This window comes from Gordonia sp. PP30, from assembly GCF_023100845.1.
Classification (GTDB): Bacteria; Actinomycetota; Actinomycetes; order Mycobacteriales; family Mycobacteriaceae; genus Gordonia.
Genome location: NZ_CP095864.1, coordinates 3,154,191 through 3,603,033, shown reverse-complemented (window position 1 = coordinate 3,603,033; position 448,843 = coordinate 3,154,191). Strand labels below are relative to the sequence as shown.

Here is a 448,843-nt window from a genome sequence, read left to right as displayed (position 1 = left end):
CGAGGTGCAGGCCGACATCCGTCGCAAGATCGAGATCGGCTGCTACCAGGGTCTGCGTCACCGTCGTGGCCTGCCCGTTCACGGTCAGCGCACCAAGACCAATGCCCGCACTCGTAAGGGCCCGAAGAAGACCATCGCCGGGAAGAAGAAGTAATGCCGCCCAAGTCACGCAGTGCCGGCCCCAAGAAGGGCACTCGCCGGCGCGATAAGAAGAACGTCCCGCACGGCCACGCGCACATCAAGTCGACGTTCAACAACACCATCGTTTCGATCACCGACCCCGAGGGCAACGTGATCAGCTGGGCCTCCTCCGGCCACGTGGGCTTCAAGGGCTCGCGCAAGAGCACCCCGTTCGCCGCGCAGCTCGCTGCCGAGAACGCCGCTCGCAAGGCGCAGGAGAACGGCGTCAAGAAGGTCGACGTGTTCGTCAAGGGCCCGGGCTCGGGCCGCGAGACCGCCATCCGTTCGCTGCAGGCAGCCGGCCTCGAGGTCGGCACCATCTCCGATGTGACCCCCCAGCCGCACAACGGCTGCCGTCCGCCCAAGCGGCGCCGGGTCTAGCGGGAGAGGGAGAGAGAAGAAAACATGGCTCGTTATACCGGCCCCGCAACCAAGAAGTCCCGTCGTCTCCGTGTCGATCTGATCGGCGGAGACCAGGCGTATGAGCGTCGCCCGTACCCGCCCGGCCAGCATGGCCGCGCGCGGATCAAGGAGACCGAGTACCTGCTCCAGCTGCAGGAGAAGCAGAAGGCTCGCTTCACCTACGGCGTCATGGAGAAGCAGTTCCGTCGTTACTACGAGGAGGCCAACCGCCGCTCGGGTAAGACCGGCGACGAGCTGCTGAAGATCCTGGAGACCCGTCTCGACAACGTCGTCTACCGGGCCGGCCTGGCACGGACCCGTCGTCAGGCCCGCCAGCTGGTGAGCCACGGCCACTTCACCGTCAACGGTGTCCCGGTCGACGTCCCCAGCTACCGCGTCAGCCAGTACGACATCATCGACGTCAAGCCGAAGTCGCTGAACACGCTGCCGTTCCAGGTCGCCAAGGAGACCCTGGGCGATCGCCCGGTTCCGGCCTGGCTGCAGGTGGTTCCGTCGACCCTGCGCATTCTGGTGCACAACGTGCCCGAGCGCGCGCAGATCGACGTTCCGCTCACCGAGCAGCTCATCGTCGAGTTCTACTCGAAGTAATCGCTCGCACGGGGGCTCCGCCCCCGTGGACCCCCGGAACGACCCGCGTCCTCACATTGGTCGGTCGGGCGGGTTCGCAGCGAGACACTTCAGCGCAGCAAGCTCAACTCAAGTCCCTCGAACGTCGTCATATAGCGGACGGCAAAGGAGAAATCACTCACCCATGCTCATTTCACAGCGACCCACTCTGTCCGAAGAGGTCATCGCCGAGAACCGCTCCAAGTTCGTCATCGAGCCCCTGGAGCCGGGCTTCGGCTACACCCTCGGCAACTCGCTGCGGCGCACGCTGCTGTCGTCCATCCCGGGCGCGGCGGTCACCAGCATCCGCATCGACGGTGTGCTTCACGAGTTCACGACGGTTCCGGGCGTGAAGGAGGATGTCACCGACATCATCCTGAACCTCAAGGGCCTCGTGGTCAGCTCGGAAGAGGACGAGCCGGTCACCATGTACGTGCGCAAGCAGGGTCCGGGTGCCGTCACCGGCGCCGACATCGTGCCGCCGGCCGGTGTCGAGGTGCACAACCCGGATCTGCATATCGCCACCCTGAACGACAAGGGCAAGCTCGAGATCGAGCTCGTCGTCGAGCGGGGCCGCGGCTACGTGCCCGCCGTGCAGAACAAGGCCACCGGCGCCGAGATCGGCCGTATCCCGGTCGACTCGATCTACTCGCCGGTCCTCAAGGTGACCTACAAGGTCGAGGCCACCCGCGTCGAGCAGCGCACCGACTTCGATCGTCTGGTGCTCGACGTGGAGACCAAGAACTCCATCACCGCGCGGGACGCCCTGGCGTCGGCCGGTAAGACCCTGGTCGAGCTCTTCGGCCTGGCTCGGGAGCTCAACGTCGAGGCCGAGGGCATCGAGATCGGACCCTCGCCCGCCGAGGCCGATCACATCGCCGCGTTCAGCCTGCCGATCGAGGATCTGGAGCTGACCGTCCGTTCGTACAACTGCCTCAAGCGCGAAGGTGTCCACACCGTCGGCGAGCTGGTTGCCCGGACCGAGTCGGATCTGCTCGACATCCGCAACTTCGGACAGAAGTCGATCGACGAGGTCAAGGTCAAGCTGCACGGCCTCGGTCTGTCCCTCAAGGACAGCCCGGCCAGCTTCGACCCGTCGCAGGTCGCCGGTTACGACCCGGCCACCGGCACGTGGAGCGATGAGGTGTCGTACAGCGATGACGCTGGTGAGGACTTCGCCGAGACCGAGCAGCTGTAGCAAGACCAATCATGACTGCCGGTCTGCGATCGGCGACCTCCTAGGAGAAACCAATGCCCAAGCCCACTAAGGGTGCCCGCCTCGGCGGGTCGGCCAGCCACCAGAAGGCGATTCTCGCCAATCTGGCCACGGCGCTCTTCGAGCACGGCCGCATCACCACCACCGAGGCCAAGGCCAAGCGCCTGCGCCCGTACGCCGAGAAGATCATCACCCACGCGAAGGGCGGCTCGCTGGCCAACCGTCGCGAGGTGATGAAGGACATCCGCAACAAGGACATCGTCCACAAGCTGTTCGAGGAGATCGGTCCGTTCTTCTCCGACCGCAACGGCGGCTACACCCGTATCGTCAAGGTCGAGAACCGCAAGGGCGACAACGCCCCGATGGCTGTGATCGCTCTGGTCACCGAGACCACCGCGTCGAACGAGGCCGCGCGCGCCACCCGCGCCGCCGCCTCCAAGAAGAAGGCCGCCGAGGCCGAGGCTCCGGCCGAGAACCCGGTCGCCGAGGTGATCGACGAGGCCAGCGAGGCCGAGGTCGAGAACGCGGAAGCCGTGTCGGGAGGTGCCGACGAGAACCAGGCCGCGGCCACCGCGGACGAGGCTCTCGCCGAGGGTGCCGACGTCGACGGTTCGAACGAAGAGAAGTGATCTGCCGCTAGGCTGAGATCGCTGAACTGATTCAGCCCGCCGAGTCCTTCGGGGTTCGGCGGGCTGAGTCGTATGCGGGGCCCGGACGCGACAGCCGGGCCGGCGACGCGACAGCGGTTCGTGGAAGCGACACGCGCGAGTGTCGCGTTCTCGCCGGGTGTCGCGGATGCCGGGCGACTGTCGCGGAGACGAGCGGAGTGCAGGGAGGCGAGTGATGGCGGAGACGAGCGATGCCGGGGTCCGGCTGCGGCTGCTGATCGGATACGACGGCACCGAGTTCTCCGGGTGGGCCACTCAGCCGGGGCGCCGCACCGTGTGCGAGACCCTGGAGACCACGCTGGCCACGGTGCTCCGGGTGCCGGTCCGGTTGACCGTCGCTGGCCGCACCGACGCCGGGGTGCACGCGACCGGGCAGGTCGCGCACTGCGACGTCCCGGTGTCGTCGCTCGACACCCGGTCCATCGACGGCGACCCCTCCCGCCTGGTACGGCGACTCGCGAAGCTGCTGCCCGACGACGTGCGGGTCAAGACGATCGACGCTGTGCCCGCCGAGTTCGACGCCCGCTTCTCCGCGCTGGCCCGCCGCTACGAATACCGGATGTCCGACGCGCCCTGGGGCGCCGAACCGCTGTCGGCCCGGAGGACCGCCGACTGGACGCGTCCGCTCGACCTCGACCTGATGAACGCCGCCGCGGCGCGCCTGCTCGGCCTGCACGACTTCGCCGCCTTCTGCCGGTTCCGCGAGGGCTCGACGACGATCCGGGACCTCCAGGAGTTCTCCTGGGTGCGCGACGACGACGGGGTGCTGGTCGGGCGCGTGAAGGCCGACGCCTTCTGCTGGTCGATGGTCCGCTCGCTGGTCGGTGCGGTCGCCTCGGTAGGCGACGGCCGCCGCTCCGCCGACTGGTGCGCGGCACTCCTCACCGAGCGCTCCCGGAGCGCGCAGGTGCCGGTGGCCCAGGCCCGCGGGCTGTCGTTGGCCCGGGTCTACTACCCGCCGCGCGACGAGTGGGCCGCCCGGAACGCGCTGACCCGCGATGTCCGCAAGTCGTCGGACGTGGGTGGCTGCTGCGGCGGCTGACGATCCGTACTTTTGAACGGGCGTTTCGACACGGTTCGTCGCGGAGTTCATATTGAGCCCGTCGAAATGCTCCTCACCGGCTCAACGGGCTAAACAGCCCGCCCCGCCGATCGAGGCGTTAGCCGAGATCGTGTCGAAACCCCGCGATGTGTGGAGGTCGTCGGACGTGGCCGGCTGCTGCGGCGGCTGATCCGTGTTTTCAACGGGCGTTTCGACACGGCTCGTCGCGGAGTTCATATTGAGCCCGTCGAAATGCTCCTCACCGGCTCGACGGGCGGTCGAGTCACAGCCCGCCCCGCCGATCGAGGCGTTAGCCGAGATCGTGTCGAAACGTACCTCTGGCGGGGGAGGGGCGTTTCGACACGGTTCGTCGCTGCGCTCCTCACCGGCTCAACGGGCTAAACAGCCCGCCCCCGCCGGTCACGCCGCCGCCAGGCGCAGAGCGTGTCGAAACGACCCCCAGGACCGCGCACTATCGCCGATACCCGTGGGTCAGCTCGGTCAGCAGCTCGGCGACCAGGGGATTCGGGGTGGCATCGGTGCGCAGGACGGCGGACACCGGCAGGGTGAACTCCAGGCCGCGGCGGCAGACGAGCCCGGGCACCAGCGGGTCCTCGTAGAGCAGCGTCCAGCTGTCCGGGTGGTTCACCAGCTCGAAGGCGACGGGATGGCCCGGCCGGATGTCCGGGCCGAAGGTCGGCGTCACGCCCGCCCTGGTGAAGACCCGCTCCACCAGCGTACGGAGCAGCACCTGCTGCTCCGGTGGTGGCAGGAGCAGCGGGTAGCCGGCGAGTTCGGCGGGCGTGGGGCTGCGGCCGAGACCGGCCAGGGGATGCCGGGACCCGAAGGTCACCACCGGCTGATCGACCCACAGCGGATCCAGGTACAGCCCGTCGCGTTCCACGGCGCCGCGGACCAGAGCGAGGTCCGCCTCGCCGGCGGCCACCGCGTCGATCCGCTGCGTGAACGATTTGAGGAGGAAGTCGATCTCGGCCTCCGGGTGCCGCTCGCGCACCGCCGAGACCGCGCTGAGCGCCGCCCGCGCGAACGACATGTTCGCGGCGATCCGCACCCGATCGCGCCGGGGAGCGACGGCCGCCGCGGCGTCGTCGCGCAGCCTCAGCAGCTCGCGGGCGCGGGGGAGCAGGGTCTCGCCGGCCTCGGTGAGCGTGACGGTCCGTCCGGACCGCTCGAAGAGGTCGACGCCGAGCTCGCGTTCCAGCGCGGCGATCTGATGGCTCACCGCCGACTGCGAGACGAAGCATGCCCGTGCGGCGCGGGAGAATCCGCCGTGGGCCGCCACGGCCGCCAAGTACTCCAGTTGCCGGAACTCCATGACCTCATTGTATGAACAAGACAGATGGGTGCCATACCGAAAGGGCAGTTCATCGCGGTTGAGTACGAGATCGACCATCGACAAGAGTGGTGACATCGCCCGATTGACTCAAGGAGGATTCATGCGGAGCACCGACGTCGTCGTGATCGGTTCGGGATTCGGTGGCCTCGCCGCCGCCAAGCAGCTCGCCAAGTCGAAGGTGCCGACGGTGCTGATCTCGGCCACCGAGGAGCACCTGTTCCAGCCACTGCTGTACCAGGTCGCGACGGGGGTGTTGCCGGCCGCGGAGATCGCACCGCCGATCGCCGGTGTGCTGGAGTCCAAGGAATCGGTCGAGGTGATCAAGGGCTACGTCACGGCCGTCGACGCCGATGCGAAGACGGTCACCTATCGCACCGACGACGGTGACGAGCAGATCGCCTACGAGTACCTGATCGTCGCGGCCGGCGCCTCGCAGGGCTACTTCGGGCACGACGAATGGGCGCAGCGCACGTTCTCGCTGAAGACCCTGGACGACGCCGTCACCTTGCGCGCGCATCTGCTGGAGCGCTTCGCGGCGCCCGCCGCCGACGAGGCCGCGCACACCTTCGTCGTGGTCGGCGGCGGCGCGACCGGCGTCGAACTGGCCGGCCAGATCCGGGAACTGCACAACCGGCACTTCACCGACGTGCCGGCGGAGGTGTACCTCGTCGAGGGGGCGGGCGAGTTGCTGCCCGTCTACGGCGGAAAGCTGTCGGCGTTCACCCGCCGCACGCTGGAGGACGCCGGAGTGCAGGTGCTCACCGATACCTTCGTCACCGGTATCGACGACGGCGAGGTGACCGTCCGCGGCGGCGACGGCGCCGAGCGGCGGATCGCCACCGAGACCGTCGTCTGGTCGGCCGGTGTGCAGGCGACGCCGCTCGCCGGGATCGTCGCCGCGGCCACCAAATGCGACACCGACCGCGCAGGCAGGCTGCTGATCAACCCCGACCTGACGGTCGGCGCGCGGGCCGACGTGTTCGCGATCGGCGACATGACCAGCCTCAAGGGCTACCCGGGCCAGAGCCCGGTCGCCATGCAGGAGGGCAGGCACGCCGCGGACATGATCCGCCGGCGCAAGCCCTTCGGGTCGGAGTTCCGCTACCTGGACAAGGGCAGCATGGCCGTCGTGAACCGGCACAACGCCGTGGTCGACGCGCCGTTCGGCGTCCGGCTCACCGGTCTGCTCGGCTGGTTCACCTGGCTCGGCGTGCACCTGTTCTATCTGGTCGGCTTCCGGAACCGGTTCGGCGCGGTCGCGTCGTGGGCGCGGGCGTTCGGCGGTCGGGCACGGCCGGGTTTCGCCGAGGTGGAGGCGCGGGACACCGCCGACGATCGCCGGCCGGCCGGCGATGCCACCGGCGAGACGCGGGAACTGCAGGACGCGACGGTCTGACGCGTCAGAGCGACAGCGACTGCGCGTACGCCACTCGCGAGGAGATGTCGGGCAGGACCGCCGGTGAGTACGCCGGAATGTTGCAGACGTGCTGCACCCCGTTCGCGCCGGCCACGATCACCTGCACGTAGCCGGTGGTCTTGTCCTCCTTCATCAGCAGGAAGAGCAGGCTGAGCGCGCAGATCAGCACGGCGCCGACGATCGCCAGGATGAGGCCGGTCTGCGACGTGGTCTGGGTGGTCTGGGTGTAGTTCACGACGTTCCAGCGCGCGCCCTTCAGGGCGAAGGTGCCGGACGGAGTGATCACGTGGCTCCGGGTGACGACGATGTCGCCGATCGTGACCAGCGGGGGTTCCAGGGGCCCGCCGGGCGGCGGCGCGCCGTAGGGTGGCCCGGCCGGCGGACCCGGGATGATCGGCTGGAACGGATCCCGCGGCGGCGGGCCGTAGGGCTGGCTCACGACTGTAGTTTCCGGCCCTGCACGTCGGTGACGTTCCCGGTGAACATCATGATCGCGTCGACGAACGCCCAGACCCAGACGCCGATCAGCATCGGGAAGGCGATGATCAGTGGCACGAACAGGAACATGCCGATGAAGAGGAAGAACCAGCCGCCGAGGGTCAGGCACAGCTGGGCGGCGCCGAACCCGTTGTAGCCGAGGTAGAAGCGGCCGGCGCCGAAGCCGCCGAGGAAGAACTGAAGGAGACCGGCGGTCATCTTCGACTTGTCCGACATCGCCATGCCGGTATACGGATCGACGCCGCCGTAGCCGGCCATGCCGTACGGGGTGGTGCCGTAGGGTGCTGCCGGGTAGCCCGGTGCGGTGCCGTACGGGTAGCCGGGCGCACCACCGTAGGGCGCGACGGGCGGAACCGGCTGGGCGACCGGGTAGGGCTGCTGGGCCGGGTACTGGGGTGCGCCATACGGCTGCACCGCCTGAGCGGGGGCGGCCGGAGCGCCGTACACCGCGCCGTAGGGGTTCGCCGGGGTGCCGGGCTGCTGCGGGCCGTTCGGGTAAGTCACCGGCCGATTCTCCCACAGCGGCCCCGGTGTGGTCCGATCAGCTGACGCTGCGTTCCTCTTCCAGGGCGACGAACACGTCCTCCAGGAGGGCGTCATCGCCCACCATCTCGTCGAGGCGCTGCCCGTCGACCATCATCCGGCGCCAGTTCAGCGGGTCGAACTCGTTCGGCTCGGTCCGCGCGAGGAAGCCGCGGAGCAGGGTCACGAAGCGATCGGGGTCGTCCCGGAACGGGAAGTGCCCGGCGCCGGCAAATATCTCCACCTCGGCGTGCGGGATCACCGCGCCGGCCAGGTGCGCGTGGTGCACGGGGATCACCGTGTCCTTGTCGCCCCACACGACCAGCAGGGGCAGCGGTTCGGTGAGGTAGGCGCGGTCGAGCATGGTGATGGTCTGTCCGCGCCAGTCGACCACCGCGCGCAGCGTCCGGATGAACGCGGACTGGGCGCGGGCGTCGCTCAGGTCGCCGATGATGCGCAGCAGGTCGCGGTGGTCGGTGATCACGTTGCGCGGGGCCAGCCGCTCCGGGATCGATCCGGCCTCGTCGGCGCGGTCCAGGGCGCGTGCGGTGCCGCGCAGCAGCGGGAGGACACCGGGCAGGCCGAGGGCGCGCATCGCGGTGGGCATGCCGGGCACCGACGCCAGGCGCAGCACCGGGTTGACGTCGTGCGTGACGCCGCCGGCCGCCACCAGCACCAGCCGCTGCACGAAGCGCGGGAACTGGTAACAGAACTGCATCGCGACGCCGCCGCCGAGCGAATGCCCCACGACGGTGACCTTCGTGATGCCGAGGACCACCAGCAGGTCGCGCATGCCGTTGGCGAACGCGGCCACCGAGTAGTCGGCCTTCGGCTTCTCCGAGAGACCGTGTCCGAGGAGATCGGGCGCGATCACGGTGTGGTCGCGGGCCAGCTCGCCGATCACTTCTTCCCAGGTCGACGAGTTGTCGCCGATGCCGTGGATGAGCAGGATCGCCGGGCCCTCGCCCGCGATCCGGTAGGCGCGGCGGTGTCCGTGGATCGTGTGGTACTCGATCCGGACCGGCGGCACGCCCTTGCCGCGTGTGGCGTCGGACTCAGCCATGGTGGGCTCCCAACAGTCGGTAACCCGACGCGTTTGCCGGGTCTTCGCCTGTTATTCAACCCCGGGCCGCGCCTTGGTGCCACTCGGCGTTGTCACGATGTGCCCGCCCTCTCAGTCGGGAAGAAACGGTGGGCGCCGTCTCAGCGCGGTGCCGCCGAAGTCGTCGGCGATCACCGCGGCGAGTTCCACGAAGGCCCGCCGGGTCTTGCGATTGAGGAGTTCGAGGTCGATGTCGGCGCCCTCGGCGAGGTGGTCGTCGAAGCCGATCGGCTGCACCGCGCGGCACCGGGTGAGGAAGTGCTGGGCCAGCTGATCGGTGTCGATCGACGACGATCCCGGCCGCGCCGAACTCAGCACGACGACGCACCGCGGGATCAGGTGACCGAAGCCGTGCCCGGCCAGCCAGTCGAGGGTGGCGCCGGCGCTGCGCGCCCCGTCCAGCGCCGGCGAGCTGACCAGGATCAGGGCATCCGCCAGGTCGAGGACACCGCTCATCGCGTCGTGGCTCAGGCCGGTACCGCAGTCGGTGATCACGATGTTGTAGTAGCGCTGGAGTATCGCCATCACCCCGCGGTACTCGCGCTCGGTGAACGCCTCGGCGGCCGCCGGATCCCGTTCGGAGGCGAGTACCTCCAGCCGGCTGGGTGCCTGCGAGGTGTGCGCTCGCACGTCGGAGTAGCGGTGGATGGCCGGATCGGCGAGCAGATCGCGGACGGTCGAGTCGGTCTGCAGCGGAATGCGTTGCGCCAGCGTGCCCAGGTCGGGATTGGCGTCGATGGCGATCACCCGGTCGCCGCGCAGGGCGGCGAAGGTGGAACCGAGGCCGACGGTCGTGGTCGTCTTGCCGACACCGCCCTTGAGTGACAGCACGGCGATCCGGTAGTCGCCGCGTACCGGGCGCCGGAGCCGTTCCAGCAGCTCCTGGTACTCCAGCTCGGCCGGGGACTCGCCCGGATTGACCAGTCCGCCGGACACGTTGTGCACCGCGCGCCGCCAGCCGCCGGCCGGGGCGCGCCGGGCCTTGCGGAGCAGGGCCACCTGATCCAGCGCGGGGCCGGGAGCGTAGTGCGGGGGCGCGTCGTGCTCGGGTCCGCCGTGTGCGGGTCCGCTGTACTCGGGTCCGCCGTGTGCGGGTCCGGAGTGCTCGGGCGCGGGTCCGGCGGGTCCGGGAGCCGGTCGTCCGGGCGGGGCCGGCCGGACCGGCGGTACGGGAACGGCCGCTGCCGGTCGTGCCGGGAGGTGCGGGGAACCGACGGCCGGGTGCCCGGACGGCGGCGCGGACGGATAGGCGGTGTCGGCGGGTCGCGGCGGCGGCGGTCCGTCGGGTACCCCGACCCGGGACAGGTCGACGCGGACGTCGTCGTCACTGAGCCACGGCGGCAGCGCCACGGGTGTGTCGGTCATGGTGATCCCCCTTGTCGTGCCGGTCGGGCCGGGGATTCCGGCCGGCCGGGAGCCGAACGCTACGCGCGCGGCGGCGCGCCACGCCCGGGAAACGGAGGATGGAACCGGAACGGCGGCCGGTGCGTCCAAGAGGGAATGCCTCCCGGCCGTGGCGGGCGGTGGTGGAGGAGATTTCCGGTGAAACAGGGAACCGGAATCGCCGCCGGTGCGTCTAAACCTCATGACGAAACTCGATGACGACCCGCTCCGCCCCGACTCCGACGCCGCACCTCCGGCGCCCGAGCTCTCGTACGCGTCCTCGCCGTGCGGTTCGCTGTCGGTCACGACGACCGCCGAGGGCCTGCCGGTGGGGCTGCGGATAGCGCAGTCGCAACTCGCCGTCAGCCTCGATGTGCTGGCGCGGCGGATCGTCGTGCTCTGCCGGCTGGCCCGCGGCGACGGCGCGCATCGGCGGCGTCTCGCCCTGGCCGAGGCGGGTGTCGACGCGGAAGTGCTCGACGCGCTCGGGTTGCCGGACCGCGCGGAGCTGGTGCGGCTGGAGGACGACGCCGACCGGTGGTGCCGGGAGCAGGTGCGGTCGTGACCGCCGCGATGGACGCGATCGTCGCCCAGGCCGGTGCGCACCTGGCGGCACTGGAACGGATCCAGCACGACCTGAACGGGCTGTCGGTGACCAGCCGGACCGACGGCGGCCGGATCGTCGTCCGGGTCGACGCGACCGGCGGGCTCGCCGAGGTGCGCCTGCTGCCCGGTGCCGGTAACGGCGACGCGGCGCATCTGGCTCGGCTGATCGTGGAGGCGGCGGCCGCCGGGGCCCGCGAACTGCGGGCGCGACAGGCCGAGCTCACCGGCGATTTCCTTGCCGAATGCGGCGACACGCCGGAACCGGAGGGAACCGGCGGGCGCTCCGCCGCGTCCAACTATCACGCACCCGCCGGGCGAGCCGGCGGGACCGTACCGATCGAGGGGGAACGATGAACCAGCTGACCGTCGTCACACAGGCAGTCGAGTCGTTCGCGGCCACGGCCGCGGCGCTCGGTGCCGCCACTGCGGCCGCGGGCACCGCCGACTGCGCGGCGCAGACCGCGGTGATGACCACCGCCTTCGGCGTCATCGGCCAGGAGTTCCTGGGCGCGTTCGCCGTCGCCCAGGCCAACCACCTCGCGTCCGTCGGGCAGCTCGCCGCCGTGCACTCGGCCACCGCCGCCGCGGCCCTGGCCGGACTGGGCGCGCTGACCGGCGCCGACGGTGCCGGCGCGGCCGGAATCGTGTCGGCATGAGCGAGCACGGCGGGTCCGGAACCGTCCTGCACGAACCCGCCCTCGGCGCCCCGCACGAACCCGCCCTCGGCGTCCTGCATGAACCCACCCTCGGCGACCTGCTCGCGCCCACCGGACTGACCGCGCTGCTCGACCGCACCCCCTCGGAACTGCTCGGCGATCTGCCCGACCTCGGCGCGCTCTTCGCTCCGCCCGGCCTGCCCGAGCTGCCCGCCCTGCCACCGCTCGATCCGCTCGCCCTGCTGGAACCGCTGCGCAAGCTACTCGGATCCTTCGGCACCGGGACGCTGCCGAGCGGCAGCGACCCGACGACGATGCTCACCGGGCTGGCGCAGACCCTGCAATCCGGAGCCGGGGCGGCGACCACGGCGCTCAAAGCGCTCGACGGTCTGTGGTCGGGACAGTCGGGTCAGCGTGCCGCCGCCAAGTCGGCACTGTCGGCCGCCGATAGCGCGACGCTCGCCGCGCAGGGCACGTCGATGGCCGCGAACATCCAGGGAGGACTGGCCATCGTCGGCGCCGGGCTGGCCCAGTTGACCTCCGTGATCGTCAAGACGGCCGGGCTCATCGCCGGCACCATGCCGGCCATTCTCACGCCGCCGGGGCAACTCGCCGCGCTGGGTTTCGCCGCGGAAGGACTCGCCGAGGGCCTCGCGGTGATCGCGGCCACCCGTGCGCAACTGGCCGCGCCGACCGCCAAGATGGCCGTCGACGGAACCAAGGTTCCGGTCACGCCGCCACCGGTCACGCCCGGCCAGCTCTCCGGCCTGATCGACGCCGCGTTGCCGCTCGTCTCGTCCGGTCTGCAACTCGCGGGTACGTTGCTGACCTCGGCCGCCGGGCGAGGGACGACGCCCGCGGGCACACCGGCCACTCCGAGTCCGGCTCCGGCGGTCCCCGCGCCGGCGGGCGCCGGGACCACGACACCCACCGGCGGCTCCCCGGCACCCACCGCGCTGCCGACCGTGCGCCCCTCGGGGCTGCCCGGCGGCGGTGGCGGTGCCGGCGGGGGACTCGGCGGCGGGGGACTCGGCGGTGGCGGAGGAGTGCCCGCCGTCGAGCCCGTCCTCGGGGACCGGCCGGTCAGCATGGAGCCGGCCACCGGTGCGACACCCTCGTCGGGGTCGACGGCCGCGGGCTGGACCCGCCCGGTCGCCGCCGCGCCGATGGCGCCGTTCGCGCCGATGGCCCCCGCCGCCGGGGGCGGGGCTCGGGGCACGACGGCCGCCCGGACCGCCGTGCTCGCCGCGGTGCCCGACGGTGCGGCGGGTACCGGCGCGGTCCTCGGCGAGGTGGCGCCGCCGCCGGTGATCGTCGACGTCGACTTCACGATCGACGCCCCGGGCGCCCCGGTGTGAGGGCCCGGCGACCAGGACTGACCGACCGGACCCGTCCAGTGGTCCGGCGGCGATGAAGAAAGAAACGAATAGGAGCAGGCAATGGCACACGGACTCAATCTCGACCTCGGGGCCGGTCAGGCCGCGGCGTCGAGCATCAAGGCGATCGTGGGTGACATGCGCGGCGTGATCGGCCGCATCAAGACCTCGGCGGCGAGCGGCATGGGGGACTGGGTCGGCAAGGCGGCGTCGTCGTTCGACGCCACCCACACCGACTGGCACGCCACCGCGGTGAATCTGGAGCACGCCCTCGACGACATCGAGCGCAAGCTCACCACCGGCTTCCTCGGGTACGAGGATCAGGACACCGACGCCGGCAACACGATCGTGTCGGCCGCCGCCGGCGGCCTCAATCTCTGACCCGGCGACACCAACCACCACTATCCACGGGGGAACAATGAACATCCGCTACAACTTCGAGAATCTCGGGACCCTCTCGGGCGACCTGAAGAACCAGTTCGCGCAGCTCGAGCAGCTGTCCGGGCAGCTCAAGAAGCAGGTCCACAGCCTGGCCGCGAACTGGGAGTCCGGGGGTGCGGTCGACTACCTCGCCGCGCAGCAGCGCTGGGACTCGCTGTTCGCCGACGCGCGCACCCGTCTCGACGGCCTCGGGACCGGCGTCGCGAAGGCCAGCACCCGGATGCACGAGACCGATCAGCGGGTCGGCAAGTCGTTCGGGGTGTGACCTGCTGCTCCGGCCCCGGTTCCCGGTCCGCCGGATCGGGGCCGGAGCGCCGCCGGACGGCGCCGCGTTTGGCACGATGGGACGGGTGTCGGATGCTGTCGTCAGCCTGATCGTCCTCGGCGTGACGGTCGCACTCTTCGTGTGGAACCGGTTGCCGGTGGGGATCGTGGCCGTCGGCTCCGCGCTCGTGTTGTACTTCTGCGGCCTGATCAGCGTTGACGACGTGACCGCGGGCCTGGGTGCGTCGGTCATCGCTTTCATCGCGGCGCTGTTCGTCGTCACCGCGGGGCTGGAGGCCTCCGGGATCACCGCCTGGATCGGCGGCGCGATGAGCCGCGTCGCCGGCACGTCGCCGCTGCGGGTGACCGCGGCGATCACGGTGCTTGCGGCGATCCTCAGCGCGCTGATCACGGTGAACGGTGCGGCCGCCGCCCTGGTCCCGGTCGCGGTCGCCATCACCCGGCATGCGGGGCTGCTGCCCTCGCGGGTGCTGATCCCGCTCGCCTTCGCCGCCAGTGCGGGTGCGTTGCTGACGTTGTCGGGAAGTCCGGTCAACGTGATCATCGACGAGGCCGCGGTCGCCGCGACCGGCCGGGGATTCGGCTTCTTCGAGTTCGCGCTGGTGGGGCTGCCGATTCTGGCGGTGACGGTCGGTCTCTCCGTGCTGCTGGGTGGCCGGTTGCTGCCCGAGCGCGCCCCGCAGAACCTGCTCGCCGACTTGCGCGACTACCTCGGCGACGTGATAGACCACTACGACCTGGACCGGCGTGTCTACCGGCTCCGCGTCGAGGCGGGTTCGGCGGCGATCGGCGTCAGTTCGCGGGATGTCGTCGACGAATCTCCTGTCGTGCTGCTCGGCACCCAGCACGGTTCCGCCGCGCGGGTCGTGGGGGCGGGGCGGCCGCTCGCCGACGGTGATGTGCTGGTGGTCGCGGGGGCCGACGGCGACGTCAAGGGACTGGCGCTGCGGTGCGGGCTGGTCGTCGAGGACATCGCGGCGCGCCGCGGCCGGCAGCTCGTCGACCGCGACGCCGGGATCAGCGAGGTGGTGATACCGCCGCGTTCGCCGCTCGTCGGGACTCCGGCGTTTCCGGGCATGGTACGGCCGGACGACGACTTGCTGGTGCTGTCGATCAGGCGACGGAACAAGGGCGTCGGGACCCGGGTGGATCTCGCCGAGGGCGACACCCTGCTGGTGCAGGGCCGGTGGCCGGCCATCGAGTCGCTCGACGACAGCCACGAGGTCCTGGTGGTGGGCTCATCCGAGCAGCTCCGGCGGCAGACGGCGGGCCTGGCGCGCACGGCGCCGCGCGCGGCGGTCATCATGGTCGGGACCATCGCGCTGCTCGCGTCGGGGGTGGTGCCTCCGGTCGTGGCGGCGCTGCTCGGGGCGGTGGCGATGGTGGGCACTGGGGTGCTCCGGTCCGAGCAGGCGTACCGGGCGATCTCCTGGTCCACTCTCGTGCTCATCGCGGCGCTGATGCCGATGTCGTCGGCGATCGCCGACAGCGGCGGGGCCGAACTGATCGCCAGGCCGATCGTCGCGCTCGCCGAGGGCCGCAGCCCCTATCTGCTGCTGGCCGCGCTCTTCGTGTTGACGGCGGTGCTCGGCCAGTTCATCTCGAACGCGGCCACGGTGCTCATCGTGATCCCGGTCGCGCTGGCCGCTGCCGCGCAGGTGCACGTCGATCCTCGCCCGGTGCTGATGCTGGTCTGCGTGGCCGGTGCCGCCTCACTCCTCACCCCCATCGCGACCCCCGCGAACATGATCGTGATGGGTCCGGGTGGCTACCGATTCGGCGACTACTGGCGTCTCGGTGCCGTGCTCATGGCCGCCTGGCTGGTGGTCGCGGTCTTCGTGATTCCGGTCTTCTGGCCGTTCCGCCCGTAACTCGAATATCCGGCCGGGCGCGTACGCGGACCGATCGTGCCGCACCGAGGCCGCCGCACTACGCTGGCGGGGTATTTGCCGCCGCGATCGGTTCGTGGCCGGCACGGAGCTGGAGAGGAACATCCCATGTCTGCAGAGGGATCTAAGAAGGCGATCATCGCGGCCCTCGCCGCGAACGCCGGGATCGCCGCGGCCAAGTTCGTCGGCTTCGCGATCACCGGATCGTCGTCGATGCTCGCCGAGGGTGTGCACTCGGTGGCCGACACCTCCAACCAGGGGCTGCTGCTGCTCGGCCAGAAACGGGCCGCGAAGCAGGCCGATGAGCTGCACCCGTTCGGCTACGGGCGGGCCCGCTACTTCTATTCCTTCGTCGTCGCCCTGGTGATCTTCTCGCTGGGCTCGCTGTTCGCACTGTACGAGGGCGCGGAGAAGATCCGCCACTCGCACGACCACGGCCTGGAATCGCCGATCGTCGCCGTCGTGATCCTGCTGGTCGCGATCGGCCTCGAGGGGTACAGCTTCTTGACCGCGCAGAAGGAGTCGCGCCCGCTCAAGGGCGACGCGTCGTGGTGGCGGTTCATCCGGAACTCCCGCAACCCGGAACTGCCGGTGGTGTTGCTTGAAGACTCCGGCGCCCTGATCGGTCTGGTGCTGGCGCTCGGCGGCGTCGGCCTGACCATGGCGACCGGGGACCCGGTGTGGGACGGTATCGGCACCGTGGCGATCGGTGTGCTGCTCGGCGCCATCGCCATCGTCCTGATGACCGAGATGAAGAGCCTCCTGATCGGCGAGGGCGCCACCGAACCGGAGGACCTGGCCATCCGGGCGGCGCTGGTCGGCGGTGGCGTCGACCGTGTCATCCACCTGAAGACGCAGTATCTGGGCCCCGAGGAACTGCTGCTCGCCGCGAAGATCGCGATCTCACCGGGCTCGACGGCCACCGAGATCGCGACCGCCATCGACGACGCCGAAGCACGCGTGCGGGCCGCCGTCCCGCAGACCCGGGTGATCTACCTGGAACCGGACATCGATCGCGGATCGGATGCGGCCGGGGCCTCCTCCACATCGAGCACGTCCTGACCGCGGGACTACCGCGGACGGACCGATTCGGGCCGACACCCGGCGAAAAGCGCCGTACTGGCGCGGGTGCTTCGCTAGGTTGAACGCGACCCGTTCCCGGCGCCGTGTGCGCCCGAACCCGTGAGGAGGCCCGATGAGCAACCCTTTTCTTCGGGTGAAATCGGTTGAACAGTCGATCTCGGACACCGACGAACCGGAGACCAAACTCCGGAGAGACCTGACGTGGCTGGACCTCACGGTCTTCGGTGTCGCGGTGGTGGTCGGCGCCGGTATCTTCACCCTCACGGCGCAGACCGCCGGAAACATCGCGGGTCCGTCGGTCTCGCTCGCCTTCGTCCTCGCGGCGATCGCGTGCGGCCTCGCGGCCCTCTGCTACGCCGAGTTCGCCTCCACCGTGCCCGTCGCCGGCAGCGCGTACACCTTCTCGTACGCGACCTTCGGCGAGTTCGTCGCCTGGATCATCGGCTGGGACCTGATCCTGGAGTTCGCCCTCGCCGCGTCCGTGGTCGCCAAGGGCTGGTCGAACTATTTGAACGAGTTCCTGTGCCTGATCGCCGGGCGGCAGTCCTCGGACACCAACTTCACCGTCATCACCTGGGGTAACGCCGAGAAGCCGTTCGGCGCCTTCGACTGGGGTGCGGTGCTGCTGATCGCGGTGCTGACGCTGCTGCTGGTGCTGGGCACCAAGCTCTCGTCGATCGTGTCGCTGATCATCACCGCGATCAAGGTCGCGGTGGTGCTGCTGGTGATCATCGTCGGCGCCTTCTACATCACGCCGAAGAATTACACCCCGTACATTCCCCCGTCCGCGCCGGCGGCGGATTCCGCGACAGGCCTGCACCAGACACTGTTCTCCCTGGTCACCGGTGCCGGCGGCTCCACCTACGGCTGGTACGGCCTGCTGGCGGCGGCGTCGCTGGTGTTCTTCGCCTTCATCGGCTTCGACGTCGTCGCCACCACGGCGGAGGAAGCGCGCGATCCGCAGAAGGACCTGCCCCGCGGCATCCTCGGTTCGCTCGCGATCGTCACCGTCCTGTACGTCGGCGTGACCCTGGTCCTGACCGGAATGGTGAAGTACACCGATCTGAAGGGTGAGCACTCGACGCTCGCGACGGCCTTCGGGATCCACCACATCACCTGGGCGCAGTGGCTGATCGTGATCGGCGGTCTGGCCGGTCTGACCACGGTCGTCATGGTGATGCTGCTCGGCCAGACCCGCGTCGGCTTCGCCATGGCGCGCGACGGGCTCTTTCCGCGCGGTCTCGCCAAGACCGGCAGCCGCGGTACCCCGTTCCGCATCACCGTGCTCGTCGGCGTGGTGTCGGCGTTCCTGGCCGGCTTCTTCCCGATGGGTGAGCTGGGCGAGATGGTCAACATCGGCACGCTGTTCGCCTTCGTCCTGGTGTCGATCGGGGTGATCGTGCTCCGCAAGACGCGGCCCGACCTCAAGCGCGGCTTCTCCGTGCCGTTCGTGCCGCTCGTGCCCATCCTCTCGGTGCTGGCCTGCGCCTGGCTGATGTTCAACCTGACCGCCCTCACCTGGATCCGGTTCGTGGTCTGGATGGCGATCGGGTTCGTGATCTACGTGGTGTACGGCATGAACCACTCGGCGGTCGGACTGCGCAGTCGCGGTGAGGTTCCGGGCTACACCGACGGTGTCGCGGCGATCATCAGCGCCGAGGACCTGGCCAGACCGCTCGACTCCCTGGGCCCGGACGGTGAGCCGCCGGCGGGCTCCGCACCGACCGAGGCGAAGGGCGATAAGGCCGGCGACGACGGCTGACGCACCACCGCACGACCACCGGGCCGGTCCGCGACATCGCGGACCGGCCCGGCGTCTGTCCGCAGCGCAGGCTAGCCTGATGAACGACAATCCGAACGGCGTTCCTCCTCGGAGAACGTCCGGAGATTTCTGCTGTACACCGAGAGGGACTTTATGACCACCGCGCCCGACAGCGCACTGCACGCCGACGTCGTCAACGGGATCGACTTCAAGGTCGCCGACCTGTCGCTGGCCGAATACGGCCGCAAGGAGATCCGGCTCGCCGAGCACGAGATGCCCGGCCTGATGGAACTGCGTCGCGAATACCACGACGTCCAGCCGCTCAAGGGTGCCCGGATCTCCGGGTCGCTGCACATGACCGTGCAGACCGCCGTGCTCATCGAGACCCTCGTCGCGCTCGGCGCACAGGTGCGCTGGGCGTCGTGCAACATCTTCTCCACCCAGGACGAGGCCGCCGCGGCGGTCGTCGTCGGCCCGCACGGCACCCCGGAGGCGCCGCAGGGCGTTCCGGTGTTCGCCTGGAAGGGCGAGAGCCTGGAGGAGTACTGGTGGGCCGCCGACCAGATGCTCACCTGGCCGGCGGAGTCCGGCCCGGCCAACATGATCCTCGACGACGGCGGCGACGCCACCATGCTGGTGCTGCGCGGTGCCGAGTTCGAGAAGGCCGGGGTGGTGCCGCCGGACGACGACGGCTACTCGGCCGAGTACAAGGTGTTCCTCGCGCTGCTGCGCAAGACTCTCGCGGAGACCCCGAACAAGTGGACCGCCATCGCCGAATCGGTGCGCGGCGTCACCGAGGAGACCACCACCGGCGTGCTGCGCCTCTACCAGTTCGCCGCGGCCGGCGACCTCGCCTTCCCGGCGATCAACGTCAACGACTCGGTCACCAAGAGCAAGTTCGACAACAAGTACGGCACCCGCCACTCGCTGATCGACGGCATCAACCGCGGCACCGACGTCCTCATCGGCGGCAAGAAGGCGCTGGTCTGCGGCTACGGTGACGTCGGCAAGGGCTGCGCCGAGTCGCTCGCCGGTCAGGGCGCCCGCGTCCAGGTGACCGAGATCGACCCGATCAACGCGCTGCAGGCGCTGATGGACGGGTTCGACGTCGTCACCGTCGACGACGCGATCGGCGACGCCGACATCGTCGTCACGTCGACCGGCAACAAGGACATCATCCTGTTCGAGCACATGGGCAAGATGAAGAACCAGGCCATCCTGGGCAACATCGGCCACTTCGACAACGAGATCGACATGGCCGGCCTGGAATCCGCCGACGGTATGACCCGCATCAACATCAAGCCCCAGGTGGATCAGTGGGTGTTCCCGGACGGGCACTCGATCATCGTGCTGTCCGAGGGCCGCCTGCTGAATCTGGGCAACGCCACCGGCCACCCGTCGTTCGTGATGAGCAACAGCTTCTCCAACCAGGTGATCGCGCAGATCGAACTCTGGACCAAGAACGACGAGTACGACAACGAGGTGTACCGCCTCCCCAAGCACCTCGACGAGAAGGTCGCGCGCATCCACGTCGAGGCGCTCGGCGGCACGCTGACCAAGCTCAGCAAGGAGCAGGCCGAGTACATCGGGGTGGACGTCGAAGGGCCGTACAAGCCTGAGCACTACCGCTACTGATTCGTCAGTGCGCGGGCGGCCCGCCTCGCACATGTCCTTCTTCGGCCCTTCGATGTCGGTGTCTAGAATCCGCGCCCGTCTCGAGCCACAGAAGGATATGCGCGAGGCGGGCCTCTCTCGTCGGGTCGGTCGCGGGTGCTCGGCGGGCTTGCCCGGTGGAATGGAGTGTGTGGCTCCGTGTTCGAGACGGTGACTGTAACCGCCCGTTGAGCCGGCGAGCCGATTGGCGAGTCGAGTCGAAACGCCCGCCCGACGCGAGAGTTCGTGCGGGCGGAAGACATGCGTGAGGCGGGTTTCTCTTCGGGTGTGTGCTGGTAGCTGTGGCCGCCCGTTGAGCCGGTGAGGAACGAAGTGACGAGCCGTGTCGAAACGCCCACCTGACGGGGAATGCTGGACGAAGACGGTGCTCGCCCTCTTGTCAGGGGTGCCGGGCACCCATTTCTCGTTCTCGCGCCCTCGGCAGTGGGGGGCGAGAACGAGGGACCGGGCGAAGGGGGCGAGAGTTCGGTGCTCGGGCAGGAGGCGTGCGCGCGGTCCGGGCTTGTCCGGTGGAATCGAGTGTGTGGCCCCGTGTTCGAGACGGTGACTGTAGCCGCCCGTTGAGCCGACGAGCCGATTGGCGAGTCGACGCCCGCCCGACGCCAGAGTTCGTGCGGGTGGAAGACATGTGTGAGGCGGGTTTCTCGTCGGGTGCGTGCTGGTAGCAGCTCATCGGTTCCGCGGCTGTAGCCGCCCGTTGAGCCGGTGAGGAATGCACGAGGCCGAATCGGTCGGGGCCGGTGCCGAACCGGGTGAGACGCTCGCGCACCTTCTCCTCGGCCCGCTCGATGCTTTCGCGGTCCTCGTCGGTGAGATTCGGCGCGTCGCGCCAGTCGCCCCACCGGCCCTCGCTGCCGAGCATAGTGCAGAGGTCCCAGCTGAATCGGCGGAATCCGTCTGGCGGGGTCCAGCCGCGCGCATGGCGATGCAGCTCGGCGGTGATCGACCCGAGGTGGAAGAAGTCGATTCCGGAGTCGGGCGACTCGGCGATCTCGCCCGGGATGAACTCGAAGGCGTCGACCAGCCGGGTCTCGTCGCCGCGGGTGACCTCGGCGGCCAACCATGCCGCCGCCCCCGGGTCGGCAATCCCCGGTGCCGCAATCCCTGGATCTGCAATCCCCGGTGCCGTCGCTTTCGGGGCTGCAGTCGCCGGGCGCCTGGTCGAGGTCGGTACCGCCGCACGGTCCGCGGCCGATGACTCCGCCCCCGCCGGGCCGGTTCCCGCCTCCGCCGCCCGTCCACGGTGCTCCGCCGAGCGGTCGCGCCGCGCCCGGAGCGATGGTCCCCGGCGCCGCGCGCCCGGCGAGCGGCTACGCCACCTTCCATCCCGTGCCGGGTGCGGCCGGGCAGACCGGGACGCCGCAGGCCCCGCCCGGCGGCGGCAAGGGCATGAAGGCGCTCAAGACCACCGGCTCGGTGCTCGGCACGCTGCTCAGCATCCTCGCGTGGCTGCTCGACTCGGTGATGACCGTCATCTACCACGCGCTCTGGATCGCGATCGGTGTCGCCGGCGTCTGGATGGGCGTCTCGGGCTTCCCGATCGGCTTCGTCGCGCCGGTGATCTCGTTCCTGATCCTGCTGCTCTACTGGACCACCGGCTGGATGATCTGGTGGGACTGAGAACCGGGAACTACGACGGCGGCAGCAGGGCGAGGACGGCCGCGACCGCGTCGTCGCCGTCGGCGACCGTCCAGTCCGACATCCACGACGCGTCGGCCAGCGCCAGGTACGACCGGTAGACGCGCGTCTGCAGGTCGGCGTCGCGCTCGTAGGCGTCCCGGGCGCGCGCGGCATCGGCCGCCGCACGACCCTCCGCCCGTTCCATCGCCACCTCCGGCGGGACGCCGAGGAGAAGCTGGTGTGCCGGGCGGGGGAGCGCGAAGCGCCCGAATTCCAGGTCGCGGACCCACGTCACCACGTCGCCGTCGGGTCCCTCGCCGAGCCGGGCCGCGCTGTAGGCGGCGTTGGAGGCGACGTAGCGGTCGCACAGCAGCAGGTCGCTGGTGTCCAGGGCGGCGGCCAGTTCGCTGCGCGCTTCGCGGCGGTCGAGCGCGAAGAGCAGGGCCATCGCGTACGCGCTCTGCGCCAGGTCGCCGTGCTCACCGTGCAGCGCTTCGGCGGCCAGATCGGCGGTGAGATGCGTGCCGTACGACGGGAACGTCGTCGATGTCACGGACAGGCCGCGGTCGGTGGCCTCGGCGACGATCCGCCGGGTGATGGTGTTCTTCCCGGCGCCGTCCAGGCCTTCGATCGCCACGAGGATTCCCATGCGGTGATCGTAGGGTCCGGGCGGCGATGCCGATCGGGCGGAGTCGCGATCTCGGCTCCGTGTGGGGGATCCCCGGCCGGCCGGAGGGTGTCGTTACCGCGCGGAACAGCCGTCGAGTGCCACGATGGTCGACATGAAGCCCCGGATCCTGGTCGTCGACGACGACGCCTCGCTGGCCGAGATGCTCACGATCGCCCTGCGCAACGAGGGCTTCGAACCGTTCGTCGTCGGCGACGGCACCCAGGCCCTGCCCGCGGTCCGCGAGCTGCGGCCCGACCTGGTCCTGCTCGACCTGATGCTGCCCGGCATGAACGGGATCGACGTCTGCCGCGCCATCCGGAACGAGTCGGGTGTGCCGATCGTTATGCTGACCGCCAAATCCGACACCGTCGACGTGGTCCTCGGCCTGGAATCGGGCGCCGACGACTACATGGTGAAGCCGTTCAAGCACAAGGAACTCGTCGCCCGTATCCGGGCACGACTGCGCCGGCAGGGCGACGAGCCCGCCGAACTGCTCGCGATCGGCCCGGTGGAGATCGACGTGCCGGCGCACAAGGTGACCCGCGACGGCATCCCGATCTCGCTGACCCCGCTGGAATTCGACCTGCTGGTGGCGCTGGCCCGGAAGCCGCGGCAGGTCTTCACCCGCGACGTCCTCCTCGAACAGGTCTGGGGCTACCGTCATCCCGCCGACACCCGGCTGGTGAACGTGCACGTCCAGCGTCTGCGGGCGAAGGTCGAGACCGACCCGGAGAATCCGGAGATCGTGCTGACGGTGAGGGGGGTCGGCTACAAGGCCGGACCCCCGTGATCAAACATAAGTCTGTGTTCAACCGCCGCCGGATCAACCGGTCTGTGGCCTCGATGCAGCGCGCGGCCGGCAGTGTCGGCCGCGCGTTCGGCGCGCTGTGGAGCCGGTCGCTCCAGCTGCGGGTGGTCGTGTCGACGCTGGTGCTCTCGTTCGTGGTGCTGCTGATCGTGGGCTTTCTGCTGGTCAGTCAGATCACCGGGCGTCTGCTCGACGACAAGCAGGCCGTCGCCCTCAATCAGCTCGAGCGTTCCCGCAACCTGGTGGAACGGGTGCTGACGACCACCGAGTCGAGCACGTCCACCGAATCGCGCCTGGCGCGCGCCCGGGCGTTGATGACCGACCAGGACACCGACTCGGCGCAGAGCGCCGGTGCCGGCGCGTACGACACGGTGCTGCTGGTCCCGGGCCGCCGGGGCGAGCCGCCGGTGGCGGCCGCCGGGCCGGTGACCGAGGTGTCCGAGCAGCTGCGCACCATGGTCAGTCGCGGCCAGGTGGCCTACCAGTACACGACGGTGCACCGCGGCGGCGAGCACCTGCCCGCGCTGGTGGTCGGCACCCCGGTGGAGAGCGCCGTGCCCGACCTCCAGCTGTACATGGTGTTCCCGATGGGCAGCGAGCAGAAGACGGTCAACCTGGTGCGCAGCACCCTGATGGTCGGCGGTCTGGTGCTCCTCGGCCTGCTCGCGGCCATCGCCTGGCTGATCGCGCGGCAGGTGGTGGCGCCGTTGAAGAGCGCATCGCGCATCGCGGTGCGCTTCGCCGACGGCCGGCTGTCCGAGCGGATGCCGGTGCGCGGCGACGACGAGTTCGCGCGGCTGGCGGTCTCCTTCAACGACATGGCCGAGAGCCTGTCCAAACAGATCACCCACCTCGAGGAGTTCGGCGGTCTGCAACGGCAGTTCACGTCCGACGTCTCGCACGAGCTGCGCACCCCGCTCACGACCGTCCGGATGGCCGCCGACATGCTCTACGAGAGCCGCGACGATCTCGATCCGCTGCAACGCCGCAGCGTCGAGCTGATGGACACCGAGCTCGACCGTTTCGAGACCCTGCTCACCGAACTCCTGGAGATCTCCCGGCACGACGCCGGGCAGGCCGAGCTCTCCGCCGAGCGGATGGACATGGCGATCCCGATCGAGGCGGCGCTGGCCACCGTCGAACCGCTCGCCGCCGACAGCGGCACCGAACTGATCGTCGACCTGCCGGTGGAACCGGTGCTCGCCGAGATCGACCCGCGCCGCATCGAGCGCATTCTGCGCAACCTGCTGGCCAACGCCATCGACCACGGCGAGCAGCGCCCGGTCACGCTCACCATGCGCTCGGACGGCGACGCCGTCGCCATCACCGTCCGCGATCAGGGCATCGGCCTCAAACCGGGGGAGGAGAAGCTGGTCTTCAACCGGTTCTGGCGGTCCGACCCGTCGCGCGTCCGGCGATCCGGCGGCACCGGCCTCGGCCTGGCCATCAGCATCGAGGACGCCCGGCTGCATCAGGGCAGACTGGAAGCGGCGGGTGAGCCCGGCGTCGGGTCGTGCTTCCGCCTCACCCTGCCGCTGGTCCGCGGCCACAAGCTCCTCGGCAGTCCGCTGCCACTCAATCCGGACGGGGGAACCCCGCGATGACACCGCGCCGAACAGTGCCGGTGCTCCTGCTGCTGGCGATCATGCTGGCCGTCACCGGATGCGTGGCGATCCCCGACTCGTCGGCGCCGCAGCCGGTGGAGCAGTTCAACCGGACCCAGCCGACCAATCTGGTGCCGACGCCGCGCCGCAGCGACGACCCGGAGACCGTGGTCCGCAACTTCCTCAAGGCGATGGCCGATCCGGCGTCCGGGCACAAGGCCGCGCGCCGGTTCCTCACCACCGGCGCGTCGTCGCGCTGGGACGACCAGGGCCCGACGACGGTGCTCGACGATGTGCGCGTGGTGGTCGATGAGCGTAACGAGAGCGCGATCCGGCTGCGCGTGATCGGGACGCGCGTCGGCGTCCTCAGCACGATCGGCCAGCTCACCCCGGTTGACGGCGAGATGGTGATGCCGCTGACGCTGAACCAGGTGAAGGGCTCCTGGCGGGTGGAGGGCGACCTGGAACCTGGCACGGTCACCGATCGCACCCAGTTCGACTCCTCTTACCGGCTGGCGCAGCTGTTCTACCCCGACCGCACCGCGACCCGGCTGGTCGGCGATCCGCGCTGGCTGTTCGGCGGCGCGCTCGATCCGACGGCGGTGGTCACCCGGCTGCTCGCCGGCCCGGCGCCCGACCTCACCGGCGCCGTCGAGTCGCCCGCGGGCAAGGACGTCGAGCTGCGGGGGCCGGTCGCGATCGACGGCGACACCGTGACGATCAATCTCGGCGGGCTGGTCGACGCCGATCCCCGCAACCGCACGGTGCTCGCGGCACAGCTGATCTGGACACTCGACGCCGCCAGTTTCCGCGGCACCTACCGCATCACGTCCGACGGTTCCCCGCTGGTCGCGGACCGGGCGGACGGCTGGCGCACCGCCGACGTCAAGTCCTTCGATCCCGAACCGGACACCGGACAGGTGCCGCCGCTGCACGTGGTGCGGGGCGGTCTGCTGCGGGTCACGTCGGCGGGCACCGCGCAGGTCTCCGGGCCGCTGGGCAGTGCGACGGATCTGCGGGCGGCGGCGCTGTCCGCAGATCAGACCCGGGTGGCGGCCGTCGCCGACCGCGGCGGGCGCCGAGTCCTGCTGCAGGGCCCGTACGGCGGCATCCCCACCGAGGTGGTCTCCGGCGGCGACATCGTCACGCCGGGCTTCGGCGCGACCGCCGATGTCGGCTACGCGGTGGTCGACGGCAAACCCGTGCAGTGGACGACGGACCAGGCCGGTGCGGCCCGTGTGGTGCCGCTCGACATCAGTCAGGTGGCCGCGATCGATCCGCGACCGATCACCGCGTTCCAGGTGTCGCCGGACGGGGTGCGTGCCGCGCTGCTGGTCGGGGGTCGTGTGCTGCTGGCCGTGCTGACCACCAATGATCGCGGCGTGCCGTCGCTCAGCGGGGTGCACCAGACGGCCTACGACATCGGCTCGGTGGTCGCGCTGGCCTGGGGCGGGATCGAGAACCTGTACCTCGCCCGCACCGGCGACGACGCACCGGTCCTGCGCATCCCGGTCTCCGGGGTGCCCGCGCTGCCGCTGGTCTCCGGCAACCTGAAGCCGCCGGTGGTCGCGCTGGCCGCGACCCGCACCAAGGTCTACGCCGCGGACAGCAACGGCATCCTGGAGATCGGCACCGCCCCCGGTGGCGTCGACCAGTACTGGACCTCGGTCGGCGACACCGGCCGCGGCGCCATCCCCGTCTCGTAGCGCTCGTCGGGCGCGGCCGGTCGGCGGAACTCGTCGTGACGGTCGAGCGGAGTCGAGACCGCTCGCTCCGGATAGCGCGACGCCCGGATCCCTGTGGACAACGTGTTCGACAGCGGGCCCGCCGGGCGACGACGATGCATCCATGACCCCGCCACTCGGATCGGGACGCGCGCTGCGGGAGGTGTTCGCGGCGGCGCTCGATCTGGCGCTGCCGCGCGAGTGTGGGGGTTGCCGTCGGCCGGGGACGCCGTGGTGTGCGCGCTGCGCCCGGCGGGTGGTCGACGATCCCGTGCTGCTCCGTCCGCGCGTGGAGCTCCCGGTGCCGGCCTGGGCGCTCGGCCGTTACCGCGGGCCGCTGCAGAGCGCGGTGGTCGAGCTCAAGGAGCACGGGCGGACCGATCTGGTGCCGATCCTGGGCGCCGTGCTCGCCCGGGGCCTGGTCACCCTCGCCGACTGGGAGCAGCTGCCCGGCGCGCGGCGGCTCGCGCTGATCCCCGCGCCTACCCGGGCGATGTCGGCGCGGCGCCGCGGCGGAGATCCGGTCACCGCGATCGCCCGATCCGCGGCCACCGCCCTCGGCCCGCGCGCGGGCGTGGTGCCGCTGCTGGCGACGGCCGGCTGGACCCGCGACTCGGCGGGCCTGTCCGCGGGTGGCCGGATGGCGAACCTGGCCGGTGCGATCACCCTGACCGGGCCGCCGCCGGCCGCGCTGCTTGCGCCGTGCGAGGGTGACGCGGCCCGCGCCGCGGTGCTGCTGATCGACGACGTGCTCACGACCGGCGCCACCGCCGCGGCGTCGGTCGCCGCGCTGTCGCGCGGCGGCGTCGAGGTGTCCGGAGTGCTCGTCGTCGCCGGTGCGTGAACCGCAGCCTGAGCGTCGCATGTGAAGGGCGACACGACTCGCTTCCGGTACCCCGGAAATGTGGAGAAGAAACGACGGAACCGATAACGTCGAACTCGACAGTGATGAACCTTCAGGTGCAGGAGGTGAGGGCGTTTCGCCCGGTGCCGGAGTTCGTCGGAACCGGGACACTCGCAGCCGGAATCCTGCGGTGAATTCACTGCTAACTGCCGCGCAAATCCCTTGTGCGGCAAGCGAATTGCTCTGTGTCTCGGAACCGAGGAGGTTCCGGCGCAGCGATCGGAGGAGGATGTCGATGTCGGTTGTTCATCGCAAAGGACAGCGCGAACCCAAAGGCCCTGCCCCCACCCAGGCGGAAGTGAACGAGGCGTTCACCCGGCCCGCCTTCGTCGCGGAGGTCGCCGAGCCCGCCGAGCCCGACGCCGAGGTCGTTTTCAACGGCCGCAACGTGGTGATCCCCGAGCACTTCCGCGTGTACGTCGCGGACAAGCTCGCGCGGCTGGAGCGCTTCGATCCCTCGCTCACCCGCTTCGAGGTGGTGCTCTATCACGAGCCGAACCGCCGTCAGCTCAAGCAGGCGCAGGTGGTCGAGGTGACCGCCCGGTGCGACGGCCCCGTGGTCCGGGCCCAGGCGAGCGGCGAGAACTTCTACGCCGCCACCGAACAGGTGATGGACCGGCTGCAGAAGCAGCTGCGCCGCGCCCGCAACCGCAGCCGTATCCGCAAGACCGGCCCGGGCCGGGCGATGAGCCTGTCCGAGGCGGTGGCCCCCGGCGCCCTCCCCGACGATCCGCATCCGGAGACCGTCGCCGAGGCAGAGGACCGCTGGGACGACGGCGTCGAGCCGTACGAGCCCGGCCAGGTGGTCCGCGTCAAGGAGCACGACGCGGTCCCGATGACCGTCGACGACGCGCTCTACGAGATGGAACTGGTCGGTCACGACTTCTTCCTGTTCCACGACCAGGAGAGTGACCGCCCGTCGGTGGTCTACCGCCGTCACGCCTTCGACTACGGCGTCATCCGTCTCTCCTGAGGCGCGGCCGCGCTCACCCGGTACGATGGAATCCGGTCTGCACTCCTGCGGTGCGGGCCGGATTCTTTCGTTGCGACCGATGGGGACTGTGGGACCGTGCTGAACAAGCTGCTGCGCCTGGGCGAAGGCCGGATGGTCAAGAGGCTCGACGCCATCGCCGATCAGGTCGAGGCCCGCGAGGGCGAGATCGAGGCGCTGACCGACGCCGAACTCAAGGCCAAGACCGACGAGTTCAAGGGACGGCTCGACGACGGCGAGACCCTCGACCACCTGCTGGTGGAGGCCTTCGCGGTCGCCCGCGAGGCGGCCTGGCGCGTGCTCGATCAGAAGCACTTCCACGTCCAGATCATGGGCGGCGCGGCACTGCACTTCGGCAACATCGCCGAGATGAAGACCGGTGAGGGCAAGACCCTGACCTGTGTGCTGCCGGCCTACCTCAACGCGCTGTCCGGCGACGGCGTGCACGTGGTCACGGTCAACGACTACCTCGCCAAGCGCGACGCCGAGCAGATGGGCCGCGTCCACCGCTTCCTCGGTCTGCAGACCGCGGTGATCCTCACCGGTATGACGCCGGACCAGCGACGCGTCGCCTACAGCGCCGACATCACCTACGGCACCAACAACGAGTTCGGCTTCGACTACCTGCGCGACAACATGGCGCACGAGCTGGGCGATCTGGTTCAGCGCGGCCACAACTTCGCCGTCGTCGACGAGGTCGACTCGATCCTCGTCGACGAGGCCCGTACCCCGCTCATCATCTCCGGCCCGGCCGACTCGTCGAGCAAGTGGTACACCGAGTTCGCCCGCATCGCGCCGCTGCTGGAGAAGGACACCCACTACGAGGTGGACATCAAGAAGAAGACGATCGGTGTGCACGAGGCCGGCGTCGCCTTCGTCGAGGATCGTCTCGGCATCGACAACCTGTACGAGCCGGAGAACTCGCAGCTGGTCAGCTACCTGAACAACGCGATCAAGGTCAAGGAGCTGTTCCACAAGGACAAGGACTACATCGTCCGCCGCGGCGAGGTCCTGATCGTCGACGAGTTCACCGGCCGCGTGCTCGACGGCCGCCGCTTCAACGAGGGTCTGCACCAGGCCATCGAGGCCAAAGAGGGCGTCGAGATCAAGGCGGAGAACCAGACGCTCGCCACGATCACCCTGCAGAACTACTTCCGCCTCTACGACAAGCTGTCCGGCATGACCGGTACCGCCGAGACCGAGGCCGCCGAGTTCCACCAGATCTACAAGCTGGGCGTCGTCCCGATCCCGACCAACAAGCCGATGATCCGCGACGACCAGTCGGACCTGATCTACAAGACCGAAGAGGCCAAGTTCGCGGCCGTGGTCGACGACATCGCCGAGCGGAACGAGAAGGGGCAGCCGATCCTGATCGGCACCACCAGCGTCGAGCGGTCGGAGTACCTGTCGCGGCTGCTGGCCGACCGCGGCATTAAGCACACCGTGCTGAACGCGAAGTACCACGAGCAGGAGGCGCAGATCGTCGCCGAGGCCGGCCGCACCGGTGCGGTCACGGTCGCCACCAACATGGCCGGCCGCGGTACCGACGTGGTGCTGGGCGGCAACCCGGAGGTCATCGCCGACACCCGGCTGCGCAAGGCCGGCCTGGACCCGGTCAACACCCCGGACGAGTACGAGGCCGCCTGGGACGAGGCGATCGCGGTGGCCCGCGCGGATGCCGCCGACGAGGCCGTCGCCGTGTGCGAGGCCGGCGGCCTGTACGTGCTCGGCACCGAGCGTCACGAGTCGCGGCGTATCGACAACCAGCTGCGCGGCCGCTCCGGACGACAGGGCGACCCGGGTGCGTCGCGCTTCTATCTGTCGCTGGGCGACGAGCTGATGCGGCGCTTCAACGCCGCGGCGCTCGACACCATCATGACCCGCTTCAACCTGCCCGACGACGTGCCGATCGAGGCCAAGATGGTCACCCGGGCGATTCGCAGTGCGCAGACGCAGGTCGAGGAGCAGAACTTCGAGATCCGCAAGAACGTCCTCAAGTACGACGAGGTAATGAACGAGCAGCGCAAGGTGATCTACGCCGAGCGCCGCGAGATCCTCGAGGGCGACGACCACAGCGAGCAGGTCCGCCAGATGGTCGCCGACGTGGTCGGCGCGTACATCGACGCCGCCACCGTCGAGGGCTACGCCGAGGACTGGGACGTCGACGAGCTGTGGACGGCGCTGGGGAACCTGTACCCGATCTCGCTCGACGCCGACACCGTGTTCAAGGTCAACGAGTTCGGCGAGCGCGACGACCTCGACCGGGACGAACTGCGGCAGATCGTCGTCGACGACGCCCTGGCCGCCTATGACCGGCGCGAGAAGGAAGTGGCCGCGATCGGCGGCGACGGCGCCATGCGTCAGCTGGAGCGGTCGATCCTGCTGAACGTGCTCGACCGCAAGTGGCGCGACCATCTCTACGAGATGGACTACCTCCGCGAGGGCATCCACCTGCGTTCGATGGCGCAGCGCGACCCGGTGGTGGAGTACCAGCGCGAGGGCTACGACATGTTCATGGGCATGCTCGAGGGCATGAAGGAGGAGACCGTCAGCCTCCTGTTCAACGCCCAGGTGCAGGCCGAGGCCCCCGAACCCGCCCTCGGCAGCAGCGTCTCGGACATGCTGGCCGGCAGCGGTCTCGGCGGATCGGTCGAGGACGAGGAGGCCGCCGACGGCATCACCTACAGCGGCCCGGCCGAGGACGGCACCCCGGAGATCCACTCCGCGGTGGAGGAACTCTTCTCCGGCACGCCGTCGGAGGTGCTGGGCGACGAGCCGGTCGTCGGCAGCCGCAAGGAGCGCCGCGCCGCCGAGCGCCGCAACCGCCGCCGCCACGCCAAGTAGGTTCCGCCGATACAGCCCGTTGAGTCGCCCGGTCGTGCGCCGGGCTTCCCGATGGTCCGTTGAGTCGTCCGGTCGTGCGCCGGGCTTCTCGATGGTCCGTTGAGTCGTCCGGTCGTGCGCTGGGCTTCCCGATGGCCCGTTGAGTCGCCCGCTTGTGCGCTGGGCTTCTCGATGGTCCGTTGAGTCGCCCGCTTGTGCGCTGGGCTTCTCGATGGTCCGTTGAGTCGCCCGCTTGTGCGCTGGGCTTCCTGATGGTCCGTTGAGTCGCCCGCTTGTGCGCTGGGCTTCCTGATGGTCCGTTGAGTCGCCCGCTTGTGCGCTGGGCTTCCTGATGGTCCGTTGAGTCGCCCGCTTGTGCGCTGGGCTTCCCGATGGCCCGTTGAGTCGCCCGCTTGTGCGCTGGGCTTCCTGATGGCCCGTTGAGTCGTCCGGTCGTGCGCTGGGCTTCCCGATGGCCCGTTGAGTCGTCCGGTCGTGCGCTGGGCTTCCCGAAGCCCGTTGAGCCACCCCGAGCCCGCCAGGGCGAGGGGTGAGTCGAAACGACCTCGAGCCGGACGTGCGATCTCGCGCCGGCGAGCAGATTTCGGAGAAATCCGGCGTGTCGTGGAACCGGAACGGGGGCTGGCGCGTCGGACTGTGCATGAGGGGGACTCTGCTCGACACTCAGCCCGGCACGGCGATCCACGGACCGCGGCCGAAGGCTCCGGCGCCCGACCTGCAGGTGGCCACCGCGGCGCGGTCGTTCGCGATCGCGGTGGTGGCCCGCACCCTGGAGGTGCTCGACGGCAAGCGGCCGCGCGGGCAATTGGCCGGAGCGGTGTCCGACGACGTGCTCACACAGATCGCGACCCTGCTGCAACTCGGCGCGGGCGGACCCGACCGGGAGATTGCCCGGCTCCACCGCGTCCACGTCCAGCTGCGCTCGAGCGCAGCGGCCGAGATCTTCGGCACCTACGTGCGCGGACCGCGGACCCGGGCGTTCGCCGGCGCCATGGAGACCGCGGCGGTGCGGGTCTCCGCGCGCGGCGCGCAGCGGCGCGAACTGTCCCGCCGCTGGGTGGTCACCGAGTTCGCGATCTTGTAGAACCGGTGCCGCGGCACTGGCCCGGCCGGTACGCCGGGGGAGTCGTAGTATCAACGGCACCATGGTGAATCGACTGTCGCCCGACGACGCGATGTACTACTTCCTGGACGGGGCCGGAACGACGACCCATCTGGGCACCCTGTCGATTCTGGATCCGGCGCAGGGCGACGGCGCCCCCCTCGATTACCCGCGGCTGGTGGCCCTGGTGGAGAACCGGTTGCAGCAGATGCCGCGCTACCGGCAGACCGTCACCGAGGTGTCGCTCGGGCTGGCGCGCCCGCTCTGGATCGACGACCCGGACTTCGACGTCACCTTCCACGTGCGCCTCTCGGCCATCCCGCAGCCCGGCAGCGACACGCAGTTGCAGGAACTCATCGCGCGCGTGATGTCGCGGCCCCTCGACCGCCGCCGCCCGATGTGGGAGCTCTACCTGATCGAGGGCCTCACCGGCGGCCGCCTGGCGATCCTCACCAAGACCCATCGCTGCTTGGTCGGCGACGGCAGTCATCCGGAGATCAGCGAGGTGATCACCGACGAGTCTGCCGACACTCCGCGCCTGGATGACGACCTCTGGATGCCGGGGCGGCGCCCGAGCGCCCGGAGCGTCACCCTGGGTGCGCTCGCCGAGGCGATGGCGCGACCCGGGGAATTCGCCGACTCGGTCCTGCACGGCGGCGGGCCGATCGCCGACCTGCTGAGTTTTGCCGACCGCTCGGCCCGCTTCGTCGGCACCACCGTCCAGCAGCTGGTGAACTCGGCGCCGGACAGCCCGCTGAACGCCGCGCCGACGTCGGCCCGGCTCTTCACCTTCGCGTCGGTGCCGCGTGCGGCGGTCCTGGGTGTCGCGAACCGCTTCGAGTGCACGTTCAACGACGTCGTGCTCGGCATCGTCACCGGGGTGATGCGCCGGTGGATGCTGTCGATCCGGGACTCCATCGCCCACGGCGAGACGATGCGGGCGGTGCTGCCGCTCGGGGCGCGCGACGGCGTCGCCGAGTCGCGGCGGGCCGGCGGCGGCTGGCTGTGCGCGGGTTGTCCCGAGTTCATCACCGACCTGCCGATCGGGGAGGACGCGCCGTCGGTGCGGCTGATGCAGGTGGCCGGGCTGGCCGACCGCTACTCGCAGTCGCAGCGGCGGATGACCTCGGGCCTGCGGCCGATGCTGCCCGAACTGGGTGTGGTGCCGTTCGCCGACTTCTCCACGCGCGTGTTCAACGGGCTGTTTCAGCGCTCGTACAACGTGCCGATCAGCATGAGCGACCACCAGATCACTCGCCGCTACGTGGGCGGCGTGCCGGTGGCGGCGCTGTACACCATCCCCGCACTGGTCGCGCGGCGCGCGCTGGCGATCAGTGTCAACGAGTACTGCGAGCGTGTGGAGTTCGGCTTCTTCGCCGACCGCAACGTGATGGGCGATCTGCCCGCGATGGCCGGATACGTGGCCGACTCGCTGGAAGAACTGCGGACCGGCGGCTTCGGTCCGCGGCCGGTCACCCGGATCCCGGTCGCACCGCCGGCCGCCGACGACGATGAGGTCCAGTCATGAGGGTCTACCTGCCCGCAACCCTGAGCGGCGTACAGCGATTGCTCGGCGACGGCGCCTGGATGCCGTTGGGCGGCACCGGTTTCGCGCTCACACCGGCGCTGCGTGAGGCGTACACGGCCGGCGACGACGAAGAACTCGCCGAGGTGGCGCTCCGCGAGGCCGCCCGCGCGAGTCTGCGGCTGCTCGGCACCGAGGCGGGCGAGCTGCCGGTGCGTCGCGTGGTGGTGGTCGCCGAACGCGATGATGCCGTGCCGCGGCCGGATCTCGACGACGCCGTCGTGAAGGTCTCCGGCCCGGTCACCGTCGATCAGGTGGTCGCGGTGCACGTCGACGGCGCGGACGCGCAGGACGCGGTCGCGGCCGCCGTGGCCGTCGTCGATGCGGCCGACCTCGGGGACGAGGACGCCGAACTGGTGGTCGGCGATGCGGAGGATCACGACCTCGCCTGGTACGCCACCCAGGAACTGCCGTTCCTGCTAGACCTGTTGTAGGCGGCGGTTCGTCGGCGCCGACTTGCACACTGTGGTTACGCTTCCGTAAGTTACGGTTCCGTAGGCGGTTCGCGTTCGCGGGCCCGCGAGAGGAGAGCGTGATGGGGTCTTGGCGGGAACGGTTCGAGGCACCGGCGAGGGCCGCGTCGTCGAACGGGAAGATGGCGCACTGGGTGCGGGCGGCGGTCTCCCGGGTCACCACGCCGCTGCTGCCCGACGACTACCTGCACCTGGCGAACCCGCTGTGGTCGGCCCGCGAGCTGCGCGGCCGGGTGGTGTCGGTGACCTCCGAGGCCGGTGATTCGGCGACGATCGTGATCCGGCCGGGCTGGGGCTTCTCGTTCGACTACACCGCGGGTCAGTACCTGGGTATCGGCATCCCGGTCGACGGCCGCTGGACGTGGCGGAGCTATTCGCTGACCAGCGACCCGGACACCTCGGCCGGTGACAAGACCGTCGCGATCACGGTGAAGGCGCTGCCCGAGGGCTTCCTGTCGTCGCACCTGGTCAACGGCCTGGAACCGGGCACCGTCGTCCGGCTGGCCGCCCCCGCCGGGGAGTTCGTGCTGCCGGAGCCGCTGCCGCCGAAGCTGCTGCTGGCCACCGCGGGCAGCGGCATCACGCCGATCATGTCCATGCTGCGGACCATGCGCCGCCGCGGACAGCGGCTCGGCGGGTCCGACGTGGTGCTGGTGCACTCGGCGCCCACCGAGGACGACGTGATGTTCCTCGACGAGCTGCGGGCGCTGGCCGCCGAGGGCGTTGTGACGCTCAAGCTGTGGTTGTCCGCGAACGAGGGGCGGCTCGACGAGGAGGCGCTGTCGGTGGTGTGCCCGGACTGGGCGGAGCGCCAGGCGTGGGCGTGTGGTCCGGGCGGATTCCTGGACATGCTGACCACTGCCTTCGAGAAGGCCGGGGTGGGCGACGCCCTGCACATCGAGCGGTTCGCGCTGGAGCGCGGTGCGCACGGCGCGCAGGGTGGAACGGTCACGTTCGGGACGCGCGACAAGTCGATCACCGTCGACGGCGCCACGACGCTCCTGGAGGCGGGTGAGCAGGCCGGCGTGCAGATGCCCTACGGCTGCCGCATGGGCATCTGCCAGACCTGCGTGGTGATGCTCGACAAGGGCTGCGTGCGCGACTTGCGCACCGGCGTGGAGCATGTCGAGGGCGAACGGATCCAGACGTGTGTCAGCGCGGCCGCGGGGGACTGCACGCTCGACGTGTGAGGGCACTCCGGCCGGCCGTCTCCACCGGGATTCTCGGTGAATCGGCGGCGGCCCGGCCGTCGTTCCCGGGACTATGGAAAGTGCACTCGCATCGGACCACGCCCGGAGGACCCCATGTACGCACCCGCTCGCGACGACGAACTGACCGGACTGATCAACTACGCCGACCAGCAGCTGGGCGCGCTGCGCGCCGCGCTGTACGGGCTCACCGAGGAACAGGCCCGGATGACGCCCTGCCGCAGCGCGCTGTCGCTCGGCGGGCTCCTGAAGCATGCCGAACAGGGCATGGCGGGTGCGATTCACCGACTCCGGGAGGGCACCGAATTGATCGCGCTCGACGAGGCGGGCTTCGCCGCGTACATGAGCGGGTTCACTCTGGGGGACGATGAGACGGCCGCCGGACTCGTGGACCGCTTCGACGCGACGCGCGGCGAGTTCCTCGCGACGGTGGCCGGGATCGATCCGGATGGTGAGGCGCTCGCGCCGCCGGCGCCGTGGGCCGGGATCTATGAGCCGATGCCGATCAAGAACCGGTACTACCTGGTCCACCAGGTCGAGGAGTTCGCGCGGCACGCCGGGCATGCGGACATCCTGCGCGAACAGATCGACGGCCGGTCGATTCCGGCGCTGGAGATGTCGATCGCGGGCGCCCTGCCGAATCGGTTCTTCACCCCGTTCGTGCCGGAGCCGGGAACCCTGCTCGCGTGAGATCCGTCGCTGTCGTCACCCGCACTGGACAACCTTCGGAGCCGTAACCTACGATTGCGTAAGTTACGGAAACGTAAGTGAGGAGAATCGGTGGCCATCAAGGACATCCCCGAGTACGCGCACCTGACCGACGAGGACATCGCGGCGATCGCGGTGGAACTCGACCAGATCCGGGCCGACATCGAGGCCGATCGCGGTGAGCGCGACGCCCGCTACCTGCGCAACACCATCCGGCTGCAGCGCGGCCTGGAACTCGGTGGCCGTGCGCTGATCTTCGGCTCGCGCAAGCGGTCGCTGTGGTGGACCGGTGCGGCGGCGCTGGGCACCGCCAAGATCATCGAGAACATGGAGCTCGGGCACAACGTGATGCACGGGCAGTGGGACTGGATGAACGACCCGGAGGTGCACTCCACGTCGTGGGAGTGGGACAACGCCGGGCCGAGCGCGCACTGGAAGCACCAGCACAACTTCATCCATCACAAGTACACCAACGTTCTCGGCATGGACGACGATGTGGGCTACGGTCTCCTGCGGGTCACGCGCGACCAGCGCTGGCGGCCGTTCTACCTCGGCAATCTGCTGTGGAACACGCTGCTGATGCTCGGTTTCGAGTACGGCGTCGCCGCGCAGCACCTGGAGCTCGGCAAGAAGCGCAAGACCGAGGAAGCCAAGATCGCGTTCCAGAAGGACCTGCGCGACGCCGGTACCAAGATCGGTAAGCAGATCGCCAAGGACTACGTCGTGTACCCGGCGCTGGTCGGCGGTGCGACCCGGTCCCGCCGGGGCTTCCGGAAGGCGCTGACGGCCAACCTGATGGCCAACGTGATCCGCAACATCTGGACCAACGCGGTGATCTTCTGCGGCCACTTCCCGGACGGCGCGGAGAAGTTCACCAAGCGCGACATGGACGTCGAGAACCAGGGGCAGTGGTACCTGCGTCAGATGCTGGGCAGCGCCAACTTCCGGTCCGGCCCGGTGCTCGGCTTCCTGAGCGGCAACCTGAGCTACCAGATCGAGCACCACATCTTCCCGGACCTGCCGAGCAACCGGCTGCCGGAGATCTCGGTGCGCGTGCAGGCCATCTGCGCCGAATACGACCTGCCGTACACCACCGGGTCGTTCCCGGTGCAGTACGCCAAGGCGTGGCGCACCATCGCCAAGCTCTCGCTGCCGAACAAGTACCTCAAGGCCACCAGCGACGACGCCCCCGAGACTGCGTCGGAACTGCGCTTCAAGGACAGCCCGGAGCAGCATCTGGTGTCGACGGTCGATCCGCGCACCGGCCGTCGCCGCGGGCTGAAGTCGGCCCTCACGCGGTTGCGTGACCGCCGGCGGGGCGTCGTCTACCTCGAGACGCGGCCGGCCGCCTGACGGCGCTTGCCGGATGGCCGTGCCCGGGTGACGCGTTCGGATCGACGTGCGCGACCCCGGGTGTCGTTGGGTCGTGATCGGCACAGCAACGGGAGCGAGACGCTGCGCGAGCATCGTCTCGCTCCCGGTTGCATAATGGAGAGCAATGGCGATATCGGACATCAACGAGTACGCGCACCTGAGTGACACGGACGTCGAGGCACTCGGCGCGGAACTCGACGCACTGCGCCGCCGGGTTGAGGCGGAGCTCGGTGAGCGCGATGTCCGTTACCTGCGACGGACCATCCTCGCCCAGCGCGCTCTGGAGGCCGCCGGGCGGCTGGCGCTGTTCGGCAGCCGGCGCCGCTCGCTGTGGCTGGCCGGGACGGCGGCGCTCGCGCTGTCGAAGATCATCGAGAACATGGAACTCGGGCACAACGTGATGCACGGGCAGTGGGACTGGATGAACGACCCCGAGATCCATTCCACGTCGTGGGAGTGGGACATGGTGTGCGCGTCGCCGCACTGGAAGCACTCGCACAACTACATCCACCACAAGTACACCAACATCGTCGGCATGGACGACGACGTGGGCTACAAGATCCTACGGGTCACCCGCGACGAACCGTGGGAGCCCAAGCGGCTGCTCCAGCCCTTCTTCAACGTGATGCTGGCCGCCACCTTCGAGTGGGGGATCGGCCTGCACGACCTGAACCTGTCCGGGATCGCCAAGGGCGAGCAGACGTGGGCGGAGGCCAAACCCAAGGTCAAACTGTTCGCGGCCAAGATCGCCAAGCAGGTGGCCAAGGACTACGTCTTGTTCCCGGTGCTGAGCGGCCCGAACTACCGGCACACGCTCACCGCGAACGCGACGGCCAACCTGATCCGCAATCTGTGGGCCTATGTGGTGATCTTCTGCGGCCACTTCCCCGACGGCGCCGAGAAGTTCACCGTCGACACCCTGGAGAGCGAAACGCGCGGCCAGTGGTACCTGCGTCAGATGCTCGGCACCGCCAACTTCGACGCCGGGCCCGCGCTGGCCTTCCTGAGCGGCAACCTCTGCTACCAGATCGAGCATCACCTCTACCCGGATCTGCCGAGCAACCGGCTCGCCGAGGTCGCGGTGACCGTCCGGGAGATCTGCGACAAGTACGACCTCCCGTACAACACCGACAGCTTCACGCTGCAATACCTGCGCACGCTGCGCACCATCAACAAGCTCGCCCTGCCCGACAGCTGGCTCCTCGACACCGTCGACGACGCCCCCGAGACCACCTCCGAGCGTCGCTTCGACGCGATGCCGACCCGCGCCCCGGGTCTGCGCACCGCGCTGACCCGGATGAAGACGTCCCGGGCGTCGCGCGCGCTCCGCGCCCGTAAGCTGTAGCGAGCGCCGTCGCCCGTCGCGACACCCGCGCGACACGCGTTCCGCAGGCGCCGGCCCCGCATGTCGCGTGAGGTGCGATACGTCGTGTTCGGGGCTGGTTGTCGCTTCTGCTCGCGCGGCCGGGGCCGGACGGCTACCCTCAGCGCAGGATCGCGCGCGGGGTACACCCGTGTGCCCGATGACGAGGAGTTCCCATGCGTTCGACCGCCTACCGCCTTCTGCTGCTGCCCGCGGCGGCCGCCGCCGTGCTCACGCTCGGCGCCTGCGGCAACGACAGCGACGGCGTGCACTCGGACTCCACGCACGACAACGCGTACATCACCGCCCTCAAGGCCGCCGGGGTGGACGTCAGCGACCGCGATGCCCGGATCTCCGAGGGCAAGCAGGTCTGCAAGGACCTCAAGGACGGCAAGCAGGTGATCTCGTACGACGGCTCCGCCGGCGCCGACACCGCGCAGAAGGCGGCGCTCGCCGGCGCCGCCGTGGGTGCCTTCTGCCCGGACATGCAGTCCAAGCTGATGCCGACGGGCCTGCCCACCGGCTAGCGGAATCAGTGTGGCCCGCGGGTAGACGATCAGTGTTCTGGGGTGATGATCTCGCACGTCGGGCCATGCGCTTTCGCGAGTTTCCGGTCCAGGGTCAGGAAACGGCATCCAATCAGTTCCGCGGTCGCGACATACGCGGCGTCGTACGTGGTGATGTTCGAGCGCAGCGCCCAGGCACGTCGGGCGATCACGTCGAACGGCATGAAGGCGAAGGGCATGCGGGTCAGACGGTCGAGTGCGTTGGCGCCGGCGGCCGCGTCGAGAACGCCGCGGATGGTGCTCCGGCGGATGATGTTGCCGACCTCGTAGGGAAGCAGGCTCGGCGCTGCGCAGGCCCACTCGGGGAGAAGTCGTCTCGACCATTCGCCTTCCGGCCCATTGTCGATGAGCGCAGCGGTGATGACGGAGGAGTCGACTACCTGGAAACTCACTAGGCCGTGTCTCCTAAATCTTCTCCGAAGGCATCGGTGGATCCGCTGGGCGGCTGGCAAGGCGGAGGAGGGAGGCATAGCGGCGCTATGCCGACTGACGACAATGCCGCCGGGCGCTGCGCGGGTCGCCGAGGACCGGAAAGAGACTTAGGAGACATGGCCTAGGACGCGACCTTAGCGGCGATCTGCGTCACGATCGGCGAGAATCTCCTCGGTGGTGATTGAGGTGGGATGGACCCGCTGTGCCGCCCGGACCTCTGCGATGAGGTCGGCCATCGACGGGCGAGCCGCGAGGTCGGAGACCTGCTTCAACATGTATTCCTGCAGCGACTGGCCGCCCCGCGCGGCACGTGCGGCGAGTTCGTTCCGGACCTCGTCCGGGACGTTGCGGATGGTGATCGTCGTCATGCCGCTATTTTAGCGGCATTGCCGCAGTTCTGCCGTGAGCTTCCTGAGTCACGGACCCGGATCGGGTTCGGCGTTCTCCGGCGGGGCGTCGGCGGGGGTGTCGTCGCGGACGGCGACCAGCAGTTCCCGGACGGCCATCGCGCGGCGGTGGGAGTCGCCGGGCAGATCGTCGAGGGCGCATTCGGGGTCGGCGGGCGGGCCGAGGTGCGTGCAGCCGCGCGGGCAGTTCTCGATCGCATCGCGCAGGTCGGCGAAGGCATCGATGATCTCGTCCGGGGTCACGTGGGCCAGCCCGAACGACCGGATACCCGGGGTGTCGACCACCCAGGTCCGCTCGGCTTCCGCTCCGTGGGCGCCGACGTCCGCCTCCTGAGCTCCGGCGTCCGCCCCCTGAGCTCCGTCGAAGGGAAGCGGCAGGGCCACCGACTGTGTGGACGTGTGCCGTCCCTTCCCGACGCCGGAGACCCGGCCGACGGCGCGGTCGGCGTCCGGCACCAGGCGGTTGACCAGCGTCGACTTACCGACACCGGAATGCCCGATAAGCGCGGTGAGGTGGCCGTCGAGCGCGTCGCGCAGGGTGTCGAGAGGGTCGTCGCGCCCGGCGACGATGACCGGGAGGTGCAGGTCGGCGAAGTGCGCGGCGAACGCGGCCGGGTCGGCGAGGTCGGACTTGGTGAGACACAGGATCGGGACCAGACCACCGGCGTAGGCGGCCGCGAGTGCCCGCTCCACGAAGCCGGTGCGCGGCGGTGGGTCGGCCAGCGCGGTCACGATCAGCAGCTGGTCGGCGTTGGCGACGACGATCCGCTCGTACGGGTCCGCGTCGTCGGCGGTGCGGCGCAACACGGTGGTGCGGTCGTCCACCCGGACGATCCGGGCCAGGGTGTCCGGCCGGCCGGACAGGTCGCCGACCAGGCCCACCCGGTCGCCGACGACGATCGGGGTGCGGCCGAGTTCGCGTGCCCGCATCGCGACCACCCGGCGGTCCGGGTCGCCGCCCAGCACGCAGCCCCAGCGGCCGCGGTCGACGGAGACCACCATCGCGGTCTCGGCGTCGTCGTGCGCCGGCCGCTTCTTGGTGCGCGGACGGGTGCCCTTGCCGGGACGGATCCGGACGTCGGACTCGTCGTAGGAACGGGCGGAGCGGCCCACGTCAGTTCGCGTCCAGCATCTCGGTCCACATCTCGGGGAAGCGCGGCATGGTCTTCGAGGTGGTCTCCACGTTCTCCACCGTCACCCCGTCGACCACCAGGCCGAGCGCCGCGCCGGCGGTCGCCATCCGGTGATCGGCGTAGGTCCGCCACTGCCCGCCGCGCAGCTCGCCGGGTTCGTGACCGGTGATCACCAGGCCGTCGTCGGTCTCCCGGCAGGTCCCGCCCAGCCGGTTGATCTCGGCGGTCAGCGCCGCGAGCCGGTCGGTCTCGTGGCCGCGCAGATGCTCGATCCCCCACAGCGTGGACGTGCCCGCCGCCACCGCGCAGAGGGCCGCGATGGTCGGGGTGAGTTCGCCGACGTCGCGCAGGTCGGCGTCGATCGCGTGCAGCCGCGGCGGGCCGGTCACGGTGAGCGTGCCGTCGTCGGACGCGGCGGTGTCACAGCCCATGTCGATGAGGATCGAGACGATCTCGGCGCCGGGCTGGGTGGTGGTCTCGGGCCAGCGCGGGACGCGAACGGTGCCCCCGGTGATCGCGGCGGCGGCCAGGAACGCGGCGGCGTTCGAGAGGTCGGGCTCGATCACCCAGTCGACCGCGCGGATCGGGCCCGGGCTCACCTCCCAGCGCGTCACCGCGCCGGACGGATCGGTGCCGGTCCGCACGCGCACACCGGCGGTGGCCAGCATGTCGACGGTCATCTCGATGTGCGGCATGGACGGCACAGGCGCGCCCAGATGCGCGATCTCGGCGCCGGTGTCGAAACGCGCCGCCGACAGCAGCAGACCGGACACGAACTGCGACGACGCCGACGCATCGATGGTCACCGCCCCCCCGGCCACGGCGCCGGTGCCGCGCACGGTGAACGGCAGGCCGTCGCCGTCGATCGCGACTCCGAGCTTGCGCAGGGCGTCGAGCACCGTGGTCAGCGGCCGGGAGCGGGCCTGTTCGTCGGCGTCGAACCGCACCGGCCCGGCGGCCAGGGCGGCGGCGGCGGGCAGGAACCGCATGACGGTGCCGGCCAGGCCGCAGTGCACGTCGGCGCCGTGCAGCGGGTGCGGCGTGATCGTGAGGTCGGTGAGGTCGCCGGGCGCGGCGGTCACGCCGATGCCCATCGCCTCGAGGCCCGCGAGCATCAGATCGGTGTCGCGGCTGCGGAGCGTCCCGGTCAGGTGCGACGGGGCGTCGGCCAGCGCGGCGAGGATCAGCGCGCGATTGGTGATCGACTTGGAACCGGGCAGTTCGACGGTGGCATCGACGGGTCGTGCGGCGGTCGGGGCGGCCCAATCAGTCATGAGTCTCAGTCTGTCATGTCGGCGGTGACGGAGCGGCGGGCCCGCGCCCGCAGAACACCGGCCGTCTCAGCGCCGCCGGCGGCGATATGCCCTCGGCGGCGTCCCAGCGGCCGATCTTCTGTGCGCTCACGGCGCTACCGTGAGTCCATGGCCGAACACAGCGCCGGAATCCTGCTCTACCGCGGTCGCGGCGACGATCTGCGGGTCCTTCTGGTCCATCCGGGCGGGCCGTTCTTCGCAAAGAAGGACGACGGTGCGTGGTCGATCCCGAAAGGACTGGTCGAGGAGGGGGAGGATCTCCTGGCCGCGGCCCGCCGCGAGTTCGCCGAAGAGACCGGGCACGCGGTGCCGGACGGTATCGCCACCGACCTGGGGCAGGTGCGCCTGCGCGGCGGGAAGTACGTGACCGCGTTCGCGCTCGAGGGCGACTTCGACCCGGATACGCTGCGCAGCAACACCTTCGAGCTCGCCTGGCCGCCGCGGTCGGGCCGGACCCAGGTCTTCCCCGAGGTCGATAGGGCGGGCTGGTTCGGCGTCGATGAGGCCGCGGTCAAGCTGAACCCCGCCCAGGTGCCGTTGATCGAGCGACTTCGCGAAGCGCTCGGTGCGGGGTAGCCGATGTCAGCCGGCCGCCAGGAAGCCGGCGAGCCGGTCGAGTCCGGCGTGCAGGTCGTCGTCGCCGGTCGCGTACGACAGGCGGACGTAGCGATCTGCGCCGGTGATTCCGAAGTCCTTGCCGGGGGTCAGTGCGACGTGCGCCTCGTCGAGGACGCGGTCGCAGAAGTCTGTGGCCGACAGGCCCGTACCCGATACGTCGAGATAGACGTAGAACGCGCCGTCGGGCTCGACGGGGACGGTGACGTTCGGAAGGCCGGCCAGGCCGTCGAGAAGGAGTTGCCTGCGCTGGCGCAGGACGGCGCGACGCTCCTCGGCGACGGCAAGAGTCTCCGGCGTGAAGCAGGTCAGCGCCGCGACCTGCGTGGGCGTCGGCGGACAGATGTAGAGGTTCTGCGCGAGCCGTTCGGCCACCGGGATCATCTCGTCGGGCACCACCATCCAGCCCAGGCGCCAGCCGGTCATGCCGAAGTACTTGGAGAAGCTGTTGACCACCACGGCGCCTGGATCGTCGGCGGCGACGCTCCGGCGCTCGCCGTCGGCCAGACCGAGGTAGATCTCGTCGACGATGCGCCACCCGCCGCGGTCGTGCGTCGCGTGAATCAGGTCGAGAAGGTCCTGGTAGGGAAGGCTGGTGCCGGTCGGGTTCGACGGCGAGGCGACCATCACCCCGCGGGTGCGCTCACTCCAGGCGTCCGCGACGGCGGCGGCGTCGAGCTGGAATCGCGATTCCGGTCCGGTGGGCAGCAGCCGCACCCGCGCGCCGAAGCTCTCGGCGAAGCGCCGGTTACATGGATACGACGGGTCGGCGACCAGGACCTCGTCGCCCGGATCGATCAGTGCCGCGCACGCCAGCAGGAGCGCCGCCGATGCGCCGGTGGTGACCACGACGCGCGCCGGGTCGATCGGCGCCCCGAACCGCTCGCGGCTGAACCCGGCGATCGCGGCCCGCAGCTCGGGGGTGCCCAGGGCGCCGGTGTACGGCATCGGGCGGCCGTCGCTGATCCGCCGGATCTCCTCGAGAAACGCCGGGGGCGCCCCGAAATCCGGTTCCCCGAGGTTGAGCTTCACCACGTGGGTGCCGCGGGCTTCCAGTTCGGCGGCCCGCCGTCCGTACTCCATCGCGTGGAACGGGCTGACGGCGTGGGCGCGCCGGGAGAACTCCATGGGGAGATCGTAGTGTCGAGCCTCGGAAGAGCTGTGCCGCCGGTTCGGAGGCCGGGCGTAGTCGTGCTATATCTGTATATCCGGATATTAGGATGGAGTTACGGATGGCTGGGATTCTCATCGCGGGCGCCGGCGCCGTGGGGGTGGCTGCGGCCGGTCTGGCGGGTGAGAGCGCGCAGATCGCCGTCGCCTCGCGGAACGCGGAAGGTGCGCGGACGTGCCGGAGCGGCCGGGGTCGCCGACGGTCGTCGCGGACGGTGGAGGTGCTGACCTACGAGGACGCGGCATCCCGGGAGTGGGATGTCGTTGTGTTATCTGTGCCTCCGGCGGAGGTCGACGCGGAAGTGCTCGATTTCGCGGCTGAGCACGCCGGCGTCGTCGCCACGATGAGCAAGGTTCCGGGCGACCTGGAACTCCTCGGCCGGCGGCTTCCCGCAGCCGAGGCGGTCCTGGCGGCGCCGTCGTTCTTCGCGTGGAGCCGCGGCCCGGTCACCGACGCCTGGGCACCGGGGCGCGCCCTGTTCGAGCTCTCCGGGCCGGACGATGCGGTGGCGCGGGCGGCAGCGGCCTTCGGCCGCGCCGCGAAGGTGGTTCCGATCGAATCCGGGCTGGCCCGCACCGCGTGGACGATGCCGTACATGGCCGAGCTGGCGGCACAGGACGGGGATTGGGGACGGCTGTTGCAGAATCTCGCCCGACCCGGCGCCGCGGCAGCGGAGGCGGTGCGGTCGATCGACGGCGAGCCGCATCGGCCGGTGCCGCGGGCGGTGGCCTGGTGCGGGTTGCGGCTCTTCGGGTTGATGGCGCCGTTCGACGCGCCCGCGTACGCGCGGTCACATTTCGGGCATCACGCGGGCCAGAGTCTCGCCATGCTCGACGCCTGGGCCGACCGCGACGCCGCCGACCATCCCGCACTCGATGACCTGCGCGGCGCGCTTGCCGACAAGCTCGGCCGATGAGTCACGCCGAACGGGTCGACGGGCTCATCGAAGACCTGCATCCGCTGTTCCGGGCGCTGGGCGAGCCGCTGCGTCTCGCGCTCGTGCGCTGCCTGCTCGCCGCGGACGGCGGGATGAGTGTCGCCGCGCTGATGGCGGCGGTCGATGCGCCGCAATCGACGGTGTCCCGGCACCTCGGAATACTCCGGGACACCGGCGTGGTGGCCGCGCAGCGTGATGGAACCGCCCGGATCTACCGCGTCACGATCGACGATGCGACTGTCGACTCCCTGGAATCACTGGTCACGACCATCCGTGCTTGCCGGGCCGACGGGCACTGAACCCGTCGGCCGGTGCGGTTCAGCCGGGGATCCAGTTGAACTCGTCCGGGTTCGGGCCGCGGCGGCGGTCCGCGTTGAGGGCGGCGATCGCGGCGAGCTGGTCGTCGTTCAGGGAGAAGTCGAAGAGGTCGAAGTTCTCGCGCAGGCGCTCCGGGTGAGACGACTTGGGGAAGACGATGTCGCCGCGCTCCAGGTGCCAGCGCAGCACCACCTGGGCCACGCTGCGGCCGGTGTCGGCGGCGATGCCGAGCAGGACCGGGTCGTCCAGGACGTCGCCCTGGGCGATCGGGGACCACGCCTCGGTGGCGATGCCGTGCTCGCGGCCGAAGGCACGCAGCGGGTCCTGCTGCAGGTAGGGGTGGACCTCGATCTGGTTGACGGCCGGGACGGTCCCGGTCTCGTCGAGCAGGCGCCGCAGGTGCGGGATCTGGAAGTTGGAGACGCCGATCGCGCGGGTCAGACCCTGCTCGGCGAACTCCTCCATGGCGCGCCAGGTGTCGACGAAGTCGCCGACCGCGGGCATCGGCCAGTGGATCAGGTACAGGTCCAGCGGGCCGCCCAGTGCGTCGACGCTGCGGGCGGTGGCCGCGCGCGCGGCCTCGGGATCGTGCGCGTCGTTGTTGAGCTTGCTGGTCACGAAGATCTCGTCGCGGGCGATCCCGGACTCCGCGATCGCCTCACCGACCTCGCGTTCGTTGCCGTACATCTGCGCGGTGTCGATGTGCCGGTAGCCGACGCCGAGCGCGTCCAGGACCACCTGTTTGGTGTCCTTCGGTGCGATCTGGAAGACGCCGAGGCCCAGCTGCGGGATGGTGACGCCGTTGTTCAGGGTGATCTGCGGAACCGTGGTCATAGTCCGGTTCAACGCGGCCGGGATCCGGGGCATTCCCCGGTTCGGGTGGGAAGTCGTCGGGCACCGTCTCCGGGTGATCACCGATTTCCGGCCCGGATCCCTCAGCCGCGGGTGACTCGGCGGCCCCGCTGAGGCACGGTAGAGACATGAGCACGCACACCCCCGAACACAAGCGCACCTCGGCGCTGAAGATCGCCCTCGTCATCCTCGGCATCCTGATCCTCGCCTCGATCGCCGGCGCCCTCATCAAGGCGGTCCTGTGGATCGCGGTGGTGGTGCTGGTGGTGGTCGGCGCGATCACCGTCGCCCGGTTCTTCGCCAAGCACGACTAGCGTCGGCTGCTGTTTCGTGGTTGCTGAGCGACCACGAAACAGCAGCCGAGGCCCCGGACGTCAGGGCCGCACGACGTACTTGCCGCGCGGATGCGGTCCGCTGACCGCCCCCAGCGCCCGCGCGGTCTCTGCGAGGGGATAACTCCCGGCGATCTCGACGACGATCCGCCCCGCCGCGGCGTCGGCCAGCAGTCCGGGAACCGCCTCGCGGCGACGCCGCCGCGACTCCTCGGTGCTGCCGCCGACCACGACGATCCCGTCGCCGGTCCGACCCCACGCCGCGATGCTGACGATCCGGTCCGCGGGCACCAGCGCCAGCGACACGTCGATCGCCTGGTCGGAGCCCACCGTGTCGGCGACGGCGGTCACCGGTGCGGGTGCCGCGGCGTCGACCGCGGCCGCGAGATCGCCCCGGTAGTCGACGGGGATCGCGCCGAGTCCGCGCAGGTAGTCGTGGTTGGCGGCCGACGCGGTGGCGATGACGGTCGCCCCGGCGGCGACCGCGCGGGCGGTCACGATCGCCCCGACCGCGCCGGCACCGCCGTGCACCAGCAGCACGTCGTCGCCGGTGGCACCCAGCGTCGCGAGGATGTCGGCCGCGGTGACGCCGGCGAGCAGCAGCGCCGCGGCGGAGCCGTCGTCGAGCCCGTCCGGGATGGCGTGCACGTTCGGTGCCGGAGCGGTCACGTACTCGGCGAACGCGCCGGTGGCCGGGTAGACCACCACGCGGTCACCCGGGCTGACCTCGGTGCCGGTGCCGGCCGCGTGCACCACTCCGGCCGCCTCCCCGCCGATCCGCAACGGCAGCTTGGCCGGGTCGTTGCCGACCTGGCCGCGGACCTGCTTGGCGTCGAACGGATTGACCCCCGCGGCGGTCACCCGCACCACCACCTCGCCGGGCCCGGGCTCGGGGACCGGCGTCTGGACCGCCGCCAGGGAATCGGCGGGTTCTCCGTACTGTGTCGCGACGATACTGATGGTCATGGGCGCCAGGGTAGCGTTAGGTTCGGAAACGGGCTGTCCACGAAGGGGAACGACATGCTGCCACTGAGCGTCATCGGCTGGATTCTGATCGGCGGTCTCGCCGGCTGGCTCGCGGCCAGGCTGATGAAGCGGACCGATTCGCTCGGTCTGCTGCTGAACGTGGTGGTCGGCGTGATCGGCGGTCTGGTCGGTGGTTTCATCCTCAAATTCTTCGGGGTCAACGTCGACGAGGCGGGCTGGGGCTTCAGCTTCCTGACCTGCCTCGGTGGTGCGTGCCTGCTGATCTGGCTGATGAGTCTGGTCAACTCCAAGCAGCGCAACTGACCCGGCGATGTCCGCGGCGGGACTGCTCGACGATCTGGCGGGGATCGTCGGCGGTGCTCACGTCCTGACCGATCCGGCGATCACCGCCGGATACCTCACCGACTGGACCGGCCGCTGGACGGGCGACGCCCTCGCCGTGGTCCGGCCCGGCGACACCGCCGAGGTGGCCGGCGTGGTACGACGCTGCGCCGGGTCCGGGGTCGCGATCTGTCCGCAGGGCGGCAACACCGGCCTGGTCGGCGGCTCCGTCCCGCCCGTCGGGATGTCCGCGATCGTCCTGTCCACCGCGCGGCTGGACTGGATCGACGACGTCGACGTCCCCGGTCGCGCGGTCGGCGCGGGCGCGGGGGTGCCGCTGGCCCGCCTGGAACGCCGCGTCCGCGCCGCCGGTCTGGCCTTCGGGGTCGATCTCGCCGCGCGCGACAGTGCCACCGTCGGCGGCATGGTCGCCACCAACGCCGGCGGGATCCACGTGGTCCGGTACGGCTCGATGCGCGCGCAGGTCCTCGGTATCGAGGCCGTCCTCGCGTCCGGCGAGGTGCTGCGCCGCTGGCGGCCGCTCCGCAAGGACAACGCCGGCTACGACCTGCCCGGGCTGCTCACCGGCAGCGAGGGCACCCTCGCGGTGATCACCGGGGTCCTCCTCCGGCTGGTCCCGCAGCTGCGGCGGACCGCGTCGGCGATCGCGGCGGTCGATCACCCGGCCGCCGCGCTGCGTGTGCTGACCGCGATCGAGGAGGCCGGGCTGGTGGTCTGCGCCGCCGAGCTGATGATCAGGCGCGGCATGGATCTGCTCGCCGAGCACGGGCATCGTCGTCCGTTCGCCGACCCGCCGCCGTATCTGCTGCTGGTCACGGTCGAGGCCGCCGGGGCCGACCTCGCCGTGGCGCTGGAGGCGGCCGGTGTGGCCGACGCCGTGCTGGAGGAGGGCTCGGCCGCGCAGCTGTGGGCGGTCCGGGAGGCGCACACCGAGATCATCGCCCGCGCCAGCACCACCCCCGTCGTCAAGCTCGACGTGTCGGTGCCGCTGCCGGCGCTCGGTGATCTGATCGACGCCGTCGACCCGCTCGCCGCCGAATTCGGTGCCCGGCACATCCCGTTCGGCCACCTCGCCGACGGCAATCTGCACGTGAATCTGCTCGACGTCGATCCGGCCCGCGCCGACGAGCTCACCGACCGGGTGCTGCGGGCCGTGGCCGGGCTCGGCGGAAGCATCAGCGCCGAACACGGCGTCGGCCGGGCGAAGGTGCCGTGGCTGGATCTGTCGCGCTCGCCCACCGATCTGGCCGCGATGCGCGCGGTGAAGTCGGCGCTGGACCCGCGGGGGACCCTGAATCCGGGCGTGCTGGGGATGGCGTCGGTGACGCCGCCTGGCCGGGGCCTGTGACCTCAGTTACTGTGAGTCGTAGTCACATGTAGATTTCGGGGAAGGCTGGACGATGGGCGAGAAACGACTCGATCACGACGCGGTGATCGTCGGTGCGGGCTTCGGCGGCATGGGTGCCGGGATGGAACTGCGCAGGCAGGGCCTGGAGAACCTGGCGATCCTGGAGCGCGAGGACGATCTCGGCGGCACCTGGCACGTCAACCACTACCCGGGGCTCGCGGTGGACATCGCCTCGGTCACCTACTCGTACTCGTTCGAGCCCAACCCGCACTGGTCGCGGCTCTTCGCGCCCGGCGCCGAACTGAAGAAGTACGCCGAACACATCGCAGACAAGTACGACCTGCGACGGCACATGGAATTCGGCGTCGCGGTGGTCCGCGCCGAATGGGACGACGACGGCCGGTTCTGGACCGTCCACACCGACGACGGGCGCAGCCGCACCGCGCGCTATCTGGTGACCGCCACCGGATTCTTGAGCCAGCCGCACATCCCGGACTTCCCCGGGATCGGCGACTTCACCGGCGAGATCCTCCACACCACGGCCTGGGACGACGGCTACGACGCCACCGGCAAGCGCGTCGCGGTGATCGGCACCGGCGCGACGGCGGTGCAGCTGATCCCCGAGCTCGCCCGGAAGGCCAAGGCGCTCACCGTCTTTCAGCGCACCCCGATCTGGGTGGTGCCGAAGATCGACTTCGCGATCCCGGACGGCGTGCAGACCCTGTTCGAGAAGGTGCCGCTGACGCAGAAGGCGGCCCGGCTGGTCAACACCTCGCTCCTGGAGGCGCTGATGGTCTTCGGTGTCCTGCACTTCAAGCAGGCCAAGCCGGGCAACAAGCTCGCGGCGCTGCTCTCGAAGGCGCACCTGCGCGCGCAGGTGCGCGACAGGAAGACCCGCAGGGAACTGACGCCGTCGTACGACTTCGGCTGCAAGCGGCCCACGTTCTCGAACACCTACTTCCGGGTGTTCAACCAGCCGAACGTCACGCTGCAGACGTCGCCGATCGAGCGGTTCACGCCGGGCGGGATCATCAGCGAGGACGGCACCGAAACCGAGATCGACACGCTGGTGCTGGCGACCGGATTCAACCTCTGGGACACCAACTTCCCGGCCTTCCAGATCATCGGGCGCGACGGCCGCGATCTGGGGAAGTGGTGGCGCGAGGGCCGCTTCCAGGCGTACGAGGGTGTCGCGGTGCCCAAGATGCCGAATCTGCTGAGCCTGAACAGCCCGTACTCGTACAGCGGGCTGAGCTACTTCACCACCATCGAGGGGCAGATGAAGCACATCGCCCGGCTCTTCACCGAACTGCGCCGCCGCGGGGCCCACACCTTCGAGGTGACCGAGGACGCCAACACGCGCTACCTCGACCGCTCCACCAAGGCGCTCGACTCGTCGGTGTTCTACGCCGGGGACTGCGCGACATCACGCAGCTACTACTTCAACCAGCACGGCGAGGCGACGCTCCTGCGCCCGTCGTCGACCCTCGCGACCCTGCACGAGATGGACAGCTTCCCGCTGGACGACTACTCGTACGCGTGAGAAGAGGCGTGGCCTCGACAAGGCCTCGTTCCTCGGCCTGCTCAGCCGGCTGGACAAGGCCTCGTTGAGTCGGTCGAGCCCTTCGGCTCCGCTCAGGAACCACCGGTCGAGTCCCGCGGGGTCGAGACGAGTCGAAGCCACGCCCGCTGGATCAGCGCTGATTCTCGTCGGGCGACCGGTCGACGACGACGCCGTCGATCTCGATCGGCGCGGTGACCGCCCTTCGACTCCGCTCAGGAACCGAGGGCCGGTGTTTGGCCTCGTAGAGGGCCTGGGCGTCGGACAGGCGCACGATCTTCACCTTGTCGGCCAGCTTCGGGTTGAGTCCGTTGTTGCGCAGCAGGTGGCGCCGGTAGACGTCCTTCAGGGCGATCTGGAAGTAGAGCAGGGGGATCGCCAGGAGCAGCACCATGCCGCCGCGCACCCACCACGGCGCGGGGATGAAGCACAGGCCCACGGCGATCGGGACGAAGGGTACGAAGCCGCGGAGGAGATACCGCAGCGTATTGCGCCGGCCGGTGATGTCGCGCCGCACCCAGTCCCGCATCGAGTCGGGCAGCGGCCGCCCGAGCAGATAGCCCAGTCGCTGCAGCGGGCCCGGCCGGTGGTTCCTGAGCGGAGTCGAAGGGGTGGTACTCATCGCGCCGCCTCCAGCAGCTCGGGGCCGTTGTTGGCGACCCGGTTGACCAGGGGAGAGACCTCGCGGATCTCGATGGCGTCGGCCAGTGTCAGGTCGGGCGGGGCCAGCAGGCCGGGGTCGGCGGGACGGTCCGGGTCGAGCCAGGCGGCCCAGTACTCGAACGGCATGATCAGCGGCATCCGGTCGTGGATCTCCCGGTGGGCGCCGACGGCCTCGGTGGTCAGGATCGCCGCGCTGGAGATCCAGGCGTCGTCGTTCCCGGCTTCCCGGTCTTCGGGTGAGCGCCACGCCGCCCACAACCCGCCGATGAACAGTCGTGAACCGTCGCGCGGGGACATGTAGAACGGGATCTTGGTGGGCTTTCCCCGGCTGTCCAGGGGGCCGGCCTGCCATTCGTACCAGCCGTCCATCGGGAACAGGCAGCGCTTGTTCTTGGCCGCGGCCCGGAACGCCGGCTTCTCCGTCACGGTCTCGGCGCGGGCGTTGAACAGCAGCGGTCCCTTGCCGAACTCCTTGGTCCACGGCGGGATCAGGCCCCAGCGCATGGCGCGCACCCGACGGTCGACGGGCTCGGCGGCGTCGCCGCGTTCATGCCGGTCGACGACGGTCATCACCGTGGTGGTGGGTGCGACGTTGTAGTTCGGGCCGAGGTCGTCGGACTCCGGAACCTCGTTGCGGGCGTCGATCTCGGCGGCGAGCTTCGCCGGATCCGTCGCCACCGCATACCGTCCGCACATGTCCCCATTGTCGCACCCGTCGCATCGCGCGGAACAAGACCGGTGCCGTCGTTGTTGGGACTGATCGCAAGCGGAACGATCTCAGTAAGGTGCGTGGCTGGTCGTGGCAACCACAACTCTCGACGCGGTGGGCGTGCGGCGGCCCCTGCGCGACTCGCTAGACTTGATAGAGCACATCTCGGGGGAGGTGCCGAGCGAATCCAGTGAAGGGACAGCGGTGACGCCAGCCGACGACACGGACACTCCGGCCGCCGAGCAGGAACCGGCCGAGACCCCGGAGGAGCTCACCGCGCGGTTCGAGCGGGACGCTCTGCCGCTGCTCGACCAGCTCTACGGTGCCGCGCTGCGGATGACGCGTAACCCGGCGGACGCCGAGGATCTGGTGCAGGAGACCTACGTGAAGGCCTTCTCGGCGTTCTCGTCGTTCAAGAAGGGCACCAATCTCAAGGCGTGGATGTACCGCATCCTCACCAACACCTACATCAACTCGTATCGCAAGAAGCAGCGACAGCCCGCGCAGTATCCGACCGACGAGATCACCGACTGGCAGCTCGCGGCGAACTCCGAGCACACCTCCACCGGCCTGCGGTCGGCCGAGGTGGAGGCGCTCGACGCCCTGCCCGACAGCGAGATCAAGGACGCGCTCGGGCAGCTGCCGGAGGACTTCCGGATGGTCGTCTACTACGCCGACGTCGAAGGACTCCCGTACAAGGAGATCGCCGAGATCATGGACACCCCGATCGGCACCGTGATGTCCCGGCTGCACCGCGGCCGCAAGCAACTGCGGGAACTTCTCGCCGACGTCGCGCGCGAGCGCGGTATCGGCCGCGCGAAGAGCGAGGCGACCCGATGACCGCCGGCACCCCGGACCACGGGGAACGGCTCGACTGCTCGGCGGTACTCGCCGACATCTTCCTGCTGCTCGACAACGAGTGCGACCTCAACGCCCGCGCACGGCTGCAGGAGCATCTCGAGGAGTGCCCGTCGTGCCTGGAGCACTACGCGGTGCAGCAGCAGATCAAGGAACTGCTTCGGCGCAAATGCTGCGAGGCCGCGCCGGAGGGCCTGCGGGAACGACTGCGCGTCGAGATCCGGCGAACCGTGATCGTGCAGCAGACGACGATCCGCGCCGACCCGAGCGCTCCCTAGCCTCGGCAGCGATGCGAACGGCCCGGCCCCGAATGATCGGGGACCGGGCCGTCGTCGTCTTGTCTATGCGAAGACTCAGGCGTTCGGGCGGTTGCCGTGGTTGGCCTTGTTCTTCTTACGTGCACGCTTCTTGCGTCCGCGCTTACCCATGACGGACCTCCTGACATCTCTAGGGAAAAGATCATCGATGATTCTGTCACGCCGCGGCCGGTCGGCGTTAATCGCCTGATCTACGATGGGCGACGATGGCCACCCTTCACGACCTGCTCGCCGAGCACACCGACCTGTCCGATCCGGCCGCGCTGCACCTGCAGCGGCTGGTGGCCGAGTGGCAGCTTCTGGCGGATCTCTCCTTCGCCGACTACGTGCTCGCCGTGCCCGGCGCCGACCACCGGCAGGTGTACGTGGCGCAGGTGCGCCCCAACACCGCGTCGACCCTGTTCCCGCACGACGAGGTGGGCCACCGCGTCGACTCGCCGGCCAGCCCGCAGGGTGCCAATCCGTTCGTGACCCGGGCCTTCGTCAGCGGGCGGATCGAACGGGACGACGTCGCCCGGCGATTCGGCGACCTGCTGGTGGAGCGCATCGGCGTGCCGGTGACCTTCGGCGGCGAGGTGATCGCGGTCCTCGGCAGGACGGGAGACGCGTCCGGGACGCTGCCCCCGTCGCCGCTGGAGTCGGCCTACCGGGACGCCGCCGACGCGCTGTGCCAGATGGTCGTGGAGGGCACCTTCCCACTCGACGAGGCGAACACGCTCGGCCTCTCCACGCCGCGCGCCGGCGACGGCTTCATTCGTCTGGACGCGGGCGGGCGGGTGGTCTACGCCAGCCCGAACGCGGTCTCGGCGGTGCATCGGATGGGCTGGACCGCCGAGCTCGGGCACGCCCGGCTCGCCGACGTCTTCGCCCAGTTGCTCACCGATCCGTTCGACGCCGTCGATGTGGCGGTCACGCTGTCGGCGGCCTGCGGCGAGCGCGACGGTGGAACGGGCGCCGCGCTGCCCGCGGCCGACCTGCCGCTGCGCATGGAACTCGACGCCAGACGGGCCAGCGTACTGATCCGCGCGGTACCACTGCGCAGTCGTGGGCAGAGCCGGGGTGCGGCACTGCTGATCCGCGACGTCACCGAGGTGAAGCGCCGCGACCTGGCGTTGATCAGCAAGGACGCCACCATCCGGGAGATCCACCACCGGGTGAAGAACAATCTGCAGAGCGTTTCGGCGCTGCTGCGGTTGCAGGCGCGGCGGTCCGGGAACGCCGAGACCACGGTGGCGCTGACCGAGGCGGTGCGCCGGGTCTCGTCGATCGCGCTGGTGCACGAGATGCTGTCGGGCAGCGTGGACGAGGAAGTGGATCTCGACGCGGTGGTCGACCGGCTGATCCCGACCCTGGCCGACGTCGGTGCGCCGAGTCCGTTCGCCGCGACGATCCGGGTGCGGCGGGGCAGTCGTCTCGGCGTGCTCCCGGCCGATCTCGCCATGCCCCTCGTGCAGGTGCTCACCGAGGTCATGCAGAACGCGATCGAGCACGGGTTCACCGGTGAGACGCCGGCGCCGACGATCGTGGTGGACGGCGAGCGCGACCTGCGCGGTCTCACCGTCCGGGTGACCGACAACGGGGTGGGTGTCCCCGCCGGCTTCGATCTGGACTCCTCCGACCGGCTGGGCCTGCAGATCGTGCGCACCCTGGTCTCGAACGACCTCGGCGGCCGCATCTCGATCGGCCCGAATCCCGGCGCCCCCGGCACGCTGGTCGAGTTGAAGATCCCCCTGCACTGACCGGCTGTCCCTACCGTGACGTCTTCCGGCCGGTGCGGCCGCGGCGTCGGCGGAATGCGCAGGCCGGAGACCCGGCCCGAGAAAATACGTCACAGTCGGGTCAGAACAGAAAGAAGCCCGGCCGTGAAGAGATCGGCCGGGCTTCTCGATTGTCGCCGGAGCGTGCTCCGGCGGGGTCTCAGACCGCGCTGCGGGCGCGGGTGCGGGCGTTGCGGCGCTTGAGAGCGCGACGCTCGTCCTCGCTCATGCCGCCCCAGACGCCGGCGTCCTGACCGGTCTCGAGCGCCCAGCTCAGGCACTCGGCGGTCACCGGGCAGCGCTGGCACACCAGCTTGGCATCGGCGACCTGCGCGATGGCCGGGCCGCTGGTGCCCACCGGGAAGAACAGTTCCGGGTCCTCATCGCGACAGATGGCCTTGTGACGCCAGTCCATTTCATCTCTCCTTGCGGCATGACTCCAGGCGCACCACTTCATGGCGGCGCGTTGGAGCTCGTGGGTTGCTACGGGCTGTTAACAGCAGGTGCCTCACCTAGCAGGCGGCCGGTGACCCGGTGCGCTGGGGGCGGGAGTTTTGCTGTCTGTTACCGTTGTACTACCCTGTGCCGACATTTGGCTAGGGGTATTTTCTGATTGCCGGATAGATCACAAGGGGTTGCAATCAGTCGACACGGCAGTTACCCGTAGGTAACGAGCGGGTGTACGACGCTTTGACCTGCGAGAATGTCGGTAAGTCCTATTCGGGCTGTGCGGCGGCGACGTGCAGCACGTGCTTGCGGGTGCCGAACTCCAACTCGGTGTACCGGCCCAGGTAGTCGCCGTCCATCTGCACGTCGGCGGGCTCGGCCCCGGTGAAGCGGACCCACTCGACGTCGTCGTCGCGGAACAGATGCCGTGCGTGCGGGTTGTCCGAGCCGCGGAGCAACTGGCTGCCGAGGGCGATGTTGCGCAGGATCCCGACACTGGTGGCGGCGAACACGCCGAGGCCGTGATCGAAGTCGGTGTGCGGGTTGGTGGCGATCGGCCGCGTGCCGAAATAGGTCCAGGGCCCGGTATTGCTGACGAAGCCGAAGCGCACCCCCTCGATCGGCTCGCGGTCGGGCACCGTAACGGTGAAGACCGGCGGCGTGACCGACGACGAGAAGAACGACGACACCGTGGTCGCGAAGTAGCGCTGGGCGGTGGCCTTCTTGCCCTTGCGGCGCTTGTCCTCCATGCGGCGCACGACGATCGCGTCCATCCCCATGCCCGCGTTGAACAGGAACCAGCGGTTCAGCGTGTGGCCGAGGCTGATCGGCCGGCGGCTGCCCGAGTCGAGCAGCGAGATCAGTTGTGCGGTCGCGACGATCGGGTCGCGGTCGATGCCGAGAGCGCGGGCGAAGACGTTGGCGCTGCCCCCGGGGATCACGCCGAGCGCGGGGAGGTCGGCCGGATCGACGGGCGACGGCCGATCGGGCGCGCCGAGGATGCCGTTGACCACCTCGTTGACGGTGCCATCGCCGCCGTGCACCACCACCGCGTCGTATCTGTCGGCGGCGGCGCGGGCACCCAGCTCGCCGGCATGTCCGCGATGCGTGGTGTGCTCCACGTCCACGTCGTACCGCGCGCTGAGGGTGTTGGCCAGGGTGTCCCGGCCGGCCGCGGTGGTGAAAGTGGCAAAAGGATTGGTGACCAGCATGACGCGCACGAGCAACCAGCCTACCGGTGGTGCCCGGCGCGGCCCGGTGCGGCCGGGGTCAAATAGGGTAGGGGCGTGAGCGATTCCGATTCCGCCCCGGTCGAACCCCGGCCGTCGTCCACGATCCCGGCGACCCTGCGGGCGGCGGGCGGCATCGTCTCGGCCCAGGGCCTGGCGGGCCTCTCCGTCGCGGTGGTCTACCTGATCCTCGCGCTCGTCGGACACCACCACGAATCGTGGGTCAGCGGCCCCGGCACCGCGCTGTGGTTCATCTGCATCTTCGGCGGCGTGCTGGCCGGCGGGATCGCGCTGTACCACGGACGACGCTGGGGGCGTGCGATCGGCGTCATCACCAACATCCTGCTGATCCCGGTGGCGTGGTCACTGCTGACCGGGTCGTCGTTGCTGGTCGACCACCACCAGGCGCTGTTCGGGGCGCCGCTGATGATCATCGTGCTCGTCGTCCTGGGACTGGTCTTCGCGCCGGTGTCGGTCCACTACCTCGCCGGGCACGACCTGCCGCCGGACGCCTGACAGGGCCGGAAGGCCCTGTGCGGGCCGACACATTAGGGTGGTGGGCATGACGCGCACGCTCGCCATCGCCAACCAGAAGGGCGGGGTCGCCAAGACCACGACCACGGCCTCCGTCGGGGCGGCCCTGGCCGACCTGGACGTGTCGGTACTGGTCGTCGACCTGGATCCGCAAGGCTGCCTGACCTTTTCGCTCGGACACGACCCCGATTCGCTGAGTAAGTCGGTCCACGACGTCCTCCTCGGTGCCGAGGACATCGCCGATGTGCTGCTCGACACCGACGACAATGTGACGCTGCTGCCTGCCACCATCGACCTCGCCGGTGCCGAGGCGCTGCTGCTGATGCGGCCGGGCCGCGAGTACGCGCTCAAGCGGGCGCTCGCCGAGGTGGCGCAGGACTTCGACGTGATCCTGATCGACTGCCCGCCGTCGCTCGGCGTGCTGACGCTCAACGGGCTCACCGCCGCCGACGAGGTGGTCGTGCCGTTGCAGTGCGAGACCCTCGCGCACCGCGGTCTGGGGCAGCTGCTCCGGACGGTCACCGAGGTGCAGCAGATCACCAACCCGGAACTGAAGACGCTGGGCGCCATCGCCACGCTGTTCGACGCCCGCACCACGCATTCGCGCGATGTGCTGTCCGACGTCGCCGATCGCTACCAGCTGCCCGTCTTGGATCCGCCGATCCCGCGGACCGTCCGCTTCGCCGAGGCCTCGGCGTCGGGCGCATCGGTGATGCGCGGGCGCAAGAACAAGGGTGCCACCGCCTACCGGGAACTCGCCGAGAACCTGTGGGGGCACTGGAACGGCAAGGATCTGCGGACCTTCGAGCTGGGCGGCTGAGAACGCGTCCTCGTCGAGGGGTGCGTTTCGACTCGGTCTCGCCCTGGCGGGCTCGACCGGCTCAACGGGCGGGCGACGAGTACGGGCGGGTGACCAGAACGCGCGGGTGACCAGAACGCGCGGACCACGAGAACGCGCGGGTGACCTGAAGGAGATCAGGACGCGGGCGGGGGACCGAGCACGACCAGCTCGTCCCCGCGCTGCTCGGCCACGTACGGGCCGAGGGTGCGGAGGGAGACGACGCCGGTGTAGCCGCCGCGGTCGACCGGGAGGCGGCGCAGCTCGTGGCCGTCGGACGGATCGCGGACGCTGATCGCGCCCGGGACCGGGACGAGCAGGCCGGTTGCCGTCTCACCCGGCCCGAGGGTGTCGAGAAGCTGCAGGTAGGGCATGCCGTTGGTAGCGTCGAGCACCACCGTCGACCGGCCGGTCCAGTAGGTGATCAGGCCGCTGCCGGTGATCGGATGACTGTCGGCCGGCGGGGTCACGTCACCGTCGACCGTCTTGACCGACTGCTCGCGGGCGTCGGTCCCGAACATCCGGACGGCCGGAACCTTGCCGGTGTCGGCACCGCCGTCGTACACGGCGACATTCGTGTCGGTCGCCGACACCACGACCGGCGCCGCGCCGCGACTGGTCGGGGTGATGAGCTGTGAGCCCCACTCGCGGATCTTCTCGTCGCTGGTCAGCGTGGACGCGAGGATGGTGAGCCGGTAACCGGCGTCGCGCTCGCACCGTTCGATCAGCGCGACACGGTCGCCGCCGGAGATCGCCGAGAAGATGTGGCACTGCCGCCGGTCCGGCGCCACGCCCGGGTTCACCGGGGCGTCGACCCGGCCGTACTCGATACCGCGCACCAGATTGGATCCCCAGGTCTCCAGCCGCGTGTCGCCGGCGGCCAGCGCGAAGGTTAGGTCGTACGAGAGGGTGATCTGCTTGTCCGCGTCGCTGGTGCGGTTGCCCTTGCGGGAGCCGCGGTTCGCGTCGAGCGCCGTCACCTCGCTGCAGCCGCGGCTGTCGCGGTAGACGGCGAGCACGTCGTTGTCGCCGCCCGGCCACGCCGCGACGGCCGCACACAGCGCGGCGTCGCGGTGATAGCGCCACAGCTGCTTGCCGGAGAGCGGGTCGTGCCCGGTCACCGTGCCGCCGTCGGCGATGACAATGGTGGCCTTGCCGATCGCCGGAACATCGGTGGCCGACGACTTCGCGCGCCACAGCTCACGCAGCTCGGTCGGGAGACTCTCGGTCGGCAACGGCTGTTCGGGGTCGGTGCCGGCGGTCGTCAGCTCGGTCGATCGGGCCGGACTGGTCCACCACACGGCGACGCCGCCGGCGATCACGAGCACCACCAGCACCGCCGTGATCGCGAGATCGAGGCGGGTGCGGCGTTCCGGCGCGAGGCGGGCCAACGTCGACGCTGCGGCGCTACTCGGCCGGGCCGGACGCGGCGGCCCCGGCGTCGGCGGTGGTGGCCGCGGTCGCGGAGGTGGACGCGGTCTTCGCGCCGGAACGACGACGACGGCGGCGCCGAGGCCGCGAGGCGCCCTCGCCCTGGCCGCCGGTGGCCTGCTCGGTCGCGGCGGTATCGGTCTCCGGGGTGCCGGTGGTCTCGTCCGGGGCGGCGGAGGCGTCGCCGCCGCGCTGGCCGCCGCGGGTGCGTCGGCGTTCCCGCTTCGGCCGATCGGACCGGGCCTCGCGCTCGCGGCGCGCGGCCTGACGCTCCTCCGAGCTCGCGCCGGCCGGACGGCCGACCCGGCCGGTCGCGTCGGCGGGCACACCGAGATCGGTGCCCAGGTGCTCGGAGGTGGAGTAGGTCTCCGCCGGCTCCGGCTGGCCGAGGCCGAGGGCCTTGTCGATCAGTTCCCAGCGGTGCAGCTCGTCCCAGTCGACGAAGGTGACGGCGATGCCGGTGCGGCCGGCGCGGCCGGTGCGGCCGATGCGGTGCACGTAGGTCTTGTCGTCGTCCGGGCACTGGTAGTTGATGACGTGGGTGACGTCGTCGATGTCGATGCCGCGGGCGGCGACGTCGGTCGCCACCAGCACGTCGACCGAACCGTCGCGGAACCGGCCGAGTGCCTTCTCACGGGCCACCTGACCGAGGTCACCGTGCACGGCGCCGACCTTGAAGCCCCGCTCGGCGAGGTCGTCGGCCACCTTCTGCGCGGTGCGCTTGGTGCGGGTGAAGATCATCGTCGCGCCGCGGCCGTCGGCCTGCAGGATGCGGGCCACCAGCTCGGCCTTGTCCAGCGCGTGCGCGCGGTAGACGTACTGCGTGGTCCGCTCGTGCACGGCCGAGTCGTTGGCCTGCTCGGCGCGGATGTGCGTCGGCTGGGTGAGGAAGGTGCGGGCCAGGGTGACGATCGGCCCGGGCATGGTGGCCGAGAACAGCATGGTCTGGCGCGGGGTCGGCAGCGCGCCCATGATGCGCTCGATGTCCGGGAGGAAGCCCAGGTCGAGCATCTCGTCGGCCTCGTCGAGCACCAGGATCTGCACCTTGCCGAGCACCAGGTGGCCCTGCTGAGCCAGATCGAGGAGACGCCCCGGGGTGCCGACCACGACGTCGACGCCGGACTGCAGCTCGGCGATCTGCGAGTCGTACGGCCGGCCGCCGTAGATGGCGGTCAGCTTGATGGGCCGGTCGGTGCCGTCGGCGGTGGTGACGCCGACGCCCTTGGCGGCGGTGGTCAGATCCTCGTGGACCTGGATGCACAGTTCGCGGGTCGGCACGATCACCAGCGCGCGCGGCGTGCCGTCGAGCGGCCGGAGGTTGTAGTCGGCGGCGTGCACCAGACGGTGCAGCAGCGGCACGCCGAAGCCGTAGGTCTTGCCCATACCGGTGCGGGCCTGGCCGATCAGGTCGGAGCCGGCCAGCGCGAGCGGCAGCGTCAGTTCCTGGATGGCGAAGGTGTGGGTCTTGCCGTCGGCCGCCAGCGCGGCGACGATCGCGTCGTCGATGCCGAGCTCGGCGAAGGTGGGGGACCGGTGGTCTTCGGCGACGATCGTGGTCTGGACGTCGTCGTTCGCGTCGACAGTGGGGGTGGTCATGGAGTTTTTCGTTGCCTCTCGTGTGCGTCATGCACGCACTCGTCAGGCTCCACGGGGTCCCCGGGCTCGGTAGTCGCGGCGGGGTCGGCCGGCGTGAGCGGATAGTCGGTGCGCGCTCAAGTACGACGGGCGCAGCGGGCCTTTCCGGCACGTTGCCGCCTCCGTCTGCCCTCGAGTGTACCGTGACCCTCGCCCGGCCCCGGTGAACCGCCGTTCGACAGGCTCGGAAACCACCCTTCGACCTGGCCCGGGGCCATCCGTCGACAGGCTCGAGAACCACCGCCTAGGCTGACTGCCATGCCGAACACCTCCGCAGCCCCGGACAAGTCCGCCGTGACCAAGTTGTACGAGATCTTCCTGGCCGGCGAATACGCCGCGGTGCACCGCCTGATCGACGAGTCGGCGATGGCGCCGGCGGTGGCCGACGGGGTCGCCCTGATCCGGCTGATGGGCTCGGAGATCGCGCACCTGGAACTGCTGGCCGAGCAGGTCACCGGCGCCGGCGGCACGGTCGACGCGGCGATCACCGCGCACCGCGGGGTGTTCGACCGATACCACCGGGTCACCACGCCGAGCACCTGGCTGGAAGTGTTGGTGAAGCTGTATCTGAGCGACGGCATGGTGGCCGACTTCTATGCTGAGATGGTCGAGACGCTGCCGGGCGAGGCGCGCAAGGTGTTCCGCGAGGTCCTGGCGCACACGGCGTCGTCGCAGTTCGCCCGCGATGAGGTACGCGCGGCCGTGGAAGCCGATCCGGCGATCGCGGCGCCGCTCACGCTGTGGGGGCGGCGGCTGCTCGGCGAGGCGATCACCCACATGCAGTGGGTGCTGGCCGAGGACGACGACGTCACCGATCTGCTGTTCGCCAGCACCGGTTCGCTGGCCACCGCGACGGCCTTTTTCGACGCGATCGCCGAGCGGCACACCGAGCGGATGGCCGAACTCGGGCTCGGCTGACGACGTCGTTTGCGCTGTCAGTGAACGGGCCGTGGTCAGCGGAGATACACCCGGAACGCTGGCGTACGATCGTGCGTCATGAGCGTTGAGGTCAAGATCGGCATCGAGAACACCGCCCGCGAACTGTCGCTGACGTCCAAGGAGAGCTCCGACAGCGTGCACAAGGCCGTGTCGGACGCGCTAGCCGACGGCGGCGTGCTGGAGCTGACCGACGACAAGGGTTCGCGCGTGCTGGTGCCCGTGGGCAAGATCGCGTACGTGGAGGTCGGCACCGCGGAGAACCGCCGCGTCGGCTTCGGCCCGGCCTGAGCGACCCGCGACGACGAAAGGCCGCCCCGACGGGGCGGCCTTTTCCGTGTCGTATTCGGGTCAGCCGATGCGCGGCACGCCGGACAGGCCCTGCCAGAGCAGTGCGACGGTGATCTCGACCGCGTCTTCCTTCGGGATCGGACGGTTGGCTTCGAGCCAGTAGCGGGCGTTGACCTGGCTGGCGCCGACCAGACCGGCGGCCAGCATCCGGGAGCGATGCGGATCCAGTCCGGAGTCGGTCATCACCAGGCCGTAGACGGCGTCGACGCACGCCTCGGTGGCGCCCTCGACCCGGCGGATCACGGCGGGGTCCTTGGCGTCGGAGGAGAAGATGAGGCGGTAACCCGAGTTGTCCTCGTCGATGAAATCGAAGAAGGCCTTCACCGCGGCGCGGACCCGCTGATAGTTGTCGGTGGTGGTGAGCAGCGCACGGTTGACGTCGGACACCAGCTTCTCGGCATGCGAATCGACCACCGCGATGTAGAGGTCGAGCTTCGACGGGAAGTGCTGGTAGAGGACCGGTTTGCTCACACCCGCGGCAGAGGCGATCTCGTCCATGCCTGCGGAGTGGTAGCCGCGCTCCACGAAGATCTCGCTGGCGGCGTCGAGCAGTTGGCGGCGCCGCGCGCTCCGCGGCAGACGGGTGTTGGTCCGGCCGTGCGCAGTGGGATCTGCCCCGTGCACGGCGGAGGAATCAGCGGATGGCATGTAGAGCAGCGTACTCGGCCCGACACCTCGTTCGCGCGGGTGTGCCATGGGGTGGATGCACGGTATAGGTGCACGTCTGTGAGACAGTTGTGACGTGACCGGTACACCACCGCCGGGGCCGAGCCGCCCCCGGCGCCCGCGGCCCGACCAGCCGCTGCGCGCCCGATGGGACCCGATCGCCGACCAGTCCGGCACCGCACAGCAGTCGGGTGGCGCGATCGGGCGATTCTTCCGCACCTGGGGCTGGCGCGCCTGGGCGATCGGCGTGCTGGCGGTGCTCACCGTCGCGCTGCTGGTCGTGACCATCGTCGACGACGGTGGGCGCGCCGCGAACGCGGCGGACTCGGTGGATCCGCATTCCCGCAACCTGGACATCACCAAGGAGACGACGCCGGTCGGTGCGCCGTCGACCATCCCGGAGAGCGCCCTGCCGGTCGGGACGCTGCCGGACGGCGGCAGCTACACCACCAAGGGCGAGCAGACCTTCCACGTCGTGCCCGGCACCACCGACAAGATCGGCACCGGCGACGAGGTGTACACGTACACCGTCGAGGTGGAGGACGGCCTCAAGTCGTCGGACTACGGCGGCGACAAGGCCTTCGCCAAACTGGTCGACGCCACCCTCGCGAACCCGAAGAGCTGGATCGGCGGGGGCAAGGTGGCGTTCCGCCGGATCGACAAGGGTGAGCCCGAACTCCGGATCTCGCTGACCTCCACCGACACCTCGCGTGAGCTGTGCGGCTACCAGATCAAGCTGGAGACGTCGTGCTTCTACCCGCCGGAGGTGCGGGTGGTGCTCAACGAGGCTCGCTGGATCCGCGGCGCCACCGCGTTCGACGGCGACGACATCGCCTACCGGCAGTACATGATCAATCACGAGACCGGCCACGGCATCGGCTACGAGCACCACCTCCCGTGCGAGAAGGACGGTGCGCTGGCGCCGGTCATGATGCAGCAGACCTTCGGGACGTCGAATAGCGACATCCTCGCCCTCGATCCGGGGATGAAGGCCAATCGCACCTTCACCTGCCGGCCGAACCCCTGGCCCTACCCGGACAAGTGACCGCGCCGCAGGGACCGCTGCCACCGCTGGTGGAACCGGGTCCGGAGCTGACCGCCGAGGAGATCGCCCGGTACAGCAGGCACCTGATCATCCCCGAGGTCGGCACGGTCGGGCAGCGCCGTCTGGCGAACGCCCGGGTACTGGTGATGGGCGCGGGCGGGCTGGGCTCGCCGACCCTGCTGTACCTCGCCGCCGCGGGGATCGGCACGCTCGGGATCGTCGACTTCGACGTCGTCGACCGGTCGAATCTGCAGCGCCAGGTGATCCATTCCACCGCCGATGTGGGCCGCCGGAAGACCGCCTCCGCGGCCGAGTCGATCGCCGCCCTCAATCCACTGGTGCGCACCCGGGTGCACGACCTCGCGCTGACCGCCGACAACGCCGTCGAACTGTTCTCCGGCTACGACCTGATCCTCGACGGCACCGACAACTTCGCCACCCGGTACCTGGTCAACGACGCCGCCGCGCTGGCCGGCAAACCGTACGTGTGGGGCTCGATCTTCCGGTTCACCGGGCAGGTCTCGGTGTTCTACGACGACGCCCCCGGCGGTCGTGGACGCAACTACCGGGACCTGTATCCGGACCCGCCGCCGCCCGGGCTGGTGCCGTCGTGCGCGGAGGGCGGCGTCCTGGGCATCCTCTGCGCGACCATCGGCTCGCTGATGGGCACCGAGGCGATCAAGCTGATCTGCGGCATCGGGGAACCGCTGCTGGGCCGGCTGCTGGTGTACGACGCGCTCGCGATGACCCAGCGCACGGTGCGCTTCGGGCGCGACCCCGAACGGGCGCCGATCACCGCGCTGGCCGACGACTACGAGGCCTTCTGCGGCGTCGCCCGGCCGGCGGTGGAGCCCGCGGACGAGGTGACCGCCGAACAGCTGCGGGCGGCGCTGGATTCGCCGTCGCCGCCGGTGCTGATCGACGTGCGCGAGCCGGTGGAGTGGGAGATCGTACGGCTGCCCGGGGCCCGGCTGGTGCCGAAGGGCGCGGTGACCTCGGGTTCCGGGCTCGGTGAGATCCCGCACGACGCCGATGTGGTGCTGTACTGCAAGACCGGGGTCCGCTCGGCCGAGGCGCTGCTGGCCCTGCGGGCGGCCGGCCTGCAACGGGTGCGGCACCTGCGCGGCGGCATCGTCGCCTGGGCCGAGCAGGTCGATCCGGCCATGCCGATCTACTGACCCGCCGTCCGCGGTGTGCGGCGGCGCACGGTGTGGCTTCACCGGGCCGCGGCCTGGTCGTGGGTAATGTTTCGAGGGTGACCATGATTGCCGAGCCGCCGGAGCAGGTGCTGACCACCTTCGGGCTGACCGCGCATCCCCCCATCGCGATGGAGGGCAGCGGGGTGGTCGGCTGGCGCGTCGGGGAAGTCGTGCTGACGCTGGTGCCCGATCATGCGCGTGCGGCGTGGTCCGCCGCGGCCCGGGAGAACCTGTACGTCGAGGGCATGCGGATCGCGCGCCCGCTGCGCGCGAGCGACGGCCGCTACGTGGTCTCCGGCTGGCGCGCGGACACCTACGTCGCGGGCAGTCCGGAGCCCCGGCACGATGAGGTCCTGGCCGTCGCCGACCGCCTGCACGGTGCGCTCGCCAAGCTCGAACGGCCGCGCTTCCTGCTGCAACCGCCGGCCCCGCCGTTCGGCGACGTCGACGTCTTCAACGCGGCCGACCGCGGCGCCTGGGAAGACGTGCCGCTGCGGTCGGCGCGCGCCGCGGGCATGGCCGAGCCGGACACCGAGGACGCGCTGCAATCACTGGCCGCGCTGAAGACCCTCGCCGGCCTGCGCCGGCCGGTCACCGCGACCCCGCAGGTGGTGCACGGCGACCTGTTCGGCACGGTGCTGTTCGCCGGTGCCGCGGCCCCGGCGATCACCGACATCGTGCCGTACTGGCGGCCCGCGTCATGGGCGTCGGCGGTGGTCGTCGTCGACGCCCTCGCCTGGGGTGGCGCCGACGAGGATCTGATCGACCGCTGGTCGGACCTGGAGGACTGGCCGCAGATGCTCCTGCGCGCCACCATGTTCCGGCTGGGCGTGCACGCGCTGCATCCGCGGTCCACGTCGGGCGCGCTCCCCGGGCTGCTGCGTGTCGTTGATCGGGTCCGCCTGCTGGTGTAGGGCCGGCTGATCGCAGACCGTCGCACAAGCGGGAATAATGACCGCATCCGCGACAGCCTGCCGTCCGACTCCCCACCCGCTTGGTGAGCCGACGACGGCCTATCAGCCCGTTGAGCCGGCGACCGCCTGACAGCCCGTCGAATCGACGATCGCCTCGCCGCCCGTTGAGCCGACGAGCCGCTAGGCGAGTCGTGTCGAAACGCCGCTAAAGCAAGCGCTCCGTCTCGCTACCTCAACCCAGCTGAGCCCGGCACTTCCGCAGAACCACCCGGTCACCGTCGATCGGGGCGCCCTCGGCGCGCAGGAGTTCCAGTTGCTCGCGCGCCTTGTGCACGGCGGGGCGGCCGGAGGCGGCGATCACCCGCTGCCACGGCAGGTCGGCGCCGTCGGTGCGGAGGATCCAGCCCACCTGGCGAGGGTTGGTGAGGCCCGCGGCGTCGGCGAGGTCGCCGTAGGTCGATACCTGCCCCGGCGGAATGGCGCGGATCAGCGCGCGCACCAGCTCGACCTGTTCGTCGGTGATCGGCACGGCTACAGGACTTCCCGGATCAGCCCGGCGACCGCTTCCGGGGCGAGGAACGGCACCATGTGCTCGGTGTCGACGTGGTGGACGGTCGTCTCGGGCCGTTCGGCGGCGCAGCGCGCCAGGAAGTCCGCGGTGACGAACGGGGGTTGCACGCGGTCGGCGACGACGATCCGGGTCGACACCCCCTCCGGCGGCAGCTGGGCGGGCCGGGCCATCTCGCTCCACGCGGTGGCCGCGGCGGGCAGGCACACCCGCCAGACGACGCCGTCGCCGTCGGGAACCAGGTGCTCGGCGAGTTCGTCGGTCAGGACGTGATCGGGGACCTCGCGCCAGCCCTCGGCGCGCTTGGCGGCCCCGGCGGTCTCCGCGTCCGGGTAACCCCAATGGTCCACGGAGGCCTGCGCCATCTCCAGCGCGAACGACGGATCGAGGCCCTGCGCCGGATCGAGGAGCACGAGGGCGCGCACCAGATCGGGACGGGTGGCCGCCAGTCGTAAAGCGACCGTGCTGCCGAAGGAGTGGGCGACGGCCACCACCGGTCGCCGGCCGACCGGGATGTGCTGTTCCACGGCGGCGGCGACCGCCTCGGCGTGGTCCTCGATCCGCCACGGCGGCGACCATGGTGAACGCCCGTGACCCAGCAGATCCGGCGCCACGACGCGCACGCCCGGCAGGTCGTCGGCGAGGAGGCCCCACCGCTTGCCGTGCCCGGTGAGTCCGTGGAGGGCGAGCACCGTCGGGGCGTCGTCCGGGCCGAAGAGATGAGTGTGCAGCTCGGCGGTCATGGGCTCCAGACTAGGTTGTCGGAGGCTCGTGATTCCATGTGCACATGGCCACTCCGCAGACTCGACTGATCGCCGCGCCGGCGTCAGCCGGCCTGCCGGTCCGCGAGTGGCCGGAGGCCGCGTCCCTACTGTTGCGGCCGGGGCACCGGAGCGATCCGGAACGGCCGTGGCATCCCTATCGGGTGCGGGGCGGGCCGGGCACCGGGAAGACCGCGCTGCTGGTCGACGTCGCCGTCGCACGACTCCTCGACGACGGCGCCGATCCGGAATCGGTACTCGTGCTGACCGCCAACCGGCTGGCGGCGACGGCGGTGCGCGGTGAGATCACCCGGCGCGTCCTGGCCGCCGGGCGGTCCGGGAGCGGTGCGGCGCTGCGGGAGCCGCTGGTCCGCACGGTTCACTCGTACGCCTTCGCGGTGCTGCGCCTGCAGGCCGCCGCGCACGGCAATCCGCCGCCCCGGCTCATCACCGGTTCCGAACAGGACGTGATCCTGCGCGAGTTGCTGGCCGGCGACCTCGAGGACGGCGCCGCCTACTGGCCGGAGTCGCTGCGGCCGGCGCTCGCGACGGACGGTTTCGCGCAAGCCCTGCGCGACCTGCTGATGCGCGCCGCCGAGCGCGGTCTCGGCCCGGAGGATCTGACCGAGCTGGGGCGCCGGCATCGGCGTCCCGAGTGGGTGGCGGCGGGAACGGCGTTCGCCCAGTACGAGGGGACCATGCTGCTGCGGGAGTCCGTCGGCGTCGATGCGCCGGAGGCCGGGCCGCAGGCCGTCGACGCCGCCGAACTGGTGGGCTCGGCGCTGTCGGCGCTGGCCGGAGAACCGCAGCTGCTCGCCGATCAGCGCGCCCGGTTGCGGTGCGTGCTGGTCGACGACGCGCAGCACCTCGATCCGCAGGCCGCCCGCCTCGTGGAGTTGATCGGCACCGGCAGTGATCTGACGGTGATCGCCGCCGACCCGGATCAGTCCATCTACTCCTTCCGTGGCGCCAGCCCGCGCTTCTTCGCCGAACTCCCCGGCGGACGCGACGTGACGCTCACCCGGGGACACCGCGCCGCCGGCGAGGCCGGGCTGGTCGGCCGGGCGCTCGCCGCACGACTCCCCGGCGCCCGGCCGCAGCCCTACCCCGAAGCGGCGCCCGGCGACGGCCGGGCGTCGGTGCGGGTGTTCTCCTCGGCCGCGAAGGAAGCGACCGCGGTGGCGGACCTGCTGCGCCGGGCCCACCTCTTCGAAGGCGTGCCGTGGTCGGAGATGGCGGTGATCGTCCGGTCCGTGCCGCGCGCGCTGCCCGCGCTGCGCCGGGCATTCGCCTCGGCGGGGGTCCCGGTGGCGACGCCCACCAGCGACCTGCCGCTGTACCGTCAGCGCGCCGTCGAAGCCTTCACCGCCGCACTGGCCGCCGCGGCCGGCACCGAACCGCTCGAGCCGGACGCGGTGCTCACGCTGCTGTCCGGCCCGATCGGCGCCGCCGGCCCCGGCCAGCTCCGGCGACTCCGCCGCGGTATCCGGCGGCTCCACGAGGACGCCGCGGCGGCCGGAGAACCGCTGGTCCCCGGCGCCCCGGAGTCCGGCGGTCCGCCCGACTCGCTGACCGCCCTGGCCGCCGCGCTGGGGGATCCGGTGGTCGCCGACGCCTACGTGCGCGGACTCACCGAGTTCGAATCCGAGCCGCTGGTCCGCACGCTGAAAGTGGTGCAGGCCGCGCGCATCGCCGATCGCACCGGGCAGGGCGTCGAAGAAACCCTCTGGCGCGCCTGGCGGGCCTCCGGCCTCGAACGCACCTGGCTGGGCCGGTCGCTGCGCGGCGAGCGGTCGGGCGCGCAGGCCGATCGGGACCTCGACGCGATGCTGGCGCTGTTCGAGGCGGCGGCGTCGTACACCGACAACCTCCCCGCGGGAGGTCTCGACGGATTCCTGCACTACCTGCGGCAGCTGCAGATCCCGCGTGAGTCGCGGACCCCGACGGCCGCCGCCGACGCCGTGCAACTGCTGTCGGCGCACTCGGCGGCCGGCCGGGAATGGGAGGTGGTCGCGGTCGCCGGGGTGCTCGACGGCCTGTGGCCCTCGCTGCGCAGCCGCGGCAGCGTGCTCGGTACCCCCGCGCTGATCGACCTGCTCGACGGCGTGGACGCCGGCGCCCTCGACACGGTGTCGCGCAATGCGGTACTGCTCGCCGACGAACGGCGGCTGCTGCTGGTGGCGTGCAGTCGTGCCCGGCGCACCCTGCTGGTCACCGCCGTCGAGGACGGCACGGGCGACGAGTCGCCGTCGCGGTTCATCCCGGAGATCGCCGACGCCCTCGGCGGGTACGGGGCCGACCACGAGCTGACCGGCGAGGCCGCCGACGAGGTGCCGCTCGACGCCGGGCAGCGCCGCCTGCTGTCGCTGCCGTCGATGGTCGCCGAACTACGGTCGGCGCTGGTCGACCCGGCGATACCGGAGGAGCGACGTGCGGCCGCCGCCGATCTCCTCGCCGAACTCGCCGCGGACGACGTGCCCGGTGCCGCGCCGCACGAGTGGTACGGCCTGCTGGATCCGAGCAGCGACGACCCGCTCTGGACCCCTGAACTGGGACCGCGCACACTCTCGCCGTCGAACGTCGATGCGCTCAGTCGCTGTTCGCTGCGCTGGATGCTGGAACGGCACGGCGGCCGCGACGGCGACGCCGAGCCCGCCGTCACCGGAACCCTGGTGCACACGCTGGTGCAGGCCGTCGCCGGCGAACTCGACCACGCCGAGGTCACCCGGGCCCTGCACGAGATCTGGGACCGCGTGTCGTCGCCGGCCGCGTGGTTCAGCGACCGGGAACTGGCCCGCGCCGAGTCGATGCTGGTCAACTTCCGGAACTGGCTCGACTACTCGCGCAGCGAGCTGCGGGAGGCCGCCGTCGAGGTGGGCATCGAGGCGGCGGTGCCACCCGCAGCGGAGAGCCCCGACGACGACCTGCCGGTGCGACTCGTCGGTCGGATCGACCGCCTGGAGACCGATGATCTCGGCCGCCCGGTGGTGATCGACGTCAAGACCGGCAAGACGGTGATCACCGCCAACGACGCCGCCGCGCACCCGCAGCTCGCGGCCTACCAGCTGGCACTGCTGCTGGGCGGCGTCGAGGGCTTCGCGCCCGGGGCCACCGGCGGCGGGCGCCTGGTCTACGTGGCGACGGCCAACCGCACGACCGGCGCCGCCGAGCGGGTGCAGGAACCGCTGACCCCGGAACAGGTGGACGAGTGGATCGGCGTGGTCCGGCGGGCCGCGCGCGCCAGCATCGGGCCCGGCTTCGTGGCCGCCGTCAACCCCGGCTGCCAGCACTGCGCGCTCACCACGAGCTGTCCGGCCCAACTGCGGGGGAAGGCGGTCACCGATGACTGAGCCGTCGTCCGCCGTTCGCCGGGTCTCGGCGCGGTCGCTCGCCGCGGCCCTCGGACTGCCGTCGCCCACCGACGAGCAGGTCGAGGTGATCGAGGCACCGCTGGAACCGATGCTCGTGGTGGCGGGCGCGGGCGCGGGCAAGACCGAGACCATGGCCTCGCGGGTGGTGTGGCTGGTCGCCAACCGCCTCGTGGCGCCCGACGAGATCCTCGGTCTCACCTTCACCCGCAAGGCCGCCAGCGAGCTCGGCGCGCGTATCCGCCGTCGGCTGTCGATGCTCGCCGGGTCACCCGCCCTGCTCGACTGGGACCCGGGCGGTGACCTGGCCGCGGTGCTGCGCAGCGCCGACGCCGAGGTCAGCACCTACCACGCCTACGCGGGCCGGCTGATCGCCGACTACGGACTGCTGCTGCCGGTGGAACCGTCGTCGACGCTGCTGAGCGAGACCGAGCTCTGGCAGCTCGCGTTCTCCGTGGTCACCGCCTGGCCGCACGAGCTGGCCACCACGAAGGTGCCGTCCAGCGTCACCGAGGCCGTCCTGAACCTGTACTCGGAGATGGCCGAGCATCTGGTCGACGACGACGCCCTCGCCGCCGCGGGCAGTGACCTCTACTCCTTGATCGACACCCTGCCGAAGGGGCCGCGACAGCGGGCCGAACCGAGCAAGGCCCTGCGCGCGATACAGGACGTGATCGACGAACGTCGCGCCTTGCTGCCCCTGGTCCAGGCGTTGCGCGCCAAGATGACCGAGCAGGGCGCCCTCGACTTCGGCAGCCAGATGTCGCTCGCGGCGCGGTTGGTCACGACGCACCCGGAGGTGGTCGCCGCCGAACGCGCCGGGATCAAGGCCGTCTTGCTCGACGAGTACCAGGACACCGGCCACTCGCAGCGGCTGTTGCTGTCCGCGCTGTTCGGCGGGACGCGGAACGCACCGCTCGCGGTGACCGCCGTCGGCGACCCGATCCAGTCGATCTACGGCTGGCGCGGGGCGTCGGCCGCCAACCTGCCGCGCTTCGCGATGGACTTCCCGCGCCCCGACGGCGCCGGCTTGTGGGCCGGAGCCCACCGCCGCGAACTGCTCACCAGCTGGCGCAACTGCCGCGGCACCCTCTACCTCGCCAACGAGGTGTCCGCGCAGCTGCGGGCGCGCGGTGTGCCGGTCAGCACGCTCCGCCCGCGCGACGACGCGCCCGAGGGCGCCGTGCGACTCGCCCTTACCGAGACGGTCGACGACGAGCGCGCGTGGCTCGCCGGCCACGTCGAAGACGCCTACCGGGCCGCCGAGCGCGACGGCCGCGCGCGGCCGACGGTCGCGATCCTGGTGCGCCGCAACGAGGATTCGGCGCCGCTCGCCGCGGTCCTGGAAGCCCGGGGCATCCCGGTCGAGGTGGTCGGCATCGGCGGACTTCTGCATGTCCCGGAGATCACCGACATCGTCGCCACCCTCACCCTCATGGCCGACCCGATGGCCGGCACCGCCGCCATGCGGCTGCTCACCGGGGCGCGCTGGCAGCTCGGCGCCGCCGATCTGGCCGCACTCTGGCGGCGGGCGCGGGAACTCGCGGCGGGGGCCGCCGACCCGGTCACCGGTGTGGTCGCCACCCGCGCGGAACTCGACGCCGCGCTGGAATCGGCGCTGCCCGCGGAGTCGGTGGATGCCGCCGGGATCGGCGACGCGCTGGTCGACCCCGGCGACCGCGACCGCTATACCGCCGCCGGATACCAGCGCATCCGGGCGTTCGGTCGCGAACTCGAACGACTGCGCCGTCGTATCGGGCAGCCGCTGCCCGAGCTGGTCGCCGACGTCGAGCAGACCATCGGGGTCGCGGTCGAGGCGCAGATCCGGGCCCGCCGGATGCGCGGTGCCGTCACCGGCCGGGAACACCTCGACGCTTTCGCCGAATACATCGCCGCCTACGCCGAACGTCCCGGCGCCACCCTGCCCGGGCTGCTCGCGTTCCTGGACACCGCCGAATCGGTGGAGAAGGGCCTGGAAGCCGGTCAGGTCGAGGTGGCCGAGGAACGCGTGCAGATCCTCACCGTGCACGCCTCCAAAGGACTGGAGTGGGACATCGTGGTGGTCCCGCACCTGGCGAAGGGCATCTTCCCGAGCGCCAAGGCCGACACCACCTGGCTGGGTTCGGCCCGCGAGCTGCCGGCACCGCTGCGCGGCGACCTGGCGAGCGGCGACGGCGACGAGGGCTTTCCACCGCTGCCGCTGGGCGCGGTCGGTGACCGGAAAGAACTCGAAGAGGCGATCACCGCGCACAAGGAGGCGATCAAGCAGCGTCGCCTCGACGAGGACCGGCGCCTGCTCTACGTCGCTCTCACCCGCGCCAAACAGACGCTCCTGGTGTCCGCCCACCACTGGTCGGCCACCGGCGACAAGCCGCGCGGCGGATCGGAGTTCTTCACCGAACTCGCCGAACTGGTGCGCGCCGCCGGGTCGCCCGGGCTGGTGATCGACGTCGATGCGCCGCCACCGCCCGAAGGGGCGGAGAACCCGATGACACTCGAACCGGTCACCGCGCCGTGGCCCGTCGACCGGCTGGGGGAGCGGCGCCCTGCGCTGCGTGCGGCGGCCGCGGCCGTCGAACAGGCCCGCGCCGACCGGGCACTGGTCCCCATCGATCCGCCGGACACCGACGACCCCGAGGTTGCGGCCTGGCGGGCCGAGGTCGCGGCCCTGCTCGATGAACGACGCCGCACCGGCGCCGCCGAGGTCGGGGTCGAGTTGCCCGGCCAGCTGTCGGTGAGCCAGCTGGTGGAACTCGGTACCGACGAGCAGGCCTTCGCCGCGCGGCTGCGTCGTCCGGTGCCGTTCCGGCCGAACCCGATGGCCCGGCGCGGTACCGCTTTCCACGCGTGGGTGGAGCGCCGCTTCGGTGCCACGCGACTCCTGGACCTGGACGAACTTCCCGGTGCCGCCGACGAGAGCGCCGTCGACGACGACCTCGAGGTGCTGCGTGCGGCGTTCCTGGCGTCGCCGTGGGCCGACCGGACGCCGCTGGAGGTGGAGGTCGGCTTCGAGACGGTGATCGGTTCGACGGTGGTCCGCGGCCGGATGGACGCGGTGTTCGCCGACCGGCGTGCGGCCGGCGGCGAGGAGGGCTACCTCGTCGTCGACTGGAAGACCGGCGCGGTGCCCGAACCGGCGAAACGGCCGGCCCTGGAACTGCAGCTGGCCGCCTATCGGGTCGCCTGGGCCCGGCTGCGCGGTGTCGACATCGACCGGGTGCGGGCGGCCTTCGTGTATGTCCGCCATCACTTCACCCTGGAACCGGAGAATCTTCCCGATGCCGACGCGCTGGCGGAGTTGCTGGCGGTGGGGCAGGCGCCCATCGAGTAGCCTTCGCTGATGTGAGGACGTGCACCCCGGCGGTCGCCGATGCGTGAGCGATTGCGCCGCGCCCGGCGGGGCGACGGAGACCTGCTGGACAAGCCCGATTACGCGCTCGTCGGTATCGTGCGCATCCCCGAACTGGAGCGCAGTCCGGCCAAGGCCATCGGCCGCCGCGTGCTGTGGGCGCTGTTCTCGCTGTTCCTGTGCTCGCTCGTGGTCTACGTCGACCGTTACGGCTACCGCGACGCCAAGGGCTCGACGCTGTCGTACCTGGACGCGCTCTACTACTCGGCGGTCACCCTCTCCACCACCGGCTACGGCGACATCACGCCGATCACCGAGTCCGCCCGGCTGATCAACGTCCTCTTCATCACGCCGCTGCGTGTGCTCTTCCTGATCGTGCTGATCGGAACCACCCTGGAGGTGCTCACCGAGCGCTCGCGACAGGCGATCAAGATCCAGAACTGGAGGAATCGGGTGCGCAATCACACCGTCGTCGTCGGCTACGGGACCAAGGGCCGGACCGCGACCGCCGCCGTCCTCGCCGACGGCGTGCGGCCCGGCGAGGTGGTGGTGGTCGACGACGATCCCACCGCCCTCGAAGAGGCCGCCGCCGACGGTCTGGTGACCGTGCGCGGCGACGCCACCAAGTCGGACGTGCTGCGCCTGGCCGGCGTCCAGCACGCGGCCGCGCTGGTGATCGCCGCCAACCGCGACGACACCGCCGTGATGGTGACGCTCACCGCGCGTGAACTGAACCCGCGGGCCAAGATCGTCGCCTCGATCCGCGAGTCGGAGAACACCCACCTGATGCGCCAATCCGGTGCCAATTCGGTGGTCGTGTCGTCGGAGACGGCCGGCCGGCTGCTCGGCATCGCCACCATCACCCCGTCGGTGGTGGAGGTGGTGGAAGACCTGCTCAGCCCCGAGGAGGGCTACGCCATCGCCGAGCGGGAGGTGGAGCCGACCGAGACCGGCGGCTCGCCCGCGCACACCAAGGACCTGGTGCTGGGCGTGGTCCGCGACGGCAAGCTGCACCGCGTCGGCGACGCGGAGGTCGAGGCCATCGAAGTCGGCGACCGGCTGCTGTACGTGCGCCAGGGCGAGCGGAGCTGAGTGACGATGGCGACCTTCGAATTCGTCGAACCCCCGCTGCTGTCGCAAGCCGGCTTCGACCGGGCCGACCATCTCCGTGACGCGACCGACCGACTCGCGCAGGGCTGGTCGACGGCGCGGGTACTGCTGGTCGACGGCGCCGGACGTTACCCGGTCGACGGCGCCGGTGCCCTCCGCTGGGTCACGGCTCCCGGACTCGGCGCGACCCCGCCGGACGGCGCGGTGTTCCTCGGCCTCGCCGGTGACACCGACGTCTGGGCACTGCGCACCGACGCGGTGCCCGGCCCGGCCGGCGATCCCCGCTCCGGGGCCCATCTGCTCAGCGCCGACGACGCCGGTCTGCTCGCCACCGCGCTCGGTCTGCTGAACTGGCACCGCGGCGCGGCCTTCTCGCCTCGCGACGGCAGCCCCACGACTGTCGGCCGGGCCGGCTGGGTGCGGCTCGGGCCCGACGGCGCCGAGGAGTATCCGCGCACCGACCCCGCCGTCATCATGGTGGTGCACGACGGCGCCGATCGCGTCCTGCTCGGCCGCCAGCACGTGTGGCCGTCGCCGATGTTCTCCACGCTGGCCGGGTTCGTCGAACCGGGCGAGTCGCTGGAACAGTGCGTGCGGCGCGAGATCGCCGAGGAGGCCGGCGTCGATGCCCGCGATCCGGCCTACCTGGGCTCGCAGCCGTGGCCGTTCCCGCGGTCACTGATGCTCGGCTTCGAGGCGATCGCCGACCCCGAGCAGCCGATCGTCCTGCGCGACGGCGAGCTGGCCGAGGCCCGCTGGTTCACCCGCGATCAGGTGCGGACCGCCCTGGACACCCACGCGGACTGGGGCACCGACACCGAGGGCGCCGACCTCATGCTCCCGCCGCCCGTCTCCATCGCGCGGTCGCTGATCACCAGCTGGGCGCTCGCGCGTACGCATCCCATGGAGTGGCCGGTCCCGCTCGGCTGAGCTGCGGCATCGCCGGCCTTCCACCCGCTCCCCACGGGCCGCGCCGCTGCTCCCGCTGCCCCTGCTCCGACGTCGCAGGCCGGTTGCCCGGATTCCGTCTCACCACCGGCATTCCGTTCCACCACCTGGAATAGAGCGTGTGGTGCAACGGAATTCGAGTGGATGGACGGAATGCGTCGTCGGGTGCGCCGTGGTGCCCGGCGGGATCGGGCCGGGCTGGCGTTAGACTGGCCGACGTGGCCGATTTGACTGTCTACACGACTTCCTGGTGCCCGTTCTGCGTCCGGCTCAAGGCGAGCCTGAACCGCAACGAGATCCCGTACACCGAGATCGACGTCGAAGCCGACGCCGATGCCGCGGCCTTCGTCGAGAGTGTGAACGGCGGGAACCGGGTGGTCCCCACGGTGAAGTTCGCCGACGGCTCCACCAAGACCAATCCGGGCATCGGTGAGGTCATGTCCGCGCTGGGCCTGCTCTGAGCTGTCCGCCGTCATTCCGCCGGGCCGATCGGGCCGCCGCGGTTGTCAGTACCCCGTGAGACGGTGAACGCATGACCCTTCGACGGAGCTCAGGGAGCGAGCAGCGCTCAGGGAGCGAGCGAGGCTCGGGGAGCGAACGAGGCTCGGGGGGCGAGCGGAGTTCGGGGATCCGGGACGGGCTCGACCCCCAGCAGCTCGAGGCCGTCCTCGCGCCGCGCGGCCCGGTCTGCGTGCTCGCCGGTGCCGGCACCGGCAAGACGCGCACCATCACGCGCCGGATCGCCTCGCTGGTCGACTCCGGACAAGTGAATCCCGGCCAGGTTCTCGCGGTCACCTTCACCGCCCGCGCCGCCGCCGAGATGCGGCAACGACTCGCCGCGCTCGGGGTCTCGGCACCCGGGCAGCAGGTCTCCGCGCTCACCTTCCACGCCGCGGCGCTGCGGCAACTGCGCTACTTCTGGCCGCGGGCGTTCGGTGACGTCCGCTGGGAGTTGATGGACAGCAAGTTCCCGATGGTGCGGCGCGCGGCGCGCGACGCGGGTCTGGACACCGCCGACCGCGAGCTGATCCGCGATCTGGCGGCCGAGATCGAATGGGCCAAGTCGTGCCTGATTGGTCCGTCGGACTATCCGAAACGGTCGACGGGCCGCGACCTGCCGATGAAGGCTGAGATCATCGCGCAGGTCTTCGCCGCGTACGAGGAGGCCAAACTCGGTGCCTCGCGGGAATGGTTCTTCGATTTCGAGGATCTGATCATCTACACCGCCGAGATCCTGCACAGCGAACCGCAGATCTCCGAGGAGTTCCGGTCGCGGTACCGCAGCTTCGTCGTCGACGAGTACCAGGACGTGACGCCGGTCCAGCAACGTCTGCTCTCCGCCTGGCTCGGCGGCCGCGACGACCTGACCGTGGTGGGCGACGCCAACCAGACCATCTACAGTTTCACCGGCGCCACACCGCGGTATCTGCTGGACTTCACCCGCGCCTACCCGGACGCCACCCTGGTCCGGCTCGAACGCGACTATCGGTCGACGCATCAGGTGGTGTCGCTGGCCAACGGGGTGATCGGCCAGGCGCGCGGCCGGGTCGCGGGCACCCGGCTGGAACTGCTCGGCATGGCGGGCGACGGCCCGGACCCGGTGTTCGCCGAGTACCCGGACGAGAACTCGGAGGTGGTCGGTGTCGTCGCCGAGGTGAAGCGGCTGCTGCGCGCCGGAGTTCCGGCCGACGAGATCGCGATTCTGTACCGGATCAACGCCGTCTCGGAAGGCTACGAGGAGGCGCTCGCGGCCGCCGGTATCGACTACCGGGTGCGCGGTGATCTCGGCTTCTTCGAGCGGCCGCAGGTCAAGGCGGCGCTGCGAAAACTCGGCGCGCTCGCACAGGGACCGCCCCCGCCGATGGAGGCCGCCCAGGCGGTGCGAGTGGCGTTGCGCCCGCTCGGCTACGCCGAGGCCGAGCCGCCGGGCGCGGCGGCTCGGGCCAACTGGCAGCAGATGGTCCGGCTGGTGGAACTGGCCGACGAGATCCTGGCCGAGCGCGGCGGCCTGGAGTTTCCGGGACTCGTGTCCGCGCTGGCCGATCGTGCACGCACCGGCGGTGATACCGAGCGCGGCGTCACTCTCGCCTCGCTGCACGCGGCGAAGGGCCTGGAATGGGACGCCGTGCTGCTCACCGGGCTGCACGAGGGATCGATGCCGCTCGGGCGGGCCTCCGGCACCCCCGAGGAGGTCGAGGAGGAGCGCCGTCTGCTCTACGTGGGCGTCACCCGGGCGCGCAAGCACCTGCATTTGTCGTGGAGCCTGGCCCGCACCGAGGGCAGGCCGGCGACCCGTCGTCGTTCACGATTCCTCGACGGCCTGGTGCCCACCGAGCGGTCGCGCGCCGCGGAACCGGCCGCGCCGGCCGGGCTGGACAGGGCCGTGCACGACGCGCTGCGTGAGTGGCGCACCGACTACGCCGAGGCCGCGGGCATCAGCGAACCGAACGTGTGCAGCGGCAACGTCCTCAAGCAGCTGGCGCGGGTGCTGCCGTCGACCCCCGACGAGCTGCGCCGCATCAGCGGGATGAACCCGGAGCGGGTCGAGCAGATCGGCGACGCCGTCCTGTCGGTCATCGCGGCCCACCGAAGCTAGGCCGTGTCTCCCAAATCTCTTTCCGGTCCTCGGCGGCCCGCGCAGCGCCCGGCGGCGTTGTCGTCGGTCGGCATGGCGCCGCTATGCTTCCCCCCTCCGCCTTGCCGGCCGCCCAGCGGATCCACCGATGCCTACGGAGAGGATTTGAGAGACGCGACCTGGTGTCGCGTGCCGAAAATTCATCGTCGGTATGCCGCGGCCAGATGAACGCCTGGCGGCGTTGTCGTCGGTCGGCATAGCGCCGCTATGCTTCCCTTCTCCGCCTTGCCGGCCGCCCATCTGACTCACGGCAACCATTCGACAATTTTCGACACGCGACACCAGCGGTACCGCCGAAGTCGCCTTCCGGCACTCGGCCGCCCGCCGAACGCCGGGCGGCGGACGCGGTGTGTCGGGCGTCGGTGATTCCGAACCGGCGAGACCTTGAATCGCCCGCGCCCGGGTGGTCTCGGTTCGGCAGAGCGCCGAATCGGGGTTCGTGGCGGGCCTCGATTCGGCACTCTGCCGACGGCGTCGCCCGGGCCGGCCGGCCGGCCGGCGGAGCGGTGCCGCCACCTTCTCTTGAGCCCGCCGAGCCGACCGGCGACACGGCGCCGAAAGGGTCCGCCGCGACACCCGGCGCGCAGCGGCGACACCCGAACAGCGCGCGACACCCGCGGCCGTCGCGTGTACGACGGCTGTCGTGTCCGCCCGCGGGCTGTCGCGATCGCGGCTCGACCGGCGCGGGGTCTACGCATCGCCGCAGGTCAAAAATAGATTGCGCGCTTTCGTGGCGGAGGCGTAGCGTGGTCGTCGTTGTTCCATGAGGGAACACGAGGGAATCGATCCGAGGAAGGAAGTCGCCCGCGATGAAGAAGATCGCCGTCATCTGGCAGCACGAGCATCTGGCAGCAGCAGTGCCTGCTGACGCAGCGCGAGCGCGCCGGCGATTCCCCGTGGCCCGACTCTCGGGCCGTCCCGCGTTGGTCGAAACGTAGACGGCTCCGCAGACATCTGACTACCGGCCCCGGCGAATCGCGTCAGCGAATCCCCGGGGCCGAACTCTTTCTTCACCGGCCGCACGGGTTTCGCGCACGGACCACCCAGCCATCCCCGCGAAAGACCCAGCACATGACCATCACCGAACTGACCACCCCGATCACGGGGACGCCGGAGGAGTCTCCGGCGACCCACCGAATAGACCTGCCTTGCCAGAGCGGCGACGCGGACCTGTGGTTCGCCGAGGAGCCCGCCGCACTGGAGAAGGCCAAGAGCCTGTGCCGCGCGTGCCCGCTGCAGGCCCCGTGCCTCGCCGAGGCCGTCGACCGCGGCGAGCCCTGGGGCGTGTGGGGCGGCGAGATCTTCGATCGCGGCGTCATCATCGCCCGCAAGCGCCCGCGCGGACGCCCGCGGAAGAACGCGAGCTGACGAATTCGGACCCGTGACGCGCCCCTTCCGGGGGTGCGTCACGGGTCCTTTTCCATGTCGCGGGTCGTCCGGGACGGGCGACCCGGAAACAGACCCGCGACATGGCGGCGACGGGGGAAACGCCGATCACGCCTCGGCGGGGAGTTCCTCCTCCAGACCGGGCACCCAGCGGTACATGATCGCGCGGTAGGGCGCCTCGGCGTCGAGCTGCGCGGCGATGCCGACGCAGCCGAGGAGCACCCGGAACACCATCACGTACTCCTTCGGCAGATTCATATGCCGGGAGGTCTTGTAGACGTCGCCGGTCATGTCCGTCGCCTTGCCCGCCGCGCGCTGCAGCCACCGGCGGGTGAAGTGGAACGAGTCGCTGTACAGCGGATCGACGTAGGGCTGCAGGTACTTCGCGAGATCCTGCGACGACACCTTCGCCGCGTACGCGGCGCGGATGAAATCGTGCTCCACCAGCATGTCGCGCAGCTCGTCGTACCGCTTGTCTCGGGCCAGCGCGAGGATCGGCCCGGTCTCCGGCGGCAGACCGTTCGGGTACTGGCCGATCGCCCCGAAGTCGAGGACGCCGAAGCGTCCGTCGTCGAGGACGAAGAAGTTCCCCGGGTGCGGATCGCCGTGCAGCAGACCGACGCGCGACGGGGAGGAGAACTCGAAGGTCGTCATCTTGGTGGCGGCGTCGTTGCGCTGCGCACGGGTGCCGTCGGTGATGATCTTGCTCAGCCGGGTGCCCTCGATCCACTCGGACACGATCACCTTCGGCGCGCTGGCCACCACCTTGGGGATCACGAAGTCGGGGTCGCCGTCGAAGGCCCGCGCGAAAGCCCGCTGGTAGTCGGCCTCGGCGAGATAGTCCAGCTCGTCCTCGGTGCGGTCGATCAGCTCGTCGATCATCGCCTTGGCGTCGGTACCGGGGGAGAGCTTCTGGATCAGGCCGGACATCCGGCTCAGGGTCTTGAGATCGGCCTTCAGGGCGTGGTCGGCGCCCGGGTACTGCACCTTGACCGCGACCGGACGGCCGTCGGCCCACACCGCCTTGTGCACCTGGCCGATGCTCGCCGACGCCGCGGGGGTCTCCTCGAACGACGCGAAGCGTTCCCGCCAGCGGGTGCCGAGCTGCTGGTCGAGCACCTTGTGGACGGTCGCGATCGGCATCGGCGGCGCCTCGGCCTGCAGTTTGGTCAGCGCCTCGCGGAAGGGCTCGCCGAACTCCTCGGGGACGGCGGCCTCCATGATCGACAGCGCCTGACCGACCTTCATCGCGCCGCCCTTGAGCTCGCCGAGGACGGCGAACAGCTGCTCGGCGGTCTTGGCCATCACCTCGGCGCTGACCTCATCCTTGCTCTTGCCGGCCAGCCGCTTGCCGAATCCGGCAGCGGCCCGGCCTGCCATGCCGAGCGGCAGCGCCGCCAGCTTCGCATTTCGACGGCCCTGCCCCCGTGTGATCTCGTCGCTCAACGCAGTCCTTTCGCCTGCTCCGAGGATAGTGGACGGCCGGGCCCGGCGGCGGGTAGCAGCAGTCGCACGCGGGGTGCACCGGTGCGGCGAGCAGATCCGTTCCGGCCGGTTGCACGCGCACCCGCAGACGATGTCCCAGCGTCTGCGGCGCGGCACCGACCGGGTCGGCCAGCCGTGCGGCCAGTCCGGCGATCTCCTGCCGCGCCATCAGGGCGGTCAGCGCGACGGTGACGGGGTCGTCACCGCCGGGGACGGTGGCGAGCCGGGTCGTGAGCAGCGGCCACTCCGGGTCCAGGTCGCAGCGGTGCAGGTCGGCGCAGCGCAGACAGCTGGAATGCCCGGGCAGGACCAACGGGCCGATCATCCCGGCGCCGTCCTGTACGACCACCGGCAGGTGCGGCAGCCGCGCGGTCATCAGCCCGGCGGCGACCGCGGGGTCGACGCCGAGCCGGTCGGCGAGCACCACCAGCCGGCAGTCGAGGTGCTCGAACCGGGACACCGACGACGGGCCGAGCGGGTCGCCGACGACGACCAGCCCGGCGTCGGTCAGTTCGTCGGCGAGTCGCCGCGCCAGTGCGTCGTCACCGAGGATCCGGACCCGCAGACCGGCGTCGTACGACGCCGCCGGAAGGCGCGCTTTGCCCGCGGTCACCAGCCGGTCGAGCAGGACGCTGAACGACGCCGCCGTGAGCCCCGCGGCGCGCACCTTGGCGCGTAACTGGTCGCGGTAGAGGGGCCGGCGCAGTGCGCCGAGCACGTCGGCGACGACCGCGGGGATCGCGGGCGGGTCGAGGTGCACGATCAGCGCGGTCGCCGGGTCGTAGCCGATGTGCAGGCTGCCGTCCTCGCGGACCAGCACCGGGGTGCCGGGGACCAGGACGGGCAGTGCGCGCTGCGAGTTCGGGATGTTCATGGCGTCAGCCTGACACCGGAGGCGGCCGGCCGTCGACGTCGTTGTCCACACCCTGTGGACAACATCGGCGGTGCCGCGGAACGTGCCGGTCAGCGCGCGAGGGCACCGTCGATCAGGTCGGTGATCACCTCGCGGAGGTCGAAGCCGCGGGACAGCTCGCTCCACTCCGGGAGCAGGGCGGCCACGGTGGGGTAGTCGGCGGCGAGATCGCCGGAGTCGGCGCGCTGAAACCAGAGCCGCTGGTCGTCGGGCCGCTGGGACATCGAGTACTGCCAGCCGACCTCGGAGGCGACGAGATCCCAGCTCGCGCGCCACAGCCCGAACGCCCGCCGCCGGTCGAGCCCGGCTTCTCCGGCCGCGGCCAGGAAGCTGTCGGTGAGGATCAGCGCCGACCGGCCGGTGGTGCGGCCCTCGCGCAGCACGGTGATGATCCACGGGATGCGGAGCAACTGCGTGTACATCTCCATCGCCACGCCGATCATGCGGTCGCGCGGACTGCCGTCGGGGATCGACCACGAGATCCGCGCGGCCAGCTCGTCGAGGACGAGGGCGAGCAGCTCTGCCTTGTTCGGCACGTAGTGGTACAGCGACATCGGCTTGGAATCGAGCTCGGTGGCCAGTCGGCGCATGCTCAGCGCGTCGATGCCGTCGCGTTCGATCAAGGCCAGGGCGGCGTCGACGATCGTGTCGCGGTCGAGACGGGGAGTGGGCGGCATGGATGCATCATCGCGCATGACGACCGGTCTCTTGCGAATCACCGTGAGTAAGCCTAGCCTAACGTACGCGTACGTATTCGTACGCGTACGTGCAACGGATTCGGAGACTCGCATGACGGTCGCACCCACCCGGCAGCAGCATCACGGCACCTTGCTCGCCACGGTGTTCTTCCTGAACTTCCTGGTGGCACTGGACATGTCCCTGGTCAATATCGCCCTCCCCGCGATCCGGACCGAACTCGGATTCAGTGCGACCGGGCTGCAGTGGGTGGTCACCGCCTACCTGCTCACCTTCGCGGGTTTCATGCTGCTCGGCGGGCGGCTCGGCGACCTCTGGGGCCGTCGCCGGGTGATCCTCGCCGGACTGGTGGTCTTCGGCGCCGCGAGCCTGCTCGGCGGATTCGCCGATACGCCCGGCGTCCTGATCGCCGCCCGCGGCCTGCAGGGACTCGCCGGGGCGCTGCTGGCGCCGGCGTCGCTCGCGCTGGTCGCGACCGTCGCCGACCCGGTCCAGCACAAGCGGGCGATGGGGGTGTGGGCCGCGGCCGGCGCCGCCGGCGGCGCGGTGGGCGTGGTGCTGAGCGGGTTGCTCACCGACTGGTTCTCCTGGCGCGCGGTACTCCTGGTCAACGTGCCGCTGGTGCTGATCGCCCTGATCGCGGCGTTCGCGTCGGTTCCCGCGGGACACGAACGGGGCGCCGGCCGGCTCGACGTGGTCGGCGCCGTCCTGGTGACGGCGGGAGTGGCAGCGCTCGTGTACGGAGTCAGTTCCGCGGGCGACCACGGCTGGGGCTCGGCGCGCTGCCTCGTCGGCCTGGCGGTCGCGATCCTCCTGCTGGCCGCCTTCGCGGCGGTGGAACGGACGACGCCGTATCCCTTGATGCCGCCGTCGCTGGTGCGCCGCCGCTCCATTCTGGGGGCGAACCTGTTCGGGTTCATGCTCGCCGCCGGTCAGCTGGCCGCGTTCTACTTCGCCTCGCTGTACGTCCAGACGGTCTGGAACGTCGAGCCGGACATCGCCGGCACCCTGTTCCTGCCGTTCTCCTTCTGCGTGTTCATCGGCGTGGCGGCGGCACCGAAGCTCGCCGCGCGGATCGGGCCGCGCAACGCGATCGCGGTGTTCGGCGTGTGCGCGGCGATCGGCTTGTGGCTGTTCTCCCGGATGCCCGCCGACTTCGACTTCTGGGTCGGCATCCTGGCGCCGTCGGTGGTCTGCGCGATCGGGGTGGGCGGCGCCATGGTGCTGGTCGGCGCGATCGCCACCGAAGGGGTGGCGCCGGAAGACGTCGGCGTGGCCTCCGGCGTGGTCAACTCATCCCGGCAGCTCGGCGGCACCATCGGGCTCGCGGTGCTGGTGACGATCGCGAGTGGCGCGGGCACCCCGCGGGACGGCTACTCGATCGGCTTCGCGGTCGGCGCGCTGTTCCTGGTGGCCGGGACCGTCGCGGCCTGGTGTGTGCTGCCGGCCCGGGAGCGTGCCGCCGAGGCGGCGGTCCGCTGAATCGGGCGCGGCGGCACGGTCACGACTCGCCGTCGTCCTTCTTACGCTGCTCCTCGGCGATGGTGCGCTCGAGTTCGGCGATCGGGTCGTCGAACGTGCCGGTGCCGCCGCCGATCACGCGGTCGATGAAGCCGGCCGGGCTGTCCAGATCCTCGGCGTCGGGCAGCAGATCGGGGTGCGCCCACACGCCGTCGCGGGTGGCGACGTCGGCCGCCTCGGTCAGCTTGCGCCACAGGTCGGCGGCCTCGCGGAGCTTGCGCGGGCGCAGGTCGAGCCCGATCAGGGTCGCGAAGGTCTGCTCGGCGGGTCCGCCGGACGCACGACGGCGCCGCATCGTCTCGGTGAGCGCCGCGGTCGACGGGATCCGGTCGCCGAGAGCGGCCGAGACGGTGAGTTCCACCCAGCCCTCGATCAGCGCGAGCAGCGTCTCCAGGCGGGCCAGCGCGGCCTGCTGCTCGGGCGTGGTCTGCGGCTCGAACGCCGCGGCCTGGCCCATCAGCTCCTCCATCTTGGCGGGATTGCTGAACAGCTCCTGCGGGTCGAGTCCGGCACCGAGCTGGTCCAGACCGCTCATGTCCAGGCGGATCCCGCGGGCGTAGTCCTCGACCGTCGACAGCAGACGCTGTCGCAGCCAGCCCGCCCCGGAGAACAGCCGCTGGTGGGCCGCCTCGCGGGCCGCGAGGAACACCACGATCTCCTGCCCGGGCAGATCCAGCCCCTCGGCGAACCGGGCGATCGCCTCGGGCAGCAGTGCGCCGGTGCCGTGCGGCGCCAGCGGCAGGCCGATGTCGGTGGAGGTCAGCACGTCCTTGGCGAGGTGGCCGAGGCCCTGTCCGAGCTGGGTGCCGAACATCATTCCGCTCATCCCGGCCATCATCGGCAGCATCGGGCCGGCCATCGCCTTGGCCTCCTCGGGCAGGCTGTCCTGCCAGGTGCCCTCCAGGGAGCCCGCGATCGGATCGCACAGCGTCTGCCAGGTCGGCAGGGTCTGCTCCAGCCAGTCGACCGGCGTCCAGGCCGCGGTCGCGGTGATCCCGGCCGGCAGCGCGGTCTGCTCGTCGAGCCACAGCTCGGCCAGTCGCACGGCGTCGGCGACCGCCCGCTCCTCCGACTCGAGCATCGGGCGGAAATCGCCGATCTGCTGGCGCGCCAGCCGGGTCGCCAGCTCGTAGTTCACCGGTCCGGTACCGCCGCCGCCCGCGACCGGCATGCCCATCCCGCTGAACATCTGGCCGAGTTGGGTGAACACCTGACCGAGCATGTTCGGGTCGAATCCGGCACCCGCGTCGCCACCGAGCGCCCCGAACGGATTCCCCGCCGCACCGAAGGGGTTGTTCGAGGCGCCGGAATCGCCGGGCTTGTCGTTGTCTCGATCGTCGTCGCGGCCGTCTGACGAGGAGAAACCGAAGGGCAAGTCGCTCATGCCACGACAGTACCGGCCGTGCGGCGTCGTCGCCGTCGTCCACTACTCTCGATCGAATGAAGCTGAACCCTTCGCGCCGACGCGTGGTGACCCTCGGCGTCTCGGTGCTGGTTCTGATCGTCTTCGTGGTCGTCGGCAGCACCGCCCGCGTGCCCTACGTGGCGCTCAGTCCCGGCCCGACCGTGAACACGCTCGGCATGCACGACGGCAAGCCGGTGGTCCAGGTGACCGGCGGTGCCGACGGCAAGCCCGACGGGCACCTCAATCTGACGACGGTCTCGCTGACCGACGGCCTCACCCTGTTCCAGGCGCTCGGCATGTGGTTCTCCAGCACGTACCAGCTGCAGCCCCGTGAGCTGTACTTCCCGAAGTCCAAGTCGGACGAGCAGGTGCGCCAGGAGACGGCGCAGCAGATGTCCAGCTCGGAGGACAACGCGACCGGCGCCGCGCTGACCTATCTCAAGCGGCCGACCGCGGTCGGTGCCGCCGGACCGATCGCCGACGACAGCCCCGCCCAGGGCAAGATCGAGGTCGACGACATCATCGTGAAGATCGGCGACGTCCCGGTGTCCACTCCCGACGACGTGCAGAAGCAGATCCGCGCACACGCGCCGGGCACGGAGGTGCCGATCACGGTGAACCGCAAGGGCACCGAACTGGTGGTGCCGGTGAAACTGGGTGCGCGGCCGGACGACCCCAAGGTCGCGTTCCTGGGCATCACCCCGAAGGTGGTCAGCGCCGACCCGAACGTGCGCATCGCCTACAACGTCGGTGACATCGGCGGCCCGTCGGCCGGCCTCATGCTGACCCTCGCGGTGATCGACTTCCTGACCCCGGACAACCTGGCCGGCGGCCGGTTCATCGCGGGCACCGGCACCATCGTCCCGGACGGGACGGTCGGGCCGATCGGCGGCATCACCCACAAGCTCAAGGCCGCCAAGGACGCGGGTGCCGTCGCCTTCCTGGTCCCGGCGGAGAACTGCGCCGAGGCCACCGGCGACGCGCCCAAGGGACTGGAACTGATCAAGGTCGACACCCTCGGCGGCGCGGTGACCGCGCTCGGCGAACTCAAGGACGGCAAGCCCCGCCCGCACTGCTGATCCCAGGCACATGCTGGATCATTCTGTCCCTGAGTCCCTGAGTCCCTGAGTCCCTGAGTCCCTGAGTCCCTGAGTCCCTGAGCCCTGAGCCCTGAGCCCTGAGCCCCTGCCCCCTAAGGCCCCGCTGAGCCGCTGCCCTCCTGAGTCGCCCGGAGCCCTCAGCCCCCTGAGCCGCCCCGAGGCGATAGCCGAGGGGCGAGTCGAAGGGACGATCCTTCGACAGGCTCAGGCGGTGGGGCAGGCTCAGGCGGCAGGGGCAGGCTCAGGGTGCGAGAGCAAACTCAGGGAGCGGGGCAGGCTGCGGGGAGCAGCACGGGTTCAGGTGGCGTCGGTGACCTCCTCGAACGTCGCGGCCAGCGCGTCGAGCAGTTCCGGCGCGAGGTTGTCGTGCGTCCGCAGGTGATTCGGGTCGTCGGGATTGTCGGCGTCGGGCTCCAGCGCCAGCAGGGCGACCCGTGACCCGGTGCGAAGCACGCCACCGATGAGGCGCGCACGACGTCCCTGCGACTCGTCGCCGCCGGGCGGCACCACGGTGATCTCGGTGACCAGCGCGCAGCCGGCGACCGGTTCGGGCCAGCCGATCGTCGCCAGCAGTTCCTCGGTGGAGGCGCCCGGGCGGCCGGCTTCCTGGAGGACCGGGCTGAGCGCGGAGTCGTCGTTCTCGTCGACCAGTTCCGGGGCCTGCTCGGCGAGCACGGCGGTCGGGACGAGGGCGAACAACTGGTCGGGCGACGACCAGGGAAGTCCGTCCGCGTAGGCGGCGCATTGGGCGAGGGCGTTGCCGAGATCGGCGCGGGAAAAGCTCACGCCACCATTGTGGCCGGTGACCTTTTTGAGCGAATCAGTAAGGTGGAGACAATCTCTGCTCCCCGAGCCCCAAATTGGAGTGAACGACGTGGTGGGTACGCGCGGTCCGGTCGGACGGCCGACGTTGTCTCGGCGAACCAAGATCCTGATCGCGGTGGTGGTCGTGCTGCTGATCCTGGTGCTGATCACACCGCGGATCGTGAGCCTGTGGACCGACTGGCTCTGGTACTCCGACATCGGTTACCGGTCGGTGATGTCGACCATGGTGACCACGCGGCTGCTGACCTTCCTGGTCGTCGCGCTCGGTGTCGGCGTCCTGATCTTCGCCGCGGTCTACGTGGCCTATCGGGGGCGCCCGCCGTACGTGGTGCCGTCCGGGCCGTCCGACCCGCTGGCCCGCTACCGCGAGGTGGTCGGCCGCCGGCCCAAGGTGACCGCGCTGATCCCGGCCGTGGTGGTCGGGGTGCTGGCCGGGCTGGTGGCGCAGGCGTCGTGGACCACGGTGCAGACCTTCCTGCACGGCCAGTCGTTCGGCGTCACGGACCCCCAGTTCAACCTCGACATCGGCTTCTACGCGTTCACGCTGCCGTTCGTGCGACTGCTGCTCGACATGCTGTTCCTCGCGCTGGGAGTCGCCTTCCTCGCGAACCTGCTGACCAACTACATCTTCGGCGGCATCCGGCTCGGCGGCGGCGGGCGCCGCGGGATGATCAGCGGGCCCGCGCGGGCGCAGCTGGCGGTGATCGCCGGGCTGTTCGTGCTGACCAAGGCCGTCGCCTACTGGTTCGACCGCTACGACCTGCTCACCAGTGACCGGCGCGGCGACAACATCGGCGCCACCTTCACCGACGTCAACTACGTGCTGCCGTCCAAGCTGATCCTGATGGTGATCGCGATCGTCTGCGCGGTCGCGTTCTTCTCGGCGATCTTCCTCCGTGACCTGCGTATTCCGGCGCTCAGCGCGGTGCTGATGCTGGTCACCGCGCTGGTGATCGGGGTGATCTGGCCGGCCGCGATGGAGCAGTTCTCGGTGAAGCCGAGTGCCGCGGACAAGGAACGCGAGTTCATCCAGCGGAACATCACCGCGACGCGCGATGCGTACCACATCCGGCCGGGCAAGGACATCACGATCGATGACGGCTGGGCGCGTACGCCCGCGGATCCGGCCAAGGTCAACTCCGATGCGGCGACGATCAGCAACATCCGGATCCTCGACCCGAACGTCCTGTCGGCGGCGTTCCAGCAGCGCCTGGCCCTGCGCAACGTCTACGGGTTTCCGGCGCAACTGTCGGTGGACCGCTACGACGCCGACGACCAGCAGCGCGACTTCATCGTCGCCGCCCGCGAACTCGACCCGAAGCGGCTCGGCGAGAACCAGAAGAACTGGATCAACCAGCACACGGTGTTCACGCACGGCGACGGTTTCGTCGCCGCGCAGGCCAACAAGGTGGTCAGCGACGGCGCGACCGGTTCGGCCGCCGAACGCGGCGGCGTCCCGGACTTCATCGTGTCGGATGTCAACGCCGTGAAGACGGCCACGGAAGCCGGCAAGAAGGCGCCCTTCGGCGTCACCCAGCCGCGCATCTACTTCGGCGAGCTGATCGCCAGCTCCGCGCCCGATTACGCGATCGTCGGTTCCACCGAGGAGCCCCGCGAGTACGACGGCGAGGGCGTCCAGTACCGCTACTCGGCGGATTCGGGGGTGGCGCTGAGCAATTGGGGTGTCCGCCTGATGTACGCGCTCAAGTACGGGGAGCGGAACTTCCTGCTGTCCAACGCGCTCAACGACAAGTCCCGGATCCTCTACAACCGCGACCCGCGCGACCGCGTCAAGAAGGCCGCGCCGTGGCTGACCGTCGACTCCAAGACCTACCCGGCGGTGATGGCCGACGGCTCCATCAAGTGGATCGTCGACGGGTACACGACGCTGCCGAAGTACCCCTACTCGCAGCCGACCTCCCTGCAGAACGCCACCGCCGACTCGCGGCAGGCGAGCAGCGGCACCACCGGCCGCACCCAGGCCGACGAGCAGGTGTCGTATGTGCGGAACTCGGTGAAGGCCACCGTCGACGCCTACAGCGGCAAGGTGGAGCTGTACCAGGCCGACGACACCGATCCCGTGCTCAAGACGTGGATGAAGGTGTTCCCGGGCACCGTGAAGCCGAAGTCCGATCTCGACAAGCAGCCGGACCTGCGGGCGCACCTGCGCTACCCGGAGGACCTGTTCAAGATGCAGCGCTCACTGCTGGCGCGCTACCACGTGAACGACGCGTCGACCTTCTTCCGTGCGGACAACTTCTGGTCGGTGCCCGCCGATCCGGATCCGGACCTGCAGGGCCAGCCGCGGCAGCCGCCGTACTACTTCACCGCGTCGGCGCCGGAGAAGCAGAGCCTCGCGCAGTTCCAGTTGACCGGGTCGCTCAACTTCTTGAACCGGCCCAACCTGTCCGCCTACATGACGGCGAACTCGGATCCGAACGGGTACGGGCGGATCACCCTGAAGACGTTGCCGACCGACACGTCGACGGTCGGTCCCACGCAGGCGGGCGCGACGATGCTGGCCGAGCCGCGGGTCACCGAGCAACTGAAGCTGCTGGAGAACACCAAGGTGACGTACGGCAATCTGCTCTCGCTGCCGGTCGGTGGAAGCGGCCTGCTGTACGTCATGCCGATCTACACAGCGGCGAGGGGCGGTGACGGCGCGATGCCCAGGGTGGCGCGTGTGCTGACGTACTACAACGCCACCGCGGGTGAGGGGAAGGCGCAGGTCGGCATCGCCACGACGATCGGGGACGCCCTCAAGCAGGTCGGTATCGATCCGGGTGCGGCCACGCCGAGTGACGTCCCGGCCGACGGCGGCGACCAGCAGCCGACGCCGCAACCCACTCCGCAGCCGGGCGGGGACGATCCCGGCCGGGACGCGGCCGTCGACCAGCTGGGCAAGGCTCTCGACGCGGTCAGTGCCGCGCAGGCGAGTGGCGACCTGGGCAAGCTGGGCGATGCGCTCAAGAATCTGAACGACGCGATCGCGAACTACAAGAAGTACGAGAAGTAGTCCGCGTTCGCCCGGCGCCCGGGCCGGTCGCGGCGGAGGTCAGCCGCGGCCGACCTTGGCCAGGTAGCGCTTGATCTCGGCGTTGGTGTTGTCCGGCAGCATCGGCGAGTGGTGCAGGTGCCGGGTGAGCCAGGTGAAGATCGCCGCGGTGGTCAGCAGCAGTGACAGGGCGATGATCCCGTAGGCGATGTTCATCGGCTTGTGGTCGGGGAGCTGGGTGAGCGTGATGACCCAGAGCGCGGAGAAGGCACCCCCGATCAGCAGGGTCGTGAACCCGATCATCGCCAGCGGGTGCCAGCCGTGGCTTTCGTGAGCGGTATGGGTGGCCATGGTGTCCTCCTTCACCTCGGTGGTGCATCTCCACCCTAGCCCTCACGTGAGACAAATCACAGAGAGCCCTCACTGGAAAGCCGCTCACGATCGGCACCCTTCGGGTAAGGCGAACGAAGCATGACGTTCTACGGTGGCAACGTCGTCGGTCGTCGGGGACCGACCCTACCGAGGGGCTGTCGTGCCACCGCTGAGTCGATTCGTGAAGATCCAACTGGTCGTCATCCTGGTGCTCGGGCTGGCCGCCACCGTGTTCGCCGGCGTGCGGTACGCGAGGCTGGGGGAGGCGGCCGGAGTCGGCGTCTATCGGGTGACGCTCGGCGCGACCGACCCCGGCGGCATCTTCTCCGGCGCCGAGGTGACCTACCGGGGTGCTCCGGTGGGCCGCGTCGACGATCTGCGGCTCACCCGCGAGGGCGTCGACGTGGATCTGCGGCTGCGGACCGCGGCGGGGCGGATTCCCGAGTCGGCGGTCGCCGTCGTCGCGAACCGGTCGGCCATCGGTGAGCAGTACGTGGACCTGCGGCCGCCGTCGGCGAACGGGCCGTTCCTGCACGACGGCTCGCGGATCGAGGGGATCGTCATACCGCCGGTGCTGCAGAACGTGATGTCCGACGTGATCGCGCTGACCGAATCGGTGCCCGTCGACGACCTGCGCACCGTCGTCACCGAGCTCGGCAAGGGTTTCGACGGCCAGTCGGACAACATGGCGCGGCTCGCCGACTCGCTGATCGCCCTGGCCGATACCGGCGCGGAGAACATCGGGCACACTGTGTCGCTGCTGCGGGCGTCGGACGTCGTGCTGTCGACGCAGGCCGAGCAGTCGGACACGATCGAGGAGTGGGCTCAGGGGGTGCAGAAGATCACCGCCCAGCTGGCGGCCTCCGACCCCGCGCTGCGCCGGACCCTGGGCGCCGCGCCCGCGGCGTCCTCGGAGCTGTCGAACCTCCTGCGCAAGCATGTGGCAGCGGGCACCGCGCTGATCCACGCGCTGGGACAGACCGCGCACACGATTCAGCCGGCCACGTACTCGACCGGCATGCTCGTCTTCATGCTGTCGAGCCTGTCCGCGGGGAGCCACTCGACCAACCTGGGCGACGGCCAGATCCGCTTCGGCCTGGTCCTGGAGACCGAGAACCCGCCGTCGTGCACCCGCGGCTATGAGAGCACGTGGGCGATGATCGCCGAGATGAAGCGCAAGGACCCGAGCTTCGACCCGTCGTACGACGACTTCCCGTTCAACCGGGACGCCGACTGTCATGTACCGGTGGGCAATCCGACCGGCGTGCGCAGCGCCGACCGTGCGGCGCTCGCCAACCCGGCGTACCCGCAGCCGTGGGACTCCACGCCCAAGAAGATGCCCGACACGCTGAACCTGAACCCGCTCGCGCAGCAGCTCGCCCTGCTGATGGGCGTGACGCAGAAGTGAGCTTTCGGTGCGCTACGTGTCGTCGATCACGTTGTCCCGTAACCGATTTGCATAGTCCGTTTGCCCGTGTGTAACGTAGTCCTCGCAACGCGGGGTGGAGCAGCTCGGTAGCTCGCTGGGCTCATAACCCAGAGGTCGCAGGTTCAAATCCTGTCCCCGCTACCAACGACGAAGACCCGCACCGGAAACGGTGCGGGTCTTCGTCATTTCACCCGTCTCCTGGGCCTTAGTGCCTCGATTCCGTGCCGCTCACCGATCACCGGGATAGTGTCGATCACCGACAACTGAGACGAGGGGGCGACACGATGGCGACAACGCCGGAGTCTGGCCGAAGAGAAGTGCTGTGGATCGAGCGTCCGGAGGGGGAACTGCGTCCGCAGCCGTCATCGGATGCGGAGGCTCGCGAACGGCTGGACGCCGGTAGCGCGGGGTTCGCCTCCGTCGGGGCGGCGGACACCGGGCGCCTGGAGGTGTCGGTGGGGGCCGGCGCGTTCGGGCTGCCCCGTACTCCGGGCGCAGGTCTCCCGCAGGAGCCGTTCGCCGCGGTGCTGGCCTGCTCGGATGCCCGGGTGCCCGTCGAGCTGGTGTTCGGCCAGGCCACCAACGACCTGTTCGTCATCCGCGTCGCGGGCAACGTCCCGGGGACCGAATGCGTCGGCAGCCTGCACTACGCGATGGCCAACATGGCCTCGGTCAAGCTGGCCGTGGTCCTCGGGCACTCGCAGTGCGGCGCGGTGACCGCCGCCGTCGACGCGCTGCTGGCCCCGCAGACCTACCTGCAGGTGGTGCACGACCCGCCGCTGCGCGCGATCGTCGACTCGCTGCTCGCCGGCGTCCGGATGGCGGCACTGGCCCTGGAGGCCGAGTTCGGCGCCGACGTGTCGTCGGCCGGCGGCTTCCGCGACGCGCTCATCGCCGTGTCGGTGGTCGCCAACGCGGCCATCACCGCGACGATGCTCGACCGCGACCTGGACCGGCCGGTGGTCTATGGCGTCTTCGATCTGCACGAGCGCACCGTCGGCGTCGGCAGCCGGGACGGGTGGTCGCCGGGTCTGCTCGCCGCACCCGCGGACGACGCGGCCCTGGCGGCGCTGCTCACCGCCGCGGCCGCCGCACAGGCGGACAAGTTCACCGCCGACCGTGGCTGACGACGCGGCCGCCCGGGCGTTCCTGACCGGACTGGGCGGCGCGCTGGTCGCCACCGCGATGCCGACGACGACGGTCGAGGAGACACTCGACGCCCTCGCCGACAGGTGCGGTCCCGGGTTTCGGAGGCCTGCGGGCAGGTCGAGGGTTGTGACAGGCTGACCGGGATGGGATCACTGGACACCGTGCGAGACGCGTACGGCGCCGCGGCCGCGGCGTACATCTCCGCGGTCGGGAGCATCGACGACGTCGACGACCGGGATCTGGCCCTGGTCTCCGAATGGGCGCGCGGCGCCGACGGCCCGGTCGTGGATGCGGGGTGCGGGCCCGGGCAGTGGACGCGGCACCTCGCCGGACTGGGTGTCGACGTGACCGGCGTCGACCCGGTTCCCGAGTTCCTCGCCGCCGCGGTCGCGGCGGACCCGCGTGGGCGCTACCGTCTCGGGCGGGCCGAGGAGCTCGGCGCCGCCGATGGTGAACTCGGCGGTGTCCTCGCGTGGTACTCGCTGATCCATCTACCGCCGGAGGAGATGGCCGGTGTGCTCGCCGAATTCGCCCGCTGCGTCGCGCCGGGTGGCGGGCTGCTCCTCGGATTCTTCACCGCCGATCGACAGTCGCGGTTCGACCACGCGGTCTGCCCGGCGTACTACTGGCCGGTCGAGCTGCTCGCCGCGCGCGTCGCGGCCGCGGGTTTCCGGGTGGTGCGTACGGAGACGCGCACGGACCGGCCGGAGCGGTCGCACGGCGCGCTCGTCGCCGTCCGGAACAACGCGGACGATGTGAAGTAGGCCGCACGGACGGTGGCCCACCTCGGGCTCTTTGTCCGGTCATCAGTGGACTCTCAGGTGAGTGCCCGAGAATCGGGCGGTTATGACTTCCTTCGACGACGGTGACGCGCGCCCTTCGGCGGGCGAGATGCTGCGCCGGGCGCGGGCCGCGGGGCAGCCCGTGCCGCGCTGGCACTCGATGGACGACGTCGTGCCGGATTCGGGAGCGCGGCCGGCCCGACGGGCCCGCCATCGTGCGCCAGCCGCCGACGAGCCGGTGCCGGCCGAGATCACCGCGCCGGAGATCGTCGCACCGGAGATCTCGGCGTGGCGCTCCGCGGCGCCCACCGAACAGATCCCGCAGACCCCGGTCGCGGCACCGGAGGAACCGTCGGGGCACCGGCGGCCGCGCCCCCGGGGACGCCGGGCGGCCGGGCTGGCGCTGCGGACGGTCGTGGCGGTCGGCTGCGTCGGGATCCTGACGCTGACCGGTATGGCCTGGGCCGGTGCCAATCGCGTCTTCGGCGGATTCACCATGTCGCACGCGCTCGGTTCGGGTCCCCGATCGACCGACGGCGCGGAGAACATCCTGCTGATGGGCCTTGACACCCGGCGTGATCAGGACGGTAATCCGCTGCCGCAGTCGATCCTCGATCAGCTGCACGCGGGCAGCAGTGACAACGGCGGGTATAACACCAACACCCTGATCCTGGTACACATCCCGGCGGACAAGACGAACATCATCGCGTACTCGATCCCGCGCGACGACTACGTGAACGTCGACGGACTCGACGTCCCGCAGGCCAAGATCAAGGAGGCCTACGGGCGGCGCAAGGCGGCCACCGAGGACCAGCTCCAGGCGCAGGGTGTCACCGACGCGTCCGAGCTGGAACACCGCGGCCGCGAGGCGGGCCGCGCCGAGACGATCGAGACGGTCCGAGCGCTGACCGGCGTGCCGATCGACCGCTTCGCCGAGGTGAGCCTCGTCGGCTTCTACGACCTGGCGAAGTCGCTGGGCGGTGTCCAGGTGTGTCTCAATCGGGCCGTTCAGGACGACTACTCGGGCGCGAATTTCCGCGCCGGCGTGCAGACCCTCAACGGCTCGCAGGCCGTGGCCTTCGTCCGGCAGCGGCACGGCCTGGACAACGGCGACCTGGACCGGACACATCGGCAACAGGCGTTCATGCTCTCCGCGCTGCACAAACTGCAGAGCGTCGGGACGCTCTCGGACGTCGGCAGGCTGAACGCGGCGGTCGCGGCCGCGCAGAAGGACGTCGTGATCTCCGACGGCTGGAACCTGCAGCAGTGGGCCGGACTGATGAGCTCGGTGTCCGGCCAGCACATCAGCTTTCGGACGCTGCCGGTGAAGGGCTACGCGACGGTCGACGAGCAGTCGGTCAACATCATCGACCCGGCGGAGATCCGCGGCATCGTGCAGCGCGCCTTCGGCGTCGCGCCGACGCCCGGGCCGGCCACGTCCACGACGGCCGTGGCGGACGGCGGCACGACGGACGGATCCTCGCCGGACGGCGGCACCGGTTCGCCGACGACGATGGACCCCGAATCGCTCCTCACGCCCGGGGACGCCCCGCCCGACAACGGCGGCGCGGTCACCAACACCGACGCCATCCCCTGCGTGAACTGACACCGTTGCCCGGACCGGGCTCGTCGCCCTCACGCGGCGACTGGCTGACCACCGGAGGCTGAGCCGCAGCGACCCCGTCGAGCCGAGGCTCCGCCCCCGGTGTCGACCGGCCACGGGCGGCGTTTTCGTACCGCGACACCCGCGGGGTGCCCGCGACACCCGTTGCGTCCGCGACACCATGTTGACGACCAGTGCGCGGGAGTCGCTTCCCCGCTCGGGTGTCGCGTCGGCAGTCCGGCTGTCGCGGACCGCGGCGGAGTGCACATCGATGCGCAAGCGGCCCCGTCCGGAGAAGAATCCGGGCGGGGCCGCTCGAGTTTCCCGAGGGCTGCGGGAGGTGTCAGGCCTGGCCGGACAGTTCGTCGTCCAGGCGGAGGATTCCGGGGCCGTCCTCGTTGATCAGCTTGGCGCGGCCGAGGATCTCGCGGACCGTGGCCTCTTCCTCGACCTGCTCGGCGATGAACCAGTCGATCACCGTGCGCGAGTCGATGTCGACGGTCTCCTGTGCCAGACGGAACAGGTTGCGGATCGACTCCGACACCTGCTCCTCGGCCTCGAGGGCGACCTCGAAGGCCTCGGCGACGGTGTTGATCTTGATCGACGGCATGTGGATGTCGCCGATGATCGGGTGGTTGTCCCGATCGGTGAGGTGCTTGATCAGCCGATCGGCGTGCGTGAGCTCTTCGGCGGCGTGGCGCGACATCCAGCCGGCGATGCCGGGGAGATCCTTGAGCTCGAACTCGATGGCCAGCTGGCGGTACAGCATGGACGACTCGAATTCGAGGGTGATCTGCTTGTTGAATGCGATTTCGAGGTCTTCGTTCATCTTCATGTCGACTACGCTAACCATCATTTCTCCTCTGCGATAGCAAGATTTGTCTACCCTAAACACCCTCTGAACTGGGAAGATATGTACATCCTATCCTAATTTAGGATGCCCTGGTAAGCATTGGTCGCGACCGCTCGTAGGCTGAACGAATGCACTTGGAATTGGCGACGCAGGTGGCGTTGATCGCGGCCGGATCGATCTTCGTATGGGGACTACTGCTCGGCGTATGGAAATTCGCGCAGATCGCCGTCAGTCCGGACGGCTGCGCGCACGTCTACGTCGACATCGCGCACCGTGCCGCCCTGATGTACTCGTTCGCCACGCTCCTGCTGGCGGCGCTGGTGCAGTTCAGCGCCTGGCCGACCTGGGTGAACGTCGCCGCCCTCGCCGTCGTCATCGTCTTCTTCGCCGGGGCCATCGCGTCGTACTGCGTGCACGGCTGGCGCCAGGACACCACGAATCAATACCACCCGCGCGACGCCGGGCTCGTCGCCGCCACCGTCGCGCTGATCGTCGGTGAGGTGGGTGGCACCGTGGTGATCCTCGCCGGGTTCATCGTCGAGCAGTCCCGCACGTGGACATAGGTCGATCGGCTGACCGGACTGTGGCGTAGCGCCCCGGCCGGGGAGGCTTTTACGCAGGTCGTCGGCCGCGGTCGACGGGCGATGGCGGAATGTACGTCACGGTCCCGTCAGCGAGGTGTGCGCCGGCCGAGCGAGTACACGCGGTTCGGGACCGAGACCGACGCCTCCCAGCCGAGTTCCCTCTGCATCCGCAGGCGCAGCGAGTCCGCGGCGTTGGGCTCGCCGTGCACGATGAAACTCTGCGCCGGAGCGCGAGTGAAACCGGTCATCCAGCGGATCAGTTCATCGCCGTCGGCGTGCGCGGAGAACATGTGGAGGTCTTCGATACGGGCGTTGATCGGCACCCATTCGCCGTAGAGCTTGAGGAAACGGGCGCCGTCGGCGAGTGCGCGGCCGCGGGTGCCGACCGATTGGTAGCCGGCCAGCACGATGGTCGTGGCCGGGTCGGCGGCGAAGGCGGCGAGGTGATGCAGGATCCGTCCGCCGGTGGCCATGCCGCTCGCCGACAGCACGATCTTCGGTGAGCGATCGGCCGAGATCGCCTTCGACGACTCGGTGTCGCGCGTGTACTTCGCGATGGCGAACATCTCGTCGGTGAGGGCCGGGTCGAGCTTGTGGTCGCCGGGGAAGGTGCGCAGCAGTTCGCTCGCGCTGATCGCCATCGGCGAGTCGACGTAGATCGGCACCGCCGGGATGGTCCCGGCCCGCCGGAGCTGCCACAGGTAGTAGAGGATCAACTGGGTCCGGCCGACGGCGAACGCCGGGATCAGCACGGTGCCGCCGCGGTCGGCGGTCTCGGTGACGATCCGCGCCAGGACGTCCAGTGGCGACGTCGTATCGCGCAACCGATCGCCGTAGGTGGACTCGGTGACCAGGACGTCGGCCTCGGTGATCGGCTCGGGGTCGTGCATGAGCGGGTCGTCGTACCGGCCGAGATCCCCGGTGAACGCGACCGTGGTGCCGCCCCATGCGACGGTCGCCGTCGCGGCACCCAGGATGTGCCCGGCGCCCCGGAAGATCACCTCGGCGCCCGGCACCGGCGTGAACGGCCGGTGCGGCGGGTGCACCTCGAAACGGGGCAGTGTGGCCTCGACGTCGTCGGTGTCGTAGAGGGGGAGCGCGGGGTGGTGTTTGCTGGCCTTGCGCTGGTTGGCGAAGTCCGCGTCGCGTTCCTGGAGGTGAGCGCTGTCGCGCAGGATGATCTCGGCGACGCTCCGGGTGGCCGGTGTGCAGTGGATCGCGCCGCGGAAGCCGTCGCGGATCAGCCGCGGCAGGTACCCGCAGTGATCGAGGTGCGCGTGCGTGAGGACCACGGCGCCGATGCTCCCGGCGTCGACCGGCAGCGGCCGCCAGTTGGCCTCCCGAAGATTCTTGATGCCCTGGAAGAGTCCGCAGTCGACGAGTAACGCCGTTCCGCCGGATTGAAGCAGATGCTTGGACCCGGTGACGGTCCCGGCACCGCCGAGGGAGGTGAGAGTGAGTCCGGCCATGGGTCCGAGCGTATTCGGTCCGGACACGACGACGGGGCCGGTCCCTCGGACCGGCCCCGTCGTGAGGTCGTGGGGGGCGCTCACCCCTCGGTAGCGCCCCGCCGGAGTCCCGCCGCAGCGGGGCTCAGTTGCGCGGGCTCAAGAGTAGAACAGCGAGCCGCAGGTCGGCCACGCGCCGATACCCTGGCTGGCCAGCACGTTCTCGGCGACGCGGATCTGCTCCTCGCGGCTGTTCTCGTGCGGCATGCCGGAGCCGCCGTTGGCCTGCCAGGTGCCCAGCGAGAACTGCAGGCCGCCGTAGTAGCCGTTGCCGGTGTTGATGGCCCAGTTGCCACCGGACTCGCACTGCGCGACGGCGTCCCAGTTGCCGCTCGCGGCGGAAGCGTTAGCGGCCAGGGCGGTCATCGGCGCGATCGTCAGAGCGCCGGCGATGGCGGCGCGGGTGGCGAGCTTGGTGATGCTCATGGTCGTTCCTCCTCGTCTTCACCGGGCCGAAGTGCCCGGCGATTTCGAACCGGCGACGACGTTACGGAACGCAAACGCAAAGGTCACACCATGTTTTGTGACCCACGACACGAAACGCTAACTTTTGCAAGCGGGCATTTCTCGGGCTTCTCGCAGGTCATCGGAAGGAAACGGTCGTAATCATTCCGTGATCTTTGACTGTCCAAATGTGAGACAGTTCATGGTCCGGAAGTGGCTCCCGTCACCCGTCCGGACCCACTAGCGTGAGGCGCGTGGGCGCCTATGTAGACGAATTTCAGCGAAGCATCGATCAGCCGGAGGAGTTCTGGCTCGACGCCGCGAAGGCGATCGACTGGATCACGCCGCCGGCCACGGCGCTCGACGATTCGGCGCCACCGCTCTACCGGTGGTACCCCGGCGCCACGCTGAACACGTCCGTCAACGCGCTCGACCGGCACGTCGCGGCCGGTCGCGGTGACCAGCCCGCGCTCATCTGGGACTCGGCGATGGTCGGCGAGCAGCGCACCTTCACCTACGCCGAACTGCTCGACGAGGTCGCCGTCTTCGCCGGCGCACTCGCCGCGCGCGGCATCGGGAAGGGCGACCGCGTCGTCATCTACCTGCCGATGATCCCCGAGGCCGCCATCGCGATGCTGGCCTGTGCGCGTATCGGCGCCGTGCACTCGGTGGTCTTCGGCGGCTTCGCGGCACCGGAACTGGCCACTCGTATCGACGACGCCGGGGCCGTCGCCGTGATCACCGCGTCGGGCGGCCTGGAACCGGGCCGCACCGTCGAGTACCTGCCGATGGTGCGGGCGGCCATCGAGCTGAGCGAGGCCGCGCCGTCGACCGTGATCGTGAAGGACCGGCCGCAGGTGGCCGGCAGTGCCGCCGACTACGGCTGGCTGGACTGGGAGGAGGCGGTGGCCGCCGCGGAGCCGGCCGCGCCCGTCGAGGTGGCCGCCACCGATCCGCTGTACGTGCTGTATACCTCCGGGACCACCGGCAAGCCGAAGGGCGTGGTGCGCGACAACGGCGGCCACGCCGTGGCGCTGGCCTGGTCGATGCGGAACGTGTTCGGCATCGAGCCCGGTGAGACCTGGTGGGCCGCGTCAGACGTCGGGTGGGTGGTCGGCCACAGCTACATCGTCTACGGTCCGCTGCTGATCGGCGCCACCAGCGTGATGTACGAGGGTAAGCCGGTCGGCACCCCGGATGCGGGCGCGTTCTGGCGGGTGATCAGCGAGCACGGCGTGGTCGCGCTGTTCACCGCGCCGACCGCGATCCGGGCCATCCGCAAGGCCGACCCGGAGGCCACCGAACTCGCGAAGTACGACATGTCGGCGTTCCGCACGCTCTTCGCCGCGGGCGAGCGTCTGGATCCGGACACCTTCTTCTGGGCGTCGGAGAAACTGGGCGTGCCGGTGGTCGACCACTGGTGGCAGACCGAGACCGGCTGGCCGATCGTCGCCAACCTGCGCGGCCTGGAGGAGATGGAGATCAAGGCCGGCTCGCCGAGCGTGCCGGTGCCCGGGTACCGCGTCGAGGTGGTCGATGCCGAGGGGGCGCAGGTTCCGGCCGGGACCGAGGGCAACATCGTCGTCGGCCTGCCGCTGCCGCCCGGCACGCTCGCCGGTCTCTGGCGCGACGACGACCGCTACCGGTCGTCGTACCTGAGCGCCTTCCCCGGCTACTACCTCACCGGCGACTCCGGCTACTTCGACGCAGACGGCTACCTGTACGTGCTCGGCCGGTCCGACGACGTGATCAACGTCGCCGGCCACCGGCTCTCGACCGGCAGCATCGAGGCCGTCGTGGCCGCGCATCCGGCGGTCGCCGAATGCGCCGTCGTCGGCATCCGCGACGACCTCAAGGGCCAGCGGCCCAGCGGCTACGTGGTCCTCAAGGCGGGCGTGGAGATCGCCGACACCGATCTGCGCGAGGCGCTGGTGAAGATGGTGCGCGAGGAGATCGGCGCGGTCGCCACCTTCCGCGACGTGACCGTCGTGCAGGCGCTGCCCAAGACGCGCTCGGGCAAGATCCTGCGTAAGACGATGCGCCAGATCGTCGACGGCGAGGAGTATGCGGTGCCGTCGACTATCGAGGACCGCTCGGTGCTCGACGAACTCGCCGAGCAACTCGGGCCGAAGTAGGGCTTCGACGGGGCTCAGCCGGCTGGGGACGGGGCTCAGCCGGCTGGGGACTCGCCGAGGATGCCCGGCCGCAGCAGCGTCCGCATCGCGTGGACCAGGTCTTCTTCGGTGATCGACGCGTCGAGGGTGCGTTCGACGACGACGGCATTGACCGCGCCGATGTAGGCGGCCCACTGCAACGGGGTGGTCGACGCGATCGTCAGGCCGCGGTCGGCGCCGGCCGCCACGGCGGTCTGCAAGACCTCGCCCCAGCGGGCGCGGCGCGCGTGGCGGTGGGCCTCGAAGACCGGGCTTACGCCGACCACCTCGATGAAGCTGATGCGGGCCAGGCGCGGGTCGTCATACATGCCGACGAAGGCACGGACGCCCTCATCCAGCACCTCGTCGAGGCCGCGATTCGCCGCGATCTGCTCCAGGACGACGCCCGCGACCCGTTCCATGGTCTTGTCCTGGACCCGGTCGTAGAGGGTGCGCAGCAGATCTTCGCGATCGCTGAACTCCTGGTAGAACTGCCGCGACGACAGGCCCGCCGCCTTGCAGACCTGGGGTACCGAGGTGGCCGCGTACCCGTGCGTACCGAACAGCTCGACGGCCGCGTCGAGGAAGCGCTCCCGGCGCTGCCGGGCGCGGTCGGCCACCGCCTGGCCCCCGTAGGTGCGTTGCTGCGTCACGGGGACCAGGGTACGGGGAACGGACTTACTTCCCGCGGCCGATCGCCGCGCCGAACAGCGAGGCGATGTTGGTGCCGACGGTCGCCGAGAAGGTGGGCCACCAGCGGGCGTCGGTCGCCATTGTCAGCTCGTCGCGGGTGGTGCAGCCGCGTGCCGCGGGCTTGCCGTCCAGCCGGTCCTTGAGCCACAGCACCGCGAGGGGGGCTCCGGAGATCTCGGCGATACCGTGCTCGGACAGATGGTCGCGCGTATAGGTGACCTGGGCCCCGGGTTTGCGGCAATAGGTGTGCACCAGCGTATTCACCTGGCCCACCGGGATGACCTCGTCGAGCTGGCTGTTCCAGATGTACATCGGCATGTCCGGGACCGCTTTGCCCATGCGCGTCTCGTCGAGCACCCGCTTGACGGGCGGCGCGTTCACCGGATCGCCGGGCCAGTTGAGGAAGCCCTTGTTGTTCAGGAACGGGAGCACCATCGCCTGGTGCTGTACGCACAACGGGTCTTTGGCCGCGATGACCGCCTTGCCGACCGGATTCACATGGGTGTTGAGGAAGCGCTGGAAGTACGGGTACTCCCGGCCCAGGCCGATCACCGCGCCGAGGATGAGTCCACTGGTCGCGCCGTTCTGGGCGGCGTTCAGGACCACCTTCAGGTCGGCCGGGACCCCGCCTTCGGCCGCGCCGAGGATGTTCAGCTCCGGTGCGTAGCTTTGCTTCAGCTCTGCGGCGTGCCCGGTGACGATGGCGCCGCCGGAGTAGCCGTACATCCCCATCGGCGACCGGTCGTCGATACCGATCGGTCCGAAGCGCTTGGCCGCGCGCAGGCCGTCGAGGGTGATCCGGGCGCCGAGCGGACCGGCTCCGTACGCGTGTCGGGGGCCCTCGTGGTCGGGCAGGGCGACCGCCCAGCCCTGCGCCAGCATGCCCTGCATGATGATCGACTCGGCCGGGATCACCACCTGGCCGACGGCCGCGGCCGCCGACCACTGCTGAACCGCGTACGACGGTGCGCAGTAGCCGGCGAGCGAGTCCTCGGCCAGCTGCATCGACACGATCTTGCGCGGTCCCTTGATGGTGCCGCGGGGCTTCAGCAGCGTCGTGACCGCGGCGATCGGCTCACCTCGGCTGTCGGTCGACCGGTACGACAGCTGCCACGCGTCGACATTGAGCGGCACGACGCCGAAGGTGGCCGCGTTGATCCGGCGCGCGGCGATGATCTCGCCGGGCTTCTTGGACGCGTACGAGCTCTTCGACGGCTCGTAGAAGGCTCGATCGAGCTCCTGGGGGAGCGCCACCGGCGGCGCGGGTGCCACTTTCACGGACTGCGTGGCCGATGACGGCTCGGCCATGGCGACCGGAGCCAACAGGCCGGCGCCGAGTGCCGCGACGGCCCCGACCGCCGTCGCCGCGAGAATCTGGAGTTTCACGTCTGGTTCCCCTTGTAGACACGGGTACGAAAGCACAGTGAAACAACGATGTTTCACTGTGATCGGAACGATACCCAGAAAGTGGTCTGAAACACAACGACGCCCGGTCTGCGGCGAGGCAGACCGGGCGTCGTCGAGGGTGATGTATGCCGCTACTTGAGGTCGGCGCTCGACTTGCCCAGCACGCGCCGGGCGATGATGAGCTGCTGGATCTGCTGGGTGCCCTCGAAGATGTCCAGGATCTTCGAGTCGCGGGCCCACTTCTCCAGCAGCGTGCGTTCGGAGTAGCCGAGGGTGCCGGCCAGTTCGACGGCCTTGTTGGTGATGTCGGTGACGGTGCGTCCGGCCTTCGCCTTGCTCATCGAGGCCTCGAGCGAGTTGGGAAGCTTGTTGTCGGCCATCCATCCCGCGCGCAGGGTGTGTAGATAGCCGGCTTCCCAGTCGGATTCCAGCCGGATGAACTCGGCGACGGCGGCCGGTTGATCGGCGGCCGGGCGGTCGTAGTCGATCGTCAGGCCGGCCTCTTCGAGCAGTCGCCGGAGCTCCTCGAGGGACGCCCGCGCGACGCCGACGGCCATCGCGGCCACCAGTGGGCGAGTGTTGTCGAAGGTCTGCATCACGCCGCCGAAGCCCTTCTTGACGTCCACCTCGGGCGAGCCGAGGAGGTTGTCCTTCGGGATGCGGCAGTCCTCGAAGCGGATCACCGCGGTGTCCGACGCCCGGATGCCGAGCTTCTCCTCGAGTCGGACGATGGTCACGCCCGGGTGCTGGCGCGGGACCACGAAGCTCTTGATGGCGGCCCGGCCGAGACTGCGGTCCACCGAGGCCCAGACGACGATGTGCGTGGCGCGTGAGCCGGCGGTGACGAAGATCTTCTCCCCGTTGATCACGTACTCGTCACCGTCGAGTTTGGCGGTGGTGGTGACCGCCGCCGAGTCCGAACCGAAGCTGGGCTCGGTGATCGCCATCGCGGCCCACACCTTGCCGAATCGCTCGAGCTGTTCGTCGGTCGCGACGGCGGCGATCGCCGAGTTGCCCAGACCCTGGTACGGGATGGTCAGCATCAGGCCGACGTCGCCGAACGAGGCCCACATCGAATTGAGGATGGCCGACATGTTGCCACCGTTGGCGACGGTGCCCTCGGGCCGTTCCTTCTTCTCGTCGCCGCGCCCGCCCGCCGCGCCGGCGCCGGCGGCGCCGGCATCGGCCAGGCCGTCGTACAGAGCGGCGAGGGTGTCGAGTTCGACGGGGTAGTCGTGCTCGGCGAGGTCGTATTTGCGGGAGATCGGCCGGAACACCTGCAGCGCGGCCTGCTTGGCCTGGTCGATGTTCGCGGCGAACTTGTTCGGGAGTTCGAGGTTGATCGCCATCAGAGCACCACGATTCCCTCGCCGATCCCGGCGCCGCGCAGGTCGCGGTACCAGCGCTCCACCGGGTGCTCCTTGGTGAAGCCGTGGCCGCCGAGCAGCTGAATGCCGTCCAGACCGATCTGCAGGCCCTTGTCGATCGTGAGCTTGCGGGCCAGTGCGGCCTCGCGGGCGAACGACAGACCCTGCTCGGCGCGCGACGCGCCGCGCAGCGTCACCAGACGGATCGAGTCGGTCTCGGTGGCCATGGTGGCGACCATGAACGCCACCGCCTGGCGGTTCGAGATCGGCTCGCCGAAGGCCTCGCGCTCGTTGACGTAGGGGATCACGTAGTCGACGACGGCCTGGGCGGTGCCCGCGGCCAGCGCCGACCAGCCCAGGCGGGACAGTCGCACGACGTCGGCGTAGGCGGCCTCCGCGGCGTCGCCCTCCTGCTCGCCGAGGATGGCGGTGGCCGGCACCGAGACGTTCTCCAGGATCAGCCGGCCCATCCCGGCGGCCCGCAGACCCATGCCCGGATCGGCTTCGACGGACAGCCCGGCGGTGTCGGACTCGACGATGAACAGCGTGGGCCGGCCGTCGAGCATGGCGCCGACCAGGAACAGCTCGGCGCTGCCGGCGTTCGGCACGAAGCTCTTGACGCCGTCGAGGCGGTAGCCGCTGGGCACCCGGGTGGCCTTGGTCTTCAGGTCGAAGGCGTCGAACAGCGGGCGCGGCTCGGCGATGACCACCGCCGAGGCGGGCACCTGCTCACCGGCGAAGTCGGGAAGATAGGTCTGCTGCTGGCCGTCGCTGCCGAAGTTGGTCAGCGTGGTGGCCACGCCGCTCGGGGCGAGCAGCGGCAGGGCCAGGCCCATGTCGCCGTACGCCATGGCCTCGGCGACCAACGCGTTGGTCACCACGCCGCGCTCGGCGGCGGCGCCGTCGAAGGCCTCCGGGACGTTGATCATCGTGATGCCGAGCTCGGCGGAGCGCGACACGATGTCGTCCGGGGCGGCGGCGTTCTTGTCGGCCTCGTAGGCCGCCGGGCGGAGGATCTCGGTCGCGAAGTCCTTGACGGTCTCGGCGATCATCGCCTGCTCGTCGTCGGGAGTGAGGTTGAAGTACCCCTTCGACGCGATCACCGGGCGCTGCGGGTCGCCGCCGCCGGGCTTCGGCGCGAACGCGCGGTTCGCCGCCCCGAGGGTCTTGAAGCCGGTCTTGGTGGCCTCGTACGCGACGCGGTTGATCGGCTCGCGCAACTTGTACTTGTCGGCGAACTCGGAACCGGTGACGGCGGTCAGCGCACGCATCGCGGCACCGATCGGGCTGCGCTTGTGCTGCTGGGCGCCGACGGAGGTGGTGTCCCGGGGGGCGCGGGGTGCGGTCTTTTCGGTCATGCCTGCACTTCTCTCGACGTTGGTGAGACGGGTTTCGGAAGCGGATCTTACTCCGCGGTAAGAACGACCTTACTCCGCGGTAAGGACGATGTCGAGGGTGTCCCCTCTGGCGGGGTGATGGGTCAGACTCTATTCTTTCTCGCATGACGCAACCGCCGAACAGTCCGCCGCCGAACGGTCCCCAGGGTCAGCCGCAGGGCCACCCGAACCAGGGCGCTCCCCAGGGCCCGCCGCCCGGCTACCCGCAGGGCTACGGCCAGCCGCAGTTCGCCGCGAGTCCGGTGAACGCGGGCAGCGGCAGCTACATCCTCGCCCTCAACGGCCAGGAAGTCGGCCCGCTCGGCGTCCAGGATCTGCGTTCTTTCACGCTCGACGGCCGCGTCCGCTCGAACTCGCAGGTCCGCGATGCCCAGGGCGGCGGCTGGTTCGAGGCCGGCAACATCCCGGGCCTGTTCTCGGACAAGGAATGGCTGACCGCGACGCTGCTCTCGTTCTTCGTGGGCGGCCTCGGTGTCGACCGCTTCTACCTCGGGCAGACCGGCCTCGGCGTCGCCAAGCTGCTGACCTGCGGTGGTCTGGGCATCTGGACGATCATCGACTTCATCCTGATCGTGCTCCGCAAGGTCCCCGACAGCGACGGGCGCGCCCTGCGCGGCTGACACCCCGCCTCTGTACCGGCAGCCGCCGCGATCGTCCCCTCGGGGAGGATCGCGGCGGCTTCTTTTCACCGCCCCTCCGCGCCGGTCTTTGGCAGGATCGAGGACATGAAGGTCACCTCATTCGGTCACTCGTGCGTCCTCGTCGAACTCGCCGGAACGGCGATCCTCTTCGACCCCGGCAACTTCTCCTCCGGTTTCGAGGGCCTCACCGGTCTCGATGCCGTCCTCATCACTCATCAGCATCCCGATCACGCCGACACCGCGCGGCTGCCCGCGCTCGTCGCGGCCAACCCGGGGGCGGTGCGCTACGCCGATCCGCAGACCGCCGCGCAGCTGAACTCCGGCGGTGCGGCGGGGGACTGGTCGGTCCTGCGGCCCGGGGAGAGCGTCGTGCTCGGCGACGTCACCGTGCGGGGGTCCGGCGGGCGGCACGCGGTGATCCACCCTGAACTCCCGGTGGTCGACAACACCGTCTACCTGCTCGACGCCCCCGGCCGCCCCGCGGCGTTCATGCACCCCGGCGACAGCTACTACATCCCGTTCGAGCGGGTCGACGTGCTCGCGCTCCCGGCCGCCGCGCCGTGGATGAAGCTCAGCGAGGCCGTCGACTATCTGCGCGGCGCCGCGCCGCGGGCGGCGTTCCCGATCCACCAGGGCGTGCAGTCCGACGCCGGGCGGGCGATCCACAACGCCCGGATCGACGAGATGAAACCCGAGGGGACCGAGTTCGTGATCATCGCGCCGGGGGAGTCCCGGGAATTCTGACCTCCGCCGTGGACCCCTTTCGGCATCCGGCGGAGGACGGATTCTCCGCGCGCGACCGCAGAGCGGCGAGAACCTCGTCGTGCAGCAGGCCGTTGGTGGCCACGGCGCTGCCGCCGGCCGGCCCGGGCGTGCCGTCGAGCGCGGTGAACCGTCCGCCCGCCTCGCGGACCAGCACGTCGAGCGGCGCGAGGTCCCAGAGCGACACCTCCGGCTCGGTCGCGATGTCCAGGGCGCCCTCGGCCAGCAGGCAGTAGCTGAAGAAATCGCCGTAGCCGCGGACCCGCCACACGGCGTCGGTCAGGTCGATGAACTCGTCACGGATCCCGCGGTCCGCCCAGCCGGACAGGCTCGCGAACGACAGCGAGGCCGCCGCCAGATCGCCGACCTGCGAGACGCCGAGGCGGCGCGGCTCGCCGCCGTCGACCGCGGCGAAGGCGCCCTGCCCGGACACCGCCCACCAGCGTCGGCGCAGGGCGGGCGCGCTGACCACGCCCACCACCGGGACGCCGTCGTCCAGGAGCGCGATCAGGGTGGCCCACACCGGGACGCCGCGCACGAAGTTCTTGGTGCCGTCGATCGGGTCGATCACCCACTGGCGGCCGCCCGGCACCGCGTCGCCGCCGAACTCCTCGCCGAAAACGGCGTCCGCGGGGCGCTCGGCGGCGAGCAGATCGCGCAGCAGGCGCTCACAGGCCAGGTCGGCGTCGGTCACCGGGGTCAGGTCGGGCTTGCTGTCGACGTGCAGGTCGATCGCGCCGAACCGGTCGGTGGTGAGCGCATCGGCAGCGTCCGCGAGACGCAGCGCCAGGTGCAGATCCGCGGTGCGGGCATCGTCGCCGGGCGGGGTGGAATCCATGATCACCTAGGGTAGACGGCATGGGGACCTGGTTCACGGTTGCGATCATCATCCTGCTCGTCGCGACGCTCGTCATGATGCTGGCGCGCCGGTCCGGCCGAGGATTCGCGCAGGGCGCCCCCGGCGCGGGCTACGCGACGGGGACGCTCACCATCACCGGCGTCAGCGGTGCCGGGGCCCGCGACAAGAACGAGCAGGCGTACTTCACCTTCACCGGCACCATCGTCGGCCCGCAGACCGCACCGACCGAGGTGTACGGCACCCTCGCGCTGGGACCGGCCGATCAGGAGCCGAAGATCGGCGACGACAAGCCGGTGATCTACAAGCCGGGCAAGACGGCGACGAGCTGGCGATTCGGCACCTTGGAGGGGTAGGCACGCCGCGAGTCGGTACGCTGGCATGCTGTGCACCCCGATGTCTCCGCTGATCTCGACGCCCTGAACACCACGCTCACCACGGTGGAGAAGGTGGTGGATCCGGACGAGCTCCGCAGCCGGATCTCCGAGCTGGAGATGCAGGCCTCGGACCCCGAGCTGTGGAACGACCAGGACCACGCGCAGCAGGTCACCAGCCGGCTGTCGCGGGCGCAAGCCGAGCTGCGCCGCGTCACCGACCTGCGCTCCCGCCTGGACGACCTGCCCGTGCTCTACGAGCTGGTCGAGATGGAGGAGGGCGACGCGCAGACCCAGGCGCAGGCCGACGCCGACGCCGAGCGCGCGCAGTTGCGCAAGGAGATCGAGGCGCTCGAGGTCACCACCATGCTGGCCGGTGAGTACGACTCGCGCGAGGCCGTCGTGAACATCCGGTCCGGCGCCGGTGGCGTCGACGCCGCGGACTGGGCGCAGATGCTGATGCGCATGTACATCCGCTGGGCCGAGCAGCACGACTACTCCGTCGAGGTCTACGACACCAGCTACGCCGAGGAGGCAGGCATCAAGTCGGCCACCTTCGTGGTCCACGCGCCCTACATGTACGGCACCCTCTCGGTGGAGCAGGGCACCCACCGCCTGGTGCGGATCAGCCCCTTCGACAACCAGGGCCGCCGCCAGACGTCGTTCGCCGAGGTCGAGGTGCTGCCGGTGGTGGAGACCACCGACCACATCGACATCGACGAGAACGAGGTGAAGGTCGACGTCTACCGGTCGTCCGGGCCCGGCGGTCAGTCGGTCAACACCACCGACTCGGCGGTGCGCCTGACGCACATCCCGACCGGCATCGTCGTCACCTGCCAGAACGAGAAGAGCCAGCTGCAGAACAAGGCGTCGGCCATGCGCGTGCTCGCCGCCAAGCTGCTCGAGCGTAAACGTCAGGAGGAGCGGGCCCAGATGGACGCCCTCAAGAGCGACACCGGCGCGAGCTGGGGAAACCAGATGCGGTCGTACGTGCTGCACCCGTACCAGATGGTGAAGGACCTGCGGACCGGCGTCGAGGGCAACAATCCGACGCAGGTGCTCGACGGCGACCTGGATCAGTTCATCGAGGCCGGCATCCGCTGGCGGATGGACGACGATGGCGAGTCCTAATCCCGGTGCCACACACCTGAGCACGGCGCTCGGGCTGCCCGAGTGGATGGCCTATCTCGAGGAGCAGCTGGCCACGCGCGGTCTGGCGATCATGCTCTGGATCGTCGGCGGCATCCTGATCGCCCGGTTCCTCCGGTGGATCGCCGACAGGTACGAGGCCCGGGTCGACCGGAAGTTCCATCACTCCGACGCGATCGTGCAGACCGAGGACGCCAAACATCGGCGTGCCCTGGTCGACGTGGTGGTGTGGACGCTGGTCGCCGTCGTCGGCGTGATCGTCTTCTTGCAGGTCATGGAGCTGCTGAACATCAAGACCTCCAGCCTGGTGGGTCCGACCGCGGTGATCGGCGCCGCGCTGGGTTTCGGTGCGCAGCGGGTGGTGCAGGACGTGCTCGCGGGCTTCTTCGTGGTGGCCGAGCACCAGTACGGCTACGGCGACATCGTCCGGCTCACGGTCGGTTCCTCGGCGCTTGCCGAGGGCACGGTCGAGGACGTGACGCTGCGCGCCACCAAGCTCCGCACCAGCGACGGCGAGCTGATCACCGTGCCGAACGGCCAGGTGATCAAGGTGAACAATCTGTCGCGCGAGTGGGCGCGGGCCGTCGTCGACGTCCCCGTCCCGGCCGACGCGGACATCTCCGTGGCCACCGACGTCCTGCGTGACGTGGGTGAGAAGTTCTTCGCCGACCCGGCCTGGCACAAGCTGCTGCTCGACGCCCCCACCCCGCTCGGCGTGACCGACCTGGAACTCGACGCGGTGACCGTGCGCATGGTCGCGCGGACCCTGCCGGGCAAGCAGTTCGAGGTGGGGCGCGCGCTGCGCGTGAAGATCGTGCAGGCGCTCGCCCGCAACGGCATCATCGTCACGGCGACGACCAACGGCCACACGAACGGGGGTGGCGATGAGTGACGGCGGTTCGGCACCGGAGACCGGCGACGACGGGATCGCGACCGCCGCGCCGGGCGAGACCGTCGAGGCCAAGAAGACGGCCGTCGCCGAGGAGGCGCCGCACAAGTGGCGCGACCGCTGGCGGCGGGTCAGCCACATCTACCGGACCCGGGTGCGCACCACCACGGTGCTGCTGGTCGCGGTGTTCATCGGCGGCATGATCCTGTACCTGTTCTCCGCGAGCCACTACGGGACCATCCCTCAGCCCCACCAGCCGCGGCCCGCGGTCACCACGCCGGCCCCGACGACCGAGCCGAGCCGCAGTGTGGAGCCGTCGAGCACGCCGCCGAGCACCAGCAGTTCGGAGCCGTCCGAATCGCCGTCCACCGGCGGACCGGAGACGTCGACGTCGTCCGGGAACTGGCGCGATCTGATCCCGGGCGTGCGTCCCACGACGCCGTCGAGCAGTGCGCCGCCGACGTCGTCGTCACCCGCGCCGCGGGCCGGTGCGACGGAGACGTTGCCTTCCGGCTAGAGCGCGGGGGATGGGGTCTCGGGGCCCGCGAAGTCGAGATCATGCGTCGCCGCGATCGGCACGCCCCGGCGCCGCCTGAGCGGGACTCTCAGGCGGCGTCGTTAGACTCCGTGCTGTGATCAAGCTGTCCGACGTGACGATGCAGTACCCGAAGTCCAGCCGGCCGGCCCTGTCCGACCTCACCCTCGACATCGACCGCGGCGAGTTCGCGTTCCTGATCGGACCGTCCGGGTCGGGCAAATCGACCTTCTTCCGTCTCCTCCTGAAGGAGGACCGGCCGACGGCCGGCGATGTCTGGGTCGGCGACTTCCACGTCAACAAGATCAAGGCGCGCATGGTGCCCAAGCTGCGCCAGTCCATCGGCTGCGTCTTCCAGGACTTCCGGCTGCTCCAGCAGAAGGACGTCGCGGCCAACGTCGCGTTCGCCCTCGAGGTGATCGGCAAGCCGGCGTCGACGATCCGCGAAACCGTGCCCGAGGTGCTGGAGTACGTCGGCCTGTCCGGCAAGGCCGATCGCATGCCGCACGAGCTGTCCGGCGGCGAGATGCAGCGCGTCGCGATCGCCCGCGCCATCGTCAACCGGCCGGCGGTGCTGCTCGCCGACGAGCCGACCGGCAACCTCGATCCGGAGACCTCCGAGGAGATCGTCGAGGTCCTCGACCGCGTCAACCGGCGCGGCACCACGGTGGTGATGGCCACCCACGACCGGCACATCGTCGACTCGATGCGCCGGCGGGTCATGGAATTCGACAACGGACGGCTCGTGCGCAACGACGAGACCGGCGTCTACGGGATCGGCTAGGAGGCGAAGATGCGAGCAGGATTCATTCTGAGTGAGGTCTTCACCGGTTTCCGGCGGAACCTCACGATGACCGTGGCGATGGTGCTCACCACCGCGGTGACCCTCGGCATGCTGGGCGGCGGCCTCCTGGTGATCCAGATGGCCGACAAGAGCCAGAAGATCTTCCTCGACCGCGTCGAGATGCAGTTCTTCATCAACAAGGACGTCAGCGCCCGCGACACCAACTGCACCGAGGACCCGTGTGCGGCGGTGAAGAAGGAGATCGAGGCCGAGCCCGGCGTCGCCTCGGTCACCTATATCAGCAGGCAGCAGTCGTTCGAGGCGGCGAAGAAGTCCTGGGAGCAGGACAACCCGGAGATCGCCGAGCTGATGAGCCCGGACTCGTTCCAGGCGGCGCTGCGCGTCCGCGTCTCCGACCCGAAACAATTCGGTCGGATCCTCGACAAGTTCCGCACGGCGGAGGGCATAGACGGCGTCCTCGACCAGCGCGAACTGGTCAAACGCATCTTCAGCGTGCTCGACGGCGCGCGCAACGCCGCGTTCACCATCGCCGCCGTGCTCGCCGTGGCCGCGATCCTGCTGATCGTGAACACGGTGCAGATCGCGGCGTACACCAGACGCACCGAGGTGTCGATCATGCGGCTGGTCGGTGCCACCCGCTGGTACACCCAGCTGCCGTTCCTGCTGGAAGCGGTGCTCGCCGCGATCGTCGGTGCGCTCCTGGCCATCGGCGGGCTGTTCGCCGCGAAGGTTTTCTTCTTCGACAAAGCGCTCGGCGACCTCTACGGTGTGAACATCCTGGCACGCATCACGACGGCCGACGTCTGGTACGTCTCCCCGTGGTTGCTGCTGACCGGCGTCGTGCTCGCGGGTATCACCGCGTACGGCACGCTGCGGGTCTACGTCCGGGAGTAACGCCGAACCGACGAAGGAGGTTCGGGGTTCGGCCGGAGGCCGTTATCGGAAAGAACAGCCTTCAGTCGTCCATCGTTGCGCATTGCGCAACACTGCGATCAGAGAAGGAGTCTGCGGTGCCCAGGGAGAAGGGCCGGTCGGTGATCGCCACCAACCGGAAGGCGCGGCACAACTACACCATCCTCGACGAGTACGAGACGGGGATCGTGCTGCAGGGCACCGAGGTGAAAGCGTTGCGCGACGGCAAGGCGTCGCTGGTCGACGCGTTCGCGACCGTCGAAGACGGCGAGATCTGGCTGCACGCGCTGCACATCGCCGAATACGGCCACGGGTCGTGGACCAACCACCCGGTGCGCCGCAAGCGCAAGCTGCTGCTGCACCGCGGCGAGATCGACCAGCTGATCGGCAAGCTGCAGGACGGCAACCTCACGCTGGTACCGCTCGACATGCACTTCACCGACGGTTACGCGAAAGTGCAGCTCGCGCTGGCCCGCGGCAAGCAGGCGCACGACAAGCGCCGCGACATCGCCGAACGGACCGCCAAGCGCGAGGTGGAGCGCGAACTCGGCCGGCGCGTCAAGGGCATGTGATGGCCGTGCGGCGCGCGCTCGTGGCGGTGCTCGTCGCGCTGCTCGGCCTGGCCGTACTGACCGGTTGCGGCGAGAAGCCGGCGCGGGAGAATCGCGCCGCACCGCCGCCGCCGCCCGGCTGGCTGATCGCCGTGCCCGACGGCTGCCTGGTCACGTCCGGTGACGTGCGCGCCACCGTCGACGTCCTCGCCGGCCGCAGGCTGGCCCAGGCCGGCTACCGCGACATCTACCTCGCCTGCGACGGCGACCCGCGCCTCATCACCGACGACGACCGCGACTACGTCGCCGACCACGGCATGTCACTCTGGACGGTCCGCACCGACGACGAGCGCGTACGCGACGCCGTCGACGCCGCCCAGCCGCAGACCGGCCTGCGGACCGCGCTGACCCGGGCGGTGATGTCCGGCCACCCGCTCACCGTCTCCGGGGACGCCTCGGCGACTCTGCCCGAGGAGAACCTGCCGCTGCTCATCAACCCGGCGATGCTGGCCGTCGCCCGCGATCAGCGCCCGGCGGCCGGTGCCCGTGTCGCCGGCGACCCGGGCGTCTTCTCCCGCGCGATCGGGACCACCGGGCTGCTGGTCTCGCTGACCAACACCGGTGATGAGCCGGTCGTGCGCTCGGTGGCGATCGCCGACCTGAATCTGGCGGGCGACGACTCCGTTCCGGCCACCGACCTGTGGACCGGCGACCGGTACCGCTCGGCCGCCGGGCGCCTCTCGGTGGAGCTGGCCCCCGGCGATTCGGCGCTGCTCCAGATCGGCTGATCTCGACTTCGCTCGATCGTCGCGGACTCTGCTCGATCATCGTGGGGAACCACCCGCTGAATATCGGGATGAATTCTCGGGGCGATCGCGTTACCATAGGTAGTCCGTCAAAGCGGCGGGCTACCTCGGGGCTGATCGGTTTCGACTACGTGCATCGAGGTAGGGGAAGCGTGTCGGTGCAGGCTAGAGACCACCGTAAGCGTCGCAGCAACCAATTAAGCGCCGATACCAATCAGCGCGACTACGCTCTCGCTGCCTGATCAGCGAGGCTAGTCTGTCGGCCCGGATCTCTGTTCCCGGATCCGGATGCCGGCATCAGCTAGGGAACTCACCGTCGTTCGCCGGTCGCGGGCGGGGACGGGACATCCAACAGCGACTGGGATCGTCATCCCGGCTTGTTCGTGAGACCGGGAGATCCAAGTAGAGACGGAGCGGACTGCACACGGAGAAGCCCTACCGAAGTGACGGAGGACCCGGGTTCAATTCCCGGCAGCTCCACCGAAGGACCGGCCCCTCACCCACTCGGGTGAGGGGCCGTTTCCGTCCCGCGAACGGGCAGAACCGTCGATACTGGGTGGGTCGGCCCCGGAAAGCGACAGTCGGTCGGAATCCGCGACAACCGCCCGAAAAGCGACGCCCGCGGGTGTCGCGTCTCGCCCGAGTGTCGCGGCCGGCGGCCGAGTGTCGCGAAGCGGCGGGCCCGCGGCGCGCCGGATCGGAAAACGGGCGGGCGGGTGGAGGAGTGGAGGGGAGACGACCATGAACCTGAGCGAACTGCGGGGACAGCGGGCGATCGTGACCGGGGCGACGCACGGGATCGGGATGGCCACCGCGCGGGCACTCGCAGGGGCCGGGGTCCGGGTGACGCTCGCCGTGCGCGACGCCGAGCTCGGACGGCAGCGGGCCGCGGAGTTCGGGGGCGACTGCATCGTCGAGCACCTCGACCTCGCCGATCTCGACTCGGTGCGCGACTTCGCCGGGCGGATCGACGGCGACGTCGACCACCTGATCAACAACGCCGGAATGTTCCCGCACCGGCACGACCACACCGCCGACGGCTTCGAGATCGCGATCGGCACCAACTTCCTCGGCCCGTTCGCGCTCACCACACTGCTGCTCCCGCAGGTCACCCGGACGATCGTGTGCGTGGCATCCGACGCACACAAGGCGGCCACCCTCGACCCCGGCGACCTCGACCTCGACCGGGCCCGCTGGAATCCGGCCCGCGCGTACGGGCGATCGAAGCTCGCGGTGATGCTGTTCGGGCTGGAACTGGACCGGCGCCTGCGGGCGGCCGGGTCGCCGGTGCGGGCGATGCTCACGACCCCCGGCTGGGTGGCCACCAACATCTCCAGCAAACCCGGCTTCGGCTGGGCCCATCGCGCGGTGCGCGGCACGGCCGGACTCCTCGCGAACGACGAGGACGCGGGCGCCGCGACCACCCTCTACTGCCTCGCCGAGCCGATCCCGCCCGGCAGCTACGTCGGGGTCGACGGGTTGTGGACGCTGCGCGGCGAGCCGGTGCTCCTCGGCCGGTCGCGCACGGCGTGCGACTACGCGCTGGCCGGGCGGCTGTGGGCTCGGGCGGAGGAGTTGACGGGGGTGTCGTCCGGGCTCTGAGCCTCCGGGTTCGAGCGGTTTGGCTTCGACTCACCCCTCGCCCTGCGGGGCGCGGGGCGGCTCGGCCGGCGGATCGGCGGTCGTGGGGAAGTACGACCGGTAGCGTGCGTACGCCCGCGACACCTCGTCCTCGGTGAGGCCGAACTCCGCCAGCGAATACCGGTGCACGCCGTGCGCGTGTTGGGCGTGCGACTCCCGGTGCTCGGCCATCTCGGAGCGCACCTCGTCGGTCAGCGGGAAGCCCGCGGCGTCGTAGATCCGCGCGACCTGGGCCATCGGGTCGGCGACGAGGTCGTCGTACCGCACATCGAGGAACACCTCGGGCCGCCGCTCGCGGACGTCGAGCGCCCGGTTCACCATGTCGACGTTCCGGGCGAGCCAGTGCCGCGCCACCGCCTCGGCGTCGACCTCGTCGGAGAACATCGAATGTCCGTGGGCCAGCATCGACGAGAACGACGCCGTGGTGCGCACCGGGTCGCGATGCGTCTGCACGATCACCGCGTCCGGGAACACGTCGAGCAGCACGTCGAGATGTTCCAGATGCGCGGGGGTCTTGAGCACCCAGCGCGGCCGGTGGTCCTGCCGGGCGAGTACCTGGAGCAGCAGCTTCAGGTACTCGTATGACGCGTGCATGTCCTGCCCGGCGAGCCACCGCGCGTACGACGGCACGCGCAGCATGGCTTCGGGGACCTGCGAGAGCAGCGAATACTCCTGCAGTAGGACGTCCTCCTCGGGACCGTCGGCCTCCACCGCGTGGATCGCGAAGAACCGCGGATTAAGGTACCGCAGCGCCCATTCGGCGGCGCGGGTCTGCGCGATCCGCAGCCGCGGCCGGCCCGGCTTCTCGCGTTTGCCGGGCAGCAGATGCACCACCTCCCACGACTGCACGGTGCGCACGTCCGGATCGGCGGCGATCAGCCGGTGCAGCATCGTCGTGCCGCTGCGCTGCAGCCCGGCGATCACGATCGGTGGTTCGATCGGGGTCTCGGTGATCTCCGGATGGGCGGCCACCAGCGCGGCCACCCGGAGTCTGGTGGTGAGCAACCCGTGCAGCCGGGCCCGGATCACCAGCGAACCGAAGAAGCTCAGGTGCGCCTCGTCGATGATCGACGAGGTCAGCACGTCGAGCGCCTCATCGACGGCGGGGTCGTCGGGCCAGGGCAGGCCGGTCGCCGCGGTGGCTCGTCGCCGCAGCGCGTCCGCGCCGAGGTCGACGGTCACGCCGCGTCGTGCCAGCAGCCGCCCCGCCGCGTTGAGAGCGGCGATCGGACGGCGCTGGAACGGCTGGAAGGTCACGGCAGACCGGGCACGTCGGCCACCGGCACCACCCGGGTGCGCGGCTGCGGATGCGAGGCGGCCTTGATCCACCGGAAACTCATGGCGCCGCACTCGTGCCCGGTGGTCTCGATCCAGTTGGGCACTCCCGGATCGGTGTGGGCGACGACGATCCGTACGCTCCCGTCGGCCCGGTACTCCGCGGTGTGCTTGTTGACGTGGATCCGGTGGTACCGGTAGTCGAGCGATTCCAGCCAGTGATTGTCGAGCTGGAAGTTCCAGCCCTCGCAGTCGGGCACCTGCGCGTCGATCACCAGGGCTTCGTCCGGCGCCAGCCGCCAGTAGGAGTGGTAGTAGACGATGTTCGGATCGCCGCCGGCCTTCAGCGAACGGTCCGGGTCGAACATCGGCAGTTCGTTGGCGTGCCCGGCGAACTCCTTCGCCCACTTCGCGAAGAGCATCGAAGCCCCGGCGACCAGCAGGCTCGCCTTGCCGAGACCGGCGTCGACCTGCGTGCACGTCAGCGGCGCCGGTGCCTGCGCGCCGTCGAGCAGTTCGATGGACAGCTCGGCCGGCACCTCCGTGGTGCGGTCGGCGAAGGTCTGCCGCACGATCAGCAACCCGGTCTCCGGCGTCATCGGCAGCCAGTTTCCGGGATGCTCGCGGGCGCTGACGACCAGCTCGAACCGGCCGTCGTCGCCGATCTCCAGTTCGGTGGCCTCGACGTAGCCGGTGGTCGGCATCTGGCCGCCCTGGCCGTAGTCGCCCGCCTGCGTGCCGAAACCGAGGTAGTCGACGGTGCCGCGGGTCCCGGTGATCAGGTACTCCAGCCCGCCGTCGATCGAGGCGTTCATGTAGTAGTTGTCGGGGTTGTCCGAGCCCATCTTCGCGGTCTCGTGCACCATCCGCCGCAGGACCGGCGCCCGGACGTCGCCGTATTCGACGAACGCCTCCAGCCCGGCGCGCGTGAGCCGGCTCAGATAGCGGTAGCCCTCGGCCTGGGTGAGGGGATCGGCCGGGGTGCCGGGGAAGACGATCGCGGCGCCCGCCGCCTTCAGGGTGTCGCAGAACTCGTCCCACGACGTCCCGCTGACCACCCGCTGCTCGGCGACGCTCTCCGGGGTCTGGCCGCGCAGCCGCAGCCAGGTCAGCCGGGCTTTCTTGAATCCGCCGAGCGCACCCGTCGCCAGCGTCCGTCCGTTCATGGTCGGTCCTTCATCGTCGAGCATGTCCTGCGATCGAGTGTGTCAGAACGCGGGCATTCCGGGACGCGATGACTACCATCGACGCGAACGTCTCGCATCGATCGACACGACAGGGGGGCGACGGCGATGACCGACGCGCAGCAGAACGGCCCGCACGAACAGTCCGAGGGGGAGACGCAGGCACCGCCGTCGGTGGAGCCGCCCATTCCGTCGCAGCAGGTCTACGCCCCGCCCGGCTACGCCCCGCCCGGTCACGCCCCGCAGGGCTATGCACCCCAGGGCTCCGCGCCCGCGTCGCAGACGTATCCGCAAGCCGGAACTCCGGCCCCGTACCCGGCGTACGCACCCCAGTTCGCACCGATGAAGCGGCCGAAGCTCAACACCGGTCTGACGCGTATCCTCGGCGGTCTCACGATCGTCGCCTGGCTGCTGGTCATCGCATTCGGGTTCCTGAACTTCACCCTGATCACGCCGCACGCGAGCGGGGTGGCGTCCACGGCCGACGGCTGGGGCCGGTGGACGCACCAGGGACCGGCGCTCGAACTCTACGACGGCGCCTCGGCGTCGCTGCTGATGGTCGCCATCATCCCGGTCATCCTGCTGGTGCCGACGCTGCTCGGCGCCGTGTTCATCCTGTGCAATGTGGGGCGGCGCGCGTTCTTCATCGTGAACGCCGTCTTCGCGGCTCTCGCCACCGCCGCGATCGGCTACTTCGTGGCGCGGCCCGACGACACCACCCTGGTGTCCGACACCCGATCGAACGACTACATCATGTCGCACTACGACTTCGCGACCGGCGCGGGCGGCTACCTGATCCTGGTGACCTGCATCCTGGTGATCATCATGTCGATCACCGGCGCGGTGCTGGCCCGTACCGGCCCGTGGCAGCCGGCCGCCGCCACCGGATAGACGCGGAACGGATCAGTCGCGCGCGAACCAGCCGACGACGCCGAAGATCACCAGCGTGACGGCGATGAGGATTCCGATCAGGACCCAGTTCCAGGTCGGCCCGGAATCGGCGGGGTTCGCCGGCAGCGGCTGGATCTGCACCGTGGGAACCGCGAGCTTCTCCGGCGTCACCGTGCCACTGTCCTCGGCCGGATTGAACAGGGCGTTGGTGCCGACGGTGAACCCGATCTCGGTCACATTGCCCGAGCGCTCGTTGGTGAAGTGCACGCGGTAGGAACCCAGGCCCTGGTCGAAGTCGGACATCAGCAGCACCGTGGCGTTGCCGTGCTCATCGGCCACCACGAACGGCTGCGCGCTCAGCCCGTCGGGGCCGTCCACCTTGATCAGGTAGCGGTCCAGCGGCTGCGCGCCGGTGATGTCGATCTTGGCGGTCTCCGACTGCAGGATCTGCGGCCGGTCGACGGCCAGCATCGTCGTGTCCGAGGGATCGAACGCGATCGGTGCCCACGCGTCGTTGCGCTGCGCGACGGCGGCGGGATCGGCCGGGTAGGCGGCGATGAAGCAGGGCACCTTGAGGCAGTTGACGTCGTGGATCTTCGGATAGACCTTGAGGGTCGTGGTGAACCGGCCGCGCGCATCCGGCGTCACCGTGACCGGGTCGGCGTGCAGCACGGGCCGTCCGGCGATCGGCCGGGCGACGGTCTGCGCCACCTGCAGTGCGCGGCCCTTGGCGAACCCGCTGCCGGCGACCGTGACCTGGGTGCCCGCGCGCAGATCGGTGTGCGGGGTGACGACCAGCGTGGGAGCGGTGCCGGTGCGGAAGGAGATCGGCGTCGACCGGATCTGGCTGCGGTCGGCGCCGCGGGCCCGAGCCGGGATGGTCGTGACGAAGCAGCGGGTCTTGCCGCAGTCGATCCGCGCGAAGCTGCGGCGCACCGAGAGCGTGGTCGAGAATCCGCCCTGGGCGTCGGTGGTCACCCGCGTGCGGCCGGAGTGGGCGACCGGGATACCCGTGTTGGGCAGCGCGATGGTCTCCATGACCAGCAGCGGAGTGTTCTTCGCGAAGCCGCGGCCGGACACCGTCACGGTGTCGGTGGCGTTCAGGTCGGTCGACGGTGTCACGGTCAGCGCGGCGCCCGCGGCGGGCTCGGCGGCGACCGGACCGGGCCCGGCGGCGACGGTCAGCACGCCCAGCAAGAACGCCACCAGCACGAGGGACAACCGCCGAACGAGCCCAGGGGTGGACTGCGGACGCATACTTCTGTCTCCTCGCGGCAAGAGTTCTCCTGATCGAGGTAAGCATAGGCAAGGTCGCGGCGAATCATCCTCTTCGGGCCGGGATCTGTCCCGGTATGCAGCAAACATGGCCCGAATCCGTCGCTACGTGAAAAGGCCCCGATCGCCGGACGGCGGTCGGGGCCTCTTCTGGCAACCGGCTACTTGGTGCCGGAGAAGACGTGAAGGAGCGTCTCGAGAACCTGCGGGTTGTCCTGGATCAGAGCCCAGAGTTGCTGGTCAAACATGGAGATCAGTTCCTCTCGTTCATCTGTTTGTACGACTACGAATCTAGCGGCGCCGGGCGGCCGCCGCAGGGATACAGATCACATCCGGTCCGGACATCCGGTGTTCGCTTCCGGTGCTGCGGGCCTGTGACCAGCGCAAACCCCCAGTCCGGCGGCCGGTCTGGGGGTTTGCTGAGAATGCCGTCGCCGAGTGTCAGAGTTCGAGACCGTTGATCACCTCGTACAGTCCGTCGGCGTACGCCTGGCGGACCTTCTTCTTGTCGAACTTGCCGACCGACGTCTTCGGGACCTCCTCGCCGAACGACCACCGCTCGGGCACCTGCCAGCGCGGCACCCGCTCCTCGAGCCATGCGCGCATCGTGGGCACGTCGAGCGTCGAGCCCTCGGTGGTGACGGCCAGCACGAACGGCCGCTCATCCCACTTCGGGTCGGGCACGCCGATCACGGTGCACTCGAGGATCTCCGGGTGGCCGGCGATCACGTTCTCCAGGTCGACCGAGGAGATCCACTCGCCGCCGGTCTTGATGATGTCCTTGGTGCGGTCGACGATCGTCATGTACCCCTGCGGGCTGATGGTGGACACGTCACCGGTGCGCAGCCAGCCGTCGTGGAACTTCGACGGATCGGACACGTTCCCCTCGGGCGAATAGTACGAGCCGGTGATCCACGGGCCGGACACCTCCAGCTCGCCGCTGGTCACCCCGTCGTTCGGCAGCACATTGCCGTCCGAGTCGACGATGCGGGCGGCCACCGCGGCCGGGAAGCGGCCCTGGGTGATCCGGAACGGGAAGGCCTCTTCCGGGTCGGTGACGTCGGCCGGCGGATGGGCGACCGAGCCCAGCGGGGAGGTCTCGGTCATGCCCCACGCATGGACGATCGGGGCGTTGAACTCGTCGAACTTGCGCACCATCGACGGGGGGACGGCCGAGCCGCCGACGGTGACGCTGCGCAGGTGCGAGATGTCCTGCGGATGGGATTCGAGCAGCGCGGCGACGCCGGACCAGATCGTGGGCACGGCCGCGGCCATCGTCGGCCGGGCCTCCTTCATCATCGCCAGCAGCGGCTCGGGCTGCAGGAAGCGGTCCGGATGGAGCAGGCTGGCGCCGGCCATCATCGCCGCGTACGGCATGCCCCAGCTCATCGCGTGGAACATCGGCACGATCACCAGCGCGAGGTCGGAGTTCGCCAGTGCCATGCCTGCGGTGGAGATCACCTGGAACGAATGCAGATAGATCGAGCGGTGCGAGTAGACGACGCCCTTGGGGTCGCCGGTGGTGCCGGAGGTGTAGCACATGGCCGCAGCGGCGTGCTCGTCCAGCTCGGGCCAGTCGTACTCGGTCGATTCGCCCTCGAGCAGGTCGTCCCAGGCGCGCACGGTGACGCCCTCGGGCGCGCTGAACGCGTCGGCGGGGCCGTTCACGACGACGACGTCGGTCACCGACGGCACCTGCGGAACATAGTTCTGCAGGAGCGGGGCCACGCTGGCATCGACGAAGACCACCTTGTCCTCGGCGTGGTTCATGATGAACACCGCCTGCTCGGGTGAGAGCCGCAGGTTGAGCGTGTGCAGGACGGCGCCCATCGAGGGGATGGCGGCGTAGAGGGCCTGGTGCTCGTTGTTGTTCCACATGAACGTGGCGACCCGGTCGCCGATACCGATGCCGAGTTTCGCCAGTGCGTTCGCCACCTGCGCGGCGTTGTCGCCGATCTCGCTGAACGACTCGGTGCGCAGTCCCGATCCGGTCCACGTGCTGACGGTGGCCTCCGGGAAGAACTTGCGGCTGTGCTCCAGCAGGCTGGAGATCGTCAGCGCGCCTTCCTGCATCGTCGACTGGATCATGTGTGCGGACTCCTTCGTTGGGTGAGGCCCTCGGCAATCGGGCCATCTCAGTGAGCTAACTCACGGTATCCGTTACCGTGGTGAGGGCGGAGCGGACTGCAACAAAATCGCCGAATGTCGCAGACGCCGGGACGGTGAGACGAGGGGCGCGTGACCAAAGTGCAGTCTCCCGATGTGGTGGTCCTGGCGCGCCGCGCCTTTCTCGAGTCGGGCCGGATCGACATGAGTGCTCTCGCGACGGCGGCCGGCATCAACCGCAGCACCTTGTACCGTCGCTACAAGGATCGCGACCGGCTGCTCGGCGAGGTGATCTGGACGATGGCCGCCGCCGCGCTGGACGACGCGTTCGCGCGCGCCACCGGTCCCGGCGGTGCGCGCATCGCCGACGCGATGGGGCGGTTCGCGACGAGTTCGGTGCGTTCGGCGCCGTTCATGGACTTCCTGTGCCGCGAGCCGGACCGGGCGCTCCGCGTGGTCACCAGGCGTGCCGGCGGCGTCGCGGGCCGGATCGTCGACCGCATCGAAGGCGAGGTGACGGCCGAGGTGGAGGCCGGGCGGCTGGCCGTCGTGCTGCCGCCGCACGACACCGCGTACGTGCTGCTGCGCATCACCGAGTCGTTCGTGTACGCCGACGCGCTCGCCGGGGAGAGTCCCGATCCCGCCGAGGTCCGGCAGGCGTGCGCCGCCCTGCTGGGTGTTCACGAAGGTCTGAGGAGGAGCTGATGGTCTCGCTGTGCGGGCTGTACGACACGATCGAGAAACGGGCCACCCCGGTGATCGAGGACGTGGTCCACTCGGACAGGTTCAGCGACGTCGCCACCACGGCGATGAAGCTGCGCAATCGGGCGGGCCGAGCCTTCGAGCACGTCGCCGCCGACGTGCTGCACACGGTGAATCTGCCCGCGGGCAGCGATGTGCGCCGGTTGCGGCGCCAGATCGGTGAACTGGACTACGAGATTCGTCGCCTGCGTCTGGAACTGGCGGAGCGCGCCACCGAGAAGGACGCCGGCGATGGCACTGATTCCTGACCCGCGCGGCATCGTCGACCGGGTTCGGCAGGAGGTGGAGCGCAACGCCCTGCGGGCCCGCAACGGGATCAAGATGGCCGTCGGCGCATCCGAGCCGCCGACCGGGGTGACGCCGCGCGACCCGGTCTGGCGCAACGGGCGGGCCACGCTGTACCGCTACCGGAACGACGACGTGACCCACGGCCCGCCGTTGCTCATCGTGTTCTCGCTGTTCAGCCGCGCGTACATCCTGGACCTGACGCCCGGCAACAGCTTCATCGAACATCTCCTCAAGGCGGGATTCGACATCTACCTGATCGACTGGGGCGAGGCCGACGAGCGCGACGCCCGCAACGGCCTCGAGTACTACGTCGACGGCGTCATCCCGGCCGCGATCCGTGAGGTGTGCCGCCGCTCGCACTCCGGTGAGGTCAATATCCTCGGCTACTGCTTCGGCGGGGATCTGACCCTGATGCACGGCGCGCACCATCCCGACGCACCGATCCGCAGCCACACCGTGGTCGCCTGTCCCGTCGACTTCGACCGGATGCCGCTGCGCGACGCGTTCGGCGGCGGCACCGCCGCCGACGTGGACGAGATGCTCGGCGACGACGGCAACATCCCGGCGAACGTCGTCTTCAGCGCCTTCCGGAGTCTCAAACCCGTGGCCGAGGTGACCGGCTACGTCGACCTGCTGGAGAAGCTGTGGAGTGACGACTACGTCGCCGCGTACCAGGCGATGAACGGCTGGGCGACCGATCACGTGCCCCTCGCGGGCGCCACCGCGCGGCAGTTGCTGGGCCTGATGGGCGACAACGCGCTGATGCGCGGGAACGTGGTGCTCGGCGGCGACCGGATCGACCTGAAGGACGTCACCGTCCCCTTCCTGGCGGTGCTCGGCGAGAAGGACCACATCGTGCCGCTGGACGCGGCGCGGCCGGTGCTCGACCTGATCGGTTCCGAGCAGAAGACCGAGCTGTGCCTGCGCGGTGGGCACATCGGGCTGGTCGTCGGCCGGACCGCCGCCAAGACGACCATCCCCACGATCATCGAGTTCCTGAAGAAGCAGAGCGAGGCGCTGGTATGACCATCCGGAAGTTGACCGACACCGACGGCGAGGCACTGCGGACGCTGTGGGGGAGCCTGTCCGAACGCGACCGCACCCTGATCCGCGAAGACCTGACCGATCCGGGCCTCTTCGATCAGTTGCTGGCCGGCTCGGACTACCGGTGGGCCTGCGAGGACGACGGCCGGCTGCTCGGCTACGCGACCGTGCACCGGTTGCCCGGCTGGTCGAACCACGTCGGTGAGCTCCGCCTCGTCGTCTCCGCCGACGCGCGCGGCCGCGGGTACGGCGCCGAACTGGCCAAGGAGGCGATGCGCTCGGCGTTCAGCGACGGCGTGACCAAGATCGTCATCGAACTGCCGACCGACGCCGAGGGGGCGGTGGCGCTGTTCAGCCGGCTCGGCTTCACCGGCGAGGCACTGCTGCGCGATCACCTGAAGACGCGCGACGGCGACACCCACGACCTGCTGGTGCTGGCGCATCACGTCGAAGACGGCATGAACACCATGGCCTACACCGGCATCGCCGATGAACTGGTCTGAGCGACGAAACGAGGAAGAAGCATGACAGTTCTGGACAAGTTCCGGCTCGACGGCAAGGTGGCGCTGGTGACCGGTGCGTCCAGCGGCCTGGGCGTGGGCTTCGCGAAGGCGCTCGCCGAGGCCGGCGCCGACGTGGTGCTGGCCGCGCGCCGCACCGACCGGCTCGCCGAGACCGCCGACGCGGTGCGGGCGCTGGGCCGCAGGGCGCTGCCGGTCGGCTGCGACGTGTCGGACCCGGCCGCGTGCACGGCCGCGGTCGAGGCCGCGATCGCCGAATTCGGGAAGGTCGACATCCTGGTGAACAACGCCGGGATCGCCAGCTCGGTGCCGGCCACCCGGGAGGATCCGGCGGAGTTCCGCCAGGTGATCGACGTGAACCTGAACGGCACCTTCTACATGGCGCAGGCCTGTGCGCGCGTGATGCAGCCGGGGTCGTCGATCGTGAACCTCGCCAGCATCCTCGGCATCACCAGCGTCCTGATGCCGCAGGCGGCCTACAGCGCGAGCAAGGCCGCGGTGATCGGCCTGACCCGCGACCTGGCGCAGCAGTGGACGCCGCGCAAGGGCATCCGGGTCAACGCCCTCGCCCCCGGCTATTTCGATTCGGAGATGACCGCGGAGTTCGACGAGGGCGTGCTGGAACGCTACGTGATGCCGCGCACCCTGTTCGGGCGCCTCGGAGGTGCGGGCGAGCTCGACCCGGCGCTGCTGTTCCTGGCCAGCGATGCGAGCAGCTACCTCACCGGGGTCACGCTGCCGATCGACGGCGGCATGCTGGTCAGCTGAGAAAGGACCGATCATGACCACGACGGTGTCCAAGCTGTCCGGCAGCAACGTCAAATCGCCGAGACTCCTGATGTGGGCGTCCGACGGCCCGCGCGCGACCATGGAGTTCGCGACCTACCTGTCCACCTGGCCGGCGATGCTGGCCGCCCCGGTGAGCGACGACCTGCAGCCGATTCTGGTGCTGCCCGGGCTGGGTACCGCCGACGTCAACACCGTGCCGCTGCGCCAGACCCTGCGCCGCCTCGGCTATCCGACCTACGGGTGGAGGCTCGGCGTCAACATCGGGCCGAGCGCCAAGATCACCGCGGGCATGCGTGACCGGCTCGCCGAGGTCTACGAGCGCCACCAGGCCCCGGTGTCGGTGATCGGGTGGAGCCTCGGCGGCATCTATGCCCGCCAACTGGCCCGGGAGACACCGGAGATGATCCGGCAGGTGATCACCCTCGGCAGCCCGATCAAACTGGAGCGCCACAGCCAGAGCAACGCCCGGCACCTGTACAACCTGCTGCGCCGCTTCCACGTCACCGATCTGCAGTTGCCGCTGGAGGCCGATGCGCCGCCGCTGCCGATGCCGTCGACCGCGTTCTACAGCCGGACCGACGGCATCGTCGCCTGGCAGGCGTGCCGGGACAACCCGGGACCGATGGCCGAGAACATCGAGGTGCTGTGCAGTCACTTCGGGTTCGGGCACAATCTGCCGACGGTGTGGGCGATCGCCGATCGTCTGGCGCTGCCCGCGGCCGAGTCGCCCGCGCCGTTCCGCCCGCCGCGCTGGATGCGGTACGCCTATCCGGGACGCTGACGCCCTGGCCGTCGCCCGTCCGGCGCACCACGCCGGGACCGCCGGGACACGATTCGCCGAACACCGCCTCGCAGCGCATTCGACGACGGCCGCGTCCCCCGGCGGGAGTGACGCGGCCGTCGTCGTACGGCCGGAGCCTACGGTTCGGCGATCAGGTTGTAGTCGGTGATCAGCTTGCCGACCTCGTTGTCCTGGAACTTCGCGTACACCCGCTCGCGCAGGAAGTGCGGACCGGGCAGTTCCACCTCGGCGCCGTCGCGCAGGCGCGAGGTGGCGTTGAGGAGCTGGCGGACATCGTAGGTCGATCCGTAGACCTCCGGGACCGCGCGCTCGATGTCGAGGAGGGTGTAGACCGCTTCCATCGGCGTGCGCACCGAGTACTCGGTGGTGAAGATGCAGTCGCGCGTCGGGCTCTCGGAGAACTGGCCGATGAAGGCGAAGTTCACCGAGCCGGCCGGCACCACGTCGGGCCGGTCACCGGACTGGCGCGGCATGAAGAACGCGGTGACGTACGGCATCATGCACGGGACGGCCTTCGCGCCGGTCGCCGCGAGCTCGTCGATCTGATCGGTGGGGACACCCATCTGGTACAGCCATTCGCGGGTGATCTCCTCGCCGGTGCATTCGGCCATTGTCTTGTCGACGTAGTCGCCCTTCTTGTCGGGGAACAGGCCGTAGACCCAGACGACGATCTGGTCTTTCGGTTGCTGCTTGAAGTGCGGCTGCCGGTTCACCGTCCAGCTCATCAGCCAGCTGGAGTCCTTGGCGGTCACGATGCCGCCGGTCACCACCTTGCCGCTGAAGGGATCGCGCTTGCAGATCTTGCGGATGTACTCCGGGATCCGGGTGTCGAGCGTGGTCACCGTGCACGACTCCCACTTGGTGGCGTCGATGTCGCCGCCGAAGACGTTCGGACGACCGAATGCCGGATCCTTCGCGGCGATCCGCCGCCACAGATCCCATGCCGGCGCCGGCCCGCGGTTGAGGGTGGCCGGGGTCCGGTGATCGCCCTCGTCGGAGTTCTCGGTGAGCGAGCCGATCGTCATGAACAGCAGATCATTCGCCGAGAGCTCGGTCGTACCGTCCTCACCCTTGCTGGTCCAGTGGATCCGCGTGGCCTGTTTGCGGGTGCCGTCGACGTCGAAGTCGACATCGGTCACCGTCGTGGAGAAGCGGAACACGACCCCCTGATCCAGGAGCCACTTGTAGAGCGGCAGCACCAGCGACTCGTACTGGTTGTACTTGGTGAACTTGAGCGACGACAGGTCCGGCAGACCCTTGATGTGGTGGATGAAGCGATGCAGGTACAGCTTCATCTCCAGCGCGCTATGCCACTCCTCGAAGGCGAACATGGTGCGCCAGTACAGCCAGAAGTTGCTCGCCAGGAACTCCTTGGAGAAGAAGTCGCTGATCTTCACGTTCGCCAGTTCCTCGCGGGTGGCGAGGAACATGCGGACCAGATCCTTCTGCGAGGCGTCGTCCATGTCGAACTTGCCGTCGGTGTGCGCGTCCTGGCCCTGCTTCTCGGTCACGCGGCACAGAGAGAAGTTCGGGTCGTCCTTGTTGAGCCAGTAGAATTCGTCGAGCACGCTGGCACCGTCGATCTCCAGCGACGGAACGGAGCGGAAGAGGTCCCAGAGACACTCGAAATGGTTCTCCATTTCGCGGCCGCCGCGGATCACGAAGCCCTTCTCGGGCTCCTTGATACCGTCCAGGGCGCCGCCCGGTAGGTCGAGTTCCTCGAAAACGGTGATCCTGTCGCCGGACATCTGGCCGTCCCGGATCAGGAACGCGGCGCCGGAAAGCGACGCCAGTCCGGATCCGACGAACCAGGCCGTCTTGTCGTCTACTCCGGCCGGCTTGCGCGGTCGGGCGAACGCCTCGTAGTTGCCTGCGTCGTGGTGCATAGATGCCCTCTGCTTTTTTCGGTACTGCGGTGGGCGCTGATCGTCCCGATGGGTGGTTGCCTACTTCGAGGAGTAGTCGTAGAACCCGCGCCCCGAAGCGAGCCCCAGGTAGCCCTTGTCGATGTAGTTGGCTTTCATCCACGCGGCGAGCTTCTGCTGCTCGGCATCGCCGGACATCATGATGTTGTACGGCGTGTTGAGGCCGATGATGTCGTAGATCTGGAACGGTCCGAGCGGAGCGCCGGTCGCGATGCGCCAGACCTCGTCGACGGACTTGGGATCGGCGTAGTCGCCGGCGGCCAGCTCGGCGGCGGCGCTGAGGAAGGGCACCAGCAGTGAATTGAGGACGTAGCCGGCCTTCTCCTTGTGCATCGGGATCGGCACCATGCCGATCTCGGTGGCGCACTCGACCGCGGTGTCGAAGGTCTCCTTGCTGGTCTTCTCGGTACCCATGATTTCGCAGGTGTTGAACTGCCAGACCCGGTTGGCGAAGTGCATCGCCAAGAAGCGGTCCTCGCGGCCGGTGGACGGCGCGATGTCGCTGGGCAGCAAGGTGGAGGAGTTGGTGGCGAAGACGGTCTTGGCGGGTGCCACCTCGTTCAGCTTCGTGAAGGTCTCGTCCTTGATCTTGAGCACCTCGGGTACGGCCTCGATCACCAGGTCGGCATCGCCGGCCGCGGTGGCTAGGTCGGCGGTGAAAGTGAGGCGCCCGAGGGCCGCGTCGACCGATTCCTGGGTGGCGCCGGAGACTTCGGCGAGGTACGTCTTGGCCAGATCGCGGGCCCGATCCTTCGCTTTGGCGAGGATCTCGTCGTTGAGGTCGTAGGCGGTGACGGTCTTGCCCTTGTATGCGGACTGGAAGGCGATCTGCAAGCCGAGAACGCCGGTGCCGAGGACGGTGAGGTTGGTGATTGTCGACATGTGGTCCACGCTATCGGCGGGACGGCGGCGGCGCTAGGCGACGGGCGACTCCCGCTACCGATACCGTGACGCTGGCCCAGAATGGGGTCTATCGAACTACTCGCGGAAGGTCACTCGTCCCGCATGGCGCGCGCGACGAAGCGAAGCGCCTCGCCCTGCCACAGCCCGATGTGATCGAGCATGGCGTGGCCGCCGTTCGGCACCGAGATGAAGCGCGCGTCCAGCCCGCGCGCGGCGAGCTCGGCGATGCCCTTCTCGGTGCGCCGAGGCCGGGTCAGGGTGTCGTTCTCGCCGTGGATCGCGAGCACCCGCGCGCCGTCGTGGATCTGCCGCCAGTCCGCGTACTGCCACCAGGGGGCGAGCGCCAGAATGTCGGTGACCTGTTCGTCGGCGCCGAGCTGCGCGACGATCCGGCCGCCCATCGAATGCCCGATCAGGGCGATCGGGGTGTCCGGGTACGTGCGCTTGAGCCGGTCCAGCGCGTTGCGCGCATACGGCATCGGGCTGGCCTGTCCACCGTTCCAGCCGTACACCCGGTAGGTGGCCTGATGGACCCGGACCGACCGGGGGAACCGGGCCTGGATCGACAGGCTGAACGGGTACATCCGCATCGACGGATGCTGGGTGCGGGAGAACGGCTGGTAGCTGAAATCGGTGCCGCCCGGCAAAACGAGGACGGCGAGCTTGGGGGAGGCCATTCCTGCACCCTATTACCCGGCTCGGTTCGCCGGTCGGCGGAGTCGGGGGTCGCACCATGTCTGGCGATCCCGCACCATACCGGTCTCCCTTCGACCGCGGGTCGTCGCTCCGCTCCGCCACGCTCGGGATCGCCGAGTCGAGGCCACCCGCTCACCCCGTGCCGAACGCCGGTTGTGGCCGGGCGTCGCGCAGAACATCGGCCGTCTCGGGGCCGCGGACGGCGATCTTCCCTCGGCGGTGCTGAGGCGGCCGGTCTTCTGAGGATCTTCTCGGCTCGCGGGACTGCCGCTACGCGGGCAGTCGGCCCTCGGCGACGTCCAGCACCCACTGCTCCACTTCGCGGCCCTGCTTCTTCCGGACGGTGACGAGGAGTTTGGCCGCGGCTCGGCGTGCGCCCGGGCTGTTCCCGCGCAGGTCCCATTCCGAATCTGCGCGCTGACGCTTACTCGCTTCGAGATCCATTGCCGCTCCTCGGAATGCTTTGAACGAACGCTTCAACTATATCGACCTCACTAGCAGTGATCAGCGATGATCGAGTCAGCGAATCCAGGGTTTCGAACCCGGCCTGTTGGTGCGCCGGATCGTCGGACAACGCCAGTTCTACGGCCCACTGCCACCGTTTCCACCATTCGGCGCGGGCCTGCTGCTCGGCGCGTTCCCGGCGATCGTGGTGCTCGGATCGCTGACGTTGCCAGAGCGTCGCGATGACGCCGAAGCCGGCGGTCAGACCGACGACCAGAGTCACCCACTGTTGCGCACCCATCGTCCACCCCCTCTGGTATCTCGACTACGACTCACAGCGTCGTCGATGCGCGCGGCGGCGACAGGTGCCGGGAGCGAGCCTGTGGACAACGCCGTTCATCCACAAGAGGGCCGGGGTGGGACCCCGCGTTCGCGGACCATGTCTGAGGCGCTGAGCAATCGGCGAGACAGTGGCAGAATCGGCAGGTATGGCGCACCCGCGGGCCGGCACACCGGCGCTCGAAGAAGACCTGATCGACGTCGATGCCGTGCGGCGCGCGTATTACGACCTGGCGCCGGACCCGGCGAACCCGGACCAGCGCGTGGTCTTCGGAACCTCGGGCCACCGGGGGAGCAGCGTGAACGCGGCGTTCAACGAGAACCACGTGCTCGCGATGACCCAGGCGATCGTCGACTACCGCAACGCCGAGGGGATCGACGGCCCGGTGTTCATCGGGTTCGACACGCATCTTCTCTCGATCCCGGCGTGGCGCAGCGCGCTGGAGGTCCTCGTCGGGAACGACATCGCCGTGTTCACCGCCACCGGCGACGCGTTCACCCCGACCCCGGCGGTGAGCCGGGCCATTCTGGCGTTCAACACCACCCTCGACTCCGTCGAGTCCGGCCGCGCGGACGGCATCGTCGTGACGCCGTCGCACAACCCGCCCGCCGACGGCGGTTTCAAATACAACCCGCCGAGCGGAGGGCCGGCCGACGGGTCCATCACCTCGGTGATCGCCGCGCGCGCCAACGAACTCCTGGAGGCCGGGCTCGACGGCGTCCGCCGCGTCCCGTTCGAGGAGGCGCGCCGCAGCCCGCTGGTCACCGACTACTCGTTCATCGACACCTATGTCGCGGCGCTGCGCGACGTGGTCGACATGGACGCGATCAAGGCGGCCGGATTCCGGATCGGTGCGGACCCGCTCGGCGGCGCGTCGGTCGCCTACTGGGGGGCGATCAAGGACTACTACGGGCTCGACGGGATGACCGTCGTCAACCCGGACACCGACCCGGCGTTCAGCTTCATGACGCTCGACACCGATGGCAAGATCCGGATGGACTGCAGTTCCGCGAGTGCGATGGCGTCGCTGATCGCGCAGCGGGCGTCGTACGACATCGCGACCGGCAACGACGCCGACGCCGACCGCCACGGCATCGTGACCGCCGACGCCGGTCTGATGAACCCGAATCACTATCTGGCCGTCGCCATCGACTACCTGTTCACGCACCGGCCGGGCTGGGCGGAGAACACGGCGGTCGGGAAGACGCTGGTGTCGTCGTCGCTGATCGACCGGGTGGTCGCCGGGATCGGGCGCGATCTGATCGAGGTGCCGGTCGGTTTCAAGTACTTCGTCGACGGCCTGGCGGACGGGACCATCGGCTTCGGCGGCGAGGAGAGCGCGGGGGCGTCGTTCCTGACGTTCGACGGCCGGCCGTGGTCGACGGACAAGGACGGGATCCTGCTGGATCTGCTCGCCTCGGAGATCCTCGCGGTGACCGGGAAGACGCCCTCGCAGCGGTACGCCGAACTCGCCGAGCGCTACGGATCGAGCGCGTACGCGCGGATCGACGCCCCGGCGAACCGGGAACAGAAGGCCCGGCTCGCGGCGCTGTCGCCGGAACAGGTCGAGGCCACCGAACTGGCGGGGGAACCGATCACCGCGATCCTCACCGAGGCGCCCGGCAACGGCGCGGCGATCGGCGGGCTGAAGGTGACCACGGAGAACGCCTGGTTCGCGGCGCGGCCGTCGGGCACCGAGGACGTGTACAAGATCTACGCGGAGAGCTTCCTCGGCGCCGAGCATCTCGCGCAGGTGCAGGCCGAAGCGCAGCGGCTGGTCGACTCGGTACTCGGGTAGCACCGCTACAGTCGGACACGTGAGTAAGAAGCCGTCGCCGACCGGACAGACCGCACGTCACGAACCGAGAGCGACCTCCAGTCGTTCGACGTACGTCCTGGTCGGCGCCGGTGTGCTGGTGATCGTGCTGATCGTCGCCGGGGTGCTGTGGCGGGCCAACAAGAAGTGGCCGCCGGTCGATGAGAAGGTGCTGGCGCAGAACGCGTCGTTCATCGTGGGCGATCGGAACGCGCCGACCACGGTCGACGTCTTCGAGGACTTCGGCTGCACGCATTGCAAGACGTTCGAGTCGACGTCCGGTCCGGCGCTCGCCGCCGCGGCGGCGGCGGGCAGTCTGCGCGTGCGCTACCACCTGCTGATGATCCGGGACTCCGGGTCAGGCGGGTACTCGTCGCGCGGGGCGGGCGCGGTCCTGTGCGTCGCCCGGCACGGCTCGGCCGGCGGCGGCGATTCGGCGGAGGTCTTCACCCGGCTGCACGCCGACCTGTTCGCCAAGGCGGACGGCGAGTCGGGCAAGGGGCCCGACAACGCGCAGATCGCCGACCTCGCGGCGCAGGCCGGTGCCAACGAGGCGACGCGCACCTGCATCGCCGACGGTGCTCTCATCGGTGAGGCGAAGGCCATGGCGAAGACCTCCACCACACAGTTGGAGAACTCCAACAAGGGAGTCGTCGCGACGCCCACGGTCCTGGTCGCGGGCGAGCCGGTCGACATCGACGACGGCGGCCGATGGGTGCAGAAGCTGGTCACCGGAGGACCGTCGAGCTAGATCCGGCGTACCGTCGTTTCCGTCACCGAAGTGAAGGAGGTCCGATGACCACGGTGCAGCCCGACGCCGCGCTCATGCCCGCCGCGTTCCTCGGTCACGGTAGCCCGATGAACGCGATCGAGCACAATCGCTACACGGAGGCGTGGTCGGCGTTCGGCCGGTCGATCCCGACCCCGCGCGCGATCCTGGTGATCTCGGCGCACTGGTACATCAACGCGTCCGCGGTGACCGCGATGCGGCTCCCGCGGACCATCCACGACTTCTACGGCTTTCCCCGAGAGCTGTTCGACGTCGACTATCCTGCGCCCGGCGCACCCGACGTCGCCGAGGCGGTCGCCGACATCGTCAAACCCACCTGGGTCGGCCTTGACGTGGACAGCTGGGGGAATCGACCACGGCACCTGGTCGGTGCTGCGCCATGTGTTTCCGGACGCGTCGATCCCGGTGGTCCAGCTGTCGCTCAACGCCTTCGAGGGCCTGGACTACCACCTGGAACTCGGTCGCCGGCTGGCACCGCTCCGCGAGCAGGGCGTGCTGATCATCGGCAGCGGCAACATCGTGCATAACCTGCGGGCGCTCGACTTCTCCCAGCCGGACGGTGGTTTCGCCTGGGCCCGGCGCTTCGACGACGCGGCCGCCGAACTGCTCGGCGACCGGTCGTCCGAGATTCTCACCCTCGACGCGCACCCGGACTTCGCGAGCGCGGTGCCGACCCCCGACCATTTCCTGCCGTTGCTCTACATCGCCGGCCTCGCGAACGGCCGCCCGCTGGACCAGCTGATCGAGGGGTACAACGCCGGATCGCTGTCCATGACGTCGTACACCCTCGGAATGAACGGCTCCGCGGCCTGACCGGGGCGGTCCGCTATCCGGGTCGGGGGCTCTCCGCGTCGAGCGTGATCAGTGAGCGGGTGAAGCCCGGCGCGGCGTCACCGAGCACCGCGAAGTAGCGGCGATCCGCATCCTCGACGGCTGCGTTGGCCCGATTCACCAGGCGGATGCCCTCCGCGGTGATGGTGAGAGTGCGGGCCCTGCGGTCGGCCGGATGCGCGTGGCGCTCGATGAGACCTTTGCCCTCCAGCGCGCGAAGGACCTGAGAGGTCATCATGTGGTCGGTCCCGGCGTGCTCGGCGAGATCGCGTTGCGTGACGGTCGCGGTGTCCTCCATCGAGGCGAGTACCGCGAGGAGCACGAACTGCACGTGGGTGAGATCGAACGGCGCCAGTGCGTGGCGGATCGTGCGCTGCCACGAGTTCGTGACCCGCCACAGCATCAGCCCCGTGCTGGTCTGCGGATCGGGGTACGCGGTGTCGAGGGCCCCGCGGCGATCGTGCGTCATGCCGCATCCAGATGAGTGAGCAGCCCGGTCACGTTCGACTGTGCCGAGTCGCGCAGGCTCCTGCCGAGGAGCCGCTTCCACAGCGGAGCGAGTGGTCCCTCGACACCCACGACGACCTCGACGTCCGTGCCCCGCGCTGCCGGGTAGGCCCGGTGCTCGAAGATCAGTCTCGCGCCCGGCAGTGCGGAGGCCGTCGTGAACAGGCGGCCGGTTCGTACGCCGTCACGGTGAATCTCGCGGCCGGACCGGATACCGGACGTAGGCGCCCGGACGCGCCGAGGTGCGCCTGACCGGTGAAGGTCACCTCGCGGACCGCGATGTCCCACTGCGGCCAGCTCTCCGGGTCGGCCCATCGAGCGAACACCGCCTCCGGCGAGTGGGAGGTGTGGGAGGTGCAGGCGTCGAGGATGATCATTCATTTAATATGCGCGCTTACTATTCCCCGGGCAAAGTTCTTACTATTGAGCCCAGGGCGGCGCGATCCGCGCGCCGTCGTGGGCCATCTGCGCTTGCATGCCGCGCGTGGTGGTGGCCCAGAGGCTCGCCGGCTGATCGGTGGCGTTGCTGATGCGGAAGCGTGTTCCCGGCGGGACCAGGACCGCGTCGCCGGCCCGGGCGGTGAAGCGGTCGTCGTCGATCTCGACCTCGAGCGATCCGGACAGGATGTGCAGCACCTCTTCCTCGGTCATCGAGTGGGCCGCGCCGTCGGAATGCGGCGGGAAGTCGGCGCGCCAGGCGGCCAATCGGGTGGCGCCGGTCGTGCCGTTCGCGAAGGCGCGGAAGGTCACGCCGTGCAGGTCGTAGGTGGCGCGGGGGTCGGTCAGGTGTGGCATGGCGGTCTCCCTCGAGAATTGTGGTCAACTAGGTTGACTATAGATCGACAACTAGATTGACCACAAGGGTTAGGCTGGCGGTCGTGGACGACGTCGCGATGCCCTTCCTGCTCCTCTCCGCCTTCCGCGGCATGGTCGACGCCGTGCACGCGCGCCTCGACGACGCCGGGTTCTCGGGCGTGCGGGCGACGCACGGCTTCGCGATGCAGGCGCTCGGCGACGGCTGCAGCAGCGTCGAGCTGGGGGAGCGGCTCGGAGTGTCGAAACAGGCGGCGGCGAAGACGGCGGCGGGGCTGGAGGAGCTGGGGTTCCTCGCGCGTGAGCCCCATCCGGTCGACGGGCGTGTCCGGGTTCTGGTGCCGACGGCTCGCGGGCGGGAGATGCTGCGGCTGTCGGGTGAGGCGTTCGCCGCGGAGGTCGGTCGTTGGCGGGCCGCGGCGGGCGACGACGCGGTGGACACGACGCTGCGCGCCCTCGCCGTCACCCCGTGGGGTCCACGGGGTGCGAGCGACTTCGGCGGCTGGCTCTGACCGCCGGCTGCGGTCAGTAGGTGCGGATCGTCACCGCGGGTTGTGCGAGGTGCGGGCGGTCGGTCGTGACGCTGAACCGGACGGTGCCGCGGCCGGTCGTGACGTGCTTGCTGAATCCGCTCTGATTCTCGCCCAGGCCGGGCAGGTTGCCGCGCGCCAGGCCGCTCACCGCACCGTGACGTCCGGTGGTTAGATTGGTCCAGTGGACGGTCGCGCGCACCGCGCACGGCTTCCCGTCGCCGGAGATTCCGAAGAAGCCGCCGCTCACCCCGAAGTCGACGGTCCCGGGGGCCTCGCTCGCCGCGCGGGCGAAGCCGGTCACCTCGCCGGCGCAGGCCGGACCGTAGGCGGTGGTGGGTGTCTGGGCGGTGTGCGCATCGCGTCCGCCCGGCACGAACGGCGCGGCCCCGGCGGTGGCCGTGGCGGGTGCGAGGATCAGGGCGGTGCCGAGCGCCGCCGCGACGGCGGCGCGTCGGGTGTTCCGGGTCTGTGTGCTCATGATGACTCCCTGTGATTCGTTTCCTCTCTTCGAGGGTAGTGGGAGTCGTGAACAGGGGTCGTGACCTGGTGATTTGGTTGTCGTTTGCGTGGTCGGGTAGTTTAGCTAACGCACCCGCGAGGGTGAACAACTGAACACGGGGCTATGGCGCAGCTGGTAGCGCACCACACTGGCAGTGTGGGGGTCAGGGGTTCGAGTCCCCTTAGCTCCACCAAAAATCGGCACATCGATGCAGGTAGACGAAGTTCAGATGCCGCCGACACACACCAGGCCACATCGCGGGGCCACAAGATTAGCGATGTGTCCTGGTAGAATGCGGTACATGCTCCCCGCCGCGGCCACGAATATCACCGATGTCGCGTTCTTTGCTCGCACAAGACCCGGTCGATGGGGCTGTATCGAATGGGTCGGATCGCGAAGTCGTGGATACGGACTCCTGACGTTGGATGGCCGCTCGTACCGAGCCCACCGCGTCGCATGGGAACTTCACCATGGCCGCCCCGCCTCGGATGGTATGACGGTGGACCACCTATGCGGAAACAAGGGGTGCGTCAACCCGCTTCACCTCGAAGAAGTGTCCGACGTCGAAAACTCGTCGAGGATCACCAGGCCTCCGCTGGGGTGGATCAGTGTCGCCGACGGAGGACGTCTGCGGCGTATACCCGAAGAAGAGAAGGCGCTGTACACGCCGTCGGGGCGCAGGAGGGTCCGCCATGGCTAGTGTTCAGGCCCGCGAGCACTCCGACGGCACCACGACATGGCGCGTCCGGTGGCGCCAGGACGGCCGCGACCGCTCCCTCACCTTCGTCGACGCGGTGTCCGCCGAATCCTTCAAACGCAACGTCGACCTGTACGGCCCCGCCGAGGCGTTCAGGATCATCGACCTCATCGACGACGGCCTCGCACAGATCACCCTCGCCCAGTGGTGCACCGGGCACATCGACACCCTCACCGGCGTCGAGGACGGCACCCGCGACCGCTACCGCGCCTACGTCACGAACGACATCGCCGACCTCGGCGCCATGCCGCTGGCCGCGGTCACCGACACTGTGGTCGCCCGCTGGGTGAACGGCCTGGCCGGGAGCGGAAAGACCATCGCGAACAAGCATGGCTTCCTGGCCGGCGCCCTGAATCATGCGGTGCGCGCTGGGAAGATCACGAAGAACCCGTGCGACCACACCCGGCTGCCGCGCAAGGATGGCAACGAGATGTGCTTCCTCACCCGCAGCGAGTTCGACCTCCTGCACGACGCGATGACGCCGCGGTGGCAGCCACTCACGCGGTGGCTCGTCGCGACCGGAATGCGATTCGGGGAAGCGACGGCCCTCACGGTCGCCGACATCAACGCCGCCGACGGGACGGCGCGTGTGAGTAAGGCGTGGAAGTACACCGGCAGCCACGTCGACCGGCGGCTGGGGACGACGAAGACGAAGAAGGGGCAGCGCACCATCAACGTGCCCGCCTCGGTGATCGCGCTCGTGGACCTCGACCGCCCCGGCGAAGCCCTCGCCTTCCCGACCCGCACAGGCGGCCCCGTGTCCCACCAGCTGTACCGCAACCGCGCCTGGCTCCCCGCCCTCACGAAAGCGTCCGCAGCCCGCGAGGACGGTGACCAGACACCCCGACTGACCAAGACGCCCCGCGTGCACGACCTACGGCACACGTGCGCGTCCTGGATGATCCAGGCTGGGATCCCGCTGCCGGTGATTCAGCAGCACCTCGGCCACGAATCGATCACGACCACGATCGGCACGTACGGGCACCTCGACCGAACCTCGGCGAAGGCGGCGGCTGACGCTATTGGGAAGATCCTCGCCTAGCCTCGTCGGGTGATGCGGCGCAGCCGGTAGGTGAGTGTCGGGTAGGCGGCGAGGACGTCTTGCCGGTCGATCATGTGGTTGAGGCGCTGCATGAGCCGGGTGTGGCTGATCCCGAGTTCTTCGGCGAGCGCCATGGTGGTGCCGTTCTGCGCGGCCTGCATGATCCGGTGCTCTTCGTCGCTCAGCATGCGATGTCCCCGAGCTCGGCTTCGATCTGGGCTTGCTCGTCGGTGCTCATGGTGTCGAGGCGGCATCGCACGGTGCCGGGCTCCACCCAGAGTGCGTCGGCGAGGCCGGGGAGGGATGGGTGGCGGTGCCAGCGGAGGGCGTCGACCAGTTGGCCGGTGGAGATCAGGCGTCGGGCGGTGAGCTGGTCGACGTAGCGTTCTTCGTGGGGGTCGTCGCAGATGATGCCGCGCTCGATGTGGATGGTCTCGTGGCAGAGGGTGACGCGGCGCTGCACTTGGGTGAGGCGGTCGTCCATCCAGATGTGCAGTCCGTCGGTGAATCCGCGGAGCTGTCCGGGCAGTCTGGTCCAGTGGACGCGGACGGTCGGATGATGTTCGGCGAGGTACCCCCAGGGATTGTGCATGTGGTGAAAGGTAGCCGAGGCCACCGACAGAAAATGCTGTGACCAGGAACTACACTGATGTCATTCGCGGAAGTCGATGTACAACCGGTCGGACCCTTCGATCTCCCTGAACCCGACACCGATGTACCAGGCGCGGAGCTTGTCGCGGTCCTTCATCGGGTCGACCAGGACGTGACGGCCACCGATCAACATCATCGCGTCGACGGCGATCGTGAGTGCGTCGGCGAGCAAGTTCATGCCCTCCCCTGAGCCGCGGAGGCTCCGATCCAGTGCCAGTTTCCCGATCAGCACCCCGGGCACCTCCTGAGCCTGATAACGATTCGGCTTGATGATGGAGAATATGCCGCCATCTTCCGCACGCGTGATCGTTGGCAGGAGCGTGAAGTACCCGACAACGTACTCGCCGCCGTCATCAGTCCATACATGGGTGGCAGAACGGCCTAGTTCCTGGTCTTCAAGGGCGTGCTTCTGCGGCCACGAGTCCAGTTCCGGTTCGCCACAGTCGAAGAAGTCGAAGCAGTGCGCCTCAGTGAGACGTTCTATACCGCGGCTCAACTGGCGCGGCGGGCCCGCTGACGCTCGCGCATTGCGTCACGAAGCTCGTTCGATGGGCGAGCGGGGGTCTTCATCATGCGCTGGAACTGCACCCTGCTGACCCGTGTGACGTCAACATGGTGCGACTGCTCGCGTGGTGTGGTGCCCATACGGACAGGATACGGCCACGGCGGGGCCTGAGCGGTATTGAATGGCGATTCTCACGGCAGGTCATCATCGTCGGGGATCGGTTCAGGCTGCTCCCCGGGTGCCGGTTCGTCGCGGGCACCCTTGTCTCCCTGCTGGCCTGCGAGGGCGACGTCTCCGCGGCCGATGTTCTCGAAGCCAGCGGGCATGACGACATCCTCATCGTCGTCTAGGTCTTCGGGCTTGTAACCCGCGCTGGTCTTCTTACCTTCACTCGGCGGGCCCGGTGTTCGCGTGGCCTCGGCCGGCGGATCAGCGGGGGTGGGGGATTGGTCAGCATGGCGGTCCCTTGCATCGAGGAGCGCGTGAACCAGTCCGGTGATCAGCTCGCGCTCGTGATCTTCGAGTTCGTCCGCTCGCTGGGGGAGTTGGAATGGTTCTCGGTGACGCGCGCCGATCACGTCGGCGCGGACTCTGTTGAACCGTTCCGGGGTCATCCCAAGTGCGCCGGCGATCTTCTCGATCACTCGCCGCGTGGGCTGACCTACTCCCGTGAGCGCTCGGACGATGGTTGTCAGCGACACTCCATCGACCTTGCGGTCCAGTTCGCGGAAGGTGAGCCCGTCCATCCCTTGCTTGCGGAAGTACGGCCACCATTGCTCCGGTACCTCGCTGGGGTTGTCCATGCTCACAGTGCAACCGTCCTCGCCTCGACTCTGATGATGCAACAGGTCGGCGCGCCACTCTGGCAAGAAAGAACACGCGCGTAATTCCTGTTCAGGCAGCATATCGGCCGAAGATTCCCGATTCAGGGTTGACATTGCTGGACGGTGTAGTACCGTTGCACGCAACACCACAACAGAGGAGGTGAGAGGGAAATTAGCACCGCAGCCCGCGCCATCATGCACGCCACGCCGGAGCAGTTCGCGGCGTCGGTTGAGTTTGGAGGGTTCACGTACCGGGGACTCGCCGACGAGGTGAGCACGATCCTCCGTAAGGAGCGGCGCAAGACCCCGATGGCGTGCTCGCACACCACGATCTCGAACCTGGCGAACGGCAACGCGAAGCGGATTCATCCGCGGCGGGCGGCCGCGATCGAGCGGGCGCTCAAGTTGCCGCCCGGCCAGCTTTTTCGGGTCGAGGTGTTTGATGTTTCACCGAAACAGTCGACACCAGCCGCATGAAAGCGGCCCCCGACCGGGCGAACGGTCGAGGGCCAACGAGAACTCGGGAAGGAGTTCAACACCATGCACGATACCAACCAACCCGCGCTGAGCGGTCCGTCGCCGTTCGACGCGATCCGCCGCACTCGTGACGACGGCACCGAATTCTGGTCCGCCCGCGACCTCATGCCGCTGCTCGGGTACGACAGCTGGCGGCGGTTCGCCGACGCGATTGATCGCGCGAAGACTGCGGTTGAGGCGCAGGGAAACGCCGTGACCAGCCATTTTGCCGGAGCCGTCAAAAACCCCGGCGCGGAGGGCGGACGGCCCGCCGAGGACGTCGAGCTGACGCGCTTCGCCGCCTACCAGGTCGCCATGTGCGGCGACCCACGCAAGCCCGAAGTCGCCGCCGCCCTCGCATACTTCGCGATCCGCACTCGTGAGGCCGAGACCGCGCAGCAGGTCGACATGTCCGATCCTCTCGCCGTAATCGAGGCCGAGTCGGCGCGTGTCGCGAAGGCCGTCGAGATTGCGAGGGGAGAGCGGATTCGCGCCGACCGCGCGGAGCGGCGTCTCGCGGTGGAGCAGCGGCGCCGGGCCGCAATCGAGGGCGGCGACGGGATCGACCTGACCACGTTCGGCAAGAAGTACTTCTCCGACGTCCGCAAGACGGACTTCGACAAGCATTTGTACTCGCAGGGCTACCTGATCAACCAGCACAACACCCGCGAGCGCGCGGACGGATCTTTCGCGGACGGCTACGACCATCGCAAGCCGACCGCGAAGGGACGCGAGTTCATCTACGCGCACGACACCGGCAACTACGGGGGCCGTCGCCGGTTTGTTCCTCGGGTCCGGCCGCAGCGGGAGATTGCACTGCGTGACGCGCTCGCCTCCGAGGGTCTGCCTGTTAACGAGCACAGCAGCGGTCTGGTGCTGCTGAGCGCCGACGAACTGAAGGAGCTGGGGGCATGAGATTCCGCACCTTCGACGCACAGCGCGGCGATGACCAGAGGCATGTGCAGCACGAGATGAACCTGACGGTCCGGGTTGATGAGACCGACGAGTTCATCACGGTGCCCGTCCGGACGGTGTTCACCGATGACGGCCTGATCGGGTGGACGTTTGAGTTCGGCCCGTACTCGCTCAGCGATGCTGACGTCCGCAATCTGGCGAACGCTGTCGCCCATTTCGGCCGGGTGTCGGGAGAGTTCCACCCCATCGAGGGAGGTGCGGCATGAGAGCGCTCACCACCATTCACGGCGAGACGGTTCTCGCGACGTGCGGCGGGAGTGTGGAGCGGGTCGCCGCTCGTGGTCGGGTCCCGGTCGTGGAGGCCGTGATCTGGACGGGCTGGGGGATCACGTCACGTCTGGTGCCGGTCACTGATCTGCGGATGGCGGTGGCGTCATGAGTGCCCTGACTGCGCACGGGACGCCGGTGACGGTGGTCGATGACCTCGCTGTGTACGGCTCCACGATCGGCGGCTACGAGGTCGACGACCACAGCATGCGGCTGTATGCGTGGGTCCTCACCGACAGCGGCTCGTTGTGGTTCGTGCCGTGCGATGACATCCGGGTCGTGTCATGACCGCCGCACTCGGCCGCCGCCGCGACGCCGACTTCGCCGACCTGATCGACGGCCTCCGACGCGTCTGCGACGAGCGGAAAGCGCAAGCCGCCGCCGACCGCCTCGACACACGGATGCGGCGCGCGATCCAGGAGCGGGCATGCCGCATGCTCCGCGCCTACGAAACCGCCTCGACCATCCACCACCACCGACACACGATGACCGGCCAGCCCACTCCGGCGCATGAAGCCCGCGACATGGAGCGTCTACACGCCGACTGGCTCGAAGCCCAACAGCAGATCAGGGAGTACCGATGACCAGCGTCCCATCCACCCTCCCGGAGCGTCACAGTGACACTCAGATTGAGCCGCTGCTCCATGACGCGGAGCAGGTGTCCACGATCCTGTGGGGCACCCCAGCCCATCACCAGCTGGTGACCCGCTACATGCGGGCCGGCCGGTGGCCGTCCCGCAAGATCGGGCATCTGCCGCGGCAGATGACGGACGCGGACATTCGGGCCGCCCTCGAAATCGAGGCTGTCGCCGCTACCGGCGCCCCGCAGCCACCGCCCGCGTCCGGCGTATCACCCCGATCCCGCGTCCGGCGCGCCTCATGACCCTCGTGCACCGCTTCCTCGCGGCTGTCCGCGACCTCACCCCCATCGACGTTCTCCCGAGAAAGACCACACGATGACCAGCAAGAAGACCCCGACCAGACTGATGTCGCTGACGCCGGAGCAGTCCGCTGCAATGGCCCCGTATGCGCAGAAGTGGATCCGTGAGCGTGGCTGGCGTACCGCGCCCCTCACCGAAGCCGAGTGGGCGGCATTCGAGGAGGGCGTGCGGGACTGCTACCGCTTCGCCAAGCTCGATCCGCCGAAGACGATTGTGCGAGTCCCGACCCCGCTTGTGGGTGCGCTCGCGGCGCCGGCCGCTGCTCTGGCGATCCAGATGATCCGCCGCGGCGCGGTGGACGACGCGGTGGACGGCGCGGTGGGCGGCGCGGTGTACGGCGCGGTGCGCGACGCGGTGGACGGCGCGGTGGGCGGCGCGGTGGGCGGCGCGGTGGACGGCGCGGTGGGCGGCGCGGTGGACGACGCGGTGCGCGGCGCGGTGGGCGGCGCGGTGGGCGGCGCGGTGGACGACGCGGTGGACGGCGCGGTGGGCGGCGCGGTGTACGGCGCGGTGAACGGCGCGGTGAACGGCGCGGTGCGCGGCGCGGTGAACGGCGCGGTGGACGACGCGGTGGACGGCGCGGTGGACGACGCGGTGGACGGCGCGGTGGGCGGCGCGGTGCGCGACGCGGTGAACGGCGCGGTGAACGGCGCGGTGAACGGCGCGGTGAACGGCGCGGTGCGCGACGCGGTGAACGGCGCGGTGGACGACGCGGTGGACGACGCGGTGGACGACGCGGTGGACGGCGCGGTGGGCGGCGCGGTGGACGACGCGGTGAACGGCGCGGTGGACGGCGCGGTGCGCGACGCGGTGAACGGCGCGGTGGACGGCGCGGTGTACGGCGCGGTGGACGGCGCGGTGCGCGACGCGGTGGACGGCGCGGTGCGCGACGCGGTGTACGGCGCGGTGGACGGCGCGGTGGACGGCGCGGTGGACGGCGCGGTGTACGGCGCGGTGCGCGACGCGGTGCGTCGACTGTGGCCCCACCGATTCGGCGGAAACCTCTGGGTCGGGGGCTGGTACTACAGCCTCGCCTACCTCTGCTTCTTCCGCGACATCGTGCACCTCGACCTGCCCGACGAAATCTGGGACAAGCTCCGCGCCTGGGACGCCGCCAATAGCGCCGCCTGGTGGTGGCCATTCCGAGACTTCGTCATGGTGTGCGACGTCCCCGAAGAGATCCATGTCGAGCAGGTCGCCCCGGCCGGATGGGGGTCGCACCGGCTGCACTGCGAGACCGGCCCGGCAGTGTCGTGGCCAGGATTCGCCGTCCATGCCTGGCACGGCACCATCGTCCCGGCCGACCTGATCGAGGGCGATGGCTGGTCGATCGAGCGGATCATCAGCGAGCGAAACACCGAGGTCAGGCGGGCCGCGGTCGAGCGCATGGGCTGGGACGTGTTCATCGACCGGTCCGGCGCCGAGCTGATCGCCGAAGCCGCCGATCCCGGCAATGCGCCGCACACCCTGCAGCTCTACGAGCTGCCGGCCTACCTCGAAGAGAGCTTCTCTGAGCCCGCCCGGATCGTGCTCTGCACGAACGGATCCCAGGAGCGGGACGGCACCCGACACCGGTACGGGATCACCGTCCGCAAGCGCTTCTCCGATCCCGTCGCGGCCATGGCCGACACGTACGGGATCCCGACAGACGTCTACCGACGACTCGAAGTGCGGCGATGAGCGCCGCACGCCACCCGAAAGGAATCACCATGAGCACCACCACGATCGCCGACATGATCGAGTACACCGGCAAGCAGGTCCTCGACTACCTCGACCGGGCCGCCGAAGTCCCGACCATCACCATGGCGGGAGCGCAGGGCGACGTCCTCATCGTCCACGCCAACCGCAAGCCCGCGACCACCCCGATGCCGGCGTGCGTGGTCGCCGTCGCGAGCGAGGCGTCCAGCAACACCCACACGATGCATCCCCGCGGCGCCGCGTTCTGGGACGCCCATCAGGTGCGGTCCGACGAGGACGTGATGCTCGGTGTCCTCACCGTCCCCGCCGGGAGCGAGGTCTTCCTCAGCCATCAGGAGCATGGTGGCCTCCTCGTGGGTGAGGGCACCTTCGAGGTTCGTCGGCAGGCCGAGCTGGGGCGGTATGTCCATGACTGACCAGCTCTTGACCCTCATCGGCGTCGCCATGCTGATCGCGTTGCTCGCCGGTCTCGCGATCGGCTTGGCGTGGCGGGCCGACCATCCGGGGATTGACCCGGAGCGCGTGCCCGACCACCTCGCGGACGGCCCGCTCGGCCGGATCATCCATCACGGCCGGTGGCTCCGATGAGCCTCACCGTGTTGCCGAGCCTGGTGCAGGGCACGGACGAGTGGCATGCACAGCGCCGCGGGATCGTCACCGCGTCGGTCGTCGGTCAGCTGATCTCGCAGCACTCGCTGTCGGCGATCGACTTCGACTGCCCATCGTGTGGGGCGGAGGCTGCAGCCCCGTGCGTGGGGAAGCGGTCACCGGCGCCGATCAAGAGCATGCACCCCGAGCGCGCTCAGACGGCACGCGAGTCGGACGCCATCATCCTGGACGTCGCCGGCGGCGACACCGCGCGCGGCCTGATGGAGCTTTTGACGGCGGAGCGGATCACCGACTGGACCGACCCGACGTACGTCTCGGACGACATGCTGCGCGGCATCGAGGACGAGCCCCGAGCTCGGGACCTGTACACCGAGCACTACGACCACGTCGACGAGGTCGGCTTCATGGTCCGCGATGACCACGGCCTGCGGATCGGGTATTCGCCGGATGGTGTGGTCGGCGATGACGGTCTGATCGAGGTCAAATCGCGGCGCCAGAAGAAGCATCTCGCGACGATTCTCGCCGACCAGGTGCCACAAGAGAACGTCGCCCAACTTCAGTGCGGCCTGTATGTGTCGGGCCGCGAGTGGATCGACTACGTCTCCTACTGCGGCGGCATGCCGCTCTACGTGAAGCGCGTCTACCCGGACGAGGAGTGGCAGGCGGCGATCGTCGCGGCCGTCCACGTCTTCGAGGCCACGGCCGCCGACATGATCCGCACCTATCACGCCCGGACCGTCGGCCTGATCCCGACCGAAAGAACTATCGAGCAGGAGATGTTTCTATGAGCTCCCTGGACATCACGAAGACCATCGAAGCCAATTCCGATCAGGTGAATGCCGACGATCTGATCGACGGGCCGCGGACGGTGACGATCACCGGGGCGCGGATGGGGAGCGCCGAGCAGCCCGTCTTCATCGAGCTCGCAGAGTTCCCCGATAAGACGTTCCGGCCGTGCAAGACGATGCGGCGGGTGATGGTGGCCGCGTGGGGTGCGGACGCCGCCCAGTACGCGGGCCGGCGGATGACCCTCTTCCGCGATCCGGCGGTGCGGTTCGGTGGGCAGGAGATCGGCGGCGTGCGGATCTCGCACATGTCGCACATTGAGCGGCGCATGCAGCTGGCGTTGACGTCGACGCGGGGGAAGCGGGCCGCCTACGTGGTGGAGCCGCTCGCGGAAACGCCGGCGCCGATCGACGAGGCGACTGCGGGATCGCTGGCGCAGGCCATCGTGGACGCCACCGACCGGGCCGGGCTCGACGCGATCGCCGCGGACATGAAGGCCATGAATCTCGGGCCCCATCGAGACGATCTCCTGGCGGCGTGGACCGCGCGCCGCGACGTGCTCGCGTCGGAGGCGGATCAGTGAGCGAGTTCTCCGAGCACATGAAAGGGGTCCTCGACTCGGTGGAGTCGATCGAGCAGGACAAGGTCGTGGTGGAGCGGAGGATCCGGCGGGCCAGAGACATCTGCATGGAGGCTCTCATGGACGGTCCCAGCTCTGAGCACGGTCTGGCGAAAGAGGTCTTGGCTGCTTTGCGTGACCCGGCTGAGGGTGTCCGGTGAGCGGGCATGAGCGTCGGGAGACGACGCAGGGCTGGTCGTATTGCGGCGGCTGCATGCAGGCGTGGCCGTGCGCGCACATCGAGCGGGAGCGGACGGGGCGGGGTGCGCTCGCGGTGGCGATCCTGATGGTCGGCCTCACGCTGGCGGTGTGGTGCCTGATCTGGCTGGTGCTGTCATGACCGCCCGGTCCGCCGTCGAGCTGGTGCAGATCCAGGAGTCGAGCATGGACGGGCACGTGTGGCGGCGTGACGTTACAAAGATCGTCCCCGCGAGTAATCGCCGCCAGATTCTGGATCGGGAAGCCAAGCGCGACATCCGTCCGGGTCCGGACGGGTCGCTCACCATCCGCCGGAAGATCGTCCCAGGCACATGGCACTACACGCGGATCCGCTGGGACGACCCCCGCCTGTACTCGCCGTCCGACCTCGCCCTGATCGCGGGGAACCGATGACCATCGACCACCTGCCCGAGACCGGCTCAGAGCATCGGATGCATGTGCTCGCCGACGACTGCTGGTGCCACCCCGACATCACGCCGGGACGACCACACTCCCGCACACATCACACAACCACGAAAGAGCCACGCACTCAGGAGAGACTGCGATGACCGCCGACTATCAGGCATTCCTTGCCCGCAAGACCCGCATGCCGAAGACCGTCGGGCCGGACGTGTGCGCCGACGATGTCCACGCGTGGCTGCATCCGTGGCAGCGCGAGATCGTCGCATGGGCGGTCCGGACGCGGCGCGCGGCGCTGTGGGAGGACACCGGGCTCGGGAAGACAGTGCAGATGGTCGAGTGGTGCCGCCTGTCGGGTGACACCAGCCTGATCGTGGCGCCGCTGGCGGTGTGCCAGCAGACGATCCGTGAAGCGGCGAAGGTCGGCGTCACGGTGGCGTTCATGCGGGAGCCGGGCGACATTGCCGGTCCGGGCACGTATATCACCAACTACGAGCGCGTGGACGCCGTCGACGCGGACCGTTTCGACGCGGTCGCGCTCGATGAGTCGTCCATCCTAAAGTCGTCGGCCGGGAAGCTCCGCACACTGCTGATCGAACGCTTCGCCGGCGTGCCAGCACGTCTCGCGTGCTCGGCGACCCCGGCACCGAACGACCCGGAGGAACTGACGAACCAGGCCGAGTTCTTGGGCCGGATGGCACGAAATCACATGCTGGCAGCATACTTCGTGCACGACCAGGACGGGTGGCGGCTCAAAGGCCACGCGCTCGGCCCGATGATCGAGTGGATGGCGTCGTGGGCGGTCGCGATCCGCAAACCGTCCGACGTCGGCGGCGACGACATCGGCTACGACCTGCCTGGCCTGGACATCGTGCCGCACCTAATCCCGGCGGGTGTGGAAGCTGAGGGGCAGCTCTTCGCGACCGAGCTCGGCGGCGTGTCTGGCCGCGCGCAGGTGCGGCGGCAGACGCTCGCTGCGAGGGTCGCCGAGGCGGTCCGGCTGGTCGAGTCGGAGCCTGGTGAGCCGTGGGTGCTGTGGGCCGGTCTGAACGCCGAGGCTGACGCGCTCGCCGCAGAGATCCCCGGCGCGGTCAATGTCCACGGGTCGCTCGACCCGGACGAGAAGGCCCGGCTGCTGCTCGGCTTCGCCGACGGCGAGCACCGGGTGCTGATCACGAAACCGTCGATCGCATCGATGGGCATGAATTGGCAGCACTGCGCCCGCATGGCGTTCGTAGGCCTATCCGACAGCTACGAGCAGTACTACCAGTGCATTCGCCGGTGCTATCGATACGGGCAGCACCGGGTGGTGCAAGCGCACATCGTGCTGTCGGACCTCGAATCGCAGATCGCCGACAACGTCGCCCGCAAGGAGCGGACCGCGTCGCAGATCACCACTGCACTCATCAATCACTCACGAAAGACCTACGCCGCATGACCGAGAACCTCCAGCCCTACGTCACCGACGTCGCGACCGGCGAGCACTGGACACTCATACTCGGCGACTCGTGCGAGAAGCTGCGCGACATCGCCACCGACTCGGTCGACCTGTCGATCTGCTCCCCGCCGTTCGCGAGTCTCTTCACCTACTCGCCATCCGAACGTGACCTGGGCAATTGCGCGTCCCGGGGTGAGTTCGTCGAGCACTATCGCTTCATCATCGCCGAGCAGCTCCGCGTGACGAAACCTGGCCGGCTCGCGTGCATTCACGTCCAGCAGTTGACGACAACGAAGGCGACTGACGGGTACGTCGGGATGACCGACTTCCGCGGCGACGTGATCCGCGCATTCCAGGCCGAGGGATGGATATTCAACGGCGAGGTCACGGTCTGGAAAGACCCGCAAGCACAGTCGATCCGCACCAGATCGCATGCCCTCGCATTCCAGACGAAGAACCGCGACTCGTCCAAGACGCGGCCGGCGCTCGCCGACTATCTCTTGCTTTTCCGCAAGCCCGGCGACAACGCGGTCCCGATCAAGAACGACGTCTCCAATGACGAGTGGATCGAGTGGGCCAGCCCGATCTGGACCGACCACCACGACGGCGGATGGCTCACCGACGACGGCCATATCTGCCCCGTCTGGTACGGCATCAAGGAGACCGACACCCTCAACACCGCAGTCGCACGCGACGCCGCCGATGAACGGCACATCTGCCCACTGCAACTCGGATTCATCGAGCGGTGCGTGCGGCTGTGGTCCAATCCAGGCGAGCTGGTGCTCACACCCTTCGCGGGGATCGGGTCGGAGCTGTACCAGTCGGTGAAGCTCGGCCGGCGTGCGATCGGGATCGAGCTGAAGCAGTCGTACTGGCGGACCGCGGTCGACAATCTGACCCGGCTGGAAGCGGAGATGTCGACGCCGACACTCTTCGACGGCGGTGCCGCGTGATGCGTCGGTGTGAGGTGGTCGGCTGCGGCCGTGAGCATCGGGCGCGCGGATACTGCGGCACGCACTGGCAGCGGTGGCGGAAGCATGGCGATCCGCTCGCCGGTGTGCCGGTGCGGGCAGGGGAGGACGTCCATGCCCGGGCCGCCGCGGTGGCACGCATGACCAGGGCCGGCATGTCGAGCGCGGAGATCGCGGCGCGCCTGGGCTGCACCGTGCGGACGGTGCAGCGGTGTCGCGCCGGGTCGGGTGTCGCGGAGCCTCCGCCGATGCCGTATGGCCCGGAGATCCGCAAGCAGTCGCTTGACATGCTGCGCGATGGCTGCTCGTACCGGGAGGTCGCCGCGACTCTCGGCTGCAGCCCGGTGCGTAAGTGGTGGCCTGCGATGACGTTGGCCCGCGCTTACACCGATGGCCGGTGGACGCCATGACCACACCCATGCCTCAGGCCCCGTTGTGCCGTGTGTGCGGCTGCCGGATGAGCCAGCCCGAAGACCAAAACCGAGGGGCACACGTGATGTGCCTGATGAAGAAGGACGGTGCCCAGTGAACCGCCTGCCCTGCGCCCTACCCGCCGGCCACGACAGCGACCACTGGACCGGCTGCACAAAGAGGGAGGTCGACAAGAAGTGAGGATCAGATCGACGAAGCCCGAGTTCTGGCGGTCCCGCACCGTCGCGTCGGTGTCGTGGGACGCGCGGCTGGTCCTGAAGGGCCTCGAATCGTACGTCGACGACAACGGCGTGGGGAAGGACGATCTCGCGCTGATCGTCTCCGACGTTTTCCCTCATGACATTGCAGTGAGCCCTCACGACACCCTCATGCGGGTGGATGCAGCGTTGAGCGCCCTTCACGCGGCCGGTCTGATCTGGCGGTATGAGACAGATTCGCGAAAGTATCTCTACATCTCTAGCTGGGAATCGGTGCAGCGGATCAACCGCCCTTCGGCGGGGCGTTTCCCCAGGCCAGACGGCACATTGCACTTCAAGGACTCTGTGATTCGTGAGTGTGCAGTGAGCCCTCACGACAATGCGGTGAGCCCTCGGTGCTGGAACAGGGGAACAGGGGAACAGGGGAACAGGGGATCTCTCTCTGACCCAGCAGATTCTTACGAGCGCGCGCGTGACGACTCGGCCGAGAGAGAGACCACACCCGCGATCGATCTCGACCCGTCCGGTGCCGTCGTCCCGGCCGGGCACGCCGAGTACCCGATGATCCTGATCCCCGACGACTGGCAGCCCGACGACCTCACCCGGGCAAAGCATCCCCGCCCCGACATCGAGGCACAGGCCGACGCTTTCCGCGACCACGCCCGCGCTGTCGGCCGCCGCTGCCACGGCCCGGCGGGCTGGAATGCGGCCTTCAGCTCATGGCTCCGCAAGAACCCTCCACCCGGGCAAGGTGCCGCCACCACGAAAGCCCGCGGATGGGTCGACCTCGTCGCCGACCTCGCCCCGACCGATCCCGACACCCACCCCGATCAGAAAGCGATCCGATGACCACCACACCGACACGCGAAGAGGTTCAGGCCGCCGGCCTGGTGCTCGGGAAGATCGCGACCGCCGACCAGTGGGCCGCCAAGCCCGACGCGGCGATGGCGGTCACGTGGGCCGAATGCTTCGCCGTCCACGGATTGCAGCGCGCCGACCTCATCGCCGGCGTCGTCGCGCTCTACGCCGACGACACCCGCGACAAGGCCAACCGCACACTGCCCGCCGACGTCATCCGGTACGCCCGGAAGATCCGCCGCGACCGGATGGAGCGCGAGAAGATCACCGGCGACGTCGACCGCGCCGCACTCGCCCCGGGCCGGCGCGCGATCGCCGACTGCGCGCTGTGCGATCCGTCCGGCTGGATCGAGCGCGCGGACGGCACGCTCGCCCGCTGCTCGCACGCCCAGCAGGTCGGCGGCGCGGCATGACGCTCGACGACGATGCGCGTCGCCGCGCGGCCGCCCAGCGCGCCCACGAGATCGCCGGGTGTGGTGTCTGTGACAGCGATGGCTGGGTGACCGGCCGCCAGACCAGCCGGGACGGGATCACCCGCGACGCCGCGTGGCGCTGCGACCACACCGACCGGCCATTGCCGCACGGCTTCACCCCGGACGGAGGTGTCCGGTGAGGTCCGTCTTTGTCCCGGGCCACCCGGCCCCGCAGGGCTCGAAATCGTACAAGGGCCACCGGTCCGGGAAACCTGTGCTGACCGAGTCGTCGCGCTTCGTGGCGCCGTGGCGGGAAGCCATCAAGCTCCACGCCGCCCGCCGCGGCGGCATGCTCCCGGTCGGGCCGGTGCACGTCGAGCTGGACTTCGTTCTGCCGCGTCCGCAGCGCTGCCCGACGCCGACGCCGCCCGCAATCAAGCGCAATGGCGACCTGGACAAGCTCGTCCGCGCCGTCTTCGACGCGATCACCGGGATCTGGATCGACGACGACTGCCGGATCACGTCAGTGCGCGCGTCGAAGCGCACCGCCGAGTCGGGCGAGCGGTCCGGCGTGCAGATCGTCGTCCGCCCGCTCGGCACGATCACGCTCCGCGACCGCCCAGGCGCCACGGACGCGGATGAACCCCCGCCGGACGCACACGGATAACCCCCGACCCGAGAACGACCCCCAGAATCGCGAGAAAGCGTTAACGACAATGACCACCAAAACAACGGGCGGGAGCACAGGATTCGTGCCCACCCCAGAGCAGGACCGGATCGCCCGCATGCTCGTCGCCGATCGCTGCCCGCCCGGCGAAATCGCCGACACCCTCGGATGTCGAGCGCACACGGTGCTCCGCCTATGGCCGGACGCCCGAATGACACGCGCCGAGCGCACCGAATGGCTCACCCTCCGCCGCCGGATCGCCGAAATGGAGCGAGGCCACGACGTGGCCCCGAAGGTCTCATGACCGCTCCGATCAAGATCCCGCTGCCCGACCTCGCAGGCCCCTGCCGCGACCGCCGCGACATCGAATGGGTGCCGCACCGCGGGGAGTCGTCCGGACCCGCGGTCGCCGTGTGCGGCACCTGCCCCGCCGACATCAGCCGGGCGTGCGCCAGGTACGCCCTCGACACCGACGCGGCAGGGGTCTACGCGGGCGTTGTCGTGCCACTCACACGCCAGGCCCGCAGCCATGCCCACGCCATGCTCGCCCGGATCGCCGGAATCGACACCACCACCAGCGCGCCCACCCCGGACACCACGATCCGGGCGGTCACCACCAGCGCCGCATCCCGCCGGAAAGCGGCCCGCATCACCGCCGTCTCCCAGCTCTACCGGGAAGGACTCACCAACTCCGAGATCGCCGAGAAGCTCGGCATGACGAAGAAGCAAGTCGCCAACTACCTGCACGAATACCGCCGCCTGACCGGTCAGGTCGGCACCTACAGAAAGAAGAACCGATGACCAGCACCGACAGCCCCAAGACCACCGTGACCGTCCCCGCGCGCCAGTTCGCCGCCGCACTCCGCGGCGCCATGTGCTTCGCCGGCACCGATGACACGCTCCCCATGCTCGCAGGCGTGGAGATCCGCCGCGCCGGTGATCGCGTACAGCTCAGCGCCACCGACCGGATCACGGCCGCAGTCACCTACCTCGCGGGCGCCGAGTGGGGCGAGACGCCTGACGGGTGGAGCCAGCTCATCCCGCTCGGCCTGTGCAAGCAGATCGCCTCGACGTGGAAGATCGCGCAGATACCGCCCGGCCTCACGATCACGATCACGGCGCGCGCCGCGAAGGATCCGCGTGGCCGCGACGCCGTCGCGATCGAGGCCCGCGACAACCTCGGCCGGACCGTCGGCGATACCATCGACGCCGCACTCCACCTGCCCGACTGCGCCAAGATCGCACTCGGCAGCGACTCCGGGTCCGAGCAGACGTCGGGGGTCATCGCACTCAATCCGGACCTGCTGGCGAAGGTCGCCCACCTGCGACGTGAGCGCGGCGAGTCGATCACCATCCACTGGCCCGACGGCGGCAAGCGCCCGAAGCCGATCGTCTGCACCATCGGCGATCACTCCGTCGCCATCGTCATGCCCGTGCGCGCCGACACTGTCGACGCCGCCACGATCATCGGCGGTGCGGCATGAGCGACCCCACCCCGCGGCCGGGCGAAATCTGGCTGACGGCGCTCCCGAACGGAAGCCAAGACACCACCGAGTACCGGGCGACGGGCTGGCACTGGCCGGTGAGCGGCGCCCGCTGCTCCATTCATAACCGGAAGCCGATCCGGCGTATCGGCTTCACCGCCCCGCCGGCCGATCGGAAGCCGCAGGACGTGCTGCGGGAAGCGGCGGAAATCATCGACGCCCTCGACCGTCGGCCCGCCAATACCACGCCCGTCCTGGTGGATACGTCGCACGGCCCGAGCCGCTGGTATGCGCTTCGGGCTGCCGCTGACCACCTTGAGCGTGAGCACGCCGAAACGACCAAGCGGGACCGGCTGATCGAGCATGCCGCGCGGGTCATGCTCGGCGACGACAGCTGGGCCGAGATCACCCCCGCGGCCCGCGAGGACGCCCTATGGGAGGCTGCCGCCCTGTACGACGCCGGCATGCTCCGCGAGGCGGTGACCGGCGATGAGTGATCCCGTCATGGACGCGGCGTGCCGGGTGACGCTGCCCGGCGGTCTCGACCCGACCGTCCTTCCGCTGATGGTCGCCGCTGCCCGTGAGGCCCTGGCACCGATCCGGGCGCTGCACCGCAAGCACACCGATGGCGAGGAGGAGTCGTATTGCGTCGAGTGCTGCCACATCTACGGCGACGGCTACGAGCTGACCTACCAGCCCTGGCCGTGCGATACCGCCCGCCTGATCTACACGAGTGAGGAACTGAACGATGAGTGAGCACCGAGACCCTGCCGTCGAAGCGGCACAGCGGGCGTGTGCTGCGCGTGCGGACAAGCTGCGTGCCGAGCGTGACGAGGCTCGGGCCGAGGTGGAGCGGCTGCGGGGTGAGCGCCTGGCGTTTACCTCGGCCCTCGGATTCGGGGACGGAGTGACCGACCCGGCAGCGGAGCTGGCCGACCTCATCGAGCCTATCGAGAGTGCATTTAGCGATGAGCGCGACCACATCGAATGCCCGATCATCTGCGAACTGTGCGGCGAACAGCTCGCAGACACGACCTGCGACCACTGCCACGGGTCTGGATGTGGTCCTGGCACTGCACTCGGGTCGTATGAGGAGTGTGAGTGGTGCGCGGGTGCGGGGAAGATTCACCCCGGATGCGTAGAGAAGTCGTACAACGACCTTGCCGCTGAGCGTGACGAGGCTCGGGCTGAGGTGGATCGTCTGCGGCAGGCCGTCGATGACGCGGTGCACCTCTACCACGCGGCGCTCGAAGAACGTGACGAGGCTCGGGCCGTCATCGAGCGGGTGCGGGAAGCAAACAACTTGATCCACGCGCACAGGTTCGACTTGGACGACGACCGAGGCTCGGAGCATGACGACTGGCTGAGGTCATTCGGGGAGGCACGCAAGGGTGGCCCGGACATCTTCTACGCTGGTGTCCAGTTCGCGTATCAGCGTATCGCCCGCGCCCTGGACGGCGGTGAGTGCGGTGAGTAGGGCTGTTCCGCTCTGGGAGGCCTCGGCTCAGGCCAAAGCTGACGCCGTGATTGCGCGCTGCAAAGAAGACGATGGCTGCCTGGTCTTTCCAAGGTTGAACCGCGATGGTTACGGCGAGGTGCACTCGGTCAACAGGTGGATCGGAATGGCACACAGGCTTGCGTACGAGGGCATAGTTGGCCCCATCCCTAGAGGGATGCAACTTGATCACCTCTGTCGAAATAGGGCGTGCTGCAATGTCGAACACTTGGAGCCGGTGACCCCACGGGTGAACACAATGCGGTCGCTTTCGATAGCGGCAGAGAACTCGCGCAAGGTGGCATGCAAACGCGGACACGAATTCACCGCAGAAAACACTTACGTCACGTCAGGAAAGCGGGTTTGCCGCGCATGTGGGCGGATTCGACATGCGGAGTACCGGGCACGGATAGCTGCCAAGCGACGTGAGGGAAGTGATCAGTCATGAGCGCGAGGGATGTGATCAGCAGCCGTGATTACGCGGCGCTGTCTGAGTCCGTGCGTGATGCGCTCGGCAGGTGCGCGGTAGGTTTCGACCGCTACCACGCGGACCATGCTGTCGATGCCGTCCTCGACGGCCTCGACTACCTCGGCTACGCCGTCGTGAAGCTGCCGGAGCCGGAGGAGTCGCCGGACGGTGAAAGCGGCGTCATGTTCCACGGCAGGGACAGCGCGATGGTGATTTTCGTGGACGACGACGGCCGGATCTGGGACTCCGACGGGGAGTGGACGCGGGGCGAGTCCCGTGCCAACGCCGCCGCGTTCCTGGCTGCTGCCCGCCACGCTGAGGCGGGTGAGCGCGGTGAGTGAGCGGGACGTGATCGCCGCGTTCATCGCGCGAGCGGTGGACTGGGACGGCGACGACCTGGGCAAGGTGATCTTCACCAGCCAGGCCGAAGAGCTCGTCGCCGCTCTCCGTGAGGCCCGAACCGTGCGGACGGTGGAAGAACTCGCCGCACTGCCTCAGTTGTCGATCGGCCTTGATCCGGAGGGCCGAGTGTGGCAGCACATTCGAGACCAGTGGGTGGCGCTCGGCCGGCTGACCGCACCCGCCGCCGTACCGTTCCCCTTCCGCGTCGTGTACCGCCCCGACGAGGACGGTGCGCTGTGATCGAGCCAGAGCCTTTCGAGGTCGTGCAGCACGTGAATATGTGGATCGAGGACGAACTACAGGCCGCCGCCCGTAGTGATCACCGGAAGGTGCTCGACGAGGACGGCTGCTCCAGCCTGCATGAGGTGGCACGGAAGATCTATGCGCTCGGCGTGCACGACGGCTGCGTGCAGCAGTCGAACCGCGACACCGCCCGACGTCACCGGGAACGCATACGGGCCGAGGACGGTGCGCTGTGACCCTCGCCCACTTCGAGCGCCTATTCCCCGACGTCGAGCCCACGCCGCCGCGGGTCACCGAGGCCGACGTGCTCGCCCTGATCCGCGACCGGTACACGCGGGTCCGCGAAGGCACCGACGCCGACCGGTACGCGCGTGCCGCGCACGTACCGATCATCGACAGCTGCGGGCAGGCCCGCCGGATCGCCGACTACATCGTCTGCGACACCTATGACGGCGAGATCCTCGGCTTCGAGGTCAAGGTATCGCGTGCGGACTGGCTCGCCGAGTTGCGCGACCCACATAAGGCCGAGTGGCGCCGCTGGTGTCACCGCTGGTACCTGGTCGTCCCTGACGCCTCGATCGTCCGCGATGACCTGCCCGACGGGTGGGGCCTCATCGTGCCCGGCAAGGACGGCCGAATGCGGATCCGGCGCCGATCGCCTCGCTGCGACCCCGAGCCCATGCCGGCCATGCAGATCGCGCAGCTCGCCCGGTCGGTCGCCAAGACCGCCCGACGGGAGGCCACGGCATGAGCGCGGTCAGTCTCGACAGTAGACGTGGTGCCCGCACGACTCGCAGGTGTAGTACACGGTCGCGTGTGCGCCCATCACCGGTGGCGCACCCCACCCGCGGTACACCTGCCCGCGGACCGTCCGCGTGCCGAAATCGGACCAGTCGAGGCCGCACGCCGGGCACACCAGCGGGATCGTCGAGACCCACCCGCCGCGCGGCAGCTCCACCAGCCCGGGCCGATACCACGACCACGATGACCGAGCCATGCGCGCACGGTAGCGCCCGCCCCCGACAGGACACCCCATGACCACACGAGACCGTCAGACCACAGGCGACCCGTATCACGCGATCGCCGACGCCATCATCGACAGAGAGGACCCGGCGTGACCACACCCGACAGCACCCTCGACCACCAACTCCCCGCCGCCCGCCGCCAACTCTCCGACGCCGTCCACCACCTCGCCGGCCGACAGCGACTCACCGTCGACCGCGACCCCAGCGTCGACATCCTCGCCGACCTCGACGCCGACTACCAGCGCCGACGCGCGACAATCCTCGCCCAGCCCGGCGACCACACCGCGGTGCTCGCCGACCTGCAGCGCCGCCACGAGGAAGCGGTCACCGCCGCCACCACCTCCACATCGTGGACCCCCAGCCGCTACGAGCAGCTCGACGCCGCCCTCACCCGGCCCCGACTCGGCCGCGGCGGACACACCGACACGCCGCACCCGCCGATCTGGGTCGACGGCGTGGACCTGCGGGCGAAGATCATCACGCATGTCCGCGAGTGGGCCATCTCGTGGCAGACGCCATGCCTAGCCCCGGTCGCAGTGCTCCACGCGCTCGCCGATCGCGCGTGGAGACCCCAGGACGTGCCCGCGATCCTCACCATCGCCGGCCGCTGCGAGGATTGGGCCAAGGAGATCGACCAGCTCTTCGACCCGCCACGCCGCCTCACCATCTCCGCGGCCTGCCCCGAGTGCGGAGAGTCCACCGTGTACCGGCCGGACGAGACAGGGGAGTGGGTGCGGCAGCCCGCCCTGACTGTCGACTACCAGCGGGGCGCGGACTGCCTGGCCTGCCGCGAGCACTGGCCGCCCGAGCGATTTCTGCTCCTGGAAGCAGTGATCCGGCAAGCTGCCGGAGAGTCCGCGTGACGCTCGGCGTGTCCACTTGCGTCCGGTGCTGACGCTGGTAACGTGATCGTCGTTAGTACAGCCATGCCCGAAGCCGGGTGTGGCTGTACTCATTTCGGCGGGGCGTGAAAGCGGGTCTTCCGTGCGTCATCGGTTCTCCCCGCAAAGCCCGCCCAAGACCGCCTGATAGGACGCGCGAGGCGACGGCTGCGCCCATCCGCCGAACCCCCGCACCTGATGGTGCGGGCCGCCCCGACGTCGCCACCCGCGCCAGCCAGCGCACGACCTCACAAGGCCAAGACGACGCCGGGGCCACCAACCACTCCGCGAGGAGGACGACATGCACGGTGTACATGGCTGGGCCGCTGTCGCCGCCGTCGTCACCATCATCGACGTCCACGCCATCCGCACCGGCCACCCCGAACACACCATGTCCGCCGCCTGCGACCGGGCACGCGCCCACCACCCCGCAGCCAACGCGGTCATCCTCGGCGGGATCGCCGTCGTCGCCGGCCACCTCGCCCGCGTCACGCCCCGCGGACTCGACCCCTTCCGCCTGATCGGACTCGGCCGATGACCGTCCGGCTCTCAGCACCCATGCTCGCCGCCAACTCCGGCGGCGACTTCGGATGCTGCTCCGGCTGCGCACGCGGCACCCAACGCAGCGAACGCCCCCAACGCCAGGAACGCCGCCAAGCCCGCGCCCGCGAAAAGCGAGCCGTCGCCCGCGAGATCGCCGACCAGACCGCACTGCCCGGCGACATCACCAACCCGATCTGCCCAGTGTCCGGCGAGATCGTCTGCGACGGCCTCCCATCCTCCGACTACTGCATGAGCTGCTGATGACCTCCCTCGCCGCATGGCTGATCGACCAGGCCCGCGAGCTGCTGCGCTACACACCCATGCACAACCACACGAGGCGGTGACCGATGTACGACCTCGACGACCCGACCACCTGGCCCGGAGACTGCGGCGCCATCATCGAAGCCACCGCACCCGGCCGACACGCCGCATGGGCCGCACAAGCCACGCTCGACTCGATCACCGACCTCATCGGCGTCCCCCGCTACACACTCGACCTCGATGACCTCCGGCTCGGCACCATCCCCGGCCGGCCATACGCCCATGCGTAACCCCCGTAACGACCGCGAAGCCCGCGGCTACGGACTCGCCCACAAGAAACTCCGCGCACACTGGGCGCCCGCGGTCGCACGAGGCGAAGTCAACTGCCACCGCTGCCACCAACCGATCCAACCCGGAGAACCCTGGGACCTCGGCCACGACGACCACGACCGCAACCGCTACACCGGCCCCGAACACCAGCTCTGCAACCGCGGCGCCCCCTCCCGCAGACGAAGGCGACCCCAACCCCACACCCGCCGATGGTAGGGGGGTAGGGGTCCGGTCGAAGACGCGGGGGGCCGGCACTCACCAGGGGGACAGCGCTCTGTCTCTCTCCGGCTTTTTCCAAACGGTTTCCGCTTTTCCACTCGCGAAGGGGTGAGGTTCGATGGCGTCGAAGTCGAATCCGCTGCGTGCGGTGAAGCCCGACGAGAAGGCGAAGCCGCGGGCGCTCACGGTGGCGCAGGCTGCGAAGAAGGACCGCCGTGCGTTGCTGGTGTCGATGCGTGATCGGGTGGCGCGGGCAGTGACGTCGGCGGAGTGTCCGCCGAGAGATCTGGCGGCCCTGACGAAGCGTCTCGGAGACATCGCGTCGGATCTGGAAGCGTTGGACGCGCGCGAGTCCGAGGGTGTGGATTTGTCGGCGCGCATCCGGCTGCTGGAGTCGGCGCTGCGGGATGTGGCGCCTGATCATGAGCTGTTGGTGGTGTCGGCGATGACCGATGAGAGCGATGACGTCTTCGACGCTGACGCGATCTGATGATCCGAAGCTGTCGGAGGTCGCGCGTCATCTGATCATCCCGGGCGGGATCACGACGAGCTTGTTCCCGCGCATCTACCGGCGCTTGCAGGACGCGGGCCTGTCGCTCGATCAGTGGCAGCGCGGCTTGGGGACGGTGTCGCTGGGGTGTCGCGCGGATGGGAAGTTCGCGGCGACGGTCGGCGGTAACACGTGGTCGATCTGCCGGCAGACAGGCAAGACGTACACGGCTGGCGCGTTGGCGATCGGGCTGTGCCTGGAGTTGCCGGGGTTCCGTGCGGTGTGGACATCGCATCACAATCGGACGACGACGAATACGTTCCGATCGATGCAGGCGCTGGTGCGGCGGCGGAAGCTGGAACCCCACATTGCTCCGAATGGGATTCGGACGGCGAACGGTGAGCAGGAGATCCGGTTCGTGAACGGGTCGATCATCATGTTCGGCGCCAGGGAACAGGGCTTCGGGCGCGGCATGGATGCGGTCGACGCGTTGTTCTTCGACGAGGCGCAAATCCTGAGCCTGCGGGCGCTGGAGGACATGGTGCCGGCGGCGAACGCGGCCCGGAACCCGCATGGCGGTCTGGTGTTCTTCATGGGGACGCCGCCGCGGCCGATCGATGATGGTGAGGCGTTCACGGCGAAGCGCCGCAAGGCGATCGACGGGCACACCTCGGACGCGCTCTATGTCGAGTTCTCGGCGGACCCGGATTCGGACCCGGACGATCAGTCGCAGTGGCCGATCATGAATCCGTCGCACCCGCGGCGAACGCCGATCGAGGCGATGCTGCGCATGCGGGAGAACATCCCGGATGACGACTCGTGGAATCGTGAGGCGCGCGGGATATGGCCGGAGATTTGCGACGGCGACGCGTTCGACCCGGAGCTGTGGTCGGACGCGCTCGCCGGTGACGTCGAGCAAACCGAGACGGTCGCGTTCGGCGTGCACACGAACATCGACCGGTCGAAGTCGGCGATCGTCGCCGCGATCCGGCTTCAGGATGGCGGGATCCTGCTCGACGTGGTGCCGGCCGAGGAAGGGCAGCACTTCACGTCGATGCGCGGTACGGCGTGGATCGGGCCGCGGCTGGGTCAGGTCGTCGAACGGTGGTCTCCCGTTGCGGTGGCCGCGCATACGCGGACGGCCGGCGCGATGGAGCTGGACCTCGACGACGACCTCCTTGATGTGCTGTCGTCGGTTCGCCTCGCGGACGCCTACGCGCAGTTCTCCGACTACCTGACCGAATCGAAGATGAAGCACCTCGGGAACGAGGATCTGACGGCCGCCGTGATGGTGGCTCGGTGGAAGGTCCGCGCCGATCTTCGGGTGCTGGACTGGAAGAACGAGATCACCGTCCTGATCGCGGCGTGCCTCGCCGTGAACGCACTGATCACTCACGGCGGCGAGCCGGAAGAAGCGGAAGTCTGGGGGTTCTACTCATGATGCGGATCCTCGTGATGGTTCTCGCGGTCGCCGGCGCTGTGTCGGTGGTCGCTGGATCGGCGGTCCTGTGGTCGGTGGGCGTCGCGCTGCTGGTAGCTGGCGTGCTGGCGATGGCTGTGGCCGGGCTGCTGTATGACCCGAAGGTGCGCGAGTGAACCTGCTCGACCGGATCGCCGGTGGCCGCCGACCGGAGCGGTCGGGAATGAACCTCGACGAGTACGTCAAGCTCCTCAATCAGTCGGCGCTGAACTCGGGGTACATGCAGCCGGCGCTGCAGCAGACGATGTCGGGCGAGGCGACCGAACGACCGCCTGCGACGTTCGAGGGGATGGCGCGCAACGCGTACGCCGCGAACGGCGTCGTGTTCGCGTGCATGCTCGTCAGGCAGCTCGTGTTCTCGTCGGTGCGGTTCACCTACCAGCGACTGCGGGACAACCGGCCCGCCGACTTGTTCGGCACCCCGGCGCTGCGAATCCTGGAGCGTCCGTGGAATGGCGGTACGACCCAGGACATGCTGTCGAGGATGATCCAGGATGCTGACCTGCAGGGCAACTCCTTCTGGGTGCGCGACCACGACGAACTGGTTCGATTGCGACCGGACTGGGTCGAGGTCGTCGGTATGCCCCGATTCATGAGCGCCAGCGAACGCACGGGACGGGCGTTGACGAATCGTGGCGGGCAGGTCGGTTGGAAGAAGGTCGGCTACATCTACACCGAGGGCGGGATCGGGTGTGGATCTGATCCGGCGTTCTTCCTCGCCGACGAGGTCGTGCACTACGCACCGATTCCCGATCCGCTCGCCAGGTTCACCGGCATGTCGTGGCTGACGCCGATCATCCGGGAGATCCAGGCCGACGAGTCGATGACCAAGCACCAGCGGAAGTTCTTCGACAATGCAGCGACCCCGAACATGGTCGTCAAGCACGATCCGCTCGCGAGCATGGAGAAAATCAAGAAGTTCGCCGAGCTCCTCGAAGACACCGCTGCCGGCGTGGACAACGCGTGGAAGACCCTCAACTTGTATCCGGGCGCCGACGTGACCCTGGTCGGCGCGAACCTGCGGGATATCGACTTCAAGAATGTGCGCGGCGGAGGGGAGACCCGGATCGCCGCGGCCGCCGGGGTGCCTCCGGTGATCGTCGGTCTGTCCGAAGGTCTTGCCGCGGCGACCTACAGCAACTACGGGCAGGCGCGGCGCAGGCTGGCCGACGGGACCGCGCACCCGCTCTGGCAGAACTTAGCGTCGTGCCTGGAGCATGCGGCACCGCCACCCGGCCCGGACACGCGGCTCTGGTACGACGCCGCTGATGTGCCTTTCCTGCGCGAAGACGAGAAGGACGCCGCCGAAATCCAGAAGACGCGCGCCGAGACCATCTCGAACTTGATCACCGCGGGCTACGTGCCGGACTCGGTCGTGAAGGCCGTGGATGCCGGCGACTTCCGAATGCTCCAGCATTCGGGCCTGATGAGCGTTCAGCTCACCGCACCTGGCGCCGACGGCTCCAATCGCGGGTCGGATCCGGATGAGGTCGCCAAGCGCGCGAACGCCGCGGGCATTCTCGTCCGCTCGGGATTCGACCCCGACGATTCGCGTGACACCGCCGGTCTGCCCGCCGACCTGAAGCACCTTGGGCTCCTGCCCGTGACCGTCCAGAACCCGAACGCGCCACACCAGCCGCCCAGCGAGGAGGGCCCTCATGACGAAGCCTCACCAGCGATCTGACCTGTGCCGGTCGGTGCCCTTCACGAGCGGCGACGACGACGGCCACGGCGACGGCCGCACCTTCCGCGGGTACGGTGCAGTCTTCAACCGGCCGACCCGAATCGATTCGTGGGAGGGTCGCTTCGACGAGCAGTTCGCGCCGGGCGCGTTCCGCAAGACCCTCCGCGAGCGCACCCCGAAATTCCAGTTCGACCACGGCCGGCACCCGCTGATCGGGTCGGTGCCGATCGGCACCATCACCACCATCAGCGAAGACGACCGCGGCCTCGACGTCGAAGCCCGCCTCGGTAAGCACATGCTGATCGACCTCATCCAGGAAGCCCTGGAGACAGGCGCGATCGACGGCATGTCGATCCGCTTCACTGTGGTCCGCGAGGAATGGCGAGACCGCAACGGGCAAGTGGTCGCCGCCGACGAGGTCGACGAGCTGCTATGGGAGACGCGCCGCGACGACGGCGACCGCGGCCCGCTGCTGCGCACCATCCAGGAGGCCAAACTCGACGAGGTCGGTCCGGTCGTGTGGCCGGCCTACGCCGACACCACCGCTGGCGTCCGATCGGCTGAGCCGGTGACGATCGACCCGACCCGCCTCCACGAACCGACCCAGCGCCGAGCGCTGGCTGAACTTCTGATCCGCGCAGACGCGCAGGACCAGACCGCCCCCGCCGGGGCAGCTTCGTCCGACGACGAGCCGCAAGACACCACCGAGGTGGACGTCGAGCACTCGGAAGAGGACACCGACCCGCCGCGAGACACCACCGAGGACGTCGAGCACGAGCCGGAATCCAACACCGAACCCCCGCCCACCGACCCGGTGGACAAGGTGCGAGCTGCCGAGATTGACCTGCTGTACGCGCGGGCACTCGCCGAGGTGCGCACCACGCGGGAATCGACCCCACCCATGGAAGGACTGTGACCATGACCGTCGCACTCACCCACCAGCAGGCCATCAACCGCGAGAAGGACATCCAGGACGAACTGGAGCGGCTGAAGGGCAAGAAGGACAAGACCCCCGCGGACCACCAGAAGGTGCCCGAGCTCCTCGACGAGTTCCGCGAGGTGCACGCGCACCGCCTGGACCTGGAACACGACGCGGCACTGGCCGAGGTGCGGTCGGCCGCCGAAGCGCCCACCGAGCGCGGCGAGCCGCGGGAGGACGGCACGCAGATCATCGACCGCGACCGGTCCGCGGGTCCGGCGTTCGTCGGGAAGTTCCGCAACCCGTGGGACACCTCCACCGTTCGTTTCGGTCACCCGGGAGCCGAGTCGGAGCTGCGTCACCGCGCCGAGGACGCCATCGAGCGCATGCCGTACGCGTCGGACAAGGTGCGTGAGGCCGCAGCCCGGTTCGTCGAGCGTGACGACTCGACCGCGATGGCCGAGCAGCTCCTCGCGTCGTCGAGCCCCGAATACTCGCGGGCGTTCACCAAGATCGTCCGCCATCAGGGGCAGGTCGCGGCACTGACCGGCGACGAGCAGGCCGCCCTCCAGCGTGCGATGGCGATCGGCACCGACAGCGCCGGCGGCTACCTGGTGCCGTTCCAGCTCGACCCGACCGTCATCCTGACCGCGAACGGCAGCTTCAACCAGGTGCGGCAGCTCGCGCGCGTCGTGACCGCCACCGGCGACAAGTGGCACGGCGTCTCGTCGGCCGGCGTCACCGGATCGTGGGACGCCGAGGGCGATCAGGTGTCCGACGATTCGCCGACCCTGGCGCAGCCGGAGATCCCGGTCTTCAAGGGCCAGATGTTCGTCCAGGCGAGCTTCGAGGCCATCCAGGATGCCGCGAACCTCGCGCAGGAGATCGCGACCATGTTCGCGTTCGAGAAGGACCGCATGGAGTCGATCGCTTTCGTGACCGGTTCGGGTACCGGGCAGCCGAAGGGTGTCGTCACCGCGGTCGCCGCGAACGCGCCGTCGGTCATCGACACCGCGGCCGTGTCGACCCTCGCCGTCGGCGACGTCTACAAGCTCGACGAGTCGCTGCCCGCACGCTGGGCGGCCAACGGTTCGTGGCTCGGTCACCGCGCCATCTACAACAAGTTGCGGCAGTTCGACACCAACGGCGGCAGCGCTCTGTGGGGCCAGCTCGCCGAGAGCCGCAAGGCTGAACTGCTCGGCCGCCCCGACTACGTCGCCGAGGCAATGGCCGGCGCGGTCGCGGACGAGGCGAAGGTGCTGCTGTTCGGCGACTTCTCGAACTATGTGATCGCCGACCGGATCGGCACCACCGTCGAGTACGTGCCGAACTTGTTCGGCGCGAACGGCCGCCCGACCGGTCAGCGCGGCTGGCTGGCGCACTTCCGCACCGGCGCCGACGTCGTCAACCCGGGCGCCTTCCGGCTCCTCCAGATCAAGAAGGCGTGACCCTGTCGGCGGCCCGCACCACCATGCGGGCCGCCGCACACGCCCCCCACAGAGCGAAGGAGACCCACCAATGCAGTACCGCTGCATCAACGCATTCGCGTACGGGGACCGCGTCGTCGCCGGCGGAACCCTGGTCGATGAGGGCGACCCGATCCTCGAATCCCACCCGGCGCTGTTCGTCGCGGTCGCCGAACCGGCGGCACCGGGCACGGAAACCGCGGACACCGTGGTGCTGCGCACGTCGCGCCGGCCGGGCCGACCGAAGAAGACCCCGGAGCCCGAAGAGTCGTGATCGACTTCTCAGGTCTGCCGCCACTCATCCCGGAAGACACCGTGCCGGACACCGACCCGGCGATACTCGCCTCGGTGTGCGAGGCCATCCGCGGATACTGCGGATGGCACATCGCGCCGGCCGTGACGCAGACCTTCACCATCGACTACTCGGGTAACCGTCTCGTACAGCTCCCGACACTGCACATGACGGCCGTCGAGTCGGTCGTCGACGCGGACGGCCAGCCGATCGCCGGGTACACGTGGTCTGAGCTCGGTGCACTTCGACGGGCGTCATGGCCGCAGGGATTCCGGGCGATCACCGCGACGATCACACACGGCCTCGACGCAGTGCCGCCCGCGATCATCTCGGTGGCCGGCGACATGATCGCCGACCTGGTCGCCGCGGCGGAGGGGCCGTCGGTCAGCCGGGTCTCGCTGGACAGCGCGACCGCTGACTTCGCGGCGCCATCAACGGATGTCGGTGTGCGCCGCCGGATTCAGTACGCGTACGGCCATATCCTGGGCAGGTACAAGCTGTGATCCGAGGCGGCCATGTCTGATCCGCTCGCGGTGTTCTTCACGCAGCCGCTCGGCGTGAAGCGCCTGACCGGGCGCGGCCCGTACGGCGACCAGCACGCCGCCGAGGTCACGATCTTGTGCCGGCTGAAGCATGAGCAGAAGCTGGTGCGGGACAGTTCGGGCGCGGAGGTGGTGTCGGTGTCGTCGGCGGCGATGGCTGTCGGGACCGCCGACATTCCGCCCGGATCGCTGGTGCAGGTGCCGGGGGATGAGGCGTGGCGGACGGTGATCGCCGCGGCGCGGCATATCGGCGGTTTCGACAAGAGTCCGGACTACTACTCGATCGAGATCGCCTGATGGCGTCGGTGGACGTCGATGACGGCTTCGGCGAGGTGGAGGCGGCGGTCGCTGATCGCGGCATGCGGGCGTTGCGTGCGGGCGCCGAGATCGTGCAGGCGCGGGCGCGGGAGCTGGCCCCCAAGAAGTCGGGGGCGCTGGCGGCGTCGATCCAGGTCACGGTGTCTGACGATGAGGCGGCGGTGCACACGTCGTCCCCGTATGCGGTCAAGCAGCACGAGAAGCTGGGATTCAAACACCCGAGTGGGCAGGCCAAGTACTTGGAGACGGCGCTGCTGGCGAATCAGAGCGACGTGCAGGCGGCTATCGCTGAGGTCCTGGACCTCTCCTGATCGTCGGGCGCGTCCTGGTGCCCTCCCCGGGCCGCGCCCGGCTTCCCACCCATGATCGGAGGTGCTGATGGCTGCCCGGATGCCGACGATCACCGATGTGCTCGACGCGCTCGCCCGGCGTCTTACTGAGGCCGGGGTCGCGGCCTACAGCCCGGACGGCGCCTACCCGACCACCCCGGCGGCGCCGCCGGTGTTCTTCGGGCAGCTGTACCCGACACCTGACTTGCAGGTCGCGATCAGCCACTACTGGACCGACCCGAACCCGATGACGCAGCGCGGGAATCCTACCGTGCGCGTCCAACTGCGGTGGCGCGGCGACAAGAACCCGACCACCGTCCACTCACTGGCAGACGCCGCCTACGCGGCGCTGCACACCATGACTCCCGGCCTGTGGCCGGGTGGCGTCCGCATCCTGTGGTGCTCACGCCAGCTCGTCGCCCCGATCGAACCCGACGCCAACGGGCGCTGGGAGCGGGCCGACTCCTACGAAATCCAATGCAACCCGATCGGAGCATGACCTATGCCTCTCCTCACCACGCCCGATAGCGGGCTGCTCGACACCATCCCCGCCGGCCTCTACGCCGTGCAGGTCCTGCCCAAGGGCACCGACCCCGCGACCGCCGTCGAATCGGACTGGCTTTTCGTCGCGGGCATCAAGAAGTTCGATCCCCAGTTCGATCCGCAGTCCGAGGACGATTCGGACATTCTGATGGGCGGATGGGCGTCCGAGGCCGGCACCTCCAACGGTCTGAAGGTCAGCGTTGAGGGCCTGTACAAGGGCGCCTCGGACTCGGGCGACTTCGTCCCGGATCCGGGCCTGACCGAACTGATCCAGGCTGGCCGCGGGATCGGCGATCGTGACATGGCGCGGCACTTCCGGTACTGCCGCCTCGACGGTATCGAGGACAACTACCAGGGCAAGTTCCTGTGCAAGGTGAAGCTGACCGGCGGCGACCCGAAGGAGCTGCAGAAGTTCGACGGCGAGCTGATCTGCAAGGGCAAGCCGACGAAGATCGCGGCGTTCGCCGTGCAGGCCGGGTCGTCGGCCGGGCCACTGTCGTACACCCTCGCCCTCGGCACTCCGTCGGCAGGTGACTTCACCCTCACGTTCCGTGGTGAGACCACCGCGCCGATCGCCTACAACGCCGCGGCGTCGGCGGTCAAGGCCGCGCTGGTGGCGCTCGACGACGGCTTCAAGGCGTCGGACTGGACGGTCACCGGATCGGCGGGCGGCCCCTACTCGATCGCCACGCCGAGCGGTGCGCTCACCGGTTCCGGGAGCGGCCTGACCGGCGGCGCGTTCGCGCTCACCCCGGCCTGACCGGTTCGTCGAGATAGGAGGGCTTCTCGATGACCGATGAGACCAAACCGGCCGGGAGGGCGTTCGCGGATCTCCGCGAGTTCCACGACCCGGATCTGCTGCTGACGATCAACGGCAAGACCTACCGCATCCCCAGCCCGTCCGCGTCGGAGGGGCTGAAGATTCGGCAGCTCTTCGCCGCCGAAATGATCGGCGACGCCACCGAGCTCGACCACATCGCGAAGATCCTCGGAGCCCAGTGGCAGCCCGACGTACAGCAGGTGCCGGTCCTCGACATCGTCACCGGTGATCCCGTCCTCGACGAGGCGGGGGAACCGGTGATCGAGGAACGCGACCTCGGGACGTGGTCGGGTGGGGTGTGGTCGGAGATGGACGCCGACGGCGTGTCGTGGGAAGAGATCATGCACGCCGGACGCACCGCCCTGATCGACGTCGGCATGGGCCGTGTCGTCGCGGAAACGCATTGGGTCGCGGGGATGGCGCCCGCGATGGATCTGCCCGAGATCGACGAGATCCCGGAGGATGATCCGGGAAACCCGCGTCCCGTCGAGCCGAATCGGGCGGCTCGGCGGGCGAAGAACAAGAAGAAGCACAAGTAGATTCGGCGCTTCGGCCATCACGGTACGGCGGCCTGTATGACCCCCGGCCGGGGGCGTACGGGGCGTCGGATCCGGGCGGCGGCGACTACAACCCGCGCACCGAGATCCGCGACTGGTGGGCCGACACGCCGGCCCCGGCTGACCCGCCGGAGACGGTGTACCGGCCGGTCACCCTCGCTGATGTCCTTAACGCGTGGGCGGCCGCCGAATGCGACCTCCACGAGGTATTCGGTGTCGACGTCGAGGATCACGCGTTGATGTCGGCGCGGTCCTGGCGGTGGCTGGAACTCCGTCTCCGCGACCTGATCGACCGAGGACCGCGCCTCGCTCTCGTGCTTAGGGCTTCATCGGCTTCTTGACCGTCAGGTATTGACCGGCCCGCCCACTCGACGGCGCGCCAGCTTCCCGAGCTGCGCGCTGGGCGGCGTTGCGTTCCATCTTCGCCCTAGCTTCATCTTGGGCGAGATCGACGGCCGATTTCGGGGGCGCAGTCCCGGACGGCACGTACGGCTGAGCATTGCCCATCTTGTTGTACGTGCCGCACTGCTGACACCACAGCTTCTTCTTCGTGAGCAGCGGAGCAGCAGCGCCGGCGATTCCGAATGTGAACACCGCGGCGGCCCCGCCGCCAACCTTCGCGCGAGTGGTGCGCTTCTCCGAGAAATTCGTGCCCCCGCACTTTGCGCAGTGGAATGCCCCGTCCTCGTCGATCTGTATGTCGTCCATGCCCGCAGCGTAGCCCGCTCACACCCAATCAGGAGGTGCGCTTCGTGACTCTTGTCGTCGGTACCCTCATGGCCCGTCTCGGGCTCGACGATTCCGGATTCAAGCAGGGCATGAACGGTGCCCGGCAGGAGTTTCAGGCGTCGGGGAAGAGTGCGGCGCAGATGGCCGCGCAGGTCGAGAAGTCTGCGGCGAAGGTGCAGTCGGCGCGTGCCGCCGAGCAGGCGGCCGCCGTCCGTGTCCGGGCGGCCGAGGAGAACCTGACCAAGGTCCGGCAGACCGCGAAGGCCGGATCCCTGGAACTCGCGCAGGCCGAAGCAAAACTGCAGTCGGCGCTGGCGTCGCAGAACTCGGCGAAGGTGCGTGCCACCCAGGCCACGCAATCCCTGTCGTCTGCGCAGCGTCAGCAGGCCGCCGCGGCGGCGCAGTCCTCGGCGGCAACGCAGAAGGCGACCGCGTCGACGAACCAGCTGGCGTCGGCGGCCACGAAGGCGCGCGGCACGCTCGCGGCGATGGGCGTCGGCTTCGGGATCGCCGCCGTCGTGAAGGGCATGACCGACGCCGTCGGCGCCGCCCGCGCTCTCGGCGCCCAGACGAACCAGATGAACGTGGTCTTCGGGTCCGGGCGCGGCCAGATCGAGGCGTGGGGCAAGTCCGCCGTCGACACCATGCGCATGAGCCAGCGGGAGGCGCAGGGCGCGGCGATCCAGTTCGCGGTGTTCGGCAAGGCGATGGGCCTGTCCGGGCAGCAGCTTGTCAATTTCTCCAAGGAGCAGACGAAGCTTGCCGCCGATCTGGCGTCCTTCCAGGGCATTCCGATCGCGGACGCTATCCAGGCGATGGGCTCGGCGTACGCCGGTGAGACCGAGACCATGCGCCAGTACGGCGTCCTGCTCGATGAGGCGTCCGTCAAGGAGGCCGTCTATACGGCTGGGATCGCAGCGCGCGGTACCGAGCTGACCGCTCAGCAGAAGGCGATCGGCACCTACCTGGTGATGCAGAAACAGCTCGCGCACGTCAACGGTGATGTCGAGCGGTCCAACGGGAAGTTCGGCGCGAGCCTGAAAACTCTAACCGCGCGGTTCGAGGAAACTCAGGCTGCTGTCGGCGGGAAGTTGATTCCCGTTGTTCAGCCGTTCGTCGACCTGCTCGCCGGGCCAGGCCTGAACGCGATCGAGGGGACCGCGGGCGCGATCGGCAAGGCTGCGGCGGCGTTCAACAGCCTGCCGGGGCCGGTGAAGGCGGCGCTCGCCGCGATCGTCGCCTACCACATCGCGCAGAAGGTCGCCGGAGATCAGATGGCGGGACTCGGCGCGAAGGTGTCCGGCGTCGGCCGCAGCTTCACCCAACTCGGCCAGACCGTCAATGTGCAGACGGCGCAGGGCACGGTGGCCATGGGCCGTTTCGGATCCGCGATCGGCAACATCGGCCGCCAGGTCCCAATCATCGCGCGCATGCAGACCGCCTTCGTCCAGGCAGCCGCCGGTGCCGACCGATTCCCTCGCTCGGCCGGCACCGCCGCAGCGGCGATGACCGGGATGCGTGGAGCTGCGACGGGGCTGATGGGTGCGCTCGGTGGGCCGTGGGGTATGGCGATCACCGGAGCAACCGCCCTGCTGACGATGTGGATCCAGAAGAAGAGCGAGGACAAAGCGAAGTCGGAGGAGGCCAAGGCCGCGACACAGGAATGGGCCGACGCGCTCCTCGAATCTGGTGGCGCGATCAACGCGAATCTGCGGCAGATGGCGTCGAAGAAGATCGCCGATACCGGCGCCTACGAGGCCGCGGAGAAGCTGGGGATCTCGCAGCAGGAACTCACCGAGAAGGTGCTCCAGGGCCGCGAAGCGTACGACTTGTGGTTCGCCACGATCCAGAAGAAGTACGGCGACGGAAACGGGCACGACAGCCAGCTTGCGGCGCTGACCGGCGACGTGCAGAAGCTCGCTACCACGGTCGACGATGGCCGTAGCAAGGCTGAGCAGATGGCGAAGGCCAACGGTGACATGTCGGTGTCGTTCGACAAGTCGAGTGCGGGTGCCGGAACCATGTCGAAGGCGATGGCCGAGTTCGAGGAGTCGACCGACGGTGCTGCGAGCAAGGTCGACAAGCTCGCCAAGGCGCTGTCGTCGCTGCAGGACGACAAGCTGACGCAGGAAGAAGCCCTACAGCAGTGGTCGGACGGCATGCGGGATCTCGCGAAGAGCTTCGACGAGGCGGGCGCGGCGTCGGTCAAGCTCGACGGCCACATCGACGTCACGACCGAGAAGGGCTCGAAGCTCCAAGACCAGCTCGTCTCCCAGGGCCAAGCGTACAGTCGGACCGCCGCGTCGGCGCTGGAGTATGCGCGAGCCCAGCACATGGGTCCGGCGGCTGCGCTCGACTACGTCACGGGCCAGCTCGTCGCACAGCGGAAAGCCTTCATCGACCAGGCCGTCGCTGCGGGGGTCAGCGCCGATACGGCGAAGAAGATGGCCGACGTCTACCTCGGTGTGCCGTCGGAGATCGCGACAAACGTCCAACTGCGGGGCGCAGATGCGGCCATCGAGAAGATGGGCCAGTTGAAGATCGCGGGCGCGCAGAAGCTCACGGCGCAATACACGGTCGTGGCGGACACGGCACAGGCTCGCAAGAAGCTCGACGAGATGAAGGTCAACTACAAGACCATCGACGGTCAACTCGTGATCGACCAGAAGGACGTCGATCGTGCGAAGAAGGCACTGAAAGAACTCGGGATCGAGACGACGAGCCTCCCGCCGGGCTACGTGGAGGTGACCGACACCAGCGCCGAGAATATGGACCGGCTGAAGAAGCTCGGGATCGAGGTCAAGACACTGCCGGGCGGCGTCATCGTTGTGGATGCCAACGACGCCGCCTTCTGGGACAAGGTCAACCGCGCACAGCAGCCGGGCGAGAAGAAGATCCTGATCACCCCGGAGATCAACTACGCCGCGAACTCGGCGGCGGTCGCCGCCCTCACCGGAAACCCCGCGCTCAGTGCGATCGCGGGCGCTGGATCGGCGAACGCTGACGGGTCGATCCGCGCGTACGCCGACGGCGCTGTGCGTCGCCCGGCCGGGGTGCCGTCCCTGCCGTCTGAGGCCGTCATCGAACCCGCCGGAGGTTCCGGGCTCGTGCGGTGGGCCGAGGCTGGTGCCGGGGCGTGGGAGGCGTTCATCCCCGGCAAGAAGACACCGCGGACGATCGCGATCCTCCGCGAATCGGCGCGACGCCTGGGCTACATGATCGCCCCGTACGCGCGTGCATACGCCAAGGGCGCTGTCGTCGACAGCAGCTACGGACTGCCGCCGGGCGGCGGCGGACCGTTCCCGGATTGGGTGCATTCTCTTGAATCGCAGTATGGGGTGAAGGCGTCGACGTACGCCGGACATCAGGAGTCGGACCGGCACGAGCCGGGATACGCGCCGAATCCGAACCACCTGAACCGGGGGATCGACTGGTCTGGGTCGGTCGATCATATGCAGCGGTTCGCCGAGCATCTGCTGTCGATCGCGCCGTCGAATCCTGGTGTGGAGCAGATCATATGGCAGAACCCGAACACAGGCCAGAAGATCGGATGGCACGGCCGCAGCCCGGACACCGACGGATCGTACTTCGCCAGTGACTATCCCGGGCACACCAATCATGTGCATTTGCGGGCGTCGTCGGACATCACCGGTGCTGGCGGTGTTGCTGCGGGTGGTGGCGTGAAGGATGTGACGCTCACTCGGGATTCGTCGCGTGAGGATGTGGCGCGCAAGATCATCGCGGAGGGACGCAAACGCGGCTACACCGACGACCAGATTCGGGCGGTCCTCGCGACCGCCGATCAGGAGTCCGGGCTGAAGCCGGACGCGGTCGGCGGCGGCGGGCAGTGGCACGGAATCTTCCAGCAGAGCTCGGCGTATCCGGGCCGTGACGACCCGAACACCAACATCACCGGCTTCTACGACAAGCTCGACGCGAACGACGGCAAGACCGGCGACATCTGGGAGAAGATCGTCGGCGTCCAGCAGCACGGCGGTGCTTACCAGGGCACCGCGGGCGATCAGCGGTACATGGGCGAGATCAAGTCGAAGGAGGATTCGGCGTCGAAGCTTCTCGCCGACCTCGGACCTGGCGTCGGCACCGGCGATCAGGGAGGTCTCGGCACGGGCGGCAGCGGGTCAGGGGCCCCCGTGTACGTCACGAACTGGCCGTCCAACTACGGCGGATCGGTGCCGTCCACGACGGGCGCGGGTGGCGGCGGGTCGACTGGATCGGACAGCGGTAGCGGTGGGGGGACTCGGCGGCTGCTGTTCACTCTCGGTGGCGGCTCGATCTACAACGGGAACCCGGACCAGCCGTCCACCGGGGGCGGCACGGGCGGCGGGAAGACGACGACCCCGAAGGCGTCGACAGCCGCGCAGGCCAAGGCCGCGGTCGAGAAGGCCCGGCGGGACCAGGCTGCCGCCGCGGAGAAGGAACGCATCGCCGAGATGAAGCTCGACGAGGTGCGCGCGAACCCGAAGGCGAAGCCATCCCAGATCGCCGCGGCCGAGCTGGCGGTGCAGCGCGCCAAGGACGCGAACACGACAGCCACCGACCGACTCCGGATCGCCGAACTCCGGCTGCAGGAGCTGCAGGGCGGCACGAAGTCGAAGCCGGCGGGGCCGACGGTGAAGCGCCAGAGCGGCGGCACGATCCCGGGGTCGGGGCGCGGTGACATCGTGCCGATGATGGGTGAGCCCGGCGAGGAGGTTATCCGGCGGAGCGTCGCGAGTAGGCCAGGCATTCGGGCGTTCCTGAAGCGCCTCAACGCCACTGGCCAGGTCCCGGAGTTTCACGCCGATGGCGGCACCGTCGGAGGTTTCGGGTCGGGATTCGGCGGCTACCAGGCGCCGGCCGTCGCGAAGGTCGGCCTGCTCGACCACAAGCCGGCGTACTGGCTGGAGCAGATGTACCGCCTCGGTGTCGCCGGGTACGGCGGGGCGGCGATGGCTGCGTCCGCGATCGGGACGGACGGCAGTTTCCAGGGATTCTCGACCGGCTCGTCGAGCTTCCCGATCCTCGACGACATCGCGAAGAAGCTCGACGAGGTCATCAAGGAGGGGCGGGTCGGGTCGATCGGGATCTACGTGGGTGACGGCGGGCAGATCGTCGTGGAGGACATGGGCAAGCTCCGCAAGAGTCAGGACGACGCGGTGCGGGACGCGATGATGCGGTCGGGGGCGATGCGGACGTGACGATCTCCTACTACCTGCTCGGGTGTCGCGGGGACCGCTTCGACCTGTGTGATCCGGTGTCGCCGATCCGGCTGGTCGATGATCCGGACGGATTGGAGGGCGCCCCGCACGATCCGGCGTACCAGGAGAACGTCAACCAGGGCGGGTCGTACTACAAGGGCCAGCAGGACAAGCCGAACGACATCAGTCTGCGGCTGCGGATCGGCGGCCACGACTACCCGGGCGACGCCGACGACCTGCACACCGCGGTCACCGCGTGGCGCCGGAACATCGGCGCCGGCCCGCAGGTCTCCGAACTCCATGTCGTCGACGACGTCATCGGCACCGATCGGTGGCAGTGGGTGCGGTACAACGGCCGCGACAACGGCATCCCCCGCGCCCGCCTCGCCGCTTTCGGATTCTCGGGTGTCTTCACGATGACGCTCACCTCGGACAGCTCGTGGTGGAACTCCGACCCGGTCGAGCTCGACGCCCTCACCGAGACGTCAGTGCACAACAGCGGATGGTTTGCGGCGTGGCCGCAGTGGGAGATCACCGGCCCCACCACCGGCCTGAAGATCGGCCTCGGCGGCGAGCAGATCACCCTGGCCGACCTCGCATCCGGGCAGTCGTACCGGATCGACACCGACCCGACATGCCCCCTGATCCACCGCGACGGCGTCGACGCGTGGGCCGCGGCGGCCGGCCGGCAGTCCTTCCGGACACCCGCAGCCCCCGAGGCCGACACGGCGGTCACGGTCACCGGGTCCGCCGCCACGGTGACGCTGGTGCTGCCGCAGCAGTACGGGGCGGCGTTCGGATGACGGTCATCCTCGGCGCGCGCCGGCCGCGCGACCCCGACACGGCGCTGTTCGACATCGAGATCAACACCCGCAACGATTTGGACGCGTCGGGGTGGCGGCCGTTCGGCGCGTATCAGCGGTGCAAGGTCCAATGGGCGTGGGGGATCCCCGCGGTCGCGGAGATCCAGATCGCGAAGACGCACGACATGGCGCCGGTCGTCATGCAGTGCCGTCGCCGCATCGTCTCGGTGGTGATCACCGACAACGGTGTTCGCTGGGATGGCCGGGTGATGGGTGCCCGCTACCAGGGGCGGCCCGGTCAGGAGATCGTCACCGCCTACCTGGTGAACAACCTGATCTGGCAAACCAGCGCGCTCGCGTGGCCGCAGCCGTTGTTTCCGCGACCGGAATTCCAATTCCCGAAACACGATATTGCGTTCGGCCCATTGGACGGCGTCTACAAGTATTTCTCGGCGAAGAATTTCACGCGGATGGGTCGTCCCGTCTATGCGAAACTGCCGATCAAATACGATGTGCCGTCACTGCCGGACCTTAATTCGATGCAGTCGATCGATGATGTCCTCGACTACATTGCCGACTCTACCGACGATCTGATCGCGGCGTGGGCGCGGATGACGCAGCTCGACGAGCTGCACAAGACGCACTTCGACAACGCCGAGCGCGCCCCGATCATCAACCTGCACCGCCCCGGGATCGACCCCGACCCCGGGCAGGTCTTCAACGCAGAATCCCTCGGCCACCTGGAGAACATCATCTCATGGGAGGGCTTGGAGCACTTCTTCTACTTCCTCAACCCTGGCAATGTCCTCGGCCTCGCGAACCCGTCGAACTGGCTGCATGCGACGAAGCCCTGCTACGTCCTCGACACGATGGGGAAGCGGGACCGGCTGCACATGGAATGGCGCACCGACGGCGGCGCCATCATCGACATCGAGCGCTACGTCACCCACCCCGAGGGGTACCAGGTCATCGTCGGCGGAAAAGCGCCGGAGATCGCGAACAACGTCACGCAAATGGCGATCAACCTACTCATTCAGGGCGCGATGTCGGCATTGCAGATCGGCGGCGCGGCCCCGGTCGTCGGTGACCTCTTCAACGACATCTTCTTCGCCTACAACCTTTTCGAGGATGCCGACCTGAAAGCCGAACTCGGCGCGCACGCACTCGGCGAGAAATTCGCCAACACCGGCACCGCTTTCTCTCTCGACGCGCTCGCCGCGGGCACGTCGAAGCTGAAGGAGATCGGCGGCCAAGACACCCTGAAGCTGACCGTCCTCGCCGGGGCCGGCGGATACGAGCACGGCGTCGACGACGGATCCGGGAGGCGCTTCCAGGTCGGCGACCGCATGACCTTCACCGACACCGATTTCGGGACGTCGGTGGAGCAGTGGGTGTCGTCGGTGGAGCGCGAGCACACCCCGGGTCAGCAGAAGACGACCACCGTCACCCTCGGCGACGACATGCAGCTGCGGTCCGGCTGGGACCGCGTGATCTCGAAGATCGGCCTGCTCGCCGGCGGCGTCAACGCCATCGCCAACTCCACCACCTGATCTATCTGCTCTCACAGCCCGCCCAGACCAGATAGCCATGCCGCGGCGCAGGGCTATCGCGCATACAGGAGTCGCCCGTGTACAGAACCAAGGACCAGGTCGCGCAGGAGATCATCGCGGAGGGCCGCCGTCAGGGCGTTTCGCGTCGGGGGATTGTAATCGCGCTCGCTGTCGGGCTGGTCGAATCGAATCTCGTCGTCTACGCCAACGCTAAGGTGCCCGGGTCTCTCGCGCTACCGCACGACGCCGTCGGATCGGACGGGATGTCCGTCGGACCGCTCCAGCAGCAAGTCCGCCAAGGCCCGACCGGCGAGTGGTGGTGGGGTCCGGTCGACGTCTGCCAGGACCCGACCGGCTCAGCGCGGCTCTTCTTCGCGGCGCTCCGGTATCCCGCCTACGACTCCGCGACCACCGACGCCGCGGCCGGCGCGATCGCCCAGGCCGTCCAGAAGTCGGCCTATCCCGACCGCTACGCCGCGCGCATGGGCGACGCCCGCACCATCTACGACCGGCTGACCGCCGACACATCGACCACAGGAGGTACCGCCATGCCCAAACCCGACTTCGCCTACCACGAGGAGCTGTGCCAGTCGCGGTCGTCGCGGCAGGGCGCACGCGTCGTGTACGCGCTCGGCCACACACAGGAAGGCGACGGTACCGCGCTGTCGCTGGCCGATTACCTGTCCGACCCGTCGCACGATGCGAGCTACCACTACGCGATCGACAATTCGACGCTGGTGGCGGTCGTGGACACCGACTACGGATCCTGGTCGGTGCTCGACGCGAACCGCAGCTCGATCAATTTCTGTTTCGCCGGGTCGCGGGCGTCGTGGACCCGTCAGCAGTGGATCGACAAGATGCGCAACGGCATCCGGATCGCCGCGTGGGCGATCGCGGAGGACGTCAAGAAGTACCCGTACATCAACGCGAATATCGTGCAGGCGCGGCCGTACCCGAAGGGGAATGTGCCGTGCGTCGCCGACCACTACTTCGTCACGAAAGTGCTGGGGATCGGCAATCACACCGACCTCGGGCCAGGATTCCCGATGGACCTCCTCGAAGCTGATCTGCGCCTGTACCTCGGCACGACGCCGGCGGCGCCGGTGGTGAATCGGATCAACGAGACTGCCGCCGCCGCGCCGTGGCTCGGCGCTCGCGTCAAGACCGGGTTCGAGGACTCGGTCGGCGAGGTCCGCACCCCCGATCATCAGGGCCGGTTCGCGAAATTCGAGCACGGCTACGTGTACTGGCACCCCCGCACCGGCGCGGTCGCGGTACCCAACGCGATCTTCGAGACGTGGGCCGAGCACGGCTACGAACTCGGCCCGCTCGGCTACCCGACGACCGCGTACACCGAGCTGGCGGCCGGCGTCGTGCAGGCATTCGAGGGCGGCGTCATCTACCGGAAGACCGGCGCCGAGCGCGGCTTCTACGTGCACGGGATCATCGGCGCCCGCTGGGCACACGACGGCTACGAGAACGGTCCGCTCGGCTGGCCGACGTCGGACGAGTACGACCGGCCAGACGGCGGGCGCGGCCAGGACTTTGAGCATGGTCGCCTCGAATGGGATCCGTCCGGGGCTGTGATGTCCAGCGCGGTGAAGGTGGTGGCCGCGTGATGTGGACGAGACGCTTCTGGCAGGACCTCGCGGACCGCGCGGTCCGAACGTTCGCGCAAGCCCTTCTCGGTGTTTTCGTCGCCGGGCAGACCGTCATGACGATCTCGTGGCCGGCGGTGCTCGCTACGGCGGGGACCGCGGCGGCGGTGTCGGTGCTGACGTCGATCGCGCTGCCCGGCCCGGTCGGCGGCCGAGATGCGGAGCCGTCGTACGTCGGCGAGCACCGGCGGGACGATTCCGAGTGATCACTACGGGGCCGGCGCACATCAGCAACTGGTGGGAGGCGGTCGTCTGGACGTTGATCGGTTTCGCGTTGGCGGTCGGCGCCGGATCCGGGATGGTTGGCGCCTACCACGCTCGCCGGAACGGTGCGGCGACGGACGCGGTGCGGGAGCAGGTGGAGAACACTCATGACTCGAATTTGCGCGATGACTTGGATCGGCATGAACGGAAGCTCGATTCGGTCGACACGAAGGTGGACGAGCTGGCGGGATGCGTGAAAGCGCTGTCACGGCAGATGGAGTCGGCGATGCGCGAGTTGCGTGCGCAGATGGCGCGGCAGGACGCGATCGCCGCCAAGCACCACCCAGAGGACATGTAGATGGCCGGCCCCGTCTCGGCGAATGGGACGCCGTGGAATCAGCTTCCCGGGGCGACGGGTGGTGTGCGCACGCATTTGACGCCGCGGCCGACGCCCCAACTCGCGTTTCTGGAGCAGATTTTCCTGACGCCGTTTGCGCGGATCGCTGCTGGTCTGACGGGTGGTGATCCGAAGGACTGGGACACGATCGACGAGATCATCGACAACATCGTCGGCGCGCTCGGCGTGGATTTCGGCGAGTTGTTGGCGGCGTTGCGGGGCGAGTATGCGGGTGGGGATCCGATCCTTGCGGGGATCCAGGCGTGGGCGGGCGGGCTCGGCGGGCTGGTCGACGCGATCGCGTCGTTCGCGAAGGTCGACCTGTCGCGGCTGACCAGCTCGCCCCGCGCTCTGCTCGCCGCTGGCAGCTTCGACGCGCCGGAGACGATCGTGGCGGGGTCGGGCTGGGCGTGGGACGAGGCTGTGTTCCGGACGGTGGCGCCCGGGATCCCGGCGGGCTCGGCCCGTTTCGACTGCGCCGGCACGCGCGGCCTGCGCCTGTCGGACCCGGAGGCGGAGATCGACCCGGGTGAGGTGACGGCGCTGGAGGCGTGGGCGTCGTGGCGGGATGTCGTGTCCGCGGGCGGCCGGGTGCGGCTGCTGGTGCGCTGGTACGACTCGGCGCGCACGGTGATTGGGGAAACCGAGGTCGCGTCGACGGTAGCGGCTGGAACTGCGGACTGGACGAAACTCGCAGGCACTGCGACGGGCCCGGCCGGGTGCGTCGCGGGCCGGGTGCTGCTGCGCGTGGACGAGGAGTGCTCGGCCGGGTCGGTGTGGGTTGATGATGTTGCGTGGACGTCGACGCGGCAGTCGCTTCCGCAGGAGTGGATTTCGGGGCTGACCGCGGCCCTGTCCGCGCTGGGCGCTGATGTCGCGGCGGCGTTGGGCTGGATCAAGTCGCTCATCGAGAAACTGACCGGCCGCGCGCGCACCGAGATCACCGACGCGCTCGCCGACGCGCAGGAGTTTGCGGCGCAGTTGAAGACGATCCTCGGTGGTGGGTCGGTGTCCTCGCCGCTGCCGACGCTGGCGGGGTCGTCGATCGCGACGATCAAGACGATGTTGCAGCAGATCGCGGACATTCTGAACGGTCTCGTGGTGACCCCGGTCAACAGCGCGGTGTCGGGGGTCAAGGACTGGTTCGCCAGCTTGCTGGGGTGGCAGTCGGCCACGACGTCGAGCGTGTCCACCGCGCAGTCGACGGCGAACGCGGTGCAGGCGGGCATCGTGGAGGGTTGGGCTGGTGGATCACCGAGCGGCGCCGACCAGGATGTGTTCGACACGATGGGCGCAATCCGCGCGTTAGTTGGTGGCGACGGATACACCCGGGTGAACATCACGTCCTCAACGACGTGGACGAAGCCAGCGGGAACCACTGAGGTGATCGTGGTGGGGATCGCATCTGGTGGCAACGGTGCCGCCGGGGGCGATGGGGGTGGTGCCGGTGGCCTCGGCGGGGGACACAAGGTGCAGGCGCTGGATGCAGGCGCCTTCACTTCGCTTCACGTCACGGTCGGCGTATCTGGCCAGGCGACGCAATTCCGCTCGAATGGCCCGAGTGGGCCAGTCTTGATGGAAGCGATTCCTGGTGGCGCTGGCGCTATGGCGACGCAATTCGGGTATACGGGGAGCAACTCGCAGGCCGGTAATGGCGGTGCCGGGGGTGCTGGTGCAGGAAGCGGTGGGGGTCCTACTGCGGGATATTCGGGATCGGCTTCGGCTGCTGCGGCTGGCGGCGGGGGCGGAACAGCTGGCACTGTCGGCGTATCGGGCCGGGATGGCGGCCCAGGCACCGCCGGATCGAACGCTGGTGGGCAAGTGCCCTGTGGCGGTGGGGGTGCCGGAGGCGGTGGAGGTGGCGGAATTGTCAATGTGACATTCGCGACGGGGAAGAACGGCGGCCAGGGTGGTGCGGGCGGGTTTCCTGGTGGCGGAGGTGGCGGCGGTGGCGGCCGAGGCACTGCCGGATACGGCAACGGCACATCCGGATCCGGTGGTGCTGGTGGCGCCGGCCTCGGGATCATCTTCTACCGGTAGGACACAACCATGACTGAACTCATCGCGGAATCACTTCCGCAGTTCGCGCCGGCCACCAACCTGTACCGACTCGGTGACGGGCGGTATGTCCTCGTCACAGTCCCCGCCGACGCCATGCCAGTACCCGAGGGCGTTCTGCCGATCGTGTCCGGCTTCAAAGTCGCCCGCGTGGAGCCCGCCCCGACTGAGGTGTTCCTCGCCGACGAGTACGGCACACCGATCGACGCGGACGGTGATCCCGCTAACGGCATGACGCCGCTGCTGCGCTGCGCACCGGGCACGACGCACGAGGAGGCGCTCGCGCAACTCGGCGCGGAGGTGACCGGTGACGTGGACTGACATCGAGCCCGCGCCCCGCCACCCGCGTGGCTGGATCGACCCGGCGACACCGATCGAGCCACCCGCGCCGGTGCTGGGCTGGGTGCCGGTCGAGCACCGGCGGATCGTCGAGACCATGCTGGCCCGTGACACCGCCGCGGTCCGGGCGCGCCCCCGTGTGGTCGACCGGGCGCTGGCCCGCGACACCACAACCGTGGTGCTGGCTGATCCGCTGCGCGTCGTCGAGCGGGCCGTCTCCGCGGACCGGTGCGTGGCGCTTCCCCGGCTGCGAGGCGAGCAGCGGGCGCTCACCCAGGACCGCGGCCGGGTCGGCCTGCACCCCGCCGAGATCCTGGTGGCCGCCGACCGCGGCGCGGCACGCCTGGGCGTGATGGCGCCGCGCGTGCAGGCACTCGCCGCCGACCGGGGAATCGCCCGGCCTCGCCTGGCCGGCACCACGATCACGGTGGCCCGTGATTCTGGCACGGGCGGGTTCACCTCCCAGGCCGCGGTGCTGGTGCCGGTCACCGCGTCGAGCACCATCGCGATCCCTGTGTGGTGCCGGTGGATCGACGTCGTCTGCCTGGGCGCCGGTGGTGGCGGCGCCGCCGGCGCGCAGGGCTTTCCCGGCGGCGACGGGAACGGCGGACCGGCTGGCGGGTGGGCGGCGGTGCGGTGGGATCGCGGCGCCGGCCGCAACCTGTGGCACCAGCTCCAGGTCACGATCGGCGCAGGTGGCAGCGGTGGACCGCAACCGGGCGGCGCGGGCGGCGCTGGCGGGTCGACGATCGTGCAGGCCCGTACCCCGGCAGGCGCCGTATCCGGTGTGGCGTTGTCTGGTGCGGGTGGTGCGGGCGGGTCCGGTCAGTCCATCGGTGGCGGCGTCTCCGGCGCCCAGACCGGAAAAGCGCCCGGCAACTACAGCTTCCAGGGGATCACGGCGTCGGGCGGCGGCGAGAACGGCGGCACTCCCGGAGGCGGTGGACGCGGCGGTGGCGGCAGCTTCTGGCCGGCCACACCCGGATCGGGCTCGACGGGCGCAAGGGGGCAAGCGTGGCTGATGTTCTCGATGTGACCCTGGAAGACCCGCCAGACGGCCAGTGGTGGCCGCAGCGATTCGCCGCCGATGTCGACTGGTGCGATGACCGCGGTGCCGCTTGGCGCGCGGTCACCAACTACCCGAAGCTACAGGCGCGGCGCCGCGGCGACGTCCTCGACCTACGCACCATCGGCACCACCGACATCCACTCCTACGACCTCGCTCTGACCGCGATCAGCGGCCAGAGCTTCTACATCGCCACCGAAAGGACAGACTGATGGCCAACACAGACTGGACCAACGCCGAACGCCGCGCGGGGTGCGCGGCACTGACCGCACTCCGCAACATCATCGGATTGCGTACTTCGACCGGCGCCCTCGTCAAGAGCGGCACCACACCCGTCTCAGGCACCACCACGTGGAGCACGCCCGCCGACTACGTCGACTCCGGAATCACCTGGGCACGCTCGGTCGGCTCCACCGTGCCCCTGGTGATCCCGGCCGGTGCCGTCGCGGCGGGCACCATCATCACCGAGTACGCGTTCCTCGACAGTGCCGGCACGTCGGGGACGGCGGTCCGATGGCGGGCACTCCCGGTCTCCCTCACCATCAACGACGCCGGCCAGAGCATCCCGCTCGACGTCACCCCGGAACTGTGGTTCCGCGGCGACTGACCTCGCTTCCACGCTATCGTCGACCGCAGCGGCCCCGCCCCAGACTCATCCCCCGAGTCAGGCGGGGCCGCTTTCCGCATCGGTCAGGGGATAGCAGGAACGCCCCGACCGCGATGGCCGGGGCGTTCCCGCATTCAGGGCGTTGACCCTGGTCAGAAAGTAATGCGGGGGACGACGACGGAGCCGTCGGCGTCCACGATTCCGCGGTCGTCGACGCTCATGGCGGCGAGGATGTCGGCCTGGCGGTTCTTCATCCAGCTCATGCGGTCGCCGTCGATCGGGCTGTCGACGTCGACCTCGTCGAGGACGCGGCGCTCGGCCTGGGCGTTGGCCTGCCGGGCGGCGTTGAAGTCGAAGCCGGCGGCGAGGCGGTCGACCTCGGCGTTGATCCGCTCGCGGGCGGCCTGGCGGCTGATCTTGATGGCTTCGCGGTCGATGCTCATGGTCTTTGTCCCTCCTGGGTGGGTCTGGGGCTGATCCCCTTGACCCGATACCCATAGTCTACCACCTAAATTAGGAGGTAGCAAGAGGGCGGGGAGATCAGTCCTCGACGGTCCGCAGCCGGACGGTCGGCTGATTGGCCGCGAAGCGCGCCGCAACATGCAGCCACCACCGCGCCGGCCACGCCCGATACTCCGGGTGCGCGGCATGGAAATCGTCATCCCCGCGGTACACGTCGATCGACGTGAAGCGGTCGAAAGCCCAGTCGTCCTCCAGTTTCCCGAGTGCGGTCTCGGTCATCCCCCAGAGGTCGTCGGCCCGCTCGCGGATCTGCTCCGGGATCGCGACCGTGCCCGACTCGAAATCACGCAGCGTCCGCGGATTCAGGCGCCCGCCGCGCTGATTGCGCAGCAGGGCCGCCATCTGGTCCAGGCTGAGGCCCATGCGCTCCCGCACGGCCCGCAGCTCCGACGGGTCCATGCGATCTTCGCCGCTGATCGGGTGCGCCATGATCCCCGAGTCGGTCCCGGCATCCTTCAGGACGTACAGGCCGCCCCTCGTATCTCCGTCCCAGGTACGCGCCCTGCCGCCCTCGCGCGGCACCACCAGGTCGTGTGCGACGCGGGCCGTGCGCGGCTGGTCAGAGATCTTCACGTCGTAGGTCTCGTCGCGCACCGGCCAGAACACCCGGACGGTGCCGCTCACAGGATCACCCCCGACGACGCCAGCACTCGCCGGGATTCGAGCCACGCGGCGTCATCCAGGACCATCGCATCCCGCACGGCGTCGGCGCACTCGTCGGCGAGGTCGTGGTCCTCGGCCCATCCCGTGAGGTGCTCAGTGGTGATGTCACCGCCGCCGACCAGATAGCCGGCAGTGAGGGCTTCGGCGTACACCGATTCGGCGTGGGCGGCGACCTCGACCTGCCTGGCGGCGACGTCGAGCTCGGCGCGCAGCAGCGCAGAGTTGGACACGCTCGTCCGGGCCGCGTATCCGGCGGCGATGTCGGCGAGGCGCTGCGCTGCCCGCTGGCGCCGCCCTTTCGCGCCTTCGTGGAGTCGGCGGACCCGCGTGCGGGCGATGTCGAGAGTGATGGTCATCGGATTCTCTTCCTGGAAGCTCGGGAGGGGTGGTGGTCCGGCAGCCGGATTTAGGCGTTGTCCCAGATCTGGCCGTTGACGCCGTACGAGCGGCCGATCCGGTGCGCCTCCTCGGCGGGGGACACGAGGCGCAGCTTTCGTGCGGCCGGACGGGCCGGGGCGGGGCCCGCGATGGCTTCCTGAATCTTCGCGGCGGCGACCTTCTCGGCCTGTGCCGCGGCGAGCTGATCGGCGGCGGCGGCGGCCTGCTCGGCGCTGGAGTACTTGGCGTATTCGTCGCGGCCGGACGCGATCTCGTAGACGCGCCAGCAGTTGCCGACCTTCTTGCCGCGGAGTGTGCGGGCCGGGTCCCAGCAGATCCCGTACAGGGCGTTGATCTTGTGGTTGCGGTCTTTGCTGTACTCGCTCATGGTCTTTGTCCCTCCTGGGTGGGTCTGGGGCTGATCCCCTTGACCCGATACCCATAGTCTACCACCTAAATTAGGAGGTAGCAAGAGGCGGTGTGCGATACGTCCATGGGCGTGTGGCCCCAGGCCACAGCTCCGGTGAAACTCCCAGGTCGCCGGATCACGCTCCCGCCCGCCCGGAATACGCTCCGCGCAGGTCAGCGCGCGAAACGCCCACCATAGAAAGGGGTTCGAGTCCCCTTAGCTCCACAGATGGGAAACCCGCTCTGACCTGTGTCGGAGCGGGTTTCTCGTTGGCTAGGCCATGTGGCTGAAGGCTCGGAGTTGGCTAACTGTTGGCTACCGCTTCCGAAAGGACGGCCGACGCCGCCGCCAACCGCTCGTCAGACACCCGGCCGTAGGACCGCCGTCGTCATCCGCTCACTGTGCCCATGCCACGACGTCCGCAGCCACGCCCGCCGCCCTCATGCGCGACACCGACGAGTGCTGGACGTTCCGAAGGGTGATCGCCGGGAGCCCGGCCGCGTCCCGCAACTCGACGAACAGCCGGGAGTACTCGCGGACCGGGAGCAGTCGCCCGTCCTCCCGAGACATCAACAGGTCACGCTCGCCCAGCGGGTCGCCGACCGCCATACGCTCCCGCAGGTGCGTGCGCCTCATGGCCTTCACGATCGCCAATTCCCGAGCCGGGACTGCGGGCACCCACACCGAACGGACCGTCTTGGGGTCGCCGATCTCCTCGCGGCCGTTCAGGTCCACCCGTGCGCGCACGATCCGCAGTTCTCCCGCGTCTAGATCGACGTCGGCCCATCGGAGTCCGGCGACCTCCTCGCGCCGCCGCCCGAGAAATGTCAGGGCGAAGCAACCGCCACGCCGGGGGGATTCAGTGACCGATTCGTGTGCGAGAGCGCACGAGGTGATAGCGGATTCTGGTGGTCGCTGACAGGCGAGAACGCCTCGAAGCCATCAACCGGCTCAGCGACGTCGGTCGCTACTCGTCGGTGCCGAACGCCTCACGTACCGCTACGCGCTGCAGAGCCTTGAGCTGATCGGCTTGGCGGTCGGCCTGCAGGTCGTAGGCGTTGAGCTGCCGGCGGATGTCGTCATCTTCAATATGGAGCGCCAGGCCAAGTTCCCACATGGCCTTCTTGGCGAGGACGAGTGAACGCATGGCCTCCAGGGCAAGCGCGCGGCGTACAGGACCGCGGAACGGGCGGAGGGTGTTGATTAACCGGCTCTTCGCCTTTCAGAGTGCGTTGATGTGTTCGGCGAGCTGACCGGAGTGCAGGAGGGATCGCAAGATGTAGTGGTCGAGGTTGCGGAAGCCCTGGGCGATTCCGCGGAGGTGTTCGAGGCGGCCGTTGATGGCTTCGACGGGTCCGTTGGAGACTCCGGTATCGAAGTAGGCCAGGATGTCGGCGCGGCGTTTCCAGAGACTTCGCCCGAGTTGGGCGAGTTCGGCTAGCCCGGCGGGGAGTCCGGTCTGGATGCGTTTGAGGACCTTCCACATCAGTTTCTTGCCCTCGCGGCGCTGCGGGTGCTGGTAGGCGGCGATCAGCTGCTGATACACCTGGTAGGTGATCTCGACCGCGACGTGCGCGTCATGGCTGGTCAGCGACTCGTACAACCGGATCTTCTGCTTGGCGGTGAGCAACCCGGTACGGGTGTGCAGGATCCGGCGGATCGTGTACAACGGGTCACCGGCGCGTCCGCGGTGCCCGCATGTCTGCTGCTGAACGCGTTGGCGGCACAGATCGAGCTTGTTTCCGGCCAGCGCGACGACGTGGAACGGGTCCATCACGACCCGGGCGGCGGGGAGTTCCTGGCTGGTGGCGGTCTTGTAGCCGGTGAATCCGTCCATGGCCACGACTGTGATCCGGTCGCGGAATCGCTGGTCACGAGTGTTCATCCAGTCTTTGAGGACCTGCGCTGACCGGCCGCCGATCATGTCCAGCAGCCGAGCCGGGCCGGTGCCCTCGACCACGGGCGTCAAGTCGATCAGAACGGTCACGAAGCTCGGGTCTCCTTGTCCGCGAACGTGTTTCCACTTGTGCTCATCGACGCCCAGGTGCCGTACACCGTCGAGGTGGCCGCCGTCGTAGACCAGGGCCCGGGCCGCACTCACGGCGATCGCGTTGACTGTCTTCCACGCCAGGCCCAGCGCTGTGGCCACCGCTTTCACGCTCATCTTGTCGATCGCGATGCGTTGCAGGATCCAGCGTGTGGTCCGGGCGGTGACCACGGCCCGGGGCGCGGCGACATGATCGATCCCGCCGCGGAAGATCGTTCGTGGGCAGTCGCTGGTACGGCACACGAACCGGGGCACCGCGACATGCAGAACAACAGGATGGCCGCTGATCGGCACATCAGTGAGCACGCGGTCGGCGTGATCACGCAGGTCGCCGGCGATCTGACAGCCCGGACAATGCCGATCGGCCTGCAGCACCCGGCACCACAAGTGCGTGCGGCCGCGGGCATCGACAGCGGCGCCGGTGATCGTCACCCCCAGCTCGACGGTTCGGCAGATCGTGTCAGCAACATCGGCAGTAAGCTCGCTCATGGGTCCTGTGGCGTGAAAATGGGTGTGTAGGAACTTCCATCTTCACACCCAGGACCCGCCTACATCTTGTGCCCACGCCCGGTCAGCCCAGATCCCACCTACGCACTCTCAGAGTTGAAGAGCCGATTAACCGGCTGAGTGTCGCGGTGAGTCCGAACACCGGGTAGGTCTAGACCTCGGTGAGGCGGCTATTGGTGCCAGCCCAGCGCCTGGCGAAGGCGACCTCCTCTGCGAGCTCGTGCGGAAGATCATCGATGGCGCCGTGGGTCCAGGGGTCGTCGGTGAGGCTCTCGGCGAGGCGTATGCCGCCGCTGGCTCCGACGAGGTGGATCCGTACGTACATGGCCAATGCTTCGTTAGTGGCCCCCATGTCTTGACGGTAGGCAGCCTTTTCCGCGGTGTCGACATCGCAGGATCCAGGGCCGGGCGGGGCGCTGTAGCGGTGAAGCCGCGGGAGCCTCGGATGAGCGGCCGCCGCTAGAGCGTGGTGGCTGGGCTCCCGGGGACGGCGGTGAGGATGGCGAAGCCGTTGCCGTCGACGCGCCGGACCGGCCGGCCCTGCGGCCCCTCGACGACCACACCGATATCCGGGTCGCGGACGACGGCGGCGAATCGAGCAGCGACGTCCCGTACGAAGTCGGGTCCCGCATCCGCGACCAGGTTGTGGCCGACGAAGGCCGTCGTCACGTCGAGTGCGGCGAGTCGAGCGAGGGAGGCGGCGAACGTCGGCACATCGCTGTCGGTCAGATGCGCCCAGTAGGTGGTGGTCAGGAGAGTGTCTCCGCAGAACAGCGCTCCGGTGTCGCGCTCCCACAGGCAGATCGAGTCGGGAACATGTCCGGGCGTGTGAAGGACGGTGAGGCTCCGCCCGCCCAGATCGATCACGTCGCCGTCATCGAGGAATCCGGTCGGTTCGGTGGCCGGTATCCTCCAGCTGCTCAGGTCCGGGATCGGGCGCATGGTGAGATCGTCCGGGGTGAGGAAGAACTTGATCTTGTCGAGATCCCGCAGTGCGGTGTACGTCGTGTACATCGACTTCGCCGACTCCGCGTATGCCGCTAGCTCCGCCGGCTCCACGGCTCCGTACAGTCCCGAGCCGGACGGGTGCGCCAGGAAGTCGACGGCGGGCACATGCTGATTGCCGCCGCGATGGTCCAGATGGTGGTGCGAGTTGACGACGACCAGGGGGAGATCGGTGAGTCCTCGCACCGCCTGTGAAATGTCGTCGATACCCAGCCCGGTGTCGAACAGCAGCGCCCTCTCCTCACCCACCACGAGGTAACTGTTCACGTGGCAGGGCTCGGAGATCAGATACACCCGGTTCGGGTACTGGCGCACCGCGAACCAGTCCCCGGTCACGACCACTCCCGGAAGTCGTCCTTGCGGATGACGGTGTGGCAGCCCTTCACCTGATCGACGACCTGAGAGATCCGGACGTCGGCCGCCGCAGACAGGTAGGCATAGGCGAGGCCGGCGGGAACCCCGTACCGGTGCTCGATGAGCTCCAGTGCGCCCCGGACGCTGTCGCGGCATGCCTCGTCGAGGTCGGCGTCGAGCCCGATCGCGATGAGTAAGTCGCTGGTCTCGGCGAACGGACGGCCGTTCGCGGTCGACGCGCCGCCCGGGACCACCTCGACTCGGAGGGTGCCGCGGAGAGGGGCCTCGAACGCGGTGAGTGCAACCTCGCCGTCGCCCTGTGCATAGTGCGGGTCGCCGACGTACAGCAATGCATCTGGCACCTGCACCGGCAGAAACAGCGTGGATCCGACGCCCAGGTGCGTGATGTCGAGGTTGCCGCCGTAGAGACCCGGAGGCACCGAGTTGGGGCGCACCCCGTCCGCCGATGCGACCCCGGTGATCCCGAGGAACGGGCGCAGCGGGAACCGGATCGCGCGTCCGCCACCGGCGAACGCGGATTCGTCCTGCACCATCGGGAGACTGCCGACGTCGCCATTGGCGAGGCAGAACACACTGGTCACGTCCTCAGCGGGGAACCTATCGGGCAGCGCGCCCCTGCCGTGCCGTGACGACACGATGCCGTAGTCGGCGCGCCGGACCAGATCGATGACGGTGACGGCCAGCAGGTCGCCCGGCCGTGCACCGGGGACCGCGATCGGCCCAGTGACGACGTGCGGCCCTGCGCCGGCCGGGCGGCGGCCCGACTCTGCGATATCGATCGCATCGGGCAGTACCTGGCTTTCCGGGACGCCGAAGCGAGCGAAGAACGCGCGTGGGTCGCTTCCCTGGTCGGGCAGGATTCCCTCGTGACTGACGGTGTCGATGGTGATGACGTCGCCGGGGTTGACCGAGGTGACCGGGGTGTCGGACGCGCACGGCAGCTCACCGAGCAGGACGGTGTCCGGGGTCGACCGTAGATACCCGCCGGCGAGATCAGCCCGGGCATCGATCATCGTGCTGCTCACTGCCGACCGATCCCGGTCTCGGCTGCGGTGGCCAGCACCGCCCGGTCGTCGTCGGTGAGCTCCACGGGAACGCCGCGAAGAATCATGTCTTCGAATCCGCCGTCGCTCTCCATGACCGTGACGGTGTACATCTTCTCAGTGTCGGAGGTGTTCACGATGTGGTGAACCGAGCCCTTGGGCAAGACGAGCACCGTGCCGGGGTTCAGGGCGGCGATGTGCTCGTCGCTGTGCGCGATCCCGGACCCCTTCAGCACGACGAAGGTCTCGGTCGACTCCGGGTGACTGTTGTCGGGTTGAGAGCCGCGCGGATCCCAGATCTCGAAGCACACCGTCGATCCCGACCCGGACGTGGCCGGGCCGGACAGCACCGTCAGAGTCACGGTGTCCTCTGGCGAGATCTTGTAGGCGGTCAGATCTCCGATGTGGTTCAGGGTGGGTGCGGTACTCATGATTCCTCGATTCCGGTCACCATCGCCGCAAGACGGGTGGTGAATCCAAAGCATTGGCGAACGTTGTAGACGGTGGCGTCCAGGCAGTACGGCGGCGACGTGGTGGCGACGGCGTCCTCCAGGAGGACGACGTCGTAACCGAGGCACGCGGCGTCGGCAAGTGTCGCGTAGACGCATTGGTCGGCGTTCACTCCGGCGAACAGGAGTGTGTCCACGCCCAGGTTGCGCAGGATCGAGTCGAGTTCGGTGTCGAAGAACCCACTCATCCGATACTTGTCGACGTGCAGATCGGTGGGGGCCGGCACGAGTCGGTCGGTGATGGCCGCGCCCCAGCTCCCCTTGGTCAGCACGGCATCCGACCTGCCGACCTCGTCGCCGATCCCGCCCCCGCCGCCGTCGGGATCGTAGACGTGGAGTACCCCGGGCGGCAGATTCGCCTTGTCCGGGCGATTGCCCCAATTCACCCACAGCACGGGCACCCCCGCCGTGCGCAGCACCGGCAGACCCGACACCAATCTGTCGGTGGCCGCATCGGCGGCTGATACGTCGACGCCGATATGGTGAAGCCATCCGCCCTCACTGACGAAATCGTTCTGCATGTCGATCACCAGGACCGCCGTGCGGGCGAGGTCGACAGTGATCTCAGCGGGCTCGGCCGGCACCGTCAGTTCGATGACGGGACGGACCGGACGGCGCAGATCTGCGTGACCGCGGGTCAGCGTCCAGACGTTCACGACGAGGTCCGATCGGGAAAGGCGAAGGCCTTGACCTCCAGGAGCGCTTCGGCGAGCTGTCCTGCCGCCGAGTCGAGGATCGCCTTGCCTGCCACGGCGTTGGCCTCGGTCGGGTCTCCGATGGTGCCCGAGTCCGAAAGATCGTCGGTGAGCCAGGCAGTCGGCAACACCCCCTCCAGCGTGAGGTGGGTGAAGCCGTCGAAGGCGGCGGCCGCCTGCTGACCGTCGGCGAACGCTCGGTCGTGGTGAACCAGGTCCGGGGCGATCGCCATCATCAGCGATGTCTCCCCGAAGCCGCCGTGAATGTCGAAGGCGTCGCCGCCACCGATGTCGTGCCGCGACGGGAATCGCATCGGCATCACCGGGAAGACCTCCAGACCGGTCTCGTACCGGATGTCGCGAGCGACGACGTCGAGCAGACTCGGCTGCCCGCCGTGGCCGTTGACGAACACGAGTTTGCCGAACCCGCTTGCCGCCAGAGACTTCCCCAGGTCCATGCAGACGGCCATCAGGGTGGCCGCGGACATCGCGACCGTGCCGGGACGCCCGAGGTGTTCGGTCGATTTGCCGTAGTGCAGAGTTGGCAGCAACCAGATGTTGGAGTCGTCGGGCAGCGATTCGACGGCCGCCTCCGCGATCACCTCGGCATGCATCGCGTCGGTGATCAGTGGCAGGTGCGGTCCGTGCTGTTCGACAGCGCCGATCGGCTGGACCACTACCGCGTTTTTCTTGTCGATGGCGTCCACATCCGTAGTGGTGAGGTGCGCCAGTCGGTAAATTCGTGTCATGGGTGGTTCTCCTTAGGTCACTCGTCGTCGGGCAGTGCGGACTCGTGCCAGCGTCCGAGCAGCGCCTTCTCCGCCAGGGCGACCGCACCGAACAACAGGAGCGACACCACGCTGGCCATCACGACGGCGACGAACAGCTGCGGGGTCCGCAGCTGCACGGCGCTCTGCGTGATGATGTAGCCGAGGCCGCCGTCCCCACCGCCGACACCGGCGACGAACTCGCCGACGATCGCGCCAATCACCGATGAACCGGCAGCGATGCGCATGCCGGTAAGGACCGACGGCGAGGCCCCCGGCAACCGGAGCGAGAACAGTGCGGCCGTCGGCGAGGCGCCGGCCATCGAATAGAGCTGCACCAGGTTGCGGTCGATGGACTTGAGGCCGTGGAGGGTGTTCGCCGCGACCGGGAACAGCGCGATCATCGCGCCGACAAGCATGTTGGTCGCCTTTCCGGGGCCGATCCAGACCACGAACAGCGGCGCGATCGCCACGATCGGGATGGTCTGCAGCACGATCAGGTACGGATAGAGGCCGCGTTCGGCGATATTCCATCGGGCCATCACGAGCGCGACGGCGACACCGACCGCAGTCGCCACGAGGAATGCGAGGTATGACTCCTGCATGGTGACCCACGTCGGTCCGAGGATGGAGGTCCGTTCGTTCCACAGTTCGCTCACGAGCGTCAGCGGCGACGGGAGCATGTACCCGGGCACATCGAAAAGGACGATGATTAGTTGCCAGAGCGCGATGAAGGCGACGAAAGCTCCGATCGGGGGCAGCAGTCGCGATAAGCGCCGGGCCGTCGATCGCCTGGATGCCGTGGAAGTGGCGTCGCTGCGGGGACGCGTGTTGATTCGGCGAGCGGGCAGGGTGAGTGCGTCGATGACAGTCATTCGCGGAAGCTTCCTAGCTTGATGGAGATTTCTTGTTGAAGGGCGCGCAGCGCCGGTTCGTCACGCTGAAATCCGGGATCGAGCGATGGTGGGCTGGGGGAGTCGATTATTTCGACGATGTGACCAGGCCCGGTGTCCATCAGCGCAATCTGATGGCCGAGTGTGCATGCCTCGTAGATGGAGTGTGTGATGAAGAGGACGCCGAACTGCTTCTCTCGCCACAGTCGGAGGAGTTCGCTGCCCATCTTCTCCCGATTGAATTCGTCGAGCGCCGCGAACGGCTCATCCATGAGCAGGAGTTCGGGCTCGCTGGTGATCGATCGAGCGAGTGAGGCGCGCATCTTCATGCCGCCCGACAGTTCCCGGGGATAGGATCTCTCGAACCCGTCGAGGCCCACCATCGCGATGGCGTCCGTGGCCCGCTTGCGTCGCTCCTCGCGGGGCACCTTCTGCAGTTTGGCGACCAGTTCGACGTTCGCGCGGATGGTGCGCCAGGCCAGCAGGGTCGGATCCTGGAAGACATAGGACAGCCGCTCGGTGGCGCGATACACGGTCCCGGAGGTCGGCTCGGTCAGGCCGGCCGCCATCCGAAGCAGTGTCGTCTTCCCGCAACCCGAGGGTCCGACGAGGACCGTGATCTCGCCGGGAGACATATCCAGGTCGATCGGGGCGAGCGCGCGAAAGCCGTTGCCATACACCTTCTCTGCCGCTTCGAACCGGACGAGGGCGTCCTCGATGTCGGGGCTCGGTGCTTCTTTCATCGATGCAGTCATCAGTTCACCGCCGTGTACTCGTGGTTGACGATTGCCGCGCGACGCTGCTGCAGCGATCGGTGGATGTGGTGCCGGTCGGAGGAGAGGACCTCGCCGCCGGCCACGACCTGCAGGCCGTCGACCCAGACACCGTCGACGTCGGCCGGGGACCCGGCGAACACCAGGGCTTTGCGCAGGTTCGATGAGCCCGAATAGCCGGGAGATTCGATATCGAGACTCACCAGGTCGGCGAGATAGCCTTCCCGGATCGCACCGATACTGCCGGAGAGTCCGACTGCCCGGGCCCCGCCCTCCCAGGCCATGTCCAGGGCCGCGACCTCGTCGAGGAGTCCGGCGTCAAGGGTGCGGAGTCGGTCGGCGAGCACCGACCACTTGACGGCCTCGAACATGTTCTGCCCGTTGTTGCTGCCCGGACCGTCGCACCCGATGGCCACCGGGACCCCGGCAGCACGCAGATCCGACACCGGTGCGGGTCCGGATGCCAGGTAGGCGTTGGACGTCGGGCAGGTGACCACTGTCGCGCCCGCGGCCGCGATGATCTCCAGTTCGTGTCTGTCGAGCCAGACGCAGTGCACCAGTTGCGTTGCAGGGGTCACGAGGCCGTGCCTGTCGAAGTACGGGACTTCACGCTGGCCATGCGTGGCCAGGGTCGACATGACGCTCGCGCGAGTCTCTGCGCAATGGGCGTGCAGGCCCATTCCGGTGTCGGCGAGGAGGCCGCCGACCCGTGCGCAGAGCTCCTCGCTGGCGAGCCATGTGGTCTGGATGGCGGCCTCGCAGCGGATCCGGCCGGAGGCGGCCCCGTTCCATTCGCCGGCGAACCGGGTCAGCTGGTCGACGTAGACGTCGATCCCTTCGAGCCTGGAGGCCAGGCGGCCGGTGGGGTTGCGATCGATTCCGCCGCGGGCGATCAGTCCTCGGATTCCGGTGTCGGCGAAGGCTCGGGCGACGCTATCGGTGTTGTGTGGGTGTTGGTGAACGTACTGGTTTTCCAGGACGGTCGTCACTCCCGACCGGAGGTTCTCCAGTAGTCCCGCTGTGGCGGCGAGGTACATGTCTTCCGGCTGCAGGGAGCTCAGAAACGGCCCTATGTCGTTGTCGAGCCAGTCCTCCAGGCACTGAGTGGTGTGGATTCCGCGCAACATCGCTTGAAAGAGATGGCAGTGAGCGTTGATGAAACCCGGCATGAGTGCATGCCCGGTCGTGTCGACCACGGTGTCCGCGGCGATCAGGGTCTCGTGAGCGGCTCGGCCGTGGCCGACGGCAGTGATGACACCGCCGTCGGCCACGACGTATCCCTCGGTCAGTTCGCTGTGGGCGTCGATGATGACGGCGCCGCCGGTGAAGACCGTGGTCATGGCGAAAGGTTCCTTGTCGACTCGTCGGGGAGGGGGCTGGCGCGTGTCAGCCGGCGGGGATCGGTGGGAGGTCGGTCGGCGCCGCGATCTGCGGAAGCAGTGACGCGTCGTAGACGTCCGACGGCTTGACCTCGTGCTTGATCTGGTCGAGCTTGCGCAGCTGATCCAGGAGGAGACTCCAGCGCGCTTCGGTCATCGCGCCGAGCTGGCGGGCGCCGTCGCCGGCGACGATGAACTTGCGCTGGGCGTCCCAGGCGAACCAGACCGACTCCTTGGACTGCTCCGAATTCGCCTTCAGGATCGCGTTGTTCGCGGCCGTCGCGGTGTCGATGTCCGCCAAGTAGTCATGCCACCCTTGAATGCTGGCTTCGAGGAAATCCTTCAGTTCCTTCTTGTGTGAGTCGAAATAGTCTTTCGAGGTGAAGAGCACATCGTTATAGGGATTGAAGCCCGACTTCGAGTACGGAATGAAGTTGACCGGCACACCCTGTTCCTCGGCCTGCCGTACCTCGTTTGTTGGCCAGCCCTGCTGAAGCAGAGACGGGTCGTGCAGGAAGGACGCGATAGAGCCCTGATACTGGACCGTTTTCAGCGGAACACCGAGTTCTTTGTCCAGCCACACCGGGTACAAGGCGCCGGCCTGGCTGACCAGGCTGCGTCCTTTCATCTGCTCGAACGAGGTGATGTTCTGGTCCTTGTGTGACAGGACGCCGACGGGATTGTCCTGGTACATCGCGGCGATCGCCACGATCGGAATACCCTGCTGCTGTGCCGCGACCACGCCGGCGGCGTCGGTGTGCCCGATCTGTGCACGGCCGGAGGACACGAGCTGGGTGGCCGACACCTGGGGGCCGCCCGGCTGCAGGGTGACGTGCAGACCCTTGCCTGTGTACATGCCCTTCTCCTGGGCGGCGAAGTAGCCGCCGCCCTCAGGGTCGGCATACCACGGGAGGACCACGGTCATGCTCTTGCCGGAGCCGGCCGAGTCGTCACCCGAACCGCACGCGGTGAGGCCCAGTGCCAGCGCTGCGGCGACACCGGCGACCGCGGCGCGCTTCCAGCGTTCGCTGAGGTTGGATTTCATCGTTCTTCTCTCTCCAATGGGGGGTGATTTATGGGCGGGGGTCGGGTCGTCAGAACGACGGATGGTGCCGGCGGGTCATTGCGGCGACCTCGGAAAGGTGCTGAACCATGGCCTTTCGCGCGGCGTCGGCGTCTCGCTTGCGGAGTCCTTCGTAGATGTGCTGATGGCCGGAATGCGAGAGGCTCCGCGATGCGGCGTCGGCGTGGGACAGGGTCCGCGTCGACTCGGTCCACTCGTTGGCCAAGCTGCCTAGGGCGATGAGGAGGCGGTTCTGCGATGCCTGCGCCACGAGCATGTGGAAGGCGATATCGAGCCGCATCGACTCCTCCTGGTCCAGCGGCGCGGTGGTCGCTTGGAGAACCTCCTCGAGAGCGATGAGCGTCGAGTCGGTGATCCGGGTGGCGGCCAGTTCGGCTACGCGGGGCTCGATGGTCTCGCGGAGCTCGGCGACGTCCCGGAGCGTCCGTTCGGCTTCGGACAGGCGCTCGTACAGGTCGACGTTCCAGGCGGCGGATTCTGCGACGATGGTGCCGCGACCCGGCCGGCGGGCGATCATGTTCTTCACTTCCAACTCGTGCATGGCCTCACGGAGCGACGCCCGGGATACTTCGAACTGCGCGGCCAGTTCACGCTCGGAGGGAAGTCGTGTCCCCGGGGCGAGGTCGCCGGTGGATATCAAACGCTCGAGATAGGCGACGATCTCGGATCCGACCGACGTCGATCGCCGAACGAATCCGGTGAGCGGAGGCATTTCCGTCATCGCTTACACCGTCTTTCTGGTCGGCTTCGAGTTTCTTTTTCTGGCTATCGGAGGTGATTGGTCTGACCATCCGACAGGACTGACTATATTCCTGTCTGACAGGTTGCGATACCTATATAAGGGTTCTGCAATAAGGTCTTTACGGCGCGTAACAGGCGAGAAACAGAAAGGCCGCTCTGAGCGATCCGATTTCGCCGGTCGGCTCAGGTCAGGATGGCAGCGATCTGTTCGCCGAAGCGCGGTAGTGCCCGATCGTGGCCAGGTGATCCGACTGCGGACAAGCCGACCGGGAGGCCCCCGACCCACAGCATCGGCATCGAGAGTGCGGGTCGGCCTGCGGCGCTGGCGAGGCAGGTGAGGTGAAGCGTGGCGGCGCGGGCCCGTTCGGCGGTACCGTCGCCGGCAGCCGGCGCAACGCTCGAGGTGCTCGGCAGCAGCAGGACCGTCCCTGTCCCGAGTGTGGTCGCAAGCCGGTCACGGAACCGGTTGAGTCCGCGCCGCGCCGCGCCGGCGTCGGTGAGCGTGACGCTCGACGCGTCGCGGAACCGTCCGGCGACGTCGGTCGCGACCGCCCTCGGATGTTTGGTGAGGAAGCTGCCGTGGGTCTGCCAGGCCTCGTAGGCCTGCAGCGTCCGGAACGCGCTGAACACGTTGTCGTAATCGGCGCCGAGGACATCGCGCTCCTCGACCGGTGTGCAGGCGCCGATCGATTCGACCGCCCGCTCGAAAGAGCGGCGGACATCCGGATCAGCGTAGGCGAGGAGCGCGGAGTCGACGACGACGGTAATGATCTCGGTCGCCTCAGATTCGGGAAGGAGCACATCGGCGGCGCGGGTGAGGGTGGTCAGGTCGCGTGTGAGGACGCCGACCGTGTCGAAGGATGGGGCCAGCGGTAGCAGCCCGCCGGTGTCGACTGCCCCGTGCGTGGGTCGCAGTCCCCAGAGTCCCTGGTATGAGGCCGGGACGCGGATCGATCCGGCGGTATCGGTGCCCAAGCCTACATCGACCTGGCCGGAACTGACCGCCACGGAAGGCCCGCTGGTGGAGCCTCCCGGAATCCGGCCCGGGGCCGCCGGGTTCTCCGGCGTGCCGTAGTGCGGGTTTGTTCCGCCGAGGCTGTAGGCGAGTTCGTCTGTATGCGCGAGCCCGGTCACGGTCGCGCCGGCGGCGAGTAAGGCGTCCACGGCGGCGGCATTGCATTCCTCGATGGGCGCCTGCTCCAGGTAGGCGGGAGTGCCTCCGCCGATTCGTTCGCCTGCGAGGGCGAACAGGTCTTTTACCGCGACGGTCAGTCCGGTGAGCGGACCGGTGCCGGTCGCGGCCGCTAGTGGCGCTCCCACTTTTCGCCAGATTCGAGAGTCGCGCGGAGCTCCGGCGCTGACGTGGGCGTAGGCGATTTTCCAGCCGTCGGCGGTGTTCTTCCAGACCTGGGATTGCAGCCCGGGGGCGCCATCAGAGCGGCATGTCTCGGCGAGCACTACGCACAGGTCGTCGCCGAGTTCGCGCACGTGAACGTCGACGACGCGGCGTGCCGGCGCGCCGCTGGTCCGGGCGGCTCGGAATCGTGCGATCGCGTCGTGGCCCTGCAGCACCGCCTCGTGGTCGGCGCGGATCGTCTTATCGCCGGCGAGGAACAGGTCGTCGAGCGCATCGACGTCGTTGTCCATGAGTGCGGTCTCGTAGCGCCAGAAGGCGTCGAGCAACCCGTTGGTGGTGACTGCTGCGACCGGGCCGGCGACGTCGATTCTGAGATTCATGTCTCCACGATGGACCTTGATTGTTTCGGCGATATGACGGCCCGGTTGACCTGTCAGACATGTGCTAGCGTCGGCGTCTACGACCGATCGAGAGGTGCGCCATGACCAGGACCGAACCCAGGGCCATTCCGGTCCGACCACTGACCGAAGCCGCGTTCGCGCAGTTCGGCGAGGTTCTCGCGGCTGTTCCCGACGGGGAGTCTCCCCGACCCGGCGAACGGCTGCTCGACCTGTCGGGCGGGCTCCCACGTTTTTACGTGATGGCGCTGCACGACCGTCCTGCGCGCTTGACCGCCGTGACCCGCCACCGTCGAGTGACACAGGTGCTCGCTGCCGTCGGCGGGACGGAATGGATCCTTGCTGTCGCGCCGCCAGGCGATCCGGACGATCCGGACGCCCGTCCGGACATCGATGACATCGCCATGTTCCGGGTTCCCGGCGATGTCGCGGTCCTTCTCCTGCGCGGCACCTGGCATGCCGGTCCGTTCTTCGGGCCGTCTGAAATGGCGTTTTTCAACCTCGAACTGGACGACACCAACCAGGCCGACCACCAGACTCATGCATTCGGTGTCGAGCTGATCGCCGCGCCGGGAGGAGACGTCGATGAATGACGAGCTGCCGGTCGGCCTGCTCTACCAGATGTGGGAGAAGCCCGAGGTCAGCACGGCCGAGCTGATCGACCGCGCGCTTGCGGAGTTTCGGTTCGCCGAGTCCCTCGGCTTCGATGCGGTCTGGGTGGGTGAGCATCACTTTGTTCCGCGGGGGCGCAGGTTCTACGGCCGGGTCCCTCACCCGGAGATGCTGGCCGCGACGGCCGCCGCCACGATCGGGCGGATGCGGTTCGGCACCGGGGTGAAGGTGATCCCCGATGTCGCGGCGACTCGCGCGGCTGAAGAAATGTGCATGCTCGACACGTTGACCGGCGGCCGCGCCGAATTCGGTCTCGGCCAGGGCACCGGCTACTCCGGCGTCGAGCGGATCCGCCGCCAGGAGGTCTATCGCAGTCACGTCGACGAGATCCTGGAACTGCTCGACGGCTCCACCGCGCCGGACCTGCCGAAGCTGACCTTCGACGACGGTGAGCGTGTTCGCCGGAATATCTGGGTGGCCTGCCGGGATGAGCTGTCGGTGACGCACGCCGCGCGCAACGGCCTGAACTTCGTCGTCGGGCAGGCGGAGACCGGTGCCGCACAGGCGGGGCACATCCGCCGCTACCGCGAAGCCGGCGGAACCGGCGGCGTGCGAGGTGTGCGCGCCGTGATGATCGCGGACTCGTGGGACCAGGCGTGGCGCGACTTCGAGGGCGCATTCGACCTGTACGCCACGATGAGCAGTGGTTCGGAGGGGCGGTATGCCCAGGAGGCGATCGCGGCCGGCTTTCTGCCGGAGAACCCGGACACCGTCCCGGCGAAACTCCGCCAGTCGAATGTCGTCCTCGGGTCGCCGGCCCAAGTCGCCGAGGAACTCAGGGCGTACATCGAGCTCACCGGCATTGACCGGCTGGACCTGCTGGTGCAGTTCCCCGGTCTCTCCACCGCAGCGACTCGCCGTTCACTGGAACTGTTCGCCGCCGAGGTCTGGCCGCAGATATCGCCGGCCCTCAGTGGCTGCGGCACGTGAGGGTCGCGTCGGGGGTGCGTCGGCGCGAGCTCCCGGACACGATGGTGTCGCTGATGGTCGCGCTGACCTTCGTGACGGGCGTGGTCGACGCCGTCGGCTACCTCGCGCTGGACAGGGTCTTCACCGGGAACATGACCGGCAACGTGGTTATCTTCGCGATGGCGGCGGCTGGCGCCGACGGACTGCCGATCCTCGGACCCGCCTTCGCATTGCTGGCCTTCACCGGAGGCGCATTCGGCACCGGGATGGCCCTGCGGAACGCGACGTCAGCGTGGAATCGGCTGAACACGGCGCTGCTAGGCGGCGGCGGAGTCCTACTCGCGGTTCTCGGAGGAGTCTTGGCGGCGGTCGGTACCGACGCCGAGCTCGTCCGGGTCGCGGTGAGCGCGGCCACCGCGGCAGTGATGGGGGAACAGGCCGCGGTGGCTCGCAAGCTCGCGATTGCGGACATGACCACCGTCGTCGTGACATCGACTCTAACCTCGCTCGCGTCGGAGACGATGGTGGCAGATCGGTTTCGGAGTCTGTGGCACCGTCGCGCGGTGGCGATCGTCGCGATCGGCCTCGGTGCGCTGGTCGGGGCGCTGCTGCTGCGGGTCGGGCCGGAGTGGCCGATGTTCGTCGCAGCCGGCCTCTCTCTCGCCGCGGCGGGCGCCGGACATCGTGTTAGTGTCCGGCATGGCTAACACCGAGAACCTTCGCGGGTTGGGGGATCGACTCGTGGACGTGTGGCGTAGGGCGGCCGAGTCCGGGACCCCGATGCCCGGGGAACCGACCCTGGTCGCCACGTTGGCCGCGTCGCGCCCGGCGATCAGGGAGGAATTGGTGCGCCTCGAGGAACGTGGCTACATTCGCCGGCGCAAGGGGGCCGACACGGTAGTCAACCCCCGCATGCTCGACGTCTCCGCGCGTATCGATCAGAAGATCGATCGCTCTGAGCTGATCGCCTCCACGGGCGCCGAGGCCTCGACCGCGGTGCCCGATGCGCGGATCGATATCGTCACCCCGGAGGAGGCTGCACAGTACGAGGTTCCTGTCGGCGCCCGCGTCCTGCGCTACACGAAGGTGTGGTCGGCCGATGGCGTCCCGGTGATCCGCGCCGATGACAACGTGGTTCTGCGCCCGGGCGTGGCAGAAGAGGACGCCGACGCGACGCAGCCGGTATTCGAGATCGCTAAGATCGCAGGTGCCGGCCCGATCGAGTGGGAGATCGTCTACCCGACCGCGTTGGCGGTCAGCCGGCGCGACGCGGAACTGCTCGGCCTCGTCGAAGGTGGTCCCGCCCTCTCTCTGGAGTCGGTGGGTGTCGCGCGCACCGGTGTCACGGCGTATTGGGCCTCCGAACTCCATGCGACCAATGCGTTCCAGCACACGGTGATTCGTTCGGTCGGCAAGTAGTACGGAGGACCGGGCCTTCCGCTCCTCTTAACGTCGCCGACGGTCGAGGTATCCGGCGATCGACTCGACCGCGCGTTCCAGGACCGGCGCCTCGGGCAGGCAGACGATCCGGAAATGGTCCGGTTCGGGCCAGTTGAAACCGGTGCCGTGGGTTACCAATATGTGCTCCGATCGCAGGAGATCGAGCACGAACTTCTCGTCGTCATCGATGCCGAAGAGTTCGGTGTCGATCCGGGGGAAGCAGTAGAGCGCTCCGCGCGGCGGCACGCAACTCACTCCGGGGATGGCGTTGAGCGCCTCGGAGGTCAGTGCGAGCTGCTTCTCCAGGCGCCCGCCGGGATCGACGATGCCGGCGGGCAAGGGCGAGCCGGGCAGGCCGGCGCCGAGGGCCAGCGGTATCGCGTGCTGGCCGGCGCCGTTCGGGCAGATGCGCATGTTGGAGAGCAGGGTGAGGCCTTCCAGGAGGTCACCGGCGCGATGGACCGGACCGGTGGCGACCACCCAGCCGGCGCGATACCCGCAGACGCGATACGCCTTGGACAGGCCACCGAAGGTCAGGCACAGGACGTCGTCGCCGGCGCGAGCGGCGTGGTGATGGCGGGCGTCGCCGAAGACCAGTTCCTCGTAGATCTCGTCACTGAGCAGGACCAGCCCGTGACGACGGGCGATGTCGGCCATCCCGCGGACGGTCTCCTCGCTGTACACGGCGCCGGTGGGATTGTTGGGGTTGATGATGACCAGTGCGGTGGTCTTCGGGGTCACCTTGGACTCGATGTCGTCCAGTGACGGGTTCCAGCCGTTCGCCTCGTCCGCCCGGTAGTGCACCGGCACGCCGCCGGTCAGGTTCACCGCACCGGTCCACGTCGGGTAGTCGGGCGCGGGCACCAGGATCTCGTCGCCGGGGTCGACCATCGCCTGCAGGACGAGCGTGATGAGTTCACTGACCCCGTTGCCCAAGAACACCTCGCCCGCCGACACGTCGGCCACGCCGCGGCGCCGATAGTGGTCGGCGACCGCCTCGCGAGCGGCGGGAATCCCGCGCGAGTCCGAATACGCCTGTGCGGCGTCGAGGCCGGCGGCGACGGCCGTCACGATCTCCGGTCGCGCCTCCAGCCCGAACGGGCGCATGTTCCCCAGATTGAGGCGCAACACGTCGTGCCCCTCCTCTTCGAGGCGCATGGCCTCGGTGAGGATCGGACCGCGAACGTCGTAGCGCACGTGCCGTAGCCGTGCGGACTGTCGAAACATCGTCATGCCCGCTATTTCACCGCCATAGTGGCGAAGACAGAAGATCCACTATCGCCGATTTCGTAGGACCACTTGGCGGATCGGTCACGACCTGTCGGCCTATGCTTGCGTCATGGCCCGCACGACCCGTGCCGAACCGCTGGTTCTCGACGACGTGTCGGGAACCGCCGATCTGGTGAAAGCGATCGTCGACGGCATCGCCGGTGGCGCGCTCGCCGACGGGGATCGGCTTCCGTCGACCCGCACGCTCGCCGCGCAGGTCGGGCTCTCGCGGGGCACCGTCGTCCGCGCGTTCGACGAACTCGCCGCCGCCGGCTTCGTGGTCGCCGCCCACGGCTCCGGTACGCGGATCAGTGCGGGGGCGTCGCAGGCGGCTCGCGCCGGGGCACGGACCCGGGGCGGCGACGATGAGGTGGCGGCGCCCGCGATCGAGCCTCGTCAGGGACGGTCACGTCGCGACCTGCGCCCGGGGATCCCCGACGCGGAGCTGGTGGATGGACGGGCCTGGCGCCGGGCGGTCCGGACGGCCGCGGGCCGGGGTCTCGCCGGGCTGAATCCGTGGGAGGAGCCGAGCCCGGGGCTGCGGGCGGAACTGTCCGGGCATCTGCGCCGGCATCGGGGCCTCGTCGCCGCGGACCCGCTGCTGTTCGACAGCTCGCGGTCGGCGATCGCCGCACTGTGCGCCGCGTTCGTCGCCGACCGGCCGGACGCTTGCATGACGCCGTTCCACGTGGAGGACCCCGGGTACCGCGGGGCCCTGCTCATGGCGCGGGAGCAGGGGCTCGACGTCCGCTTTCAGCGCGCCGACGACGACGGTTTCCGCGTGGCCGATCTCGGTGACGAGCCCGGGGTCGTGTTCACCACGCCGGCGCACCAGTATCCGCTCGGCCACCGGATGAGCGTCGAGCGGCGGGTGGCGCTGGTCGACTGGGCGCGGCGGACGGGCTCACTGGTGATCGAGGACGACTACGATGGCGAGTTCCGCTACGGCGTCGCGCCGCTGCCCGCGCTGGCGACTCTGCCGGGGGCCGCCGAGCACGTCGCCTATGTCGGTACCTCGTCCAAGTCGCTATCGCCGGATCTGCGGGTCGCGTGGTGCGTGCCGCCGGCCGCGCTGCGCCGATCGGTCGAACGGTGGCTGGCCGTGCACCGCCGCGGACCGTCGTCACTCCCCGCCGATGCGCTGGGAGAGTTCCTCGGCTCGGGGGCGATGAATCGCCATCTCGCCCGGGCCGCGCGGGTGTACAGCGATCGCCGGGCCCGGCTGGTGACCGCACTCCACCGGGAATGTCCCGGCCTTCCGGTGACCGGCGTGGAGGCCGGACTGCACCTCTGCGTGCTCCTCGCGGGGCACGACGACGAAGCGGTGGTCGACGCGCTCGATCGTGACGGTTGGCGCACACGGTCGCTGAGCAGTCAGTCGTCGGTGCACGCGATCTCCGGTCTGGTGCTGAACTACGCCCGGCTGAGCGCGCGCGACGCCGCGGAGTTCGCCGTGTCGTTGCGCCGCACTCTGCATGACCTGTGACGATCCACTGCGGACCACCTGCGGAAACCCCGCTTCGATCTGGATCGAAGCGGGGTTTCCTTGTGCGTTGTAGGTCGACCCGGTCGCCGTTCCGGCTGGCGACGACAGGCCGGCTGATCGGTAGCGGTCGAACACTCTCCGGGCGTTGCCGGAGTTGATCGCCGCGGCCTGCTCCGCGGTGAGCCCGGTCTCCTCGTCGAGGACGCGGGTGAACTCCCGGGATACCGCGGCCGATGCGTACGGGTAGTCGCTGCCGAACAGAATCCGCTCTGGGTCGGCGAACTCGGCGAACGACCCGAAGGCGTACCGCCCCGAGGAGAGCGCGGTGTCGAAATAGAACAGCCTGAACTGGGCGAGCAGCTCATCGGCCGTCGGTCCCTCGGGCTGCAGAGCGGGTTGGAGCTCGCAGAACCGCAGCACCGAGTACGGCACGAAGCCGCCGGCATGCGACAGGATGATCTTCACGTTCCGGTAGCGGGTGAGGACCCCGTTGAACACCATGTGCACGGCGTTGCGGGTGGTGTCGAACGGGTAGTCGACCAGCGGCCCCGGGATTCCGGGCAGGGGAGCGAGTGGGCGGGCCGGGTGCACGAAGACCACCGCGGAGCGGTCGTCGAGGACTCGCCACAGGGGTGCCAGAGCGGGGTCACCCAGGTACATTCCGTCGTAATTGGACAGGAGAACCACCCCGTCGGCGTGCACTCGTCGAGTGAGTACACGGCCTCGGCGGCGGCGGCCTCGACGTCCGGAAGCGGAACCGTGGCGAGGTTGCCGAAGCGGGGGCCGTGGTTCGCGACCAGACCGGCGGTGTACTCGTTCACGCGACGGGCGATGCCGGGGCGTTCCGCCGGGGACCACCCGGTGACGCTGGGCGCGGTCAGCGACAGCATGCTCGTTTCGATGGCGTTGTCGTCCATGAACCGCAGATGCGCGTCGGGACTCCAGGTCGCAGCGCCCAGCCCGACGGATCGCCGCCGTGCTCGGCCAGTGCTTCGCCCCAGAACGGTGGGATGACGTGGGTGTGGATATCGATTCGATTCGGTGTGTTCATGAAACCAGTCCGTCGGCGGGCCTCCGGGAGGGGAGCGATTCGTACCCCCTCGGAATCCGGAGATGCTCGCGCCCGTGACCGATCATGCGCCTCTTCACGCCTCCGGTATCCGGTGAATCGCTGCGATAGTGTGCAGGTCATGAGTGGTGCCCGCGACCCTCGACTCCGGGAATTGGGGGCCTTCCTCCGCGCCCGCCGAGCCGACCTGCACCCCGATGCCGCCGATCCCGCTGTCGGGCGCAGGCAAGTGGCCGGGCTCCGCCGCGAGGAGGTCGCCGAGCGGGCGTTCATCAGCCGCGAGTACTACACCAGGATCGAGCAGGGCCGGATCGCGCCCAGCCGCGCGACGCTCGACCAGCTCGTCGTCGCGCTGGCGCTTGACGACGATCAGGCCCGGTACGCGCGGCGGTTGCTCGCGGAATCGGGACAGGGTCCGCCGGCCGAACCGCGCCTGCGGGACCACGCGGTTCCGCCCGAGCCGATCGGCCGGCTACTCGTCGCGCTCGGCGGCCTCCCCGCAATGATGATCGGCCCAGGCACGTCCATCCTCGCCTGGAACGATGCGGCGGCCCGGATGTTCATCGACTTCGACAGGGTGCCCGTGGAACGCCGCACCTACGTGGATCTGCTGTTCGACGACGCCGTCTTCCAGAGCCGGTTCCGCGACCTGGACGCGATGCGGGACGTCGTGGTCGGTGTGCTGCGCTCCACCGCGACCGCACATGCGGGGGCCGACGCCGGCGCCGAGTTGGCGGACCGGAGTGTGGCGTTTCGGGAGCGCTGGCGACGGTTCGGCGTCGCACAGCCACGCCAGCAGCTCGGGATCCCGTTCCGGGACCCGGAATCGGGTGACATCGAGGTCGATCAACTCGTCCTCGGCCTGGAAGACCCGGCGCAGCGGTTACTGGTGTACCTGCGTTCGGGGGCCTGACCTCCGCGGGCGCTCGACGCGCGCGGCGCCGTCGGCGACGGCTAGCTGTACTTCCCCGTGAGGTTGTGAACGCGGGCTGAGGGGACGAGGCCGCCGATCCCGGTGTGGGGTCGGTGGTGATTGTAGTGGTGCAGCCAGTGCTGGTAGGCCGCTGCGCGTTCGGTGTCACTGGTGTACGGGGCGGCGTAGGCCCATTCGGCGGCCAGCGTCCGGTTGAAGCGTTCGACTTTCCCGTTGGTCTGGGGCCGGTACGGCCTGGTCCGCTTGTGCTTGATACTCGGGCCCAGGGCCGCGGCGAACACACGCGAGCGGTAGCAGGATCCGTTATCGGTCATCACCGCGGTCACGGTGACTCCGATCTCGGCGAAGAACGCGTTGGCCCGTTCCCAGAACCCTGCCGCGGTCTCCTTGCGTTCGTCATCGAGGATCTCCGAATACGCCACGCGCGAGTGGTCATCGACGGCGTGGTGCAGGTACCGGTAGCCCCGCGATCCTGCTGCGCCGCCGCGGGCAGCCTGGTCACGGTGCCGCCCGGCTCTGAGGTCCTGGGCCGAGCCGCGTCCATGGACCCGCCATCCGCCGCCGTCAGGGATTCGGCCGAGTTTCTTGATGTCGACATGGACCAGCCGGCCGGGACGGTCGACTTCGTACCTCTTGGGCGCGGCCGGCGCACCGGCAGCCCGGTGGCCTGGTCCAGGTGCGCCAGCGGCGGCATCCGGTACCGAGTCAGGACCCTGCCCACGGTCGAACGCGGAAGCCGCAGGTGGTAGGCGATGCGGTGTGGTCCCCAGCGGCGAGTGAACCGCAGACCGATGATCCGCCGCTCGGTGCGCCGGTTCAGACGCGTCGGACAGGTCTGGGGACGGGAACTACGGTCGGTCAACTCCTGACCGGCGCGGCACCTGTCGGCCCATCGCTTGGCCGTGGCCAGGGAAACCTGGAACCGCTGCGCTGCCCGCCGCAGCGGCCAACCGTCCTCGACGATCAGCACCGCCAGGCGTCGTCTGCCCTCCGGCGTCAAGGGTGCGTTAGCGTGGACCATGAAGACCTCCGTGGCTTGATGTCAGTGTGGTAACCCACATCCTGCCCGGAGGTCTTCACTTCACCTCAGATGTTCACAACGTGTCGGGGAAGTACAGCTAGCGGGGGAGCGGGCTGTAGAAGACCAGACCGTTGCCGTCCTTGTCGTACACGACGGCGCGGCGCTCGTGGGCGTCGTCGTACGGCGCGGTGACGATGCCGCCGCCGGCCTCTTCGATGGCCTTGGCGGCGCCGTCGACGTCATCGGTCTTGATACCCACGACCACCTGGCCGGGGATCGGATGGTCCACCTTGGTCGCGAGGGCGACGGTGATGCCGTTGCCGTCGAGGGCGGCGTAGTGGGCGCCGTCGCGGAACTTGAGGGTGAAGCCGAGGGTCTCGGTGTAGAGCTTGATCGATTCGTCGAGGTTCTCGGTGGACAGCAGGATCTGCCGGGTCTGGAATTCAGTCATCATCTACCTCCATGTAGGTGCCCTGACCGAAGGCTAGCGCGGCTCGCGGGGCGGCAGGAGGATTGGGGTCGCGCGGATCATTTCTTCAGCGGAGGGAGGGGCATGCCGGACGACGCCGGAGCGGTGCTGTGGTGGCTGCCGGTCGGGGCGGGCGGGCGCGTCGTCGTGCACACGAGCGGCTGGTGGGAGTCGTATAGCGCGTGGCGAGAGCACCGTCGGCCGGCGCCGCTGTTCCATGCCGCATTGGAGGTGACCGCTGGTGACACGCGGTACGTGATCGAGATGGCCCCGGCATGGGGCGGCCCGGCCGGCCCGCGCGGCGTGGTCGCCACCGGTCCGGTGGGTCTCCGGCCGCTCGGGGCGCTTCGATCGTTCCGGTACGAGGTGCGGTGCTGGCCGAACGGGGTGATCCCGGATCTGCGATGGGCGGTCGGCGGGCCGATCCGGCTGCCGATGCCGGGGGAGCGTGCCCGCCGCGTCGTCGACCGGGTGTCCGAGGTGCCCCGGTTGGTGTGGGGACGCGACGAATTCGCGATCGGCGACATGTGGAACTCGAACTCGCTGATCGCCTGGTTGCTGCTGACATCGGGAGTCGACGTCGCCCGGCTGCGTCCGCCCGGCGGTGGTCGTGCGCCGGGCTGGCGGAGCGGCCTCGCGGCGGGCGGCGATCAGGGCGCGGCGGCCGGGCAGATGTGAGGCACGGCAGGGAGTCAGGCGCGGTACTCGTCGTCGGTGACGTGGTCGAGCCAGATGACCACCTCGCCGTTCTCGTCGGCCTCCTGCATGGCGACATGCGCCATGAACCGGTCCGGAGTGGCGCCGTGCCAGTGCTCTTCACCGGGCTCGATATAGACGACGTCGCCCGGACGGATCTCCTGCACGCCGCCGGTTCGGGTGGCGACCAGGCCGATCCCGTCGGTGACGTACAGGGTCTGTCCCTTGGGGTGGTGATGCCAGGCGGTCCGCGCACCGGGGGAGAAGCGGACGTGCGCGCAGCCGATGGCGGTCTGCTCGTCAGGGTTGCCGACGCCGTCGATCTGCACGGTGCCGGTGAAACGGCGCGGTGAGACCGGGATGCGTCCGCGCGGGGTCGGGGTCATCGAACCGAGAATTGTCTCCTGACCTGCTCTAACGTGTCGTGCGAGGGGTTCGCCGAAGATGCGTATTCGAACACTTGCGCTAACGGTGCATTCAGGCATATATTGAGGATGGGAACGCAGTAGCGATAGTCGAGTGGCATGAGACTCATCGAGAGATGCTTGACCGACTGGGCGATGCTGCGGCGGCACGACGTCATCTGGGGGATGGATGAACGCGGTGGAATTGACCGATCTGGCCGACCGGCTGGCGGATGAGTTGACCATGGCGACCGATGGTGCGCCGCCGGGCACCCTGGCGGCCCTGTTCGAACGGCCTCGTCCGGCGGGCGACGATCGGGAACTGCTGGCGGTGACCGCGGCGGCGCTGCGGCTGCGGACCATTGCCGATCACGTACTCGCGTGCGCGTGTACGGCCATGGAGCGGGCCGAGCTGCCTGCCCGAAAGCGGGTCTGTTCCGCGGCCCGGATCCTGATGGGCCTGGGTGCAGCGCCCGCGGTCGCCCATCGCGCGGCCCGGTTGGGTCGGGCCGCGGCCGATCCGCGGTTGACTCCGGTGACACGCGGAATGCGGGACGGTGCGGTGTCGGCCGAGCACGCTGACGCGGTAGCGGCCGGGCTGGGACACGTCATCGGTCGGGTGGAGATCGACGACGATGTGGCGGCGACGGTGGTGGCGTCGCTGATGGTCCAGTCGTGCCCGGCGCGAGTGAAGGACAAGGCGGGCCTGGGCGATCCGGCTCACCCCCATCGAATCGGACGACGGCCGTCCGCCGGTGGCCGAGCGCGACGAACTCAATGAGATGACGCTCGATCGCACCGATGACGGGCGATTCTCGGTGACCGTCGACCTCGACGTGCTCGCCGGCGAGGAATTGTCGGTGGCGCTGGATCCGCTGACCCACCCGGTGCCGGAGCCTGACGGGTCGACGGACAGGCGCTCGGCGAAGCGGCGGCGTGCGGATGCGTTCATGCAGATGGTGCGGTCATATCTGGCGCGAGGTGAGCGTCCAGAATCGGGCGGCGTGCTGCCGCATGTGTGCCTTGTGGTGCCGATGGGGATCACCGTCAACGGTCGGCTGACCGACGGCGCGGAGCCGAACAGCGGCCGACGTCGCCGAGAGGGGGTCGATAGTGCGGCAGAAGTCTTCCGGATTCCACTCGCCGACATCGACGGTCCGCGGGACCGGGTGGCCGGTGACGGAACGGCGGGTGTTCCGGTGCTGGGTTTCGGCGGGCCCATCTCCGCGCGGACGGCGGAAATGGTGATGTGTGAGGCCTCGGTCGCCGCGGCGATGGTCGACGCGGACGGGGTGCCGCTGAGTGTCGGCCGGGAGAAGCGCCTGTTCCCTCCGGGCATCCGGAAAGCGCTGGTGATCCGTGATGGCGGCTGCGCATTCCCCGGCTGCGGGCTGCCGCCGAGTTGGTGCGACGCGCACCATTGCACGCCGTGGTCGCACGGCGGGGAGACGTGTCTGGACAACGGCGTCCTGCTGTGCCGCCGCCATCACGGTCTGGTTCACCACGGCGGGTGGGAAGTGTTCATCGGCCACGACCGGCATCCGTGGTTCGTGCCGCCCGCGGATCCGGATCGCCCGGGCCGGCGGTGCGAGCCCATCTGCGCGAACAACCGAAGAACGCTGACGATTCTGCCGGGCGCGGCCTGAATTCCGGGTCCGCTCGCTTCGGCCGCGCCGGGGCCGGCCGTCGGTTCGAGACGGGGGCGTTGAGGCCAGGGCGGCGGGTTGAGGGTTCCAGGCTCCGTTCGTCGGATGCCGGTTCAGTGGCGGAGCGGGTCTTCGTCGCGCGTGTTATTTGAGAATTTCATATGGGGCCGCGGTGTCGGCTGCCTCCGGTGTCACGACCCCGCGGTCGCCTGCCGGCGGAGCCCGGTGAGGAGGAGATCCAGGCCCGCACGGAACTGCACGGCGTCCTCGTGCCCGGCGAACTCGTCGACGATGTAGTGCATGAACGGGTATTCGCCCGGGTCCAGGGCGCGCCACAGGTCCGCCTCGGCGGCGATGTACTCGTCCCGGCTGACGGTTCCGTCGGCCACCTCGGGCGGCGGTTGCTGGCCGAGGTCCGCAGCGGTGCCGATCACGAAGCCGAGTACCGCGGAGGTGGCGTGGAAACTGTCACGGGGATTCATGCCGAGTCGCATCACCTGCTCGCCGAGGAGTTCGTAGAGCCGCAGGCCGGAGGGCTGGGCGCCGGTGTCGCGCATGAGGTAGGCGCCGAGCCACGGGCGGTCGGCGACCGTGTCGAACAAGGTGACAGCGATCGACCGCAGGTCGTCGATGGGGTCGTCGGCGCCGGTGAAGCCGTGCGTCGCCTCGACGACGCCGGCCAGGACGTGGTCGGTGGCCTTGTCCAGGAGCTCGTCCTTGCTCGACACGTACCAGTAGATGCTGGCCACGCCGCCGCCGAGTCGGGCGGCGAGGGCCCGGAAGGTGAGGGCGGGCTCACCGGCCTCGTCGAGCAGGGTGACGGCCTCGGCGATCACCGCCTCCATCGAATGGGAGGCTCGCCGCCGGCGGCGGGTGGCGGAGTCGGGCTGTGCGCTCATACCCCCATCATTCCCTGTCCCGAGCGGGTCTTGCGTAGAACCGAACACCGTTCTATTCTATCGAACAGCGTTCCATTACCGAACGACGTTCGATACCGATTGGAGGTGCCCGCCATGACTCCCACCGCCGAAGCCGCGCCGGCCCGCACATACACGTCCCTGAAAGCCGCGTGGATCCCCCTCGCCGCGCTCTGTCTCGCGTTCTTCGTCGAGATGGTCGACAACACACTGCTCACCATCGCCCTGCCCACCATCGGCCGCGATCTGGGCAGCGGCACCATCGCCCTGCAGTGGGTCACCGGTGCCTACTCGCTGACCTTCGGCGGCCTGCTGCTGACCGCTGGATCGGCGGCCGACCGGATCGGCCGCCGCCGCGTCCTGCTGTGGGGCCTGGCCGCGTTCGGGCTGATCAGCATCGGCGTGATCTGGGTGGAGTCGTCCGGCTCGCTGATCGCACTGCGCGCCGCCCTCGGCGTGGCCGCCGCCGCGATGGCGCCGGTCACCAACTCGCTGGTCTTCCGCCTGTTCGAGACCGAGAAGCTCCGCATGCGGGCGATGACCCTGATGATCGTCGTGGGGATGAGCGGTTTCATTCTCGGCCCGCTGATCGGCGGCACGGCGCTCGCGCACATCCGCTGGGAGTGGCTGCTGCTGGTCAACGCGCCGATCGCGCTGCTCGCGTGGCTCGGAGTGCGGGCCGGCGTCGCGTCGGACCGCCCGGACGACCTGACCACCGAGAAGCTCGATCTCCCGGGTGCGATCCTCTCGATCCTGGCGATGGGCTTCGCGTGCTACACCCTGACCGCGGGCGTCGAACACGGCTGGGCGTCGGCCGTGACGCTCGGGTCGATCGCCGCCGCGATCATCGCGCTGGCACTGTTCATCTGGCACGAACGCCGCACCGACGAACCCATGCTCGATCTGAGCTTCTTCACCAGCGGCACGGTGCGCGGCGCGGCGATCGCCCAGATCGGTACGTCGATCGCGATGGCCGGGGTGATGTTCGGGCTGATCCTGCACTTCCAGTACGCCTTCGGGTGGAGCCCGATGAAGGCGGGACTGGCCAATCTGCCGCTGATTCTCACGATGATCGTCGGCACCCCGGTGTCGGAGTGGCTCGCCAAGACCTTCGGGCACCGGATCGCCTGCCTGGTCGGCGCCGCTCTGCTGGCGGGTTCACTCGCCGGCATGGGCTGGGGCGTGGAGCACGGCTACCTCGCGATCGCGATCTTCATGGTGACCCTGACCCTCGGCCTGCGGACCATCATGACCATCTGCGCGGTGGCCCTGGTCAGTGCCATGCCGGAGAACAAGACGTCGATCGGCACCGCCTTGAACGACACCGCGCAGGAGGTCGGCACCAGCATCGGCACCGCCGTCGTCGGCACCGCCATCGCCGCCCTGGTGACCACCGCGCTGCCCGACGGCCGGTGGAGCAGCGAACTGGTGTCGTCGTTCTTCCACGGCGAGCGCGTCACCTATCTGGTGCTCGCGGTCGTCGTCGGCCTCGTGGCCGCGGCCGGAGCCCTGACACTGACCGACTCGCACTCGGTGGACGAGCCGATCTGAGCCGGAGCCGGCGCGCCGGGCACGACCGGAGAGAAAACCGATTGCCGCCGTGTCCGGCCGCCCGCTATGGTCGATGAGACCCCCGTCCCCGACCGAGGAGTGATCTCGCAGTGCTGGTTCACGACCGTCCCCCGCGCACGACCGCCCGTGCGCTGACGTCGTAGCAACCGCCCGCGCGCAGGTTCCCGTCGTCAGTGCCGCTGACGATCTTCAGGAGCCTCATGTCCACCGTTCACCCCTCCGTCGTTCTCACCGACGTCTCGTTCGCCTGGCCCGACGGCCGCCCCGTGCTCCGCGGCCTCACCGCGTCGTTCGGCGCGGGCCGCACCGGCCTGATCGGCGACAACGGCACCGGCAAGTCCACGTTGCTCGCGCTGATCAGCGGTGCCCTCACTCCGGACCACGGGGTGATCGACGTCGACGGCCGCGTCGGCCTACTCCCGCAGCAACTGGTACTCGACACCGCCGCGACGGTCGCCGATCTGCTCGGCGTGCGCCCGCAGCTCGACGCGCTGCGCGCCATCGAGTCCGGCGACGCCGATCCCGTGCACTTCGAGACCCTCGCCGACCGCTGGGACGTCGAGGCGCAGGCACGGGCCGTGCTCGACGCCCTCGGCCTGGAATCGGTCGGCCTCGACCGGCCGGTCGGCGCGCTGTCCGGCGGCGAGACGGTCCTGACCGCACTGGCCGGACTGCGCGCCGCGGGCGACGACGTCGTGCTGCTCGACGAGCCGACCAACAACCTCGACCGGCCGGCGCGCCACGCCCTGTACGACATGCTCGAACACTGGCCGGGCGCGCTGATCGTCGTCAGCCACGACGTGGCCCTGCTCGACCGGATGGACGAGACCGCCGAACTCCGCGCCGGGGCGCTGACCGTGTTCGGTGGGCCGTACTCGGAGTACCGCGCGCACCTGGATGCCGAGCAGGCCGCGGCCGAGCAGGCGCTGCGGACCGCCGAGCAGCGTCTCAAGGTGGAGAAGCGCCAGCGTATCGAGGCGCAGACCAAGCTCGCCCGCCGGGAGCGTACGGCTCGCAAGGACTTCGAGAACAAGCGCAGGCCGAAGATCGCGATGAACCTCCGCAAGGGCGACGCGCAGGTCTCCGCGGGCAAGCTGCGCGGCGAACTCGACGACAAGGTCGACGCCGCGCGGGACGCCGTCCGGGTCCAGGCCGAGCGGATCCGCAAGGACGCCGGGATCCGGATCGAACTGCCCGATCCGGCGGTGCCCGCAGGTCGCCGGCTGGCGGAGTTCGGTGACGGCGCCGGAACGTCGATCGTCGTGCGAGGGCCGGAGCGGATCGCGCTGACCGGCCGCAACGGCATCGGCAAGACCCGGCTGCTGGAGTCGCTGATCCACGCCGGGAAGGCCGCTCCCGGCGACCTGAGCGGCACCGCGCTCACCGACCGGATCGGCTACCTGCCGCAGCGGCTCGATCACCTCGACGACACGGCGAGCATCGTCGACGTCGTCGCGGCCGCCGCGTCGCGGACCGCACCCGACGAGCTCCGCGCGCGGCTCGCGCAGTTCGGGTTCCGCGGTGACGCGATCCACCGGTCCGTCGGCGACGTGTCCGGCGGCGAGCGGTTCCGTGTCGCCCTGGCCGGGCTGTTGCTGGCCGATCCACCGCACCAGCTGGTGGTGTTCGACGAGCCGACCAACAACCTGGATCTCGCCAGTGTCGACGCCCTGGCCGGGGCCCTCGACGCCTACCGAGGCGCGATCCTGGTCGTCAGCCACGACGATGCCTTCCTGAACCGGCTGCGGATCGGTACGCGGCTTACTCTCGACGAGGATGGACTGCGCGTCGTGCGCGAGTGAGACGGACGCCGCGGCGCCCGCGGCGTCGAGAGAGGGGTTCTGCGATGATGAGATGGCTGGCGGTCGCCGCGTTGTGGGTGCTCGGTGCCGCGTCGATCGCGCTGGTCGTCGTGGAGTCGCCGTGGTGGCTGTTCCTGACCGTTCCGCTGCTGCTCATCGCGGTGACCGGCGCCCACGATCTGTTGCAGCGACGGCACAGCATCCTCCGCAACTACCCGGTCCTCGGGCACTTCCGCTTCCTCCTCGAATCGGTCCGCCCGGAGATCCAGCAGTACTTCATCGAACGCGACTACGACGGCACCCCGTACGACCGAAACACCCGTACCACCATCTACGAGCGGGCGAAGGGCGTGAAGGACGTCGACCCGTTCGGCACCGAGCGCGACGTGTACCGCCCCGGCTACGAGTTCGTATGCCACTCGATCGCCGCGCAGCCGGCGCCCGAGGGTGTGCCGCGGGTGCGGATCGGCGGGCCGTCGTGCGCGCAGCCGTACGACATGGCGATCTTCAACGTGTCGGCGATGAGCTTCGGCGCGCTCTCGGCCAACGCCATCCGGGCGCTCAACGGCGGTGCGGCCAAGGGCGGCTTCGCCCACGACACCGGGGAGGGCGGCCTCAGCCCGTATCACCTGGAAGCCGGCGGCGACCTGATCTGGGAACTGGGCACCGCGTACTTCGGCTGCCGCACGCACGACGGGCACTTCGACGCCGCGGCGTTCGCGAAGAAGGCCGCCGCACCGTCGGTCAAGTGCATCTCCATCAAGCTGTCGCAGGGGGCGAAACCGGGACTCGGCGGCGTGATGCCAGGATCCAAGGTGACCCGGGAGATCGCCGAGATGCGGATGGTCGAGGCCGGCACCACCGTGGTCTCGCCCCCGTCGCACAACCGCTTCCACACCCCCGAGGGGCTGTGCGAGTTCATCGCCGAGCTGCGCGAGCTCAGCGGCGGCAAACCGGTCGGCTTCAAGCTCTGCGTCGGCTCGCGCAGCGAATTCCTCGGCATCTGCAAAGCCATGGTCGCCACCGGCATCGCACCGGACTTCATCCTGGTCGACGGTGCCGAGGGCGGCACCGGCGCGGCGCCGATCGAGTTCGAGGACAGTGTCGGCATGCCGCTCACCGAGGGCCTGATGACCGTGCACAACGCGCTCGTCGGCGTCGACCTGCGCGACGACATCCGGATCGGGGCCGCGGGCAAGGTGGCCGAGGGCTTCGACATCGTCAAACGCGTCATCCAGGGCGCCGACTTCACCCTGGCCGCTCGCGCGATGATGATGGCCGTCGGCTGTATCCAGGCGCAGCAGTGTCATACCAACCGCTGTCCGGTCGGCGTCGCCACCCAGGACCCCAAGCGCGCCCGTGCGCTCGACGTGCCCGACAAGACCGAGCGCGTCTACCGGTTCCAGCGGTCGGTGGTCGAGAACGCCAAGCAGTTCGTCTCCTCGATGGGCCTGAAGAGCTTCGACGACCTGCACCCGGCCATGCTCATGCGCACCGTCGGGCCCAACCACTCGGTGTCGTACGCCGACCTGTACGAGTGGCTGACGCCCGGTCAGCTGCTCTCGGATCCGCCGGCCTCGTGGCTCGACGATTGGGCGGCGGCCCGGGCCGACCGATTCGTGCTGTCGTCGCTCCAGGTGGACGATCCGACCGACCGGCCGCCCACGCACATCATGATGACCTCGCCGCACAATTCGCTCGCGGTCTGACGCCCACCCCGCATCGGGCGCCGGGCCGCGGTGCGGGACTCAGCCCGCGGCGGTGCCGGGGTGATACCGCTTGACCCGGTGCAGCGTGTTCCGGTCGGTGTGATGCATCTCGGCGCCGGTGGCGGCCAGCCGCAGCCGCAGATCCGAGGTGTAGCTGAACGTGTCGTCGTCGACGATGGTGAAGGTGCTGGTGAAGTCGCGGATCTCGGCGCGGTTCATCAGGTAGCGGTTCTGCAGGATGCCGTACGACGGTTCACCCGGCTTGGCGTCGAAGTGGAGTTCGCGGGACTCGGGACCGGCGTCGCCGCCGGCCAGGATCGCGATACCGCGGCCGAACACGACATTGCGGATCACCTGCCCGTCGGCCTTGTCCCACAGCAGGAAACCGATCTCGTCGTGGAACGGATCCATCGCCTCCTCGCCGTGCCGCCACGCCGTCATCGAGTAGTTCAGGCCCCACAGCTTCTGTCGGCCGTTCTCCTGAATCGGGATGGGCCGGAAGACGGCGCGCTCGAAGTACGACGTGTGGCTCGTTTCATCGTCGTCGTTGTGATACGAGAGGTCGACGCCGGCGTCGCCCTCCCACTCGCCGACGAGCGGGGTGAGCGGACCCAGTTTGCGGGGGCCGCGGATCTGGGCGGGGTCGATCGCGGGGTCGGCTGACGTGGTCATGACTGCTGCCTCCATGCTTCCGCCGCCGACAGCTCCGTCGTTCGGTCGGCGGGGCTGTCGGCGACCGGGAAATCTGCTGACCCCTGAAGTCTTGCATAGTGCAATGGATTTCTCGGCCGGATCGGGCAGATCGGGCCTTTCGTGGATCTCAGACGGGCAGCCGGGACGGGCTGTGCTCCCCGAGCAGCTGGTGCAGCGCCTCGAGGCCGGCGGCGCAGCGGTCCCGCACCGCGGGATCCATGCGTTCCAGGACGCCGGACAGTTCGGCGCGGCGGCGCGCGATCACCTGCTCGATCAGCTGCCGGCCGGCGTCACTCGGACTCAGCGTCACCACACTGCGATTGGCCGGGTCGTCGCCCCGCACCAGCAGGCCCGCGGCCTGTAGGCGGGTGGCCAGCCGGGTGACCGACGATCCGGCGACCCCGAGGGTCTGCGCGCACGCGGTGGAACTCATCGGCCCCGATTCACTCAGCGCCAGCAGCAACCGGAACTGCGGAATCGACAGCCCGGATTCGTCGACGCTGCGCAGGGCGAGTCCGACGAGATCGCGGGTCGCGGTCTCGAACGCGGCCAGTTCGCTTCGGGAGGGCGTGCTCGGTCCGTCCGGCGTCATGCACGCGAGTATGGCACGACTTTCGACTCACCCGGATCGGTCGCCACCGGAGCTTTGTCGCCCGCGGCGGGCGGGTGATAGTCCTGTCCCGTGTTCGCCGGACGACAGGCCCGTGGTGTGGGGCTATCACTGCTGGCCAGCGTTCTGTTCGGAGTCACCTTCTTCGCCGCGGGCGTGGTCGACGCGGCCCCGGAGGCCGTGTTCGGCTGGCGCGGGGTGGTGACCGCTCTCTGCTACGGCGCCGTGCTCCTGGCCGCTCCGGCCCGGCGGCGGGCCCGCGACCTGATCCGGCGGTGCGCCGCCCGTCCCGCGCTGGTGGCGGTGCTCATCGTGAACGCCGTGCTGATCGGGGTGCAGATGTGGCTGTTCGTCTGGGCGCCCGCGCACGGATACGGCCTCGATGCGTCGCTCGGCTATCTGCTGTTCCCGATCGGCATGGTGCTGGTCGGCCGGATCGGCTTCACCGAGTCGGTGACCGCGGCGCAGTGGACCGCGGTCGGCATCGCGTGCGTCGCCGTCGGCGTCAAACTGGTCGCCAGCGGGTCGCTGTCGTGGCTGTCGTGCGCGGTCTTCGCTGCGAACGTGGGGTACTTCGCGCTGCGCCGCCGGTTCCGGCTCGAGGGTCCGGAGGTCTTCGCCGCCGAGGTGTTCATCATGGCACCGATCGCGGTGGTGTTCATCGCGCTCTACCCGGCGGTGCCGTCCGTGAGCGCGGCGCTGATGGTGCTCGGAATCGGGGTCGGCGGCACCATCGCGGTGTCGGCGTACGTCGCCGCCGCCGGCCTGCTCAGCTTCCCGATGTTCGGGCTGCTGAGCTACGCCGAACCGGTCGGGCTGTTCGCGGCCTCGCTGCTGCTGGGGGAACACCTCGACGCGGCCGACGGCGTCACCTACGGTCTGCTGGCCGTCGCGCTCGCCGTCCTCGCGGTCGCCGGATTCCGCGGCCGCGGAACCGCCGTGACCGCGGTCCCGCTCGACACCGTCACGCCAGCATGTCCTTGACCAGCGGGACCACCTTCTCGCCGTAGAGCTCGATGGAGCGCCGCTGCACCGCGTGCGGGACCGGCTGGTCGTACTTGAAGTCGAAGCGGTCCACCTTCAGCGTCCGCAGGGTGCGGGCGATCTTCGCCGCGACCGTCTCCGGCGACCCGAGGTAGAGCGAGCCCTCGGTGATCTCGTTCTCGAACTCGCCGGGCCGTGGCGCCGGCCAGCCGCGTTCGGCGCCGAGCTTGCGCCGGAAGGCCATCCAGCCATCGTAGGCGAGTTCGCGGGCCTGCTCGTCGGTCTCGGCGACCAGCCCGGGGGAGTGCAGCGCGACCCGCGCCCGGGGGACACCGATCTGATCCTGCGCGCGCTCGAACAGGTCGATGTACGCGGCGAAGCGCCCCGGGTCGCCGCCGATGATGGCCAGGAACAGCCCGCATCCGTGCGCGGCGGCGCGCACCACCGATTCGGGCGTGCCGCCGACGCCGACCCATACCGGGATCGGCGCGTCGGTGGTCGGGAACACCCGCTGGTCGGTCAGCGCGGCCCGGGTGGAACCGCTCCAGGTGACCGGCTGCGACCGGACGAGTTCGACCAGCAGCTGCAGCTTCTCGTCGAACAGGATCTCGTAGTCGGCCAGGTCGTAGCCGAACAGCGGGAACGACTCGATGAACGAGCCGCGCCCGGCGACGATCTCGGCGCGTCCCTCGGAGATCGCGTCGACGGTGGCGAACCGCTGGTACACGCGAACCGGATCGTCGGAGCTGAGCACGGTCACCGCCGAGCCGAGGCGGATCCGCTCGGTGCGGGCGGCGATCGCGGCCAGCACGGTCTCCGGGCTGGAGACGGCGAAGTCGGGGCGGTGGTGCTCGCCGACGGCGAAGAAGTCCAGGCCCGCCTCGTCGGCGACGATGCCGTCGCCGACGAGATCACGGATCACCTGCGGATGGCTGGTCGGCCGGCCGGCTTCGTCGTGGGTGACGCCGCCGAAGGTGTCCAGGCCGAATTCGATCTCGCTCATATCGAGGATCAATCCGGGCGCCGCCCCGGATATTCCCGCGCGCCCTACGCTGGGTGCGTGCGTTCACCGATCCCGGACTATCTCGCCGCGGCCCTGCAGGCCGTCGAACCCGACACCAGCGGTGCGGTGGCCGACTACATCCCGCAACTCGCCGTCGCCGACCCCGATCTCCTCGGCGTGGCCGCCGCGATGACCGACGGCTACCTGTACGAGGCCGGGGACACCCGCGCCGAATTCAGCATCCAGTCGATCTCCAAGCCCTTCGTCTACGCCCTCGCGCTGGCCGGCCGCGGGTTCGACGCGGTGCTGGACAAGGTGGGCGTGGAGCCGACCGGCGATGCGTTCAACCAGATCTCGCTGGAACCGGGCACCGGCCGGCCCCGCAATCCGATGATCAACGCCGGCGCGATCGCGGTGCACACGCTGGCCGCGCCGGAGGGCACCGATCCGGCGGCGCGCTTCCAGGCGGTCCTGGACGGGCTGAGCGCCTTCGCCGGGCGGCAGCTCAGCGTCGACGAGGCCGTCTTCGAATCCGAGCTCGGCCACGCCTTCCGTAACCGGGCGCTGGCGAACCTGCTGCGCGCCAACGGGATCATCGACGAGGACCCGCTGATCGCGGTCACCGGATACACCCGGCAGTGCTCGATCAACGTCACCACCCGCGACCTCGCGATGATGGCGGCGACCCTCGCCAACCAGGGCGTCAACCCGCGCACCGGCGTCGAGGTGGTCGGTTCCCGGGTGGTCCGGCAGACCTTGAGCGTGATGTCGACGTGCGGCATGTACGACGGTGCCGGCGACTGGATGGTGCGTGTCGGCGTGCCCGCCAAGAGCGGGGTGGCCGGTGGTCTGATCGGAGCGCTGCCCGGCCAGATCGGCATCGCGACCTTCTCCCCGCGGCTCGACCGGCACGGCAACAGCGTCCGCGGCGTCGAACTCTTCCAGCGCTTCGCCGCCGACATGAGTCTGCACCTGATGGAGGCGGTGTCGGCGCCGCTGGCGGTGATCCGCGGCGCCGAGCTGATCGACGGCCCCGAACCCCTCTACGTGGTCACGCTGCAGGGCAGCATCCGGTTCGCCGGCGGCGAGCGGGTGACGCGGGAGTTCGAGCTGAATCCGCCGCCCTGCCGCCGGGTGGCGATCGACCTGAACCGGGTGTACCGCCTCGGCGACGCCGCGCGACTCCTCCTGGTCGAGACTCTGCACCGGCTCGTCGCCGACGGTCACGTGGTCTACCTGGTCGACGGGGACCGGCGTATCGGTCCCGACGACGTGGGCGACCTCGACGTCGAGCTGGCCGGGAGCATCGACGAGATCGGCTGACCGGGCCGCCTGCCCTTCGACTCGATCTCGCCTGGCGGCTCGATCGGCTCAGGGAACGCCTTCGACTCGATCTCGCCTGGCGGCTCGATCGGCTCAGGGAGCGCCTTCGACTCGATCTCGCCTGGCGGCTCGGTCGGCTCAGGGGGGCGGCGGGGCCGACGGTTCGCGAAAAGGCGGGGCCGACGGTTCGCGACAAGGCGGGGCCGACGGTTCGCGACAAGGCGGGGCCGACGGTCCGGGAAACAGCGGGGCCGACGGTTCGGGAGAGGGCGGGCCGACGGTCGGGAGGGACCGCGGGGCCGACGGCTCAGGGGGCGGGGACCGGCAGGGCGGCGAGTTCGCGGCGAAGGACCTTGCCGGTCGCGTTGCGGGGGAGCGCGTCGATGAAGACCACCTCGCGCGGCGCCTTGTAGCCGGCGAGCGAGGTCTTGACCAGGCCGATCAGCTCGTCGCCGGTGACGCTCTCACCGTCGCGCAGGCTGACGAAGGCGCGCAGGCGCTCACCGAACATCTCGTCCGCGATCCCGATGCAGGCGGCCTCGGCGACGGCCGGATGCGAGGCGAGGACGTCCTCGACCTCCTTGGGGAACACGTTCTCGCCGCCGGAGACGATCATGTCGTCGTCGCGGCCCTCGACGAAGAGGCGCCCGGCGGCGTCGAACCGCCCGACGTCGCCGGTGGCCGCGAGTCCGTGCAGGCGAGTCTTGTCGCCGCCCCCGGTATAGCCCTCGAACAGCTGCGAGTTGCCGACGAAGATCCGGCCGATCCGTCCCTGCGGAACCTCCACGCCGTCGTCGTCGTACAGCCGCACGGTGGTGCCGCGTGTCGGCCGGCCCGCGGTGCCGGGCGCCGCGCGCAGGTCGGCGGGTGTCGCGATGGTGGCGTTCGCGACCTCGGTGGAGCCGTACAGGTTGTAGAGATTGTCGCCGTACTCGTTCATCCAGTGCTCGGCGAGGCCGGCCGGGAGCGCCGAGCCGGAGGCGGCGACCACCCGCAGCGACGACAGGTCGTACCGTTCGCGGGTCTCCGGCGGCAGATCCAGGATCCGCGACAGCATCACCGGCACGACGATGAGCGCCTCGATCCGCTGCTTCTCGATCGCGGCCAGCCATTCCTCGGGGTCGAAGCGGCGGCGGCACACCATCCGCCCGCCGAGACCGAGGGTCAGCAACAGGTTCGACAGGCCCCAGGCGTGGAAGGCGGGGGCCGCCAGCCCGATGCGCATGCCGGCGTGCAGCGGGATCCGGTCGAGCAGTGCGGCCGGTGCCTCCAGCGTCGGCATCGCACCGCCCGAGGTGGCTCCGCGGCTCGCGCCCTTCGGGGTACCGGTGGTGCCCGAGGTCAGGATGATCACCCGGCCGGCGCGGCCCGGTGACGGCAGCGGCCGGTCGCCGTGTTCGGCTGCCAGGCCGGTCAGCGTCGGTTCGTCGCGGCCGGGCGGATCGTCGACCAGCACGGTGCGCCGGTGCTCCGTGGCCCCGGCGACCAGCTCGGTGAATTCGGAGTCGTAGACGACGACCGACGCGCTCTCCCGCCGGCACACGTCGGCGATCTGCGGGCCGGAGAAGCCGGTGTTGAGCAGCAGCACGTCGCCACCGGCCTTCGCGATCGCGCCGGTGGCCAGCAGGAACCCGCGGCTGTTGCGGGCCAGCAGCGCGACGGCGTCGCCCTCGGACACGCCGAGGGCGCGCAGACCGGCCCCGATCCGGGACGACTGCCGGTCGGCCTCGGCGTAGGTGAGCACGCCGTCGTCGTCGATCATCACCTGGCGCTGCGGGTCGCGTGCCGCACCGACGGCGATCAGCGCGCCCGGGCTCAGCCCCCAGCTGCGCGCGGCGAGCGCGATGCGCACGGCGCGGTCGGGCCGCATCGGTGCGATGATCCCGGCGCGGGTGAGGACGGCCAGGTGACCGGCTTCGTCGACGAGCCGCTGCGGCAGCGGCGGCTGGTCGTCGGCGTCCGGTGCGCCCTCGACGGTGGACTTCATCGCGGCGAGGACGCTGTGCACCAGCGACCGCATCGCCGGGTAGGCGACGAAGTCGGCGACACCGCCGAAGATGCCGGGCGCGTCGTACGAGAGGCGCAGCGTGAGCCGGGTGCCGCCGGGGACCGGCCGCAGCCGCATCCGCAGGCGATGCGAGATGCCGGTGTACGACGCCCACGCCATCTCGCGGGGCGGCACGGCCTCGGTGAGGATGGCGTCGCCGCCGACCATCGCGCCGCTCATCATCAGCGTCACCCGGTAGCGGGCGTCGAGCACCGGCGGCTGGCCGGGGGTGTGCGGGGTGACCGTGAGGGTGCCGTTGCCGAAGCGGGAGACCGCCGCCGGGTCGGCGCAGAGCTCCCAGACGCGCTCGACGGGTGCGGCGATGACGTCGCTGTGCTCGATCTTCATCCGATCACCGGCAGTCTCCGCTCGGACTGCAGGGCGCTGAGCACGTCCTGCATGGTGGCGACGAGGTCGGTGTAGACCACGTCGAGGTCGGGGTCGTCGCCGTAGGCGGCCCGCAGGTCGATCGGCGGCAGGTAGGCGATGGTGATCTTGGCCGGCAGCGGCAGGAAGGGCGCGAACGGCAGGGTCAGCCCGAACGGCGCGGAGAGCACGATCGGCAGCACCTTCAGCCGGAACAGCCGGTCCAGGTGCAGCAGCTGGGCCAGCCGGTCGCCGCGGGTCAGGAAGAGGGCCGTCTCCTGGCCGCCGATGGTCACCTGCGGGACGATCGGCACGTCGTGCCGCAGGGCCAGGCGCAGGAAGCCCTTGCGGCCGCCGAAGTCGATGATCCCGGACTGGCTGGTGGGGCGGTAGACCTCGTAGTCGCCGCCCGGGAACACCTGCAGCAGGCCGCCCTCGGCGAGCACGGTGTGACCGTTCTCCGGATCGGCTTCGACGGTGCCGAAGCGCCGCAGGATCGGGGCGAGCGGCGAGTTCAGGACCATCCGGTGAGCGAGCTGGAAGAACGGGCGCTCGACGCCGCAGTACGAGGTGACCGCCAGCTGGCTGATCATCACCTCCGGCGACATGATGCCGCCGGTGTGGTTGCCCACGATCAGCGCCGGGCCGGACTCCGGGATGTGGTGCAGTCCCCGCACGTCCGGCCGGTACCAGGTGCTGATCAGCAGCCACAGACCGGGAAGCAGCTCGCGGATCGCGTCCGGATCGCGGTCGTCCAGATCACCCCGGCGGAGCCGCGGCAGCAGCCGGCCGGCCTGTCGGCCGGCCGCCCCGAGGAGCGAGGAGAGGGTCGGCGACTTCTGGTCGGGCTCCATGCACAGCTTCCCTTCACGGTGACTGCCGTCACATCGTGGCTACATGTTACTCAGTGGTCATCGGTGTGACCGCCGAGTGCGACGATGGGGAGGTGACCGCAACTCTCGTCGCCAAGGATCTGTCCGGCGGATACGCGCATCGGGTGCTGTTCGAACACCTCGACCTGACCGTCGCGCCCGGTGACGTCGTCGGTGTCGTGGGGGCCAACGGCGCCGGGAAGACCACCCTGCTGCGCATCCTCGCCGGGGACCTCGCTCCGCTGGCCGGGAGCGTGTCGTGCGCACCGGCGGATGCGTTCGTCGGGTGGCTGCCGCAGGAACACGAGCGCGTCCCGGGGGAGACCGTCGCCGCGTACGTCGCACGGCGCACCGGCTGCGCGGCCGCCGCCGAGGCCATGGACCGGGCCGCCGGACTGCTCGCCGAGCCGGATCCGCCGGCCGGCGCCGACGACACGTATGCCGCCGCCCTCGACCACTGGCTCGCCACCGGCGCCCCCGACCTCGACGACCGGCTGCCGCAGGTGCTCGCCGATCTCGGCCTGGACATGGCCGGTGACGAACCGATGACCGCGCTGTCGGGCGGGCAGGCGGCGCGTGTCGGACTCGCCGCGCTGCTCTGCTCGCGGTTCGACGTGGTGCTGCTCGACGAGCCGACCAACGACCTCGATCTCGACGGCCTCGCCCGGCTGGAAGAGGTGGTGCGCGGCATGCGCGGCGGCGTGGTGCTGGTCTCGCACGACCGGGAGTTCCTGTCGCGCAGCGTCACCCGTGTGGCCGAACTCGACCTGGCCCAGCACACGAACACCGTGTACGGCGGCGGCTACGACAGCTTCCTGGAAGAGCGGGAGACCGCTCGCCGGCACCGTCGCGAGGAGTACGAGGAGTACGCGAACCGGAAGGCCGATCTGGTGGCCCGCGCCCGCACCCAGCGCGAATGGTCCAGCCAGGGCGTGCGGAACGCGATGCGCAAGGCCCCCGACAACGACAAGATCCGCCGTCGTGCCGCGACCGAGTCCAGCGAGAAGCAGGCGCAGAAGGTGCGGCAGATGGAGAGCCGGATCGCCCGACTCGAGGAGGTGGTCGAGCCGCGCAAGGAATGGGTGCTGGAGTTCAGTATCGGCTCGGCGCCGCGCTCGAGTTCGGTCGTCGCCACCGCCAACGACGCCGTCGTCCGCCGCGGCGACTTCACCCTCGGTCCGGTGTCGATCCAGGTCGACGCCGGCGACCGGATCGGGATCACCGGACCGAACGGCGCGGGCAAGTCGACGCTGCTGCGGCTGCTGCTCGGTGAGATCGCGCCCGACGAGGGCGCCGCACACCTCGGCGCGAGCGTCGCGATCGGTGAGGTGAACCAGTCGCGCAGCCTGTTCACCGGCCCGGCGCCGCTCGCCGCGCGCTTCGAGGAACTGATGCCCGACTACACCACCGAACAGGTCCGCACGCTGCTGGCCAAGTTCGGCTTGCGCGCCGACCACGTCGACCGGCCGGTCGACGGCCTCTCGCCCGGCGAGCGGACCCGCGCCGCGCTCGCCCTGCTCCAGGCCCGCGGCACCAACCTGCTGGTGCTCGATGAGCCCACCAACCATCTCGACCTGCCGGCGATCGAGCAGCTGGAGCAGGCCCTCGAGGGCTACGACGGGGCGCTGCTGCTGGTGACGCACGACCGCCGGATGCTCGACGCGGTCCGCCTCGATCGCCGCTGGCACGTCGAGAACGGCAGGGTCACCGAGTCGTAGGGGGTCGCCCCGGCGCGGGCGGATACGGTCCGGGCGGCGGGGGTCCGGGCGGTTGGTGAGGTCCCGCTGCGGGGTACGCCGGGAGCGGCCCAGGCCGCGAGTGATCCCCGGGCGGCGGATGAGGTCCGGATGGCGGGCGGTGTCCGGGCGGCGGGGGCGTGTGCGGCCGAGCCGGGTACGGCGGCGCAGGGGGCGGTCCGGGCGGCGTGGGGCCGTACCTCGGCGGCTGGGTGACGGCCGCTCCCGGCCGTACACGGAAGGTTTCGGGGTTGGCGAGAACGTACTCCGTCGCCTTGTTCAGCAGAACTCCGAGGATCACCGCCGCGACGAAGACCACCGCGAGTACGGCGACCTTGCCCGACGCGTCGATCTTGGCGACCAGGGTGTCGACGTCCGCGTAATCACCGAGGGCGACGGTGGAGGGAATGAATAGCAGGAACGCCGCCGGGGTCCCCCATGGGCCTTTGCTGATTCCACCGATCACGGCCGCGGCGAGCGCGACGAGTCCGAGGTGGTATACCGCCCCGAAGCCGGCTCCACGGCCCGCCGCGTCCGCGTCGGCGCCGAGCATCAGGAAGAACTGCGTCACGAGGCAGAGCGCGGCGATACCGAGCGGGAGCCATAGCAACAGCCGGCGCACGAGCAGATCGGTAGTGGCCTCCCGGGGTCCGGGATCGCTGGACAGCAGCGAGGCCGCCGTGCCGACGAGGACGTACGCCGCGGCCGTCGCCAGCGCCCACACCGTCATGTTGCCCTCGGTCGAGGAATACACCATCGCGCCCACCGCGGTGAGCATCCCGAGCAGCAGCCCGTAGGTTCCGGTGGTCAGCGCCCGCCGCTGGTTCGCCGTCAACGGCGTGAGCATGCCGGCCGGTGCCATCGGCAGCGGTCCCCGGAGCGCCTCGACGCCTTTGTCGACACCGAAGGCGAGCCAAGCGGCGCCGACCAGAACCAGGATCTCCATCGTGGAGCCGAGCACCGGATACCAGAAGTGTGCGGCCAGACTCGGGCCGCTCGGATTCAGCATGTCGGCGATCTGCTCGTCCATGGATTGCGGGCCCGCGTCGGGAGCCGGGGGCACGCTGAGTTTCACCGCCTGCAGCGCGATGATCCCGCCGATCGGTGGGATCAGCAGACTCCACGCACTGCCGCGCCGCGTCACGATCCACGCGATCAGGATCAGGGTCGCCGCGATGAAATCGGTACCGCCGCTGAAGTAGATGCCCTCGGGTACGCCGGCCTGGGGATTCGGTGGCAGCAGCACCCACAGCACCGGTTCGACACTCACGATCACCGCGGTCCAGCCGCACGCGGTGGCGAACGGGCGGCCGTCCACACGCGGGCCGCGAGCCATCCACAGCACGGCAGGCAGCACCACGAAGATCGGTAGCAGGATCATGACGATGAAGAGCGTCTTCGCGGCCGCCTCGGTCTCGACGGGGATCTTCCCGGACTGCAAGGAGATCTGCAGCACCTGCGAGATCCCGCGCAGGAGCACGAACGCGACCGCGAACGCGATCGCGGCACCGAACCCGGCCGGGACGGTCCAGGATCGCCCAGGTGGATACATCGGGGGCCCGGGATATGTCTGCGCTCCGGGGTATGGCTGGGGCCCGCGAGGCGGCGGCGCTCCGAGAGAGGGCGGCATCCCGGGGTGCGCGGGCATCGACGGGTAAGTGCTTGGCGGAGGACCGGCGGACATCGGGCGGCGGCCGGGCGAAGGCGGACCCTGCGGCGGGCGGCCGGGATAGGACATGGGCCGGACGGTATCAGTGGTCACGAACAACGTAAATCGCCCATTCGGTGGAATCTGTGCGTCGTGGTCGCCGAGCGTCCCGCGGGAGTGGACGTCGGCCGGCTCCGCGGAGTGTGAAGATGTCTGTGTGCCTGCATTCGATCTGCCGAACCAGCCCACCGATGTCCGTCTCGTCGTCGCCGACATGGACGGCACGCTCCTGGACGACGCCGGGCGCGTGCCCGACGACTTCTGGCCGCTCCTGGACCTGATGCGCGCGCGGGGGATCGCGTTCGTCCCGGCCAGCGGCCGCCAGTTCTACACCCTGCAGAGCCTCTTCGAGCGCTCCCCGGACGGGATCTCGTACATCGCCGAGAACGGGAATCTGGTGGTGCACGACGACCACCGGCGCGTCACCGCGCCCTTCGATCGGGAACTGGCCGCGGAGGTGATCGGTACGACGCGCGCGGCCGACCGCGATCTCGGCCTGGTGGTGTGCGGGGTGAGCGGCGGCTACGTCGAACGTGGTGACCTGCCGTTCCTCGACGAATCCGACAAGTACTACCTGCGGCTGACGCTGGTCGACGACCTGCTCGGCATCGACGACGAGCTGCTCAAACTCGCCGTCTTCGACTTCGACGACGCCGACGCGGCGGCCCGCCGGCACTTCGCTCCGTTCACCGAACGCTGCCAGGTGGTGGTGTCCGGGCCCAACTGGATCGACCTGATGGCGCCCGGCGTCAACAAGGGCGTCGGTGTCCGGGCGCTCCAGGAGGACCTGGGGATCGATCCCGCGCAGACCGTCGTCTTCGGCGACTACCTCAACGACCTGGAGATGCTCGACGCCGGCGACGTGTCGTACGCGATGGCCAACGCCCACCCGCGGGTGGCCGAGCGGGCGCGCTACCGGGCGCCGAGCAACGCCGACGGGGGCGTCGTCTCGGTGCTGCGGGCGCTCCTAGACGACGGCGCGTCGTGACCGGCGACGCGGTGCCGCCGACCGACGGCGCCAGGACCGCTGACGACCCGGCCGGTGACGACCCGGCCGCTGACGACACGGCCGGTGACGACGCGACCGGCGACGACGCGGCCGCCCTGCGCGAGCGCGTCGCCGAGTTGGAGGCCCGCAACGCCGCGCTGACGGCGGCCGCCGCGCCCCGCTCCCATCGGGGCCTGCGCACCACCGCCTGCCTGGTGCTGGCCGTCGTCGCTCTGCTGCTCACGCCGGTCGCGGTGGTCGGTACGTGGGCCCGGTTGCAGATGGTCGACGCCAACCGGTTCGTCTCCACCTTCGGTCCGCTCGCCTCGGACCCGGACATGCAGAAGTTCCTCACCGAGACGGTGTCCGACCGCATCGAACAGCAACTCGATCTGCCGGCGCGCGTCGGCGAGCTGTTCGACTCGATCCAGGACTCCGGGATGCCGCCGCGTGCCGCGAGTGCCGTCGGTCTCCTGGAAGCGCCGACCGTCGCCGGCCTGCGGGGCTTCATCGACAACACCGTCGAGCGGGTGGTCACCTCCGACCGCTTCGCCGATCTGTGGGCGGCGAGCCTGCGGCTGAGTCACCAGCACGTGGTCGCGGTTCTCGAAGACGACCCGAAGGCTCTCGCGGAGCTGTCCGACGACGGCGTGCTGTCCCTGCGGCTCGATCCGGTGATCGACGCCGTGAAGCAGCAACTGGCCGGTCTCGGTCTGCCGTTCGTCGACCGCATCCAGATCACGAATCAGATCGGGAACATCCCGATCGTGCGGTCGCGGTCGCTCGGGCTGGCGCGCACGGTCTACACCACCGCGGTGATCGGCGGTTACTGGCTGCCGTGGGTGGTGCTCGCACTGCTCGCCGGGGCCGTGCTGATCGCCGTCTCGCCGCGCCGCGCCCTGTCCGGGGTGGCGGCCGCCTTCGCCGTGGTCTGCGGCTTCCTGATCTTCGGTCTGTGGATCGGCAAGACGGCCTTCGTCCACGCGGTCAGCCCGCGGCAGGTGCCCGGCGCGGTGGCCGACGTCCTGTTCACCCAGGTCACCACCGTCATGCAGGCCACCGTCGTCGCCCTGACCGTCTTCGGGGCGCTCGTCGCGATCGCCGCGTGGTTCGCCGGCCCGGCCCGCCCGGCCCGCGCGATGCGGGAGGTCGCCATCGGCGGTTTCGGTCTGCTGCGCGGCGCGCTCGACGCGCACGGCGGCGACACCGGCCGTGTCGGCGCCTGGGTGCAGCGGTGGCGCTTCACCGTCGTGACGCTGGCCGTGATCGGTGGTTGCGTCGCCCTGGTCGCCGCGCGGCCGGTGACGCTCGGCTCGGTCGTCTGGTTCGTCGTCGGGCTGTCGGTACTGGTGGTCGCGATCGAACTCATCCGGCGCCCGGTTCCACCTACGATGATCGACCATGACGGCTGAACTCCCCATCGGCACGCGCCTGGGCACCGACGACCCCGCCCACCTGCTGGCGCCGCGGCTGAACCGGCACACGTTCTGGTGCGGGCAGAGCGGTTCGGGCAAGACCTACGCCCTGGGTGTGCTGCTGGAACAGGTGCTGTTGCACACCCGGTTGCCCCTGGTGATCCTCGACCCCAACTCCGATTTCGTGTCGCTGGGCCGGACCCGTCCCGGGATCGCGCCCGAACTCGCCGAAGAGTTCGCGAGCCGGGACATCCGCGTCTGCCGCCGGTCCCCGGGCGACGGCGACCCGCTGCACGTCCGCTTCGTCGACATGAATCTGGCCTCGCGCGCGGCCGTCATGCAGATCGATCCGATCGCCGACGCCGACGACTTCAACGCCATGCTGCGCGGGGAGGAGAGGCTGCGCGGGGCCCTCGCGCAGATCGACGACGCCCTGCTCGCCGGGCAGCGGTCGGGGCTGCGTCCGTCTCTCGTGCACTGGTTGCGGACCCAGGCCGATCCCGAGTTCGAGCGCCTCGCGATCCGGCTGGAGAACCTCGGGATCGCCGACTGGCAGTTGTGGGCGTGGGGGCAGACCGCGCTGCCCGACATCATCGACGAGCGGCCCGACACCACGGTGATCGACCTCGGCGGCTTCGATACGGCCGACGAACCGCGGGCGGCGGCGCTCGCCGTCCTCGATCACTTGTGGGCCCGCAGGCACGACCGCATCGGCCGGCTGATCGTGATCGACGAGGCGCACAATCTCTGCTCACCGGCCCCGGCGACACCGATCGAGCGCCTGCTCACCGAACGGATCGTGCAGATCGCCGCGGAGGGCCGCAAGTACGGCCTGTGGCTGCTCATGTCCACGCAGCGGCCGTCGAAGGTGCACCCGAACGCGCTGTCCCAGTGCGACAACCTCGGGCTGATGAGGATGAGTTCGCCCCGCGACCTCGCCGAGCTGGGATCGGTCTTCGGCTACGCGCCGGCGGCGCTGCGGGACCGCGCGACGTCGTTCGCGCAGGGCGAGGTGCTGTTCGCCGGCGGTTTCGCTCCCGAGCCGATGCTCGTGCAGGTGGGTGCCCGGCTCACCGAAGAAGGCGGCTCGGACGTGCCGATTCCGCTGCGCTGAGCGGTGGTTCGCCCCATCAGGGCACCAGGACGGCGCGGCCGATGACTCTGCCGTCGTGCAGGTCGTCGATCGCCCGCTGGAAGTCCTCCAGCGGATACGTGGTGTAGTCGATCCGGATCTTGCCCGCGGCGGCCAGCGCCAGCACCTCCAGCAGGTCGGACCTGGTGCCGCCGTAGGAACGCTGCACGTCGACGCCCCACGGGGCCAGGCCCACCGCCCGCATCGGGAAGGTGCCGCCGCCCAGACCGACCAGGCGGACGAGTCCTTCCGGGGCGATCACCGCGGCCGCGGTGTCGACGGTGGGCTGCACGCCGACGAAGTCGAGCACCACGTCCGCGCCGTAGCCGCCGGTCAGTTCGAGGATCTGCGCCGCGGTGTCCGGGCCCGGCGCGAACGTGAGGTCGGCACCGAGTTCGGCGGCGTGCGCGAGCTTCTTCTCGTCGTTGTCGATGGCGATCACCCGCGCGGCCGAGATCGCCTTGACGATCTGCAGCCCGACGTGGCCGAGGCCGCCGATCCCGAGGATCACCACGGTGGCGCCCGGCGTGAGACGGCGGCGCACCGAGTTGATCGCGTGCATCGGGGTGAGGCCGGCGTCGGTCAGCGGTCCGGCGCCGACCGGGTCGATGTCGCCCAAGGGGAGCACGTGCCGGGCCGGGGCGATGACGTAATCGGCCATGGAACCGTTCAGGCTGATGCCGGGGGTGGTCGGAAAGTCGTCGCGGCCGCCGGCCACCTCGCATGCGTTGTCGCGGCCCTCGACACAGGCGCGGCAGTCACCGCAGCTCCATAGCAGGTTCACGATCACCGGTGCGCCGATGTCGTGACCGGTCACCCCGCTGCCGAGCGCGTCGACGTATCCGGCGCCCTCGTGCCCGAGGGTGATGCCGAAGGCGGGCCAGGCGTCACCCATGCCGATGAGGTGCAGGTCGGAATGGCAGAGTCCGGCGCCGGCGACCTTGACGCGGATCTCGCCCGGGCCGGGTTCGGGGACGGGCGTCTCTTCGAGGGTGACGGTGCTCGGGCTGGTCAGCTTGACGGCGCGCATGGGAGGGCCTTCGCGATGGTGGGACGGGGTATGCGACTACGACCATAGGTTCGGTGCGTGGCATCCGTCACGGGTACGCGGGGGTAGCCGCGGGAGATGCGACGATGGTGCGCGTGAAGATGATCGCGCGGCGGGAAGTGACGCTGGCCGTGATCCTTTCCGCGGCCGCCGGGTACCTCGATGCCGTCGGATATGTGTATCTCGGCGGCTTCTTCGTCTCCTTCATGAGCGGCAACACGACCGAACTCGCGACCGGCGTCGCGCACGGTGACTGGGCGCCGGCGCGGCTGGCCGGCACCCTCATCGGGATGTTCTTCGCCGGTGCGGTCCTCGGTGCGCTGCTGAATCGGATCAGTGACGGGCGCACCGTGGTCCTTACCGGCACCACGATTCTGGTCGGGCTGACCGCGCTTCTTGGTGACGTGAGCGGGCAGACGTGGCCGGTGGCGCTGCTGCTCCCGTTGGCGATGGGCGTGGTCAACGCGACGTTCCTGAGCGCCGGTGAGGCGAGCATCGGCCTCACGTACATGACCGGTGCGCTGGTCAAGGCCGGTCAGCGGCTGGTCGATGCGTTCTTCGGCGGACCGCGGCGGCTGTGGGCGCGCCATCTCTCCCTGTGGGCCGCGCTGCTGGCCGGGGGCGTCGTCGGTGCGGCGATGCTTCGCTGGATCGGACTCGGCGGTGCCCTGTGGCCGATCGCGGGTCTGCTGGCGGTGGTCACCCTGGTCGTCGCGCGTGACCGGCGACGGCGTGGCGTGTTCGGTCTCCGGGCTCCCCGGGTCCGTTCGGAGACGACTGTGGTCGCGCCGTCCGACTCGCATACTCGACAGTAGGCTGTGACCATGGACGATTCGCGCGATGACCTCGCCGCCCGCCTGCTCGATGCTCAGGTGGCGTTCGGGATTCGTCAGCTCACCGACGACGCCGAGTTCACCGCGCTCGTCGAAGAAGAGATCGAGAACTTCTTCGTCGAGGGCGGCGTGCTGCCGATGGAAAAGGTGATGCCTCGTCAGCTGGTCCAGGAGGTGGCGCGCAAGTACACCCTGCAGTTTCCGGTGGAGGGAGCCATTCCGGAACTGGCCGGGCAGGTCGCGGCGCGCCTGTACCGCAGCGACATCCACGAGCGCACCGTCGTCGATCAGGTGATCGAGCCGCGGCGGTTCGACGAACTCGCCTCGACGGTCGTCGACCTGCGCCTCTCGCAGCGGGCCATCGAGCAGGTTCTGGAGAGCCCGGCGACCACCGATACCCTGGTCGAGCTGATGCAGCGGGCCGTCGAGGACCGGTTCGGGCAGCGGATCGGCCGCCGGCTGTCCCGGCTGGTGGAGCGGGTCACCCGCAGCGGTACCGCGATGGTGATCGAGTCGACGCGCGAGGATTCCGGGGAACTGCTGCTCGACGCCGTGCGCGAGTTCTGGCACGGCCGCTCCGGCGGCACCGTCGGCGGTTTCCGGGAGAGCGTCTCCGAATCGGACGTCGAGGACGTGGTGGTCATGGCCTTCGAGTTCTGGCGCGACTTCCGGCAGTCCGACTACTTTCAGACGCTGCTCGCCGCCGGTATCGACGAGGTCTTCGACACCTACGGCGCCACCCCGATCGCCGACGTGATCGAAGACCTCGGCATCGGCGGCGACGACCTCCGCGAGGAGGCCCTGCGTTTCGGTCCGCCGGTGCTGGCCCGGCTCGACCGCGACGGCGTGCTGGAACAGATCCTGCGCCGCCGCCTGACCCCGTTCTTCGCCTCCCCGGAGTTCGCCGCCTGCCTGCCCGCTTAGCGAAGTCCGTGCCTACCGGGCGAACTCCGCGTGATCGGTCGGCGTCTTCGCGCGTCATGGATAGTCCAGGCCACCGGCCCGACGACTACAGGACCTCGGACAGGAAGGTCTGCAGGCGCTCGCTCGACGGCGCGTCGAACAACTGCTCCGGGGAGCCGGTCTCGACGACGACACCGCCGTCCATGAACAGCACGTTGTCGGAGACGTTGCGCGCGTAACCCATCTCGTGGGTCACCACGACCATCGTCATGCCCTCGCGGGACAGTTCGGTCATCAGCGCCAGCACACCCTTGACCAGCTCCGGGTCGAGCGCGCTGGTGGCCTCGTCGAAGAACATGATCTCCGGCTTCATGGCGAGCGCGCGGGCGATCGCGACGCGCTGCTGCTGGCCGCCGGACAGCGTCGACGGCCGGACATCGGCCTTCTCCTTGAGCCCGACGGCGTCGAGCTGCGCCAGCGCCAGATCGCGGGCCTCGTCCTTGCCGAGCTTGCGCAGCTTGCGTGGCGCGAGCGAGATGTTCTCGGCGACGGTCATGTGCGGAAACAGGTTGAACTGCTGGAAGACCATGCCGATACGGCGGCGCAGCTCATCCGGGTTGTCGTGCAGGACGGACCGGCCGTCGATCAGGATGTCGCCGGCCTGCGGTTCGTGCAGACGGTTGAGCACGCGCAGCAGCGTCGACTTGCCCGAGCCGGACGGGCCGATGACGGTGGTCGTCGTGCCCGCGTCGACGTGGATGTCGACGCCCCGCAGCACCTGGTTGTCGCCGAAGGCCAGGTGCAGGCCGGTGCCGGTGAGCGACACCGGGCTCGGTGCGGCGAGCGGGATCACCTCGGTGGTTTCGGGTTCCGGGGCGTTCGCCGGAGTGGGGGAGCTCATCTCAGGCCTTTCCGGTCCGCAGACGCTTGTCGATGTAATTGACCAGATGGGTCAGCGGGATGGTCAGCAGCAGGTAGATCAGACCGGCCGCCATCAGCGGGGAGAGATTGCCGGTGTTCGCGTTGAGGTCGCGGCCGACGGCGAACAACTCCCGCTGGCTGGCGAGCAGACCGAGGAAGTAGATCAGGGACGAATCCTTGATCAGCACGATGAACTGGTTCATCAGGGCGGGCAGCACGCGCCGCACGCCCTGCGGGATCACCACCAGGGCCATCGAGCGCGAATACGAGAAGCCGAGGGCGCGGGCCGCTTCCATCTGGCCGGTCTCCACGCTCTGGATTCCGGACCGGAAGATCTCGCCGATGTAGGCCGCCGCCAGTAATGCCAGGGCGAGTGCGCCGAGCCAGTACGGGTTGCCGCCGGTCACGTTCTTGACCAGCGGCCCGATGCCCAGGCCGATGAGCAGGATGACGACGACGGCGGGCAGCCCGCGGAACACGTCGGTGTAGACGCGGGCCGGCCAGCGCAGCCAGCGTGTCCGGGAGATACCGGCCACCGCCAGCAGCATGCCCGCCAGGGTGCCGACGACGCCCGACACCAGGGCCAGGATGATCGTGTTCGGCAGACCCGTCTTGAACAGATCGGGGAAGGCCTTGCGGTACAGCTCCCAGTTGAAGAACGTGTCTCCCAGCTGGGCCAGCGTGCCCTTCTTGGCGACGGCCTCCGACTGCGGGTTGGTGGCGTTGTCGGCGGCGATCTGCCGGAAGTCGGGCAGCTGCGGCATCGGCGCGGCCTTGGAGCCGGGCTTCCAGCCGGCGGGCAGTTCGCGCGGCACCCAGTTGGTGTACAGCTTGGCCCAGGTGCCGTCGGCGATCACCGCGTCCAGGCCGCTGTTGAGCGCGTCGATCAGCGGCTGGTCACCGCGCGGCGTGGCCCAGCCGACGAAGTTGTTGACGCTGAAGGTGTCCTCGAGGATGGCCATGCCGTCGCCGGACTGAATGGCGCCCTCGGCCTGCTGGCTGGGGGCCACCCAGGCGTCGATCTGACCGCTCTTGAGGTTGGCGTAGGCCGTCGCGTAGTCCGGGAACTTGACCGGGTTCAGCTTCAGCGTGTTGGTGACGTAGTCGTCCTGCACGGTGCCCTGGACCACGCCGATCCGCTGCCCGCCGGTCAGGTCGGAGAAGCCGCGGATCGCGCCGGTCTGCGAGGCGACCAGCGAGAAGTACCCGAAGTCGTAGCCGTTGGTGAAGCCGACGGTCTTGCGGCGGTCCTCGGTGGTGGTGATCGACGACGATCCCACGTCGAAGCGGTGATTGGCCACCTGGGACAGCAGCCCGGCGAATTCGGTGCCGACGAACTTCACCTTCAGGCCGAGCTTGGCGGCGACGGCCTTGAGGAGCTCGTTGTCGAAGCCGGTGTAGGTACCGGCGGAGTTGAGGCAGATGCTCGGCGGCGCGTCGGAGAGGGTGCCGACGGTGAGCGTGCCCGGATCGATCAGGTTCAGCTTGGCGACGTCGATCTGGTCCAGCGGCAGGGTGCCCGCGGTGGTGTACTGGTCGACGGCCTGCTCGGAGGTGTTCAGGTTCTGCGGCGCGGCCGCGGCGGATTTGATGCCGGGCGGGGCGCACAGGCCGTCCTTGTTCTTGCCGTCACCCGAGCCGCATGCGGCGAGGGCGAGGACGCTGAATGCGACGAGGATCAGTGCCAGTACCCGCCGGCGGAGTATCTGCAGGGACATGAGGAGTAACCCTATCGGCCGCGGCGCCGCCGCTCGCAATAAAAATCATCGCGGCCGAAAGTGCTCATTTCGTGCCGCCCGCCCCTGGCGGTCGTCGCGGTCCGCCCGTATCGGTCGCCGGACGACTCGGGCCCCGCGACGGATCGTCGCGGGGCCCGAGTCAGCGGAAGCGTGCTTTCAGTGCGCGGCCTCGTAGGCGGCGATGATGTCGGCCGGGATACGGCCGCGGTCGCTCACCGAGTGGCCGTTCTCGCTGGCCCAGGCACGAATCGCGCGGGTATCGGCCGACTTGGCAGCCGATGCGCGGCGGGTGCTGCGGCCACCGATCACCCGAGACGCGGCGACATAGGTCGCCACCGCGTCGCGGAATTCGGCGGCGTGTTCCGGCGAGGTGTCGAATTCGTAGCTCTTGCCGTCGAGGCTCCACCGCACGGTTTCGTAGTCGTCGAGTTCGGCGCCGTCGATGTCGTCGACGATCTGAATCTTGGTCTTCTTGGCCATGCGTTCCCTCTGTCTGTCGGTGCGATGACGCTCGCTTTTATATCCCCTCACCGGCGAGTGTACAAAACAATCGTATTGCGATGGAACAAGGCGTCCGATAACAGCCGATTTCAGCGTGTCGGACTGGGTGAAGTCGTATCCGTGGATGATGCGGCACCGCGGAGCGCGACGGGTGCACGATCGTTTCCCTGGATTTCCCGATAGCCGCTTCGGGTGAGGGCGAATCCCCGGTCCGACGCCGATTCCAGGCAGTACAGCCCGTCGACGTCGCTGAGACAACTGAAACTGTCGGCGGAGAGCGCGGTACCGAACTCCAGGATGTGCGAACGATACAGAACCGGATAGAGATTGGCGCAGGCGCCGGCCGAGAGACTGTCGGAATTGAGCACCACCAGATCGCGGCTCCAGTCGCATCCGGCGGGAGTGCCCGCCGGCGGCGTCGCGGTGCCGCGCACTTCGCTGGATGAGCACACCAGCGCGTCGGCGCCGTTGTTGCCCGTCGAGCAGACCACGGAACGGTCCGGGGTGGAGAAGTGCACGCCCGACAGATTGTCGGTGCGGTCGCCGGTCGGCGTGGTGGCGCCGAGATGGAAGTCGCCGACGCCGACGTGCGGGGCGTCGTCGATCACCGCCCGATAGCTGTCACCCGGCGCGATGGTGTACGACCGCTGCGGGCGGCTCACCGAGGTCGATTCGGAAAGGGTCGGTGGCGATGACTCGGTGGTCAGCGCGTCTTTCGACGGGATCACGATGGCCGCCGGTTTGCCGCCGTCGTCACCGAGGAGACCGCATCCGGTCACCGTGAACAGGACCGCTCCGCCGAGGGCGGCGGCGACGACTTTCCGGGCGAATCCGTACCCTGGCACCGTGGCTACTCCCAAGATCGTGCTCTTCTACGTGTTCACGCCACTCCCGGACCCCGAGGCGATCCGCCTGTGGCAGCTCGCGGTTGCCGAGTCGCTGGGATTGCGCGGCAGGATCATCGTGTCACCTCATGGGATCAACGCGACAGTGGGTGGCGATCTGCCCGACGTCAAACGCTATGTGCGAGCGACACGAGGTTACGGTCCGTTCGCCGATGCGGACATCAAATGGTCGCCGGGAACGGGTGCGGATTTCCCGCGGCTCAGCGTCAAGGTCCGCTCGGAGATCGTCACTTTCGGCGTGCCGGACGAGGTGCGGGTCGACGCCGATGGCGTGATCGGTGGCGGTCCGCGGCTGTCGCCCGAACAAGTGCACCGGCTGATCGAGGAACGCGGTGACGAGGTCGTATTCCTGGACGGCCGAAATGCGATAGAAGCGGAGATCGGCCGATTCGCCGGGGCGGTGGTTCCGCCGGTGACCACCACCCGCGATTTCGTGCCGCTGATCGATAGCGGCGCCTTGGATCATCTGAAGGACCGGCCGCTGGTGACGTACTGCACCGGGGGCGTCCGCTGTGAAGTCCTCACCGCGTTGCTGCGCAATCGTGGTTTCGGGGAGGTGTATCAGCTCGACGGCGGGATCGTCCGCTACGGCGAGCGGTATCGCGACGACGGTCTCTGGCAGGGATCGCTCTACGTCTTCGACGAGCGAATGAGTATCGATTTCTCGCCGCGCGCCGCGGTGATCGGGAAATGCGCCGAATGTGGATCGCCGACCAATCGGATCGCGAATCATCCCGATCGTCTCGGCCGGGATCTCGCCGTGCTGTGCGCGAGTTGCCGCCCGGTCTCGGCGTGAGCGGGGCCGCCGTCCGGCCGGTTCCGGTGGTGATTCTCGCGGGTTTCCTCGGGGCGGGGAAGACGACGCTGCTGAACCATCTCCTGCGGCACGCCGACGGGCGGCGCTTCGGCGTGCTGGTGAACGATTTCGGTGCGGTCAACATCGACGCGCTCCTGGTGTCGGGCCGGTCGGCGGGGACGCTGAACCTCACCAACGGCTGCATCTGCTGCACCACCGACGCCGACGGGCTGGGGGAGGCGCTCGCCGAGCTGGCGGCGTCCGGGGTCGACGCGATCGTGATCGAGGCGAGCGGCATCGCGGAGCCGCGAGCGCTGGTCCGGATGGTGCTGGCCGCGCGGGACGAGCGGGTCGCCTACGGCGGGCTGATCTACGTCGTCGACCTGCCGCAGCTGGCCGCCACGCTCGACGCCCATCCGGCGGTGGCCGAGCACATCGCGATCGCGGATCTGGTGGTGGGCAACAAGGCCGACCTGGTCTCCGCGGGAGAACTGGAGGCGACCGGTGCACGACTCGCCGCGCTCAATCCGACGGCGCCGATGCTGCCGGTGGTCGGCGGCGCCATCGATCCCGGACTGCTCGTCGAATCGTCGGGGGTGTCGGCCGACGACGGGCCGCGGCAGCTCACCATCGGCGACCTGTTGATCGAGCACGACGACCATCACGGACACCACGAGCACCTGCACGACGCGTTCGAATCGGTCGCGCTCGACGACCCGCGGCCGGTCGACCCGCGCCGGCTCGCCCACTTCTTGGAACGCCCGCCCGCCGGCGCCTATCGCTGCAAAGGCCTGGCGTTCGTCGACCTTCCCGGCCACCGCGGCCACGCCTATGAAGTACATGCGGTCGGCGGCTTCGTTCGGGTCGGCGTGCGACAGTGGCCGGCGGGCGAGCCGCGGACGTCATTGGTGGTGATCGGTGCCGGACTCGACACCGAGGCCGCGCGGATCGCGCTCGACGATGTGCTGACGCCCGCCGACCCCGGGGACGAGCACGGGATCCTGCATCTGACCCGGCACGTGGTCACAGCCGACTAACGATTTCCCGCTGGTGGCCGGGATCGAGTTGCCAGGTATCGCGGTGCGCTGATTCACTTGTTACAGAAGTGACCAGTGTGACCGCTGGTGATCTGGAGGATGTTCTCATGTCTGTACTCTCTGTCCGTCGTCGTGCCCGCACGCTGATGTGCGTCGCGGCGACCGGCGTGCTCGCGACCGGTGCCGTCGTCGCCCCGGCCGCGGCCGACCCCGCCGCACCGACGCCCGCCGCCGGTTCGCTGACGGGCCGCACGGTGTTTCTCGATCCCGGGCACCAGGGCGGGACCGACGGGCATTCGCTGACCAAGCAGGTGCCGGACGGTCGCGGTGGGACCAAGGACTGCCAGACCACCGGCGCGACCGCGGTGACCGGCATGACCGAACACACCATCAACTGGAACGTCGCGCAGCTGGTCAAGGCCGGGCTGGAACGCGAGGGCGCCAAGGTGATCCTGAGCCGCAACAACGACACCGGCTGGGGTGGCTGCGTCGATGAGCGCGCCGCGGCGGCGAGCGCGTCCGGCGCCGATCTCGCCGTCAGCCTGCACGCGGATTCGACCAGTGCCGGGGCCGACGCCGGGAAGTCCGGTTTCCATCTGATCGTGCCGGCCCTGCCGGTGCCGGACGCGACGGTGACATCGGTGCAGGGTGGCCGGGGACGCCAGGCGACCGAGGCGATGCGCGATGCCCTCAAGCGCGCGAACTTCACCCCGGCGAACTACGGCGGTATCGCCGACGGCATCCAGACGCGCAGCGACATCGCCGGCGCCAACCTGACCAAGGTGCCGCTCGTCTTCCTCGAGATGGGCAATCTCTCGAACCCGGCCGAGGCCCGCGAGCTGTCGTCGGCGGCGGGCGACACCCGCTATGCGATGGCGGTGACCAACGGCATCACGAGTTACCTGTCGACCGCCCCGGCGCCGAACCCGGTTCCGCTCGCCCCCGGCGAGGGCACGGGCGCCGACACCGGTGCGAGCGACATGTCCGATCTCGCCGCCCTCTCGGCGGTCGGTCCGCTGATCGAGCAGCTCTCGAAGGCGTCGAGCCTCGCCGAAGCGGAATCGATCCTGGCCGCGCAGGGCTCGGACGTCTCGTCGCAGGTCCTCAAGGCGATGCTCGCCGTCGTGTACGCCGTTTTCGGCGGGAAGTTGCCGATCTGACCCGATAGCTCGCGGGTGGTCGGTGGCCGCACGGTGACCGGGGCCACTACAGTCGAGGCATGGGCTTGCCACTGCCGTCTCTGAAGACCCTCCGCGACCTCGTGTACATGCCGACCCCGGTGCCGAGTTTCCGAGGCCGCACCGTACTGATCACCGGGGCCGCCAGCGGTATCGGCCGGGCGACGGCGTTCGAGGTGGCCCGGCAGGGCGGTGCGCTGGTGCTCACCGATGTGCAGACCGGCGCGCTGGACCAAGTGGTCGCCGCGATCAAGGACGACGGCGGCACGGTGCTGTACCACCGCGCGGGTGACGTGTCCGACTACGACTGGGTCGCCGCCTTCGCGCGTGACGTGGCGGCCGAGGTCGGCGTCATGGATGTGGTGATGAACGTCGCCGGGGTGTCGGCGTGGGGCACCGTCGAGACGTTGCAGCACCGGCAGTGGCGTCGGATGGTCGACATCAATCTGATGGGCCCGATCCACATCATCGAGTGCTTCGTACCGCCGATGGTGCGCCGCGGCACCGGTGGGCAGCTGGTCAACGTGTCGTCGGCGGCCGGGCTGCTGGCCCTGCCCTGGCACGCGGCGTACAGTGCTTCCAAATTCGGTATCCGCGGGGTCTCCGAGGTGCTGCGGTTCGATCTGCGCAGGCACGGTATCGGTGTCAGTCTGGTCTGCCCGGGCGGGGTGGCCACGCCGCTGGTCGACACCGTCGAGATCGCCGGCCTGGACCGCGACAACCCGGCGATCCAGAAGCAGATCCAGGGCTTCCACAAGATCGCCGTGACACCCGAGTCCGCGGCCAAGTCGATCTGCAAGGGCGTGGTGCGCAACAAGTTCATGGTCTACACCTCGTTCGACACCCGTTTCGGCTACTGGTGGGCGCGCAAGTTCGCGCTGCCCTACGAGATCGTCATGCGGATCGCGAACAACCGGTTCGACTACCTTCAGCGGCTCAGTGCGGTGAGTGACCCGGCGACCGGTGACGCGGGCTCGCAGGCGTCGGCGCCCGCCGGCAATCGCGACTGATCGCCCGGATGGCCGGGGCGAGCGACGCGGCGGGGGATGTCGGGGCGAGCGGAGCGACCGACGGCGTGCTGGTGGTCGCGGCCACCCGGGCGGAGGCCGCGCATGTGCCGGGTGGCGCCGAGGTCCTGATCACCGGTCTGGGCAAGGTGCGTTCGGCGACGGCGCTGGCGACGCGTCTCGCCGCCGCGCCCGGTCGTTACCGCCGGGTGGTGAACATCGGTACGGCCGGAGCCCTGCACCCGCACCACGGCGGTCTGTACGTGCCGTCGACGGTGATCGAGCACGACATCTCCGCCCGTGAACTCTCGGCCCTCGGCTACCCGGTCCGCGACACCTGGCGCCTGCCCGGCGGCGACGGATCGGTACTCGCCACGGGTGACACCTTCGTCACCGACGACGTCGTGCGCACCGCCCTCGCGGCGCGCGCCGATCTGGTCGACATGGAGGCCGCGGCTCTGGTCCACGTCTGCGGCGAGTTCGGGGTGCCGATCCGGCTGGTGAAGGTCGTGAGCGACTACGCCGATGATGCGGCGATGGACTGGCCGTCCGCGATCGACGCCGCGGCCCGACTACTGGGGGAGTGGCTCACCGGGACCGGTTTCGGCGCCCTGGCCGAGAACGACTTCGCGTAACCGCCGCGGCGAAGGTCTGCCGCCGGCGGGGAGTCTCGGACCGCTGGTCGGACGCGTCCGGCCCAGCCCGTTGGGCCGGTCGAGGCGCCCCTTAGACAGCCCGTTGAGCCGGTCAAGCCGCCAGGCGCAGACCGTGTCGAAACGCCCCCAACGCAGGCCGTTGAGCCTGAACCGCCCCGGCATGTCCGGAGACTCCGTTCCTTGGGAAGGATGGAGTCATGGCAGGGAGTACGTCGAAGAGGTACACGGCCGAGCTGCGTGAGCGGGCGGTCAGGATGGTTGGCGAGATCCGGGCCGACCACGAGTCGGACTGGGCGGCGATGAGGCAGGTCGCGACGCTGCTCGGGATCGGGACGCCTGAGACGGTGAGGAAGTGGTGTCGTCAGGCCGAGGTTGATGCCGGGCAGCGGGTTGGGACGACGAGTGAGGAGTCAGCGGAGCTGAAGCGGTTGAAGCGCGAGAATGCCGAGCTCAAGCGGGCCAACGCGATCCTCAAGAGCGCATCGGCTTTCTTCGCGGCCGAACTCGACCGGCCACAGCGCTGATCGTGCGGTATATCGACGAGCACGTCGGTGACCAGCACGAGGAAGGTCTGCGATGGGGTGTCGAGTCGATCTGTGACCAGCTCACCGAGCTGGGCGCCAAGATCGCCCCCGCGACCTACTACGAGCACCGCTCCCACAAGCCGTCCAAGCGTGAAGTGCGGGATGAGGAGTTGAGGCCGAAGGTGGCCAAGGTTCATGCCGAGAACTACGGCGTCTACGGAGCCCGGAAGGTTTGGCTTCAGCTCAACCGGGAGCGCACCGCTGATGCCGAGCCGATCGCTAGGTGCACGGTGGAACGGCTGATGAGCGACCTCGGTCTTCGTGGCGCGATCCGGGGCAAGGTCAAGCGCACGACGATCGCTGATCCGAAGGCGAAGCATCCCGGTGACCTCGTGGGACGTCAGTTCGCGCCGTTGGCGCCGGACCGGCTATGGGTGGCCGACTTCACCTACGTGTCGACGTGGGCCGGCTGGGTCTACGTGGCGTTCGTGATCGATGCCTACGCGCGTCGGATCATTGGCTGGAGGTCGTCGACATCGATGACCTCTCAGCTGGTGTTGGACGCCATCGACCATGCTGTGTGGACACGGCAGCGGGAGGGCCGGCCGGTGGCCGGGGTGGTCCAGCATCACGACCACGGCAGCCAGTACACCTCTGTGGCCTACAGCGAGCGGCTCGCCGCTGACGGAATCCGTCCCTCGATGGGGGTTGTCGGATCGTCCTATGACAACGCGCTGGCCGAGTCGATCAACGGGCTCTACAAGACCGAGCTGATCAAAGCCAGAGGCCCGTGGCGCACCGTCGACCAGGTCGAGGTCGCCACCGCGGAGTGGGTCGACTGGTTCAACCACCGAAGGCTCTACGAGTACTGCGGCGACATCCCGCCAGCAGAGATGGAGACTGCGCACTACGCTCAACAACCGACCCCGACACTCGTCGAGGTCTCAAACTAGAAAGTCTCCGGACATGCCGGGGCGGTTCAGCCTGTTGAGTTGGTCGGGTCTGTGTTGGCGTGTCTCGTGGACAGCCCTGGTGAGTTGGTCGGGTCTGTGTTGGCGTGTCTCGTGGACAGCCCTGGTGAGTTGGTCGGGTCTGTGTTGGCGTGTCTCGTGGACAGCCCTGGTGAGTTGGTCGGGTCTGTGTCGAAGTGTCTCGTGGACAGCCCTGGTGAGTCGGTCGGGTCTGTGTCGAAGCACCTCGTAGACAGCCCGTTGAGCCGGTCAAGCCGCTAGGCGCAGACCGTGTCGAAACGACCCCCGGTCCGGCGACGTCAGTCGTCGATGCCGAGCGTCAGGTCCTCGATGGCACCTTGGTCACGCAATCGCTGGCCCGCGGTGCGACGAGACCGGTCGGCGGGCGGGATCACCTGCGGCTGAGCCCGGCGCACCGGGCGGTCCTGCGATCGGCTGGCCGCGGTCGGCGCCTTCCGCACGGCGGGCGCCGCCGGATAGTCGGCCGGGACACGGTCGCGAGTCGGCGCGGCCGCGGGGCGCGCCGACTCCGGTCGCGGTGGGTCCTGGCGGGTACGGGGGGTGCGCTCGGGCGTCGCGCGGTTCGCCACCGGGCGCGACTCGGTCGCCGCGGCCGGCTGTAGCGCGGCGGTGTCGGCGGCCGGACGCCGGGGGCGACGGTGCGGAGTCTTCGGGGCCTTGCCGCCCGCCGCGGTCTCGTCCGCGATCGGGGAACGGCGCGTGTCCTCGGGTGCGGGCCGATCGGCGGGGCGGCGCGACTTCTTGGGTGCGCGAGCCTCGTCCTTCCGGGCGGGACTCTCGCCGCCGCCCTTGCCCTGCGCCGCCTTGCCCGGTGCCGTCGTGCCCTGTGCGGTCTTGCTCTGCGCCGCGGTGGTGCCGTTCTTGCGCTCGGCTTTCGTCCGCTTCGCGGACGTGCCCTTCGCACTCTTGTCCTTGCGGGTCTTGCCCGGAGTGCCGGCGGCGGCCACGGCCGCACGAGTGAAGAACCATCGCGCGAGCACGATCACCAGCGTTCCCAGGAACACCCCGAGGATCCACGGGAACAGGTTCGCGAACGGCAGTGCGACCTTCAGCACCGCGGAGCGCATTCCCTGCGGTTTGGTCGAGTCGTTGTTGGCGGCGGCGAGACTCCACAGACTGATCAGGCCGATGACGGCGGTGATCAGCGGCGGCTGAACGGCGGCGGTGAACAGCGCCCGGCGTCGCACGGCGAGCGCGGCCAGCACGCAGCCGACCAGGAAGCAGATGTTGTAGATCAGGCCCAGCGAATTGTTCAGCAGCGCGTCGGCGGTAGCGCCGATCGCGGTGCACACGGCGGCGATGAGTACCGCGCCCCACCAGGGCACCCCGGGTATGCCGGGCCACACGCTCTGCTGGTCTGCGGGCACGTCGGTGCCGGTCGTGATACGGAAAGCCACGGGTCAACGGTACCGGGTGCGGTCGCGGCGCCGCAGATGCCCGGCCCGTGGCGCGGCACTTTCTCAGGTGGTTCGTGACGCAACTCGCACCTGGGTATCGACGGTGGGAAGCCGTTCGCGGGGCCGCTTCCCGGCCGGGATCACGCCGCTCAGCGCCTCCAATTCCGACAATTTCCGCGCAGTGACACCCAGTCGCGTATCGATTGCCCCGATTGCCGCATTGTACGACTCGACGGCACGCCGCAGCGCCCCTCCGGTCTTCTCCAGATGCCCGAGCACCCCGTCGATGCGCTGATACAGCTGCCGGCCGAGCGCGTGGATCGTCGCGGCATCCTCGGCGAGGGCGTGTTGCCGCCACCCGAGTGCGACCGTGCGCAACAGCGCGATGAGCGTGCCGGGCGTCGCCAGCACCACATCTCGTCCGAAGGCGTAGTCGAGCAGCCCGGGATCGGCCCGCGTCGCGGCTTCCAAGATGCCGTCGCCGGGTAAGAACAGCACCACGAATTCGGGTGAGCTGTGCTGGGCGGTCCAATACCGCTTCGCCGACAGCGTGGTCACGTGGGAGCGGACGGCCTGCGCGTGCCGCGCGCGCAGAGCGGCGTCGTCACCGGCCCGGGCGTCGCCCGAACTCGCTTCGAGGTAGGCGTGCAGCGGAACCTTCGCATCGACCACGATGGTGCGTCCTCCGGCCAGATGCACCACGAGGTCGGGGCGGACGCGGCGGTCGTCGTCCAGGCCGGAGGCCTGGGTGCTGAAGTCGCAGTGCCGGGACATGCCGGACAACTCGACCACCCGCTCCAGTTGCAGTTCGCCCCAGCGTCCGCGTGTGGTCGGGGCATGTAGGGCCCCGGCGAGCCTGCTGGTCTGTTCCTGGAGGCGCACCGACATCTGATGCATGCCGCGGAGTTGTTCGCTGAGCCCGGCATGGGCGTGGATGCGTCCGCGTTCGGTGCGGCGCAGTTCGTCGCCGAGCTGGTCGAGCGTCAGCCGCAGCGGTTCGACGATCTCGTTGATCTCCTCGCCGAGGACGGCGGACTGTTCGCGTGCGGCCTCGCTGCTCGCCGTGCCGACCGCGCCGGCGGCGCTGCGGTGCGCGAACCAGCCGGCGACGGCGCCGGCGATCAGGCATACGAGCCCGGTGATGACGAGAGATGCGGTCATGGCGTCATGGTGCACCACACCTCCGACAATTCGCTCTGACCTGGACTTTCGCCGGTTCGCGGCGCTACGCTGCGACGCTCTCGCGGGCGATCAGTGATTCCTTGATCTCCAGCCCGTAGCGGAAGCCGCCGAGGGTGCCGTCGCGGCGGACCACCCGGTGACAGGGCACGAAGAGCGCCGCGGCGTTCCGTGCGCAGCAGGATGCCGCCGCCCGGATGGCTCCGGAGTTCCCGGATCGCTCGGCCAACTCGCTGTAGGTGACCGGCGGACCGGCCGGAACGTCGCGCAGCGCGGCCCATGCCACCTGCAGAAACGGCCCCGACCGCTGTCGTACCGCGATCGCCGCGGGGGCCGCGAGATCGCCCCGGTAATAGGCGCGCACCGCTTCGATGACGGCGCCGCCGGGCCGTTTCACCAGCTTCTCGGGGCGCAGCGCCGGGTGGATCAGGTCCGCCAGGTAGTCGTGGTCGGCGGTCCAGCCGGAGGCGTAGACGGTGCCGTCGGCATCGAACAGCGCGGTGAACGGACCGTCCGGGGTCTTCACCGTCGCCCAGCCCAGCGACTCCGGGACGGGAGCCGCGTCGATGGTCTCGGTCATGATGTTCCTCTTCTCTCCTGTGTCGGCGGGAGGCGGTGGCGCCACAGATGCATGGCCGCGTACGACCGCCACGGTCGCCAGTTCTCCGTGTGGGCCAGGTCGATGCCCAGGCTGTCCGCGGCACGGGCGATCACCAGATCGCCGGCCGGGAGCACGTCGGGGTCGCCGGTCACCCTCATCACCACCTGATCGGCGGTCCAGGGGCCGACGCCGTCCAGAGCGAGCAACTCGGTCCGTAACTTAGACGCAGCAGACCCCGGATGCGGTTCCATCTCGCCTGTCGCGACGGCGCGTGCGGCGCCCGCGATGGCCCCTGCCAGGCGACGGGGTCCGCGGAACGCCTCCGCGCCGTGGTCGGCCAGGACCGCCGGGGTGGGGAATAGCAGAGCCGGGATCTCCGGGTGCCGGGGGTCGTGCCAGGGCGCCCGTTCGCTCAGTTCGGCGATCAGCGAGCCCAGGCGGGTGGCGGCCGCGGCCACGCTGATCTGCTGTCCGGCCATGGTGCGGATCAGGGTCTCGTAGCCGTCCACGCCGCCCGGAATCCGGATGCCCGGCGCGGCCGTCACCAGCGGCGCCAGTCGGGGATCGGCGCTCAGCGCGGCGTCGACGGCGATCGGGTCGGCGTCCAGATCGGCGAGCCGGCGCAGCCGGTTCACCGCGACGGCGAGGTCACGCAGGTCCAGGTGCTCGAACCGGGCGGTCGCGTAGTCGTCCCGGCCGGAACTGGTCGTCTCGCCCCCTGAGCCTGTCGTCCCGCCCCCTGAGCCTGTCGAAGGGAGCGTCAGCGACACCAGCGCCGGACCGTGCGGGAGCGACAGGGTGCGGTGGAACGTCGTGCCGTCCCAGTGTTCGAGGCCGGGAATCGCATGCGAGGCGAGCCCGGCGGCGGTCCACGCGGCGTCGTACGGAGGGCGGAGCGGCAGCCGGAGAGTCAGCGGCCCGCTGGCCGGCCCGGTGCCCGCGTAGCGGCGGCGCAGTTCAGTGGGCGACAGGGCGAAGGTCTCGCGCAGCGTGTCGTTGAACTGCCGGATCGAGGAGAATCCGGCCGCGAAAGCGACGTCGCCGACGGGCATCGTCGTGCCGACCAGCAGGACCCGCGCGGTGGTCGCCCGATGGGCCCGGGCGAGCGCGAGCGGTCCGGCGCCGAGTTCGGTGCGCAGGACCCGGCTCAGGTGCCGCGGGGTGTAGCCGAGGGCGGCGGCGAGGCCGTCGACCCCGGCGCGGTCGACCAGCCCGTCGGCGATCAGCCGCATCGCACGACTCGCCAGGTCGGCGCCGGTGTTCCAGCGCGGCGAGCCGGGCGCGGCGTCGGGCAGGCAGCGTCGGCAGGCCCGGTAGCCGAGTGCGACGGCCGCCGCCGCGGTCGGGACGAAAGCGACGTTCTCGCGGCGCGGGGTGCGGGCCGGGCACGACGGCCGGCAGTAGATGCGGGTCGATGAGACGGCGACGAAGAACTGACCGTCGAACCGCGAATCGCGTGCCGCGAGTGCGCGGTAGCAGCGCTCGAAGTCCGGGGCTTCGGCGCGGCGCGGGGCGGTCTCGGCGGGCACGACACCGAGTCTGGCAGCGCTCCGGCGTCGTTGCTAGCGGGTTTCGGACATGGCGATGGCGGGGTGGAACGCGCAGACCGCCACGCGCTCGCAACACGGACGTCGGACCCATGTGTGACGATGGTGGCGTGAGCGACGAAAACGACGACCTGCGCGGAATCTCCGGGGTGGACGACGCCGACATCGAGGCCATCGAACAGGCTGAACGGGACGCTCGCGCCGAGCCGGAGGATCTGGCCGCGGTCACCGAGCGCGTGATGACCGATCCGCGGACCGGGAAGCCGTATCCGAGCCGGTCGCGGGTGTTCCTGACCGGGCTGCGATCGACGGCGATGGTCTGCCTCCAATCGATCCTGGTGCTCGCGTTTCTGTGGGTGCTGATGTGGATCATCGGCAAGCTGTGGACGATCGTGCTGCCGGTGCTCCTGGCGATCATCGTGGCGACCGTGCTGTGGCCGCCGGTGCGCTGGATGCGTAAGAAACTGCCGCCGGCGGTCGCGGCGCTGTTCGCGATGCTGGCGACGATCGCGGTGGTCGCCGGGGTACTCGGGGCGATCGTGCCGTCGGTGGTCGATCAGGCGCCGCAGCTCGCCGACCAGGCGGTCAAGGGTGTGCGCAAGGTGCAGGACTGGTTGCAGGGGCCGCCGCTCAACATCGACGACAACCAGATGTCCGGCATCGTCAACACCATCGTCCACAAGCTGGAGAGCAGTTCGTCGACCATCGCCTCGGGTGTGTTCAGCGGGGTGGGAGCGGCGACGTCGATGCTGATGACCGGCTTCACCGCGCTGGTGCTGGTGTTCTTCATGCTCAAGGACGGACCCAAGTTCCTGCCGTGGCTGGACCGCACGGTCGGGCAGCCGACCGGCTCGCACATCGCCGAGGTCCTCATGCGGATGTGGAACACGCTGGGTGGATTCATCCGGACGCAGGCGATCGTGAGTGCGGTCGACGCCGCGCTGATCGGTATCGGCCTGGTGATCCTGGGTGTTCCGTTGGCCGGTGTGCTGGTGGTGATCACCTTCCTGGGCGGCTTCGTGCCGATCGTCGGCGCGTTCGTGGCCGGCGCCCTCGCGGTCCTCGTGGCGCTGGTGATGAACGACTTCACCACCGCGCTGATCGTGCTCGGCATCATCCTCGCCGTGCAGCAGATCGAGGGGAACTTCCTGTCGCCGTGGCTGCAGTCCAAGGCGATGGAGCTCCACGCCACCATCGTGCTGCTGGCCGTGATCCTCGGCGGGAGTCTGTTCGGCATCGTCGGCGCGTTCCTGGCGGTCCCGGCCGCGTCGTGCCTGGCGGTGCTGCTGCGATACGTGCTGGAACGGATCGGCCTGGCCGCGGGGGAACAGATCCAGCGGGAGGACGCCGAGGCCGAAGCGGCCGAGAAGGCGGGGTTCTTCTCCCGGTTCCGGTCATCGCCGCAGGGCGATCCGCCGTGACCTGGGCTGCGCGGATAGACTGATCCCCCGTGAGTCTTACCCTCGGAATCGTCGGGCTGCCCAACGTCGGCAAGTCCACCCTGTTCAACGCCCTGACCCGGAACGACGTGCTCGCGGCGAACTACCCGTTCGCCACCATCGAGCCCAACATCGGCGTGGTCGAGCTGCCCGACGCCCGGCTGAACCGCCTGGCCGAGATCTTCGGCAGCGAGCGGATCCTGCCGGCCGTCGTGTCGTTCGTCGACATCGCCGGCATCGTCAAGGGTGCATCCGTCGGTGAGGGGATGGGCAACCAGTTCCTCGCCAACATCCGCGAGGCCGACGCGATCTGCCAGGTGGTGCGCGTCTTCGCCGACGACGACGTGGTGCACGTCGACGGCCGCGTCGACCCGCTCTCCGACATCGAGGTGATCGAGACCGAACTGATCCTCGCCGACCTGCAGACCCTGGAGAAGGCGCTGCCGCGGCTGGAGAAGGACGCCAAGAAGAACAAGGACCTGGTCGAGACCGCGAACGCTGCGAAGAAGGCCCAGGAGATCCTCGACTCGGGCAAGACTCTGTTCTCGGCGAAGGACTCGTTCGACCTGTCGAGCGTGCGCGAGCTGCACCTGCTCACGGCCAAGCCGTTCCTGTACGTGTTCAACGCCGATGAGGCGGTGCTCACCGACGACGCCCGCAAGCAGCAGTTGCGCGACGCCATCGCACCCGCCGACTGCGTCTTCCTCGACGCCAAGGTGGAGAGCGAACTGCTGGAACTCGACGAGGAGGACGCCCAGGAACTCCTCGACTCGATCGGCCAGGACGAGCCCGGCCTGCGCCAGCTGGCCCGCGCCGGTTTCCACACCCTCGGCCTGCAGACCTACCTGACGGCCGGCCCGAAGGAGGCCCGCGCCTGGACCATCCACCGCGGCGACACCGCCCCCAAGGCCGCCGGCGTGATCCACACGGATTTCGAGAAGGGCTTCATCAAGGCGGAGATCGTGTCGTTCGCCGACCTCGACACCGCAGGCTCCATGAACGACGCCAAGGCCGCCGGCAAGGTCCGCATGGAGGGCAAGGACTACGTCATGCACGACGGCGACGTGGTCGAGTTCCGCTTCAATGTCTGAGGACGTCATCTGACCAGTCGATATGCCACGTGTCCGGCCGCGGCAGAGATCCGGCAGGACCGGCGAGAGTTCGCAGCGTGCGGCGACGAGGGCGGTGGCTCCGCGCAACCTGGCCATCGAAAGTGACAACCACCAGGCAATGGCCTGCCGCTATCGGGGGGTGTCCCTATGACACTTGTCAAGCCGCGGCGGGTACGGGTGCTCGGTAGGGTTCGCGGTTCTTGATCATGGCGTAGAGGACGTCGCAGCGGCGGCGGGCGAGGCAGATGAGTGCGGCGTTGTGTTTCTTGCCTTCGGCGCGTTTGCGGTCGTAGTAGGTGCGGCTGGTCGGGTCGTGCAGGGCGGCGAACGCGGAGAGGAACAGGGCTCGTTTCAGCTTGCGGTTCCCGGCGCGTGCGGGGTGCTCGCCCTTGATGGAGGTACCCGAGATTCGGGAGATGGGGGCGATCGCTGCGTAGGCGGCGAGGTGCCCGGCGGAGGGGAAGGCGCTGGCGTCGCCGACTTCGAGGAGGATGCGGGCGCCGGTCCTGACGCCGATGCCTGGCATCGAGGTCAGGACCGCGGCAAGAGGGTGCGCGGCGAACATCTCCTCGATCGTGGTTTCGAGTGAATGGCGTTGCCGCAGAGTCACTTTCAATGATTCGGCGAGTTTGGGCAGCACTGCTTCGGCGGCGGTGGTTCCGGGGACGACGACCGTTTGTTCGTCGAGGGCGGCGAAGATCTCGTCGGTCAGACGGGTTCCGATCCGGGGTGCGTGCTTCTTTGCCACGGTGCTCACGCGGCGTCGGCCGGCGGTGCGAATCCCGACTGGTCCACCGAATCGGGAGAGGATTTCCAGGACTGCGGGGTGGGTGATGTTCTCGCCCAGCACGCGTTCGAGGGCCGGGTGAAGGCCGGTGAGCAGGCCGCGGATGCGGTTGCTGGTGCGGGTCGCTTCAGCGGCCAGGTCGTCGTCGTAGCCGACGATCACGTCGAGCTCGGCCAACGTGTCATCACCCAGGTCGACCCGGCGCAAGGTGTGCGGCATCGTGCGTGCGACGTCAGCGATGACGAAGGCGTCGCGGGCATCGGTTTTGGCTTGGCCGGGGTAGAGGTCGGCGGCGCGGCGCATCGTCAGGCCGGGAAGGTAGGCGACGGTGTGCCCGCAGGCCCGGGCGACGGTGACCGGCAGGGCCCCGATGGTGTTGGGCTGATCGACGATCACGAGCAGTTCACCGCGTTTGGCCAATGCCGCGAAGACGGCTCTGAGTCGGGCTTCGTCGTTGGGGAGGACCTTGTCGTAGATGCGTGCGCCTTGCGGGTCGAGCCCGATGGCGTAGTGCCCGGATCTTCCCACGTCAATGCCGCAATAGACGGCGTACTCGGTCATGTCGATCGACCTCGATTCGGTGTTGAATCGGGCGGTCGCCGATCTGACGTCAATGTTCGGCACCCACGTTACGAAGAGACCTTGCTCGAAGAGTGGTCCTGTCCCTATCAGCGATTCATCGACGTCCACCACGTCCGGCGACATCACCCCCCCGATCATGCGTGAGACAGGGGCGCTCAGTCATACCGGACCTGGCGACCGCAGCTCCTCGGTGAAGAGCTACCTAGAAGGTAACGGGCGCGGTCAGATCGACATGATTCCGGCCGGCGTGCCTCGCAACACTGACGGGGACTTCCGCCACAACGGCATGTGGGGCGAGGACCCCAGCGGCCGGCCGGGTCTCGACGGAGCCGTACGACCGTGGACCGGATCGGGTCAGGCTGTCGCGCAAGGCGGGCAGAAGTGCTCGGCTGTATCGGGCCGCCTTGGCCTCGTCGTGATCGGCGATCGCACCCGCGCGGTCTGCGTGCGCAGCCTGGTCGTTGTCGCTCCCCGAACTCCTTGTGGATGCGCAGCATCTCGATCATCGCCTCGCGTAGCCGGGGCGTGAAACTGTCGAGCAACTCCAGGAGGATCAGGGTTGTGAGCGGCGGCGACGATTGACCGGTGGAAGGCGGTGTCGGTATCGACGTGACGCTCAGCCTCGCTGCGGTGGTCTGCCCGGATGGCGAGGGCGCGCCGGATCGCGCGAAGGTCGGCAGGGGTCCGGTGCGATGCGGCGAGTGAGGCGGCTTCGGACTCGATGGCGATCCGGGCCTCTAGCACCGAGATGATGTTGGTCCGGCGCAGTACGACGTCCCAGTCCTCCGGGGCATCGAGCGCGGCGACGAAGACGTCCGCGCCATGGTCGGCGGGATGCCTGCCTCATTCCATCACCTATCTGCTTATCTGAGGAGTTGTGCTAGAGTCGCCCCTGCGCGACCGCACGATCAACGCGTCGCGCTGATCGGGTGCGAGACGTCGGACTCGGCAGAGCGCGCCCGCGTCGATGTCGTCCTCAGTGTCGACGGGCGCAAGCACGTCAGCACGCACACCGGAGTCGGGCCGGTCGAGGCCCTGATCAGTTCGCTGGCGGCACAGGGCATCGTGGTCGACGTTCTCGGCCTGCATCAGGCCGGCGTCGGTACGAGCCGCGACAGCGAAGCGCTGAGCCTCATCGAGCATCGCGCGGGCGGCGACGTCGTGTGGACCGCAGGCCGCGGCCGATCTGTGCTCGCGGCGACCTTGTCTGCCGTCATGGCGGCGGCCGCCCGCGTGCCCGAAAGTCCTGAACTCGCTTCGACGCGGTAGACCTCGCCCGGGCCGCCAGGTAGATGCTCGCCGCCGATGCGTTCCCGGCAGCGATTTGGCGTCCCGCCCCGGGGGCCCGGGGCATTCGGCTATAGGGCGCTGAGGGGAGTGGCCCGAATCTCGGTGTCCAGGTGCAGCGCGGCGGGCATCGACCACGGCGACCGGCGGCGAGCAAGGTGTCCCGCGCTGACGAAGTGTGACGCGAGATCGCGGACGGTGTCTGCCGTCGGCCGCGGACGGTATCCCAGCTCGGCGGCGGCCTTCGAGCAGTCGACTCGCGGCGACGCGGTGACCGTGGCCAGCGAGGCTCGGGTGAGCAGATCGGAACCGAACGCCGCGGAGATGGGTTCGATCACCGGCATGAGCGCCGCGAGTCCGGACAACGGCAGGGCGACGATCGGACCCCGGCGTCCGCATAGCCGTGCGGTGTCCCGCGCGATGTCGGCCAGCTGGTGGTAGTGCCCGCCGAGCAGGTAATTCTCGCCGGTACGGCCGCTCGCGGCCGCGGCGACCAGCCCGCCGGCGACGTCGCGGACGTCCACGAAGTCGAAGCCGCCGCGAACGAAGGCGGGTAGGCGTCCGCGCGCAGCGTCGCGCAGGATGCCGTTGACGCGCGACATGGGGACGGAGTCGACAGGGCCGAAGACCGCTGTGGGATTGCAGATCACGGCATCGAGACCGCGGTCGATCACCGCCCGCAGCTCCTGCTCGCCGGCGTACTTGGAGCGGTCATAGACCGGTAGATCCGGCGAGTCCGAACGGCGAGAGCTCTCATCGAGGTGATCGCAACGGGTGTGCTGGTCGAAGGAGTGAATCGAACTGCAATGCACCATCCGGGTCACGCCGGCATCGAGTGCCGCCTGCGCGACGACCCGCACGCCTTCGGTGTTGATCTGCCATGCGCGTTCGTTCCGGTGGGCGAGTGTGATGACGGCGACCAGATGGTAGACCACATCGACTCCGGCCAGTGCCGCGCGCATCGCGTCGGGGTCCAGGACGTCGGCGACGACGCCCCGCACCCCCGACGCGCTCTCGAAACCAGACGGAACCACTCTGTCGATGGCCACGACCTCGTGCCCGTCGAGCCGGAGCAGGTCGACCAAGTTGGTTCCCACGAACCCGTTGGCGCCCGTTACTGCGACTTTCATACCGTTCTCTTTCCGTGCTCGATGATCCGCCTGTAGAATTAGAACACGTTCTACTTTAGTGAAGGGTAGCCGAGTATGCCGACGAAGCAGGAGTTACTCGCTGCGGTCGACGAGTCGCCCGCGGCGGTCGCCGATCACGACAAGGCTCGCTGGCTGTCGCTGTTCGCGCCGACGGCGATCGTGAACGATCCGGTCGGCTCGGTGCCGCATCGGGGCGCCGCACAGTTGGCGCGCTTCTACGACACGTTCATCGCCCCGAATGCTGTCCGCTTCCGCGTAGACCACGATGTCGTGTGCGGTGACGAGGTGCTCCGCGACGTGACGCTCGAGATCCAGATGAGTGACCGGGTCACTCTCCTGGTACCCGCGCACCTGCGCTATGTGATGACCGGAGATGCGCAGATCGACGGTCTGTACGCGCACTGGGAGCTGCCGGCGATGGTCGGTCAGCTCGCCGGCAAGGGGCTTGCGGCGGCCGCCGTGTCGGGCCGGCTCACGCTCGGGCTGCTGAGCAATCAGCGGCTCGGCGGAACACTGGGGTTCACCCGGGGATTCGCCGGTGTCGGGCGCCGAGGCAAGCGACGAGCCGTCGAGTTGCTCGCCGCGCTCGGTACAGGCGACTACACGAACGCCGAGCAGGAATTCGCCGCCTCCCCGGTGCTCCGTTTCGGTAGGCAGACGCTGCGCTCGCCGGCCGACCTCGGCGCGCGCCTCGCCGGCTGGCGGACCGGCAAGACCATCGCGGCGGGCCGTTTCGTTTCGGTGAGCCTGACCGACGGACAGGCGCACGGGGTGGCGATGCTGGAGTTTTCGGGGCGAAGCGTGATGTCGATGACGGTGTTCGTGGACTGCTGAGCGCGCTGTGGCCGGGGTACGTCGCGGGCATCGTGGTGGTCCTCGTCAGGACGTATGGGTGCCGACGTTGATCACGTTGCCCGACGAATCGCGGTAGAAGAACCGGGTGACTCCCCAGTTCTCGGCCGTCAGTGGGTGCACGATCTCGAGGCCGGCGGAGACCGCCTCATCGTAGGCGGCCGTGACGTCGTCGACGAAGACCGAGACGTCCGGGTTCACCGGAGCGCTCGCGTCCTCGGTGATCAGGCTCAGTTGACGGCCGTCGGGCTGGGCCAGAGTCACGATCCAGCCGTGGTCCATGACCGTCTGCAGGCCCAGGACCGATGAGTGTTCGCGCACGGCGCGGGGAAGGTCGGTGACGGTCAGGTTCGGCACGATGCGTTCGACGATCATCGGGTCAGTCTTCGTCGTGGGTCGCCCGGCGGGCAAGCGTTCGACGACATACCGCGGGTGTCGACCGTGCGCCCCGGCGCGGCAACTAGTCCGCTACCGGACGCTGCCGGTTCACCTTGATGGCGCCTCGCCGGGTCTTGGCGTCGAGCCGCCGGCGCTGGGATCGTCTCGTCGGCCGTGTGGGGCGTCGCGGAGTCGCCGGAACGACGGAGTCGCGCAGGAGGTCGGCGAGACGGTCCCGTGCCGCGACACGGTTGCGCCGCTGCGCGCGCTCCTCCGACGCGGCGATCGTGAGGATGCTGCCGTCGAGCCGGGCCGCGAGGTGACGTAGTGCCCGGGCGCGCTGTGCGTCGTCCAGCGCCGTCGTCGTCGCCAGATCGAGACTGAGCTGGACTCGGGAATCCGTCGTGTTGACGCCCTGCCCGCCGGGTCCTGACGAACGGGAGAACTGTTCGATCAGCTCCGACGCGGGCACCCGGAGGCCGCGCGGCGCCCCGGGGCCCGGTGCGATGAGCAGATCATCCATGCCGTCCATTCTCGCCGGATCGGCCCGATCCGGCGAACGATATTTCCATGGAGAGGCCAAATCGCCTGGGGGACGGTCACGGGCCGGCTCACTCGCGAGCCGGGAGGCTCGCGATCGGGATCACTTCGGTACCCCGCGGCTGCACCCGGCCGTGCGCCGCCATCCCGGTGGTACGACACCCGGGTCCACGACACGAGGCCGCATCGTCGGCGTGACCCGTCTGTTGCCCGGACGCGGTGATGGCGAGACCGTCGAATATCGTATGACGCATGGGTGAGCAGCTACCGCCGTGCCCGCAATGCGCGGAGGCCTACACGTATGAGCAGGGGGCACTGCTCGTGTGCCCGATGTGCGGCCACGAGTGGACGCCTGCCGACGACACGGCGTCGGAGGATCGGCAGGAGAGCGGCGGGATCACCGATGCGGTGGGCAATCGGCTCGCAGACGGCGACACCGTGTCCATCACCAAGACCGTCAAGATCAAGGGTGGCGGTGGCGGCGTGATCAAGGCGGGGACCAAGGTGCGCGGCATCCGTCTCATCTCCGACGGTGTCGGTGACCATGACATCGACGCCAACGTGCCCGGCTTCGGCCGGATGCAGCTCAAATCGAGCGTCGTGAAGAAGGTCGCGCCGTAGCGATCGGCCGGCCGCCGATCACGACAACCGGAAGGTGTTGCCCATGTCCCCGGTCGTACTCGGCGGACGGCTGATCTGCGTGAACGACGAGCAGATCGCAGCCGTCGAACGACTGCTGCCCGAGCACCGCGCGCTGACGCGTGCCGAACCGGGATGCCTGTCGTTCGAGGTCGCGCCGACGCCCGAAGCCGGTGTCTGGCGGGTGGACGAGCGGTTCGCCGGTGTGGCCGCATTCGAGGCGCACCAGCGCCGGGCCGCGGGCAGCGCCTGGGGCCGGGGCACCGCGGGAATCGGGCGCGACTACTCGGTCCGGGCACCGCTGACCACCGCGGACGCGGGTGAGGTCCTCACCGTGCAACGCGCGGCCTACGTGAGCGAAGCGATCCTGCACGACGACCTCGCTCTCCCGCCGCTCACTCAGACGCTCGACGAGCTGATCGGCGAATTGCGGGACCCCGCCGTCATCGGCCTCGGAATCCGGGAGAACGGGCGCCTGGTCGCCGCGGTCCGGCTGCGTATGCGGGACGCCGTGGCCGAACTCGGACGTTTGACCGTCGCCCCCGACCGGCAGGGCCGGGGGCTGGGCAGCACTCTCCTCGCGGCGGTCGACGACGTTCTGCCGCCCGGTGTCGAGCGGGTCGAACTCTTCACCGGCGAGCACAGTCTCGCGAATCTCCGGCTCTACCGCCGGATGGGCTACGCCGACGTCCGGCGCGTGAACACCGGCGCGTACGACCTGGTCTTCCTGGCGCGTACGCGACGTTCGGGCTGATGTCGCCGGATACGGTGGGGCGTGACCACTCACCCGCCGGGCGGCGAGCTGCCCGGTCTCGCTCAGTTCGGCGTCCGCGATCTCCTGCGGCTGGAGGCGGCGATCAATGCTGAGTTTCGCGCGCGAGAACTCGTGCGTACCAACAACAAACCGCTGGGTGACATCGCCGAATGCATCGTCCGGCAGGCGCGCGGCGGGTTCCTCGAACCCAACTCGACCAAATCGCATGACGTCACCACCGACGACGGCCGGCGGATCCAGGTGAAGGCGATGGGCCGCCGTGCACTCGGCCGCTCGGCTGTTTTCAGCCCGTTCCGGAGCTTCGATTTCGACACCGCCGTATTCCTGGTCTTCGCACAGGACACTTTCGAGATCGCCGAAGCCTGGGAAGCGACCGCGGCGCAGATCGAGGCGGTCGCGCGGTTCAGCCGGCACGTCAACGGTCACCTGCCTTCGCTGGCGCGGATCGCGGCGGTGGGGCGCGACGTCACGGTGGAGATGTCGGCGGCCTACGCGGCACTGGACCGACGCACGCGCCTCCCCGGCTGACGCCGGGCGCCGCCGACCCGGGTCGCGTGTAGAACAACGGCACCCTGCGCGTTCACGTGGTCACATCCGGTACGTGCGCCGCGAGAGTGCCGTCGTTCTGCGCGTGTCTCGAATGGCCACACCCGCGCGCGAGATCCCGGCGGCCGCACCGCCGCGCAGCGAGTTCACAGCAAACACGGAGGCTCCTGGCGCGGAACTGCCAGGCCCGTCGAACAGGATGACGACCATGACTACAACCCTGTCGACGGACGACACGCCCGCCTGGCGGGCCCGGGTGCTGCGCTCCCGGCTCCACATCGAACCTCGCCACTGGGCGCTCGCGGCCCTGCTCGCCGCGACGGCCCTGCTCTACCTGTGGAATCTCTCGCGCAATGACTGGGGCAACGACTTCTACGCCGCTGCCGCGCAGGCGGGCGGCGAGAACTGGAAGGCGTGGCTCTTCGGTTCGCTCGACCCGCATAACGTGATCACCGTTGACAAGCCGCCGGCCGCGCTGTGGGTCACCGGCCTCTTCGTCCGGATCTTCGGGCTGAGTTCCTGGTCGATCCTGGTGCCGCAGGCGCTGATGGGCGTGCTCTCGGTGTGGGTGCTGTACGCCACCGTCCGCCGGGTACTGCTCGACGGCGGATCGTCGCGCACGGCGACCGCCGGTGGCCTGCTGGCCGGGGCGATCCTGGCGCTGACGCCCGCTGCCGTGCTGATCTTCCGGTTCAACAATCCCGATGCGCTGCTGGTCCTGCTGATGACCGTCGCCGCCTACTGCACGGTCCGGGCCTGTCAGCAGGCCTCGGCGCGCTGGATTGCCCTCTGCGGCGTCGCGCTGGGCTTCGCCTTCCTCGCCAAGATGCTGCAGGGCCTGATCGTCGTGCCGGGATTCGGCCTGGCCTACCTGCTGTTCGCACAGGCCACCTGGCTCAAACGGATTCGCGGTCTGGCGCTTGCGGTGGTGGCGCTGGTGGTGTCCGCCGGCTGGTATGTGCTGCTCGTCGACCTGTGGCCCACCTCCTCGCGGCCGTACATCGGCGGCTCCGAGGGCAACTCGTTCATGGACCTGGTACTCGGCTACAACGGCTTCGCGCGGATCTTCGGCCACAGCGGCGGTCCCGGCGGACGCGGCTCAGGCGGGATGACGCCGCCCAGCGGCATCGAATTGCCCGAGGGCATGCCCGGCATGGGCCGCGGCGGTCCCGGCGGCGGAGGCGCCGGCGGAGCCTTCGGCGGTGAGCCCGGTCTGGCACGGCTGTTCAGCAACGAATTCGGCAACGAGATCTCCTGGCTGCTGCCGGCCGCGTTGCTCGTATTGCTGGTCGCGCTGGTTCTGCTCGCGGTCAGATTGATCCCCGCCCTGCGGGCCCGCTGGGGCGGACTGCTCGTCGTCGACCGGACGGCGGCCATGGGGCTGACCGTCTTCGGCACCTGGTTGGTGATCAACGGCCTGATCTTCGCGTACATGAGCGGCATCGTGCACCCGTATTACACCGTGGCACTGGCCCCGGCGATCGCCGCGCTGGTCGCGATCGGCGCCGTGATCGGCTGGCGGCACCGTTCGACGTGGGCCGGTACCGGATTCCTCGCGCTGTTGCTGGTGTCAGCGACCGGCTGGGGTGTCGCCCGGGCCTGCGCCACCGGCTTCGCCTGGCCGCTGCTCGGCTGGGTGCTGGGCGTCGTGACGCTCCTCGGTCTCGCCGCGCTGGTCGCGCTGCGCCGCGCGGACGGCGCCCGCGCCGCGACCCTGGCCGGGGCCGTAGTGGTGGCGGGCGGAATCGCGATCGGATCGTTCGGCATCGCCACCGCGAACACCACGCACACCGGCGCAGTGCCGACCGCCGTGCACACCTCGAAGGGCGGCGACGGGATGGGCTTCCCGGGTGGCCGGGGCGGCATGTCGCTGCCCGGTGGACGGCATTCGGGAGACCGGGACCGCGGCGGCTTCGGTGGCCCAGGCATGGGTGGTACCGCCGACGCCGAGGTGATCGCACTGCTCAAGGGGACCGACACCAAGTGGGCGGCGGCGACCACCGGAGCCCAATCGCAAGCCTCCCTGCAGTTGGAGTCGGGCCGGGCGGTGATGGCCATCGGCGGGTTCGGCGGCGGCGATCCGGCGCCCAGCCTCGACCAGTTCAAGCAGTGGGTCGCCCAGGGCAAGATCGGCTACTACATCGTCGGCCGCGGCCCCGGCGGTATGGGCGGTACCGGTACGCGAAACGGTGAAGGCGCGCCGTCCGATACCGCACCGCACGGTGGCGGCTTCCCGGGCGGCGGCTTCCCGAACGGCGACGTGCCGAACGACGACCTACCGGGTGGCGGCTTCCCCGGTGGTGGCGGTGGCTTCCCCGGCATGGGCGGTTCGCGCGCCTCGAGCGAGATCGCGACCTGGGTGAGCGAGAACTTCACCGCGACGACGGTCGGCGGCACCACGGTGTACAAGCTGACCTGACCCGGATCGGCGCCGGGCCGGATTCGCCCCGCGCGGGCGGCCGGTCCGGTGCCGTCGTCCCCGGACCGGCCGGCTCCGCACTCCCATACGAGTGCACGGCGGCCGACTCGGCATCGTCGTGCGCCACCGGCCCGGCACACCTGCCAGATCCAGATTCCCGAGGAGCGGTCCGGCGTTGACCCGCGGGCTGCCAGATGGTGGCGTTGATGCGCGCTCCGGTCTCGGTGAAGTCGGACGTGACAGCGCCACGCGCCGGAGGTATGTCGTCCAGGTATGCCGATTCAGGATGTCTGTCAACCTCTGAGACGATATCCTCGGAGTGTGGGCCTGACGACGATCAAAGTGGACACCGCTCTGCGGGACCGGATCAGCGCCGCCGCCTCCGAGCATGGTCAGACGATCGGGGACTACCTCGACCAGGTCGTCCGCGACGCGCGTCGCCGCGAGCGGTTGCAGGCGATGGCCGCCGCCATGCATGTGCGACCGCCCGGCCCGGACTACTGGGACGAGGTGGCTGAGATCGATGCGCTCACGGTGGCTCCCCGTGACTGACCGGCCGCGCGTGCACACCGGAGACGTCTACTGGGTGCGCCCGGATGCGGTCGTCGGTCGCGAACAATCCGGGCGCCGCCCCTTCGTCGTTGTGGCATCGGACACCTACCTCGAACTCGTCGACACGGTCGCGCTGGGTGTGCCGATCAGCACGGTCGATCGGGGCTGGCCGAATCACGTGCCCGTGGCACTGCCCGGAATGACGGGCTTCGCGATGACCGAGCAGTTGCGCACCGTGTCGCGCGATCGATTCGCCGGGTATCTGGGCCGCCTCGATGCGGAGACCGTCGCCGACCTTCGCGAGTGGCTTGCCGACTACCTCGGTTTCGAGCAGTGAGCGGCGTCGTCCTGACCGGCCGCCTGATCTGAAAGACTGCCGCGCAGTGCGACGTTTTCCCGCGCTCTCTGCCCCGGCCTGTCGAGCTGATGCGAGCCGATCCGGGCTCCCCGCCTCGTCGGCGCCGCGCAAACGACCGATCCGCTCGTGTGGCCGCCCCGCGAGAAATTCGCCACCTCCGCCCGTGCTCGAAGCGCACGGGCGGAGGGCGGGTTCTGGCGCGTGGGGCTGCGCGCGACGCGGGGAACGGCCGCTCGCGCAACGCAGTCTTCCACCACGGTGTGCCGATTGCGGCGAGTGGGTGCGCCGGGCGCTGTTAGCGTTTGACACGTGTCGTCGCCGGAATTGGATGGGCAGATCGCGGAGCTGGGAGCATCGCTCCTGACCCGCGTCGATGAACTCGCGCGGCGGGTGGTGGCCGCCATCGGCGACGAGGTGGAGTTCTACCGGGATGACCCGACGGTGTCCGAGGAGTCGCTGCACCAAACGTCCGTCGACAACCTGACGCTGGTGTTCCGTTCGCTGGAGCACCGCCGGGACTTCGACTTGACGGCGGCAACGCAGACCGGCCGGCTGCGTGCCGAACAAGGCGTTCCCCTGCCCGCGGTGATGGCGGCGTTCCGGGTCGCCGCCCACCAGGTGTGGCAGGGGCTGCGTGAGACGCTCGCCGGCATGCCGACCGCGGGTGCGGAGCTGGCGCTGGCGGCCACCGAGAAGATCTGGTCGGGGCAGGACAGCTATGTCGAGGCCATGGCATCCGCGCATCGCGAGGCGACGATGCGGCGCGTGATCGACGACGAGTACGAGCGGGAGGCGCTGGTCGAGGCGCTTCTGCAAGGCCGCCACCTAGGGCGTGTCTGACAAATGTTCCGGTCCGGCTCTGCGAGCCTGATTTCATGTCGCGGTTTCAGGTGCTTTCAGATGCTCAATGGTCGTTGATCGAGGACATGTTGCCGCGGCCGACCGGGCGACGCGGCCGGCCGTTCTCGGACGCACGAACCATGGTCGAGGCGATCGCCTACCGGTATCGGTGCGGTATCGCCTGGCGTGATCTGCCGGAGGTGTTCGGTCCGTGGCAGACAGTGTGGACCTGGCATCACCGGATGGCCAGGGCAGGCCTCTGGGACAAGGTGCATGCGAAGCTGACGGCGGCCGCCGACGCTGCGGGCCTGGTGGATTGGTCACTGTCGGTGGACTCCACGATCGCCCGCGCACATCAGCACGCCACGAACACCAAACGCCTCACAGGGGGCTGGATCGAATTACAACAATCCGGCTCTCGAGCCGCCTGACCACGCGGTCGGCCGATCCCGCGGTGGGCTCTCGACGAAGATTCACCAGCTCGTCGACGGCAACGGCCTGCCACTGGTCACGCTGCTCACGCCCGGCCAAGCAGGGGACTCGCCGATGTTCCTGCCGCTGATGGCGCAGCTGCGAGTCGGCCGTGAACGCGGGCGTCCACGCACCCGCCCGGACGCGGTCCGCGGCGACAAGGCCTACTCCTCGCGCGCGATTCGAGGCCACCTGCGATCACGCGGGATCAAAGCCGTCATTCCCGAACCCGATGATCAGAAGGGACACCGCAAACGTCGGGGTTCACGCGGCGGCCGGCCTGTTGGCCTCGACGCCGCCGACTACCACAACCGCAACGTCATCGAACGTCGCTACTGCCACATCAAGCAGTGGCGCGGCATCGCCACTCGCTACGACAAGCACGCTGTGAACTACCGAGCAGCGGTCGTCCTCAACGCGGTAATCGCCTGGTCGAGGGAATTATCAGACATGCCCTAGCCGACTACACCCGGTGGGAGGTCGCGCAGCTGTTGCGTATCCCGGCCGACGGTCCGTACGTGGTGGTCGCGGCCGCGCCGCCGATGATCGGTCGGCTGCCGCTGCCGGAGATCGCCGCGCGCCTGCGGGCGGTGGACACGTCTTCGGCGTGGCGGCTGTTTCCCGACATCCATCTCGGGCTGGTCCATGTGAGCTCGCCGGCCGCGCACCGCGCCACCGTCGATCTGCTCGGCCGGGTCGCGACCACACCGGTGGGGATCTCCCCGATGTTCGACGACCTCACCGACACGTCGGTGCACATGCGATACGCGCGGCTGGCGATGGAGTCGGTGCCGGCGGGTGAGCTGGTCCGGGTGTTCGACGACTCGGTGCTCGCCGTCGCGGCGATCAGTGCGCCCGACGTCACGGGCAAGATCGCCGACGTGATCCTCGGTGAGTTCGCCGGCCTCACCGGCGACGATCAGCAGCTGCTCACCAGCACCTTCCATGCGTGGGTGGTCGCGGACGGTTCGATCGATGACGCGGCGCACGCGCTGTCGTGCCATCCGAACACCGTGCGCTATCGCATGCGCCGGATCGAGAAGGTGACCGATCGATCGCTGCGCGTGCCGCGGGACCTCGCCGAGCTGTGTCTCGCGTTCGAGATCCGGGAACGCCTTTGAATCGTCGTCCGCCGCACCGCGGTCAGCGGCGTGGACGGTTTGTCCCGGCGGACAACAGAAGCCGAAACACCTTGGTGGCGGCGCTCTACCGGAGGCAGGAAACCCGAGCTTATGCCCGCTTCGGGAGACATGAAGTCACCGCGAGCGTGCGTCGGGTGTGGAGGGGAACGATCATGATCTGGCTGACAGGTGATCCCGGTTCTGATCCGTCGACGTTGCAGGCGATGATCTTCGTCCGCGAGTTCGAGGCCCGGGGCCGACCGGCTGGTCATCGAGATCGGGTCGGCTCCGCTCTCGCGTCCGCATACGCGCGAGTTGCTCACCGAATTGCACGACGTTCGCGCGCAGATCCAGCGACTGCAAACGACCTATCGGCTGCCGCTGGGGCGATACGCCGCCGGGCCGGCGGTGCCGGGGGAATCGATCGCGTTCGACCAGGCCGGCTGATCCCGGCCGGAGACACGATCGGCGCGGAAGATCTGGGCGCGGACCGCCGAGGCCGTCACGGCCGCCACGAGGGGTGCGGCGGCTCGGCCCCGATCATCGTGCCCCACGCGCGCGACCGCTATCGGGACACCAGATCCGGCGACGTGGGTGCGGCGGGGTGCGTGTGCATCGCGATCAGCCGGGACGGGTGGGCGCGGCGTCCGCCGTCGACCGCCAGCACGGAGACCGCTTCCCGGTGAGCCTCCTCGATCAGATCCCCGGCCCGGCCGAAGTCCATCGCGCCGAGATCGAGCGGGCACGGCGGTGGCAGCACGATCAGTTCGGCGGCGTCGGCGTAGTCGTCGATCTCCCGGATGAGTCGCTTGTGCACCAGCAGCGTCATACTGTGCAGCACCGCGCCCGCCGCGTCCTGGGGTGGTTCGGTGCGGGCACACGAATACCCGGTCGGCAGCACGTACACGGTGTCCGCGCCGGCGGTGATCGCGGGTGCCAGCGAGGTGTTGTCCGCGATGCCGCCGTCGACCAGGGTCCGGTCGTGCCAGTGCACCGGCGGCAGCAGCCCCGGAATGGCACTGCTGGCCAGGAGAGCGTCGGCGACCGGTCCCCAGCCCAGATCCACCTCACCGCCGGTGAGGACGTCCGTGGTCACCACGATCAGCGGGACCCGGGTGTCTTCGAGACCGGTGAGCGTGAGGTTGTTCTCGACGATGCGGCGCAGCCCGGTGTCGTCGAACAACGACGGGCTCCGGCCGCGCAGCGCGCTGAGCAGACGCAGTGGATCGGGCGGGAACACGTCGCGTGCCCGCAGGGATCGCCAGATCCCCTCCAGGCCGTCGACGGCGTCGGCCGTGAGCCCGTGTTCGGCGATGTAGGCGGCGTTCAGGGCGCCGGCAGAGGTGCCGACCAGCAGGTCGGGGACGACGCCGTGCTCCACCAGCGCCCGCAGCATGCCCACCTGGATGGCGCCCAGGTTGGTGCCGCCGGACAGCACGATCGCGGTGGTCATGTCCCTCCTCGGGCCGGGTGCGGGGCTCTCCCGCCCAGAATAAGGCGAGGTGGAGTTCGTGTCGTGGAGTCGTTGCCCGGGGCGGTCGGCCGCCACCGGTGCAGACGATGGACGAGGTGCGCGGCGAGCTCGCCGATACGACGGTCACCGGCCTGGCGATCCGGTGCGATGGGCGCCTCATCGGCGCAGTCCGTCCGCGGATTCGGGGACGTGCCGCCGAACTCGGGCGGCCGACGGTCGTGCCCCGACCTGCAGGGCCGGGGCACCGGAGGCAGGCTCCCGGCGGCGGCCCTCCGGAATGGCGAAGGGTTCCCAGGGACCTTCCAGCGGCCTCCCAGCTTCGGCCGCGACCATGGCGATCATGACCGCACTCGACATCAGACCTGCACCGGTGCCACCGGCCGCGCCCGTGGCCGTTCGCACCGGACCCGACCGTGAACGACGCTGGAGATCCCGCTACTGGGCGGTGTCGGCGCTGCTCGCCGGCACGGCCCTGCTCTACCTGGTCGGACTCTCCCGCAACGGCTGGGGCAACGACTTCTACGCCGCGGCCGCGCAGGCCGGTGGCGAGAACTGGAAGGCGTGGCTGTTCGGCTCGCTCGACCCCAACAACGTCATCACCGTCGACAAGCCGCCGGCCGCGCTCTGGGTCACCGGGTTGTCGGTGCGGCTCTTCGGCCTGAGTTCGTGGTCCATCCTGGTGCCGCAGGCGCTGATGGGCGTACTGACCGTGTGGCTCCTGTACGCGACGGTGCGGCGACTGCTGCTGAGGGCCGGATCGTCGCGCACGGCGACCGCCGGCGGCCTGCTGGCCGGCGCGGTTCTCGCGTTGACGCCGGCCGCCGTGCTGATCTTCCGCTTCAACAACCCGGACGCGCTCCTGGTGCTGCTGATGACCGCCGCGGCGTACGCGACGGTACGGGCCTGCCAGCGGGCGTCCGCGAAGTGGCTGGTCCTGTGCGGGGTGGCCCTCGGCTTCGCCTTCCTCACGAAGATGTTGCAGGGGCTGCTCGTCCTGCCCGGGTTCGGCCTCGCCTACCTCGTGTTCGCCCAGACCACCTGGCTGCGCCGGATTCGTGACCTCGTGCTCGCCGGCCTCGCGGTGGTCGTCTCGGCCGGCTGGTACGTCCTCCTGGTCGACCTGTGGCCGAAGGACTCCCGTCCCTACATCGGCGGTTCCACCGACAACTCCTTCATGGACCTGGTGCTCGGGTACAACGGCTTCGCGCGGATCTTCGGCGGCCACGGCGGGAGCGGCGGTCCCGGCGGAGGCGGCCCCGGCGGCAGTGGAGCCACCGGTACGTCGTTCGGCGGGAGTCCGAGTCCGGCCCGCCTGTTCAGCAACGAATTCGGCAACGAGATCTCCTGGCTGCTCCCGGCGGCCCTCGCGGTGCTGGTGTGCGCACTGATCGCCGGTGTCCTGATCGCCGTGCGTCGCCGCCGGGGTCTGCCGACGGCCGGCCCGATCGACCGCGACGTCGCGCTCGGCGCGGTGGTCTTCGGCAGTTGGCTGGTGGTCACCGGCCTGGTGTTCAGCTACATGAGCGGCACCGTGCACCCCTACTACACGGTGGCGCTGGCTCCGGCGATCGCCGCGCTGGTCGCGATCGGCGCGGTCACCGGCTGGCGTGCCCGCCGGTCGTGGGCCGGGACCGGCTTTCTGGCGCTGCTGCTGGTGTCGGCGACCGGCTGGGGTATCGCGAAGACGCACGCCGCGGACTTCGCGTGGCCGCTGCTCGGGTGGGTGCTCGGCGGGGCGACGCTCCTCGCGCTGGCCGCCCTCGCGGTACTGCGCCGGGCCGGCGGCCGCCGGGCGATCGCCCTGGCGGTGAGTCTCGTGGCCGTAGCCGGTATCGCGACCGCGTCGTTCGGTATCGCGACCGCGAACACCACGCACACCGGATCGATCCCGACCGCGGTCGTCACGGCCGGTGGTGGTCCGGGCGGCTTCGGCGGCCCCGGTGGCGGTCCGGGCGGCGGGTTCGGTGGCCCCGGCGGACAGCGTCCGGGGAACTCGACCGATCAGGCGCCGACCGGGCAGCCGCCGAACGGCCAGCAACAGAATGGCCAGGAACAGAACGGCCAGGAACAGAACGGCCAAGGCACATCGAACGGCCAAGGCACATCGAACGGCCAGGGCACACCGAACGGGCAGAGTGCACCGAACGGGCAGAGTGCACCGAGCGGGCAGGGCGCACCGAGCGCGCAGAGTGGTTCCGGTGGTGGTCCGGGCGGTGGCAGCACGAACACCGAATTGATCGCGCTGCTCAAGCAGACCACCGCCGCGTGGGCGGCGGCCGCCAACGGCGCGCAGTCGCAGGCCGGTCTCCAGCTGGGGTCGGGGCGTCCGGTGATCGCGATCGGCGGCTTCGGCGGCGACCCCTCGCCGACCCTCGCCCAGTTCAAACAGTGGGTGGCCCAGGGCAAGATCGGCTACTACATCGGCGGCGGTGGCGGTGGTGGTCCGCGCGGCTCCAGCGACATCGGCACCTGGGTGAGTGAGAACTTCACCCCGATCACCGTGGGTGGCACGACGGTGTACAAGCTGACCTGAGCGTGTCCGAGACCGGCCGGACCGACCGCTATCGGCGGCGGTCCGGCCGGTCAGTTCTTGCGCAGTTCCTCGGCGAACATCACCACGATCCCGCTGGGACCGCGCAGGTAGGTGAGGCGGTAGACGTCCTCGTACGTCGCGACGCCGCGGAGCGGATGGCACCCGTGCCGGGCGGCGATCGCCAGGGCCTCGTCGATGTCGTCGACGACGAACGACACCCGGTGCATCCCGATCTCGTGCGGGCGGGTGGGGGCGGTCTCGATCGCCTCGGGGTGCAGGTACTCGAAGAACTCCAGCTGACCGTGGCCGTCCGGGGTGTTCAGGACCGCGATCCGGGCGTGGTTGCCGTCGAGCCCGACGGCGGTGTCGGCCCATTCCCCGCTGACCTCGGCACGACCGGCGACCGTCAGACCCAGGTCGGTGAAGAAGGAGATCGCCGCGTCCAGGTCGCGCACGGCGATTCCCACATTGCCCATCCGGATAGCCATGCACCCAGCGTAGGTCCGGTCCGGCTCCGTGGCGGGGGTACCGGAACCGTGCCGGCGCCGAAACGGCGGAGTTCCGGGTCGTCACGACCCCGAAGTCCGCCGTCTGCCGATCGCGGAACGGCGGCATGGCGTGCCCGGATCGCGCATCGCGACGCGATAGGCTCCGCGACCATGACCGGGAAGAGCTCCGCCGAACTCAACGACCACGTGACGGCGGCCTATGCCGCCGTCACCGACGAGGCCCGTGCCGACAAGGTCGCCAAACAGCACGCGCGCGGCAAGATGACGGCCCGCGAACGTATCGCGTACCTCGCCGCGGGCGGCTTCTACGAGTTCGGGGCGCTAGCCGGGCCCGGCCCCGCACAGCAGGGCGCCGCACCGCTCGTCGCCCCGGGTGACGGCGTGGTCACCGGCGTCGGCTACATCGACGGGCGGCCGGTCGTGATCGCCGCGTTCGACTTCACCGTCCTCGGCGGCAGCAACGGCGCCACCGGGATGGCCAAACTCGATCGGTGCGCCGAACGCGCCGCCACCGACGGCATCCCGCTGGTGATGCTGATGGACGGTGGCGGGCACCGGATGCAGGAGGCGCTCGACTCGCGCCTGGCCGCACCCGGCTCCCGGCTGATGTTGCGGCTGACCGACCTGTCCGGGCAGGTCCCGCTGGTCGCGGCCATGATGGGTCCCGGTTTCGGCGCGCCCGCGAACATCGCGGCGTGCTGCGACTTCGTCACCATCACCCGCGGCATCGGGACCATCGGGATGTCGTCGGCGCCGTTGGTGAAGGCCGCGACCGGCGAAGACCTGACCAACGACGAGATCGGCGGCGCCGACCTGCAGGCCGCGCGCGGCGTCGTCGATGTGGTGGGCGACGACGAGCACGAGACGCTGGACGCCATCCGCGCCTATCTGTCGTACCTGCCCGCCAACGCCGACGCCGCACCGCACCGGATGCCCGGGCCGCACGCTCCGGGGGACACCGCAGACGGGCTCGACACCCTCATCCCGCCGTCCGGCCGTACCGCCTACGACGTTCTCGACGTCATCGAAGGACTCGCCGACCGCGACAGCCTCTTCGAGATCCGGCCGGTGCACGCGCCGAACGTCGCCACCGTGCTGATCCGGATCGGGGGCCGGCCGATGGGGGTGATCGCCAATCAGCCGCGGTACCACGCGGGCGCGCTCGACGCGCCCGCCTGCGAGAAGGCCGCGCATTTCACGGCGATCTGCGACACCTTCGGGCTTCCGCTGCTGATCCTCATCGACCTGCCGGGCTTCCTGGTCGGCGCCGCCGCGGAGGAGTCCGGTCTGGTGCGCCGCAGTGCGCGCCTCGGCTACGAGCTGGGTAACGCGACCGTTCCGCGGTTCGTCATCGTCACCCGCAAGGCGTACGGCGCGGCGTACATCGTGATGGGCGGCGGCCGGTCCATCGAGGCCGACCTGTCGCTGGCCTGGCCGACCGCGGAGATCTGCGCGATCCCGATCGAATCCGCCGTCGACCTGGCCTTCAAATCGGTGTACGAGCAGGCCGACGACCCAGCCGCGCACCGCGCCGATCTGATCACCCTCTTCCAGGCGAACGTCGACCCGGTGCTGGCCGCCGACGGCTTCGGGATCGACGACGTGGTGCTGCCCTCGGCGACGCGGGAACTGCTGCTCGAAGCCCTGGGCCGCGTGCGGCCGCGCCGCGCCCCGCGGATGCCGGGCAAGCGCCGGTCGATCTCGCCGATCTGAGGCGGGCCCTCTCGAAGTACCCGGGCCGGCGTCAGCCCCGCGGCACCAGGCGCGATCCCGGAAGCCGCGGCGCGGGCAGCGGCGGGGGAGCGCCGGGCGGGAAGTCGCCGAACAGCGGCGGCTTGCCCGCGTCGTCCGGATGCGGCGGGTCGAAACCGAGTTCGGCCTGGTAACGGCGGCGGAACTCGGCGATCTCGTCGTGATCCCGGCCGACGAAGTTCCACCACATCACGATCTTCTCGCCGAGCGGCACGCCACCGAGCAGGATCGCCCGGGCGGGTGCGTCGCCGGCCGCGACGACCAGCGTGTCGGCACCCGGCGGCACGTAGGCCAGGGCGCGGTGCTCGATGCGCGTGCCGTTCACCGTGAGACCGTCGTTCTCGGCCAGGACGGCGTGCTCGAAGTCCGGGCGGACGTCGATCGTGACCGTCGCCCCCGGTTCCAGCAGCAGTTCGGCGCCGAGGAGCGGGGGAGTCCCGGTCTCGACCGGGGACGCGGCGCCGAGGAGTTCCCCGAGGAACACCCGCGCGGTGACGCCCGGCCGCACGACCGGTTCGGGGACGTAGTGCTCGAACCGGTTGTCGCCGAACCGGGTGTCGTCGGGTAGCGCGTACCAGAGCTGCACACCGTGCAGGACCGCCGTGTCCGGCGCGCTGATCTCCTGGTGGGTGATGCCGCGCCCGGCGATCATCAAGTTGAGTTCTCCGGGGATCACCGCGGCGGCGTTGCCACCGGAATCAAGGTGGTCGACCCGGCCGGTGAAGAGCCAGGAGACCGTGGCCAGACCGGTGTGCGGGTGCCGCGGCACTTGCATGCCGCCGGTCGTCGAGACCTCATCGGGACCGTAGTGATCGAGGAAGCACCAGGCGCCGACCAGCGAACGACGGCGCTGCGGCAGGGTCCGGAACACCGTCATCGCGCGCGGCCCGCCGAGTGGCACGGCCCGCGGTTCGAGCACTTCGATCGCCGTGCAGGGCTGCCCCGGTTCGAGGACCGTGAGCGCCGGATCCGGATCGAGATTCGTCATCGAGCGTCCTTCCTGCCGCGTGCGTGCGTCGCAGACGACGCTACGCCGGGCCGCCGTCGGGCGCGGCCCGCGCCCGACGGGTGTCCGATACCATCCCGGTGCGGGTCCACCGGCGGAGGAGAGTGCCGTGCAGTCGGAGAGTCAGGGCGACGATCACGGTGTGCCGCCGGACCGGCGCGCCTGGGCGGCGCGCGGGATCCTCGCCGCGACGACCGGGGTGGCAGGCATCGTGCTGCTGTTCGCCGATCTGTCGCTGCCGGTGTTCGTCGGCCTGGCCGGCGCCGGTCTGCTCGGCGTGGGCCTGGTGACGTTGGCCAGCACCGGCGACCCGGCAGGCGCGCGATCCGCGCCGACGTGGCCCGCAGTGGCTACCGGAGCGGTCTGCCTCGTCGCCGGGCTGGTCGTGCTCTTCTGGCGCGCGGCGAGCCTGCACACGCTGGTGCTGGTCCTGGCCGCGGCGCTGATCGTGCACGGCGCCACCGCGATCGTCCGCGCGTTCCGCGGCGGCACCGACCTGCGGGTGGCCGGCTTCTTCAGCGGTGCGGCCGCGGTCGTCTTCGGCGTGCTGGCGGTGAGCTGGCCGCTCATCACCGTCACGGTGTTCCGGATCGGCTTCGGTGCCTGGCTGGTCTTCTTCGCGGTCCGCGTCCTCGCCGAGCCGGGCCTTTCGGGCCGGCGCCGCCCGGCGTCGCGTCCGGGGGTCCGGCGCTGGGCCCGGACGCTCGGCGCCGTCGTCGCCTTCCTCCTCGCCGTGGTGCTCGCCGGCGGCAGCGCGCTCCTGCTGCACGGCGACGACCGGCCCGCGCCCGGCGCCTTCTACACGCCGCCCGCCTCGGTGCCCGGTGAGCCCGGTGCGCTGATCCGCGCCGAATCCCGGCCCGGCGCCGCGCCGCCCGGGACCCAGATGTGGCGCATCCTCTACACCACGACCCGCCTCGACGGCGGTCCGACGGTGGCGAGCGGCACGGTCATCGCTCCGGCGCGGCGCGGCGCCGGACCCCTGCCGCTGCTCACCGTGGCGCACGGAACCTCGGGGATCGTGCCGCGCTGCGCGCCGTCGCTCACCGCCGAGCCCTTCGCCGACGGCGCCCAGGCCGCGGTGCTCGACATGGTCACCCAGCACGGCTGGGCGGCGGTCTCGTCCGACTACACCGGCCTCGGAACCGCGGGCCTGCACCCCTACCTGATCGGCGAGGCCGAGGCGCGCAGCGTGCTCGACGCGTCGCGCGCCGCCGCCCGGATCGACACGCTCCGGCTCGCACCGAGACGGTGATCTGGGGTCACTCGCAGGGCGGACACGCCGCGTTGTGGGCCGGGCAGATCGCGCCGCGATACGCGCCCGGCCTCACCGTCAAGGGCATCGCCGCCCTGGCCCCGGCGAGCGACCTGTACGCGCTGGCGCAGGAGACCAAGGCCGGGATCGGCGGCAAGACCGTCTCCGCCTACATCGTCACCGCCTGGGATCACGAGTATCCGGATCTGCATCTCGCCGATCACCTGACGCCGGGCACCGCGCAGGGCGTCGAGCAGGTCGCCGGGCTGTGCTTCAACCAGCAGGACGCGATCGCCGCGTTCCTGCGCGGTAGCCAGATCCCCGACCAGGTGATTCCCGACGCGATGCTCGACGGCGAGGTCGGGGATCTGCTGCGCCGGAACACCCCGACCGGCCCGTTTCCCGCGCCGGTCCTGGTGATGCAGGGCACCGCCGATCCGCTCGTGACACCGACCATGCAGGCCCACTGGGTCGCCGAGCGGTGCGCGCAGGGCCGTCCCGTCGACTACCGCACGGTGCCCGGCCGCGGGCACATGGAACTCGTCGCCGCGGATTCCCCGGTCAACGCCGAACTGATCTCCTGGACTCTCGCCCGCTGGAACGGGGCGCCGGCGACGCCGACCTGCGGTGTGCGGTAAGCGTCCTCGGGATCGCTCTCCGGCGTAGGCTCGCCCTCATCACGTGGTCGACTCGTGGTCGGAGGTCATCGTGCAGACACTCCTCTTCGCGCTGGGGCTGGTCCTGTTCCTCCTCGGGCTGCTCACCGGCCTGGTGAACGGGGCCGTGCGGAATCCCCGCATGGGGCTGGCCAGTCACCTGCAGGGGATGACGAACGGCCCGTTCCTCATCATCGCCGGACTGTTGTGGCCGTATCTGAACCTGCCGCACGGCTGGCAGGTCGTCACGGTGGTGTTGCTCGCGTATGGCACCTACGCCAACTGGCTGGCGACTCAGCTCGCCGCGATCTGGGGTGGCGGGCGCCGGTTCGCGCCGGCCGCGACGGGCGACCACGTCGCCCGGCCCGGCCAGGAACGCGTCATCGATTTCCTGCTCGCCTCACTCGCGCCGGCGATGATCGCGGCGACGGCGCTGCTCATCGCCGGGGTGCTGCTCTGAGGTGCTGTTAGGGTGAGCGTGCGACCCGGTGGGCGCCGTGCCGCGTGGATTCAGGGAGCGACGGATGCGGATCTCGCGTGTGGTGCCGGTGGCGATCGCCGTGTGCGCGCTGCTCGGCATCGCGGCGTTCGTGCTGGTCGTGCTGGCCGGCCGGGATGTTCCCGGAACCGCGACACCCGCCGCCCCGCCACCGCTGTCCGGGTCGCCGGCCAGTCCGCAGCCGTTCGACGACGCCCGCGCGACCCAGATCAGCGAGGCGATCGCCTCCGGTGATGCCGGCCGCGTGGGCGCGGTGATCGCGAGCGGACCGCGGGTCACGATCGACGCGAGTGCGCCGGCCGCACTGAAAGCACTGGCGCCGATCGCGTTCGACGTCCCCACCACCCGGTACCTCAGCGACGACACCGGCTTCGTGCAGGCCTACGTGGGCGCGGCGCGGGCTCCCTGGGTGGTCTACCTGCTCCGCCAGGACGGCGTCTGGAAACTCGCCGCCACCCAAGAGGGGACCGTCTCGTGACGGCCCACCGGAATCGCACGGTGTCGTGCCTGGGCGCGGCACTGGTGGTGGTGCTCGCCGCGATGGGGCTGGTGCCCGCCCCCGCGCACGCCCGGCCGGCGTGCATGCCGACCGGTATCGCAGCGACCTCGTTCGGGGCGCACCGGCATCCGCTGGTCGGCGTGCACGGCTGGACCGGAAAGCCGGGGCAGATGACGGCCACGCTCGACGCGATCACCCGCGCGATGCCGAACACGTTCGACCCGATCGCCTTCGACTACTCCAACGCCAACACCGACTGGGCGGCCGATCCGCGGGTGGCGCAGTGTCTCGCGACCTTCGTCAACGGGGTGTCGGACAAGCAGCGCGCCGCCGGCGGCGACGGCCGCGTCTTCGTCGTCGCGCATTCGATGGGCGGCCTCGCCGCCCGGTTCGCCACCGACGCCCGGTACGCGGTGGATCAGCCGGTCAAGCCCGGGGTGCTCGGTGGCGTGGTCAGCTTCGACACCCCGTACCTCGGCTCGCCGTTCGGAAACACCGCCGCGGGGTCGGCCAAGCAGGCCCTGGACGAATTCTGGGACGCGCTCACCGCGAAGCGGCTGATGCCCGATCGTTCCTCGGACGCGGTCCGCTGCCTCGCCGTGCACGACCAGGCGCGCCCGCTGCCGTCCGGCTGCGCCTACCCGCCGTTCCTGCCCTCCGGCGTTCCGGTCGGCCAGATCGGCGGTGACATCACCTTGTCCCGCACCCTGTTCGGCCAGAAGCTGTACGACGTCCCCCTCCGCAGCGACGGCGTGGTGTCCACCGACTCGTCGACCGGCTACCTCTCTTCGGGACCGCCGGGATCGACGCCGCCGCGCGGGTCGTTCGGATTCCAGGACATCGCCTGCACGACCACCACCGACCGCACCCTCGACGCGGTCCGGACGCTGGTCGGCAGCCCGAACATCGTGGCCGGGATCATCAAGACGCAGCTGCTGGCCATCGGCCAGCTGGGTCTGGACAGCCGCATCCTCGATCAGGTCCTCGCCGACGACCCGCAGGCCGAGCTGATGGTGACGCTTCTGGCGGCGGCGATCTCCGACTCGGGTTGCACGCACACCAACATCCTCACCGAGGCGCGGGCCATCGCCGCGGCCGTCACCTTCCTGAAGAAGCAGCTCCAGACGCCCGCGGCCGCACCTCCGGAGGAGGAGATCCTGCGCCCGTTCGCCACCGCGGGCGGCGCCGCGGCCGGCTGGCACGTCGCGCCGACGGCCGCCGGCACCAACGTCGTCGACTGCCGGTACCCGTCGGCGTCGCCGGCGAGCAAGTCCCCGGGCATCCAATTCTGCGCGCCGTCGGCGGCCAACGCCGATGCCTGCTACTTCACCCGGGGCTCGGCCGACGGGCTCTGCCTGCAAGATCCGTTCACCACGACGATCTTCCCGGTGCGGGCGAGCGGGCCGGTCACCTACGACCTCCCGCCGCCGGCCACGCCGCGGCCCCTCGGACTGCTCCTGGATGACGGCACTCGCTGCCGTCTCCGCAACGGCGGTTCGTGGTCGGCGCAGGCGCAGCACCCCGACTACGTCGGTTACTACGGTTGCCGCAAGGAGGGGAGTGACGCCACCCTGATCGTCTGGGCGGACCGCGACTCCGACGGCGGGATCGACCGGTCGGGTACCGGCTGGACCGTCCAGGTGGGTGACGAATCCGGGCCGCTGACCACCCGGTATGTGCGGAAGGTCTTCTACGTCGGTACGGCCTGACCGCGCGCCGACGGCACCTTCACGAAGCGGGTGAGCCCGATCTGGTCGGCGTCGAGCAGACCGGGTCCGGGTGGACCTTCCAGCACCACGCCGAGGAGGGCGTTCAGCGCCGCTTCACCGAGATCGAGCGGATGGAACGGCAGCGGATAGCCGGGTCCCGCGGGTCTCTTCCCGGCCCAGAACGGCTCCTCGAAGGGCTCGGGAGCACCGATCGATTCCCAGACGCCGCTGCCCGGGTTCACGCTCAGCGAGCGGATCAGCGTGCCCGACTCCCACCGGGCGTAGGCGAACATGTCGTACTGCGAGCGCTGGGTCAGCAGTATCGGGCCGCCGCCGAGGGCCGGTGACCGGTAGCGTTTGTGCAGTTTCGTGGGATTGAACAGGGCGGCGTCGCGGGTCGTGACGAGGAGTCCGTCGCGCAGCCGGCCCGCGCACAGCTCACCCTGCGCGGGAAATCCGTATTGCACCAGGTCGCCCTCGCCGTCGGCCTCGTAGCGGCTGCGCGGAAACAGTGTGGCGACGGCCTCGGCGGGATCCGGCGCGTCCCCGGCGGAATCGCTCGGGTAGTACAGGACTGCCAGTTTCACACCCACGTCGTCGATTCTCGCATCTGGACCGCCGATAACGATCCCGTAGCGGTTGATCGGTCGAGACTTCCCTGTTGCTGGTGTTGCTGCTGATACTGGAGTGATGAGTATGGGATCGGCGGGATCGAGACGACGACGCGGCACCCGCGGCCGGCTGACGACGATGCTGGCGGTGGTCACCCTCGTGGTCGCCACCCTGTCGGCGGCGGTGCCCGGTGCCGTCCATGCGGCACCCCCGGCGTGGCGGTACACGATGGTCGCGTTCAGCAACGACAGCGCCCGCGACATGGACGTCTACCAGTCCGCCGACGGCACCCACTACGAGCTCCTGAAGAAGGACGCGTACCGCCCGCCCTCCGGTTACGTCCGCGACCCGAGCATCTTCCGTCACACCGACGGGCAGTACTACGTCACCTACACGACGGGCGACGGCGCGAACCTCGGTTTCGCCCGCAGCCCGGACCGCATCCACTGGACGCCGATGGCGAACCAGCCGGTGCCGTTCTGCTGCGCGTTCCTGCCCGGCACCGGCGACGGCAAGGGGCCGGTCAACCCGCTCGGCATCAACGGGTCGGCCGGATTCCGCGACGGCCCGTCGCTGTCGCCGTTCACCACCAAGGCGTGGGCGCCGGACTGGTTCGTCGACGGCGACCGGGTGAGCGTCGTGTGGTCGATGTCGACCGGCGGCGGCTTCGTGCCCTATGTGATGACGGCGCTGAACAGCTCGCTGACGCAGTGGAGTCTGCCGGTGCCGCTGAACGGGATCGAGGCCGACCACATCGACACCACCGTGGTGAAGATCGGCTCCACCTACCACGCCTTCACCAAGAACGAGACCAAGAAGGTGATCGATCACGCGGTGGCGCCGGCACTCGGCGGGCCGTACACCTACGTGCCCGCCGGCGACTGGGGCACGCTGGTGGAGGGGCCGGCCGTGGTGCAGTTGCCGAACGGGGACTGGCGGATCTACCTCGACGCCTACACCCGGGGGAAGCTGCTGTACTCCGACTCCCACGACGGACTGAAGACGTGGTCGCCGGTGCAGGAACTGCCGGGCCTCTCCGGGATCGCCCGCCACGTCGGGGTGATGCGCGAGCCGGTCTGACCGTCGCCGCTCCTACGACCGAACCGCCCCGAAGGCGCCGCCGGGACGCGTACGTTGAGGTCGGTCCTTTCTCCGAACCGAAAGAAGAACCCGATGAGCGGCAAGAACATCCACGACGGCCTCGAATCCCTCAAGCACATCGCCACCAACTCGGTGGCCAAGTCGGGGGAGATCGTGGAGAGCGCGTCCGATCTCCTGCACGGGGACATCAAGGACGGCGCGGTGAAGATGGCGAGCAGCATCACCGACATCGCCGCCACCGCGGCCACCGAGGGAGTCAGCGCCGCGGCTAGCGGTGCCGCCGCCGTCGGCGACGCGATGAAGAAGGCGACCGGGCACACTGACGACGACGCCGCACCGGCGGACGACACCCCGACGGCCTGAGCCGGCGGCCGTTCTGGTCCGCGGATCGGCCCGATCGTGTGGGGCGGCCGGGCCGATCGCGGCGCGGTCCGGACCGGCCGGGAGCGTCGGCACGACACGCCGAAAAGTGCTGTCTGAAGCTAGCAACGCTGGTCAGTCGGGTGCGGCTGTGTGGGTCACCTCGCAATCTCGAACTACGTTCGCGGAATGTCACAGACCGGTAGAGAATGTCTACCGACGAGATAAGTCCACAGAGTTCCACAAGAACTAGAGATCTGAAGAACCCGAAAGAGGCGATACCCCATGACCTCAGAGAACCAGACGATCATTTACACGCTTACCGATGAGGCGCCGCGCCTCGCGACCGAGGCGTTTCTCCCGATCGTCCGCACGTTCGCCGAGCCGGCCGGCATCGACGTCGAGACCAGTGACATCTCGGTCGCGGCCCGGATCCTGGCGGCGTTTCCGGACTACCTGACCGACGAGCAGCGTGTGCCCGACAACCTCGCCGAACTCGGCCGCCTCACCCAGTTCCCCGAGACCAACATCATCAAGCTGCCCAACATCAGCGCCTCGGTGCCGCAGCTGAACGCCGCCATCCACGAACTGCAGGAGAAGGGTTTCGCGGTCCCGGACTACCCGGCCGACCCGAAGACCCCCGAGGAGTCCGAGATCCACGACCGCTACCAGGCATGCCTCGGTAGCGCGGTGAATCCCGTTCTGCGCCAGGGCAACTCGGACCGTCGTGCGCCCAAGGCCGTCAAGGAGTACGCCCGCAACAACCCGCACAGCATGGGCAAGTGGTCGATGGCCAGCCAGAGCCACGTCGCGCACATGACCCACGGCGACTTCTACGCCGGCGAGAAGTCGATGATCCTCGACCACGCCTGCGATGCGCGCATGGAGCTGGTCACCGCGAGCGGTGAGACCAAGGTGATGAAGACCGTCCCGCTCGACGAGGGCGACGTCATCGACAGCATGTTCATGAGCAAGAAGGCGCTCCTGGAGTTCTACGAGGAGCAGCTCAACGACGCCAAGGAGACCGGCGTCATGTTCTCGCTGCACGTCAAGGCGACCATGATGAAGGTCAGCCACCCGATCGTCTTCGGCCACTGTGTGAAGGTCTTCTACAAGGACGCCTTCGCCAAGCACGGGGAGCTGTTCGACGAGCTCGGCGTCAACGTCAACAACGGCATGGTCGACCTCTACGAGAAGATCGACACCCTCCCCGCCTCCAAGCGCGAGGAGATCATCGAAGACCTGCACCGCTGCCACGAGCACCGCCCGGAACTGGCGATGGTCGACTCCGCGCGCGGCATCTCCAACTTCCACTCGCCGAGTGATGTGATCGTCGACGCGTCGATGCCCGCCATGATCCGCATCGGCGGCAAGATGTACGGCGCTGACGGCCGCAAGAAGGACACCAAGGCCGTCATGCCGGAGTCCACCTTCGCCCGGATCTACCAGGAGATCATCAACTTCTGCAAGACCAACGGCTCCTTCGACCCGCGCACCATGGGCACCGTCCCGAATGTCGGACTGATGGCGCAGAAGGCCGAGGAGTACGGCTCCCACGACAAGACCTTCGAGATCCCGGAGGACGGCGTCGCCAACATCGTCGACGCCGGTACCGGCGAGGTCCTGCTCTCGCAGAACGTCGAAGAGGGCGACATCTGGCGCATGTGCATCGTCAAGGACGCGCCCATCCGCGACTGGGTGAAGCTGGCCGTCGACCGCACCCGGGCGTCGGGCATGCCCGCGGTGTTCTGGCTCGATCCGTACCGCCCGCACGAGAACAACCTGATCACGCTGGTCCGCAAGTACCTGCAGGACCACGACACCGAGGGTCTGGACATCCAGATCATGTCGCAGGTGCGCGCGATGCGGTACTCGCTGGAGCGCGCGTGGCGCGGCCTGGACACCATCTCGGTGACCGGCAACATCCTGCGCGACTACCTCACCGACCTCTTCCCGATCCTGGAACTCGGTACCAGCGCCAAGATGCTGTCGATCGTGCCGCTGATGGCCGGCGGCGGCCTGTACGAGACCGGGGCCGGCGGCTCCGCGCCCAAGCACGTCAAGCAGCTGGTCGAGGAGAACCACCTGCGGTGGGACTCGCTCGGTGAGTTCCTGGCGCTCGGCGCGAGCCTGGAGGACCTGGGCCGCAAGTACGACAACTCGAAGGCCGCGATCCTCGGCCGGACGCTCGACGCCGCGACCGGCAAGCTGCTGGAGAACCGCAAGTCGCCGTCGCGCATCACCGGCGAGCTCGACAACCGCGGCAGCCAGTACTGGCTGGCGCGCTACTGGGCCGAGGCGCTGGCCGCGCAGACCGACGACGCCGAGCTGGCCGCCTACTTCGGCCCGCTGGCCGAGAAGCTCGCGGCCGACGAGGAGTCCATCCTCGGCGAGCTGTCCGCGGTGCAGGGCGAGCCGGTCGACCTGGGCGGCTACTACGAGCCCGACGCCGAGAAGCTGCACGACGCGATGTGCCCGAGCGCCACGCTGAACGCCGACCTCGAGTCCGCCGGAGCCGGCGCCTGACCCAGGCACGACCGGACCGACGACGCCGGCCGCCCGAGATCACTTCTCGGCGGCCGGCGTCATCCTTTGCAGGGCGCCTCCCGCCACGCAAGTGACGGGTGAGGAGGTCCGTCGTCGGTGACCGCCAGGTGGTCACCTGTCCCGGAGCTGCTCTTCTGTCTGGGGCCGGTGTGTAGGTCCGGGGGTGGTGATCGATGGGTGGCCGTCGGGTGGCCGCCGGTGGCGGGTTTCTCGCTCATGTGGCCGCGAGGGCCGATCACACCCGCTGAACGTCGCTGTGCAGCAGCGCGGGCCACCCGCGTACGTCCGCGGGCGTCCGTGCGACGGTCAGTTCGGCCCGGGGGAGCAGCTCGGTCAGCCGTTCCGCGGTCGACAGCGGGTGCGATGGATCGTCGATCCAGGCGAGTACCCGGACCGGACAGCCGATCCGGGCGAGGTCGGCCGGATCGGGCAGGTCGCTCGCCGCGGCGCCCCGGAACACCGACGGCAGCAGCGCCTCGGCCACCTCCGGCAGCGTTTCGGGCCGGCCGACGGTCGCGGGCGGCTGGGGCGCTTCCCGGGTCAGCGCGATGAACGCTTCGAGCCCGGCGTCCTCGATCAGCGCCGCCGTGTCCAGGTAGCCCTGGCCCTGCGCCCGCCGGGTCGCCCACGCGGTAGGCGGCAGGATCACCGTCAGACCGGCGAAGCGCTCCGGCTCGCGCACGGCGGCGTGCAGCAGGGTGCCGCAGCCCATGGACGTCCCGGCGCCGTACACCCGTTCGCGGGGGAAGCGATCGTCGAGCAGGCTCAGCAGATCGGTCGCCAGGTTGTCCCAGCGGTAGTCGCCGGGCACCGCGCGCCCGGTGGAGAAGCCGTGTCCGCGGGCGTCGTACCGCAGCAGCCGGGTACCCGAGAGCCCGACGCCCAGGTTCAGGTCCAGCACGTGGTCGCGGGCCCGGCTGGACGTGAGCCCGTGCAGCTGCACCACGGCCTGCCCGCCCTCGTCGCTCAGGGAGGTGCTCAATCGGGCACCGGGGACGTCGAACAGCGTCACGGGGTATTCCTCTCGTAACAGGCCGGAAACGCGGGGGCGACCGGCGGAAACCCGGGGCCGCTACGTTACCGCCATGCGCCTCACGAATGTCGCCCACCTGCACCTGCCGTTCGGGCGGCTGATGGGCTACGACGTCGTCGTCTCCCCGCCCGGCCGCGAACTGCCGGTGTCGTTCGATCAGGGCCGGCACGTCGGTGCGGGGGAACGGCCCGGTTCGTGGATGGCGCTCTCGTTCCATCTGCCCGAACCGGTCGACCGGCAGGTGCTCGCGCAGGCGTGGCTGGCGGTGATCGCCCGGCACGGCACGCTGCGCACCGCGTTCTCGCCGGGCACGGACGGTCCCGTCCTGCACGAGGTCGCGATCCGGCCGGGTGCCTGGGTGGAACATCCGATCGGACCGGGGGAGGCGGTCAACGAGGCGCTGCGTGACGTCCTCGACCGCGAGTGCTCCCCGTACGCGCAGCCCGCCCACCGGCTGTGCGTCTTGGAGACGGCGGCCGGCCCGACCGTGGTGATCGCCGCGGATCATTCGCACGTCGACATGTGGTCGATGCTGGTGATCCTGCGCGACTTCCTCGCCGCACTCGCCGAGATCTCGGCCGGCCGGACACCCGCGCTCGCCCCGGTCCCGCCGTTCGCCGAGCACACGCGCGCCCTCCGGGACCGCCCGGCCGCGCCCGTCCAGGTCCGGCGGCGCTGGGCCGAGATCCTGGCCGACAGCGACGGCGTGATGCCGCGCTTCCCGCTTCCGCTCGGCGCGCCGGAGGCCGAATGCGAGCGGGTGGAGGTCCGCGACGTGTTCGACGTCGACGACAGTGCCGCGTTCTCCGCGCAGGCCCGGGCCGAGGGCGTGTCGACGCTGGCGCTGACGGTCGCGACGATGACGGCGGTGACCCACGACCTCGCGGCCGTCCCGCTGCGCGCGGTGTTCCCGGTGCACAGCCGGTACGACGAGCGCTGGCACGGTTCGGTGGGCTGGTTCATCACCAACTCGGTGCTGGAGTCGCCGGTGGCCGAGCCCGCCGCGGCGGCGAACGCGGTCCGCGAGGCGGTGAACCTGGGTTCGTGGCCGCTGGAGGACGTCCTGGCGCCCTGGGGCGGGATGCCGGAGGCGCCCGGCATGTTCGCGATCTCCTGGCTCGACCTGCGACGACTTCCGGTCCGTGTCGACACCGCCGGGCTGCAGGCGCAGTACCTTGGCGCCAGTATCCGGACCGACGGCGTGATGCTGTGGTTCATCCTCGACGCCAGCGGCCTGCACCTGCGGTGCCGCTACCCGGACACGCCGCAGGCGCGCACCAATGTCGGATCCTGGCTCGACCTGCTGGTCGCCCGGCTGCACGACGTCGCGCGGTCGTCCGTGCGCGGCCGGATCGCCGTGGACGGCGAGAACTTCCGCATCGAGCGGGCGAGCCGGGCCGACGTGCCCGACATCGTCGGGCTCCTTGCCGACGACGAGATCGGCCGCACCCGTGAACTCGGCGAATACGGACCCTACGAGGCCGCGTTCGACGTGCTGACCCGCGACCGGTCGCACTTCCTCGCGGTGGTCCGCGACGAGAAGGGGACGGCGGTGGGCACCATGCAGCTCACCGTGCTGCCCGGACTCAGTCGCGGCGGCGCGACTCGCCTGCAGATCGAGGGCCTGCGGGTGGCCTCGGAACGGCGCGGGCGCGGCCTGGGCGGTGCAATGCTCGACTGGGCGCACGAGCACGGCCGTGCGCACGGGGCCGACCTCGCCCAGGTGACCACCGACGAGATCCGCGAGCGCGCCCGGGCCTTCTACGCCCGTCACGGTTACGGCACCGAGCACGTCGGTCTCAAACGGGCACTGTGACCGTACTGTGGCGTAGCTTTCGGGCCTGATCTCGGCGACCAGGCGAAACCCGTTCGGCGATCACTGCGGCCGTCCGGATACTGCACAGTCGGGTCAGTGCCGGCCGGTGCCGGGCGACAATGGACGCATGGCCGAGAACACCACCGCAGTCACCGCACGGCTCGACGGGCCGATCGCCACCCTGACGCTCAGTGAACCACGCAGGCGCAATCCGCTCTCGTTGGAGACCATGCGCGAGGCCACTCGGCTGCTCCGCGACCTCGGCGCGGACCCGGGCGTGCGGGTCATCGTGATCGCCGCCGAGGGGCCGGCGTTCTCCGCCGGGCACGACCTGTCGCAACTCGCCGGCCGGACCCTCGACGACGAGCGCATCGTCTTCGAGGCGTGCAGTGAGCTGATGGCCACGGTGCACCAGGTGCCGCAACCGGTGATCGCGCAGGTGCAGGGGATGGCCCTGGCCGCGGGGTGTCAGCTGGTGGCGACCTGCGACCTGGCGATCGCCGCCGACGGTGCCGTGTTCGGCACGCCGGGGGTCAAGATCGGGCTGTTCTGCTCCACCCCGATGGTGCCGCTGACCCGGGCGATCGGCCGGAAGCGGGCCATGCGGATGCTGCTCACCGGCGACCTGATCGACGCGCCGACGGCCCTCGACTGGGGCCTCCTCAACGACGTGGTGCCCGGGGATCTGCTTGCCGAGACCGTACGGGAACTGGCCACCCGGATCGCCTCGTCGAGTTCGGCGACCCTCGCCATCGGCAAACGTGCCTTCTACGACCAGATCGACGTGTCCGAGCCGGAGGCGTACGAGCTGATGACCGCCACGATGGCGGCCAACGCCGTGACCTGCGATGCGCAGGAGGGGATCAGTGCGTTCTTGGAGAAGCGGCCGGCGGTGTGGGCGGACCGGTGACGGTCAGTGCCGCGTAGAACACCAGAAGCGAACTGGCCGCGGCGAAGTTGAGCCGCAGATCGCGCACTCGCAGATGCGCGCCGACGGCCAGGCAGAAATAGACGGTCAGCATTGCCGCGGTCAGCCGCGCCAGGCCGGGGGCGACTCGGGCGCTCGCCAGACCGAACGCAGATGCCGTCTTGACCACCGGAAAGATCCACCGCTTGTCCGCGGGCACGCCGACGGTGTCGAGACAGCGCCCGATGTAGGCAATCGGTGTGACGCACGCCGCCGCGTCCGCCGCCTGGCCTGCTGCGGCCAGCAGGTAGAGGTCGGGATTTCGTAGGAGGGACGTCGCCGGTGCGCTGGAACCCATGATTCGACCGTACGTCACACCGGTGCGCGGCGGAACCCTCCACGAGGGCGCACGGGTCGTGCCGAGCGACCAACGGGCGCGATGCGTCGTCGCCTTGGCACACTAGACGGTATGAGATCTGGAGACACCGCGCCCGACTTCGCATTGCCTGACCAATCCGGCGCCGTCCGGCGCCTCTCGGAATTCTTGGCCGACGGTCCCGTCGTGCTGTTCTTCTACCCGGCCGCGTTCACCCCGGGCTGCACCAAAGAGGCGTGCTACTTCCGCGATCTGGGCGCCGACTTCACCGCGGCCGGCGTACAGCGCGTCGGCATCAGCCGCGACGCGGTAGAGAAGCAGGATCGGTGGACCAGCGAGCACGACCTGGACTACCCGCTGCTGGCGGACGTGGACGGCGAGGTCGCCAAGGCCTACGGCGTCGGCCGCGGTGGACTGCTCAAGGCGGTCGGGCTGCCGACCAAGCGGACCACCTTCGCGATCCGCGCCGACGGCACGATCGCCGAGGTGATCGCGTCGGAGGTCAACATGAACATGCACGCCGACAAGGCGCTCGCGGCTCTGCGCGCTTCCTGACCCCGCCGGCGCGGCGTCCCCGCGTCGCCACGCGATTTGTGCCGGGTTCGGTGTATTCGGCGACACCCTCTGATCGTCCCCCGTTCCTCGGCGGACGAGCGTGCTGTGCTGGCCGAGTCACGCCGGGGATCGATCCGCGGCGTGCACGGGACACAGCGGAAGGGGACGCAGTGCTGGGGAACAACGAGGACGAGGCCGGGGCGGTCACCGCCCCGATCGCGGTGGACCGGGGCGTACCGGCGGGGGCGGGCTCGCTCATCGAGGCCCGTGGGATCGGCTACCACACCCCGTGGGGCCGCGTGTACGGCCCGACGGACGTCGACATCGCGGCCGGCGGCGTGACCGTGATCCGGGGCATCGGCGGACGCGGACGCGCGTCGCTCATGCTGACCCTGGCCGGCCGGATGCGGGTGTCCGACGGCACGCTGACCGCGTTCGGCCGCACCAACGACCAGAACCATCTGTTCTCGAAGGCGGCGCTCGCCCTGGTCGACGAGGTCGACGGTCTCGCACAGGCGATCACCGTCAAGGACGTGATCAGCGAGCGCCTCCGATGGGATGCGCCCTGGTACAGGTGGGTCAAGGCGGCCACCGAAGAGGATCTCGAGCACCTGTGCCGCCCGGTCTTCGGCCCCTACTCGCTGCCCGCTCTGGGCGCGTACGTCAACGAGTTGCCCGAGCTGACCGCCGCGATGCTGCGCATCGCTCTCGCGAACGTCGCGTGCCCGCCGCTGCTCGTCGTCGGCGGCGTCGACCAGCTCACCCGCGTGCGGTCGTCGGAGTTGCTGCTGGAACGACTCGTGGCGCTCGGCGAGCGTCAGACGGTGGTCACCGCCGACGTCAACGGCGCCCCGGCGTACGCCGGGGTCCGGGAGGTGGTCGAGGTCGAGAACCTGACCGACGGTGAATTCAGCCGCCTCGACACCGAAGGCCACTGACATGTTCGCCGCACTCGCCCCCGGAGGCGATTTCAAGCGTTACCTGCGCGGACGTCTCCCGCGGACCGTCCTCGTCCTCACCATCGTCATCCCGCTGCTGTACGGGGCCCTGGCGCTGAGCGCGGTCTGGGACCCCAAGGACGTCACCCAGAACGTGAGCGTCGCGGTGGTGAACCTCGACGAGGGCGCGACCATGATGGGGAAGAAGCTCGACGCCGGCTCCCAGGTGACGCAGGCCCTGATCGACTCGCATCAGCTCGACATGCACGTGGTGAGCGACGAGGAGGCCCGCGAGGGCGTCATCTCCGGGAAGTACTACTTCTCCATCACCGTCCCGGAGGGCTTCAGCAAGGCGCTGGCCTCGCCGGTGTCCGGGAACGCGCATCAGGCCAAGATGTTGTTCACCTACAACGCGGCCAACAACTACCTGATGACGATGGTCGGTCAGGCCGCCGCACAGCAGATCGTCACCACCGTCTCCACGACCATCGGGACGCAGACCTTCGACGTCGCCCTGCAGGAGGTCTCCCAGCTCGAGCCCAAGGTCAAGGAGGCCGCGGCCGGCATCAACGAGCTGAACGACGGCATGCAGCAGGCTCACCAGGGCGCAGGCCAGCTGGCGGGTGCGCTCAATCAAGTCGACGACGCCGTCACCCGGCTGACGACGCCGTTGGAAGACGCGCTGGCCAAGGCCCCGACGGTGAGCCCCGACAAGCTGGGTGCCGCGGCGAACCAGTCGAGCACCGATGCGGCGACGCTCTCGAAGGCGCTGGACGCGCCCGTCCAGGCGCAATCGCAGGCCGCGCAGATCCTCGGTGCGACGATCGCCCAGCTGCGTGCCAGCGGTGACCCGGTGCAGTCGCGCCTCGCCGATTCACTCGAGCAGGCGAGGGGTCTGCTCGGTGTGCCGCAAGGCGATTCGTCGAGCACCAAGACCACGCTGGCCCGGGTGCGGGACAACTCCGCGCTCATCGCCGGACAACTCGGTGATCCGCACAGCCAGGTGCGCTCGGTGATGACCATGCTGACCGACGGCGGTCTGCCGGGCGACATCGACAAGGTGCAGAGCGCCACCGATCAGCTGGCGACCGGCGCCAGCCGGCTCGACGACGGGATGGGGCAGCTCGCCGACGGCACCGAGAAGCTGGCCGGGACGGTCGACCAGGCCGTCAAGCTGCTGCCGAGCTGGGACAAGGAGCAGATGGAGGCGATCGCCAAGTCGCTGGCCGATCCGGTGACGATGAAGTCCGACACGATGCACGGCGACATCACGCTGGGGCAGAGTCTGGTGGCGCCGCTGTTCGCGCTCGCGTTGTTCATGGGCGCGATCCTCGCCTGGATGCTGTTCTCCGCGCTGCAGAAGCGGCCGGTCACCTTCGGGGTCAGCGCCTTCCGTTCGGTGCTGGCGTCGTGCGCGCCGGTGTTCTGGGTCGGCGCCGCCCAGGCCCTGCTGCTCTACCTGGTGGTGATCGCGATCGGGCTGCGCCCGCAGTACTGGGTGGGGACGTTCCTGTTCATGCTGCTGATGGTGGTGATGTTCCAGTCGATCGTGCAGATGATCTACGCGGTGGTCGGCGCGGGTGTCGGGCGGGTGGTCTCTCTCGGTCTGCTGGCGATCCTCTTCGTCCTCGCCGGCGGTCTTCTCCCGCTGCGGCTGCTCGGCCAGGACATCGAGGTCCTGCGCATCCTCGACCCGATGACCTATCCGGTGATCGGTCTGCAACAGCTGACGTTGGGCGGCGTGGACCACCGCTTGTGGGTCTCGATCGGGGTGATCGTCGGCGTCACGATCGTCTGCTGGGCCATCTCGTCCTGGATGGCCCGGCGCAACCGGCACTTCACCATCTTCCGGCTGTACCCACCGGTCAGGGTGTAGCTTTCGCGCGTCCACGCCACTCGATCGTTCGGTCGCCGGCCGAGCCCCGTCGAGCCCCTTGGGGAGACGGGAGTCGACGCCGGGCTACCGCCGGTTGCGCCCGGCGCCGGGCCGGTCTACTCGCCGTCGAGCGCGTCGACCGGAATCCCGAAGGGGAGGAACCGGACGCGGCGTCCGGGGTCGGTGTTGTGCTGGTGCGCGCGGAGCGCCTCCAGCTCGGTGGCGAACACCTGCTCCACCCGGGTGCCGTCGTCACCGGACGACACGACGGCCCACACGCCGCCGGCCGGTGCGCTGTCCACCGGGACCGCGGGCTCCGGGACGTTCGCGGAGGCGGCGGGCGACGGCCGGCGGGCGGCCTCGGTGAACGTCGACCACGCCAGCTGACCGCCCTGGCCGGCCAGGAACTTCCCGACGAGGTCTTTCAGGCCGTCGCCCATCTCCCGCATGAAGCGGTCGACGTCGTCGTCGGGCCCGAAGGGATCATTGCCGGTCATGAGACCTCCTGGACGGTCGAGCTGGGTCTGCCCGCCACGGTACCGGTATTCTCGGTGCGAGTGCGGCGACCGAATCGGCGCACACGTCGGTATTCCGACGCCCGGACGAGCCCGCCGTACCCGGACCGCGACAAGACGGTGGAGCAAGGAGCGGGTGTCATGTCGTGGATCGTGCTGATCGTCTCGGGAGTGCTGGAATCGGTCTGGGCCACCGCGCTCGGCCGCTCGGCCGGCCTCAGCCGATTGGTTCCCTCGGTGGTCTTCGTGGTGGCCCTCATCGCCTCGATGGCCGGTCTGGCCTACGCGATGCGCGACCTGCCCACCGGGACCGCGTACGCCGTCTGGGTCGGCATCGGCGCCATGCTGACCGTGGTGATCGCCATGGTCACCGGCGCCGAGACGGTGAGCCTGGTGCGAATCCTCTGCATTCTGGCGATCGTGGGCGGTGTCATCGGGCTCAAACTCGCGAGCTGACGTTCCGGACAGGCCGACGGCGGCCCGGATCTCCGGGCCGCCGTCGGCGGATCGTGCGGTGGGCGGATCAGTGGCCGGTGAGCTTGTCCTTCAGCGAGTCGACGCCTTCCTTGATCTTGTCGGCGACCTCGGTCACCTTCTCCTTCGCGGCGGCCGTGCCCTGATCGGCCTTGCCTTCGTTCTTCAGGTCTTCGTCATTGGTCGCCGCTCCGGCGGCCTCCTTGGCACGACCCCTCAGATCCTCGGCCTTGTTCTTCGCGTCGTCGGCGATTCCCATCGGTTCTCCTTGTGTCGAGTCACGTCTCGGCCCGGTGACACGGAATCTCCCGCCCGAAGCGGTCCGGACCGGGCCGACGCCGCCGTGTGAGGCGGCGACTTCGACGCTACCGAGATGCCGGCGGGCCCGCAGCGACGCAGGTCAGCGTCCCGTCCAGCGCGGTTCACGCTTCTGCAGGAAGGCCGTGATCCCTTCGCGGGTGTCGGAACTGACCAGTACCCGGTCCAGGATCGACAGGCTGTCGGTCACCGCGCCGACGGTGTCGGCGTTCGCGTCGGCGTCGGTCATCACCGCGATCGACGCCTGCACCGATGTGGGGGAGGCGGCCAGGATCTCGGCGGCCACCGCGCGGGCGACGTCGAGCACCGTGCCGCGCGGGGGCGATCCGGGACACCAGCCCGTAGTCGAGGGCCTGCTCCGCGGAGAGTTTCCGTCCGGTGAGGATCATGTCGCGGGCCACGGCGGGCGGGATCACCCGCGGCAGCCGGACCAGTCCGCCGGCCGCGGCGACCAGCCCGACCTTCACCTCGGGCAGCCCGAACGACGCCGCCTCGTCGGCGACGATCACGTGGCAGGCCAGCGCGACTTCCAGTCCGCCGCCGAGCGCGTAGCCGTTGACGGCGGCGATGATCGGCTTGGGCTTGTGGCGCCGCGAGGTGAGACCGCCGAAGCCGTTGGCCGGGGTCGCCAGACCGCCGGTCCCGGCGCTCGCGGCGAGGTCGTTGCCGGATGAGAACGCCTTGTCGCCGGCGCCGGTGAGGATCGCCACCCACAGATCCGGGTCGGCGAAGTAGGCGTCGAAGACCGCATCCAGTTCGTCGTTCGTCTTGGCGCTCAGCGCGTTTCGTGACTCGGGACGGTTGATCGTGACCTCGAGGAGGTGTCCGTCGCGGCGAACGACGAGATCGTCGTACTCGTCCGCGAAGCGGACGGTGCGGCGCGGACGCAGCCGGTCCATGGTGGCCTCGTCGACGGTCACGAAGTTGCGGGCCGGGGTGGAGCGCGCCCATACAGTGGTGCCGATCGGGTCGTCGTCGCCGAGCAGACGCTCGAAGAGCGCGGGGTCGCCGGGTTCGGCGGCGGCGAGGAAACGAGCTCCGTCGCTGGTGCGGCCGATCACCAGCCCGGAGACGCGGTCGGTCCCCGGGTCCAGGACCGTGTACGACTCGATGACGGCCGGCCCGTCGGGGAAGCGGCACAACGGGACTCGCTCGGCGCGGTCCAGCTCGGCTTGCAGCCGCGGCGAGGTCGACGGGCGCCACGGCGCCGGGGTGGTGGAATAGATGCCCGCCGACAGCTTGCTCAGCATGCCGCCGTTCGCGGTCACCAGTCCCAGCGTGCCCGGCTCGCGACGCACCCGGGCGACGATCTCGGCGATGCCGTGCATCGAGTAGTTGTTGCCCGGCCCGCCGAAATAGGGGAGTCCACCGGTCGCGGAAAGTCCGCGCGGATCGTCGGCGGCCAGACCGAGCGCATCGGCGACGATGGATACCGCGATCGGGAAACAGCTGTACAGGTCGAACGCGGCGAGGTCGTCGGCATCGGCGCCCGCCATGTCCAGGGCCGCCCGGACGGCTGCCACCGAGGCCGGCGCCTGCGCCAGATCGGGCCGCGCCATGAGGGGCAGTTCGACGGCGTCGGCGTGCCCGTGGAGGAACACCCACTTCGCCGGATCGACGCCGGCCGCGGCAGCGGCGCGCACGGACATCAGGACCACGGCGGCCGCCTGATTCACGTGGTCGCGGGCGATCAGGCGCCGCGTGTAGGGGACGGCGACCACCCGGTTGTCGTCGCCGGGCGTGGTCAGCTCGGCGGGGGTCATCGCCCGCGGCGCGGCGGCGAACGGGTTGCGGGCCGCGACGTCGGTGAGCGGGGCGAACAGCTGCCCCATGCCGCGGGCGTACTCCTCCCGCGACTCGCCGCGGGCGTGGCGCCGCGCGTTCTCCAGCAGCGCGTACTGCGGAGTCGGCTGCACCAGACCGTGCTTCACCTCGTCCACCGAGATCATCCCGGCGATGCCGAAGCCGCGGTCCTCCAGCTGCCCGCCGACGTTCTCGGTGTAGTCCGGGTGGGCCCCGGTCGAGGTGAGCGCGTGGCGCACCGTCGACATCACTTCGGAGCCGAGCAGGACGACGGTCTCGGCGCGGCCCGCGGCGATCTCGGCGCCGAACTCGTTCACCAGGTGCTGCGGACTCTGGCCGCCAGTCACCTCTTCGATCGCGCGCGCCGGATCCATCCCGGTCCGCGCGGCCACGGCGCGCGGCATGTTGTCCGGCCGCCCGAACGGTGAATGTGAAGCGGGACTGGACTTCTCGAACGACCGGACGGCGGCGACCACGTCCACCCCGGCCGCCAGGGCGGCCGGGGCGGCCGGGGCTCCGGTGTCCGCGAACGCCGCCGACACGGCGCGGGCGGCCAGATCCGCTTCGCCGAGGGCGGCGTAGTCGGTGTCGTCCAGGCGTTCGGCGGCCTGTCCGACGCCTACGATCACCGGTGTGGAGGGATCGACCCCGTGGATCAGACCGGCCGCTGTCGACATGTGGGCTCCTCGTCGTCGTGATTACCGGGCACCTTACCGCGCCGTAAGGTACTGGAATCGGGGAGTCTGATGACTTCCCTCGCGCCCGCCGACGCGGCGATGTTCTGGCGGTCGAGGCAGGCCGCGACGGACCAGTACTTGCTCTATTGCTTTGCCGCGCAGCCGGATACGACTCCCACGTCGATCGAATCCGAGCTTCGGACCCGGGCGGCCTCCCTCGAGGCGCTGCACCGCCGGGTGGCTCCCGCGCCGCACGACCTCGCCGCTCCCCGGTGGGGCGTCGCCTCGATCGGGCCCGCGCAGATCCGCTTCGACGACGGTCCGCGCACCTGGGCGGCGGTCCGTGCGGCGGTGGCCCTTCTGCTGACCGATCCGCTGGACGCGACCGCGAGCATGTGGCGGGTTCACCTGTACGGCCCGGTGACCGGAGCTCCGCGGGCGGCGGGGCCGGTCTGGGTGCTGGTGTTGCAGGTGTCCCACGTGCTCGCCGACGGCCGGGGCGCGGCCGCGCTGGCCCGGGCGCTGCTCGGCGGCGGACCGCCACCGGCGGCGCCGCGGCCCTCCCTGCGCGCACCGGGATCGTTGTCGATGCTGACCGGCGCGGCCGCCGTTCCTCCGCGACTGACCGCGGCGCTCGCGACCGGTCTCGTGGCCTGGGGCCTGACCAGCCGCGGCGGCGACGGCGCGCCCGCGATGGCCGCCACCGCCCTGAACCGCGTCCCCGGCCCCGGCCGGCGGATCGACATGGTCGTCGTCGATGCGGCACGACTGACCCGGGACGGTGCGTCGGTCACCACTTCCGTGCTGGCCCTCCTCGCCGACGTGCTCCCGGCCTACCTCGGCACCGCCGATCCAGGTCTGGCGGTGGAGCTGACCGTCGGGCGCGGTTCCGGCAAGCGAAAGTCGCACGCGCGCAACGACTTCCACAACGTCACCATCGGTCTGCAACCGCACATCGCCGACCGGGGCCGCCGCGCCGAGGCGATCGCCGGGGAGATCGCCGCCGCCCGGAGCCGCGATCGTGAACCCGCCCGGCGGGCCGGGCGGTGGGCCGACGACCTCGCGCCGCCGGTCTTGCGCGCGCTCGCCGCCCGTCTGACCGCGGCGGCACCGGCTCCCGAACGGGTCGCCGGTGCGACGGTGGTGTCGTCGGTCCACCGCGGTCCGGCCGACCTGACGCTGGGCGGCGGCACCGTCCTCTTCACGGCCGGTTTCCCGGCGCTGTCGGCCGCCCACGCGCTCACCGTCGGGGTGCACGGGATCGGTGACGCGGTGACGCTGTCGTTCACCACCTCGCCCGACGTCGTCGAGGACGCCGATCGGCTCATCGGACTCGTCCGTACGGCGATTTCTGCGTAGTGTCGCTGCTATGACCTATGTCACCGAGAATCCCGCCACCGGAACCATCGAACGCACCTTCCCGACCATGAGCGATGCCGAGGTCGAAGACGTCCTCGCCCGCTCGGCCGCGGCATATCGGGAGTGGAAGACCACTCCGATCGACGACCGGGTCCGGATGCTGCGGGCCACCGCGCAGATCTACCGCGACCGCGCCCAGGAACTGGCCGGCGTCATCGCCACCGAGATGGGCAAGCCGATCAACCAGGGGATGGGCGAACTCGCGCTCACCGCGATGATCTACGACTGGTATGCCGAGCACGGCCCGGCGCTGCTGGAGACCGAGGAACTCGACCCGCAGGGTGCGGCGTCGTCGACCGTCACGCGCGAGCCCGTCGGCCCGCTGCTCGGAATCATGCCGTGGAACTTCCCGTACTACCAGGTCGCCCGCTTCGCGGCCCCGAACCTGTTGCTGGGCAACACGATCGTGCTCAAGCACGCGCCGATCTGCGCGGCCTCGTCGGCGCTGATGGAGCAGATCGCGCACGACGCCGGCGTGCCGAAGGATGCGTACATCAACGTCTACGCCTCCAATGAGCAAGCGGCGACGATGATCGCCGACAAGCGTATCCAGGGCGTCTCGCTCACCGGCAGCGGGCGGGCCGGCGCGGCCGTCGCGCAGACCGCGGCGCAGCACCTGAAGAAGTCGGTGCTGGAACTCGGCGGCAGCGACGCGTTCATCCTGCTCGACACCCCGGACGTCTCGGCCACCGCCGCGGGGGCGGCTGCCGGCCGCATGATGAACTGCGGCCAGGCGTGTAACTCGCCCAAGCGGTTCATCGTCCACGAGGACCTGTACGACGACTTCGTCGCGGCGCTCACCGAGACGGTCTCGTCGATGACCGTCGGTGACCCCACCGATCCGGCCACTCGCGTCGGCCCGCTCTCGTCGGTCGCCGCGCGCGACACCGTGGTGCAGCAGGTCGCCGAGGCCGTCGCCCAGGGCGCGACCCTGCACACGGGCGGCCAGGCGCTCGATCGTCCCGGTGCGTTCATGGCACCGGCGGTGCTCACCGGCGTCACCCCGGAGATGAACGCCTACCGCGAGGAGGTCTTCGGGCCGGTCGCGATGGTCTTCTCGGTCAGCGACGACGACCAAGCGGTCGACCTCGCCAACGATGTGGACTACGGCCTGTCCGGCTCGGTGTGGAGCACCGACGTGGAGCGGGCGAGCGCGGTCGCCGACCGCCTGGACGTCGGTATGGCGATGGTCAACGAGCACGGCACCTCGCTGCCCGGCCTGCCGTTCGGCGGTGTCAAGGCATCCGGCTACGGCCGCGAACTCGGACCGTGGGGGCTGGGCGAGTTCGCCAACCTCCGCCTGCGCCGCGTCGCGAAGTAACCGGCGTCCCGCTGGGCCCCCGCCGGCTGAGCTTGTCGAAGCCCACCCGGCCGGCGCGGGAGTCCGCGCCACAGCGCCGCCCGAGCCGCGTCGATCCCGAGCCGCCGCCCGAGAGCCGCGCTGAGTCCTTTTCCGCCGGTTGATCCGTGCCGGGCCCCGCAGGTGCGCCCTTCGGCGCCGCGTTGTCGCGCTCTCGGCCGCGCCGGCTCAGAACCCGGCGCGAGTCGCAGCCGACCCCGGACCGGGGCCGACCACCATCGTGACCGCCCCGCCGGCTGAGCCGGGCTGAGCCGGGCTGAGCCCGCTAATCCAGGTAGTTGTCGACGTTCGCCGCGGACACCTGACGGGGCGCGCCGCGGGTGAGTCGCTTGGGCAGCCGATCGGCGAGGCTGCCGATGGGTGCCACCGAGCGGTTGAGCAGCTCGACCACCTCGTTGAGGTGATCGACCGTCTCCTGCATCTCGGCGAGGTTCGGCGGGAGTGCGGACAGCGTGTCGGACAGTTCGGCGAACTTGTCGAGCGGACCGCCGGGGGCGATGAGCTGTTCCAGCGCGCCGCCCTCGCCGACCAGCTGGTCCAGGAGGCCGTCGTCGCTCGCCGCGCGATCGAGCACGCCGCCCGGCTGGGCCAGCTTCTCCAGCACGCCGTCGGGGGCGGTCAGCTTGTCGACCACGCCGCCCCGGGTGGTGAGCCGTTCCAGCATGCCCTCGTTGGCGGTGATCTGGTCGATCACGCCGCCCGGCCGGGTGAGCCGGTCGAGCGGGCCGTCCTTGGCGGCGATGCGCATCAGCGCGCCGTTCTCGTCGGTGAGCAGATCGATGGCGCCGCCCGGCTTGGACAGGCGATCGAGGATGCCGTCCTCCTCGGTGAACTGGTCGATGACGCCGCCGGACCGGGTGAGCCGGTCGATCGGGCCGTCCTTCGCGGCGATGCGCATCAGCGCGCCGTTCTCGTCGGTCATCATGTCGAGCAGTCCGCCCTTGGCGGTCAGCTTCTCCAGCAGGCCGTCCGGGGCGGTGAGGCGATCGATCACGCCGTCGCGCCGGCTCAGCCGGTCGAGGGGACCGCCCGGCGCGAGCAGGCGTCCGACCGGCCGGTCCGGGCCGAGCAGACCCGCGACCTGTGCCAGGATCTGCATGGGCGCCCCGAGCGCGGCGACCTCGCTGCCACCGGAGATGCCGAGGGCGGCGTTGACCTCGCTCTCTACGCCGGAGACCGCGATCCGGGCGACGTTGATCGCCGATTCGACCGTGCCGAGCGCGATGCCCGCGGCCGCGAAGCCGAGACGAATCGGCAGCTTGACGGCGTCCGCGGGGCCCAACGAGGAAGTACTCATGCCGCGGGATCCTACCCGGTGCTACTTCGCCTGTGCCTTCTTCATCTTCTTGTACTCGCGCACCTTCAGCAGGGACTCGGGGTCGACGACGTCGGCGATCGACCGGTATCCGTCCTGGGCGAAGTCCCCGGCGATCTCCTCCCAGCCGGGCGGGGTGACGCCGAGTTGTTTGCCGAGCAGGGCGACGAACATCTTGACCTTGGCCTTGCCGTAGCCGGGCAGGCCCTCCAGGCGCCGGGCGAGGTCACGGCCGCTGGTGGCACCGGTCCATACCAGGGCGGCATCGCCGTCGTACTGGTCGACGATCACGTGCGCGAGTTGCTGGATCCGCGCGGCCATGGAGCGGCCGTACCGGTGAATCGCCGGGGGCGTGGCGCAGAGTTCGGCGAACGACTCGGGGTCGGCGCCGGCGATGGCGGCGGGATCGAGGGAGCCGAAACGATCGAGGATCTTCACCGGCCCGGCGAACGCCCGTTCCATGGGAAACTGCTGGTCAAGTAGCCCGCCGATCAGCAGCGCGAACGGATCGCGGGAGATCAGCTGGTCGGCGACGGGGTCCATCGTGAGGTGCAGATCGGCCATGGGGTTCATCGTAGGCCGACACGCGTCGGCGCCAATCGGTTCCGCCGGGTGCCGCGTGTTTGGCAGACTCACTAGACATGCGCCCGCAGAAGATCCGCGCCCTGTCCGCTCTCGCCCTCACCGCCGTGGCCGTCGGCGGGGGAGTGTCCGCCGGTCAGGCGCATGCCGATCCCGAACTGCGCCACTACGTCAAGACGCTGCACTGCCCCAGCGCGGACCCGTTCCCGGGGCCGCCGCTGCGCATCCAGGTCGATGTGTACAACCACGTCGCGTTCCCGTCGGACGGGCTTCCGGCCCCGGCCATCGAGCTGATCGCCAGCGACTTCCCGCGTCCGTCGATCCTGCCGAATCTGACCACGTACACCACCGAGACGACGGTGCGCTGGCGCAACACCACCACGGGCAAGCGCGGCGTGGTGCGGGTGCCGACCCGCTCGAACCGGGTCACCTGGCAGGCCGTGCTGCACCCGGGGCGCGGCAACGTGTCGTTCACGATCACCCAGAAGATCGGCGCGATGGCCTTCGTCCCGATGGTGAACCCGCAGTACTCCACGTGCCGCGGCTCGGCCCGCAGCGTCTGATTCCCGCCGTCAGCGGTCGTGCGTGATCGCGCGTCGGGTTCGCGCGACCGGCCGGCCGTGACCTGTCGCGGATCTCGTGGCTCGCATTCGGGCGCGTAGCAGCGAGTCGGCGCGGAAGCAGCGTTCGCGAGCGCTGCTTCCACACGCGGACGCTGCCACGCTCACCGGTGTCGGGGGACGACTAGAACAGCGTTCCCAAGAAGTCGCTGACGGCCGCCTGCTCCTGGCGTTCCCCGTCTTTCTGGTCACCGGTCATGTAGCTGGTGGCGCGCACCTTGTTGCTCGCGAGCTGCGCGTCGGCCAGGAAGCGGAGGGCATCCGGCAGGAGCACGGAGTCGTCCTGGAGAGTCTGGCTGAGCAGCAGCGGGCGGTCGTAGCCGCTCGACGGCAGAGCCAGGGAGCGCCGTACCGCCGCGGTGACCTTCGGGCTCGACGAGAGAGCCTTGGTGACCAGGTCGCCCAGTGCGATGCCGTGCACCGCGGTGCGCAGGTCGGGCGCGCACGTCGTCTTCGCCTTGGTGACCAATCGCTGGCCGGTGGCCGACAGCAGCGGCTGCACGTTGTCGGCGGGCAGGGAAGCGAGCGCGTAGACCACGTCGGCGGTCACCGAGTCGGCGACGGCCGGTGAGTCCGGACGCAGGCCGGCGACCAACTCGTCGAGGCCCGCTGGGATGCTCGTCGCGGCGGCGCCCCGGAAGTCGAGGTTCCGGCCCTGCCAGTCGGTGGCCTTGCGGGCCAGCGTGATCGCGGCGCCGGCGCCCTGGGCGTCGCCGACCACGGCCCAGCGCGGCGACACCGAGCCGTCCACCACCACGCCGGCGAGCATCGCATCGACCAGATTGCGGGCGGTCACCGCATGATCGACGTACTGCGGCGACGCGTTCTGGCCGATCGAGCCGTAGTCCGGGGTGAGCACCGCGTAGCCGGCGCGGAGCAGCCGGTTCACCGCGTCGCGGTCGGCGGCGGCCGGATCGGCGGACGCCGCGCAGGTATCGGCGACGCCGTTGCCGGCCGGCGCGTTGACGATCACCGGCCAGCCGCCGGCGGGCGCCTTGCCCTGCGGTTCGAGGATCGTGGCGATGGCCAGGTGCAGCTGCTCGTCGAGCCCGTTGGTCCAGTACGTGTAGCGCTGGCCGGAGGCGGCCGCCGCGGGCAGGTTGGCGGCCGGGATCGGCTGGTTGGCGTAGATCGCTCCGGCCGTCTGCCCGGTGGGCGAGGCGGCCGGCGCGGTCACCTGCGGATCGGCGACCACGCGGGCGGCGGTGAGACCGCCGGCCGCGAGAGCGGCCGCGACGGCGGCCGTCACGAGGGTGGTGCGCAGACGGGAATGCCGGGACGTCATGGGCTTCTTCTCTGTTCGCTGTGCGGCTGGGGGAGCTGTGGACTGCGGGGGTGCCGGCTACGTCGCCGGAGTGTCGACGATGCCGACGGCCGGCAGGAAGTAGCAGGTGCGGCCGGCGTTGGTGGTGGTGCCGAACACGGCGGTCAGGATGGAACCCTGGCCGGTGTCGACGCGCGCCAGGCGCACCGGGCTGTTCTTGCCGACCAGGGCCTTCAGCGCCTCCGACTGGGTGATCTGGTCGATCGGCTTCAGATCGGCCAGGCCGCCCTTCATGGTCGCGGTGTTGAACCAGGCCACCTGGAAACGGTCACCGGTGTGCCCGGCCGGCGGGACCAGGGCGTAGGCGGTCTGGTCCTGATTCAGGGCCTCGGTGATCTGCGTGAGGTCCTGGTTCTTGTCCAGGATGTCGGCCAGGGTGCCCAGACCAAGGCCGGTGAGGAAGCCGCTCAGGGTCTGCTGCACGCTCTCGCCCGGGATGATCTTGGGGAACGGGCCGGGCACGCCGACGGCCGGGGCGGTGACCAGACCGAGCGGGTTGTCGCTGGTGGGAGTCGCGCAGAACGGCGCGAAGGCCGGAGTGAGCACCTTGGCGCCGGTCAGCTTCTCGAAGACCTCCAGGCCGGTGGCGGCGGTGGTCAGCGGATCGTCGGCCGGGTGCGCCGCGGCGGGGGCGGGGGCGACCGGAGCGGGCTCGGCGGGCGTCGTCGGCGCCGGGACGGTCGGAGTCGGGGTACCGGCCGGGGGAGTGGTGCCGCCGCCGGGCATCAGCGTGCTCAGATCCGGGCTGCCCTCGGCGCTGAGGATGGCCTTGAGCGCCTCGATCGCCTGCTGGTCCGCCCCGCTCTCCTTGAGATTGCGCAGCGCCTGGGCGAGCTCGGAGTCGAGCGGGATGGTGCTCAGCGACAGCGAGTCCAGCCCGGTGGCGCCGGGGATAGGCAGTGACGGCTCGGCATGCGTCGTCGCGGGCACGGCGAGGGCGGCACCGACGGCGGCGGCGCAGGCGATGAGCCCGGAACGAACGGCAAGACGGTGACGAGCGGCCACGACTGACTCCTGACAGACTGTTAGCAGTGTTACTAAAGTTTCTAGAGTTAAAGAACAACAGTCTTGTGACTTGAATGCAAGTCGCCGAGTCCGTCCCGTGACCTGTTCGCGACGGTGCGGAGACGACAACGCCCCGGGACGCACAGGGTGCGTGCCGGGGCGGGAGTCGTGGTCGTGTGGGGCGTCAGATGACGGCGATGCCGATCGTCGGCGCGATGCCGCAGCCGATGCGCTTGCCCTTGGTCTTCGTGGTCACCGTGCCCGAGATGGTGGAGACGATGCGGCCGCGGCCGGTCTTGATGATGGCGGTGAAGGTGCCGGGGCCCTTCTGTGCGTTGATCTTCGGGTTCGGCAGCAACCGCTGCTGGCCGCTGCGGCCGGTGTCCAGGTTCAGCCAGCTGATCATCAGCGGTGCGGCCGAGTTCTTCAGGGCCGGACCGGTGCCGAGGCTGGTGTAGACCACGCCGGCCTGGCCCCGCTTGGGGCCCGGGGCGGGTGCGGCCTGCGGGCCGGCGGTCACCAGGGCCATGCCCACGGAGTTGCCGCCGCCCGGCATGCAGCCGAGACCGATGGTCGGGTAGAGGAACTGCTGGATCCGCGGCTTGTTCGGGCCGGTCGGGATGTCCGGGGCGTCGTCCTTCTTCTTCGCCGCGGGAACCTTGGCGTCCTCGGCGGCGTGGATCTTCGCGGCCTCCGCCTTGCCGGGCTCGCCGAGGAAGTCGATCAGCGACCGCCAGGTGTCGGCGACCTCGGTGGGCAGCGCCGGGTTGTCGGCGAGCGAGCGCGCCTCGTCGAGCAGCTTGGTGTTCACCTGGCCGTTCACGTCGCGGGTGGCGACCGAGCCGATGAGGGCCGGGGCGAACGCGCCGAGCGAGTCGAGGACCTGCTGGTTCACCTCGGGGGCGTGCGCCAGGTCCGGGATCGGCAGCAGCTGCTCCTGACCGGCGGCCGGTGCGGCCGGCTCGGCGTGGGCGACCGGGGTGGCGACGGTGACCGCGGCGGTCAGCGAAACGGCGGCCAGCAGGGTGCGGCGCGAACGTGCAAGGCGCACGATGGATTCCTAACGGTCGAAGGACAGTCGTCTGCGGCGCAAGTCTAACCCGGATTCTATGAAACGGATGTGACTGATGATGAAATTGTTATTAAATGCGGCTGATGTGACGGAGATGGACCCGCCACTTCCGGCCGGGGGCGGCGCTGGGTAGATTGCTGGGCGACAAGATGTGGTGGCACCGAGCACGGGAGACCCTGTGAAGAACCTGTCCCGCGGCCTGGTGGCCGCCCTGGCCGGCTGCGTGGTGCTGACCAGCCTCACCGCGTGCACCGGGGACTCCGGCGGCAAGTCCGTGACGCTCCTCACCCATGACTCGTTCGAGCTGCCGCAGAGTCTGATCGACGGCTTCCAGAAGGACACCGGCCTCACCCTCAAGCTGGTCAAATCGGGCGATGCGGGCCAGCTCTCCTCGGTGATCTCGCTGTCCGCGGGCAAGCCCAAGGGCGACGTCGTCTACGGCATCGACAACACCTTCGCGGCACGCCCGATCGCGGCGGGCGCGATGGAGTCGTACGTGTCGCCGCGTGCGACCGGCGGCGCCGACCAGTACGCGCTGACCGGCACGGGCAAGGACGACTTCACGGCCGTCGACCGCGGCGACGTCTGCGTCAACGTCGACGACGCCTGGTACGACCGCGAGGGCGTGCCCGCGCCGACCAGCCTGGACGATCTCAAGGACCCGAAGTACGCCAACCAGGCGGTGCTGCTCGATCCGGCGACGTCGTCGCCCGGGATGAGCTTCCTGCTCGCGACCATCGGCACCTACAAGGACAAGGCGCCGGACTACTGGCGCGCGCTGGTCGACAACGGTGCGCAGATCGTGTCCGGCTGGGAGATCGCCTACAACCAGCTGTTCAGCGCCGGCGAGGGCCACGGCACCAAGCCGATCGTCGTCTCGTATGCGAGTTCGCCCGCGGCGACGCCGGGGACCAGCGCGATCCTGTCCGGCTGCTTCGCACAGGTGGAGTACGTCGGAGTGCTCCGCGGCGCCGCCAATCCGGACGGCGCCCGGAAGGTGATCGACTGGATGCTCAGCCCGGCCGTCCAGGCGGCGCTGCCGACGTCGATGTACGTCTACCCGGTGCAGCGGGACACCCCGCTGCCGCAGGACTGGCGGCTGCGGGCGCCCGCGCCGCGGTACACGGTGACCATGACGCCGGAGTACATCGACCAGAACCGTGAGCAGTGGCTGAAGGAATGGCGCGCCACCGCCCGGCGTTAGGTCGTGTTGCGGCCGCCCGCGCGGCCTCGGCCGGCGGGACGCTGATCCCGCTGATCTTCGTCGGTGCGCTCTTCGTCGCACCGCTCGCCGCGCTGGTGGTCCGGGCCGTGCACGACGCCGACGCGGTCTCCCCGATCGAGGCCTGGCGACGCACCGATGCGTGGATGCTGCTCGGCGTCACCGTCGGCCAGGCCGCCGCCTCGGCGGTGGCCGCCATCGTGATCGCGGCACCCGTCGTGTGGCTGGTGTCGACCGTCGACTTTCCCGGCGCGCTGTTGCTGCGGGTGATCGTCACCCTGCCGTTCGTGCTGCCGACGGTCGTCGTCGGCGTCGCCTTCCGGGCGCTGGGCACCGGTCTGCTCGACGGTCTCGGCGTCGACTCGGGACTGCGGGCGATCCTGCTGGCGCATGTGTTCCTCAACGTCGCCGTGGTGGTGCGCGTCGTGACACCGGTCTGGCAGCAGATCGACCCGGCCGCGATCGCCGCGGCCCGGAGTCTGGGGGCATCCGGCCCGCGGGCCTGGCGCGACGTGGTGCTACCGCGGCTGGCACCCGCCGTCGCCGCCGCCGCGGCGCTGGTGTTCCTGTTCTGCTCCACCAGCTTCGGGGTGATCGTGATCCTGGGTGACGGCCGGGTCCGCACGCTGGAGACCGAGATCTACCAGCAGGGGATCGGCTATTTCCGGATCCCGGAGGCGGTGGCGCTCTCGTTCCTGCAGATCCTGCTGGTGGTCGCCGCGCTGATCCTCGCCCGGTTCCTCGGGCGGCGGACCCCGGCGGTCAGCGACCGCGGCGGACGGCGCCGCCGGCCGCACGGGCTCGGCTGGCTTCCGGTGCTGGCCGTGGTCGGCTGGGCGGTGGTCTGGCTGGTGGTGCCGATCGGGTCGCTGGTGGTCCGGTCGCTGCGGCCCGGCGGGGTCTGGTCGCTGGGCGGCTATCGGGTGCTCGCGGGTCAGGAGACGGGCGAGTCGCTCACCGACTCGGTCCGGTACTCGGTGACCAGTGCCCTGGGGGCGACGGTGATCGCCGTGGCGGTCGGGCTGATCGCCGCAGCCGCGATCACCCGGCGGCGCGATGTCGTCGCGAAAGCCGGTGCGGCACTGTCGATCCTGCCGCTCGGGGTCAGTGCCGTCACCCTGGGGTTCGGCTACGTGGTGCTGACCACCTATCTGCCGCGCGAGGTGGGCATGTCGCCGCTGCTGATCCCCGCGGTGCAGGCGCTCATCGCGATCCCGGTGGTGATCGGCATCCTGGTGCCGGCGCTGGCCGAGGTCCCGCAGCGCCGCCGCGACGCGGCGGCCGTGCTCGGTGCCGGTCCGGTCCGGGTGTTCTGCACCGTCGATCTGCCGATGATCGCCCGGTCCCTCTGCGCCGCAGCCGGTTTCGCGTTCGTCATGGCCATCGGTGAGTTCGGCGCGACCACCTTTCTGGCCCGCGCGGACACCACCACGCTGCCGGTGATGATCGGTTCGCTGATGGGCCGCCCCGGCGCCGACAACCTCGCCGCCGCGATGGCCGCCTCCGTACTCTTGGTGGCCGTGAGTGCGGTCGTGATCTTCTTCGTCGAGCTCGCCGCCCCGGCGGCGGGCCGGGGACAGGCCCGCCGATGAGTGTCCTCGCACTGCGCGGGATCACCGTCCGCTACGGCCGCACCACCGTGATCGACGGCCTCGACTGGACGGTCGGCGGCGACCGCCTGGTGACCGCCCTGCTCGGGCCGTCCGGCTGCGGCAAGTCGACGCTGCTGCGCGCCATCGCGGGACTCGAGCCGCCGGCCGCGGGGACCCTCACCTGGGACGGCGCCGACCTGCGCCACGTCCCGGTGCACCGGCGCGACTTCGGTGTCGTCTTCCAGGACGGGCAGCTGTTCTCCGGCCGGACGGTGGCACAGAACATCGCCTACGGACTGCGGCTGCGCAAGTGGCCGCGCGCCCGGATCGCCGAGCGGGTCGACGAGATGCTCGCGCTGGTGCAACTGCCCGGGGCGGGTGACCGGCGTGTCACCGACCTCTCCGGCGGGCAGGCGCAGCGGGTCGCCCTGGCCCGGGCCCTCGCGCCGCGGCCGCGGCTGCTGCTGCTCGACGAACCGCTCGCCGCTCTCGACGCCCGCCTCCGCGAGGAACTGGCCTTCGCCATCGGTGACATCGTCCGGGCCGCGCGGACCCCGGCCGTCGTCGTCACCCACGACCGGGCCGAGGCCGCCTTGATCGCCGACGATGTGTCGGTGATGCACGACGGGGCCATCATCCAGACGGCCCCGCCGGATCGCCTGTGGCGCCGTCCCGCCGACGACTGGGTCGCCGGTTTCCTCGGCGCCACCCTGCTGCTCGACGCCGACGTCACCGCCGGCCGACTGCGCACTCCGTTCGGCTCCGTCTCCGCCGCGGGAGTCGACGGCCTCGCCGGCGACGGGCCCTGCCGGGTGGCGCTGCGCCCCGAGTCCCTGCGCGCCGAACCCACCCCGAACGGCGGCGTGCCGGAAGCGACCGGCACGGTGACCCACGCCGCCGCGCTGCCGTCCGGGATCCGGCTCCGGGTGCGCACCGCGACGTCCGAGGTCGACGCGCTGGCGTCGTCGCCGGTGGGCGTCGGCGATCGGGTCCGGCTGATCCTGGATCCGGCCCAGGTGGCGGTGATCGGCCGATGAGGTTCGCGCTGTTCTGCGGGACAATGGTGCCATGTCTGAATCGCGTATGACCGTCGACATCAACCGGTATGACCGCGTGCACCGAATGTGGGTGGCACGGGCGGTCAACGGGATCAAAGCCGAGGCGAACCGGAGTGCCGATACTCACCTGGTCGCGGTGCCGCTGCCCCGGGAGTGGGGGATCGATCTGTATCTGAAGGACGAGTCGACGCATCCGACCGGGTCGTTGAAGCATCGGCTGGCGCGGTCGTTGTTTCTGTACGGGTTGTGCAATGGCTGGATTCGGGAGGGCGCGCCGGTGATCGAGGCGTCGAGTGGTTCGACTGCGGTATCGGAGGCGTACTTCGCTCGGTTGATCGGGGTGCCGTTCATCGCCGTGATGGCGGAGAGCACCAGCAGGCAGAAGATCGCGTTGATCGAGCGGGAGGGTGGTCGGTGTCATCTGGTGGCTGATCCGAGTGAGGTCTACGACGTCGCCCAGCGTTTGGCCGAGGAGACCGGCGGGCACTACATGGACCAGTTCACTTTTGCCGAGCGGGCGACGGATTGGCGGGGGAACAACAACATCGCCGAGTCGATCTTCGCGCAGTTGGCGTTGGAGCGGTATCCGGAGCCGGAGTGGATCGTCGCGACCGCGGGTACCGGTGGTACGTCGGCGACCATCGCGCGGTATCTGGCGTACACGGGACGGCGGACCGGGGTGTGTGTGGCGGATCCGGAGAACTCGGCGTTCTTCCCGGCCTGGCGTGACGGTGATCCTGGTGTGAGGACGGTGGTCGGTTCGCGGATCGAGGGGATCGGTCGTCAGCGGGTGGAGCCCAGCTTCTTGCCGTCGGTGGTCGACCGGATGGTGTCGGTGCCCGATGCCGCTGCTGTCGCGGCGATCGCTCATCTGGAGACGGTGACCGGCCGGCGTGCTGGTGCGTCGACTGGAACCGGGTTGTGGGCGGCGTACCGGATCGTGGGCGAGTTGCGGGATGCGGGTCGTACGGGGAGTGTGGTTGCTCTTCTTTGTGATTCCGGTGATCGTTATGTGGACAAGTACTACTGCGCGGACTGGCTGGCGGATGAGGGGCTGGACCCCGCGCCGTACGCGGCGCGGCTGGAACGGTTCTTCGCCGGTGATGGGTTGGAGTGATCGTGCGCTATGTCGTCGCCGGTGCCGTGCTCCGCGAGACTCCCGGCGGCGGCCGGCAAGTGCTACTGGCTCAGCGCGATTCACCGCCGGACCTCGCCGGGCTGTGGGAGTTGCCCGGTGGGAAAGTCGACGACGATGAGACGCTCGCCGAGGCGCTCGTGCGAGAACTGGGCGAGGAACTCGACATCGTCGTGGTCGCGGGCGAGCCACTGGTCGAACGGGTGGTCTTGCGTCCGGGTCTCACCCTGGTCGCGCTCTGGGCGCACCTGGTGGAGGGGAGTCCGCGACCCGTCGAACACCGGAGCCTGCGATGGGTCGACGCGGCGGGGCTGGCGGACCTGACGGCCCGCGCCGGCATGGTGCCGGCCGACACCGCGTGGTTGCCGGAGTTGTTCGGCGTCCTGCACGGTCCGGAATCGGCCGGGCCTTCGTGACGGCCCGGCGCGCGTTCCTCTCCGGCTCCGGCGGCCACCCGGATCCGGTTTCCCCACACCTCCACGTCGCACGCCGGTGAGTGCCCGGGAGGTGCGGGGGACCGGCGTCACATGCCCGTCGATTTGGCGACGATCGACTTCATGACCTCGCTGGTGCCGCCGTAGATCCTGGTCACGCGGGCATCGGCGTAGAGCCGTGCGATCGGATACTCGGTCATGTATCCGTAGCCGCCGTGCAGTTGCAGACACTTGTCGACGCCGAGGAGATCGTTCACCGGCACCCGCACGTCGGTGAACGACAGCTCGAACGACCTGCTGGCGGGCTGGTTGCTGCGGCAGGCCGGCCGGGCGGCCGATGACTCGGTCCGTACCGTATGCCTGCTCGACAGCCGGGGCTGTGCACGTAGGGTGCCGTGGGCGAGGGATGTCGAACAGCTCACCGTCGCGTGGAGATCAGGCGGGCAATGGCTGGTCGATGATGTGCGTGCCGGCTCGGTGTGTATCCGGCCGGAGACGAATCTGGCGGGCGAACCGCGCGATGACGTCGACCTCGACATGGAACTGCTGTCCGGCCCTCCGGTGGACGCCGAGGCGATGGAGGAGCTGGCTATCCGCGGCGGGTTGATCCGGGCGATCCAGATCTGCGGCGCACTGGACCGGATGGTCGGGCTCTGCGTGGATCATGCGTCCACCCGCCAGCAGTTCGGACGGTCGATCGGCCGCTTCCAAGCGGTGCGCACCATGCTTGCGGATGCCGCGTCGGAGTCGGCGTTGGCGAACGCGGCGACCGTTGCCGCCGTTGATTCGGCGGCGAACGGATCGCCCGATCCATTCGCCGTCGCCGTCGCCGTCGCCCGCTCGTGCGCGACTCATGCCGCCGCGTCGGTGAGCAGGATCGCTCATCAGATACGCGGGGCGATCGGTACGACCGCGGAGCACGACCTCCACCGGTACACGCTGGCGGCTCAGGCCTGGCGTTCGGAATTCGGGTCGACGGCGCAGTGGGACGACCTGGTCGGCGGTATCGCGGCCCGAAGTGGGCGGCGCGGAGCTATGGGCGCGGCTTGCCGGTTGACCGGTGCCCGGCCGGTGGAATCCCGGCCGGGCCCGAGCCTGCTCCGGTTCCCACCACCGGGGACTTACCCGGCGCGTGTGACGTTCGTCGTATCCGGTCCGGGTGGAGTGCGGCTCGCGGTGCCACGCCCGGTGCCCGCCCCGGGGCGAGCACCGGATGGCTTCTTCGCCGAGTCTCTCGCTCCGGCCCTGTCGGCCGAGGGCACGAGAACGGGAAACGGCGGCCGGGCGCCCCGGACACGGGGGCGTGGGCGCCGGTGAGCCCACCGGGCCGAGTGACGACCGCTCCGGAAACCGGATAAGACCAGGTCACTGCCCCCGTCGGCTGGGGTTCACGCGCGCGGCTTCGAGGGCCTTGCGGGCATCCTTCTTGGACAGGTGGTCCAGGTCGAGCCGCTGCATCTTGTGGACGACGACGGGGCACTTGAGACACCGGGTGCGCTTTTTGCAGCACTTCTTCTTCGGCTTCAGGTGCGCGACCTTCGCCGGGTCCGGCTTCTTCTTCCCCATACCCACCAGGGTACTCCCGGGGCAGGGCCCGAATTGCGTGCAATCGCGCGACGGGCACCCTTGCCGGTACCCTGATGAGGTTCATTTTCCGCGCGCGGCCCCCCCGGGGTGATTCCGGCGTGCGGGAAACTAGAGAGTAACGAGAGAGACCTTCAGTGAGCCCTGTCACCAACTTCCGCAACGTCGCGATCGTGGCGCACGTCGACCACGGTAAGACCACCCTGGTCGACGCGATGCTGCGCCAGTCCGGCGTGTTCGGCGAGCGCGCCGAACTCGTCGACCGCGTGATGGATTCCGGAGACCTGGAGCGCGAGAAGGGCATCACCATTCTCGCGAAGAACACCGCGGTGCATCGTCGTCAGCCCGACGGCACCGAATACATCATCAACGTGATCGACACCCCCGGCCACGCCGACTTCGGCGGCGAGGTGGAGCGCGGCCTGTCGATGGTCGACGGCGTGGTGCTGCTCGTCGACGCCTCCGAGGGCCCGCTGCCGCAGACTCGCTTCGTGCTCCGCAAGGCGCTCGCCGCGTCGCTGCCGGTGATCCTGGTGGTCAACAAGACCGACCGCCCGGACGCGCGCATCGACGAGATCGTGACCGAGTCGCAGGACCTCCTCCTCGACCTGGCGTCCGACCTGGACGACGAGGCCGCGCAGGCCGCCGAGCTGGCCCTGGAACTGCCCGTCCTGTTCGCCTCGGGCCGCGCAGGCATCGCCAGCACCGAGCAGCCGGCCAACGGCGAGGTGCCCCTGGGCGAGAACCTGGACCCGCTGTTCGACGTCCTGATCAACAACATCCCGGCCCCCAAGGGTGACGACGAGGCGCCGCTGCAGGCCCACGTCACCAACCTCGACGCGTCGCCCTTCCTGGGCCGTCTCGCGCTGGTCCGCATCCACAACGGCACCCTGCGCAAGGGCCAGCAGGTGGCCTGGTGCCGGGAGGTCAACGGCGAGCCGGTGATCGAGAAGGCCAAGATCACCGAATTGCTGGCGACCATCGGCGTCGACCGCGCCCCGGCCGAGTCGGCCACCGCGGGCGACATCGTGGCCGTGGCCGGCATGCCGGAGATCATGATCGGTGACACCCTCGCCGACGCCGACAACCCGCAGCCGCTGCCGCGCATCACCGTCGACGAGCCGGCCATCTCGGCGATCGTCGGCACCAACACCTCGCCGCTCGCCGGCCGGGTGAAGGGCCACAAGCTCACCGCCCGCATGGTCAAGGACCGCCTGGACAGCGAGCTGATCGGCAACGTGTCGCTGCGCGTCGAGGACATCGGCCGCCCGGACGCGTGGGAGGTGCAGGGCCGCGGTGAGCTGGCGCTGGCCATCCTCGTCGAGCAGATGCGGCGCGAGGGCTTCGAGCTGACCGTCGGCAAGCCGCAGGTGGTCACGCGCAAGGTCGACGGCAAGGTGCACGAGCCGTTCGAGCACCTCACCGTCGACGTCCCCGAGGAGTACCTCGGCGCGGTGACGCAGCTGCTGGCCGCCCGCAAGGGCCGGATGGACCAGATGAACAACCACGGCACCGGCTGGGTCCGCATGGAGTTCACCGTCCCGTCGCGCGGCCTGATCGGCTTCCGCACCGACTTCATGACCGAGACCCGCGGCACCGGCATCGCCAACGCCGTGTTCTTCGAATACGCGCCGTGGGCCGGCGAGATCCGCGCCCGCCACACCGGTTCGCTGGTGTCCGACCGCGCGGGCAGCGTCACCCCGTTCGCGATGATCCAGCTCGCCGACCGCGGCACCTTCTTCGTCGACCCGGGTGACGACACCTACGAGGGCCACGTGGTGGGTATCAACCCCCGACTGGAGGACCTCGACATCAACGTCACCCGCGAGAAGAAGCTGACCAACATGCGGCAGTCGTCGGCCGACGTGATGGAGACCCTCGCCAAGCCGATGGAGCTCGATCTCGAGGGCGCGATGGAGTTCTGTGCCGCCGACGAGTGCGTCGAGGTGACGCCCGAGGTGGTGCGCGTGCGTAAGGTCAACCTGGACAGCACGACCCGTGCCCGCGAGCGTTCGCGGGCCAAGGCGCGCGACGCGAACGCCTGAGAGAGAAACACTGGAGTGCGGATGGGATTCCCGCTGGGGGCCGCGATGAGCGGCGGCCGCGTGCGGCGCCGCCTCGCCGCCGCGGCGGTGGCCGGGATGGTCGCGGTGAGCGCGACCGCCTGCATGGCCGATCCGCCGCCCCCGGTCCGGGAGACCCTGCCCACCCCGACGCCCAACGAGTATCCCGACGAGCGCACCGTCTACCTGGCGACCGACTCGATCGGCGCTGGTTTCAACCCGCACCTGGGCGCCGACCAGAGCACGGTGACCACCGCGATCGCCGCGATGACGCTGCCCAGCGCCTTCGAGCCCGTCCAGACGCCGGAGGGCATCGACTGGCGGCTCAATTCGGTGCTCCTCACCTCGGCGGAGGTCTCGTCCACCGAGCCGTTCACCGTCACCTACAAGCTGGTGAACGACGCCCAGTGGTCCGACGGCCTGCCGGTGACGGGCGACGATTTCGCGTACCTCTGGCAGCAGATGGCGCGCCAGCCGAACGTCGTCGGAGCGGCCGGTTACCGCGCGATCAGCAAGGTGCAGACCTCCGGCGGCGGCAAGGTGGTGACGGTGACCTTCGACGAGGAGTATCCGGCCTGGCGCGAGTTGTTCACCGATCTGCTGCCCAGCCACAAGCTGCGGTCGAATCCGACCGGATTCCAGACCGGGATGGACAAGGGCAAACCGGTCACCGCCGGACCGTTCTCGATCTATTCGATCGACCGCGCCCGCGACGAGGTCCGGCTGATCCGCAACGACCGCTACTGGAGCACGCCGCCCGAACTCGACCAGGTGGTGCTGCGCAGGGCGGGGACGCTCCCGCAGATGGCGCAGACCGTCCGCAACGGCGACACCAGCGTGGTGGCGCTGACCGCGGGTACCTCCAGTGCGACCGAGGTCTCGGCGATTCCCGGGGTGCGCAGCAACCGGATGCCGTCGGCGCGCGCACTCACGGTGAACCTCAACACCCGCGCCCCGGAGATGGCGAACCGCGACGTCCGGCAGGCGGTGCTCGGCATGCTGAACGGCGACGTGATCACCGCGGCGGCCGCCGGCGACGACGTCGTCGACCGCTTCGCGAACACTGTCTACTTCCCGTCGGACGACGGCTACTTCCCGGTCGATCGGGCGCGGCCCACTCCGGCGCAGGTGCACGACTGGCTGACCGCCGCCGGGTATGTGCGCGGTGAGCCGCGCACCCCGGCGCCGTCGGACGCACCGACATCGTCGGTGACTCCGCCGTCGTCGACGTCCGCCGCGCCGACGACCAGCGCGGACAAGGACGTGCCGGAGCTGCCCGTCGGCGTGGCCCCGTACCTGAAGGGCGATGCGCCGCTGGTGGTCCGGATCGGCGCGACCAACACCGACCAGCGCACCATGTCGGCCGCCGAGAACATCGCCGACCAGCTGCAGGCCCAGGGGGTGCGCGCGGTGGTGCGGCCGATGACCAACACCGAGCTGTACGGGCACGCCCTGGCGGCCGCCGACGTCGACCTGGTGGTCGGCTGGACCTCGGCGGGCATCGATCCGGCGACGGCCCTGGCCTCGCAGGTGGGCTGTCAGGCGCCGCCGCAGGGCACCGAGGCCGGCGCCCACACCGTCGAACCCGAGACCGATCCGGCGATCGATCACAGTGTGCTGCCGACGCCGACCGGGACGGCCGAGCGGCCGGCGCCGTCGGCGAGCGGCACACCCGGCAAGGCGGCCCCCGATGCCTACATCGGCAACACCTCGGGCCTGTGTGATCCGGCGCTGATCGCGCTGGCGACGCAGGCGATGAGCGAGTCCGATCCCACTTCGACGCTGCGTCAGGCCGAGGATCTGCTCGCCGCGCAGGCGGTGTACCTGCCGATCTTCCAGGACACGGTGTTCGTGGCGGTGACCGACGACGTGCGCGGGGTGCCGCTGTCCGGTCCGGTGCAGGTCGGGATCTTCGGTGAGGCGGCGAAATGGAGTCAGTCGTGAGCAGTACGTCGACCCTTCGACAGGCTCAGGGTGGGTCGCCGGAGGTTCAGGGTGCGTCGGCCGGTGACCGTCGCTTGTTGGTGCTGCACGCGCACCCCGACGACGAGTCGATCATGACCGGTGGCACCATCGCGCACTACCTCGCCGCCGGGGCCGGCGTCCGCGTCGTCACCTTCACGCTCGGCGAGGAAGGCGAGGTGATCGGGGATCGCTGGGCACACCTCGTCGCCGCCGAGGCCGATCAGCTCGGCGGGTTCCGGATCGGCGAACTCGCCGCCGCGCTGGCCGCGCTGACCCCGGCCGGCCGGGAGCCGCTGGCGCCGCGGTTCCTCGGCGGTGCGGGCCGCTGGCGCGACTCCGGGATGGCCGGCACCCCGTCGGCCGAGCACCCGCGCGCGCTGTTCCAGGCGTCCGCCGATGAGCTCGCGCGGACGCTCGCCGACGAGATCGCCGACTTCGATCCGCAGGTGATCGTCACGTACGACGCCGACGGCACCTACGGCCATCCGGACCACAAGCGGGTCCACGAGATCTCCCACCTGGCGATCCCCCTCGCCGCGCAGCGTCTCGGCCACGGCTTCAAGGTGTACGAGTCGGTGACCCGGGCCGGGGCGCTGAACGCCGGCCTGGCCGCGATCGCCGACGTTCCGGAGGGCTGGCGGCGGCCCGAGCCGGGGGAACTGCCGAGCTACCCCGACGAGCAGGTCCACGCCGCCGTCGACGTGTCCGGGGTGTACGACGCCAAGGTGGCGGCGCTGGCCGCCCACGCCACTCAGATCACCGTCGCACCGTCGGGCACGGAGTTCGCGCTGAGCAACGACATCATTCAGCCGATCCTGCCCGTCGAGCACTTCCTCCGTGTGGACCTCCGGCCGGAACCCGGCACTGTCGAAACAGACCTCTTCGAGGGCCTGTCGTGACCGTCGGCGCGAAGCTGGAACTCGCCGCCCTGACCGTCGCGAGCGCGCTGACGGCCATGCTGTGCTGCGCGTTTCTGATGATCTCGTGGGGGCCGGTGCCGTTCCCGATCACCGCCGTGGTCGCCGGCGCGGCCAACCTCGGCTTCCTCTGGCTCGCCGGGCAGTACACCTCGTCGGGCTGGCGCTTCGCCCCGATCGCCGCGTGGGCGGTGGTGGTGATCGTCGCGATGATTCCCGGGATCGGCGGCAACGGGGCCTGGATCGACGGCCTCCCCCTGATCCTGCTGTTCCTCCTCGGTCTCGGCGCCCCGTCGACCATCGCCGCCCGCTTCACCGCCGGCTGAGCGGCCTAGCCAGTCAGGGGTGACAAGCGTGTCGAAGCCGGGCTGTCTACTCTGGCTTAGGTGATCGGAGAAGCTGACCCGGCCCCCTCGGCGATGCGGCGCGCACTGCGGCGCGCCCGCGACGGCGTCACCCTCAATCAGGACGAGGCCGCGGTGCTGCTGGCCGCGCGCGGCGACGACCTCGAGGAGTTGTGCGCGGCCGCGGCGCGGGTGCGGGACGCGGGGCTGGCCGCGGACGGTCGCGCCGGGCAGGTCACCTACTCGCGCAAGGTCTTCATCCCGCTCACCCGGCTGTGCCGCGACCGCTGTCACTACTGCACCTTCGTCACCGTGCCGGGGAAGCTCGCGCGTGACGGTCACGGCGCGTTCATGGAACTCGACGAGGTGGTCGACGTGGCCCGGCGCGGCGCCGAGCTGGGCTGCAAGGAAGCGCTGTTCACCCTTGGTGACCGTCCGGAGGACCGGTGGCCCGAGGCCGCGCGGTGGCTGGACGAGCGGGGCTACGACTCCACCCTCGACTACGTGCGGGCGGCGGCCATCCGGGTACTGGAGGAGACCGGGCTGCTGCCGCACCTCAACCCCGGTGTGATGGGCTGGGAGGAGATCAATCGGCTCAAGCCGGTCGCTCCGTCGATGGGCATGATGCTCGAGACCACCGCCCGGCGGCTCTTCACCGACAAGGGGGAGTGTCACTACGGCAGCCCGGACAAGGACCCGGAAGTCCGCAAGCGCGTCCTGGTCGACGCCGGACGCCTCGCCGTGCCGTTCACTACCGGGATCCTGGTCGGGATCGGTGAGAACCGCGCGGAACGGGCCGACTCCCTCCTGGAGATCCGCAAGGTGCACAAGGCGTTCGGGCACATCCAGGAGGTGATCGTGCAGAATTTCCGCGCCAAGCCGGACACCGCCATGCGCGGTGCGCCGGATGCGGAGATGAGCGAATTCCTCGCCACGGTCGCCGTCGCCCGGCTGCTGCTGGGGCCCGGCATGCGGATCCAGGCGCCGCCGAACCTGGTGTCCGAGGCCGAATGCCGCGCGCTGATCGGCGCCGGGATCGATGACTGGGGCGGCGTCTCGCCGCTCACCCCCGACCACGTGAACCCGGAACGGCCCTGGCCCAACCTCGACACGCTCGCCGAGATCACCGCGTCGGCCGGTTTCACCCTCACCGAACGAATCGCGGCACAACCGAAGTACGTGCTCGCCGGATCACCGTGGATCGACCCGCGGATCGCCCGCCACGTCGCAGCACTCGCCGACCCGGAGACCGGACTCGCCCGGGACGTGAAGCCCGAGGGCCGGCCGTGGCAGGAACCGGACGAGGACTGGACGTCGTCCGGGCGCGTCGACCTGAACACCGAGATCGACGTCGACGGCCGGCGCACCGAGACGCGCAGCGACCTGTCGAGCGCGTTCGGGGACTGGGACACCATTCGTGAGCAAGTGCTCGCCCTGGGCGATGGCGAGCCGGGTGCGGCCCGCTCGCAGGTGCCCGGCGCCCGCGCCCCGGGTCGCCTCGACGCCGAGGTGGCCGCCGCCCTGCGGCACGCGGAGAACGATCCGGCCGGGCTGTCCGACGACGAGTACCTGGCCCTGGCGACCGCTGACGGTGAGGGGTTGGAAGCTCTTGCCGCACTGGCGGATTCGATCCGCGCCGACGTCAACGGCGACGATGTCACCTACGTGGTGAACCGCAACATCAATTTCACCAACATCTGCTACACGGGCTGCCGGTTCTGCGCCTTCGCGCAGCGCAAAGGTGACGAGGATGCGTTCACGCTGTCGACCGACGAGGTGGCCGACCGGGCGTGGGAAGCGCACCTCGCCGGGGCCACCGAGGTCTGCATGCAGGGCGGGATCGATCCGGAACTACCGGCGTCCGGGTACGCCGACATCGTCCGGGCGGTGAAGCGGCGGGTGCCGTCGATGCACGTGCACGCGTTCAGCCCGATGGAGGTGGTCAACGGCGCCGCCCGCTCCGGCGAGTCGATCCGCGACTGGCTGATCGGATTGCGGGAGGCGGGCCTGGACACCATTCCGGGGACCGCCGCGGAGATCCTCGACGACGAGGTGCGCTGGATCCTCACCAAGGGCAAGCTGCCGACGGCGTCGTGGATCGACGTGATCACCACGGCGCACGAGGTGGGCCTGCGGTCGAGTTCGACCATGATGTACGGGCACGTCGACGCGCCCCGTCACTGGGTGGCTCACCTGCGTGTGCTGCGTGGAATCCAGGACCGCACAGGGGGTTTCACCGAATTCGTGCCGCTGCCGTTCGTGCACCAGTCGTCCCCGCTGTATCTGGCCGGAGCGTCCCGTCCAGGCCCGACGCGGCGGGACAACCGCGCGGTCCACGCGCTGGCGCGGATCATGCTGCACGGCCGGATCGACCACATCCAGACGTCCTGGGTGAAGCTCGGCGTCGAGGGCACCCGGGTGATGCTGCGCGGCGGTGCGGACGACCTCGGCGGCACGCTGATGGAGGAGACCATCTCCCGGATGGCCGGTTCCCAGCACGGCTCGGAGAAGACCGTCGCCGAACTCCACGAGATCGTCGAGGGTATCGGCCGCACCCCCCGGCAGCGCACCACCGAGTACGGCCGCGTCGAGAACCCGGTGTCGGTGCGTACGGAGTTGCTCGTCGTCGAGAGCTGACCCGCGACCGGGTTAAGCCCCAGACGAGGTCAGCGGCCGCCGAACATCCGGGACAGTCGGCCGGGCTCCTTCGGGTGGCCGGGGCAGCGACGCGAGGCGGGGACGCCGCGCATCACCTGGTCGACGTGCTGGCCGCAGCCACGCCAGGTGACCTTGCCGCAGGTCTTGCAGGTTGCTTGCTGGCACATGGTGTTCTCCTTCTATCGGTGTGTGGGTGTGGTTTCGACACGGGCTCCGTCGTCGCCCGGCTCAACCGTCGGACCGGTGGTGTCGACACGGGCTCCGTCGTCAGGCGAGCGCGGGCTCGTGGGCGAGCGCGGCGCGCAGGGTGAGCAGGCCGCCGGACAGGTTGGCCGCCTCCAGGCCCGCGGCAGTCAGCACGCGGTATGCCAGGTAGCTGCGCTTGCCGCTGGCACAGTGCACCCGGATCGGACGACCGGCCGCGGCCTCGCGGATCTCGTCCAGCCGTGCACGAACCTCGGTGTGCGGCACCAGATACGCGCCGTCGAGGTGGTCATCGTCGTACTCCTCCTGACTGCGCACGTCCAGGATGAAGTAGCCGGGATCGGCGACCTGCTCGGCGTACCAGAGCGCCATCTCGCCGTCGAGCACATTCTCGGCGATCATCCCGAGCAGATTCACCGGGTCCTTCGCGGAGCCGAACGGCGGCGCGTACGCCAGATCGAGGTCGATCAGCTCCGGACCGGTCATGGCGTTGGCGATGGCGGTGGCCAGCACGTCGATCCGCTTGTCGACGCCCTCGGGGCCGACGCCCTGGGCGCCGAGGATCAGCCCGTCGGACGTCCGCAGGTGCATCATCAGGTGCAGTTGCCGCGCGCCGGGGAAGTATCCGGCGTGGTGATCGGCGTGCAGGTGGACGGTGCGGTAGTCGATCCCGGCAGCGTCGAGAGCGGCGCGGTTCGCACCGGTCAGCGCGGCGGTCAATTCGCCGACGCGGACGATCGCCGTCCCCAGCGGATGCGGGATCGGCCGGGCGATCTGCGGTGTGACGATGTCGTCGGCCACCAGGCGGCCTGCCCGGTTGGCGGGGCCGGCCAGCGGAACCGGGCGGCGCAGACCGGTCACCCGATCGGTGGCGAGGGTCGCGTCGCCGACGGCCCAGATGCCGTCCACGTCGGTGCGCCCGTGCTCGTCGACGACGATGGCGCCGCGCTCGCATTCGACACCGGCCGCGGCGAACACGGCGGTGTCCGGGGTGACGCCCACCGACAGGACCACGACGTCGGCCTCGATCATCGTGCCGTCGCCCAGCACCACGACGTCCTCGTCGTCGCGGCTGTCGATCGCGACGGCCGCGATGCCGTCGTGCACCGTGATGCCCAGTCGCGTGAGCTCGTCGCGGATCAGTGCGGCCATCTCGGTCTCCAGTGGCGGCAACACGTGCGGCGCCAGTTCCACGACGTCGACCGTGAGACCGCGCATGCGCAGGCCCTCGGCGGCCTCCAAGCCGATGAAACCGGCGCCCAGAACCACCGCGCGGAGCGCGGCTGTCGCGGTAGGCCCGCTCGCGGAGTTCATGCTGAGCGGAGTCGAAGTGCTCCCGGCGCCCGAGTCGACCGTGTCCTTCAGCCGCACCGCATCCGCGACCGTCCGCAGTGTCTGCACGCGCGGCGAATCGAGCCCGGGCAGCGGTGGTCGTACGGCCTTGGCTCCGGGGGAGAGGACGAGCGCGTCGTACTCGACCGTCTCGACGCCGTCCGCGCTGCGCACATCGACGGTCTTGGCCGCCGCATCCACGGCGATCACCTCGTGCCGCACGCGCACGTCGATGTCGAGCGCCTCCCGCAGCGATTCGGGGGTCTGGACCAGTAGATCCTGCCGATCGGTGATCTCGCCGCTCACGTAGTACGGCAGGCCGCAGTTCGCGAATGACGGGTGATCCCCGCGCTCGAAGACGATGATCTCGGCCGACTCGTCCAGGCGGCGGGCCCGGGCCGCGGCACTCATTCCGCCGGCGACGCCGCCGACCACAACGATTCTCATGGTTGCCTCCTCGCTGATCACTATACCCCTAGGGGTATCTGATCCGGCAAGTCACAGCGAATGCGCGGACATTTTCCTCAGCCTGGGTAAAAGTCCGCCCCGGTGAGGCGGTGCGGCGGTGACAGAAGGGGGACTGCGGGTTCGTCGTGCCCGAGGGCGAAAAGCTAGGCTGTAGTGGTCTGTCAGTGGTGTCCCCGGCGCGATCAGCCCTCGCTCGGGCGCCTGGCGTGTGCGTAAGGAGAGCCGAGAGTGACCTACATCATCGCGGAACCGTGTGTGGATGTGATGGACAAGGCGTGCGTCGAGGAATGCCCCGTCGACTGCATCTACGAGGGCGGCCGCAGCCTCTACATCCAGCCCGACGAGTGCGTCGACTGCGGTGCGTGTGAACCGGTCTGTCCGGTCGAGGCCATCTTCTACGAGGACGACGTTCCGGACGAGTGGGAGCCCTACGTCAGCGCCAACGTCGACTTCTTCGATGAGCTCGGTTCGCCGGGCGGCGCGAGCAAGATCGGTAAGACCGATTACGACCCGCCGTTCGTGAAAAACCTGCCGCCCATGGGCGAAGAGGACTAGGAGAGGCCATCGTGACGGCGGTTCGACGACTGCGTCCGGTCAGCGCGGCGCTGCCCGACTTCCCGTGGGACACCATCTCCGGTGCGAAGGCGAAGGCCTCCGCGCACCCGGAGGGGATCGTCGATCTGTCCGTCGGCACACCGGTCGATCCGGTCGACGCCGTGATCCGCCAGGGGCTGGCCGACGCCTCCGAGTTCCCGGGCTATCCGGCGACGATCGGCACGCTGGAACTGCGTGAGGCGGCGGCCGGCGCGCTGGCCCGTCGTTTCGGGATCGACGGACTGGACGAGGCGTCGATCCTCCCGGTGATCGGCACCAAGGAGGCGATCGCCGGGCTGCCGTCGCAGCTGGGCGTGCCCGCGGGGGAGCTCGTGGTGATCCCCGAGGTGGCGTACCCGACCTACGAGGTCGGCGCGCTGCTGACCGGAGCCCGCGTGCTGCGGGCGGACTCGACCGTCGCGATCGGGCCGGAGATCCCGGCGCTGCTGTTCCTCAACTCGCCGTCGAACCCGACGGGCAAGGTGCTGCCCGCCGATCACCTGCGCAAGGTGGTGTCGTGGGCGCGTGAGCGCGGCGTGGTGGTCGTGTCCGACGAGTGCTATCTCGGTCTGGCCTGGGATCGGCCCGCCGTGTCGATTCTGGATCCGGCGGTCTGCGACGGTGACCACACGGGCCTCATCGCGGTGCATTCGCTGTCGAAGGTGTCGAATCTGGCGTCGTACCGGGCCGGTTTCCTGGCCGGCGACAAGGGCCTGATCGCCGAGCTGCTCGCGGTCCGCAAGCACGCGGGCCTGATCGTCCCGTTCCCGGTCCAGGGCGCGATGGTCGCGGCGCTGAACGACGACGTCCATGTGGATGCCCAGCGCGAGCGTTACCGTCTCCGCCGGGCGAAGCTGAAGGCGGCACTGGAGTCCGCCGGGTTCACCATCGATCATTCCGAAGCGGGCCTGTACCTCTGGGCGACCGCGACCTCGCTGCCCGAGCTCGGGCCGCCTGAGCGTGCCTCGCCGCCTGAGCTTGTCGAAGGCAAGTCCCGCGCGACCCTGGATTGGTTCGCCGAGCGCGGCATCCTGGTGGCCCCCGGCGACTTCTACGGTCCGCGCGGTGCGAACCACATCCGGATGGCGTTCACGGCGACCGACGAGCGCGTCGACGCCGCCGTCGCCCGGCTCTCCTGAATCAGCCGAGGCCGGTCCGGGGGAGAGGGAACGAGATGTGCCTGCACGGGATGTGGCCACTGCCCGGTCGTCGGGGCACGTAGCAGCGAGTAGATGCAGAAGCAGCGTTCGCGAGCGCTGCTACTGTGCGCAGGCGCTGCCACGTCTGCCGCCGGTGTTCACCGCCACCGACGAGAGAGTCGCCGCCGCCCGGCTCTCGTGCTGACCGGCCGCCGGGACTGTCAAGCCCGGTCCCCGGATCCACGCGCACTGAATTTAACGCTGGGGCGGTAGGGAATCCGCCCGTATGTTCGGGGCCATGGCTGACACCGAACTGATCGATCTCCCCGCTCCGACCGCCGACACCCCGCTGAACGCGATCACCGTCGCGACGGCGGACGCGGTCCGCAAGAACCCGAAGAACGCCGCCGCGGTGTTCGCCGCCGAGGCCGTCGGCACGGACGGCGTCAAGTCCGACGTGGTGCTGCGGTCGTTCTCGATCACCGTGGATGAGCCACCGGTTCTGGGCGGTTCGGACTCGGCGCCCAACCCGGTCGAGTACTACCTGGCTTCGCTGCTGTCGTGCCAGGTCGTGACCTACCGCTTCTGGGCGCAGCGCCTCGGCATCCAGGTCGACTCGCTCGCGCTGCGCGCCGAGGGCGATCTGGACGTCCGCGGCTTCTTCGGGCTCGACGACGATGTCCGCCCGGGCTTCGGCGCGATCCGCATCGTCGTCGACGTGTCCGGCCCGGACACCGAGGCGCGGTACGCGGAGCTCCACGAGGCGGTCGAGAAGCACTGCCCCGTGCTCGACCTGACCGTGAACCCCACCCCGGTCTCCAGCGAACTGCGCGTCACGACCGTCTGATCGCCCGCCCCTGGCCGCATTCCGTCGCCCCATCCGCTTTCTGTTCCCCCACGCGCTTTCTGTTCCCCCGCCCGCTCCAGACCAGGTGGCGGAACGGAAAGCGGGTGGGGGAACGCGTCTCGGGAGGAGAACAGCGTCCGAGGGGGCTCGGCCGGTGGATAGGGGTGGCTGCCGCGTTCGTGCGTGCCGGTCGGTTCGTTGTCGCCTGCTCGGCGGGTGGGCGAGGACTACGTCGGTGGGCGTCGCCCACGAAGTCAGTGGGTGGCGTCGGGGTGTGCGGTCGGGGCCGCTCCTTGCTGAGAGCGTGACGCCTGTCTGGGGGTGGCTTCGACACCCGCCTCGCCCTGGCGGGCTCGGCGCGGCTCAGTCGGCGACCGGGGAAGTGCACGTTCTCGGATCAAGTGCCGCCCCGCCCAGGCCATGAGAGCACGCAACGAGAGCCCGGCACACAACTGCGCCACGCATGAGAGGCCGGGACGGGCAGCATGCTTTCGAGCCCTCCGCAGCCCATCTCGAGATCGGCGCGACCTTCTAGAGAGAAGTAGCGAGGACTGGTCCCTCCTGAGCATGCGTGGCGGAGCCTGCGACGACACGCGGTCGAAGGGCCGAGAAAGCATGCTGCCCGGCCCGGCCGCCCACAGTCAGAACGGAATCAGTTGTGCGCGTGCAGAGCCTCGTTGAGCTCGATCCCGTCGCCCGCCTTGGCCGTCACTTCCACCGCACCGCTGGTGGAGTTGCGGCGGAACAGCAGGTTCGACTGTCCGGCCAGATCGCGGGCCTTGACGACGGTGCCGTCCGGGCCAGTGACCTTGGTGCCCGCTGTGATGTAGAGCCCGGCCTCGATCACGCAGTCGTCGCCGAGCGGGATGCCGCAGCCGGCGTTGGCGCCGAGGAGGCAGCGGCGGCCGATGGAGATGATCTCCTTGCCGCCGCCGGACAGGGTGCCCATGGTCGACGCGCCGCCGCCGATGTCGGAGCCGTCGCCGATCACGACGCCTGCCGAGATCCGGCCCTCCACCATCGAGGTGCCGAGGGTACCGGCGTTGAAGTTGACGAAGCCTTCGTGCATCACGGTGGTGCCCGGGGCGAGATGCGCGCCGAGGCGGACACGGTCGGCGTCGCCGATGCGGACGCCGGACGGCACCACGTAGTCAACCATGCGGGGGAACTTGTCGACCGAGTAGACGGTGACATGGCCGCGGCCGCGCAGTCGCAGGCGGGTGGCTTCGAAGCCGTCGACGGCGCACGGGCCGAAGTTGGTCCACACGACGTTGGCGAGCAGCCCGAAGATACCGGTGAGGTTCTGACCGTGTGGCTTGACGAGACGGTGCGACAGCAGGTGCAGGCGCAGGTAGACGTCGTGCGCGTCGATCGGGTCGTCGTTCAGGTCGGCGATCACCGTGCGGACGGCGACGGTCTTGACGGCGCGGGCGCCGTCGACGGCGACCGCGTCGACCAGTTCGCGCGGGGTGTCGACGTCGCTCAGCACAGTGGTGCCGGCGGCCTCGCCACCGGCGGTCAGTTCGGGGGCGGGGTACCACGTGTCCAGGACGACGCCGTCGTCGGTGAGCGTAGCGATTCCGATGGCAACAGCACCTTGAGTAGTCACGGCTGCCAGTCTATCGAGCCCGCTCAGCGCTGTGCAGTACGCGTCTGTGGTCCGCGCACCGCTCTTCCGGATCTGCCGATCTGCCGGCGCTGCAGGTCTCGCCGGCGCCCGCGCTCGCCCGGCTACAGTGGCCGGGTGAGCGTTCCGGACCTGAACCTGCGTGCCGATCCTGCCGAACTGACCGCCGCGCTGGTCGACATGCCCAGCGTGAGCCACGACGAATCGCTGATCGCCGATGCGGTCGAGGCGGCGCTGCGCGCGCAGACGCGCGGCTTCGAGATCAGCCGGTTCGGCAACCGGCTGCTGGCCCGGACCACGCGGGGCAGGGCTTCCCGGGTGATCCTCGCCGGGCACCTCGACACCGTGCCGATCGCCGGGAACGTGCCGTCGCATCGAACCGTGACCGACGACGAGGGCGACGTGCTGCACGGGTGCGGCACCGTCGACATGAAGTCGGGGCTGGCGGTGTTCCTGCACCTGGCGGCCACCCTCGACGACCCCGCGCACGACCTGACCCTGATCTGCTACGACTGCGAGGAGATCGCCGCCAAGTACAACGGGCTCGGCGTGATCGAACGCGAGAAGCCCGAGTGGCTGGCCGGCGACGTGGCGATCCTCGGCGAGCCCACCGGCGGACTGATCGAGGCCGGGTGCCAGGGGACGCTGCGAGTCCGCCTGTCCGCCAACGGGACTCGCGCCCACTCGGCGCGCGCGTGGATGGGCGACAACGCCGTCCACAAGCTCGGGCGCGCGCTGACCACGTTGCACGGCTACACGCCGCGGCGCGTCGACATCGACGGCTGCGAGTACCGCGAGGGCCTGTCGGCGGTGGCCGTCGGCGGTGGGGTGGCCGGGAACGTCGTGCCCGACGAGGCGTACCTGGACGTGAACTTCCGGTTCGCTCCCGACCGGTCGCCGGAGCAGGCCTTCGAGCACGTGCGCGAGGTCTTCGCCGCCGATCTGGACGGCGGCGTGCTGACCGCGGAGGTCACCGATTCCGCGCCCGGCGCCCTCCCCGGCCTGGCCAATCCCGCGGCGGCCGCTCTGGTCGAGGCGGCCCAGGGGCGGTTCCGTGCGAAGTACGGGTGGACCGACGTCGCCCGTTTCGCCGCGCTCGGGGTCCCCGCGGTGAACCTCGGCCCGGGTGATCCGAGCCTGGCCCACCGGGCGGACGAGCGCGTTCCCGTCGCGCAGATCCACGAGGTGACCGGCCTGCTGCGCAGGTATCTGGCGGGGTGACGCCGCTGTCGGGGACGGTTGCTAGCGTGAGCCCATGACCGACACCCCGCCCGAACCGCTCGACGACGACCGGCCGGTCGACGACGACGCAGGCATCCGCTACGCCGGTGCCGCCAAGGTGCTCGTCCCGGAGGGCGCCGACTACGTCACCAGCGACGAGACGCTGCTCAAGTGGGTCGATCCGCGCGACGGCGCGCGCATGCTCGAGCGCACCGTCCGCGACTCCTGGCGGGTGCTGCGGATCCAGTCGGAGTTCGTCGCTGGGTTCGACGCCCTGGACAAGGTGACCGAGGCGGTGACGGTGTTCGGCTCGGCCCGGTCCAGGCCCGGCAGCGCCGAGTACGAACTCGGGGTGGAGCTCGGCCGCCTGCTGGCGCAGGCGGGCTTCTCGGTGATCACCGGCGGCGGCCCCGGCGCGATGGAGGCGACCAACAAGGGCGCATTCGAGGCGGGCGGCGAGTCGATCGGCCTCAACATCGAGCTGCCCTTCGAGCAGCACGTCAACCCGTATCTGACCCTCGGGATGAACTTCCGCTACTTCTTTGTCCGCAAGACGATGTTCGTCAAGTACGCGCAGGGCTTCGTCTGCCTCCCCGGCGGTATCGGGACGCTCGACGAGCTCTTCGAGGCGTACACGCTGGTGCAGACCGGTAAAGTGACCCGCTTCCCGATCGTGCTCATCGGCCGCGACTTCTGGGCGCCACTGGTCGACTGGATCCGGTCGAGCCTGGCCGGCGGCGGCAAGATCAGTGCGGGTGACGACGACCTGATCACCCTCGTCGACACGCCCGCCGAAGCCGTCGCGGTGGTCCGTGCCTCGGGGATTCGATGAGCGCGATCTGCGTGTACTGCGCGTCCGGCCCGGTCGACCACAGCTATCTCGACCTCGCCGAACAGACCGGCCGCGCCATCGCCGAGGCCGGCCACGCGCTGGTCACCGGGGGCGGCCGGGTCGGCATGATGGGCGCCGTAGTGCGTGGCGCGCGGGCGGCCGGCGGCTACACCATCGGCATCATCCCCGAGCATCTGATGGCCGCCGAGGTCGCCGACACCGACTCCCACGAGCTGATCGTCACGGACACGATGCGCGAGCGGAAACGGCTGATGGACGACCTCTCCGACGGCTTCATCACCCTGCCCGGGGGCATCGGCACCCTCGAAGAACTGTTCGAGACCTGGACCGGCGGGTTCCTCGGCGTGCACGACAAGCCGATCGCCCTGCTCAACCACGACGGCTTCTACGACCCGATGCTGACCTGGCTCGACGATCTCGCGACGCGCGGGTTCGTCGCTCCGCGCGCGCTGGCCCGGCTGCGGGTGGTGCCGGACCTGGGGGCCGCGCTGGCCATAGCTGACCCGGCGGTAGGGTAGCGGTTCACACCCCCGGATCGAGAAGGAGTGAGTCCCGCGCATGGCTCAATCGACCAGCCAGAACCCCGCCCTCGCGCGTAACCGTGTCGGCCTCGTCGATCTGGTGAAGGGTGCCGTCGGCATGGCGCCGGACGCGCTCTCGATGGCTCAGCACGCGCCCGGTCTGGTGTTCCGTTCGCCGGACGCCAAGAAGACCATCGGGCACATCTTCCAGAAGCTCGCCCACAAGCACCCGGACCGCCCGTTCGTGCGCTTCGAGGGGGAGACCCTCACCTACGGCGAGGCCAACCGCCGCGTCAACCGCTACGCGGCGGTGCTCGCCGGCCGCGGGGTCGTCACCGGCGATGTCGTCGGCATCCTCGCCGAGAACAGCGCCACCGACCTGCTGGTGGTGCTGGCGACCCTCAAGCTCGGCGCCGTCGCGGGCATGCTGAACTACAACCAGCACGGCCACGTGATCGACCACAGCATGACGCTGCTGGACGCGAAGGTCCTGGTCCGGGACCCGCGCTGCACAGATGCGTGGGAGACGATGAGCCCCGAGCAGCACCCCGAGCATGTGTTTGACTTCGCTGAACTCGACGCCGCGGCCGCAGGCAAGCCGGGCACCGATCCGGCGGCGACGGCCGCGCTGCCCGCGTCGACCACCGCGTTCTACATCTTCACCTCCGGCACCACCGGTCTGCCCAAGGCGAGCGTGATGAGCCACAACCGCTGGCTCGCCAACTACTCGGGCATCGGCGGTCTGGCGGTCCGGCTGCGCCCGAGCGACACCATGTACGTACCGCTGCCGCTGTACCACAACAACGCGCTCTCGGTGTCGCTTGGCGCGGTCCTGGCCGGCGGTGCCTGTATCGCCATCGCCCGCAAGTTCTCCGCGTCCCGGTTCTGGGACGACGTGATCGCCAACCGGGCCACCGCGTTCTGCTACATCGGCGAACTGTGCCGCTACCTGCTGGCGCAGCCGGAGAAGCCCACCGACCGGCAGCACGCCGTCCGGGTGTGCGCCGGTAACGGTATGCGGCCGGAGATCTGGGACGAGTTCTCCGAGCGCTTCGGCATCGACCGCATCGTCGAGTTCTACGGCGCCAGCGAACTCAACCTCGCCTTCGTGAACGCCTTCAACGTCAAGCGCACCGCCGGTTTCTGCCCGCTGCCGTTCAAGGTGGTCGACTACGAGGCCGACGGCAGCCCCAAGCGTGACGCCCAGGGCCGACTGCGCTCGGTGCGGAAGGGGGAGCCGGGGCTGCTGATCGCCGAGATCAGCGAGCGCGTCCCGCTCGACGGGTACACCGACGACACCGAGACCGAGAAGAAGGTGATCCGCGACGCCTTCAAGGACGGCGACGCCTACTTCAACTCCGGCGACCTGGTGCGCCAGCAGGGCTTCTTCCACATCGCCTTCGTCGACCGCCTCGGCGACACCTTCCGGTGGAAGGGCGAGAACGTGGCGACCACCGAGGTGGAGGCCGCCCTCGGTACGTTCGACGCGATCGAGCAGGCCGTCGTCTACGGCGTCGAGGTCCCCGGCTGTGACGGGCGTGCCGGGATGGCGGCGCTGACCCTGCGCGAGGGCGTCACGCTCGACGCCGCCGCGCTGGCCGCGCACCTGTACGCCGAGCTCCCAGGCTACGCCGTCCCGCTCTTCCTGCGGATGGTGCAGAAGATCGAGGCCACCACCACCTTCAAGAACCGGAAGGTGGAACTGCGCGACGAGTCGTACACCGACGTCGCCGGCGACGAGGTCCTGGTCCTGCGGGGCCGCGCCGACGGCTACGTCCCGTTCTACGACGAGTACCCGGCCGAGGTGGCCGCCGCCAAGGCTCCGCGCTGACCGTCGAGAGGATGCTGCCCTGACCGCCGACGACGCCGTCCCCACCCCGTCCGACACGCTGTGCGGGCGCCGCGTCGCGACCGACCGCGCGCTGGTCATGGCCATCGTCAACCGCACCCCCGACTCGTTCTACGACCGGGGGGCCACCTTCACCGACGAGGCCGCGCAGGCGCGGATCGACACGGTGATCGCCGAAGGCGCCGACATCGTCGACCTCGGCGGGGTGAAGGCCGGTCCGGGTGAGGAGGTCGACGCGGACGCCGAGGCCGGCCGCGTGGTGCCGATGATCGCGTGGATCCGCGCGCGGTATCCCGACATCCTCATCAGCGTCGACACCTGGCGCGGCGAGGTCGCCGCCGCGGCGGTCGCGGCCGGAGCCGACCTGATCAACGACACCTGGGCGGGTGCCGATCCCGACCTGGTGCGGGTGGCCGCCGACAGCGGCGCCGGACTGGTCTGCTCGCACACCGGTGGCGCCGTCGTCCGGACCCGGCCGCACCGGGTGGCCTACGCCGACATCGTCGGCGAGGTGACCGCTGAGCTGGTGGCGGCCGCCGAGCGGGCCGAGGCGGCCGGGGTGCGCCGCGACGGCATCCTGATCGACCCCACCCACGACTTCGGCAAGAACACCCATCACGGGCTCACGCTGCTGCGCCACGTCGACCGGCTCGTCGCCACCGGCCGGCCGGTGCTGATGGCGCTGAGCAACAAGGATTTCATCGGTGAGACCCTGGGCGTGGAATTGGACCAGCGGGTGGCCGGTACGCTGGCCGCGACGGCTCTGGCCGCCGCCGCGGGTGCCCGGGTGTTCCGGGTCCACGAAGTCGCCGACACCCGCCGCGTGCTGGACATGACCGCATCGATAGCGGGGACCCGCCCGCCGGCCCGCACGGTCAGAGGATTGGCATGAACGACGAAGCTCCCTGGTCGCACACGCATGCGTGGGACCGTCCGGAGTGGACCGTCGACCGGCTGGTGGCGGCGAAGAACGGCCGCACCGTCTCGGTGATCCTGCCCGCGCTGAACGAGGAGGCGACCGTCGGCGACGTCGTCGCCACCATCGTGCCGCTGCTCGGCGGGCTGGTCGACGAACTGGTGGTGCTCGACTCCGGTTCGACGGACGCCACCGCCGAGATCGCCCGCCGCGCCGGGGCCCGCGTGGTGGCCCGCCAGGACGTCTTCGGCGACGTGCCGCCGCGTCCGGGCAAGGGTGAGGCGCTGTGGCGCGGAGTCGCCGCCACCACCGGCGACCTGATCGCCTTCGTCGACGCCGATCTCGTCGACCCGGACCCGATGTTCGTACCCCGGCTCCTCGGACCGCTCCTGCTGAACCCGGAGATCCACCTGGTCAAGGGCTACTACCGCAGGCCGCTCACCGAAGGCGGCGCCCGCGTCGCCGACGGCGGCGGGCGCGTCACCGAGCTGACGGCACGGCCGCTGCTGACCGCGCTCAAGCCGGAGCTGGGCGAGGTGGTGCAGCCGCTCGGCGGCGAATACGCCGGCACCCGCGAACTCCTCGCCACGGTGCCCTTCGCCGCCGGGTACGGGGTGGAGATCGGGCTGCTGATCGACACCTACGACCGCTACGGCCTGGCCGGGATCGGGCAGGTCAACCTCGGGGTGCGGGCCCATCGGAACCGGCCGCTGTCCGAACTCGCGGTGATGAGCCGGCAGATCATCGCGACGCTGCTCAGTCGCTGCGGGATCGCCGACTCCGGGGTGGGCCTCACCCAGTACGTGCCGGCCGCCGACGGCACCTTCGCACCGCACACCACGCCGCTCACCACCGACGAGCGCCCACCGGTCGCGCTAGGCTGATTCCCGTGGTGGTCATCGGCTTGTACGTGATCGTGATGGCGCTCATCATCGCGATCGTCTTCGCGATCGTCTGGTTCGTCTTCGGGCGCGGTGAGGAACTGCCGCCGGTGCAGAAGGGCACGACGCTCACCCGGCTCCCGCGCGCGGGGATCACCGGTGACGATGCGCGCCGCCTCGTCTTCCAGCAGACGCTGCGGGGCTACAAAGCGGAAGAGGTCGACTGGGCGCTGGAGAAGCTGGCGCGCGAGATCGACGATCTGCGTGCGACGGTGCACGACCTGTCTGCGCGCGATGCCGAGCAGGAGGCCCGCTGAGCGAGCCCGGCGACCGGCGGCACCAGCGAGATCTGCGCCACGTACTATGAAAACCAGTGTCTACGACCAATTGTCTGTGATGCAGTATTCGGTGAAGGGAGCGCGACAATGGCAGCGATGAAGCCCCGGATGGGTGACGGTCCTCTCGAGGCGGTCAAGGAGGGGCGCGGCATCGTGGTGCGCATTCCGATCGACGGTGGCGGTCGGCTGGTCGTGGAACTCAACGCTGAGGAGGCCAGCGCGCTCGGCGAGGTGCTGCGCGAGGTCGTCGCCTGACACACGGCACGGAGCAACAGCTCTGGCGCTCCGGCGCGCACATCCTGCGCTGCCCGGTCTGCGGCGACGAACCGTCCGCCACCGAGACGGGACTGCGGTGCCCTCGCGGACACGTCTTCGACCGGGCCCGGCAAGGTTACGTCTCCCTCCTCACCGGCCGCGGCAGCGGTCATCGCAGCGACACCGCGCCGATGGTCGCGGCCCGTCGCCGGATTCTCGACTCCGGAATGTTCGACGCGGTGGCGAACGCGCTCGCCGCCGCGATCCCGCGTGACGGCGGCGTCGTCGTCGACGCCGGGACCGGAACCGGTCACTATCTGGCCGCGGCGCTCGGCGCGGCGCCCGCCGCGCTCGGCGTCGGCATCGATCTGTCCAAGTACTGCGCCCGCGCCGCCGCGAAGGCGCATCCCCGGGCGCTGGCGGTCGTCGCCGATCTGTGGGAGCCCCTTCCGCTCGGTGACGGTATCGCCGACGCGGTGCTGTCGGTCTTCGCTCCCCGGAACGCCGCCGAGGTGGCCCGGATCGTGGCGTCCGGCGGATGCTGGCTGATTGTCACCCCGAACCCCGGTCATCTGCACGAGGTGCGGGAGGCGCTCGGCATGCTCGACATCGGCGCGGACAAGCTCGTCCGGCTGCACGACGAACTGGCCGCCGCCGGATTCCGGGTCACCGCGAGCGAGCCGGTGACCTCCACGTCCGAACTCGGCGCCACTCAGGCCGCCGACCTCGCCGGGATGGGCCCCGCGGGCTTTCACCGCGGCCCCGACGAGCTCGCCGCGGCCGCCGCCGCGCTGGTGGCGGGGAGCGGTGCGGTGGCGGCGACCGTCGATGTCACGATGACCGTCGCCCGGCGCTGAGGAGTCCAAAGGGCCCGATCTCTCCCCGCCGCCGCCCGCGGCGCCCGGTATCCGGATATGTTGGAGTCGTGAGATCACAATCGCAGGTGCTCGGAATCGTCCTCGCAGGCGGAGAAGGCAAGCGTCTGTACCCGTTGACCAAGGACCGGGCCAAACCCGCGGTGCCGTTCGGCAGTTCGTACCGGCTGATCGACTTCGTCCTGTCGAACCTGGTCAACGCCGGTTACGAGCGGATCTGCGTGCTGACCCAGTACAAGTCGCACTCGCTCGACCGGCACATCTCGCAGACCTGGTGGTCGTCGGGCTTCCACGGAGAGTTCATCACGCCGGTCCCTGCGCAGCAGCGACTCGGACCGCGCTGGTACACCGGCAGCGCCGACGCGATCTTCCAGTCGATGAACCTCATCGAAGACGAGAAGCCCGAGTACATCGTCGTCTTCGGTGCCGACCACGTCTACCGCATGGATCCCTCCCAGATGGTGGAACAGCACATCGCCACCGGGGCCTCGGTCACCGTCGCCGGGATCCGGGTACCGCGCAAGGAGGCGGTGGCCTTCGGCTGCATCGACTCCGATGCGGAGAACGTGATCACCCGCTTCGTGGAGAAGCCGAGCGACCCGCCGGGCACACCCGACGACCCCGACGTCACCTACGCGTCGATGGGCAACTACGTGTTCACCACGCAGGCCCTGGTCGACATCCTGCGCACCGACGCCGCCGATCCGGACTCCGATCACGACATGGGCGGCGACATCATCCCCGCCTTCGTGGAACGGGGCGAGGCCTACGTCTACGACTTCAACGACAACGCGGTCCCCGGCGCCACCCCCCGCGACCGCGGCTACTGGCGCGACGTCGGCACCATCGACGCGTTCTACGAGGCGCACATGGATCTGGTCTCGGCCAACCCGGTGTTCAACCTCTACAACGAGCGCTGGCCGATCCGCGGCGAGACCTCACACCTGCCGCCGGCGAAGTTCATCAAGGGCGGCTCCGCCAACGACTCGATGGTCGGCGCCGGCTGCATCGTGTCCGGCGCGACCGTGCACAGTTCCGTGCTGTTCAACGACGTCGTGATCGAAGACGGCGCCGTGGTCCAGGGCAGCGTCCTGATGCCCGGCGTCCGGGTCGGCCGGAACGCGGTGGTGCGCAACGCGATCCTGGACAAGAACGTCCAGGTCAGCAACGGCGGCCAGGTCGGCGTCGACCTCGAGCACGACAAAGAGCGCTTCACCGTGAGCGTCGGCGGAATCGTGACCGTGGCGAAGAACGAGGTCGTCTGAAGTCCTTCGGACTATTCGTCCTTCGGACGTCATCCGACTGAAGGCTGTTCTTGTTTGGGTCGCTCGCTTCGCTCGCCCAGTCGAATAGGTGCCCGGTAGTGCTCGCTTCGCTCGCGCTGCCGGGCACTTATTCGACTGGTCCGGCCCCGGACTCGCGTCGCTGCGTCCGGGGCCGGAGGGGCAGAGGGCCAGCGGGGGAACGGGCCGGAGAGGGACTTAGGGGAGGAGACCCTGCGCGCGCAGGGCGGTGCGGGCGTGGGCGATCAGCGGCGGGACCGTCACGGCGTCGACCTCGTCGGGGAGGGCGTCGACCGGCCACCAGGCGAGATCGACCGATTCGCTGCTGCGCACCGGCGTCGGCGGGATGCCGTCACCGGTGGCCGGGGCGACGGCGCCGAAGCGCACATCCAGATGTCGGGTCGGCTGTCCCAGCGAGCAGGTGATCGGGTGGGTGTGCAGGTGCACCGGCCCGGCGCTGAGCGTGAGGCCGGTGAGACCGGACTCCTCGGTCGCCTCGCGCAGTGCGGCCGCGGCGAGCCCGGGGTCGCCGGGCTCGCAATGACCACCCAGCTGCACCCACATGCCGACGCGCGGATGCAGGGTCAGGAGCACGTGCTCCCCGGTCGCGTCGAAGACGATCGCCGACGCTGTGACATGCCCGGGGACACACGCCCGCTCGCACGGATTCGCGGCGGCGTCCAGGAACGCCAGGTACGTGTGTCGCAGGGCATCCTGCTCGGCGTCCGGCGCGGTCCACGCGGTCAGCGCGGAGCGCGTCGACGCCGCCAATCGCTCGGTCATCGGAGCACCACCAGTCCTTCGGCGTCGGCGGGCCCGCGGAGCCCGGGATCGTCGGCCGGCCGGCCGATCGCGACGGCACCGAGCGGTGCCCAGTGCTCGGGCAGGTCGAGCACGCGCCGCACGGTGGGCGCGGCGAAGATCGTCGAACCCACCCAGCAACTGCCGACCCCGCGCACCGAGAGCGCGACCAGCAGATACCCGACCGCCGCGCCCGCGGCGACGGTGAACATGGTGTCCTCGCAGTCGTTGCGGCGGTCGTCGGGGTAGACGTGCATGCCGTCGCCGGTCAGCACCGGGATCACGAGTTCCGGGGCGTCGTACAGGATCTGCCCGCGCGCCACCCGCTTGTCGATCGACGACGCGGACTTGGCGTCGCCGGCCAGATCCGCGCGCCAGTCCTCGGCCATCGCGTCGAGGAGCGCCGCCCGCCGCCCGGCATCGCGCACCCAGACGAACCGCACCGGATGGGTGTGGTGCGGCGCCGGCGCGGTCAGCGCCTCGGCGAAGGCGGCGTGCAGGAGATCCGGATCGACGGCGCCGGGCGCGAACGCCCGCACGCTGCGCCGGGTGAGCAGCGCCTGGCGCCGGCCCTGCGCGAGCGCGTCGTCGGTGCCGAGCCGGAACATGTCCGACGCCGGGTCGCGCACCAGATCGCGGGCGTTGCTGCCGTCGTCGACCGGCGCCAGGCCGCGCACGACGGCGACCGGGATGCCGCCGAGTTTCCCCTTCACCAGGTCGGCGGCGGCGGCCAGCTCGTCGGCGACGGCGATGTCGGTGACCACCAGCGGATTCCCGTGCGCGTCGACGGTGCCCTCGTAGCCGTGCCGGACCGCGATCCCGGCCGCCCCGATCGCGACGTCGGTCTGCCCGGCCCGCCAGGCCCGCCCCATGGTGTCGGTCACCAGCACGGCCACGTGGCGGCCGCGGGCGGCGAACTCCGCGCGCAGCCGCGCCGCGCTGGCGTCGGGGTCGAGCGGCAGCAGCGCCAGCTGATCGGTGGCGACGTTGGATCCGTCCACGCCCGCGGCGGCCTGCACCAGGCCGTTGCGGTTCTCGGTGATCAGCAGCCGGTCGCGGCGGGCCACGACGCGCACGGTCTCGTCGTCGATCAGCTTGCGGCGCAACGCATCCCGCTCATCCGGATCGGACGGAGCGGGCACCGTGCGGCCCTCGATCTTGGAGAAGACCTTGCTGGTGACCACCACGACGTCGTCGTCGGCGATCCACGGCGCGGCCGCGAGCAGCTCACCCGCGAGGTCGCTGTCCGGGCCGAATTCGCCGAGTCCGGTCACCGGCCGGAGGGTCAGTTCCCCGGCCGCCGCGTGATCGGTCACACCGGCACCCCGCCGAGCGCGCACGCGGCGCGCACCATCGCGGCGGTGGCCGCCGGATCGGTCATCAGCAGCGGTGCCTCGGCGACGGCGATACCGTCGATCGGGGTGGCGGCCGCGGCATCGCCGGGGGCCACCAGCCAGCCGTCGAGCAGCCCGTTTCCGCCGCGCGCGCCGTAGTGCTCGGCGATCGCCCGCGCCGTCGTCGGCACGCCGATCACCGATAGACACTCGTCGGCCATACCGCGCAGCGGCTTGTCGTCGATCACCGGGCTGACGCCGACCACCGGCGCGCAGGTGCGGCGGAGCGCGGCACGGATCCCCGGCACCGAGGTGATGGCGCCGATCGAGACCACCGGGTTGCTCGGCGCCAGGAGCACGATGTCGGCCTCGTCGATCGCCGCCTGCACCCCGGGCGCCGGCGCGGTCTCGGTGCCCGGCTGCCCGACGTGGGCGAAGCTGTGGGTGGGCAGCTGCGCCCGGTAGCGCACCCACCACTCCTGGAAGTGCATGGCGATCCGTTCGCCGGGTTCGCCGCCGGGCTTGTCGACCACTACGTGCGTCTCGTGCCGGTCGTCGGTCACCGGGAGCAGCCGCACGCCGGGCTGCCAGCGCCGGCACAGGGCCGCGGCGATGTCGGACAGCCGGTATCCGGCATCGAGCATCTGCGTCCGGATCAGATGGGTGGCCAGATCGCGGTCGCCGAGACCGAACCAGTCGGGGTCGGCGCCGTACGCGGCCAGCTCCTCCTTGGCGTGCCAGGTCTCCTCGCGGCGGCCCCAGCCGCGGTCGGTGTCGATGCCGTCGCCCAGGGTGTACATGCACGTGTCGAGATCCGGGCAGATGCGCACGCCGTGCATCCAGGCGTCGTCGCCGACGTTGACGATCGCCGTGACCTCGTTCGCGGGCGCCGTGGCGACGGGCTCGCCGTCGGCGGGAGCGTCGACCGCGGGGAAGGGGGTGCGCCCGAAGACCTCCCGGACACCCTGCAGGAACCGGGCGCCGCCGACGCCCCCGACCAGTACCGTCACCTTCACATCGAACACCCTACTTCCGGCGGTCCCGGGTGCGCGGTTCCGGGCGGCGGAGGGGTCGTCCGTTTGCCCGACACGCCGAAAACGCTGAAAGTATGGCGCGCCGTGCAGCGCCGGCGACTTTCAGGTGATATTAAGGAATCTTCGCCGTTCGCTTGACCGTGGCGCCCGCTTCCGTGTGTAATCACAACTGTGTGATTCAGCGGACGCTTCGCCGCATTCGCTCTTGGGGATCGCACGACGCGAGACCCACGACCATATCGAGCAGGGAGGCGGCGATGACGTCAGCGGGCCACGGAACACAAACCGGTATCTCGTCGTCGAGTTCGGTCTTCACCACCGACGGCAGCCATCTCTCGGTGGTGCCCGAAGGCTTCGACGCGTTCATCGACGACGCCGAGGACCAGTGGCAGGAGCGCGCGCTCTGCGCACAGACCGACCCCGAGGCGTTCTTCCCGGAGAAGGGCGGCTCGACCCGCGAAGCGAAGCGGATCTGCCACGGCTGCGAGGTCAAGGCCGAGTGCCTCGAATACGCGCTGGGCAATGACGAGCGTTTCGGGATCTGGGGCGGCCTGTCCGAGCGGGAGCGCCGCCGTCTCAAGCGCGGCATCATCTGAGCCAGACATGACGAACCGGCCCGGCAGCGTGAGCTGCCGGGCCGGTGTCGTCTCCGGGGTGCCGAGTCAGAGTTCCGGGCCGTCCTCGACGGTCTCCTCGTCCACGCCCAGATAGGTGGCGATCTGCTGGATCAGTACCTCGCGGAGGATCTCCGGCAGTTCCTCGTCGCCGGTGGCCCGCAGCTCGATGGGCCGCCGGAACAGGATCAGCTGCGCGCGGGTCGAGCGCCCGCGGGCGTCGACGCCCGCGCCGATCAGCCGGGCGAGGGGGACCGGGCCGTCCGCGGTGACCTCCTCGGGCCACTGCACGGTGTCCAGGTCGCGGGGCAGCATGCGCGGGATGTCGTCGACGGCCACGTCGAGATCGGTGAGCCGGTCGTGCCAGAGCGCGTCGAGCTCGGCGAAGGCGGCCGTCGCCGCCCGGTCGAAGCGGTCGGCGCGGGTCCGGTAGGCGGGCACCACGGGCGGCAGCAGCGGGCCGCGCAGACCCCGGCCGTGCCGGTCGCGCGTGCGCCGCGGCGGGACGAGGAGCTCGCGCGGAGTCGCCGGTCGAAAGCGCATAGGCGGCAGTCTACGCGCGGCCGATGCGTGTCGATGTCTGCCCGCGGCGGTCCAGACGATAGGCTGACCTTCGTGAACGCTCCCCGTCAGTGCTGCCGTCCCGGGTGCTCGCGCCTCGCGGTCGCCACCCTGACCTTCGTCTACGCCGAGTCGACGGCGGTCGTCGGGCCGCTGGCCGGCGCTGACGAGCCGCACTCCTGGGATCTGTGTTCCGAGCACGCCGACCGGATCACCGTGCCCCGCGGCTGGGAACTGCTGCGCAGTGAGCGTGACTTCGTGCAGCCCGCCGAGGACCAGGACCTCACCGCCCTCGCCGACGTGGTGCGCGAAGCCGGTGCCGTCGGCGGCGGCCCCGGGCTGCCGCCGCTGCCGTCGTTCACCTCGCGCGCCGATGTCGACGCCGCCTTGGACCTGCGGCCGGGTCCGCGTCGCGGCGCCGACGAACCGGGCCGCCATCGCGCCGAACGGGAGTCCGCGCGGAGCGCTCCGGCCGCCGGTCCGCGCCCGGGTCGTCGTGGGCACCTGCGGGTGCTCCCGGACCCGGTTGACTGACCCCGCTCACCGCGCGCATCGTGTGACCATGCCCGCCATCATCGACGATCTGGACGACGTGGAGTCGCTGTACTCCGTCGACCGCGACGGTCTGCTGCGCAGTGCCGCGATGGCAGGTGCCCAGGTGCGCGCCGTCGCGGAGGCGCAAGCCGAGGGCGTGCTGGAACCCCTGTCCACGCTGCGGCCGCGGGCCGTCGTGATCGTCACCGGCGGCGGGACCGTCGGTGCGCGCGCGTCCGCGCTGGTGGTCGCCGCTTTCGGCGGGCGGATCGACGTACCGCTGGTCGTGGTGCCGGTGCTGCCCGGCTGGATCGGACCGCTCGACGTGGTGGTGGTGCTGGGCGACGACGCCGGCGACCCGCTGCTCTCCGACGCGCTCGCCCGTGCCGCGCGGCGCCGCGCCGAGATCGTCGTCCTCGCACCGCTCGAAGGCCCGCTGGCCGAGGCCGCAGGCGTCGGCCGCCGCGGGGCCGCCGAGTTCGTGAACCTCGCACCGCGGCTGTCGATCGATCCGCGCTTCCGGTTCACCGGTCACGTCGCGGGTCTGAGCGCCGTGCTGACCGGGCTCGCCGCCGTGCGGGTGGCGCCGCGGCCCGAGCCGCTCGCCGAGCTCGCCGACCGGCTCGACGCCGAGGCCGCCGTCGGGCATCCGGGTCAGGAGAGCTTCCATAACCAGGCGAAACTGCTGGCGATGCGCGCGGCCGGCCACGGACTGGCCTGGACCGGGGACACCCCGGCCGCGGCCGCGGCCGCCGCACAGGCGGCCGCCGCGTTCTTCGAGATCGGCGGCGTGCCCGCCGCCGTCGCCGAGGAAGCCCGGATCCTGGCAGTGCTCGCCGGCCGCGGTGCGCCGGCGCCGGCCGAATCGCTCTTCTACGACCCGGAGTTCGACGGACCGCCGGCGCGCGACCCGATCCGGGCGTTCCTGGTGACCCTCGCCGCGCGATCCTGGTTCGCCCACCGGCGCATCGGCGACCGCGCGGTCGACGTGGTGACCGAGCAGGTTGACGACGCCGGCCCGCCCCCGGCGAACCCGTCCGGCGGGGCCGAGGCGCTCGCCGATACCCCGGCCGATCTGGGCGCCTACCTGGTGATCGTCGTGCGAGCCCAACTCGCCGCGGCCTACCTGGCGCTGACCGGGGCAGAATGAATGAGACGATGGCGGGGCCGAACACGGGGACACCGGGTGCGGGGATGACGGACAGGACGCTGGAATGAAGGTGCTCAAGGGGGTGGTACGCCCCTACGCGTGGGGTTCACGCACCGCGATCGCCGAACTCCAGGGCCGGTCCGCGCCGTCGGCCCACCCGGAGGCCGAGCTGTGGTTCGGTGCGCACCCGGCGTCGCCCGCCCGGCTCGACGGCACCCCCGGCGACCTGCTGGCCGTGATCGACGACGACCCGGCCGCCGCGCTCGGCACGCGCACCGCCGCCGCCTTCGAGGGACGGCTGCCGTTCCTGGTGAAGGTCCTGGCCGCCGACGAACCGCTGTCCCTGCAGGCGCACCCGAGTTCCGAGCAGGCACGGGTGGGATTCGCCGCGGAGAACGCCGCGGGCCTGGCCCCGGACGATCCGCGGCGCAACTACCGCGATTCGTGGCACAAGCCGGAAGTGGTCGTGGCGCTGAGCGACTTCGAGGCGCTGGCCGGATTCCGCGACCCCGCGGTGACCGTCGAGCTCCTGCGCAGCCTGCAGGTCCCCGGCCTCGACTCGGCGCTCGGCATGCTCGTCGGAGCGCCGGACCGCGACGGGCTGCGGGCGGTCTTCACCACCTGGCTGACGCTGCCCGAGCCGGTGATCGCCACGCTGGTCCCGCAGGTGCTGACCGGTGCGATCGCGGCCCTGGAGCGCGGCGCGACGCCGTTCGCCGACGAACTGCGCGCGGTGCTCGAACTGGGGGAGGCCTACCCGAACGACCCCGGCGTGCTCGCCGCCCTGCTCCTGAACTTCGTGCGCCTGCGTCCCGGGGAGGCGATCTATCTGGCCGCCGGCAATCTGCACGCGTACCTGCGCGGGTCCGCGGTGGAGGCGATGGCCAACTCCGACAACGTGCTTCGCGGCGGACTGACCCCGAAGCACATCGACGTGCCCGAACTGCTCCGCGTGCTCGACTTCCACCCGGTCTCCCGCGCGGAGCTGATGCCCGACATCCAGACCGTCGGCGCCGAACGGATCTATCTGACGCCGGCCCCCGAATTCCGGTTGTCCCGGGTGGAACTCGACGGCACCGCGCTGCGCGCCCCGGCGAGCGTCAGCTTCGACATGCCCGGTCCGCAGATCCTGACCGTCACCGCCGGCCGCATCGAGGTGGCCGGTCCGGACGGCCGCCGCTGCACCGTGCGATGCGGCGACGCGCTGTGGCTGGCCGACTCCGATCCCGATGTGGTGGTGCACGCCGCGTCGGCGCACGCGGTGTTCTTCCGTTCCCGGGTACCGCTGACTGGCTAGTCCTGGCGCACGTAGCAGCGACCCGGAACAGAAGCAGCGTTCGCGAGCGCTGCTTCCGTACGCCAACGCTGCCACGTCCCTCGCCGGCTCCGGGGATCTCACGCTCACGCCCGTAGCAGGGCGTCCTCGGCGGGGGTGCCGACCAGGCGCACCGGGATCGAGCGGCCGCCGCCGACGGCGACGGCCCGTCGTGGGTCGGACGGATCCTGGTGCAGGGCAGGCGATTCCGGCGGAGCGTCGACGACGGTCCCGGGGCCGGCCACCCGCAGCACGGTGTGCCCGTCGAGAGGGCCGAGGCGCCGATCCGGCCGGTCGTCGACCAGCACTCGCGCGGTGCCGCCGGAGGCCGCGTGCAGGAGCGCGGGGTCGCCGACCGCGTCGATCAGGCCGGCCCACCGCTCGGGACTATCGGTGAACACCGCCGCGGAGACACCGGTCGCGGCGAGCCGGGCGACGATCCGCCGGACCAGGTCGAGTTCGCCGGTGATCGTCGCCTCGGCGATCCCCGGGCCGGCCAGGCGCAGGCCGATCGGGTGACCGGCGTGATCGGCGCCGACGATCGGGCCGGAACCGCCGCAGGGCAGGGCGGCGGCGGTGAGGGCGGCGACGGTCGCCGCGGGAAGCGCCGGACCGTCGGGGTCGAGAGAGACCCGCGGCTCGGGGCGGCCCGGCCGCCAGAGGAGAGTCGCGGTCCGCGGCGTGCCCGCGCACTGCGCGGTCAGGGCACCGATCAGGGCACCGGGATCGTCGTGCCCGGCGTCCGGCGGGTCACCGGCGATCGGGTCGGTGGACGGTGCCGCGGCGGTCAGTTCGGCCGCGGTCAGCGCGGTCACGGCGAGGCCGCCGGACCGCAGCAGCACCGCGAGCCTGCGGGTCGCCGAGACGCAGGCCCGCAGTGGTGCGGCGCTGCCGGAACCGTGCCGGGCCACCAGCTCCGGGTGTGCGAGCGGGGCGAATCGGAGCCGCAGCTGGACGCCGCGGTCCGCCGCGATCGAGAGCGGGCCGGTCAGCCCGCGGTAGGCGGCCGCGGCCGGGCCGTCGCCGACGCAGCCGGAGCCGCGACAGCTCACGGTCAGCTCGGTGGCCGCGGCGTCGGGGTGACGCATCCACTGCGCCACCAGGGCCAGCGGCAGCACGGCGCCCGGCCCGAGGTCGGGCCACGGCCGGTCGACGCGGTGGGGGCGCGCGGGACCGGGGCCGACGGTGAGCGTCGTGAACAGGGTGCCGGACTCGTGGCGGACGCCGAGGAAGCCGTCGCCGGACGGTACGTCGAACGGTGACGACGCCGCGGTACGGCGGCGTCCCGGCGTCGTCGCGCGCGATCGAAGGACCCGCATGACCGCCTCCCCCGAACGACCGTCGTTCCCGCGCTTTCGGCGAAAGTGCGTGGCAACACCGTAACCCGGCACTACGGTGGCGGCACGGCGTTTGATCGGGGGAGCACGATGCCGAGACAGTTGACGACGCGCGCACAGGTCAGCGGCTACCGATTTGGATTGTCCCGCGCCGAACACGCACTGATCCGGCGCGATGCGCGCATGCTGGCCGACCCCATGCGATCGGAATTGCGCGCGCTGATCGGCGGCGCGGTGATCGCGCTGGTACTGCTGGCCGGGGCGGGGATCTACGGGATCATCCGGCCGGCGCCGTCGGTCGCCGATGCCGAGATCGTCGCCGCCGACACCGGCGGGCTCTTCGTTCTGGTCGACGGCGTGATGCATCCGGTGCCGAATCTGGCCTCGGCGCGGCTGGTGATCGGGGAGCCGTCGCCGGTCAAGAACGTCACCGCGCGCTCGGTGAGCGCCTACCCGCGCGGCCCGTCGCTCGGTATCCCGGGCGCACCGGCCGGGCTGCCCGGCCCGGCCGACCGGCGGGAGTCGACGTGGACGGTGTGCGACGATCCGGCCGGCGGCACGGCGGTGATCGCCGGCCGGCCCGCCGCGCCACCGGCCTCGGCGCGGGCGGGCGTGCTGGTCCGGGCCGGCGACGAGGAATGGCTGCTGTATCAGCTGCGGCGGGACTCGGTGGCGCGGCCGGTGCGGGCGCGGCTGCGGCCGGAGTCGGTCGCGGTGCGCCGAGCGCTCGGGCTCGACGGGGTGGCGGCGCGGCCGGTCAGCGCGGCCCTGCTGAACGCGTTCCCGGCCGAACCCGAACTCGCGGTGCCGGAGATCCCGGGGGCCGGCGGGGCGGGTCCGGCGACGCTGCGCGAAACGCCGGTCGGCACGGTGGTCCGCTCGCTCGGCGTCGACGATGCGCCGTCGTACTTCGCGGTGCTGGCCGACGGCGTCCAGCCGCTGACACCCGTCGCCGCCGAGGCGCTGCGCGGCGCGGACGCGACGGCACCGGGCACGGTGACGCAGGTGGCGCCGGCCGCGCTGGCGTCGGTGCCGGTGGTGCACAGGCTGCCGCTCGATGGCTTCCCGGAGGCACCGCCCGATCTGACCGAGAGCCGGGCCGCCGGCGCTGAACCGGTGCTGTGCCGGTCGTGGTCGGCGGTGGCGGGCCGGCCGGGGGTGCGTGAGAGTCTGCTGGTCACCGCGCATCTCCCGCTGCCGGGTGGTGCGCGGGTGGTGACGCTCAGTGCGGCCGACGGCGGCGGTCCCGGGCTCGACGGCGTGTACCTGCGGCCCGGGACCGGTGAACAGGTGGCGGTGCCCGGTGGGCGGTACTACATCACCGACGCGGGTGTCCGCTATCCGATCGCCGACGCGGACACCGCGCAGATGCTGGGGCTGCCCGCCGAGCCGGAACCGGCGCCGTGGCCGGTGGTGTCGTTACTGCCGGCCGGGCCGCAGCTGTCCCGGGAGGCGGCGCTGGTGGCGCGTGATCTGCCTCGGTGACGGGTGCGGTCTCGACTTCGCCAGACCGTCGTGCGGGTCTCGACCGGCGCGGGGCTCAGCGGAGGCCGGCGGCCAGGAGCCGGACCATCCGTTCCCAGTCGTCGGCGATCTGTTCGGCGGTCAGGCCGATCACCTCGATCACGTGCCGGACGGCGATGGCCTCCAGCGGCGCCTGGATCGCGATGGCGACCGTGTCCAGGCCGCCGGGATAGCCGAGCTCGGAGAGCAGATACTGCACGTGCAGGGTGGACATCCGCCACGCCGGGTGGTTGAGACGATCGGGATCGTCGGAACCGGCCTCGAGCAGGATGTCGAGGTGGGCGATGGTGAGCTCGAGGCGGGCCCGGCCGTAGGCGATCAGCCGGTCGAGCGGGGGTGCGCCCGGGCCGAGGGGTTCGGGGCCGGACAGATAGTCGTGCTGAAGCGCGTGCTCGGAGTGATCCAGGAGCGCCATCATCAGCCCGGTGCGGCTGCCGAACCGGCGGAAGACGGTCCCCTTGCCCACGCCCGCCTCGCGGGCGACCGCATCCATGGTGACCGCCGCGGCGCCTTGATCGTCGATCAGGGTCTTGGCGGCGGTCAGCAGCAACTGCCGGTTGCGGGCGGCGTCGGCGCGTTCGCCTCCGGTGTCGCTCCCGCGGACCAGCGGCAGCGACACGGGCTGCCCGAGTTGAGAGGACATGTATCGAGAATATCGTGGTGGCGCCGTGTGGCCCGGTGTTCCCCGGTCGTTCTGCGCGCCGAAGTGCCCGGAAAGTGACGGGTCTCACTGATTCCAAAGGAAGCCAATAGGACCAGGGTCCGTTTCACTCAGGGTGAGCAACAGTGCTGTTTCCCCTGATTGGAGTCCGCTCATGTCTGATGCTGTTCGCACCGTCGTCGTCCTCGTCGGCAGTCTGCGCCGGGAGTCGGTGAACCGCCGGCTGGCCGCGCACCTGGCGGCCGAGGCGCCGGAAGGCGTCGATGTCCAGATCGCCGACGGCCTCGGCCTGCTGCCGTTCTACAACGAGGACATCGACGTCGACGGGCGGCGCGGCGACGCCGTGGAGGCGTTGCGCGCGCAGGTCGGCGCCGCCGACGCGGTGCTGCTGGTGACCCCGGAGTACAACGGTGGACTGCCCGCCGTCCTGAAGAACGCCATCGACTGGCTGTCCCGGCCGTACGGCGCCGGCGCCCTGAGCGGCCGCCCGGTCGGCGTGGTCGGTGCGGCGCTGGGCCGCTTCGCGGGCACCTGGGCGCGCGAGGATGCGCGGAAGGCGGCCGGTATCGCGGGCGCCGAGGTGATCGAGGCCGTCGAACTCGGCCTGCGCAGCGCGGAATTCGACGAGGCGCTCATCGAGGCCGATGCGGTGTTCGAGGCGCTGCTCGGTGAGCTCGTGGCCGCCGGCTGAGTCCCTCCGGCGACGGGGATCGGCCCCGCGGGCCCGCACCGAGAACCGGTGCGGGCCCGCCGTCGTTTCCGACACGCCGAACACGCCGAGACACGCCGGAACGCCTGTGGACTACTTCCTGTTCACCTGGGACTTTCACGAATGTTATTCACAAGCAGTTGTGGTCGATGGAAATGTCGGACACAAGGTGTAGTGTTTAGGGTGTCCGGCGGGGAGATATGGCCCACAGCGCCGGTTCGGCGCTCCGGCGGTGAACTACACAGTGGTGATTCTCCGCGGAGAAGCCGCCGGACGTCATACGAAGAGAACAGTCATCCGATCGAGGGAGTCCGCTATGGCCATCACCGTCTACACCAAGCCGGCTTGCGTGCAGTGCAACGCGACCTACAAGGCCCTCGACAAGCACGGCCTGGAGTACGACGTGGTCGACATCAGCCAGGACGACGAGGCGCGCGACTACGTGATGGCGCTCGGGTACCTGCAGGCGCCGGTCGTCGTGGTCACCGGCGCCGGGAGCGCAGCGAGCGGGCCGCTGCTCTCCGACGAGCACTGGTCGGGCTACCGTCCCGATCGCATCAAGGCCGTCGCCTCGCGCGCGGCCTGATCGCCGGGACGTCGTCGTGTCAGTCGCCGAGGCCGTCGCGGGTGGAACGCAGGTTCCGCCGGTGGGTGATCCGCGGCTGCCGCTGGTCGTCTACTTCTCGTCGGTCTCGGAGAACACCCACCGCTTCGTGATGAAGCTGGGGGCGCGGGCGCAGCGGATCCCGCTGCTCGACCGCGCGGGGGAGTTCCGCGTCGACGAACCCTACATCCTGATCTGCCCCACCTACGGCGGCGGCAAGATCTCCCAGACCGGCGGCCTCGAGACCCATGCGGGCAGCGGATACGTCCCCAAGCAGGTGATCCGCTTCCTCAACGCCGAACACAACCGCTCCCTCATCCGGGGCGTGATCGCGGCGGGCAACACGAACTTCGGTGAGGAGTTCGGGGTGGCCGGCGAGATCATCGCCCGCAAATGCCAGGTGCCCTACCTCTACCGCTTCGAACTGATGGGGACCGCGGACGACGTCGACCGCGTCCGCGAAGGCCTCGCCGAGTTCGCCGCCGGACCGTCGTTCGCACGCTGACGCGCGCCGCGCCGAAAGTCCATCGTCTTTTCGCTCCACACTTTTCATCGCTCGACCAGCAGGAGTTTCCTTGTCGCCCACCGCAGTTCCCGTGACCGATGGTCCCTCCGACACCACGGTGTCGGCGAGTGTCTCCGGCGTGCACGCCGGGCCGGCCGGGCACGACCCGGCCGAGCTCGACTACCACGCGCTCAACGCGATGCTGAACCTGTACGACGCGGACGGGCGGATCCAGTTCGACAAGGACCGCGAGGCCGCGCGGCAGTACTTCCTGCAGCACGTCAACCAGAACACGGTGTTCTTCCACGATCTTGACGAGAAGCTCGACTATCTGGTCAAGGAGAACTACTACGAGCCCGAGGTCCTGGAGCAGTACGACCGCGAGTTCGTGAAGCTGCTGTTCGGGCACGCCTACGCGAAGAAGTTCCGCTTCCCGACCTTCCTCGGGGCGTTCAAGTACTACACCAGTTACACGCTGAAGACGTTCGACGGTAAGCGCTACCTGGAGCGTTTCGAGGATCGTGTGTGCATGGTGGCGCTGACGCTGGCCGCCGGTGACACCGCGCTGGCCCGGAACCTGGTCGACGAGATCATCGACGGCCGGTTCCAGCCGGCCACCCCCACGTTCCTGAACTCGGGCAAGAAGCAGCGCGGTGAGCCGGTCTCGTGCTTCCTGCTGCGCATCGAGGACAACATGGAGTCGATCGGGCGGTCGATCAACTCGGCGCTGCAGCTGTCCAAGCGCGGCGGCGGCGTGGCCCTGCTGCTCTCGAACGTGCGCGAGCACGGGGCGCCGATCAAGAAGATCGAGAACCAGAGCAGCGGCGTCATCCCGATCATGAAGCTGCTGGAGGACTCGTTCAGCTACGCCAATCAGCTCGGCGCGCGCCAGGGCGCCGGTGCGGTGTACCTGCACGCCCACCACCCGGACATCTACCGGTTCCTGGACACCAAGCGGGAGAACGCGGACGAGAAGATCCGGATCAAGACGCTCAGCCTGGGTGTCGTGATCCCGGACATCACGTTCGAGCTGGCCAAGAACAACGACGACATGTACCTGTTCAGCCCGTACGACGTCGAGCGCATCTACGGCAAGCCGTTCGCCGACGTCAACGTGACCGAGCTGTACCACGAGATGGTCGAGGACAAGCGGATCCGCAAGTCGAAGATCCGGGCGCGCGAGTTCTTCCAGACCCTCGCCGAGCTGCAGTTCGAGTCGGGCTACCCGTACATCATGTTCGAGGACACGGTGAACCGGGCGAATCCGGTCGAGGGCAAGATCACCCACTCCAACCTGTGCTCGGAGATCCTGCAGGTGTCGACGCCGTCGACCTTCAACGACGATCTCTCGTACTCGCATGTCGGCAAGGACATCTCCTGCAACCTCGGGTCGATGAACATCGCCAAGGCGATGGACTCGCCGGATCTGGGGCTGACCATCGAGACTGCGATCCGCGGGCTCACCGCCGTCGCCGATCAGACGTCGATCGACTCGGTGCCGTCGATCCGCCGCGCGAACGAGGAGGGGCACGCGATCGGCCTCGGGCAGATGAATCTGCACGGCTACCTGGCTCGCGAGCGCATCTTCTACGGCAGCGAGGAGGGCATCGACTTCACCAACATGTACTTCTACACGGTGCTGTTCCACGCGCTGCGCGCGTCGAACAAGCTCGCGAAGGAGAAGGGCCGCCCGTTCGCCGGCTTCGAGAACAGCACGTACGCGTCCGGCGAGTTCTTCGACAAGTACATCGATCAGCCGTGGGAGCCGGCCACCCAGCGGGTGCGTGAGCTGTTCGCGAACGCCGGGCAGTCGGACGGCAGCCTGTTCGCCAGCTCGGGGATCGCGATCCCGACGCAGGACGATTGGCGTGAGTTGAAGGCGTCGATCCAAGAGCACGGCATCTACAACCAGAATCTGCAGGCCGTCCCGCCGACCGGGTCGATCAGCTACATCAACCACTCGACCAGCTCGATCCACCCGGTCGCCGCGAAGATCGAGATCCGCAAGGAAGGCAAGATCGGCCGCGTCTACTACCCGGCGCCGTACCTCACCAACGACAACCTGGAGTACTACCAGGACGCCTACGAGATCGGCTACGAGAAGATCATCGACACCTACGCCGCGGCCACGCAGCACGTCGACCAGGGTCTGTCGTTGACGCTGTTCTTCAAGGACACCGCCACCACTCGCGACGTGAACAGGGCGCAGATCTACGCGTGGCGCAAGGGCATCAAGACGCTGTACTACATCCGTCTGCGCCAGATGGCCCTCGAGGGGACCGAGGTGGAGGGCTGCGTGTCCTGCATGCTCTAGGGGTGCTGTAGCTAACTCGCTGGCCAGGGGAAACATCCCCTGGCCAGCGTTTTTGTTCCTGGGGTCGCGTAGCAGCTTTTGCGCCCGATCAGCAAGAATGGGCACCGCGGGTGGCACGTACGTGGCACGCGGGATGGCACATGGCACGGCGGAGGGTGGCACGCATGGCACGGTAGTTCGGGAACATCCGGAAGTTGCCCAGCGGCCGGTACCAGGCGAGGTACCCGTCGCCTGTCGACGGGTCGAGCACGCCTGCACCGACGACGTTCGGGACGAAGAAGGCAGCGGCGGCGTACCTCGCGGAAGTTCAGACCGACATCGAGCGGGGCAGGTGGAAGTCAGCGGAACAGATCGCGGCCGAGGAAGCCGAAGCAGCGGCGGAACGAGCCGGGACCCTCACCATCGCGCAGCTGGGTGACGTGTGGATGGAGTCGATCCCCAGCGAGAACCACCGAGTGATCTCGGCGTCGCGGCTCCGACGGTTCATCAACCCGGAGCTCGGAGACATCTTCGTCACGGAACTCACCCGGGAGCGATGCGAGAAGTGGCATCGCGACATGGAGGAGCGACTGTGCCCCGGTGCTCCAACGCAGCGGACTCGTACATACGCGGCGCTCCACGCGATGCTGAAGCTGGCGGTTCACATGGACCTGATCGCTGCGAGTCCACTCCGGATCAAGGGACTGCTGGTTGACCGGCCAGCACGCGAACCACAGACCGCGACACCGGCCGAAGTCGACGCACTTGCTGCGGCGATGCCACTCGAACTGGCGATGTTCCTGCAGATCTCTGCTTGGTGTGGGCTCCGGCTCGGAGAGGTTAACGGGCTGCAGATCGGAGACATCGCGGTGGACCGGGCCACGCCCGTCCCGCTGCGACCGGTCGTCCGAATCCAGATCCGCCGACACGTTGTGCAGGGGAGAGGCACCGGCTCGATGAGGATCGTTCCCGGCTCCAAGGCGACCGGCAGAACCGAGAGCGTCGTGGTCCCACCGCACCTCCATGCTGCGCTCTGGGAGCACATCGAGAAGTACGCGCGCAAGGTCGAGCCGCGGTGGGTGTTTCCGGGGACACGAACGGTGGACATGCCCGTCGGGCCGGCGACCGTGGACCGGCGGTGGCGGATCGCGCGAGGGACGTGCGACATGGAGCATCTGGTCTTCCACGACCTGCGGCGCACGTCGTCGACCACCGCAGCGATGGCCGGTGCGACAGTTGGAGAGTTGAAGGAACGGCTCCGCCATCGCACCTCGGAAGCGGCCGAACGCTACATCGTGTCGGCGCGCGGAGCGGACGCGGACCTGGCTGCGCGTATGAGCCAACATGCTGCGAACCCGCACCGCACTGCGGTTCGGGCTGAGTCCGGAGTCGGAGTTGCGGACATGCTCGACGAGGCAGCGGTCGACGCGGTGATCGACACCCTCACCGACCTCATCGAGCGCGTGCGGGGGAGCGGCGACGCCGAACTCGCACGTCGTCTTGTTGAGGGAATCGACACAGTGCACGCCGAGGTGCACGAACTGGTCGAACAGTAGATGGTCAGGCGGCGGCCTCGATCGCGGCCACCGTCTCCATGACCGCGACGCGCTCGATCAGCACGTGCCACTTGTTCCCGACGGCCATCGCGATGCTCGCTCGGGTCGCCTCGTCCAGCTCCGCGCGCCCGGCGGAGGCCACAGGATCAGCGTCGAGCACGGAGTTGACGAACGCCGTCGCCTCTGGATCGGCGCCTGCGACGTACCAACGCACATGCGCTACGGCGAGTGCGCCGGCGAACGCGAGTGTGGCGGTCGAGGCTTCGGTCTCCGCGAACAGCTCGGCGGTGGCGCGGTGGTACACGAGCTCGGCTTCGGTCAGCTCGGGCACCTCCGTCACGGCGGCGAGTTCGGTCACGTCGTCCCACACCTCCGTGAGCCAGTCTGAGAGCGTGAGCATTGTGAAGGGGCCGACCTCCGTCGCTGCGGCGTGCGTCACCGGGTCCGAGCTCAGCTCGGAGATCAGCTGGCACGCGACCGTGGCGCCTTCCGCCTGCGCGCGGTGCATCGCAGCGGCCACCGCCCCGGCGTACGCGGTGACGGCGGCGGGCGCGTCGCTGTACTGGGCGATGGTGTAGGCGGCGTACCGGTAGGCGTTCTCGGTCATGTTCTTCTCCTGGTTCCTGTGTCCCGGCGGTCGGGGCGCGACACCCACTCGGTGGCGGATGCCGCACCCTCACCGTCGGGTCAGCTACAGATCCTCGATGCGGATCTTCGCCTTCGCGGCGTCGATTTCCTCGCGGTGCGCCGCCACCCACGCAGCGTGCTCAGGGCTCTGGCGTCGCTCGCGATCCGCGACCTCTTGCGGGGCCGGGTCGCGGCCGATGTACTCGTCTTCGGTCATGTCCTCTTCTCCTTCTCTCTGGTCCGGCGGACCCCCGCGATCCGTGTCGTCGCCGACACGGGGCACGGCCGCTCGTCGGGTCAGCGGGACGGGTCGACGCGGCAGCCGGTGACGGCCTTGGTTGCCTCGGCCGGGGCGGGCTCGAGCGCACCGGTGCCGTCGTTCTCCGGCAGCGCGTAGGTCCGTCCGTCGACGCGGAGCACCCTGACGCAGCGGACGCCAACCGAGACCCGATCGGTGACGACGGCGGGCGTGCACCCGGCGCCGACACCGTCGAGGCGATGCAGGTTCTGGTCTCCCGGCGCGGCCGTCCAGGTCCGGCCGTCGAACCCGACCACCGACAGCTGGCACGCGTTCCCGACGACCCTGTGCGCGACCGCGGCCGGCGGTGCGACTCCCTCTTCGTGACGCGGCGTGAACGCGAGCGCCAGCAGCACTCCCAGCGCGAGAGCGAGCGCTGCGACGAGGGTCGTACGGCTCGTGATGATGCTTCGGAACTTCCTCATGCTTGTCTCCTGTCTCAGTTCGCCGGCACGCCCGGCACGGTCTCGCCGTTGGTGCAGCCATATCCGCGCTGAACCAGCGACAGCGCGTCGCCCTTCGCACTCGGTCCGGTGGAGCGGTTGAGGAACCACTCGGTACCGTCGGCGAGACGGACCCCGACGTTGCAGACCGGGTTCAGGCCGTTCGGCATCGCGTAGATGAACGGCCTCCCCTCACTCCGCGCAGCCTCGGTCGCCGTAGTGTCCAGCGGCGCGGTGGGAGCCGACGCGTTGGGATCGGGCACGGAGCGGCCCGAGCAGCCGTACTGCGCGTAGTCGGTCTCGAACGCGGCGCCACTCGCCGGCACCGCGTCGCGGTTGAGGATCCAGGGGCTCGGGTCTCCGGGCACAAGCAGCGCCGCGTGACACGCCACGCTCGCGCCGTCGGGCAGGCCGACCAGGTACGGGCGACCGGCGCGGATTGCGGCCTCCGCGGCGACACGGTCCATGCCGGTCGCGAGCCGGAGCTCCGGCACCGTGACGGTCGGAGCAGTGCTGCTGCTCGGCGCCGAGACGGGCTCGGTAGAGGTGCAGCCGGCGAGCGTGACGGTGACCGCGGCGAGGGCGATGGTGGCGATGTTGATGTTTTTGTTCATGGCGTTCTCCTGTCTCAGTTGGTCGGGGTCGTGGGGCCGTTGGTGTCGCCGCCGGGGCGCACGTCGTCGATGTCGAGCACCTCGCCGCTCTTGCTGATGTCACTCGGCACCACGTACCGGGTGCCGTTCACCCGCACCAAGGTGCGGCCGCCGTCGGTCCAGCGGTACGGCACCGTGACCGATGCGTCGTCGTTCGTGGGGATGTCCTGCGCGGGGTGGCACGCCCACAGATCGCTGCGGCCCGGAACCTCGCGGAAGCTGCTCTCGGCGTCGGTGTCGTGGATCAGCGCGCCGCCGCGGGTCGCGTACATGCGCCACAGCGATCCGTCAGGCAGGCGCACCCAGCTGCAGCCCGCACCCCACGAGAAGGCGAAGGGGCGACCGTCTTCGGCGGCGGCGAGTGCCAGACCGCGTTCGACCGGTCCCGGGATGCCGGCATCGGCGTTCAACCGCAGCTGACGCTTTCCCTCCTCACCCTTCGCCTTCGCGTACGCGCGGATGGCGCCACCGGTGGGCGTCGCACTGCTGCTCGGTGCCGAGGTGACCTCGTTAACCGGGGTGCAGGCGGCGGTGAGGACGGTCGCCGCGGCGAGCGCGACGGCCGGGATGAGCTTCTTCATGTTCTTCTCCTTGTTCGTGGTCAGCTGACGGGGCGCAGTGCCACGCCGCGCTCGGGGATCGGGTTGGGCAGTTCGAACGTCACGCCCTTCACGCGCACGAGGGTGCGGTCACCGTCGCGCCAGCGGTAAGGCGACGTCACTGACGGGTCGTCGACGGTGGGGATGCTGCCCACCGGGTCGCAGGTCCGCGCCGACAGAGCGCCGGGGTAGGTACGGAACCGCGTCTCGTCCTCGCGGCCGCGGAGGAGCGTGCCTCCGCTGTCGCCGTGGAGGGGCCACAGCGCGGCGTCCCACGTGCGCAGCCACATGCAGCCCTCCTGCCAGGCGAAGGCGAACGGCAGCGCCTGGCGTGCCGCGTCCTCGGCTGCGACGCGGTCCACGTTCGCGGGGAGAGCGAGGACACCGTGCATATCCAGATCCCGCTCTTCATCTCGGCCTTCTTCACCTCTAGCTCGTCGTACGGCGAGGCCGAGCTGCTCGGCGCCGCGGTGGGCTCGGCGGTGTTGGTGCCGCACGCGGTGGTCAGGGTGAGGGCGGCCGCAGCGAGGGCGATGGGGACGAGGAACTTCTTCGTGTTCATCACGGTTCCTTTCGAAGGAGGGAAGGGTGCTGCACCCGATGTCGGTGGGGTGGTGAGCGGAGGGTCTGGGGTTAGGCGAAGGCGGGCTCGGGCTCCTCGGCGGTGGTGTCCAGCGCTTCACGCGCGGCGACGAGCTTGGCAATGGTGCGCTTCGCGGCGACCCTCGCCGAAGCGATCTCGTTCTGCGACCACCCGGCGTCGAGACGCGCGTAGACCTCGGCGATGCGCGACGCGGGCAGCTCGGATGCACCGGCCTGCACCACCTTCTTGGCCTGAGCACGGTGCACCGCCTGCACCACCGGCGCCTGCTCCGCCTCCTGAGTGGTGCGCTGGCGCACCTGCTGCACCACCGGGGTCTGCACCGCTTCGCTCTGTGCCGGTGCATCGGCGTGCACCGCGGCGAGACGGGGCCGCTCCGTGGTGTGCACCGGCTGGGTCTCAGACTCCTGGAGCACTGGTGCACCAGGCCGGTGCACCACCTCGTCATCGCTGGTCACGGTCGGTGCATCAGCCTGGACCACGGGCTCCCGGGCAGTCTCTGCTGCCTGGGGCACCAGCTGCTCCACGGGCTCCGGTGCAGCCTTCGTGGACTGGTGCACCGCCTGCGCCTGAGCGCTCTGCGTGAGTCGGTGCACCGGCTGCTCCGCGGTTGTGGAGGGGCCGCGCCACCATGCGAGCACCCGCTGCGGGAGCGAGGCACGGATGGCCTTCGCCTTGCGTCGCGGCTGCGTCGCGGCCACAAGCCCCACGGTGCAGACCGCGATCAACCCGTCGAGGATCAGCGGGAACAGTGCGGCGTCCGCCCATCCGTACCCGTAGCCGATCGCGAGGTCCCTGATCGCCGCGAAGCTGAGGCGGAACGCCGCGCCGGCCAGCAGCACGATCGCCCCAAGGAAGAACCAGAACACCGTGCTCCGGTCCGCAGCTGCTCGGGTCCATGCGGCCATGAGGTGGAAGAGGCCGAGCAGAGCGACGGGTGCCAGCATCGCGAACAGCACCGGGCCGACCGCCGCGGGGGTGAGTCCATGGGTGACCAGGGCGTGCGCGATGTTGGCGGCGACGCTGGCCACCGTCGCGGAGACCAGCAAGGTCCAGAGGATGGCGCGGACCTCACGCAGGGGGTCCAGCGCCTTGTCGGCGAACGTCATGCTCTTCTCCTCGATATGCGCTCTCACCTGCGGAAACGGTGGCACCGGCCACTTCGGCTGATCGACGGCCACAGTGGCGGCTCCTGCCGACCACTCCGGCTGATCGACGGCCACGGGCGATGTAGCGGGTGTTGTGGCGGTCCTTGTAGCGCGGGTTGTAGCGGAACTCGGGTTGGGTTTCGACTCGTCCGGACCCTCGAAGCCGGGGTATACGTGCAGGTCGCGGGTGTGGAAACAGGTACCCACCCCCTCCGAGGAGGCGTCCGGACCGGTCGCGTTGATCGGCGCTTGTAGCGCAGGGTTAGTCACGCCGCGGCCTCTCGCTCGACACGTGCGTCCGCGATCAGCTGACCCACCGCGTGGCGACCGAGCCCGATGCGATCGGCCAGGGCGCGCTCGGAGACGCCGGTCTCCGCGAGCAGGAGGAGCAGCCGGCCCAGACGGCGACGGCGACGTGCCTCGCCCCGGACCCACCGCTCTGCGGCTGCGAGTGCGCGTTCCGCGTCGAAGGGATCGTCAGGGTGCGGGTTCAGTCCCTGGGCGGTCACAGTGACGACAGCGGATAGTGCCTTGGCCGCGCCGCGCCGCGCAGCGCGTCGGTGGCGGCGGCCGCGGCGGTCGGGTCTGTGGTCAGGAACCTGGTCATCGGGGCTCACCACCGATTGCCTCGGCCACGGCGGTGGCCAGGACCTCGGGGTCGACGCTGTCACCGGGCGACACTCCGTGAGCACCGATCGACTGTCCCTGTGCACCGGCCGCATCTGCCGACGTGCCCTGACCGACGTTCCCCGTGTACCGGACGGCGGAATCCGTGGGATTCTGTGCCTCCTGGTCGAGTTCGTGCAGGTCAGCGAGGTGCACCGGCTTCCATTCGCCATCAGACTTCTCCAAGTCGACGCCGCGGTACCGCGCCGCGGTGCCGGAGAGCCAGTTGCTCAGCGTCTGCGGGCGCACTCCGTGCGAGCCGCGGGCGGTGGTGGTGACCGCCGCTCCGCCGAGCACAGCGGCCGCCGTCACGTCGACGACTGCGGCATGGATCTCGCGCTCGGCGGCGGTCCAGCTGGCGACCGCCGCGATCATCTGTGCAGGACTCGGGTACTCGGTCTCGGACAGCGCCTTGAGTGCGGCGGCGGCACGGCCGATCCGCTTCACCGCCTCGCGGGCGGCGGCACGGCCGATCCGCTTCACCGCCTCGCGGGCGGCGGCACGGCTGAGCTCGGTCGAGGCCTGGACCTTGCTCGGGGTGGGGCTCTTCTTCAGGTGCGCAGGGAGGGTCGGGTACGAGGTCATGGTGTGGTCTCCGTTCGGGGTCAGTTCGTGGTCGCATGGACCAGTGACAGGGGCTTGCGGCCGGGGCGATAGCTCCGGGAGGTGGGGTCGTAGATGGCCGCGGCGGGGTCGGGCGTGCCGTCGGGCAGGTCGAGGATCTGCACTGGCAGCGTGTCGCTGCTCGGATCCGTTGCGGGAGTCCAGTCCTGCCAGCTCCCGTCGCCGCCGAGCTCGTCGCCGCGGGGGAACCGCCAGCTGATCCGGCGAGGACGTGGAGCAGCAGCCACTGCACGCTCCATCGCCTCCGCTGCGGGGCCGGGCGGATTGAAGAACGCCTGGAACATCGAGATCGTCATGTCGCCCTCCTCGTTCACGTCGGCGACGAGGCTGCGGCCCTTGATCTGCGGGTTGATCCCGTCACGCACCTGCGTCGCAGCTGCACGCTGGTCGGCGAACAGCGCGGCGAGATGCTTGTCGTCCGGGCGGCCGACCACGACCTGCGTGCGGAGGTTTCCGCGGAGCTCGCCTGGTAGCGCAGAGATGTACGCGTGCTGCCCGACCAGGACCACGAAGACCTTCAGCTCACGGGCCTCCGCAGCGAGCTGTTCCATTCGTGTGCGGGTGACCTCGGCGGCGGCCTTCTGCTCCTTGGTGCCGCCGTTGAGCGTGTGGAGCCAGCTGCCCCATTCGTCGAAGACGAGCACCAACGGGGTCGGCTGATACTCAATGCCCTCCCGCTGCAACTGCTCCTGCAGCACCTGCCTGACCCGATACTCGTCGTGCGCGTACTGCACTGCGCGGTGCAGTGAGGCCTGGCTGCCGGCGCAGTATCCGATGATCCCGTTGCGCCCGCTGAGGGCGATTTGCCGCAGGTCCTTGCCTGCGCGGCCGTCGGCCAACAACACTGACGCCCCTTGGAGGCAGGCGGCGTCGACGAGCGCGGTGACCAGCGTTGTCTTGCCTGACCCGGTGCCGCCGAAGATCGCCATATGCGGGGTTGCTGCCTGCGGTACGAGGATCGTGCTGCCGTCGCCGCGCACGCCGAGCGGGAGCACGAAATCCTTCGCAGCGACGTGTCGCTCAGCGGTGGTGCGAGGTCGGACGAACAGCGTGGGCGACATTGGATTCACCGGTGGGAAGTCAGCGTCGACTCTTTTGGTATTCAGGTGCAGGACCGGCCGTACGCCGCGCTCCGTCACCTCGAGGTCAGGTGCGTTGAGCGACTGGCGCAGCGCTGCCCGAGCCCGCTTCACGTGCTCGATCGTGAGCCCTCCGGGGAGCTCCAGCACGACGTTGCCCCCACGCGGGTCTTCCGAGAACTCCGTGCACTTCGGTCGCCTCTTCTTGCCCTTGACCGAGCCCGGAACGCTGAGCCCGGCTGCGTCCCAGACGGCCGCACGCGACTCGGGATCGTCGTGGAACGTACCTGCCTTCCGGCCGTGCGAGGCCCATGCATCGACGGTCGCGCCGACCCCGTCGCGCCGCAAGGTGAAGACATTCCCGCCGGCCCGGACGGCGGAGAAACCGCCGAGGTTTCCCTGTTGCTCGATCGCCGCGAGCATCGCGTGCGCGATCGGCCGCCCCTTCACACCGGCCGGCGGCTGCACGGTCGCCGCGACGGTCTCGCCCACTACGCCGACGGCGAGCTGGGTGCCGGCGGGAGCGATGGGCTCGATCACCCGGCGGAGACGATCGGCGACCCAGTCGGCACCGCTGAGGCGCGGCGTCTCCGGGCCCTGCGTCGTCTGCGCGGGCAGCGGACGCGCCGACTGGATCTCGGGCAGCAGGTCGATGTACCGCTCGGCCTCGACCTGCAGCGCGCGCTCCTGTGCCTCGGCAGCGTCCTTCTGCGCGGCGCGCTCCCGCTCGGCCTCGATCTCGGCGTCGTCCTGTTCGGAAGCGTCGACGGTGTCGGGCGCGGGCACGTCGATGTCCTCGAAGAGGAAGCCGAACTCATCGGTGCTCATGATCACCAGTCCTCGTCGTCGCTACCGGTGGGCGCGGGTGCATTGGTCTGCTCCTGCGCGGTGGTGAGGTCGCGGTTGCTCAGGGTGATCACGTACTCATCCGTGGCGTGGGCCCGCACCCATCCACCCGCGTGACGCACCCGAGCAGTGCGGAGAAGGAGTGGAGTCACCGCGGCCAGTTCAGTAACACCGACGGCGAGGGAACGGGGGCGGACCACGACTGCCGCGTCGCCGGTCTCGAGGACCTCGACCCGCGCAAGATCGGCACCGGGGACGAACACCTCGGTGGTTCCGTTCACACCGGGTACGCGGCTGTTCCGCTGCTCGACCGAGCCCAGACGGCTCGCCTTGCAGGCCTCGATCCACGCGGCCTCCGCGGCGGCCCAGCTGCCGTCCCGCGAGACCAGAGCGGCGGCTGCGCTGCCGGGGATCAGCTGCACGTGGCCACCCATGCGGTGGTAGCGGATCGCATCCTCGTCACTCATGCGGGGCTCGGCCGGGATGACCGGTGCGGGAGCGGGAGGTGGCGCGACCCCCAGGTTCAACGGGTCGTACTCACGCGGGTCGGGGCGCTGCATCGCGGCGTTCAGCCGGGCCATCTCCGCCTGGTGCTGCCAGGCCTGATCCGCTGCGGTGTACCCCGACTTCGCCATGTCCGCGTGCTCGCTGCGCTTGATGCCGATGAGCATGATGGGGACGCCGATCACCGCGGAGAGCAGTGCGCCACCGATCCCGAACGCGCCCCAGCCCATGGCGATGATGCCGGCGCCGACCATGAACGCGGCGACCGCCCGTTCGCTCCCGGCTTCGGCACGAGCGGCACCCGCGGCAGGACCGTGGGCGGCTCGACCCTCAGGCGTCTTCACCGCGGTGTACGCCCAGACGATGCCGCCGATCACCGCGAGGGCGAGCCCCAGGAAGAACGAGAAGCCGATGTCGGGGAGGCCCTTCATCCAGTCCGGCGAGTCGATGCCGCTGATGCCACCGGAGCCGCCGGTGGAAGTCGGTGCGGGGTCGCACCACGCCCTGTTGTAGTACGGGCTGTCCGGAGCGCAGACATCCACCGTCGGGTCGGCGTAGGCCGTGTTGGGCGTGGCGAGCACAAGGGCTGCTGCAGTGAATGCGCTGGTCAGGAAGCTGACGCGGCGCGGGGACGTGACACTCGTTTGTCGAGGGCTGCGGTGGCGGCGGTGGGTCATGGCAACCATGGTGGGCGAAGGTTTGCACCGTGCACAACGTTGGAACCCGTTGCGGCACAGTCGGTTTGGCGTTCGTAGGCAATCCATGGCAACCGCGGGCACGCGATGCCCCGTCAGAAAAAAGTCTCTGATGCGACACGCTCCTGACCAGGGGCTGGAGGATCGCTCGCCGCTCAAGGGTCCGCCCTGGCACCCTCTGCGGGACAGCGTCGGTTGCACCGGCGCACCGAACCGGAGAAGGGACCGGGATGACGCAGAGCAGTCTGTTGAGGAAGGTCGGCTACCGGCCGAGCGAAGTCGCGGATGCGACGGGGTTCAGCCTCCGCACGATCCGTCGCAGGATCGCAGAGGGCGAGCTCGTCGCGTACCGAAGTGGCGCGGCGATCATCGTGTACCCGGAGGACCTGGAGACGTGGTTGCGATCGCTGCCGCGCGTGGCGACGGGAGACGCGGCATGAGCACCGAGTCGATCCGGGGCACCGCCGAGGCCATGTACCGCGCAGCCCATCCTGAGGACAGAACCGGAGCCGCGATCGTGGCATGCCGCGCCGCCGCACGCGTTGCGAATCCTGATCACGCCGTCAGCTTCACTATCGGCAAGGTCGCCGACGAGGAGAGGAGCCGGGCGTCGGAGATCGACGAGTGGCTCGACAAGGAGTGGTCGCGGATCGTTTCGGGAGCGCACCCGTGATGGGCCCGGCGCAGCACCCGCGGATCAGCTGGTGGCGTCGGCTGCTCCTGACGTGGAAGGCGCGACAGGAGGGACGTTAGTCGCCCCAGACACGCGAAAGGGCCGGTTCGTGGCCGGCCCGATCGCTCTCAAGTAGTACCCCCCGCCCGCATCACTGAACGGAAGGACGTTCTCATCATGGCATACCTTGCCGATCTCACAAGCCCGACGCACGACACGCCGACACCGGTCACCGCAGCCCGCGTTCACTATCTCGGCGCGGTGGCCGCCGGGACCCACAGCGCCGAGGAGCTCGATGACTTCCGCAAGCTCGCCGACGAGGCCGACGCGGAGATCGCGGCGCTGATCACTCCGTTCGGCGAACCGTGGAGCCCGCCGCCCCCCGGCCACGCTCACCGAGTGGGCCCCGTTCATGCCCGAACACATCACCGGAGAGTTTGCACCGGTCGAGGGTGGGACCTGCGCCTGCCCGCAGAACGGCCAGATGGTGCTCCACGTGAAGGGGTGCGTCCACGGCGCCGACGGCAATGCGCAGCCCTTCGCCGACGACTTCTGCGACGAGTACGACTTCACCCCGAACCGTCTCATCGACGCCGTCGAGCTGGCCTGCGCCTTGCGTGGCATGCGCGCGATCCCGGAGAACGCGGACACGCTGCGCGACCTGATCGAACTGGAAGCCGAGGATCGCGAGTTCAGCGCGTCGTTCACCCGCGCCCGCACCCCGGAAGAAGTGGCCACCCGAGCTGCCAACCGCGAGGCATACCTCACTGACCCGGCCGTGCGCGCGGAGTTCGACCGCGATCAGGCCGAGTCCGAGGCCGTCGAGTCCGAGGCCGACGAACTGTTCGAGACGCTTCGTAGGCGGATGACGGTCGAGGACTACGACCAACTGTTCGACGAGCTGGATGTCAACGATCCCGACGCCGTGATGACCCGGTTGCGCGCGGAGGTGGCGGCGCTGCCCGCGACCACGAGCGCAAAGTCCAACTGGCGCCTCGAGTGCCAGGCGCTCGAGGACAAGCTGTTCACCATGACGCCCGGGTTGCGGCACGTTGCCGACACGGCCGACGCGCTCGGCGCGGGGAGGCAGGGTGTTCTCGCGGTCACCCTCACCCGGACGGCGGTCGCGGTCGGACCGCACGTGCGGCTGCTGACCCCCGCCGGACTGAGGGGCACGGCGTCCCAGGGCGGGTCGCTCAACTTCTACACCGGGCTGGTCGGCAAGCCCAACGCCGGCAAGACCGTGACGATGGACGCCGGTTCCTACTTGGTGCCGCTGCCGCCGAGCTACACCATCCCGGAGGGTACGGGCGAGGGCATCGTCAAGAGCTTCGGGTTCATCCGCCGGGAGAAGCACGGCCGAGGCGAGGAGGCGTTCTACACGTACGAGTTCGAGCGGCTCGCCCACCAGGTGCTGATGGAGGCCGATGAGGTCGATGGCGTGTTCGCCGAGATGGTCCGGCAGGGCACGAAGTTCGCGGCGATGTGGCGCAGCATGTGGATGGGCGCACGCGTCGGCACCACCACAGGCAACGTGGAGCTGCGCACGAACCTCGCGCCCCACACCTACCGACTCGGAGCGCTCCTCGGCTGCCAGCCCGAGGCCACCATGGCAATCTGGGGTGAGGGCGGCAAGGGCACGCCGCAGCGGATCTTCTGGGCCCCGGTGACCCGGTGCAAGCCGAACGGCAAGGAGATCCCAGTTCCGCTCCCGCTCGCGTACCAGCCGGCACCGGAACCCGTGGAGGAGGTTCTTCCCGTCGGGATTCCCGAGATCGCGACGCTCGGGCAGATCGGTGACCCCCCCGACCCGCGGTGGATCGACTGGCCTCCCGCCGCCCGGCGCTACATCGAAGAGGAGCTCGAGGCTCTCCAAGTCGACGACGACCCGTACGGCGAGAGCGACGACGAGGAGGAAGACGAGATCGTCAAGCTCCTCGGGCACAGCACGTTCATGCGCCTCAAGGTGATGGCGCTCCTCGCGATCATGGACGGGCTGGAGCAGCCGGCCGATCTGCACTGGGAAGTCGCTGGTGTCGCGATGCGGCTCCGAGAGATGTGCATGCGCCGTACCCGGGAGAGGGCGGTGCGTGCGGGCAAGGTCGCCGCCGAGACCCGCGGTGTGGAGCAGGGCGTCACCCGCGCCGCGGCGAAGCGAGGCGAAGCCGAAGCCGAGCAGGCCTTCTCCCGAGACCTGCAGGCGCGCATCATCGCGGTGATCGCCCAGCTCCGGGCCAAGCATCAGACGCCCACCGCAGCGGCGATCACGCGGCGGTGCAGCAAGAAGCAGCAGCCGCACGCGAAGCGGTACTTGGCCGCGATGGTGGAGGGCCAGGCCCTCACCTGTACCCCGGCGGGCGTCTACTCCGTCAACTGACGTTTCAACTGGAACACCCTCGTCGCTCACCGCGTCGAGGGTGTTCCTGTCATCGGTGACCGCGGAACCGCGACAGCGACCGCGATCGCGGTCGTTCGCATCTCTAACGACCGCGGCTATATGTGCAGGCAGGAGCATGTTTTTGTGGCGATCGCGGTCGCGCGGTCGCCGCGGTCGCCCCTGACACCCTGTGTATCTTTCTCGGCGTGCGCGCACCGAATCAACGACAAGTCCCCTAGATACGAAGCACCAGTTTTCTTCTGACTTCTAATTACTTGTACATGGGCGGAGACGCTCATTCCCGCGGAGAGCGACCGCGGCGACCGCGCGACCGCGAAACCTCTCTACCAGGGGAAACCACCGCGGTCGGCGACCGCGATCGCGGTCGCGCTGCACGCCGTGCCGAACTCCGCCGACTTGCTCGTCGGTGGAACGGCGGTGACGCGGCGGGCGGCTACTCGTCGCCGTCCCGCAGTCGCTCCTGAAGCACCCGGTCCCAGTTCACCGTCGGAGCGTCGGGATCGTGCACAGGTTCCGGTGCGCTCACGCGGAACACGAGCCAGCCGTCCACGCCTGGCGGTGGTTTCCGCCCGCTGGGTTCGAAGAGCTCGATGTGGTGCGGGCGCCCGTTCGCCGGCCACCGCTCCGTCAGGAAGGGGATGAAGCCCTCCACGTCGTGAAGGGCGATCTCCTCGCCGTCGGGTAGGTCGGCCAGGGAGAACGGGACCTTCACCTCGTTGAGCATCTGCCGATTCTCTAAAACGGAGAACCGAAAAGTTGGTCGACGCGCCGATGCGATGCATGATCGCCGCGCACCGGCCGCTGGACAGCGCTCCTAGTGCCGCGTGTCTTTAGTTAGTTTTCGGTTGGGCTTTCTTCAGGATGTCGTCGGCGGTCTTGGTCCAGACGAAGGGGTGTTTGCGGTCGTTCCAGCCGCTGATGAATGCCCGGATCTTCGCGTTGAGGTCTTTGACTGAGGTGAATACGCCATGGCGGATCGCTTGCCGGTCGATGATGCCGAACCAGACCTCGACGAGGTTGAGCCAGGATCCGGAGGTCGGGGTGAAGTGCACGTGCATGTTCGGGTGCTGGACGAGCCAGTCGCGGACTTCGGCCTTCTTGTGGGTGGCGTAGTTGTCCATCACCAGGTGCAGTTCCTGGCCGGGGTAGGTGCGGTCGATCTGTCGCAGGAACGACAGGAACTCCTGGTGACGATGCCGTGGCTTGACTGCGCCGGTCACTTGGCCGGTCGCGATGTCCAGGGCGGCGAACAACGTGGTCGTGCCGTGCCGCTTGTAGTCATGAGTGCGGCGTTCGATCTGCCCGGGCCGTATCGGGAGCATCGGCGCGGTGCGGTCCAGGGCCTGGATCTGCGACTTCTCGTCGACGCACAGCACGATCGCGTTCTCCGGCGGTTCCAGATACAGGCCGACGACGTCGGTGACCTTCCCGGCCAGCTCCGGGTCGGTGGAGAACTTGAAGGTTCCCGACCGCCACGGCTGCACACCGTACTCGCGCCACGCGCGTGCGATCGTGGCGTTCCCGACCCCGAGATGGGCGGCGAGCAACCGTGAGGACCAGTGCGTGACCCCGTACTTCTTCGGAGGCGGCATCAACGTGGCCGACACGATGTCGGCGTGATCGATATGCCGGGGCCGGCCGGGCCGATCAGCATCGAGCAAGCCGGCCATCCCGTCGTGCAGGTACCGGTACCGCCACTTGCGGACCGTCGGGATCGACACCCCGACGACGTCGCTGATATGCGAGTTCGCCCACCCCTCAGCGGCCAGCGCCACGATCCGCGCCCGCCTCACCACGCCAGCCGGCGTCGAGGTCGATCGCAGCAACCGATCAAGCTCAACATCATCGCCCTCACGCAATTCCAGTGCCGGGGCCGGAGAATTCGCCATAACCCATTCTCTCAACCCCGGAACAGGAAACTAATTAACGACACGCGACACTAGCGCACGGTGGGCCACGTTCCGCGGAGGAGCCGCAGTCCGTTGAGGCCGACGATGATGGTGGATCCTTCGTGGCCGGCGACGCCGAGGGGCAGTGGCAGCGTGCCCACCAGATCCCAGACGACGAGTACCGCGATGAAGGCCGCGGCGATGGCGAGGTTGGCGACGACGACGCGGTGCGCGCGCTGCGCGAACTCGATGACAGAGGGGACCGCGGTGAGGTCGTCACCGACGATGACGACATCGGCGGCCTGCAGGGCGAGGTCGGAGCCGGCGCCGCCGAGGGCGATGCCGACGTCGGCGGCGGCGAGGGCGGGTGCGTCGTTGACGCCGTCACCGACCATCGCGACGGTGCGTTCTGCATCGCGGAAGTCGTTGATAGCGGCGGTCTTGCCGTCGGGCAGGAGCCCGGCGCGGACATCGTCGATGCCGAGATCGCCGGCCACGCGGGCGGCGGCGCGGGGGTTGTCGCCGGTGAGCATCGCGGTGCCGATACCTGCGGCGGTGAGAGCGCCGACGGCGGCCGCGGCGTCGTGGCGGCAGGTGTCGGTCAGGGCGAGCACAGCGACGGGGGAGCCGTCGCGGGTGACGATCACGGCGGTGTCCCCGCGGGCCTCGAACCCGCCGACCAGTTCGGCCACCTCGCGGGTCGCCGGGGTGTCCGCGGTGTGCGGAGACAGCACGGCGATGCGGTGTCCGTCGACGGTGCCGGTGACGCCCCGGCCGGGATGGGCGGCGAAGTCCGTCGCCGCGGGCACGTCGAGGCCGCGGTCGGCGGCCGCAGCGACGATCGCCGCAGCCAGGGGGTGCTCGCTCAAGGTCTCCACCGCTGCTGCGAGGGCGAGAGCGGTGTCGCCATCGGCGCTGTCCGCGGTCGTCACGACGGCCGCGAGGGTGGACCTACCGGAGGTGACGGTGCCGGTCTTGTCGAGGGCGACGGTGTCGATGGTCGACAGGTTCTCCATGACCACAGCGGATTTGACGAGCACGCCGCGGCGGCCAGCGTTGGCGATCGCGGCGAGCAGCGGCGGCATCGTGGCCAGCACGACCGCGCACGGGGACGCGACGATCATGAAGGTCATCGCGCGCAGCAGCGAGGACTGCAGATCCGCGCCGAAGGCCAGCGGGACGGCGAACACGGCCAGGGTGGCTGCGACCATGCCGATCGAGTACCGCTGCTCGACCTTCTCGATGAACAACTGCGCGCGGGCCTTGGTCCGCGAGGCCTGGGCCACCATCACTGCGATCCGGGCGACGACCGAATCGGTGGCCGGGCGGTCCGCCCGCACCGTCAGTGCGCCGGTGCCGTTGACGGTGCCGGCGAAGACCTCGTCGCCGACGCGCTTGTCCACCGGCAGCGGCTCGCCGGTGATGGTCGCCTGGTCGACCTCGCTGGCCCCATCGACGACGGTGCCGTCGGCGGCGATCCGCTCACCCGGCCGGACCCGGATGACGTCACCCACCTGCACGTCCGCAGCGGCGATCGTCGTCTCGGTGCCGTCGGTAGCCAGTACCGTCGCTCGGTCGGGCGCCAGGTCGAGCAGGCCGCGGACCGAGTCCTCGGTGCGGGCGGTCGCCCAGGCCTCGAGAGCACCGGAGGTCGCGAAGATGACGATCAGCAGGGCACCGTCGGTGATCTGTCCGATCGCGGCCGCGCCGATCGCCGCGACCACCATCAGCAGGTCGACGTCGAGGGTCTTCTCCCGCAACGCCTGCAGACCCGCCAGCGCCGGCTCCCACCCGCCGGCGGCGTAACACGCCAGATACAGCGTCCACCACGACCATGACGGCGCGCCGGCGAGCTGCGCGGCGAGCCCGAGCAGGAACAGTGCGAGTGCTGCCGATGCCCAACGGACCTCCGCGAGGTCCCAGGGCCGGGTGCGACTGGCTCCGCCAATGCGTGCGGTCACGTCGGCGCTGGTGGCGGCCGTCGTCGTGGTCGTCGTGTGCATGATCGGTGGTGCTCGCTCTCGCAGGGGCGTTGGGAGGCGCGTACGCCAGAACACACACCAGCATATATGAACACCTCTTCAGATATGATGCTCAGGGTATGATGCCTGGTCATGGGACATCGGATGGCTGACGGCGACGGGAACGGCTCGGGGGCTCTTGATGCCGCGACTGCGGAGCGGGTCGCCACGACGCTGCAGGCGCTCGCGACGCCGAGCCGCTTGCGGATCCTCTCCCAGCTGCGGGGTCAGGCGATGGCGGTCGGGGATCTCGCAGCGGCGGTGCAGATGGAACCGTCCGCGGTCTCGCACCAGCTACGCCTGCTGCGGAACCTGGGACTGGTCACTGGGGTCCGGGAGGGCCGCAGCATCGTCTACAGCCTCTACGACAACCACGTCGCCCAGCTCCTCGACGAAGCGGTCTATCACAGTGAGCACCTGCGGATGGGATTGGCGGATCGCCTGGAATCCGTGACACTTGAGCACTCGGCCGTGCAGCGGTGACCGGTTCCGGCCTGACCTCGAGCGGCCGAGCTGTGTCGCGTCGTGCGTTGTTCCCGCTGTACGGATCTGTCCCCATGCGCGCGTTCTCCTCGGTCGGCGGTCTCCCGCTCATGCCGTAGCCCCACCCCGCGGCGATCTGCGGACTCGGTGGGGCTGCCCGTCTGAGGAGACCGCCGTGTCCCGTACCGATGCCCACACCCCTTACCGCGTTCGCGTGGCCCGCCGTGAACTCGCGGTGCGTGCCGTTCACCGCTGCGCCGGCCGAGAGTGCGACCTCCCCGACCTCGTCGCCGACTGGTCGCTCGGTCGTGTCGGTCGCTGCTACTGGGAGTTCGCACACTCCGGCATCAACGTGTGCAGCTGCTGGATGTGTCACTGGCGTTCGCGTCCGGAGCCCCGCCGTTCAAGTCGCGGTGCGCGCCGTGTCGAACTTCGTGGAGTTGCCCGTCGGTGTAACGGCGGTGATGCGACGGCCGGCTGGGACAAGTGATGGTCAGCCGGTGTGGCGCAGCGCGGGGAGGCTGACCGACTCTAGTGTCGCGTGGCGTTAATTAGTTTCCTGTTCCGGGGTTGAGAGAATGGGTTATGGCGAATTCTCCGGCCCCGGCACTGGAATTGCGTGAGGGCGATGATGTTGAGCTTGATCGGTTGCTGCGATCGACCTCGACGCCGGCTGGCGTGGTGAGGCGGGCGCGGATCGTGGCGCTGGCCGCTGAGGGGTGGGCGAACTCGCATATCAGCGACGTCGTCGGGGTGTCGATCCCGACGGTCCGCAAGTGGCGGTACCGGTACCTGCACGACGGGATGGCCGGCTTGCTCGATGCTGATCGGCCCGGCCGGCCCCGGCATATCGATCACGCCGACATCGTGTCGGCCACGTTGATGCCGCCTCCGAAGAAGTACGGGGTCACGCACTGGTCCTCACGGTTGCTCGCCGCCCATCTCGGGGTCGGGAACGCCACGATCGCACGCGCGTGGCGCGAGTACGGTGTGCAGCCGTGGCGGTCGGGAACCTTCAAGTTCTCCACCGACCCGGAGCTGGCCGGGAAGGTCACCGACGTCGTCGGCCTGTATCTGGAACCGCCGGAGAACGCGATCGTGCTGTGCGTCGACGAGAAGTCGCAGATCCAGGCCCTGGACCGGACCGCGCCGATGCTGCCGATACGGCCCGGGCAGATCGAACGCCGCACTCATGACTACAAGCGGCACGGCACGACCACGTTGTTCGCCGCCCTGGACATCGCGACCGGCCAAGTGACCGGCGCAGTCAAGCCACGGCATCGTCACCAGGAGTTCCTGTCGTTCCTGCGACAGATCGACCGCACCTACCCCGGCCAGGAACTGCACCTGGTGATGGACAACTACGCCACCCACAAGAAGGCCGAAGTCCGCGACTGGCTCGTCCAGCACCCGAACATGCACGTGCACTTCACCCCGACCTCCGGATCCTGGCTCAACCTCGTCGAGGTCTGGTTCGGCATCATCGACCGGCAAGCGATCCGCCGTGGCGTATTCACCTCAGTCAAAGACCTCAACGCGAAGATCCGGGCATTCATCAGCGGCTGGAACGACCGCAAACACCCCTTCGTCTGGACCAAGACCGCCGACGACATCCTGAAGAAAGCCCAACCGAAAACTAACTAAAGACACGCGGCACTAGGTGAGGGCGAACAGGTTCTTCAGATCGCCGCCCGACGCGAGGTTCTGACTGCGCTGGCGGTACTCGTCCCGTCGCGCGTCGGCATAGACGTCCGCCGCCTGCCCGGCGATGGTGGCGCGCACCGCGGTGTAGAGCGCCTTCTGCGCAATGATCGTGGCGAAGTCGGCGATGCTGTCGCAGGCTGCGGTCGACAACGGCCCTCCGTGAACCGCCGCGTTGCGCGACCGGGTGAGCCTGGCCACCCGTCTCTCGAGGCGCTGCTGTTCGATCGCGAAGGCCGCGGCGAGGGCAGTGCCCGAGGACAGGATGTCGTCGGTCTCGTTGAGCTGGCGGGACAGCCAGTGTTTGGCGTAGATCTGCTTCAGCGCGGCAACGTGGTCCAGGGTCTTCTGCCGGTTGATCCGCAAGCCCCAACTGGAGTCTGTGATGTCTTCGCGGATCGTCACCAGCTCCGCCGTGATCCGAGCACCAGGTGAGCGATCGGGGACGTACTGCACGACCGCGGCGAATACGTCGCGAACGGCGCGGTTGGCGAACGACGTGACGGTGTATTCGTCGAAGAAGTAGTCGGCGACGAATGCGTACCACTTGTGTCCCCCGTGGGGTGCCGCCCACCTGTTGCAGTGCTCAATGGCGCGGACCGCAGCCAGGATCACGGCTTCGGGGTCGGACCGCGGCGCAGCCGCGAGCGCGGCTTGGAGGCGCAGGACGGGTTGAAGCTGATATACGGCCTCAGCGGTGACCACGTGCCCAGCTGCGGTCATCTCCTCCAGGTTGGTCGTGAAGTGATCGTTCTCGTAGAAGACACCGTCAGGGAGTGGCTCCTTCAAACCCCACCGGACCTGCGGGAAGTAGGAGGGCCGACCGTCGAAGAGCAGGGTTCCTCCCAGCACCTTCCACATGTCGTCGTGGACAGCTACCACGGCCAACACCGCGTCGAGGTAGCTGCGGGCCGCGGCGGCGGCGTTGTGCCGCTGGATGCCCCGAACTTCGACGCGCGCGTACACCAACTGCGGCTCATGCTCGAACCCCGTGTGGTCGTTCACCTGCCCCGATGACTGGAGCTCCCGAATCTCATCGGTCAGTAGTTCCTCAGGTACGACGTTGAACAGCTCCCGGACCCGCTCCTCGTCTGCCGCCAGCGCGCTCGCGAGCATCTGCGCGTCGTAGAACGTGACGTCGCCGTGGCTGACGCACGACATGCTCCGGACGAAGGCCGGGGCGAGCCGGAACCACACCACGAAGTCTCCGGTCTTCGGCGACACTGCGACGCAACGCTCGGCCAGGTCTGCGAGCTCCGTCTCGGTCAGAGTCGACTTCGCCTGGGGGTTGTAAGGCTGCGTCTCGTCCGGTAGGTCGCCGACCATCGCCTGCGCCGTCCGAACGGTGCCCTGGTACCCCACGAGGACATTCGCCGCCGTGGAGATTGGATCCCGGGGCCCACGGTCCTGCTTGCGGTGCTCACTCAGACCCACGACGATGTCGCGCAGGAATGCCACCCGCTCGTGCGGGTAGCGGGCGTGGTCGATGTCGCGGCACGCGGTAACCAGGTCGCGCCAAGCTGCCATCAGCATGTCGTCGCCGTCAATGGGGGGCCGACGACGGCTGGCCGTGTTGATCGTCGAGGACGGTTGGCCGCTGCGGCGGGCCGCGCAACGGTTCCAGGTCTCCCCGGCCACGGCTAAGCGGTGGGCCGACCGGTACCGCGCCGGCCAGGAGCTGACCGACCGTAGTTCCCGGCCCAGGACCTCTCCGGCGCGTCTGAACCTGCGAACCGAACGGAGGATCATCGGCCTGCGGTTCACCCGCCGCTGGGGACCACACCGCATCGCCTACCACCTGCGGCTTCCGCGTTCGACCGTGGGCAGAGTCCTGACTCGATACCGGATGCCGCCGCTGGCGCACCTGGACCAGGCGACGGGGCTACCGGTGCGGCGGCCCATGCCCAAGAGGTACGAAGTCGACCGTCCCGGCCGTCTGGTCCATGTCGATATCAAGAAACTCGGCCAGATCCCGGACGGCGGCCGGTGGCGCGTCCATGGCCGCGGCTCGGCCCAGGACCTCAGAGCCGGGCGGTGCCGCGACCAGGCCGCCCGCGGCGGCGCAGCAGGATCGCGGGGCTACCGGTACCTGCACCACGCCGTCGACGACCACTCGCGCGTGGCGTACTCGGAGATCCTCGATGACGAACGCAAGGAGACCGCGGCCGGGTTCTGAGAACGGGCCAACGCGTTCTTCGCCGGGATCGGTGTCACCGTGACCGCAGTGATGACCGACAACGGATCCTGTTACCGCTCACACGCCTTCGCCGCAGCCCTGGGCCCGAGCATCAAGCACAAACGGACCAGGCCGTACCGGCCCAGACCAACGGGAAAGTCGAACGCTTCAACCGGACCCTGGCCGCCGAATGGGCCTACGCCCAGAAGTACGCCAACGAAGCTGAACGCGAAGCGGCATATACCGTGTGGCTGCATCACTACAATCACCACCGACCCCACACCGGCATCAACGGCCTCGTCCCCTCAGCCCGCGTTCACAACCTCACGGGGAAGTACACCTAGCTGGTGCCGACGGCATCAATCATGTGAGCGACAAGATGAGCGGGGGTGACCCGGTACCTGAACTGCAGTGGAGGTCAGTAACTCATCGCCTCCATGGCGTCATGAGCCCCCGGACCTTTCGCTGCTGTCACACCACAGCAGGTGGTGCAGGTGGCGGTCAGCAGCGGCCGCGGGGGAGTTTCGAGAGGTGCTTCTTCAGCCAGGCGGCGATCTTGTCCAGCGTGTCGGTGCCGACGCCCATCTCCTCGCCGGCGCGGTGGCTCTGCATGGTGACCGCGACCTGGCGGCCGTCGGAGAAGGTGATCAGGCCGAGCTGGCGGACGTCGTAGCCGCCGTCGTCAGCGGGGCCCCAGCCGCCCTTGACCGCGGTGGACCCGCCGGGGATCTCGATCGACTTCAGGCCCCACTGTTGCATCCCGTCCACCTCGCCCATGTAGTCGAGGACCTTGGCGGTGTTCTTCATGCATGGCAGGTGCGCGGCGAAGGTGGCGGCGTCGGTGAGCTTCCAGGGCGTGAGGCCGAAGGTCTCGTCGGAGTCGTAGGCGATGTGCACCGGGTCGGTGTTCTCGTCGCCGCCGCTGCGCAGCACATCGGTGACCTTCGTGCGCGCCGTCGCCGCGTCGCCGGCGCCGTTCGGGCCGCCCAGCGACCTGCGGAGCTTGAGTGCGGCGTCGTTGTCGGAGTGGATGATCGCCTGCTTGACCGTGGCCAGGATGTCGGCGTCGCCGGGCTTGTTGCGCAGGGCCGCGATCGACAGCGGCACCTTGATCGTCGACCACGCCGTCATCACGGGCGGATCGCCGAAGGCCGTCACCGGACCGCCGCCGACCGGAACCAGTGCGACGCCGACGCCGGGGCCCAGGTTCAGCCTGTCCCAGCTCGTGCGCAGCTCGGAGACCTCGGGGCCGGTGGCCGCCGCCGGCCGATGAGGCGACGACGCGGCCGCCGGTGGCGCCGACGGGGAGGCGACCGGTGTGCCGCGGGTCTCGGAACAGCCGGTCAGGGTGACGGCCAGGGCCGCGCCGGTCAACAGGGCCGCGGCGCGCGCCGGGCGCGCCGATCGGGAAAAGTGCACGGGTGCTCCGAGGTCAGTAGATGTACACGACGGCCTGGTTGCCGCCGCGGCACGCGATGATCCCCAGGTACGGACTGCATTCCATCACGAAGTTCTTCTGCATCTGCGGTGCCCAGCCGTTGACGGTGCGGGCCTCGCCCATCGGGCCGCTGCGCACATACGCGTCGCGGACGTTCGCGGCGAACTCGCAGCCGGTCCACTGCGGGTAACCGGTGCCCACGCCGGTGTACCCCGGGCAGGGCTGATTGTCCGACGGCGGTGAGCCGGGCGTCCAGGTGGCCGTCGTCCCGCTGGACGCGTCGCTCGTGGTGGCGCCGTCGTCGGTGGTGGTGACAGTGGTGACGCCGCCGGCGGCGGCCGTGTCGTTGCCGTCCGAGCCGCCCATCCGGTCGGCGATCAGCCAGGCGCCGATGCCGATCAGGGCCGCGATGACGACGCCGATGGACACCAGCAGGACGGTGTTGGTGGTGCTGCGGCCCGACGGCGACGGCGGATACGCCTGTGGCGGATACCCGGGCGGCTGCCCGCCAGGCGGGCCGTAGGGCGCGCCCGGGTGATAGCCGGCCCCGGCGACGCCGGTGCGGTCGATCGCCGGGTTGGAGATCGCCGGGTTGGAGATGACGGGGTTGGAGATGGCCGGGTTCGACACCGAACCCATCACCGCCATGGGGGCGACCGGGAAGCCGGTCGTGCGCCCGGCGCCCGGCCCGCCGATCAGGCCGGTCTCCGACTCGCCCAGCGTCGGCGGCCGTTCGCCGGCCAGGGCCGCCCGGGCCGCGCGCGCCAGCTCCAGCGACGACGGGCAGCGCTGCTCGGGCGACTTGTTCAGCCCCCAGGCGAGCACGGCGTCCAGCGCCGGGGTGATGGCCGGATTGATGCTGCTCGCGACCGGGACCTCGTCGAACAGCACTCCCTTGGTGATGGTCGAGACGGATTCGCCCGGGAACGGCTTGCGGCCGGTGAGCAACTCGAACAGCATGACGGTCATCGCGTAGGTGTCGGCGGCACCGGTCACCGGCTTGTCGTCGAACTGCTCGGGGGCCATGTACGCGACCGAGCCGATCGCGGTACCGGTCCGGGTCAGATGGGTGTCGGTCTCGGCGTGCGCGACGCCGAAGTCCACCAGATACGCGAAGTCGGCGTGGGTGACCAGCACGTTCTCCGGCTTGACATCGCGGTGCACCAGGCCGGCGTCATGCGCGGCGTTGAGCGCGGCGGCGACCTGCTCGATCAGCGCGACGGCCTCGATGGGCTCCAGCACCCCGCGCTCGCGCATGATGGCGCGCAGATCGTTGCCGTTCACCAGCCGCATGTCGAGGAAGAGCTGCCCGTCGATCTCGCCGAAGTCGTGGATCGGGATGACGTGCGGCTCGTCGAGCCGCGCCAGCGTCTGGCATTCGCGGCGGAATCGTTCCTGGAAGACGGGGTCTTCGGCGAGGTGCGGCGGCAGCAGTTTCAGCGCGACGGTGCGGTCGCGGACGGTGTCGTGCGCCCGGTAGACCTCGCCCATGCCGCCCTTGCCGAGCAGCGACTCGAGCCGGTACGGACCGAAGGTCTGACCGGCCCGGCTGGACTGCGTTTCACCCATGCGCGACTCCTCCTGTGTGCCACGGGCATCGTACGCACAGGCGCGCCGTTCGGTGGGGCTCGGCACCCGCGCTGTCCTCCTTCTGGAGGACACGCCCGAGGGTCGCCGGGGCGTGTCGCGGGCCCAGTTTCGTGTCGCTGCTCCTGCCGGACGTGCGACACGAGGAAAGACCCGCGACACGCTGAGAAGGAGCGGGCCGCGGAGTAGCGGGGGGTGGCGTGTCGAGGCGTCAGGACTGCGGGGCGAGGCGGTCGCGGAGGATCGGGAGGACGTCGTCGAGGGCGCGAATCATCGCGTCGAGGCGCTCACGCGGGCCGGGGGCGCGCAGCACGTCGTACCGGTCCGCCGCGCCGAGCGGCAGATTGGCGGCGGTGCGGAAGGTGTAGTCGGTGGGCGGCAGATCGTCCGGGGCGCCGAGCACGACGGCCGGCCGGCCGCTGCGCGCCGCCATCTGGTCGTAGAGGTCCTGCGTCTCGGCGAGGACCGACGTGAACGGAACGCGCGCCCGGGCCCACTCGGCGGGCCCGCCGGCCGGTTCGTCCGGCCAGAGTTCGATCTCGGCACGGGGATACGGGTCGTCGTCGAGCCAGGAGACGACGCGCAGCCGCTCGATACCGCGGCAGGCGAGCCGGATCTGCCCGCTCGCCTGGAGACGATGGCCGATCAGCTGGACGACGGTGCCGACGCCGAACCGCTCGTCGCCGCCGCCGACCTCGCTGCCGCGGGCGATCAGTACGACGCCGAACCGGCCGTCGCCCGCGAGCACGTCGCTCACCATCCGGCGGTAGCGCGGCTCGAACACGTTCAGGCTCAGCGGCTCCGCGGGGAGCAGCGGATGTTCGAGCGGAAACATCGGCAGCACCGTCATGGCATCAGCATGCGCCCGCGGGCGGCGATCGGCCCGCGACGCGCCGAGCGCGGCGGCCGGAAAGGCCGGCGCGGCGCACGGGTGAGGACGGTGGGGAGGGTCAACCGATCTTCCAGGCGAGGGCCGCGGCCACCGCGCCGGCGCCGTTGGCGGCCCAATGCAGCGCGATGGACGGCAGCAGACTGCCGGTGCGCACTCGCAGCCAGCCGAACAGCAGCCCGGCGATGGTCGTGAACGCCACCGCGCCGAGGATCCCGAGGACGACGCCGGCCGGGCCGGCGCCGACGACGTCGCCGATACCCCGGTTGCCGGTCGACAGACCGGTCGCCGACACCACGTGCCACAGGCCGAACAGCAGGGCCTGGGCGATGACGGCGGTCCGCTCGGTGTGCCGGCGGCGCAGCGCGCCGAGAAGCACGCCGCGGAAGAGCAGTTCCTCCGGGACGACCGTCTGCCACGGGATGAGGACGAAGGCGGACAGCAGTGCCCAGGACAGATCCCGGTAGGCGTCGTTGTGGAAGAGCTCGCGGATCGGCCCGATCGCCAGCCCGGCGGCGATCGCGACGACCACGACCGCGATGATCGCGGCCGACCAGCGCAGTCCGCGGCCGAGCGTCTCGCGCGCCAGTCCGAGGTCCGCCGCCGTCATTCCCGAACCTACCGCCAGCCCGGCGGCCGCGAGCGCCACCCCGGCGACGATCCACCGGGAGGCCGCCCCGGCGGTGAAGTGCATGACGGTCTCGGCCGCGAACATGACCGTGATGAGGCCGATGAGGGCGTGGTAGAAGCGGACGCGCCGGGTGACGAGCCGGCGTCCGGCGTCGCCGAAGGGAGTTGTGCGCACGCCCGTCCTCCCCGTGTCGGCCGATGATGTGCGAGTCTATCCAGACCGCCGTGACACGCCCGGGACCGGGAACATCGCGACACGCCGCACCGGGCGAGACACACCATCTTGTGGTGCCGAGGGTCGTCGTCCCCAACGAGTAGTGTTGGCGGCACCGCTCGTCTGACATTCGTAGAAATCCGAGGTGCCATGTCTGCGTCCGCTCACAGTCCCGCCGAAGGCGCGCCGATCAAGCTGGTCGACCGCGTCAGCGCCATCAACTGGAACCGCGTTCCGGACGAGAAGGACGCCGAGGTGTGGGACCGGCTGACCGGTAACTTCTGGCTGCCGGAGAAGGTGCCGGTGTCCAATGACATCCCGTCGTGGGGCACCCTCACCGACTATGAAAAAGAGCTCACCATGCGGGTCTTCACCGGCCTGACGCTGCTCGACACCATCCAGGGCACCGTCGGCGCCGTCTCGCTGATCCCGGATGCGGTGACCCCGCACGAGGAGGCGGTGCTCACCAACATCGCGTTCATGGAGTCGGTGCACGCCAAGAGCTACAGCTCCATCTTCTCCACCCTCTGCTCCACCAAGGAGATCGACGAGGCCTTCCGCTGGTCGGAGGAGAACGAGCACCTGCAGCGCAAGGCACACATCGTCATGGACTACTACCGCGGCGACGACCCGCTCAAGCGCAAGGTGGCCTCCACGCTGCTCGAGTCGTTCCTCTTCTACTCGGGCTTCTATCTGCCGATGTACTGGTCCAGCCGCGCCAAGCTGACCAACACCGCCGACCTGATCCGGCTGATCATCCGCGACGAGGCCGTGCACGGCTACTACATCGGCTACAAGTACCAGCGGGCACTGGAGATCGAGACCCCCGAGCGGCGGGCCGAGCTGAAGGACTACACCTTCGACCTGCTCTTCGACCTCTACGACAACGAATCGGACTACACCGAATCGCTGTACGACGAGGTGGGGCTGACCGAGGACGTCAAGAAGTTCTTGAAGTACAACGCCAACAAGGCCCTGATGAACCTGGGCTACGAGGCGATGTTCCCGAAGGACGAGACCGACGTGAACCCGGCCATCCTGTCCGCGCTGTCGCCGAACGCCGACGAGAACCACGACTTCTTCTCCGGGTCGGGCAGCTCGTACGTGATCGGCAAGGCCGTCAACACCGAGGACGAGGACTGGGACTTCTGAGTTCCGGCAGGCGGATCCCGCCGATCAGCGTCGCGACAGTTCCTCGGTGAGCACGATCTTCGCGAACTCCACCCGGTTCCGGGTGCCGGTCGCGGTCAGGATGTGGCTGACGTGCTTCTTCACGGTGTCCAGCTGAATCGACAGGACCGCGGCGATCTCTTCGTTCGAATTGCCGTCGGCGATGAGCTCGCCGAGCTCGCGCTGGCGGGGCGTGAGATTGCTGCGCCACGAACCCTCGGGATTGCCCGGAAGGGTCCGCGCCAGCAGTGTCAGCTGCTGGGCGAGCAGCCCCAGGCCGGCGAGACGTTCGCCGACGATCTCCTTGCCCTCGTCGTCGAAGATGCCGACCATCGCGTGCGCGCTGTGCGCCAGGCCGAGATGCAGGACCGAGGCGCTGCGCAGCCGGTGCCGGTACAGGAATCCCTGCAGGTAGTTGACGGCCCCGGACGGCAGTGAAGGCAGTCCCGAGTGGGAGATCGCGCGGGTCCTGGCGAGGGCGCTGAACAACTCCTTGGTGGAGAACATGTCGTCGAGGTACCAGCCGGAGTGGTACTCGTCGAGGATCGCCGGGATCCGGCCGGTGGCGACCGGATCGGGGTCGCGGAACGCGCCGCGGAACGTCGGTCCGGTCAGGAACGTGGTGTTGGGGAAGCCGTACCGGTCGTGCAGCGAGTCCATCAGGCGCAGCTTCAGATCGGGGAGGTCGCGCGCCGCGCCGCAGTCGTCGAGCACGGCGAAGATCCGATCGTACTCGCGGCCCGGCAGCGAGGGATGACGAGGTCTGGACATGCGTACCTCCGGCCTCCGATCGTTCCGTCCAGGATGGGGTGTCGCCGGCCCGGCCGTCACGGTCTCCGGACGAAGATTCCACTTTGGTGCGATGTTACGCACGTCACTGCCGATCGAGAATGTGATCACCGCCGAGTGGGGCCGACCCGCCGGTGAGTCAGACACGAGCAGGAGAATCACATGCGACTTCGTTTCGGCTACTTCCTCGCGCCGTTCCATCCGGCGGGCCAGAACCCCACCGCGCTCATGGAGCGCGACCTGCGCTTCGTCGAACACGTCGACAACCTGGGCTTCGACGAGTTCTGGTTCGGCGAACATCACTCGGCGGGCAGCGAGATCTACGCGTCACCGGAGATCATGATCGCCGCGGCCGCCGGCCGTGCGCCGCGCATCAAGCTCGGCACCGGCGTCACGTCCCTCGCCTACCACAACCCACTCTGGGCGGCCGACCGGATCATGCAGCTCGATCACCTCACCCGCGGCCGGGTGATCTTCGGTCTGGGCCCGGGCTCGCTGCCCACCGACTCCATGATGATCGGTCTCGACCCGATCGCGTGCCGCGAGCTTATGCAGGAGAACGTCGACATCGTCGTCCGGCTGCTGAACGGCGAGGTGGTCAACGCCAAGACGCGCACCCACGAACTGATCGACGCGCAGCTGCAGCTCGCGCCGTACAACGAGAACGGCATCCCGATCACGGTGGCCGCGGTCGCCTCGCCGACCGGCCCGCGACTGGCCGGTACGCACGGGCTCGGTCTGCTGTCCATCGGCGCCACGCTCTCGGCCGACGGTTTCGATGCCCTCGCGCACCACTGGGGCATCATGGAGGAGCGCGCCGAGGCGCACGGCAAGACCGTCGACCGCAAGGACTGGAGCCTGGTCGGTCTGTTCCACCTCGCCGAGACCGAAGACGAGGCGCGCCGCCAGGTCCGGTACGGCATCGAGCAGTGGTTCGACTACTTCAAGCACGTGGCGGCCTTCCCGCAGATGGGCGTGCAGGGCGACCACATCGACGAGATGATCGACTTCGTCAAGGACAACGGCATCGGCGTGATCGGCACCGCCGAACAGGCTCGCGAGCAGGTGCAGCGCCTGTGGGATCAGTCCGGCGGTTTCGGCTCCATGCTGCAGATGGGTCACGACTGGGCCAACCCGGCCGACACCTGGCGGTCCGCGCAGATCTTCGCCGAGCGCGTGATGCCGCACTTCCAGGGCCAGTCCCAGCCCACGCTCAACGCGGCCGCCCGCGCCCGGGTCGTGCACGACGGTTACGCGGCCAAGCAGGAGGCCGCTGTCGAGCACATGACCAAGAAGTACGAGGCGGAACTGGCCGCGAAGGCCTGATCCCCTGACCGGCCTGTTCGAGAGAGCCTGGATACCACGATGTCCACAGATGTCAATGCGCGTTTCCGGGATGCCATGGCCGGTGTGTGCAGCCCGGTCGTCGTCGTGACCTCGCGCGACGGCGACCGGCCGCACGGCACCACGGTCTCGGCGTTCATGTCCCTGTCGATGACGCCGCCGATGATCGCGGTCGCCCTCGACGAGGGCTCCGACCTGCTGGCCGTCGTGCGCGCGCACCGCCGCTTCGCGATCAACATCCTGTCGGCCCTGCAGGGCGATCTGGCGCTCACCTTCGCCCGCAAGGGCGCGGCCAAGTTCGAGGGCGTCGCCTGGGCCGACGAGGCGGGCGTGCCGGTGATCGAGGACGTCGCCGGCTGGGTCACCTGCGAGGTGGCCGACCTGATCCGCGGCGGCGACCACACCGTGGTCTTCGGCACGGTCACCGACGTGGACACCGCCGCCCGCGCACCACTGACCTATCACGCACGTACCTTCGGCACCCATCTGCCGCATCCGCCGTCTGGAGAGAAACGATGACCCACCCCGCCTTGTCCCGCTCGGTGACCGCCACCGGCGGCACGGTCCGCGATGCCGCCGCCGTGATCGCGGCCGGCGGCATGGCCGTGGTGCTCGACGACACCGCGCGCGAGAACGAAGCCGACCTGATCATGGCGGCCGAATCCGCCACCGTCGACGCGGTCGCCTTCTTCGTCGAGCACACCTCCGGGTTGCTGTGCGTCCCGATGCCGCGCGAGCACGCCGACCGGCTCGGGCTGCCGCCGATGGTGGACGACAACACTGACGTGCACCAGACCGCGTTCCTCCGCAGCGTCGACTTGCGCGGGGCGGGCACCGGGATCAGCGCGATCGACCGGTCGGCGACCATCCGGGCGCTTGCCGACGCCCGCAGCACGCCGGCGGACTTCACCTCGCCGGGTCACACCTTCCCGCTCGCCGAGCACCGCCGGGGTCTGGCCGCGCGTGCCGGACACACCGAGGCCGGGGTGGCGCTGTGCCGGATCGCCGGATGCACCCCGGTCGCGCTCATCTGTGAGCTGGTCTCCGCGGATCGACGGGACATGCTGCGCGGCGAGGACGCGCATCGCTTCGCCGCGCGGCACGGCCTGCCGGTGATCACGGTGGGCCAACTGGAGGAGTTCCAGCGGCTGCGCCCGACCGGAAACGCCCCGGTGCCGACGGCCGCCGGACGGGCCCACGCCTACGCCTACGCCAGCGGCGGCGTGGAGCATCTCGCGATGGTCTACGGCGACATCGCCGGACGCGCGGACGTTCTGGTGCGCATCCACAGCGAATGCCTGACCGGCGACCTGTTCGCGTCCCGCCGGTGCGACTGCGGGGAACAGCTCGCGGTCTCCGTCGCCGCGATGGTGGCCGCGGGCGGCGGCGTGGTGGTGTATTTGACCGGCCACGAGGGCCGGGGGATCGGTCTCGGCCGCAAACTGCTGGCCTACCGTCGGCAGGCGGAGGGGCTGGACACGGTGGACGCCAACACCTCGGTCGGCGCGCCGGTCGACGCGCGCGACTACGCGGTGGCCGGCCAGATCCTGGCGCACCTCGGCGTCGAACAGGCGGCTCTGCTGACCAACAACCCGGACAAGGTCCGGCGACTGGAGGATCAGGGCATTCCGGTGTCCCGCCGGGTTCCGCTGGAGACGGTGCCGACGCTGGAGAACATCCGGTATCTGCGCACCAAACGGGATCGACTGGGTCATCTGCTCGCCGACCTCCCCGAGGAGACGCAGGCGCTGGGCTGACGATTCCGTTACCGGCCGGGACGGCGACGGCGCCCGGAGCGCCCGCGCGGCCATATCGGCCGCGTGAGCGCCCTAGGTGTACTTCCCCGTGAGGTTGTGAACGCGGGCTGAGGGGACGAGGCCGCCGATCCCGGTGTGGGGTCGGTGGTGATTGTAGTGGTGCAGCCAGTGCTGGTAGGCCGCTGCGCGTTCGGTGTCACTGGTGTACGGGGCGGCGTAGGCCCATTCGGCGGCCAGCGTCCGGTTGAAGCGTTCGACTTTCCCGTTGGTCTGGGGCCGGTACGGCCTGGTCCGCTTGTGCTTGATACTCGGGCCCAGGGCCGCGGCGAACACACGCGAGCGGTAGCAGGATCCGTTATCGGTCATCACCGCGGTCACGGTGACTCCGATCTCGGCGAAGAACGCGTTGGCCCGTTCCCAGAACCCTGCCGCGGTCTCCTTGCGTTCGTCATCGAGGATCTCCGAATACGCCACGCGCGAGTGGTCATCGACGGCGTGGTGCAGGTACCGGTAGCCCCGCGATCCTGCTGCGCCGCCGCGGGCAGCCTGGTCACGGTGCCGCCCGGCTCTGAGGTCCTGGGCCGAGCCGCGTCCATGGACCCGCCATCCGCCGCCGTCAGGGATTCGGCCGAGTTTCTTGATGTCGACATGGACCAGCCGGCCGGGACGGTCGACTTCGTACCTCTTGGGCGCGGGCCGGCGCACCGGCAGCCCGGTGGCCTGGTCCAGGTGCGCCAGCGGCGGCATCCGGTACCGAGTCAGGACCCTGCCCACGGTCGAACGCGGAAGCCGCAGGTGGTAGGCGATGCGGTGTGGTCCCCAGCGGCGAGTGAACCGCAGACCGATGATCCGCCGCTCGGTGCGCCGGTTCAGACGCGTCGGACAGGTCTGGGGACGGGAACTACGGTCGGTCAACTCCTGACCGGCGCGGTACCTGTCGGCCCATCGCTTGGCCGTGGCCAGGGAAACCTGGAACCGTTGCGCTGCCCGCCGCAGCGGCCAACCGTCCTCGACGATCAGCACCGCCAGGCGTCGTCTGCCCTCCGGCGTCAAGGGTGCGTTAGCGTGGACCATGAAGACCTCCGTGGCTTGATGTCAGTGTGGTAACCCACATCCTGCCCGGAGGTCTTCACTTCACCTCAGATGTTCACAACGTGTCGGGGAAGTACACCTAGGCGCCGCTGTCATGCGTCCTGGGTCGCCGCCCACGGGGGAGTGCCGACGCCGGTCATCCGGACGGTGCCCCACTGGGTGATCTCGGTGAGTTTCGCGGGCACCGGCTCGCCCCCGGCGGCCGCGACCGACGCCCGCGACTTGCCGTCGCTCTTGAGCGCGTGCGCGCGCTCGCCGTACAGCGTGCCGGCCCAGTGGAAGTGGCCGTCGCTGCCGTCGAGATGGCCGCGTGCGCGCAGCCGCGCGGTGAACTCCTCGCCGCCCACGGTCACCACGACGTCCTCGTCGAACACCTCGGTCTCGACGGTCTCCTCCGAATCCCAGTCGTAGTGGACGGGATCGAAGTGTGCGAGGGGGTCGGTGCGCCGGTGGCGCCGCCACCAGCGCGGCTTCTGCTGCTCGAGTGCCGTCCCGCTCTGCACGGGCGGGCGGACCCGGACTCCGTGCGCGGCCGTGAGCTGCGCCTCGGTGAGGGCCGCGATCACATAGTCGACGCTCTCGTCGCGGACGAAGAAGGTGTCCGGGGCCAGCGTCGAGGCCACGGTCAGGTGATTCGGGTCCGGCGCCGGCGCATCGGTCACGACCAGGTCGGCGGCCGCGGCGTCGCCGGTCAGCCGGAAGTCCAGCGGCGAGGCGGCGAGGCGGCGGCAGACCTCGGCGATCGCCGGTGACGTCCCGGTGAGAGCGATGACGGTCATCGGAGGAACCCCGCGCGCTTCCACATGGTCCGGCTGAACCGGTTCATCAGTCCGGCCTGCTCGAGGAAGGCCGCGAGCGACGCGAACGATGTCACCTGGGAGTCGTGGAAGTTCGGGTTCGCGCGGGCCACCCGTGCGATCTCCTTGGGGTTGTCGAAGCCCGCTCGCCGGTACATCTCCGGGTTGGTGAACAGGTGCCGGAAGATCGGCGCGGCGAGGCCGTGCACGCTCGACGCGAGGAGCGTGTCGAACCGCGACCGGATCGGGATACGCCGCATCACGCCGTCGCGGGCGAAACCGATGTGCCGCGACTCCTCGGTCACGTGGATCTGCATCACGCGCGAGACCATCGGCTGCAATTCCGGGTCGTCCTTGATCTCACGCTGCAGGGCGTCGAACAGTTCCTCGCCGACCAGCGTGATCACCCAGAGGGCGATGCCGCGCATGACGACCGGGATCAGGTGCATCACGGTCCGCTGCCAGCGGCGCAGCGCGTACGCGCGGGTGCCGGTGGTCTCGATCGCGCGCCCGAACATCGTCATGTGGCGGCACTCGTCGCCCATCTCGGTGAGCGAGTAGTGCGTGGTCGCGGCGGCCGGATCCTCCTTCATCAGGCTGATCAGCAGGGCGCGGTTGAGCAGGTTCTCGAACCAGATGCCCACCGACATGATGTTCGCCATCTCCTGGCGGGACATCTCGATGCGCTGTTCCGGCGTCATCGCGTCCCACACCTGCGTCCCGTAGAGGCTCATCACCCGGGGTGGGAGGAAGTACTTGCCCGGGACGAACGGGGCCTCCCAGTCGATGTCGACGACGGGATCGTACGAGCGGCTCGACGAGCCTTTCAGCAGGCGGCGGGCGACGCCGTCGCGCGCGGCCTGGATCTGCGCGCCGGTCGGGACGGATTCGACTTCGGTGGTGGTCATGTCGGAGATTCCTTCTGGTAGCGACGACGTCGATACTGACAACAACCATTGTAACCATTACTCAATGTCATAGTGTGTGATGGGGCACACCGCCCGTCCCGCTGGGGCGATCGGTTCGGAGTCGCTTGGGTGCTGCCCAGGTATCTGGCGGGCGCGAAGGTGAACTCCCGCTAAGGGGAGTCGGAGAGGTGGTGTTCGACGTCTTGTCGTTGGTGGAGAATGCGGACAATCGTCACGATGTCCTCGGTCTCGCGATAGAACACCAGGTGGGATCCGGCGAATGCCTTCCGGTAGCCAGGCGGATTCGTCGTTGGCTTGCCGGCGACCGTTCCCGCGGCGACGCGCATGCAGCACTCTTCGATGGAGTCGGTGTAGTAGTCGGCCTGGTCGGCATCCCACGTGGCCGCTGTGAAGTCCCAGATGCTTTCGATGTCACGACGCGCCAAGGCGGTGAACAACACTCGTTTCATGAATCGCGGCGCTCGGCCCGCTTGCGTGACTTGAACGCTTCGAAGTCGAACGGCTGGGCGTCGCCCGATTCCTCGCCCGCTCGAAGTGCGTCTCGAAGGTTCTGGACTTGTGTTTCGTGTTCCTCGAGAAGGCGAAGGGCGGCCCGGATCACGTCGCTGGCGGATCCGTATCGGCCGGATTCGACCTGCGCTCCGACGAAGTCGGCGAAGTGGTCGCCGAGGATCACCGAGGTGTTGCGTGCCATGGGAGCCTCCTGGCCGAATCGAGTACCAGTAAATGGTATCAGTCGGCGCGGAGGGTTGCGCCCGGATCAGTGGTGGTCGCGCAGGACCGCGTAGAGCTCGGCGAGGTCGTCGAGGGCCTCGGCGAGCTGGGTGGCGCCGACACCGGAGGCGCGCAAGGCCGCCCGCAGGGCGGTCGCGTCGAGTTCGGTGAGGGCGTCGGCGCGCGGGACCGTCGGGATGGCGGGCAGGGGAGCGTGGTCGCCGTAGAACACGGTGGTCTCGGCTTCGCGGGTCCTGAACTCGCTCGCCGGGGCGTGCGACGACGCGTCGTCGAAGGGCGACCGGCCCGGGGTGGTCTCGACGTCATCCGGTGAGTCCGTCGCGGCCGAGTCGGAGCGGTCCTGGGCGAGGGCCAGCAGATCGGGAAGGTCGGTGCCCATCACCCGCAGCAGGGTGGCCGGCTGCCGGTCGATCCGATCGGCGACCTCGAAGGCGGTCGCCAGCACGTGGATGCAGCGCGGGGCATCGTCCGGGCAGGTGCAGGCCGAGGCGACGTCCGCCGACTCGGTCGGCGCGATCAGCTCGCGCAGGGCCTCGGGCTGTTCACCGCGGGCCAAGGCCAGCAGCGCCTCGATCTGCCCGGCCCGGCGCAGCAGCGACACCACGGTCGCCGGGTCGACGGTGCGGGTGGTCAGCACCACCTCGAACGGATCGAGCTGGCTGCCGCGCACCGCCGCGGTGATCCGGCCCGGCGATATGTCCAGCCCGTCGACGTGGTGATCGCGGAAGTAGCGGCGCGCACCGGTCACGTGCCGGTGATCGGCGCCGGACTCGACGACCTCCGCGAACGACCGGCCCCACGCCGTGATGCCGTAGCCGCGGACCGGTCCGCGGGCCCGTTTACGCTGTGCCATCACTCGCCCACCGCCTCGGCGCGCAGGGCCAGCAGGTCGAACAGGGCGTCGTCGCCCAGGTCGCCCAGCCAGGTCTCCCCGGTGCTCACCGTCAGCGACGACAGCTCGCGCTTGGCCGCGATCAACTCGTCGATCCGCTCCTCGAGCGTGCCGACGCAGACGAACTTGCGAACCTGCACCGCGCGGGTCTGGCCGATCCGGTAGGCGCGGTCGGTCGCCTGCTCCTCGACCGCCGGATTCCACCAGCGATCGGCGTGGATCACGTGATTGGCAGCCACCAGATTCAGTCCGGTGCCGCCGGCCTTGAGGGTGGCGATCAGCACCGGCGGGCCGTCGTCGGCGCCGAAACCGGTGACCAGGGCATCGCGCTCGGCGCGCGGCAGGCCGCCGTGCAGCACCGGGACGTCCCGGCCGAGGATCGGGGCGAGCCATTCGCTGAGCAGTTCGGCGAAGGCGGCGAACTGGGTGAAGATCAGTGCGCGGTCGCCCTCGTCGACCAGGGTGGTGGTGATGTCGGTGAGCAGTTCCACCTTGCCCGAGCGGTGCTTGCCGCGGCGCAGCATCGGCGAGCCGTCGCCGAGGTAGTGCGCCGGGTGATTGCAGACCTGTTTGAGCCTGGTCAGCGCCGCGAGCACGGTGCGGCGGCGCACCATCCCGGGCCGGCGTTCGGAGAGCGCGTCGTGCAGATCGTCGAGGATCGCCTGATAGAGCCCGGCCTGCTCGGAGGTCAGATTGGTGCGCACGGTCAGCTCGGACTTCTCCGGCAGGTCGGCGGCGACGGCTGGATCGGTCTTGAGCCGGCGGAGCACGAACGGCCGGGTCAGCGCGTTCAGCCGGGCCAGTGCCTCCGGATCGCGGTCGCGCTCGATGGGTTCGGCGAAGCGGGCCCGGAACGATGACGCCGACCCGAGGAGCCCGGGGTTCACCAGATCGATCACCGCGCGGAGGTCTTCGAGCCGGTTCTCCACCGGGGTGCCGGTGAGCGCGATACGACGCCGGACCGGCAGCGCGCGAAGGGCCTTCGCGGCCGCCGTCCGGACGTTCTTGACGTGCTGGGCCTCATCGACCACCAGCAGATCCCAGTCGAGCGCCGTCATCGCAGCCCGGTCCCGGGTGAGGGTGGCGAAGGTGGTGACCACCACGTCCGGGGCGGCGGCGGGCAATCGGGCGGTGTCGCGGCCGGGCCCGTGATGGATCACGACCCGCAGTCCGGGGGCGAACCGTTCGAGCTCGCGCTGCCAGTTCCCGATCACCGACATCGGGCACACCACGAGGGCGGGCGGCGACGTTTCGACGAGCTCGACGGGCGGGGTGGATGACACCGCGGCCCGGCGGCTCGTGATCAGGGCGATTACCTGCACCGTCTTGCCGAGCCCCATGTCGTCGGCGAGCACGCCGCCCGCGCCGATCCGGCTCAGGGCGTGCAACCAGTCCAGCCCGCGCCGCTGATACGGCCGCAGGGTGGCGGTCAGTGTCTCGGGTGGAGTCACCGGCTCGGGCGTGAGTGCGCCGCCGGCGGCGATGTCGTCGAGCCAGCCGAGACCTTCGACGGAGGACACCGGCACCGGGAGGCGGTCGTCGGTGGAGGTGACCAGGCCCATCAGCTCGGTCAGTCCGAGCGGCGCGGTATCGCGGACGGCGTTCCGCGCGGTCAGGAAGGCCGCCGCCCGGCTCAGCGCGGCACCCTCGGCGCGGACCCACCGGCCGCGCACCCGCACCAGGTCGCCGTGCTGGCGGGCGAGCTCGTTCAGGTCGTCCTGACTCAGTGCCGCGCTGCCGTCGCCGAGCGCGAGTCGCCACTCGAAATCGGCGATCTGGTCGAGTCCGACCAGACCGGGGCGCGCCCCGCCGCCGGGCACCGCGCCGCCGCGCAGCGCGATCGTCGGGCTGACGACGGCGACGGTGCGGGGGAGGAGGACGCTGATCCCGGCCTCGCCGATCGCCGCCGCCCCGCCGGCGAAGAAGGCCGCCACCTGATCGGTGGTGAGCAGGAAGTCGAGGGTGTGCGGATCGGTCTCGGCGCGGGACAGTTCGCCGTAGGCGGCGACCGCGGTCGCGAGTTCGGTGGTCAGCGCGTCGAGATCGTGCGCACCCAGCCGGTGCGGTACCACCAGATCCACCTCGCCGGTGGGCAGCCGGCGGCACACCTGCAGCCGCCAGCGGTCCGGGCTCGCCGCCGCGCCCGGGAGACCGAGGTCGTCGTCGGGTTCTTCGGGCTCGTGCAGGCGCAGCACCAGCGAGGGCCCGTCCGGGCGGCCGGTGCCGAGCCAGCTCTGCCAGGCGGCCGCCGCCGTCGCCGCGCCGTGCGGCGACACCGGCGCGGGCACCGGGGCGGTGAGCTCGTCGATCACCCCGATCCGGGATCGGCCGTGTTCGGCGGCCAGCGTGCGGCGGCATTCGGCGTCGACCACCTCGTTGACGAAGTCGATCAGTCCATCGGTGCCGCCGCCGGACATCAGCGCCGGCGGCGCACTCGCGGTGATCACCGTCTGCCAGCCCTGCCACGCCGGAACCGGCAGCGGCCGCCAGGCCAGCACCTGCTCGTCGCCGGCGGCCGCGACGCCGGGTGCCACCGCTCCGGCGTCCCGCAGCGCCCGCGCGCCGGCGAGCAGATGCCGATAGAACGCCAGGTCGCCGCCGACGTCGAGGTAGGCGCATCGGTCGAGCAGCTCGATGGCGGTCGGCACGCCGAGCGCCACCGCGCGCCGCAGTGTGCGTGCGCCGCCGGGACCGGTGTGGTCGACGGTGTGCCGAAGCCGCCGCCGGGCCAGCAGATCGTGCACGGATTCGGGGAGATCGACGATCTCGCCGAGCGGCCGCGAGTCGTCCGCGGCGACCGGCTCGGGCACTTCCGGCCACAGGGTCAGCCCCAGTCCCGGGCGCCACAGCGCCCGCAGGCCCAGCCGGCGGTGTGCGGTGCGAGGGCCGTCGTCCACGGCCTACTCGCCGGCCGAGCTGCCGTTCAGCGAGCTCTTGACGTCGTTGAGGACCAGCCAGGCGGCGGCGAGGCCGGACGACGCGTACCAGACCTGGTCGTCGACCCAGAGCACACGCGACCAGCTCGGGGCGCCCATCTCCTGCCACCGGTCGCTCTGCAGGACCTTGGTGCCGCGCTCGAGACCCTTCGGGCCGTCCGCACTCACATAGATGAGGTCGGCGTCGGCGTCGGTGAAGTTGGCGTCGGTCACGGTCACCGGATCGGGACCGCGCTGCGGCGCGGGCCGCTGCACGCCGATCTGGGCCAGGATCTGGGCGGCGAAGTTGCCGGTGCCCTCCAGTAGCTCGGCGTCCGGGGTGAACCGGACCAGCGACACCTGGCTGTGCGCGGCGTCCTGCACCCGGCCGACACGAGTCGCCTCGGTGTCGAACTCGTCGAGGCGGTCCGCGCCGGCCCGCGACCGGCCGAGAGCGCCGGCCACCGCGGTGAAGACGCTCCGCCAATCACCGGGGGCGATGGTCACCACCCGCGCGGCGCCGAGGGCGCCGGTCGCGCGCATCGCCTCCACGTCCGACGCGGTCGACGCGGTGGTCAGCACCAGCTGCGGGGCGGCGGTCGCCACCGCGTCCCGCGACGGGCGGTCGCCGATGGTGGGGACGGCGCCCAGGGCCGGGCCGAGGTAGGCGGGAACGGACCCGGCGCCGGCGGTCACCGCGCGGACCTTGGGGCCGATGCCGAGCGCGCAGACCGCGTCGAGCAGTGCCGGGTCGGTGACGACGATCCGGGAGACGTCGCTGTGGCCGGGATCGGCGGCGGTCGGCGCCAGGCAGGTCTGCGCGAAGTCGCGGCCGGCGTTGACGATGTTGACGCGCGCGATCCGGGTGGTGACCGTCGAGATCTCCTTGCCGTCCGGGGTGCGGAGCGTGTCGTCCTCGTTGCCGCAGGCGGTCAGCCCGGCGGCGAGAGCGACGGTGACGGCCGCGGCGACGATCCGGCGGCGCGCCGGAGAGATCGGGAAGTCAGTGAACACGGGCCTACGCTAGCAGAACGACCCCCCGGCTCCGGGCCCCGCGCGTCCCGCCCGCGCCGGTCGCGACCTGCGGAAACCCGGGTCGGAGAGAATCGAATACGACAGATCGTAGGACCCGCGCGGTGGGCGGCCCCACTCTGGTTTACGATCGGTGTACAGCGTTGGCGTCGTACGGCGTCGCCGTGCGCTGCGAATGGCGAGAGTCCAGGTGCCCCGGCGGCACCCAGGAGGAGGATCTGTGACCGCGCTAGACCAGCCGACGACCGAGGTGACACCGGTTCGTCCGTACCCGGAGCGCTACCAGAAAAAGGGTGCGTTCTTTTACAAGATGATCACCACGACCGATCACAAGCTGATCGGTCAGATGTACATGGTGGCGTCGTTCGCGTTCTTCCTGGTGGGCGGTCTGATGGCCCTCCTGATGCGCGCCGAGCTCGCTCACCCCGGCCTGCAGTTCCTCTCGAACGAGCAGTTCAACCAGCTCTTCACCATGCACGGCACCGTGATGCTGCTGATGTTCGCGACGCCGATCGTCATCGGTTTCGCGAACTTCGTGCTGCCGCTGCAGATCGGCGCCCCCGACGTCGCGTTCCCGCGCCTGAACTCGATGGGCTTCTGGCTCTTCCTGTTCGGCAACCTGGTGGCGCTCGGCGGGTTCCTCACCCCGGGTGGCGCGGCCGACTTCGGCTGGACCGCCTACACCCCGCTGACCGACGCCGTGCACGCGCCGGGCATCGGCGCCGACCTGTGGATCATGGGTCTGGGCGTCGCCGGCCTGGGCACCATCCTCGGCGCCGTCAACATGATCACCACCGTGGTGTGCCTGCGCGCGCCCGGCATGACCATGTTCCGCATGCCGATCTTCACCTGGAACATCCTGGTCACCAGCGTCCTGATCCTGCTGATCTTCCCGCTGCTCACCGCGGCTCTGCTGGCGCTGGAGGTGGACCGCCAGTTCGGCGCCCACATCTACGACCCGGCCAACGGCGGCGTGATCCTGTGGCAGCACCTGTTCTGGTTCTTCGGCCACCCCGAGGTCTACATCATCGCGCTGCCGTTCTTCGGCATCGTCTCCGAGGTCTTCCCGGTGTTCGCCCGCAAGCCGCTGTTCGGCTACTCGGGCCTGGTCTACGCCACCCTGGCGATCGCTGCCCTGTCGGTGGCCGTCTGGGCGCACCACATGTACGTCACCGGCGCCGTCCTGCTGCCGTTCTTCTCGTTCATGACCTTCCTCATCGCGGTCCCGACCGGTGTGAAGTTCTTCAACTGGATCGGCACCATGTGGAAGGGGCGGATGACCTTCGAGACGCCGATGCTCTTCGCGATCGGCTTCATCGTGACTTTCCTCTTCGGTGGCCTCACCGGAGTTCTGCTCGCCAGCCCCCCGCTGGACTTCCACGTTTCGGACACCTACTTCGTGGTCGCGCACTTCCACTACGTGCTCTTCGGCACCATCGTGTTCGCGACTCTGTCGGGCATCTACTTCTGGTTCCCGAAGATGACCGGTCGTATGCTCGACGAGACGCTCGGCAAGTGGCACTTCTGGCTGACCTTCATCGGCTTCCACACCACCTTCCTGGTGCAGCACTGGCTGGGTAACGAGGGCATGCCGCGCCGCTACGCCGACTACCTCCCGAGCGACGGCTTCACCACGCTCAACATGGTGTCGACGCTGGGTGCGTTCATCCTGGGTATCTCGATGTTCCCGTTCCTGTGGAACGTGTTCAAGAGCTACCGCTACGGCGAGGTCGTCACGGTCGACGATCCGTGGGGCTTCGGCAACTCGCTCGAGTGGGCCACCAGCTGCCCGCCGCCGCGGCACAACTTCACCGAGCTGCCGCGCATCCGCTCCGAGCGTCCGGCGTTCGAGCTGCACTATCCGCACATGGTCGAGCGCATGCGCGCCGAGGCCCACGTCGGCTGGGGCAGCGACAAGCACCAGCCCGACGCGCACTGAGCGGTCCGCCGCACCGCACGACAACGACCAGGTCCGCCCGAATCCTCCTCGGGCGGACCTGGTCTTTTCGTCTCCGTGGTCTCGCTCACGTGCGGTGAGCCCGATGCGGACCCGCCGGCGCGCAGGGCCCATAATTGCGGGGTGGAGAATGCGACGCCGGGGCAGCCGGTCCTCATCACCGTCAGCGGTCCCGACAAGCCCGGCGTCACGTCGTCGTTGATGACGGTGCTCGCCGGGTGCGGGGTGGACCTGCTCGACGTCGAGCAGGTGGTGATCCACGAGCACCTCACCCTCGGGGTGCTGGTCTCGGTGACCGGATCGTCCGACGAGCTGAAGGACGCCGTCACCGCCTGCATGTCGGCGCGTGACATGGACGTCGTCTTCTCCGACGACGAGGACGATTCGCCGCACGCGGCCTCGACGCACGCCGTGGTGATCCTCGGCAGTCCCGTGTCGGCGGAGGCGTTCGCGGCGGTGGCGACCGAGCTGGCCGGACAGGGTGCCAACATCGATTCGATCCGCGGCATCGCGGACTATCCGCTGACCGGTCTGGAACTGATGGTCACCGCCGGAAAGGGCGACGCCTCGGGCGCGGCGCTGAAGCAGCGGCTCGGCGCGGTCGCCGCCCGCTACCCGATCGACCTGTCCGTCGAGCGCAGCGGCCTGGCGCGCCGGGCCAAGCGGGTGATCGTGTTCGACGTCGACTCCACCCTGATTCAGGGCGAGGTGATCGAGATGCTCGCCGCCGAGGCCGGCCGGGAGGCGGAGGTCGCCGCGGTCACCGAGGCCGCCATGCGCGGTGAGCTCGACTTCGCGCAGTCGCTGCATCAGCGGGTCAAGGCCCTCGAAGGTCTCGACGCGAGTGTGATCGACCGGGTCGCGGAGTCGATCGAACTGACCCCGGGCGCCCGGACGACGATCCGCACCCTGCACCGGCTCGGCTACCACTGTGGCGTGGTGTCCGGCGGATTCCGCCAGGTGATCGAGCCGCTCGCGAGTGAACTCCGCCTGGACTTCGTTCGCGCGAACACCCTGGAGATCGTCGATGGCAAGCTCACCGGCAAGGTGATCGGCGAGGTGGTCGACCGCGCGGGCAAGGCGCGCGCACTGGCGGCCTTCGCCGCCGAGCGCGGGGTGCCGATGGAGCAGACGGTGGCCGTCGGCGACGGCGCCAACGACATCGACATGCTGTCGGCCGCCGGCCTGGGCATCGCGTTCAACGCCAAGCCGGCCCTCCGCGAGGTCGCCGATGCGACCCTCGATCACCCGTTCCTGGATGCGGTGCTCTACATGCTCGGCGTGACCCGCGACGAGGTGGAGGCCGCCGACGCGGTCGACGGCGTGGTTCGGCGGGTACCGCTCGACGCCTGAGCCGGGTCGGCCGCCCTCAGCGGTGGGCGTCCACCGCGACGGGTGGGAGCCCCTGCCAGCCGCGCAGCACCTGCGGGTCCTGCAACTCCATCCACTCGATGACGTCGGAGTAGGTGGCGCAGATCGTCTCCGGCCGGCCGCAGGTCTCGCGCATGAAGTCGGCGGTGGCCGGGTTGAAGGCGTTCCCGCTCCACTGGTTGAAGTGGTTGGCGATCACCAGCGGGGCACGGTTCCCGTCGAACGCGCGCCGGTACATGTACTCGTAGCTTTCGCGCACGATGCGGCGGATCCTGGGGGCATCCTTCGGACGGTTCCGCGCCCCGTTGTACGTGTACCAGTAGTTGAAGTCGAGTGCGGTCTGGCGCCGTTTGAGGGCGGGGGAGTACACGTAGGGGATCGGGAACTCCCAGATGCCGCGGGTCTTCTCCGGCCAGAAGATGCCCGGCTGCCGGGCCGCCATCGACGAATCCCAGATCATGCCGTGCGCGATCAGCGCCGGGAACAGCGCCTCCTGGCTGCCCTCCAGACACTGGGTGCGTCCGCCCTTGACGACGTCCGGGCCGAAGGCGAGGTCGGGGCCGGTGGTGATCCCGGTGTTCTTGCGCCAGTTCACCATCAGCGAGAAGAACTGGTCGAGTTCGTGATTCCAGTCGGCGGTGGTCCACTGCGCGCCGGGGTAGGAGGTACCCCGGCAGAAATGCCCGACGAAGTGCGTGCCCATCTCGTGGCCGGCGTACCAGGTCTTGTTCAGATACTCGATCTCTTCGATCACCTCGGCCTTGGAGCCGCCGAAATTGATGGCCGACTCGCCGGGCCGGTGGCCCGGGCCCCGATACTTCTTGCGGGCGGCGTCGGTGAGGAAGTAGAGCCCGGTCATCAGCGCGGAGAACCGCGCGTCCGTCGCCTTCGCGGTGTCGAGGAACAGATTCCAGTTGGGGCCGACGCCGACGCCGTCGAACGAGAACAGGACGAACTGGGGCGGCCGCTGGCCCGGGGCCAGTCTGGTCATCGGCACATTGGAGCCGAGCCGCACCGGCCCGGAAGGGGCGGCCCGGGCGGTCGACGGTACCGGTACGGCCCGCCCGCCCGTCTCCGGCGTGCACCCCGCGATCCCGGCGGCGAGCACGACGCTCATCGCGAGCGCCGCTGTCCGGGCGAATCGTCGGCGCCGGACCGGTCCCCCCGCCATGGCACTCCTGTCAGAAAGTCCGATTTTCACCGGATAGTACCCGGGTAGGCGCTCGGCTACCGTGGTGCCCGATGGCACTCACCGAGAATCTGTCCCGACTGACCGGCTACACGCCGCGGCGCGCCGACCCCGACGATCCCGCGGCCGTCCTCGCGATGCCGCTGGTGCTGCATCTCCCGAAGGCCGATCCACCGCCCCGGGCGGCGGTGCTGGAGGCCGCGGCGCGGGCGACGGTGCTGGCCTGTCTGGATCCGCGGGCCGCCGCGGGCGGGGAGTGGGCGGACGCCTTCGACGCGTGGTGCGCGGGCCGGATCCGGAAGATCGCCCGGCGGGCACGTGGAGCGTCGTGGGCGGCGGTGGACCAGGTCCCGGGGATCACCGTCGACGCCGGCGGTGCCCAGGCGCGGGCCTGTGTACCCGGACCGGTCGGCGCCACGGACCGCCGCATCGCGAAGCTGCAGATCGGCGGCACCGAGGTGCCGGGCGACCTGTCCACCGAGCGGCCGGCGCCGGGCACCCTCGGTCTCTGGGTGGCTCCGGATCTGCCGATGACCGTCGGCAAGCTCGCCGCGCAGGTCTCGCACGCCTCGATGCTGGGCGCCCCGCTCCTAGCTCGGGACCGGCTCGCCGGGTGGTACGACGACGGTTGCCCGCTCGCGGTGCGGCAGGCGACGCGGGCACGCTGGGCCGAACTGCTGGCCGCCGAGGAGGCCGGGACCGCGATCGCCGTGCGCGATGCCGGGTACACGGAGGTGACGCCGGGGTCGTGCACGGTGATCGCCGAGGTCGCCTGACGACGGGTGGCTTGGACTCGGCTCGGAGACTGCTGATCAATGGTTGCGATTGCCTACAGCAGCCCGGTCCGGCGGAACGGAGTGCTAGCGGAGATGGGGACGCTGCTTCTCGCCCGTGCGGGTCGGTCTGAGCCGGGTGACGCCAGCCTCGGTCGGCTCGGCTTCGACGGCGCTGCCGGTGTCTCCTTTGGCGACGATGATTGTGACGCTCACCCGGGCCAGGAGGGCAGGACACCTGCAACCGATCTACTCGAATGCAAGTTCTATGCCACTGTTGCATACACATCTCGGTGTGCGTATTCTGGGGGTAGGGGAAGAACCATCTACCGTCGGCCGGCAAAGGGGGTCCGTGATGAGTGACGATGACGTGTTCGACGCCCGCGGTCGTGTGGCCGGCCTGTCTCCCGCCGAGTTGGTCGCGGTGATCGATGCCGCCGAAGAATCTCTCGCGGACGCGCCGCTGGCTGCGCTGTCCGAGGATGGGTTGCTGGATCTGTTGGAGTCGCGGGAGCAGGCCCGCCGGAAAGGTGTCGGGGTCGACGCAGCCGTGTTCGTGGAGATCTCCGACCGCGGTGCCTGCCGGCGCGCCGGATACAACACCATGCACCAGTTGCTGACGCAGGGCCTGCGTATCGGGGAGGGCGAGTCCCGGCGGCGCCGGGTGGTGGCGGCCTCGATCGGCCGGTTCACGGCGATGACCGGCGAGCGTCTGGATCCGAAGTTCCCGGCGACCGCGGCCGCGGTGGCCGAGGGTGCGATCGGTGAGACGCATGTGTGGGTGATCGAGGAGGTGATGGACAAGATCCCGTCCTCGGTCGATCCGGAGGCACGGGTGAAGGCTGAGGCCATGCTCGCTGACGCCGCCCGGCGGCTCAATCCGTCCGGAGTGACGATCGTCGGGAACCGGATCCTGGCCCACCTCGACCCCGACGGCACCCTCGCCGACGACAAAGACCGGCAGCGGCAAGCGAAGTTCCGGCTGTCCGCCCAGGACCGGCAACTCATGAGCGCGGTCCAGGCCCGGATGACGCCGCAGTTGCGGGCGGAGTTCGAGGTCGTGTTCGTCCAGTGGGCCGCTCCCGGCATGAACAACCCGGATGATCCGGACTCCCCGCACGGGGCGGCCGATCAGCCCGGTCTCGACCCCGCGGTCCTGGCTGCCGCGGCCGAGCGCGATGACCGGCTGCTGGGGCGGCGCCAGCACGACGCTCTCCTGGCACTACTCGTCTGGGTCAATGCCCAGAACACCCATGCGCGCCCAGAGAGTCTGCGCAATCAGATCGTGGTCACCGTCACCGATGAGGACCTCGCCCGCCACGCCGGGATCGCCTGGACCACCACCGGCACCCGCATCCCCGTCTCGGACCTGGTGACGATCGCCGCCGACGCCGTCCCCTACCTCGCGGTCTTCGCCAAGGCCACCGGGCAGCCCCTCTACCTCGGCCGCGCCCACCGCCTCGCGTCGCGCGCGCAACGCTTGGCGTTGTTCGCCCGCGACCGCGGCTGTACCGCGCCGGGCTGTACCCGCCCGTTCACCCAGTGCGAGATGCACCACATGCCCGACTGGCAAGACGGCGGTCCCACCGACGCCGATCACCTCGGCGGGGCCTGCGGGACACACAACCGGTGGAACGGCAAACAACCCGGAACCTGGGAATCGATCGTCCTCACCGACGGCCCCGACAAAGGCCGCGTCGGCTGGCGGCCCGCCGGACGCGCCGGGCCGTGGATCATCAACCCACTGTTCCACCCCGACAAACTCCGCACCGGCCCAGACCTCCCGGCCGAAGACCGCTCCCCACCACCGACCGTGAACCACCGGCTCGGCGAGACCAGCGAGCGGGCCGGAGGGCTTGGCGTCGAGGCTCCTCGCCCCGACATGCCCGTCGCACCCGCACGCGCGGACACCACCGGCTCCGGCGTCGAACGCCTCCTAGAACAGCACCTGGCCGCCTGACCACCACCACGGTGGCCAGGCCGCCAGGGCGTACACGATTACCGGTAGCGACCCGGCACACCAGCAGCGGTCCCCCGAGCACTGCCACTACCCGCGAACGCCGCCACGTCCATCACCGACACCGGGAATCACTCATCTAACTGTACTTCCCCGACACGTTGTGAACATCTGAGGTGAAGTGAAGACCTCCGGGCAGGATGTGGGTTACCACACTGACATCAAGCCACGGAGGTCTTCATGGTCCACGCTAACGCACCCTTGACGCCGGAGGGCAGACGACGCCTGGCGGTGCTGATCGTCGAGGACGGTTGGCCGCTGCGGCGGGCAGCGCAGCGGTTCCAGGTTTCCCTGGCCACGGCCAAGCGATGGGCCGACCGGTACCGCGCCGGTCAGGAGTTGACCGACCGTAGTTCCCGTCCCCAGACCTGTCCGACGCGTCTGAACCGGCGCACCGAGCGGCGGATCATCGGTCTGCGGTTCACTCGCCGCTGGGGACCACACCGCATCGCCTACCACCTGCGGCTTCCGCGTTCGACCGTGGGCAGGGTCCTGACTCGGTACCGGATGCCGCCGCTGGCGCACCTGGACCAGGCCACCGGGCTGCCGGTGCGCCGGCCCGCGCCCAAGAGGTACGAAGTCGACCGTCCCGGCCGGCTGGTCCATGTCGACATCAAGAAACTCGGCCGAATCCCTGACGGCGGCGGATGGCGGGTCCATGGACGCGGCTCGGCCCAGGACCTCAGAGCCGGGCGGCACCGTGACCAGGCTGCCCGCGGCGGCGCAGCAGGATCGCGGGGCTACCGGTACCTGCACCACGCTGTCGATGACCACTCGCGCGTGGCGTATTCGGAGATCCTCGATGACGAACGCAAGGAGACCGCGGCAGGGTTCTGGGAACGGGCCAACGCGTTCTTCGCCGAGATCGGAGTCACCGTGACCGCGGTGATGACCGATAACGGATCCTGCTACCGCTCGCGTGTGTTCGCCGCGGCCCTGGGCCCGAGTATCAAGCACAAGCGGACCAGGCCGTACCGGCCCCAGACCAACGGGAAAGTCGAACGCTTCAACCGGACGCTGGCCGCCGAATGGGCCTACGCCGCCCCGTACACCAGTGACACCGAACGCGTAGCGGCCTACCAGCACTGGCTGCACCACTACAATCACCACCGACCCCACACCGGGATCGGCGGCCTCGTCCCCTCAGCCCGCGTTCACAACCTCACGGGGAAGTACATCTAACGGAGTTCCGTGTCGAACGCCGCGACATGCGCTGGGACACAACGACTTGTGGCCAATGAGGATGGGTTTCGACACGGCTCCTCGCGGAGTTCATAGTGAGCTCCGTCGAAATGCTCACCCGCCGGCGGGGCCGGCTGGCAGCGGCAAACAACCGGATTCTTCAGCAGTCTCCCAACGTTTCGCTGGTGGTACCTGAGCGGAGTCGGCGGGGCTCGGCCGGCGGACGACAGGGTCTCAGAGTCGCTACGGTGCCAGGTGGGTGGCGGTCCCGAGCCAGACGCGGCGGTCCGGGGCCATCGGCGCGAGCATCACCTCGTCGGCGCCGGTGGCCGACGCGAAGTCGGCGATCTGCGCGCGGACGCGGGCGGGGGTGCCCACCGCCGCGTGGTGCATCATCTCCTCGACCTGGCGGCCGACCGGACCGGCGAGCAGGTCGTCGGCTTCGGCGTCGGTCAGCCGGCGGCCCCGGGCGAACAGGTGCTTCGCGCGCTGTCGCTTGGTGACGTGCGCCTGTTCGAGCGCGACCGCCTCGTCGTCGTCGGCGATCACGCCCGCGGCGACGATCAGATACGGCTCGGTCTCCCCGCCGTCGAGGGTGGGGGCGGGCCGGAACTCGGTGCGGTACAGCGCGATCGCCTGCTCCAGCGCGGCCGGGGCGAAATGCGAGGCGAAGGCGTACGGCAGGCCGAGGTAGGCGGCGAGCTGGGCACCGAAGAGCGAGGAACCCAGGATGTACAGCGGCACGTCGGTGCCGGCACCCGGCGTCGCGACCACGCCGGACTCCTGCGGCACTCCGCGCAGATAGCGCTGCAGTTCCACGACGTCCCGCGGGAACGACTCGGCCGCCGCCGGGTCGCGGCGCAGGGCCGCGAAGGTGGCGCGGTCGCCGCCGGGCGCGCGGCCGAGTCCCAGGTCGATGCGCCCCGGATACAGCTCGGCGAGGGTGCCGAACTGTTCGGCGATGGTCAGCGGCGAATGATTGGGCAGCATCACGCCGCCCGCGCCCAGCCGGATGCGGGTCGTGATCGCGGCCATATGGGCGATCAGCACGGCCGGGGCCGACGAGGCGATGGCCGCCATGTTGTGGTGCTCGGCGTACCAGAGCCGCCGGTAACCCGAGTCGTCGGCGAGCCGCGCGAGGTCTTCCGAGTGCCGCAGCGAGGCGGCGACGGTCTCGCCGGGACCGACTTGCGCCAGGTCGAGAAGGGACAGGGGCACGGACGATTCGGCGACACTCACCTCCGGTTCAAGGCCGCGGCGCGGTCCGATATTCCCGCGCCGGTGATACCTGCGCCGCGCCACCGGGGTCATCGGCCATCATGGGAGGGTGACTGACGCGCAGACCGACCCGGACCTGATTCTCGACTTCCACGACGTCGTCCTGCGGCGCGGGGGCAAGGAATTGGTCGGCCCGGTCGACTGGCAGGTGGAGCTCGACGAGCGCTGGGTGATCATCGGCCCCAACGGCGCAGGCAAGACCTCGCTGCTGCGGATGGCGGCCGCGATCGAGCAGCCGACGTCCGGCGTCGCCTTCGTTCTCTCCGAACGCCTGGGCCGCACCGATGTGCGCGATCTGACCACCCGCATCGGGCTGGTCAGTTCGGCGATCGCCGGCCGTATCCCGGCCGGTGAGGTGGTCTCGGACCTGGTGATCTCGGCGGGCTACTCGGTCCTCGGCCGGTGGCGGGAGGACTACGACGAGTTCGACCGCGAGCGCGCGGCCGACGTCCTGGAGTCGATGGGGGCCGAGCACCTCGCCGGCCGGACGTTCGGGACCCTGTCGGAAGGGGAGCGCAAGCGGGTGCTGATCGCGCGCGGCCTGATGACCGATCCGGAGGTGCTGCTGCTCGACGAGCCCGCCGCCGGACTCGACCTGGGCGGTCGCGAAGAACTCGTCGACCGGCTCAGCATGTTGGCGCTGGACCCGGACGCCCCGGCGATGGTGCTCATCACCCATCACGTCGAGGAGATCCCGCCGGGCTTCACCAACCTGATGATGCTCTCCGAAGGCCAGGTGACGGCGCAGGGACCGATCGCCGACACGCTGACCGCGGAGAACCTCACGCGCACCTTCCGGCAGAACATCGCGCTGACGCAGGACGACGGCCGCTACTTCGCGCGCCGGGCGCGGCGTGCGGGCGGTCACCGTCGTGCCGCTGAGCGATGACCGTTACAGTCGCTAAGTAGAGTGAGCGCTCGCTCGGTGAGCGACGGACCGGAAGGCAGGCGACGATGAGCGATGAGGCGACGAACCGGCAGCCGGAGGCGTCGCCGCGCGATGCCTCCACCGTGGTGCTGGTGCGCGACGGTGACGGCGCCATCGAGGTCTTCCTCCAGCATCGGGTGCGGCAGATGGCCTTCGCCGGCGGCATGACGGTGTTCCCCGGCGGCGGCGTCGATCCCCGGGACCGGGAGGCCGAGATCGGCTGGATCGGTCCCGATCTGCGCTGGTGGGCGCACCAGCTCGGTACCGAGGAGGAGTCCGCCCGGGCCCTCGTGTCCGCGGCCGTCCGGGAGACCTTCGAGGAGTGCGGCGTGCTGCTGGCCGGGACCGCCGACGCCGTCGTGCCCGATCCGGCGGTCTACGCCGGTGAGCGCGACCGCCTGGTCGCCAAGGAGATCTCGTTCGCGCAGTTCCTGATCGAGAACGACCTGTGTGTGCGCACCGATCTGCTGGCGCCGCTCGCGCACTGGATCACGCCGCGCAACGAGAAGCGGCGGTACGACACGCGCTTCTTCCTGGCGGCGCTTCCGGAGGGACAGAACGCGGACGGGGCGACCAGCGAGGCCGAGGCCACCGAGTGGGCAACCGCGGAGGCGGCGCTCGCCGACTGGCAGTCGGGACGGCGGTTCCTGCTGCCGCCGACGTGGACGCAGCTGCGGGAGATCGCCCGGCACGAGTCCGTCGCCGACCTGATCGCCGAGCCCCGCGTGATCACCGCGATCGAGCCGGCCGTCCCCTCCGACGGCGGCGTGATGGGTCTCGGGTTCGCCGATTCGGCGGACTACTTCGCCGTCCTGAACGACGGCCGCCTGACGCAACTGGAGCAGATCATCCGCTGATCCCTCCGCCCTCGTCGTCGCGGGAGTCGCGGTCGGCCCACTCCAGGAGGATGTCGAGCCGGTAGGACACGTCGTCGATCGGGGCGAAGAGATCGCCGATCCGGGCGAAGCGCTCCGGCACCGTGGCGACCGTGAAGTCGTCGGGCTCGGCGCTGTCGAGCTCGTCCCACTCGATCGGGGTGCTGACCGTCGCCCGGCCGGTGGCGCGCACCGAGTAGGCCGCGGCCATGGTGTGATCGCGGGCGTTCTGGTTGAAGTCGACGAAGACCTGAGACGGGTCGCGGTCCTTGCGCCACCAGGTGACGGTGGCGTCACCGGGCAGGCGGCGGGTGAGTTCGCGGCCGAAGGCGAGGGCGGCGCGCCGGACGTCGCCGAACTCCCACTCGGGCTCGATCCGCACGTAGATGTGCAGACCGTGGCCGCCGGAGGTCTTCGGGAAGCCGCGGATACCGAGTTCGTCCAGCAACTCGTGGGCGGCGTGGGCGACGCGCCGCACCCGCGCGAAGTCGCAGTCGGGCATCGGGTCGAGATCGATCCGCCACTCGTCGGGCCGCTCGACGTCCGCGCGCCGCGAGTTCCAGGGGTGGAACTCCACGGTCGACATCTGCACCGCCCAGATGATCGGCGCCAGTTCGGCCGGGCACAGCTCGTCGACGATCCGGGAGTAGCGGGGGAAGAAGATCGGCACGGTCTCGATCCAGTCCGGCGCACCCGCGGGGAGCTTCTTCTGGTGCACCTTCGGTCCGGCGAGACCCTTGGGGAACCGGTGCAGCATGGTCGGCCGCGCGTGCAGCGCGCGCTCGATGCCGTCGCCCACGCTCAGGTAGTACCGGGCCAGGTCGAGCTTGGTGAGTCCCGCCTCGGGGAAGTACACGCGGTCCGGGCTGCTGAGCCGGACGGTGCGCTCCGGGGCGCCGGTCCGCGCCGATCCGGGAACGACGAGCTCGACCGCGCTGTCACTCATGGCACAACCTTAGTCGTGCGTCTCACGAGTGCGGGTGCGGTTGCGGCGACGGCGGGCCCGCCCGGTAGCCTGCCGGTATGGCAGAGTTCGTGACCCTTTCCATCGCGCCAGAGCACCCGGGGGTGGGGGTGATCACCCTGAATCGCCCGCCGATGAACGCGCTGAACCGTCAGGTCCAGGACGAACTCGTCGCGGCGGCCGCCGAGGCCGACTCCCGCGACGACGTCAAGGCCGTGGTCGTCTACGGCGGCCCGAAGGTCTTCGCGGCCGGCGCCGACATCAAAGAGATGAACGACATGTCGTTCCAGGAGATGGCGAAGGTGGCCCGCCGCCTGCAGCGCGGACTGGGCGCGATCTCCGAGATCAGTAAGCCGACCGTCGCCGCGATCACCGGATACGCCCTCGGCGGCGGCCTGGAGGTGGCCCTCGGCGCCGACCGGCGCATCGCCGGTGACAACGCCAAGCTGGGCGTCCCCGAGGTGACCCTCGGTGTGATCCCCGGCGGTGGCGGCACCCAGCGGCTCGCCCGCCTGATCGGCCCCTCGCGGGCCAAGGACATGGTGTTCACCGGCCGCTTCGTCGGTGCGGAGGAAGCCCTCGCGATCGGTCTGGTCGACGAGGTCGTGGCCCCCGACGACGTCTACGACGCCGCGGTGCGCTGGGCGAGCCGCTTCACCGGCGCCGCGTCGCTCGCGCTGGCCGCGGCCAAGGCCGCGATCGACGAGGGCCTGGACACCGATCTGGAAACCGGGCTGAAGATCGAGGCGCACCTGTTCGCGCAGCTCTTCGCCACCGATGACCGCGCGACCGGCATGTCGTCGTTCATCGCCAACGGTCCGGGCAAGGCCGAGTTCACCGGAAAGTAAGCAGAACACCATATGACGTCGATCGACGATCCCCAGCCGAATCCGCACGCCACCGCCGAGCAGGTGGAGGCCGCGCTCAGCGACACCAAGCTCGCCCAGGTCCTGTACCACGACTGGGAGGCCGAGACCTACGACGAGAAGTGGTCGATCAGCTTCGACGAACGCTGCATCGACTACGCGCGCGGGCGGCTCGACCGCATCGTGCCCGACGCGCCGCTGCCCTACGGGCGGGCCATGGAGCTCGGCTGCGGCACCGGCTTCTTCCTGCTCAACCTGATGCAGTCCGGGGTGGCGACCAAGGGCTCGGTCACCGACCTGTCGCCGGGCATGGTGAAGGTGGCGCTGCGCAACGCCGAGGGCCTCGGGCTCGACGTCGACGGCCGCGTCGCGGACGCGGAGAAGATCCCGTACGACGACGACACCTTCGACCTCGTCGTCGGCCATGCGGTGCTGCACCACATCCCGGATGTCGAGCAGGCGCTGCGCGAGGTGCTGCGCGTCCTCAAGCCGGGCGGGCGCTTCGTGTTCGCGGGCGAGCCGTCGACCCTCGGCGACTTCTACGCGCGCTGGATGAGCCGCGCGACCTGGTGGGCCACCACCAACCTCACCAAGTTCGGTCCGCTGCAGACGTGGCGCCGTCCGCAGGAAGAGCTCGACGAGTCGTCGCGCGCGGCCGCGCTCGAGGCCGTCGTCGACATCCACACGTTCTCGCCGAACGACCTGGAGAAGCTGGCCACCGCGGCCGGTGCCGTACAGGTGGCCTCGGCGAGCGAGGAACTGGCCGCGGCCATGCTCGGCTGGCCGGTGCGCACGTTCGAGGCGGCCGTTCCGGCGGAGAAGCTCGGCTGGGGCTGGGCGCGGTTCGCGTTCGGCGGCTGGAAGCGGATGACCTGGCTCGACGACAACGTCCTGCAGAAGGTGGTGCCGCCGCAGTTCTTCTACAACGTGCTCATCACCGGTGTGAAGCCCGGCGCGAGCGACGCGGAGCCCGGCGCGCAGGCCTGACCGCGGTGACCTACCAGCTGAGCGAGGCGGACGTCGCCTTCCTCCGTTCCCGCTACGGGAGCAAGGCTCTGGAGAACGCCTCCGAACTGGCGCTGATCGCGTCCAGCCTGCTCGGCGACCTGACGACGTTGCGTGCCCGGTATCCCGAGCACGCGGCGGCGCTGGCCGAGACGGTGCGTGCCCGCCGCCGCGCGGCCGGGAAGCTCCGGCACGCCGAAGCGCTGATCGCCGACGAGACCGCGGTGCAGCAGGCGACGGCCGCGCCGGTCGCCGCCCTGCGGGCGGCCGACATCGTGAGCAGGCATCGCGGGGCCGTCGTGCACGACATCACCTGCTCCATCGGCGGTGAGCTGCTGGCGCTGGCCGGCGAACCCGGCCTGGCCGGGGTGATCGGCTCCGATGTGGATCCGGTGCGGCTGGCGATGGCCCAGCACAACCTGGACGTCGGGCTCGGTGCCGGGCGCCGGCCCACCCTGCTGCGCGCCGACGCGCTGACCCCGGTCTCGATCGCGGACGTGGTGATCGCCGATCCGGGCCGCCGCAACGCCCGGGGGAGGGTCTTCGGCATGGACCAGCTCGATCCGCCGCTGCTGGAACTGCTCTCGGTCTACGCCGGCCGCGCGCTCGCGGTGAAGTGCGCGCCGGGCCTCGACTACCGCAATCTGCGCACCCGCTTCGGGTTCGACGGGCAGGTGCAGGTGGTCTCGCTCGACGGCGGCGTGCGCGAAGCCGTCCTGTGGACGGAACTGCCCGAAGCGCCCGCCAATCGGGCGAGTGTGCTGCGAACGGCGCCGGGCGGCCTCACCAGTCTCTACGAGGTCACGTCCGACGATCCCGACGACCTCCCCGAACCGGGTGTCGACGAGTGGATCGTCGACCCGGACGGTGCGGTGGTGCGGGCCGGGCTGGTCCGCCAGTACGCGCACGCCCGCGGGCTGCGACAGCTGGATCCGCAGATCGCGTACCTGACCGGCGACGCGGTGCCCGCGGGGGAGCGCGGCTTCCGGGTGCTCGAACGCCTGCCGGTCACCGAGAAGGTGCTGCGCGGCGCGCTCGCCGCGCGCGGGTGCGGCAGCCTGGAGATCCTGGTCCGCGGGCTCGACGTCGACCCCGACCGGCTGCGCAAACGCCTGCGGCTGAAGGGCGACGCGCCCTACGCGCTGATCCTCACCCGCATCGGCCGGACCGGCGCGGCCTTCCTGTGCGAGCCGGGCGTGCGGGCCTGAGGCGATCGGCCACTGACTTCGATGTCGCCCACACCGCCGGGTGGGCGAGAACGACGTGGATGGGCGACGCCCACTGATTCAGTGGGCATCCGTTCAGCGGGTATCGTGCGGTACCGCACGGCTCCGGTCAGGCGAAGTAGTAGACCTCGCCGAGGTTGGTCGCGACGGCGATGCTGCCGTAGGAGGACACCGCGACGCCCGTGGTGAACCCGGTGGCCTCCGGCAGATCCAGGGAACGCTTGGTGGCGCCGTCGGCGGTCGAGAACTCGGTGAGCACCAGCTTCTGCGCGGGTCCGGTGCGCACGACGGTCCACGCCGTGTCCTTGCCGGTCTGGGTCGCCAGGCTCACGGCCTGGACGTCGTCGCGCTTGGCGCGCAGCTCGGCCTTGTCGCCGTCGTCTTTGAGGATGGTCAGCGGGGCGCCGATGGTGCCGGTGGGAATCAGCACACCGTCGGGGGACACCGACAGCGTCGCGAATCCGTAGCCGCCGAGGTCGTAGCTCCAGCGCTGTCTGCCGTCGCCGGCGGCGAAGGCGTAGAGCTTGCCGTCGCGGCCGAACGCGTAGACGGTCTCGCCGTTCGGGGAGACCGTCGCCGGACCGACCATCCCGCCGGGCACCGGCGCGTTCCACACACCGGTGATCCGGCGGCCGTCGCGGCCCTCGGCGTAGCTCATCGCGGTGAGCTGAGCGGCAGGGGCTCCGTCGGGACGGTAGTTCAGGTAGAAGCGTTCGTGTCCGGCGTCGACGGCGGGCGGGGCGGACACCGCGCACAGCGGGCCGCCGGAGATGCAGTCGCCCAGGCCGAACAACGGCTGGGCCGGGTCGGCGTTCGGGCGCAGCCGGACCTCCGGGGCGTCGAACCGGTTGGTCTGGGCGTCGATCAGCAGGATCTGGCCGAGTTGGGTCACCGAGAGGACCTGGCCGGGACCGGCGAACTTGGCCGAGAAGGGCAGGCCGATGGTGGGCATGCGCCACCGGATGGCGCCGCCGCCGTTGAAGGCCAGGAACATGCCCGACTCGCCGACGTAGGGCTGCGAGTACTGGTCGAAGGCCATGGCGTTGAACTGGTTGCCGTCGGCCATCCGCTTACAGAAGTTCTTGCGGCCGTTGGTATTGCTGAAGACGAAGAGGTTGCAGCCGTTGGTGGTGCGCGCGGTGACGCCGACGTCGCCGTTGGCGTTCAGGGTGAGCGGGGCGGTGATCGGCCCGCCGGTGGGGCGCTGCCACTTCAGCGACAGGCCGCCGGGTGCGGTGACCGGGGTGTAGTTGGCGTTGTCGCCGTGCCCGCCGTACACCGGCCAGCCGGCGGCCGGGATCGCGCGCACCTCGTGGTGACCGTCGGAGCAGGCCGAGAGCAGCAGACCGGCCACCGCCAGCAGCACGACGACAGCGGCGGGGCGCGACGCGCGGGCGCGGCGGGTGGAGCGGTCGGCCTGGCGCATCGGTGCTCGGGTGCCTTTCGATCGGTGGCCGCCCGGTCGCGTGCGGCCTCATCGGGCATGACTCTATCGCGTCGTGTCCGCCGGACAGTTCCCCGCTCGCGCGGATCGGCCGGGCGCGTCGATTAGGGTTTGTGGTCATGACCACCATGTGGAACGCCTCCTATCGCTCGCGCTGGCGGGCGGGGCTGCGCCGCCGCGACCCCGACCAGGCCCGTTTCCTCACGCTGGACTCGCTGCGCTGGATCAAGCGCAACAAGGCGTGGACCCCCTGGTATCTGGTGCGCTACTACCGGCTCGCGCGGTTCCGGCTGGCCAACCCGCACATCGTGCTGCGCGGCATGGTGTTCCTCGGCAAGAACGTCGAGATCCACGCGACCCCGGAGATGGCGCGGATGGAGATCGGCCGCTGGGTGCACATCGGCGACGGCAACTCGATCCGCTGCCACGAGGGCAGCCTCCGGATCGGCGACAAGACCGTGTTCGGCTGCAACAACGTCGTCAACGCGTACCTGGACATCGAGATCGGCGGGTCGACGCTGGTCGCCGACTGGTGCTACATCTGCGACTTCGACCACGTCACCGACCACATCGGCATCCCGATCAAGGACCAGGGCATCGTCAAGGGGCCGGTCCGGATCGGACCGGACACCTGGGTGGCCACCAAGGTGACCGTGCTGCGCAACACCATCGTGGGCCGCGGCTGCGTGCTCGGCGCGCACACCGTCGCCCGCGGGGTGATCGAGGACTACGGCATCGCCGTCGGTTCCCCGGCCCGCGTCGTGAAGAACCGGCGGCAGGCGTGGGAGGCCGGTGCCGAGCAGCGCGCCGAGCTGGAGCGCGCCCTGGCCGACATCGAGCGCAAGAAGGCGCAGGCGGAGGCCGAGTCCCGCCCGGCCGACTCCCCGTCCGCCTGACCGCGGAGGGATCTGGCCCCGTCGACCGGATTCGCGGCGGTCGCCGGCACGCGCGGCGGTCGCGCCGCGGTTCCTCGGATGCCTCCGGCTGCCGCGCCTGCCGATTCTGCCGGCGGACTTCCGTCGTGCTGCCGGATCTGGACAGCGCTGGCGCTACCTGACCCGCACGGTCCAGATACGCCAGCACGGTCCAGATCCGCCAGCACGGTCCAGATACGCCAGCTTCGTCGCCGGGGTTACTTGCCGGGGTCGCGGTCGGGGAGGGGGCGCAGGGGGATGTCCGGGCGCGGGAGGGGCCGGCGGCGGCGCCGGGTGGTGGTCCGGTAGACCGCGGCGGTGCGTTCGGCGATCACCGGCCAGGTGAACTCCTCGGTGAGGACGGCACGGGCGCGTCGTGCGCGGGCGGCGGCGGCAGCGGGATCGTCGAGCGTGGCGCAGACCGCATCGACCAGCGCGGCGGTGCCGGCGGGCGGGAACGTGAGGCCGGTCTCGCCGTCGTGCACGGCCTCGCCGAGGCCGCCCGCGGTGGAGGTCACGAGCGGGATGCCGGTGGCGGCGGCTTCGAGGGCGACGATGCCGAAGGGCTCGTACCGGCTCGGGAGCACGATCGCCGCGCAGCGGTGCATCAGGGCGACCAGGCCGTCGTGGTCCTGCTTGCCCGCGAAGGTCACCGACCGGGCGATGCGGTATTTCCGGGTGAGCCCGGTGAGCCAGTCGAGTTGCGTGCCCTCACCGGCGATGGTGAGCGTGGTGCCGGGGTGTGCGCGCCGGATCTTCGGCAGCGCCTCCAGCAGGTCCTGCACGCCCTTCTCGTACTCCAGGCGCCCGGCGAACAGCAGTTCCGCGGGCCCGTCGCCGGGCGTGCGTTCGGCGAAGCCCCAGGCGGTCAGGTCGATGCCGTTGTGGATCACGGTCACCGGCGCCTCCGGGGCGAAGAGGGTGGTCACCTCGTCGCGCATCGACGACGAGCACGTGATCAGCGCGTCGGCCGCGTTGGCGAGCCACCACTCCACCGAGTGCACCTGCCGGTTGACGTGACCGGCCACCCAGCCGCTGTGCCTGCCCGCCTCGGTCGCGTGCAGGGTGGCGACCAGCGGCACGTCGAAGAACTCGGCGAGAGCGATCGCCGGATGGGCGACGAGCCAGTCGTGCGCGTGCACCACATCGGGCTGCCACGCCGGGCCGTCGGTGCCGCGCAGGTGCGCGATCGCGGCGCGCAGGAAGCCGTGCCCCATCGCGAGCGTCCACGCCATCATGTCGACGCCGAAGTCGAACTCCGGCGGATCCTCGGCGGCCGCGATCACCCGCACGCCGTTCACCATCGTGTCGGTGGTGGGGTGGGTCGACGGGTCGGTGCCCGACGGCCGGCGCGTCAGCACCGTCACCTCGATCCCTTGCACCGCCAGGGCTTCGGCCAGGTAGTGCACGTGGCGGCCGAGCCCGCCGACGACGACCGGCGGGTATTCCCAGGAGACCATGAGGACCCTTCGACTCGCCTCCTTCGTCGGCGGCTCAGGGGGCGTCGGGTTCGCCTCCTTCGTCGGCGGCTCAGGGGGCGTCGGGTTCGCCTGGTTCGTCGGCGGCTCGGGGATCGTCGTGTTCGCCTGGTCCGTCGGCGGTTCGGGGGGCGAGATCATCGATCCTCCAGACGTCGTGCATCCAGTGCGCCGAAGACGTTGTCGGCCCGCCGCCATCCGGCGGCCAGGCGCTCGGCCCGGTGACCGCGGCCGGAAGCGGCGGCCTCGCAGATCTCCCGGGTGGCATGGGCGTGCTTGTACGCGCGGTCCTGCGCGTATCCGGCCGCGGTGTCCTTGGAGACCATGAACGGCCAGTCCGACTGCACCGTCATCAGCGTCTCGCGCAGGATCTGGTCGGCGACGGTGTCGCGGGCCGGTGGGGTGCCGTCCCGCCGTTTATCCAGACTGTGCAGGGCCGTCTCGGTGACCTCGTCGTTGAGCCGCACCAGGTGCTCCACCTGCGGCCCCTCCCAGACGCGCCAGTCCTTGCCCGACCCCCACGACGAGTCGTTCAGCGCCACCGGCTCGCCGACGAAGCCGTCGCGCCGCGCCGTGGCGAGGGTGCCGACGTCGATGCCGGCCTCGGGGAGCCGGCGCAGCAGCCGCTCCAGCCATGCCGGGCCCTCGTGCCACCAATGGCCGAACAGCTCGGTATCGAAGGCGGCGACCACCAGTGCGGGCCGCCCGATCCGCTCCGACTCGCCGATCAGCCGCTTCCGCACACAGTCGACGAAGTCGTCGACATGCGCGTCGAGCACCGCGTCGATCAGCGACGGGTCGTACGGCTTCTTCGTCTCGCCGGGCACGTTCTTGCCGGTCACCCGGAACGGTTTGAATCCCGTCCGGTGATCGTAGGTGTGGAAGTCGCGATACGCCGCATGTCCCGGATACCCGGACTTCGGCGACCACACGCGGTAGCTCACGGTCAGATCCCGGCCGAACGCGACGACGTCACCGTCGCCGACCGGTCGGCCGAGCGCGGTGTCGCCGCGCAGCGTGGGACCGTCGACCATGAAGTGCCCGACGCCGGCGGCGTCGTACTCGGTCTCCATCCCGGGCGTGTACGCGCATTCGGGCGCCCAGATGCCCGACGGCCGTGTGCCCCAGCGCAATTGCGCGTCGGCCAGGCCCTCGCGCAGGGAGAGGCGGCGCAGCCGTCCGTCGAGCAGCGGCTGGAACGGGTGCGCCAGCGGTCCGCCCAGCAGTTCGATCACACCGGTCGACAGCAGCTCGCGGATCTGCGGGCTGCCGCCGTGCCGCCAGTGCCGCTCGAAGTCGGCGAGCGCCTCCGCGGCCGCGCGGTATTCGCGGTGGCCGCTGATCCGGCGGTCGGGGTCGTCGTCCAGCGCGGCCTCCATGGCACGCAGCTGCCAGTCGGCCAGCCACTCGTACATCGACGACGTGGCGGCCGGATCGTCGAGCTGGGCGGCCAGCACCGGGGTGATCCCGAGCGACAGCTGATCGGTGAATCCGTCGGCGGCCAGCCGCCGCAGCGCCGCGAACACCGGCTGATAGCAGTGGGCCCACGACTGGTACAGCCATTCCTCGCCGACCGGCCACCGGCCGTGGTTGATCAGCCACGGCAGATGGGAGTGCAGAACCAGGGTGAACCGGCCCGGAACCCGGACTCGAGTCACTGCCGATGTCCCCCGAGCTCCGTCGAAGGGTCCCGGCGGACGGCGAACGCCAGCAGATCCAGGCTGGTGTCGATGTCGCGGAGTTCGGCGTCGACGATCTCGAAGTCGTCGGCGGTGATCGCGGCGACGTCGTCGATCAGTTCGGCCGGCCACGGCTCCCCGGCCAGGGCGCGGTCGATCTGGGCGTCGATCAGCGAACCGCCCCACTTGTCGTCGAGCTCGCGCAGGCGCGGGCCGTGGAAGACGCCGAGCATGTCGGTCACCTCGAAGCCGTCGCCGGTGAGCAGTTCGGTGAGTTCGGCGGCGCTCAGTTCGCGGGTGTGGAAGGGATTGAGCGGAGTGTCGCGGCCGGGGGAGAAGGTGATCCGGTTCGGGGTGCTCATCAGGAGTTCACCCTCGGGCCGCAGGACGCGGTGGCACTCGCGGACAAAGGCGCCCTGGTCCCACAGATGCTCGATCACCTGGAAGTTCACCACCGTGTCGATACAGGCGTCGTCCAGCGGCAGATCGATCAGATTGCCTTGGTGCACAGTCACTTCCGGATAGCGGCGGCGCGTATGCGCGACGGCCTGCTCGTCGTAGTCGACGCAGGTCACCGTCGCCGCGGCCTGCGCGAGCAGCGCCGCACCGTAGCCTTCCCCGGAACCGGCCTCCAGGACGTCCTGTCCCGCGCACCGCTCCCGGATCAGCTGATACGCGACCTCGTGCCGGCGGAACCAGTAGTTCTCCGCCGGAATACCGGGCACCGTCCGCTCGCCGGTGAGGGCGAGCTGCTCGTCGAGGGGCAGGGATTGCAGCGGTGAGGACTGGGAATCGCTCATTCGCACGACATTAGGGCATCCTGCCGGGTGCCCGGCCCCGCAGGGCGGTGAATGTGACACTGCGACACATCTGTCCGATGTGAGTAAGGCGACCTTGGTTTCTCCCCGGGCGGTCTTCGTGTCGTATCCGCGAGCGGTTACAGTAACGATGACCCATGGCCTTACCGGCCGGTAGGCTGCCGAAACCGATGCAGGAGGTCTTCTAGACCCATGACGAACGTAGTTGTTCTGATCAAGCACGTGCCGGACTACACTTCCGAATGGAAGCTCTCCGACGACGATTACACGCTCGACCGTGCCGCCGTGGACGGCATCATCGACGAGATCAACGAGCGCGCCGTGGAAGAAGCGCTGCAGATCAAGGAAGCCAGCGGCGGCGAGGTGACCATCCTCTGCGCCGGTCCCGCGCAGGCCACCGACGCTATCCGCAAGGCCCTCTCGATGGGTGCCGACAAGGCCATCCACATTCAGGACGACGCCGTCCACGGCAGCGATGCCGTGCAGACCGCCTACCTGCTCGCCACCGCACTCGGCACCATCGAGGGCGTGGAACTGGTGATCGCTGGCAACGAGGCCTCCGACGGCCGCTCCGGCGCCGTGCCGGCCATGATCGCCGAGTACCTGGACCTGCCGCACCTGACCCACCTGCGCAAGCTGGAGGTCGACGGCGACACCCTGCGCGGTGAGCGCGAGACCGACAACGGCATCTACAACGTCGAGGCCACCCTGCCGGCCATCGTCTCGGTCAACGAGAAGATCAACGAGCCGCGCTTCCCGTCCTTCAAGGGCATCATGGCCGCCAAGAAGAAGACCCCGGAAATCCTCACGGTCGCCGAGCTGGGCATCGAGGACGGCGTCGTCGGCGTCGCCAACTCCGGCAGCAGCGTGACCGGTGTGACCCCGAAGCCGCCGCGTGCCGCGGGTGAGCGAGTGACCGACGAGGGTGACGGTGGCGTCAAGGTCGCCGAGTACCTCATCGGCCAGAAGATCATCTGACCCCCACCCGACACTCGCGACCAGCAAAGACATTCAGGAGAAAATCATGGCTGAAGTACTCGTGCTCGTTGAGCAGGACCCCGAGGGTGGGCTGAAGAAGGTCACCAACGAACTCATCACCGCCGCCCGCGCGCTCGGCACCCCGTCCGCGGTCGTCATCACCGGCCCGGGCAAGGCCGACGGCATCCTCGGCGCGCTCGCCGAGGCCGGTGCCGAGAAGATCTACGTCGCCGAGTCGGCCGACGTCGAGGGCTACCTCGTCTCGCCCAAGGTCGACGTCCTCGCCTCGCTCGCCGAGGAGAACGGCGCCGCCGCCGTCCTCGTCGCCGCTAACGCCGACGGCAAGGAGATCGCCGGTCGCCTGGCCGTGCGTCTCGGCTCGGGTCTGCTGACCGACGTCATCGAGGTCCGCGAGGGCAACGCCGCCGTCCAGTCGATCCGCGGTGGCGCGTTCACCGTCGACTCGGTCGCCGGTGGCGACACCGCCGTCATCTCGGTCCGCCCGGGCGCCGTCGAGGCCGCCCCGGCCGCCGGCGCGGGCACCCGCGTCGACGTCGCCGTCCCCGAGCAGGCCGAGAACGCCGCCAAGATCACCGGCTTCTCCGCCAACGTCGGCGGCGACCGTCCGGAGCTCACCGAGGCGTCGATCGTCGTCTCCGGTGGCCGTGGCGTCGGCTCCGCCGAGAAGTTCTCGGTGGTCGAGGCCCTCGCCGACTCGCTCGGTGCCGCCGTCGGTGCCTCCCGCGCCGCCGTCGACTCCGGCTACTACCCGGGCCAGTTCCAGGTGGGTCAGACCGGCAAGACCGTGTCGCCGCAGCTGTACATCGCGCTGGGCATCTCCGGTGCCATCCAGCACCGCGCCGGCATGCAGACCTCGAAGACCATCGTGGCCGTCAACAAGGACGAAGAGGCCCCGATCTTCGAGATCAGCGACTTCGGCGTGGTCGGCGACCTGTTCGATGTCGCCCCGCAGCTGACCGAAGAGGTCAACAAGCGCAAGTAAGTCCGTCCTGGCGGACGGCTTTCGACTGAAGACTGTTTTCAGTCGGCTCGCTTCGCTCGCCCAGACAACGAATAGCCCGGTAGTGCTCGCTTCGCTCGAGCTGCCGGGCTTTTCGTTGTCTGGTCCGGCCCCGGATGCGCGTGGCTGGGTCTGAGGAGGGGACGCGTGACTGGGGGCGGATCCGGGGCCGGAGACTTCTAGCGGGGCGTTTCGACACGGGCTCCTTCGTCGCCCGGCTCAACGGGCTGGTTCTAGTACCACCCATGGCGTAGCGGGCTGGTACCTCCGCAGTCCGGTACCGCCCATGGCGTAGCGGGCTGGTACCTCCGCAGTCCGGTACCGCCCATGGCGTAACGGGCTGGTATCTCCGCAGTCCGGTACCACCCGTGGCGCAACGGGCCGGTATCTCGGCAGTCCGGTACCACCTACGGCTCAACGGGCTGGTATCTCCGCAGTCCGGTACCACCTACGGCTCAACGGGCCGGTATCTCCGCAGTCCGGTACCACCTACGGCTCAACGGGCTGGTATCTCCGCAGTCCGGTACCACCCATGGCGCAACGCGCTGGTACTCCGCAATCCGGTACCACCCATCGCGCAACGGGCTGGTATCTCCGCAGTCCGGTACCACCCACGGCGTAACGGGCTGGTATCTCCGCAGTCCGGTACCACCCACGGCGTAACGGGCTGGTATCTCCGTAGCCCGTTGAGCCGCCGACGAACGGAGTGAGGAGGGGTGTCGAAACGACCCCATGTCCAGATCCACTGAGCAGAATGTGACATCCGTCCGTTCACCGGATCGGCCGCGCGGTTTCACTTCGGGGCGGCCTGCGCGTCGAACGCGGCGGCTTCCATTCGGGGCATGACGGTAATTCCGATCCACAGCCCGCTCACCGCCTCGCCCGCCCGCCGGATCCTGTTCACGGCGGGGGAGTACGACGTCGTCGTCAGCGAACATCCCGCCGACATCCGCGCCGCCCAGCGGCTGCGCTTCGAGGTCTTCCGCGCCGAGCCGGGCTACTCCGACGCCATCGGTGACGACGAGTCCGGCCTGGACGCCGACCGCTTCGACGACTTCTGCGACCACCTCCTGATCCGGCACCTGCCCACCGGCCGGCTCGCCGGCTGCGCCCGGGTGCTGCCGCCCTCGCGCGCCATCGCCGCCGGCGGCTGGTACTCGGCGAGCGAATTCGATCTCACCGAACTGGCCCCGATCGCCCCCGAGACGGTGGAGATGGGCCGCGCGGTGGTCGACCCCGAGCACCGCAGCGGCGCGGTCACCGGCCTGCTGTGGACCGCGGTGCTCGGCTACCTGGAGGACGGCGGCTACCGCTACCTCATGGGCTGCGTCTCGGTCCCGCTCGACTCCGCCGCCGGTCGGGGCCGTGAACTGCGCGGGGTGCGCGATCTCGCCGCCGAGAAGTACGCCGCGCCCTGGCGGGTGCGCCCGTACCGCACCGTCGACGTGGACGGCGCGAGCCTGGACGACCTGCCCGCCGTGGAGCGGCCGGTCCTGCCGCCGCTGCTGCGCGGCTACATCCGGCTCGGCGCGCGGGTGTGCGGAGAACCGGCCTTCGACGAGATCTTCGACGTCGGCGACTTCCTCACCATCGTCGACCGGGAGAAGGGCGACGAGCGCTACCTCGCTCGCCTCCGTGGCGCGCTCGCCCGGCTGAGCGCACCCGGACTCGGAGCGGAGTCGAACTGAACGCGCCGGGCATGATTCCGGGCACCGATGCGGCGGCGCCCGCCGGGAATCCTTGGGTCCCGCGCAGCAGCTGCGGGACGTCGTGCGTGCCGCCCGAACGACGGCCGGCCGGAAAGCTGCGGGTCGTCTGGCGGATGACGGCGCTCTCCGCGATCCTGCTCAGTCTGCTGCCGCTCGGCGCGCTGACCCTGCTCACCCCGCGCCCAGCCCGCGTCGCGTACTGGCGCTTCACCGCCCGCTGCGGGCTGGTCGCGATCGGACTGCGGGTGCGGATCGTCGATCACCGGCCTCGCCACGCGCGACGGCTCCGGGGCGCGCTCGTCGTCGCCAACCACATCTCCTTCCTCGACGTCTTCGCCGTCGCGGTGGTCAGCCCGGCCCGGTTCGTCGCCAAGCGGGAGGTCCTGGCCATGGGCGCGGTCTCGCCGCTGCTGCGGTGCTTCGGCGTGCTCGCGGTCAGCCGCGGCGCGCTGCGGCAACTCCCCGCGGTGATCGAACGGGTCGCCGGGATCCTCGACCGGGGACGGCCGGTGGTCGTCTTCCCGGAGGGCACCACCTGGTGCGGGGTGGCCCGCGGCCGGTTCCGGCCCGCGTTCTTCCAGACGGCCATCGACACCGGCACGCCGGTGGTGCCGATCCGGCTGTGCTACCTGCGCGACGGGTACCCGGTCACCTCGCCCGGCTACCTCGGCGACGACGGCCTCGCCGACACTCTGCGCCGGGTGCTGCGCGCCCGCGGCCTCACCGTCTCGATCGCCGTGCACCCGCCGGTGCCGCCGGCCGGGGACCGCCGCGACCTCGCGGCGGTCTGCCAGCGGGTGATCCATCCGCCGGTGCGCGCCCTGCCGGTCCCGCCGATACCGGCGCCCACACCCGGGACGCCGACTCCCGTCCCGGCCTGAGTACCGGTCGCGAAACCCCCGCGCGGAATCCAAGCCCGGGTCCAAGCCGACCGCAACCGGGTCCCAAGCGCCGTCGCCGATCCTTCCTTCACCGATCGAATCGAGATGAAGGAGCACGATCATGGACCACGTCGCGACCGCACCGCCCGGGCGGTTCACCCGGACCCAGCGGGTGACGCTGGCGGTGGTGTGCACCGCCACCGCCATGCTGATGCTCGACATCGCGGTGGTCAATACCGCGCTGCCGGCCATCGCCCGTGAATTCGGCGCCGGGATGAGCGCCCTCAAATGGGTGGTCGACGGCTACACCCTGGCGCTGGCCGCGGTGGTGCTTACCGCGGGCGCCTGGGCGGATCGTTCCGGGCGGCGTCTGGTGTTCGTGATCGGTGCGGTGGTGTTCACCGTCGCCTCTGGCGTCTGTGCCGCCGCCGGCGACATGACGCTGCTCAACGCGGCCCGCGTGGTGCAGGGGCTGGGCGCGGCGCTGCTGTTCGCCACCTCACTCGCCCTGCTGGCGCACGCCTTCCCCGGCCGCGCCGAGCGCGCGACCTCCCTCGCGGCCTACGGGGCGACGATCGGCGGCGCCTTCGCAATCGGTCCGCTGCTCGGTGGGATCCTCACCCAGTGGCTCGACTGGCGGGCGATCTTCCTGATCAACGTCCCGGTCGGCCTGGCGATGCTCGCCGCGACCCGCTGGGTGGCCGAGTCGCGCAGCACCGCGCCGCGGCGCGGTGACTGGGCCGGACAGGTCACCGCGATCATCGCCCTCGCGGCCCTGACCTACGGCTTCTTCGAGGCCGCCGAGAAGGGCTGGACCGACCCGCGCACGTTCTGGACGTTCGCCGTCGCCGCGGTCGCGCTCGGGCTGTTCGTACTGGTCGAACGTGTCGTCGAGCAGCCGATGCTGCCACTGGGGATGTTCGCCAATCCGTCGTTCGCCGGCGCCCAGGTGGCGACCTTCGCGATCTCGGCGTCGATGTTCGCCGTCTTCGTCTACGTCACCCTCTACCTGCAGGGTGTGCTCGGACTGTCGCCGATCGGCGCGGGCCTGATCTACCTGCCCGGCACCGCGGTGATGTTCGTCGTCGCCGGCGTCACCGGTTCACTGATCGGCCGGATCCCGGCGTGGTGGATGATCGCCGGCGGCCTCGTCGCGGTCGCCGCCGGACTCGCCGTGATGACCGTCGCGGCAGTCGGCGGCAGCGGCTGGGCGATGGCGCCCGGATTCATCCTGTCCAGCGTCGGCGCCGGTGTCTTCAATCCGGTGATGAGCGGCGTGGTGCTCGCCGAGAGCCGCGACGACGACGCCGGGCTCGCCGCCGGGATCAACGACGTCTTCCGGCAGGCGGGCATCGCGCTCGGCGTGGCCGCGCTCGGTGCCGTGTTCCCGGCCCGCTCTGTGCTGGCCGGCGGCTCGCCGACGGAGTTCGTCGACGCGCTGAACACCGCCCTCTGGATCGGTGCCGCGGTCGCCCTCGCCGGTGCGCTCGCCGCGGCGCTGACCATGCGCAAGGCGCGGGCCGCCGATTCGGCGCCGGCGGAGTCGGAACAGCCCGCCCACGCGGCCGTTCCGGCCTCTACACTCGCACCGTGAACGCCCGCCTGCACCGGTGGCCCGATGCGTGAGTATCGGGTCCTCGGACCGCTTCAGGTCCTCGTCGACGGCACCGCGGCCGACCTCGGATCGCCCAAGCAGCGCGCGGTTCTCGGCGCCTTGCTGATCGCCCGCGGCGCCGTCGTCTCCACCGATCGTCTCGCCGACGCGGTGTGGGGCGACCAGCCGCCCGCGGCCGCGGCGACCAGCCTGCAGGCGTACCTCTCCAACCTGCGGCGGGCGCTGCGCGACGGCGACGCCGGGCCGTCACCCATTGAGCGCGTCAGTCCCGGCTACCGGCTCGACCCGGGCGACGACGTCGTCGACCTGGCCGTCGCCGAGGACCTGGCGCGTCGTGCCGCACAGGCGCACGACGCGCAGCGGTGGCCCGAGGCGCTGGACCTCAGCGAGCGGGCGCTGGCGCAGTGGCGCGGGGGTCTGCTCGACGAGTTCGGCGACGCCGAATGGGTCGGTGTGCCCGCCGCCGGCCTCGCCGAGCTGCGGTCGGCCGTGGTGGAGCTGCACGTCACGGCGTTGCTGGCCGAGGGCGACATCGCGCGCGCTCTCGCCGAGATCACGGCGTTGCGGGCCGACGACCCGCTGCGCGAACGGGGAGTGTGGCTGCACATGATCGCCCTGCATCGCTCCGGACGCACCACCGAGGCGCTCGACGTCTACGCCGCGCACGCGGCCGCGCTCGGCGAATCGCTGGGCCTGGATCCGGGGACCGCGCTGCGCGACCTGCAGGGCGCCCTGCTCCGGCACGACCCCGAGATCGAGGCGTGGCCGCGGCCGCCGCACTGGACCGGCGCCGCGCACCCGCCCGAGCCCGCGGCGCCCTCGCCGGTGGCCGGGGAGACGCCGGCCGGACCGGACCGCGCCGAGGAGCCGGCGGAGGCGCAGGCGATCCCGCTCGTCGGCCGCACCGACCTGGTCGCCCGGATCGACGGTCTGTACCGCGGCACGTCCAGTGGTCCGCGCTGGCTCGCGCTGCTCGGCCCGGCGGGCATCGGCAAGACCCGGCTGGCGCAGGAGGCCGCGGCCCGCGCCGCGGCCGGCGGCGAACAGGTGATCTGGGTGCGCTGCCCGGATACCGAGGGGGTGCCGCCGTGGTGGCCGCTGCGCCAGCTCTGCCGGGACCTCGACGCCGATCCGGACACGATCTTGCGGGTCCCGGGCGGGGTCGACGCCGACACCGCGCGCTTCGCCGTCTACGAGCGCGTCCAGCACCTGCTCGAACAGGCCGCCGCCGCGCACCCGGTCACGGTGATCGTCGACGACGTCCACTGGGCCGATCCGCTGACCGCCGGCCTGCTCCGCTACCTCGTCACCGTCACCACGAGCCCCGGACTGTGCGTGATCCTGACCATTCGCGAGGAGGAGACCGGCGCCGCCGTCGCCCGCCTGCGGGACGACCTGGTGCGCGGCGGCCACGTCGCGATGGTGCCCAGCCTGGACGACGATGAGGTGGCCGATCTGGTCGAGGCGCTGGCCGCCGAGGCGCTCTCGCCCGACGAGGCGGCGGCGCTCACCGCCCGCACCGGCGGCAACCCGCTCTTCGTCTCCGAGTACGCGCGGCTGCCCGCCGAGCAGCGCCGCGAGATGGTGCCCGCCGCGGTCGGCTCGGTGCTCGACCGCCGCCTGGCGACGCTCGATCCGGCGGTCCGCGAGGTGATCGGGCACGCGGCGATCCTCGGTGAGGACATCGACGTGGCGCTGCTCGCCCGCGTCGCCGACCGGGATCCGGCCGAGATCGCCGATTGCCTGGACGAGGCCGCCGATGAGCGGATCGTCGTGCGGTCGGCCGCCGGTGGGCGACCGGCGTTCGCGCACGCCCTGCTCCGCGAGCAGGCCATGGCGGCGATCCGGCCGCTGCGGCGCTGCCGGATGCATCTGCGCGTCGCGGAGATCCTCGCCGAACGCCGGGGCGGGGCGGCCCGCGCCGCACGCGCCGCGCATCTGCTCGACGCGCTGCCGGTCGCCGACGTCGCCGAGGTGGTGGCGGCCTGCCGGACGGCGGCCGACGATGCGGTCGCGGGCTGGGACTCCGAATCGGCGGCGCGCTGGCTGCGGGCCGCGCTGCGCACCTACGAGTCGTTGCCCGCGGCCGACCGGGATCTCGCCGAACGCGATGCCCTGCTCACCGCGATGCTGCGCGCCGAGACGCGGGCCGGGCGGCACCAGAGCGTGCTGGAGACCGTCGTCGTTCGGCTCGGGGAGGCCGTCGCCAACGGTGCGACGGCGACGGCCGGCCGACTGGCCGGGGTGCTGCTGCGGGCCGGCGGCGGCTGGCCGTGGGTGGCTCCGGCGACGCTCGGCGGACCCGTCCACGACGCACTCCTGGCCGCCGCCGAGGCCGTCGCCGACGACCGCGCCGCGCACGCGCGGGTCCTCGGCGCCCTCGCCGTGGGGCAGTGCTACGCCCACGACGCCGCGGTGCCGGCCGGGAACCTCGCCCGCGCCGCCGAACTGGCCGAACGGCTCGGCGACCCGGACGTGACCGCCGACGTCCTGCTCGCCCGCCTGCTGACCTACTCCGGTGTCGCCACGCACACCCGGGAGTCCATCGCCCTGTCTCGGCAGCTGTACGACCTGCCGCACGCCGAAGCCGACCTCGACCGGGTGATCGCCGACTCGGTGGTGACGATGGCGCTGATGTCGATCGGCGATCTGGCCGGCACTCAGGCGCACCTGCGGCGGGGGATCGCCGGCAGTGAACGCATGCGGCTGCCGGTCCTGCGCGCCCAGCTGCGCTGGATGGAGACCGCGCTCGCCAATTGGCGCGGCGACTTCGCCCTCGCCCGCGAGCACTTCCGCACCGCCGTGTCGGTGCACTTCCAGACCGAGCTCTACGTGTCGGGCAGCGCCGCGCTGGCGGCCCTGGCCACCCAGCGCGGCGTGTTCGACGACATCGCCGACCAGGCGCTCGGCCTGAACGGCAACGATCCGCTCGAATGGGCGCGCGGGATCCTGGCGGCCACCCCGGACAACGAGGTGGTGGTCCTGCTCGCCTCCGGCGTCGCGTCGCTCGCCGGGAGCCACGGCGACGCCGCGCTGGTGGAGGAGATGGCCCGCATCTTCATCGATGCGCCGCGGCCGATGGTGTGGACCTCGCTCGCCCAAGCGGTGATCCTCGGCGGCCTCGTCGCCGACTTCGCGCTGACCGAGCTGGCTCCGGCGTTCCTCGACTATCTGAGCCCGTTCGCCGGCCGCATCGCGACGGTGGGGCAGGTCGGCTGCGTCGGACCCGTCGACGTCGTGCTGGCGGGCCTGCACTTCCTGGTCGGTGACGAGCCCGCCGCCCGCGCCGCCGTCGCCCGGGCCCGCGAACTCTGTGTGGCACAGGACAGCCCGCCCGGCCTGCTGCACTGCCGGCTGCTCGAAGCCCGGCACGCGCCACCGTCGCCCGAACGCACCGCGGCACTGACCGCGATCGCCGCCGACGCGGACGCGATCGGCATGGTCGCGGTGGTCGACGCCGTCGCCGAGCTGCTCGGCTGACCAGCGGTTCAAGGACTTCCCAAGGGGGCCGCAAGGGCCCGGCGCGACGGTATCTCCGACGCGGCCGGCCCCGGCCGCACCGACCCCGAGGAGAACTCCATGAGCACCGACCGCCGCTTCGACCAGGCCGACATCGCCGCGCTGCGCGCCGCCGTCCGCGGCACCGTTCACCGGCCCACCGACGACGGCTACCAGCCGCTCGGCTTCAACGTCGCCGTCTCGCGGCGGCCCTGGGCCGTCATCGACGTTCTCGACGCCGACGACGTCGCCGCGGTCGTGGCGTTCGCGGCCGCCAACGGGATGACCGTCGCCGTACACGGCACCGGCCACGGCGCCACCCCGATCGACGGCCACACCCTGCTGGTCCGCACGTCCGCGCTGGACACCGTCGAGCTCGACCCGGCCGCCCGCACCGCGCGGGTCGGCGCCGGGGTGCGCTGGCAGACCGTGATCGACGCCGCCGCGCCGCACGGGCTGGCCCCGCTGTGCGGGTCGGCGCCGAGTGTCGGCGTCGCCGGCTTCCTCACCGGCGGTGGCATCGGGCCGCTGGTGCGCACCGTGGGCGCGTCGAGCGACCACGTCCGCGCGATCGACGTGGTGACCGGTGACGGTGAGATCCGCACGGCCACCCCGACCGAGAACGCCGACCTGTTCTGGGGACTGCGCGGCGGCAAGGCCACCCTCGGGATCGTCACGCAGGTCCGGATCGGACTGCTCGAACTCCCGCGGTTCTACGGCGGTGCACTGTACTTCGACGGCGCCGACGCGGCCGCGGTGCTGCACGCCTGGCGGTCGTGGACGCAGGACCTGCCCGCCGAGGCCAACACCTCGATCGCGCTGCTGCGCCTCCCGGCCCTGCCGGGCGTCCCGCCGCAGCTCGCCGGCCGACTCACCGTCGCCGTCCGCTATGTGCACACCGGTCCGGCCGACGAGGCGGCCGCGCTCTTCGCGCCGATCCGGGCGGCCGCCGAGCCGATCCTCGACGGCCTCGGCGTGCTCCCGTACGCGGCGATCGGCGCCGTGCACGCCGACCCGGTCGACCCCATGCCGGTCCTGGAGGACGGGCACCTGCTCTCCGGCCTGCCCGCCGACGCGGTCGACACCCTGCTCGCCGTCGCCGGCCCGGAGGCGTCGTGTCCGCTGCTGGTGGTGGAGCTGCGGCTGCTCGGCGGCGCGTTCGCCGCCGAGCCGGCCGTGGCCAGTGCCGTGTGCCATCGGGACGCGCCGTTCCACCTGTACGCCATCGGCGCGCTGGTGCCGCCGATCGCCGAGGCCGTCGCCCCGGCCGAGCAGGCTCTGGCCGGGGCGATGGGGCCGTGGCTGACCGGCGGGCGGCTCCCGAACTTCGCCGCCAGCGGCGATCCGGCCGTGATCACCGCCTGCTACGACGCTGACACCGTCGAGTGGCTGCGCGCGCTCGCCCAGCGCTACGACCCGGCCGGCGTGCTCGCCGTCGGGCAGGTGGTGCGCTGACCGCGGTCCGCTTCGGCGGCGACACATGCGCAGGGACTTTCGTGTCAGCCCCGTCGGCCCGGCGGACGGCATTGGGTCGATCCGCCTCCGCGCGGTTATCCTGGGGAGCGATCATGTCCGTCTATCTCGACAATGCCGCCTCCACAGCGATCGTCCCCGAGGCCGTCGCGGCGATGACCGATGCCTGGCGCCGTCCGGGCAACCCGATGTCCCTGCACGACGCCGGGCGCCGGGCCCGCCGGACCCTGGAGGAGTCGCGCGAGTCGATCGCGCGGTTGCTGGGCGCCCGGCCGTCGCATGTGCTGTTCACCGCGGGCGGTACCGAGTCGGACAATCTCGCGCTCAAGGGGATCTACCGGGCGCGGCGTGCCCAGGACGGCCGTCGCCGGCGCGTGGTGATCTCCGCCGTCGAGCACCACGCGGTCTTGGATCCGGCGCAGTGGCTGGCCGACCACGAGGACGCCGAACTGGTGGTCCTGCCGGTCGACGCGACCGGGCGCGTCGATCCGGCCGACCTCGCCGCCGAGCTGGAGGACCACGCCGCCGAGGTCGCCGTGATCTCGATCATGTGGGCCAACAACGAGGTCGGGACGCTGCAGCCGATCGCCGATCTGGCCGCGCTGGCGCGCGAATACGACATCCCGATGCATTCCGACGCGGTGGCCGCGATCGGGCACGTGCCGGTCGACTTCACCGCGAGCGGACTCTGCGCGATGAGCGTGGCCGCGCACAAGTTCGGCGGCCCGCAGGGCGTCGGCGCCCTGATCCTCGGGCGCGACGTCCCGTGCCAGCCGCTGCTCAACGGCGGCGGACACGAGCGCGACCTGCGGTCGGGCACCCAGGACGTGGCCGGGGCCGCGGGCATGGCGGCCGCGCTGCGGGTGGCCGTCGACCGGATGGACGCGCACACCGCGCACCTCGGCGGGCTGCGCGACGACCTGCTGGGGATCGTGGACGGCATCGACGGGGCGGTCGTGAACTCGCGGCCCGACGGCCTGCCCGGCCTGGTGCACGTCACGTTCACCGGTTGCGAGGGCGACTCGCTGCTCATGCTGCTCGACGCCCGCGACATCGAGTGCTCCACCGGCTCGGCCTGCACCGCCGGGGTCGCCTCGGCCAGCCACGTCCTCCTCGCGATGGGAATGGACCGGGCCGCCGCCCGCGGCTCGCTGCGGTTCTCGTTCGGGCCGGACAACACCGCCGCCGACGTGGTGCGGCTCGGGGTCGTGCTCGACGAGGTGATCGACCGCGCCCTGGCCGCCGGCTTGACCGGGGTGCGCTGATGACCGCGCAGCCCGTTGCCGCTCAGCCCGCCCCGCCGGTCGCGTCCTCGCAGCCCGTTGCCGCTCAGCCCGTCGTCTCGCAGCCCGTTGCCGCTCAGCCCGTTGAGCCGGTCGCGAACGAAGTGAGTGACCGTGTCGAAACGACCCCTCGTCGAGACACGGTTCCTGAGCTTGCGACGACCCCCCGTCGAAGGGCGGTCCCTGAGCCCGTGGCGGAGCCTGCGACGACACGCCGTCGAAGGGTCCTCGTCGCGATGAGCGGCGGCGTCGACTCCTCGGTCGCCGCGGCCCGCGCCGTCGAGGCCGGACACGACGTGACCGGCGTCCACCTGGCCCTCTCGACCGCGCCCGGCGCACTGCGCACCGGCTCGCGCGGCTGCTGCTCGCGCGAGGACGCCGACGACGCCCGCCGCGTCGCCGACATGCTCGGCATCCCGTTCTACGTGTGGGACTTCGCCGATCGCTTCAGGGAAGACGTGATCGACGAGTTCGTCGCGTCGTACGCGGCCGGCGAGACCCCGAATCCGTGTCTGAGCTGCAATGAGAAGATCAAGTTCGCGGCGCTCGCCGAGCGGGCGCAGGCCCTCGGCTTCGATGCGCTGGCCACCGGCCACTACGCGCGGCTGTCCGGCGGGGAACTGCGGCGGGCGGTCGATCACGACAAGGACCAGTCGTACGTCCTGGCCGTGCTCGATCGCGACCAGCTGTCCCGCGCAATGTTCCCGATCGGCGACACCCCCAAGCCGCGGATCCGCGAGGAGGCCGAGCGCCGCGGCCTGCTGGTGGCGAACAAGCCCGATTCGCACGACATCTGCTTCATCCCGACCGGCGACACCCGCGCTTTCCTCGGCGCCCGCATCGGCGTGCGTCCCGGAGCACTGGTCGACGGGGCGACGGGGGAGCGGCTCGGCGGGCACGACGGCGTGCACGGCTTCACCATCGGCCAGCGCAAGGGCCTGGGCATCGACGCGCCCGCGGCGGACGGCGCACCGCGCTATGTGACCGCCATCGACCCGGCCAGCGGCACCGTCACCGTCGGCGGTGCGGAGGATCTCGACGTGCGCACCATCGTCGCCACCAAGGCCGTGTGGTCGTCCGGCGTGGTGCCGGACGGGCCGATCGAGTGCGTCGTGCAGGTGCGTGCGCACGGTGGATTGGCGGAGGCCGTCGCGACCCCGATCCCCCCGACGGGTTCGGGGGACGGGCCGGGCATCGAGATCGCGCTGCGCGAGCCGCTGCGCGGCGTCGCCCGTGGTCAGGCCGCGGTGCTGTATCGCCCCGACGCCGAGCGCGGTGACCTGGTCCTGGGCTCCGGCCGCATCTCCTCGGCCACCCCCTGAGTCCTGCGGCGTGGTGTGTACCCCCCTGTGTTCCGAGCGGATCCGCGGCAGTCGTCGACCGCCGCGGCGGTCGCGGGTGACGCGCATGCCAGTGAGTGACGCGGATCGTCGTGCGGCCGGGTAGCGCACGCGACAATTGGGTGGGCCACTGTGAGTGATGACGCACAGAGCGCGATCCCGACGGGGACGGCGACCGGGATCGGTTCGCTGCCGGGCACCGATCCCCGCGGCGCCGCCGCACTCGCGGCCGGGGAACTCGGCGGGTCCGGACTCGTCTTCCTGCCCGAACTGCCGGCGCGCGGGGTGGGCGCCGACGTGATCGGCCGCACCGCCGGACTGCTGGTCGACCTCCCCGTCGACTACGTGCACCGCACCTACCGTCTCGCGGCGTCGCCGACGGCGGAGACGCGGCGCGCCCGGGACTATCTTCGGTGGGATCTCGACGCGCTCGAGGAGCGCTGGGAGACGGCGGACCTGCGCGGCGAGGCCGGGGTCGTCAAGATCCAGGCCGCCGGGCCGTTCACGTTCGCCGCCCACGTCGAACTGCGCGGCGGACACAAGGTGATCCGGGACCGCGGGGCGCTGCGCGACGTCGCCGCCTCGCTCGCCGCGGGGCTCGACGGGCAGGCGGCTGAACTCGAACGTCGCCTCGGTGTGCGGGTGGTGGTGCAACTCGACGAGCCCTCGATCGGTGACGTGATCGACGGTACCGTCACCCCGCTGACCAGACTCGACCCCATTCTGCCGATCCCGGTCCCGGAGATCGCGCAGCTGCTGGAAGGGGTGGCGCAGCAGGTCGCGCGCCCGATGATCCTGCACAGCTGTGCGTCGCCGCGCTGGGAGTTGCTGCGCGCGGCGCGGTCGTACGCGCTCTCGATGGACCTCACACAGCTGCGGGTGGCCGACTACGACCGGTTCGGCGAGACCCTCGACTCCGGCCGCACGCTGCTGGCCGGAGTGGTCCCCGCCGTCGATCCGGGTCTGCCGCAGAACCAGGTGACCGACGACCTGGTCACCCGGCTGACCGGCCTGATCGACCGGATCGGCCTGCCGCGCGGTGTGTTTCGCGAGCAGTTGCTCGTCACGTCGACGTGCGGTCTCGCCGGTGCGACGGTCTCCTGGGCGCGCGCCGCCCTGGCGATCTCCACGACCGTGGCGGACGCCCTCACCACCGCGTGACCACCCGCGTGACCCGCGCCGTCGATCGGTGAGAATCGGAAGCGCCGTCGTCACGGCAGGCGGTGGCTCTCCTCCTGGTGCGCCAGGAGGCGCCCGGCGAACGACACCCAGTCGCCGGACTCGGCGTCGTCGAGCAGGGCCCGATGCTCGTCGAGGACCTGCCGCGGCTGACCGGTGATGGCCGGGGTGCTGCGCAGGATCGAGAGCATCTGGCGGTCCTGGAGCCGGTCGTAGAGGTCCAGCAGCACCGCGTTCTGCGCGAGCCCGGCGAAGCTGCGGTGAAATTCCATGGCGGCCCGCACGAAGGCGGGGAAGTCGCCGGCCTCCAGTGCGCGTTCCTGCGCGGCGAGACTCGGGGCGAGCCGGGCGCGGAGGCCCCGGCGGGCCGCCTCGTCGGCGAAGTGCACCCCGGCCGTCTCCAGCGCGTTCCGTGCCTCGGCCGCCTCCCGGACCTCCCGCGGACTGAGCTCCCGGACCAGCGCGCCGCGCTGGGGATAGATGGTGAGCAGCCCTTCGTCCTGCAGGAGCCGCAGGGCCGCGCGGATCGGGGTGCGGCTCAGCGCCAGGTCGGCCGCGAGCGCCGACTCGCTAAGCATGGTCCCGGGGGGATAGGTGCCCGACAGCACCGCCGAGCGGATGTGCGCGAGCGCGCGATCGGCCGCCGAAGCCTCGCTCATCGGTCACCTTCCTCCCGCTGTTCCCTGTCAGACGAGCCTATCGTCGTGGCCGCGGACGGCCCGCGTCCGGAATCCGGCTTGCGCATCTGGGATCCAACTAGGATCCTAGTCGTTGTGAACGACGCCCCGAACTCCGCCGCCGCGGATCCCGTGCAGATCGGCCCCGCGGAGATCGACGCGGGGGCGATCGATCGTGCGGAGATCGATCGCGTGCAGCGCCGGACCCTCGCCGTGGTGGTCGCCAGCCAGATCCTCGGCGGCGCCGGTCTGTCGGCCGGAGTGTCGGTCGGCGCGCTGCTCGCCAAGGACATGCTCGGCTCGGATGCGCTCAGCGGGCTGCCCGCCGCGCTGTTCACGCTGGGCTCGGCGCTCGCCGCCTTCGGGGTGGGCCGGACCGCCCAGCGGCGCGGCCGCCGGGCCGGTCTGGCGCTCGGCTTCGGCGCCGGTGCGCTCGGCGCGGTGGGGATCCTGGTGGCCGCGACGATCGGCAACATCCCGCTGCTGCTGGTCGCGCTGTTCGTCTACGGCTCCGGTACCGCCACCAATCTGCAGGCGCGCTACGCGGGCACCGATCTCGCCGAACCGCATCGGCGGGGCCGGGCGATCAGCGTCTCACTGGCGGCGACGACGCTGGGCGCGGTGGCCGGCCCCAACCTGATCACGCCGCTCGGCGACCTCGCGAAGACGCTCGGCATCCCGGTGCTCGCCGGTCCGTTCCTGCTCGCCGCGGTCGCGTTCGGTGCCGCCGGGATCTGCTTCCAGCTGTTGCTGCGCCCCGACCCGTATCTGCTGGCGCGACGGGTCGCCGAGGCGGAGGCGGCCGCGCCGGCCGGCGACGGTGTCCAGGTGGCCGAATCCGGCGTGGCGACGCTGCCCCGGTCGGCCCTGTACGCCGGTGCCGCCGTTATGGTCACCACGCAGATCGTGATGACCGGTGTGATGACGATGACGCCGGTGCACATGGTGGATCATCACCACGGTCTCGGGGCGGTGGGGCTGGTGATCAGCCTGCACATCGCCGCGATGTTCCTGCCGTCGCTGGTCACCGGCCCGCTGGTCGACCGGATCGGCCGCCTGCCGATGGCGGCGGCGTCGAGCCTCTGCCTGGCGGTCGCCGGGCTGCTCGCCTCGCTGGCGCCGGCCGGATCCACCGGCTGGCTGACGGTGGCGCTCATCCTGCTCGGTCTGGGCTGGAACTTCGGGCTCATCACCGGCACCGCGCTGGTCGTGGACGCGACGACGACCACGAACCGGCCCAAGACACAGGGCTCGGTCGACGTGCTCATCGCGCTGTCGGGGGCGGCCGCCGGTGCCCTCGCCGGGCTCTTGATGGCGGGCGCGGGTTTCGGCGCGGTCGGCTACGTCGGAGCCGCGGTGGCCCTGGCGCTGCTGCCCGGACTCTGGCTCGGTGCACGTCGCGGGGCATTCGGTCAGCACTGACGCCCGCCGCGGGTTCAGTACCGACCGGCGCGGAGACGACCGTCGTCGCGGGCGGCCCGGTCGTGTCGGTGACCGGCATATGCCGGGTCACGGGGGAAGATTCCCGTCGTGGCCCCAGATATGCCCATGGCCGACGGCGCCGGGTCGGAACGACCGGTCAGTCGGCCGCCGGCAACCGCGCGATGGCGCGTTTCGGGGCGATCTGGCGGAAGCTGGCGTCGAGCAGTTCGGCCACCTCGGCCCAGTCGACGTCGAGCGCCAGGTCGAGGCCGAGCCAGCCGTAGGCGCCGACATACGCGGGCACGTAGAAGCGTTCGTCCTGTTCCAGGGCTCGCCGCTCGCCGGGGTCGGGGATGAAGAGGAGCGCGTGATCGCGCCGGACCTTGGTCTCGCCCTTGCGCGCCCCGCCGTACATCGCGAACATCTTGCCGCAGCGGAACGTCGGCCGGCCGTGCGCGATCTTCTCGGTGGCCTCCGGCAGGGCGAGGGCGATCTCGCGCAGCTTGCCCAGGATCGGATCGGCGTCGTCGAACATGATCGGATGCGGCATGCCACCAGGGTAGGCGGGGCTGTCGGCGCCCGGCCCTAAGATCGTCTCGTGACGTCTCCCGAGCATGAATGGGCCGAGCTGGCCGCCGAGATCCGCGACCACCAGTTCCGCTACTACGTCAACGACGCGCCGATCATCAGTGACGCCGAGTTCGACACGCTGCTGCGGCGCCTGCAGGCCATGGAGGACGAGCACCCCGAGCTGGCCGTCCCGGACTCGCCGACCAAGCTGGTCGGCGGCGGCTTCTCCACGGCCTTCACCCCGGTCGACCACCTCGAACGGATGATGTCGCTGGACAACGTCTTCGACGACGACGAGATGCGCGCGTGGGTGGCACGCACCGAGGTCGACGCCGGTGCCGCGGAACCGGGCGGCGTCGAGTTCCTCTGTGAGCTCAAGATCGACGGCGTCGCGCTCGCGCTGACATACGAGAACGGCAGGCTGATCCGCGGCGTGACGCGCGGCGACGGCCGCACCGGCGAGGACGTGACGCTCAACGCCCGCACCATCGCGAACGTCCCGAACCAGCTGACTCCGGCGCCCGGCCGCCCGCTGCCCGACCTCCTGGAAGTGCGCGGCGAGGTGTACTTCCGGCTGGAGGACTTCGAGGTCCTCAACGCCTCGCTGGTGGAGCAGGGCAAACCCCCGTTCGCGAACCCCCGCAATTCGGCGGCCGGATCGCTGCGCCAGAAGAACCCGCAGATCACCGCGCAACGCAATCTGCACATGATCTGCCACGGCGTGGGGCGGATCGACGGCTGGCGCCCGGAGTCGCTGCACGACGTGTACCTGGCCCTCGGTGAGTGGGGTCTGCCCGTGTCCGCGCACACCTCGAAGGTGACCGGCGCCGACGCGATCCTCGACACCATCGCCTACTGGGGCGAGCACCGGCATTCGGTGGAGCACGAGATCGACGGGCTGGTGGTTAAGGTGGACGACGTCGCCCTGCAACGGCGGCTGGGGTCCACCTCGCGCGCCCCGCGCTGGGCGATCGCCTACAAATATCCGCCCGAAGAGGTCACCACCAAACTGCTCGACATCAAGGTCGGCGTCGGCCGCACGGGACGGGTCACGCCGTACGCCGACATGGAGCCGGTGCTGGTCGCCGGGTCGACGGTCGCTCGCGCGACGCTGCACAACGCCTCGGAGGTCAAGCGCAAGGGCGTGCTGATCGGCGACACCGTCACCATCCGCAAGGCCGGCGACGTGATCCCGGAGGTGCTCGGGCCGGTGGTGGATCTGCGCGATGGCACCGAGCGCGAGTTCGTGATGCCGACGCACTGCCCGGAGTGCGGCGCCGCGCTGCGGCCGGAGAAGGAGAGCGACGCCGACATCCGCTGCCCCAACGCGCACCACTGCCCGGCGCAGCTGCGGGAACGGCTCTTCCACCTGGCCGGGCGCGGCGGGTTCGACATCGACGCGCTCGGCTACGAGGGGGCGACGGCGCTGCTGGCGAGCGGCGTGATCGAGGACGAGGGCGACCTGTTCACGCTCACCGCCGACGACCTCGCGCGGACGTCGTTCTACACCACCACCAAGGGGGAGCTGTCGGCCAACGGGCAACGGCTGCTGACGCACCTGGAGACCGCGAAGGACGCGCCGCTGTGGCGGGTTCTGGTGGCGCTTTCGATCCGGCACGTCGGCCCGACCGCCGCTCGCGCGCTCGCCACCGCCTTCGGCTCGCTGGCGAAGATCGAGGCGGCGAGTGTGGAGGAGCTCGCCGAGGTGGACGGCGTCGGGGAGACCCTGGCCGCGAGCGTCCGGGACTGGTTCGAGGTGGACTGGCACCGGGAGATCGTCGCCAAGTGGCGCGCGGCCGGGGTGTCGATGGCCGACGAGGTGGACGAGTCCACGCCGCGGACGCTGGAGGGCAAGACCATCGTCGTCACGGGCTCGCTGAACGACTTCACCCGCGACGGCGCGAAGGAGGCGATCATCGCCCGCGGCGGCAAGGCGTCCGGCTCGGTGTCGAAGAAGACCGACTACGTGGTGATCGGCGACGCCCCCGGCAGCAAGGCCGCCAAGGCCGAGCAACTGGGCGTGCCGATCCTCGACGAGGACGCCTTCAAGATCCTGCTGGAGACGGGGCGGTCGGGGACGGAGCAGGAGGAGCCGGAACAGGAGGAGCCGGAACAGCCGGGGACGGAGGATCCGGAACAGGAGGCGCCGGATTCCTCCGGCGCCTGATACCGCGTCTGGCGAAGAGCGCGGGCAGCGACCACGTGGACGCCGCGGGCCGGGCGAGGACCGTCAGAACCGAGAGCACGATCATCGGCGGATACTCCCAGATCAGCTGATCGGCCTGCCAGTACACGGTGAGGGTGAGGGCCGAGACCACCGCGGCCGCGGTGGTGCCGATCCCGCAGATCAGCAGCACCCCGAGGGTCGCTTCCAGCAGCGGAACCACGACGCCCAGCACGCCGGCGTTCGGGGCCACCAGGTGATCGCCGAGCACGCGGTAGACGTCGGGTACCCGCGGGTTCGCGGCGATGCTCGACGTCACCAGCCGGATGTCGGCGGCGCCGAACCCCGCGTGATACTTCACCCACGCCTCGTGCAGCCAGAACGCGCCCAGCACCGTGCGGGACAGGCTCGCCGCCGCGTGCCCGACGGCCGGCGGCGGCCGGAGCCGGCCGGTCATGACAGCATCGCGGCGCCGAAGACGGCCTTGGCCTTGTCGCAGTGGATCACCACGTGGGTGTACTTCGCCGCGTCGGCGCCCGTCAGCGAGAACGACTGCGCGGCGCGGTCGTAGGTCACCTTGCCGAGTTCTTTGCCACCGCCGACCGCCGCCTCGTCGGTGCCGTCGGTGAGGTACACGTGCAGGTCAGGTCCCTCGTCGGAGTGGAAGCCGGTCAGCATGAGGGTGTCGCCGCTGATCGTCGCGGTGCCGGTGACCGACTTGCCGTTCTCGCCGGCGAACATGCCGGTGCGTTCGGCGCCGGTGGTCATCGGCATGGGGGCGCCCGTCGACGGCGTCATGGCGCTCATCGTGTTGCTCGCCATCGCGGGGTGGTCGTCGCTGGAATCGCTGCCGCAGGCCGAGACGGTCAGGACCAGGGCCAGGGCGGCGGCGCCGGCCAGGGCGCCGGTGGTGCGGGTTCGAGTCGTCATGGTGGTGCTCCTTCATCGGGGGAGACGGCGGAATTCCGGTGCCGCCGTCGTCGGACAAGGCCGAATCTAGGCACGCCAGCCGCGGCGCAGGGGAAACATTTCAGGGGCGTAAGAATTGCGGCGGTCCGGTGGGCGTCGTGCGGCGATAGCCTCGGAGGAGTGACGACGAAGCAGGCCGAAGTGATGGTGGTGGAGGACGACGCCACCGTGCGCGGCGCGGTGGGCGACTATCTGCGCGCCCACCGGTTCCGGGTCGTCGAGGTCGCCGACGGCGCGGCCGCGCGCACGGCGCTGCGGCAACGGATCCCGGATGTGGTGGTGCTCGACCGGATGCTGCCGCGGGTGAGCGGTGACGAGCTGTGCCGGCAGATCCGCGACACCCTGCCGCAGGTCGGGGTGATCATGCTGACCGCGCTGGGCGCGGCACCGGAACGGATCCGCGGTCTGGAACAGGGCGCCGACGACTACCTGACGAAGCCGTTCGCCATGCGTGAACTGTACCTGCGCATCGACACACTGCTGCGGCGCACCCGGGCGCGCACCGACGTCGGGCTGCTCGAGGCCGGCCCGTTCCGCGTCGATCCGGCGCACCGCATCGCCTACCGCGGCGGCGTCCGGATCGACCTCACCACCCGCGAGTACGAACTGCTCGCCTTCTTCGTCCAGAACCCGGGCCGGGTGTGCGGCCGGGACGAGATCATGGCGGAGGTGTGGGGCTGGTCGTTCGGTGACGCGTCGACGGTGACCGTCCACGTGCGCCGTCTGCGCGAGAAGATCGAGGCCGAGCCCCGCTATCCGCGGCACCTGCTGACCGAATGGGGCGCAGGCTACCGCTTCGTGGCCGACGACGAGCCGGGAGAATCCGGGGGGAACCGAGGATGCTGAGCGGTGAGGCCATCCTTCAGATCCTGCTCATCGCGGCCGGCGCCGCCGTCGCGGTGACGGTGGCCGGTCTGCTGATCGCCCGGTGGCGCCGCCGCGACAGCATCGCCGTCCAGCTGTGGCTGGTGGGACTCGCCGCCCCGTTGTCGATGGTCCTCGCGGTGACCGCCATCGCCGCGCAGATGTATGTGTCCCGCCACGATCTGCAGGTGCTGCTGTGGGTCGCCGGGGTCTCGGCGGTGCTGAGCGTGGCCGCCGCCCTGTTCCTCGGCTACCGGGTGCGGGCCGCCTCGGCCGGTCTGTCGGCGGCGGCCCGGCGCGTCGGCGACGGGCAGGTGGTCGACGCCGATCCCACCGTGTGGCGCGAGTTCGCCGAGGTCTCCCGGCAACTCGCCGCGGCCTCGCGGGAACTCGCCGAGGCGCGCCGCGCGGCCGAGGCGCTCGACGCCACCCGGCGCCAGTTCTTCGCCTGGGTGTCGCACGATCTGCGCACCCCGCTCACCGGACTGCGGGCGATGGCCGAGGTCCTGGAGGAAGGCGCCACCGACGATCCGCAGGAGTACTACCGGCGGATCCGGCTGCGTGTGGACTCGATGAACAAGCTGGTCGACGACCTGTTCGCGCTCGCCCGGCTGGACGAGGCGGGCCTGATCCTGCAGGTCGACGAGGTCGAGTTGCTGGACGTGGTGTCCGATGCGGTCGCCGAGATCGGTGACTACGCGGCCGAACGCCGGCTGCGGGTGGTGCACGACGGCGTGGCCGGCCGGGTGGTCCGTGCCGATCCGGCCGAGATGACCCGGGTCCTGGTCAACCTCCTCAGCAACAGCATCCGATTCGCACCCGCCGGGAGCGAGGTCACCGTCAGCGCCGAGACCGCGGATGCCGGTGGCACGCTGATCTCGGTGACCGATCGCGGTCCGGGTGTGCCGATCGATCAGCTCGACCGCATCTTCGAGGTCGGCTGGCGGGCCGACGCGGCCCGTGGCGGCCCGGCCGGCGAGGGATCGTCCGGCGATTCGCTGCCCGCCTCCGCGGGAATCGGCCTGCCGATCGTCCGGGGGATCGTCGACGCACACGGCGGCGAGGTGCGGGCGATCAACGGTCCGGACGGATTCCGGGTGACGGCCTGGCTGCCGGGCTGAGAATCGCCGAATCGAGGCGATCGTGCGCCATATCGTCGCTGGTCGTGGCGCTTCGCCGTTCGCTGGGCCGGTCGTGGTGCTTCGCGGCCGGCTGAGCCGACCGAGGTGCTTCGCCCGTTGGTTGAGCCGATCTCGGTGCTTCGTCGCCGGCTGAGCCGATCTCGGTGCTTCGTCGCCGGCTGAGCCGACCGAGGTGTTTCGGCCGCTGGTTGAGCCGATCGAGGCGCTAGCCGAGATCGAGTCGAAGCCGAGCTACGGCCGGCGTCTCAGCTCGCGTGCACCAGGCCCGAGATGATGCCCGTCAGGTGACCCAGGCGGGCGATCTCGGACGGCCGGAAGGCGGGCCCGCCGACCCGGCCGAGGAGGAGCGCCTTGACCCCGTCGCCCAGCGGAGCCGCGGCCAGCAGGGTGTCGTGTTCGCGCCACGGTCCGGGGATCCAGTCGGCGTTGGGGTCGAAGGCGCACGCGGCGGGCAGTGGCAGCCAATCGGCCTGCGTCAGCGGGGTCTCGGGGGCGCCGCCGCTGCCGGTCAGCGTCACCGCGTCCCGGCCGGTGCGGGTCACCACCATCGCCCACGACACGTTGAGGCTCCGCGGGGCCAGATCGGCGAGGACCTGAAGACTGTCGCGGCGGGCCGCGGCGACGGCGTCGATCAGCGCGAGTTCCTGGTGGAGATCGAGTTTGCCGGTGAACGGGCGCAGCGAGTCCACTTGGACGCCGGGCACGCTCTCCGCGGCGGTGATCAGGGTGTCCGGCAGCGCGCCGGTGGGCAGTTCCACCACGACGTCGTCGACGGCGTAGCCGGTGCCGCGTTCGACCACCTCGAGAGAGCGGATGTCGCCGCCGACCGAACCGAGGGCGGCGGCGAGGAGGCCGAGGCTGCCGGGCCGGTCGGTCAGGGTCACGCGCATCAGGAAGGACACTTCACCCATTATCGAGTCCTTTGTTGCGGGACTGTTACGCCGGAGTTCCGGCGGCCAGCGACACGACGCCCACGGCGGTCCCGTAGGCGCACACCTCCACGCCACCGCCGTTGGAGTACTCGGTGGTCTCGAAGCGGAACGCGACCACCGCGTTGGCGCCCTTGCCCTGGGCCTCCTGGGCGAGCCGGCCGAGCGCTTCCTGGCGGCATTCGTGCAGCAGCTGGGTGATTCCGCGCAGCTCACCGCCGGCCAGCGACTTGAGTCCCGCGCCGATGTTCGAGCCGATGTGGCGCGAGCGGACGGTGAGGCCGAAGACCTCGCCGAAGACGTGATCGATCCGGTAGCCGGGCAGGTCGTTGGTTGTGACGATCATCATGTCTCCACGGTACCGATCGGCGACACCCGCTGCCGGTGCCCGTCGCGCCGGGGGCCGCGGCGGGCGGCCGGGCGCTGACCGCCTACTCTGGGAGCATCGCAGCAGCCCGAGAGAGGAACGCTCTAGATGACGCAGTCCGAGCCCGCCATCAGCCGCGCCGAGGTCGCTCACCTGGCGCTCCTGTCGCGTCTGGCGCTGACCGACGACGAACTCGATCAGTACGCCGCCCAGCTCGATTCGATCCTCGGGCACGTCGCCCAGATCTCCGAGGTGGCCGCCGACGACGTCGCGCCGACGGCACACCCGGCCGACCTGCGTCACGTGGTGCGCGCCGATGTCGTCGTGCCCGGTCTGACGCCGGAGCAGGCGCTGTCCGGGGCGCCGGCCGTCGAGCAGGACCGTTTCGCCGTTCCGCAGATCCTCGGGGAGGAATGAGCACCGTGAGCACGCGTACCAGCAACGAGGTCACCGGCCTGTCCGCCGCGCAGCTCGCCGGCAAGATAGCCGCGCGCGAGCTGTCGTCGGTGGAGGCGACGCAGGCCCACCTGGACCGCATCGCCGAGATCGACGGCGAACTGGGCGCGTTCCTGCACGTGGGCGCCGACGAGGCGCTGGCCGCCGCCAAGGCCGCCGACGACGCGATCGCCGCGGGGGAGGCACCGTCGCCGCTGGCCGGTGTGCCGATCGCGCTCAAAGACGTCTTCACCACGGTCGACGCCCCCACGACCTGCGGCTCCAAGATTCTGCAGGGCTGGGTGTCGCCGTACGACGCGACGCTCACCCGCAAGCTGCGCGAGGCCGGACTGCCGATCCTCGGCAAGACCAACATGGACGAGTTCGCCATGGGCAGCTCGACCGAGAACTCCGCCTACCAGGTGACCCGGAACCCGTGGGACACCAGCCGCATCCCCGGCGGTTCCGGCGGCGGCAGCGCGGCGGCGCTCGCGTCGTACCAGGCGCCGCTGGCGATCGGCACCGACACCGGCGGCTCGATCCGCCAGCCCGCCGCGGTCACCGCGACCGTCGGCGTGAAGCCGACCTACGGCACCGTCTCCCGCTACGGCCTGGTGGCCTGCGCGTCGTCGCTGGACCAGGGCGGTCCGTGCGGCCGCACCGTGCTCGACACCGCCCTGCTCCACGAGGTGATCGCCGGATACGACCCGCGCGACTCCACCTCGATCGACGTCGCGGTGCCGCCGGTGGTCCGCGCGGCCCGCGAGGGCGCGGCCGGTGACCTGACCGGTGTGCGCGTCGGCGTCGTGAAGCAGTTGCAGGGCGAGGGCTACCAGCCCGAGGTGCTCGCGTCGTTCCAGCAGGCGTGTGAGACGCTGCGCGCGCAGGGCGCGACCATCGTCGAGGTCGACTGCCCGCACTTCGAGTACGCGCTCGGCGCGTACTATCTGATCCTGCCGTCGGAGGTGTCGAGCAACCTCGCGCGGTTCGACGCCATGCGCTACGGCCTGCGGGTCGCCGACGACGGCAAGCACAGTGCCGAGGAAGTGATGGCACTGTCCCGCGAGGCCGGTTTCGGCCCCGAGGTGAAGCGGCGCATCATGATCGGCACCTACGCGCTGAGCTCGGGCTACTACGACGCCTACTACGGCCAGGCACAGAAGGTGCGCACGCTGATCGCGCGCGACTTCGCCGAGGCCTTCGGGCAGGTCGACGTCCTGGTCTCGCCGACCACCCCGCAGACCGCGTTCAAGCTGGGCGAGAAGGTGGACGACCCGCTGTCGATGTACCTCTTCGACCTCTGCACGCTGCCGGTCAACCTGGCCGGGAACGCCGCCATGTCGATCCCGTCCGGGCTCGACGACTCCGGCCTCCCGATCGGCCTGCAGATCATGGCCCCGGCGCTGCGCGACGACCGCCTCTACCGGGTCGGCGCCGCCTACGAGTCGGCCCGCGGTCCTCTCGAGGGCTGAGCCCTCACTCGGCTCCCCGGGTCGGAAGGAATCGGCGCCACGAGTCCCTGTTCGGTGCCGTAGCGATGACCGAACCCGGCGGGCACGTCGCGTGATCCGACGAGGTCGATGACCGTGGCGAGTAGGGACAGCCCCGGCACCCACGGCGGCCGCGGGCCCGCCTCGCCGGTGAACACGTTCCGCGCCGGCGGACGCCACAGCAACGACCAGCTCAGCGCCGCGACCGGATCGCTGGGATTGTTCAGCACCACGCACGACGGGTCGTCGCGGCACGACGCCCCGCCGCCCGGCACGCCGACCAGCACGGTTCCGGCGAGCGGGACCCGGTGCTCGTGCGCCCAGCGTCGTGCCACCTGGGCGCCGGTCGCGCCGAGGCTCTGGCCGTACAGGTACACCCGCGGCCGCTGCCCGGGCGGGAGGGTGCCGATCTCGCGGCTCAGTGCGGCCACCAGCGCCGTCGCGCTCTGCCCGGCCCGCTCGGGTGACCGGACATAGGCCTGCCACGACGGCATCGCGCTGTACTGCACGGCGAGGACCCGCACGGATCCGCCGAAACGCTCGTCGAAGCCGCGCACTGCGCCGCCGTCGACCCATCCCGATCCGGTGGGCACCGCGACCACCACCGCACGCTGGTGCGCACCGCCGTCCGCGCGCCAGCGAGCGACGAGGTCGACGGCGCGTGCGGTGTCGGCCCGGCCGTCGAGACCCGCGTAATGGACCAAGGGCGAGTCCGGTACGTCGGGGGCGGCGTGGGCCGGTGAGCCGGGGGTGCCGAGCAACGTCATCAGCGCGACGACACCGCCGATCACCAAGCGCCGCCACGGTATCCACGCCACGAGTCCGATGACCGTCGCGGGTACCGCGACCGCGCCCAGCACCCACAGCGGACCGGCCGGAGGCAGGTCCATGGCCGATCGAAGCCGCTCTTCCCAGACCACCGCGGCGCAGAGGACCGCGGCGACGTAGACGCCGAGTGCCACCCGGACGATCCCCGGAAGCCGTAGCCGCCGGACCCGCCCGAACACGGCGGCGGACAGCAGCCCGATCAGTAGACCCACCGCCGCACAGACGGTCCCGGCCGTCGTCACGACGGCAGCCGAGCGGGGGAGGGCGCCCGGCGTCAACGACGCCGACCAGCCGAGCACCGCACCGCAGAGCGCCGCCGGACGCCGGTCCGCGTTCACGACAGCCCCGCCAGAGTCTCGCCCACTCGCACGACGACGCTCAGCGTGATCTGCGCGCCGGTCTCGCGCACCGGGGCGCCCCCGCGCTGCCGCCAGGTGTTGAGCGCCAGGCCGGCGCGGCTCAGCTCCGCCGCCGAATGACATGCCGGGTCGGTGCACGACCGGTGCATCGCCGAGACGAGCCGGGCGTCGAGTCGTGCGCGGATGTGCGGCGGCAGCGGAGTGCGCGTCTGCTCGGCGTACCGCAGGAGGTCGTAGCCGAAGTCGTGCATGCGGCACGCGGCCGCGAAGCGCGCGGGCAGCGGCACCGGTGACGAGCACGACCCGCCCGGGTTCACCGGCAGGCCGTCCTCCAGCGCCGGGCGGTAACCGAGCCGGGCGGGGAAGTCGGCGGGGATCAGCGCGAGAGCACTCGCCGGACGGGACCCGACGAGGGCCTCCAGCGCCGACGACGCCCCGGCACCAGGCAGGGTCGTGACCGCGGCGACGGCCACCGGTCGCCCGGTCGCCGGTGGCGGTGCGGTCGGCGGCCGGGCCGACTCGTGGCCGGAGAGGAAGAAGACGGCCGCGAGGCCGAGGAGGGCCAGGGCGGCAAGGGGTCGGTCGAACGGGCGGGGGCGAGGTGATCCGGACATGTCGTCGACGCTAGGAATGCCGTTCACCTGCACGGATCCCGCACGAGAGGGAATCCGGACGTGCTCGCGAAGGGGCCGCGCCGGGCCGGGTTCACCCCCGCGGGGGACCCCGGAATCCCCCTGCGGAGGGACGTCGCTCAGGCCGGAAGTCCCTACCGTGGAGGGCGTGGGAATACGAACGAGATACCGGTCCGCGCGCCGCCGCCTGGACCCGCAGCGGATCGCCGATCCGCAGCTGCGGACCTATGCCGCGAACCGCTGGAACCGGCTCACCCTGCTGGCCGCGGTGATCATGTTCGCGAGCACCTGGCCGGTGCTCGGCGAGACCCTGGCCATCCCGGCGTACGTGCTGCCGGTGCTGGCGCTGGCCACGGTGCTGCCGGTCGCCACGATCGCGGCCGGTCGCGCCGCCGTCCGGTTCGGCTGGGTCCTGATCGTCGTCGTCTGCCTGTTCACCTCGCTGCTGCCGCGCGAGGCCGGGCACGACGATCTGCGCGTCGCGGTACCGCAGTTCCTCGTGCTCATTGCGGTGACCTTCGCGGCGCTGGTGACCCAGCCGCTCGGCCGGGTACCGGTGATCTGGGCGGTCACCGCCGTCACCCTGCTGTTCGCGGTGCCGTGGCACCTGGCGCTGGGCTGGATCTTCGGGCTGACGGTGCTGGCGATCGGCGTGGCGTTTCTCCGCTATTCGGTGCGTTCGCGCCGGGAGATCGCCGCGCAGGCCGAGCAGACCGAACTGGCGCAGGCCCGGGAGGAGGTGCTCGCCGAGCGGGCGCGGATCGCCCGCGAACTGCACGACATCGTCGCGCACCGGATGTCGATGGTGGTCGTGATGGCGCAGACCGCGCGGTACCGGCTGGCCGTCGCCGACCCGGAGGTCCCGATGTCGCCGGCCGTCGTGACCGAGTTCGAGTCGATCGCCGTGGCCGCCCGGGATGCGCTCGACGAGGTCCGCGGCCTGCTCGGGGTGCTGCGCACGGACGACACCCGGGTGCCCGGCGACGATGCCGCACCCCTCGCGCCCGCGCCGGAACTCACCGACCTCGACGATTTGATCGGCTCGGTGCGTGCCGCCGGCGCGCAGGTCGACGTCGACTCGCGGATCGACGCCGATTCGGTCGGTGGCGCGGCCGGGCTGGTGCTCTACCGGATCGTCCAGGAGTCGCTCAGCAACGCGCTCCGGCACGCGCCGGGCGCGCCGATCCTGGTGACCCTCGAACCGGCCGAGGCCGACGATCGAGCCGCGGTGCGGGCATTGGTGCTGAACGACCCGCCCGGTGACGACACACAGCCGGCGCCGACCGCCGACGCGCCCGGCCTGGGGATCGCCGGTATGACCGAGCGGGCCACCGCGCTCGGCGGCACCCTGACCGCGGCACCGACCGCGGAAGGCGGCTTCGCGGTGACCGCCGTCGTGCCCGTCGGCCCCGAGAAGCACACGTAGAGTCTGCAGACGTGCCGACAACCGTGGTGATCGTCGACGACCAGGCCATGGTGCGCGCCGGATTCGCGGCGCTGCTGAACGCCGCGCCGGACATCTCCGTCCTCGGCGACGCCGCCGACGGGATCGACGGCGTCGACCTGGTGCGCAGGCTCCGGCCCGACGTGGTGCTGATGGACGTTCGCATGCCGCGCAAGGACGGGCTGTGGGCGGCCCGTCGGATCATCGAGGCCGGACTGCCGACTCGGGTGCTGATGCTGACCACCTTCGACATCGACGACTACGTCTACACCGCGCTCTCGATCGGCGCCTCCGGCTTCCTCCTCAAGGACGCACCGGCCGACGAACTGGTGCGCGCCGTGCGCGTCGTCGCCGCGGGCGACGCTCTGCTGGCTCCGTCGGTCACCCGGCGTCTCATCACCGAGGTGACCTCCCGGCGCACGCGGACGCCGACCGCCGCCGCGGACGTGCTGACGCCCCGCGAGCGGGAGGTGCTGATCGTCGTCGCCGACGGCAAGTCGAACGCCGAGATCGCCGCCGAACTGTTCGTGTCCGAGGAGACCGTCAAGACGCACGTCAGCCGGGTGCTGGCCAAGCTGGGTCTGCGCGACCGGGCCCAGGCGGTGGTCTTCGCCTACGAGAACGGCCTCAAATAGTTCGAGTAGTGACCAAATCTTCCGGCCCGGTGGCCCAGGGCCCGTCGATCTGATCGAATGGGGCGGACCGGTTCTTCCTACCCGCAAGCGATAGCGATCGAGGGGCGACGCAGATGGCTCGATACGGAATTCTCACCTCGGGTGGCGACTGCCCCGGCCTCAACGCGGTGATCCGCGGCATGGTTCTGCAAGGCACGGCGGTACACGGCCAGGAGTTCGTGGGTTTCCTCGACGGCTACAAGGGTCTGGTCTACGGCGACATCAAGCTGCTCACCCGTTCGGCGGTCCGCGGGATCTCCAAGAACGGCGGAACCATCCTCCGCACCAGCAGGTTCGGCCCGTACACGCAGCCCGACGGCGGACCGGACGCGATCAAGCGGGTCCTCGAAGAACTGGAGATCGACGGCGTGGTCGCGGTCGGCGGCGACGGCACGATGGCCGCCGCCAACCGGCTCCTGAACGACGGCGTCCCCATGGTCGGCGTTCCCAAGACGATCGACAACGACCTCGAAGCCACCGATTTCACCTTCGGTTTCTCCACCGCGGTGGAGATCGCCACCGAGGCCGCCGACCGGCTGCGCACCACCGGCGACTCGCACATGCGCTGCATGGTCCTCGAAGTGATGGGCCGGCACGCCGGATGGATCGCGATGTACGCCGGCATCGCCGCCGGCGCTCATTCCATTCTGATCCCGGAGGCCCCGGAGACCCTCGACCAGATCTGCGAGTGGGTGGTGCACGTCAAGGACCGGCGGCGCGCACCACTGGTGATCGTGGCAGAGGGGTTCACGCTTCCGGACATGGACGAGGCGTTCTCCGATCGCGGCCTCGACGAGTTCAACCGGCCGCGACTGGGCGGCATCGGGGAGATCCTGGCGCCGCTCATCGAGGAGCGCACCGGCATCACCAGCCGCGCGACCGTCCTCGGCCACATCCAGCGCGGCGGCGTCCCCACCGCCTACGACCGCGTCCTGGGCACCCGGTTCGGGCAGGCGATCAGCGATGTCCTGGCCGACGGCGACTGGGGCAAGATGGTGGCGCTGCGCGGCACCCAGATCGTGCGGGTGCCGTTCGCCGAGGCCGTCGGTCATACCAAGAGGGTCCCGCTGGACTTCTACAACGGGGCGCGGGCGCTGTACGGCTGATCCATGTCCCGACCGCCGCTGCCCTCACCGACCGACCAGGCCGTGCGCCTCGTCGACCTCGGCGTGCACGACATGCTGGGCATGCGTGCGGCCGAGTTCGTGTCGCGCGCCAGCGAACTGGAGCAACCCGGTGGTCCCGAAACGCTCCTGGCGATCGATCCCGCGATGCTGCCGCCGTCCCGTCTCGTGCCACTGATGCGCTTACCCGGATCCGGTGCGCCCGGGGTGGTCGGCGACGGCATGGCCGACCTCGACGCCTTCGCGCCGGTGCCGCCGATCGAGATTCCGGCCTGCCCGCTCTACGCCGTCATCGCGCCTGACCGCGGCGATGAGTTCACCGACGACTCGCCGAACGACGCGGTGCCGGTGATCGGTACCAGTGGCCGGTCGCCGTTGCTGCTGAACGAGGGGATCGCCTGGGTGCTGCAAAGCCCGGCCGTGCTGGAGATGGGGCACTGCTTCCTGGCCGCCGGTTCGCGACGGGTCACCGCGGACGGCCGGTACGACGCCCGTGTCCCCGCGGTCTGGATCACCGGCGGCCCCGGGCGCGACGGCGGCGGACGTCCGGCGGCGCCGCAGGTCGGCTGGTTCCCGGCCGGTGCCGGGCATCCGGGGCTCGGGATCGCCTCGGCGGCCCGCCGCCGCGGCGACTTCGCGGTCGAGACCGGCCAGTTCGCCGCGGTCATTCCCTGATCCTGTCGAGTACCCGGCTCTTGCCGGTCGAATCCTTCCGTCGGCTGAGCGATCCCGCGGACTGAGTGGCGCCGCCGGTCGAGCGGTCCCCGCCGGTCGAGCGGTTCCGCGGACTGAGTGATCCCGCGGACTGAGCGGTCCTTGCCCGGTCGAGCGGTCCCGCCGGTCGAGCGGTCCCGCCTGTTGAGTCGTTCCGCCGGTCGAGCGGTCCCACGGATTGAGTGGCCGTGTGGATTGAGCGGTCCCGCGGATTGAGTGGTCCCGCGGACTGGGCGGTCCCGCCGGTTGAGTCGTCCCGCCGGTTGAGCTTGTCGAAACCCCACCTCTTCGAGTCGAGATGCAGGAATTCTGGGGTGTCCCGGACCATGTGCCCGAGCGACCCCGTGATTCTCGACGATCTCGACCAGGGTGTCCGGCCCGGTATCTCAGTTCCGGGGAATGACGATCCACAACAGCAGATACAGCAGGAACTGGGGGCCCGGCAGGATGATCGACACCACGAACGCCACGCGCACCCAGGTGGCGTCGAGGCCGAAGTACTCGGCGATGCCGCCGCAGACGCCGCCCAGCATGCGATCGGTCCGGGACCGGGTGAGGCGGCGCGGACGACTGGCGGCCGCGACTCCGGCGCCGTTCGTCCCGTCGGCCCCGGCCGCACCGAGGGGCGGCACCTCCTCGGACGGCGGCACCTCGCCGGCGGCCGGCACATCGGCGGCCGTGAACTCACCGCCGGCCCGCGGAACGTCGGCGGCCGGCGGGCCGGAGGGATCGGCCGCGGGAACAGGTGCGTCGCCGGGCTCGGTGGAATCGGGCTCGGCGGCTCCGTGCTCGGTGGAATCGGACACCGGCGCGGATTCGGGCGCTGCGTCGTTGTCGTTGCTGTCGTTGCTGTCGTCGGGGAGCGGGGGATGGGACATGGCGGCCCTCCTGGGGATCGTCGTCCGCCGTGTCTCGGCGAAGCTGTCGACCTCGAAACTACGGCCGCGCGGCCGCGGTGGGATCGGGAGAATCCCGGAGATCGTCCCCCAGATACGATGGACCGCATGAGTGTGGCTACCGACGAACTGATGGACTTCGACGAGGTTCTCGAGCGCTTCGACCCGGTGATGGGCATGGAGGTGCACGTGGAACTGGGCACCGCGACCAAGATGTTCTGCGGCTGCCCGACCACGTTCGGCGGCGAGCCGAACTCGCAGGTCTGTCCGGCGTGCCTCGGCCTGCCGGGCTCGCTGCCGGTGGCCAACGCCAAGGCCGTCGAGTCGGCCGTGCGCATCGGGCTGGCGCTGAACTGCTCGATCCGCGAGTCGAGCGTCTTCGCCCGGAAGAACTACTTCTATCCGGACCAGCCGAAGAACTACCAGATCAGCCAGTACGACGAGCCCACCTCGTACGAGGGCTACCTCGACGTGGTCCTCGACGACGGCACGCCGTGGCGCGTGGAGATCGAGCGCGCCCATATGGAGGAGGACACCGGAAAGTCGCTGCACGTCGGCGGCGCCACCGGCCGGATCCACGGGGCCAGCCACTCGCTGCTCGACTACAACCGCGCGGGTGTGCCGCTGGTCGAGATCGTCTCCAAGCCGATCGTCGGGGCCGGGGAGCGGGCCCCCGAGGTCGCGCGCGCCTATGTGACCGCGCTGCGCGATCTGCTGCGCTCGCTCGAGGTCTCCGACGTCCGGATGGACCAGGGCTCCATGCGGTGCGACGTGAACCTGTCGCTGATGCCCAAGGGCGCGAGCGAATTCGGCACCCGCACCGAGACCAAGAACGTCAACTCGCTCAAGAGCGTCGCCGCCGCCGTCACCTACGAGATGCGCCGCCAGGGCGCGGTGCTCACCGCGGGTGGCGAGGTGATCCAGGAGACCCGGCACTTCCACGAGACCGACGGCACCACCTCGGCCGGCCGCCGCAAGGAGACCGCCGAGGACTACCGCTACTTCCCCGAGCCCGACCTGCCGCCGGTGATCTGCGAACCCGCCTGGGTCGAGGACCTGCGCGGCACGCTGCCCGAACTGCCGTGGGTGCGCCGCGCTCGCATCCAGGCCGAGTGGGGCGTGTCCGACGAGGTGATGCGCGACCTGGTGAACGTCGGCGCCGTCGACCTCATCATCGCCACCGCCGACGCCGGTGCGAAGCCCGACGCCGCACGTAGCTGGTGGGTGTCGTTCCTGGCGCAGCAGGCGAACACGCGCGGCGTGGAACTCGACCAGCTCGCCATCACCCCGGCGCAGGTCGCCGAGGTGATCGGTCTGGTCGACGAGGGCAAGCTGACCAACAAGCTCGCGCAGCAGGTCGTGGTCGCGGTGCTCGACGGCGAGGGCGAGCCCGCCCAGATCGTCGCCGACCGCGGACTCGAAGTGGTGCGTGACGACTCCGCGTTGCAGAAGGCCGTCGACGACGCCCTCGCCGCCAACCCGGACATCGCCGACAAGATCCGCAGCGGCAAGGTCCAGGCCGCGGGCAAGATCGTCGGTGACGTCATGAAGGCGACTCGCGGCCAGGCCGACCCCGCCCGGGTCAAGGAACTGGTCCTGGCCGCTTGCCAGTAAGCGCCCCTGGGTCGAGCAGGTCCGCCATGCGCGCCTCGCAGCATCCCAGTCGGCCACCGACTGTTCGACGCCGACTGTCCATCGCCGGCTGAGCCGTCGACGAGCCCGCCAGGGCGAGGCGAGGTGTCGAAGCCACCCTTCTAGTGCCCGGCTCTCACCAGGCCTCGGCCGCGTAGCAGCGAGTCGACGCTTCTATGTTCGTTGTCAAGCGGCAGCGGGGAGCTGGTGGTCGTGGGTGCCGCTGATTGCGTGTGTGGGGCCGTGTTCGAGGAGTTTGAAGATCTCGCGGGCGATGTAGCGTTTGAGGAGTCGATCGATCGCGCGTGGGGTCTTGCCGTCGGTGGTGCGTTTGGTGATGTAGTCCTTGGTGCGTTGATCGTGACGTTTGCGGGTCAGGGCGATGGTGTGCAGGGCGGAATTGAGTTGTCGGTCGCCGCCGTAGTTCAGTCGCCACGCCAGTGATTGGCCGCTGCCGATCGGTACGGGACTGGCTCCGGCGATCGAGGCGAAGTGGGCCTGGCTGGCGAACCGGCCCGGGTGCGACCAGACCGTCAGGATGCGGGCGGCCGTTACTGGCCCGACGCCGACGACGGCGAGCAGCTCGGGCCGCCAGGAGGCCACGACAGCGCGCAGGCGCCGCTCGTTGGCCGCCAGGGCCTTGTGGCATTCGATGATCTCGTCGGCCAGATCGGTGGCCGCTGCCACGGCGATCGCTGAGTGCCCGGAGCCGGTGAGGCCGCCGTCGGCGATGGCTCGGATCTGGGTCATTGTCAGCTTCTTGCCGGTGTCTGCCACCAGGCCCAGGGTCCGCACGATCGCGTTCAGCGTGTTGATCATCGCCGTCTTCTGCCGGGACTTCTGACGCCGGGAGATCAGCAGAACTTGCAGGTCAGCACGCGTTTTTCCCTGGCGTGGCTCGGTGAGTTCGGCGAGGGAGCGTTCCAGGACCGATCGGGCGGGGCGTGTCAGATGGTCTGTGTAAGTCGGGAGGGTGAGTCCTGAAAGGAACTCTCACTGTGACCATCGATGATGTGACTGTGGATCAGTCACGAGAAGAGCGGCGTCGCCGCCAGAACGAGGCCACCGATGCGCTCATCGCCTCGGGTGCGCTCGATGATGTCCTTGCCAAGATCGATGGCGGCGAGCCGTTGACCGGCGAGGGCGGTCTGCTCGGGTCGCTGATGAAGGCGGCCCTGGAGCGTGGTTTGAACGCCGAGTTGAGCGATCACCTCGGGTACGAGGCCGGCGACCCGGAGGCGTCGTCGTTTCCCAACTCCCGTAACGGTTACGGCACCAAGACTGTCGCCACCGAGGTCGGGGACGTGGAGTTACGTATCCCGCGTGACCGCGACGGCTCGTTCATCCCGATGCTGGTCCGCAAGGGCCAGCGCCGTCTGGACGGTCTGGACGCGATGATCGTCTCGCTCTACGCCGGCGGGATGACGATCCGCGATATCCAGCACCATCTGGCCTCCACGATCGGCACGGACCTGTCGCACGAGACGATCTCGAAAATCACCGAAGAGGTCGCCGACGAGGTGATCAAGTGGCAGCAACGTGACCTCGAACCGCTGTACCCGGTGATGTACCTCGACGCGATCGTGGTCAAGGTCCGTGACGGCGGGCACGTGATCAACAAGTCCGCGCACCTGGCCGTCGGTGTCGACGTGGACGGTATCAAGCACGTCCTGGGGATCTGGATCGCGCAGACCGAGGGCGCCAAATTCTGGGCGTCGGTGTGCGCTGAACTCCGTAATCGCGGCGTGCAGGACGTGCTGATCGTGTGCTGTGACGGGCTGACCGGGTTCGCCGACGCGGTCGAGGCGACCTGGCCGCAGGCTACCGTGCAGACGTGCGTGGTCCACCTGATCCGGGCGTCGATGCGGTTCGTGTCCTACGGTGACCGCAAAGCCGTCGCTGCCGCCCTCAAACCGGTCTACCAGGCCTCCAGCGCCGACGCTGCTCTCCAGGCCCTGGAGGAGTTCGACGCCTCCGAACTCGGGCGCCGCTACCAGTCGACGGTGCGCAGTTTCCGCGACGCCTGGGAACGGTTCACCCCGTTCCTGGCGTTCCCGCCGGAGCTGCGCCGGGTGATCTACACGACCAACAGCATCGAATCGTTGAACTACCAGTTGCGCAAGGTCATCAAGAACCGCGGGCACTTCCCGAACGACGCAGCCGCCGTGAAGCTGCTGTGGATGGCGATCGGCAACATCGAGGACAAACGCGCCCGTGAACGCGAGAAGGAGAAAGGACTACCCGCCGATCAACGCCGAGCCCCCGGCCGACTCGTCGAAGGCCAAGTCACCACGAACTGGAAACGAGCATTGGAACAACTCTCCCTGATCTACCCCGAACGAATCAACCATCACCTCTAACCCGAACACCCGAACGACATACACAGAAAACTTGACAGGCTCATCGGGCGGCGCGTATCGCGTCGAGGCCGTCGGTCTTGCCGGTGCCGCGGCGGGCCTTCTTCGATGACGCCCGGGCCTCGGTCACCGCCACGCCGGCGGTGCCGGCGGCCTGCGCCAGGGTACGGCCGTAGGAGTTGGTGCCCTCGATCGCGGCCAGCACCCGGGCGCCGGCGGTGTGACGGCCGATCCAGGCCAGCGCCTTGGTGAAACCGGCGCTGGTGACGGCGAACTTCTCCGGCCGGGCGAGCACCGCACCGGTTCTGGCGTCGATGATCGCGTACAGATGATTTTTGGCGTGGGTGTCTACGCCCACAACGTAGTCATACTGTTCTGAAATACTGGTCACAGCGGACCTCCCTTGACTCATGTCCAGCACTTTCGACAGGGACGGGTCGTCCGCTATCGGTCGGTGCCGGTCAACCGCAAACGGCTGCGGCGAGACAGGTCTCTAAGGAGTCACGCTGGACGGGCTTCTATTCAGTCATCGCCGCAGAGGGCGACCGGCACCGGCCCCGCCGGGTGGACAAGTCGAAACCCAGCCAGCCCAGCACCAAAGCCAGACGGCAAGACACGGAGTAGCCACACCCGGCCAGGCCGGTACCAGCATCCCTCAACCGACTCACTCGC

452 protein-coding genes, 2 tRNA genes, 1 other RNA gene, 6 pseudogenes and 1 riboswitch (1 of these 462 running past the window's edge) are annotated in these 448,843 nt (G+C 69.9%); of the genes and pseudogenes, 290 read left to right on the top strand and 171 right to left on the bottom strand.

The features are described 5' to 3' along the window. From rpsM to truA, 6 genes are all read left to right on the top strand, one after another. A protein-coding gene (gene rpsM / locus MYK68_RS16850; protein ID WP_247864906.1) for a 30S ribosomal protein S13 crosses the window boundary here: on the top strand, nt 1-154 show its 3' end. Its footprint begins 215 nt before the window's first position; the window shows 154 of its 369 coding nt (coding positions 216-369); the start codon falls outside the window, past its left edge; the stop codon is at nt 152-154. Further along, nucleotides 154-561, top strand: coding sequence for a 30S ribosomal protein S11 (gene rpsK / locus MYK68_RS16845; protein WP_105943190.1), 408 nt, complete (start codon nt 154-156; stop codon nt 559-561). Before rpsM ends, rpsK begins: the two co-directional genes overlap by 1 nt. 24 nt (nt 562-585) lie before the next feature. Beyond that, the gene (gene rpsD, locus MYK68_RS16840) at nt 586-1,191 is read left to right on the top strand and encodes a 30S ribosomal protein S4 (RefSeq protein ID WP_247864905.1); all 606 of its coding nucleotides are present in this window, start codon (nt 586-588) and stop codon (nt 1,189-1,191) included. Nucleotides 1,192-1,354: 163 nt separating this feature from the next. Next, nucleotides 1,355-2,407 (top strand): DNA-directed RNA polymerase subunit alpha, encoded by a 1,053-nt coding sequence (locus MYK68_RS16835; protein WP_247864904.1) that lies wholly within the window; start codon nt 1,355-1,357, stop codon nt 2,405-2,407. A gap of 53 nt (nt 2,408-2,460) precedes the next feature. After that, nucleotides 2,461-3,054: a 50S ribosomal protein L17 gene (gene rplQ / locus MYK68_RS16830; protein ID WP_247864903.1), complete on the top strand. Its 594-nt coding sequence runs from the start codon at nt 2,461-2,463 to the stop codon at nt 3,052-3,054. A 214-nt stretch (nt 3,055-3,268) separates the two neighbouring features. Beyond that, on the top strand, nt 3,269-4,135 hold the full coding sequence (gene truA / locus MYK68_RS16825; protein WP_247864902.1) for a tRNA pseudouridine(38-40) synthase TruA: 867 nt from the start codon (nt 3,269-3,271) through the stop codon (nt 4,133-4,135). Between the two features lie 472 nt (nt 4,136-4,607). Here truA and MYK68_RS16820 read toward each other — a convergent pair whose 3' ends face one another. Continuing rightward, on the bottom strand, nt 4,608-5,471 hold the full coding sequence (locus tag MYK68_RS16820; protein WP_247864901.1) for a LysR family transcriptional regulator: 864 nt from the start codon (nt 5,469-5,471) through the stop codon (nt 4,608-4,610). A 121-nt stretch (nt 5,472-5,592) separates the two neighbouring features. Between MYK68_RS16820 and MYK68_RS16815 the strand changes: the two genes are divergently transcribed. Further along, nucleotides 5,593-6,888 (top strand): NAD(P)/FAD-dependent oxidoreductase, encoded by a 1,296-nt coding sequence (locus MYK68_RS16815; RefSeq protein WP_247864900.1) that lies wholly within the window; start codon nt 5,593-5,595, stop codon nt 6,886-6,888. A gap of 4 nt (nt 6,889-6,892) precedes the next feature. Here the strand turns inward: MYK68_RS16815 and MYK68_RS16810 are convergent, their stop codons facing one another. From MYK68_RS16810 to MYK68_RS16795, 4 genes are all read right to left on the bottom strand, one after another. Further along, nucleotides 6,893-7,348 (bottom strand): hypothetical protein, encoded by a 456-nt coding sequence (locus MYK68_RS16810; protein WP_247864899.1) that lies wholly within the window; start codon nt 7,346-7,348, stop codon nt 6,893-6,895. Next, complete coding sequence (locus MYK68_RS16805) at nt 7,345-7,911, bottom strand: TM2 domain-containing protein (protein ID WP_247864898.1); 567 nt, start codon at nt 7,909-7,911, stop codon at nt 7,345-7,347. Before MYK68_RS16805 ends, MYK68_RS16810 begins: the two co-directional genes overlap by 4 nt. Before the next feature lie 37 nt (nt 7,912-7,948). Next, nucleotides 7,949-8,992, bottom strand: coding sequence for an alpha/beta fold hydrolase (locus tag MYK68_RS16800; protein ID WP_247864897.1), 1,044 nt, complete (start codon nt 8,990-8,992; stop codon nt 7,949-7,951). Nucleotides 8,993-9,103: 111 nt separating this feature from the next. After that, the gene (locus tag MYK68_RS16795; RefSeq protein ID WP_371307058.1) at nt 9,104-10,618 is read right to left on the bottom strand and encodes a MinD/ParA family ATP-binding protein; all 1,515 of its coding nucleotides are present in this window, start codon (nt 10,616-10,618) and stop codon (nt 9,104-9,106) included. Here MYK68_RS16795 and MYK68_RS16790 point away from each other — a divergent pair. From MYK68_RS16790 to MYK68_RS16740, 11 genes are all read left to right on the top strand, one after another. Beyond that, nucleotides 10,617-10,979, top strand: coding sequence for a hypothetical protein (locus MYK68_RS16790; protein ID WP_247864895.1), 363 nt, complete (start codon nt 10,617-10,619; stop codon nt 10,977-10,979). The genes MYK68_RS16795 and MYK68_RS16790 overlap by 2 nt on opposite strands. Further along, nucleotides 10,976-11,374 carry a YbaB/EbfC family nucleoid-associated protein gene (locus tag MYK68_RS16785; protein ID WP_247864894.1) on the top strand — a complete coding sequence of 133 codons (399 nt, stop codon included), beginning with the start codon at nt 10,976-10,978 and terminating at the stop codon, nt 11,372-11,374. The genes MYK68_RS16790 and MYK68_RS16785 overlap by 4 nt, the downstream gene beginning before the upstream one ends. Further along, nucleotides 11,371-11,676, top strand: a complete 306-nt coding sequence (locus MYK68_RS16780) for a type VII secretion target (RefSeq protein ID WP_247864893.1) — start codon at nt 11,371-11,373, stop codon at nt 11,674-11,676. The genes MYK68_RS16785 and MYK68_RS16780 overlap by 4 nt, the downstream gene beginning before the upstream one ends. Next, the gene (locus MYK68_RS16775; protein ID WP_247864892.1) at nt 11,673-13,034 is read left to right on the top strand and encodes a hypothetical protein; all 1,362 of its coding nucleotides are present in this window, start codon (nt 11,673-11,675) and stop codon (nt 13,032-13,034) included. Before MYK68_RS16780 ends, MYK68_RS16775 begins: the two co-directional genes overlap by 4 nt. 81 nt (nt 13,035-13,115) lie before the next feature. Continuing rightward, a complete protein-coding gene (locus tag MYK68_RS16770) occupies nt 13,116-13,433 on the top strand; it encodes a WXG100 family type VII secretion target (RefSeq protein ID WP_247864891.1) in 318 nt (105 codons plus the stop codon). 37 nt (nt 13,434-13,470) lie between these two features. Then, nucleotides 13,471-13,758, top strand: coding sequence for a WXG100 family type VII secretion target (locus tag MYK68_RS16765; protein ID WP_247864890.1), 288 nt, complete (start codon nt 13,471-13,473; stop codon nt 13,756-13,758). 85 nt (nt 13,759-13,843) lie between these two features. Then, nucleotides 13,844-15,649 (top strand): SLC13 family permease, encoded by a 1,806-nt coding sequence (locus MYK68_RS16760; RefSeq protein ID WP_247864889.1) that lies wholly within the window; start codon nt 13,844-13,846, stop codon nt 15,647-15,649. 126 nt (nt 15,650-15,775) lie between these two features. Then, nucleotides 15,776-16,729, top strand: coding sequence for a cation diffusion facilitator family transporter (locus MYK68_RS16755; RefSeq protein ID WP_247864888.1), 954 nt, complete (start codon nt 15,776-15,778; stop codon nt 16,727-16,729). Between the two features lie 133 nt (nt 16,730-16,862). Then, the gene (locus MYK68_RS16750) at nt 16,863-18,512 is read left to right on the top strand and encodes an amino acid permease (protein ID WP_247864887.1); all 1,650 of its coding nucleotides are present in this window, start codon (nt 16,863-16,865) and stop codon (nt 18,510-18,512) included. Between the two features lie 153 nt (nt 18,513-18,665). Next, nucleotides 18,666-20,147: an adenosylhomocysteinase gene (ahcY, locus tag MYK68_RS16745; RefSeq protein WP_247864886.1), complete on the top strand. Its 1,482-nt coding sequence runs from the start codon at nt 18,666-18,668 to the stop codon at nt 20,145-20,147. 1,233 nt (nt 20,148-21,380) lie between these two features. Further along, nucleotides 21,381-21,806 carry a hypothetical protein gene (locus MYK68_RS16740; protein WP_247864885.1) on the top strand — a complete coding sequence of 142 codons (426 nt, stop codon included), beginning with the start codon at nt 21,381-21,383 and terminating at the stop codon, nt 21,804-21,806. 10 nt (nt 21,807-21,816) lie between these two features. On the opposite strand, the gene MYK68_RS16735 is transcribed toward MYK68_RS16740, so the two are convergent. After that, nucleotides 21,817-22,455, bottom strand: coding sequence for a dTMP kinase (locus tag MYK68_RS16735; protein ID WP_247864884.1), 639 nt, complete (start codon nt 22,453-22,455; stop codon nt 21,817-21,819). 124 nt (nt 22,456-22,579) lie between these two features. Between MYK68_RS16735 and mtrA the strand changes: the two genes are divergently transcribed. From mtrA to MYK68_RS16665, 14 genes are all read left to right on the top strand, one after another. Next, a complete protein-coding gene (gene mtrA, locus MYK68_RS16730) occupies nt 22,580-23,266 on the top strand; it encodes an MtrAB system response regulator MtrA (protein WP_247864883.1) in 687 nt (228 codons plus the stop codon). A 53-nt stretch (nt 23,267-23,319) separates the two neighbouring features. Beyond that, nucleotides 23,320-24,888, top strand: a complete 1,569-nt coding sequence (gene mtrB / locus MYK68_RS16725; protein ID WP_247868087.1) for an MtrAB system histidine kinase MtrB — start codon at nt 23,320-23,322, stop codon at nt 24,886-24,888. Further along, the gene (locus MYK68_RS16720; RefSeq protein WP_247864882.1) at nt 24,885-26,594 is read left to right on the top strand and encodes an LpqB family beta-propeller domain-containing protein; all 1,710 of its coding nucleotides are present in this window, start codon (nt 24,885-24,887) and stop codon (nt 26,592-26,594) included. Before mtrB ends, MYK68_RS16720 begins: the two co-directional genes overlap by 4 nt. Before the next feature lie 142 nt (nt 26,595-26,736). Beyond that, nucleotides 26,737-27,456, top strand: coding sequence for a ComF family protein (locus MYK68_RS16715; protein ID WP_247864881.1), 720 nt, complete (start codon nt 26,737-26,739; stop codon nt 27,454-27,456). A gap of 295 nt (nt 27,457-27,751) precedes the next feature. Next, nucleotides 27,752-28,489, top strand: coding sequence for a ribosome hibernation-promoting factor, HPF/YfiA family (gene hpf / locus MYK68_RS16710; protein WP_247864880.1), 738 nt, complete (start codon nt 27,752-27,754; stop codon nt 28,487-28,489). A 96-nt stretch (nt 28,490-28,585) separates the two neighbouring features. Then, nucleotides 28,586-31,351 carry a preprotein translocase subunit SecA gene (secA, locus tag MYK68_RS16705; RefSeq protein ID WP_247864879.1) on the top strand — a complete coding sequence of 922 codons (2,766 nt, stop codon included), beginning with the start codon at nt 28,586-28,588 and terminating at the stop codon, nt 31,349-31,351. Nucleotides 31,352-31,991: 640 nt separating this feature from the next. Further along, a complete protein-coding gene (locus MYK68_RS16700) occupies nt 31,992-32,435 on the top strand; it encodes an Rv3235 family protein (RefSeq protein WP_247864878.1) in 444 nt (147 codons plus the stop codon). Nucleotides 32,436-32,496: 61 nt separating this feature from the next. Further along, a complete protein-coding gene (locus MYK68_RS16695) occupies nt 32,497-33,981 on the top strand; it encodes a wax ester/triacylglycerol synthase domain-containing protein (protein WP_247864877.1) in 1,485 nt (494 codons plus the stop codon). Then, nucleotides 33,978-34,472: a DUF6912 family protein gene (locus MYK68_RS16690; protein ID WP_247864876.1), complete on the top strand. Its 495-nt coding sequence runs from the start codon at nt 33,978-33,980 to the stop codon at nt 34,470-34,472. The genes MYK68_RS16695 and MYK68_RS16690 overlap by 4 nt, the downstream gene beginning before the upstream one ends. A 101-nt stretch (nt 34,473-34,573) precedes the next feature. Then, nucleotides 34,574-35,701, top strand: coding sequence for a ferredoxin reductase (locus tag MYK68_RS16685; protein WP_440713789.1), 1,128 nt, complete (start codon nt 34,574-34,576; stop codon nt 35,699-35,701). 114 nt (nt 35,702-35,815) lie between these two features. After that, nucleotides 35,816-36,409, top strand: a complete 594-nt coding sequence (locus tag MYK68_RS16680) for a mycothiol transferase (RefSeq protein WP_247864875.1) — start codon at nt 35,816-35,818, stop codon at nt 36,407-36,409. A 90-nt stretch (nt 36,410-36,499) separates the two neighbouring features. Then, entirely contained in the window at nt 36,500-37,780 is a 1,281-nt protein-coding gene (locus tag MYK68_RS16675; protein ID WP_247864874.1) for a fatty acid desaturase family protein, read from the top strand. Nucleotides 37,781-37,925: 145 nt separating this feature from the next. Continuing rightward, nucleotides 37,926-39,146 carry a fatty acid desaturase family protein gene (locus tag MYK68_RS16670; protein WP_247864873.1) on the top strand — a complete coding sequence of 407 codons (1,221 nt, stop codon included), beginning with the start codon at nt 37,926-37,928 and terminating at the stop codon, nt 39,144-39,146. Between the two features lie 194 nt (nt 39,147-39,340). After that, entirely contained in the window at nt 39,341-39,691 is a 351-nt protein-coding gene (locus tag MYK68_RS16665; protein ID WP_247864872.1) for a DUF732 domain-containing protein, read from the top strand. 29 nt (nt 39,692-39,720) lie between these two features. Here MYK68_RS16665 and MYK68_RS16660 read toward each other — a convergent pair whose 3' ends face one another. The 4 genes from MYK68_RS16660 to aroA all read right to left on the bottom strand — a co-directional run bounded on the left by MYK68_RS16660 (nt 39,721) and on the right by aroA (nt 42,976). Then, complete coding sequence (locus tag MYK68_RS16660) at nt 39,721-40,122, bottom strand: type II toxin-antitoxin system VapC family toxin (protein ID WP_247864871.1); 402 nt, start codon at nt 40,120-40,122, stop codon at nt 39,721-39,723. A gap of 174 nt (nt 40,123-40,296) precedes the next feature. Next, nucleotides 40,297-40,530: a FitA-like ribbon-helix-helix domain-containing protein gene (locus MYK68_RS16655; RefSeq protein WP_247864870.1), complete on the bottom strand. Its 234-nt coding sequence runs from the start codon at nt 40,528-40,530 to the stop codon at nt 40,297-40,299. A 48-nt stretch (nt 40,531-40,578) separates the two neighbouring features. Then, nucleotides 40,579-41,682, bottom strand: coding sequence for a ribosome small subunit-dependent GTPase A (rsgA, locus tag MYK68_RS16650; RefSeq protein ID WP_247864869.1), 1,104 nt, complete (start codon nt 41,680-41,682; stop codon nt 40,579-40,581). Between the two features lies 1 nt (nt 41,683). Beyond that, on the bottom strand, nt 41,684-42,976 hold the full coding sequence (gene aroA, locus MYK68_RS16645) for a 3-phosphoshikimate 1-carboxyvinyltransferase (protein WP_247864868.1): 1,293 nt from the start codon (nt 42,974-42,976) through the stop codon (nt 41,684-41,686). Nucleotides 42,977-43,123: 147 nt separating this feature from the next. Here aroA and MYK68_RS16640 point away from each other — a divergent pair, with 147 nt between their 5' ends. Continuing rightward, complete coding sequence (locus MYK68_RS16640; RefSeq protein WP_247864867.1) at nt 43,124-43,591, top strand: NUDIX hydrolase; 468 nt, start codon at nt 43,124-43,126, stop codon at nt 43,589-43,591. A 6-nt stretch (nt 43,592-43,597) separates the two neighbouring features. On the opposite strand, the gene MYK68_RS16635 is transcribed toward MYK68_RS16640, so the two are convergent. Further along, nucleotides 43,598-44,758 carry an aminotransferase class I/II-fold pyridoxal phosphate-dependent enzyme gene (locus MYK68_RS16635; RefSeq protein WP_247864866.1) on the bottom strand — a complete coding sequence of 387 codons (1,161 nt, stop codon included), beginning with the start codon at nt 44,756-44,758 and terminating at the stop codon, nt 43,598-43,600. Between the two features lie 104 nt (nt 44,759-44,862). Between MYK68_RS16635 and MYK68_RS16630 the strand changes: the two genes are divergently transcribed. Both MYK68_RS16630 and MYK68_RS16625 read left to right on the top strand, forming a co-directional pair. Continuing rightward, complete coding sequence (locus MYK68_RS16630) at nt 44,863-45,717, top strand: NAD(P)-binding domain-containing protein (RefSeq protein ID WP_247864865.1); 855 nt, start codon at nt 44,863-44,865, stop codon at nt 45,715-45,717. Further along, a complete protein-coding gene (locus MYK68_RS16625; RefSeq protein ID WP_247864864.1) occupies nt 45,714-46,037 on the top strand; it encodes an ArsR/SmtB family transcription factor in 324 nt (107 codons plus the stop codon). Before MYK68_RS16630 ends, MYK68_RS16625 begins: the two co-directional genes overlap by 4 nt. A gap of 19 nt (nt 46,038-46,056) precedes the next feature. On the opposite strand, the gene MYK68_RS16620 is transcribed toward MYK68_RS16625, so the two are convergent. Continuing rightward, complete coding sequence (locus MYK68_RS16620) at nt 46,057-46,890, bottom strand: aldo/keto reductase (RefSeq protein ID WP_247864863.1); 834 nt, start codon at nt 46,888-46,890, stop codon at nt 46,057-46,059. 146 nt (nt 46,891-47,036) lie between these two features. On the opposite strand from MYK68_RS16620, the gene MYK68_RS16615 reads away from it, so the two are divergent. Continuing rightward, a complete protein-coding gene (locus tag MYK68_RS16615) occupies nt 47,037-47,222 on the top strand; it encodes a hypothetical protein (protein WP_247864862.1) in 186 nt (61 codons plus the stop codon). A gap of 60 nt (nt 47,223-47,282) precedes the next feature. On the opposite strand, the gene MYK68_RS16610 is transcribed toward MYK68_RS16615, so the two are convergent. Beyond that, entirely contained in the window at nt 47,283-48,206 is a 924-nt protein-coding gene (locus tag MYK68_RS16610) for a quinone oxidoreductase family protein (RefSeq protein WP_247864861.1), read from the bottom strand. A gap of 54 nt (nt 48,207-48,260) precedes the next feature. Here MYK68_RS16610 and MYK68_RS16605 point away from each other — a divergent pair, with 54 nt between their 5' ends. The 3 genes from MYK68_RS16605 to MYK68_RS16595 are packed head-to-tail and all read left to right on the top strand — an operon-like array spanning nt 48,261 to nt 51,460. Beyond that, the gene (locus MYK68_RS16605; RefSeq protein WP_247864860.1) at nt 48,261-48,530 is read left to right on the top strand and encodes a GlsB/YeaQ/YmgE family stress response membrane protein; all 270 of its coding nucleotides are present in this window, start codon (nt 48,261-48,263) and stop codon (nt 48,528-48,530) included. A 7-nt stretch (nt 48,531-48,537) separates the two neighbouring features. Further along, nucleotides 48,538-49,917: an FAD-binding oxidoreductase gene (locus MYK68_RS16600; RefSeq protein WP_247864859.1), complete on the top strand. Its 1,380-nt coding sequence runs from the start codon at nt 48,538-48,540 to the stop codon at nt 49,915-49,917. Nucleotides 49,918-49,969: 52 nt separating this feature from the next. Continuing rightward, nucleotides 49,970-51,460: a flavin-containing monooxygenase gene (locus tag MYK68_RS16595; RefSeq protein ID WP_247864858.1), complete on the top strand. Its 1,491-nt coding sequence runs from the start codon at nt 49,970-49,972 to the stop codon at nt 51,458-51,460. 151 nt (nt 51,461-51,611) lie between these two features. Here MYK68_RS16595 and MYK68_RS16590 read toward each other — a convergent pair whose 3' ends face one another. Together MYK68_RS16590 and MYK68_RS16585 are read right to left on the bottom strand one after the other, a co-directional pair. Continuing rightward, the gene (locus tag MYK68_RS16590; protein WP_247864857.1) at nt 51,612-52,100 is read right to left on the bottom strand and encodes a DUF5313 family protein; all 489 of its coding nucleotides are present in this window, start codon (nt 52,098-52,100) and stop codon (nt 51,612-51,614) included. Continuing rightward, nucleotides 52,097-52,837 (bottom strand): SOS response-associated peptidase, encoded by a 741-nt coding sequence (locus MYK68_RS16585; protein WP_247864856.1) that lies wholly within the window; start codon nt 52,835-52,837, stop codon nt 52,097-52,099. Before MYK68_RS16585 ends, MYK68_RS16590 begins: the two co-directional genes overlap by 4 nt. 127 nt (nt 52,838-52,964) lie before the next feature. On the opposite strand from MYK68_RS16585, the gene MYK68_RS16580 reads away from it, so the two are divergent. Both MYK68_RS16580 and rsrA read left to right on the top strand, forming a co-directional pair. Beyond that, entirely contained in the window at nt 52,965-53,690 is a 726-nt protein-coding gene (locus MYK68_RS16580; RefSeq protein WP_502798337.1) for a sigma-70 family RNA polymerase sigma factor, read from the top strand. Then, nucleotides 53,687-53,986, top strand: coding sequence for a mycothiol system anti-sigma-R factor (rsrA, locus tag MYK68_RS16575; protein WP_247864854.1), 300 nt, complete (start codon nt 53,687-53,689; stop codon nt 53,984-53,986). The genes MYK68_RS16580 and rsrA overlap by 4 nt, the downstream gene beginning before the upstream one ends. Nucleotides 53,987-54,061: 75 nt before the next feature. Here rsrA and MYK68_RS20910 read toward each other — a convergent pair whose 3' ends face one another. Further along, nucleotides 54,062-54,136 carry a 50S ribosomal protein bL37 gene (locus tag MYK68_RS20910; protein ID WP_371307617.1) on the bottom strand — a complete coding sequence of 25 codons (75 nt, stop codon included), beginning with the start codon at nt 54,134-54,136 and terminating at the stop codon, nt 54,062-54,064. Between the two features lie 95 nt (nt 54,137-54,231). On the opposite strand from MYK68_RS20910, the gene MYK68_RS16570 reads away from it, so the two are divergent. Beyond that, the gene (locus MYK68_RS16570; protein ID WP_247864853.1) at nt 54,232-55,764 is read left to right on the top strand and encodes a sensor histidine kinase; all 1,533 of its coding nucleotides are present in this window, start codon (nt 54,232-54,234) and stop codon (nt 55,762-55,764) included. Between the two features lie 178 nt (nt 55,765-55,942). Here MYK68_RS16570 and MYK68_RS16565 read toward each other — a convergent pair whose 3' ends face one another. Continuing rightward, a complete protein-coding gene (locus MYK68_RS16565) occupies nt 55,943-56,197 on the bottom strand; it encodes a WhiB family transcriptional regulator (RefSeq protein WP_062393655.1) in 255 nt (84 codons plus the stop codon). Between the two features lie 301 nt (nt 56,198-56,498). Then, nucleotides 56,499-57,449, bottom strand: a complete 951-nt coding sequence (locus MYK68_RS16560; RefSeq protein ID WP_247864852.1) for a diacylglycerol/lipid kinase family protein — start codon at nt 57,447-57,449, stop codon at nt 56,499-56,501. A gap of 66 nt (nt 57,450-57,515) precedes the next feature. On the opposite strand from MYK68_RS16560, the gene MYK68_RS16555 reads away from it, so the two are divergent. Both MYK68_RS16555 and MYK68_RS16550 read left to right on the top strand, forming a co-directional pair. Next, entirely contained in the window at nt 57,516-57,974 is a 459-nt protein-coding gene (locus tag MYK68_RS16555) for a hypothetical protein (protein ID WP_247864851.1), read from the top strand. Between the two features lie 46 nt (nt 57,975-58,020). After that, nucleotides 58,021-58,812, top strand: a complete 792-nt coding sequence (locus MYK68_RS16550; protein ID WP_247864850.1) for a ParA family protein — start codon at nt 58,021-58,023, stop codon at nt 58,810-58,812. A gap of 155 nt (nt 58,813-58,967) precedes the next feature. Here the strand turns inward: MYK68_RS16550 and MYK68_RS16545 are convergent, their stop codons facing one another. Both MYK68_RS16545 and MYK68_RS16540 read right to left on the bottom strand, forming a co-directional pair. After that, complete coding sequence (locus MYK68_RS16545; RefSeq protein ID WP_247864849.1) at nt 58,968-60,221, bottom strand: Rv3212 family protein; 1,254 nt, start codon at nt 60,219-60,221, stop codon at nt 58,968-58,970. 16 nt (nt 60,222-60,237) lie between these two features. After that, nucleotides 60,238-61,857 (bottom strand): DEAD/DEAH box helicase, encoded by a 1,620-nt coding sequence (locus MYK68_RS16540; RefSeq protein WP_247864848.1) that lies wholly within the window; start codon nt 61,855-61,857, stop codon nt 60,238-60,240. 297 nt (nt 61,858-62,154) lie between these two features. Here MYK68_RS16540 and MYK68_RS16535 point away from each other — a divergent pair, with 297 nt between their 5' ends. Both MYK68_RS16535 and MYK68_RS16530 read left to right on the top strand, forming a co-directional pair. Then, nucleotides 62,155-62,814: a ferritin-like fold-containing protein gene (locus MYK68_RS16535; protein ID WP_247864847.1), complete on the top strand. Its 660-nt coding sequence runs from the start codon at nt 62,155-62,157 to the stop codon at nt 62,812-62,814. A 78-nt stretch (nt 62,815-62,892) separates the two neighbouring features. After that, the gene (locus MYK68_RS16530; protein ID WP_247864846.1) at nt 62,893-63,123 is read left to right on the top strand and encodes a DUF3107 domain-containing protein; all 231 of its coding nucleotides are present in this window, start codon (nt 62,893-62,895) and stop codon (nt 63,121-63,123) included. Nucleotides 63,124-63,183: 60 nt separating this feature from the next. Here the strand turns inward: MYK68_RS16530 and fasR are convergent, their stop codons facing one another. Continuing rightward, the gene (fasR, locus tag MYK68_RS16525) at nt 63,184-63,831 is read right to left on the bottom strand and encodes an HTH-type transcriptional activator FasR (protein WP_247864845.1); all 648 of its coding nucleotides are present in this window, start codon (nt 63,829-63,831) and stop codon (nt 63,184-63,186) included. Nucleotides 63,832-63,925: 94 nt separating this feature from the next. On the opposite strand from fasR, the gene MYK68_RS16520 reads away from it, so the two are divergent. From MYK68_RS16520 to MYK68_RS16510, 3 genes are all read left to right on the top strand, one after another. Then, entirely contained in the window at nt 63,926-64,894 is a 969-nt protein-coding gene (locus MYK68_RS16520; RefSeq protein WP_247864844.1) for a DUF3152 domain-containing protein, read from the top strand. Continuing rightward, nucleotides 64,891-66,072, top strand: coding sequence for a molybdopterin-synthase adenylyltransferase MoeB (gene moeB, locus MYK68_RS16515; protein ID WP_247864843.1), 1,182 nt, complete (start codon nt 64,891-64,893; stop codon nt 66,070-66,072). Before MYK68_RS16520 ends, moeB begins: the two co-directional genes overlap by 4 nt. 83 nt (nt 66,073-66,155) lie before the next feature. Next, nucleotides 66,156-67,007, top strand: coding sequence for a TIGR02569 family protein (locus MYK68_RS16510; protein WP_247868085.1), 852 nt, complete (start codon nt 66,156-66,158; stop codon nt 67,005-67,007). Between the two features lie 232 nt (nt 67,008-67,239). On the opposite strand, the gene MYK68_RS16505 is transcribed toward MYK68_RS16510, so the two are convergent. Both MYK68_RS16505 and MYK68_RS16500 read right to left on the bottom strand, forming a co-directional pair. Continuing rightward, the gene (locus tag MYK68_RS16505) at nt 67,240-67,536 is read right to left on the bottom strand and encodes an MGMT family protein (protein WP_247864842.1); all 297 of its coding nucleotides are present in this window, start codon (nt 67,534-67,536) and stop codon (nt 67,240-67,242) included. A gap of 2 nt (nt 67,537-67,538) precedes the next feature. After that, entirely contained in the window at nt 67,539-68,318 is a 780-nt protein-coding gene (locus MYK68_RS16500; RefSeq protein ID WP_247864841.1) for an alpha/beta fold hydrolase, read from the bottom strand. A 44-nt stretch (nt 68,319-68,362) separates the two neighbouring features. Here MYK68_RS16500 and MYK68_RS16495 point away from each other — a divergent pair, with 44 nt between their 5' ends. The 7 genes from MYK68_RS16495 to MYK68_RS16465 all read left to right on the top strand — a co-directional run bounded on the left by MYK68_RS16495 (nt 68,363) and on the right by MYK68_RS16465 (nt 81,114). Beyond that, a complete protein-coding gene (locus MYK68_RS16495) occupies nt 68,363-71,686 on the top strand; it encodes an ATP-dependent helicase (protein WP_247864840.1) in 3,324 nt (1,107 codons plus the stop codon). Next, complete coding sequence (locus tag MYK68_RS16490; protein WP_247864839.1) at nt 71,679-75,035, top strand: ATP-dependent helicase; 3,357 nt, start codon at nt 71,679-71,681, stop codon at nt 75,033-75,035. Before MYK68_RS16495 ends, MYK68_RS16490 begins: the two co-directional genes overlap by 8 nt. Nucleotides 75,036-75,074: 39 nt before the next feature. Further along, complete coding sequence (locus MYK68_RS16485; RefSeq protein WP_247864838.1) at nt 75,075-76,145, top strand: potassium channel family protein; 1,071 nt, start codon at nt 75,075-75,077, stop codon at nt 76,143-76,145. 6 nt (nt 76,146-76,151) lie between these two features. After that, nucleotides 76,152-77,093 (top strand): NAD(+) diphosphatase, encoded by a 942-nt coding sequence (gene nudC / locus MYK68_RS16480; protein ID WP_247864837.1) that lies wholly within the window; start codon nt 76,152-76,154, stop codon nt 77,091-77,093. Nucleotides 77,094-77,320: 227 nt separating this feature from the next. Next, the gene (locus MYK68_RS16475) at nt 77,321-77,572 is read left to right on the top strand and encodes a mycoredoxin (protein WP_247868084.1); all 252 of its coding nucleotides are present in this window, start codon (nt 77,321-77,323) and stop codon (nt 77,570-77,572) included. 71 nt (nt 77,573-77,643) lie between these two features. Continuing rightward, nucleotides 77,644-79,707 (top strand): ATP-dependent DNA helicase UvrD2, encoded by a 2,064-nt coding sequence (locus tag MYK68_RS16470; RefSeq protein WP_247864836.1) that lies wholly within the window; start codon nt 77,644-77,646, stop codon nt 79,705-79,707. A gap of 1,110 nt (nt 79,708-80,817) precedes the next feature. Beyond that, complete coding sequence (locus tag MYK68_RS16465; RefSeq protein ID WP_247864835.1) at nt 80,818-81,114, top strand: WhiB family transcriptional regulator; 297 nt, start codon at nt 80,818-80,820, stop codon at nt 81,112-81,114. Nucleotides 81,115-81,240: 126 nt separating this feature from the next. On the opposite strand, the gene MYK68_RS16460 is transcribed toward MYK68_RS16465, so the two are convergent. The 3 genes from MYK68_RS16460 to MYK68_RS16450 form a co-directional block, all read right to left on the bottom strand. Continuing rightward, nucleotides 81,241-82,566 (bottom strand): ABC1 kinase family protein, encoded by a 1,326-nt coding sequence (locus MYK68_RS16460; RefSeq protein WP_247868083.1) that lies wholly within the window; start codon nt 82,564-82,566, stop codon nt 81,241-81,243. Beyond that, nucleotides 82,454-83,491, bottom strand: a complete 1,038-nt coding sequence (locus tag MYK68_RS16455) for a hypothetical protein (protein ID WP_247864834.1) — start codon at nt 83,489-83,491, stop codon at nt 82,454-82,456. The genes MYK68_RS16460 and MYK68_RS16455 overlap by 113 nt, the downstream gene beginning before the upstream one ends. Before the next feature lie 89 nt (nt 83,492-83,580). After that, nucleotides 83,581-84,225, bottom strand: a complete 645-nt coding sequence (locus MYK68_RS16450; RefSeq protein WP_247864833.1) for a TetR/AcrR family transcriptional regulator — start codon at nt 84,223-84,225, stop codon at nt 83,581-83,583. 94 nt (nt 84,226-84,319) lie between these two features. Between MYK68_RS16450 and MYK68_RS16445 the strand changes: the two genes are divergently transcribed. Next, entirely contained in the window at nt 84,320-85,708 is a 1,389-nt protein-coding gene (locus MYK68_RS16445; protein WP_247864832.1) for an MFS transporter, read from the top strand. Nucleotides 85,709-85,727: 19 nt separating this feature from the next. On the opposite strand, the gene MYK68_RS16440 is transcribed toward MYK68_RS16445, so the two are convergent. Continuing rightward, the gene (locus MYK68_RS16440; RefSeq protein ID WP_247864831.1) at nt 85,728-87,131 is read right to left on the bottom strand and encodes a zinc-dependent metalloprotease; all 1,404 of its coding nucleotides are present in this window, start codon (nt 87,129-87,131) and stop codon (nt 85,728-85,730) included. Between the two features lie 56 nt (nt 87,132-87,187). On the opposite strand from MYK68_RS16440, the gene MYK68_RS16435 reads away from it, so the two are divergent. Next, complete coding sequence (locus MYK68_RS16435; RefSeq protein ID WP_247864830.1) at nt 87,188-88,231, top strand: YlbL family protein; 1,044 nt, start codon at nt 87,188-87,190, stop codon at nt 88,229-88,231. A 318-nt stretch (nt 88,232-88,549) separates the two neighbouring features. Here MYK68_RS16435 and MYK68_RS16430 read toward each other — a convergent pair whose 3' ends face one another. Continuing rightward, nucleotides 88,550-89,038: a PPA1309 family protein gene (locus tag MYK68_RS16430; protein ID WP_247864829.1), complete on the bottom strand. Its 489-nt coding sequence runs from the start codon at nt 89,036-89,038 to the stop codon at nt 88,550-88,552. 88 nt (nt 89,039-89,126) lie between these two features. On the opposite strand from MYK68_RS16430, the gene MYK68_RS16425 reads away from it, so the two are divergent. After that, nucleotides 89,127-92,093 (top strand): UPF0182 family membrane protein, encoded by a 2,967-nt coding sequence (locus MYK68_RS16425; protein WP_502798257.1) that lies wholly within the window; start codon nt 89,127-89,129, stop codon nt 92,091-92,093. 39 nt (nt 92,094-92,132) lie between these two features. Here the strand turns inward: MYK68_RS16425 and MYK68_RS16420 are convergent, their stop codons facing one another. Next, on the bottom strand, nt 92,133-92,423 hold the full coding sequence (locus MYK68_RS16420) for a hypothetical protein (RefSeq protein ID WP_247864828.1): 291 nt from the start codon (nt 92,421-92,423) through the stop codon (nt 92,133-92,135). A 202-nt stretch (nt 92,424-92,625) separates the two neighbouring features. Between MYK68_RS16420 and MYK68_RS16415 the strand changes: the two genes are divergently transcribed. From MYK68_RS16415 to MYK68_RS16390, 6 genes are all read left to right on the top strand, one after another. Next, a complete protein-coding gene (locus tag MYK68_RS16415) occupies nt 92,626-93,852 on the top strand; it encodes an MCE family protein (RefSeq protein WP_247864827.1) in 1,227 nt (408 codons plus the stop codon). 88 nt (nt 93,853-93,940) lie between these two features. Beyond that, nucleotides 93,941-94,017 (top strand) — tRNA-Met (locus MYK68_RS16410). 140 nt (nt 94,018-94,157) lie between these two features. Continuing rightward, nucleotides 94,158-95,000, top strand: coding sequence for a carbonic anhydrase (locus tag MYK68_RS16405; protein ID WP_247864826.1), 843 nt, complete (start codon nt 94,158-94,160; stop codon nt 94,998-95,000). Then, complete coding sequence (locus tag MYK68_RS16400) at nt 94,993-95,160, top strand: hypothetical protein (protein WP_247864825.1); 168 nt, start codon at nt 94,993-94,995, stop codon at nt 95,158-95,160. Before MYK68_RS16405 ends, MYK68_RS16400 begins: the two co-directional genes overlap by 8 nt. Before the next feature lie 5 nt (nt 95,161-95,165). Next, nucleotides 95,166-95,786 (top strand): class I SAM-dependent methyltransferase, encoded by a 621-nt coding sequence (locus MYK68_RS16395; RefSeq protein WP_247864824.1) that lies wholly within the window; start codon nt 95,166-95,168, stop codon nt 95,784-95,786. 82 nt (nt 95,787-95,868) lie between these two features. Continuing rightward, nucleotides 95,869-97,410, top strand: a complete 1,542-nt coding sequence (locus MYK68_RS16390) for an LCP family protein (RefSeq protein ID WP_247864823.1) — start codon at nt 95,869-95,871, stop codon at nt 97,408-97,410. Between the two features lie 340 nt (nt 97,411-97,750). Here the strand turns inward: MYK68_RS16390 and MYK68_RS16385 are convergent, their stop codons facing one another. Next, nucleotides 97,751-98,242: a ferritin gene (locus MYK68_RS16385; protein ID WP_247864822.1), complete on the bottom strand. Its 492-nt coding sequence runs from the start codon at nt 98,240-98,242 to the stop codon at nt 97,751-97,753. Between the two features lie 146 nt (nt 98,243-98,388). Between MYK68_RS16385 and MYK68_RS16380 the strand changes: the two genes are divergently transcribed. Continuing rightward, on the top strand, nt 98,389-98,823 hold the full coding sequence (locus tag MYK68_RS16380; RefSeq protein WP_247864821.1) for a hypothetical protein: 435 nt from the start codon (nt 98,389-98,391) through the stop codon (nt 98,821-98,823). A gap of 107 nt (nt 98,824-98,930) precedes the next feature. Here the strand turns inward: MYK68_RS16380 and MYK68_RS16375 are convergent, their stop codons facing one another. Beyond that, nucleotides 98,931-100,313, bottom strand: coding sequence for an MBL fold metallo-hydrolase RNA specificity domain-containing protein (locus tag MYK68_RS16375; protein WP_247864820.1), 1,383 nt, complete (start codon nt 100,311-100,313; stop codon nt 98,931-98,933). Between the two features lie 138 nt (nt 100,314-100,451). Then, nucleotides 100,452-100,778: a transglycosylase family protein gene (locus MYK68_RS16370; RefSeq protein ID WP_247864819.1), complete on the bottom strand. Its 327-nt coding sequence runs from the start codon at nt 100,776-100,778 to the stop codon at nt 100,452-100,454. A gap of 272 nt (nt 100,779-101,050) precedes the next feature. Here MYK68_RS16370 and MYK68_RS16365 point away from each other — a divergent pair, with 272 nt between their 5' ends. Next, on the top strand, nt 101,051-102,931 hold the full coding sequence (locus MYK68_RS16365) for an acetate--CoA ligase (protein ID WP_247864818.1): 1,881 nt from the start codon (nt 101,051-101,053) through the stop codon (nt 102,929-102,931). 35 nt (nt 102,932-102,966) lie between these two features. On the opposite strand, the gene MYK68_RS16360 is transcribed toward MYK68_RS16365, so the two are convergent. The 4 genes from MYK68_RS16360 to MYK68_RS16345 form a co-directional block, all read right to left on the bottom strand. Further along, nucleotides 102,967-103,602: a TetR/AcrR family transcriptional regulator gene (locus MYK68_RS16360; protein ID WP_247864817.1), complete on the bottom strand. Its 636-nt coding sequence runs from the start codon at nt 103,600-103,602 to the stop codon at nt 102,967-102,969. Nucleotides 103,603-103,627: 25 nt separating this feature from the next. Beyond that, complete coding sequence (locus tag MYK68_RS16355) at nt 103,628-105,028, bottom strand: lipase family protein (protein ID WP_502798256.1); 1,401 nt, start codon at nt 105,026-105,028, stop codon at nt 103,628-103,630. A 152-nt stretch (nt 105,029-105,180) separates the two neighbouring features. Continuing rightward, nucleotides 105,181-106,398, bottom strand: a complete 1,218-nt coding sequence (locus tag MYK68_RS16350) for an acyl-CoA dehydrogenase family protein (protein WP_247864816.1) — start codon at nt 106,396-106,398, stop codon at nt 105,181-105,183. Beyond that, entirely contained in the window at nt 106,398-107,774 is a 1,377-nt protein-coding gene (locus MYK68_RS16345) for an acyl-CoA dehydrogenase family protein (protein WP_247864815.1), read from the bottom strand. The genes MYK68_RS16350 and MYK68_RS16345 overlap by 1 nt, the downstream gene beginning before the upstream one ends. A gap of 143 nt (nt 107,775-107,917) precedes the next feature. On the opposite strand from MYK68_RS16345, the gene MYK68_RS16340 reads away from it, so the two are divergent. Then, a complete protein-coding gene (locus MYK68_RS16340) occupies nt 107,918-108,433 on the top strand; it encodes an NINE protein (protein ID WP_247864814.1) in 516 nt (171 codons plus the stop codon). A 105-nt stretch (nt 108,434-108,538) separates the two neighbouring features. Beyond that, nucleotides 108,539-109,198 (top strand): MBL fold metallo-hydrolase, encoded by a 660-nt coding sequence (locus tag MYK68_RS16335; RefSeq protein WP_247864813.1) that lies wholly within the window; start codon nt 108,539-108,541, stop codon nt 109,196-109,198. On the opposite strand, the gene hisN is transcribed toward MYK68_RS16335, so the two are convergent. Next, the gene (hisN, locus tag MYK68_RS16330; RefSeq protein WP_247864812.1) at nt 109,167-110,054 is read right to left on the bottom strand and encodes a histidinol-phosphatase; all 888 of its coding nucleotides are present in this window, start codon (nt 110,052-110,054) and stop codon (nt 109,167-109,169) included. The genes MYK68_RS16335 and hisN overlap by 32 nt on opposite strands. Nucleotides 110,055-110,074: 20 nt before the next feature. Here hisN and MYK68_RS16325 point away from each other — a divergent pair, with 20 nt between their 5' ends. The 10 genes from MYK68_RS16325 (at nt 110,075) to MYK68_RS16280 (ending at nt 117,695) form a co-directional block, all read left to right on the top strand. Further along, complete coding sequence (locus MYK68_RS16325) at nt 110,075-110,428, top strand: hypothetical protein (RefSeq protein WP_247864811.1); 354 nt, start codon at nt 110,075-110,077, stop codon at nt 110,426-110,428. Nucleotides 110,429-110,458: 30 nt separating this feature from the next. After that, nucleotides 110,459-111,577 carry a peptide chain release factor 2 gene (gene prfB / locus MYK68_RS16320; RefSeq protein ID WP_247864810.1) on the top strand — a complete coding sequence of 373 codons (1,119 nt, stop codon included), beginning with the start codon at nt 110,459-110,461 and terminating at the stop codon, nt 111,575-111,577. 46 nt (nt 111,578-111,623) lie between these two features. Beyond that, complete coding sequence (locus tag MYK68_RS16315) at nt 111,624-112,487, top strand: mechanosensitive ion channel family protein (protein WP_247868080.1); 864 nt, start codon at nt 111,624-111,626, stop codon at nt 112,485-112,487. Further along, complete coding sequence (locus MYK68_RS16310; protein ID WP_247864809.1) at nt 112,480-113,001, top strand: Rv3103c transmembrane domain-containing protein; 522 nt, start codon at nt 112,480-112,482, stop codon at nt 112,999-113,001. The genes MYK68_RS16315 and MYK68_RS16310 overlap by 8 nt, the downstream gene beginning before the upstream one ends. A 115-nt stretch (nt 113,002-113,116) precedes the next feature. Further along, entirely contained in the window at nt 113,117-113,803 is a 687-nt protein-coding gene (gene ftsE / locus MYK68_RS16305) for a cell division ATP-binding protein FtsE (protein WP_247864808.1), read from the top strand. A 9-nt stretch (nt 113,804-113,812) separates the two neighbouring features. Further along, a complete protein-coding gene (gene ftsX, locus MYK68_RS16300) occupies nt 113,813-114,718 on the top strand; it encodes a permease-like cell division protein FtsX (RefSeq protein ID WP_247864807.1) in 906 nt (301 codons plus the stop codon). A 116-nt stretch (nt 114,719-114,834) separates the two neighbouring features. Next, nucleotides 114,835-115,308, top strand: coding sequence for an SsrA-binding protein SmpB (gene smpB / locus MYK68_RS16295; RefSeq protein ID WP_247864806.1), 474 nt, complete (start codon nt 114,835-114,837; stop codon nt 115,306-115,308). Beyond that, entirely contained in the window at nt 115,308-116,075 is a 768-nt protein-coding gene (locus tag MYK68_RS16290; protein ID WP_247864805.1) for a hypothetical protein, read from the top strand. The genes smpB and MYK68_RS16290 overlap by 1 nt, the downstream gene beginning before the upstream one ends. Before the next feature lie 127 nt (nt 116,076-116,202). Then, nucleotides 116,203-116,576: a transfer-messenger RNA gene (ssrA, locus tag MYK68_RS16285) on the top strand. Nucleotides 116,577-116,834: 258 nt separating this feature from the next. Then, nucleotides 116,835-117,695 (top strand): SDR family NAD(P)-dependent oxidoreductase, encoded by an 861-nt coding sequence (locus MYK68_RS16280; protein WP_247864804.1) that lies wholly within the window; start codon nt 116,835-116,837, stop codon nt 117,693-117,695. Between the two features lie 30 nt (nt 117,696-117,725). Here the strand turns inward: MYK68_RS16280 and MYK68_RS16275 are convergent, their stop codons facing one another. Both MYK68_RS16275 and MYK68_RS16270 read right to left on the bottom strand, forming a co-directional pair. After that, on the bottom strand, nt 117,726-118,991 hold the full coding sequence (locus MYK68_RS16275) for a sulfotransferase family protein (protein ID WP_247864803.1): 1,266 nt from the start codon (nt 118,989-118,991) through the stop codon (nt 117,726-117,728). Beyond that, nucleotides 118,988-120,175 (bottom strand): DUF1214 domain-containing protein, encoded by a 1,188-nt coding sequence (locus MYK68_RS16270; RefSeq protein ID WP_247864802.1) that lies wholly within the window; start codon nt 120,173-120,175, stop codon nt 118,988-118,990. The genes MYK68_RS16275 and MYK68_RS16270 overlap by 4 nt, the downstream gene beginning before the upstream one ends. Before the next feature lie 126 nt (nt 120,176-120,301). On the opposite strand from MYK68_RS16270, the gene MYK68_RS16265 reads away from it, so the two are divergent. Continuing rightward, nucleotides 120,302-121,084, top strand: coding sequence for a hypothetical protein (locus tag MYK68_RS16265; RefSeq protein WP_247864801.1), 783 nt, complete (start codon nt 120,302-120,304; stop codon nt 121,082-121,084). 12 nt (nt 121,085-121,096) lie between these two features. Here the strand turns inward: MYK68_RS16265 and MYK68_RS16260 are convergent, their stop codons facing one another. Together MYK68_RS16260 and MYK68_RS16255 are read right to left on the bottom strand one after the other, a co-directional pair. Next, on the bottom strand, nt 121,097-122,341 hold the full coding sequence (locus tag MYK68_RS16260; RefSeq protein ID WP_247864800.1) for a neocarzinostatin apoprotein domain-containing protein: 1,245 nt from the start codon (nt 122,339-122,341) through the stop codon (nt 121,097-121,099). 459 nt (nt 122,342-122,800) lie between these two features. Beyond that, the gene (locus MYK68_RS16255) at nt 122,801-124,447 is read right to left on the bottom strand and encodes a long-chain fatty acid--CoA ligase (protein ID WP_247864799.1); all 1,647 of its coding nucleotides are present in this window, start codon (nt 124,445-124,447) and stop codon (nt 122,801-122,803) included. A 150-nt stretch (nt 124,448-124,597) separates the two neighbouring features. Here MYK68_RS16255 and MYK68_RS16250 point away from each other — a divergent pair, with 150 nt between their 5' ends. The 6 genes from MYK68_RS16250 to MYK68_RS16225 are packed head-to-tail and all read left to right on the top strand — an operon-like array spanning nt 124,598 to nt 128,650. Beyond that, on the top strand, nt 124,598-125,170 hold the full coding sequence (locus tag MYK68_RS16250) for a QsdR family transcriptional regulator (RefSeq protein ID WP_247864798.1): 573 nt from the start codon (nt 124,598-124,600) through the stop codon (nt 125,168-125,170). Beyond that, nucleotides 125,170-125,475: a phasin family protein gene (locus tag MYK68_RS16245; protein WP_247864797.1), complete on the top strand. Its 306-nt coding sequence runs from the start codon at nt 125,170-125,172 to the stop codon at nt 125,473-125,475. The genes MYK68_RS16250 and MYK68_RS16245 overlap by 1 nt, the downstream gene beginning before the upstream one ends. Then, nucleotides 125,459-126,541 (top strand): alpha/beta fold hydrolase, encoded by a 1,083-nt coding sequence (locus tag MYK68_RS16240; RefSeq protein ID WP_247864796.1) that lies wholly within the window; start codon nt 125,459-125,461, stop codon nt 126,539-126,541. The genes MYK68_RS16245 and MYK68_RS16240 overlap by 17 nt, the downstream gene beginning before the upstream one ends. Beyond that, on the top strand, nt 126,538-127,062 hold the full coding sequence (locus MYK68_RS16235; RefSeq protein WP_247864795.1) for a GNAT family N-acetyltransferase: 525 nt from the start codon (nt 126,538-126,540) through the stop codon (nt 127,060-127,062). The genes MYK68_RS16240 and MYK68_RS16235 overlap by 4 nt, the downstream gene beginning before the upstream one ends. 21 nt (nt 127,063-127,083) lie before the next feature. Then, nucleotides 127,084-127,848: an SDR family NAD(P)-dependent oxidoreductase gene (locus tag MYK68_RS16230; protein ID WP_247864794.1), complete on the top strand. Its 765-nt coding sequence runs from the start codon at nt 127,084-127,086 to the stop codon at nt 127,846-127,848. 13 nt (nt 127,849-127,861) lie between these two features. Next, a complete protein-coding gene (locus tag MYK68_RS16225) occupies nt 127,862-128,650 on the top strand; it encodes an esterase/lipase family protein (RefSeq protein ID WP_247864793.1) in 789 nt (262 codons plus the stop codon). A gap of 137 nt (nt 128,651-128,787) precedes the next feature. On the opposite strand, the gene MYK68_RS16220 is transcribed toward MYK68_RS16225, so the two are convergent. From MYK68_RS16220 to MYK68_RS16200, 5 genes are all read right to left on the bottom strand, one after another. Further along, nucleotides 128,788-130,557 (bottom strand): oleate hydratase, encoded by a 1,770-nt coding sequence (locus MYK68_RS16220; protein WP_247864792.1) that lies wholly within the window; start codon nt 130,555-130,557, stop codon nt 128,788-128,790. Nucleotides 130,558-130,617: 60 nt separating this feature from the next. Then, the gene (locus MYK68_RS16215; protein ID WP_247864791.1) at nt 130,618-131,478 is read right to left on the bottom strand and encodes a 3-hydroxyacyl-CoA dehydrogenase; all 861 of its coding nucleotides are present in this window, start codon (nt 131,476-131,478) and stop codon (nt 130,618-130,620) included. Between the two features lie 110 nt (nt 131,479-131,588). Further along, a complete protein-coding gene (locus tag MYK68_RS16210) occupies nt 131,589-132,176 on the bottom strand; it encodes an alpha/beta hydrolase (protein WP_247864790.1) in 588 nt (195 codons plus the stop codon). A 289-nt stretch (nt 132,177-132,465) separates the two neighbouring features. Beyond that, nucleotides 132,466-132,639 (bottom strand): hypothetical protein, encoded by a 174-nt coding sequence (locus MYK68_RS16205; RefSeq protein WP_247864789.1) that lies wholly within the window; start codon nt 132,637-132,639, stop codon nt 132,466-132,468. After that, entirely contained in the window at nt 132,620-132,940 is a 321-nt protein-coding gene (locus MYK68_RS16200) for a hypothetical protein (protein ID WP_247864788.1), read from the bottom strand. The genes MYK68_RS16205 and MYK68_RS16200 overlap by 20 nt, the downstream gene beginning before the upstream one ends. A gap of 187 nt (nt 132,941-133,127) precedes the next feature. Between MYK68_RS16200 and pgm the strand changes: the two genes are divergently transcribed. The 3 genes and pseudogenes from pgm to ygiD all read left to right on the top strand — a co-directional run bounded on the left by pgm (nt 133,128) and on the right by ygiD (nt 136,398). Beyond that, a complete protein-coding gene (pgm, locus tag MYK68_RS16195; RefSeq protein ID WP_247864787.1) occupies nt 133,128-134,777 on the top strand; it encodes a phosphoglucomutase (alpha-D-glucose-1,6-bisphosphate-dependent) in 1,650 nt (549 codons plus the stop codon). A gap of 19 nt (nt 134,778-134,796) precedes the next feature. Continuing rightward, nucleotides 134,797-135,546 (top strand): DsbA family protein, encoded by a 750-nt coding sequence (locus tag MYK68_RS16190; protein ID WP_247864786.1) that lies wholly within the window; start codon nt 134,797-134,799, stop codon nt 135,544-135,546. Nucleotides 135,547-135,620: 74 nt separating this feature from the next. Continuing rightward, nucleotides 135,621-136,398: pseudogene (gene ygiD, locus MYK68_RS16185) on the top strand (4,5-DOPA-extradiol-dioxygenase). Nucleotides 136,399-136,411: 13 nt separating this feature from the next. Here ygiD and MYK68_RS16180 read toward each other — a convergent pair. The 3 genes from MYK68_RS16180 to MYK68_RS16170 form a co-directional block, all read right to left on the bottom strand. Next, entirely contained in the window at nt 136,412-136,885 is a 474-nt protein-coding gene (locus MYK68_RS16180; protein ID WP_247864785.1) for a MarR family winged helix-turn-helix transcriptional regulator, read from the bottom strand. A 163-nt stretch (nt 136,886-137,048) separates the two neighbouring features. Further along, entirely contained in the window at nt 137,049-137,300 is a 252-nt protein-coding gene (locus tag MYK68_RS16175; protein WP_247864784.1) for an SRPBCC family protein, read from the bottom strand. A 43-nt stretch (nt 137,301-137,343) separates the two neighbouring features. Beyond that, nucleotides 137,344-137,718: a cupin domain-containing protein gene (locus tag MYK68_RS16170; RefSeq protein WP_247864783.1), complete on the bottom strand. Its 375-nt coding sequence runs from the start codon at nt 137,716-137,718 to the stop codon at nt 137,344-137,346. Nucleotides 137,719-137,801: 83 nt separating this feature from the next. On the opposite strand from MYK68_RS16170, the gene MYK68_RS16165 reads away from it, so the two are divergent. Further along, nucleotides 137,802-138,248: a MarR family winged helix-turn-helix transcriptional regulator gene (locus tag MYK68_RS16165; protein ID WP_247864782.1), complete on the top strand. Its 447-nt coding sequence runs from the start codon at nt 137,802-137,804 to the stop codon at nt 138,246-138,248. 13 nt (nt 138,249-138,261) lie between these two features. On the opposite strand, the gene MYK68_RS16160 is transcribed toward MYK68_RS16165, so the two are convergent. Beyond that, nucleotides 138,262-138,747, bottom strand: a complete 486-nt coding sequence (locus MYK68_RS16160; protein ID WP_247864781.1) for a hypothetical protein — start codon at nt 138,745-138,747, stop codon at nt 138,262-138,264. A 138-nt stretch (nt 138,748-138,885) separates the two neighbouring features. Between MYK68_RS16160 and MYK68_RS16155 the strand changes: the two genes are divergently transcribed. The 3 genes from MYK68_RS16155 (at nt 138,886) to MYK68_RS16150 (ending at nt 140,567) form a co-directional block, all read left to right on the top strand. Further along, a tRNA-Ala gene (locus MYK68_RS16155) sits at nt 138,886-138,961 on the top strand. Nucleotides 138,962-138,976: 15 nt separating this feature from the next. Then, the gene (locus MYK68_RS20905; RefSeq protein WP_502798255.1) at nt 138,977-139,468 is read left to right on the top strand and encodes an HNH endonuclease signature motif containing protein; all 492 of its coding nucleotides are present in this window, start codon (nt 138,977-138,979) and stop codon (nt 139,466-139,468) included. Then, a complete protein-coding gene (locus MYK68_RS16150) occupies nt 139,461-140,567 on the top strand; it encodes a tyrosine-type recombinase/integrase (RefSeq protein ID WP_247864780.1) in 1,107 nt (368 codons plus the stop codon). The genes MYK68_RS20905 and MYK68_RS16150 overlap by 8 nt, the downstream gene beginning before the upstream one ends. Here the strand turns inward: MYK68_RS16150 and MYK68_RS16145 are convergent. The 4 genes from MYK68_RS16145 to MYK68_RS16130 all read right to left on the bottom strand — a co-directional run bounded on the left by MYK68_RS16145 (nt 140,564) and on the right by MYK68_RS16130 (nt 142,661). Then, nucleotides 140,564-140,755, bottom strand: a complete 192-nt coding sequence (locus tag MYK68_RS16145; RefSeq protein ID WP_247864779.1) for a DUF3263 domain-containing protein — start codon at nt 140,753-140,755, stop codon at nt 140,564-140,566. The two genes, MYK68_RS16150 and MYK68_RS16145, sit on opposite strands and share 4 nt — an antisense overlap. After that, entirely contained in the window at nt 140,749-141,159 is a 411-nt protein-coding gene (locus MYK68_RS16140; protein WP_247864778.1) for a hypothetical protein, read from the bottom strand. The genes MYK68_RS16145 and MYK68_RS16140 overlap by 7 nt, the downstream gene beginning before the upstream one ends. Nucleotides 141,160-141,219: 60 nt before the next feature. Continuing rightward, nucleotides 141,220-141,714, bottom strand: coding sequence for an N-acetyltransferase (locus MYK68_RS16135; RefSeq protein ID WP_247864777.1), 495 nt, complete (start codon nt 141,712-141,714; stop codon nt 141,220-141,222). Nucleotides 141,715-141,914: 200 nt separating this feature from the next. Next, a complete protein-coding gene (locus MYK68_RS16130) occupies nt 141,915-142,661 on the bottom strand; it encodes a helix-turn-helix domain-containing protein (RefSeq protein WP_247864776.1) in 747 nt (248 codons plus the stop codon). Nucleotides 142,662-142,742: 81 nt separating this feature from the next. Here MYK68_RS16130 and MYK68_RS16125 point away from each other — a divergent pair, with 81 nt between their 5' ends. The 32 genes from MYK68_RS16125 (at nt 142,743) to MYK68_RS15975 (ending at nt 159,396) form a co-directional block, all read left to right on the top strand. Next, nucleotides 142,743-143,024, top strand: coding sequence for a hypothetical protein (locus tag MYK68_RS16125; protein ID WP_247864775.1), 282 nt, complete (start codon nt 142,743-142,745; stop codon nt 143,022-143,024). 63 nt (nt 143,025-143,087) lie between these two features. Then, a complete protein-coding gene (locus tag MYK68_RS16120; protein ID WP_247864774.1) occupies nt 143,088-143,978 on the top strand; it encodes a BRO family protein in 891 nt (296 codons plus the stop codon). Beyond that, nucleotides 143,975-144,244, top strand: a complete 270-nt coding sequence (locus MYK68_RS16115) for a hypothetical protein (protein ID WP_247864773.1) — start codon at nt 143,975-143,977, stop codon at nt 144,242-144,244. The genes MYK68_RS16120 and MYK68_RS16115 overlap by 4 nt, the downstream gene beginning before the upstream one ends. Continuing rightward, nucleotides 144,241-144,417: a hypothetical protein gene (locus MYK68_RS16110; RefSeq protein WP_247864772.1), complete on the top strand. Its 177-nt coding sequence runs from the start codon at nt 144,241-144,243 to the stop codon at nt 144,415-144,417. The genes MYK68_RS16115 and MYK68_RS16110 overlap by 4 nt, the downstream gene beginning before the upstream one ends. After that, nucleotides 144,414-144,593 (top strand): hypothetical protein, encoded by a 180-nt coding sequence (locus MYK68_RS16105; protein WP_247864771.1) that lies wholly within the window; start codon nt 144,414-144,416, stop codon nt 144,591-144,593. Before MYK68_RS16110 ends, MYK68_RS16105 begins: the two co-directional genes overlap by 4 nt. Continuing rightward, on the top strand, nt 144,590-144,889 hold the full coding sequence (locus tag MYK68_RS16100) for a hypothetical protein (protein ID WP_247864770.1): 300 nt from the start codon (nt 144,590-144,592) through the stop codon (nt 144,887-144,889). The genes MYK68_RS16105 and MYK68_RS16100 overlap by 4 nt, the downstream gene beginning before the upstream one ends. 372 nt (nt 144,890-145,261) lie before the next feature. Further along, nucleotides 145,262-146,926: a DUF6745 domain-containing protein gene (locus tag MYK68_RS16095; RefSeq protein ID WP_247864769.1), complete on the top strand. Its 1,665-nt coding sequence runs from the start codon at nt 145,262-145,264 to the stop codon at nt 146,924-146,926. 29 nt (nt 146,927-146,955) lie between these two features. After that, a complete protein-coding gene (locus tag MYK68_RS16090; RefSeq protein WP_247864768.1) occupies nt 146,956-147,360 on the top strand; it encodes a DUF8820 family protein in 405 nt (134 codons plus the stop codon). Then, the gene (locus MYK68_RS16085; RefSeq protein WP_247864767.1) at nt 147,353-147,532 is read left to right on the top strand and encodes a hypothetical protein; all 180 of its coding nucleotides are present in this window, start codon (nt 147,353-147,355) and stop codon (nt 147,530-147,532) included. Before MYK68_RS16090 ends, MYK68_RS16085 begins: the two co-directional genes overlap by 8 nt. After that, on the top strand, nt 147,529-148,341 hold the full coding sequence (locus MYK68_RS16080; RefSeq protein ID WP_247864766.1) for a lambda exonuclease family protein: 813 nt from the start codon (nt 147,529-147,531) through the stop codon (nt 148,339-148,341). The genes MYK68_RS16085 and MYK68_RS16080 overlap by 4 nt, the downstream gene beginning before the upstream one ends. Then, the gene (locus MYK68_RS16075) at nt 148,338-148,922 is read left to right on the top strand and encodes a hypothetical protein (RefSeq protein WP_247864765.1); all 585 of its coding nucleotides are present in this window, start codon (nt 148,338-148,340) and stop codon (nt 148,920-148,922) included. The genes MYK68_RS16080 and MYK68_RS16075 overlap by 4 nt, the downstream gene beginning before the upstream one ends. Next, on the top strand, nt 148,919-149,119 hold the full coding sequence (locus MYK68_RS16070; RefSeq protein WP_247864764.1) for a hypothetical protein: 201 nt from the start codon (nt 148,919-148,921) through the stop codon (nt 149,117-149,119). The genes MYK68_RS16075 and MYK68_RS16070 overlap by 4 nt, the downstream gene beginning before the upstream one ends. Beyond that, complete coding sequence (locus tag MYK68_RS16065) at nt 149,116-149,298, top strand: hypothetical protein (RefSeq protein WP_247864763.1); 183 nt, start codon at nt 149,116-149,118, stop codon at nt 149,296-149,298. The genes MYK68_RS16070 and MYK68_RS16065 overlap by 4 nt, the downstream gene beginning before the upstream one ends. Then, entirely contained in the window at nt 149,295-149,570 is a 276-nt protein-coding gene (locus MYK68_RS16060; RefSeq protein ID WP_247864762.1) for a hypothetical protein, read from the top strand. The genes MYK68_RS16065 and MYK68_RS16060 overlap by 4 nt, the downstream gene beginning before the upstream one ends. 151 nt (nt 149,571-149,721) lie before the next feature. Further along, nucleotides 149,722-151,014, top strand: a complete 1,293-nt coding sequence (locus MYK68_RS16055; protein ID WP_247864761.1) for a helicase-related protein — start codon at nt 149,722-149,724, stop codon at nt 151,012-151,014. Beyond that, a complete protein-coding gene (locus MYK68_RS16050; RefSeq protein WP_247864760.1) occupies nt 151,011-151,967 on the top strand; it encodes a DNA-methyltransferase in 957 nt (318 codons plus the stop codon). Before MYK68_RS16055 ends, MYK68_RS16050 begins: the two co-directional genes overlap by 4 nt. Continuing rightward, complete coding sequence (locus MYK68_RS16045) at nt 151,967-152,395, top strand: helix-turn-helix domain-containing protein (RefSeq protein WP_502798336.1); 429 nt, start codon at nt 151,967-151,969, stop codon at nt 152,393-152,395. The genes MYK68_RS16050 and MYK68_RS16045 overlap by 1 nt, the downstream gene beginning before the upstream one ends. Nucleotides 152,396-152,647: 252 nt before the next feature. Beyond that, entirely contained in the window at nt 152,648-153,463 is an 816-nt protein-coding gene (locus MYK68_RS16040) for a hypothetical protein (protein ID WP_247864758.1), read from the top strand. After that, nucleotides 153,460-153,885, top strand: a complete 426-nt coding sequence (locus tag MYK68_RS16035; protein ID WP_247864757.1) for a hypothetical protein — start codon at nt 153,460-153,462, stop codon at nt 153,883-153,885. The genes MYK68_RS16040 and MYK68_RS16035 overlap by 4 nt, the downstream gene beginning before the upstream one ends. After that, nucleotides 153,882-154,085, top strand: coding sequence for a hypothetical protein (locus MYK68_RS16030; RefSeq protein ID WP_247864756.1), 204 nt, complete (start codon nt 153,882-153,884; stop codon nt 154,083-154,085). The genes MYK68_RS16035 and MYK68_RS16030 overlap by 4 nt, the downstream gene beginning before the upstream one ends. Before the next feature lie 74 nt (nt 154,086-154,159). Beyond that, complete coding sequence (locus MYK68_RS16025; protein WP_247864755.1) at nt 154,160-154,552, top strand: RusA family crossover junction endodeoxyribonuclease; 393 nt, start codon at nt 154,160-154,162, stop codon at nt 154,550-154,552. A gap of 85 nt (nt 154,553-154,637) precedes the next feature. Beyond that, nucleotides 154,638-154,856 carry a hypothetical protein gene (locus tag MYK68_RS16020; protein ID WP_247864754.1) on the top strand — a complete coding sequence of 73 codons (219 nt, stop codon included), beginning with the start codon at nt 154,638-154,640 and terminating at the stop codon, nt 154,854-154,856. After that, on the top strand, nt 154,853-155,353 hold the full coding sequence (locus MYK68_RS16015; RefSeq protein WP_247864753.1) for a helix-turn-helix domain-containing protein: 501 nt from the start codon (nt 154,853-154,855) through the stop codon (nt 155,351-155,353). Before MYK68_RS16020 ends, MYK68_RS16015 begins: the two co-directional genes overlap by 4 nt. Next, nucleotides 155,350-156,036, top strand: a complete 687-nt coding sequence (locus MYK68_RS16010; RefSeq protein WP_247864752.1) for a beta clamp domain-containing protein — start codon at nt 155,350-155,352, stop codon at nt 156,034-156,036. Before MYK68_RS16015 ends, MYK68_RS16010 begins: the two co-directional genes overlap by 4 nt. Beyond that, on the top strand, nt 156,033-156,533 hold the full coding sequence (locus tag MYK68_RS16005) for a hypothetical protein (RefSeq protein WP_247864751.1): 501 nt from the start codon (nt 156,033-156,035) through the stop codon (nt 156,531-156,533). The genes MYK68_RS16010 and MYK68_RS16005 overlap by 4 nt, the downstream gene beginning before the upstream one ends. Further along, a complete protein-coding gene (locus MYK68_RS16000; RefSeq protein WP_247864750.1) occupies nt 156,526-156,792 on the top strand; it encodes a hypothetical protein in 267 nt (88 codons plus the stop codon). Before MYK68_RS16005 ends, MYK68_RS16000 begins: the two co-directional genes overlap by 8 nt. Continuing rightward, nucleotides 156,785-157,513 (top strand): hypothetical protein, encoded by a 729-nt coding sequence (locus MYK68_RS15995; protein WP_247864749.1) that lies wholly within the window; start codon nt 156,785-156,787, stop codon nt 157,511-157,513. Before MYK68_RS16000 ends, MYK68_RS15995 begins: the two co-directional genes overlap by 8 nt. Before the next feature lie 145 nt (nt 157,514-157,658). Beyond that, a complete protein-coding gene (locus MYK68_RS20900; RefSeq protein WP_502798335.1) occupies nt 157,659-157,979 on the top strand; it encodes an HNH endonuclease signature motif containing protein in 321 nt (106 codons plus the stop codon). Then, the gene (locus MYK68_RS15990; RefSeq protein ID WP_247864748.1) at nt 157,976-158,341 is read left to right on the top strand and encodes a hypothetical protein; all 366 of its coding nucleotides are present in this window, start codon (nt 157,976-157,978) and stop codon (nt 158,339-158,341) included. Before MYK68_RS20900 ends, MYK68_RS15990 begins: the two co-directional genes overlap by 4 nt. After that, complete coding sequence (locus MYK68_RS15985; protein WP_247864747.1) at nt 158,325-158,642, top strand: hypothetical protein; 318 nt, start codon at nt 158,325-158,327, stop codon at nt 158,640-158,642. Before MYK68_RS15990 ends, MYK68_RS15985 begins: the two co-directional genes overlap by 17 nt. Before the next feature lie 23 nt (nt 158,643-158,665). Further along, nucleotides 158,666-158,881 carry a hypothetical protein gene (locus MYK68_RS15980; protein WP_247864746.1) on the top strand — a complete coding sequence of 72 codons (216 nt, stop codon included), beginning with the start codon at nt 158,666-158,668 and terminating at the stop codon, nt 158,879-158,881. Continuing rightward, on the top strand, nt 158,878-159,396 hold the full coding sequence (locus MYK68_RS15975) for an MmcB family DNA repair protein (protein ID WP_247864745.1): 519 nt from the start codon (nt 158,878-158,880) through the stop codon (nt 159,394-159,396). The genes MYK68_RS15980 and MYK68_RS15975 overlap by 4 nt, the downstream gene beginning before the upstream one ends. Nucleotides 159,397-159,402: 6 nt before the next feature. Here MYK68_RS15975 and MYK68_RS15970 read toward each other — a convergent pair whose 3' ends face one another. Then, nucleotides 159,403-159,642, bottom strand: coding sequence for a hypothetical protein (locus tag MYK68_RS15970; protein WP_247864744.1), 240 nt, complete (start codon nt 159,640-159,642; stop codon nt 159,403-159,405). A gap of 117 nt (nt 159,643-159,759) precedes the next feature. Between MYK68_RS15970 and MYK68_RS15965 the strand changes: the two genes are divergently transcribed. The 17 genes from MYK68_RS15965 to MYK68_RS15885 all read left to right on the top strand — a co-directional run bounded on the left by MYK68_RS15965 (nt 159,760) and on the right by MYK68_RS15885 (nt 171,326). Next, a complete protein-coding gene (locus MYK68_RS15965; protein WP_247864743.1) occupies nt 159,760-160,533 on the top strand; it encodes a DUF7341 domain-containing protein in 774 nt (257 codons plus the stop codon). A gap of 319 nt (nt 160,534-160,852) precedes the next feature. Further along, nucleotides 160,853-161,089 carry a DUF7427 family protein gene (locus MYK68_RS15960; protein ID WP_247864742.1) on the top strand — a complete coding sequence of 79 codons (237 nt, stop codon included), beginning with the start codon at nt 160,853-160,855 and terminating at the stop codon, nt 161,087-161,089. Continuing rightward, nucleotides 161,086-161,355, top strand: coding sequence for a hypothetical protein (locus MYK68_RS15955; RefSeq protein ID WP_247864741.1), 270 nt, complete (start codon nt 161,086-161,088; stop codon nt 161,353-161,355). The genes MYK68_RS15960 and MYK68_RS15955 overlap by 4 nt, the downstream gene beginning before the upstream one ends. A gap of 86 nt (nt 161,356-161,441) precedes the next feature. After that, on the top strand, nt 161,442-161,645 hold the full coding sequence (locus tag MYK68_RS15950) for a hypothetical protein (RefSeq protein WP_247864740.1): 204 nt from the start codon (nt 161,442-161,444) through the stop codon (nt 161,643-161,645). 377 nt (nt 161,646-162,022) lie between these two features. Further along, a complete protein-coding gene (locus MYK68_RS15945; protein ID WP_247864739.1) occupies nt 162,023-162,394 on the top strand; it encodes a hypothetical protein in 372 nt (123 codons plus the stop codon). Beyond that, the gene (locus tag MYK68_RS15940) at nt 162,366-163,835 is read left to right on the top strand and encodes a terminase (protein ID WP_247864738.1); all 1,470 of its coding nucleotides are present in this window, start codon (nt 162,366-162,368) and stop codon (nt 163,833-163,835) included. Before MYK68_RS15945 ends, MYK68_RS15940 begins: the two co-directional genes overlap by 29 nt. Continuing rightward, nucleotides 163,832-163,990: a hypothetical protein gene (locus tag MYK68_RS15935; RefSeq protein ID WP_247864737.1), complete on the top strand. Its 159-nt coding sequence runs from the start codon at nt 163,832-163,834 to the stop codon at nt 163,988-163,990. The genes MYK68_RS15940 and MYK68_RS15935 overlap by 4 nt, the downstream gene beginning before the upstream one ends. Then, nucleotides 163,987-165,558, top strand: a complete 1,572-nt coding sequence (locus MYK68_RS15930; protein ID WP_247864736.1) for a phage portal protein — start codon at nt 163,987-163,989, stop codon at nt 165,556-165,558. Before MYK68_RS15935 ends, MYK68_RS15930 begins: the two co-directional genes overlap by 4 nt. After that, the gene (locus MYK68_RS15925; RefSeq protein ID WP_247864735.1) at nt 165,533-166,474 is read left to right on the top strand and encodes an HK97 family phage prohead protease; all 942 of its coding nucleotides are present in this window, start codon (nt 165,533-165,535) and stop codon (nt 166,472-166,474) included. Before MYK68_RS15930 ends, MYK68_RS15925 begins: the two co-directional genes overlap by 26 nt. Before the next feature lie 2 nt (nt 166,475-166,476). After that, nucleotides 166,477-167,925, top strand: coding sequence for a phage major capsid protein (locus MYK68_RS15920; protein ID WP_247864734.1), 1,449 nt, complete (start codon nt 166,477-166,479; stop codon nt 167,923-167,925). Nucleotides 167,926-167,995: 70 nt separating this feature from the next. Further along, complete coding sequence (locus tag MYK68_RS15915; RefSeq protein WP_247864733.1) at nt 167,996-168,217, top strand: hypothetical protein; 222 nt, start codon at nt 167,996-167,998, stop codon at nt 168,215-168,217. Further along, on the top strand, nt 168,214-168,738 hold the full coding sequence (locus MYK68_RS15910) for a hypothetical protein (RefSeq protein ID WP_247864732.1): 525 nt from the start codon (nt 168,214-168,216) through the stop codon (nt 168,736-168,738). The genes MYK68_RS15915 and MYK68_RS15910 overlap by 4 nt, the downstream gene beginning before the upstream one ends. A gap of 12 nt (nt 168,739-168,750) precedes the next feature. Next, nucleotides 168,751-169,074, top strand: coding sequence for a hypothetical protein (locus MYK68_RS15905; protein ID WP_247864731.1), 324 nt, complete (start codon nt 168,751-168,753; stop codon nt 169,072-169,074). Beyond that, a complete protein-coding gene (locus MYK68_RS15900; protein WP_247864730.1) occupies nt 169,074-169,406 on the top strand; it encodes an HK97 gp10 family phage protein in 333 nt (110 codons plus the stop codon). Before MYK68_RS15905 ends, MYK68_RS15900 begins: the two co-directional genes overlap by 1 nt. A 67-nt stretch (nt 169,407-169,473) precedes the next feature. Further along, on the top strand, nt 169,474-169,923 hold the full coding sequence (locus MYK68_RS15895; protein ID WP_247864729.1) for a minor capsid protein: 450 nt from the start codon (nt 169,474-169,476) through the stop codon (nt 169,921-169,923). A gap of 3 nt (nt 169,924-169,926) precedes the next feature. Then, on the top strand, nt 169,927-170,727 hold the full coding sequence (locus MYK68_RS15890) for a phage tail tube protein (RefSeq protein ID WP_247864728.1): 801 nt from the start codon (nt 169,927-169,929) through the stop codon (nt 170,725-170,727). Between the two features lie 29 nt (nt 170,728-170,756). Then, complete coding sequence (locus MYK68_RS15885; RefSeq protein WP_247864727.1) at nt 170,757-171,326, top strand: DUF7426 family protein; 570 nt, start codon at nt 170,757-170,759, stop codon at nt 171,324-171,326. Nucleotides 171,327-171,662: 336 nt separating this feature from the next. Here the strand turns inward: MYK68_RS15885 and MYK68_RS15880 are convergent, their stop codons facing one another. Continuing rightward, nucleotides 171,663-172,052 (bottom strand): hypothetical protein, encoded by a 390-nt coding sequence (locus MYK68_RS15880; protein WP_247864726.1) that lies wholly within the window; start codon nt 172,050-172,052, stop codon nt 171,663-171,665. Between the two features lie 44 nt (nt 172,053-172,096). Here MYK68_RS15880 and MYK68_RS15875 point away from each other — a divergent pair, with 44 nt between their 5' ends. The 11 genes from MYK68_RS15875 (at nt 172,097) to MYK68_RS15825 (ending at nt 185,953) form a co-directional block, all read left to right on the top strand. Beyond that, nucleotides 172,097-177,271, top strand: a complete 5,175-nt coding sequence (locus MYK68_RS15875) for a hypothetical protein (protein ID WP_247864725.1) — start codon at nt 172,097-172,099, stop codon at nt 177,269-177,271. Beyond that, nucleotides 177,268-178,074: a hypothetical protein gene (locus MYK68_RS15870; RefSeq protein WP_247864724.1), complete on the top strand. Its 807-nt coding sequence runs from the start codon at nt 177,268-177,270 to the stop codon at nt 178,072-178,074. The genes MYK68_RS15875 and MYK68_RS15870 overlap by 4 nt, the downstream gene beginning before the upstream one ends. After that, nucleotides 178,071-179,624 (top strand): Gp37-like protein, encoded by a 1,554-nt coding sequence (locus MYK68_RS15865; protein WP_247864723.1) that lies wholly within the window; start codon nt 178,071-178,073, stop codon nt 179,622-179,624. Before MYK68_RS15870 ends, MYK68_RS15865 begins: the two co-directional genes overlap by 4 nt. A 77-nt stretch (nt 179,625-179,701) precedes the next feature. Beyond that, a complete protein-coding gene (locus MYK68_RS15860; RefSeq protein ID WP_247864722.1) occupies nt 179,702-181,243 on the top strand; it encodes a hypothetical protein in 1,542 nt (513 codons plus the stop codon). Continuing rightward, the gene (locus tag MYK68_RS15855) at nt 181,243-181,488 is read left to right on the top strand and encodes a holin (RefSeq protein WP_247868079.1); all 246 of its coding nucleotides are present in this window, start codon (nt 181,243-181,245) and stop codon (nt 181,486-181,488) included. The genes MYK68_RS15860 and MYK68_RS15855 overlap by 1 nt, the downstream gene beginning before the upstream one ends. Continuing rightward, entirely contained in the window at nt 181,485-181,844 is a 360-nt protein-coding gene (locus MYK68_RS15850; RefSeq protein ID WP_247864721.1) for a DUF2746 domain-containing protein, read from the top strand. Before MYK68_RS15855 ends, MYK68_RS15850 begins: the two co-directional genes overlap by 4 nt. Beyond that, nucleotides 181,845-183,923 carry a hypothetical protein gene (locus MYK68_RS15845; RefSeq protein WP_247864720.1) on the top strand — a complete coding sequence of 693 codons (2,079 nt, stop codon included), beginning with the start codon at nt 181,845-181,847 and terminating at the stop codon, nt 183,921-183,923. Between the two features lie 9 nt (nt 183,924-183,932). Further along, nucleotides 183,933-184,262, top strand: a complete 330-nt coding sequence (locus MYK68_RS15840; protein ID WP_247864274.1) for a DUF7572 family protein — start codon at nt 183,933-183,935, stop codon at nt 184,260-184,262. Continuing rightward, on the top strand, nt 184,249-185,316 hold the full coding sequence (locus MYK68_RS15835) for a glycine-rich domain-containing protein (protein WP_247868147.1): 1,068 nt from the start codon (nt 184,249-184,251) through the stop codon (nt 185,314-185,316). Before MYK68_RS15840 ends, MYK68_RS15835 begins: the two co-directional genes overlap by 14 nt. Continuing rightward, nucleotides 185,295-185,558 carry a hypothetical protein gene (locus MYK68_RS15830; RefSeq protein WP_247864719.1) on the top strand — a complete coding sequence of 88 codons (264 nt, stop codon included), beginning with the start codon at nt 185,295-185,297 and terminating at the stop codon, nt 185,556-185,558. The genes MYK68_RS15835 and MYK68_RS15830 overlap by 22 nt, the downstream gene beginning before the upstream one ends. Next, nucleotides 185,558-185,953, top strand: coding sequence for a hypothetical protein (locus tag MYK68_RS15825; protein ID WP_247864718.1), 396 nt, complete (start codon nt 185,558-185,560; stop codon nt 185,951-185,953). Before MYK68_RS15830 ends, MYK68_RS15825 begins: the two co-directional genes overlap by 1 nt. A 152-nt stretch (nt 185,954-186,105) precedes the next feature. On the opposite strand, the gene MYK68_RS15820 is transcribed toward MYK68_RS15825, so the two are convergent. The 19 genes from MYK68_RS15820 to MYK68_RS15730 form a co-directional block, all read right to left on the bottom strand. After that, complete coding sequence (locus tag MYK68_RS15820; RefSeq protein ID WP_247864717.1) at nt 186,106-186,396, bottom strand: hypothetical protein; 291 nt, start codon at nt 186,394-186,396, stop codon at nt 186,106-186,108. 97 nt (nt 186,397-186,493) lie between these two features. Then, entirely contained in the window at nt 186,494-187,099 is a 606-nt protein-coding gene (locus MYK68_RS15815; RefSeq protein ID WP_247864716.1) for a helix-turn-helix domain-containing protein, read from the bottom strand. Further along, nucleotides 187,096-187,494: a hypothetical protein gene (locus MYK68_RS15810; protein WP_247864715.1), complete on the bottom strand. Its 399-nt coding sequence runs from the start codon at nt 187,492-187,494 to the stop codon at nt 187,096-187,098. The genes MYK68_RS15815 and MYK68_RS15810 overlap by 4 nt, the downstream gene beginning before the upstream one ends. A gap of 50 nt (nt 187,495-187,544) precedes the next feature. Further along, on the bottom strand, nt 187,545-187,904 hold the full coding sequence (locus MYK68_RS15805) for a hypothetical protein (RefSeq protein WP_247864714.1): 360 nt from the start codon (nt 187,902-187,904) through the stop codon (nt 187,545-187,547). A gap of 417 nt (nt 187,905-188,321) precedes the next feature. Then, on the bottom strand, nt 188,322-188,672 hold the full coding sequence (locus tag MYK68_RS15800; protein ID WP_247864713.1) for a hypothetical protein: 351 nt from the start codon (nt 188,670-188,672) through the stop codon (nt 188,322-188,324). 220 nt (nt 188,673-188,892) lie between these two features. Further along, complete coding sequence (locus tag MYK68_RS15795; RefSeq protein ID WP_247864712.1) at nt 188,893-189,072, bottom strand: hypothetical protein; 180 nt, start codon at nt 189,070-189,072, stop codon at nt 188,893-188,895. A gap of 75 nt (nt 189,073-189,147) precedes the next feature. Then, nucleotides 189,148-190,461 (bottom strand): ISL3 family transposase, encoded by a 1,314-nt coding sequence (locus MYK68_RS15790; protein ID WP_247864711.1) that lies wholly within the window; start codon nt 190,459-190,461, stop codon nt 189,148-189,150. A gap of 169 nt (nt 190,462-190,630) precedes the next feature. After that, nucleotides 190,631-190,831 carry a hypothetical protein gene (locus tag MYK68_RS15785; RefSeq protein ID WP_247864710.1) on the bottom strand — a complete coding sequence of 67 codons (201 nt, stop codon included), beginning with the start codon at nt 190,829-190,831 and terminating at the stop codon, nt 190,631-190,633. A gap of 107 nt (nt 190,832-190,938) precedes the next feature. After that, complete coding sequence (locus tag MYK68_RS15780; RefSeq protein WP_247864709.1) at nt 190,939-191,820, bottom strand: MBL fold metallo-hydrolase; 882 nt, start codon at nt 191,818-191,820, stop codon at nt 190,939-190,941. Beyond that, complete coding sequence (locus MYK68_RS15775) at nt 191,817-192,884, bottom strand: acetamidase/formamidase family protein (RefSeq protein WP_247864708.1); 1,068 nt, start codon at nt 192,882-192,884, stop codon at nt 191,817-191,819. Before MYK68_RS15775 ends, MYK68_RS15780 begins: the two co-directional genes overlap by 4 nt. Continuing rightward, nucleotides 192,881-193,333, bottom strand: coding sequence for a cupin domain-containing protein (locus MYK68_RS15770; protein WP_247864707.1), 453 nt, complete (start codon nt 193,331-193,333; stop codon nt 192,881-192,883). Before MYK68_RS15770 ends, MYK68_RS15775 begins: the two co-directional genes overlap by 4 nt. Then, the gene (locus tag MYK68_RS15765; protein ID WP_247864706.1) at nt 193,330-194,067 is read right to left on the bottom strand and encodes a cysteine hydrolase family protein; all 738 of its coding nucleotides are present in this window, start codon (nt 194,065-194,067) and stop codon (nt 193,330-193,332) included. The genes MYK68_RS15770 and MYK68_RS15765 overlap by 4 nt, the downstream gene beginning before the upstream one ends. Next, nucleotides 194,064-194,855 carry a creatininase family protein gene (locus tag MYK68_RS15760; protein WP_247864705.1) on the bottom strand — a complete coding sequence of 264 codons (792 nt, stop codon included), beginning with the start codon at nt 194,853-194,855 and terminating at the stop codon, nt 194,064-194,066. Before MYK68_RS15760 ends, MYK68_RS15765 begins: the two co-directional genes overlap by 4 nt. A 17-nt stretch (nt 194,856-194,872) precedes the next feature. After that, nucleotides 194,873-195,748, bottom strand: coding sequence for an ABC transporter permease (locus MYK68_RS15755; RefSeq protein ID WP_247864704.1), 876 nt, complete (start codon nt 195,746-195,748; stop codon nt 194,873-194,875). After that, nucleotides 195,745-196,521 (bottom strand): ABC transporter ATP-binding protein, encoded by a 777-nt coding sequence (locus tag MYK68_RS15750; RefSeq protein WP_247864703.1) that lies wholly within the window; start codon nt 196,519-196,521, stop codon nt 195,745-195,747. Before MYK68_RS15750 ends, MYK68_RS15755 begins: the two co-directional genes overlap by 4 nt. Continuing rightward, nucleotides 196,521-197,879, bottom strand: a complete 1,359-nt coding sequence (locus MYK68_RS15745; protein ID WP_247864702.1) for an amidohydrolase family protein — start codon at nt 197,877-197,879, stop codon at nt 196,521-196,523. The genes MYK68_RS15750 and MYK68_RS15745 overlap by 1 nt, the downstream gene beginning before the upstream one ends. Nucleotides 197,880-197,925: 46 nt before the next feature. Then, complete coding sequence (locus MYK68_RS15740; protein ID WP_247864701.1) at nt 197,926-198,963, bottom strand: ABC transporter substrate-binding protein; 1,038 nt, start codon at nt 198,961-198,963, stop codon at nt 197,926-197,928. A 49-nt stretch (nt 198,964-199,012) separates the two neighbouring features. Further along, entirely contained in the window at nt 199,013-199,723 is a 711-nt protein-coding gene (locus MYK68_RS15735; protein ID WP_247864700.1) for a FadR/GntR family transcriptional regulator, read from the bottom strand. 203 nt (nt 199,724-199,926) lie between these two features. Next, a complete protein-coding gene (locus MYK68_RS15730; protein ID WP_247864699.1) occupies nt 199,927-201,480 on the bottom strand; it encodes an AtzH-like domain-containing protein in 1,554 nt (517 codons plus the stop codon). Between the two features lie 101 nt (nt 201,481-201,581). Between MYK68_RS15730 and MYK68_RS15725 the strand changes: the two genes are divergently transcribed. The 4 genes from MYK68_RS15725 to MYK68_RS15710 all read left to right on the top strand — a co-directional run bounded on the left by MYK68_RS15725 (nt 201,582) and on the right by MYK68_RS15710 (nt 204,498). Beyond that, nucleotides 201,582-202,091, top strand: coding sequence for an ureidoglycolate lyase (locus tag MYK68_RS15725; RefSeq protein WP_247864698.1), 510 nt, complete (start codon nt 201,582-201,584; stop codon nt 202,089-202,091). Beyond that, nucleotides 202,084-203,100, top strand: coding sequence for an LLM class flavin-dependent oxidoreductase (locus MYK68_RS15720; protein ID WP_247864696.1), 1,017 nt, complete (start codon nt 202,084-202,086; stop codon nt 203,098-203,100). The genes MYK68_RS15725 and MYK68_RS15720 overlap by 8 nt, the downstream gene beginning before the upstream one ends. Nucleotides 203,101-203,153: 53 nt before the next feature. Further along, nucleotides 203,154-203,786, top strand: a complete 633-nt coding sequence (locus MYK68_RS15715; RefSeq protein ID WP_247864694.1) for a YoaK family protein — start codon at nt 203,154-203,156, stop codon at nt 203,784-203,786. Nucleotides 203,787-203,859: 73 nt separating this feature from the next. After that, the gene (locus MYK68_RS15710) at nt 203,860-204,498 is read left to right on the top strand and encodes a GntR family transcriptional regulator (protein ID WP_247864692.1); all 639 of its coding nucleotides are present in this window, start codon (nt 203,860-203,862) and stop codon (nt 204,496-204,498) included. Nucleotides 204,499-204,525: 27 nt separating this feature from the next. On the opposite strand, the gene MYK68_RS15705 is transcribed toward MYK68_RS15710, so the two are convergent. Beyond that, nucleotides 204,526-205,752 carry a pyridoxal phosphate-dependent aminotransferase gene (locus MYK68_RS15705; RefSeq protein ID WP_247864690.1) on the bottom strand — a complete coding sequence of 409 codons (1,227 nt, stop codon included), beginning with the start codon at nt 205,750-205,752 and terminating at the stop codon, nt 204,526-204,528. 106 nt (nt 205,753-205,858) lie between these two features. On the opposite strand from MYK68_RS15705, the gene MYK68_RS15700 reads away from it, so the two are divergent. Further along, entirely contained in the window at nt 205,859-207,274 is a 1,416-nt protein-coding gene (locus tag MYK68_RS15700; RefSeq protein WP_247864688.1) for an aminotransferase-like domain-containing protein, read from the top strand. Nucleotides 207,275-207,460: 186 nt separating this feature from the next. Here MYK68_RS15700 and MYK68_RS20850 read toward each other — a convergent pair. Next, a pseudogene (locus tag MYK68_RS20850) lies at nt 207,461-207,934 on the bottom strand (amidohydrolase family protein); the annotation flags it as partial. 530 nt (nt 207,935-208,464) lie between these two features. Here MYK68_RS20850 and MYK68_RS15690 point away from each other — a divergent pair. Continuing rightward, nucleotides 208,465-209,256 carry a helix-turn-helix domain-containing protein gene (locus MYK68_RS15690; protein WP_247864687.1) on the top strand — a complete coding sequence of 264 codons (792 nt, stop codon included), beginning with the start codon at nt 208,465-208,467 and terminating at the stop codon, nt 209,254-209,256. A gap of 41 nt (nt 209,257-209,297) precedes the next feature. Here the strand turns inward: MYK68_RS15690 and MYK68_RS15685 are convergent. Next, nucleotides 209,298-210,298, bottom strand: a pseudogene (locus MYK68_RS15685) (IS481 family transposase). A gap of 97 nt (nt 210,299-210,395) precedes the next feature. Beyond that, nucleotides 210,396-210,749 carry a VOC family protein gene (locus MYK68_RS15680; RefSeq protein ID WP_247868078.1) on the bottom strand — a complete coding sequence of 118 codons (354 nt, stop codon included), beginning with the start codon at nt 210,747-210,749 and terminating at the stop codon, nt 210,396-210,398. A 102-nt stretch (nt 210,750-210,851) separates the two neighbouring features. On the opposite strand from MYK68_RS15680, the gene MYK68_RS15675 reads away from it, so the two are divergent. Beyond that, nucleotides 210,852-211,445: a hypothetical protein gene (locus MYK68_RS15675; protein WP_247864685.1), complete on the top strand. Its 594-nt coding sequence runs from the start codon at nt 210,852-210,854 to the stop codon at nt 211,443-211,445. Between the two features lie 14 nt (nt 211,446-211,459). On the opposite strand, the gene MYK68_RS15670 is transcribed toward MYK68_RS15675, so the two are convergent. Further along, on the bottom strand, nt 211,460-211,849 hold the full coding sequence (locus MYK68_RS15670) for a (R)-mandelonitrile lyase (protein ID WP_247864683.1): 390 nt from the start codon (nt 211,847-211,849) through the stop codon (nt 211,460-211,462). A 217-nt stretch (nt 211,850-212,066) separates the two neighbouring features. Between MYK68_RS15670 and MYK68_RS20845 the strand changes: the two genes are divergently transcribed. Both MYK68_RS20845 and MYK68_RS20840 read left to right on the top strand, forming a co-directional pair. Continuing rightward, the gene (locus MYK68_RS20845) at nt 212,067-212,648 is read left to right on the top strand and encodes a hypothetical protein (RefSeq protein ID WP_349306140.1); all 582 of its coding nucleotides are present in this window, start codon (nt 212,067-212,069) and stop codon (nt 212,646-212,648) included. Continuing rightward, nucleotides 212,623-213,513 carry an HNH endonuclease signature motif containing protein gene (locus MYK68_RS20840; protein ID WP_349306139.1) on the top strand — a complete coding sequence of 297 codons (891 nt, stop codon included), beginning with the start codon at nt 212,623-212,625 and terminating at the stop codon, nt 213,511-213,513. The genes MYK68_RS20845 and MYK68_RS20840 overlap by 26 nt, the downstream gene beginning before the upstream one ends. A gap of 191 nt (nt 213,514-213,704) precedes the next feature. Here the strand turns inward: MYK68_RS20840 and MYK68_RS15660 are convergent, their stop codons facing one another. Further along, nucleotides 213,705-214,412 carry a TetR/AcrR family transcriptional regulator gene (locus MYK68_RS15660; RefSeq protein WP_247864681.1) on the bottom strand — a complete coding sequence of 236 codons (708 nt, stop codon included), beginning with the start codon at nt 214,410-214,412 and terminating at the stop codon, nt 213,705-213,707. Nucleotides 214,413-214,526: 114 nt separating this feature from the next. On the opposite strand from MYK68_RS15660, the gene MYK68_RS15655 reads away from it, so the two are divergent. The 3 genes from MYK68_RS15655 to MYK68_RS15645 all read left to right on the top strand — a co-directional run bounded on the left by MYK68_RS15655 (nt 214,527) and on the right by MYK68_RS15645 (nt 219,513). Further along, on the top strand, nt 214,527-215,981 hold the full coding sequence (locus MYK68_RS15655; protein ID WP_247864679.1) for an MFS transporter: 1,455 nt from the start codon (nt 214,527-214,529) through the stop codon (nt 215,979-215,981). Nucleotides 215,982-216,202: 221 nt separating this feature from the next. Beyond that, the gene (locus MYK68_RS15650; RefSeq protein WP_247864677.1) at nt 216,203-217,804 is read left to right on the top strand and encodes an ABC-F family ATP-binding cassette domain-containing protein; all 1,602 of its coding nucleotides are present in this window, start codon (nt 216,203-216,205) and stop codon (nt 217,802-217,804) included. Nucleotides 217,805-217,848: 44 nt separating this feature from the next. Further along, entirely contained in the window at nt 217,849-219,513 is a 1,665-nt protein-coding gene (locus MYK68_RS15645; protein WP_247864675.1) for an FMN-binding glutamate synthase family protein, read from the top strand. Between the two features lie 39 nt (nt 219,514-219,552). On the opposite strand, the gene MYK68_RS15640 is transcribed toward MYK68_RS15645, so the two are convergent. Together MYK68_RS15640 and MYK68_RS15635 are read right to left on the bottom strand one after the other, a co-directional pair. Then, on the bottom strand, nt 219,553-220,185 hold the full coding sequence (locus MYK68_RS15640; RefSeq protein ID WP_247864673.1) for a heme-binding beta-barrel domain-containing protein: 633 nt from the start codon (nt 220,183-220,185) through the stop codon (nt 219,553-219,555). Between the two features lie 148 nt (nt 220,186-220,333). Further along, nucleotides 220,334-220,798, bottom strand: coding sequence for a MarR family winged helix-turn-helix transcriptional regulator (locus tag MYK68_RS15635; RefSeq protein ID WP_247864672.1), 465 nt, complete (start codon nt 220,796-220,798; stop codon nt 220,334-220,336). Nucleotides 220,799-220,915: 117 nt separating this feature from the next. On the opposite strand from MYK68_RS15635, the gene MYK68_RS15630 reads away from it, so the two are divergent. After that, the gene (locus MYK68_RS15630) at nt 220,916-221,800 is read left to right on the top strand and encodes an EamA family transporter (protein WP_247864670.1); all 885 of its coding nucleotides are present in this window, start codon (nt 220,916-220,918) and stop codon (nt 221,798-221,800) included. Here the strand turns inward: MYK68_RS15630 and MYK68_RS15625 are convergent. Continuing rightward, nucleotides 221,781-222,803 carry an Atu2307/SP_0267 family LLM class monooxygenase gene (locus MYK68_RS15625; RefSeq protein WP_247864668.1) on the bottom strand — a complete coding sequence of 341 codons (1,023 nt, stop codon included), beginning with the start codon at nt 222,801-222,803 and terminating at the stop codon, nt 221,781-221,783. The two genes, MYK68_RS15630 and MYK68_RS15625, sit on opposite strands and share 20 nt — an antisense overlap. 57 nt (nt 222,804-222,860) lie before the next feature. Between MYK68_RS15625 and MYK68_RS15620 the strand changes: the two genes are divergently transcribed. Further along, a complete protein-coding gene (locus MYK68_RS15620; protein WP_247864666.1) occupies nt 222,861-224,126 on the top strand; it encodes a glutaminase in 1,266 nt (421 codons plus the stop codon). Nucleotides 224,127-224,433: 307 nt separating this feature from the next. Here MYK68_RS15620 and MYK68_RS15615 read toward each other — a convergent pair whose 3' ends face one another. Both MYK68_RS15615 and MYK68_RS15610 read right to left on the bottom strand, forming a co-directional pair. Beyond that, a complete protein-coding gene (locus MYK68_RS15615) occupies nt 224,434-226,521 on the bottom strand; it encodes an AMP-binding protein (protein ID WP_247864664.1) in 2,088 nt (695 codons plus the stop codon). After that, the gene (locus tag MYK68_RS15610; protein WP_247864662.1) at nt 226,518-227,393 is read right to left on the bottom strand and encodes a 1-acyl-sn-glycerol-3-phosphate acyltransferase; all 876 of its coding nucleotides are present in this window, start codon (nt 227,391-227,393) and stop codon (nt 226,518-226,520) included. Before MYK68_RS15610 ends, MYK68_RS15615 begins: the two co-directional genes overlap by 4 nt. Before the next feature lie 92 nt (nt 227,394-227,485). On the opposite strand from MYK68_RS15610, the gene MYK68_RS15605 reads away from it, so the two are divergent. Then, a complete protein-coding gene (locus tag MYK68_RS15605) occupies nt 227,486-229,129 on the top strand; it encodes an ABC-F family ATP-binding cassette domain-containing protein (RefSeq protein WP_247864661.1) in 1,644 nt (547 codons plus the stop codon). Here the strand turns inward: MYK68_RS15605 and MYK68_RS15600 are convergent. Continuing rightward, nucleotides 229,116-230,699 (bottom strand): hypothetical protein, encoded by a 1,584-nt coding sequence (locus MYK68_RS15600; protein ID WP_247864659.1) that lies wholly within the window; start codon nt 230,697-230,699, stop codon nt 229,116-229,118. The genes MYK68_RS15605 and MYK68_RS15600 overlap by 14 nt on opposite strands. A 313-nt stretch (nt 230,700-231,012) precedes the next feature. On the opposite strand from MYK68_RS15600, the gene MYK68_RS15595 reads away from it, so the two are divergent. The 3 genes from MYK68_RS15595 to MYK68_RS15585 are packed head-to-tail and all read left to right on the top strand — an operon-like array spanning nt 231,013 to nt 234,372. After that, on the top strand, nt 231,013-231,843 hold the full coding sequence (locus MYK68_RS15595) for a Cof-type HAD-IIB family hydrolase (RefSeq protein WP_247864657.1): 831 nt from the start codon (nt 231,013-231,015) through the stop codon (nt 231,841-231,843). Next, nucleotides 231,840-233,255, top strand: a complete 1,416-nt coding sequence (locus MYK68_RS15590) for a hypothetical protein (RefSeq protein WP_247864656.1) — start codon at nt 231,840-231,842, stop codon at nt 233,253-233,255. Before MYK68_RS15595 ends, MYK68_RS15590 begins: the two co-directional genes overlap by 4 nt. After that, a complete protein-coding gene (locus tag MYK68_RS15585) occupies nt 233,245-234,372 on the top strand; it encodes an ATP-binding protein (RefSeq protein WP_247864654.1) in 1,128 nt (375 codons plus the stop codon). The genes MYK68_RS15590 and MYK68_RS15585 overlap by 11 nt, the downstream gene beginning before the upstream one ends. Nucleotides 234,373-234,388: 16 nt before the next feature. Here the strand turns inward: MYK68_RS15585 and MYK68_RS15580 are convergent, their stop codons facing one another. Next, nucleotides 234,389-235,420 (bottom strand): NAD(P)-dependent alcohol dehydrogenase, encoded by a 1,032-nt coding sequence (locus tag MYK68_RS15580; RefSeq protein WP_247864653.1) that lies wholly within the window; start codon nt 235,418-235,420, stop codon nt 234,389-234,391. A gap of 104 nt (nt 235,421-235,524) precedes the next feature. Here MYK68_RS15580 and MYK68_RS15575 point away from each other — a divergent pair, with 104 nt between their 5' ends. Both MYK68_RS15575 and MYK68_RS15570 read left to right on the top strand, forming a co-directional pair. Continuing rightward, the gene (locus MYK68_RS15575) at nt 235,525-236,253 is read left to right on the top strand and encodes a YoaK family protein (RefSeq protein WP_247864651.1); all 729 of its coding nucleotides are present in this window, start codon (nt 235,525-235,527) and stop codon (nt 236,251-236,253) included. Nucleotides 236,254-236,262: 9 nt separating this feature from the next. Beyond that, nucleotides 236,263-237,195, top strand: a complete 933-nt coding sequence (locus tag MYK68_RS15570) for a hypothetical protein (RefSeq protein ID WP_247864650.1) — start codon at nt 236,263-236,265, stop codon at nt 237,193-237,195. Nucleotides 237,196-237,280: 85 nt separating this feature from the next. Here the strand turns inward: MYK68_RS15570 and MYK68_RS15565 are convergent, their stop codons facing one another. From MYK68_RS15565 to MYK68_RS15550, 4 genes are all read right to left on the bottom strand, one after another. Further along, on the bottom strand, nt 237,281-238,075 hold the full coding sequence (locus MYK68_RS15565) for an amino acid ABC transporter ATP-binding protein (RefSeq protein ID WP_247864648.1): 795 nt from the start codon (nt 238,073-238,075) through the stop codon (nt 237,281-237,283). A gap of 1 nt (nt 238,076) precedes the next feature. Further along, the gene (locus tag MYK68_RS15560) at nt 238,077-239,813 is read right to left on the bottom strand and encodes an ABC transporter substrate-binding protein/permease (protein WP_247864646.1); all 1,737 of its coding nucleotides are present in this window, start codon (nt 239,811-239,813) and stop codon (nt 238,077-238,079) included. 177 nt (nt 239,814-239,990) lie between these two features. Then, the gene (locus tag MYK68_RS15555; protein WP_247864645.1) at nt 239,991-240,314 is read right to left on the bottom strand and encodes a histone-like nucleoid-structuring protein Lsr2; all 324 of its coding nucleotides are present in this window, start codon (nt 240,312-240,314) and stop codon (nt 239,991-239,993) included. Nucleotides 240,315-240,424: 110 nt separating this feature from the next. Continuing rightward, nucleotides 240,425-240,943, bottom strand: coding sequence for a hypothetical protein (locus MYK68_RS15550; RefSeq protein ID WP_247864643.1), 519 nt, complete (start codon nt 240,941-240,943; stop codon nt 240,425-240,427). A 238-nt stretch (nt 240,944-241,181) separates the two neighbouring features. On the opposite strand from MYK68_RS15550, the gene trhO reads away from it, so the two are divergent. The 6 genes from trhO (at nt 241,182) to MYK68_RS15520 (ending at nt 247,391) form a co-directional block, all read left to right on the top strand. Further along, nucleotides 241,182-242,036, top strand: coding sequence for an oxygen-dependent tRNA uridine(34) hydroxylase TrhO (trhO, locus tag MYK68_RS15545; RefSeq protein ID WP_247868077.1), 855 nt, complete (start codon nt 241,182-241,184; stop codon nt 242,034-242,036). After that, nucleotides 242,033-243,073: a CobW family GTP-binding protein gene (locus tag MYK68_RS15540; protein ID WP_247864641.1), complete on the top strand. Its 1,041-nt coding sequence runs from the start codon at nt 242,033-242,035 to the stop codon at nt 243,071-243,073. Before trhO ends, MYK68_RS15540 begins: the two co-directional genes overlap by 4 nt. 107 nt (nt 243,074-243,180) lie before the next feature. Next, nucleotides 243,181-244,233: an N-acetylmuramoyl-L-alanine amidase gene (locus tag MYK68_RS15535; RefSeq protein ID WP_247864640.1), complete on the top strand. Its 1,053-nt coding sequence runs from the start codon at nt 243,181-243,183 to the stop codon at nt 244,231-244,233. Between the two features lie 59 nt (nt 244,234-244,292). Continuing rightward, nucleotides 244,293-245,261 carry an SDR family oxidoreductase gene (locus MYK68_RS15530; protein ID WP_247864638.1) on the top strand — a complete coding sequence of 323 codons (969 nt, stop codon included), beginning with the start codon at nt 244,293-244,295 and terminating at the stop codon, nt 245,259-245,261. A gap of 8 nt (nt 245,262-245,269) precedes the next feature. Continuing rightward, on the top strand, nt 245,270-245,893 hold the full coding sequence (locus tag MYK68_RS15525; protein ID WP_247864636.1) for a nucleosidase: 624 nt from the start codon (nt 245,270-245,272) through the stop codon (nt 245,891-245,893). 218 nt (nt 245,894-246,111) lie between these two features. Continuing rightward, nucleotides 246,112-247,391 (top strand): IS3 family transposase gene (locus tag MYK68_RS15520; RefSeq protein WP_247864366.1). Its coding sequence is split into 2 segments (ribosomal slippage): nt 246,112-246,400 and nt 246,400-247,391, totalling 1,281 coding nucleotides; the frame shifts between segments, so codons are not numbered across the junction. 317 nt (nt 247,392-247,708) lie between these two features. Here MYK68_RS15520 and MYK68_RS15515 read toward each other — a convergent pair. From MYK68_RS15515 to MYK68_RS15500, 4 genes are all read right to left on the bottom strand, one after another. Beyond that, nucleotides 247,709-248,827, bottom strand: a complete 1,119-nt coding sequence (locus MYK68_RS15515) for a DUF6542 domain-containing protein (RefSeq protein WP_247864635.1) — start codon at nt 248,825-248,827, stop codon at nt 247,709-247,711. Nucleotides 248,828-248,890: 63 nt separating this feature from the next. After that, nucleotides 248,891-249,988, bottom strand: coding sequence for a DNA recombination protein RmuC (locus MYK68_RS15510; RefSeq protein WP_247864633.1), 1,098 nt, complete (start codon nt 249,986-249,988; stop codon nt 248,891-248,893). A 64-nt stretch (nt 249,989-250,052) separates the two neighbouring features. Next, nucleotides 250,053-250,586, bottom strand: coding sequence for a methylated-DNA--[protein]-cysteine S-methyltransferase (locus MYK68_RS15505; protein WP_247864631.1), 534 nt, complete (start codon nt 250,584-250,586; stop codon nt 250,053-250,055). Continuing rightward, a complete protein-coding gene (locus MYK68_RS15500) occupies nt 250,583-252,136 on the bottom strand; it encodes a DNA-3-methyladenine glycosylase 2 family protein (protein ID WP_247864629.1) in 1,554 nt (517 codons plus the stop codon). The genes MYK68_RS15505 and MYK68_RS15500 overlap by 4 nt, the downstream gene beginning before the upstream one ends. A gap of 128 nt (nt 252,137-252,264) precedes the next feature. Between MYK68_RS15500 and MYK68_RS15495 the strand changes: the two genes are divergently transcribed. Together MYK68_RS15495 and ychF are read left to right on the top strand one after the other, a co-directional pair. After that, nucleotides 252,265-253,575: an AI-2E family transporter gene (locus tag MYK68_RS15495; protein ID WP_502798254.1), complete on the top strand. Its 1,311-nt coding sequence runs from the start codon at nt 252,265-252,267 to the stop codon at nt 253,573-253,575. A gap of 29 nt (nt 253,576-253,604) precedes the next feature. Beyond that, nucleotides 253,605-254,684, top strand: a complete 1,080-nt coding sequence (ychF, locus tag MYK68_RS15490) for a redox-regulated ATPase YchF (protein WP_247864628.1) — start codon at nt 253,605-253,607, stop codon at nt 254,682-254,684. Between the two features lie 178 nt (nt 254,685-254,862). Here ychF and MYK68_RS15485 read toward each other — a convergent pair whose 3' ends face one another. Together MYK68_RS15485 and MYK68_RS15480 are read right to left on the bottom strand one after the other, a co-directional pair. Continuing rightward, nucleotides 254,863-256,053, bottom strand: a complete 1,191-nt coding sequence (locus MYK68_RS15485; protein WP_502798306.1) for an IS110 family RNA-guided transposase — start codon at nt 256,051-256,053, stop codon at nt 254,863-254,865. A gap of 375 nt (nt 256,054-256,428) precedes the next feature. Continuing rightward, nucleotides 256,429-256,818 (bottom strand): FadR/GntR family transcriptional regulator, encoded by a 390-nt coding sequence (locus tag MYK68_RS15480; protein ID WP_247864626.1) that lies wholly within the window; start codon nt 256,816-256,818, stop codon nt 256,429-256,431. Nucleotides 256,819-256,908: 90 nt separating this feature from the next. On the opposite strand from MYK68_RS15480, the gene MYK68_RS15475 reads away from it, so the two are divergent. Further along, entirely contained in the window at nt 256,909-257,343 is a 435-nt protein-coding gene (locus MYK68_RS15475; protein WP_247864624.1) for an alpha-isopropylmalate synthase regulatory domain-containing protein, read from the top strand. Nucleotides 257,344-257,432: 89 nt separating this feature from the next. Here MYK68_RS15475 and MYK68_RS15470 read toward each other — a convergent pair whose 3' ends face one another. Continuing rightward, a complete protein-coding gene (locus MYK68_RS15470) occupies nt 257,433-258,491 on the bottom strand; it encodes an NAD-dependent epimerase/dehydratase family protein (protein WP_247864622.1) in 1,059 nt (352 codons plus the stop codon). 75 nt (nt 258,492-258,566) lie between these two features. Here MYK68_RS15470 and MYK68_RS15465 point away from each other — a divergent pair, with 75 nt between their 5' ends. Beyond that, nucleotides 258,567-259,346, top strand: a complete 780-nt coding sequence (locus MYK68_RS15465; protein ID WP_247864620.1) for a nuclear transport factor 2 family protein — start codon at nt 258,567-258,569, stop codon at nt 259,344-259,346. A gap of 45 nt (nt 259,347-259,391) precedes the next feature. Here MYK68_RS15465 and MYK68_RS15460 read toward each other — a convergent pair whose 3' ends face one another. Both MYK68_RS15460 and arfB read right to left on the bottom strand, forming a co-directional pair. Further along, nucleotides 259,392-259,739, bottom strand: coding sequence for a VOC family protein (locus MYK68_RS15460; protein ID WP_247864619.1), 348 nt, complete (start codon nt 259,737-259,739; stop codon nt 259,392-259,394). An 85-nt stretch (nt 259,740-259,824) separates the two neighbouring features. After that, complete coding sequence (gene arfB, locus MYK68_RS15455) at nt 259,825-260,265, bottom strand: alternative ribosome rescue aminoacyl-tRNA hydrolase ArfB (RefSeq protein ID WP_247864618.1); 441 nt, start codon at nt 260,263-260,265, stop codon at nt 259,825-259,827. A gap of 269 nt (nt 260,266-260,534) precedes the next feature. Between arfB and MYK68_RS15450 the strand changes: the two genes are divergently transcribed. The 11 genes from MYK68_RS15450 (at nt 260,535) to MYK68_RS20810 (ending at nt 268,450) form a co-directional block, all read left to right on the top strand. Next, complete coding sequence (locus tag MYK68_RS15450) at nt 260,535-260,903, top strand: zinc ribbon domain-containing protein YjdM (RefSeq protein WP_247864617.1); 369 nt, start codon at nt 260,535-260,537, stop codon at nt 260,901-260,903. Between the two features lie 43 nt (nt 260,904-260,946). After that, complete coding sequence (locus tag MYK68_RS15445) at nt 260,947-261,675, top strand: GNAT family N-acetyltransferase (RefSeq protein ID WP_247864616.1); 729 nt, start codon at nt 260,947-260,949, stop codon at nt 261,673-261,675. 21 nt (nt 261,676-261,696) lie between these two features. Continuing rightward, the gene (locus tag MYK68_RS15440; protein WP_247864614.1) at nt 261,697-262,224 is read left to right on the top strand and encodes a DUF6998 domain-containing protein; all 528 of its coding nucleotides are present in this window, start codon (nt 261,697-261,699) and stop codon (nt 262,222-262,224) included. A 226-nt stretch (nt 262,225-262,450) separates the two neighbouring features. Beyond that, on the top strand, nt 262,451-264,661 hold the full coding sequence (locus MYK68_RS15435) for a glycosyltransferase family 39 protein (RefSeq protein WP_247864613.1): 2,211 nt from the start codon (nt 262,451-262,453) through the stop codon (nt 264,659-264,661). A gap of 321 nt (nt 264,662-264,982) precedes the next feature. Next, a complete protein-coding gene (locus MYK68_RS15430; protein ID WP_247864611.1) occupies nt 264,983-265,213 on the top strand; it encodes a hypothetical protein in 231 nt (76 codons plus the stop codon). Further along, complete coding sequence (locus MYK68_RS15425; RefSeq protein WP_247864609.1) at nt 265,206-265,550, top strand: type II toxin-antitoxin system PemK/MazF family toxin; 345 nt, start codon at nt 265,206-265,208, stop codon at nt 265,548-265,550. Before MYK68_RS15430 ends, MYK68_RS15425 begins: the two co-directional genes overlap by 8 nt. Before the next feature lie 330 nt (nt 265,551-265,880). Continuing rightward, nucleotides 265,881-266,411 (top strand): RsbRD N-terminal domain-containing protein, encoded by a 531-nt coding sequence (locus tag MYK68_RS15420; protein ID WP_247864608.1) that lies wholly within the window; start codon nt 265,881-265,883, stop codon nt 266,409-266,411. Nucleotides 266,412-266,446: 35 nt separating this feature from the next. Further along, the gene (locus MYK68_RS15415; protein WP_349306138.1) at nt 266,447-266,842 is read left to right on the top strand and encodes an IS5 family transposase; all 396 of its coding nucleotides are present in this window, start codon (nt 266,447-266,449) and stop codon (nt 266,840-266,842) included. Beyond that, nucleotides 266,727-267,341, top strand: coding sequence for an IS5 family transposase (locus MYK68_RS15410; protein ID WP_349306179.1), 615 nt, complete (start codon nt 266,727-266,729; stop codon nt 267,339-267,341). Before MYK68_RS15415 ends, MYK68_RS15410 begins: the two co-directional genes overlap by 116 nt. Before the next feature lie 32 nt (nt 267,342-267,373). Further along, nucleotides 267,374-268,003, top strand: a complete 630-nt coding sequence (locus MYK68_RS15405) for a PucR family transcriptional regulator (RefSeq protein ID WP_247864606.1) — start codon at nt 267,374-267,376, stop codon at nt 268,001-268,003. A 315-nt stretch (nt 268,004-268,318) separates the two neighbouring features. Then, entirely contained in the window at nt 268,319-268,450 is a 132-nt protein-coding gene (locus tag MYK68_RS20810; protein WP_283255227.1) for a hypothetical protein, read from the top strand. A gap of 118 nt (nt 268,451-268,568) precedes the next feature. Here the strand turns inward: MYK68_RS20810 and MYK68_RS15400 are convergent, their stop codons facing one another. After that, on the bottom strand, nt 268,569-269,456 hold the full coding sequence (locus MYK68_RS15400; protein WP_247864604.1) for a patatin-like phospholipase family protein: 888 nt from the start codon (nt 269,454-269,456) through the stop codon (nt 268,569-268,571). A 361-nt stretch (nt 269,457-269,817) separates the two neighbouring features. Between MYK68_RS15400 and MYK68_RS15395 the strand changes: the two genes are divergently transcribed. Further along, nucleotides 269,818-272,010: an ArnT family glycosyltransferase gene (locus MYK68_RS15395; RefSeq protein WP_247864603.1), complete on the top strand. Its 2,193-nt coding sequence runs from the start codon at nt 269,818-269,820 to the stop codon at nt 272,008-272,010. A 50-nt stretch (nt 272,011-272,060) separates the two neighbouring features. Here MYK68_RS15395 and MYK68_RS15390 read toward each other — a convergent pair whose 3' ends face one another. Beyond that, nucleotides 272,061-272,498 (bottom strand): VOC family protein, encoded by a 438-nt coding sequence (locus tag MYK68_RS15390; RefSeq protein ID WP_247864601.1) that lies wholly within the window; start codon nt 272,496-272,498, stop codon nt 272,061-272,063. A 171-nt stretch (nt 272,499-272,669) separates the two neighbouring features. Between MYK68_RS15390 and MYK68_RS15385 the strand changes: the two genes are divergently transcribed. Then, nucleotides 272,670-274,232, top strand: coding sequence for an acyl-CoA carboxylase subunit beta (locus tag MYK68_RS15385; RefSeq protein ID WP_247864600.1), 1,563 nt, complete (start codon nt 272,670-272,672; stop codon nt 274,230-274,232). A gap of 31 nt (nt 274,233-274,263) precedes the next feature. On the opposite strand, the gene MYK68_RS15380 is transcribed toward MYK68_RS15385, so the two are convergent. Next, entirely contained in the window at nt 274,264-275,259 is a 996-nt protein-coding gene (locus MYK68_RS15380) for a pirin family protein (protein ID WP_247864599.1), read from the bottom strand. 127 nt (nt 275,260-275,386) lie between these two features. Between MYK68_RS15380 and MYK68_RS15375 the strand changes: the two genes are divergently transcribed. The 5 genes from MYK68_RS15375 (at nt 275,387) to MYK68_RS15355 (ending at nt 279,895) form a co-directional block, all read left to right on the top strand. Beyond that, entirely contained in the window at nt 275,387-276,532 is a 1,146-nt protein-coding gene (locus MYK68_RS15375; RefSeq protein ID WP_247864598.1) for an HdeD family acid-resistance protein, read from the top strand. After that, nucleotides 276,529-277,170, top strand: a complete 642-nt coding sequence (locus MYK68_RS15370; protein WP_247864597.1) for a lipase family protein — start codon at nt 276,529-276,531, stop codon at nt 277,168-277,170. Before MYK68_RS15375 ends, MYK68_RS15370 begins: the two co-directional genes overlap by 4 nt. 70 nt (nt 277,171-277,240) lie before the next feature. Continuing rightward, a complete protein-coding gene (locus tag MYK68_RS15365; RefSeq protein WP_247864596.1) occupies nt 277,241-277,648 on the top strand; it encodes a styrene oxide isomerase in 408 nt (135 codons plus the stop codon). Between the two features lie 64 nt (nt 277,649-277,712). Beyond that, complete coding sequence (locus MYK68_RS15360; RefSeq protein ID WP_247864595.1) at nt 277,713-278,165, top strand: hypothetical protein; 453 nt, start codon at nt 277,713-277,715, stop codon at nt 278,163-278,165. After that, the gene (locus MYK68_RS15355) at nt 278,162-279,895 is read left to right on the top strand and encodes an esterase/lipase family protein (RefSeq protein WP_247864594.1); all 1,734 of its coding nucleotides are present in this window, start codon (nt 278,162-278,164) and stop codon (nt 279,893-279,895) included. Before MYK68_RS15360 ends, MYK68_RS15355 begins: the two co-directional genes overlap by 4 nt. Here the strand turns inward: MYK68_RS15355 and MYK68_RS15350 are convergent. Further along, complete coding sequence (locus tag MYK68_RS15350; RefSeq protein WP_247864592.1) at nt 279,877-280,488, bottom strand: DUF6928 family protein; 612 nt, start codon at nt 280,486-280,488, stop codon at nt 279,877-279,879. The genes MYK68_RS15355 and MYK68_RS15350 overlap by 19 nt on opposite strands. A 157-nt stretch (nt 280,489-280,645) precedes the next feature. Between MYK68_RS15350 and MYK68_RS15345 the strand changes: the two genes are divergently transcribed. The 3 genes from MYK68_RS15345 (at nt 280,646) to MYK68_RS15335 (ending at nt 284,494) form a co-directional block, all read left to right on the top strand. Further along, the gene (locus tag MYK68_RS15345; RefSeq protein WP_247868073.1) at nt 280,646-281,587 is read left to right on the top strand and encodes a glycoside hydrolase family protein; all 942 of its coding nucleotides are present in this window, start codon (nt 280,646-280,648) and stop codon (nt 281,585-281,587) included. A gap of 93 nt (nt 281,588-281,680) precedes the next feature. Further along, nucleotides 281,681-281,971: an Rv1893 family protein gene (locus MYK68_RS15340; protein WP_247864591.1), complete on the top strand. Its 291-nt coding sequence runs from the start codon at nt 281,681-281,683 to the stop codon at nt 281,969-281,971. 282 nt (nt 281,972-282,253) lie between these two features. Beyond that, the gene (locus MYK68_RS15335; RefSeq protein ID WP_247864589.1) at nt 282,254-284,494 is read left to right on the top strand and encodes an NADP-dependent isocitrate dehydrogenase; all 2,241 of its coding nucleotides are present in this window, start codon (nt 282,254-282,256) and stop codon (nt 284,492-284,494) included. Nucleotides 284,495-284,750: 256 nt separating this feature from the next. Here the strand turns inward: MYK68_RS15335 and MYK68_RS15330 are convergent, their stop codons facing one another. After that, complete coding sequence (locus MYK68_RS15330; protein ID WP_247864587.1) at nt 284,751-285,527, bottom strand: alpha/beta fold hydrolase; 777 nt, start codon at nt 285,525-285,527, stop codon at nt 284,751-284,753. Between the two features lie 73 nt (nt 285,528-285,600). On the opposite strand from MYK68_RS15330, the gene MYK68_RS15325 reads away from it, so the two are divergent. Next, a complete protein-coding gene (locus MYK68_RS15325; RefSeq protein ID WP_247864586.1) occupies nt 285,601-287,364 on the top strand; it encodes a GNAT family N-acetyltransferase in 1,764 nt (587 codons plus the stop codon). 127 nt (nt 287,365-287,491) lie between these two features. After that, nucleotides 287,492-288,274, top strand: coding sequence for an enoyl-CoA hydratase (locus MYK68_RS15320; protein ID WP_247864584.1), 783 nt, complete (start codon nt 287,492-287,494; stop codon nt 288,272-288,274). On the opposite strand, the gene MYK68_RS15315 is transcribed toward MYK68_RS15320, so the two are convergent. Further along, nucleotides 288,228-288,629 carry a DoxX family protein gene (locus tag MYK68_RS15315; RefSeq protein ID WP_247864583.1) on the bottom strand — a complete coding sequence of 134 codons (402 nt, stop codon included), beginning with the start codon at nt 288,627-288,629 and terminating at the stop codon, nt 288,228-288,230. The two genes, MYK68_RS15320 and MYK68_RS15315, sit on opposite strands and share 47 nt — an antisense overlap. 111 nt (nt 288,630-288,740) lie before the next feature. On the opposite strand from MYK68_RS15315, the gene MYK68_RS15310 reads away from it, so the two are divergent. The 3 genes from MYK68_RS15310 to MYK68_RS15300 all read left to right on the top strand — a co-directional run bounded on the left by MYK68_RS15310 (nt 288,741) and on the right by MYK68_RS15300 (nt 292,016). Then, nucleotides 288,741-289,202, top strand: a complete 462-nt coding sequence (locus tag MYK68_RS15310) for a peroxiredoxin (RefSeq protein ID WP_247864581.1) — start codon at nt 288,741-288,743, stop codon at nt 289,200-289,202. A gap of 173 nt (nt 289,203-289,375) precedes the next feature. Further along, a complete protein-coding gene (locus MYK68_RS15305) occupies nt 289,376-290,140 on the top strand; it encodes a hypothetical protein (RefSeq protein ID WP_502798334.1) in 765 nt (254 codons plus the stop codon). A 1-nt stretch (nt 290,141) separates the two neighbouring features. Further along, complete coding sequence (locus tag MYK68_RS15300; RefSeq protein WP_247864579.1) at nt 290,142-292,016, top strand: YhgE/Pip family protein; 1,875 nt, start codon at nt 290,142-290,144, stop codon at nt 292,014-292,016. 116 nt (nt 292,017-292,132) lie between these two features. Here MYK68_RS15300 and MYK68_RS15295 read toward each other — a convergent pair whose 3' ends face one another. Beyond that, nucleotides 292,133-292,513: an Rv0313 family protein gene (locus MYK68_RS15295; protein WP_247864577.1), complete on the bottom strand. Its 381-nt coding sequence runs from the start codon at nt 292,511-292,513 to the stop codon at nt 292,133-292,135. Between the two features lie 80 nt (nt 292,514-292,593). After that, nucleotides 292,594-292,658: riboswitch (guanidine-III (ykkC-III) riboswitch) on the top strand. Nucleotides 292,659-292,672: 14 nt separating this feature from the next. On the opposite strand from MYK68_RS15295, the gene MYK68_RS15290 reads away from it, so the two are divergent. Next, complete coding sequence (locus MYK68_RS15290) at nt 292,673-292,987, top strand: DMT family transporter (RefSeq protein WP_247864576.1); 315 nt, start codon at nt 292,673-292,675, stop codon at nt 292,985-292,987. A gap of 67 nt (nt 292,988-293,054) precedes the next feature. Here the strand turns inward: MYK68_RS15290 and MYK68_RS15285 are convergent, their stop codons facing one another. Next, nucleotides 293,055-293,264, bottom strand: coding sequence for a CsbD family protein (locus tag MYK68_RS15285; protein WP_247864575.1), 210 nt, complete (start codon nt 293,262-293,264; stop codon nt 293,055-293,057). A 141-nt stretch (nt 293,265-293,405) separates the two neighbouring features. Beyond that, nucleotides 293,406-295,803, bottom strand: a pseudogene (locus MYK68_RS15280) (acetyl-CoA acetyltransferase). 69 nt (nt 295,804-295,872) lie between these two features. Between MYK68_RS15280 and MYK68_RS15275 the strand changes: the two are divergent. Then, entirely contained in the window at nt 295,873-297,162 is a 1,290-nt protein-coding gene (locus tag MYK68_RS15275) for a WS/DGAT domain-containing protein (RefSeq protein WP_247864574.1), read from the top strand. Between the two features lie 10 nt (nt 297,163-297,172). Next, the gene (locus MYK68_RS15270; RefSeq protein WP_247864573.1) at nt 297,173-298,543 is read left to right on the top strand and encodes an NAD-dependent succinate-semialdehyde dehydrogenase; all 1,371 of its coding nucleotides are present in this window, start codon (nt 297,173-297,175) and stop codon (nt 298,541-298,543) included. Nucleotides 298,544-298,847: 304 nt separating this feature from the next. Here the strand turns inward: MYK68_RS15270 and MYK68_RS15265 are convergent, their stop codons facing one another. Together MYK68_RS15265 and MYK68_RS15260 are read right to left on the bottom strand one after the other, a co-directional pair. Continuing rightward, nucleotides 298,848-299,879, bottom strand: a complete 1,032-nt coding sequence (locus MYK68_RS15265; protein ID WP_247864572.1) for a hypothetical protein — start codon at nt 299,877-299,879, stop codon at nt 298,848-298,850. 21 nt (nt 299,880-299,900) lie between these two features. After that, nucleotides 299,901-300,461, bottom strand: coding sequence for an HhH-GPD-type base excision DNA repair protein (locus MYK68_RS15260; RefSeq protein WP_247864571.1), 561 nt, complete (start codon nt 300,459-300,461; stop codon nt 299,901-299,903). A gap of 77 nt (nt 300,462-300,538) precedes the next feature. Between MYK68_RS15260 and MYK68_RS15255 the strand changes: the two genes are divergently transcribed. Beyond that, on the top strand, nt 300,539-301,042 hold the full coding sequence (locus MYK68_RS15255; protein WP_247864570.1) for a hypothetical protein: 504 nt from the start codon (nt 300,539-300,541) through the stop codon (nt 301,040-301,042). Nucleotides 301,043-301,223: 181 nt separating this feature from the next. On the opposite strand, the gene MYK68_RS15250 is transcribed toward MYK68_RS15255, so the two are convergent. From MYK68_RS15250 to MYK68_RS15240, 3 genes are all read right to left on the bottom strand, one after another. Further along, nucleotides 301,224-302,384 carry an alpha/beta hydrolase gene (locus MYK68_RS15250; RefSeq protein WP_247864568.1) on the bottom strand — a complete coding sequence of 387 codons (1,161 nt, stop codon included), beginning with the start codon at nt 302,382-302,384 and terminating at the stop codon, nt 301,224-301,226. Between the two features lie 57 nt (nt 302,385-302,441). Beyond that, complete coding sequence (locus MYK68_RS15245; RefSeq protein WP_247864567.1) at nt 302,442-303,428, bottom strand: hypothetical protein; 987 nt, start codon at nt 303,426-303,428, stop codon at nt 302,442-302,444. A 184-nt stretch (nt 303,429-303,612) separates the two neighbouring features. Further along, the gene (locus MYK68_RS15240; RefSeq protein ID WP_247864565.1) at nt 303,613-304,479 is read right to left on the bottom strand and encodes an Rv1157c family protein; all 867 of its coding nucleotides are present in this window, start codon (nt 304,477-304,479) and stop codon (nt 303,613-303,615) included. A 199-nt stretch (nt 304,480-304,678) separates the two neighbouring features. On the opposite strand from MYK68_RS15240, the gene MYK68_RS15235 reads away from it, so the two are divergent. The 5 genes from MYK68_RS15235 to MYK68_RS15215 are packed head-to-tail and all read left to right on the top strand — an operon-like array spanning nt 304,679 to nt 309,923. Then, on the top strand, nt 304,679-305,704 hold the full coding sequence (locus MYK68_RS15235) for a thiamine ABC transporter substrate-binding protein (protein ID WP_247864563.1): 1,026 nt from the start codon (nt 304,679-304,681) through the stop codon (nt 305,702-305,704). Next, nucleotides 305,680-307,314: an ABC transporter permease gene (locus MYK68_RS15230; protein WP_247868071.1), complete on the top strand. Its 1,635-nt coding sequence runs from the start codon at nt 305,680-305,682 to the stop codon at nt 307,312-307,314. Before MYK68_RS15235 ends, MYK68_RS15230 begins: the two co-directional genes overlap by 25 nt. Continuing rightward, nucleotides 307,311-308,351, top strand: a complete 1,041-nt coding sequence (locus MYK68_RS15225; protein ID WP_247864562.1) for an ABC transporter ATP-binding protein — start codon at nt 307,311-307,313, stop codon at nt 308,349-308,351. Before MYK68_RS15230 ends, MYK68_RS15225 begins: the two co-directional genes overlap by 4 nt. A gap of 31 nt (nt 308,352-308,382) precedes the next feature. Next, nucleotides 308,383-309,489 (top strand): PLP-dependent cysteine synthase family protein, encoded by a 1,107-nt coding sequence (locus tag MYK68_RS15220; protein WP_283255226.1) that lies wholly within the window; start codon nt 308,383-308,385, stop codon nt 309,487-309,489. 2 nt (nt 309,490-309,491) lie between these two features. Then, nucleotides 309,492-309,923, top strand: coding sequence for a (deoxy)nucleoside triphosphate pyrophosphohydrolase (locus MYK68_RS15215; protein ID WP_247864561.1), 432 nt, complete (start codon nt 309,492-309,494; stop codon nt 309,921-309,923). Nucleotides 309,924-310,030: 107 nt separating this feature from the next. Here the strand turns inward: MYK68_RS15215 and MYK68_RS15210 are convergent. Beyond that, nucleotides 310,031-310,180, bottom strand: a pseudogene (locus MYK68_RS15210) (acyl-CoA dehydrogenase family protein); the annotation flags it as partial. Nucleotides 310,181-310,214: 34 nt separating this feature from the next. On the opposite strand from MYK68_RS15210, the gene MYK68_RS15205 reads away from it, so the two are divergent. After that, nucleotides 310,215-311,258: an acyl-CoA dehydrogenase family protein gene (locus tag MYK68_RS15205; protein ID WP_247864559.1), complete on the top strand. Its 1,044-nt coding sequence runs from the start codon at nt 310,215-310,217 to the stop codon at nt 311,256-311,258. A 48-nt stretch (nt 311,259-311,306) separates the two neighbouring features. On the opposite strand, the gene MYK68_RS15200 is transcribed toward MYK68_RS15205, so the two are convergent. Continuing rightward, entirely contained in the window at nt 311,307-311,507 is a 201-nt protein-coding gene (locus MYK68_RS15200) for a hypothetical protein (RefSeq protein ID WP_247864557.1), read from the bottom strand. Nucleotides 311,508-311,662: 155 nt separating this feature from the next. On the opposite strand from MYK68_RS15200, the gene typA reads away from it, so the two are divergent. The 5 genes from typA to MYK68_RS15175 all read left to right on the top strand — a co-directional run bounded on the left by typA (nt 311,663) and on the right by MYK68_RS15175 (nt 319,451). Continuing rightward, the gene (gene typA, locus MYK68_RS15195) at nt 311,663-313,570 is read left to right on the top strand and encodes a translational GTPase TypA (protein ID WP_247864556.1); all 1,908 of its coding nucleotides are present in this window, start codon (nt 311,663-311,665) and stop codon (nt 313,568-313,570) included. Between the two features lie 21 nt (nt 313,571-313,591). After that, a complete protein-coding gene (locus MYK68_RS15190) occupies nt 313,592-315,532 on the top strand; it encodes an ABC transporter family substrate-binding protein (protein ID WP_247864554.1) in 1,941 nt (646 codons plus the stop codon). A gap of 113 nt (nt 315,533-315,645) precedes the next feature. Further along, nucleotides 315,646-316,452: an N-acetyl-1-D-myo-inositol-2-amino-2-deoxy-alpha-D-glucopyranoside deacetylase gene (gene mshB, locus MYK68_RS15185; RefSeq protein ID WP_247868069.1), complete on the top strand. Its 807-nt coding sequence runs from the start codon at nt 315,646-315,648 to the stop codon at nt 316,450-316,452. Then, nucleotides 316,449-316,796, top strand: a complete 348-nt coding sequence (locus tag MYK68_RS15180; protein ID WP_247864553.1) for a hypothetical protein — start codon at nt 316,449-316,451, stop codon at nt 316,794-316,796. Before mshB ends, MYK68_RS15180 begins: the two co-directional genes overlap by 4 nt. 93 nt (nt 316,797-316,889) lie before the next feature. Then, on the top strand, nt 316,890-319,451 hold the full coding sequence (locus tag MYK68_RS15175) for a bifunctional FO biosynthesis protein CofGH (RefSeq protein ID WP_247868068.1): 2,562 nt from the start codon (nt 316,890-316,892) through the stop codon (nt 319,449-319,451). Between the two features lie 29 nt (nt 319,452-319,480). Here MYK68_RS15175 and MYK68_RS15170 read toward each other — a convergent pair whose 3' ends face one another. Both MYK68_RS15170 and MYK68_RS15165 read right to left on the bottom strand, forming a co-directional pair. Continuing rightward, complete coding sequence (locus MYK68_RS15170; RefSeq protein ID WP_247864551.1) at nt 319,481-319,639, bottom strand: DUF8730 family Cys-rich protein; 159 nt, start codon at nt 319,637-319,639, stop codon at nt 319,481-319,483. A 100-nt stretch (nt 319,640-319,739) separates the two neighbouring features. Further along, entirely contained in the window at nt 319,740-321,455 is a 1,716-nt protein-coding gene (locus MYK68_RS15165; protein WP_247864550.1) for an FAD-dependent oxidoreductase, read from the bottom strand. A gap of 249 nt (nt 321,456-321,704) precedes the next feature. On the opposite strand from MYK68_RS15165, the gene fdxA reads away from it, so the two are divergent. The 3 genes from fdxA to MYK68_RS15150 all read left to right on the top strand — a co-directional run bounded on the left by fdxA (nt 321,705) and on the right by MYK68_RS15150 (nt 324,056). Then, complete coding sequence (gene fdxA / locus MYK68_RS15160; RefSeq protein ID WP_247864549.1) at nt 321,705-322,031, top strand: ferredoxin; 327 nt, start codon at nt 321,705-321,707, stop codon at nt 322,029-322,031. Nucleotides 322,032-322,042: 11 nt separating this feature from the next. After that, on the top strand, nt 322,043-323,209 hold the full coding sequence (gene dapC, locus MYK68_RS15155; RefSeq protein WP_502798253.1) for a succinyldiaminopimelate transaminase: 1,167 nt from the start codon (nt 322,043-322,045) through the stop codon (nt 323,207-323,209). 298 nt (nt 323,210-323,507) lie between these two features. Beyond that, nucleotides 323,508-324,056 (top strand): OsmC family protein, encoded by a 549-nt coding sequence (locus tag MYK68_RS15150; RefSeq protein WP_247864547.1) that lies wholly within the window; start codon nt 323,508-323,510, stop codon nt 324,054-324,056. Between the two features lie 652 nt (nt 324,057-324,708). Here the strand turns inward: MYK68_RS15150 and dapD are convergent. Further along, nucleotides 324,709-325,665 (bottom strand): 2,3,4,5-tetrahydropyridine-2,6-dicarboxylate N-succinyltransferase, encoded by a 957-nt coding sequence (gene dapD / locus MYK68_RS15145; RefSeq protein ID WP_247864546.1) that lies wholly within the window; start codon nt 325,663-325,665, stop codon nt 324,709-324,711. 135 nt (nt 325,666-325,800) lie between these two features. Here dapD and dapE point away from each other — a divergent pair, with 135 nt between their 5' ends. The 10 genes from dapE to glgC all read left to right on the top strand — a co-directional run bounded on the left by dapE (nt 325,801) and on the right by glgC (nt 334,657). Further along, nucleotides 325,801-326,904: a succinyl-diaminopimelate desuccinylase gene (dapE, locus tag MYK68_RS15140; protein WP_247864545.1), complete on the top strand. Its 1,104-nt coding sequence runs from the start codon at nt 325,801-325,803 to the stop codon at nt 326,902-326,904. A 34-nt stretch (nt 326,905-326,938) separates the two neighbouring features. Beyond that, on the top strand, nt 326,939-327,736 hold the full coding sequence (locus MYK68_RS15135) for an LOG family protein (RefSeq protein WP_247864543.1): 798 nt from the start codon (nt 326,939-326,941) through the stop codon (nt 327,734-327,736). After that, nucleotides 327,733-328,275, top strand: a complete 543-nt coding sequence (locus tag MYK68_RS15130) for an LOG family protein (RefSeq protein WP_247864541.1) — start codon at nt 327,733-327,735, stop codon at nt 328,273-328,275. Before MYK68_RS15135 ends, MYK68_RS15130 begins: the two co-directional genes overlap by 4 nt. 40 nt (nt 328,276-328,315) lie before the next feature. Then, complete coding sequence (locus MYK68_RS15125; protein ID WP_247864539.1) at nt 328,316-330,109, top strand: long-chain-acyl-CoA synthetase; 1,794 nt, start codon at nt 328,316-328,318, stop codon at nt 330,107-330,109. Between the two features lie 97 nt (nt 330,110-330,206). After that, complete coding sequence (folP, locus tag MYK68_RS15120) at nt 330,207-331,019, top strand: dihydropteroate synthase (protein ID WP_247864537.1); 813 nt, start codon at nt 330,207-330,209, stop codon at nt 331,017-331,019. Continuing rightward, complete coding sequence (locus MYK68_RS15115) at nt 331,016-331,927, top strand: glucosyl-3-phosphoglycerate synthase (RefSeq protein ID WP_247864536.1); 912 nt, start codon at nt 331,016-331,018, stop codon at nt 331,925-331,927. Before folP ends, MYK68_RS15115 begins: the two co-directional genes overlap by 4 nt. A 5-nt stretch (nt 331,928-331,932) precedes the next feature. Continuing rightward, nucleotides 331,933-332,241 (top strand): DivIVA domain-containing protein, encoded by a 309-nt coding sequence (locus MYK68_RS15110; protein WP_247864535.1) that lies wholly within the window; start codon nt 331,933-331,935, stop codon nt 332,239-332,241. Nucleotides 332,242-332,349: 108 nt separating this feature from the next. After that, nucleotides 332,350-332,517, top strand: a complete 168-nt coding sequence (locus MYK68_RS15105; protein ID WP_247864533.1) for a DUF3117 domain-containing protein — start codon at nt 332,350-332,352, stop codon at nt 332,515-332,517. Then, a complete protein-coding gene (locus MYK68_RS15100) occupies nt 332,514-333,374 on the top strand; it encodes a putative RNA methyltransferase (protein WP_349306178.1) in 861 nt (286 codons plus the stop codon). The genes MYK68_RS15105 and MYK68_RS15100 overlap by 4 nt, the downstream gene beginning before the upstream one ends. Before the next feature lie 68 nt (nt 333,375-333,442). Next, nucleotides 333,443-334,657 (top strand): glucose-1-phosphate adenylyltransferase, encoded by a 1,215-nt coding sequence (gene glgC / locus MYK68_RS15095; protein ID WP_247864529.1) that lies wholly within the window; start codon nt 333,443-333,445, stop codon nt 334,655-334,657. 216 nt (nt 334,658-334,873) lie between these two features. Here the strand turns inward: glgC and MYK68_RS15090 are convergent, their stop codons facing one another. The 3 genes from MYK68_RS15090 to cofD are packed head-to-tail and all read right to left on the bottom strand — an operon-like array spanning nt 334,874 to nt 337,826. Continuing rightward, nucleotides 334,874-335,458: an NUDIX hydrolase gene (locus MYK68_RS15090; protein ID WP_247864528.1), complete on the bottom strand. Its 585-nt coding sequence runs from the start codon at nt 335,456-335,458 to the stop codon at nt 334,874-334,876. Then, complete coding sequence (locus tag MYK68_RS15085) at nt 335,455-336,792, bottom strand: coenzyme F420-0:L-glutamate ligase (protein WP_247864527.1); 1,338 nt, start codon at nt 336,790-336,792, stop codon at nt 335,455-335,457. Before MYK68_RS15085 ends, MYK68_RS15090 begins: the two co-directional genes overlap by 4 nt. Continuing rightward, the gene (cofD, locus tag MYK68_RS15080; protein WP_247864526.1) at nt 336,789-337,826 is read right to left on the bottom strand and encodes a 2-phospho-L-lactate transferase; all 1,038 of its coding nucleotides are present in this window, start codon (nt 337,824-337,826) and stop codon (nt 336,789-336,791) included. Before cofD ends, MYK68_RS15085 begins: the two co-directional genes overlap by 4 nt. 275 nt (nt 337,827-338,101) lie before the next feature. Here cofD and MYK68_RS15075 point away from each other — a divergent pair, with 275 nt between their 5' ends. Continuing rightward, nucleotides 338,102-338,440, top strand: a complete 339-nt coding sequence (locus MYK68_RS15075) for a WhiB family transcriptional regulator (RefSeq protein ID WP_247864525.1) — start codon at nt 338,102-338,104, stop codon at nt 338,438-338,440. A 66-nt stretch (nt 338,441-338,506) separates the two neighbouring features. Here MYK68_RS15075 and MYK68_RS15070 read toward each other — a convergent pair whose 3' ends face one another. After that, nucleotides 338,507-339,001, bottom strand: coding sequence for a metallopeptidase family protein (locus MYK68_RS15070; protein ID WP_247864524.1), 495 nt, complete (start codon nt 338,999-339,001; stop codon nt 338,507-338,509). 72 nt (nt 339,002-339,073) lie between these two features. Here MYK68_RS15070 and MYK68_RS15065 point away from each other — a divergent pair, with 72 nt between their 5' ends. The 3 genes from MYK68_RS15065 (at nt 339,074) to manA (ending at nt 342,000) form a co-directional block, all read left to right on the top strand. Then, complete coding sequence (locus tag MYK68_RS15065) at nt 339,074-339,553, top strand: DUF3499 domain-containing protein (RefSeq protein WP_247864523.1); 480 nt, start codon at nt 339,074-339,076, stop codon at nt 339,551-339,553. A 28-nt stretch (nt 339,554-339,581) separates the two neighbouring features. Further along, nucleotides 339,582-340,703, top strand: a complete 1,122-nt coding sequence (locus tag MYK68_RS15060) for a hypothetical protein (RefSeq protein ID WP_247864521.1) — start codon at nt 339,582-339,584, stop codon at nt 340,701-340,703. Between the two features lie 64 nt (nt 340,704-340,767). Beyond that, nucleotides 340,768-342,000 carry a mannose-6-phosphate isomerase, class I gene (gene manA, locus MYK68_RS15055; protein WP_247864520.1) on the top strand — a complete coding sequence of 411 codons (1,233 nt, stop codon included), beginning with the start codon at nt 340,768-340,770 and terminating at the stop codon, nt 341,998-342,000. A gap of 104 nt (nt 342,001-342,104) precedes the next feature. Here the strand turns inward: manA and MYK68_RS15050 are convergent, their stop codons facing one another. Further along, on the bottom strand, nt 342,105-343,337 hold the full coding sequence (locus tag MYK68_RS15050; RefSeq protein ID WP_247864519.1) for a type VII secretion protein EccE: 1,233 nt from the start codon (nt 343,335-343,337) through the stop codon (nt 342,105-342,107). A 108-nt stretch (nt 343,338-343,445) separates the two neighbouring features. Here MYK68_RS15050 and eccB point away from each other — a divergent pair, with 108 nt between their 5' ends. After that, on the top strand, nt 343,446-344,840 hold the full coding sequence (gene eccB, locus MYK68_RS15045) for a type VII secretion protein EccB (RefSeq protein WP_247864518.1): 1,395 nt from the start codon (nt 343,446-343,448) through the stop codon (nt 344,838-344,840). 55 nt (nt 344,841-344,895) lie between these two features. On the opposite strand, the gene MYK68_RS15040 is transcribed toward eccB, so the two are convergent. Then, nucleotides 344,896-345,522, bottom strand: coding sequence for a TetR/AcrR family transcriptional regulator (locus MYK68_RS15040; protein WP_247864517.1), 627 nt, complete (start codon nt 345,520-345,522; stop codon nt 344,896-344,898). A 172-nt stretch (nt 345,523-345,694) separates the two neighbouring features. Between MYK68_RS15040 and MYK68_RS15035 the strand changes: the two genes are divergently transcribed. The 5 genes from MYK68_RS15035 (at nt 345,695) to MYK68_RS15015 (ending at nt 351,207) form a co-directional block, all read left to right on the top strand. Then, on the top strand, nt 345,695-346,231 hold the full coding sequence (locus tag MYK68_RS15035; protein WP_247864515.1) for an NAD(P)H-dependent oxidoreductase: 537 nt from the start codon (nt 345,695-345,697) through the stop codon (nt 346,229-346,231). 334 nt (nt 346,232-346,565) lie between these two features. Beyond that, complete coding sequence (gene nrdH, locus MYK68_RS15030) at nt 346,566-346,835, top strand: glutaredoxin-like protein NrdH (protein ID WP_247864514.1); 270 nt, start codon at nt 346,566-346,568, stop codon at nt 346,833-346,835. Between the two features lie 61 nt (nt 346,836-346,896). Continuing rightward, nucleotides 346,897-347,358 carry a class Ib ribonucleoside-diphosphate reductase assembly flavoprotein NrdI gene (nrdI, locus tag MYK68_RS15025; RefSeq protein WP_247864512.1) on the top strand — a complete coding sequence of 154 codons (462 nt, stop codon included), beginning with the start codon at nt 346,897-346,899 and terminating at the stop codon, nt 347,356-347,358. Nucleotides 347,359-347,428: 70 nt separating this feature from the next. Beyond that, on the top strand, nt 347,429-349,672 hold the full coding sequence (gene nrdE / locus MYK68_RS15020; RefSeq protein WP_247864511.1) for a class 1b ribonucleoside-diphosphate reductase subunit alpha: 2,244 nt from the start codon (nt 347,429-347,431) through the stop codon (nt 349,670-349,672). A gap of 194 nt (nt 349,673-349,866) precedes the next feature. Further along, entirely contained in the window at nt 349,867-351,207 is a 1,341-nt protein-coding gene (locus MYK68_RS15015) for a tyrosine-type recombinase/integrase (RefSeq protein WP_247864509.1), read from the top strand. A 4-nt stretch (nt 351,208-351,211) separates the two neighbouring features. Here MYK68_RS15015 and MYK68_RS15010 read toward each other — a convergent pair whose 3' ends face one another. The 11 genes from MYK68_RS15010 to MYK68_RS14960 all read right to left on the bottom strand — a co-directional run bounded on the left by MYK68_RS15010 (nt 351,212) and on the right by MYK68_RS14960 (nt 359,972). After that, nucleotides 351,212-351,814 carry a hypothetical protein gene (locus MYK68_RS15010; protein WP_247864507.1) on the bottom strand — a complete coding sequence of 201 codons (603 nt, stop codon included), beginning with the start codon at nt 351,812-351,814 and terminating at the stop codon, nt 351,212-351,214. Nucleotides 351,815-351,898: 84 nt separating this feature from the next. After that, nucleotides 351,899-352,051, bottom strand: a complete 153-nt coding sequence (locus MYK68_RS15005) for a hypothetical protein (RefSeq protein ID WP_247864505.1) — start codon at nt 352,049-352,051, stop codon at nt 351,899-351,901. A gap of 80 nt (nt 352,052-352,131) precedes the next feature. Next, nucleotides 352,132-352,557 (bottom strand): hypothetical protein, encoded by a 426-nt coding sequence (locus MYK68_RS15000; protein WP_247864504.1) that lies wholly within the window; start codon nt 352,555-352,557, stop codon nt 352,132-352,134. Between the two features lie 14 nt (nt 352,558-352,571). Further along, nucleotides 352,572-353,189, bottom strand: a complete 618-nt coding sequence (locus tag MYK68_RS14995; RefSeq protein ID WP_247864502.1) for a hypothetical protein — start codon at nt 353,187-353,189, stop codon at nt 352,572-352,574. Between the two features lie 14 nt (nt 353,190-353,203). Next, entirely contained in the window at nt 353,204-353,809 is a 606-nt protein-coding gene (locus tag MYK68_RS14990) for a hypothetical protein (protein ID WP_247864501.1), read from the bottom strand. 20 nt (nt 353,810-353,829) lie between these two features. Further along, entirely contained in the window at nt 353,830-354,219 is a 390-nt protein-coding gene (locus tag MYK68_RS14985) for a hypothetical protein (protein WP_247864499.1), read from the bottom strand. A 241-nt stretch (nt 354,220-354,460) separates the two neighbouring features. After that, complete coding sequence (locus tag MYK68_RS14980) at nt 354,461-355,609, bottom strand: DUF2637 domain-containing protein (RefSeq protein WP_247864498.1); 1,149 nt, start codon at nt 355,607-355,609, stop codon at nt 354,461-354,463. A gap of 233 nt (nt 355,610-355,842) precedes the next feature. Then, nucleotides 355,843-356,085, bottom strand: coding sequence for a chromosome partitioning protein (locus tag MYK68_RS14975; RefSeq protein WP_247864497.1), 243 nt, complete (start codon nt 356,083-356,085; stop codon nt 355,843-355,845). 94 nt (nt 356,086-356,179) lie between these two features. Then, a complete protein-coding gene (locus MYK68_RS14970; protein ID WP_247864495.1) occupies nt 356,180-356,827 on the bottom strand; it encodes a hypothetical protein in 648 nt (215 codons plus the stop codon). A 20-nt stretch (nt 356,828-356,847) separates the two neighbouring features. Continuing rightward, on the bottom strand, nt 356,848-358,731 hold the full coding sequence (locus MYK68_RS14965) for a helicase HerA domain-containing protein (protein ID WP_247864493.1): 1,884 nt from the start codon (nt 358,729-358,731) through the stop codon (nt 356,848-356,850). A gap of 44 nt (nt 358,732-358,775) precedes the next feature. After that, the gene (locus tag MYK68_RS14960) at nt 358,776-359,972 is read right to left on the bottom strand and encodes a hypothetical protein (protein ID WP_247864491.1); all 1,197 of its coding nucleotides are present in this window, start codon (nt 359,970-359,972) and stop codon (nt 358,776-358,778) included. A 248-nt stretch (nt 359,973-360,220) separates the two neighbouring features. On the opposite strand from MYK68_RS14960, the gene MYK68_RS14955 reads away from it, so the two are divergent. The 3 genes from MYK68_RS14955 to MYK68_RS14945 all read left to right on the top strand — a co-directional run bounded on the left by MYK68_RS14955 (nt 360,221) and on the right by MYK68_RS14945 (nt 363,040). Next, a complete protein-coding gene (locus tag MYK68_RS14955; RefSeq protein WP_247864489.1) occupies nt 360,221-360,430 on the top strand; it encodes a helix-turn-helix domain-containing protein in 210 nt (69 codons plus the stop codon). Continuing rightward, nucleotides 360,427-360,663, top strand: coding sequence for a hypothetical protein (locus MYK68_RS14950; protein WP_247864487.1), 237 nt, complete (start codon nt 360,427-360,429; stop codon nt 360,661-360,663). Before MYK68_RS14955 ends, MYK68_RS14950 begins: the two co-directional genes overlap by 4 nt. Nucleotides 360,664-361,147: 484 nt before the next feature. Continuing rightward, nucleotides 361,148-363,040: a hypothetical protein gene (locus MYK68_RS14945; protein ID WP_247864486.1), complete on the top strand. Its 1,893-nt coding sequence runs from the start codon at nt 361,148-361,150 to the stop codon at nt 363,038-363,040. Nucleotides 363,041-363,494: 454 nt separating this feature from the next. On the opposite strand, the gene MYK68_RS14940 is transcribed toward MYK68_RS14945, so the two are convergent. The 3 genes from MYK68_RS14940 to MYK68_RS14930 all read right to left on the bottom strand — a co-directional run bounded on the left by MYK68_RS14940 (nt 363,495) and on the right by MYK68_RS14930 (nt 366,953). Further along, nucleotides 363,495-363,785 carry a hypothetical protein gene (locus tag MYK68_RS14940; protein WP_247864485.1) on the bottom strand — a complete coding sequence of 97 codons (291 nt, stop codon included), beginning with the start codon at nt 363,783-363,785 and terminating at the stop codon, nt 363,495-363,497. 106 nt (nt 363,786-363,891) lie between these two features. Further along, nucleotides 363,892-364,950, bottom strand: coding sequence for an IS630 family transposase (locus MYK68_RS14935; protein WP_247864483.1), 1,059 nt, complete (start codon nt 364,948-364,950; stop codon nt 363,892-363,894). A 50-nt stretch (nt 364,951-365,000) separates the two neighbouring features. Beyond that, nucleotides 365,001-366,953, bottom strand: coding sequence for a heavy metal translocating P-type ATPase (locus tag MYK68_RS14930; protein WP_247864481.1), 1,953 nt, complete (start codon nt 366,951-366,953; stop codon nt 365,001-365,003). A 111-nt stretch (nt 366,954-367,064) separates the two neighbouring features. Here MYK68_RS14930 and MYK68_RS14925 point away from each other — a divergent pair, with 111 nt between their 5' ends. Beyond that, nucleotides 367,065-367,454: an ArsR/SmtB family transcription factor gene (locus tag MYK68_RS14925; RefSeq protein ID WP_247864480.1), complete on the top strand. Its 390-nt coding sequence runs from the start codon at nt 367,065-367,067 to the stop codon at nt 367,452-367,454. A 585-nt stretch (nt 367,455-368,039) separates the two neighbouring features. Then, a complete protein-coding gene (locus MYK68_RS14920) occupies nt 368,040-369,098 on the top strand; it encodes an IS630 family transposase (RefSeq protein WP_247864479.1) in 1,059 nt (352 codons plus the stop codon). A 12-nt stretch (nt 369,099-369,110) separates the two neighbouring features. On the opposite strand, the gene MYK68_RS14915 is transcribed toward MYK68_RS14920, so the two are convergent. After that, nucleotides 369,111-370,688 carry a hypothetical protein gene (locus MYK68_RS14915; RefSeq protein WP_247864477.1) on the bottom strand — a complete coding sequence of 526 codons (1,578 nt, stop codon included), beginning with the start codon at nt 370,686-370,688 and terminating at the stop codon, nt 369,111-369,113. Here MYK68_RS14915 and MYK68_RS14910 point away from each other — a divergent pair. Then, nucleotides 370,687-371,675: pseudogene (locus MYK68_RS14910) on the top strand (IS481 family transposase). The gene MYK68_RS14915 and the pseudogene MYK68_RS14910 sit on opposite strands and share 2 nt — an antisense overlap. Before the next feature lie 157 nt (nt 371,676-371,832). Here the strand turns inward: MYK68_RS14910 and MYK68_RS14905 are convergent. The 4 genes from MYK68_RS14905 to MYK68_RS14890 form a co-directional block, all read right to left on the bottom strand. Beyond that, the gene (locus MYK68_RS14905; RefSeq protein WP_247864475.1) at nt 371,833-372,750 is read right to left on the bottom strand and encodes a serine hydrolase; all 918 of its coding nucleotides are present in this window, start codon (nt 372,748-372,750) and stop codon (nt 371,833-371,835) included. A 13-nt stretch (nt 372,751-372,763) separates the two neighbouring features. Beyond that, entirely contained in the window at nt 372,764-374,338 is a 1,575-nt protein-coding gene (locus MYK68_RS14900) for a serine/threonine-protein kinase (protein ID WP_247864474.1), read from the bottom strand. 229 nt (nt 374,339-374,567) lie between these two features. Then, nucleotides 374,568-375,206, bottom strand: a complete 639-nt coding sequence (locus MYK68_RS14895) for an LON peptidase substrate-binding domain-containing protein (protein ID WP_247864472.1) — start codon at nt 375,204-375,206, stop codon at nt 374,568-374,570. 100 nt (nt 375,207-375,306) lie between these two features. Further along, the gene (locus MYK68_RS14890; protein ID WP_247864471.1) at nt 375,307-376,050 is read right to left on the bottom strand and encodes a CPBP family intramembrane glutamic endopeptidase; all 744 of its coding nucleotides are present in this window, start codon (nt 376,048-376,050) and stop codon (nt 375,307-375,309) included. Between the two features lie 189 nt (nt 376,051-376,239). Here MYK68_RS14890 and nrdF point away from each other — a divergent pair, with 189 nt between their 5' ends. Beyond that, nucleotides 376,240-377,241 (top strand): class 1b ribonucleoside-diphosphate reductase subunit beta, encoded by a 1,002-nt coding sequence (nrdF, locus tag MYK68_RS14885; protein ID WP_247864470.1) that lies wholly within the window; start codon nt 376,240-376,242, stop codon nt 377,239-377,241. A gap of 24 nt (nt 377,242-377,265) precedes the next feature. Here the strand turns inward: nrdF and MYK68_RS14880 are convergent, their stop codons facing one another. Then, nucleotides 377,266-378,030: a helix-turn-helix transcriptional regulator gene (locus MYK68_RS14880; RefSeq protein ID WP_247864469.1), complete on the bottom strand. Its 765-nt coding sequence runs from the start codon at nt 378,028-378,030 to the stop codon at nt 377,266-377,268. Between the two features lie 180 nt (nt 378,031-378,210). On the opposite strand from MYK68_RS14880, the gene MYK68_RS14875 reads away from it, so the two are divergent. From MYK68_RS14875 to ribB, 3 genes are read left to right on the top strand one after another with little or no spacing between them, the layout of a single operon-like run. Then, on the top strand, nt 378,211-379,374 hold the full coding sequence (locus MYK68_RS14875; RefSeq protein WP_247864467.1) for an LLM class flavin-dependent oxidoreductase: 1,164 nt from the start codon (nt 378,211-378,213) through the stop codon (nt 379,372-379,374). A 39-nt stretch (nt 379,375-379,413) separates the two neighbouring features. After that, the gene (locus tag MYK68_RS14870; protein ID WP_247864466.1) at nt 379,414-379,911 is read left to right on the top strand and encodes a flavin reductase family protein; all 498 of its coding nucleotides are present in this window, start codon (nt 379,414-379,416) and stop codon (nt 379,909-379,911) included. Continuing rightward, a complete protein-coding gene (ribB, locus tag MYK68_RS14865; protein ID WP_247864465.1) occupies nt 379,908-381,149 on the top strand; it encodes a 3,4-dihydroxy-2-butanone-4-phosphate synthase in 1,242 nt (413 codons plus the stop codon). Before MYK68_RS14870 ends, ribB begins: the two co-directional genes overlap by 4 nt. A 72-nt stretch (nt 381,150-381,221) precedes the next feature. On the opposite strand, the gene MYK68_RS14860 is transcribed toward ribB, so the two are convergent. The 8 genes from MYK68_RS14860 to MYK68_RS14825 form a co-directional block, all read right to left on the bottom strand. Beyond that, nucleotides 381,222-382,223 carry an IS481 family transposase gene (locus MYK68_RS14860; RefSeq protein WP_247864463.1) on the bottom strand — a complete coding sequence of 334 codons (1,002 nt, stop codon included), beginning with the start codon at nt 382,221-382,223 and terminating at the stop codon, nt 381,222-381,224. Between the two features lie 110 nt (nt 382,224-382,333). Continuing rightward, nucleotides 382,334-383,020, bottom strand: coding sequence for a DUF4873 domain-containing protein (locus MYK68_RS14855; RefSeq protein ID WP_247864461.1), 687 nt, complete (start codon nt 383,018-383,020; stop codon nt 382,334-382,336). Then, nucleotides 383,017-383,946 carry an AurF N-oxygenase family protein gene (locus tag MYK68_RS14850; RefSeq protein WP_247864459.1) on the bottom strand — a complete coding sequence of 310 codons (930 nt, stop codon included), beginning with the start codon at nt 383,944-383,946 and terminating at the stop codon, nt 383,017-383,019. The genes MYK68_RS14855 and MYK68_RS14850 overlap by 4 nt, the downstream gene beginning before the upstream one ends. A gap of 170 nt (nt 383,947-384,116) precedes the next feature. Then, nucleotides 384,117-384,416 carry a type II toxin-antitoxin system RelE/ParE family toxin gene (locus MYK68_RS14845; protein WP_247864457.1) on the bottom strand — a complete coding sequence of 100 codons (300 nt, stop codon included), beginning with the start codon at nt 384,414-384,416 and terminating at the stop codon, nt 384,117-384,119. Beyond that, complete coding sequence (locus MYK68_RS14840; protein WP_247864456.1) at nt 384,413-384,661, bottom strand: type II toxin-antitoxin system ParD family antitoxin; 249 nt, start codon at nt 384,659-384,661, stop codon at nt 384,413-384,415. The genes MYK68_RS14845 and MYK68_RS14840 overlap by 4 nt, the downstream gene beginning before the upstream one ends. 66 nt (nt 384,662-384,727) lie before the next feature. After that, on the bottom strand, nt 384,728-385,555 hold the full coding sequence (locus MYK68_RS14835) for an SWIM zinc finger family protein (RefSeq protein WP_247864455.1): 828 nt from the start codon (nt 385,553-385,555) through the stop codon (nt 384,728-384,730). Further along, nucleotides 385,555-388,491, bottom strand: coding sequence for a DEAD/DEAH box helicase (locus MYK68_RS14830; RefSeq protein WP_247864453.1), 2,937 nt, complete (start codon nt 388,489-388,491; stop codon nt 385,555-385,557). The genes MYK68_RS14835 and MYK68_RS14830 overlap by 1 nt, the downstream gene beginning before the upstream one ends. A gap of 3 nt (nt 388,492-388,494) precedes the next feature. Continuing rightward, nucleotides 388,495-389,523: a TroA family protein gene (locus tag MYK68_RS14825; protein WP_247864451.1), complete on the bottom strand. Its 1,029-nt coding sequence runs from the start codon at nt 389,521-389,523 to the stop codon at nt 388,495-388,497. Nucleotides 389,524-389,761: 238 nt separating this feature from the next. On the opposite strand from MYK68_RS14825, the gene ctaD reads away from it, so the two are divergent. Next, nucleotides 389,762-391,480 (top strand): aa3-type cytochrome oxidase subunit I, encoded by a 1,719-nt coding sequence (gene ctaD / locus MYK68_RS14820; protein ID WP_247864450.1) that lies wholly within the window; start codon nt 389,762-389,764, stop codon nt 391,478-391,480. Nucleotides 391,481-391,621: 141 nt separating this feature from the next. Beyond that, nucleotides 391,622-392,851: a phosphoserine phosphatase SerB gene (serB, locus tag MYK68_RS14815; protein WP_247864449.1), complete on the top strand. Its 1,230-nt coding sequence runs from the start codon at nt 391,622-391,624 to the stop codon at nt 392,849-392,851. Between the two features lie 16 nt (nt 392,852-392,867). Here the strand turns inward: serB and MYK68_RS14810 are convergent, their stop codons facing one another. After that, nucleotides 392,868-394,040 carry a polysaccharide deacetylase family protein gene (locus MYK68_RS14810; RefSeq protein WP_247864447.1) on the bottom strand — a complete coding sequence of 391 codons (1,173 nt, stop codon included), beginning with the start codon at nt 394,038-394,040 and terminating at the stop codon, nt 392,868-392,870. 71 nt (nt 394,041-394,111) lie between these two features. On the opposite strand from MYK68_RS14810, the gene MYK68_RS14805 reads away from it, so the two are divergent. The 3 genes from MYK68_RS14805 to MYK68_RS14795 all read left to right on the top strand — a co-directional run bounded on the left by MYK68_RS14805 (nt 394,112) and on the right by MYK68_RS14795 (nt 398,030). Continuing rightward, nucleotides 394,112-394,834, top strand: coding sequence for a peptidyl-tRNA hydrolase (locus MYK68_RS14805; RefSeq protein WP_247864446.1), 723 nt, complete (start codon nt 394,112-394,114; stop codon nt 394,832-394,834). A gap of 352 nt (nt 394,835-395,186) precedes the next feature. Then, nucleotides 395,187-396,791: an HNH endonuclease signature motif containing protein gene (locus MYK68_RS14800; protein ID WP_247864445.1), complete on the top strand. Its 1,605-nt coding sequence runs from the start codon at nt 395,187-395,189 to the stop codon at nt 396,789-396,791. A gap of 237 nt (nt 396,792-397,028) precedes the next feature. Then, a complete protein-coding gene (locus tag MYK68_RS14795; RefSeq protein ID WP_247864444.1) occupies nt 397,029-398,030 on the top strand; it encodes an IS481 family transposase in 1,002 nt (333 codons plus the stop codon). Nucleotides 398,031-398,273: 243 nt separating this feature from the next. On the opposite strand, the gene MYK68_RS14790 is transcribed toward MYK68_RS14795, so the two are convergent. After that, nucleotides 398,274-399,248: an LLM class flavin-dependent oxidoreductase gene (locus MYK68_RS14790; RefSeq protein WP_247864441.1), complete on the bottom strand. Its 975-nt coding sequence runs from the start codon at nt 399,246-399,248 to the stop codon at nt 398,274-398,276. Between the two features lie 109 nt (nt 399,249-399,357). Here MYK68_RS14790 and MYK68_RS14785 point away from each other — a divergent pair, with 109 nt between their 5' ends. Both MYK68_RS14785 and MYK68_RS14780 read left to right on the top strand, forming a co-directional pair. After that, complete coding sequence (locus MYK68_RS14785) at nt 399,358-400,197, top strand: ABC transporter ATP-binding protein (protein ID WP_247864440.1); 840 nt, start codon at nt 399,358-399,360, stop codon at nt 400,195-400,197. 65 nt (nt 400,198-400,262) lie between these two features. Beyond that, nucleotides 400,263-401,093 carry an NUDIX hydrolase gene (locus MYK68_RS14780; protein ID WP_247864439.1) on the top strand — a complete coding sequence of 277 codons (831 nt, stop codon included), beginning with the start codon at nt 400,263-400,265 and terminating at the stop codon, nt 401,091-401,093. On the opposite strand, the gene ligD is transcribed toward MYK68_RS14780, so the two are convergent. Beyond that, nucleotides 401,083-402,057 carry a non-homologous end-joining DNA ligase gene (gene ligD / locus MYK68_RS14775; protein ID WP_247864437.1) on the bottom strand — a complete coding sequence of 325 codons (975 nt, stop codon included), beginning with the start codon at nt 402,055-402,057 and terminating at the stop codon, nt 401,083-401,085. The genes MYK68_RS14780 and ligD overlap by 11 nt on opposite strands. A gap of 77 nt (nt 402,058-402,134) precedes the next feature. Between ligD and MYK68_RS14770 the strand changes: the two genes are divergently transcribed. The 3 genes from MYK68_RS14770 to MYK68_RS14760 are packed head-to-tail and all read left to right on the top strand — an operon-like array spanning nt 402,135 to nt 405,154. Next, nucleotides 402,135-402,923, top strand: coding sequence for an enoyl-CoA hydratase/isomerase family protein (locus MYK68_RS14770; protein WP_247864436.1), 789 nt, complete (start codon nt 402,135-402,137; stop codon nt 402,921-402,923). A 12-nt stretch (nt 402,924-402,935) separates the two neighbouring features. Then, a complete protein-coding gene (locus MYK68_RS14765) occupies nt 402,936-403,928 on the top strand; it encodes a class I SAM-dependent methyltransferase (protein WP_247864435.1) in 993 nt (330 codons plus the stop codon). 5 nt (nt 403,929-403,933) lie between these two features. Continuing rightward, nucleotides 403,934-405,154: a THUMP-like domain-containing protein gene (locus tag MYK68_RS14760; RefSeq protein WP_247864434.1), complete on the top strand. Its 1,221-nt coding sequence runs from the start codon at nt 403,934-403,936 to the stop codon at nt 405,152-405,154. Between the two features lie 127 nt (nt 405,155-405,281). Here the strand turns inward: MYK68_RS14760 and MYK68_RS14755 are convergent, their stop codons facing one another. Beyond that, the gene (locus MYK68_RS14755; RefSeq protein WP_247864433.1) at nt 405,282-406,598 is read right to left on the bottom strand and encodes an outer membrane protein assembly factor BamB family protein; all 1,317 of its coding nucleotides are present in this window, start codon (nt 406,596-406,598) and stop codon (nt 405,282-405,284) included. 137 nt (nt 406,599-406,735) lie between these two features. On the opposite strand from MYK68_RS14755, the gene MYK68_RS14750 reads away from it, so the two are divergent. Next, a complete protein-coding gene (locus tag MYK68_RS14750) occupies nt 406,736-407,512 on the top strand; it encodes an acyltransferase (RefSeq protein ID WP_247864432.1) in 777 nt (258 codons plus the stop codon). A gap of 236 nt (nt 407,513-407,748) precedes the next feature. Here the strand turns inward: MYK68_RS14750 and MYK68_RS14745 are convergent, their stop codons facing one another. From MYK68_RS14745 to MYK68_RS14735, 3 genes are all read right to left on the bottom strand, one after another. After that, nucleotides 407,749-408,990: a glycosyltransferase family 4 protein gene (locus MYK68_RS14745; protein ID WP_247864431.1), complete on the bottom strand. Its 1,242-nt coding sequence runs from the start codon at nt 408,988-408,990 to the stop codon at nt 407,749-407,751. Between the two features lie 155 nt (nt 408,991-409,145). Continuing rightward, nucleotides 409,146-410,666, bottom strand: a complete 1,521-nt coding sequence (locus MYK68_RS14740) for a 1,4-alpha-glucan branching protein domain-containing protein (protein WP_247864429.1) — start codon at nt 410,664-410,666, stop codon at nt 409,146-409,148. Beyond that, the gene (locus MYK68_RS14735) at nt 410,663-411,487 is read right to left on the bottom strand and encodes a class I SAM-dependent methyltransferase (RefSeq protein ID WP_247864428.1); all 825 of its coding nucleotides are present in this window, start codon (nt 411,485-411,487) and stop codon (nt 410,663-410,665) included. The genes MYK68_RS14740 and MYK68_RS14735 overlap by 4 nt, the downstream gene beginning before the upstream one ends. 210 nt (nt 411,488-411,697) lie before the next feature. Between MYK68_RS14735 and MYK68_RS14730 the strand changes: the two genes are divergently transcribed. From MYK68_RS14730 to MYK68_RS14685, 10 genes are all read left to right on the top strand, one after another. Next, nucleotides 411,698-412,483 (top strand): electron transfer flavoprotein subunit beta/FixA family protein, encoded by a 786-nt coding sequence (locus MYK68_RS14730; protein WP_247864427.1) that lies wholly within the window; start codon nt 411,698-411,700, stop codon nt 412,481-412,483. A gap of 46 nt (nt 412,484-412,529) precedes the next feature. After that, the gene (locus MYK68_RS14725) at nt 412,530-413,486 is read left to right on the top strand and encodes an electron transfer flavoprotein subunit alpha/FixB family protein (protein ID WP_247864426.1); all 957 of its coding nucleotides are present in this window, start codon (nt 412,530-412,532) and stop codon (nt 413,484-413,486) included. 860 nt (nt 413,487-414,346) lie between these two features. Then, a complete protein-coding gene (locus MYK68_RS14720) occupies nt 414,347-415,192 on the top strand; it encodes a GNAT family N-acetyltransferase (RefSeq protein WP_247864425.1) in 846 nt (281 codons plus the stop codon). A gap of 11 nt (nt 415,193-415,203) precedes the next feature. Then, nucleotides 415,204-416,094, top strand: coding sequence for a lysophospholipid acyltransferase family protein (locus MYK68_RS14715; protein WP_247864424.1), 891 nt, complete (start codon nt 415,204-415,206; stop codon nt 416,092-416,094). Nucleotides 416,095-416,215: 121 nt separating this feature from the next. Continuing rightward, nucleotides 416,216-417,688: an MFS transporter gene (locus MYK68_RS14710; RefSeq protein WP_247864423.1), complete on the top strand. Its 1,473-nt coding sequence runs from the start codon at nt 416,216-416,218 to the stop codon at nt 417,686-417,688. A gap of 24 nt (nt 417,689-417,712) precedes the next feature. Beyond that, complete coding sequence (locus tag MYK68_RS14705; RefSeq protein WP_247864422.1) at nt 417,713-421,189, top strand: ATP-binding protein; 3,477 nt, start codon at nt 417,713-417,715, stop codon at nt 421,187-421,189. A 99-nt stretch (nt 421,190-421,288) separates the two neighbouring features. Further along, on the top strand, nt 421,289-422,662 hold the full coding sequence (locus MYK68_RS14700; protein ID WP_247864421.1) for an FAD-binding oxidoreductase: 1,374 nt from the start codon (nt 421,289-421,291) through the stop codon (nt 422,660-422,662). Between the two features lie 113 nt (nt 422,663-422,775). Beyond that, a complete protein-coding gene (locus MYK68_RS14695; protein ID WP_247864420.1) occupies nt 422,776-423,945 on the top strand; it encodes a cysteine desulfurase family protein in 1,170 nt (389 codons plus the stop codon). A 254-nt stretch (nt 423,946-424,199) separates the two neighbouring features. Next, on the top strand, nt 424,200-425,285 hold the full coding sequence (gene mnmA / locus MYK68_RS14690) for a tRNA 2-thiouridine(34) synthase MnmA (protein WP_247864419.1): 1,086 nt from the start codon (nt 424,200-424,202) through the stop codon (nt 425,283-425,285). Between the two features lie 150 nt (nt 425,286-425,435). After that, nucleotides 425,436-426,464, top strand: a complete 1,029-nt coding sequence (locus tag MYK68_RS14685; protein WP_247864418.1) for a uroporphyrinogen decarboxylase/cobalamine-independent methonine synthase family protein — start codon at nt 425,436-425,438, stop codon at nt 426,462-426,464. Between the two features lie 50 nt (nt 426,465-426,514). Here MYK68_RS14685 and MYK68_RS14680 read toward each other — a convergent pair whose 3' ends face one another. Beyond that, nucleotides 426,515-427,141, bottom strand: a complete 627-nt coding sequence (locus MYK68_RS14680; RefSeq protein ID WP_247864417.1) for a GntR family transcriptional regulator — start codon at nt 427,139-427,141, stop codon at nt 426,515-426,517. A gap of 156 nt (nt 427,142-427,297) precedes the next feature. Between MYK68_RS14680 and MYK68_RS14675 the strand changes: the two genes are divergently transcribed. Further along, nucleotides 427,298-428,581, top strand: coding sequence for an MFS transporter (locus tag MYK68_RS14675; RefSeq protein WP_247868066.1), 1,284 nt, complete (start codon nt 427,298-427,300; stop codon nt 428,579-428,581). Nucleotides 428,582-428,738: 157 nt separating this feature from the next. On the opposite strand, the gene MYK68_RS14670 is transcribed toward MYK68_RS14675, so the two are convergent. After that, nucleotides 428,739-429,131 carry an MmcQ/YjbR family DNA-binding protein gene (locus MYK68_RS14670; RefSeq protein ID WP_247864416.1) on the bottom strand — a complete coding sequence of 131 codons (393 nt, stop codon included), beginning with the start codon at nt 429,129-429,131 and terminating at the stop codon, nt 428,739-428,741. A gap of 48 nt (nt 429,132-429,179) precedes the next feature. Here MYK68_RS14670 and ligA point away from each other — a divergent pair, with 48 nt between their 5' ends. After that, on the top strand, nt 429,180-431,318 hold the full coding sequence (gene ligA / locus MYK68_RS14665) for an NAD-dependent DNA ligase LigA (RefSeq protein ID WP_247864415.1): 2,139 nt from the start codon (nt 429,180-429,182) through the stop codon (nt 431,316-431,318). Between the two features lie 450 nt (nt 431,319-431,768). Here the strand turns inward: ligA and MYK68_RS14660 are convergent, their stop codons facing one another. Then, the gene (locus MYK68_RS14660) at nt 431,769-432,245 is read right to left on the bottom strand and encodes a DM13 domain-containing protein (protein WP_247864414.1); all 477 of its coding nucleotides are present in this window, start codon (nt 432,243-432,245) and stop codon (nt 431,769-431,771) included. 183 nt (nt 432,246-432,428) lie between these two features. Here MYK68_RS14660 and MYK68_RS14655 point away from each other — a divergent pair, with 183 nt between their 5' ends. Next, nucleotides 432,429-433,130: a response regulator transcription factor gene (locus MYK68_RS14655; protein ID WP_247868065.1), complete on the top strand. Its 702-nt coding sequence runs from the start codon at nt 432,429-432,431 to the stop codon at nt 433,128-433,130. Next, nucleotides 433,124-434,269: a sensor histidine kinase gene (locus MYK68_RS14650; RefSeq protein WP_247864413.1), complete on the top strand. Its 1,146-nt coding sequence runs from the start codon at nt 433,124-433,126 to the stop codon at nt 434,267-434,269. Before MYK68_RS14655 ends, MYK68_RS14650 begins: the two co-directional genes overlap by 7 nt. 266 nt (nt 434,270-434,535) lie before the next feature. Here the strand turns inward: MYK68_RS14650 and MYK68_RS14645 are convergent, their stop codons facing one another. Continuing rightward, nucleotides 434,536-435,201 carry an ACT domain-containing protein gene (locus MYK68_RS14645; RefSeq protein ID WP_247864412.1) on the bottom strand — a complete coding sequence of 222 codons (666 nt, stop codon included), beginning with the start codon at nt 435,199-435,201 and terminating at the stop codon, nt 434,536-434,538. Nucleotides 435,202-435,226: 25 nt separating this feature from the next. Beyond that, a complete protein-coding gene (locus tag MYK68_RS14640) occupies nt 435,227-435,568 on the bottom strand; it encodes a YbjQ family protein (RefSeq protein WP_247864411.1) in 342 nt (113 codons plus the stop codon). Between the two features lie 126 nt (nt 435,569-435,694). Here MYK68_RS14640 and gatC point away from each other — a divergent pair, with 126 nt between their 5' ends. Next, nucleotides 435,695-436,003, top strand: a complete 309-nt coding sequence (gene gatC, locus MYK68_RS14635; protein WP_247864410.1) for an Asp-tRNA(Asn)/Glu-tRNA(Gln) amidotransferase subunit GatC — start codon at nt 435,695-435,697, stop codon at nt 436,001-436,003. Further along, a complete protein-coding gene (gatA, locus tag MYK68_RS14630; protein WP_247864409.1) occupies nt 436,000-437,493 on the top strand; it encodes an Asp-tRNA(Asn)/Glu-tRNA(Gln) amidotransferase subunit GatA in 1,494 nt (497 codons plus the stop codon). The genes gatC and gatA overlap by 4 nt, the downstream gene beginning before the upstream one ends. Here gatA and MYK68_RS14625 read toward each other — a convergent pair. Together MYK68_RS14625 and MYK68_RS14620 are read right to left on the bottom strand one after the other, a co-directional pair. Beyond that, nucleotides 437,460-438,677: an alpha/beta-hydrolase family protein gene (locus MYK68_RS14625; RefSeq protein ID WP_247864408.1), complete on the bottom strand. Its 1,218-nt coding sequence runs from the start codon at nt 438,675-438,677 to the stop codon at nt 437,460-437,462. The two genes, gatA and MYK68_RS14625, sit on opposite strands and share 34 nt — an antisense overlap. After that, the gene (locus MYK68_RS14620) at nt 438,674-439,312 is read right to left on the bottom strand and encodes a hypothetical protein (protein ID WP_247864407.1); all 639 of its coding nucleotides are present in this window, start codon (nt 439,310-439,312) and stop codon (nt 438,674-438,676) included. The genes MYK68_RS14625 and MYK68_RS14620 overlap by 4 nt, the downstream gene beginning before the upstream one ends. A 166-nt stretch (nt 439,313-439,478) precedes the next feature. Here MYK68_RS14620 and MYK68_RS14615 point away from each other — a divergent pair, with 166 nt between their 5' ends. The 4 genes from MYK68_RS14615 to MYK68_RS14600 all read left to right on the top strand — a co-directional run bounded on the left by MYK68_RS14615 (nt 439,479) and on the right by MYK68_RS14600 (nt 443,247). Beyond that, nucleotides 439,479-440,756, top strand: coding sequence for a sensor histidine kinase (locus tag MYK68_RS14615; RefSeq protein WP_247864406.1), 1,278 nt, complete (start codon nt 439,479-439,481; stop codon nt 440,754-440,756). Between the two features lie 11 nt (nt 440,757-440,767). After that, nucleotides 440,768-441,409, top strand: coding sequence for a response regulator (locus MYK68_RS14610; protein ID WP_247864405.1), 642 nt, complete (start codon nt 440,768-440,770; stop codon nt 441,407-441,409). Between the two features lie 113 nt (nt 441,410-441,522). Next, nucleotides 441,523-442,554 carry an ATP-dependent 6-phosphofructokinase gene (locus MYK68_RS14605; protein ID WP_247864404.1) on the top strand — a complete coding sequence of 344 codons (1,032 nt, stop codon included), beginning with the start codon at nt 441,523-441,525 and terminating at the stop codon, nt 442,552-442,554. 3 nt (nt 442,555-442,557) lie between these two features. After that, entirely contained in the window at nt 442,558-443,247 is a 690-nt protein-coding gene (locus MYK68_RS14600; protein WP_247864403.1) for a DUF5701 family protein, read from the top strand. A gap of 425 nt (nt 443,248-443,672) precedes the next feature. Here MYK68_RS14600 and MYK68_RS20895 read toward each other — a convergent pair whose 3' ends face one another. Further along, the gene (locus MYK68_RS20895; RefSeq protein WP_247868064.1) at nt 443,673-443,819 is read right to left on the bottom strand and encodes a PspC domain-containing protein; all 147 of its coding nucleotides are present in this window, start codon (nt 443,817-443,819) and stop codon (nt 443,673-443,675) included. Between the two features lie 471 nt (nt 443,820-444,290). Here MYK68_RS20895 and gatB point away from each other — a divergent pair, with 471 nt between their 5' ends. Next, nucleotides 444,291-445,796 (top strand): Asp-tRNA(Asn)/Glu-tRNA(Gln) amidotransferase subunit GatB, encoded by a 1,506-nt coding sequence (gatB, locus tag MYK68_RS14590; RefSeq protein ID WP_247864402.1) that lies wholly within the window; start codon nt 444,291-444,293, stop codon nt 445,794-445,796. A 204-nt stretch (nt 445,797-446,000) separates the two neighbouring features. On the opposite strand, the gene MYK68_RS14585 is transcribed toward gatB, so the two are convergent. After that, the gene (locus MYK68_RS14585) at nt 446,001-446,633 is read right to left on the bottom strand and encodes a transposase (RefSeq protein WP_247864401.1); all 633 of its coding nucleotides are present in this window, start codon (nt 446,631-446,633) and stop codon (nt 446,001-446,003) included. 200 nt (nt 446,634-446,833) lie between these two features. Here MYK68_RS14585 and MYK68_RS14580 point away from each other — a divergent pair, with 200 nt between their 5' ends. Next, complete coding sequence (locus tag MYK68_RS14580) at nt 446,834-448,174, top strand: IS256 family transposase (RefSeq protein ID WP_247867961.1); 1,341 nt, start codon at nt 446,834-446,836, stop codon at nt 448,172-448,174. 40 nt (nt 448,175-448,214) lie between these two features. Here the strand turns inward: MYK68_RS14580 and MYK68_RS14575 are convergent, their stop codons facing one another. Beyond that, entirely contained in the window at nt 448,215-448,529 is a 315-nt protein-coding gene (locus tag MYK68_RS14575; RefSeq protein WP_247864400.1) for an IS110 family transposase, read from the bottom strand. Nucleotides 448,530-448,843: the final 314 nt, after the last annotated feature.

Coding starts and splice junctions, on each gene's coding strand:
- MYK68_RS15075 (WP_247864525.1), top strand. CDS start 338,102: ATGACGTCAGCGGGCCACGGAACACAAACCGGTATCTCGTCGTCGAGT.
- MYK68_RS14850 (WP_247864459.1), bottom strand. CDS start 383,946: ATGACCACCACCGAAGTCGAATCCGTCCCGACCGGCGCGCAGATCCAG.
- MYK68_RS15130 (WP_247864541.1), top strand. CDS start 327,733: ATGAGCGCGATCTGCGTGTACTGCGCGTCCGGCCCGGTCGACCACAGC.
- MYK68_RS15450 (WP_247864617.1), top strand. CDS start 260,535: ATGGGTGAGCAGCTACCGCCGTGCCCGCAATGCGCGGAGGCCTACACG.
- arfB (WP_247864618.1), bottom strand. CDS start 260,265: ATGGATGATCTGCTCATCGCACCGGGCCCCGGGGCGCCGCGCGGCCTC.
- MYK68_RS16200 (WP_247864788.1), bottom strand. CDS start 132,940: ATGGGTGCGCAACAGTGGGTGACTCTGGTCGTCGGTCTGACCGCCGGC.
- MYK68_RS16000 (WP_247864750.1), top strand. CDS start 156,526: ATGAGTGATCCCGTCATGGACGCGGCGTGCCGGGTGACGCTGCCCGGC.
- MYK68_RS16100 (WP_247864770.1), top strand. CDS start 144,590: ATGACCGCCGCACTCGGCCGCCGCCGCGACGCCGACTTCGCCGACCTG.
- MYK68_RS16035 (WP_247864757.1), top strand. CDS start 153,460: ATGACCACCACACCGACACGCGAAGAGGTTCAGGCCGCCGGCCTGGTG.
- ahcY (WP_247864886.1), top strand. CDS start 18,666: ATGACCACCGCGCCCGACAGCGCACTGCACGCCGACGTCGTCAACGGG.
- MYK68_RS14805 (WP_247864446.1), top strand. CDS start 394,112: ATGGCACTCACCGAGAATCTGTCCCGACTGACCGGCTACACGCCGCGG.
- MYK68_RS16290 (WP_247864805.1), top strand. CDS start 115,308: ATGGCCGTGCGGCGCGCGCTCGTGGCGGTGCTCGTCGCGCTGCTCGGC.
- MYK68_RS16420 (WP_247864828.1), bottom strand. CDS start 92,423: ATGGCCACCCATACCGCTCACGAAAGCCACGGCTGGCACCCGCTGGCG.
- MYK68_RS16670 (WP_247864873.1), top strand. CDS start 37,926: ATGGCGATATCGGACATCAACGAGTACGCGCACCTGAGTGACACGGAC.
- rplQ (WP_247864903.1), top strand. CDS start 2,461: ATGCCCAAGCCCACTAAGGGTGCCCGCCTCGGCGGGTCGGCCAGCCAC.
- MYK68_RS15415 (WP_349306138.1), top strand. CDS start 266,447: ATGTCGCGGTTTCAGGTGCTTTCAGATGCTCAATGGTCGTTGATCGAG.
- MYK68_RS16835 (WP_247864904.1), top strand. CDS start 1,355: ATGCTCATTTCACAGCGACCCACTCTGTCCGAAGAGGTCATCGCCGAG.
- MYK68_RS16585 (WP_247864856.1), bottom strand. CDS start 52,837: ATGTGCGGACGGTATGCGGTGGCGACGGATCCGGCGAAGCTCGCCGCC.
- MYK68_RS15510 (WP_247864633.1), bottom strand. CDS start 249,988: ATGACCGCATCTCTCGTCATCACCGGGCTCGTATGCCTGATCGCCGGC.
- MYK68_RS16470 (WP_247864836.1), top strand. CDS start 77,644: ATGACCCTTCGACGGAGCTCAGGGAGCGAGCAGCGCTCAGGGAGCGAG.
- MYK68_RS14770 (WP_247864436.1), top strand. CDS start 402,135: ATGGCAGAGTTCGTGACCCTTTCCATCGCGCCAGAGCACCCGGGGGTG.
- MYK68_RS15840 (WP_247864274.1), top strand. CDS start 183,933: ATGACTGAACTCATCGCGGAATCACTTCCGCAGTTCGCGCCGGCCACC.
- MYK68_RS15465 (WP_247864620.1), top strand. CDS start 258,567: ATGCCGACGAAGCAGGAGTTACTCGCTGCGGTCGACGAGTCGCCCGCG.
- MYK68_RS15400 (WP_247864604.1), bottom strand. CDS start 269,456: ATGACCACCGCGATCGTGCTGTCCGGCGGCACCAACCTGGGCGCCATC.
- MYK68_RS16635 (WP_247864866.1), bottom strand. CDS start 44,758: ATGGAGTTCTCCCGGCGCGCCCACGCCGTCAGCCCGTTCCACGCGATG.
- MYK68_RS15790 (WP_247864711.1), bottom strand. CDS start 190,461: ATGAGCGAGCTTACTGCCGATGTTGCTGACACGATCTGCCGAACCGTC.
- MYK68_RS16205 (WP_247864789.1), bottom strand. CDS start 132,639: ATGGATCTCGAAGCGAGTAAGCGTCAGCGCGCAGATTCGGAATGGGAC.
- MYK68_RS16500 (WP_247864841.1), bottom strand. CDS start 68,318: ATGACCGCCGAGCTGCACACTCATCTCTTCGGCCCGGACGACGCCCCG.
- MYK68_RS15950 (WP_247864740.1), top strand. CDS start 161,442: ATGTACGACCTCGACGACCCGACCACCTGGCCCGGAGACTGCGGCGCC.
- MYK68_RS16045 (WP_502798336.1), top strand. CDS start 151,967: ATGCGTCGGTGTGAGGTGGTCGGCTGCGGCCGTGAGCATCGGGCGCGC.
- MYK68_RS16690 (WP_247864876.1), top strand. CDS start 33,978: ATGAGGGTCTACCTGCCCGCAACCCTGAGCGGCGTACAGCGATTGCTC.
- MYK68_RS15925 (WP_247864735.1), top strand. CDS start 165,533: ATGACGAAGCCTCACCAGCGATCTGACCTGTGCCGGTCGGTGCCCTTC.
- MYK68_RS14705 (WP_247864422.1), top strand. CDS start 417,713: ATGCGTGAGTATCGGGTCCTCGGACCGCTTCAGGTCCTCGTCGACGGC.
- MYK68_RS16455 (WP_247864834.1), bottom strand. CDS start 83,491: ATGAACATCCCGAACTCGCAGCGCGCACTGCCCGTCCTGGTCCCCGGC.
- MYK68_RS15755 (WP_247864704.1), bottom strand. CDS start 195,748: ATGACTGTCATCGACGCACTCACCCTGCCCGCTCGCCGAATCAACACG.
- MYK68_RS16695 (WP_247864877.1), top strand. CDS start 32,497: ATGGTGAATCGACTGTCGCCCGACGACGCGATGTACTACTTCCTGGAC.
- MYK68_RS15385 (WP_247864600.1), top strand. CDS start 272,670: ATGACCGGGAAGAGCTCCGCCGAACTCAACGACCACGTGACGGCGGCC.
- MYK68_RS16405 (WP_247864826.1), top strand. CDS start 94,158: ATGGCGACAACGCCGGAGTCTGGCCGAAGAGAAGTGCTGTGGATCGAG.
- MYK68_RS14920 (WP_247864479.1), top strand. CDS start 368,040: ATGGCGAATTCTCCGGCCCCGGCACTGGAATTGCGTGAGGGCGATGAT.
- MYK68_RS16350 (WP_247864816.1), bottom strand. CDS start 106,398: ATGGCGATCAACCTCGAACTCCCGAACAAGTTCGCCGCGAACATCGAC.
- MYK68_RS14985 (WP_247864499.1), bottom strand. CDS start 354,219: ATGCACGGTGTCCTCGCTCTCCCCGCGAACGTGGACCGCGTCGCAGCC.
- MYK68_RS16700 (WP_247864878.1), top strand. CDS start 31,992: ATGAGGGGGACTCTGCTCGACACTCAGCCCGGCACGGCGATCCACGGA.
- MYK68_RS16445 (WP_247864832.1), top strand. CDS start 84,320: ATGACGGTCGCACCCACCCGGCAGCAGCATCACGGCACCTTGCTCGCC.
- ligD (WP_247864437.1), bottom strand. CDS start 402,057: ATGAGTGACAGCGCGGTCGAGCTCGTCGTTCCCGGATCGGCGCGGACC.
- MYK68_RS16265 (WP_247864801.1), top strand. CDS start 120,302: ATGACCGACGCGCAGCAGAACGGCCCGCACGAACAGTCCGAGGGGGAG.
- MYK68_RS16605 (WP_247864860.1), top strand. CDS start 48,261: ATGCTGCCACTGAGCGTCATCGGCTGGATTCTGATCGGCGGTCTCGCC.
- MYK68_RS16770 (WP_247864891.1), top strand. CDS start 13,116: ATGGCACACGGACTCAATCTCGACCTCGGGGCCGGTCAGGCCGCGGCG.
- MYK68_RS16490 (WP_247864839.1), top strand. CDS start 71,679: ATGACTGAGCCGTCGTCCGCCGTTCGCCGGGTCTCGGCGCGGTCGCTC.
- MYK68_RS15740 (WP_247864701.1), bottom strand. CDS start 198,963: ATGAAATCCAACCTCAGCGAACGCTGGAAGCGCGCCGCGGTCGCCGGT.
- MYK68_RS15745 (WP_247864702.1), bottom strand. CDS start 197,879: ATGACCACGGTCTTCACCGGCGGCGCCGTCATCATCGACGCCCACAGC.
- MYK68_RS14620 (WP_247864407.1), bottom strand. CDS start 439,312: ATGTCCGGATCACCTCGCCCCCGCCCGTTCGACCGACCCCTTGCCGCC.
- MYK68_RS16755 (WP_247864888.1), top strand. CDS start 15,776: ATGTCTGCAGAGGGATCTAAGAAGGCGATCATCGCGGCCCTCGCCGCG.
- MYK68_RS16010 (WP_247864752.1), top strand. CDS start 155,350: ATGACCAGCACCGACAGCCCCAAGACCACCGTGACCGTCCCCGCGCGC.
- folP (WP_247864537.1), top strand. CDS start 330,207: ATGGCCATCGTCAACCGCACCCCCGACTCGTTCTACGACCGGGGGGCC.
- MYK68_RS15770 (WP_247864707.1), bottom strand. CDS start 193,333: ATGAGTACCGCACCCACCCTGAACCACATCGGAGATCTGACCGCCTAC.
- MYK68_RS15390 (WP_247864601.1), bottom strand. CDS start 272,498: ATGGCTATCCGGATGGGCAATGTGGGAATCGCCGTGCGCGACCTGGAC.
- hisN (WP_247864812.1), bottom strand. CDS start 110,054: ATGGATTCCACCCCGCCCGGCGACGATGCCCGCACCGCGGATCTGCAC.
- MYK68_RS16215 (WP_247864791.1), bottom strand. CDS start 131,478: ATGTCGACAATCACCAACCTCACCGTCCTCGGCACCGGCGTTCTCGGC.
- MYK68_RS15785 (WP_247864710.1), bottom strand. CDS start 190,831: ATGGGGGCCACTAACGAAGCATTGGCCATGTACGTACGGATCCACCTC.
- MYK68_RS16170 (WP_247864783.1), bottom strand. CDS start 137,718: ATGCCACACCTGACCGACCCCCGCGCCACCTACGACCTGCACGGCGTG.
- MYK68_RS14765 (WP_247864435.1), top strand. CDS start 402,936: ATGACGTCGATCGACGATCCCCAGCCGAATCCGCACGCCACCGCCGAG.
- MYK68_RS14990 (WP_247864501.1), bottom strand. CDS start 353,809: ATGAAGAAGCTCATCCCGGCCGTCGCGCTCGCCGCGGCGACCGTCCTC.
- MYK68_RS15295 (WP_247864577.1), bottom strand. CDS start 292,513: ATGACCGGCAATGATCCCTTCGGGCCCGACGACGACGTCGACCGCTTC.
- MYK68_RS14695 (WP_247864420.1), top strand. CDS start 422,776: ATGTCCGTCTATCTCGACAATGCCGCCTCCACAGCGATCGTCCCCGAG.
- MYK68_RS15890 (WP_247864728.1), top strand. CDS start 169,927: ATGCCTCTCCTCACCACGCCCGATAGCGGGCTGCTCGACACCATCCCC.
- MYK68_RS15135 (WP_247864543.1), top strand. CDS start 326,939: ATGACCGACACCCCGCCCGAACCGCTCGACGACGACCGGCCGGTCGAC.
- MYK68_RS15285 (WP_247864575.1), bottom strand. CDS start 293,264: ATGGGAATCGCCGACGACGCGAAGAACAAGGCCGAGGATCTGAGGGGT.
- MYK68_RS16775 (WP_247864892.1), top strand. CDS start 11,673: ATGAGCGAGCACGGCGGGTCCGGAACCGTCCTGCACGAACCCGCCCTC.
- MYK68_RS15525 (WP_247864636.1), top strand. CDS start 245,270: ATGGCCGGGGCGAGCGACGCGGCGGGGGATGTCGGGGCGAGCGGAGCG.
- MYK68_RS15560 (WP_247864646.1), bottom strand. CDS start 239,813: ATGTCCCTGCAGATACTCCGCCGGCGGGTACTGGCACTGATCCTCGTC.
- MYK68_RS15070 (WP_247864524.1), bottom strand. CDS start 339,001: ATGCGCTTTCGACCGGCGACTCCGCGCGAGCTCCTCGTCCCGCCGCGG.
- ftsX (WP_247864807.1), top strand. CDS start 113,813: ATGCGAGCAGGATTCATTCTGAGTGAGGTCTTCACCGGTTTCCGGCGG.
- MYK68_RS16280 (WP_247864804.1), top strand. CDS start 116,835: ATGAACCTGAGCGAACTGCGGGGACAGCGGGCGATCGTGACCGGGGCG.
- MYK68_RS14970 (WP_247864495.1), bottom strand. CDS start 356,827: ATGACCTCGTACCCGACCCTCCCTGCGCACCTGAAGAAGAGCCCCACC.
- MYK68_RS15170 (WP_247864551.1), bottom strand. CDS start 319,639: ATGTGCCAGCAAGCAACCTGCAAGACCTGCGGCAAGGTCACCTGGCGT.
- MYK68_RS15335 (WP_247864589.1), top strand. CDS start 282,254: ATGACCTCAGAGAACCAGACGATCATTTACACGCTTACCGATGAGGCG.
- MYK68_RS15700 (WP_247864688.1), top strand. CDS start 205,859: ATGGCCCGCACGACCCGTGCCGAACCGCTGGTTCTCGACGACGTGTCG.
- MYK68_RS15460 (WP_247864619.1), bottom strand. CDS start 259,739: ATGATCGTCGAACGCATCGTGCCGAACCTGACCGTCACCGACCTTCCC.
- MYK68_RS14700 (WP_247864421.1), top strand. CDS start 421,289: ATGAGCACCGACCGCCGCTTCGACCAGGCCGACATCGCCGCGCTGCGC.
- MYK68_RS15565 (WP_247864648.1), bottom strand. CDS start 238,075: ATGAGCTCCCCCACTCCGGCGAACGCCCCGGAACCCGAAACCACCGAG.
- MYK68_RS15175 (WP_247868068.1), top strand. CDS start 316,890: ATGCGGCGCGCACTGCGGCGCGCCCGCGACGGCGTCACCCTCAATCAG.
- MYK68_RS14835 (WP_247864455.1), bottom strand. CDS start 385,555: ATGGCACAGCGTAAACGGGCCCGCGGACCGGTCCGCGGCTACGGCATC.
- MYK68_RS15935 (WP_247864737.1), top strand. CDS start 163,832: ATGATGCGGATCCTCGTGATGGTTCTCGCGGTCGCCGGCGCTGTGTCG.
- MYK68_RS16665 (WP_247864872.1), top strand. CDS start 39,341: ATGCGTTCGACCGCCTACCGCCTTCTGCTGCTGCCCGCGGCGGCCGCC.
- MYK68_RS15865 (WP_247864723.1), top strand. CDS start 178,071: ATGACGGTCATCCTCGGCGCGCGCCGGCCGCGCGACCCCGACACGGCG.
- MYK68_RS16245 (WP_247864797.1), top strand. CDS start 125,170: ATGGTCTCGCTGTGCGGGCTGTACGACACGATCGAGAAACGGGCCACC.
- MYK68_RS14710 (WP_247864423.1), top strand. CDS start 416,216: ATGGACCACGTCGCGACCGCACCGCCCGGGCGGTTCACCCGGACCCAG.
- MYK68_RS16335 (WP_247864813.1), top strand. CDS start 108,539: ATGAAGGTCACCTCATTCGGTCACTCGTGCGTCCTCGTCGAACTCGCC.
- MYK68_RS15315 (WP_247864583.1), bottom strand. CDS start 288,629: ATGGGTTCCAGCGCACCGGCGACGTCCCTCCTACGAAATCCCGACCTC.
- ribB (WP_247864465.1), top strand. CDS start 379,908: ATGACCCACCCCGCCTTGTCCCGCTCGGTGACCGCCACCGGCGGCACG.
- mshB (WP_247868069.1), top strand. CDS start 315,646: ATGACCGGTGGCACCATCGCGCACTACCTCGCCGCCGGGGCCGGCGTC.
- MYK68_RS15000 (WP_247864504.1), bottom strand. CDS start 352,557: ATGAGGAAGTTCCGAAGCATCATCACGAGCCGTACGACCCTCGTCGCA.
- MYK68_RS16085 (WP_247864767.1), top strand. CDS start 147,353: ATGACTGACCAGCTCTTGACCCTCATCGGCGTCGCCATGCTGATCGCG.
- MYK68_RS14845 (WP_247864457.1), bottom strand. CDS start 384,416: ATGAAACGAGTGTTGTTCACCGCCTTGGCGCGTCGTGACATCGAAAGC.
- MYK68_RS16390 (WP_247864823.1), top strand. CDS start 95,869: ATGACTTCCTTCGACGACGGTGACGCGCGCCCTTCGGCGGGCGAGATG.
- MYK68_RS16395 (WP_247864824.1), top strand. CDS start 95,166: ATGGGATCACTGGACACCGTGCGAGACGCGTACGGCGCCGCGGCCGCG.
- MYK68_RS15345 (WP_247868073.1), top strand. CDS start 280,646: ATGCTGGCGGTGGTCACCCTCGTGGTCGCCACCCTGTCGGCGGCGGTG.
- MYK68_RS14915 (WP_247864477.1), bottom strand. CDS start 370,688: ATGCTGATGGCAGCTTGGCGCGACCTGGTTACCGCGTGCCGCGACATC.
- MYK68_RS16385 (WP_247864822.1), bottom strand. CDS start 98,242: ATGAAGATGAACGAAGACCTCGAAATCGCATTCAACAAGCAGATCACC.
- nudC (WP_247864837.1), top strand. CDS start 76,152: ATGGCGACCTTCGAATTCGTCGAACCCCCGCTGCTGTCGCAAGCCGGC.
- MYK68_RS16230 (WP_247864794.1), top strand. CDS start 127,084: ATGACAGTTCTGGACAAGTTCCGGCTCGACGGCAAGGTGGCGCTGGTG.
- MYK68_RS15735 (WP_247864700.1), bottom strand. CDS start 199,723: ATGACGGAAATGCCTCCGCTCACCGGATTCGTTCGGCGATCGACGTCG.
- MYK68_RS15580 (WP_247864653.1), bottom strand. CDS start 235,420: ATGCGCGCCGTCAAGCTGACCAGCCCGAGCACCGTCACCCTCGAAGAG.
- MYK68_RS15470 (WP_247864622.1), bottom strand. CDS start 258,491: ATGAAAGTCGCAGTAACGGGCGCCAACGGGTTCGTGGGAACCAACTTG.
- MYK68_RS14880 (WP_247864469.1), bottom strand. CDS start 378,030: ATGTCCAGACCTCGTCATCCCTCGCTGCCGGGCCGCGAGTACGATCGG.
- MYK68_RS16110 (WP_247864772.1), top strand. CDS start 144,241: ATGAGAGCGCTCACCACCATTCACGGCGAGACGGTTCTCGCGACGTGC.
- MYK68_RS15600 (WP_247864659.1), bottom strand. CDS start 230,699: ATGTATCCACCTGGGCGATCCTGGACCGTCCCGGCCGGGTTCGGTGCC.
- MYK68_RS16720 (WP_247864882.1), top strand. CDS start 24,885: ATGACACCGCGCCGAACAGTGCCGGTGCTCCTGCTGCTGGCGATCATG.
- MYK68_RS15920 (WP_247864734.1), top strand. CDS start 166,477: ATGACCGTCGCACTCACCCACCAGCAGGCCATCAACCGCGAGAAGGAC.
- MYK68_RS16595 (WP_247864858.1), top strand. CDS start 49,970: ATGGGCGAGAAACGACTCGATCACGACGCGGTGATCGTCGGTGCGGGC.
- MYK68_RS15625 (WP_247864668.1), bottom strand. CDS start 222,803: ATGAGCGAGATCGAATTCGGCCTGGACACCTTCGGCGGCGTCACCCAC.
- MYK68_RS16180 (WP_247864785.1), bottom strand. CDS start 136,885: ATGACGCACGATCGCCGCGGGGCCCTCGACACCGCGTACCCCGATCCG.
- MYK68_RS16795 (WP_371307058.1), bottom strand. CDS start 10,618: ATGAGGTTTAGACGCACCGGCGGCGATTCCGGTTCCCTGTTTCACCGG.
- MYK68_RS15655 (WP_247864679.1), top strand. CDS start 214,527: ATGACTCCCACCGCCGAAGCCGCGCCGGCCCGCACATACACGTCCCTG.
- MYK68_RS16120 (WP_247864774.1), top strand. CDS start 143,088: ATGCACGATACCAACCAACCCGCGCTGAGCGGTCCGTCGCCGTTCGAC.
- MYK68_RS15325 (WP_247864586.1), top strand. CDS start 285,601: ATGCGCCTCACGAATGTCGCCCACCTGCACCTGCCGTTCGGGCGGCTG.
- MYK68_RS15300 (WP_247864579.1), top strand. CDS start 290,142: ATGTTCGCCGCACTCGCCCCCGGAGGCGATTTCAAGCGTTACCTGCGC.
- MYK68_RS15880 (WP_247864726.1), bottom strand. CDS start 172,052: ATGGACGACATACAGATCGACGAGGACGGGGCATTCCACTGCGCAAAG.
- MYK68_RS15795 (WP_247864712.1), bottom strand. CDS start 189,072: ATGCGTTCACTCGTCCTCGCCAAGAAGGCCATGTGGGAACTTGGCCTG.
- MYK68_RS15320 (WP_247864584.1), top strand. CDS start 287,492: ATGGCCGAGAACACCACCGCAGTCACCGCACGGCTCGACGGGCCGATC.
- MYK68_RS14660 (WP_247864414.1), bottom strand. CDS start 432,245: ATGACGACTCGAACCCGCACCACCGGCGCCCTGGCCGGCGCCGCCGCC.
- MYK68_RS16765 (WP_247864890.1), top strand. CDS start 13,471: ATGAACATCCGCTACAACTTCGAGAATCTCGGGACCCTCTCGGGCGAC.
- MYK68_RS16790 (WP_247864895.1), top strand. CDS start 10,617: ATGACGAAACTCGATGACGACCCGCTCCGCCCCGACTCCGACGCCGCA.
- MYK68_RS14735 (WP_247864428.1), bottom strand. CDS start 411,487: ATGAGCGATTCCCAGTCCTCACCGCTGCAATCCCTGCCCCTCGACGAG.
- mtrA (WP_247864883.1), top strand. CDS start 22,580: ATGGTCGACATGAAGCCCCGGATCCTGGTCGTCGACGACGACGCCTCG.
- MYK68_RS15115 (WP_247864536.1), top strand. CDS start 331,016: ATGAACGACGAAGCTCCCTGGTCGCACACGCATGCGTGGGACCGTCCG.
- eccB (WP_247864518.1), top strand. CDS start 343,446: ATGCCGAGACAGTTGACGACGCGCGCACAGGTCAGCGGCTACCGATTT.
- MYK68_RS16630 (WP_247864865.1), top strand. CDS start 44,863: ATGGCTGGGATTCTCATCGCGGGCGCCGGCGCCGTGGGGGTGGCTGCG.
- MYK68_RS15535 (WP_247864640.1), top strand. CDS start 243,181: ATGTCTGTACTCTCTGTCCGTCGTCGTGCCCGCACGCTGATGTGCGTC.
- MYK68_RS16080 (WP_247864766.1), top strand. CDS start 147,529: ATGAGCCTCACCGTGTTGCCGAGCCTGGTGCAGGGCACGGACGAGTGG.
- MYK68_RS15940 (WP_247864738.1), top strand. CDS start 162,366: ATGACGTCTTCGACGCTGACGCGATCTGATGATCCGAAGCTGTCGGAG.
- MYK68_RS16310 (WP_247864809.1), top strand. CDS start 112,480: ATGAGTGACGGCGGTTCGGCACCGGAGACCGGCGACGACGGGATCGCG.
- MYK68_RS15845 (WP_247864720.1), top strand. CDS start 181,845: ATGGCCGGCCCCGTCTCGGCGAATGGGACGCCGTGGAATCAGCTTCCC.
- MYK68_RS15720 (WP_247864696.1), top strand. CDS start 202,084: ATGAATGACGAGCTGCCGGTCGGCCTGCTCTACCAGATGTGGGAGAAG.
- MYK68_RS15955 (WP_247864741.1), top strand. CDS start 161,086: ATGACCGTCCGGCTCTCAGCACCCATGCTCGCCGCCAACTCCGGCGGC.
- MYK68_RS15310 (WP_247864581.1), top strand. CDS start 288,741: ATGAGATCTGGAGACACCGCGCCCGACTTCGCATTGCCTGACCAATCC.
- MYK68_RS15715 (WP_247864694.1), top strand. CDS start 203,154: ATGGTCGCGCTGACCTTCGTGACGGGCGTGGTCGACGCCGTCGGCTAC.
- MYK68_RS15635 (WP_247864672.1), bottom strand. CDS start 220,798: ATGACGCCGGACGGACCGAGCACGCCCTCCCGAAGCGAACTGGCCGCG.
- MYK68_RS14935 (WP_247864483.1), bottom strand. CDS start 364,950: ATGGCGAATTCTCCGGCCCCGGCACTGGAATTGCGTGAGGGCGATGAT.
- MYK68_RS15060 (WP_247864521.1), top strand. CDS start 339,582: ATGCCCGCCATCATCGACGATCTGGACGACGTGGAGTCGCTGTACTCC.
- hpf (WP_247864880.1), top strand. CDS start 27,752: ATGTCGGTTGTTCATCGCAAAGGACAGCGCGAACCCAAAGGCCCTGCC.
- MYK68_RS15570 (WP_247864650.1), top strand. CDS start 236,263: ATGGACGATTCGCGCGATGACCTCGCCGCCCGCCTGCTCGATGCTCAG.
- MYK68_RS15090 (WP_247864528.1), bottom strand. CDS start 335,458: ATGACCGAGCGATTGGCGGCGTCGACGCGCTCCGCGCTGACCGCGTGG.
- MYK68_RS15260 (WP_247864571.1), bottom strand. CDS start 300,461: ATGGCCGATCTGCACCTCACGATGGACCCCGTCGCCGACCAGCTGATC.
- MYK68_RS16620 (WP_247864863.1), bottom strand. CDS start 46,890: ATGACCACGGTTCCGCAGATCACCCTGAACAACGGCGTCACCATCCCG.
- manA (WP_247864520.1), top strand. CDS start 340,768: ATGAAGGTGCTCAAGGGGGTGGTACGCCCCTACGCGTGGGGTTCACGC.
- MYK68_RS14730 (WP_247864427.1), top strand. CDS start 411,698: ATGACGAACGTAGTTGTTCTGATCAAGCACGTGCCGGACTACACTTCC.
- MYK68_RS16315 (WP_247868080.1), top strand. CDS start 111,624: ATGGCCTATCTCGAGGAGCAGCTGGCCACGCGCGGTCTGGCGATCATG.
- MYK68_RS15445 (WP_247864616.1), top strand. CDS start 260,947: ATGTCCCCGGTCGTACTCGGCGGACGGCTGATCTGCGTGAACGACGAG.
- MYK68_RS15990 (WP_247864748.1), top strand. CDS start 157,976: ATGAGCGCGAGGGATGTGATCAGCAGCCGTGATTACGCGGCGCTGTCT.
- MYK68_RS16380 (WP_247864821.1), top strand. CDS start 98,389: ATGCACTTGGAATTGGCGACGCAGGTGGCGTTGATCGCGGCCGGATCG.
- MYK68_RS15585 (WP_247864654.1), top strand. CDS start 233,245: ATGACGGCTGAACTCCCCATCGGCACGCGCCTGGGCACCGACGACCCC.
- MYK68_RS14870 (WP_247864466.1), top strand. CDS start 379,414: ATGTCCACAGATGTCAATGCGCGTTTCCGGGATGCCATGGCCGGTGTG.
- MYK68_RS14605 (WP_247864404.1), top strand. CDS start 441,523: ATGGCTCGATACGGAATTCTCACCTCGGGTGGCGACTGCCCCGGCCTC.
- MYK68_RS15485 (WP_502798306.1), bottom strand. CDS start 256,053: ATGACCGAGTACGCCGTCTATTGCGGCATTGACGTGGGAAGATCCGGG.
- mtrB (WP_247868087.1), top strand. CDS start 23,320: ATGCAGCGCGCGGCCGGCAGTGTCGGCCGCGCGTTCGGCGCGCTGTGG.
- MYK68_RS15050 (WP_247864519.1), bottom strand. CDS start 343,337: ATGCGGGTCCTTCGATCGCGCGCGACGACGCCGGGACGCCGCCGTACC.
- MYK68_RS16535 (WP_247864847.1), top strand. CDS start 62,155: ATGCCGAACACCTCCGCAGCCCCGGACAAGTCCGCCGTGACCAAGTTG.
- MYK68_RS16780 (WP_247864893.1), top strand. CDS start 11,371: ATGAACCAGCTGACCGTCGTCACACAGGCAGTCGAGTCGTTCGCGGCC.
- MYK68_RS16640 (WP_247864867.1), top strand. CDS start 43,124: ATGGCCGAACACAGCGCCGGAATCCTGCTCTACCGCGGTCGCGGCGAC.
- MYK68_RS16610 (WP_247864861.1), bottom strand. CDS start 48,206: ATGACCATCAGTATCGTCGCGACACAGTACGGAGAACCCGCCGATTCC.
- MYK68_RS14655 (WP_247868065.1), top strand. CDS start 432,429: ATGGTGGTGGAGGACGACGCCACCGTGCGCGGCGCGGTGGGCGACTAT.
- MYK68_RS15725 (WP_247864698.1), top strand. CDS start 201,582: ATGACCAGGACCGAACCCAGGGCCATTCCGGTCCGACCACTGACCGAA.
- MYK68_RS15690 (WP_247864687.1), top strand. CDS start 208,465: ATGAGTGGTGCCCGCGACCCTCGACTCCGGGAATTGGGGGCCTTCCTC.
- MYK68_RS15750 (WP_247864703.1), bottom strand. CDS start 196,521: ATGACTGCATCGATGAAAGAAGCACCGAGCCCCGACATCGAGGACGCC.
- MYK68_RS14940 (WP_247864485.1), bottom strand. CDS start 363,785: ATGCTCAACGAGGTGAAGGTCCCGTTCTCCCTGGCCGACCTACCCGAC.
- truA (WP_247864902.1), top strand. CDS start 3,269: ATGGCGGAGACGAGCGATGCCGGGGTCCGGCTGCGGCTGCTGATCGGA.
- gatC (WP_247864410.1), top strand. CDS start 435,695: ATGACGCAGTCCGAGCCCGCCATCAGCCGCGCCGAGGTCGCTCACCTG.
- MYK68_RS14795 (WP_247864444.1), top strand. CDS start 397,029: ATGGTCCACGCTAACGCACCCTTGACGCCGGAGGGCAGACGACGCCTG.
- MYK68_RS15040 (WP_247864517.1), bottom strand. CDS start 345,522: ATGTCCTCTCAACTCGGGCAGCCCGTGTCGCTGCCGCTGGTCCGCGGG.
- MYK68_RS14650 (WP_247864413.1), top strand. CDS start 433,124: ATGCTGAGCGGTGAGGCCATCCTTCAGATCCTGCTCATCGCGGCCGGC.
- mnmA (WP_247864419.1), top strand. CDS start 424,200: ATGAGCGGCGGCGTCGACTCCTCGGTCGCCGCGGCCCGCGCCGTCGAG.
- MYK68_RS14800 (WP_247864445.1), top strand. CDS start 395,187: ATGAGTGACGATGACGTGTTCGACGCCCGCGGTCGTGTGGCCGGCCTG.
- MYK68_RS16220 (WP_247864792.1), bottom strand. CDS start 130,557: ATGCACCACGACGCAGGCAACTACGAGGCGTTCGCCCGACCGCGCAAG.
- MYK68_RS15660 (WP_247864681.1), bottom strand. CDS start 214,412: ATGAGCGCACAGCCCGACTCCGCCACCCGCCGCCGGCGGCGAGCCTCC.
- MYK68_RS16175 (WP_247864784.1), bottom strand. CDS start 137,300: ATGATCATCCTCGACGCCTGCACCTCCCACACCTCCCACTCGCCGGAG.
- MYK68_RS15340 (WP_247864591.1), top strand. CDS start 281,681: ATGAGCGGCAAGAACATCCACGACGGCCTCGAATCCCTCAAGCACATC.
- MYK68_RS16115 (WP_247864773.1), top strand. CDS start 143,975: ATGAGATTCCGCACCTTCGACGCACAGCGCGGCGATGACCAGAGGCAT.
- MYK68_RS14930 (WP_247864481.1), bottom strand. CDS start 366,953: ATGCACACGACGACCACGACGACGGCCGCCACCAGCGCCGACGTGACC.
- MYK68_RS16820 (WP_247864901.1), bottom strand. CDS start 5,471: ATGGAGTTCCGGCAACTGGAGTACTTGGCGGCCGTGGCGGCCCACGGC.
- MYK68_RS15275 (WP_247864574.1), top strand. CDS start 295,873: ATGACTTCCCTCGCGCCCGCCGACGCGGCGATGTTCTGGCGGTCGAGG.
- MYK68_RS16435 (WP_247864830.1), top strand. CDS start 87,188: ATGAAGCTGAACCCTTCGCGCCGACGCGTGGTGACCCTCGGCGTCTCG.
- MYK68_RS16210 (WP_247864790.1), bottom strand. CDS start 132,176: ATGGCCTCCCCCAAGCTCGCCGTCCTCGTTTTGCCGGGCGGCACCGAT.
- MYK68_RS15265 (WP_247864572.1), bottom strand. CDS start 299,879: ATGAGTACTTCCTCGTTGGGCCCCGCGGACGCCGTCAAGCTGCCGATT.
- MYK68_RS15760 (WP_247864705.1), bottom strand. CDS start 194,855: ATGACACGAATTTACCGACTGGCGCACCTCACCACTACGGATGTGGAC.
- MYK68_RS14640 (WP_247864411.1), bottom strand. CDS start 435,568: ATGATGATCGTCACAACCAACGACCTGCCCGGCTACCGGATCGATCAC.
- MYK68_RS16030 (WP_247864756.1), top strand. CDS start 153,882: ATGACGCTCGACGACGATGCGCGTCGCCGCGCGGCCGCCCAGCGCGCC.
- MYK68_RS15680 (WP_247868078.1), bottom strand. CDS start 210,749: ATGACTGAATTCCAGACCCGGCAGATCCTGCTGTCCACCGAGAACCTC.
- MYK68_RS16565 (WP_062393655.1), bottom strand. CDS start 56,197: ATGGACTGGCGTCACAAGGCCATCTGTCGCGATGAGGACCCGGAACTG.
- MYK68_RS14995 (WP_247864502.1), bottom strand. CDS start 353,189: ATGAACAAAAACATCAACATCGCCACCATCGCCCTCGCCGCGGTCACC.
- MYK68_RS16440 (WP_247864831.1), bottom strand. CDS start 87,131: ATGAGCGACTTGCCCTTCGGTTTCTCCTCGTCAGACGGCCGCGACGAC.
- MYK68_RS15190 (WP_247864554.1), top strand. CDS start 313,592: ATGGGATTCCCGCTGGGGGCCGCGATGAGCGGCGGCCGCGTGCGGCGC.
- MYK68_RS15010 (WP_247864507.1), bottom strand. CDS start 351,814: ATGACCGAGAACGCCTACCGGTACGCCGCCTACACCATCGCCCAGTAC.
- MYK68_RS16055 (WP_247864761.1), top strand. CDS start 149,722: ATGACCGCCGACTATCAGGCATTCCTTGCCCGCAAGACCCGCATGCCG.
- MYK68_RS15820 (WP_247864717.1), bottom strand. CDS start 186,396: ATGAGCATCGACCGCGAAGCCATCAAGATCAGCCGCCAGGCCGCCCGC.
- MYK68_RS15895 (WP_247864729.1), top strand. CDS start 169,474: ATGGCTGCCCGGATGCCGACGATCACCGATGTGCTCGACGCGCTCGCC.
- MYK68_RS15125 (WP_247864539.1), top strand. CDS start 328,316: ATGGCTCAATCGACCAGCCAGAACCCCGCCCTCGCGCGTAACCGTGTC.
- MYK68_RS16510 (WP_247868085.1), top strand. CDS start 66,156: ATGATTGCCGAGCCGCCGGAGCAGGTGCTGACCACCTTCGGGCTGACC.
- MYK68_RS16345 (WP_247864815.1), bottom strand. CDS start 107,774: ATGACCGAAAAGACCGCACCCCGCGCCCCCCGGGACACCACCTCCGTC.
- MYK68_RS16125 (WP_247864775.1), top strand. CDS start 142,743: ATGCACGCCACGCCGGAGCAGTTCGCGGCGTCGGTTGAGTTTGGAGGG.
- MYK68_RS15250 (WP_247864568.1), bottom strand. CDS start 302,384: ATGACGTCCCGGCATTCCCGTCTGCGCACCACCCTCGTGACGGCCGCC.
- MYK68_RS15220 (WP_283255226.1), top strand. CDS start 308,383: ATGTCTGAATCGCGTATGACCGTCGACATCAACCGGTATGACCGCGTG.
- gatB (WP_247864402.1), top strand. CDS start 444,291: ATGAGTGTGGCTACCGACGAACTGATGGACTTCGACGAGGTTCTCGAG.
- MYK68_RS14955 (WP_247864489.1), top strand. CDS start 360,221: ATGACGCAGAGCAGTCTGTTGAGGAAGGTCGGCTACCGGCCGAGCGAA.
- nrdH (WP_247864514.1), top strand. CDS start 346,566: ATGGCCATCACCGTCTACACCAAGCCGGCTTGCGTGCAGTGCAACGCG.
- MYK68_RS16735 (WP_247864884.1), bottom strand. CDS start 22,455: ATGGGAATCCTCGTGGCGATCGAAGGCCTGGACGGCGCCGGGAAGAAC.
- MYK68_RS14855 (WP_247864461.1), bottom strand. CDS start 383,020: ATGACCGTCATCGCTCTCACCGGGACGTCACCGGCGATCGCCGAGGTC.
- MYK68_RS15730 (WP_247864699.1), bottom strand. CDS start 201,480: ATGAATCTCAGAATCGACGTCGCCGGCCCGGTCGCAGCAGTCACCACC.
- MYK68_RS15270 (WP_247864573.1), top strand. CDS start 297,173: ATGACCTATGTCACCGAGAATCCCGCCACCGGAACCATCGAACGCACC.
- MYK68_RS16160 (WP_247864781.1), bottom strand. CDS start 138,747: ATGAGCACACAGACCCGGAACACCCGACGCGCCGCCGTCGCGGCGGCG.
- MYK68_RS20905 (WP_502798255.1), top strand. CDS start 138,977: ATGCAGGTAGACGAAGTTCAGATGCCGCCGACACACACCAGGCCACAT.
- MYK68_RS16140 (WP_247864778.1), bottom strand. CDS start 141,159: ATGCACAATCCCTGGGGGTACCTCGCCGAACATCATCCGACCGTCCGC.
- MYK68_RS16740 (WP_247864885.1), top strand. CDS start 21,381: ATGACTCCGCCCCCGCCGGGCCGGTTCCCGCCTCCGCCGCCCGTCCAC.
- MYK68_RS15670 (WP_247864683.1), bottom strand. CDS start 211,849: ATGACCCCGACCCCGCGCGGACGCATCCCGGTCTCACCGCGCCGTTTC.
- gatA (WP_247864409.1), top strand. CDS start 436,000: ATGAGCACCGTGAGCACGCGTACCAGCAACGAGGTCACCGGCCTGTCC.
- MYK68_RS15505 (WP_247864631.1), bottom strand. CDS start 250,586: ATGACCGAGACCATCGACGCGGCTCCCGTCCCGGAGTCGCTGGGCTGG.
- MYK68_RS16680 (WP_247864875.1), top strand. CDS start 35,816: ATGTACGCACCCGCTCGCGACGACGAACTGACCGGACTGATCAACTAC.
- MYK68_RS15290 (WP_247864576.1), top strand. CDS start 292,673: ATGTCGTGGATCGTGCTGATCGTCTCGGGAGTGCTGGAATCGGTCTGG.
- MYK68_RS15855 (WP_247868079.1), top strand. CDS start 181,243: ATGTGGACGAGACGCTTCTGGCAGGACCTCGCGGACCGCGCGGTCCGA.
- MYK68_RS16260 (WP_247864800.1), bottom strand. CDS start 122,341: ATGCGTCCGCAGTCCACCCCTGGGCTCGTTCGGCGGTTGTCCCTCGTG.
- MYK68_RS16015 (WP_247864753.1), top strand. CDS start 154,853: ATGACCGCTCCGATCAAGATCCCGCTGCCCGACCTCGCAGGCCCCTGC.
- MYK68_RS16270 (WP_247864802.1), bottom strand. CDS start 120,175: ATGAACGGACGGACGCTGGCGACGGGTGCGCTCGGCGGATTCAAGAAA.
- MYK68_RS16375 (WP_247864820.1), bottom strand. CDS start 100,313: ATGGCCGGACTCACTCTCACCTCCCTCGGCGGTGCCGGGACCGTCACC.
- MYK68_RS15640 (WP_247864673.1), bottom strand. CDS start 220,185: ATGACCACGTCAGCCGACCCCGCGATCGACCCCGCCCAGATCCGCGGC.
- MYK68_RS16075 (WP_247864765.1), top strand. CDS start 148,338: ATGAGCTCCCTGGACATCACGAAGACCATCGAAGCCAATTCCGATCAG.
- MYK68_RS16340 (WP_247864814.1), top strand. CDS start 107,918: ATGACGCAACCGCCGAACAGTCCGCCGCCGAACGGTCCCCAGGGTCAG.
- MYK68_RS14750 (WP_247864432.1), top strand. CDS start 406,736: ATGACCACCATGTGGAACGCCTCCTATCGCTCGCGCTGGCGGGCGGGG.
- MYK68_RS16485 (WP_247864838.1), top strand. CDS start 75,075: ATGCGTGAGCGATTGCGCCGCGCCCGGCGGGGCGACGGAGACCTGCTG.
- MYK68_RS14720 (WP_247864425.1), top strand. CDS start 414,347: ATGACGGTAATTCCGATCCACAGCCCGCTCACCGCCTCGCCCGCCCGC.
- rpsD (WP_247864905.1), top strand. CDS start 586: ATGGCTCGTTATACCGGCCCCGCAACCAAGAAGTCCCGTCGTCTCCGT.
- MYK68_RS16090 (WP_247864768.1), top strand. CDS start 146,956: ATGAGCACCACCACGATCGCCGACATGATCGAGTACACCGGCAAGCAG.
- MYK68_RS16060 (WP_247864762.1), top strand. CDS start 149,295: ATGACCGCCCGGTCCGCCGTCGAGCTGGTGCAGATCCAGGAGTCGAGC.
- fasR (WP_247864845.1), bottom strand. CDS start 63,831: ATGCCATCCGCTGATTCCTCCGCCGTGCACGGGGCAGATCCCACTGCG.
- MYK68_RS16370 (WP_247864819.1), bottom strand. CDS start 100,778: ATGAGCATCACCAAGCTCGCCACCCGCGCCGCCATCGCCGGCGCTCTG.
- MYK68_RS16465 (WP_247864835.1), top strand. CDS start 80,818: ATGACCATCACCGAACTGACCACCCCGATCACGGGGACGCCGGAGGAG.
- MYK68_RS15610 (WP_247864662.1), bottom strand. CDS start 227,393: ATGGAGCCCGACCAGAAGTCGCCGACCCTCTCCTCGCTCCTCGGGGCG.
- MYK68_RS15810 (WP_247864715.1), bottom strand. CDS start 187,494: ATGACCATCACTCTCGACATCGCCCGCACGCGGGTCCGCCGACTCCAC.
- MYK68_RS14895 (WP_247864472.1), bottom strand. CDS start 375,206: ATGACGGTGCTGCCGATGTTTCCGCTCGAACATCCGCTGCTCCCCGCG.
- MYK68_RS14745 (WP_247864431.1), bottom strand. CDS start 408,990: ATGGTCTCCTGGGAATACCCGCCGGTCGTCGTCGGCGGGCTCGGCCGC.
- MYK68_RS14860 (WP_247864463.1), bottom strand. CDS start 382,223: ATGGTCCACGCTAACGCACCCTTGACGCCGGAGGGCAGACGACGCCTG.
- MYK68_RS16325 (WP_247864811.1), top strand. CDS start 110,075: ATGGGGACCTGGTTCACGGTTGCGATCATCATCCTGCTCGTCGCGACG.
- MYK68_RS16540 (WP_247864848.1), bottom strand. CDS start 61,857: ATGACCACCCCCACTGTCGACGCGAACGACGACGTCCAGACCACGATC.
- MYK68_RS15165 (WP_247864550.1), bottom strand. CDS start 321,455: ATGAGAATCGTTGTGGTCGGCGGCGTCGCCGGCGGAATGAGTGCCGCG.
- MYK68_RS15710 (WP_247864692.1), top strand. CDS start 203,860: ATGCCCGGGGAACCGACCCTGGTCGCCACGTTGGCCGCGTCGCGCCCG.
- MYK68_RS14680 (WP_247864417.1), bottom strand. CDS start 427,141: ATGAGCGAGGCTTCGGCGGCCGATCGCGCGCTCGCGCACATCCGCTCG.
- MYK68_RS15475 (WP_247864624.1), top strand. CDS start 256,909: ATGCCTGCCTCATTCCATCACCTATCTGCTTATCTGAGGAGTTGTGCT.
- MYK68_RS16570 (WP_247864853.1), top strand. CDS start 54,232: ATGGCCACCCTTCACGACCTGCTCGCCGAGCACACCGACCTGTCCGAT.
- MYK68_RS16685 (WP_440713789.1), top strand. CDS start 34,574: ATGGGGTCTTGGCGGGAACGGTTCGAGGCACCGGCGAGGGCCGCGTCG.
- MYK68_RS15825 (WP_247864718.1), top strand. CDS start 185,558: ATGGCCAACACAGACTGGACCAACGCCGAACGCCGCGCGGGGTGCGCG.
- MYK68_RS14945 (WP_247864486.1), top strand. CDS start 361,148: ATGGTGCTCCACGTGAAGGGGTGCGTCCACGGCGCCGACGGCAATGCG.
- MYK68_RS16235 (WP_247864795.1), top strand. CDS start 126,538: ATGACCATCCGGAAGTTGACCGACACCGACGGCGAGGCACTGCGGACG.
- MYK68_RS16550 (WP_247864850.1), top strand. CDS start 58,021: ATGACGCGCACGCTCGCCATCGCCAACCAGAAGGGCGGGGTCGCCAAG.
- MYK68_RS20900 (WP_502798335.1), top strand. CDS start 157,659: ATGGCACACAGGCTTGCGTACGAGGGCATAGTTGGCCCCATCCCTAGA.
- MYK68_RS15230 (WP_247868071.1), top strand. CDS start 305,680: ATGGCGCGCCACCGCCCGGCGTTAGGTCGTGTTGCGGCCGCCCGCGCG.
- MYK68_RS15995 (WP_247864749.1), top strand. CDS start 156,785: ATGAGTGAGCACCGAGACCCTGCCGTCGAAGCGGCACAGCGGGCGTGT.
- MYK68_RS14875 (WP_247864467.1), top strand. CDS start 378,211: ATGCGACTTCGTTTCGGCTACTTCCTCGCGCCGTTCCATCCGGCGGGC.
- MYK68_RS15900 (WP_247864730.1), top strand. CDS start 169,074: ATGGCGTCGGTGGACGTCGATGACGGCTTCGGCGAGGTGGAGGCGGCG.
- rsrA (WP_247864854.1), top strand. CDS start 53,687: ATGACCGCCGGCACCCCGGACCACGGGGAACGGCTCGACTGCTCGGCG.
- MYK68_RS16095 (WP_247864769.1), top strand. CDS start 145,262: ATGACCAGCAAGAAGACCCCGACCAGACTGATGTCGCTGACGCCGGAG.
- MYK68_RS15360 (WP_247864595.1), top strand. CDS start 277,713: ATGCGGATCTCGCGTGTGGTGCCGGTGGCGATCGCCGTGTGCGCGCTG.
- MYK68_RS15675 (WP_247864685.1), top strand. CDS start 210,852: ATGCCGGACGACGCCGGAGCGGTGCTGTGGTGGCTGCCGGTCGGGGCG.
- MYK68_RS16150 (WP_247864780.1), top strand. CDS start 139,461: ATGGCTAGTGTTCAGGCCCGCGAGCACTCCGACGGCACCACGACATGG.
- MYK68_RS16715 (WP_247864881.1), top strand. CDS start 26,737: ATGACCCCGCCACTCGGATCGGGACGCGCGCTGCGGGAGGTGTTCGCG.
- MYK68_RS14950 (WP_247864487.1), top strand. CDS start 360,427: ATGAGCACCGAGTCGATCCGGGGCACCGCCGAGGCCATGTACCGCGCA.
- MYK68_RS14810 (WP_247864447.1), bottom strand. CDS start 394,040: ATGGCGGGGGGACCGGTCCGGCGCCGACGATTCGCCCGGACAGCGGCG.
- MYK68_RS15960 (WP_247864742.1), top strand. CDS start 160,853: ATGCACGGTGTACATGGCTGGGCCGCTGTCGCCGCCGTCGTCACCATC.
- pgm (WP_247864787.1), top strand. CDS start 133,128: ATGGCGCACCCGCGGGCCGGCACACCGGCGCTCGAAGAAGACCTGATC.
- MYK68_RS16590 (WP_247864857.1), bottom strand. CDS start 52,100: ATGAGTACCACCCCTTCGACTCCGCTCAGGAACCACCGGCCGGGCCCG.
- MYK68_RS14900 (WP_247864474.1), bottom strand. CDS start 374,338: ATGGGTGAAACGCAGTCCAGCCGGGCCGGTCAGACCTTCGGTCCGTAC.
- MYK68_RS15200 (WP_247864557.1), bottom strand. CDS start 311,507: ATGGGGAAGAAGAAGCCGGACCCGGCGAAGGTCGCGCACCTGAAGCCG.
- MYK68_RS15255 (WP_247864570.1), top strand. CDS start 300,539: ATGCGCCCGCAGAAGATCCGCGCCCTGTCCGCTCTCGCCCTCACCGCC.
- MYK68_RS15615 (WP_247864664.1), bottom strand. CDS start 226,521: ATGAAGATCGAGCACAGCGACGTCATCGCCGCACCCGTCGAGCGCGTC.
- MYK68_RS14645 (WP_247864412.1), bottom strand. CDS start 435,201: ATGGGTGAAGTGTCCTTCCTGATGCGCGTGACCCTGACCGACCGGCCC.
- MYK68_RS14960 (WP_247864491.1), bottom strand. CDS start 359,972: ATGACCCACCGCCGCCACCGCAGCCCTCGACAAACGAGTGTCACGTCC.
- MYK68_RS16225 (WP_247864793.1), top strand. CDS start 127,862: ATGACCACGACGGTGTCCAAGCTGTCCGGCAGCAACGTCAAATCGCCG.
- MYK68_RS15555 (WP_247864645.1), bottom strand. CDS start 240,314: ATGGCCAAGAAGACCAAGATTCAGATCGTCGACGACATCGACGGCGCC.
- MYK68_RS15005 (WP_247864505.1), bottom strand. CDS start 352,051: ATGACCGAAGACGAGTACATCGGCCGCGACCCGGCCCCGCAAGAGGTC.
- MYK68_RS14725 (WP_247864426.1), top strand. CDS start 412,530: ATGGCTGAAGTACTCGTGCTCGTTGAGCAGGACCCCGAGGGTGGGCTG.
- MYK68_RS16800 (WP_247864897.1), bottom strand. CDS start 8,992: ATGGCTGAGTCCGACGCCACACGCGGCAAGGGCGTGCCGCCGGTCCGG.
- MYK68_RS14670 (WP_247864416.1), bottom strand. CDS start 429,131: ATGCCGCATCCGATCATGTTCGACGACGCCGATCCGATCCTGGGCAAG.
- MYK68_RS15035 (WP_247864515.1), top strand. CDS start 345,695: ATGTCTGATGCTGTTCGCACCGTCGTCGTCCTCGTCGGCAGTCTGCGC.
- MYK68_RS15970 (WP_247864744.1), bottom strand. CDS start 159,642: ATGGCTCGGTCATCGTGGTCGTGGTATCGGCCCGGGCTGGTGGAGCTG.
- MYK68_RS15105 (WP_247864533.1), top strand. CDS start 332,350: ATGGCAGCGATGAAGCCCCGGATGGGTGACGGTCCTCTCGAGGCGGTC.
- MYK68_RS16145 (WP_247864779.1), bottom strand. CDS start 140,755: ATGCTGAGCGACGAAGAGCACCGGATCATGCAGGCCGCGCAGAACGGC.
- MYK68_RS15150 (WP_247864547.1), top strand. CDS start 323,508: ATGGCTGACACCGAACTGATCGATCTCCCCGCTCCGACCGCCGACACC.
- MYK68_RS15530 (WP_247864638.1), top strand. CDS start 244,293: ATGGGCTTGCCACTGCCGTCTCTGAAGACCCTCCGCGACCTCGTGTAC.
- MYK68_RS15225 (WP_247864562.1), top strand. CDS start 307,311: ATGAGTGTCCTCGCACTGCGCGGGATCACCGTCCGCTACGGCCGCACC.
- MYK68_RS15905 (WP_247864731.1), top strand. CDS start 168,751: ATGTCTGATCCGCTCGCGGTGTTCTTCACGCAGCCGCTCGGCGTGAAG.
- MYK68_RS16450 (WP_247864833.1), bottom strand. CDS start 84,225: ATGCGCGATGATGCATCCATGCCGCCCACTCCCCGTCTCGACCGCGAC.
- MYK68_RS16600 (WP_247864859.1), top strand. CDS start 48,538: ATGTCCGCGGCGGGACTGCTCGACGATCTGGCGGGGATCGTCGGCGGT.
- MYK68_RS16105 (WP_247864771.1), top strand. CDS start 144,414: ATGAGTGCCCTGACTGCGCACGGGACGCCGGTGACGGTGGTCGATGAC.
- MYK68_RS16615 (WP_247864862.1), top strand. CDS start 47,037: ATGAGCACGCACACCCCCGAACACAAGCGCACCTCGGCGCTGAAGATC.
- MYK68_RS16240 (WP_247864796.1), top strand. CDS start 125,459: ATGGCACTGATTCCTGACCCGCGCGGCATCGTCGACCGGGTTCGGCAG.
- MYK68_RS14715 (WP_247864424.1), top strand. CDS start 415,204: ATGATTCCGGGCACCGATGCGGCGGCGCCCGCCGGGAATCCTTGGGTC.
- aroA (WP_247864868.1), bottom strand. CDS start 42,976: ATGACTGATTGGGCCGCCCCGACCGCCGCACGACCCGTCGATGCCACC.
- MYK68_RS15945 (WP_247864739.1), top strand. CDS start 162,023: ATGGCGTCGAAGTCGAATCCGCTGCGTGCGGTGAAGCCCGACGAGAAG.
- MYK68_RS15650 (WP_247864677.1), top strand. CDS start 216,203: ATGTCCACCGTTCACCCCTCCGTCGTTCTCACCGACGTCTCGTTCGCC.
- nrdF (WP_247864470.1), top strand. CDS start 376,240: ATGTCTGCGTCCGCTCACAGTCCCGCCGAAGGCGCGCCGATCAAGCTG.
- MYK68_RS15435 (WP_247864613.1), top strand. CDS start 262,451: ATGACTACAACCCTGTCGACGGACGACACGCCCGCCTGGCGGGCCCGG.
- MYK68_RS14755 (WP_247864433.1), bottom strand. CDS start 406,598: ATGCGCCAGGCCGACCGCTCCACCCGCCGCGCCCGCGCGTCGCGCCCC.
- MYK68_RS16625 (WP_247864864.1), top strand. CDS start 45,714: ATGAGTCACGCCGAACGGGTCGACGGGCTCATCGAAGACCTGCATCCG.
- MYK68_RS16750 (WP_247864887.1), top strand. CDS start 16,863: ATGAGCAACCCTTTTCTTCGGGTGAAATCGGTTGAACAGTCGATCTCG.
- MYK68_RS16255 (WP_247864799.1), bottom strand. CDS start 124,447: ATGATCCAGTCGACGATGCAGGAAGGCGCGCTGACGATCTCCAGCCTG.
- MYK68_RS16005 (WP_247864751.1), top strand. CDS start 156,033: ATGAGCGACCCCACCCCGCGGCCGGGCGAAATCTGGCTGACGGCGCTC.
- MYK68_RS15645 (WP_247864675.1), top strand. CDS start 217,849: ATGATGAGATGGCTGGCGGTCGCCGCGTTGTGGGTGCTCGGTGCCGCG.
- MYK68_RS15575 (WP_247864651.1), top strand. CDS start 235,525: ATGGTGCGCGTGAAGATGATCGCGCGGCGGGAAGTGACGCTGGCCGTG.
- MYK68_RS16495 (WP_247864840.1), top strand. CDS start 68,363: ATGGCCACTCCGCAGACTCGACTGATCGCCGCGCCGGCGTCAGCCGGC.
- MYK68_RS15705 (WP_247864690.1), bottom strand. CDS start 205,752: ATGACGATGTTTCGACAGTCCGCACGGCTACGGCACGTGCGCTACGAC.
- MYK68_RS15380 (WP_247864599.1), bottom strand. CDS start 275,259: ATGACGAATCTCGATCCGGATCCGGCGCTCACGGTCCTCGAACCGGGG.
- MYK68_RS15395 (WP_247864603.1), top strand. CDS start 269,818: ATGACCGCACTCGACATCAGACCTGCACCGGTGCCACCGGCCGCGCCC.
- MYK68_RS20895 (WP_247868064.1), bottom strand. CDS start 443,819: ATGCTGGGCGGCGTCTGCGGCGGCATCGCCGAGTACTTCGGCCTCGAC.
- MYK68_RS14780 (WP_247864439.1), top strand. CDS start 400,263: ATGAGCGATGAGGCGACGAACCGGCAGCCGGAGGCGTCGCCGCGCGAT.
- MYK68_RS14925 (WP_247864480.1), top strand. CDS start 367,065: ATGGGACATCGGATGGCTGACGGCGACGGGAACGGCTCGGGGGCTCTT.
- MYK68_RS16815 (WP_247864900.1), top strand. CDS start 5,593: ATGCGGAGCACCGACGTCGTCGTGATCGGTTCGGGATTCGGTGGCCTC.
- MYK68_RS15805 (WP_247864714.1), bottom strand. CDS start 187,904: ATGAGCGAGTACAGCAAAGACCGCAACCACAAGATCAACGCCCTGTAC.
- MYK68_RS15915 (WP_247864733.1), top strand. CDS start 167,996: ATGCAGTACCGCTGCATCAACGCATTCGCGTACGGGGACCGCGTCGTC.
- rpsK (WP_105943190.1), top strand. CDS start 154: ATGCCGCCCAAGTCACGCAGTGCCGGCCCCAAGAAGGGCACTCGCCGG.
- MYK68_RS16050 (WP_247864760.1), top strand. CDS start 151,011: ATGACCGAGAACCTCCAGCCCTACGTCACCGACGTCGCGACCGGCGAG.
- MYK68_RS16655 (WP_247864870.1), bottom strand. CDS start 40,530: ATGACGACGATCACCATCCGCAACGTCCCGGACGAGGTCCGGAACGAA.
- MYK68_RS15885 (WP_247864727.1), top strand. CDS start 170,757: ATGACCGATGAGACCAAACCGGCCGGGAGGGCGTTCGCGGATCTCCGC.
- MYK68_RS14600 (WP_247864403.1), top strand. CDS start 442,558: ATGTCCCGACCGCCGCTGCCCTCACCGACCGACCAGGCCGTGCGCCTC.
- MYK68_RS14585 (WP_247864401.1), bottom strand. CDS start 446,633: ATGATCAACACGCTGAACGCGATCGTGCGGACCCTGGGCCTGGTGGCA.
- MYK68_RS16530 (WP_247864846.1), top strand. CDS start 62,893: ATGAGCGTTGAGGTCAAGATCGGCATCGAGAACACCGCCCGCGAACTG.
- MYK68_RS16130 (WP_247864776.1), bottom strand. CDS start 142,661: ATGTCAACCCTGAATCGGGAATCTTCGGCCGATATGCTGCCTGAACAG.
- MYK68_RS14840 (WP_247864456.1), bottom strand. CDS start 384,661: ATGGCACGCAACACCTCGGTGATCCTCGGCGACCACTTCGCCGACTTC.